Origin of the sequence: Parvibaculum sp. (assembly GCF_019635935.1) — a bacterium.
In the GTDB taxonomy this organism is placed as follows: Bacteria; Pseudomonadota; Alphaproteobacteria; order Parvibaculales; family Parvibaculaceae; genus Parvibaculum.
The window spans coordinates 503,888-954,988 of sequence record NZ_JAHBYN010000001.1 but is presented as its reverse complement, the minus strand read 5'-3'; the positions used below and the strand labels follow the sequence as shown (position 1 = coordinate 954,988).

The following is a 451,101-nucleotide window of genomic DNA, read 5'->3' as shown; positions in this document are numbered from 1 at the left end:
ATCTCAATATCAACTTTGAGATGGGATTCACGCGGTCACCAATCAGTGACGGGGAGACCTTGGACGAAATCCAGATCGCGGAGGCTGAGAAGGACTGGGCGCGCCTGCGTCAAGTCGCCGAAGATTTGTGCTACTCGCAAATGATTCCGGTGTTCGTCAGTCAATCGGTAAGGCTGCTGCAGCGCTTTTTCCCCAATGATCTGGTCGCCTATGCCGGTACGGTATCGCAGGTGGCGATGGCTATGGAGATTGTCACCGTTCTCCCCATCGAAGCAGCATTGGACATCGCCACTCGTAGCAAATCTGACGTTTTGGAATTTGCGTCCGTGTGTCGGCTTTTCAATCAGTATACCCGCGTCACCGTACTCACATCCGCGGAGGAGGACGCACTAGTCACCCTTCTGATCCAGGCTGCGGCGGATGCGCCGCGCTGGACTCGGTGGATGAAGGCTTTCGTGGCGCACCCTTACCGCGCCAGTCAGATGCAAGCAGCATTGGGCCGCTGCTTAGCGTCAGGCGATCCGACCGCGATGACCGACTATTTGGACGCCTTGGTGCTGCAAGCCAACTTTCTCGGCCGAGAAGAGGTGGGAGCATGCCTCCTAGCATTTGCCCAAAACACCCCTCTCGCGAGACGGCAGGAGGTTTGGAGGCAAGCTTTCGAACGCTGGTCGAACTGGAATTACGGGGAGGGTCAGAAAAATACGATCCACAACGAAATCTCGCTCTCAAATTTGGATTTCGCCATCGTTGCCTACTCCATGGAATGCCAGACGGAGGAAGAGCGCAACGCTTTTATCGCCGATTGCTTGGACAAGGTGGGTCGCGCTGAACACACTTGGTATTCATCACAGGGGGTATTTCAGGAATACCTCTATCGGACTTTGTCGAGAATTCAGCCCTTCGCGCACGCCCAGAGTTCAACGTCTGATCCCAACACATGGCTTTGGAACAAGAATGGCGGGTGCTTCTGCCACCTTCTGAACGAGCCATTTTGGCGGCTTCGATTTCATCTCCGAAAGTACGATGACTATGCCGCACGCAATTCTTGACGATAAAATTATCGGCGGCATATTTAGGAAATGACAGACACTTCCGCCGCTCCCGATCTCAAATCCTCAATCGACCACTGGCTCGTGCTCTTCGACGATACGTTTGCCGAAATCGAACTGCCTTTGCCGAAGCGTCCTTTCGAGACGGTGATGCTGCTGATTGAAAGTGGTGCATTCGAGTTACGGGTAAGCAACGCGACCGTCGATCTGTCGAATCCGTGGGACCATGTGGCGGCGCCCTGGTTTCGCATTCTCTATGCGGCTGCAAAGGAATGGTATGTCGACCGCTACGGCGCGAAGGCGATGGAATCTGGCGGAAATCCACCCATCTGCGGCGTGACCTTGATCCGAGGGGCACCATTCGTGCTGCAAGTCCCTATGCACAGGACTCAAATCGTGGAGGAAGGTCGTCTGGCTTGGATGTATTTCGAAGCGGGTATCGGAGAGGGAGAGAATCCGGTTCTCTGGGTTGTGGCACCGCCCAACTTCGAGCTCATGGAGGCGGCACAGCGACATACGGATATCGCCAACCTTACACTGGTGAGCGAGCGCTTGCGGAAGATCAACTTTCAGCTTCTCGGGGCGGGACAGGATGACGTCTCCGCCGGCTTCCGCTTCGCCATCCGCAATTATCTCGAAACAGCGGCGCAGCGTATGGCTTGTGGAACAGCGAATCTGGGGCCGGCTTGGTTCGATCTTCAGATGGCGATCGAAACGGCGCTTAAGCTGGCGCTTCATACCGTGCGCAACGACTATCCTCGCATCCACAACATCGTTGACCTCTTCACGAGACTGTCTGGAGACGGGGTGAGTTTTGACCTTAGCAAGTTCGACACATGGCCGGAGTTTTCCGAGATGAGCGGCCTGCGCTATGCGCAAGGTTATTCTGGTAGTTTGGCCGACGTCTTTAAGGCCTATCTTCTCGCCCTGGACGCCGTGATTGCGGCGTTGTCGGTTCTGCTTCCCGTGCTCGGTTCAGGGGCGGGTTTTCTGTTAAAGCCGGCGCCTTGGTTAGTCGAAAAGGATGCTTAAGCGGCGCACTTATCACCATTTCTCACAATGCAACTTAGCGAGGCAACGTATGTCCGCTGCTGGCGCATAAGCGCCAGAAGCCGCCACGCGTCGTTAGATTCTGTGGGCGCTTACGGTTTTACAAAATCAACATAGAAGTTCGAATCTCACATGCCGCGCATTCCGTAATGTCCCAAAGCCGCTGCCGCCGACACCAGGCAGGCGATTAGCTATCGAACGCACTTCTATAGCTTATAGCTCCCCGAGCTGACGGCATCCCGCGCCAGCCGGGGCGGCCTCATGGCTGGCAGACGACAGCGCCGCTCGCACCGACTTCCGCGCAGGCCGAGAAGAAGGATTGCAGCAGCCAGTAGAGTTGGACGAAGGACGGCGCTGGCCTTTGGCCGCATTGAATCGCGGCAAATGCGTCCGCGACCGCCTGCCGACTGAGCGACGAGGTAACAATGACAGCGCGCCGGCGCGCATCGGGCGCCATTCTTGCGCGACGCAGCGCGACCGCGAGATCAGCAGCGTCCGAGCGTATCGTCCGTTGAATCTGGGTTTCCTGATCGGGCGCGTTGTAGGTCGAGCCCCACAATCCTAGCTTCGCTGCGAGCCGTTCTTCAGGAAACATCATGTTGCCGAGGTTCTTGATCGCCTGGCTGACCGAAACATGGAAGGGGCTGGCACCAAGAGACGGCGCGCCGTGCTTTGCATGGTAGAACGAGATTTGCGTGAGCCCTGCTTCGTCGGAGACGCCGATGAAATCAGCCCATTCGTTGCCGAGATCGTCGCACAGCAGAATCGGATCGGCAGCGGCAATGTGATCAACAATCGCCCCGAAACTCGAAGTGCCATCGAACGCGGTCTGTGCTGCGGTGAATGCCCCTTTCTCGCTTGTGACGGCCGCCAGTGGAGCGCTGGCGGTGAAGTAGCGCAGAAATGACTCACCCCCATCCAGAAGGGTCTCGTCCCGGAATACCTGGCCATCGATGTAAGCCAATCGCACATCGTCGAACAGAACGATGAGCGCATTAATATCGTCGAGATACGCGCGCAGCGTCTGGCGGTCGCCGTCTTCACCAAGCGCCTCGCTGGCTCTTTCCACGTAGACATCAGATACCGGAGGTAAGGACAGGGACCGGAGAGCGATGCGGTTCTTGTTCAGACTGATTGATGCCACCTGATCGCCGGTTGCGGGGTCGCGTGCCATTCTGATGCGATCATCCCCTTCGATGTTCAGAGGGCGATCAAGGTTTTCCATCACGATCGTCAGTTCGCCCGCAGAGAGTTCGACCGGAGCATCGCCGTCCAGGCGGATGAGCCTGATGCCGGCCTCATCACTGCCCACGGCGTCGGACAGCTTGTTCGTATCAATCGCCATGGCCATGGGCGCTGACGCTGCCAGGGCTTCGGTTAATGACACCGGTCGGGCAAAGGACCTGATGAACGGCGAGACGTCCGCATTATCCACACGGAGCGCATCGATAGCACTCTTGGCAAAGGTCACGACGCCAGGAAGATCGGCGCGGGCCGAGCGAATGCCAATGCGTCCGGTGCTCGGCGTTGCGGTGCTCTGCGTGCCGTTCGCAACGACGCTGTAGGTGCGGGGCGCATATCGCCTGCTTCCTGCCGGTCCAACGACATTGGCAAGATCAGGCGCTTCGATGGTCTTGGCGCGCATTGCGTAAGGCGAGATGGACATGTTGCGCATCGTCATGCGCTGGAAGATCGCATCCGCTTTGGCGATCGCGCCTTCGACACGCGTCGTCGCAACCGTCGAGAGATGCGCCGTCTTGAAGGAGGATGGAAGGCTCAATCGGGACGAGAGGACCGCTGCATATCCCTGATACTCGATCAGCAGCAGAAATCCGCAAAGGCTCTCACGGATCGCAGTCGTGTCCTCAAGAAACGAGGGCGGGCTCTCATATCTGAAGCACACCGCAGACCAGCGAACGCCGTCGAGCTGCTCGCGCGTGTGTTTGAACTCGTTATGCGCTGCCACGCCGTGACTGGCGCGCAGTGTTACAAACAAATCATCGATGGCCTTGTCTGACAGTTTCTTTCGTATTGAATAGAAATTGGCAGAGGTTGCGACGGAAAGGTCATCTATCATTTCAAATCCCCACCCACAGCATGCATAGTGTGCAGCCGTCCCCGTAGAGTCGAGTCCTTAAAGGGGTCGTAAACCGTCGTCGAATTCCACCTGCGCTCCAAGACGGCTTACCGCCTAGCCCTTCTTCAAAGCGGACCGTCTGGAGACGGCCCCTAAGCGGACGTTCATCGCCATCTGCATCCCTTGGGACAACGGACGCCTGACGGTGCGCAGGCCGTAGCAAAAACCTAGCTGTAGCGAACTGTGCGGCCTGACCCTTAAGCGAAGCTGTCCCAGTAGCCGCCGAGCGCATTGAAGAACGTGCTGAAGTATTTTGGGTCCCAGCTGGTCGCCTCATCCTTGCGGATCAGCCAAGCATTTTGATTGGCGCACACGAGCTGTGTTTTGTCAGCGTAGTGCAGGTAGGAGTAGCACTGCAGGAAAGTGCGCTCGTAGGAGTGCCCAAACAAATGGCTCGGCACGTTCCAGAGTAGCCCCTCGATGTAGTACGACGGAGCGATCCCGCTCTGGATGATATCCTGCTCCCGCATACGGTTGCGTATGTTCTTCCAGATACGAACCATTGCCTTGAAGTACCTGTCCGTCTCCTGGTGCTTCATCACGCAGTTGTCGTGGTGCTGCTTCGGGAAATTAGCGATCAGCCTGCCGTTCGGCAGCTTGAAGCAGACGCCCTCGATCCAGCTACTATCTTCGTATCCATTGAACCGAAGGTAGCGGCGGTATTGACAGCAGGCCAGCACGTCAACCGGTCGACGGTTGCCGTTTCCTTTGATCTTCAGCGCTTTCGTGCCGGGATCGAAGTCCTTCCCGTAGTTGTCCCGGAGCCAGCTACCGACGTCAGTACGAAACTGCTCGACCGAGTATGACGCGCCGGTCCGGACACGATCGTAGTGGGCCTTCTGATCAGGTGGCAGCTTGTGCAGGTCGGGGTAGTACACACCCTTGCTGCGCAGCACGATGTCGACATCGCCTTCGACACCGATGATGTTAGTGTCGTTGCCGTACGAGCCTTGCAGGTACGATGTGATGTCCCGGTTCGCGTAGGGCGATTCGCGGCTTTCAATGACCGCTTTGACGGTCTGATAGGTGCTTGCCGACTGGACCAACGACCCAATATGCGACCATGTTTCGAGCTGGCTTTCGGGGACGCTCACAGATCATTCCTCCACGAGGTAGGCTTTGAGTTGCGCCTCACGCGTGGAGAAAGACTCCCGCCCGCGCTGAAACAGAATGTCGAGCTTCCGCATGTCGTGTTCGAACAGGTCGGTAGCCATCTCGGGGGTCGTGAAGCCGTCGTTGATCCGGACCGTCTCGATGTTCTTGAAGAGGATGGCGCGTAGTTGATCCATCGACTGCGTGTTGATCTCCATCGTCTTCTGAAGGAGTTGCACGCTAAGCAGTTTCTTATGCCACCACGCCTTCTGCAGCATGTTCTTCTGCGGCTCCGGATAGTTGCCCACGCCCACACTCACAACGCGCATCTTCTCGTGGGGAATGCCCATCGGCCCGGCGGCGTCAGCAATCGCATAGAGTGTGGGGTTGTTGGCGCAGTACCCGCCATCAATCAGCTCGATGTCCTCCCCCGCTGCGGTCTTGACGACTTTCCGCTCGAAGAACGGGAAGGCCGAGCATGACGCCTGGACCGCATCGCCGATCGGCACACCGAAGCCAGGCACCCACGTTCCCTGTCGGCCATGCGCCTGCGCGATGTTGCCCTTAAAGATCATAGGCTTCTCGATGACCCACTTCGTGGTGACGATGCCGATGTTTGTCTTCACCTGGTCGAACTTGGAATCACCGAACACCTCTTTGGCCAGCTTCGCAAGCGCCCTGGACTTATCCGGCGCCTCTCTCTGCGCGACGACGGACACCAGGTGCTTTTTGTAGAGCTCGTGGATATCGGAGACGCTGTAGCCCAAGGCCAGCAGCGCAGCGATGATTGACCCGGTGCTTGTGCCGAAGATCAAGTCAAACCGCTCGTGCAGTCGGCACCCAATCATGCCCTCGATCTCATGGAGCACCCCGAGCGAGTAGAAGCCTTTGGCTCCCCCGCCATCGAGACTCAAGACGCGAAAATGGTCGGCCGGCACGGTGACGCCCTCCTGCCTCGTTCTAGATCGACCTGTCTGATTCAGAGCCCTCAGAGTCGAGAAGACCTCGACTTGTCCCCACCCAGCACAGTTACTGGAGTGTAAATATTGCGTGCGTGAAAGTATCTTTAAAAGGGGAGCCGAATAGCCAGCAACCACATCGACTACGCTTATCGAGGCGGCCACCTTGGGGCCGGAGGATCGCCCGTTCATCGGGTCCGCTTCTGGCGCATTGCGGACTTTCCGCTTGTGCGGCCGACGACGCATTTCCCCCCGGTGCGGAGCGACATCAAACCTTCTCCGCGCTTTCTTGTCATGCACCAACGGGCCGGGCGTTTCGAAAGGGGGTGGTGGATGCGGGGGCGGTTCATGTCATCGCGGCGTATCCGGTCGTTGTTGGACGTACGAGGTGAACCCCGTCAGGACATCCGCAGCTTGATCTTGTAAGGAGATTGGACACATCAGGGAATGCCGCCCGTGCCCGGCCAGTAGTGGCTGTCGGGAGTGGGGCGCCGGCCAAAGATCGCCTGGCCCACGCGCACGACGTTGGCGCCCTCTGCGATCGCGGTCTCGAAGTCGGCGGACATGCCCATCGACAATGCGGTCAGCGCCGCGTTGCGCTTGACGGCCGCGTCCCGGAGGCGGCGCAGAAGCGCGAAGCAGGGCCGAACCTTCGCCGCGTCCGGACTGAACAGGGCGAGCGTCATCAGGCCGCGCGGCCTCAGCCGGGGGAACCGGTCGAGCGCATCGACGAAGGACAGGAGCGCATCTGGGTGGAGACCGAACTTGCTCGCCTCGCCGGAGGTGTTGACCTGCAGATAGACATCGAGAAAGCGATCCTCGCGCGCGAGCCGCGCGTCGAGCGCCGCGGCGAGCCGCAGGCTGTCGAGCGCATGGAATTCGCGGGCGAAGCGGGCCAGGTATTTGGCCTTGTTGCGCTGCAGATGGCCGACGATGATCCAGTCGATGGCGAGATCGCTCAGTGCCTCTCGCTTCAGTATCGCCTCCTGAATCTTGTTTTCGCCGAAGGACCGCAGGCCGGCCTCGAAGGCGAGCCGCAGCATATGCGCTGGCACCGTCTTGGTGATGGGCAGCATCCGCACGGAGGCGCGGTCCCGGCCGGCGCGCGCGCAGGCCTCGGCGATCCGCGCCTCGACCGATCCGAGATTGCGGCGGAAGGTGGCGAGCGGATCGGGGCCGAAGCGTTCGGCATCCGCGTGCGCCACCCGGCTTCGGTCCGTGTCCGGACATTGCGGGGTTTGATCTGCGGTCTCGCTCATGGCGCGGCCATCCCGGGTTCGTCAGGCGCGGGTCGGGGCGGCGCAGCCCGTTTGGTCGCAGCCCGTGGCGGTTGCATTGTCTGGTTCCCCAGCCGTCGGCGCCGCCAGAAGCGTGCCGATGATGCCACCGAGGCTGAGATCGTCGATATGACCGAAATGCTGAAAGTGGCGCAGGCCGTTGCGGTCGATGACGACCAGAGTCGGGGTTCCCTGCATGTCATAGGCCGTCATCGAGGCGGGCAGGCGGCCATCCTGCCGGTCGATGCCGATCGGGAAGTCCAGACGATATTCATGCGCGAATGCGGCCAGCGCTTCGCGCGTGCCCTGCACATCGTGATGTTCGAACACGGTATGGAGACCGATAACGGCAACCCGGTCGCTCGGAAAAGCCCGGGCGATGCGCTGCGCTTGCGGCAGGCCATGCGAAACGCAACCCGGGCACAGCATCTGGAAGGCTTCGATGATCAGGACTCGGCCCCGGAAATCGGGAATGTCGAGCGGGCCGGCGCTGTTGAGCCAGCCGCTGGTCAGCAGTGGCGGTGCGGGGTGTGGGGTCATGGCGGGCGTCTCTCCGGATCGGAAGCCGGGGCCGGGCCGTCCCGCGGGAAAGCCCGGCCGCCGTCGGTTCAGGCCACGCGCTTCAGCGGGACGGCCGGGAAATCGACCGGAACGTCGAGCGCGACATTGATGTAGTTGGTGAAGAGATTGAGCGCGGCATGCGCGATGATCTCGACCACGCCCTCGTCGTCGAAGCCGGCCGCCTTGAGGGCGGCGACATCGGCATCGCTGACCGCCGCCCGGTCGCGGACGAGCTTCAGCGCGAAGGTTAGCGCCGCCTGACTGCGCGGATCGGCGGAGGTGCCGGCCTGGGCCGCCGCGATTTCGTCGGCCGAAGCGCCGGCCTTGCGGCCCAGCGCCGTATGCGCGGCCAGGCAGTATTCGCAGCGATTGGCGTTTGCGATCGCCACGGCGATCTCCTCGCCCAGCCGCGCGCCGAGCTTGCCGCCGGAAAGGGCGCCGAACGCGCCCCACATGCTGTTGAGTGCGGCCGGCGAGTTGGCGACCGCCCTGAACATGTTCGGGACGACGCCGAAGGCGCCGTTGATCCGCTCGAGCGTCGGCTTGATCGCGTCGGAAGACGAGGCTGGATCGATGAGTTTGACGTGTGCCATAGTGATGTTTCCTTCTCTGATGCTTGGAGGGGGAATCTTCGGAGCGGTCCGGCGATGGCAGTCGCCGGGCCGCTTTCGTGTTCCGGCGTCAATTGCCGGGAACCACCTTGCCCGGCAGTGACAGGTCGCCGGATGCAACCTTGAAGACGTCGGCGACGCACAGAAGCGGCGCATGGAGATTGGCGTCGACCCGGAGGCCGGCGGTCACGCCGTCGAACGAGGCGCTGGCGATCGCGCCGATCGCCTCGAGCGGAATGTGGACCTCGACGATATCGGCGGCCAGCTCGGTCTTGTATTCGGGGCTGTCGATCAGGATCGGCGCGCCGGGCCAGGTTTCCGGGAGCCGGGGCGTCGTGCCCGCGGGAATGTCCCGCACCTTGAGGCCGCCGCCGCAGGCCGCATCCTCGGCGAGAACGACCCAGTGCGGATGCCAGCGGTCGCGGTTCTTGCCGCCATAGGCCGCGTCGTCGAAATCGGGATGGAAGGTGACGGCAAGGGCGACGATGCCCTGGTCCCGCTCGAAACCGACGTCCCATGAATTGAGCGTGGTCGGCCAGACATAGGCATAGACCTCCGAACCGGCGAACGCCCCGGTCGCCTGCGGCGTCGCCTTTCCGGCGTCGGCGCGGACGCGCGTGCGAAAGATCGCATGGCCGTGATCGGTGACGATGCGCGTTTCGACGATGTCGAACGGGGCCATGACCGCCGGGTCGCTCGGTGCCGCGATCTCGTGCGCGGCGGCACCCGCCGTCGCGCAGACCAGCGCCGCCGTCGCGAGGCCAGGGCCCCGCATCTTCCTGATTCTCATGATGCTGTTCTCCTTCTCAGCTTTCCGGTTGGGCTTGGAGGGGCGGCGATCCTTTGGTGAAGCGCGTCCAGGTGGCAGCCTGAACGGCGGGATCGGCCGCTTGATGTTCGCCGCAATCGAGCCGGAGATCCCGGCCGCCGATGGCGGCGTCCACGAAGGCGCAGTGATGGGTTTTTGCGGCCCGCGGATGGGCGTGCGGGCGGAAATGACGGCAGGAGACGCACATGCGCTGAAGCGGGATCGCGCCGGCGGTCTGCAACTGCCGGATCAGCGCGATCTGGGTCAGCAGCAGCTCCTCCTGGGCGGCGGACGGCAGCGCCTCCAGCGCCTCCGCGACCTGCGAGGCGGCCCGGGCGATCTCCGCGCCGGCTTCGAGTCCGTCGGGCGTCGCGCGCATGATCGCGGCCCGCGCGTCGCCGGGATCGGCGTCGCGCTGTACGAGACCCTTGCGGACGAGCGCGCCCAGCGTGTCGGCCATGCTCGCCGCGGAGACGGCGAGATGCGCGGCGATTTCCGTGGGCCTCAATCCGGCCGGCCGGCCGGCCAGCAGGCTGAGAACCTGCGCCTGGGCGGGGTTCAGTCCGGCCTCGCCGGCGGCTGTCCAGAGGTCGGCGCGCAGCACGAAGGCGATGCGGTCGAAACCGTCGCGCAGGCGGGCGAGGAGCGTGTCGGAGGTGTGGGCGTGATCCATGTGCCAAATATTTAGGAGTCCTAATAAGAAGTCAAGCGCCCTGCTGGCGGAGCGGCCGGGATCGCGTCGCTCGTCGCGTTACGCGATGCCGCGCGCGTCGCTCCGAGATCGAATCCGGCCAAGAGATCACCTAGCCGCGCCGACGCCAATCCGCTCGGTGTCGAATGAAAGGTAAAACCAGTTCGATCCGCAGGATGCGAAGAACACTTCTGACACAAAACGTGCCTTGAGAAGTGATGTAGTTCAACGATACACCTTTCCGTCACAGTTAGATTTATTGCGAAACGAGCCTCCAGCCTCTCAGACTGTACCGTGGCGGATGTCGGCGTACGGTCCTCCAAAAGCTTCGCCTTGACCTGTCCGTTCGGAGATTTTCTTCGTAGTTGCAGGCCCGTTTCGCGATAGAGCTGACAGACATGCTTTGCATACCCATGCAACCTGTCCCGCTGAAGGAGAACATGGATACGGCGACAGTCATATCGCACCCGCGTCTCCGCAATCATCCTGATCCGCTGCTTGAGAGTCGTCGGGTCGTCCCCTCTCGACCGGCAGTGATAGGTCGACCGGTCAACGTGTATCCCTCGGCACGCACGGCTTATGCTGACCTGTCAGACCGGTCGAACATGGTCGACCAGCCGCCGCTTCCGGGCAGGCCTCAGATTTTTCGGCGGATGACATCGTGCAGTATCTCCTTGTCCAGAGAGACGTCCACCACCAGCTTCTTTAGCCGCTGGGTCTCCTCTTCAAGCTGCTTCAGGCGCTTCATCTCAGACGGCATCAGGCCGCCATACTTCTTGCGTCAGTTGTAATAGGCCGCTTCGGAAATCTTCGTCTTCCGGCAGACATCCCCGGCCGTCGTCCTCTCCTCAGCCTGGCGCAAAATGAATGCCATCTGCTGCTCGCTGAGCTTCGTCTTCTTCATGGAGAATCCTCCGCCTCGCCAACGACGCCAGATTGGAATTTTCCAGTTTCAAACGGTCTGGCGTCCGACAGGAGCATGTCAAGCAGATCGAATGTCGAGAGTTGCTGTCGTGCGATTCTCGATTTCCGAAGGCTGAGGCAAAGCACGGAACGCATTTAATTCCAGCGTTGCCAATCAGGAATACGCAACCTAAGACCATCAAGAGTCTCTGACATGGCAAGTTGGCAACAAAGTCTGCTTTCGGATCTAGCATTGGGTGCAAAATCGAGAATGTCTTCTTCCATGCCGGACGCCATACCTACGCACTTCAGCCATTCTGGCTCAACGTAAACGTGACATGTGGAACAAGCGCAATTGCCGCGACAATTTGCGGATATGCCATCTATTTCGTTGGACACAGCCACGTCCATAATGTTTTCACCTGAATGTACGCTCAGCAACTTCTCGGTACCGTCAGGAAATATGAAGATTAATTGAAGCATATTCTGGTTCCGTGTATTGGACAAAACAGATACATGGAATCTGGTGTCCAAACGCTCCGCACACCAAACTACTTATCGCGAGCAGCACGCTCGGCCAGCGGAACGAATTTGCACCTCGTATCTATGCAAGAGCCTTGCAAGTCGATGGAAGTTCCAGCGTCCTGAACGACCAACACCAGATGAGTGCGTCGAGGACCGTCCAACGGAGTTCATCGTCCACGCTGTTGGGCGGGGACGAAGTAAGGCAGACTGCGAGAAGAAGAGTGCCATTACTCCCTGGAGAAGATTCAACCGCATTGCACGCTCCTATTGTTTCGCAGTGGCTCCAGAATGTCTGAGGTTGCCCGGGTCCGAGGCTGCGAGGTGTTGATTCGACTGAAAACCGTATTCATTGTCGCTGTGAGTCTGGCTTAATCGTCCATGAAGCGCTTCTTGATTGCGGTCACGCCGATTCCAGAAGAAAACTCGACAACATCATCATCTTTGGCAACGGCAAGCTCGATGAGCAATTTCTGCGTCGTAGCCAGGCCCCCACGACGAAGCAGGCGCGTTCCCCAATGCGCCAAGAGCCAGTGGCTCGGCATCTTCGATACGTCAAGGTTGTGGTCGGGAAGGGCGGATTTGTCATGAGCAGGGAAGTGCACTCCATGTCCTACGTTAAAAGATATATTGTAAATATATGTTATTGGTATTATAAAAGCAAAGAGATATGTTGGTCACAACGAGTTTCGACATGCGCAACAACGCCGCAGCTGATTCCGAAAGGGACATTCAGAGCAAACGAACGTCGGACGAGAGCCCGACCCAAGTCGGCCACGCCGAAACGACACGCCCCGCGGTGACTGACGTCAGTTCGAACGGCGAACGATACATGTCAGCGAACGGAGTTCTTCAGAGGATAGGACCAGCCAATCCGGACGAATGGGAGGCCATCGAGGGGAGGATTCAGAATGACTATGAGAGGTGTCATCCGGGCGACTCCTTGAGAGACCTCAGGCGTCGCGCGCGCTTCTCCAAGGAAGACAAAGGTCGTCTGCGCGATTGGATGAAAATCGGCGCGACCAGGCAAGCCGGCAACTCCAAGTAGAAAGGACAAACTCATGTCATCTGGTATTCTGTACACAGCGGTCGCAACTGCGAAGGGCGTGCGTGAAGAACACGTACGAAGTAGCGATGGCGTTCTGGATTTAGCGCTTACCATGCCGACCGAACTTGGTGGAGAAGGGGGAGCAAAAACCAATCCTGAGCAGCTGTTCGCGGCTGGGTATGCAGCATGTTTTGAAGGCGCGACAAGGCTTGCGGCCAGAGAGCAAGGGCTCTCATTGGGGCCCGATACTCAGGTAACAGCAAGAGTTGGGATCGGGCCTCGAACGCAAGGTGGGTTCTCGATTGCCGTGGAGCTTGAGGTCCGGCTTGATGGGCTCGAAGTCGATCAAAAGTCCGAGATTGTCGAAGTAGCTCACCAGAAGATCTGCCCCTATTCCCATGCGACAAGAGGAAACGTGAATGTTGACATTCGCATCGTCTGAATGCGGCGCAGAGACAAGCGACATCCCGGATTGCCGTGATTCGCGCGATATCCGGATCCGCTTGTACCCATCAACAGTCGCGACAACATTGGCAACGAAGCACAAATGACTTCAATCGATGAAAAGATCGAACCTATCTTCGCGGAAGTGCTGCGCAGAAACGCTGGTGAAGTGGAGTTTCATCAAGCCGTAGTGGAAGTGCTTAGCAGCATAGGCCGCGTTGTCGCAAAGCGCCCCCAGTACGCAAATAGTGCGCTTATTGAACGAATTTGTGAGCCTGAGCGGCAAATCATATTTCGCGTTCCTTGGATGGATGACCAGGGACGGCACCACATCGCCCGTGGATTTCGAGTGCAATTCAATTCAGCGTTGGGCCCGCATAAGGGGGGTATACGTTTTCACCCTTCAGTTAATCTCGGCATCATCAAATTTCTGGGTTTCGAACAGACATTTAAAAATGCGCTTACAGGGCTGCCGATCGGTGGTGGAAAGGGCGGCTCCGACTTTAATCCTCGCGACCGTTCGGATGGTGAGGTCATGCGCTTCTGTCAGTCGTTTATGACAGAACTACAGAGACATGTAGGGGAGTACACAGATGTACCTGCAGGCGATATTGGTGTCGGCGCTCGCGAGATCGGCTTTATGTTCGGCCAGTATAAGCGCATCACCAATCGCTATGAAGCTGGAGTTCTCACGGGGAAGGGGTTGATTTACGGAGGATCCAAGGCACGCAAGGAGGCTACAGGATACGGCGCGGCGACCTTTGTTCAATGCATGCTCCGTACAAGAAAGACAGATTTCTGCGGGAAGCGGGTTGTCGTCTCCGGCTCCGGTAACGTAGCAATCTACACAATGGAAAAAGTTCTCAGTCTCGGCGGGAAAATTGTTGCATGCTCCGATTCCAATGGGTTTATCGTCGATGACGACGGTATCGATCTCGATTTGGTCAAAGAGATAAAGGAGCAACGCCGCGAGCGTATTTCCGAATATGCGAGGGTCCGGAAGGGAGCATCTCGCTATGTCAGAGAGGGGAGCGTCTGGGACGTTCCTTGCGACGTTGCAATGCCTTCAGCTACCCAGAATGAGCTGACTGGAAAAGATGCGAGAAACCTGATCCGCAATGGCGTCGTAGCTGTCGGTGAAGGTGCGAATATGCCGTGTACACCTGACGCCATCTCGGCATTCAGGGAAGCCGGCATCTTGTTTGGTCCCGCAAAAGCCGCAAATGCAGGAGGGGTTGCCACCTCTGCGCTCGAGATGCAGCAAAACGCGTCCCGGGATAGCTGGACATTTGAACAGACCGAGAAACGCTTGAGCGAGATCATGATCGGTATTCACGATCTCTGTGCGGAGACGGCGGAAGAATACGGTTCGCCGGGAGATTATGTCCTCGGGGCGAACATTGCCGGCTTTGTGCGCGTTGCTGAGGCGATGGAGGCGCTGGGCGTCATCTGAAGGACCAGGTTCGACACCGCGTCCAAGTGAGAAGAAGCTCAGCGCCGTAAGAACAAGAGCATCGGGCTGTAAATGACCAGGAATCCGGAAAATGCCGCGATCCATGAAGATGCGGACAGAGCATAGAGTGTTAGCGATGCGTCGGGGAAGACGAGCTCTGCCAGCCGGAAGATGACTGCCATGACAGCACACAGATATACAAGCTGAGTTGTAAGGGGGGCCGTTAGTGGGTTTCCCGAATGGCCCCGAGTTGCGCGCGTCATAACTGCCAGTGTCATTATGCCCATCGCACCGGTCGTCCACGTATGAAGAGCAACTAAGGGAGAAATGGTGTCCGGCCATATCAGAGACAGCCCGACCAGCATGAACCCTAGAGGTACGAATGCATAGCCTACGTGGAGAACGAATACGAGAGGTTCATGCAACGTGCGCCATCCCGACCAACGCCCCAGACGCACCATATGAAGAATGCCGGAGACCAGCATGAGGAGGCAAGTGAGTATCGCTTCCGGAAAGAATGTCCACAGCGCGAGCGCAATGACACCGATGGCAAGCGCGACTTGATCAAATCCATTCATTTGTGCGGGGAGGTGGCGACTTTCTCTTCCTATAAGCCAGTTTCTCGTAAAGTTTGGAATGATACGCCCGCCGATCAACATGATCAGCAGAATGATGAGAGAGATGGAACCCCGTGTGGCAATCACGGCTTGCCCGTAGACGCTCATTTCCATGTGGAAAAGGATGTTGGCCAGAGCCAACACGAAAATGACAATGGCCAACCGCACATTGCTCTTGTTTTCGGCAGTCCGAACCTCGCGCAGTATCAGCAGGGCAAGGGCTGGAAGGAAAAGACTATCGATAAATGCCGCCACCCGGTAGTCGACCAGTCCCGTCAGGAGGAAGGCTGATCTTCCCGCAATCCAGAGAACAAAAATGGCAAGTAGTGAAGGGCCCTGCAAGGGAGGGCGTCCGGTCCAGTTGGGAACAGCGGTGAGCAGGAACCCCGCTATGATCGCACCGACATATCCAAACAGGAACTCATGAGCATGCCAGGAGACCAGCGGGAGTCCTAGAGGGGGATTGATCTGCCCGGTAATCATCCCGATCCAGAGCGCCATCGCTAGGACCGCCCATATCGAGCCTCCTAAGAAGAAGGGCCGGAAGCCGTACGTGAGGAAGAGCAATCCCCCTGTCCGTGTTGCTTCTGGCTTCATCTGAACCTCTACGCCCCAGCCTGAGTGGAAATAGCAAGATTGCGGTCGCGGTAATTAGATATATGTTAAATGTATCATATTGTTTTTTGAAGGGAAGTTATGATGCCGTTCGTCGCAGGGGGGGTGACTCAAGGAGCTCTGCCGCGGCTCAGGGGCGTTGGATTATCTTTGAGGCGAATGAAATGGGTGACTTATGCGTTTGACCACACTTTCGGACTACGCCCTGCGCGTTCTCATGTATGCCGCTGCCGAGAACGACCGACTGATTACAATTGATGAGACAGCGAAGGTCTACGACATCTCGAAAGCGCATCTGATGAAGGTGGTCAATATTCTGACTAGGGCGGGCTATCTGAAGAGTGTGCGCGGTAGGTCGGGCGGATTCATGCTTGCTATGCCGCCCGAGAATATCAGTCTCGGTGCGGTGATGCGGGCAACGGAACCTGATTTTGCTTTGGTAGAGTGTTTTTCTACCGGCAATCAATGTGTGTTGACCAGGAAGTGCGAGCTGGCGAGCGTTCTGAATGAAGCGCTAGTCTCGTTTGTTGCTACCTTGGACGGTTATACGCTCGCCGACATCGCCCTTAAGAAAAGAGATTTTCGCCGGCCGCCGCCGGCCGGCGACGAAACCCGCGGTCCTGACTTTAGAAACATCGGCACGAAGGGTGAAAAGACCCGCGGGCGTGTTCGAAGGACAGGCTGACGCAGCAGAAATTCCCAGAGTTTTTAACGTTCAAAAAGATATATTTGTAATATATCTGAATAACAGGGACGTTCGCGATGACGTATGTGGTTTCGGACAACTGCATCAAATGTAAGTTCACTGATTGCGTGGAGGTTTGTCCGGTTGACTGCTTTTACGAAGGCGAAAACATGCTTGTCATTCACCCCGACGAGTGCATCGACTGCGGTGTTTGTGTCCCCGAGTGTCCGGCGGATGCCATATTTCCTGATACGGACGCTGAAGCCACGCCGCAATGGCTGGAGCTCAATGCAGTGTTTGCAGAAAAATGGCCGAACATCACACGGAAGAAACCGCCTATGCCTGAAGCAGACGCGTTGAATGGCGTTCCCGGCAAGTTGTCCGATTTTAGCCCGAACGCAGGTGAAGGAGATTGAGCGGAGAAAGTCTCGCGCTCGCTTCGCTGCGGCCGTAGGCTGGGGTGCAACGACATTCGAAGAGGCCGCGTAATAGGCTCCTCATCGTCGCGAGGTGTTTCCGGAATCTGTGAACACCCATCCACGAGCTTTTCCTAACGATGCTTCGTACTGTTTTTCGGCGAAATGCCAGTTGGCGAGATGATCCCACCACGTCAATAACCAGTCAGCGCGGTTATGGCGATAGTCAATGTAATAGGCGTGCTCCCAAACATCGCACGTCAACAGAGGGGTCAGGCCATCTTCGGTAATCGGGTTCCCGGCATCATGTGTAGCCGCCACTGAAAGATCGCCGTTCCGGGACACGAGCCATACCCAGCCGGAGCCGAAATGCCCGGTTCCTCCTGCGATAAATTGTTGTTTCAACGCCTCAATACTTCCGAAGTTCCGGGAGATCGCATCCCTCAACTTCCCATCCGGCTTTGTCGGCTGAGGGCTCATGCTCTCCCAGAAGAACGCGTGGTTCCATGCTTGCGCTGCATTATTGAACAGAGGGATGTCGGATTGGTATGAGGAACGAATGAGTGTTTCGAGGGTTGAAGGAGGGTTTTTGAGGTTTTCGACAAGACGATTCAGAGTTTCGACATAGCGGGTGTGATGTCTGCTGTAGTGGGTATCAATAGCTTCAGACGACAAATAGGGAGACAACGCATTGAGCTCATAGGGAAGATGGGGAAGAGAGAATATTTCGTGTGTTTCATCTCTATCTGTCATCAACAAAGCTCCTGATAGTTGGCCGGTGGGATGAGTGGCATGAAGACAAGCCGCATGGCGGCGGTAGATATCTATATCGTGCCCCGTTGCCGCCCTGGAGATACCGGAGTGCAGACTCTTTTCAGGAGTCCGTCTGCGATTTCGTATACCCATCCATGTAAGGTCAGATCCGCGTCTCGGGCCCAGGCGGCACCTACAATTGGGTTGAGTACGAGTGCTTCAACCTGGGCGAGAACATTGAGATCGCAAAGCGCGTTCGGGTGCGGGGCTTCGCCTGAAGGGGAGTTATGCAGGAGACGTTTGCGTAGTTCACGCACTGGAATGAGCCAGCGGCCAATTTCGCAATCTGTTTGGTCACTTGTCGCGGCAGCAATACCGCCACAACCGTAGTGTCCGACCACGATGATATGACGAACTTGAAGTACGTCGACGGCGAACTCTAGCGCCGCAGAGAAATTTGGATCGGAAACATTGGCCAAATTTGCGACGTTGCGGTGGACGAACATCTCGCCAGGATCAAGGTCGACAATTTCCGTCGCGGGAACGCGGCTGTCTGAACATCCGATCCAGAAGTAGTGTGGATTTTGTTGGCTAACGAGACGCTTGAAGAAGCCCGGATCAGACCTTGTCTTGCGTTCTGCCCAAGCTCTGTTTCGCTTGAACAGGTTTGAGATGTCGGCGCTATCCTTCCCGACAGCGGCGAACTTCACCTCTTGCTCCCCCATCAACTCAGACGGTTGACGCATGGCTATTTGAGTGGTTGCAGATCGACCATACGCAGATAAGGCTTCAGTGTTTTGTAGCCCTGCGGAAATTGTCTCGAGGCTTCTTCGTCGGACAACTTTGGAGAAATGACTACTGATTGCCCGGGCTTCCAGTTAACCGGCGTGGCTATGCTCCGTGAGTCTGTCAACTGAAGACTGTCGATGGCGCGCAAGATCTCCGCGAAGTTTCGGCCGGTGCTGGGCGGATAGGTAAGTATCAATCGGACCTTTCGCGATGGATCGATTACGAAGACGGAGCGAACAGTCACCGTAGGGTCGCTCTCAGGATGGATCATGTCGTAGAGCTTCGACACGCGCCCGTCCGGATCGGCAATCATCGGAAAATCGAGCGCGTGGCCCTGCGTTTCCGCAATGTCTTCTTCCCATTTGTGATGCGCCTCGACTGGATCCACCGACAGCCCGATCGGCTTCACATCGCGCTTGTCCCACTCGGGGCGCAGCCGTGCAACTTCGCCAAGCTCCGTGGTGCAGACGGGCGTGAAATTCTTCGGATGGCTGAACAGCACGGCCCAGCTCGAACCGATCCAATCGTGAAAACGGATCTGGCCGTGCGTGCTGTCCTGTTCGAAATCCGGGGCGATCTGTCCGAGCTGGATGGTCATGGGGAGCTCCTTGTGTGCGAGACACGGAAAATGACGCATCCTTAAAGCGCAAACAAACGAATGTTATTGTAGTTTGTAATCATCATTGTTCATGAGTGAGGATCGACGCTTCGAGGGCTGAACAGCACCAGCACTAGGAACGCGACAGGTAATGCGATCAGGGTGGCGAGGTTGGCGTCCGAGGACCGTATCGCGCCGATTGCGACGCACAGACGTACGAGCGCGCTAACGGAAATGGGCGTGACAGCGAAAGCCGCGATCCAGTATGCAATCAAGCGCCACGGAAGTGGCGGTCTATCGGAGAGGTCTGGATCGTGACGGGTCATCGTGTACGGCAATCGCCTTGCAGTGGTGCCGCTCAAATATCCGCTTGCGAACCAAGAGCAAGCAAATGAATATAATTGTCTATTGAAATGAAAGTTGTTGCCGAATGGATATCGACGTCGCGCGGACATTCCTGGAAGTTGTGAAGACCGGCAGCTTTGTCGGCGCTGCGGCCAATCTGAATCTGACGCAGACGGCTGTGAGCGCCCGCATACGCGTTCTGGAGGACCGGCTCGACCGTCCGGTTTTCGTGCGCAACAAGGCGGGGGCGAGATTGACCCCCGCCGGCGAACAGTTCCTGCGTTTCGCCACCACCCTCGTTCAGGTGTGGGACCGCGCGCGCCACGCAGTCGCTCTGCCGCCGGGCCGGGATACGGTGGTCACTATCGGAGCTGAACTCAGCTTGTGGAGCCCTTTGCTCCGTCACTGGCTGTTGTGGATGCGCAGGGAATGTCCGGAGATTGCCGTTAGTACACAGATCGATACGTCCGAGCGCCTGATGGAGCAGGTTCAGGACGGCTCGCTCGATGTTGCGGTGATCTATGCCGCGCAAAGCAGGCCGGGTGTGATCGCGGAGCTTCTGTTTGAGGAGAAGCTCGTTTTCGTGCGAACCACACCGGCCAACAAACCACTCGCGCCGGAGGACCATGTCCGGATCGATTGGGGAGGGGAATTTGCCGCGAGCTATCAGGCTGCCTTTCCCGATCAACCGAACCCCGTGGTCTCGATCAGCTACGGACCATTGGCGCTTGAGTATATTCTGGCCACGGGTGGAAGCGGCTATTTCCGCAAGGGGTTTATCCGTCCCTATCTGGAGGAGGGCCGCCTCGCGCTCGTGCCGGACAGTCCAGAATTCTCGTATTCGGCCTATGTCGTGCATTCGACCAAGGCCGATCCGGGCGTGATGGCGCGCATTCGCAGCGGCCTGCGCGCGGCGGCGGAGATCGCGGTATGACGGATGAACCTTCCTCCCCGGCCTGTTATACGGCCGAGGCCGACGACGCCTATATGGGCTTTGCGCCGCGCGAGGAAATACTCCTAGTCCTGAATGAATTGCTGGAGGCGGAGCGTGCGGGTGCGCGTGTTGCGCTTGCGAGCGCGAGGGAGCTGACGAACGAAGACGAAATTGCGTTGCTGCGGGCCGTTCGCGACGACGAGGTCCGGTGGTGCGCTATGCTTTTTCGGTACATACGCAAGGCTGATGGTTTGCCGTCGCTGAAATGCGGCGCGTTTTTCGCGAAGGCCATGGCGATTGGCGATCTTCACGAGCGGCTGCATTTTCTGAATCGCGGGCAGTCCTGGGTGGCGCGGAAGCTGCGGGAGCTGATGCCCCGGGTTCGGAGCGACGAGCTGTACGGGGATTTGAAAAACATGCTCGAGAGCCATGAATCCAATATTGACCTGACGGATAGTTTCCTGAAGAACAGGCCAACCCCCGGTGGCGATACGCATTCGAACGGCTGAGTCCGGACCCGTTCTCGGGTCGGCGCTCCGTTGATATTCAAAAATTTGCTTAGAAACAAAAACAATATGCGTTTGTCTTGTGAAAGCAAACGACGCACATCTGCGCCTAGCGAAACGCGCTTCACGAAAACAGCTCCGGATCTGCCTGAGTGAGCGGGCAACGGCGCGGGGGAGGGGGAGCCAACTGCTGAGGTAGATGCAACGTGACCCGATCCGAGTTCCCGGGAAAGATGCTGACCCCTGAACAATCCCGCCTAGTTCAGGAACTGCTCCAGACAATCGGGCCGAAAGAAGCTCGTTGGCTCAGCGGATATTTCGCCGGAGTTGAGGTGGGTCTTTCTTCGTCGAAGCAATTCGTCGCGCCGGCACCGGCGGCTGCATCGGCGCGCAAGCTTTCTATCCTCTATGGAACGGAAACCAGCAATGCCGCCGAAGTCGCGAAGGGCCTTTCCGCAGCCCTGCAGACGAAAGGTATCGCAAACACACTGGCCGACATGGCAGAGTATAAGGTCCGGCAACTAGGTCAGGAAGAAGATCTCCTGATTGTTGTCAGCACATACGGGGAAGGAGACCCGCCGCAACCTGCCGTGGGCTTTTTCGAGTTTGTGGAAAGCCGCAAGGCGCCGAAACTCGATGGCACCCGCTTTGCGGTGCTCGCGCTCGGTGACTCCACCTACGAATTCTACTGCCAGGCAGGAAAGCGGCTCGATGCCCGCTTCGAGGAACTCGGCGCGACGAGGCTCGAGCCCCGGGTCGATTGCGATGTCGACTATGAGGAGGCTGCCGCCAACTGGACGGACAAGATTGTCGAGTTGCTGGCGGCTGAAGCGAGCACGGTTTCCGTTTCCACCGCGCGACTGGAAACGCCCGCCGCGTCTTCCGCTTCGAGCTACAACAAGAAGAATCCGTTTCCGGCGAGGGTGCTTGAAAACATTGTCATCGTCGGTCGGGGATCGACGAAGGAAACGCGGCATATCGAATTTTCTCTCGAAGGGTCGGGGCTCACCTACGAGCCGGGGGATGCGCTTGGCATTGCCGCCTCGAACGATCCCGCCGTCGTCGAAACGCTGCTTCAGGCTTTGTCACTGGCCCCGGATGAAGCGGTCGATTTCAAGGGAGCGCACACGACCCTCGGCGAGGCGCTGACGCATCGTTTCGAGATAACGGCCGCGACGCCCAGATTTCTCGACTATTGGGCCATGTTGAGCGACTCGGCCGAATTGAAATCGCTTCAGAGCGAGGATTGCGCCGGAGAACGTTCCGTCTTTCTCCACAACCATCATATTGTCGACATCGTGCGCCGGTTCCCGGTCTCCGATGTCATGTCGCAAGGGCTCTTGAGCGCATTGCGCCCGCTCCAGCCTCGTCTCTATTCGCTGGCGTCGAGCCTCGCGGCCGCACCGGACGAGGCTCATCTGACGGTCGCTCCCGTTCGCTACGAATTGCATGGAGAGCCGCGGGGAGGGGTCGCCTCCAGCCTGCTTGCAGATCGTGTCGCAGCCGATGATCTGTTGCCCGTCTATATCCAGAGCAATGCACATTTCCGGCTGCCGGCCGACGAAGTTCCCGCGATCATGATCGGCGCGGGCACAGGCGTAGCGCCATATCGTGCCTTTCTCCAGGAACGCGAAGCGCGCGGCGTCACGGGCCAGAGCTGGCTGTTCTTCGGCGAGCGAAACTTCCGCACGGATTTCCTGTACCAGACCGAATGGCAGAGCTGGCTGAAGGACGGTACGCTCACGCGCATGGACGTCGCCTTTTCGCGCGATCGCAGCGAAAAAACCTATGTTCAGCACCGACTCAAGGAACAGTCCCGCGAGGTGTTCGCATGGCTCGAGGAGGGAGCTCATGTCTATGTATGCGGCGACGCGGCCAATCTTGCGCCCGACGTGCATCAAACATTGATCGATATCGTCGCGTCCGAAGGACATAGCAGCCGCGATGCCGCCGAAGACTACGTCCGCTCCCTGCAATCGGATCACCGCTACCAGCGCGATGTCTATTGAGGCAACACAATGACCACGAGTACCGCCGACCGCAGCCGCGACCTCTCTCAATCCTACGACCGATTGAGCGCCGACGAGCGGATGAAGGCCGCGAGCGACTATCTGCGAGGTACGATTGCCGACGGGCTCCTGGACAGGATAACGGGGGCCGTTCCATCACCGGACGACGTGAAGCTGATGAAGTTTCACGGAATCTACCAGCAGGACGACCGCGACCTGAGAGACGAACGGCGCCGGCAGAAACTCGAACCCGCCTATCAGTTCATGATCCGCGTCCGGCTTCCGGGAGGCGTCTGCACCCCTGCGCAATGGTTGAAACTGGATGAACTTGCGCGTGCTCATGGCGGCGAGACATTGAGGCTGACGACGCGGCAGACCTTTCAGTTTCATTGGGTTCTGAAAGACAGTCTGCGCCCGATCATTCGCGGCCTGCACGAGACGCTGCTGGACACGGTTGCCGCTTGCGGTGACGACAGTCGCGGCGTGATGTGCACCGTCGATCCCCAAAGCTCGCGCTTTCATGCCGAAGTGGCGACGATGGCGAAGCGCGTAAGCGACCACGTCATCCCGAAGACGCGCGCCTATCATGAAATCTGGTACGGAGATGAACGTGTCGCTTCGTCCGAGCCGGAAGAACCCTTCTATGGCCGGACCTATATGCCGCGAAAGTTCAAGATCGGCTTTGCGCTTCCGCCGTCCAACGACATCGATGTCTATGCTCAGGATCTCGGATTCATTGCCATTGGTGGTCCCGAAGGCCTCGAAGGCTTCAACGTGGTCATCGGTGGCGGCATGGGGCGGACCGATCAAGCACCGCGCACCTACCCGCGTCTTGCAAGTCTGATCGGCTTTGTGCCGGTCGACCGTGTTGTCGCCTGCGCGGATGCTGTGATGGCGGTTCAACGCGACTATGGCGACAGGAAGGATCGCCTGCACGCTCGCTTCAAATATACGATCGACGACAAGGGACTCGACTGGATCAAGGCCGAGATCGAAAAGAACATGGGCGCCACTTTCGACGAAGCGCGCCCATTTGAGTTCGGGACCAACGGAGACAGCTTCGGCTGGAACACGACACCCGACGGATGCCATCACCGGACGGTTTTCGTGCAGGGCGGTCGCCTGACCCTCCGTCTGCTCGACGCCATGCGGGATATAGCGCGTGCCCACAAGGGCACCTTCCGCCTGACCCCGAACCAGAACCTCGTTATCGCGGGAGTGGAGGAGGGCGAGAAGGATGCTATTGAATCGCTTCTCGATGCGCATGACCTGTCGGAAGAGGGCATTTCGACGCTCCGCAAGAATGCTATCGCCTGCGTTGCCTTTCCGACCTGCGGCCTTGCAATGGCGGAAAGCGAACGCTATCTGCCCGACCTTTTGACGAAGATCGAGAAGATCGTCGAGCGACACGGCCTGGGCGATGAGGCCATAACGGTCAGGACGAGCGGCTGCCCGAATGGCTGCTCGCGGCCTTACATCGCCGAGATTGCTCTGACGGGACGCGCGCCGGGGAAATACAATCTCTATCTCGGTGGAGGCTTTCACGGCCAGCGCCTGAACCGGATGATCAGGGAGAATGTCGCCGAGCCCGCCATTCTGGAAGTGCTGGACGATGCCATCGGCCGGTATGCGCGCGAACGCGAGCCGGGCGAACGCTTCGGCGATTTCTGTATCCGCGCCGGAATCGTTCGCGAAGTAACCGAAGGGCGGTTCTTCAATGACTGACGGAGCTGCCGACGGTCCCAAACCGGAAACGATCGCGTCGTCCTATGGCGTTGCGAGCGATCCTTCCTACGCCGCCGTGGTGCCGCCGCTCTATCTTTCCAGCACTTACGCCTTCGCGGGATATGAGCAGCAGGGCCCCTATGATTACGGGCGCGCCGGGAATCCCACCCGCGACATGCTCGCGGAGGCCCTGGCCGCTCTTGAAGGCGGTGCCGGCGCCGTCATCACTTCGAGCGGGATGGCTGCGATCGATCTTCTGATCGGCCGTCTCCGCCCGGACGACCTGGTTCTGGCGCCTCACGATTGCTATGGCGGGACCATGCGCCTTTTGAAGGCCCGCGCCGGGCTCGGTCAGCTTCGGGCATGCTTCGTCGATCAGGGCGATATGCGCGAAGTCGGGCGCGCACTGGAGGGCCGTCCGGCTCTGATGATCGTGGAAACGCCAAGCAACCCGATGATGCGGGTCGTTGACATTGCCGCGCTCGCGGCGCTTGCGCACGAGGCGGGGGCGAAGGTTGCCGTCGACAACACCTTCCTGTCACCCGCCTGCCAGCGTCCGCTGGAACTCGGTGCGGATTTTGCCATTCATTCGACCACAAAATATCTGAATGGCCATTCCGACATTGTTGGTGGCGCCGTGATTGCCGCCGATCCCGGGCAGGCCGAAGAATTGGCATACTGGTCGAGTGTCGTCGGAAGCTGTGGCGCGCCTTTCGATGCGTGGCTGACGCTGCGGGGCCTGAGAACACTCTATCCGCGGATGCGTCAGCAGCAGGCGAGCGCCATGTCCATTGCGCGCTATCTGGCGGATCATCCCGCCGTTTCGAAAGTCTATTACCCCGGCCTTGAGAGCCACGACACGCACGACATCGCGCTTCGCCAGCAAAAGGGGTATGGCGCGATGCTGAGCTTCGAGCTTGAAGGCGGCGTGGAGGGGGTCCGGCGGTTCATCGAAGCGGTTAAACTCTTCACGCTCGCGGAATCGCTCGGCGGTGTCGAAAGCCTCGTCTCGCACCCCGCGACAATGACGCATGCCGATATGGGTGAGGAAGCCCGGGGCAGGGCAGGCATAAAGGAAACGCTCTTGAGGTTGTCGGTCGGCCTGGAAGCAGAGAGCGACCTCATTGCGGGATTGCAATGCGGTCTCGCTGCCTGCTGATCTACAAGGAAACATTGTTCTCCCGGAGGAGAGTTTTCCTCCGGGCGACAGGGCGCTTGTCACGCCGTGACCACAAGCGTCATGACCATGCCGGGATGGTAGCGGCAATAGACTTCCACCGTACCCGGCGTCTTGACGATCATGCTGTCCTGCGACTTGCGTGGAAGATCGATGTCGAACGATCCGTCGCGCGCCGTCGCGGTATGCTTCACGAGATCGATGTTCTTCCAGACAATCGTGTCACCGACATGAATCTCGGCCGGCGCGGCGCCGAACTTCATCTTGTCGATCTCGATCACATGAAGCTGTGCGTCGGTACGCGCGGCGACAGCGGGAGCAAAAGACGCTCCCGCCAATATCGCCAGCATCGTTCGACGGGAAATGAGGCGCACGGTTACTTCATCTCGTGAAGAAGGTGTTCCGCATGGCTCTGATGCTCCTGAAACAGGGCAAGTCCCGTCTCGAGAAGCGATTTCAGCTCGCTGTTTTGCGCATTGGGAATGAGAACGCCTTTGAGCGCCTCGTTCACGGCCTGGTGGTAGGCGACTTCGTTTTCGACATAGGCCCTGTCGAATTCACCGCCCGACAGCGAACGGAGGCGCTGTTCTGCTTCAAGGGCCTGATTGGCGAGCGAAGAGCTGACCGCATTCTCCTCCGGCGTGACGTTCAGGCGGCTCACAAGCGCGAGCGCTTCCTCGTTGACGGCACTGTGATCGTTCTCCATCAGCTCGGCGAAGGAACGCACTTTCGGGTCTTCGCTTTTTTCGAGCGCGAGTTTCGCGGCGGACACATCGATTTGTCCAGCGGTATAGGCGATATGCGCAATCTGCGCGTCATTCAGATGCGGCGCTTCCTGCGCCAGGGATATCGTGCTCACGAGTGAAAAGATAAAGGCAATTGCCGTATGTTTAAGCATGGTTCGTCTCCCGATGAATATTGCCCGGTTGCGGGCATATTCATTTGATGGGGCATTGCGGAAAAGGTTCCCGTATCGGGTGCTGTCAAACACCCAGGGCTTTCAGCACCTCGCGGCGGGCGAGTTCATTCTTGTAGGCGCCCTTGAACGACCTGGTGACGAGAGAACCATCATGTTTTCGAACACCGCGAGAGGTCATGCATGCGTGATCGGCTTCGATGACCACCGCCACGCCGCGAGGTTTGAGCACCTTGTCTATCGTGCCCGCAATTTCGGCCGTCAGACGCTCCTGTATCTGAAGTCGGCGCGCATAGGCATCGACAAGGCGTGCGAGTTTCGAGATGCCGACAACGCGGTCTCTCGGCAGATAGGCGACATGGGCAACGCCGCGGATGGGTGCCATGTGATGTTCGCAGGTGGATTCGAAAGGGATGTCCCGCAACACGATCATTTCGTCGTAGCCGCCTACCTCGCCGAAAGTGCGCTGGAGAATGGCGTCCGGCATCTGTGTGTATCCGGAAAACCATTCCTCGTAGGCGCGCACGACGCGTGCTGGCGTGTCCGCAAGGCCTTCGCGGGACGGATCGTCTCCAGCCCAGTTGATTAGTGTACGTACGGCGGTTTCGGCTTCTTCACGGCTGACGCGGTCGTGCTGCGCTAAGCATTTGCGCTTGCCGGCAAAGGTTTTGAGGGCAGGGGTATTGTCCGTCGACGGGAGAGGGCGCAAGGGCATGTCTTTTCTCGCTATTGAGAATGGGAATGCCCATTTGACGGAGAAGAGCCGGCAAGGTTCCCGAAATCCCTTTCCGGCCGGAAGGCAAAAAAAGGATGGATGCCGGGAACCCGTGTGGTCCTTTTTCATCTAATCTCTATTTGGGAGGATCACGTCATGCCGATTGCCCGGCCGATTGCTCGAACGGAAGCCGCGCCTGTTTATGCCGATATGGAGGAGCCTGAACTGGTCGCCCATGCATGCCGGGGCGAAAGCGACGCATTTGGCGTAATCATGCAACGATGCAATCAGCCCTTGTTCCGGGTCGCCCGGGCAATAGTGTCGGACGATTCAGAGGCCGAAGATGTCGTGCAGGAGAGCTATTTCAAGGCGTTTAAGGCCCTCGCAACTTTCCGCGGCGACTCGAGCCTCTCGACCTGGCTGACGAGAATCACGATCAACGAAGCTCGAGGGCGTTTGAGAAGCCGGAAAAAGACGGTGAATCTCGCGGAGGTAGAAGTTGCACAGAAGGAAGGTTCGCTGGTCATTCCGTTTCGGGGAGCGTATGTGATGGAAAATCCCGAAGCCGAGGTTGCCCGTAGCCAGATACGGACCCTCATAGAGAACGCCGTCGACGAGTTACCCGAACCGTTTCGCCTCGTTTTTGTTCTTCGGGATATACAAGACTACTCCGTAGACGAGACCGCTGCGTCCCTGGGAATCAAGCCTGAGACAGTAAAAACGCGTCTTCACCGGGCCCGCCGTCAGCTGCGGGTTCAGCTGAACGAGGTTTTTAGCTCCACCATGCAGGACGCGTTTCCCTTCCTCGGAGAACGCTGCGAGAGGATCAATCAGAGGGTTCTCACAATGCTCTCGGAGAGGCGCATCTGTCCGGAAAGTGATTTTCGGTCCTGATGTTGTTTGGTTTGGCCGCAGGCGGTGGGTGTTCTGTTGTCCATGATTTCGGTACGTGACCGGAGTGAAAGCAAAAAACTCCCAATCAACCCAGAATCACGCAAGCGACAGAGAAGAGAGTAATCATGAGCACGATCAGACTGGGGATGATAACAGCAGCCCCGAACAAACATGCTACCGCGGCAACCGGGTCGACTTTCAGCTTTGTGATGTCTGGCATGGGAGCATTCTCAATCTGACGGCAATCTCGGCGATACATGTGTCTATATGTTCAGATCATTTCTCGTACCCGCTGCGTATCGTCGAGGTCGCGTTCTTTTCCCGTGGGTGTGTGCGTGACCTTGTCCAGGAGTGGGTAGTCCTCCTGCTGATGGAGAAGAACACGTTCCGCCGCTCCATCCAGATCATCATATTGATCGCTTCCTATCGACCACAGAAATGCGCAAAGTGCCACGAACCCCATTGCCAGCGCTATTGGAACGAGCCACACTAAAACAATCATTGTACAGGGTCCTGTTGTCGAGATGTTGCGATCACCCAGAGGGATCGGCTCTTTGACTCAGGCGGAGCTCGGATCCAGTCCTCTATATATCGCCTTATTCCTCCGTTCGGGCGACAGCAAGATATGCGTGCCACGTCGCATGTCCCAACAGTGGAAAGACTACAATCAGCCCGATCAACCCTGTCAGCACGCATGCCGTGAAGAACGCAGCGACGATTATTCCCCATACCACCATTGGAATGAAATTGTTCCAGACGAGTGCCATACTCATCCCCATGGCTGTCATGGCATCGGTCGATTTATCGAGCAGCATGGGAATTGAAAAGACACTGATTGCGAAGGCAAATGACGCAAAGAGTCCACCGACGATCGTTCCGACGAAGAGCATTGCCCACCCGACTGGTTGTGTAAGGAGCAATTCCGCAATGTGATCTAGTCCCGGAAAGGGCCTCACGCCGAAGAAAAGGGCATAAATTAGAACGGCGGCCCGCATCCATAAAAGCATAAGTAGGCAGAACATTACGCCGACAAAATAAACCTGAGCGCCGGCACGGGGCTTGACCAGGATCATATGACTGAGCGTTACGTTCTTCCCGTCCCCCAGCGTCCTGCTTTTTTCATAGAGCCCAATGGCGAGAACGGGAGCTACGATCATGAATCCAGCAAGGGCGGGGAAAAGAATGTAATCCAGTCCGAAATAGATCAGCAACCAGACAAGGGTCAGGGAAATGAGAAATATCCCAAAGCCATAAGCAAGACTTAGACTCGGTCGGGTAGTCAGATCCCGCCAGCCCGCGCGCAACCATTGCAGGCTGATCCAGACCGGCAAGTGTCTCTGTAGCCGCTCGTTTCTCGTTTCGGCGATGCTGGAGGTTTGGCTCAACAAGCCATAGGAACTGTCGGCTTCGTTCATCAGTTGAATCTCCTCAGCAGGCAGATTTAGCAGCTCTGAACTTCCCTTCGTGACCGACCTCTTTGAGGTGCGGAACACAGTCTGGCCGAGACTCATACGCGACGTACACGAGATGGGCATTGGCGGCGACAAATAGCACCAGCGCAGCCGGTATGATTATCCAGACGAACAATATCTTGCTAAGACGGTTTCTCTCGAGATCCGTTGTCATTAGTCGTCCGTTCCCAGAGAGTGAACGTAGAGGGCGAGGATATTAATGCTCGCGGTGCTCAGCCGCTCATCCCATGCCGGCATATGTCCCTGTCTGCCTCCATGAACGGAATTCACGATCGTCTGTAAATCGCCGCCATACACCCAATATGGATCTGTCAGATTTGGTGCGCCGAGGTCACGGTTCCCACGCGCGTCCTCGCCGTGACAGGCCGCACAACTGGCGATGAAGACTTCCTTCCCGGCTTCGATTTTTCCGATATTTTCGCGCGTTGAATAATCTGCATGCCTGAGCGAGTAGACATAAGCAGCCACACTCCGCACCTCTTCGCGGTCAAGAATTCCATCGGCCCCAAATGACGGCATTTGAGCAAAACGGCTTTCGGGATGTGCGCTGTTGATCCCGACACGTATCGTCTCGGCGATGGTCTCGATATCTCCACCCCAAAGCCAGCCGTCATCTGTCAGGTCGGGATAATTGGCGCCGCCCTTTCCATCAACACCGTGACAGGCTGCACAGTTGTCTCCAAACAATTGATGGCCACTGCTTGCAACGATCGACATGAGTTCCGGGTCAGCCTGAATCTGCACGAAACTCAAGCTTTCCATCCTGTCCATCCAAAAAGAACGCTGAGCGGCTGATCTGGTCAGTTGTTCTTCAACCGTCTTGCGTTGATCGACGTCCAGAAGCCCTCTTGTGTAGGTCGTGCCAAGAGGCCAGGTCGGCATCAGGAACCACCAGAGCACCGCAAAAATATGTGTGACGATCAGGAAAATTAGCACGCCTTTGGGCACCGGCGTATCCAGCTCCTTGATGCCGTTCCATTCGTGCCCGGTCGTTTTTCGCCCGCTGATCGGATCGCGCTCTTCTACTGCCATGGCTTGTCTTCCGGATCGAGAATGCTTTTCTTGGCGTTGTTGAAACGCTTCCTGTTGGAGGGCCAGAACGTGTAGACGAGAACGCAGATTGCGAACGCCCACAGGTAGAACAACCCCCAGCTCTTCGAAAAGAAAACCAGAGTATCGTGATCGATTCCCATCACGCGTTCTCCTTCATTCGATTGGTTCGGGTGGTTTCTGGGGGGCGACTGTGTGCTCATGCGCCGCGTCTGTCAGCCGGCCGAGAATCTGAAGATAGGCGATCAAAGCATCCATTTCCGTTAGGCGCGTGGCGACGCCATCGAAGGTACGAATATGGGTTTCCTCGCCATAGCGCTCCGCAACACCTGACGCGGCATCGCTTTCAGGGGTAGCCTGACCATATGCATCTTCCGTGGCATTCTCTATCATGGCATCAGTGTACGGCACACCGACCGCGCGCTGCGCCGCGAGGTGTAGCGGAAGATCGTCGATCTTCAGTGAATTCCGAGCCAGCCAGCGATAGGCTGGCATATTCGACTCCGGAACAACATCGCGAGGATTGGTCAGGTGGTCGACATGCCAGAGATCCGAGTATTTGCCGCCGACCCTGGCAAGATCCGGGCCTGTTCTTTTGGAACCCCATAACATCGGATGATCGTAGCGCGACTCCACAGCGAGTGAGTAAGGGCCATAACGCTCGACCTCGTCACGCAATGTTCGGATCATCTGGCTGTGACACGCATAGCAACCTTCGCGGATATAAATATTGCGGCCCGCCAGCTCTAACGGCGTGTAGAGTCGCATGTCGGGGGCTTCCTCGACCGTCTCGTCGATGGTGAAGAGCGGGGCGATCTCCACGATACCGCCGACACTTGCCACGGCAATGATGGCGAGCACGAAACCGATCGTGGAACGTTCGAGTTTGCGGTGGAAGAGTTCGGGCATCGTTTCATTCCCCCGCCGCCGCAACGGCGTTTGAGTCGGGAACGTCCGAGCCGCGGTCAGCGGCCAAGGGCACTGCGCGAACCGTCATCCAGATATTGTAGGAGGCGATGATAGCGCCGAGAAGGAAGAGAAGGCCACCGAAAGCCCGCGCGATGTAGTAGGGGTACATCGCGGTCAGCGAGTCGACGAAGGAATAGGCGAGCGTACCGTCTTCCGTGTACGTCCGCCACATCAGACCCTGAATGATCCCGGAGTTCCACATCGCTAAGATGTAAACGAGGGTTCCGGCCAGAGCGAGCCAGAAGTGGACTTCGACTAGCGTGGGTGAATACATGCGCTCGCGCTTCCACAGTCCGGGCACTAGCGTATAGAAAGAACCGAACGTGATTAGCGCGACCCATCCGAGGGCCCCGGCGTGAACGTGGCCGACAGTCCAGTCCGTATAATGCGAGAGAGAATTGACCGGCCGGATCGCCATGAATGACCCCTCGAAGGTAGCCAGTCCGTAGAACACGGCAGCCACCATCATGAAGCGAAGTGTTGCGTCGTCACGCACTCGGTGCCAGGCACCGTTGAGGGTGAGTAATGCGTTACCGGCCGATGCCCATGACGGAACCAGCAGCATCACCGAGAAAGTCATTCCCAGCGTCTGCACCCAATGCGGCAAGGCGGTGTAGTGGAGATGGTGTGAGCCGGCCCACATGTAGAAAAACGTGATACCCCAGAAGCTGAGGATTGAAAGTCTGTAGGAAAAGATCGGTCGTTGCGCTCTGACGGGGAGGTAGTAATAGAGCATGCCAAGAAAGCCAGCCGTCAGGAAGAATGCGACTGCGTTGTGCCCATACCACCACTGCACCATAGCATCCTGTACGCCGGACCAGACGGTGTAGCTCTTGGCGTGTCCAAGAGAAACTGGAACGGCGATGTTGTTCACTATGTGCAGGATCGCGACAACGAGAATGAACGCCAGGAAATACCAGTTGGCGACATAGATATGCGGTTCTTTTCGTCGGGCGATGGTGCGGATGTAGAGGATGAAATAGACCACCCAGACGATGACGAGCCATATATCTGCGTACCATTCCGCTTCAGCATACTCCTTCGACTGTGTGATCCCCATGAGGTATCCAGTCACAGAAAGGAGACAGAAGAGGTTGAAACCGACGAGGACAAACCAAGCAGAGAGTTGGTCAGGCATACGTGCACGCGATGTGCGTTGCATCACGTGGAAAGAAGTTGCAATCAGCGCATTGCCGCCAAATCCGAAGATGATACCTGTGGTGTGGACTGGGCGTAGACGTCCGAAGCTGGCCCATGCTTGATCAAGTGTGAGCTCGGGCCAGGCGAGTAACGACGCTACCCAGACACCAACAAACATGGCAAACACCGCCCATGCCATCGCCACCGCGATCCCTGCTTTGATGGGCGCGTCGTAGTAGTCCGACAGTCTTTCTGGAGTTGGCTCAGGCTCGTAATAGCCATGAATGACAGTAAATGTGCATAGAATCCCCGAAACCAGAATTAGGTAGCCATGAATTTCCAGTAGATCGTGTCGGCCAGCGGCCGCAAGTGCGAGGCCGCATATGGCCACGAGAACGGAGATGCCGATTGCGGCCTGTCGTTCATTGTTTGTCAGCGTTGCAATCATGGGACAGCGAATTCTTGTAGTTGCTTAAGCCGATTGGAAAGAGAGTTGACGCACATACGATGATACTGACAGTTCAATAAGAGGTATATGCAATATATCTTTTATCGCGAACGGCCAATGAGCTTGTTTGTCGCAGCGAACAAGACCGAGAACCCAGCCTGACATAGGCTATGCGAATGGGTTTTGCGGCGCCGTCCGAACACATCATTTCATTGGCTGCTTCCGACTCTTCGGCAGTGTTAGGGGTGGCACCTAGAAGCCGCCAAACATGTCGATATCTGGTCGTGCCAGCGCAAGGGTCCGCTCTTGGCGGATTGTGTTGATTTAATCGACGGTTGAACGGGCTTCTGGAGCGTGATTCCATCGTGCTGTGCTGATCGGAGGGCAGAACGATGATGGGAACACAGGTGGCGCCGGCGCAGCTGTTTTACGATTTCTGTCTCGACGATCATGTTCCTGACGATCACCTGTTGCGACGTATCGACCGGTTCCTCGATCTCGAGACGGTTCGCACGGAGCTGAAGCCCTTCTACAGCGGCATCGGGCGGCCCTCGATCGATCCGGAGCTGATGATGCGGATGCTGATCGTGGGCTACAGCCTCGGCATTCGGTCCGAACGGCACCTGTGCGAGGAGGTCCATCTCAACCTGGCCTATCGGTGGTTTTGCCGTCTGGGGCTCGACGGCAAGGTGCCCGACCATTCGACCTTCTCGCGCAATCGACACGGCCGCTTCCGGCAGAGCGATATCCTGCGGCATCTGTTCGAGACGGTGGTGGAACGCTGCCTGCGCGAGGGGCTGGTCGGTGGCGAAGGCTTTGCGGTCGATGCGAGCCTGATCGCGGCGGATGCCAACAAGCAGCGCTCTGTTCCCGGTGACGAGTGGCACCCCGATGAACTTGGCCCGGATGCAGGACAGGCTGTCCGTGCGTATCTGGCCACACTGGACGATGCGGCCTTCGGCGCCGCCAGCGCGGTGAAGCCGAAGTTCGTCTCGCCCTCGGATCCGGCCGCTCAGTGGACCGGTGCTCACAAGGGGCATGCCTTCTTCGCCTATGCCACCAACTATCTGATCGATACCGAGAATGCGATCATCCTCGACGTCGAGGCCAGCCGCGCCATCCGGCAGGCCGAGGTGGGCGCGTCGAGAACGATGATCGACAGGACTGACAAGCGCTTCGGCCTCAAGCCTCGGCATCTGGCGGCCGACAGCGCCTATGGATCGGCGGCGAACCTCGCCTGGCTGGTCAAGGAGCGGCAGATCGAGCCGCATATCCCCGTCTTCGACAAATCGAACCGGACCGACGGCACCTTCTCGCGCTCCGACTTCGTCTTCGATGCTGAGCGGGATCACTACACCTGCCCGGGCGGCAAGCTGCTGGTGCAGTTCAGGCGAACCTACAAGACGCCGCGTTCGGGCATCACCAAGGACGGAACGCGGCTATACCGGTCGAGCAAGTCCGATTGCCAGAACTGCGCCTTCAAGATGAAGTGCTGTCCGAACACGCCACAGCGCAAGGTGCCGCGGGACATCGACGAAGACGCGCGCGATGTGGCTCGGGCTCTGGCGAACACGCCGGCCTATGAGCGTTCGCGGCATCGGCGCAAGAAGGTCGAGATGCTCTTCGCCCACCTCAAGCGCATCCTCAGGCTCGGCCGCCTGCGCCTGCGTGGACCGAAGGGTGCCAGGGATGAGTTCCTCCTCGCCGCCACCGCACAAAACCTGAGGAAGCTGGCGAAGCTTCGAGCAATGCCGAGCCACGGCCACGCGGCGGCATGAAACAGCGTCTACCGGGTAACGGCCCGCCGTCATAAAGGCTATCGGGCATCAGGCCGCCCCGGACAACGGGCCCGAAATCATCGGCCCACGGACAAGCTGTCGATCACGCAACGACTAAATCAACAATATCGGCGCAAAGCGGACGACGGGTCTCTGCCTTCTCAGGAATGCTTTTTTGAACAGCCACAGGCGGGGCAGGGCGGCGGGCCAAAGCTGGTAATCTGATCATTGACGCACCAGTTGCGACGGGCCGTCCGTCCCTTGCCAGCTTGCAAGGCCGGTCGTGCAGGCTGCCGCTGAGGCGACGAAGCCGGCGGCAGCGCCATCTGGTTTCTCATAAATGCCGGCAGGCGCTCATGACCTGTTCCCTTGCCGCTCAGCGTCTACGGCTTGCTTGGTTCGGTTGGAGTGCGCACCAGCGCGTATAGATTTTCAGCCTTGACTCGGGATATCGCCCATGTTTTTGTTCTTGTTATGTTCTAGCCTTGCGCTTAGTCTGCCTCCCATCAACAAGGAGGTCGGACATGGTCATTTATGTTGGAAGAGATGGCGTCCTGCAGACGGCGCGTCTGAGTGAACAACTGGAAAGCATGAAGAGCCTGTGTGCCGATCTCGAATGGTTGAGGGCGGGCGTTGTCAGGCCCTCACTCGAGGAACTCGAGAGCGCGCCTCTCATTGATGACTATGCCTTCGTTCAACGTGGTGTGACGGCGCTTCAGGGTAAGGTCACGAACCACCCCCTTATTGGAACAACCACGGCCATAACGTCGGATCTTTATGTGTTTGCCCCCGATCTTGGTTGGGCCCGCACTTTCTCCCGCTACTACAGGCTCGGCTCGCCGTCGTCGGCAATGGCGAAATGGCTTTTCTGAGGGTCATCCGAACGGAGGTGTGGGCTAAGTACGCTGCGGCATCGTTTCGGCGCGGCTATCCATTTCCGCCGGCCCTGATTTGCTCTGCATCGGTTTTATCGAGCCCAAATGTGCCATGGCATAGCTGTAGACGGATCGCCGCACAGCTCTTCGCCCGGGGCCGCCGTTCTCCGAGTCGATTTTCTGCGCTCTGGTCAATTGGACGATCGCATCAGGCGATGTTCGCAACAGGGCTGCGGCATCGTTATAGGTCATGAGGAGAGGAGCTTCCCGGAACTCGGGAAGTACGATTTTTCCGCCGACTTCAGCCTCGAACTGATCTGGCCTCACGAGCAAGGCATCGACATAGGCCGAAGACGGAGCCTCACGCCGCCAGACATTCAACTTCCCTTTCAGTATGGCAATGATGGCCGTTGTCCAGGGCGAAACCGGAGAACGCGAACGCTCCACCGCCTCGCTCAGAGGTACAAGGTTTTCGTTGTCGCTGGGCATCGGCGCGCAACGATCAAGCAGCGCATTGCCAAGGTCTTTTACGGAGCTTGCTTCAATGAAGCCTTTCCGCGGCGTCAGGATTCTGATTTCGGTGGTCAGGAACTTCAGGTGTCCGAATTCGAGTAACTCCCAGAGTGCATGCTCCGGAATTCCGATGCGCTGCATGGCAGTCGGTACATCGAGCGCTTCTTTCAGTTTATCAACCCACTGGAGCAGATCCGCCTCATGCAGAAGGGTCGGTGATCTTTCTCCCCGCTCGTGAGAAATTCTCCGGACTTCCGGGGAGCGAAGTGCCTGATCAATCGTCCAGTCCGTAAGTTTGTACTTCTTTTTTGCCTCGCTTGAGGGCAACCAGCCGGGCCGGTGCCACTCCGCGCTACCCCCGATAGGGCGTAGAGCGATCACCCCTTTACGCAAGTAGCTGTCGTCAACCATTTTCCGGAGCGTCTTCGCCAGGTCGGCGTTCACCGGCATGAGATGCGCAGCGACAGGACCAAGTTCCTCGATCATGCCATAGCCTGCGTCCTCCTTTGGAGTCTCAAGCTGTTTCCAGACGAGCTCACAAGCGGATTCAGGCCAGTTTCGGATGCGCTCAAAACCCACGCGCCACATCTCAAGGGATGGAGCGCTCGCTCTGTTGATGTCGTAAAGCGCATTGTGAAGTATCTTTGGCGACCATTCGAAGCCGGAGGCGAGCATGAGGGTAAGGCAAAGCAGGTCGGCGTCTACAAGTTGACGCAGATCTTCATGTAGCGACGCTCGTATGTTTGCGGTCTCGTCCCGGTTCAGCACGAGATCCGAAAGAAGGTGGGCGGTGGCCTTGTCGCGCTCGGCGACATATTCGGCTTCCTGCTCACGGACATCCGCGCCGCAATGCTCGCAGATATGGATACCCGCCAATTTTTCCCAACCGAAGCTTTTGCCGCATGACGGGCAATGGCTAAGAAGATACTGAAGTGACTCCGGACACCAATGGAGGAAGCGCAGCTCCCATGCCGCTCGATGATGCGCCGATACGCGGAGACTCGCCGGAGACAGGCGCCTTATCTTCGACTCCCGACATCTCAATGCGAGGTGAGTGCCGAAGAAGTTGACTTCAGCGCCCAATCCCGCAACTTGCCTGTCCGTCCGTTTATAGAAGAGCGGCCGAAGCTCCTCCGCCATGGTGCCAATGAGATATGCCAAGTCATTGCAATACGCAGCATGTCGCGTCGCAACGCTCCCGAGACGGGCTGTCGGCATGCCCAGATGGGAAAAGACATGGGCCGGGCTCGTGATCAGATTTTCACAGGCAGCCCGGGCGACAAGACCCGCGAGACTCTCTCCTTTCAGCGGAGAGACCGGCACGACGAACTTTGGCAAGCTCATGCCGTCAACCTCTGCGCTTGCGTCCTGAACGGGTTTTGCGTAGCGAAGCCCGTCGACACCGCCCAGTCGTCCGTAGCCCTCACGAAATCGCATCTTTCGAGTGACGTACCACCCCGTGAAAAGCAGCAGATAAGCGCGTGATAGACAAGGTGTGAGGCTATTCCGATAACGCCGCCAGAGACCTCATACAGACACGCAGGCACATCTCCTTCAAGGAGGCCGTTTTCCGCATCGGTGACCTTCTCCTTCAACATCAGGTCGTCCAGTCGTCCGATGAAGCCCAGGAACATCTCCCTTTCGGAGTTGTTCTGCATATCGAGTGGCCCCAGCGGGACAGGACTGATGCACCTCCTTGCGAGCTGGCCACCCTTCTCAAAAAGTACGGCCGCCTTCTCGATACCGCTCAGAGCGAGACAGCAAGTCTTGTCGTTGAGTATGTTTTTGAAGAGCTCGGCAACGTCCCACCGAACCTTGTTGGTCTCGGCACTGATCAGGTGATGCACCTCATCGATAATCAACAGCTCTACGCCGCATTTTCGAATAAACGTCTGGGTCCGCTTCTCGAGTAGCTGCTGTGTGCCTTTGGCGAAGTTTGGATCGCCAAATCCCTTCAGGACGTCGGCGTAGAAGCCCTTGACGGTGACATTCGTAGAGAGGTTCACGACCACAACAGGTGAAATTCCCGGTGGATGTTGCTCCTTCTGAATTTTCTTCTGGTAAGCGTTGATGATGCGAGTCTTTCCGCTCCCCGTTGGCGCAATGAGCGGCAAAGCGGACAGGCTGGTGATATCGAGTGCATCAGAAGGTCCAAGGTTGCGCACCGCCTGCGCCTCGGCGCGCAGAAAATCGAACCTCTTGAAGACTTCATTCATTCTTGGATATCGAATGGTGATCGCCTTGAAGCGCATCAATCGAGCATGTTGGTGGTTGTCAATCACGTTCGTCCCATCCCTCGGCCGTGCCGATGTGTGCCATGAAAGAAGAAGGATCCTTGAGCCTGAGACCCGTTTCCGAAACTGTTGTGGACTGCTTTTTCGAGCGCGAGGCAGCTGATTTTTGACGCTTGTTCGCGTTCACTTTGCGCGCGGCTCTGCCGCGCAGAAATCCAGCCGGCGATTCTCCACCGTCCGCACGGTTCTCCATGCCCGGCGTGATGCTCACCACCGGCGCATTGCCGTCGTGCCGGGGAGGTGCGTGCTGGACTTCCAACGAGGACGAAGATTCGATCTGCGTCATAAAGCGAGCGCGCCTGAGCTTGTCGGTCGCTCCGGCATTCTCCACGGAACGCGTCAGCCTTACTCGCGCCTTTACCCGGTCGCTTTCGGAGACGAACTCTTCCTCTTCCTGCCTGGCCCGTTTCTTCAGAAACCTGTGGAACCAGAGAGATACACCTTTGCTGTAGTGTTGCTGTACATTGGGTAGTTCCTGGTAGCTCCGCGTATGTGAATTCCACACCCGGATACTCGAGATGTCCGCAGGGTCGAGCTTGATTTTGACCGGAACGCTGTTGGACGATTTGCGTCGCTTCCCCCGGGGAGCCGACGGCAACAGATCGGCGAGAAGTTCGGTGACGGTATTTCTGTCGTGAAATCTCAGCCCCTCAACCTTCACGCCGTCTCTTGTCAGATTCGCGTTTCTGACATAGCCACAAGCGTCGTCGATGCGCGTCAGATCATCGAGGACATCGATACCATGCTCCTTCGTCAGCCTCTCCCAACGCTTTATCGGTATGTCATCAATACCGCGGTGGTGCCGGTACTGATAGACTTCAAGAACGAACTGTAGAACAAGCTCCTCCAGATGATTGATTGTCATGCATGCCTGCTTGCGGGGATCTATGTCCTGTTCACGCAGCTCTTTCGGCGGTGCGGGAACTCCCCCGGGCAATTTGTGCAGCAGGCCTGTATTGAGAGTGCCAAAGAAACGCTCGATGTACACCTTGAACTCCGGTGTCTTCACGGGCGCCCATTCGACATCAATGCCGAAGTCGCGCAGGTTGTCCTGCGTCGAAGAGCTGACATTCTCCAACGCATTATCCAGAATTACACAACGCATACATCCAAACGCTACGAACGGCTTGCGAATGTCAGGAAACTCCCGCGCAATGATATCTTGTTTCGGCGTCAAGGCATCTTTGATGCAGTTCATGACGGCATAGATGCTGGGCGGTTCGAAAGTGATGAATATCGCGAGGATCATCCTCGTGCATACATCGATGGCGGCCACCAGTGTCGGGCGCCCAAGAACATTTCGGCGGTCATTGTCCACGATGGTGAAGGCGTCGAGGGTCGTCGCGTCGATCATGACGACATCGAGCGGCCGCTTCGCCTCTCGGGCGCCACTGGATCCTTGATACCGACGGCGCGCCGCCTTGTCCCCATACTTCTTCTTGTGGAGGTCGTAGTTCTCGCACCGTCTGATCCAGTGGCGGACGGTTTCGTGACTTGGACATTTCAGTCCGGAATACCGGCCATATCTTCTGGCGCGCAAATTGAGGATGTCTACGACGCTCTTCAATCGATCATAGGCCTCGGCAACTGTCCTCTCTCGCTTCTCGTAGAACCAGTAAACGCTTTTGAGAAGCAGCGTCACTACATCCTCCGCCATTCGGAGAGACGCAGATCGGCTTGATTTGTAACCCATAATGGAGATCGGCCGATGGCCGTTTTCGATTCTGTTCCTTATGTCTCTTCTCAATGTTCCTGCGCTTGGCCGGCAATTTGCCTCGTTAAGATCCTTCGGCAGGTCAAAGTTCCGGATGAATGCTTTAAGCGATTTGTCGGACAGAGCGACCGGCGATTTGTCATACGCGACCAGCAGCAGCTGACGGATCCTGGCCTGCGGGCCGGGATCGATATTGGGATCTCTGGCTGTGGTCTTGCCGAATGTTTCTACCCTCGTTCGCCGACGGTCTTCCCGTTTCACAATTCTGAGGCGGCGGTCGGCGTACCGCTTGAGGAGCTCGCTTTGCGACATAAACAAGCTGTCCTGCCCGAACTGCTTCTGCAGCACGAGGCTTCCATCGAGCATAATGTTCTTGATCTCGTAGTCACCCTCGACCGCCAAGACAATGTCGCCAACGTCCAGTCTCAGAAACATCGGTATCGCTCCCTATGTGCTCAGTCGGTCGAAACAGGAAAGACAGGCGAGGCGCCGGTCAGGTTTGCATCGAGGTCGACGCCGAAATGCCTGCGGACAATCATGGCGCAGAGCTTCTTTTTGCCGACGACGCCTCCACCCAGAAGCTCGATGGCTTTGGCAAAGGGTATGGTTCCACTCGGATCTCGGTGGATATGCTCAGTCAGCCAGAAGACTTCGTGCTGGAAGTAGCGCGTACGCGAGTGGCGCTGGATTTCTTCGGCGTTCGAGTGGCGCGGCTCCGTTCGCAAGTCGGAGAAGTCGAGGATGCGGAGCTTCACATTGGCAGATAGATAGATGCGCTCCGCCCGTTCAAGTTTGGCTGCGAGATCACCGGATACTTCCCTTGCCTTGTCCCGTTTGACCTCGATGACCTCCTCCCGATCGTCGGCATAGAGCACCGAGAAGTCGGGGAAATAGATCAGCTTCTTTCCTTCAATGAACATTTCCAGGCGATGAGGCTGAGCAAGCCAAGCGGCCACTTCGTGGTCCGCTTCGCACTGCTGCATGAAGAGAAGCTCGGCTTGGGATTCGTAGGGTTGAGCGTGACCGGTCTTGACACTGTGATAGATGCCAGTCGGGCGGCACTTGGTACCCGTGATGATCGTGCGAAGGGGGCCGCCCGTCGTGCTGAAAACGATCCGCGCCACCCTGCTAATACTTTTGATGTCAGCCTTGACCTTCGAGAGGTCGGTAAAGCATTGAAAATCTCCAAGATGCTTGTTCAAGCGCTATCTCCTGATGAATCGGACGTGCAAAGCCTGTCGCAGCCGGAACACGGTCTGCGTGACGATGATTTGTCGGTTGTTGTTGTGATTGGGGCGCCGGCTGGTATCGGGGCGATCCGCAAACGGGCAGAAGGCCGAAAGGCTGTTCTGCTTGGCGCGACGCAATCGGAAATTAGATGAAAGGCACTGTCATTAGTCTGCTTCTCCTGGTTTCCTGGTTGAAGGCGGCCAGACGGCTGGTGGTGCCACCTCTCAGCCACGTTGAAGGCAGACCCGTATATGTTCTTATTTATTTCGGAGTCACATTCCGTCCCGCCAAATTCATCTAAAATTTAGGATGATTAAAAGTAACTGTCTAGTCACTTTTTGTCTGGTGGCGGGAGCGTACAGCGCTTGACCTGATTGTGTTGAACAGCAAACCTAATCTTGGCACTCAAATGCCGAAGGTGGGAGCTGTCCACACTATCACGTCACACCGCTTGGCGTGATTCAGATGCGGCATTTTTCAAGTTCGTCTAACTCAAAAAGGGTATGTGATTGATTTCATCCCCCTTTCAGAAAAACACCGGCACTCGAACACGGCACCCTCCCACGGGCGCTGGCGGCTGTGGACCGTCAGGACGTTTCGGCGCGCAGCATCGCTTCGACGATCGGCTTTGCCCAGTCCGGCGTCGTCTTGAGAGCCGCGAGATCATCCTGCACAGGATAAAGCGCGCGCCCATCCTCCATCTCCAGGACCAGGAGAGGCTTCGGAATCGTCTTGCCGGGCGCCGCATCGAGACTATTGTCAAAAACCTGCAGCGCCTTGAGATGCGGTAACAGGAATATCAGGTTCCGCCGCGCGGTCATCCACCGTTCCCGGATCCTCTGTTCAGGGATGTCGTGCCCGCCATGCCTCACCCTGAGGGCAACGCGCGCGATATGGCGCTCCACCGTATCGAGGCCACAGAAGATCATGACGATGTCATGCGTGGCCGCGGCCTTGGCCAGCAGCGCCGTGATCGTGTTGCCGCCAAGGGTGGTCTCGAAGGCAAAATCGGTGCCTCCGGCAATCGCCCCTTCGAGCCGGGACTTGCCATAGGCCCAGGCTTCGGCGTCCGCCTTATCCTTGTCGATGCCTTGCGCCACCCGCTCTCGCGAGAAGGTATCGGGATTGAACCACTCCAGGCCATATTCCTTGAGGAGCGCGCCGCCCACCGAGCTTTTGCCGGCACCATTGACGCCGGCCAGCACGAAAATGACGGGACGAGCCAGCTTTGCGGGCATCAGTAAGTGGCGCCAGCTTTCGCAGGACGTTTGATGCGGCCGCGCGCGGACATCACGTTCTCGACCCGATCGCGGATCCCATCGGTATTGAACGACGCGAGGCGCCGATCGAAGTCATCTGAAAGTGTGGCAAGCCCCGCTTCGCCACGGGCACGGGCTTCCTCGGCATGGGCGGAGATCTTTTGGTAGCTCTCAGCGCTCATCACCACCATTTCAACCTGGTTGTGCTGCGTGATAGCGACGCTGCCGAGCTTGCGCACCTCGCGCACCACGTCCGCCCATCTGTTCTTCACCTGCGTTGCGCTCCGCTGCGGCAGTGTTTTCAGACTGGGGATGATATCGGCGGGCATCTTCCACTCCATTGAGATCGACGCGAAAATTCTAACCAAAATAGCCAGATTTGTCAATTATTGCCATTATGGCTTCTTTTGCCATATAGGAAACGACTTGGCGCTGTTCCAGACTCATCATTGGAGTGGCGCCGAGGTCGACTACGTGAAGTGGCTGGACGGCGCCGCCGGCGAAGTCTGGCGGTCGGTATCCTGATCGAGCGGACCAATTCAGGATGCTGTCCACACCCTGTTGAGCACCTGTGCCGCAAGCGCGGCTTTGTCCTGCGGCAGGAATCGGCCGTAGTGCTTTGCGACCATGTCGGGCGTGAACGCTATTTGACGCCGATATTTTTGGGGTGTCTGTGCTCTGCCGAAAGGGAGGCGAAATCAGCTGCTTAGCTGTATCGAGTCAAACGAACTTGAAAACCACCTCATCTGAGTCACGTTAAGCCGGTGAAACGAGTCACGGGCTCCCGAAAAAGTTCAATAAAATCAATGTTTGACTGAATCACTTTCAACCGGTGCGCATAGTATCGCCGCAACTTCAAAGTGATTCAAATCCAAGCTGAAATGACTCAACTTCAGAGCGGGTCAAAGCTGCCGCCTGGCGCTGAGCATCAGAGCCTTCCTGGGCAGCAGCACCGTCGGGCACTTCTGCGTCCATGGAATCGTGAGGCAAGGGAAGAACGTCTGAGGAGCGCGGTCTTTGCTGCCATGACGGAGAGCCGTGCCAATCCTGTCGGCCCTTCCGACATTGCAAGGCATGCGCAGGTATCGAAAGCTCTCATTTACAAGCACTTCGGGTCAGGGGGCTGCGACGCATCGGCCTTCACCTGCTATGCTGCCGGCGTTGGGACGGGGGCGGCATCGGCATGGCACAGGACGCCAGCGAAGACTATCTGCGCTATCAGGGCAACGCGCTGATATTGCGGCTTGGACGCTATGTCTGGCCGATGCACGTCTTGTCTGCCGCGCTGCTCTCCTATTCGCTCCGGATTCACTTTCCGGCGCCGCTGATCGCGGCCTGGGCTGCGTGGATGGTTCTGTTTGCGCTGTGGCAGGGGGTGATCTGTTTTCGTGGTTCGGCGCTCGCCGCCGCCGGCGCGCCACTCGGCCACCTGCCGCTCGCCTTCGACGTATCGGCCGTTCTCCTCGCCCTGAGCTGGGGCTTCCTCGGCCTTGTTTTCTTTCCGGCCGGCGACACGGACCTGCAGGTGTTCATCGGCTTCATCATCGGCGGTGCCGTGTTGACAGGCGTCGGTACGCACAACATGCATTTTCCGATGCTTGCCGCCACGCTTTCGATCATCGTGCCGGCCCAGGTAATACGGCTGCTGATCGAACACCCGGATGCCAAAGGCGTAATTCCGGGCGCAATGCTTCTCGTCTTCATGGTCCTGATGCTGGCGCTCGGCTGGGCGTTGCGCTCCTTCACGCGTCGTGGATTCCTGCTGCAATGGGAAAAAATGGAACTGGCGCGTCAGCTTGAGGCGCAGGCGGAAATTCTGAAATCCGCGCGCGCGGAAGCCGATGCCGCCAACGAAGCCAAGTCGTTGTTCTTCGCCCAGGCCAGCCACGATCTGCGCCAGCCGGTACATTCGATGGGTCTCTTCCTGGCGGCGCTGTCGAAAGACGCGCTGCCGGCGCGCACGCGCGAAATTCTGACGCGTATCGAGCAATCGGTCGACGCCCTGTCCAAGCTTTTCAATTCGCTTCTCGATGTCACACTGCTCGACACCGGCCAGACCCGGCCCGAAATCTCGCGCTTCGCCGCCTCGGAACCGGTCGAGGGCATATGCGAAGAGTTCGCGCTGGCTGCGCGTGTCGCCGGCGTCCGGCTGTCGTACAAATCGAGCGGCGCGATTATCCGCAGCGATCCGTTGATTGTCCGGCGGATCCTCCAAAACCTGGTCTCCAACGCGATCAAGCACGCGCAAGGAACGGATGTCCGTGTCCATGTGCGCGAGGAAGCGGCCGGGATTTTCTTCGACGTCAGCGACACCGGGCGCGGCATTGCGCCGTCGGAGCAGGCGCGCATTTTCGAGGAGTTCGAGCGCAGCGGGGCCGCCGCCGAAGCGGTCGACGGCTTCGGCCTCGGTCTGGCGATCGTACGGCGCTTGTCCGAGGTCCTGCAGATCGGTGTTTCGCTGCGCTCGCGGCCGGGCAGCGGCACGACCTTCTCGGTCGGTCCCTTCGAGAAGGCGGCATTTGTCGACGATGCGAAGCCTGTCGAGGAAATCGAGCCCGCCGCCGCATCGCCCGGACGCGCGCTGGTGATCGACGACGACCGCGCCGTCTGCGAGGCGGTTGCGGCCCTCCTTGCGAGATGGGGCTGGGAAGTCGAAACATGCGCCGATGTTCCGGCCGCGAAAATTTACGAGATCGAACCACCCGATCTGATCGTTTCGGATCACGACCTCGGCACCGGCCGTACCGGCCTCGACATTATTTCCACTCTTCGTGCCGCGCACGGCCCCGTTCCGGCACTCATCATATCGGGAAGTTCGACACCTGAAATGCGCGAGCGCGTCTTGCGCGAAAATCTTGTGTTGCTTCACAAGCCGGTGCGGCCGGCCCAGCTTCGTTCAGCCATCCTCAGCGTGCTCGGTTGACGCAAGCACACCCTGCGCGACGCCGTAGCTTGCGGCGGAGGCGCGATTGGCGACATTCAGCCGGTGCAGCAACGCTGAAACGTGATGGCGAACGGTCGAGATCGAAAGGTCGAGTTCCGCCGCGATTTCCTTGTTGGATAGCCCGAGGCAAATGAACCGCAATATCTGAAGCTGCCGGCGGGGCAGGGCGGCGACTGGATTATCGCCAGATGTGGCCCGCCGCCCGCGGCCCGGCGCCGGCATATAGACGGGCCGATCGCCCGCCATGACCTCCTTCAGTCCGCGCGCGAGACTGTCCGGCGGCGCCGACTTCCCGATGAAACCGTTGGCGCCCGCCCGTAACAGCCGCTCGACGGCGCTGCGCTCGGTCAGCATCGAAACCATCAGAATGGCCATCGGCGGATAGGCGCGGCGCAAACCCTTGACGTCGGCCTCGGGCTCGAGACCGGGAAAAAACACATCGAGTAACAAAAGGTCCGCCGCCGCGTCGTCGAGCCGCGCCCGCAACGCCGCCATGTCGCCGGCCTCGCGTATTGTCGCCTCGCCCAGCGCATCGGTCAGTGTCGTTCTGATGCCCGCCCGGAAGATCGGATGATCGTCGGCGATGATGACGTTGAGCATGGTTCCCCCGAGGCCTCGTTTCAGTTCGTTGCCGGCGATGCACGAAATTCGGCAATGACGGCCTGATAGTGCTCCGCCGAAACGGGCTCGATGTCGACGATACGCGTCACGAAGAGGCGCTTGTCGTATTGTCCGAGATGACCGAAGCCGCCGCCCGCCGTCAGCCGGCCTTCGACAATCATGCGCAAGGTCGCGGCGCTTCCGCGCCCCGAAGCGGGCACGATATGCGCCATGAATTTCTCCCACTCAGGCTCGCCGGCATCGACCCACCACGGGCCCTGGCCGTCATGCGTGTAGAAGTCGCTCTGCTCGAAGCCTTGCCGGTAATAGCCGGAATAGCTGCCGGCAGTACCCTCGTCCGTACACCCCGTAGTTGCCAGTATCGAGACGACACCCGCCGCGCACAGCACCTTCTTCAACAAGGCTCGCATTGAAATGTCTGTCCCCTGAAGATGGCGTCCGGCGCTCCGTCTCCGACACTTTACCAAGAATAGCCGCTTCTTGTGCGGGCAATTAACTAGGCCATGTGACCGGGTTGAGAGACTTGTTCCGCAGGGTCACTCTTCGGGACCAACGCAGGGGGAAGTACGCATGAAAATCAGGCTTATCGCAGCGCTCGTCTTGATGGGCGGCGGCTTGGCATTGGCCGGCTGCGGCGACAGTGGCGGCGCGCAAATGGAGACGTTTGCCGGCGAAATGAACCGCATTGCCGAGGCCGTCGAACAGGTGAACAACGAAGAGGACGCGCGCGGCGTCGCGCATCTGATTGCCGATGCGCAGCGAAAGATGGAAGAGGCGAGCAAGGCGCTGGAGGGCATGAGCGAAGCGCAAAGAGGGATAGCCGCTGCCGCGCATGCCAAGGAAATGCAGCAGGCGCAGATGCGTCTGGCGACGGCGATGAGCAGCCTCGCCATGCGCGACCAGGCGGCCCTCAGAATCATCAGCGACGAAATGTCGAAAATGCCGCGTATCCAGTAGCCCGTATCGGAGACCGGCATGTTTCATTCGATTCGATTTCTGGCGCTCTTGGCCTTCGGGTTGCCGGTTCTCCTGCAAGCCGCCCCCCCGGCCCTCGCACAGAGCGGCGACCCGGAGGCCTTGATCCGCCAGATGATGGAACAGGCCGGCGCGGGTGGAGCGATGCCGCCGATGGCCGGCATGGGAGGTTTGCAGGTTCAGAAGGGCACCTGGGTCTATCCGGTGCGTGCCTCGACGCTTCAACTCGGCGCCATCGAAGACCACAGCTTCGGTACATCGAAAGGCGTTGATACGGATTTCATGGCGCGCGCGTCGGTGTTTCTGACCAGGGTGGTTCCCGGCGCCGATCTGTGCAATCCGAACGAGCCCGGCATGTCGGATTTCCGTCAGGTCGCGATGCAGGTCTGGACGGGCAACGGCCCGTTCATGGCAGGCGAACAACTGAGCCGATTGGTCGTCAATCAGGAAACCGAGCAAGCCGCGCTTTATCTGCACGGCGATGTGCGCGAATGGGCGCCCGGCGAAACCTTCTGCACCGATGGCGGCATGGCCGAGATCAGCAGCGGCAAGGGCATGCTGCGGATGGAATACGCCACGGCGGGCCACATCGCGCCGCTCCACTTCACCGCCTATCCGCGCGCCTCGGACATCGACCCGTCGGACTTCGAGAATGCCTGCGCTCAATTCGAGAATGCCGCCGGCGAGATGTACCGCGAAATGAACCGAAGCTGGGGAATGATCGCGCATGGCGACAACAACCCCGTCGACTGGAGCGCATTCGGTCCCCCGCCCGTGCCTGAGGGCTTCAACAATGGCAGCGAGGCAAGTTTCGGCGACGGCACGTTCAACATGCGTCAGGCGGTCGACGCCGTCGGCAACATGAATTCCGGGACCGGCCTCATCAATGCGGTTCTCACCCCGATCTTCCAGCATGCACCGCGAATTGCCGCCGGTGTCGGCGGCGTCGTCTCCTGGGCCGTGGTCGAGGCGGTCAATCGCGCGGCCGGTCAGAGTTTCGACAGCTCCATAGCCACGATGATCGAAATGGTGAAATTCGCCGGGCAGGCGTTTCACGGTGGCGATCCGCAGACGCGCAAGGTCGCCGAGCACGCGCAACAGCGCGTGTCCGATGGCTCAAACACCTTCGAGGGACTGAATGTCGACTACATGATTTCCGTCGTCCTCGACGCCTGCGCCAACATTGAGGAAGTCGAAATTCCTTCGGGCTATGCCGCCGGATACATGAGCTGGCCGGGCGGGTCGGTCAACCTGATCGGGCGCGGGTCCGTGCCCCAGGCGCCGGCCGCGCATGCCAACGCGCCCGTCAACTCGATGCCCATAGCCGACGCACTTGCGATGGCGCGCGCCATGTCGGGCGGCAAGGACGTGCCAGACGCCGAACAATTGCAGGCAATGATGCCGGAGGGAATTTCGCTCGACGCACTTCCGATTTCAATGACCGGGCAGGCCAGCGCCGGAGATATCGTCGCGCGCGGACTGAGGGAATGGTCGCTCAACTACAATGTCGAACTGGTCGACGAGGGCGAGAAGATCGCCGTGCTCTGGTTCGATCCACGCCGCTGACAGAACGATTTGCCACACACCGCATATTTGGGAAACCCGGAGAGAAACCGATGAAAAAATTTGTCATATCGACCGCCGCCATCGTCTTGTGCCTCGCCGGCTTGAGCGGGCCGGCAGCCGCGATCGACTTCACCGACAGCCTGCTCGGCACGGCGCAACGCGCGGTCGAAAGCGAGCTGCAGCGCAAGGTCGATCAGGAGTCGCGCCGTGCGGTCCGCTGCGCGATGGGCGACACGGCTTGCGTCAGGACGGCGGAGGCGCGCGGCGATACGGTCGAACTGGTCGAAAGTCCGGGCCGCCCGGCCGCCGGCGGGTCGCAGCCCGGCGATGTCCCCGGCGCACAGGATCACCCGGCGGTGTCGCGCTATCCGGGCTCACTCATCAAGTGGCACGACACGCAAGCCTTCAATCCCTACGCGATCGCCACGGGCCCGGTTACCGGCTACCGGCAAATCGACGAATGGACCGAAGCCGAAGGCCGGCTGACGCGCGTCTATTATGAGTTGGAAGGCGACAAGACCCACACCGAAGTCTACGCCAACTACAAGAGAGCGCTGGAAGAAGAAGGTTTCGAGTTCATCGCGCAAGGCCTCTTTCCGCAATCGAACCGCACGCCGGCGATCGGCAGCCGGACCTGGCTTGAGGTTCAGTACCGGCGCAACGAAATACCGCCGGTCGGTCTCCGCCTGCTCGCCGGTTCATCGACAAGCGGCGGCTCGGGCTTCCTTGCCGCCCGCAAGGCGCGCGCGGCGGGCACGATCTATGTCGCCATCGGCATCGCGCAACATGCGCAGGACATCGTCGCAACGCTGGTCGATGTCATCGAGGTCGACGAGGTCAAGACCGGCCTCGTCACGGTGAACGCCGAGGCGATGGGAAACGAGATCGATGAATATGGACGCGTGACGCTGGACGGCCTCTTCTTCGATCACGACAAGGCGACGCTGACGTCGGCCTCGAAGCCGGCTCTCGACGAGATTGCCAAATTCCTGAAATCCCGCGGCTCGATGAACTTCTATGTCGTGGGGCATACGGACGCGACCGGCGCCTTCGCCTACAACAAGTCGCTCTCCGAGCGCCGCGCGGCGGCCGTGGCAAAGGAACTGGTCGACCGCTACGGCATAAAGGCTTCGCGCCTCGAAGCACATGGCATCGGTCCGCTGGTGCCCGTGTTCTCGAATTCGTCCGACGGCGGGCGAACGAAGAACCGTCGCGTCGAACTGGTCGAGCGGCCGTGAAGGGGATCGGTATGCATGTCCTGCTGACGGCCGTGATCGTCGTCTGCGCGGCGGCGCTCGGCCTTGCCGCCGGAACGTCGCTGGCGTCGACCTTTCTGGTGCCGGCCGGTTCCGGCCTTGCCGGTCCGGTTGAGGCGCTGGGCTACGGGCTCCTGGTGGCGGGCGTTGCCGCCATCGCCGCGGGCGTATTGGTCTGGCGTCTCGACACGCGGGCGTTGATGCGGGTTTTTCTCGTCGCCGTCCTTGTCACCGGTGCGATCGCCGGTGTTCTGTATCTTCGCTACCAGCAGCTCAGCGCGGCGCGCGTTGCGCAGGAAGAAACGGAGACAAGGTCAACAACGGTGACGAAGACGTTGGCCCCTGTTGTCGCTCCGGTGGAATGACAAGGCGGCAAGCCGCGCCGCGCGTCGCGGCGCTGGTGGTTCTTCTTGCTGCCACCGCCCTTGGCGCGGGCAGGGCGCAGGCGCTTTCCTGTGAATCGAACGACCGGCAGGACGCGCAACGCTTCGGCGGCGAAGTCGCGGGCGCGCATTACTTCGGATTCGAAACGGCCCAGGGCTGGAACTTCATGCTGGAGCCGCGGCCGCATGGCTGGCAACTGCGCCTGCTCGACGCCGGCGGCCGCGACTTGTCCGCGGCAACACCGCCACTGCGCGGCGAAACGAATCCACGGGACCTCTACGGCTGGCACTTCAGGAGCCTCGACAACAGCGGCCCCAATCTCGGCGATGTCAACGCGCCGCAACGCGAAAGAAATTTCGTCATCGCCCGAAGCGGCGATACCGATGAAGGATACGGGTGGCTGAAGATTCTCGACTACGGCCTTGCCGATCTGGAACCCCGCGCCCGCGCCCGCATGGTCTATATGCGTTTCGACGTCTGTCTCGTCGTTCCGAAGTCGCAAGCCGAGATCGATGCGGCGGCATCGGCCATAGATCCGAACTTCGTGCCGGAAGAAGAAGAGCGGATGCGCGCCTGCGGTCTGCCGCCGGCCTATCGGCTTGAGGCCTGGCTGCTTCCGCGCTGGCTCGAAGGCGACTTCGACGGCGACGACGCGATCGACTTCATGGCACCGGTTTCCGATGTTGGCGGCGAAGCGCGCGCGCTGGCGATCTGCCGGGCTGGTACATGGTTGTCAATTCTCGACGAGTACCGTGCAGCCGACACATTGGGCATGCCGGCTTCCTATCTCCGGCAGGTCGAGGGGTGGCGGATTGAGCCATTTTCTCGCATCCCGCTATATGTCGACGAGGAAATGCGGCCGGAAGCCGACGGCGATGTCCTGGTCCTCGAGCGGTTCGAAAAATCGGCCTATGCGGTCTTCTGGCAGAACGGCATACTCAAGGCGCATCGCCTCTACCCTTGAGATATGAGGCACGCGCGCCCGCATGCGGGCGAAGGCGTGTCCCCCGAAGCCTTGGCGAAGGGGGACGGCCCGGCGAACCATATCGTCTCAATTCCCTTTTTCAAAACTCAGGTCTTGACCTGACTATCTTGTGTCTCCATACTTAGGCATATGGCTAACCAACAACTTCAGCTCGACCGCGTTTTCCATGCCCTCGGCGACCCCACACGCCGCGCGGTGGTGCGGCGTCTGGGGCAGGGGCCGGCCTCTGTCGGCGAACTGGCGCGCCCGCACAAGATGGCGTTGCCGTCCTTCATGCAGCATCTGGCGGCGCTCGAGAAATGCGGTCTTGTCCGCTCGCGCAAGGTGGGCCGTGTGCGCACCTACCGGCTCCAGCCGAAGCCGTTGAAGGCGGCCGAAAAATGGATGGTCGAACAGCGCGCGCTCTGGGAGGCGCGGCTCGACCGGTTCGACGACTACCTGTTGCAGATGAAGGAGAGCGAGACATGAGTATCCCGGTCATCGATCCGAAAACCGACCTCGTGCTGGAGCGCGTGGTGGATGTCAGCCCGGCGCTTGTCTGGCGCGCCTGGACGGAGCCCGAACATCTGATGAAGTGGTTCTGCCCGCGGCCTTGGCAGACGGTCGAATGCCGGATCGATCTCCGTCCCGGCGGCGAGTTCTACACGCAGATGCGCTCGCCCGAAGGCGAGAACATGGAGGGCGGCTCGGGCTGCTATCTCGAAGTCGAGAAGGAGCGCCGGCTCGTCTGGACCTCGGCGCTCGGGCCCGGATACCGCCCGGCCGTGGCGCGGGTTCACGATCTCTTCTTCACCGCCTTCATCCTGATGGAGCCGCAGGGGCAGGGGACGAAATACACGGCCATTGCGGTGCATCCGGACGAGGAAAGCGCGAAGCGCCACGCCGAAATGGGCTTCCAGGACGGCTGGGGCACGGCGCTCGACCAGCTCGTCGAATACATGAAAACCGTCTAGGCCGATTGCCCGCCGGGGAGCGATCCGCTAGAAGGGGCGCCGATTTCCCTTTCCCCGCGAAGGACGAAGCCCCTCATGGCCGCCTACCAGTATGTCTATGTGATGGACCGCCTGTCCAAGACCTATCCGGGCGGCAAGCAGGTTCTGAAGGACATCCGGTTGTCCTTCCTGCCGGGCGTCAAGATCGGCGTGGTCGGCCTCAACGGCGCCGGCAAGTCGACGCTCTTGCGCATCATGGCGGGCGTCGACAAGGACCACACGGGCGAGGCCTGGGCGGCGGCGGGCGCCAAGGTCGGCTATCTGCAGCAGGAGCCCGAGCTCGACCCGGCGCTCAATGTGTTCGGCAATGTGATGGAGGGCGCGGCCTCGAAAAAGGCGCTGCTCGACCGCTACAACGAACTCGCCATGAACTACTCGGACGAGACGGCCGAGGAAATGGCGAAACTCCAGGACATCATCGACGCGCAGAACCTCTGGGATCTCGACAGCCAGGTCGAGATGGCGATGGATGCACTGCGCTGCCCGGACCCGGAAGCCGACGTCAACAATCTTTCCGGCGGCGAGAAGCGCCGCGTCGCGCTGTGCCGCCTGCTGCTCGCCTCGCCCGACCTCTTGCTGCTCGACGAACCGACCAACCATCTCGATGCGGAATCGATCGCCTGGCTGCAGAACTACCTCAAGGAATACACAGGCACCGTCGTCATGGTCACCCATGACCGTTATTTCCTCGACAATGTGACGGGCTGGATTCTCGAACTCGATCGCGGTTCGGGCATCCCTTACGAGGGCAATTATTCCTCCTGGCTCGAACAGAAGGAAAAGCGGCTCGAACAGGAAGGCCGTCAGGAAGAAGCCAAGCAGCGTACGCTGGCGCGCGAGCTCGAATGGATCCGGCAGAGCCCCAAGGCGCGTCAGGCGAAGTCGAAGGCGCGCGTTTCGGCCTATGACGAATTGCTGGCCGAGGCCGGCAAGCAGCAGGAGGGCCGCGCCCAGATCGTCATTCCGGCGGGCCCGCGCCTCGGCGGCAATGTCTACGAGGCCGAGCATATTTCCAAGGGCTTCGGCGACAAGCTGCTGATCGACGATCTCTCCTTCAAGCTGCCGCCCGGCGGCATTGTCGGCGTCATCGGCCCCAACGGCGCCGGCAAGACGACGCTCTTCCGCATGCTGACGGGTCAGGAAAAGCCGGATTCGGGCACGCTGAAGATCGGCGACACGGTCGTCATGGGCTATGTCGACCAGAGCCGCGACTCGCTCGACGCCAACAAGAATGTCTGGGAGGAAATTTCCGGCGGCACCGACATTATCGAACTCGGCAAGATCACCATGCCGAGCCGCGCCTATGTCGGCTCCTTCAACTTCAAGGGTTCGGACCAGCAGAAGAAAGTCGGTCTCCTGTCGGGCGGCGAGCGCAACCGCGTTCACCTCGCCAAGATGCTGAAATCGGGCGCGAACCTTCTCCTCCTCGACGAACCGACCAACGATCTCGACGTCGAAACCTTGCGCGCGCTCGAAGACGCGCTGGTCGCCTTCGCCGGCTGCGCCGTGGTCATCTCCCATGACCGCTGGTTCCTCGACCGCATCGCCACCCACATGCTCGCCTTCGAAGGCGACAGCCATGTCGAATGGTTCGAGGGCAACTACCAGGACTACGAGGAAGACAAGAAGCGCCGCCTGGGCCCTGCCGCCGAAATCCCGACCCGCATCAAGTACAAGCGCTTCAGCCGCTAGCCGCGCCGCCGCCCAAAAACCCGGATTTCAGCGAAATCGCCCGGAAACCCTTGTGCCGCAAGGCTTCTCCGGCGTGGCGGATTCACGGCCTCTTAAGCCCGAAACCCTAGGATTACCCGAGGGATTGGGGACAGGAGCCATGCTTCGCGGCGTTCGGCGGCGCGGCGCATGGGCGCGACGATGGGCAAAAAGAAAAAAATCAACCAGCACGAAATGGCCGCGATCGTGCGGGAGGCGGTGGACCGTCTGCCGGGCGGCTTCGTTATTTTCGGCCCGGATCACGAAATCCTGTTGTCGAACGCGCAGAACGAGCGCGACTTCCCTTTCACCAATCAGGCGCTGCGCGAGGGCAAGTCTTATCTCGAGGCAACATATGTCGCGGTCAAGGAGGTCGTGCCCGACTTGCCGGACGACCAGGCGCGCGCGGTGGCGCAGGGCATCAACGAGACGCTGATGCGCGGCGAGCCGGTCGAGCTGCGGACCCATCTCGGCACGGTGATGCAGGTTGTAGAGATTCCGCTTTCCTTCGGCGGCTGGGTCGCGGTCGGGGCCGATGTGACGGCGCTCAGGGAGCGTGAGCGCGAACTCAAGAAAGCGCGCAAGCAGGCCGAGGCCGCCAATGAAGCGAAGTCGGCCTTCCTCGCCAATATCAGCCACGAAATCCGCACGCCCTTGAACGGCATTCTCGGCATGGCGCAGCACATGGCGGCCGGCGACCTTACGGCCGAACAGAAAGACCAGATCGACACGATCCTCGACAGCGGCAAGACGCTGATGGCGATCCTCAACGACGTGCTCGACCTCTCCAAGATCGAGGCCGGCAAGTTCGACATCTCGCCCATCGACAACGATCTCGGCCATCTGCTGCACCGCGTCGAAAAGCTCTTCGCGCCGCGCGCCGCCGAAAAGGGCATCGGCCTCACGCTGTCGATCAATCCGGACATGGTGTCCTTCCTTCGCTTCGATCCGGTGCGTGTGCGCCAATGCGTGTCGAACCTGATTTCGAACGCGATCAAGTTCACCGAAAAGGGCACGGTGACGATCTCGGCCGCGACCGTTCCGGCCGGCGACGATGGGTTCGAGGTGCGAATCTCGATTGCCGATACCGGCATGGGCATGAGCGCCCAAACGCTCGACAAGCTTTTTGCGCCTTTCACCCAGGCCGAAACCTCCACCGCGCGCCGCTTCGGCGGCACCGGCCTCGGCCTTTCGATCAGCCGCAAGCTGGCGCGGCTGATGGACGGCGATGTCACGGCGACAAGCGAGGAAGGCAAGGGTTCGACCTTCACCTTCACCTTCCGTGCGCATATCGGACGCCGCGTCAGCGAGGCGCCGGAAAATGCCGATGTCGATCAGACCGGCGGCGCGCGCTGGGCCGACGGCATGTCGGTGCTCCTCGTCGACGACCACGCGCTCAACCGCAAGGTCGCGCGCCTCTTCCTCGAACCGCTCGGCATTGCGATCACGGAAGTCGAAAACGGCGCCGACGCGATCCGCGAATTGCAGACGCGGGTTTTCGATCTCGTGCTGCTCGACATGCATATGCCGGTGATGAACGGCGAGGAAACGCTGCGCCACATCCGCAGCCACGATGCGGCGTTCCGCGACGTGCCGGTGATTGCGCTCACCGCGGATTCGCTCGGTCGCGACAATACGCGCTACGACAAAATGGGCGCCGACGGCTATGTCGGCAAACCCATCGACCACCGCGAACTGATCGTCGAGATCGGCCGCGTGCTGGAAAAGAAGTTCGGCCGCGCCCCGACGCCGAAAAACGCCTTCCCCGAAATGCGCCGCGCCTGACGGCGTCGGCGGGTACCCCGCTTCCTCACGCCGGCTCGAAAAACAGCTCGCTGTCGCGATCCTCGAAGCGGAAATGGCCTTCGCCGTGCAGTTCGGCGCCGAAGCCCTCGATCAGCCCCACCACCAGCCTTGTGCCGGTCGCGGCCTCGAGCATCGGCAGTTGTGTCATCTCGATCATCTCGCGAAAGCCGTCGCGGTGGATGATGTCCTTGCGGATCCAGCGGCCGAGCGGCGGGTCGGCGAACATGAGCGGCATCGTTGCGCCGGCCAGCGCGTGGCGTTCCGGCGGCACGAAGTCGGCATAGTTCATGCCCTTCACATCGACGCCGAGGTGATCGCGGATATTGTTGCCAGCGAGCCGGATCGGCAGGCGGTTCTGCGGATCGTCGCTGAGTTCGACCAGATAGATGTCGGGCAGAAAACGCGCAAAGCGTTCGGGCCGGAAATCGGCCTTGTCGGGAATGCGCGCGCCGTGTCTCGGGATTGCCGACCACGCCGCCTCGAACGCATGGCTCAACGCCGAACGCGGCGGCTTCGTTGCCGCCGCCGTGCCGCCCGAAGAAGTATCCGTGCCCAAAACCCACCTCACGCAACAAACGGGTGCCCGAACTCACCTGTTCATCCTGAAGGCCGAAGTTTTAAGAAGTCTGAAACGGAAGGGCGCGGGCGCGGATTGCGGCCGCGCCGCTCCCCAATTTAACCCGCATACCGCATTATCTCACAGAATATCGGCGACGGCCCGCCGCCGGATCGTCAGCCAGAGCAATGCCAGCGCCGCCGCGCCGAGCCAGGGGAGCAGCAGCATGTTCATCGTCTGCCAGCCCAGCATTTGATGCAGCGCCCCGGCGCTCAGCGAGGCGAGGAGGCTGCCGCCGAACACCGTCATGTCGTTCATGGCCTGGGCGCGGCCCTTTTCGGCGTCGCTGTAGGTTTCGGTCAGAAGCGTCGTGCCGCCGATATAGAGAAAATTCCAGCCGACGCCGAGCAGCACCAGCGCCGAGGCGAAGGAAACGAAATCGGTTCCCGACAGGCTCATCGTCACATGACCCGCCAGCAGCGCGACGCCCGCCAGCATGATGCGCAACACGCCGAAGCGCGCGATCAGCGAGCCGGTGAAGAAGGAGGGCAGGAACATGCCGAGCACGTGAAGCTGGATCACCAGCGCGGTGTCGGAGAGATGATGATGGTGATGGGTCATCGCCAGCGGCGTCGCCGTCATCGCGAGGATCATCACGCCGCCGCCGGTCGCGGCGCCGAACAGCGCCACCGCATAGGCCGGTTGCCGGACAATGGCGCCGAGCGGGCGGCCGCCATCCGCACCTTCGGCGCGCGGCGCCGGGCGCGGCACGTTGAGGCCGAGCAGAAGAACGGAGGCGACGATCGACACCAGCGCCAGCAGCAGGAACGAGCCCGTATAGACCGGCACCAGCATGGGCCCGCCCCATTGCGCCAGCGCCGGCCCGAGGATCGCCGCCGCGACGCCGCCCGCCAGCACCAGCGATATGGCGCGCGGCCGGAAATCCGCGTCGGCGACTTCCGACGCCGCGAAGCGGTAAAACTGCGCGAAGCCCTGATAGACGCCGACCAGAAAAGTCCCGCCTGCGAGCAGCGGCAGCGAGCCTGTCCACATGCCGGCCGCCGCCGCGAACCCGCCTGCGGTGCCTGCCAGCGCGCCGAGAATGAAGCCCGGCCGCCGTCCCACCCGCGCCATCAGCATCGAGGCCGGCACGGTCGCCAGCGTCGTGCCGAGCAGCATGGCGGCAATCGGCGCGGTCGCAAGCTCCGGCCGCGGCGCCACCGTCGCGCCCGCCAGCGCGCCGATCGTCATGACAAGGACGGCCGTCGTCTGGAACAGCGCCTGCGCGGTCGCCAGCAGCAGCACCTGCCGGTGCATGGGCTTGCCGAATGTCATGGGATGATCGCCCCCGGAAGAGATTCGCAATCCTTCCGGTTGCGTCCGCCGAATGTGGGGAGGTTCGGGAAAAGAGGCAAGGGGAGGGCATCGGCCCCCGTGTCCCCGCGGCCACTCAAGGGTGTGGCCGTTCTGCTGCCCGTGCCTTTCGCGTCACTGTGACATGTGGCTGTGGCGGATGGGCCGCAGGGGGATAGGACGGGGATAAGTCGCCCGCGCGGCGTTCGTGACAGTTTTTTGACAGATCGATGACAGAAGGGGTTTTTCGGGCGTCAAAACGGGCTGCGGCGCTGCCCATTCGGGAAGCGCCGCGGCGATTTCGTCCGTCTACGGTATTTTTCCAGCCGCTCTCTAGCCGCCCTGGGCGATGCCCGAGAGGTCGCCCTTTTCGGCCTTGCCGATCTGGGCGCGGAGGTGTTCGAGGAGCGCGTCGAACCGGCCGCCATTGTTGCGGATCACGGTCGTGAAGGTCGAGCGCTGCTCCTGGGCCAGCCAGATGCCGACGACATTGACGTCGAAAATCTTGTAGGCGCCGTCCTTCTCGATCAGCCACCAATCGACGGTCACGGGCTCGCGGCCGCTGGTGAAGCGGATCTCGCTTTTGACGATCGCCTGATTTTCGCCGCGCTTCTGCGCGCCGGTTATTTCGAGCTTCTCGTCGTTGTAGTCGGAGAGGCGCGTCACATAGACCTTGACGATGAAGGTCTCGACCAGTTCGCGATATTCGGCGCGCTGCGCGTCGTCGGGCGTGCGCAGATATTGACCGAGCGCGAAGGCGGCGACGCGGTCGAGGTCGGCGTTTTCGCGCAGCAGGTCGCGGAAGGCTTCCTCGCGCTGCTTCGTGCTTGCCGCGTCGTCGCTGATGATCGCGATGGCCTGTTCGGCGACGCCGTCGACAAAGGCTTTCGGGTCGCCGGCGGCTTGCGCAGTGGCGGGGCCCTGAAAAAGCGCCAGCGTTGCGCAGAGCGCGATGGATGCGAGGGCGGTCTTCATCGAAGCATGGGGCGACATGCGCGATCTCCTGCTCGTTGGCCGGACGGCGGGCGCGTGTGTCCCGCGCCTCCGGCTAGCGTTACATGCCGGCAGTGTCCGGTTCGTTTGTGTCGAAAGTGAGATAATCGATGTCCGGCAGCGCATCGTAATCGGTTTCGCCATTGGAAATCTCGTTTGCCCGGCTCTGCCGGTAGAGATTGCGCACCGTCGCGTAATAGTCGACGGAGGTGCGTTCGATCTGGTCGAGCGTCGTCAGGCTGCGGGCGCGCTGGTCGACGCCGTTCACCACGAAGCGTGTGACGGGCACCGTCTTCGGGCGATCCCAATAGATATAAGTCAGCGGGTCGAAGGCCTGGTCGACGACGAAGCCGGTCAGGTCGCGGGGCGGGGCGGGGCCGAGAACCGGCAGGAAGAGGTAGGGGCCTTCGCCCGTTCCCCAGACCGCAAGCGTCTGGCCGAAATCCTCGCTGTGCTGCTTCATCCCCCAGCGCGAGGCCGGGTCGAAAAGGCCGAGCACGCCGACCGTCGTGTTGATGCCGAAGCGGCTCGCGGTCGTGCCGGCGCGGTCCCATTCGCCTTGCAACAGGTCGTTGGCGAGGATCACCGGGCTTCTCAGATTGTCGAGGAAATTGCGGATGCCGTCGCGGCCCGGTCGCGGCACGACGCCGTCATACCAGGTGGCGACCGGCTTCAGCAGGATCGTGTCGAAGAAGATGTTGAGTTCGAAGAAGTAGCGGTTCATCGGCTCGAGCGGGTCGTTCTCGCCGTCCGCGTCGGCCGCCAGCGCCGGTGCGCCGCCGAGCATCGCGAATGCGATGACCGCGCCCATCAGCCGCTGCCGTCTTGTCGCACGAAGTCTGTTGTCCGCCATCCCGTCCGTCCTCAATCCGATGCCCGGCCAGGCACATTGCAGCAACCGGCCGCTGTCGCGCGCGCGTCATCCCGTCCGACTGTACGCAAGCCCCCCACAGCATTCAGCGGATCGCTTAATTCCGCATGAACGGCGCAGAATTCCTGACATTTATGTCTCGATTCGTGCGCTGCAACAGTTTCTAGGTACCACAGGGCATATGCGTTAACCAGCTATCGAGGGTCCGGAAACCGGTCAATTCGGCCGGGCTGTTGCGGAAATGTAGCAGCCGGATAAAGGTCTTTTGAAAGACATAAGGATATGTTTATATGCTTCGCGATCGATGACGGATGGATGATGCATGGAACAGCTTCTGGCAGGTTTGAGGGCGGCCGGTGAGCCGACGCGGTTGCGTCTGCTGGCGCTGCTGGCCCGTGGCGAACTGACGGTCACCGAGCTGACGCAGATTTTGCGGCAGAGCCAGCCGCGCGTCAGCCGTCATCTCAAGCTGTTGTGCGAGGCCGGACTTCTCGAACGGTTTCGGGAGGGGAGCTGGGTTTTCTACCGTCTGGCCAGCGGCGGCGCGGTGGCGGCTCTTGCCGAGGTGTTGACGGGATTGATTCCGCAGGAAGACATCGTGATCGCACGCGATTGCGAACGTCTGGAAGCGGTGCGGACGGCGCGCGCGGAAAAGGCTGCCGCATATTTTCGCGCCAATGCCGATGAGTGGAACCGGATTCGTTCGCTTTATGTGCCGGAAGACAAGGTCGAGCAGGCGATGGTGGATCTCGGCGCCGCCGGCGAGATGGAGGCGGTCGCGGATCTCGGCACGGGCACCGGACGGATGCTCGAACTTTTCGGACCGAAGGCCAGAAGCGGCATCGGTATCGATCTCAGCCCGGAAATGCTTGCGCTTGCCCGCGCGCAGCTTGCACGACCCGAGCTCGCACATTGCTCGGTGCGCCAGGGCGACCTCTACGACCTGCCGATGCAGGACGCGACGGTCGATCTCGTGACGCTGCACATGGTGCTGCACTATCTGGACGATCCGGCGGCCTCGATCGCCGAGGCGGCGCGGGTTCTGAAACCGGGCGGCCGTTTGCTGATCGCCGATTTTGCGCCGCACGAACTCGATTTTTTGCGCGAGAGCCATGCGCACCGGCGATTGGGATTTGGCGAGGACGAAGTGACGGCATGGCTTTCGGAGGCCGGCCTCGATGTCGGCGAGACAAGACATCTGCCGCCGACAGGTGGCGAAGACGCAAAACTGACGGTCTCGATCTGGGTTGCCGACAAACCGGGGAAGCGGGCGCGACAGACCGAACGCCATATCGAATATGAAGGAGCGACGCGATGAGCGGTGATGCAACCAGGGAAAAGCGGGAACGGACACGCGTTTCGTTCGAATTTTTTCCGCCCAAGACGCCGGAGATGGAGCAGACGCTGTGGCGTTCGATCCGGCGTCTCGAGCCGCTGCAGCCGGAATTCGTTTCCGTGACCTATGGCGCCGGCGGTTCGACGCGCGAACGCACGCATGCAACGGTGAAGCGCATTCTCGACGAGACGACGCTCGAACCCGTCGCACATCTCACCTGCGTCGGCGCGACGCGCGCGGAGGTGAACGATGTCATTCGCGCCTATTGGGACGCGGGTATTCGGCATATCGTGGCGCTGCGCGGCGACATGCCCGAGCTCGGCGCACCCTATCGGCCGCATCCGGAAGGCTATCAGTCGACACCGGAACTCATTGCCGCGATCCGCAAGATCGGCGATTTCGATGTCATCGTCTCGGCCTATCCGGAAAAGCATCCGGAATCCGTTTCGCTCGATGCCGACATCGAGTTGCTGAAAAAGAAGGTCGATGCCGGTGCGACACGGGCCATCACGCAGTTCGTGTTCGACACGGAGAAGCATGTCCGTTTTCTGGAGAAAACACAGAAGGCCGGAATTTCGGTGCCGATCGTTCCGGGCATCATGCCGACGACCAATTTCAAGGGCACGAAGCGGATGGCGGAGCGCTGCGGCGCCAGCATTCCACAATGGCTGGAAGATTATTACATCGGACTCGACGATGAGCTCGAGACCCGCAAGCTGATCGCCGCCTATGTCGCGGCCGAACAGGTGAACCGGTTGCGCGCCTACGGCTTCGACCGGTTCCATTTCTATACGCTCAACCAGGCGGATCTCACCTTCGCGATCTGCCATGTGCTGGGCTTGCGTCCGCAGGCGGCATTGACGCCGGCGGAACCCGCGTGAAGGAGAGCGCCATGACCAGAGACGAACGGATTGAAAAGCTGAAGGCGCTCGCAAAGGAGCGCATTCTGGTGCTCGACGGGGCGATGGGCACGATGATTCAGGGCTACAGGCTCACCGAGGCGGATTTTCGCGGCGAGCGGCTGAAGGACCATGCTCATGACGTGAAGGGCGACAACGAGCTGATCTCGCTGTCGCAACCCGACATTCTGCGTGAAATCCATCTGAAATATTATCGCGCCGGCGCCGATTTTGCCGAGACCAACACGTTCAGCGCCACGCGCATCGCGCAGGCCGACTATCATCTCGAGCATCTTGCCTATGAGATGAATGTCGAAAGTGCCCGCATCGCGCGCGAGGCGGCGGATATCGCGGAGAGCGAAACGCCCGGACGTGTCTGCTTCGTCGCCGGTGTGCTCGGGCCGACCAACCGGACGGCTTCGATTTCGCCCAAGGTCAACGATCCGGGCTTTCGGAATGTCGATTTCGACGAGCTTGTGACGGCATACAAGGAAGCGACCAAGGGCCTCATCGAGGGTGGCGCGGACACCATTCTGGTCGAGACGATTTTCGACACGCTGAACGCCAAGGCGGCGCTCTTTGCGGTCGAAGAGGTTTTCGAGGAACTGGGCTTCGAGCTGCCGGTGATGATCTCGGGCACGATCACCGACATGTCCGGACGCCTGTTGTCCGGCCAGACGCCGGAAGCCTTCTGGAACTCGGTGCGGCATGTGAAGCCCTTTTCGATCGGGCTCAATTGCGCGCTGGGCGCCAAGGAGATGCGGCCCCATATCGCGACGCTGTCGCGCATCGCGGATGCCAATGTCAGCGCGCATCCGAATGCGGGCCTGCCGAACGAAATGGGCGAGTACGATCAGGACGCCGCGCAAATGTCGGCGCTTGTCGGCGAGTTCGCAGCGTCGGGCCTTGTGAACATCGTCGGTGGCTGTTGCGGCACGACACCGGAGCATATTCATGCGATCGCCGAGGCGGTGAAGGGCGTGAAGCCTCGAACGGCGCCGGAGATCGAACCGCGCCTGCGCCTTTCCGGTCTCGAAGCCTTCACGGCGGCCTGATTTTCGGGCCGCCGTCACTTTCCTTCAAAAAAGTTAGATACAGAATCTCATGACTCAATCGACCGCGAACTTCATCAACATTGGCGAACGCACCAATGTGACGGGCTCCGCCAAATTCAAAAAACTGATCGTCGAGGATCGCTTCGACGAAGCGCTCGATGTCGCGCGTCAGCAGGTGGAGAACGGCGCCCAGATCATCGACATCAATATGGATGAAGGGATGCTCGATTCGAAGGCGGCGATGGTCCGGTTTCTCAATCTCATCGCCTCCGAGCCCGACATTTCGCGCGTGCCGATCATGATCGACTCATCGAAATGGGAGGTGATCGAGGCCGGCCTCAAATGCGTGCAGGGCAAGGCGGTGGTGAATTCCATCAGTCTCAAGGAAGGCGAGGAAGCCTTTCTCGAACATGCCCGCAAGGTGAAGCGCTACGGTGCGGCGGCCGTCGTCATGGCGTTCGACGAGGAAGGCCAGGCCGATACCGCCAACCGCAAATTCGAGATTTGCGAGCGCGCCTACAAGCTGCTGACGGAAGTGGTCGGGTTTCCGCCGGAAGACATTATTTTCGATCCCAACATCTTCGCGGTCGCCACCGGCATCGAGGAACACAACAACTACGCCGTCGAATTCATCGACGCGACGAAGCGCATCCGCCAGCAATTGCCTTACGCACATGTGTCGGGCGGTGTGTCCAACGTGTCGTTCTCGTTCCGCGGCAACGAGCCGGTGCGCGAGGCGATGCATTCGGTGTTCCTCTACCACGCCATCAAGGCGGGCATGGATATGGGCATCGTCAATGCCGGTCAGCTCGCGATCTATGACGAGATCGAGCCGGGCCTGCGCGAGAAGGTGGAGGATGTGATCCTCAACCGGCGGCCGGATGCGACCGAGCGTCTGCTGGAGGCAGCCGAGCAGTACAAGGGCGGGGCCGGCAAGAAGCGCGAGGAAGATCTCTCCTGGCGCGAAAAGCCCGTTAATGAACGGCTTGCCCATTCGCTGGTCAAGGGCATCAACGCCTATGTCGAGGAAGATGTGGAAGAGGCGCGGCAACAGGCCGAGCGCCCGCTGCATGTCATCGAAGGGCCGCTGATGGACGGCATGAACATCGTCGGCGATCTTTTCGGCGCCGGAAAAATGTTCCTGCCGCAGGTGGTGAAGAGCGCCCGCGTGATGAAGCAGGCCGTCGCCTATCTGATGCCTTTCATGGAAAAGGAAAAAGAGCTCACGGGCGCGACGCAGAAGGAAGCGGCGGCGACCATTCTGATGGCGACCGTGAAGGGCGATGTGCACGACATCGGCAAGAACATCGTCGGCGTCGTGCTCCAGTGCAACAATTACGAGGTGATCGATCTCGGCGTCATGGTGCCGGCCGACAAGATCTTGCAGGTCGCGCGGGAGAAGAAAGTCGACATCATCGGCCTTTCGGGTCTCATCACGCCGAGCCTCGACGAGATGTGTCATGTCGCGGCCGAAATGGAGCGCGAGGGCTTCGACATTCCGCTGCTGATCGGCGGCGCGACGACGAGCCGCATCCACACCGCCGTCAAGATCAACCCGAACTACAAGCGCGGGCAGGCGATCTATGTGACGGATGCGAGCCGCGCCGTGGGCGTTGCGTCGAACCTCATTTCGGAAACGGCGCGCGGAAAGTTCATTGCCGACATTCGCGACGAATACGCGAAGATGGCAACGGCGCATGCCGGCGCGCGCGACAAGAAGGACCGGCAGACACTGGCCGCCGCGCGCGACAACCGGCTCAAGATCGAATGGGAGGGCTACAAGCCGACGCGGCCGAGCTTTCTCGGCACGAAAGTCTTCGAGGATTATCCGCTCGACAAGCTCGTGCCCTATATCGACTGGACGCCGTTCTTCCAGACCTGGGAGCTGGCGGGGCAATATCCGCAGATCCTGAAGGACGACAAGGTGGGCGAGGCGGCGCGCGGGCTGTTCGACGATGCGCAGGCCATGCTGAAGCAGATGGTGGAAGAGAAATGGCTCAAGGCTTCCGCCGTCATCGGTTTCTGGCCCGCCAATCAGGTTGCGGACGACGACATTGAGCTCTTCGAGGACGACACGCGCAAGCAGACGCTTGCCATGCTGCATTCATTGCGCCAGCAGATGAAGCGCAGTTCCGATCGCGCCAACATGTCGCTGGCGGATTTCGTTGCGCCGAAGGAAACCGGCATCGAGGATTATGTCGGCGGCTTTGCGGTCACGGCCGGCTTCGGCGAGGACGAGGTCGCAAAGCGCTTCGAGGAAGCGAATGACGACTACAAGGCGATCCTGTCGAAGGCGCTGGCGGACCGGCTGGCGGAAGCCTTTGCCGAACACATGCACGAGCGCGTGCGCCGCGAGTTCTGGGGCTACGCAGCGAAGGAAAGGCTCAGCAACGCAGAGCTGATCGCGGAGAAGTATCAGGGCATTCGTCCGGCGCCGGGCTATCCGGCGCAACCGGACCACACCGAGAAGCGCACGCTCTTCAAGCTGCTCGACGTCGAGGCGAAAATCGGCATGAAGCTGACCGAAAGCTGCGCCATGTGGCCGGGGGCGGCGGTGAGCGGGCTCTATTTCAGCCACCCGCAGTCGGAGTATTTCGGGGTCGGCAAGATCGGCCGCGATCAGGTGGTGGATTATGCGGCGCGCAAGGGCATGGAGCTTGCCGAATGCGAGCGCTGGCTGGCGCCGATCCTCAACTACACGCCGGGCGCGGAACCGGAAGAGGAAGCTGCCTGAGTTTCAGCCGAGCGATTTGGCCCATTTTTCGGACCAGGCCGTCAGGGGCGCGAGTTGCGTGAGCAGTTCGCGCCCTTGCCGTGTCAGCGCATAGCCCTCGTCGGGACGCTGTTCGACGATCAGGTTGTCGCGCAGTTCGGCGAGGCGGGCGTTCAGGACACTCGGCGAAAGACCGCCGCAGGCCGCCTGCAAGGCGCGGAAGGTCAGCGGTTCGCCGCGTAGTTCCCAAAGGATGCGCAAGACCCAGCGCCGCCCCAGAAGGTCGAGCAGGACCATGACCGGGCGGCCGGTCGCCGAGCCGCGGACGCGGTGGCCGGGACGGGGGGCGGTTTTCGGCGGTTTCGTCATGCCGTCAGATTAGCCCTTGCGCTACGAAAAGAGAAGCGCCATGTTGATGCTACTGAAATCGTAGCAAAATGGAGATGGCGCCATGACAGCCCGGATCGAACCTGCCGCAAGGCCCTACGACGACGACATGGAGAAGACGCTGGAAAGGCTGATGCCGCCCGGCGTCGAGCCGCTGGTGCTTTTCCGCACGCTGGCCCGCAATCCGCGGGTCTTCCGGCGCTTTATGGCGGGCGGGCTCCTCGACAAGGGGACGCTCTCGCTGCGCGAGCGCGAAATCGTCATCGATCGCGCCTGCGCGCGGTGTGGCGGCGAATATGAATGGGGCGTGCATATCGCTTTTTTCGGCGCGCGCGCGGGTTTCGGACCGGCGGAAATCGCCGCCACGGTAGCGCCGGGCGCGGATGCCGAATGCTGGAATGCGAACGAAAAACTCATCGTCCGGCTGGTCGACCGGTTGCACGACACGAGCACGGTCGACGACGCGCTGTGGACGGCGCTCAAGGCCGCGTTCAGCGACGAGCAATTGCTCGAGATGATCGTTCTTGCCGGGCTCTACCACATGGTCTCGTTCGTGGTGAACGCGACGCGGCTGCCGCTCGAGGATTACGCCGCGCGTTTTCCGCGAACCGCTGCCTGACATCCAAAATGAAGAGGGCGCGTCTTGCGGACGCGCCCTCGGAGCTCTTTTGGGGGGTTATCTTCCGGGCCGGTCTCGTCAGATCAGGCCCATTGTCACGGCACCGACGAACAGAAACGCCATACCAGTAGCCAGATACCCGACTTTCATCGTCAGCATTTCAGCCTCCACTCAATCGTCGTGGGTGGAGGGGGACTCTCGGGCAAAAACATGACCTTTCGCAAGCGGTTTCGTGGCTGCGCCGCAACATGAAATCGAGGCGTATGAACTTCGGTCGCCAACGCCTTGAAACCGGCCACGGAATCCGTTTTGGATAAAAATCCGGTTTTTTATCGCCGACTCATTAATTGCGGCCATTGGATGTTGCCCGTGCGGCGCCGGTGCATCGCGGCGATCGGGCGCCGGCGAATTTCAGCCTTTGCCGAAGCCGCCGCCGCCCGGCGTCCTGACGATCACCGCATCGCCGGCGTCGAGTTCGGCTTGCGCCGAACCGTCGAGCCGTTCCATCGCGCCGCTGGCGCGGCGGATATAATTCTCGCCCGTCGCCGCGTCCTCGCCGCCCATCAATCCGAAAGGCGCAACGACGCGGCGCGTCGAAAGGATCGACAGGCTCATCTTTTCGCGGAAGCGGATGACGCGCACCGCGCCGTCGCCACCTTTGTGTTTGCCGTTGCCGCCCGAGCCGCGGCGGATGGAAAACTCTTCGAGCAGCACCGGGAAGCGCCATTCGAGAACTTCCGGGTCGGTCAGCCGCGAATTCGTCATATGCGTCTGCACGGCGTCGGCGCCGTTGAAATCGGGGCCGGCGCCCGCGCCGCCGGCAATCGTCTCGTAATACTGGTGGCGGTCGTTGCCGAAGGTCAAATTGTTCATCGTGCCCTGCGCCGAGGCCATCGCGCCGAAAGCGGCAAAGAGCGCGTCCGTCACCGCCTGGCTCGTCTCGACATTGCCGCCGACGACGGCGGCGGGATAGCGGGGCGCGAGCATCGAGCCTTCGGGAATGACGATCTCGATGGGCTTCAGGCAACCTTCGTTGAGCGGAATGTCGTCATCCACCATGCAGCGGAAAACATAGAGCACAGCGGCGCGGGCGACGGCGGACGGCGCGTTGAGATTGGTGGCGCGTTCGGCGCTTGTGCCGGTGAAGTCGATCCGCGCGGTGCGGGCCTCGCGGTCGACGCTGACGGCCACGCGAATGACCGAGCCGTCGTCCATCTTCTGTTCGAAGCTTGCTTCCTTCAGCCGGCCGATCACGCGGCGCACATTTTCCTCGGCATTGTCCTGCACATGGGTCATGTAGGCCTCGACGACATCGAGCCCGAATTCGGCGACCATGCGGCGCAATTCCCGCGCGCCTTTTTCGCAAGCCGCGATCTGGGCGCGGAGATCGGCGATGTTCTGTTCGGGATTGCGCGCCGGATATTTGCCGCCTGTCAGCAGGCGGCGCAGCTCTTCTTCACGCAGGCGCCCGCGCTCGACAATGCGGAAATTGTCGATCAGCACGCCTTCTTCCTCGACATTGCGCGAATGCGCGGGCATCGAGCCCGGCGTAATGCCGCCGATATCGGCATGGTGGCCGCGCGCCGCGACATAGAAGAGCCGGGTCTCATTCGCCGCGTCGTAAACCGGCGCAACGACCGTCACGTCCGGCAGATGCGTGCCGCCATTGTAAGGCGCATTCAGCACGAAGACGTCGCCGGAGCCCATATCGGGGTTCTGTTCGATCACGGCGCGCACGCTGGCGCCCATCGAGCCCAGATGCACCGGCATATGCGGCGCGTTCGACACGAGGCCGCCCGCGCGGTCGAAAACCGCGCAGGAAAAATCCAGCCGCTCCTTGATGTTGACCGACGAGGCCGTGTTCTGCAGCGCCGCGCCCATCTGTTCGGCAATCGACATGAAGCGGTTGTTGAAAATCTCGAGCATCACCGGATCGGCGCCGGTGCCGATGGCCGTGCGTACGGGCAGGGGCTCGACCCGGCGCATCACGATGTGATCCTTCGCCGTCACCTCGGCGCGCCAGCCGGGCTCGATGACGATTGTCTGGTTCGGCTCGACGATAATCGCGGGCCCGTTCATTTCATGGCCGGCCGTCAGCGCCGACCGCATATAGATGTTTGCCGCGCGCCATTCGCCGCCGGTATGGATGCGCCGCCTGTCATGCGGTTCGGGCGCGCCGCTTGCCCGCGCCGGATTCTCGTTCTCGCGGTGCGGGCGGCTCGCGTCTTCGGCGGATACTTCAACCGCTTCCAACATGACGGTCCGGCCCTCGAAACTGAAACCGAATTGCGCGCGATGCGCCGCCTCGAAATGTTCGATGGCGGCCTGCCGGTCGCGATCCGTGAAGTCGGACGGCAGCGTCGTGTCGCTGCCGTCATAGCGCAGATGCAGGATCGTCCGCATGTTCGCGCGTGCCGTATCGACGCCCTGCGCCGCGAGTTCCGCCAGCACGTCCCCGGTCAGTTCGGCAATCGTCCCGTCGAGTTCCGCCGCCAATTCTTCGTCGAAGGGCTGAATCACGGCGCGCGCCTGCGTGGCGGCAATGCGCGCCAGACCGATGCCATAGGCCGACAGCAGGCCCGAGAAAGGATGAATATGTATGGTCTTCATGCCCAGCGCACCCGCAACGAGGCAGGCATGCTGGCCGCCGGCGCCGCCGAAACAGGAAAGCGTATAGGCCGTCACGTCATGGCCGCGTTCCACCGAAATTTTCTTGATGGCGTTGGCCATGTTTTCGACGGCGACGCGCAGAAAACCTTCGGCCACTTCTTCCGGCGTTCGTCCGCCGATGCGTGCGGCAAGCTCGGCAAAGCGTTTGCGCACCGCATCGGCGTCCAGCGGCTCGTTTTGCGCTGGGCCGAAGATCGGCGGGAAGAGATCGGGTTGCAGTTTCCCCAGCATCACATTGGCGTCGGTGACGGCCAGCGGCCCACCGCGCCGGTAGCAGGCGGGGCCGGGGTTGGCGCTCGCCGAGTCCGGACCCACTTGAAAGCGTCCGTCTTCATAATGGAGGATCGAGCCGCCGCCGGCCGCCACCGTGTGAATGCGCATCATCGGCACGCGCATGCGTACGCCCGCAACCTCGGTCTCGAAGCTCCGTTCGTATTCGCCGCCGAAATGCGACACGTCGGTCGAGGTGCCGCCCATGTCGAAGCCGATGACGCGGGTAAACCCCGCTTCCGCCGCCGTCGCCGCCGCGCCGACCACGCCACCCGCAGGGCCGGACAGGATTGCGTCCTTGCCCTCGAACAATGCCGCGTCGGTCAACGCGCCCGACGACTGCATGAAGAAAAGCCGCGTTTCCTTGTCGTCGGCGCCGATCTCGCGCGCCACGCCATCGACATAGTGGCGCAGCAAGGGCGAGAGATAGGCGTCGACGACCGTCGTGTCGCCGCGCGCGACGAATTTGATCAGCGGGCTCGCCTTGTGGCCCACCGAAACCTGCGTGAAGCCGGTTTCGCGCGCGATGGCGGCGGCCTCGTTTTCATGCGCCGGGTAGCGGTAGCCATGCATGAAGCAGATTGCGACGGCGCGAATGCCCGCCTTAAATGCCGCTTGCAATTCGGCGCGTGTCCCGTCGCGGTCCAGCGGCGCCAGCACCTCGCCTTCGGCGGTGACGCGCTCTCCGACCTCCGCGACGCGCGCGTAGAGAAGTTCGGGCTTTTCGATCTTCAGCCGGAAGAGATGCGGCCGGGCCTGATAGCCGATGGCGAGTGCATCGGCAAAGCCGCGCGTGGTCAGGAAGAGCGTGCGCTCGCCCTTGCGTTCGAGCAGCGCATTGGTCGCGACCGTCGTTCCCATCTTGACCGCGCCGATGCGGCCGGCCGGCAAGGCTGCGCCCGCCGCCACGCCCAGCAGGTCGCGAATGCCCTGCAGCGCCGCATCCTCGTAGTGCTCCGGGTTCTCGGAGAGCAGCTTCCTTGCCGTCAGGCGGCCGTCCGGCGCGCGGCCAAGGATGTCGGTGAAGGTGCCGCCCCGGTCGATCCAGAAATCCCATCGGTTGTCGGGCATGTCGATGTCCGTCATGCGGTGCAACCTGCCACAGGCCCCGGCCGGGCGGAAACGGAAAGGCAAGGAGCTGTTTTCGGGGCTTACCCCGCAATTTCCGCAAGGTGTCCCTCGCATTTCGCAGATGCGAAGGCCTGCGAAACATCCTAAGCTGGCGCCCATGTCGATTTGGGGAAAAATCGCGGGCGCCGGCGTCGGATTGGCCGTCGGTGGGCCTCTTGGCGCGCTTCTGGGCGCGGTCGCCGGACATATCGTCATCGACCGCGCACTCCAGGACGGCGAAGTCGTGTTCACGATCGCCCTCATCGCGCTCTCGGCCAAGATGGCCAAGGCCGATGGCGAGGTCAGCGACGCGGAAGTGCGCGCTTTCGAGGAAATTTTTCATGTGCCGCCCGGCGAGGCGCGCAATGTCGAGCGCGTCTACCGCATCGCCCAGCAGGATGTCGCCGGTTTCGAGGCCTATGCGGCGCAGGTGGCGCGCATCTATGCGAACAAGCCCGCTGTGCTGGAAGACGTACTCGATGCGCTCTTTCACATCGCCAAGGCGGACGGCTATGTCCATCCGCAGGAGCTCGAATATCTGCGCACGGTCGCCGATATTTTCGGCTTTTCGGAAATCGAGTTCGCGCGCATCCGCGCCAGCCATCTCGGCCACGAGAAGGGCGATCCCTATCTGGTGCTCGGCATCACGCCCGACATTTCGAACGATGACCTCAAAAAGGCCTATCGGCGTCTGGTCCGGGAGAATCACCCCGACATGCTGATCGCGCGCGGCGTGCCGAAGGAGCTTGTCACCATCGCCAACGAGAAGCTCTCGGCGATCAATGTCGCCTATGACCGGATCGTGAAGGCGCGGGGCATCGCCGTTTGAGCCGCAAGTATAGTTGAAGTAAAGGGCCGCCGCCGGAATCCGGGCGGGACCGCCTGCAAAGCGGGGATATCTTTTTTTCGGGAAAATTGTCCCGGGAAAACGGGTCGGGAAAACGCACCAAAAATTTGCCGCTGTGCTGCATGTGACAGTTTTTTGACAGTTCAGTGACAGATCGATGACAGTCGGGGCCGAATCGGCCCTATGCGCGGCCTTGCGCCTGCGCTAACAACGCCCGCAGGGCGCCGGCCTGACGGCGCTCCGAAGGCATGGATTTGCGATGACACCCCTCCATCTGGGCTTCATGGTCCTCATCAACTTCATCTGGGGCTTCGCGCTGATCGCGGCCAAGGTGTCGCTCGACCATTTCCCGCCGCTGCTTTTCGCGGCGCTGCGCTTCACGCTGATCGTGATGGTGCTGTTTCCGTTCCTGAAAATCCATCGTGGACGGATGAAGGAAGTCATCATCATCGCGCTATGCGCGGGCCCGGTCGGCTTCGGTCTGTTCTTTGTCGGTCTGTCCTTGTCCACTGCTTCCGTCGTTGCCGTCACCAGCCAGCTCGGCGTGCCGTTCGCCACCATCATGTCGATCGTCTTTCTGAAGGAGCAGGTGCATTGGCGGCGCTGGCTCGGCATCATCCTTTCGTTCTCCGGCGTCATGGTAATCAGTTTCGATCCGGCGGTCTTCACCTATATCGACGGGCTGCTGTTCGTCGTCGCCTCGGCGTTGGTCGGTTCCATCGGCACGATCTATCAGCGCCAGATCCGGAATGTCGGCGTCTTCGAAATGCAGGCATGGGTGGCGCTGGCGGCCGCGCCGCTGATGATCGCCGCGTCGCTCGCGGTCGAGCAGGGGCAGATCGCGGCGTTACTCGATGCGAATCTGATGGAGTGGGCCGGCGTCTTCTATGTCGCCTTTGCCTCCAGCCTGGTCGGTCACGCAGGCATCTACTACCTGTTGCAACGTTATGAGGTGACGCAAACCGCGCCGCTGACGCTGCTGGCGCCGATCTTTACGGTATTTTTCGCCGTCACCCTGCTTGGCGAAGTCCTGACGGAGCGTATGCTTGTCGGCGCGCTCATCGCCTTGACCGGCGTTCTGATCGTGTCGATACGCCAGAAGCGGATTGTGGATACCGGCCCCTGATGACATTTTCCTGCGACGAACGATCCTCGCCGAATTTCAACGCGCGTCCGGACGGATGCGCGGTCGATATTCTGCTGCTGCACTACACGGGCATGGCGAGCGCCGAAGCCGCGCTCGACCGGCTATGCGACGCGGACGCGAAAGTGTCGGCGCATTATTTCGTCGACGAAGGCGGGCGCGTCACGCGCATGGTGCCCGAAGATTTGCGCGCCTGGCATGCGGGTGTCGGCCGGTGGGCGGGCGAGAGCGACATCAACGGCCGTTCCATTGGCATCGAGATCGCAAATGGCGGGCATGATTTTGGATCGCCGCCCTATCCGGATGTGCAGATGGCGGCGGTCGAAGCGCTTTGTCTCGACATTCTTTCGCGCCATCCGATCCCGCCGGCGCGCGTGCTCGGCCATTCGGACATTGCGCCGGGGCGCAAGGCCGATCCCGGCGAATGGTTCGACTGGGCGCGTCTGGCGCGCGCCGGTATCGGGCTCTGGGTCGCGCCGGAGCCGATCGTCGAGGGGCCGTCGCTGGCGCCCGGCGATCGCGGCGACACGGTGGCCGAGTTTCAATTCATGCTTGCCAGTTATGGCTACGGGCTCGAAGTGCTCGGCCATTACGATGCGGCGACGCAAGATGTCGTCACCGCCTTCCAGCGGCATTTCCGGCCCGCGAAGGTCGACGGGGTGGCGGATCTTTCGACCGTCGCCACCCTTCGCCGTCTCGTCGAGGCCGCGAAGGCCGCCGCTTAGGGGATCAACGTCACGCGACCGAAGGCCTTGCGGCTCTCGATATATTCGTGTGCCGCCGCCGCGTCCTTCAGCGCGAAGGATTTGTCGAGCACGACTTTCAGCTCGCCCTTCGCGATGTCGCCGATCAGTTTCTGGATGTTGTCGTGGACGCGGTCGGTGAAGATTTCGGCGCCGAGGAAGACGCCCGACAGCGACTGGTTGCCACCCATCATCGTCGTTACATCGACGCGCATGTCTTCGCGGCCGGCGCGGCCGACCATCGAAATGCGGCCGCGATAGCCGAGCGACAGGATCGATTTCTGCAGCGTCGAGCCGCCGACCGGATCGACGACGAGATCGACGCCCTTGTTGTCGGTGAGCCGCTTCGCTTCGGCGACGAGATCCTGCGTGCGGTAGTTGATGCCGTGGTCCATGCCGTATTGCTTCAGGCCTTCGAGCCTGTCGTCGCTCGACGCCGTTGCGATGACCGTGGCGCCGGCTTTTTTCGCAAGCTGGATCGCGGCGAGGCCGACGGCGCCGGCACCTGCCTGCACGAGCACCGTTTCGCCGGCCTTCAAGCGGCCGAACTCGAACAGGCAATCATGCGCGGTGCCGAAGGGAACGGGAATGGCGGACGCCACCTTGATATCCATGTTGTCGGGGATCGCCCATGCCGTGCGCGCGAACACCGAACGAAGTTCGGCATGCGAGCCGTGCATGTTGACCGTCGTCACGCGCTGGCCGGGTTTGAGATGCGTGACCTCTGCGCCGACCTCGATGATCGTTCCAGCCGCCTGATAGCCGACGATATGCGGCACACTCGCCAGTTCGCCGCCGGCGCGGTTCAGCGTGTCGCCGCCTTCGATGCTGACCGCCTCGACCTTGATGACGATGCCTTGCGGCAGGCATTGCGGATCGGGCACGTCCTCGTATTTCAATACCGAGGGCGGACCGTTTTCGTAATAGACAGCGGCCTTCATCGCGTTCTCCCATGTGTGGATTGTCGTTAGGGGCAATGTCGGTATCGCGCGGGCAATCCGCAAGCGTCTTGACGCGGACGATTTTCAGGCTCATCTCATTCAAGTCAGATGGCCGGATGGCCGCTGCATGAAAATGCAGAGGAAAGTCCGGGCTCCACGGAGACACGGTGCCGGCTAACGGCCGGCGGGGGCGACCCCAGGGAAAGTGCCACAGAAAGCAAACCGCCCGGACCTTCGGGGACGGGTAAGGGTGAAAGGGTGCGGTAAGAGCGCACCGCGCGGCCGGTAACGGGCGCGGCACGGCAAACCCCACCGGGAGCAAGACCAAATAGGGGCGGCATTTCAGGCGTTTAGCCTGGAAAACCCGTTTCCGGGCCGCCGCCCGGGTTGGTTGCTAGAGGCGTCCGGCAACGGACGTCCCAGATGAATGGTCATCGCCCGCAAGGGTACAGAACCCGGCTTACAGGCCATCTGACACTCTCTTCCAAAAATCTATCTTCCAATTGTCGCAACCCCCCGCCGCCACGGCTGCCGGATGCCGACTTGCGGCCAATACATATGTTCTTCCTATGTTCTCAAGTTATCGACAGTTTTAACGGTCCGTTAAGACAGTTCAGACGGGTCAAAATGGGGCGGAAAACCGCGAAAATACTAGGCTTTCCCGTTGACGACCATGAAATCCCATGGTATCCCATGATGTCCCGTATAAGGCCAGAGCGCGCCCGTAAAGCGCCTGCCGGTCCCACGGGCACAAGTCCCCTCAGGCAGGAGGGGGCGGCCCGAGAGAGGGGAGAGGTCGGCCGATGGAGTCGTTCCGGGGGCGTTTCACGAACAAGATCGATGCGAAGGGTCGCGTGTCCGTGCCCGCGAAGTTTCGCGCCGTGACGGTTGCGCAGGGCTTCAACGGGATCATCTGTTTTCCGCCGCTGAGCGAGGGTCGCTTCATCGAAGGCTGCGGGCCAGCCTTTGCCGCGACGATCGACCAGATGCTGGCGCGGCTCGACCCGTTTTCGACCGAGCGCGACATGCTGGCTTCCGTGCTGCACGGCGAGAGCGCCGAGCTGATGTTCGACGCCGACGGGCGCGTCATTCTGCCGGAGAGCCTGCGCGAGTTCGCCGGCATCACCGACGAGGCGGTGTTTGTGGGCGCGGGCGAGCGGTTTCAGATCTGGGAACCGAAGGCCCATGCGGCTTTCACCGTCGAGGCGCGCAAGCAGGTGCCGAACTTCCGCGCCATGCTGAAGGCGCCGCCGCCTGTCGATGGAGGCGGCCGATGAGCGACAGCGGCCGGAGCAGCGCCCCTCATATCCCGGTGATGCTCGCCGATGTCCTCGATGTCCTCCGGCCGCGCGATGGCGGGATTTATGTCGACGGAACTTTCGGCGCGGGCGGTTATACGCGGGCGATCCTCGGGTCGGCCGATTGCGCGGTGCTGGCGATCGACCGCGACCCGAGCGCGATCCTGCGCGGCCGCGAACTCGCGACCGAATTCGTCGGACGGCTGACGCTGATCGAAGGTTGCTTCGGCGACATGGTGCGGCTCGTCCGGGCGCTCGGCCATGCAACGGTCGACGGGGTGGTGCTCGATCTCGGCGTATCGTCGATGCAGCTCGACCAGGCCGAACGCGGTTTCTCGTTCCAGCAGGACGGACCGCTCGACATGCGGATGGGCGGCGAGGGGCCGTCGGCCGCGGATGTGGTCAATACTTTCGAAGAGGGCGATCTCGCCCGCATCATCGCCGTCTATGGCGAGGAAAAGCGTGCGCGGGCGGTGGCCAAGGCGATCGTCGCGGCGCGCGCGCAGGCCGAATTCAAGCGGACACTCGAGCTCGCCGAAACGGTGGCGCGCGTCATCGGCCGCCGGCCGCAGGACCGTATCCACCCGGCGACGCGGACTTTCCAGGCGCTCAGGATTTTCGTCAATGACGAGCTTGGTGAGCTGGCGCGCGGCCTTTCCGGCGCCGAAGAACTGCTGCATGAGGGCGGACGCCTCGCGGCCGTCACCTTCCATTCGCTCGAGGATCGCGCCGTCAAACGCTTCCTGACCGCGCGGACGGGCCGGGGCGGGCGCGCCAATCGCCACATGCCGGAGCGCGACGAGGCGGCCCCGTCGTTCCTCGAAATCGAGCACAAGGCCCGCAAGGCCGCCGACGCCGAAATCGACGCAAATCCCCGCGCGCGCTCCGCGAAGCTGCGCGCGGCCGAACGGACGGCGGCGCCCGTGCTGCCGCTCGACACCGCGGCGCTCGGCCTGCGCGTCGTGCCCGCGCTCGACCGGCTGTCGCCGACGGGAGGTGCGGCATGATCCGCTTCATCAACCTGCTGCTGGTCGCCGCCGTGATCGGTTTGTCGGTCGGGCTCTACGACATCAAGTATCGCGCCGAGGGCGCCGACCGGCAGGCAAGCCGGCTTGCCGCGCAGATTGCCGCCGAGCAGGAAGCCATTCGCGTGTTGCGCGCCGAATGGAGCTATCTCAACCAACCCGAACGGTTGCAGGAACTGGCGGCGCGCTACACGGCGCTGAAGCCGCTGACCGCCCGGCAAATCGGCGAATTCGAGGATGTGCCGATGCCGCATATGGCGGACGACTATTATGTGCCGTCGGGCCGGCAGCCGCTTGGCGGCTATGCCGAAGCGGCGCCCGAAAGCGGGAGGTCGATCCAATGATCGGACGCCGCACATCGCCGCAAGCACCGGCGCGCTTTCTGCTGCCGGGCTACGACGCCATCGCCAGGTCGCGCCGGGCCGCGGGCGAGGGGCAGACCCGCACGCCGTCGGAGCGCCGCATCGCGCTCGCCATTGCGGTTTTCGCCGCCTGTTTCGCGCTGATCGGCGCCCGGCTCGTCGGGCTCGCCATTGTTGGCGGCGACGGCGGCGCGCGCATTGCCGCGGTCGACAACCGCGCCCCGATCCAGCGGCCCGACATTGTGGACCGCAACGGCGAGGTGATGGCGACCGATATCGGCACGGCCTCGCTTTATGCCGATGCGCGCAGCGTCATCGATCCGGCCGAGACGGCGCGCCAGCTGGCGACGGTGCTGCCGGAACTCAATGTTGCCGACATGACGACGAAGCTCGCGTCGGGCCGGGCCTTCATGTGGGTCAAGCGCGATCTCGCGCCGCGTCAGCAATATGCGGTGCATTATCTCGGTTTGCCGGGGCTCGACTTCCGCAACGAGCGCAAGCGCGTCTATCCGAACGGCAAGACCGGCGCCAGCGTGCTCGGCATGGTCGATGTCGACAATAACGGTATCGCCGGTATCGAGCGCTATATGGACCGCGTGGTGGCGCGTCCGGACGCGAACGGAACGCCGCGCTTCGACCGCAACCGGACCGTGATGTTGTCGATCGATCTGAAGGCGCAGCATGCGTTGAGCGACGAGCTCGAAAAGGCGATGGCCGAATTCAAGGCGCTGGCGGCCGTCGGCATCATCATGGACGTGCATACGGGCGAGGTCGTCGCGATGACGTCGCTGCCCGACTTCAACCCCAACGATCCGATGGCGTCGGCCGAGAACGCACGCTTCAACCGCGCGACGCTCGGCGTCTACGAGATGGGTTCGGTCTTCAAGGCGTTGACGCTTGCCGCCGCTCTCGACAGCGGCAGGGTCAAGCTCGACGGGCGCTTCGACGCGACGCAGCCGATGCAGGTGGCGCGCTTCAAGATTCACGATTTCCACGCACAGAACCGCTGGCTCTCCGTGCCGGAGGTCTTTGTGCATTCCTCCAATATCGGTACGGCGAAGATCGCGTTGCAACTGGGCGGCGACGAACATCGCGAATATCTGCGCCGCTTCGGCATGTTGACGCGGCCGCAGATCGAACTGCCGGAAGCGGGATCGCCGCTGATGCCGCCACGCTGGACCGAATTGTCGACGATCACGACGTCATACGGTCACGGCATTGCCGTGACGCCGCTGCAGGTCGTCAGCGCGGTTGCGACCGTCGTCAATGGCGGCTTCAAGGTCGAGCCGACCTTCCTGCGCCGCAACGAAGCACAGCTTGGCGCGCGCGTGATCTCGCCCGAGGTCAGCCGGACGATGCGCGGGCTGTTGCGGATGGTCGTTGCCGAAGGCACGGGCCGCAAGGCCGATGTGCCGGGTTATCCGGTGATGGGCAAGACGGGGACGGCCGAGAAGGCCGAGAACGGCCGCTATGCGCGCAACAAGCTCATCACATCGTTCATCAGCGCCTTTCCGGCCAACGACCCTCGTTACGCCATGATCGTGATGTTCGATGAACCGAAGCCGACCAAGGATACCTACGGCTATGCGACGGCGGGCTGGAACGCGGCGCCGGTGACGGCGCGCGTGGTGGCGCGCGTGGCGCCGCTGCTCGGGCTTCGCCCGGCCACCAAGCCGCAGGAAGCGGACATGTTGAGGGAAGCGAGCCTCGTGTCGTTCGGCGCGGGCGGACAGTGAAGGCGTTTCGTTGAGTAGACGGCAAACGGGAATGTTGGGCGATATGCAGCTTGCGGCGTTGATGGGGTCGGACCTCCCGGCGCTCCCGATGGGGGGGGCCACGGAGATACGCGGCCTGACGGCGGACAGCCGCGCGGTGAAGCCCGGCTTCCTGTTCGCGGCGCTACCCGGCACCAAGGTCGATGGCAGCCGCTTCATCCCGCAGGCGCTGGCGCAGGGCGCGGCGGCGCTGCTGGTACCGCAGGGCGCCGGGGTCGAGGTGGGCGTGCCGGTGATCGCGGTGCGCAATCCGCGCCGGCGCCTGGCGCTGATGGCGGCGCGGTTTTTCGGCAAGCAGCCCGGCATCGTCGCGGCGGTGACCGGCACCAACGGCAAGACATCGGTTGCGACTTTCGTGCGCCAGATCTGGGCGGCACTCGGCATCGAGGCGGCGAGCCTCGGGACGCTCGGCATCGAAAGCGCCGGGGGCGCGCGCGAGCTCGGCTTCACGACGCCCGATCCCGTCGCGCTGCAGGCGGAACTCGCGGCGTTGGCCGACGAAGGCGTGACGCATCTGGCGATGGAAGCGTCGAGCCACGGGCTCGCGCAATACCGGCTCGATGGCGTGAAGCTCGCCGCAGCCGGCTTCACCAATATCACGCGCGACCATATGGACTATCACACCAGCTTCGACGACTACCTCTATGCGAAGCTGCGGCTCTTCGGCGAGGTGATGGGGCCGGGCGGCGTCGCCGTCATCAATGCCGACAGCGCGCAGGCCGCCGAATTCGAGGCGCTGTGCTGGGCGCGCGGACACCGGATCATTTCGGTCGGGCGCAAGGGGCGCGGCATTTGCCTCATCGCGGCGCGGCCGACGGCGCGCGGTCAGGCGCTGGAACTGGTGCATGGCGGCGCGAATTACGAAGTGCAGTTGCCGCTGGTTGGCGCGTTCCAGGCATCGAACGCGCTTGTGGCGGCGGGTCTCGTCATCGGCTGCGGCGGGGCGGCTTCGCGCGTGTTCGAGGCGCTGGAAAATCTCAAAGGCGCGCGCGGGCGCATGGAAGAGGCGGCGCATCTGCCGAACGGCGCCTCCGTCTATATCGATTATGCGCATACGCCGGATGCGCTTGAGAACATGCTCGAAGCGATGCGTCCGCATGCGACGGGCAAGCTTGCCGTCGTGTTCGGCTGCGGTGGCGACCGCGATGCCGGCAAGCGGTCGCAGATGGGCGAGATCGCGGCGCGGCTCGCCGACACGGTCTATGTCACCGACGACAACCCGCGCAGCGAAGCCGCGGCCGCCATTCGCGCCGCGATCCTGAAGGCATGTCCCGGCGCGACCGAGATTGGCGACCGCGCCGCCGCCGTCGAAACGGCGATGCGGGCGCTTCAATCGGGCGATGTGCTGGTCGTCGCGGGCAAGGGGCATGAGACCGGACAGACCGTCGGCGACAAGGTCATCCCGTTTTCGGATCACGACGCCGTCGCGGCGGCCGCGAAAAAGATCGGAGGGGGCGCATGAGCACACCTCTCTGGACACAGGAAGATGCGATCGCCGCGACCGGCGGCAAGGCCGAGGGCGCGCGCTGGACGGCGAGCGGCGTGTCGATCGACAGCCGGACATTGCAGGCGGGCGATCTCTTTGTTGCGATCGCGGGCGAAAATTCCGACGGACACGCCTTTGTCGAAGGCGCGTTCGCCAAGGGCGCGGCGGCGGCCATCGTGTCGGCGCCGACGGACAAGATGCGTGCGGCGGGGCCGCTGGTCGTTGTCGGCGATACGCTCGAAGCGCTCAACGCGCTTGGCCGGGCGGCGCGGGCGCGGGCGCAGGCGCGCATCGTTGCGGTGACCGGCAGCGTCGGCAAGACCGGCACCAAGGAGGCGCTGCGCTTCGTGCTTTCCGAGCAGGGGGCAACCCATGCGTCGGCTGCTTCCTATAACAATCTCTGGGGCGTGCCGCTGTCGCTGGCGCGGATGCCGGCCGACACGCAGTTCGGCATTTTCGAAGTCGGCATGAACCATCCCGGCGAAATCACGCCGCTGTCGAAACTGGTCGAGCCGTTTGTGGCGCTCATCACCACGGTCGAGGCCGTGCACATGGCGTTTTTCAATTCGGTCGAAGAAATCGCCGACGCCAAGGCGGAGATTTTCGACGGGCTGCAGGAGGGCGGCGTCGCGATCCTCAACCGCGACAACCCGCATTATGCGCGGCTCAGGGCGCGGGCCGAGGCGCGCGGCGCGGCGCGGATCATTTCGTTCGGCGAAAACCCGCAAGCCGATGCGCGGCTCGACAAGCTGGCGCTGAAGGAAGACTGCTCCTGCGTGTCGGCGACGATCTGCGGCCAGAAAGTGACCTACAAGCTCGCGGTGCCGGGACGGCATATCGCGATGAACAGCCTCGCGGTTCTTGCCTGCGTCAAGGCGCTCGACGCCGACCTCGCGCTGGCGGCGCTGGCGATGGCGCAGCTCAAGGCGCCGAAGGGGCGCGGCGAGCGGCATGTCGTGGCCGCGCCGCTCGGCGACTTCACGGTGATCGACGAAAGCTACAATGCCAATCCGGCGTCGATGCGCGCGGCGCTGGCCGCGCTGGCGCAGGCGAAGCCGGCAGGCGGCGGGCGGCGCATCGCCGTGATGGGCGACATGCTGGAGATCGGCGAGACGTCGATTGCGATGCATCGCGAACTCGCGGCGGATGTTGAGGCGGCGGGGATCGATCTCGTTTTCGCCTGCGGACCGCATATGCGCGAGATGTTCAAGGTGCTGCCGGCGGCGGCGCAGGGCGGCTATGCCGAAAACTCGGAGGCGCTGGCGCCAGGCTTGCGCGATGCGATCCGCGCCGGCGACGTCGCGATGGTCAAGGGTTCGCTCGGGTCGCGGATGGGGCCGCTGGTCGAGATGCTGCTGGGGATGGGCGACGACGACGGCGCCAGCCTCCGGCGCAACAGGGGGATATAGGGGATGCTGTACGATCTTCTCGGCGGCATGGGCGTCGAATATCCAGCGCTCAACGTGTTTCGCTACATCACATTCCGCACCGGCGGCGCGACGTTGACGGCGCTCCTGATCAGCTTCATGTTCGGGCCGCGCATCATCGCAATGCTGAAATCGCGGCAGCGGCGCGGCCAGCCGATCCGCGAGGACGGGCCGCAGACGCATATCGTGCAAAAGCAGGGCACGCCGACGATGGGCGGGTTTCTCATTCTCGTCGGCCTCGTGCCGGCGGTGCTGCTGTGGGCCGACCTTTCCAACAAATATGTGTGGATCGTGCTGCTGGTGACGCTCGGCTTCGGTGCGGTGGGCTTTGCCGACGACTATCTCAAGGTGTCGAAGATTTCGCCGAAGGGCGTGCCGGGCCGTGTGAAGTTGTTCTTCGAATTCGTCATCGCGATCGCGGCGATGTGGGCGCTGGTGCTGGTGGCCAACGAGCCGTTGCAGACGGCGTTGACCGTGCCGTTCTTCAAGGGCGTGCTTCTGCAGCTCGGCGGCTTCTTCTTCCTGTTCGGAGCGCTTGTCATCGTCGGATCGTCGAATGCGGTCAACCTGACCGACGGGCTCGACGGGCTGGCCATCGTGCCGGTGATGATCGCGGCGGCGGCGTTCGGCCTCATCGTCTATCTGGTCGGCAACGCGGTCTTCGCCGATTACCTGCAGGTACATTTCGTGCCGGGCACAGGCGAGCTTGCGATTGTTTGCGGGGCGCTGATCGGGGCGGGGCTCGGCTTCCTCTGGTACAACGCGCCGCCGGCGATGGTGTTCATGGGCGACACCGGATCGCTGGCCCTCGGCGCGGCTCTCGGCACGATCGCGGTGGCGGCCAAGCACGAACTGGTGCTTGCCATCATCGGCGGATTGTTCGTGCTCGAAGCGGTGTCGGTGATCGTGCAGGTCATTTCGTTCAAGACGACCGGCAAGCGCGTCTTTCGCATGGCGCCGCTGCATCATCATTTCGAACAGAAGGGCTGGGCGGAACCGACCATCGTCGTGCGCTTCTGGATCATCTCGGTCGTGCTCGCCATGGCCGGTCTCGCAACTTTGAAGTTGAGGTGAGGGGATGATCGCGGCGACCGGTTTCGCAAAGCGCAAGGTGGCGGTGTTCGGGCTCGGTACGTCGGGCCTTGCAACCGTGCGCGCGCTCGAGGCGGGTGCGGCGACTGTGATGTCCTGGGACGACAGCGAGACGAAGCGGGCCGAAGCGGCGGCCGGCGGCTTCAATGTCACGGACATAAAGGACTGGCCGTGGCGGGAGCTTGCGGCGCTGGTGCTGAGCCCCGGCGTGCCGCTGACGCATCCCGAGCCGCATCCGGTCGTGTCGATGGCGCAGGCCGCGGGCGTCGAGATCATCGGCGACATCGAGCTTTTTCAGCGCGCCGTGACGGCAAGCGGCACCGGCGCCAAGATCGTCGCTATCACCGGCACCAATGGCAAGTCGACGACGACGGCGCTGATCGGTCACATGATCCGGCGCTGCGGCGGTCATGCGCAGGTCGGCGGAAACATCGGCAAGGCGGTGCTCGAACTCGAGGCGCCGGCGGCGGCGACCGTCTATGCAATCGAAGTGTCGTCCTACCAGATCGATCTGGCGCCGAGCCTTGCACCCGACATCGCGATCCTGCTCAACATCACGCCGGATCATATCGACCGGCACGGCACGCTTGAACATTACGCGGCCGTCAAGGCGCGGCTGTTCGCGCGACAGGGCGAGGGCGGCACGGCGATTATCGGCATCGACGATGCGCTGTCGAAGGACATCTGCACCGGCATCGGCGCGCGGCGCATGGCGAAGGTCGTGCCGATCTCGGTCGGCAAGACGTTGGGGCGCGGCGTTTATGCAATCGACGGCATCCTCTACGACAATGCAGGGTCGCAAGCCGTGAAGGCCGGCGATCTGCGCGAGATGCGGACGCTGGCGGGCGCGCATAACTGGCAGAACGCGGCGGCGGCCTATGCGGCGGGGCGTGCGCTTGGCTATACGCGCGAAAAGATTTTTGCCGCTTTCGAGAGCTTCCCCGGTCTCGCCCACCGCATGGAGATCGTCGCGGAGCGCGACGGTGTGCGCTTCGTCAATGACAGCAAGGCGACCAATGCGGATGCCGCATCGAAGGCGCTGGGCGCCTATCGCAACGTCTACTGGATTGCCGGCGGCAAGGCGAAGGAGGGCGGCATCGAAAGCCTCGAAGCGCTCTTCCCGCATATTTCGCGCGCCTACCTGATCGGTGATGCGGCGGCGGATTTCGCCCGCACGCTCGAGGGCAAAGTCGACTACCGGCAATGCGGAACACTGCCGAAGGCCGTCGAGGCGGCGACGAAGGATGCGGCGACGGGCGAGGCCGAGACGCGGATCGTGTTGCTGTCGCCGGCCTGTGCCTCGTTCGACCAGTTCCGGAATTTCGAGGAACGCGGCGACATGTTCCGCCGCGAAGTGCAGCGCGTGCTCGCCGAAACGGGAGGGGCCGCCGCATGATCCGTCTCGCGCGCACCAACCGCAGCCTTGCCGCCGAATGGTGGTGGACCGTCGACAAGTGGACGTTGCTCTGCCTCGTCTGCCTGATGGTGCTCGGCACGGTGCTGGCGCTCGCCGCAAGCCCGGCGGTCGCCATGCGTATCGACCTGCCGCCCTTCCACTTCGTCTACCGGCAGATGGCGTTTTTCCTGCCGGCGCTCGCGGTAATGATCGGCGTATCGCTGCTCAATGTGCGGCAGGTGCGGCGTCTGGCGGCGTTTGTTTTCGCCACGGCGCTGATGCTGATGGTGCTGGCGCTGCTGGCCGGTCCGGAAATCAAGGGCGCGCATCGCTGGCTCTATCTGGGGCCCATCGGCATCCAGCCGTCGGAGTTCATCAAGCCGGCTTTCGTTGTGCTCGTCGCCTGGCTCTTCGCCGAAGCGCAGCGCAGCCCCGGCATTCCCGGCACCGGCATCGCGCTGGCGCTTTATGCCACGGTCGTGGCGGTGCTGGCGCTGCAACCGGATTTCGGCCAGCTGATGCTGGTGACGATGGTTTTCGGCGCAATGTTTTTCATGGCCGGGCTCTCCTGGGGCTGGATCGGTTCGCTCGGTGCGCTGGCAACGGCCGGCGTCGTTTGCGCCTATACGCTGATGCCGCATGTCGCAAGCCGCGTCGACCGCTTCCTCAATCCGGAATCGGGCGACACCTACCAGATCGATCGTGCGCTGGACGCCTTCTACGCAGCCGGATTTTTCGGACGCGGGCCGGGCGAGGGCGTGGTGAAGCGCATCCTGCCGGACGCTCATACCGATTTCATCTTCGCGGTGGCGGCCGAGGAATTCGGCGTCGTGGTCGGGCTGATGATTATCGGCCTCTTCGCATTCATCGTCGTGCGGCCGCTGAAGCGTGCGGCGGAAGAGCGCGATCTCTTCGTGCAGTTCGCGACTTGCGGGCTCGTCGCGTTGTTCGGATTGCAGGCGCTCATCAACATGGCGGTCAATGTCAACCTCGTTCCGGCCAAAGGCATGACGCTGCCGTTCATTTCCTATGGCGGCTCGTCGCTGCTGGCGCTGGCGCTGGCGATGGGCATGCTGCTGGCGCTGACGCGGCGCCGGGCAGGCAGCAATGTCGAACCGCCCAGCGGACGGAGGGCGCACGCATGAGGCGCTATCCGCAAGGTCCGATCGTGATTGCAGCCGGCGGTACGGGCGGTCATTTGTTCCCCGGCCAGGCGCTGGCGCAGGAATTGCGCCGCCGCGGCCGCCGCATCGCGCTCATCACCGACGAGCGCGTGCAGCGTTTCGACCGGCTCTTTCCCGATGCCGACATCTATCCCGTTCCGGCCGCGACACCTTCAGGCAAAGGTGCGGCCGGTCTTGTGAGGGCGGCGCCCGCCATACTCGCGGGCGTCGCTCGTTCCTTCGGCATTCTCGGCCGGATCAAGCCCGCCGCGCTGATCGGCTTTGGCGGCTATCCGACCTTGCCGCCGGTTGCCGCGGCGCTCCTTCGCGGCGTCCCGGTGTGCGTGCATGAACAAAACGCGGTGCTTGGCCGCGTCAACCGGCTGGTCGCGCCTTATGTCGCCGCCATCGCCTCGACTTTCGATGCGCCGAAATTCCTGCGCGCCAAGGACGCCGGAAAGCTCGTGCTGACCGGCAATCCGGTGCGCGACGCGGTGATCGCGGTTGCCGGCCGCGCCTACGAAGCGCCTGCCGGCGAGGGCCCGATCCACTTGCTGGTGTTCGGCGGCAGTCAGGGCGCGCGCGTGATGAGCGATGTCGTGCCGGGCGCGCTGGCGCGGCTTCCCGACGCCTTGCGCCGCCGCCTCGCGGTCGTGCAGCAGGCGCGGCCGGAAGACATGGACCGTGCCGCCGCGATTTACGAAGCCGCCGGCATCGACGCCGAACTCAGCCCCTTCTTCGACGACATGCCGCAGCGCATCGCGACCGCGCATCTGGTGATCGGGCGTTCGGGCGCCTCGACGATCAGCGAGCTTGCCGTTGTCGGCCGGCCGTCAATTCTCGTGCCGCTGCCGCATTCGCTCGACAACGACCAGAAGGCCAATGCCGAGAAGCTCGCAAGCGCGGGCGCGGCCTGGGCCATCGAGCAGAGGAATTTCACCGAAGAGGCGCTCGCGAACATGCTGACATCGTTGCTGGCCGACCCGGCGCAACTGACCGCCGCCGCGCGCGCCGCCAGGGCGCAAGGCCAGCCCGATGCCGTGCGCGCGCTTGCCGATCTCGTCGAGCGGCTCGGCCGCGGCGAGTTGCAGGCGCTCGCCGCGCCGGAACGCAAGACCGGCGACGCCGGCGGCACCGGCGCCCTCGAATTCGCGATCGGAGGTGCATGATGCGGCCCGCGCCTCTCGACATCGGCAACATTCATTTCGTCGGCATCGGCGGCATCGGCATGAGCGGCATTGCCGAAGTCATGCACAATCTCGGCTACACGGTGCAGGGCAGCGACCTTTCCGAGAGCGCCAATGTCAAGCGGCTCGCCGGGCTCGGCATCAAGGTCTTCATCGGCCAGAAGGCCGAGAACCTTGCGGACGCGCAGGTCGTCGTCGTGTCGTCGGCGATCAAATCCGACAATCCGGAACTGATGGAAGCGCGGGCGCGCTTCCTGCCGGTGGTGCGGCGCGCGGAGATGCTGGCCGAGCTGATGCGGTTGCGCTCCTGCGTCTCGGTCGCCGGTACGCATGGCAAGACGACGACGACTTCGCTGGTGGCGGCGATCCTCGATGGCGCGGGTCTCGACCCGACCGTCATCAACGGCGGCATCATCAATGCCTACGGCACCAATGCGCGGCTCGGCGACGGCGAATGGATGGTCGTCGAGGCCGACGAATCCGACGGCACCTTCGTCAAGCTGCCCTCGACCATCGCCATCGTCACCAATATCGACCCCGAGCATCTCGATTATTACGGCACGTTCGATGCGGCGAAGGACGCCTTCCTTGCCTTTGTCGAGAACGTGCCGTTCTATGGCTGCGCCGTCATGTGCGTCGATCATCCGGAGGTGCAGGCGCTGATCGGCCGCGTGCGCGACCGGCGCATCGTCACCTACGGCACAAATCCGCAGGCCGATATCCGCGCCACCAACCAGCGTGTCGAAAACGGCTTCAACACGTTCGACGTCACGATCACGGATCGCAAGACCGGCAAGACGCGCGAGCTTTCAGGCGTGCATCTCGCCATGCACGGCACGCACAACATGCTGAACAGCCTCGCGGCCATCGGCGTCGCGCTGCAAATGGGCATTGCCGACGAGCGCATCCGCGCGGCGCTTGAAAGTTTTGGCGGCGTCAAGCGGCGCTTCACCTATGTCGGCAACTGGAACGGCGTCAGCATCTACGACGACTACGGGCACCACCCGGTCGAAATCGCGGCGGTGCTGCAGGCGGCGCGTTCGGCGACGCAAGGGCGCACCATCGCGGTGGTTCAGCCGCATCGCTACACGCGGCTTCACAGCCTGTTCGATGAATTCTGCGCCTGCTTCAACGATGCCGACGCCGTCATTGTCGCCGATGTCTACGAGGCCGGCGAGAAGCCCATCGAGGGCGCCAATCGCGATGCGCTGGTGGAGGGTCTGCGCGCGCGCGGCCACCGCAATGTGACGGCGCTCGAAAGCCCGGAAGCGTTGCCGGCGCTGATCGCCGGTATCGCGAAGCCGGGCGATCTCGTCGTTTGCCTCGGCGCAGGCAGCATCACCACTTGGGCGAATGCCCTGCCGGAGGCGCTGGCGGCGCTTGCCGGCGACAAGGCGGGGAGGCGCAAATGATGTCTGTGCGCGCTTCCCTTCCGCATCTCATCGACCGGCTGCCTGCGGTGCGCGGCGAGCTTCTCGCCGATGCGCCGCTCGCGCAATTGACATGGTTCCGTGTCGGCGGGTCGGCGGAAGTCATGTTCCGTCCGGCCGATGCCGACGATCTTGCCGCGTTCCTTGCGGGTTGCCCGGCCGATGTGCCGGTGACGGTGATCGGCGTCGGCTCCAACCTGCTGGTGCGCGATGGCGGCGTGCCCGGCGTCGTCATCCGTCTCGGGCGGGCGTTCATGGAAATCTCGATCGAAGGCAATCGTGTCCGCGCGGGCACGGCGGCGCTCGATGTGGCGGTGGCGCGCGCCGCGCAGGAGGCCGGGCTTGCGGGGCTCGAATTCTATCGCGGCATTCCGGGCTCGATCGGCGGCGCGCTGCGCATGAATGGCGGCGCCTACGGGCGCGAGACGAAGGACGTGCTGGTGGAAGCCGTCGCCATCGACCGCGCGGGCAAGCGGCATGTACTCACGAATGCCGACATGAAATACAGCTACCGCCATTGCGGCGCGGCGGACGATCTGATTTTCGTCGAAGCGGTTTTCCAGGGCGCGCCCGGCGACAAGGCGGCGATCCAGGCGCGGATGGACGAGATCACGGCGTCGCGCGAGGCGACGCAGCCGATCCGCACGCGCACCGGCGGTTCGACCTTCAAGAATCCCGATGGCCACAAGTCGTGGCAGTTGATCGACGCCGCCGGCTGCCGCGGTTTGAAGCGCGGCGGCGCGCAGGTGTCGGAACTGCATTGCAATTTCCTGATCAATACTGGCGATGCCAGCGCCGCCGATCTCGAAGACCTCGGCGAAGAAGTGCGCGCGCGCGTCAAGGCGCAGAGCGGGGTCACGCTCGAATGGGAAATCCGGCGCATCGGCACACGCAACGACGGAGGCGGGGCATGAGCGCGAACAAGCATGTCGCCGTTCTGAAGGGCGGTTGGAGCGCCGAGCGCGAAGTCAGCCTCGTCACCGGCAAGGGCTGCGCCGATGCGCTGCGGAGCCATGGTTATCATGTGACCGAGATCGATGCCGGGCGCGACCTTGCCGATCAGATTCTCAAAGTGAAGCCCGACGTCGTCTTCAACGCGCTGCATGGCCGCTGGGGCGAGGACGGCTGCGTGCAGGGGCTGCTTGAAATCCTGCGCGTGCCCTACACGCATTCGGGTGTGCTGGCCTCGGCGCTTGCCATGCACAAGGAGCGCGGCAAGGCCGTGTTCCGCGCGGCGGGGCTGCCGGTCGCCGAAAGCATCGTCGTGCCGCGCGCGCAGGCCGCGCTCGGCCATGTGATGGACCCGCCTTACGTCATCAAGCCGGTCAGCGAAGGCTCGTCGGTCGGTGTGTTCATCATCCGGGCGGGCGACAACCGGCCGCCGGCGGAACTGACCTCGCCGGACTGGAATCTCGGCGACGAGGTGATGGTCGAGCGCTACATTGCGGGTCGCGAGCTTACCTGCGCCGTGATGGGCGAGGAGATTTTCGGGGTCACCGAAATCATCGCCAACACAGCCTTCTACGATTACGAGGCGAAATACGCGACCGGCGGCTCGCGGCATGTCATTCCGGCGCCGGTGGAACCGGAAGTCTATGCCGAAGTGCAGCGGGTGACGCTGGCCGCGCACAAGGCGCTTGGTTGCCGGGGCGTTTCCCGCGCCGATTTCCGCTTCGACGATACGCGGCCCGGCAAGGGCGAACTCGTTTTGCTCGAAGTCAACACGCAGCCCGGCATGACGCCGACATCGCTGGTGCCGGAGCTCGCCAATCTCGCGGGCTATTCCTACGCCGAGCTGGTGAGCTGGATGGTGGAGGACGCGTCATGCGATCGATGAAGAAAGCATCGCGCACCGGCGTTCGCGCCGCGCCGCGCCGCACCGCCAAGAGCAAGATCGCGCCGGGCAAGCGCCGCAACGCCGCGCAGACGCGCGTGTTCGGCCGCCGTTCGCAGCGTCCGCCGGGGCCTGTCGGGCGCTGGCTGGCCGAGATCGGCGCCGGCGAATTTCCGATGCGGCCCTTCACGGCCGGCGCGGGCGCGCTCTTTGCGGGTGTGCTGCTTTACGGGCTTTTCGTCGGCGGGCATGTGGCGGACGGCGCCAACGGCGTTGCCGAGCGGGCGAACCGGCTGCTGGCGATGTCGGGCTTCAGCATTCAGGACGTCACCGTGACGGGCCGCGTGCGGACCGACAAGGAAGCGCTGCTCGCCGCCGCCGGGATGGAGCGCGGCGATCCGATTTTCGGCTTCGACACCGAGGCCGCGCGGCAGCGCGTCGAGCGGCTGGGTTGGGTCGAGAGCGCAACCGTGACGCGGCTGTTGCCGGACACGATCCGCATCGATGTCACCGAGCGCCGGCCTTTCGCGCTCTGGCAGCGCGGCGGCATGTTGTCGGTCATCGACGCCGAGGGCCGGCCGATCACCGACGAGGGCGTGCAGGAATTCGCGCATCTGCCTTTCATTGTCGGTTTCGGCGCGCCGCGCGAGGCGCCGGCGCTGCTGAAACTGATGCAGGCCGAGCAGCCGCAATTGTTGCAGCGCGTACGGGCCTTTGTGCGCGTCAGCGGGCGGCGCTGGAACCTCCGGCTTGAAAATGGCGTCGACGTCAAACTGCCGGAAAGCGGCGTCGCGAAGGCGCTGGCCGATCTCGTCGCACATGACGCACGCCATCGCATCCTGTCGCGCGACATCGTGGCAGTGGATCTCAGACTTCCCGACCGCGTGTCGGTCGAACTGGCGGCGGATGCCGGTTCGGCGCAGGGCGTCGCGGCCGGCGCTAAAAGCAAGAACGGCATTGTCCGGCCAGGGGCGGCCGGCGTTGGGGGCAATACATGAATATGGTCAGTCTCGGCTCGCGGAGTTTTCAGGGCCGGCCCGTCGCGGCGGGGCGTTCGGGCACGATTGCGGCGCTCGATGTGGGGTCGAGCAAGATTTCCTGCTTCATCGCACGGATCGAAGCCGGGCGGATCGCCAACGGTCATGCGCCGGTGCGCGTCATCGGCATCGGACATCAGGTGTCGCGCGGCATTCGTGCCGGCACCGTGGTCGACATGGATGCGGCGGAAGAAGCGATCCGGGTCGCGGTCGATGCGGCGGAACGGATGGCGGGCGTCACGATCCGCGATGTGGTCGTCGGCATGTCCGGCGCCGAGCCGAAGAGCCAGACGGTCGGCGTCAAGGCCGCGGTCGCGGGCGGCGAAATCTCCGACAGCGATCTCGGCCGGCTGATCGGCCATGCGCAGAACAATTTCCAGCCCGAGGGCCGCGACGTCCTGCACGCCATTCCGGCCAATTACAGCGTCGACGATGCGCGCGGCGTGCGCGATCCGCGCGGTATGTTCGGCGAGAGGCTCGGCGTCGAGGTGCATATGGTGAGCGGGTTGCGCGGGCCGTTGCGCAATCTCGAACTCTGCATCGAGCGCTGTCACCTGACCGTCGCCGGCCTCGCCGTGTCGCCCTATGCGAGTGGGCTTGCCTGTCTCGTCGAGGACGAGATGGACCTCGGCGTCGCCGTCATCGACATGGGCGGCGGCACGACCTCGCTCGGCATCTTCTTCGAAGGTGCGATGGTCTATTGCGATGCCGTGTCGATCGGCGGGAATCACATTACAAACGATATCGCGCGCGGGCTTTCGACACCGCTCGCTCACGCAGAGCGGATGAAGACGCTTTACGGCAGTGCGCTGGCGAGCCCGTCGGACGAGAGGGAGATGATCGACGTGCCGCAGGTCGGCGAGAGCGATGCCGATGCGGCGAATCACATTCCCCGTTCGATGCTGACCGGCATCATTCAGCCGCGCCTCGAAGAAACATTCGAGCTGGTGCGCGACCGGATGGAGGCGAGCGGCTATGGGCGGCTCGCCGGGCGCCGCGTCGTGTTGACGGGCGGCGCGAGCCAGCTCAACGGCGCGCGCGAGCTTGCGGCGCGGATGCTCGACAAGCAGGTGCGCGTCGGCCAGCCGATCCGGCTGACGGGACTTGCCGAGGCGACCGGCGGTCCGGCGTTCTCGACCTGCGCGGGGCTGCTGACCTACTCGCAGATTTCGCCGCTCGAAGCGGCGGGCGCGGAGGACGAGGCGGACAACGGAGCGCCCGGCGGGCAGCTCCGGCGCTTCGGCCGCTGGCTGAAGGAGAATTTCTGATGAAGCGCAGTGCTTTCATCGACGTGCGACGACGAAGCGGGCAACCGCAGCGAGCACCCTGCCGGCGGCGGCAGGGACGGCTCGCAGGCCCGCCGGGAAGACGGGTCATCGAACCGCCGCCAGACACAAGCGCGGCAACACCGACCCGGATTTTCACTACTGCTCCCAGGAGGCTGACATGAGCATCAAACTTTCGGTTCCCAAGGAAAAGGAACTCAAGCCCCGTATCACCGTTTTCGGCGTCGGCGGCGCCGGCGGCAATGCGGTCAACAACATGATCGAGGCCGGCCTCGAGGGCGTCGACTTCGTTGTCGCCAACACCGACGCGCAGGCGCTGTCGCTGTCGTCGGCCGAACGGCGCATCCAGCTCGGCGCGTCGATCACCGAGGGTCTGGGCGCCGGTTCGCGTCCGGAAGTCGGTTGCGCGGCGGCGGAAGAGGCGCTGCACGAGATCGTCGAGCACCTGCAGGGCGCTCACATGGTCTTCATCACCGCCGGCATGGGTGGCGGCACGGGCACGGGCGCCGGTCCGGTCATCGCACGGGCGGCGCGCGAGCACGGCATTCTCACCGTCGGCGTTGTCACCAAGCCCTTCCAGTTCGAGGGCTCGCGGCGGATGCGGCTCGCGGAGGAAGGCATTCGCGATCTGCAACAATATGTCGACACGCTCATCATCATCCCGAACCAGAACCTGTTCCGGGTGGCGAACGAGAACACGACCTTCGCGGACGCCTTCGGCATGGCCGACCAGGTGCTGCATTCGGGCGTGGCTGGCATCACCGACCTGATGATGAAGCCCGGCCTCATCAATCTCGACTTCGCGGATGTGCGCACCGTGATGAACGAGATGGGCAAGGCGATGATGGGCACCGGCGAGGCGTCCGGCGAGAACCGGGCGATCGAAGCCGCCGAGGCCGCGATCTCCAACCCGCTGCTCGACGAAGTGTCGATGAAGGGCGCAAAGGGCGTACTCATCAACATCACCGGCGGCATGGACCTGACGCTGTACGAAGTCGACGAAGCGGCCAACCGTATCCGCTCGGAAGTCGATCCCGACGCCAACATCATTGTCGGCTCGACCTTCGACACCTCGCTCGACGGGCGCATGCGCGTCTCGGTGGTTGCGACGGGGATCGAGGCTGAGGAGGCCACGATGACCCGGCCGGAGCAGCAGACGCCGCAGATCCGAGTCGTGTCGCAGACCCGTCCGGCGGCGCCTGCCGCCCAGCCTTCGGCATTGGCGGCGCGGATGGCCAATCCGGTCCAGACGCAGGTCGAACAGATCGAGGAGCGGATGGCGCCCGCCGTTCAGGCCGATCTCGGCATCGAACCGGCGGCGGCTCCGGCCGGGGACTACGATCCCTCCGACTATGAAGCCGAAGTCATCATCCACAAGCCCGAACCCCGGCAGCAGCCGGCGGCGCGGGCCGAAATGGACGCGCCGGTTGTTCCGGCCGCGGCGGTGCGCGCCGAGCCCCAGGGACGCCCGTTCATCCCGGGCGATCTCGACCGGGCGCAGACGGGCCGGAGCGACCTGCCGGCCTTCCTTGGGCAGAAGCCGGCTCCCGTGCAGCAGTCCCGTGCCCCGAAAAAGGGTCCGGGCTTCTTCGAACGCCTGACGGGCGCGCGCCGCAAGCCGGAGGCGCCCGAGGCGCCGGTGCAGCAGCGCCGCGAGCCGGCGCTTGCCCAGCGCAAGCCGGAACCGCGCCCGGCGCCGGTCGAGAATGCACGGCCGCAGGAGAGCCTGTCGCCGGCCACCGAGAGCCGTCTCGTGCAGCCTTCCTATGAGGAGGAACAGCTCGAGATTCCGACCTTCCTGCGCCGTCAGGCCAACTGACAAGGGCCGTCCCGGCCTGCCGGGACGCGCCTTGGATGGTAAACCCGCCCGTTTCGGCCTTTGTGCCGGCGGGCGGGCTTTTCTTTTGCGGTCAATCGGTTAACGCGTTCCGGCCCGCGTAACATTCGGTAAAAATCTGTTATTTGAGGCGAATTTGGCGCGCTGCTAGAACCGTCTCGAAGTCAGCCGGATGGGGCGGCCAGGCTTCGGGGGAAAAGGACTTCACAATTGTTTCAAGTGCGTAAATCCGAATTCGAGACAATCATGCTGGAAACCGTACGGCGCCAGCGCCGTGCGGCTGCCTTGGCGTATCCGCAAATGACGCTGGCGGTGCCGGTCGTCATCGAGGGCGCGGGCCTTCACAGCGGCAAGACCATTCGCATGACGCTGCGTCCGGCGGATGCCGATCACGGCGTCGTTTTCCGCCGCATCGATCTCGAAGGCGGCCGCGACGCGTCCGACATCCGGGCGCGTCACGACAACGTCATCGACACCACGATGTCGACCGTCATCGGCAATGCGGCCGGTGCGCGGGTCGGCACGATCGAACATCTGATGGCGGCGCTTTCTGGTCTGCGCATCGACAACGCGCTGATCGAGATCGATGGCGCGGAAGTGCCGGTTCTCGACGGCAGTGCCGAGGTTTTCATCGAGCGGATCGAAGCCGCCGGGCTGATGGCGCTCGATGCGCCGCGCCGCGCCATTCGCATCCTGAAGCCGGTGGTTGTCGAGGACGGTGCAAAGCGCGCTGCGCTTCTGCCGGGCGACGGTTTCCGCCTCGCCTTCGAAATCGATTTCGACAATCCGGTGATCGGCCGTCAGGCGATCGAGGCGGATTTGTACGATCCCTGCTTTGCCGACGACATCCTGCATGCCCGCACCTTCGGCTTCCTGAAGGATCAGGAGGCGCTCAAGGCCGTCGGGCTCGGGCAGGGCGCCTCGCTCGACAACGCCATCGTCATCGACGGCGAAAACATCCTCAATGAAGAGGGTCTGCGCTACGAGGACGAGTTCGTGCGCCACAAGGTGCTGGACGCCGTGGGCGACCTTTCCCTGTCGGGCCTGCCGCTGCTCGGCCGCTACGAAGGCGCGCGTTCGGGGCATGCGATGAACAATCGCGTGTTGCGGGCGCTGATGGCCGACGAAACCGCGTGGGAAGTGACCGATTTCGTCGAGACTTCGGCCTCGATGTATGCGGCGGAACGCGGTCTTTCGGCCCTTACCGCCGATTGAGCGCCGGCCTTTCCGGACACACCTCGACAGACAAGCCTGAAGGGGCCCGGATTCGGGCCCTTTCGCGCGCCGCGGCTTGCCGGATCGGGCGCCTGCCCGCTATGGTCACTCAACGCTTCTTGAGATAGAAACAGGCAGGGATTTTTCCCCGCACCGGTCGAATCGCGCCTTGCGGCGCAGCCTTCCGGAATGCCGAACGAAATGGACGTTGCCCGCATGATTTCTGCCCGCCCGCTTGCCTCCCGCCGCGCACTTGCCGTTGCCGCCGCGTTCGCCATCGCCGTACTTGGCGGCTGCGCCAGCGACGAGGTTCCCTATGAAGAACGCGCGGTCGAGCAGATCTACAACAAGGCGATGGACCTGATGGCGGATGGCCGGTATCACCCGGCGGCCAAGGAGTTCGACGAAGTCGAGCGCCAGCACCCCTATTCGGAATGGGCGCGCCGCTCGATGCTGATGAGCGCCTATGCCAACTACCAGGTCAACCAGTACGACGAGGCCATCCTCAACGCGCAGCGCTTCATCGCGCTGCATCCCGGAAACCGGGACGTTCCCTACGCCTACTACCTGATCGGCCTCAGCTACTACGAACAGATTTCCGACGTCGGCCGCGACCAGAAGATGACCGAGAATGCGGTGGCGGCTTTCACCGAACTGCTGCGCCGCTTTCCGGCCAGCGAATATGCGCGCGATGCGCGGCTGAAAGTCGAACTGGCGCAAGACCATCTGGCCGGCAAGGAAATGGAGATCGGGCGCTACTATCTCAAGCGGCACGACTACATCGCGGCGATCAATCGTTTCCGCGTCGTCGTCGAGAAGTATCAGACGACGACCCATACGCCGGAGGCGCTGGAGCGCCTGACCGAAGCCTATCTGGCGCTCGGGATCCAGACCGAAGCACAGACGGCGGCGGCGATCCTCGGTTACAACTATCCCGGCAGCGACTGGTACGAGGACAGCTATGCGCTGCTCGCTGGCTACGGCCTCGAGCCGGTCGAGAACACGGACTCCTGGATCAGCAGGGCGTGGCAGTCGGTCACATCGGTCTTCTAATTCAGCCATAAGGCGCGTTTGATGCTCGCCGCCCTGTCGATCCGCGACATCGTTCTCATCGATAGACTGGAACTGGCGCTCGACCGGGGCCTGTGCACGCTGACGGGCGAAACCGGCGCCGGCAAATCCATCCTTCTCGATGCGCTGGGGCTTGCGATCGGCGCGCGCGCCGACAGCGGCCTTGTGGGGCAGGGGGTCGAGCAGGGCAGCGTCACCGCCGTTTTCGACCTGCCCGCATCCCATCCCGCCCGCGCCATTCTCCGCGACAACGGGCTCGATGCAGACGGCGATCTCATTTTGCGCCGCGTACAGACGCGCGACGGGCGTTCGCGCGCTTTCGTCAACGACCAGCCGGTCAGCATCGCGATGCTGCGCCAGCTTGGCGACGAACTGGTCGAGATACATGGACAGCATGACGAACGCGGGTTGCTCGATGCGTCCGGCCATCGCGCGATCCTCGACGCGTTCGGCGGTCTCGAAGGCAAGGTGGCCGACGCGCGCCGGCTCCATGCCGCCGCCGCCGAAGCGCGCGCCGCGCTCGCCGAACACGAAGCGCTGCTGGCGCGGGCGAAGGCCGAACAGGATTACCTGACGCATGTCGTCGGCGAGCTCGACGAGTTGCAGCCCCAGCCCGGCGAGGAAACGGCGCTTGCCGAAGAACGCACACTGATGATGCATGCCGAAAAGATCGCCGCCGACCTGATCGAGGCCGACGAAGCGTTGAGCGGCGATGGCGGGCTCGACGCGCGGCTCAATGTGGCGCTCCGGCGGCTGGCGCGCGTCGCCGAGCAGGCGGGCGGGCGGCTCGACGCGTCGATCGCGGCGCTGGAGCGGACGCTCAACGAAGCGGCGGAAGCGCGCGAGCGGATTGCGGATGCGATGCGGGCAATGGAGTTCGATCCGGCGCGGCTCGAAAAGGCCGAGACGCGGCTCTTCGCGCTCCGGGCGGCCGGGCGCAAACACAATGTCGCCGTCGACGACCTGGCGGCGCTTGCCGACAAGCTGCGCGGCCAGCTTGCCGAGATCGAAGGCGGCGAGGCGAAGCTCGCGGCGCTGGCGAAAGCCGCCGATGCAGCCGGCGCCGCCTATGCCGCGCATGCGCGGGCGCTGTCGGCCGAGCGGCAAAAGGCGGCGGCGAAGCTCGACAAGGAAGTGGCGAAGGAACTGAGGCCCTTGAAGCTCGACAAGGCGCAGTTCAAGACGCAGGTCGATGTGCTGCCGGAAGCGCAGGGCGGGCCGGAAGGCATCGACCGCGTGTCGTTCCTCGTTTCGACCAATCCGGGCGCGCCTTTCGGGCCGCTCATCAAGATCGCCTCGGGCGGCGAGCTTTCGCGTTTCGTGCTGGCGTTGAAAGTGGCGCTTGCCTCGCGCGGCAGCGCGCCGACGCTGATTTTCGACGAGGTGGATGCGGGCGTCGGCGGCGCGGTTGCCGAAGCCGTCGGTGTGCGTCTCGCCGAGCTCGCGGGCGCCGTGCAGGTAATCGTCGTCACCCATTCGCCGCAGGTGGCGGCGCGGGCTGAGCATCATTTCCGCATTTCCAAGGGCGCGACCAACGGTTCGGGCGGCGGTGCAAAATCCGGGCGGCTGGCGACGCGCATCGAAACCCTCGATGCGGGCGAGCGCCGCGAGGAAATCGCGCGCATGCTGGCGGGCGCCACCGTCACCGACGAGGCGCGCGCCGCCGCCGACCGTCTGATCGGGAGCCGACCGTGACACGCGGCGCGAAAAAGGAGCGGGCCGGCGAGGAGAACACAGGCGCCGCATTGAAGCCCGCCGCGCAGCTCACCATGGAAGAGGCGGCGGAAGAGCTTGAACGTCTCGCCGGCGAGATTGCCGAGCATGATGCGCTTTATCACGGCAAGGATGCGCCGCGGATTTCCGACGCGGCTTATGACGAGTTGCGCAAGCGCAACGATGCAATCGAACAGCGTTACCCCGAACTTGTGCGCGAAGACAGTCCCTCGCACCGCGTCGGTGCGGCGCCCGCCGAAGGCTTCGGCAAGGTCGTCCACAAGGTGCCGATGCTTTCGCTGTCGAACGCCTTCGACGATGCCGATGTACGCGATTTCTGCGCGCGTGTGCGGCGTTTTCTCAACCTCAAGGAAGACGAGACGCTTGCCGTTACGGCCGAACCGAAAATCGACGGGCTGTCGGCGGCGTTGCGTTACGAACAGGGAAAGTTCGTGCTCGGGGCGACGCGCGGCGATGGCCGCGAGGGCGAGAATGTCACCGAGAACCTCAAAACCATCGTCGATGTGCCGAAGACGCTGAAGGGGAAAAACATTCCCGATATCGTCGAGATACGCGGCGAAGTCTATATGAGCCATGAAGATTTCGCCGCGCTCAACGAGCGGCAGAAAGCGGCGGGCAAGCCCGTCTTCGCCAATCCGCGCAATGCGGCGGCGGGGTCGTTGCGCCAGCTCGACGCGAAAATCACGGCGAGCCGGCCCTTGCGTTTCTTTGCCTATACATGGGGCGAGATGTCGGCGCTGCCGGCGGACACGCAGGCGGGCGTCATCGACGCCTTCGCCAAATGGGGATTTGCGGTCAATCCGCTTTTCCGGCGCTGCGCGAGCGTCGACGAATTGATCGCTTTCTATCACGAGGTCGAAGAGGGCCGCGCGGGCCTCGGCTACGACATCGACGGCGTCGTCTACAAGGTCGACCGTCTCGACTGGCAGAACCGGCTCGGCTTTGTGTCGCGCAGCCCGCGCTGGGCGATTGCCCACAAGTTCCCGGCCGAGCAGGCGATGACGGTGCTGGAGAAAATCGAAATCCAGGTCGGCCGCACCGGCAAGCTGACGCCGGTGGCGCGGCTGACGCCGGTGACGGTCGGCGGCGTCGTCGTGTCGAATGCGACGCTGCACAATCAGGACGAGATCGAACGCCTCGGCGTGCGTCCCGGCGACACCGTGGTCGTTCAGCGCGCGGGCGACGTCATTCCGCAGATCGTGCGCGTGGTCGAGGACAAGCCCCGCGGCAAGAAGAAATTTGTCTTTCCCGAAACCTGTCCCGAATGCGGCAGCCATGCGGTGCGCGAGGTCAATCCGAAGACCGGCAAGATGGATGTCGACCGGCGCTGCACCGGCGGCCTCGTCTGCCCGGCGCAGGCGGTGGAGCGGCTCCGGCATTTCGTGTCGCGCAATGCCTTCGACATCGAGGGGCTGGGCGAAAAGCAGATATCGGCCTTTTACGCCGACGGGCTGATCGCGCGTCCCGACGATATTTTCACGCTTGAGGCGCGCGACAAGAAAAGCCTCAAGAAACTGAAGGACCGCGAAGGCTGGGGCGAGACGTCGGCGCGCAACCTCTTTGCGGCCGTCGACGCGCGGCGGGAGGTCGATCTCGACCGCTTCATCTTCGCGCTCGGCATCCGCCATGTCGGTGAAACCAACGCCCGGCTGCTGGCGCGCAGTTATGGCACGCTCGACAATTTCGAGGCGCAGATGCGCGCCGCCGCCGACCGGGAGGGCGAGGCCTGGAGCGAACTCATGTCGATCGACGGGGTGGGCGAAGTGCTTGCCGAGGCGCTCACCGATTTCTTCGACGAGCCGCATAACCGCGAGGTTCTGGCAGGGTTGCGCAAGGCCGGCGTCGAGGCCGTGCCGCTGCCGGCGCAGGAGACGGGCTCCCCCATCGCCGGCAAGACCGTGGTCTTCACCGGCTCGCTTGAGCGGATGACCCGCTCGGAGGCAAAGGCGCGGGCCGAGCAGATGGGGGCGAAGGTCGCGGGCTCCGTCTCGGCCAAAACCGACCTCGTGGTCCACGGGCCGGGGGCGGGTTCCAAGCTCGCGAAAGCGCAGGAACTCGGGATCGAGACGATCACCGAGGACGAATGGATGGAAATGGCGGGCGCCTGAGCCTTTTTCGGCCGCGCCGGTCAACCGTTCTTAACCAAATCCGGGCGAAAATCCGCTGTTTGCCGTTCCCGGCGCCAATGCCGGGGTCCGGCCGCGCGCGTTTGGGGATTTCATGGAAGCCTTGTTGATCCTGCAGGAGGGATTGCTACTCGACCAGCTGCTCTATGCCGCGGGCCTGATCGGCACCGCGACGGCGGATGAGCGCGTCGAGGCGCCGTCGCCGGACATTGCCGTGACGACGCTGAGGCGCCCCGAGGCCGTCGAGGCGCTGGCGCCGGAATGGCGGGCGCTCGAGGCGCGCGCCGCGGCCAGCGCGACGGCCTTTCAGGCTTGCGACCTCCACCTCGTCTGGGCGCGGCATTTCTGCGACGCGGATACGGGCCTGCGCGTCGTCACGCTGCGCAAGAACGGGCGGCTGGTGCTGGTCTGGCCGCTGGCGGTGTCGCGGCGGGCCTTCGGCTGCGTCGCCACATGGGCCGGCGATCCGATCGGACAATATGGCGATGTCGTCGTCGAAGCGGGGCCGGAGCGCGACCGCTGGATCGAAATGGCCTTCCGCGAAATCGGCGCCTGGGGCGACGCATCCTTTCTGCATCTCTGCGGCGTGCGCGCCGACAGCGCGGTTGCGCGCTGGGCGGGCAGTCGCGGCCGCAAGATCGGGCCGACGCAGGAAGCGCCGGCGCTCGATCATTCGACGTTTGAAAATGCCGAGGTTTTCGCGAAAGCGGGCTGGCCGCAGGCGAAGCGCAACGCCAAGCGCATCCGCAAGTTCGAAAGCATGGGCGGCATGGACTTCGAAATGGTCGAACCGGGCGAACAAGCTCAGGCGCTGGTCGCCGCCGCCTTCGGCTTCAAGCGCGCCTGGCTCGACCGGCAGGGCCATTTCGGCCGCGCCTTCATCGACGCGCGGCTCGAAGCCTGCCTGACGGAACTGGCGGGCGATGCGCGCTTGCGCTCCGGCCTCGTCGTCTCGCATCTCGCGGTCGGCGGGGAGACGGCCGCCATCGAAGTCGGCTTCCGGCATGGCGGCGTCCATTACGCTTTCATGGGCGCTTTCTCGCCGGACTTCGCCAAACACAGCCCCGGCTTCGTCGTCACCGAACTGACGATCCGCTCTTGCGTCGAGGCGGCGGATGTCGGCGAATACGATCCGTTGCCGCCCGCCGACGACTACAAGCTCGCCTGGTCGAACCGCCGCGTCAAAGTGCGCGACTATGGGCTGGTGCTGGATTGGCCGGGCTACGCGTCGTGGTTCTACGCCGCGCATCTGCGCCCCGCACTCAAGACGCTTTACGCGCGCCTGCCGCTGAAGCTGAGGCAGGGCTTGCGCGCCGGTCGCGGCTGAGCGTTTAAATCGCCCGCGTCGCCTCTTCGAGCCAGGCTTTCGTTTCCGCGTCGAGCCCGTCCGCCAGCGCGCCGCGCACGCGGGCGTGATAGGCGTTGAGCCATTCGACTTCTTCGCCGGTCAGCAGGCTCTTTTCCACCAGCGCGAGGTCGATGGGCGCCAGCGTCAGCGTTTCGAAGCCCATCATCATGCGCTCGCCGCCGTCGATAGGCGCGGGCGGCGTCACCACGCAGAGATTTTCGATGCGGATGCCGTAGCCGCCGGGCTTGTAGTAGCCGGGCTCGTTCGAAACGATCATGCCGGGCTTCAGCGGCTGATGTCCCATTTTCGATATGCGTTGCGGCCCTTCGTGTACGGACAGATAGGAGCCGACGCCGTGGCCGGTGCCGTGATCGTAGTCGAGGCCGGACTTCCACAAGGCCATGCGCGCGAAGGCGTCGAGCTGCGCGCCGGACGTGCCTTCGGGGAAGCGGGCGGTCGCGATGCCGATATGGCCTTTCAGCACGCGGGTGAAGCGGTTGCGCTGCTCGGCGTCCGGGGTGCCGATTGCCACCGTGCGCGTCACGTCGGTGGTGCCGTCCATATATTGCGCGCCGGAGTCCACCAGAAAGAGTTCGCCGGGCTTCAAGGGCATGTTGGTGCCCTCGGTCACACGATAATGAACGATGGCGCCATTGGCGCCGGCGCCCGAAATCGTGTCGAAGCTCAGATCCTTCAATTCGCCGGTTGCCGAGCGGAAACCTTCGAGCCGTTGCGCGGCCTCGATCTCGTCGACCTTGCCCTTCGGTGCCTCGCGCGCCAGCCAGGCGAGGAATTTCGTCAGCGCCCGCCCGTCGCGCAGATGCGCGGCGCGGGTGCCGGCCACTTCCGCCTCGTTCTTGCAGGCCTTCGGCAATTCGCAAGGGTCGGTACCGCGCTTCACTTCGGCGCCGGCTGAGCGCAGCCGGTCGTCGATCCATGAGGCGCAGGTCGCGGGATCGACCAGCACGGTCTTTTTCTTGCGGCCGAGTTCGTCCAGCGCCGGCCCCAGGTCGTCGCGTGGCCTGACCGTCACGATATTGCCGAGATGCGCGCGTGCCGTGTCGTCGAGCTTCCGCTCGTCGATGAAGAGTTCGGCGTGGCCGTCTTCATGCAGCAGCGCGAAGGAGAGCGGCAGCGGCGTGTGCGGCACGTCGGCGCCCCGGATGTTGAAAAGCCAGGCAATCGAATCCGGCATGGTCAGCATCGCGGCGTCGGCATCCGTGCTCATCAGGTCGGATGCCAGCCGCTTGATCTTGTCGGATGCCGCTTCGCCCGCATAGTCGAGCGGATGCGGCGCGACCTTCGCCGTCGGCGCGTCGGGCTGGTCGGTCCAGATCGTGTCGAGCGGATTGCTGTCCACCGGCACCAGCAAGCCGCCGGCCTTCTCCGCGGCCTTTCCGAGCCGGGCCACCGCGTCGATCGTGTGCAGCCACGGGTCGTAGGCGAGCCTGGCGCCTTTCGGGAGGTTTTCCTCGATCCATCGCGACGGCGGCTCCTCGATCAGGTGCTGCGGCTCAAACGTGTCGATGTCGACCTGCGCCCGCACCTGCAGCGTGTAGCGCCCGTCGATAAAGATCGCCGCCTTGTCCATCAGCACGATGGCAAGCCCCGCCGAACCGTTGAAACCGGTCAGCCAGCGCAGCCGTTCGGCATGGGCCGGCACATATTCGCCCTGATGCTCGTCGGCGCGGGGAATGAGAAATCCGTCGAGCCCGCGCCGCTTCAGCTCGGCGCGCAGCCGCGCGGCGCGTTCGATGCCGAGGGAGGGGTTCGCCGTGTCGTCGAAGGTCTGGAACATGGAATGAATGTAAGTTGCGCCGGGGGGCGGGGCAATGGGGGGTCACCCCCGCATCCGCAACGTCACCCAATCGCCCTTCGGCTTGCGCGAGACGAGCCGCAGGCCCTGCATGGTCATGGCGCTCGTCACCATGTTTTCCTGCGTCCCGAGCAGGCCCGACAGGATCAGCGTGCCGCCCGCCGCCAGATGCCGGCCGAAAGCCGGCGCGAGGCGCACCAGCGGCCGGGCGAGGATATTGGCGACGATCAGGTCGTAGGGCGCGCGGGCGGCCAGCGCCGGATGGTCGAAGCCCGCCGCCGTCACCGCCGTCACCCATGGGCCGACGCCGTTTGCCTGCGCATTGGCTCGCGCCACTTCGACCGCGACCGGGTCGATGTCGGAGGCCAGCACCGCGCGGCGGGTCGCCTTTGCGAGGGCGATGGCGAGCAGCCCGGTGCCGGTGCCGATGTCGAGCGCGTGGACAGGCGGGCGTTCGTCGATGAGTTCGGAAATATATTCAAGGCAGCCCGCCGTCGTCGCGTGGTGGCCGGTGCCGAAGGCCTGATTGGCCTCGACCTCGATGGGGATGCATGCCGCCGGCACCTTGTCGGCGTCGTGGCGGCCGAAGACGAAAAAGCGTCCGGCGCGCACCGGTGCCAGCCCCTCCAGCGATTTCGCCACCCAGTCGGCGTCGGGCAGCGGCTCGATGCGCAGGTTGTCGGCCTTGGCGCCGGTCGCGCCTTCAGGTGCGGCCAGCAGCACGCGCAGCGCAGCCTCGTCGGGCCTTTCGTCGTAAAGCGCCTCGACGCGCCAGCGCCCATGCGCCTCGACCTCGTTCCAGTCCGACGCGGTTTTGACCAGCGGCGACGAACCGGGCTCCGCCTCCAGCGTCGAAATCGAAAGCGCCTCCGGCCAGATCGCGGCTTCCAGCGCGTCGGAGAAGGCGTCGGCCGCCTCGTAGGGCACGATGAAAGAGAATTTCCAGAGCGGGGTGGTCATGGTGCGTTTGCCGCCGCTACTGCAGCAACTTCAGTGTCACCCCGGCGAAAGCCGGGGTCCATGAGCGGTTCGATAACCCGTGTTGTGCCGCGAGGCACATGGATCCCGGCTTTCGCCGGGATGACAATTGTGTATCCGGCAGATGTCGTTGCGAACGCAGTCACGCCCTCACACCCGCTCCAGGAAACTGTCGATCACCTTCTTGCGGCCCGCCTTGTCGAAATCGACCGTCAGCTTGTTGCCGTCGATCGAGATCACTTCGCCATAGCCGAATTTCTGATGAAAGACGCGCTCGCCGGTGTTGTAGCTGGCGGCCGCCGGGTCGCTGGTCGCCACCAGATCGGCATGGGTCTCATAGGCGGGCGGGCGGACGCGCGACGCCGCCTCGGCGTTTTCCTTCGCGCGGCGCCAGCCGGGGCTTGTGTAGTTGCTGTCGCGGGCGAAATCCTGCGCGAAGCGGCTCTGGCCGTAATTCTGGTAGCTCGCGCCCGCCATCGCGCTTTCGGTCACTTCGACATGATGCTTCGGCAGTTCGTCGATGAAGCGCGAGGGCAGGGACGACTGCCACAGCGCATGGATGCGGCGGTTGGCGGCAAAGGAAATATAGGCGCGATGCTTTGCGCGCGTGATGCCGACATAGGCCAGCCGACGTTCCTCCTCGAGCCCCGCCAGCCCGTTCTCGTCCAGCGCGCGCTGATGCGGGAACAATCCCTCTTCCCAGCCGGGCAGGAACACCGTGTCGAATTCGAGGCCCTTGGCGCTGTGCAGCGTCATCAGGTTGATCTTGTCGGCGGTGTCGTTCTGCTCGATTTCCATCACCAGCGAAATATGTTCGAGATAGCCCGCCAGCGTTTCGTGATGCTCCATCGAGCGGATCAGTTCCTTCAGGTTTTCGAGCTTGCCCGGCGCATCCGCCGATTTGTCGTTCTGCCACATCTCGGTATAGCCGGATTCATCGAGCACGATTTCGGCAAGCTCGGTATGCGGCATGCCGGGCACCAGCGCCCGCCAGCGTTCGACCATTTCGACGAAGCCGGCCAGCGCGCGCCGCGCGGCGGGCTTCAGCTCTTCGGACGTCACCAGCATTTTCGCGGCGCGCAACAGCGAAATGCCTTCGGCGCGGGCGAGGCGGTGGATTGTCTGTAGCGCGACGTCGCCAAGGCCGCGCCGCGGCTTGTTGACGATGCGCTCGAAGGCGAGGTCGTCGTCGCCCTGCGCGATCAGGCGCAGATAGGCGTTGGCGTCGCGGATTTCGGCGCGCTCGTAGAAGCGCGGGCCGCCGACCACGCGATAGGGAATACCGAGATTGATGAAGCGGTCTTCGAATTCGCGCATCTGGAAGGAGGCGCGCACCAGGATCGCCATTTCGCGCAACAGGTGCCCCCCGCGCTGCAACTGCTCGGCTTCCTCGGCCACGGCGCGGGCTTCCTCCTCGCCGTCCCAATAGGAGGCGACCTTGATCTTCTCGCCCTCATTGTCGTTGGCTTCGGTCCACAGCGTCTTGCCGAGGCGTTGCTCGTTGGCGGCGATCAGCCCCGAGGCCGCGCCGAGGATATTCGCGGTCGAGCGGTAGTTGCGTTCGAGGCGGATCACCTTCGCGCCCGGAAAATCCTTTTCGAAGCGCAGGATGTTGTCCACCTCCGCGCCGCGCCAGCCATAGATCGACTGGTCGTCGTCGCCGACGCAACAAATATTCTTGTGCTTCTGCGCCAGCAGCCTGAGCCACAGATATTGCGCGACATTGGTGTCCTGATATTCGTCGACCAGCATGTACTTGAAGCGCTCCTGCCATTCGGCCAGCACTTCCGGGTGTTCCTGGAAGATGCGCAGCACTTCGAGCAGCAGGTCGCCGAAATCGGCCGCGTTCAGCACCTTCAGCCGCGCCTGATAGGCCGCGTAAAGTTCGCCGCCCTTGCCGTTGGCGAAAGCATGGGCCTCGCCGGCCGGCACCTTGTCGGGCGTCAGCCCGCGGTTCTTCCAGCCATCGATATAGGCCGCCAGTTGCCGCGCCGGCCAGCGCTTCTCGTCGATATTTTCCGCGACGATGATCTGTTTCATCAGGCGGACCTGATCGTCGGCATCGAGAATCGTGAAGTCGGAGCGCAGGCCCGCGAGCTCCGCGTGGCGCCGCAGCATCTTCGCGCCCAGCGCGTGAAACGTGCCGAGCCATTGCATGCCTTCCACCGCGCCGCCGATGAGCATGCCGATGCGGTGCTGCATTTCGCGCGCCGCCTTGTTGGTGAAGGTGACGGCGAGGATCTGGCTCGGCCAGGCCTTGCGGGTCGCCAGCAGATGCGCCAGCCGCGTCGTCAGCACGCGCGTCTTGCCGGTGCCCGCGCCCGCCAGCACCAGCACCGGGCCCTCCAGCGCCTCCACGGCCTCGCGCTGCTCGGCGTTCAGCCCTTCGAGATAGGGCGGGCGCATGGCCGCCATCGCCGCCGCGCTGGTCGCCATATTGGCTGAAGAACGGGCAGTCGTTTCTTCGGGGATCGCCCCGAGGTCGAAGGGATCGTCGGCTGGGGTCATGATTCCGGCATTGTAGCAGTTGTTGGCCGGCGATGCCCTACTTCCGCTTGATGCCGATGACCCGCCCTGCCTGTTCCGGGCGCGGCATGCCCTGATGCGCCTTCATCATTTCGGCGATCAGGGCCTGCTGTTCGGGCGGGAAGGGAGAGGCGCGGCGGGACTTCATGTCGACATGGATGCACATCTGTTCCGAGGTCGCGGCCAGATAGCCCTTTTCGGCGTGATACATATGGCCGAAGACATGGATGCGTTTCGCGTCGGCGTCGAGCATCTGATAGGTGACGCGCAAGGGGTCGCCTTCCTTCACCTCGTCCAGATAGCAGACATGCACTTCCGCCGTGAAGCAGGAACCCTCGCCCTTCTGCGTGTAGTCCCAGCCGATACCGAGCGCGGAGAAGGCGACGTCGAGCGACTCGTCGAACACCAGATGGTAATAAGCCATGTTCATATGGCCATTGAGATCGACCCATTGCTTCTCGACCTTGCGGATCGGGCATTCCATCGGCTGTCCGGTCATTGGCGTTCCTGTTTCCCGTCGTTTGTCGTTCTTTTTCAATCGTCATGGCCCGCCTGAAGCGGGCGATGACGAATTGGTGGTATGCTAGACTGACCCTCGCGAAGATCAAGGACAGCGCCATGAGCAAAGCGGCGAAAGACGCGGACGGAAGGGCGGCGGCGCTCGGCGAACTTGCCGCGCTTTTCGGCGCGCGCCTGACGACTGCGGCGGCGGTGCGCGAGGCGCATGGTCGCGACGAGAGCTGGCATCCCGTCGCCGCGCCGGACGCCGTTGCCTTCGCGCAAACGACCGATGAAGTTGCGGCGATCGTCCGCATCTGCGCCGCGCACGGGCTCCCCATCATCCCCTTCGGCGCCGGCACCTCGCTCGAAGGTCATGTCTCGGCGGTGCATGGCGGGTTATCGCTCGATCTCACACAGATGAACCGCATCGTCGAAGTCAACGCGGAAGATCTCGATGTCCGCGTCGAGGCGGGTGTCACGCGCAAAGCCCTCAACGAATATCTCCGCGACACCGGGCTCTTCTTTCCCATCGATCCCGGCGCCGACGCCACCATCGGCGGCATGGTGGCGACTCGGGCGTCCGGCACCAATGCGGTGCGCTACGGCACGATGCGCGACAACGTGCTCGGCCTCACCGCCGTCATGGCCGACGGCTCGGTGGTGCGTACCGGCGGGCGGGCGCGCAAATCCTCGGCCGGCTACGACCTGACGCGGCTGCTGGTCGGCTCGGAAGGCACGCTCGGCATCGTCACCGAGGTGACGCTGCGCCTCTACGGTATCCCGGAAGCGATCCGTTTCGGCGTCGTCCCCTTCGCCACGCTCGAAGGCGCGGTCGATGCCGTCATCGAAACCATCCAGTCGGGACTTCCCATTGCGCGCATCGAAATTCTCGATCCGCTGTCGATCCGCGCCTGCAACGCCTATTCGAAACTTTCGCTCGCCGAAGTGCCGACGCTCTTTGTCGAGTTTCACGGCACCGAGGCCTCCGTCGCCGAGCAGGCCGAACGCTTTGCGGCCATTGCCGGCGAACATGGCGGCGGCGCTTCGGCCTGGGCAGCGAAAGCCGAAGACCGGACGAAGCTCTGGGAAGCGCGGCACAATGCCTATTACGCGGCGCTCGCCTTTCAACCCGGCAAGAAGGGCATGGTGACCGATGTCTGTGTGCCGATCTCGCGTCTCGCTGAAGCGATTTCGGGCACGCTTGCCGATCTCGAAACCTCGTTCCTGCAAGCGCCGATTGTCGGCCATGTCGGCGACGGCAATTTCCACATGCTGCTGCTGATGGACCCCGAAGACCCGCGCGATCTTGCCGAAGCGACACGTATTCACGATCTCATGGTCGCCCGCGCGCTTTCGCTCGGCGGCACCTCGACCGGCGAACACGGCATCGGCGAAGGCAAGATCAAGTTCCTCGAAGCGGAGCATGGGGGAGCCGTCGCCGTCATGCGCGCCATCAAACAGGCGCTCGACCCGCGGAACATCCTCAATCCGGGGAAGATATTCTCCGTATAAGGAATATATTTCGCCGAAATGTGACGAAATTGCCTTATTCCGGCCCTGCTCACGGCATGTTTCTTCTGTCTGGTGACACTCGCGAATTGCGGAGCGGCGTTCAGCCGTCCCGTGCCATTCCTCTCACCACGGAGAAACGACATGGACAAGGACCGCATCAAAGGTACCGCAAAACAAGCCAAGGGCGCCGTCAAGGAAACGGTCGGCAAGATGACCGGCGATGAAAAGCTCGAAGCCGAAGGCAAGGTCGACAAGGCCGAAGGCAAGATTCAGGGCGCCTATGGCGACGCAAAGGACAAGGCGCGCGATGCTGTGAACGACGCCACGGACAAGGTGCGCGACACTGTCGGCGGCAACTGACTTTCGATTGCCGCGCGAGCGTGGGGCCGTCTCTTCCGGGAGGCGGCCCCGCTCCGTTTCGGCGATGGGTCAAAAACCGGGGATTACTTTTTCACGACAGCAAAACGCAGCGTGAAAGTTGCGGGATAAACCCGGGGATAAGTCGCCGCGCACGACGTTCGTGACAGATTTTTGACAGATCGATGACAGCGGCCGCGATTCCACGCTCGATCGAGGGTCGATCCGCCTCACATTTCGTTGCCGTCCGGCGCGAGGCTCACCGTCACCGGCTGTCCGGGGCGCAGCGCTTCGGGCGTCGCGTTCGGCGTTGCCTCAACCATGTAGGCGCGTTTTTCATTCGGGTGGTCGCCGATCTCCGTCGAGACGAAGCGGATCGTGCCGTCGAGTGCGGCGGGGCAGCCGCTGCAGGAAAGTGCCACCCGGTTTCCGATGCGTATGCGGCCGAGATCCGCTTCAGGTAAAAAGAAACGTACCCTGATGTTTTCCGGCGGCAGCAGCATGACGACAGGCTGGCTCGCGGCGGCGAACTCGCCTTCGCGGAGAAGGATGTCTTGCACGAAGGCTGCTGTCGGTGCATGGCCTTCGCGTCGCGCGAGGCGCCATTTCGCCTGATCGTGTGCGGCGGCGGCGGTCAGCATTTGCGCTCCGGCGCGGTCGCGGCGCGCGCGCGAGGTCTCGAGTGCCGTCTGATTCACGCTGCCCCCGGCGTACAGGTCTTCCATGCGTTTCAATTCGCGCTGGGCGTCGTCGAGCGCCGTTTTCGTTTCGGCGAGCTGCGCGGCGGCCTGTTCGGCAGCGTCTGTTTCGGCCGCCATGTCGAGACGAAAGAGCAGGGCGCCTTTTTCGACGCGGTCGCCGCGCGCAACGGCGATCTCCTCGACCGTGCCGCCGTCGATCGGGCCGACGCGCACATATTCGCCTTCGGCATAGCCTTGCCAGACGCCGTCTTCGGCGGCGTCGCATCCGGCGAGAAGGAGCGCGGCCAGGCCCGCAAACAGGAGGGCGCGGCGGCGCGCCAGCGTGTTCATACCGATTGGGAGGGCGATGCTCTGCGCGGCGGGCGTCACGCGAGAACTCTCATGCGCGTGACTTTAACAACGGACTGAAATGCCACTATCTATTATCCTGTATGCCATCGCGCGCCGCGCGGGACGCCTGGGTCAAACTGTTGAGACTATTATGATTTTCGGACCAGCGCCGCCCGGCGGTACTCAGCCGGATTTGTCCGGTTTGTCAGGGTGCGTTTCCCGGCGCGTACCGTCGAGCCGCCGCTCTGTGCGATCCCGTTCGAGCTTGTCACGCTTCTTCTCGGCGCCCGTCCGGCCGAAGCGGACGCGATTGGCCGCAGCCTGTGCCGCCTTCTCCGATTTGGCCGTATCCCGGGCCTTTTTCCGGAAGGTGGAGATTTTGACTATATTTCCGTCGTCCGAATCCATAGTTTGCCCGCAATACGACCGCATCTGGCGGTCTGGCCGCCGCTCATCCCGTGAGTTTAGGCCAAAGGCGGTCGGCATCAAACCGGCGGGGGCAATACAGCGTTTACGCGCCGGGTGCGGCTGGAGACAGTCTTGAATTCGATCCTGACCTATATCGCGGGGATCATCGTCGCGCTTCTGTTTGCCGCGCTGGTCGGACCGAACCTGATCGACTGGAACAAGTTCCGCGGGGATATCGAAGCGCAGGCTTCGTATGCGCTGGGCGCACCGGTTCGCATCGACGGCGACATTCGCCTTCGCATCCTGCCGGCACCTCACATGACGCTCGGCAAGGTCAAGATCGTCAACACGCACAGCGCGGCGCAGTCGGCGCATCTCGCGACCTTCGAGGAAATCGACGCCGAGGTGGCGCTGACGCCACTCATAACCGGCGATATCAGCGTCACCAGTGTCCGTATCGTTCGTCCGCAGATCAATCTCGAAGTGTTTCCGGACGGCACGACCAACTGGACGGCTTTCGAACTTCCCGATGCGACGGTCGAAGATGGCATGTTTTCGCTCGCCTCGATCAGCCTCGAAGCGGCGCAATTCGAGAATGGCGAAATTTCATACGCAAACCGCGAAAACGGGCGGCGCTGGCAGGCCGAACAGGTAGGCGGCGAGGTGATTGCGACATCGCTGGTCGGTCCGCTGCGCGCCGAGATCGAAGCGATCGTGGATGGCGTGCCGCTGGCGCTGCGGCTCGGCCTCGGTGAGTTTGCCGGCGGCAAGGCCTTTCAGGTCACGACGGACATTCAGCTTCGGGACCGGCCCGCGCGGTTCCTGTTTTCCGGCGTCGCGACGGAATTTTCAGCCGCAGCGCGTCTCGACGGCAATGGCCGTCTGGAGATCGGCGGCGACGAGGCGCCGATCCGCATCGATAGCGGGCTCGTTGCCACGGCGCAATCGGCGACGTTCCGCAATCTCGTGCTGTCCGCCGGCGGCACGACGCTGAACGGCGGCGCGCAGGCGCGCTGGGCGGATCGCCCGGTCTTCTCGCTCGAACTCACATCCGAGAATTTCACCGCCGCGCCGCTGCTTGAGCGGCTATTGCCGGCCGGGGGTGCCGGCGGCATGCCGCATTCGTCATTGTTGGCGCTGCCGCTTCCCGGCTGGATCGATGGCGGGGTGCATGTTTCGGTCGCGGCGCTGGCGCTTCCGGGTGCAATCGTCCGCAATGCGGAGTTGACGCTGGCATTGGCGAACGGCGTTCTCGATGTCGAGACGGCGCGCGGCGAGCTTGGCGGGCAGACCGAAATCTCGCTGACGGGACGATTGACCCGCCGCGACGACAAACCGGATTTCGATGGGCGGATCGACGCGCGCAGCGGCAATCTCGCGGCGTTGGCGCATTGGCTCGCCGCCGACAATGGCGAGATCAATGCCCGCCCCGTGCCGCGCGGCGGGCCTTTCTCGGTGCGGGCGCGCTTGCGGGCGACGCCCGATGCGCTCGAGTTTACGGCGCTGACCGCCGATCATGCGCGCGATCTTGCGACACCATCGCTTCGCGGCAGCGTCGGCTACCGGCTCGCCGGCAACCGGCCGCTCATCGATGCGGATTTGCGGGTGACGCGCTTCGACGCGGATCCGTTGCGTGCGCTGCTGGCCGGCAATGACGATCCGCTGAGGTTTCTGGCATCGAACGACATGGCGCTGCGGATGCGCGCCGAAAGCCTCGGCATCTGGAGCGAGGATATTCGCGGCCTGGTCGTCGACGCGGCGCTGACGGGTGGCGCGCTCGATGTGCGGCGGCTCGAGGCCGACGACATCGCCGGTGCCCGGCTGTCGTTTTCAGGACAGTTGAGCGGCGTCACGACGGGACGGCGCGACGACGTGAAGGGAAACTTCACCGGCCATATCGAGGGCGAGCGCTTCGGCGGGCTGCTGGCGCTCGGCAATTTTTCCGTGCCGGATGCCAGCGGGCCGGTGTCGATCGAAGTGACGGGCGCCTCGGGCGAGGCCGCAGACAGTGATTTGCGCGTCGACACGCTGACAATGAAGGGGACCGTGCGCGGCAGCCGTGTCGATGCCGTGCTGAAACGGCGTCATGGGAAAAGTGGCCTTGAAAGCCTCGACATCGTCGCCAATGCGGCCAATGACGAGGGGCGCGTTCTTCTCGAACAGCTTGGGCTCGAACCGCGCGACAGCTTGACGGCCCCGGGCTCGGTCTCGCTGCAGCTCGAAGGCGCCGGCGACAAACCTTACCGGGTCAATTTCCGCGCCAATATCGGCAGCATGACGCTGACGGCCAATGGCCGCGCCACCGATCCGTTCGAGGCGCTGCGTTTCGAGGGCCGGGCCGACATCGCGGCGCCCGGCATTCTCTCCGTGTTTGCGGCTTTCGGTTCACCGGAGCCGCTGACGCGCTGGATCGGCAAGCAGGCATCCGGTCCCGGCTTCGTGTTTTCCTCGGCGGTGACCTGGGACAAGCAAAGTCTCTCCCTTTCCGGCATGGAGAGCGTTGCCGGTAACTTCCGGTTGTCGGGCAATGCTCTGTGGCGCGCCGGCGAGGGGGACAAGCTGCCCTCGCTCACCGGGGCGCTGGAGGGCAATGCGCTCGATCTCACCTCGCTTGTCGGCTCGGAGGATGAGGCCTGGCCCGCTGCGGCGCTCGACTGGTCGATGCTCGGCGCACTCGATGGCGAGATCGATCTCAAGGCGGGCACGGTGCGGCTCGGCAGGCTGGCGGCCGGCGATGTGACGACGCGGCTGTCGCTGTCGCATGGCGTGCTTTCGGCGTCGCCTTTCATCGGCCAGCTTGGCGGCGGGCGGGTGTCGCTCGGCGCCCGGATCGAAGGCGGCAAGGGTGCGCCCGGTATCGGATTGACGGCGCTGATCGAGGATGCGGGCGTCGCCGAAATTTTTCGCGACGCGTTCGGCGCCGTGCCCGGCAAGGGTCGCGCCGAAATCGCCATGCAACTTCAGGCGCAGGGGCGAAGCTGGCTGGCGCTGGTATCCTCGGTGGCGGGCACGGGCGCGATCAAGGCCGTCGGCCTTGCCTTCGCGCCGCTCGATGTCGCGGCTTTCGGCGCGGCGCTCGAAACGCTGCAGGACATCGACGATTTTCCTTCGCTTGTCAGCGATACGCTACAGACCGGCGAGACGGCGGCGCGCGGGCTCGAAGGCGAATTTACGATCGAGGACGGTGTGTTGCGTCTTGCCGACGATGAGCTGGCGCTCGCCGGAGGCACGGCAAAGCTTCTCGCGTTTTATGACCTGCCGCGTCTTGCCGCCGACGCGGAACTGACGATTGTTCCGGAGAAGCCCGACGGCGCGCCGGCGTTCTCGATTGTTGCAACGGGGCGCGGCGGCAAAATCGACGTAAAGAAGCAAATGCTCGATCTGCAGGCGTTCGTTGCCGAGCGGCTGCTGGCGGAGAGTCTGAAGGAAGCGGGCGGCACCACGCGCGAACTACGCGAACTGATGGGCCTGCCGGCGGAAACGCGGGCCGCGCCACCGCCACCGCCACCGCCACGGCGTCCGGCATTCACACAATAGATCAGGTGTTGCAGCTTCCGTCGCTTCGCTTGCGCATGCCGTCAAGCACATAAAGGCGGACGGCGGCCGAGAGCGTGCCCTTGCCGCCGCGGCTCGCGTCGATGCGGCGCACGAGATCGTTGACCGACGTCTTTTCCGAGCAGGCGAGTTCCTTCAGCGCGTCCCAGAAGGGCCGTTCCAGCGAGATGCTGGTGCGATGGCCGGCAATGGTGACGGAGCGCTTGATCTCGTCGGTCATTTTCCGTCGCAGCGTTACTCCGGCGCGATCATCTTTTCGGGCCGGACGATGGCGTCGAATTCGGCTTCGGTCACGTAGCCGCCGCCGACCGCCTCCTCGCGCAAGGTCGTTCCGTTCTTGTGCGCGGTCTTGGCGATCTTCGCGGCGTTGTCGTAGCCGATTTTCGGGGCGAGCGCGGTGACCAGCATCAGCGAGCGTTCGAGCGCCGCCTTGATGTTGTCCTCGCGCGGCTCAATGCCGACGACGCAATTGTCGGTGAAACTCACCGCCGCGTCCGCCATCAGTCGCACCGATTGCAGGAAATTATAGGCCATCACCGGGTTGTAGACGTTCAGTTCGAAATGGCCCTGGCTGCCCGCGAATGTCAGCGCGGCATGGTTGCCGAATATCTGCACGCAGACCTGCGTCAGCGCCTCGCACTGGGTCGGGTTGACCTTGCCCGGCATGATCGAGGAGCCGGGTTCGTTTTCGGGCAGCGCCAGTTCGCCGAGGCCGGAGCGGGGGCCGGAGCCGAGCAGGCGAATGTCATTGGCGATCTTGAAGAGCGAGGCGGCAACGGTGTTGATCGCGCCGTGGCTGAAGACCATCGCGTCATGGGCGGCCAGCGCCTCGAACTTGTTGGGCGCGGTCTTGAACGGCAGATGCGTGATGGCGGCGATCCTGTCGGCAACCTTCTCGGCAAAGCCGACAGGCGCGTTGAGGCCGGTGCCGACGGCCGTGCCGCCCTGCGCCAGCTCCATCAGCTTCGGCAGCGTCTGTTCGATGCGGGCGATGCCGTTTTCGACCTGCGCGGTGTAGCCGGAAAATTCCTGGCCGAGCGTCAGCGGCGTCGCGTCCTGCGTGTGGGTGCGGCCGATCTTGACGATATGGTTCCAGGCTTGCGCCTTGTCGTTGAGCGCGTTGCGCAGCTTCTGCAGCGCGGGCAGCAGGCGGTGGTGAATTTCCTCCGCGCAGGCGACATGCATGGCCGTCGGGTAGGTGTCGTTCGACGACTGGCTCATATTGACGTGGTCGTTCGGATGTACGGGCTTCTTGGAGCCCATTTCGCCGCCCATGATTTCGATGGCGCGGTTCGAAATCACCTCGTTGGCGTTCATGTTGGACTGGGTGCCGGAGCCGGTCTGCCAGACGACGAGGGGGAAATGGTCGTCGAGCTTGCCCTCGATCACTTCCTGTGCGGCCTGCACAACGGCCTTGCCGATGGCGGGGTCGAGGCGGCCGAGTTCCATGTTGGCTTCGGCGGCCGCGCGCTTGACGATGCCCAGCGCGCGGACGACGGGTAGCGGCTGCTTTTCCCAACCGATTTTGAAATTGCCGAGACTGCGCTGCGCCTGTGCGCCCCAATAACGGTCGGCGGCGACATCGATCGGTCCGAAGGTGTCGGTTTCGGTGCGGGTTTTGGGCTTGTCGGCCATCGGGTGCGCTCCAGCAGGCAGGAATTCGATGGGCGCCGGTTTAGCATGGCGGGCAGGGTGCGCCAAGGCGGGCGCGATGTCCTAAAGTTTTACGCCGAAGAACGAGGCAATCCAGATTGCGGCCAGATAGAGCGCGATGGTCATGGCGCAGGCGATGCCGAGCGCCGTCCAGAACTCCATGCCGCCGCGGAGCATCAGCGGCAGGGCCAGAAACATCGGCAGGGTTGGCAAGACATACCAGAAGGTGGCTTCGGCATGCGCGGCGATGCGTTCGGCGTCGCCCGTGTCGTTCCAGAGCCAGATGATCGCGAGAAGAGAGATCAGCGGCAGCGACGCGATCAGCGCGCCCAGCGCCGCGTAGCGCCGGGCAATTTCCGAAACGAGCATGATGATGATGCCGGAGAGCGCCGCCTTGACGATCGGGTAGAGCAGGCCGCTCATTTCTTTCGGAAAGCGTCGAGGCTGACGACTTCGCCGTCGCCTTCGGGCTTGGGCGCCGGTTCGGCGGGCGCGGAGGCTTCGGCGGCGGCCGGCTTTGCCGCGCCGTCGACCTGGAACTGCAGTCCGAACTGGACGCTCGGATCGAAGAAGCCCTGCACCGCCGAAAAAGGAACGACCAGCTTTTCGGGAATCTTGTTGAAGGTGAGGTCGACCGAGAAACGTTCCTCGCTGACTTCGAGATTCCAGAACTGGTGCTGGAGGACGATCGTCATTTCCTCGGGGTATTGCGCCTTGAGCTTCGGCGAAATCTCGACACCGGGCGCGCCTGTGCGGAATGAGATGTAGAAGTGATGCTCGCCCGGCAGGCCCTGGTCGCGGGCGATGCGGAGCGCGCGGCGCACGACGCCTTTCAGCGCTTCCTGCGCCAGCATGTCGTATCGCATCAGGTCTTCGGCCAAAATCAGCTCCCGGTGGCGAGTGAGTCGCACTTTTTATGCAGGACGATTCAAACAGCGATTGGCGGCGAAATCCAGACGAAGCGGCGTTTCGCACCGCGCGGCGCTACAAGATTCCGTGAGTGTGGCCCGCATGACACCGCTCTTAAGGCGGGTCATTCAACCGGGCAGGGCTTGTGCGGATAAAAGTGGGGGTTTCTGTTGCCAGGTACCCCCGAACCCCGCCCTGACCGGCTAAAGCCAGGGACTTGATTTGAAGCTATCGCACTGCATTAAGCAGCGAGACGCGCCTCAGCATAGTTGTCGTTGGCAACTATAAAACGGCCCGATGACGGCGGAACCATGCCGGGCAAAAAAACTGTCTTTACACCCTCGTCGATCCTGTTTCGCCCCCAAGGTCCCTGCCGCGACAGGGAGAATTTGGTGGAGGCGCCGGGTACTGCCCCCGGGTCCGAATGGCTTATTCCACAGTCCGTTTATCGCCATAGCCGAGCGGGAAATCCCACCGGCCCCTCTAATATAGGCGTGAAATTCCTTATTTGAACCTCAATTCCGGCGAAATCGGCGGCGATCCTTCCGGCGGGCAGGATTTGAGAGGAAAACGCATGATTTCGCGCCGTTCCGTGGTTTTGGGGCTGGCCGCGTTGCCGCCGGTGCTGGCGCTGCCGGCGCGGCTTGCGGCGGAGCCTGTGGAGGCGGCTGCGAAGCTTGTCGAGGCGGCGCGGGCGCAGATCGGGGTGACGCTCTTTTATGACGGCGCCTATCGCCGACTTGCCTATCCGGGCGGCGATGTCGAGCCCGAGCGCGGCGTCTGCACGGATGTCGTCGTGCGCGCCTATCGCGCGGCGCTGGGCGCCGACCTGCAACGCCTCGTGCATGAGGACATGGCGGCCAATTTCAGCGCCTATCCGGCCAATTGGGGCCTCACGCGGCCCGACCGCAATATCGACCACCGGCGGGTGCCGAACCTCGCGGCCTATTTCCGGCGGCAGGGCGCGGCGCTGGCGGACGGCGAACCACTCATGTCCGGCGATCTGGTGACGCAGACGATCGGCGGGCGCCTGCCGCATATTTCGGTGGTGTCGGACAGTCGAGTGCGCGGCGCCGGACGCCACTATGTCATCCACAATATCGGCGGCGGCGCGGAATATGCCGATATTCTGACGCGCTTTCCCGTCAACGGGCGGTTCCGCTACCTGCCGGTGTGATGCCTATTCAGCGGGCAGCAATTCGCGGAAGAGGCGAAGCGCGTTGCCGCCCATCACCTTTTCGATTTCCTCTTCGGTGAAATCCGCATCGCGCATGGCGCCGGTCAGCAACGCCAGTTCGGACGTGTCGAAGGCGACCGGCACGGCGCCGTCGTAATCCGAGCCGAGCGCGACGTGATCGACACCGAGCTCGTCGATCGCGTAGCGGATCGCGCGGACGACGCCTTCGGGCGCCGGGTCGCAAATCGCGCTTTTCCAGTAGCCCATGCCGATGAGGCCGCCGGCTTCCGCGACGCGCTTCATCAGCGCATCGTCGATGTTGCGCGGGCTGTTGCAGGCGCCCTTGATGCCGGTATGGGAGATGACGAGGGGCCGCGTCGCGATGTCGAGCACATCCTCAACGACCGCATGCGAGGAATGGGCGACATCGACGATGATGCCGAGGCGTTCCATTTCACGCACGGCTTCCTTGCCGAATTCGGTGAGGCCGCCGGATGAAAGTCCATGCAACGAGCCGCCGAGCTCGTTGTCGAAGAAGTGTTGAAGGCCCATCATCCGGTAGCCGGCGTTGTAGAGCGCCTCTATGTTTTCGAGCTTGCCTTCCAGCGGGTGCGAGCCTTCGGTGGCGAGCAAGCCGCCGACCGGGCGGCTGCCGTCGCGCGCGGCCAGCAACGCGTCGATGTCGGCGACGGTGCGAATGATGCGTAATTCCTCCGGCGCAGCGGCCTCGGCGCGGTGCAGCTTCTCGGCCTGGTAGAGTGCGCGCTCGAAGAGACTGTCCCAGGTGCGCGCCGGCCAGCGCTGCGCCATCGCCAGCAGCGTGATGACGTCGGAGTTTGCATCTGTGCCGGTGTGGCGTTGGCTGCGTGGCACTTTCGTCACCACCGAGAAGACCTGCAGCGTCACGTTGCCGTCGACAAGGCGGGGCAAATCGACATGGCCGCGGTTGGCGCGCTCCAGCGGGTCTCTCGCCCAAAGCAGCGTGTCGGCATGGAGATCGACGACGTTCAGCCGCGCGTGATGGCGGGCGGCCTCCTCGCTCGCTTCGAGGGGGCCGACATCGACCATGCGGTTGATCTGACCCTCGACGAAGCCGGGCAGGGCGGCGAGCGCGGCGATGACGGCCACGACGAGTACCGCGCCGAGACCGAGCAGGATGCGTTTCATGGAATCTCCCTTGCCCCCTGGTGTTTTGCGGCCATTCTGGCGCGGGACGGGCGTCGCGGCCAGATTTTCCACAGATAATCACAGGCTTGTGACGGGATTTGCCGCGCGGTGGCGGGGGCGGCGAGCTTCGGGCTAGAATGGCGGGCCGAATCTCAGGACCAGCGATGAAACAGTATCTCGACCTCATGCGCCTTGCGCGCGACACGGGCGTGACCAAGACCGACCGCACCGGCACGGGCACGCGCAGCATATTCGGCCATCAGATGCGTTTCGATCTCGCCGACGGATTTCCGCTGGTGACGACGAAGAAGCTGCATCTGAAATCGATCGTGCATGAGTTGCTCTGGTTTCTCGCCGGCGACACCAACATCGCTTACCTCAAAGCCAATGGCGTCAGCATCTGGGACGATTGGGCGGACGCGAAGGGCGATCTCGGCCCCGTCTACGGACATCAGTGGCGCTCCTGGCCGGCGCCGGACGGCACAAGGATCGACCAGATCAAGAATCTGCTGGAACAGATTCGCAGCAACCCGGATTCGCGGCGGCTGATCGTTTCGGCGTGGAATGTCGCCGATGTCGATCACATGGCGCTGCCGCCCTGCCATTGCCTGTTCCAGTTCTATGTCGCGGACGGCAAGCTCTCCTGCCAGCTCTACCAGCGTTCGGCCGATATTTTCCTCGGCGTGGGCTTCTTTTCTGGCATAGCGCCCGAAATAAATGAAATAATGTGATGTATTTCATATAGTTATATATTGATATAGCTATTGTCGATGAATGAAAGACATGCTGCGTTCGATTTATGTTCCCCATCAGGGCTATGGTGTCCCATATTTGAGCCCTTTTTTACGCTCAGGTCGGAGAAGTGCGAATGCGGCACCCAGAATATCAGTATCTCGATCTTCTCGAGCATGTGCTTGAACGGGGAGACGAGCGCATCGACCGTACGGGCGTTGGTACGCGCTCGATCTTCGGTGCCATGGTCCGCTTTAACCTAGCGGACGGGACCGCTCCAATCCTTACGACCAAGCGGGTCTACTGGAAGACCGCCGTAAAGGAGATGCTCTGGTTCCTCACCGGTGGTACCAACATTCAGCCGCTGATCCGCGAGAACGTCCGTATCTGGACCGACTGGCCGCTTGCCGCTTATCGACGCGAGACGGGCGAGAACGTCTCCCAAGATGAGTTCGAGCGGCGAATCCTCGATGACGATGCTTTTGCCGCCCGCTGGGGTGAGCTCGGACCCGTGTACGGGAGGCAGTGGCGGCGGTGGTTGGGCGCTGATGGTCGCGAATACGACCAGATCGCGGATCTCATTCGGACGGTTCGTGAGAACCCCGCGAGTCGCCGCATGCTTTTCCATGGCTGGAACGTCGCCGATCTCGGCGCGATGGCGCTGCCACCGTGCCACATGGTTTACCAGTACCATGTGACGTCCGACGGGCGGCTCAATTGCCTATTGTTTCAGAGATCGGTCGATCTTCTGCTTGGGGCTGCATTCAATTACGTCGGGGCTGCCGCTCTCCAACTTATGCTCGCTCAGCAGGCCAACCTGCGCCCCGGGGAGTTGATTTGGGTTGGCGGCGACATCCACCTGTACCTCAACCATCTTGATCAGGCGCGCGAGCAACTCGCACGCGAGCCGCGCCCATTCCCTCGGATGAGGCTCACCCGTCACGCGGCGAGCATCGACGACTATCGGATTGAGGATTTCGAGGTGGAGGGCTACTCGCCTCACTCCGCGATCAAGGCCGACGTCGCGATCTAGGATTGGATATGGCGACTAGGACCAAATCCCCTGCAGCCGTCGGCAGCGTGCGCGGCAAGTTGAGCGAGGGGCGGCTACGCGCGTTGATCGACCGTGATCGCGCCACCAATGCCATTGTCACCTCTCGCCGAAACAAGATCAGCCGCACCCATTATGCAAAGCTGCTCGACTGCACCCAGAGCGCGCTGACCCGGTTTGGCCCCGTATTTGCTGAATATGAGCGCGAACTTGGCATTGCGACCGGGCCCCTGCGCCACCTCTCAGCGATGCGCGAGTGGCTCACCGCTGCCTATGACGCCCGCGAACTCGGGATTCGCAATGGCAAACTGGATCGTACCGTCTTTCAGACATACTTCGGGCTGCGCGGCGGCACTTTCATGGTGCGTCACGCTGCCATTCGCGCCCTGTTCGATGAGTTCGACGCCCGCGTGGAGCACGAAGGCTATCTGCCGCTCGTGAAACAGGAGGAACTCGATCGTATCCGGGCGGCCTTGGCCGGCCGGCCGACGCTCAACAAGGACCGGATGACCCTCAATCTGAGTGAGCTTGCGAAGGTGACCCAAGTCCCGAATATCAGGTTCCGAGACAAGCCATTCGCCGATGCTATTGCCGCGCGCCAAGCAGAGATCATGGCCGAAGTCGAGGCGAGCAAAATCGATCCGTTCTTACACGGACGCGTTTTTCATTTCAGTGACCTGGCGCCGATCTGGCCCACACGCTTCCTCGAACGCGTCGGCATCCGTTTCAAGCAGGTCGCGGTCGGATGGGCGGAAGCGAAAGGCCCCTACCTGCAGCTCTTCAAAGCGCTCAAGTGGATAGGTTTGAGCTCGAACCCGCACTGTCGCGCTGTCGTCGCCGAAGCGACCGGGCGCGGTCGGGTGCTGACGGCTGGCGAGTGGGAGGACGCGCTTTTTGCCTACCGCGAACACCTGGTCACGGGCATCGCGGCCGGTGGCACCGCAGACAGGGCGATCGACAGTGCGATCGCTCAGCTCCGCACAATGCTCGACGGCCTTTCCTCCGGACGTGTGGTGCCAGCCACGTCGACGCCGCTACCCGGCGTCAAATACGGCCGGTATCGCAACAAACACCGGCCGAGCGTCGCCGAAGCGGGACCTGTCGATCGAAACAGGGCCGAGGCCGACTACGTAGCTTTCGCCCGGGATCGTTACTTGGAAGTGTGCAGGGGCTCGGGCACCGACCTCGGCATGGAGGAATCGGACCAGTTCATCAACGGGCTCGCCATCGAGATCGGCGCTTCGCGAGATTTACCCGCCGATCCCGTCGCAGCAATCCGCCTCGTCCTGGAGCGACGTCTAAATGTTCTCCGCACATGCGCGACAGCCATCGTCGACGCGGCCGTCGAAGTGCATCAGCGCGGGCGCGAGCTCCTCTCCCTTGCTCAGATCGACGGAGCCAGATTCGAGGCCGATTACATCGGAGGCGCCCTCACCAATTACGAACGGTACCAGCTTGTCCGCAGCTTTTTCCCGAACCCCACGGAAGCGGCCGATGGTCAGGTGCAGCAAGGTATCGCCAATCTGCTGAGTCTCATCATCCAGCGACATCGCGGAATTCCGCCGCGCGGCGGCGCGAATGTCGGTGCCTATGGGCAGTTTTTTTCCAAGCGTTACCTTGAGTATGGCGGCGTGCAGACCATAGTGCCAATGCTACACCCCGATCCGGAGACGGTCGGCGCTATCCTCACCTTGTACCTCATCGAGAGCGGAGCGAATGTGAGTGTCGGTCGCACGCTTGACCGCGAGTGCATCGAGTCCAGCGACCTAAAGGGGTATCGTCGTATCACCGGGTATAAGGCACGGGCGCAAGGCAAGCCGATCATAGTCGACCTGCCGGACACCTCGCCTGCCGTCCGCGCCATTGAGTGGTTATTGTCGGCTGGCGGACGGCTGCAAGCGTGCGCGGCCTCTGACGACACCGACAGATTGTTCCTCATGCGGATTGGCAAGCGTGTGCAGTTGATGACTTCGCACTGGTACACATACTGGTTCAAAAGTTTCGTTGCATCCACGCCGGGCTTGGAAGCTATCAGCCTCGTCCCCAGCATGATCCGGCCGAGCGTACTCCTGCATGCCGCACTCGGAGACGACGGACGGCTCGCCGCTGGTATGGCCATAGGCCAGCATGGTCTCGTTGTGTCACAAGGTTATCAGCAGAAGTGGCCGACCAGGCTCCTGTACGACGAGAACATCCGACGCTTCCAGGAAGCCTTCGAGACGCTCGTCATGTCCGGCATCGAGGATGCAGCGTCAAAGCTCGGCATCACCGTTGAGCAGTTCGAGGCGCGGTTGGGCCATCTGCGCGCAACGGGGCTCGGCACCTTCTGTATGGATCAGCGCGGCCGTCCAGGAGAGCATGGTGAGACGTGCTCGACGCTCGATTGCTGGAACGATTGCCCGAACCTGCTCATCGTGGCCGAGATCGAGGCCATCGCCACCCTGCAGCTCTGGCAAAGATCGCTGCGAGCCTTTCAGCCCGAATGGGAACGCGACCGTCCCGAACGGTGGGACGAAATTTGGCTTCCGTGGCTTTGCCTCACCGACGTCGTCGAGGAGAAAATGGTGCGCGGACCCATGATCAGAATATGGAAGAATGCGCAACGACGGGCTGACGAGATATCCGCGCTGCCCGGCTACGTAGCGCCCCGGCCTTGGTGATCCGCATGATTCGTCAGCCTTCCATCACGTTTCAGGGCGCCCCGCCGGCTTCCTCCGGTATTGATGAGCAACGTCGCGCGCCTTGGCTGCATAACGCCTACTCCGAATCGGTGTGGAGGGTCTCTGATACCCGCGATCTCAAGAGGACGGCGACGATCGATTTCCGCTTCAGGTTGGCCGACGGTCGACTCTTGGTGGATGCAGACCGGCTCTGCGCGACGATCAAGGAATATGCTTGGTGGCTGCGCGACCCCCGGTTCAGTCGCATCGACGACGCATACACCCACGCGTCTATGGTGAGGAATCTGATGAACCTCGCCCATGCGCTCACCATCCGCAACATTTGGTCATTTGCGCACCTCCAGCCATATGATGTTGAGCAATTGATCGAGGAATGCCGCTACGGTGCCGATGCGGTCCTCCGTGCCTCGGAACGACTCGAAGTGTATTTACGTGAGCTTTCGGAGGCGAACGCCGCTAATTCCACGCCTTTCGGCGGGCTTCCACGGTATGTCATCTCTTCATCAGGAGCGAGGACGACAAACATTCATTCGAGTCTGGTCTTGGCCGCATGCAACCTGCCCTCCAACGCCAAAGTGCTGCCGCGCGTTGCTATACTTATCGCCCGGGCGGCCAAAGCCAACGGGTTGAAGACGCGCAGTCATGCAAACAATCTCAAGCCGCTGCCAAACGTGTCAGTCCAATCGATGCAGCGGTGGCTGGACCCACTCGAGCAGCTTCACGCCATGCGACGCCGCATCGCGGCGGAGGCGATCTCGTTCAAGCCCTTTCCGCGTGGCGCGGCGCGAGTCGCGGTCGTGAAGGGCGTAGGAGTCGCGCGCACACCGATCCCGCCACCGATGCTCGCGCTCCACCTCCTTGAGCATTCCGCCCGCTGGATCTTCGATCGCGGTCAGATGCTGAGGATCTGCTCAGGAGATCGATCTGACGTTTTTCACATGACGGCCGCCTGCTGGATCGTTATCGCCGCATTCACCGCGCGTCGCGACGAGGAGATCGACGACTTGCGGGACGGTTGCCTTCGTGGCGATGAACAATCCGGCTGGTGGCTGAACGTCTATATCGAGAAGACATTACAGAGGAAGGAGTGGATTCCGGTACCGAGTCTGGTGGCACGGGCAGTCGAGGTCATGATGGCCATCAGTACGGCGGCGCGGAGTGAGACTGGTACCGACCATTTGTTCCAGTGGCTGCGCCCTGATGGTGAAACGATGCGCCTCGATGTTGGCCGGTACCTGGACGAATTTGCTGCGGCCGTGAAGGTCCCGCTCCATCGTCCGCGCGGCGGCCCGGCAGTAGCATGGCACTGGCATCCCCACCAGTTTCGGCGCTTCTTCGCCGTCCTGTACTTCTATCGCTTCGAGGGGGCAACGATCGAGGCGTTGTCGCACCACCTTCGGCACTTCAGTTTGGAGATGACGAAGCGCTACGTAACTCAGGATCCCGAAGTCGCCGCGCTTTGGACCGACGTCGAATGGGACTACACGGGCCACGTCGCTCGGTCCATTGCCGCTGGAGAACGGTCGGTGTCTGGCGCGGCGGGCGAGCGCCTGAAGAAGACCGCTCAGCGTCTCGTCGACATGTTTCGGAGGAAACTCCAGATTGCCTCCCCCGAACGTGTCGGTGCCAGCCTCGCGCTCATTATGCAGCGGCAGGGTCTGGTTCTGACGCCGAAACCTTGGGTCACATGCTCCTGCCCCAGAACGCGCGATGCGGCTACTTCGGCGGCATGCCGTCGACAGTGGCCGGACGCGGATGCGGTCGGACCCGATTTCGCGCGTGCCGGTCCCTCGGTCTGCTCGATCTGCCCGCATGCCGTGACGGAAGGCGCACGCCAGCCCTTCGTCAACGCCGAGGTGCTCCACCTTGAGGCCGCATCCGCGTCCAAGCCGCGCGCTGGCACTCTGTTCGGTGCACTCGAAGAAGCGCGAATGGTCGAGCTGCGGCAAGTGCGGGACGCTAGATACGATAACGCAAGCCCGATCCAGAGGGCAGCGCACGATGAGGAGGAAAAGGGATGACCGGCCCACATTCCACGGTCACCGACCTCGTCGCCGAAGCCGGGTTGAAACGCCAAACCGTGGAACAGCGGATTGAACGAAGACTCGAGGTCCTGCGCGAATGGCTGCGCGAGGGTATACCTGCCGGCAAGGTTATTCCAAAGAGCTTGAAGGCCGCGCGTGTGTGGGATGATGTCGAACTTGGCATCCTGCCCATCGTCTCGCCCAACGAGTTCACGACGACTCATACTCTGCATGGCAGCCTGGTGCGCGACGTCGCCGGTCTCCTTACCGCCCTGAAGAACCGGTTCGGGAAATCCAAGGGACAGTCGACGTTGGTCCCGGTCGCGACAACGACGAAGTTCGATCGCAAGGCCTTTGACAGACAGCTTGAGGCGGCAGTGTCGCAGTGGCATTCCGAACGCGATCAGCGGCTACATGAGAAGAAGCGCGCCGATGCCGCAGAGATACGAAGCATCATGTTGCTTGAGGAGAATAAGCAGAAGGATGAGCTCATTGCGGATCTCCGTCGCCAGCTTGCGACGCACAAGGGGTTGAAGGTGGTGGAATGAGGTTCGCCGACATTGAGAACATATGGACGGTGGATCTATCGACACTGTCCAACCCCGATCGCGGCCGCGTGTACTTCGAACGCGCCAAGCAGGTCGTTGCCGAGGCGCTCGCCAATCCGGTGGAGCGAGAGCGGGCGGTGGACGGCAAGCGGTTTCGACGCAACTACCTTGTTGAGAAGATCGGCTCCCAACCCGCCGTTACCACTCAAAATCCGAAGATCAAGCTACTTCTTGCCGACACGGATCGCATGCTTAGCCAGGACGTGAACCAGGCGGCCGTAGCCAGTCCGCCGAGATGAGTGACCTTCCGCGTCCTAATAGAAGCGCCTCGATGCCGTGTTGTCGTGCAGGCCGCCGCGAAATGCTCGTTTACGAGGAGAGTGAGCATGGCTGAACCGGATCCTTCACTCGGTCTCATCGTCCGCACCAACGCGAGCTGCAAGATCAAGGGGCAGTCCTGGGCCGATGTTCCGACGCTGGTCTGGCCCGATGGCATCGACGAGGCCGCCTCCGACTGGTTCCGTACCGTTGTGGTCGACTACGGCGTGGCCGCCAGCAGCGCGCGGGAGTATGCCAAGGTCATTCGACCGTTTCTACGCTTCTGCCGGCAGCGCGGCAGGACCTGGCAGTCGGTGGACGACGAATTCCTGATAGCATGGCGCGAGCACCTGCGCCGCGCCCAGAGGGTCTCCATCGGCCGCGTGAACATGTCACTGAAGACGATCTTCGCCTTCTACCGCTGGGCCGAGGAGAACAGGCGGATCCGGTTCCAGGTTGGCATCTACGCCGAGGACGAACTCCCCGCTCAGATGGCGCATGTCGTGTTTCCAATCAGCGCCAAGCGCGGCTATACCAAAGGACGGCTCGGTCGCGTCTACGGTAGTTGGACGACACCGCTGACGCTCAGCGAGCCGAGCCAGAGTGCTCATGTCCGCCATACGCCGACGGAAGAGGAAATCCGCGACCTGCACGAGGTCGCGGTCGAGCGCCTGCACGGTGAGCGGGACTCACTAATGTTCTCGTGGGCCGAGGAGGCGGGGCCACGTCGCGCAGAGTTCATGCGCGTGGGCAAGTCGCACATGCCCACAAGCGACCAGCTTGCCGACTTGATTGAGCGGGACGAACCTTGGACCGTCGTGGTCGAGCGCAAAGGTGGCAGGTCGAAGCCTCTACACGTCCCACCAGACCTACTCATCCGCACGCTCGACTATATACAGTTCGGACGCCGTGACATCGTTTCGCATTGCCTCAAGACCTTCGTAGGCTATCGCGAGCCAGACGAGATATTCCTGTCCAGTACCACTGGAATGCCCCTGCATCTCGACAGTGTGACCTCGATTGGTCGCCAAACGTTCAGGAAGGCGGGAGTTGCGCGCGCCAGCATCCATCGCCTCCGCGCCCGGTACGCGGTACGCACCATTGAGACGTTGGTAGACGCAATCTTCGACGACGGAATGGTCGGTTCGGAGTCGAGTTGGATCGAGACAATTCTCGTCAAGGCGGCCGAGATGATGGGCCATTCGAGTTCAACGTCGCTTCGGCCCTATCTGACCTACGTGCTCAATCGTCGCATTCGCATTTCCGACGCAGCCAAGGCGGAAAAATTGGCGACCCGACTGCGCCAACTTGAGCTGCATGAGAACACGCTCGTGCGACGTCTCGAACATCACAAAGTTCTACAAAAAGCTGCGCGCCATCTAAAGGCAGGTCGGACGGCTGAAGCATCAGCAATCCTAAGAGAAATAGCCGATCAACTGTATTGACGCTGCGGGACGGCTTTTTGCGGGAGCCCTACTGGATGAAACTCGGAGCTCAGATCAGCGTCTCAATAGTGCAGAAATTAACTGGACGACAAAAGGTAGGACTAAAGTCCGTGGTTTAATCAGTCTCTCCTTGTGAAGTTCGGGTTATGCATGCCCGGTCACTGGTTGCCAGAAATCTCAGAAAACTTAGAGTCCGTCGTGGGCTTTCCCAGGAGGCATTGGCGGTAGACGCACAAGTTGATCGGACTTATGTCAGTCGAGTCGAGCGTGGTTTGGAGAATCCGACCGTCGCGGTATTGGAAAGATTGGCTATCGCTCTGGATATTGAGATTGTTCGGTTTTTTGAAAAACCGAAAGCAGGAGAGCGCGAACCGGAGACGCTCAAGGGCGGCAGAAAGCGGCGTTAGCTTCTACCGCCCGTGCGGTAAATGTTGATATCAGCTTGACCTGCTCCCCGGAAACTGGACCGTTTGAAGCTGGAAAATTCTAATTTACCGTTCCTGGCCGAGCGGAGGATTTTCCATGAAGAAGACGAAGTTCAGCGAGCAGCAGATAGCGTTCGTTTTGCGCCAGGTAGAGGAAGGGACGACGGTCGGGGAGGTCTGCCGGAAGGCGGGGATTTCCGAAGCGACCTATTACAACTGGCGCAAGAAGTATGGCGGTCTGATGCCATCGGAGATGAAGCGCCTGAAGCAGCTTGAGGAGGAGAACCAGCGGCTGAAGAAGCTGGTGGCTGACCTCTCTCTGGACAAGGAGATGCTGCAGGACGTCATCCGCCGAAAAATCTGAGGCCTGCCCGGAAGCGGCGGCTGGTCGACCATGTTCGATCGGTCTGGCAGGTCAGCATACGCCGCGCATGCCAGGCGGTGCCCGTTGACCGGTCGACCTATCACTACCGGTCGAAGCGTGACGACCCGACGGCACTCAAGCAGCGGATCAGGGAGATCGCGGAGACGCGGGTGCGGTATGGTTATCGCCGCATCCATGTTCTCCTTCAGCGGGAAGGATGGCAGGTCAATGCAAAGCGTGTCTGCCGGCTCTATCGCGAGATGGGCCTGCAATTGCGGAACAAGTCTCCCAAGAGACGGGTCAAGGCGAAGCTGCGGGAGGGGCGCTCTCCGGCACAAGAGCCCAACCAGGTCTGGGCAATGGACTTCGTCCACGACCAGCTCTTTGACGGGAAGAAGATCCGTGTGCTCACGGTCGTCGATACCTTCACGCGGTTCTCGCCGGCGATCGATGTGCGCTTTAGCTACAAGGGGGCAGATGTGGTCGACACGCTTGAGCGTGCGGCACGACAAGCGGGTTACCCGAAGACGATCCGCCTCGACAATGGCCCGGAGTTCATCTCTCGCGAGCTCGATCTGTGGGCCTTCATGCGGGGCGTCACGCTCGACTTCTCACGGCCAGGCAAACCGACGGACAATGCCTTCATCGAAAGCCTCAATGGCAAGTTCCGGGCGGAGTGCCTGAACGCCAACTGGTTCCTGAGCCTCGACGAAGCGCGATCAAAATGCGAGGCTTGGCGTAGAGACTACAACGAGGTCCGACCGCACAGTGCGATCGGAAACGAAGTGCCGATCAGGCTTCATCTTCCGGCCGGCAACCCCGGCCAGCCTGCCGTCAGATGAAGCCGGAATTTACCAGCCCGGCCGGTCCAAGGTTGGGGGCAAGTTCAATGATCAACAGACTCTACTTCCGACTGGATGAAACTTGGGGCTCAGGTCAAGTATCGGACGATGTATCGGCAGGTGAGGTGGACATGAGTCTTGCCTCCCGCCGCCCCGCCCAACCCGACTTCGGCCCTACGCCGAGGCCCTATTATACGGCCTTAACTGAAGAGGCACTCTTAGCCCAAACCCTCGGGCCGGAATGAGCGAAACGCTCAACATCCCGGAACTCGCCTTTGAGACTCTCGATGGTCGATTACGGAATCTTGCCATCACTGCGCTTCATCCATAGGATCACCGCATGACGCGCCGCCAATCCCCGCTGAAATCTGTCTTGACGGTGCTGTGCATCGTCTTGATGGCCACTTTTTCAGCGGCGTCCACCGTGCAGGCCTTGCACGAACTGGAGCATCAGTGGGACGCGGCGGACGAACACGATCATCATCCGGTCAATCAGCTTGATGCCGCCTTCGACGGGAGCATCGACAAGGCGTCTCTGGATGGCACGGCAGGCCCCGAACATCATCATCACGGGGACGGGCAACCGAATTTGCCCCTCTGGGCCAGCGCCGGCATATGCATTGACCGGAACAAGGACAGGCTGGCCGTTGCGCCGGATCAGGCCCGTTCCGGTATGCCTGTCCACGGCCCCGAACGTCCTCCCAAACAACTCTCAGCCAGCGTTTGATCGCCCGCATCTCCGGATGCGGACCAATTTACGCCTGCCTGTGAGATCATATCATGCCGCTCATCCGCGATGCGCGCCGTCTGGCGCTCTACCGGCTTGCGTTGTCGTTCGGTATCGCCTTTCTCGCCCTGTTCCCGGCGACCGACGTCAACGCACAGCCTCAAACGCTGACCTTGTCCGATGTTCTCGCACGGACGATCGACTTCGACCCGACGGCGAGAGCCGGTGCCGCACGTATTCGGGCTGCCGAGGCCCATCTCGACCAGGCCGGCACGCGGCCCAATCCGGTTCTCGGTGTCGAAATGGAGGATTTCGGCGGATCGGGCAATTATTCGCGTTTCGATGAGACGTCGACCACGCTTTATTACGAGGAGCTGTGGGAGCGTGGCGGCAAAAGAAAGGCCCGAACGGATATCGCCGGGGCGGAACTGGCGCAGGCGGAAAGGCGAAGGATCGCCAGTCTTCTCGATCTGGCCGCCGAAGTGCAGTCTGCCTGGGTCGAAGCCCTTGCAGCGCAGGCAGCGGCGGCGCTTGCGGACGACCGTCTCGTGGCGGTCAAGCAGCTGGAAGGCGAGTTTCGGCGCCGCGCCGAGCGGGCGCTCGATCCGCAGTTCGTGCATGAGCGCGTCCTTGCAACGCTCTCTCAGGCGCAGATCGACAGCGAGCAGGCAGCCCGGAGTGCGCGGGCGGCCCGCGCGACGCTCGCCTCCTATTGGGGCGGGGACGGGGATTTCCGGCTGGACGAGACCGGGTTCACCCGGCTCACGGCGCGCGAGCCGCGCGACGATGATTCCGCGGATCTCGCGCTCCTGACGGCGGCGCGTGAGACGGCGGCCGCGCGTGTCCGCTTTGAGAGGGCCAACAGCGTCCAGGATGTTTCGTTGCGCGCGGGACTTCGTCACTTCTCGGCCGATGACGATGTTGCGGTGGTTTTCGGGGTTTCGATCCCTCTCGGTGTTTACGACACCAATCGGGGCAATATCGAGCGGGCCCAGGCCGAACAGCTGGCGGCGGAGATCGATATTGCCGCGGCGCGGAACAGGCGGCAGCGCGAGATCGATCGCCTGACCGCCGCGCGATCCGCCGGTGCCGATGAAATCGGCCGGCTCGATGCCGAGGTTCTTCCCCGGCTCGAACGGGCGGCGGCGCTGGTCCGCGAAGGGTTCAACCGGGGCGGCACCGCCTTCACGCTGCTTGAGGTAACGGAAGCCCAACGCGCCCTGACCGATGCCCGTTCCCGCCGGATCGAACTGCTCCGCCGTTTTCATCTCGACGGCGCGCGCCTCGATCGCCTGAGCGACAGCCATGTTTCCCTCCTTTCCAATACAGAGCACAAGCAATGACTCATGCCCTTGTCGGCCGCCTGCTGGCGGCGTTCGCAACACTCGTGCTGATTGCGGGCTGCGACGATTCTCCTTCTTCCGGCCATGGCCATGGCCACGAAATCTCGGCGGATCAGGAGTATGAACGTGGTCCCCATCGCGGCCGGATGCTCCGCGACGATGATTTCGCGCTGGAAATCACCATCTTCGAGGATGGCGCCGATCCGGAGTTCCGTGTCTATGCCTACCGGGCGGACAAGCCCATCGCCCCGGCCGATGTCGATCTCGGGATCGAACTGCACCGCCTCGGCGGGCGGGTCGATCGCTTCGAATTCGCGCCGCAGGAAGACTATTTGCGCGGCGACGGCGTCGTCGTCGAGCCGCATTCCTTCGATGTGCGCGTCCGTGCGGTCGAAGACGGCCGCGAATACGAATGGTCCTACGATTCCTATGAGGGACGGACGATCATTTCGGCGGAAGCCGCAAGCGCCGGCGGAATCGAAACCGAAATCGCCGGCCCCGCAACCGTTAGCCATCTCGTCGATCTTGCGGGACGGATCGAAATCGTACCGGAAGGCCGGAGCGAGATTCGCGCTCAATATCCCGGCCGCATCCTGGAAATGCGGGCCGAACTGGGGCAGGCCGTGCGCGCGGGACAGGTTCTTGCCCGCATCGAGGCCAGTCACAGTCTTCGGGCCTATGCGGTCCTTGCACCGATGAACGGCGTGGTCGTCGCGAAAACCGCCAATACCGGCGACCTGGCGGGCGACCGTCCGATGCTTGTCGTCGCCGATCCGACACGGCTGCATGCCGAGCTTCTTGTCTATCCCCGCGATGCCGAAAGGATCCGGGTTGGTCAGACCGCCGACATTCGCGGTCTCTCGAACGAGGCCCGGACGACGGGCCAGGTCGAAGTCGTGCTGCCCGCCGCCGACGGCAACAGCCAGGCACTTGTTGCTCATGTCGCTCTGCCGCCGTCGGCCGCAGCGCATTTCCGTCCCGGCATGAGCGTGGAAGGCGCCGTCGCGGTGGCGTCGGAGGACGTGCCGCTTGCCGTCCGCACCCGCGCACTGCAGCGCTTCCGCGACTTCACCGTCGTCTATGCGAGGGTCGGCGACACCTATGAGGTGCGCATGCTTGAACTCGGGCGGCGCACGCCCGAATGGACCGAGGTTCTGGGCGGGCTTGAATCCGGCACGGAATATGTGACCGACGGCGCATTCCTGATCCGCGCCGATATCGAGAAGTCGGGAGCCAGCCATGACCATTGATGTACACACCGGTCCCGAAGCGCCGCGCGCGCCACTTCTCGAACGCATCATCGCCGGCTCCATACGCTTTCGCTGGGGGGTGCTGGCGCTTGTTCTGCTTTCCGCGGCCATCGGCGTGTGGAGCTTCCAGCGTCTGCCGATCGACGCCACGCCCGACATCACCAACGTCCAGGTCCAGATCAATACCGAGGCGCCGGGCTTCACGCCGCTCGAAGCGGAGCAGCGCATCACCTTTCCGGTCGAAACGGCCATCGCGGGCCTGCCCGGCCTGCACTACACGCGCTCGATTTCCCGCTACGGACTGAGTCAGGTCACGGCCGTCTTCGCCGACGGCACCGACATCTATTTCGCCCGCCAGCTGGTCAACGAACGGCTGCAGGGCGCGCGCAGCCAGCTGCCGGAAGGCATCAGCCCGGAAATGGGCCCCATCGCGACGGGTCTCGGCGAGATCTTCATGTACACGCTGGAGGCAGACCCCGACGCGCGCAAACCGGACGGCACCGCCTACACGCCCGAAGACTTGAGGACGTTGCAGGACTGGGTCATCCGTCCGCAGCTCCGGAACACGCCGGGCGTCACCGAGGTCAACAGCATCGGCGGTTTCGTGCGCCAGTATCATGTGACGCCCCATCCGGACCGGCTGTCGGCCTATGGCCTGACGATGAACGAGGTCGTCGCCGCGCTCGAGGCCAACAACGCCAATGTCGGCGCCGGCTATGTGGAACGCTACGGCGAACAATATCTGATCCGCATTCCCGGACAGGCATCGGCGATCGGGGATCTGCAGCAGATCGTCGTCGCCCATCGCGCCGGTGTGCCGATCCGCATCGCCGATATTGCCGGCGTCGATACGGGCGAGGAATTGCGCACGGGGGCGGCAACCGAGAACGGCCGCGAGGTGGTTCTCGGGACGGTCTTCATGCTGGCGGGCGAGAACAGCCGCGTCGTGGCCCGTGCCGCGGCCGCGCGGCTTGCCGAGGCGGCGAAGGCCCTGCCGCCCGGGGTCGCGGCCGTCGCGGTCTATGACCGCACCGACCTCGTCGAACGCACGATCCGGACGGTGGAAAAGAACCTTCTGGAGGGTGCGCTGCTCGTCATCGTGGTGCTCTTCCTGCTGCTCGGCAATATCCGCGCGGCCCTGATCACGGCCGCCGTCATTCCCTTCTCGATGCTGCTGACGGTCACCGGCATGGTCCAGTCGAAGGTCTCCGGCAATCTGATGAGCCTCGGCGCGCTCGATTTCGGGCTGATTGTCGACGGCGCGGTCATCATCGTCGAGAACTGCCTGCGCCGGCTGGGCGAGGCGCAGCGCCGCCTGGGGCGGCTGCTCGACCGCGACGAGCGGTTTGCGCTGACGGCATCCGCCGCCAGCGAGGTCATCCGGCCCTCGCTGTTCGGCGTGACGATCATCACCCTTGTCTATGTCCCGATCTTCGCGCTTACCGGCGTCGAGGGAAAGATGTTCCATCCGATGGCGATCACCGTCGTCATGGCGTTGACGGCCGCGCTGCTGTTGTCGCTGACTTTCGTCCCGGCGGCCGTTGCCATGTTCGTCACCGGAAAGGTCGAGGAAAAGGACAGCCGGTTGATGGGCTGGGCGCGGTGGCTCTATGCCCCGGTCCTCGATGCGGCCCTGAAATTCCGTCTCTCGATGATCGCCGGCGCGGTCGTCCTGGTGGTCCTGTCGGCACTGGCGGCGAGCCGGATGGGCTCGGAGTTCATCCCCAATCTCGACGAAGGCGATATCGCGCTCCATGCCCTGCGCATTCCGGGAACGAGCCTCAGCCAGGCGATCGCGATGCAGCAGGCGCTCGAGGCGCAACTTGCGCCCTTTCCGGAAGTCGAACGGATCGTGACCAAGATCGGCACCGCCGAAGTGGCGACCGATCCGATGCCGCCCTCGGTCGCCGACACCTTCATCATGCTGAAGGATCGCAGCGAATGGCCGGACCCGCGAAAGCCGCGCGCGCAGCTCGTGGCGGAAATGCAGGCAGCCGCCGAAGCCGTTCCGGGCAACAATTACGAATTCACCCAGCCGATCCAGATGCGCTTCAACGAGCTTCTGTCCGGTGTCCGGGCGGATGTCGCGGTCAAGATATTCGGCGACGATCTCGATGAATTGTTGCGTCTGGGCGAGGCGGTCGAGGGCGTGGTGAGCGGCATCCCCGGTGCCGCCGATATCGGCATCGAGCAGATCACCGGCTTGCCGGTGCTGCAGATCACGCCCGACCGCGCGGCGCTGGCGCGCTACGGTCTCAATGTCGGCGATGTCCAGGACGTCGTGTCGATATCGCTCGGCGGCCGGACGGCCGGACAGATATTCGATGGCGACAGGCGGTTCGACATCGTCGTGCGCCTGCCCGAGGACCTGCGGCGCGATGTCGACCGGATCGGACGCTTGCGCGTGCCGCTGCCGCTGTCGGGGCAGGGCCCGCGCGAATTCGTGCCGCTCGAAAACCTGGCGGCCATCGAGATCGTGATCGGTCCCAACCAGATCAGCCGCGAGGACGGCAAGCGAAGGGTCGTCGTCACCGCCAATGTCCGCGGCCGCGATCTTGGTTCCTTCGTGAGCGAGTTGCGCGACCGCATGGAGGTGGAATTCGAGATCCCGTCCGGCTACTGGGTCAGCTATGGCGGCACATTCGAACAGCTGATATCGGCGGCGCAGCGCCTGCAGCTGGTCGTGCCGGCCGCCTTGCTGCTGATTCTGGGCTTGCTCTATGCCCTGTTCCGGTCATGGCGCGACGTCGCGATCGTCTTTTCCGGCGTGCCGCTGGCGCTGACCGGCGGCGTCGCGGCCTTGCTGTTGCGCGGCCTGCCGCTCTCGATCTCGGCCGGCGTCGGCTTCATCGCCCTGTCGGGCGTTGCGGTCCTCAACGGCCTGGTGATGCTGAGCTTCATCCGTCAGCTTCGCGCCGACGGCATCGGTCTCGACGCCGCGATCCGCGACGGCGCGCTGACACGCTTGCGGCCGGTGCTGATGACGGCGCTTGTCGCCAGCCTCGGCTTTGTGCCGATGGCCTTCAATGTCGGCGCCGGCGCTGAGGTCCAGCGGCCGCTCGCAACCGTCGTCATCGGGGGCATCTTGTCCTCGACGATACTGACATTGCTGGTGCTGCCCGCGCTCTACCGGCTTGTGCATGGGAAGGAGGCGCGAGGGGCTGGTGGGAATTGAGTGTAAGGCCTGTTTCGGGAATGGTCCCTAGGCGGTGCACTTCAGTTCGGAATAGCCCCCGCGCGCCCGAAGCGGGCCTCGCCTTCGCCGCTGTCACGATGACCGGCGTGGCGTTGACGTTTTGCGCTATCGCGTGCGGTGTATCTTTGCGCGGCAGGGCATGAATAAACGTGCTACCACTCAGCCTGTACAGTTCGAGCGCGTGACGCGAGAGCTCGAAGACTGTGTCGGCGGAATGCTCCTCCTAATCGTGCCTTTCAAGCTCCAGTGAGCTTGCTCTGTTGAGACGAAGCCACGGGGAACCCCGCGGCCGAGGTGTCTCTCACAAGGCCGTGGCGGCAGATTCCCCTGTTGCCGGAAGACGCGCAGAAGGACCGACGTCTTCGAGAAATTCGTGCGTCTGATCGTTCCGGCCAAGTATCCAGGTGCTCGATGTGAAGCTTGAAGTTGATGACCGTTTATGGCGCTAACGCTACATTATCGCTGCCGGACCCTCGATTTCAGCTTCTGATATGAAGCAGGCCGCAAGATCAGGTCGAGCGCACTAACCTATGAAGGATTTGAGCGAGTCGCCTTTTGTTTCAAAGACTTGGAATGTGTTGTGTGCTCGCCCGTGCAGTAACAGACGTGATCTTGGGTAGTAGGACCTGTCTCTTGTCCGTGACGCTGCGGCAAACCGCCCTTGTGCGATTTTCTGCTTGACCTTCCCATGGTGGAAGGTCGCATTGTAAAGCCATGAAACGGGTCCGGGCACACATATCGGCTTTGTACGTCCTGAGCGTGGTGTTCATCGCGCTGGGCCATTGCTGGCCTGCGCCCTCCGCCAACGCCGCGTCGGCAACTGCGGTGTCCGCCTCTCACAGCCACCATGAAGCTGTCGCATATAAAGCTCACGGGCAGCCGGATGGTGTGTCCGCCGAAGGTTGCCTTGACGACGAAACCGCCTGCGCCATCGCGATGTCGTCTCCGGCGATGCTGCCCGCCTTGGTCTCGCTGCCGGATCCGATATCGCAGAGCGTCGTCTGGCCGACGCAGGTGACGCTGGTTTTCGCGATGCCCGCCGGTGCCTTCACGTCCCGTGGGCCGCCGGAACGACGAACGCATTCCCTTCACAGCTATGCCGAAGTCTTCGTCCGCACCGGGCGCCTGCTGATCTAGAGCCGCCATTCTCTGGAATGGGACGCCCCTGCGTCCTTTTTGCCATTGAATGGAGTGCTTCACGATGTTTCCGAAAATTTTTTCCGGCCCTGCGCCTCTCATGCGTGGATGGACAAGCGCCATCCTCGGCGCCGCGCTGCTCTGGGTGCTGCCCAGCGCCGCGCCGGCCCTCGCCGGTGAATATCACCTGACCGTCGACACGGTACGGCTCGAGGTCGGCGGCCGGACGGTCGAGAAAATGGTGATCAATGGCGGCGTTCCGGGGCCGACTCTGCGGCTTGAAGAGGGTGAGGACGCGACGATCACCGTCGTCAACAAGACCGACGAAACGACATCGGTGCATTGGCACGGGCTGCTGCTCCCCGGCATCATGGACGGTGCACCCGGTTTTAACGGCTTCATGGGCATTCCGCCGGGCGGATCCTACACCTACACCTTCCCGATCCGCCAAAGCGGCACCTACTGGTATCACAGCCATTCCGGCACCCAGGATCAGACGGTGCTCGGCGCGATTGTCATCGAGCCGGCAAAGCCATCGCCCTTCAGCGCGGATCGCGATTACGTCGTTCTGCTGGGCGACATCACGCCCGAGAATTCCGACGCGGTGCTGCGCAATCTCAAGGCCGATCCCGGCTACTACAATTACAACAAGCGCACGCTGCTCGATTTCTTCCGCGACGCGCGTGACGCAGGCCTCGGCGCCACCATGAAGGATCGCCTCGAATGGGGCGCCATGCGCATGGACCCGACCGATCTGGCCGATGTCACCGGCTATTCCTTCCTGGTCAACGGCAGCACGCCGGCGGAGAACGAGACCTTTCTCTTCCGCAAAGGCGAACGCATTCGCCTGCGCCTGATCAACGGCTCGGCGATGACGCTCTTCGACGTGCGGATTCCGGGCTTGAAAATGACCGTCGTCGCGGCGGACGGCAATGATGTGAACCCGGTGCCGGTCGACGAACTCAGGATCGGTGTTGCCGAGCGTTACGATGTCATTGTCGAGCCGAAGGAAGACATGCCCTACACGCTGTTCGCGGAGTCAATCGACCGCGCGGGTTACGCGCGCGCGACGCTCGCGACATCGGAAGGCGAGGCGGGACCGATCCCTGAGCGGCGCCCCCGCGCGCTGCTCGGCATGGCCGATATGGGGCTCGCGCATGCCGGTCACGACATGGGGGCGATGGATGATCCCGGCGCCGTCGACCACAGCACGATGGACCATAGCACCATGGATCACAGCGGAATGGGGCACGCTGGCGCGGAAGCGGACGCGTCGGAAACCCGCCTGGTCGGGTGGGCCTCGGGTTTCCCGCCGGACGCAAGGGTGCTGGCCTACAGCGACCTGCGCGCGCTTCGCCCCAACGTCGACAACAGCGAGCCGACCCGCACCATCGAAATGCGCCTCACCGGCAACATGGAACGTTATGTCTGGACGCTCGACGATGCGCGCTTCGTCGAGGCCCGGCCGATCCGGGTGCGCTATGGCGAGCGCGTTCGTCTCACCTTCGTCAACGAGACGATGATGGCGCATCCGATGCACCTGCACGGCATGTTCTTCGAGCTCGAAACCGGCAGCAAGGATCGTCGGCCGCTGAAGGATACCGTCATCGTGCCGCCGGGGCAGTCCGTGTCCGTCGTCCTGACCGCGCGCGAGGTCGGCGGCTGGCCGCTTCATTGCCACCTGCTCTATCATATGGCGTCGGGCATGATGACGACATTTATCGTCGAGCCGCCGGAGACGGCCGAAAGCGCGATTACGCCGGATGGTGCGGTCGTGCCGATCGGTGTCACGAAAAACGGTGCGGCGCATGGGTCGCATGCCGGTCATGGAGGCATGTGATGAAAAACGTCCTTGCGCTCGCTCTCATCCTCGCTGTCGGAATCGCCTCGGCGTCATACGCACAGGAACCTGCGCCGGACGATCATGGACCCGATCTCTTCAACATGATCAAGGTGGAAGTGGACTACGCCGACAGGCGTGGCGGTCTGTGGAACTGGAACCTCGATGGCTGGGTCGGTGGTGATGTCGAGCGCCTCTGGATAAGGTCGGAGGGCGAGATTGCCGACGGCGACTTCCATGAGGCGGAAGCCCAGCTCTTCTATGGCCGGAATGTCCATCCTTTCTGGGACCTGCTGGTCGGCGTCCGGCAGGATTTCGAACCCCGCGGTGAAACCTATCTCGCTGCGGGTATCGTGGGGCTCGCTCCTTATTTCTTTGAAACGGAAGTGACCGCTTTTCTTTCGACGAAAGGCGATTTTTCGGCGCGCTTCGAACAGAGCTTCGATCTCCCGATCACGCAGAAGCTGATCGCCGAACCGCATGTCGAGCTGAATCTCTTCGCACAGGATGTCCCCGAACGCGGGGTCGGCGCCGGCTTCAGCAGCATCGAGGCGGGTCTTCAGCTTCGCTACGAAGTCACTCGGAAGTTCGCACCCTACGTCGATCTCGTTTGGGAGCGCGATCTTGGAAAAACGGCATCGATCACCCGTTCTGCCGGTGGCGATGTCGAGGACACGACCCTGCGCATCGGTGTGAGGGCCTGGTTTTGACGGCACACCCCCGCAGTGAAAAAGGTCGGCATGGCGGAACATCATTCAAACCTCAAGGAGATGTAACAATGAAACACACAATCCGGAATTCGGTTCTGATGGCGGCGCTCGTCGGTCTGTTGACTGGCCCGGTGGTCGCTTCGGAGAAAGGTCACGACCACGGATCCATGCCGGGGATGGGGCATGACATGAAGGGGATGATGGGCGAGATGGACCGGCAGATGGCCGACACTTCGGCCTTCGGCCACAAGGGCGAGCCCGCGCAAGTCACAAGAACCGTCGAGATTGAATCCGCCGATATCAGGTTCGACACAGCCGAGCTAAACTTCAATGTCGGCGAGACGGTGCGGTTCGTGATCGTCAACAATGGCGAACAGCCGCATGAGTTCACGATCGGCGACGCGGCCTATCAGGAAACGGCGCGCAAGATGATGAGGCACATGGCCGAGATGGGAATGGATCCTGTCTCGCCGGAGCATGCGGCGATGCACGCCTCGGCCGGCAACACCGTCACGCTCGATGTCGGCGAGACAAAGGAGATTGTCTGGACTTTCACAGAGGCGGGAGCCTTCGAGTTTTCCTGCAACCTGATTGGCCACTCCGAAGTTGGCATGAAGGGCCGGATTATCGTGAGCTGACGCCGGCGGCTGCTAAGGGAGAGGGCGGTGCGTTGATCTGAATCAGCGCCCCCATTTCGATCCCGTGCAAGTTTGAGGCAAGGCCAGAGATTCCAGAATCAAGAAGCCCACGCGGGGCCGGCACCATATCGATCGATGGGGTCGAGACATAGGAGAGTGGTTATGAACGAGACAAAGCGTATCGCGATTGTTCCGCTGGGGATGACCCTCGGGACGTTCTTCGTCGTTACCTACATTTTCTGCGTGCTTTTCGGTCTTCTGGTGTCGGATCCCGGCATGCACCGGCTCCTGTCCGACCTGATGCCCGGCTTCACATGGATCACATGGCCGAGCTTCTTCATCGGCCTTGTTTGGTCCTTCGTCTTCGGCTGGTACATCGCGATCGTCTTTACGCCGATCTACAACTTCTTCGCCTCGGTTGGCCCAAAATCGGGGGGCGCCTGATAATGCCGAAGGAAAGCCGCCTGGTATCTGCTTCTCCGCGCATTGAGGAAAAGCCGGGACGAAAGCTTAAACACCTGCTCTGGTTTTGTCCGGTTGTCGGGCTTCTGGCTGGAGCGGCTATTCTCTGGCTTTACGGATTCACGCTTTGGGCAGCGATCGCCTTCATTTTTCTCGCCGCGTGTCCTCTCATCATCGTATGGGTACTGATGATCGAACGGTCGCAACGCCATGCACCTGGGGGAAGACCATGAAAAGTAGCGTTGCGGCAGGACGCCGCGAGACCTCGACGGAACGAACGTCCCGCCTCGTCGTCCCCGGCATGGGCAGCGATCACTGCGCCGGCCTCGTCTCTACGTCGCTGATGCGGCTCGACGGCGTCGCGGATGTAGGCACCAACATCGCCAATCATCGCGTGACGGTCCGCTTCGACCCGGCGCGAACCGACCCGGCAAGCCTGCGCGCCGCCGTCGAACGTGCCGGCTACGAGGTTGCGGCGCTTGACGAGACGAAACCCGCCTCGGCGGCCGAAGAAGGCGATGTCGAGGAGCGCTATCTGGCGGCGGCCCGCAAGCGGCTTTGGATCGCCGCCGTCCCGACATCGGTGACCATGCTGATCATGGTCCCGCACATGTTCTGGCAACCGATCCCGTTCTATCTGGCGATCGTGGCTGTTCTGGCCTTTCCCGTAGTGTTCCTCTATGGCGGCTTCGCGACCCACCGCTCGGCCTGGCTCTCGCTGACCAACCGCACCGCCAACATGGATGTGCTGATTTCGATGGGCAGCCTGCCGCCCTATCTGATCGGCCTTGTCGGCTTCTTCTATCCGATGACCTCCTTCATCGAGATGGCCGCCACCATCATGACCTTCCACATGCTGGGCCGCTATCTGGAGACGCGCGCCAAGGGCCGCGCCAGCCAGGCGATCAAGCGGCTGATCACCATGGGCGCGAAGACCGCCGCGGTGCTGCGCGACGGCGCCGAGGTGGAAGTGCCGATCGCCGAACTCGTCAAGGGCGACATCATGGTCGTGCGGCCGGGCGCCAAGGTCCCGACCGACGGCGAGATCGTCGAAGGCGCAAGCCATCTCGACGAGTCGATCGCGACGGGCGAATCCGTGCCGGTCGAGAAGGGGCCGGGCGACCCTGTCATCGGCGCCACCATCAACAAGGAAGGCATGCTGAAGATCCGCGCCACGAAAATCGGCGCGGAGACCTTCCTGTCGCAGGTCATCCGTCTGGTCGAAGAGGCGCAGGGCTCGAAAGTGCCGATCCAGGAGTTCGCCGACCGGCTGACGGCGCGCTTCGTCCCGGCGGTCATCCTGATCAGCCTCGGCAGCCTCGCGATGTGGCTTTTCTTCAGCGAGAGCCTGCGGCCGATCCTCTTCTGGGGTGCTGCCTTCCTGCCCTGGGTCAATCCCGAATTGTCGCCGCTGATGGTCGGCATTCTCTCCGCCGTCGCGGTCCTCGTCATCGCCTGTCCCTGTGCGCTTGGCCTCGCGACACCGACCGCGATCATGGTGGGCTCGGGCCTCGGCGCCGAGCGCGGCGTGCTGATCCGTTCCGGCGAGGCGATCCAGACCCTGAAGGACATCAGGGCGGTTGTGCTCGACAAGACCGGCACCATCACCCGCGGCCAGCCCGCGCTGACCGATGTCGTGGCGGCCGACGGTTTCGTTGAAGATGAGGTGCTTTCCGCCGCGGCCTCTGTGGAGGCGGGCTCCGAACATCCGCTGGGTCAGGCCATGGTTACCGGTGCGCGGGGCCGGGGCATCGATGTTCCGAAGGTCGAGGGCTTCACGGCGCATGTCGCACGCGGCGTCGAGGGCCGCGTTGGCGCCAGGCATGTGCGCGTCGGCAATCGCCGCTATCTCGGCGAGGCCGGCATCGACATTGCGGCGCTGGAAAAGCCGCTGGCAGAGCTCGAAACTACCGGCAAGAGCGCCGTACTGGTGGCGATCGGCGATCGAGCGGCCGGAATCGTCGCGGTGGCCGACACCGTCAAGGAGGACTCGGCCGCCGCCATTGCCGTCCTGCTGAAGATGGGAATCCATGTGGTGATGATCACCGGCGACAATGAGCGCACCGCGCGTCACGTCGCCCGCCAGGTTGGCATCGAAGAGGTGATGGCCGCCGTCCTTCCCGAGGGCAAGGTCGACGCCATTCGAGCGCTTCAGGAAAAATATGGTGACAAGGTCGCGATGGTTGGTGACGGCATCAACGACGCGCCCGCGCTGAAACAGGCCAATGTCGGCATCGCCATAGGCGCCGGCGCCGATGTCGCCATCGAGGCCGCCGACGTCACGCTGGTGAGCGGCGAGTTGACCAAGGTCGTCGAGGCGATCCGCCTCTCGAAAGCGACCTTCCGCAAGATCGTCGAGAACCTCTTCTGGGCCTGGTTCTACAACGTCGCGGCGATCCCGATTGCAGCTCTTGGCCTGCTGCATCCGATGATCGGCGTCGTCGCCATGACGGTCAGTTCGCTCTCCGTCATTGGCAATTCGCTGTTGCTGAAGCGCGCGAAGCTCGGCGTGGACAAATGATCGCGCCGCATGAAAAGGAGCTCGCCTCATGACCATCCGACGCGATGACAGGAATGTCTTCTGGCGCTCACCCGCGGGGCTAACGCTCGGTGTTTTCCTCGTGGTCGCGGCGCTCTTTCTGGTGCTTGAACACGGCGCGCATCTTCTGGGCGCATGGCCGCTCCTGTTCCTGCTCCTCTGCGGCGGGATGCATTTCTTCATGCATCGCGGTCACGGCTCCCATGGCTCCCACGGCGACCATGGCCGCCGCGACAATGACGGAGGACGGGACGATGAACGGTGACGTGCCGGCCTATGGCCTCTGGTTTCTGGCCGCCGTCAATGCGGCGGTCTTCATCCTCTTCGCCCTCAGTTTTTTCAAACCGAAAACACCGCGCGACTGGCGCTCGCTGGGCGCATTCTCCGCCTTCATCGTGGCGCTGTTTGCGGAAATGTACGGCTTCCCGCTGACGCTCTATCTGCTGGCAGGCTGGGCCGGCAATCAATTCCCCGCGCTGGATCCGCTTTCTCACGATGCGGGACATCTGTGGCCGGCGCTTTTCGGCTGGTCCATGAACCCGCATTGGAGCCCGTTCCATCTCTTGAGTTTCGTGCTGATCGGCGGCGGCTTCGTGCTGATCGCGGCCGCTTGGCGCCGGCTTCACGAGGCACAAGGCGAAGGAAAGCTCGCGGTGGCGGGGCCTTATGCCCGCCTGCGCCATCCGCAATATGCCGGCTTCGCCCTCATCATGATCGGCTTTTTTCTGCAATGGCCGACCCTGGTCACCGGCCTGATGCTACCGGTCCTGCTCGTCATGTACTGGCGTCTTGCGAAGCGCGAGGAACGCGAAATGGAAGCCGAGTTCGGCGAGAGCTACCGCCGCTACGCCGCGCGCGTGCCGGCCTTCATCCCCCGCCTCTCCGGTCTGTCCGGCGAGGGCGCGTCATGAGCCGCGCCGCGCCGGACGCCCGGCAACACCAAACGAGGAGCTCGAGAGCCATGAGGAGACCTGCCATGAGAACATATTCGTTGCGCGCGGCCGCGTTCGCCGCGCTGCTGGTTATGGGTGCGGCGTCCGTCGCCGCCCAGACCGCCGATCCCGAAGAGCATGACGCCCATCATCCGGCCGAAGCCCCAGCCGCCACGTCCGAGGCGGGAACGCCCGGCGGTATGGAGGGAATGCAGGGCATGTCCGGAATGAGTGGCATGATGACGCCCGAGATGATGAAGATGATGCAGGGCATGATGGGCGGGCCCAAAGGCGAGGGCGGCATGAACATGGAAAGCGCCATGATGATGTGCCCCTCGATGCAGATGATGATGGGCATGCGCGCCGGCGCCGACATGCAGGGCATGATGGGCGGTCCGGGTCTCCTCTACGGCATGCCGCATGGCGCGACGGAAGAGATGACACAGGAAAGCGTCCGCGCCTTTCTCGAAAAGCGGCTCGAATGGCACGCCAATCCGCGCCTGAAGATCGGCAAGATCGCGAAAGCGGCAGATGGCGGCATCACCGCCGAAATCGTCACCGTCGACGGTTCGCTGGTCCAGAAGCTCGCCTTCAACCGCCATCCGGGTCTGGTGCGGCAGATCGAATAATTCCGGGCGCCGAACCGGCGCATCGGGGCTGGAGAAAAAATGACCGCACGCAACGATCGCATCGCCGGCGGCCTTGTTCTGGTGCTTGGCATCCTGATTGTAGGAACGGGCATCTATTTCATGTTTCTCCGGCCACCGCTGCTGCCGGAGGATATACGTCACACCGGCATTGACCTTGCGCTCCTTCCACCGGCATTCGCCGAATGGCTGGGCATTGTTTTCGCAACCTGGGGCGGTTTTACGGCGGGCTTCGGCATTGTCCTTTCCGGCATCGGCATTTATCTGGCCGGCGGCGCGAGGGGTTGGCTTCTCGCCGGCACGGCGCTTGGTCTGTTATTGGCAACCGGCCGCTTCGCGATCAGCAACATCGTCATCGGCTCGGATTTTCTCTGGTTTGTCGTGCCGCTCTTTCTGTTGGCGGTGGTTGCCGCAACGGCGCTCCTGTGGCGGTGGTGGAAAGGGCAATCCGGCATGGATCGCTGGACGGGAGGGAAAGAGCCGTGACGCCGCAGAAACTTTTCGCCGCCGAGGGGCTGACCAAAACCTACGTGCAGGGCGAGGTGGAGGTTCACGCGCTGCGCGGTGTCGATCTCGACATCTGGACCGGCGAGGTGGTGGTGCTGCTGGGCCCGTCGGGAAGCGGCAAGTCGACCTTGCTGAACATCGCCGGCGGCCTCGATCACGCGACAAGCGGCCGTTTGCTGTTCAAGGACACCGACATCACCGCGCTCGACGACCGCGGCCTCACCGCCTATCGCCGGCGGCATATCGGCTTCGTCTTCCAGTTCTACAATCTGATCCCGAGCCTGACGGCGCGCGAGAATGTCGCGCTGGTGACGGAAATCACCGACGACCCGATGTCGCCGGAAGACGCGCTGGCGCTGGTCGGGCTCGAGCAGCGCATGGATCATTTCCCGGCGCAGCTTTCCGGCGGCGAGCAGCAGCGCGTCGCCGTGGCGCGTGCAATCGCGAAGCGGCCGGAGGTGCTGCTCTGCGACGAGCCGACCGGTGCGCTGGATTCCGTGACCGGCATGCGGGTCATCGAAGCGCTGCTCGGCGTCAACGAGCAACTGGGAACCACCACCCTCATCATCACCCACAATGCGGCCATTCAGAAGCTCGCCCATCGGGTGATCTCCTTTGCCGATGGCCGGGTCTCGGGAACCGTCGCGAACGAACGGCGGCAGTCGGCCGGCGAGATCACCTGGTGAGCCATGCGCATTCTCGACATCAAGCTGTTTCGTGACCTGATCCGCCTCCGGGCGCAGGTGCTGGCGATTGCGCTGGTCGTCGCCGGCGGCGTTGCCACGATCATCCTTGCCGTCGGCTCCTATCGCTCGCTCGACGAAACGCGGCTTGCCTATTACGAGCGCTATCGCTTTGCCGATGTCTTCGCCACGGTCCGCCGCGCGCCGGAGACGCTCGCCGCGCGCATCGCGGAAATCCCGGGCGTCGTCGCGGTCGAGACGCGGATCGCCAGTCTCGCCCTGCTCGACATCGCGGGCGTGCGCGAACCGGCCACCGGCCAGTTCATCTCCCTGCCCGAAAGCGGCGAGCCGGTCCTCAACCGCCTTTATCTGCGTCTCGGCCGGATGCCGGACCCGGCCCGGGCCGACGAAGTCGTGGTCAACGAGTCCTTCGCCAAGGCCCATGCCTTCACGCCGGGCGCGCGCTTCTCGGCGATCCTGAACGGCCGCAAGCGCGAGGTGACCGTGGTCGGCATCGCGCTCTCGCCGGAATTCGTCTACGCGATCGGGCCGGGTGACCGCATGCCCGACGACCGCCGTTTCGGCATTGTCTGGATGTCGAAAAAGGCGCTTGCCGGCATCTACGATCTCGAAGGCGCCTTTTCCGCCGTCAGCCTCAAGCTCTCGCGCGACGCCTCCGAACGCGAGGTCATCCAGCAGCTCGATGCCTTGCTCGACCGCTATGGCGGCGCGGCGTCCTATGGCCGCAAGAACCAGACCTCGCACGCCTTTCTCGATCACTCGCTCGACATGCTCGGCAATATGAGCCGCACGCTGCCGCCGATCTTCCTGCTCCTCACCGCCTTCCTGGTCAATCTCACGCTCGGCCGGCTGGTCGCGCTCGAACGCGAGCAGATCGGCCTCCTGAAAGCGGTCGGCTATGGAAACGCGGCCGTCGCCATACATTATCTGAAGCTGGTTCTTGCCATCGCCGTGACGGGCATCGCCATCGGCAGCGTCGCCGGCACCTGGCTCGGCGGCCACATCACGAGCCTCCTTGCCGAATATTACCGCTTCCCCTTTCTGGTCTTCATCAAGAGCCCGGACATCTACGTGGCGGGCGCGGCGCTGAGCATCGCCGCCGCGACCATCGGCGCCGCCCGTTCGCTCCGCGACATTGTCGGGCTGGCGCCCGCCGTCGCGATGCAGCCGCCATCGCCGCCGGGCTTCCGGCGCCTGCTGCCGCAAGGTGTTCCCTTTCGCGGTGTCCTTTCGCAACCTTCCGTGATGATGCTGCGCAACGTGACCCAGCATCCGGTGCGCGCCGCGCTGACGGTGCTCGGCATGGCCTTCAGCACCGGCATCCTCATCGTCTCGCTCTTCATCAACGACGCCATGGATGAACTGGTCGAAGTCACCTATTTCATGGCCGACCGGCAGGACGCAACGGTCAGCTTCGTCGAGAAGCGGCCCCGCAACGCCGTCCTCCAGATGGCGCGCCTGCCGGGCGTCCTCGACGCCGAGCCCTATCGCGGCGTCCCCGTGCGCATCCGCAACGGCAGCATCGAGCGCCGCGTGATGATCGGCGGCCGCACGCGCAGCGCCGATCTGAGCCGCATCATCGACGTCGATCTGCGCCCCGTCGTCCTGCCCGAAACGGGGCTGGCGATTTCGGACTGGCTGGCCTCCGTCCTCGGTGTCGGTGTCGGCGATTTTGTCGAGATCGACATTCTGGAAGGGCAGCGCCGAACCGTCTCGCTGCCGGTCGCGGCGCGGGTCGAGGATTATTTCGGCATCAGCGGCATGATGGACGCCGATGCGCTGTCGCGTCTGATGCGCGAGGCGCCGACGGTGAACGGCGTCCATCTGAGCCTCGACGCAACCATGCTCGGCGCGCTCTACGACGCGCTGAAGGTCATGCCGGTCGTCAGCGGCGTCGCCCTGCAGCGCGTTTCGCTGGCGAATTTCCGCGAGGCCATGGTCACGATCGTGACGACCATGGCGGCGATCTACACCGGGCTTGCGGCCGTCATCGCCTTCGGCGTGGTCTACAACAGCGCCCGGATATCGCTTTCGGAGCGAGCCCGCGAACTGGCCAGTCTTCGTGTCCTGGGCTTTTCACGCGCCGAGGCCTTGCGTTTTCTGCTGCTTGAACTGGCGCTGATCGTTCTCATCGCCCAGCCGCCCGGATGGGCGATCGGCTACGGCCTCGCCCGGCTCCTCAATGCCAACATGGCCGGCGAGTTGATGCGCACGCCGCTGAACATCGAAAATGCGACTTATGTTTTTGCCAGTCTGGTCGTGCTCGCCGCGGCCACGCTCTCGGCGCTGGTCATGCGCCGCCGGATCGACAGGCTGGATCTTGTGGCCGTACTCAAAACGCGGGATTGAATCATGCAGACGATTGGGCTGAAGAGAATAATGGCGGGCCTTGCGGTCGCGGTGGCCGCCGCATTCCTCGTCTGGTTCGCCTGGCCGCAACCGGTCGCGGTCGACATGGCGGAAATTGTCCGGGGTCCCATGGAGGTCACGGTCGAGGACACCGGCCGCACCCGCGTGCGCCACGTCTACACCGTTTCGGCGCCGATCGCCGGCAAGGTCTTGCGGACGCCGCGCTATGTCGGAGATGAAGTCACGGCCGACGAAACAATCGTGGTGGCGATGCAGCCCATGGCGCCGGCATTCCTCGATGCCCGCACGCGCGAGGAACTTCAGGCCGCGCTTGTCGCCGCCGAAGCGGGCATCGAACTCGCCGAACACGAAATCCACCGCATCGAAGCCGCGCATGATTTCGCTCAGAACGAGCTTCGCCGCGCCGAGGAACTGGCGCGCAGGGGCGTGATCTCGGCCAAGACTCTGGACAAGGCCCGCTTCGATGCCGAGACCGGCAGTGCCGCGCTCTCCAGCGCAAAGGCGCAACTCGATGTGAGACGCAGCGAGCGGACAAGCGTCATGGTGCGCTTGGGCGACCCGTTGGCGGTCGCGGCGTCGGATGACTCCGATTGGCGCATCGAATTGCGCGCGCCGGTTAGTGGCCGCGTCCTGCGGATCGTTCAGGAAAGCGAGTCGGTCGTTCAGGCCGGGGCACCGTTGATCGAGATCGGCGACCCGGCCGATCTTGAAGTGGTGGCGGACCTTCTCTCCACCGATGCCGTGCAGATCGAACCGGGCGCCGCGGTGCGCATCGACGGTTGGGGCGGCGCGCCGGTTCGGGGCAGGGTGGCGCGCATCGACCCCGCGGGCTTCACCAAGATTTCGACGCTGGGCATCGAGGAACAGCGGGTCCGCACGGTCATCGATTTTGTCGATCCGCCGGAAACCTGGTCGCGGCTCGGGCACGATTTCCACGTCGTCGTTCACGTGACGGCATGGAGCGCCGAGGAGGCGGTTGCCGTTCCGGTCGCGGCGCTCTTTCGCAAGGGCGACAACTGGGCCGTTTACGCGGTCCGCGACGGCCGCGCGCAGGCGACGCCCGTCGAAATCGGCCGGCGGAACAATCGCGTCGCCGAGGTGCGCAGCGGCCTCGAAGCCGGCGACCGGGTTGTGCTGCATCCGAGCGACCGGGTGGAAGAGGGCACGGCGGTTGCCGAGCGCGTCGTCCGTTGAACGCGGTGTGTAGGGAACACGAGAATGCCGGCGCAAGCCGGACGGGGAAACGCGGCCGGCATTCGGGCCTGCCGCTAACAACAGAAAGCATCACATGTTCACTCTGACTTCGCTGGGCGGCGCGGGCACCGTCACCGGCTCCAAACATCTGCTGACGCTGGACGGCCACCGCATCCTCGTCGATTGCGGCCTGTTCCAGGGGCTGAAGAACCTGCGCGAACTCAACTGGGCGCCGTTTCCGGTCGATCCCCGCTCGATCGACGCCATCGTGCTCACCCACGCCCATCTCGATCATTCGGGCTATCTGCCGAAGATCGTCCGCGAGGGCTTTCGCGGCCGCATCTTTGCGACCGACGCGACGCGCGAAGTGGCGGCCCTCATTCTGAAGGACAGCGGTCATATTCAGGAGAAGGACGCCGAATACGCCAACCGCAAGGCCTATTCGAAGCACAAGCCGGCCCTGCCGCTCTATGGCATCCGCGACGCCGAGCGCGCAATCGAGGCCTTCACTGCCGTTCCATATCACAAGCCCGTTTCGCTGCCCGGCGGCGCCACGCTGACCTTCCGCCATGCCGGCCACATTCTCGGCGCCGCCACGGCCGAGATCGGCTGGGGCGGCAAGAAGATCCTCTTCTCCGGCGATCTCGGCCGTTATGACGACCCGGTGATGGTCGATCCCGAGCCGGTGCCAGAGGCCGATTATGTCGTCGTTGAATCGACCTATGGAAATCGCGCGCATGGCGGGGTCGATCCCATCGAGCAGCTCGGCGCCGTGATCGAGAACACGGTGGCGCGCGGCGGCACGGTGGTGATCCCGGCCTTTGCGGTCGGCCGCGCCCAGTCGCTTCTCTATTACATCTGGGCGCTGAAACAGGCCGGGCGCCTCCGCGACGTGCCGGTCTATCTCGACAGCCCGATGGCGATCAATGCGAGCGAGCTTCTTTGCGCCCATCTCGACGATCACCGCCTCTCGCCGCCTCTGTGCAAGGAGGTTTGCAACATCGCGACCTATGTGCGCGAGGTCGACGACTCGAAAGAGGTCACCGCCAACGCCTACCCGAAGATCGTCATTTCGGCGAGCGGCATGGCGACCGGCGGCCGCGTCCTGCATCACATGAAATCCTTCGCGACGGACCGCAAGCACACGATCCTCTTTTCCGGCTTTCAGGCCGCCGGCACGCGCGGCCGCGCCATGCTGCAGGGCGCGCGCGAAACGAAGATCCATGGGCAGTGGGTGCCGGTGCGCGCCGAGATCGCCGATCTGCCGATGCTCTCGGCCCATGCCGATGGCGACGAGATCATGCGCTGGCTCTCCGCCCTCCGCCGCCCGCCGCAGCAGACCTTCGTCGTTCATGGCGAACCCGATGCCTCAGAAGCCCTGCGCGTCCGCATCGACCGCGAGCTCGGCTGGAACGTCGCCGTTCCGCGCCAGGACCAGGTCTTCACGCTGTGAGACGGATGCCGATGTTGAACAACGGCCGAAACGACTGGCTCCCTTTCCTGCGGCGCTACATCGCCCTGATGGCGCTCGGCAATCTTGCCTGGGAATTCGCGCATATGCCGCTCTACACGCTCTGGGAAACCGGCACACCGCGCGAAATCGTCTTCGCCGCGCTCCATTGCACCGGCGGCGACATCCTGATCGCGCTTGCAGCCCTCATGGCGGCGCTCCTCCTTTTCGGCAACGGCTTCTGGCCGGCGCAAACTTACGGCCGCGTCGCCGCCGCCACCATCGCGATCGGCCTCGTCTACACGCTCTTCAGCGAATGGCTCAACATCGTCATCCGCGCCTCATGGGCCTATCGCGACCTGATGCCGGTCATCCCCGTCCTCGACGCCGGCCTCTCCCCGGTCGCGCAGTGGATCGTCCTGCCCGGCCTGGCCTTCTGGTGGCTAGGGCATACGATGAAGAAACGCTGATGTTTCTTCGTCGATGTAGTCGACTTGTTTTCTTCCGGCACACCAGTTGCTTCGAAAATGCCATCAAGCTGAGCGGCAATGAGATCGTAGGTTGGCTATATTCGATGTCTTGGAATCTACTTTCGAACCAAAAGTAGACTTTGAATCGTCGGCTTCGATACGCAAATATGGTGGAACGCCCCCCTCCCAACCCCCGTCGTCCGACGGAGATTGGGAGGGGGTGTTTTCAGTGACTTTTTTGTGTAGCCCTCCGTAAAGATGTCTGTGTTAGCCTGTTTTCATGAAGAGGACGTCCATCAGCTGCCGAAGCATAAAGCGCCGCCACCACTGGCTTGCGGCGGCGCTGGTGGTTGCGTTTCTTCTGACAACGGTGGCGGCGCCGGCGACCGATCTCGATATGATGGCCTCGGCTTACGCGATGGCCGATGAGGGCGCCACGACGCATATGGCGCATGGCGTGGGCGATATGGCGGGGCCCTGCTGCGACGATTGCGACCACGCTGACACGAAATCCTGCGACAGCTCGGCGCTCTGCATGACAGCCTGCGGCAAGCTGCCACTTCAACTCGCCGCGGTGTTCGGATTTGCCCTGGCCGAACGCGCCATCGAAGCGGTTCGCGCGCCGGACATTGGCCGGGCCGACCTTTCTCCCTCTCCCTTGCGACGGCCTCCCAGAGCGGTGTGACGCAACGGCGCGCGGCATTCCCGTTGCGCGTCAACTGTCACACCAGTTTCAGGAGAGTCCTATGGTTCGCTTGCCCAGAGCGTCCGCGATTGCCGTGCTTGTCGCCGTCGTGGCGATGGCCGGCATATGGAGCATCGCCGGCGCCCAATCTCAGACCTACAAGTTCGAGGCCGTTTCGGAGGAAATACCGGTCGGCGCGCGCGTTCGGATCGAGGTCCGGCTGCTTGACCCGAGCGGCACGCCTGTGCCGGCCGGAAACATAAACATCGTCTCGACGCGGCTCGATATGGGGCCCGACGGCATGGCGATGATGGACACACCGCTGACGCCGGTTGCGGCCGACGCGCCGGATGTCGTCGCTTTCGAAACGAAAATCGTGATGGCCGGTCGATGGGCGCTCACGATCGAAGCGGAAATCGACGGTGTGGCGGAGCCCGTCAAGGGCATCGTCATCTACACGGCCGTCGAAAGAAGGGCCGATGCAACCCCTGCCGCGCCAGCGGCAGGGGAGCGCAAGATACGCTACTACCGCCACCCGATGGGCCTGCCCGACATATCGCCGGTGCCGAAAAAGGATTCGATGGGGATGGACTACATACCCGTCTATGAGGACGAGTTGGCAGGCCCCGGGGGGACCGTCCGTATCAGCCCGGAAAAGACGCAGCTTGCCGGCGTCAGGACGGTGGCGGTCGAACGCCGTGACCTCGTCCGCATGATCCGCGGCGCTGGCATCGTTACAGTGGACGAAGCCCGCGTCGCGCTGGTGACGGCGCGCTTCGACGGATTTGTCGAACGTCTCGATGTCCGCACCACCGGCGGCACGGTGGCGGCCGGCGCGCCGCTGATGACGGCCTGGATCGAAAGCGACATGCTGTTGCGCAAACAGGCCGACTATCTCTCGGCGCTCGCGCGCGGCGGCCGCGATGTCGAGCGCGCCGCGCAGAACCTCCGCCTCTTCGGCATTTCGAGCGCCACCATTGCCGAAATGGCGCGCACGCGCGCGCCGGCGCGGGTGGTGACCTTCGAGGCGCCGCTCGGCGGCACCGTCATCGAAAAACCCTCGCTCGACGGCATGCGCTTTGCGGCCGGCGACACGCTCTTCAAGATCGCCGATCTCTCGGCGCTCTGGGTGATGGCCGAAATCGCCGAACAGGATCTCGCGCTCGTCAGGTCCGGCCAGCGCGCGCAATTGTCGATGCCGGCCATGCCCGGCGAAACGCGCGAAGCGATTGTCGATTTCGTCTATCCCGATCTCGACAGGACGACCCGCTCGGGCCGGGTCCGGCTCATCGTGCCGAACGCCGACGGGCGCCTCAAGCTCGGCCATTTCGTGCGCGTCGATATCGGCGCACCGGTCGGCGATAAACCGGCGCTCGCGGTGCCGGCCGCCTCGGTCATCGACGACGGCGCGCGCCAGATCGTCTTCGTCGCGCGCGGCGACGGGCTTTTCGAACCGCGCAACGTTCGCCTCGGCGCCCACGCCGGCGCCGATGTCGAGATCATGGAGGGTCTGGCCGCCGGCGAGGAGATCGTCACCTCCGGCATCTTCCTGATCGACGCCGAGAGCAATCTCCAGACCGCGCTTTCGGCCTTCACCGCCGAGCCGGTGGCGCCATGATCGCGGGCATTATCGGCTGGTCGGCGCGCAACAGCGTTCTGGTGCTGATCGGCACGCTCTTTGCGATCGTCGCCGGTGTCTATTCGATCGCGCGCATTCCGCTCGATGCGATACCGGACCTGTCGGACACGCAGGTCATTATCGTGACCGACTATCCTGGCCAGGCGCCGCAGGTCGTCGAGGACCAGGTGACCTTTCCGCTCGCGACAGCGATGCTCAACGTGCCGCGCTCCCGCGTCGTGCGCGGCTTTTCCTTCTTCGGCGTTTCCTTCGTCTATGTCGTCTTCGAGGACGGCACCGATCTCTACTGGGCGCGAAGCCGTGTCCTCGAATATCTGAGCGCGGGCGCCGACCGCCTGCCCGAGGGTGTGACGCCCTCGCTCGGGCCGGACGCGACCGGCGTCGGCTGGGTCTATCAATATGCGCTGAAATCCTCGGAGCTGAACCTTGCCGAACTGCGCTCGCTGCAGGACTGGCGGGTCCGCTTCGCCGTCTCGCGCGCCGAGGGCGTTGCCGAGGTCGCAACGGTCGGGGGCTTCGTCCGGCAATATGCGATCATCGTCGACCCGCTGCTGCTGAAAAGCACAGGCCTGACGCTGGCCGACATCGCCGGCGCGGTGCGCGCCAGCAACATGGATGTCGGCGGCCGTACCATCGAGCTTGCCGAAACCGAGTTCATGATCCGCGGCCGCGGCTATCTCGCCGGCATCGAGGATATCGAGAAGATCGTGCTCCGCGCCGAGGGCGGCACGCCGCTACTGCTGCGCGACGTGGCGCGCATCGAACTCGCGCCGGACGAGCGGCGCGGCGTCGCCGAACTGGGCGGCGAGGGCGAGGCGGTTTCCGGCATCGCCGTGCAGCGCCATGGCGCCAATGCGCTCGACGTCATCGAAAACGTCAAACGCGAGCTTGCGGCCGTTGCGCCGAGCCTGCCCGGCAACACCGAAATCGTCGAGGTCTATGACCGCTCGGCGCTGATCGGCCGCGCCATCGACACGCTTGTGCGCACGCTTGTCGAGGAAAGCATCGTCGTGGCGCTGGTCTGTTTCCTCTTTCTCTGGCATGCGCGCAGCGCGCTTGTCGCCATCGTCACGCTGCCGGTCGGCATTCTGATGGCGCTGGCCGCGACCCATGTGCTCGGCATCCCCTCCAACATCATGAGCCTTGGCGGCATTGCGATCGCGATCGGCGCCATGGTCGATGCGGCGATCGTGATGATCGAAAACGCCCACAAGCGGCTCGAACATGCGCCGCCCGGCGCCTCGCGCAGCGCCGTCGTCATCGAAGCCGCGCAGGAGGTGGGCCCGGCGCTCTTTTTCAGCCTGCTGATCATCACCGTCTCCTTCCTGCCGATCTTCACGCTCGAAGCGCAGGAAGGCCGCCTCTTCAAGCCGCTTGCCGCCACCAAGACCTTCGCGATGGCGGCCGCCGCCCTTCTTTCGATCACGCTGGTGCCGGTGTTGATGACGATCTTTATTCGCGGCCGGATCGTGCCGGAGGCCAAAAACCCGCTCAACAAGGCGCTGATCTGGCTCTACCGGCCCGTAATCGGGCTGGTGCTGCGTGCCCGTGGCGTCACCATCCTCGCCGCTGTCCTCGTGCTCGCCGTCACGGTGGTGCCCCTCAGCCGCATCGGCTCGGAATTCATGCCGAACCTCAACGAGGGCACGCTCTTCTACATGCCGACGACGCTGCCGGGCCTTTCGGTGACGAAGGCGGCCGAACTGCTGCAGACGCAGAACCGGATCATTGCCACCTTTCCCGAGGTCGCCTCGGTCTGGGGCAAGGCGGGCCGCGCCGACACCGCGACCGACCCCGCGCCGCTTGAAATGTTCGAGACCATCATCAACCTCAAGCCTGAAAGCGAGTGGCGGCGGGGCATGAACCTCGACAAGCTGATTGCCGAAATGGACGCCGCGCTGCAGTTTCCGGGCGTCTCCAACGCCTGGACCATGCCCATCAAGGCCCGCATCGACATGCTCTCGACCGGCATCCGCACGCCGGTCGGCGTCAAGATCTTCGGGCCCGATCTGGTCGAGCTCGAACGGATCGCCCGCGAGATCGAAACCACCCTGCGCGCCGTTCCCGGCACCTCGTCGGCCTATGCCGAGCGGGTCAATGGCGGTTACTTCCTCGACATCAAGCCCGATCGCGACCGCATCGCCCGGCACGGCCTCTCGATGGAGACGGTGCAGGAGACGATTGCGATGGCGCTGGGCGCGAAAGCCCTCACCACCACGGTCGAGGGGCGCGAGCGCTACGACGTGGTGATGCGCTATCCGCAGGCCTCCCGCGCCGACCCTGAGGCAATCGCGCGCGAGGTTTTCGTCACGACGCCGGCGGGTGCTGCCGTTCCGCTCGGCGAGATCGCCGACATCGCGCGGGCGCGCGGCCCCACCATGATACGCACCGAGAGCGGCCAGCCGGTCGTCTATGTCTTTGTCGACATCCGCGACCGCGATCTCGGCGGCTATGTCGGCGAGGCGCGGCGCGTGGTCGCCGGCGAAGTCGCGCTGCCGGCCGGCTACACGGTCGCCTGGAGCGGCCAGTTCGAATATCTGGCCCGCGCGCAGCAGCGCCTTTCCGTCGTCATCCCGGTGACGCTGCTGGTGATATTCCTGCTCCTCTATCTCAACTTCAAAGGCCTCACTGAAACCTTCATCGTGATGCTGTCGCTGCCCTTCGCGCTGGTCGGCGGGCTCTGGCTGATGGCGGCGCTCGATTTCAACATGAGCGTCGCGGCCGCCGTCGGCTTCATCGCGCTGGCGGGCGTCGCGGCCGAAACCGGCGTCGTGATGCTGCTCTATCTCGACCACGCGCTTCGCGACGCGAAGGCGCTGGCCGCAGCCGAGGGCCGCGCCTTCACCCGCGCCGACCTCAATGGCGCCATCATGGAGGGCGCCGTCGGGCGCGTGCGGCCGAAAATGATGACCGTCATCACCATCATCGCGGGTCTCCTGCCGATCCTCTGGGCCACCGGCACCGGCGCCGAGGTGATGCAGCGCATCGCCGTGCCGATGATCGGCGGCATGGTGTCCTCCACCATCCTCACCCTCGTCGTGATCCCGGCGATCTACGCGATCGTCCATGGCATGAGATTGTCAATGTCCGGATCGCAAATGAGTGCCCAAGCGATCATGTAAGAGCCTGCTACGGCTGGCTTACGCTTTTCATATAATCCAAAACACAAGCTTGTGAGGAACAGCGTACTGTCAGCCGTCTAATTTGAACGACGGCAGAAAAAAGAGCCGCGGGCACTTGGAAAGTTTGGCGCCGTTCGATATTGGCGAGTTGCAAACTGTAGCGGCGCGACGAGTATGGCGTGGGTCTATTGGCGAAACGGTTGGATCAGCTGGCGCAGATACGTGCGCGGATAGTCTGGCATATCGCCAATGCCGAGATCGGCGGAAGTGAACCTTTTATCCGGGTCAAACGCGGCCGTTCCAAGTAACCGATCCCAGAGCGTTGTGAAAAGACCGAAATTCACGTCGCCCTCTTCGGCTGACTTCAGATGATGAAAGCGGTGCACGGGCGCAAGAGCCAGGACATAGCGCAGGGGCCCAATCCGCATATCGGCGTTCGAATGTTGAAGGAGCAGCTGCACTGCCACCGCGAAAGCGAGCAGAAGGGCCACCTCCAGCGGCATACCCGCGAGGACAAGTGGGGCGGTCCCGGCCGTGAGTTCGACCGCCTGATGGAGCGGATGTTTCATCAAACCGTTGAACCCGTACATCCGACGGACGCTGTGGTGGACGGCGTGAAAGCGCCAGAGGATATTGTTCCGGTGGCTCGCCCAATGGGCAAGCGTGATGCCGGCATCGGCCACAAGGATGGCTAGGATGAGTTGCGCCCAGAGCGGCAAGGCATCGGGCCATAGCCGGGGAAATGGCATCAAGACAGCAGCAACCGGTATCAGCATTACGGATCCGGCGATGGACGCTTCATTGACCAGGAAGTGCATGAGGTCTCTAGACCTGTCACCCTGCGGACGGTTCCAGTCTTTTTGATATGGAATGAAACCTTCAATCAGAAACGAAACGCCGATCGCTGCGGCCAACAACCAACCGAGCGTCCACTTCGGGGCATCCGATATGATGATCATCATCGCGGCGGCGTTGAAGCCCACCAGGATCAGAGGTGCGTAGGTCCAGCGAGTAATCCATTTAAGCGCGTTCATCGGTCCTCCAATCATCCGGCGCGTGAGGGCAGACAGCCTCGCGAATGGATCGGTAACCCCGCGCATCGACGCCGTCTTGAACGATTCAGCAGCCGAATGCAGATGAAGAGACCCGGATATCGAGGCCTGACAAGCCAGCGCCCGGAGCAACGCCGAACCAGCGGCGCATACGGCGGGTGAAATGCGCCTGGTCGGAAAATCCACCGGCGTCTGCAGCATCAGCCAGACTTGCCGATTCTGATAGTGCGCGGGCTGCGCACTGCAATTGACGCCATTGCAATACGTGTGAGATCGGAACCCCAAAGGTAGAGTGTGATATTTGACGCAGGCGGCTTGAAGACACGCCGAGGGACTGTGCTACCCACCGTGGCGTGACCGCGGGTGCGGCAGACTCTAGTAGTTCCACTAGAGCGTGGCCCGGCAAATTCCGTCGACGATCAGGTATGGATTGGCTGAGAATTTCGCCGGGAAAGACACCGGTGTCATCATACACGTCTAGCGCGGCCGATAGGTGCGGATCAGCAATTTCAAAGCTTCGTGTGCTTACCTTTGTTGCAACTTCAAATCTTGCCAGGTCGAAATAGAAACTGCGGATACGTGTTCCGGAGGGGCCGATCGAGTGCGCGAGGCCGGAAGGGATGATGGCATACAGGCCGGACGGAACCAGGTGTACCTTGCCAGCGCATTCGACTTCGAGGGAACAGTCGATTGCCGCCGTCATCTGATGCGCGAGGTGTGCATGCAGCGCATTTCCGCCGGTGACGCCCTCAAGGCTTGCCCATCCGTCCCCAATGGTAAGTGATCCCGACCAGCGTTCTGTCCGCGTCAACATGTATCTCCCGCTGCCGTCTTGGTCGACGACCAATTTATGAGGACTGTTTTCGAGACGCCATCGGATTCTTTAAGAGGCATTGTTTTCATGAGCCGGTGTTGATGGGCATGTTCGGAAGGTGCCTTCGGAAACCGCTTCAGTGAAGACAGTCACCAAGCCTTCGTTAAAGATACGGCGATCGAGAATGGCTGTCTCCTATGCGCCGATATTGTTGATTTAGTCGTTGCGTGATCGACAGCTTGTCCGTGGGCCGATGATTTCGGGCCCGTTGTCCGGGGCGGCCTGATGCCCGATAGCCTTTATGACGGCGGGCCGTTACCCGGTAGACGCTGTTTCATGCCGCCGCGTGGCCGTGGCTCGGCATTGCTCGAAGCTTCGCCAGCTTCCTCAGGTTTTGTGCGGTGGCGGCGAGGAGGAACTCATCCCTGGCACCCTTCGGTCCACGCAGGCGCAGGCGGCCGAGCCTGAGGATGCGCTTGAGGTGGGCGAAGAGCATCTCGACCTTCTTGCGCCGATGCCGCGAACGCTCATAGGCCGGCGTGTTCGCCAGAGCCCGAGCCACATCGCGCGCGTCTTCGTCGATGTCCCGCGGCACCTTGCGCTGTGGCGTGTTCGGACAGCACTTCATCTTGAAGGCGCAGTTCTGGCAATCGGACTTGCTCGACCGGTATAGCCGCGTTCCGTCCTTGGTGATGCCCGAACGCGGCGTCTTGTAGGTTCGCCTGAACTGCACCAGCAGCTTGCCGCCCGGGCAGGTGTAGTGATCCCGCTCAGCATCGAAGACGAAGTCGGAGCGCGAGAAGGTGCCGTCGGTCCGGTTCGATTTGTCGAAGACGGGGATATGCGGCTCGATCTGCCGCTCCTTGACCAGCCAGGCGAGGTTCGCCGCCGATCCATAGGCGCTGTCGGCCGCCAGATGCCGAGGCTTGAGGCCGAAGCGCTTGTCAGTCCTGTCGATCATCGTTCTCGACGCGCCCACCTCGGCCTGCCGGATGGCGCGGCTGGCCTCGACGTCGAGGATGATCGCATTCTCGGTATCGATCAGATAGTTGGTGGCATAGGCGAAGAAGGCATGCCCCTTGTGAGCACCGGTCCACTGAGCGGCCGGATCCGAGGGCGAGACGAACTTCGGCTTCACCGCGCTGGCGGCGCCGAAGGCCGCATCGTCCAGTGTGGCCAGATACGCACGGACAGCCTGTCCTGCATCCGGGCCAAGTTCATCGGGGTGCCACTCGTCACCGGGAACAGAGCGCTGCTTGTTGGCATCCGCCGCGATCAGGCTCGCATCGACCGCAAAGCCTTCGCCACCGACCAGCCCCTCGCGCAGGCAGCGTTCCACCACCGTCTCGAACAGATGCCGCAGGATATCGCTCTGCCGGAAGCGGCCGTGTCGATTGCGCGAGAAGGTCGAATGGTCGGGCACCTTGCCGTCGAGCCCCAGACGGCAAAACCACCGATAGGCCAGGTTGAGATGGACCTCCTCGCACAGGTGCCGTTCGGACCGAATGCCGAGGCTGTAGCCCACGATCAGCATCCGCATCATCAGCTCCGGATCGATCGAGGGCCGCCCGATGCCGCTGTAGAAGGGCTTCAGCTCCGTGCGAACCGTCTCGAGATCGAGGAACCGGTCGATACGTCGCAACAGGTGATCGTCAGGAACATGATCGTCGAGACAGAAATCGTAAAACAGCTGCGCCGGCGCCACCTGTGTTCCCATCATCGTTCTGCCCTCCGATCAGCACAGCACGATGGAATCACGCTCCAGAAGCCCGTTCAACCGTCGATTAAATCAACACAATCCGCCAGAAGCGGTCATTGAATGTCGCCTTGAAGAAGCTGACGGCAGCGCCCTTCTTGACGAAGTATCGGACAGCGATCTCGACTGGGTGACCAATCATCAAGCGGTTGCTGCGGTCGAAGCTTCGGTTTCTGGAAATGCGAACTGTGCTTCGCATTTTTCCGCAGCGCAGAGCGGCTTCGACACCTGAATCGGACGCTGAAATCGTGTCCCCCCGCACTTCGGGCAGACAAAATAAGACCGAAACTGCCCGAGCTCGGCCCAACGCGCCTTCTCATCGCCGATTGAGCTGTACGCCCCCGGGTCGTCCGAGAAATGACTGCCGAAGTTTTCTACCGCGCCCTTCTGCAGCGAGTTGAGAAACCGGTTGTTGACGCCGGGAACCAGCGGCGGTGTGAGGTCCCTTGATTTCAGAAAGGCTGCGATGGAAGAAGCTAATTCGCTGCGGTCGTAGTTGTACGGCCGCTCCAGCGGCCGTATGCGAACATTGACGCCGAAGTCACGCGCCAGCGTTAGCAGGAATTCTTCTTCCGATTGCCGCATTTCGTTAGCCGCGGAATCGCCGTTGGCCCATCGCGCCTCAATCATCTCGTCCGTCACCTTATGATCGGAGAAACGCGGCCCGAACGATGGGTCAAGCCCTGTGATCCTCCGGTACTTCCAATCCTTGTCGACCAGTATGTCCTTCAAGTAGTGAAAGAAGCGCTCGTCATGAGTTGTGATTACGACCTGATGCTTGGCGAATTTCTGGGCGAGCATTTGCACAATCGACCGGCGGTGATCCACGTCATAAGACGTGACGATATCGTCCAGGATGACGATTGGCGCCCTCGAGTTGAATGCCAGGATCGCGGCTAACCTCAGCGCCAGCGCGACGGAATGAATTTGGCTGTCGCTGAAATAGCCACTCGGCTGCACGCCGAGCCGGTTCTTGGCAAAATCTACAAGCAGCGCCAACCGATGCTGATTTGTTTCGTCCTCTTTCGGCAGTTCTAATCGCACGGGTGGGGCGTCGCCACCCTGGATCAGGGCAAAAATCTCGTTCATCGGCTTTTGCAGAAGGTCGAGAAGGGCTTGCACCTTCGCCCGGATCGCCGCTGAGACCTGGGCCGCCTGTGCCGTCAGGTCCGCGGAGAGCGTGCCCAGCTCGTCGGTGACACGGGCGGCCTGGCGAAACTCCGCGGCAAGCTCAATCAACGCGTCAACTTTTGCCTTGGCCTTTGCGAAGGTATGGTCGCCTTGTCGTGCCTCGATTTCGTCGATTGTTGTTTTCAGCTCAACCTGCATCTCCAATAATTGCGCTCGTGCAGGGGCCGAATCTGGCGTCGCGCCCTCCGTCCAAATATTGACCGCTCCCCGATAATCCTTAAGCGTCTGCATGGTTATCGGGTGCGTTTCCGCACACAGTTCGATTAGCATCTCTAGCGACGCCTCCATGCGATCTTTGATTTTCCCGAGAGCGCTTTTTGCCTTTTCCAAGGCACTGTTCGCGCTCGCATAGGCGGTGAGGTCCGCGAGATGGGCGCTGATATGCTGTTGGATGATCGACGGGCTTCCAGCCGCGCTCTTTGCAATGGGCGTTTCGCAGATTGGACAGGTTTCAGGTGGCTTGTCGCTTTCGAATAGCGGTTTGGCGGCCTCCCAGGCGGACTTGAAGATCACATCTTTGGCGATGCCACGCTCTTCCTGTTCCCTTATTCCGGCCTCGGCCGCTTTCGTCGTGGCGGTTTCAAAGTCCGGTATCAGCCCCGTCAGCGCCGCACCCGCAGCTTCATCGTCCGCCTGGTACAGCTTTTCCGCCGCGCTCTTGATCTGCTTGAGCGCGGACAAACCAAGCTGCTTTTCCTCAGCGGCGACTCTCTCGACCAAAGCATTGTAGCCTGCATCGTCTGCAACAATGGCTTCCATGGTCAGCGTTTTATCCAGCGGTGCGAGCTGCATGGTGTTGATGTAAACAACGACCGCCGCTTCATTCCATGCCGACACGGCGCTGTCGGTTGCCTTCTTCAACGCCGCGTTCAACCGCTCGACCGACTTCGTGTCTTCGGCTTCCGATTTCACCGTGGTGCGAAGCGCTCGCAGATTCTTCTGGACTTCCACCAAGGGGCTGAGTTTTAGCCACGCCGCCACCGACGTGTAGCGGTCCTCCGGTGTCTGTTGTTCCACGAAGAAGCGCAGGTTATAGCCCCGGATGATCGGGTCGACCACCAACGCTGTCTTCAAGGCGGTGATCTCGGCCGGGCGGGGCCGCTTGCTTCCGGAGGCCGCGCGTGCGGCCTTAGTGGTCTTTCCGACCTGAAGCAGTTCGATCAACACCTCCGGCTTCACTTTGGCCGCCTCGGCGCCGTTGTGCGCTAGGGCTATCGGCCCAGCCTTGGTCTGAGCGGTACGGCTTCCCAAGCGTTCCAAGGTGCCGTCGTCCGAAAACAAGAATTCCAGCCCGTCAATCATGCTGGTTTTGCCGTGCCGGTTCGGCCCCAAGATGGCGAGGCACTTCTTCTCGCCAAAGTCGAACTGAGCGGGGGCAAGATACGCTCGGAAGGCTCGTAGTTCCAGGCGGCGAATGGAGAACGTTGCCTCAGCCATCGACGGACTCCGGCGGTGCCGCCCGTTTCGTTGCCAGCGCGACTATGGCGGCTTTCGCACGACTAACGGCGTCAGCTGGCGCCTTGGCGATCAGTATCTCGGTCGACAAAATCTTTGCTAGGTCTAGATCGATGCCCTCGTCGGCCTGTAATGCCGCTGCCACTCCTTTCAAAAAGGCGTCTGGAGTCTGGGGCTGTTCATCCGTGTCGGCCATATTGCATCCTACCGTCGCGACGCTGTCGCAGAAATACTCAGTTCCGAAATCGAACAAAAAAGGTTGCCTAGCTCAACCTGTTGGCTGGGCTGGGTTGGACTGTTCGAGATGGATTGGGGTATCCCAATCAATGATGTAAGGCTGGCCATGGTCGACATCGACCTCTACGGAGGTTTCGCTCCACTCTTGGGGCGGCGCGAATGCGATGATGACCTGCGATTGGAAGTCGCGGCATTTCCCCCGTGGCGCTACCTCATCGGATTCTGGCAGATACTTAGTATGTTCGCACACATAGGCCAGAACATCATTGCCCTTGAGCTGGACCAGCAGCCACCGCATCCGTTGCCGAACCTCAGCTGTTCGTGGGTCTTCCTGCTCCATGAAGCAGGGGTGGGTCTCACGGCTCACTTCGCGCGACAACGCGATCAATTCGTCCGCATGTCCCGTCAGTTCAGCGTCCAGTTCAATATGAACTTCGACCTTGACCACTTCCGCGCGGCGTGCGGACTCGAAAAGAGCATCTGCTGAGCCAACCAACGTCGCACTGTCTTTGTCGAAGCGAGGGTACAGCTGCTTACCGCACAGTCGGCTGATGGTTGGCGCCGTCAGTGGGATCAGAGGCGGCGTGGGGATCAGTTTGGGACCGACAGCGGAGAACACGATGTCATCTAGGGTGCGGCCCAAGGTGATGGCGATGCGTATTGCCAAGTCCTTGTCCCAGAGGTTATTTCCTTTCTCAATTTTTCGCAGCGTCCGCTCCGAGATCGCCACCTCATGCGCCAAAATCTTCTGGCGGGAAAACCGGCTGTGCTTCTTCCGAAGCAGGGCAACCGCGGTTCCTCGAATGCGAATCTGCTCTTTCATTAGGATTCGTCCTTTCAGGTGTAATTCTACCACGAAGTACCCGTTCGTTAAGGCGGTCTAGCCGTGGAAGAAGCGGCAAAAGCGGCAATTAGGCTAGGAATGGGTTAGGCCTCTTGGAATAGTCCGGGTACCGGGGAAACCTGCGTGCACGTCCACGCCATCATGCCCCGAAGGGCCGAGTCTTGTGTCTACCGGGCCACGATTTCTCAGTAAGAAACCCGGGGTCGGCGCATGCGCGCCAACCTCTTGAAAAGTGAGCGAGGTCGCCCCGGGATTGGGTTGCAGACCTTCTGGTTCATTGGTCGACAGTTATCGACCAGTAGATGTATGGCATACTATGGCACGGTCATTTGGAGGCCGATTGCAATGGTGACGCCGGAAGCAACCCATGAGCGACGACGAAGAAAGAAAATTCTTTGAGCTCCGCAAGGAAGGCAAGACCTACCTCAGCAAAGTGTTTACTCATGGAGCTATCAATCCGCAGCGTCGGCGTCTCGCCCACACCGTATTCGAAGGCACTGAGCGGGCGGTTCTAGGCGAAGTCGAGGGAGCACTTTGCTTGCGGCTTTCTGGCGACCAGCGCAAGACGCAGGTCACGGCGCTTATCAGCCAAGACGACGCAGCGATCAAGCGGGTGACGCTGCAAACATTCAAGTCTCGCGCCGGCGATTGGTACCAAGGATATGAAAAAGACGCCTTCACTTTTCGACCTGACGAGTTTGAGAAACTCCTCGAATTTCTTAATCGAATAAAGTTTATCGACCTCTCGAACGAAGACCGGTTTCAAGTGGAAGACATTTCCGTTGCAGCCGGGCCTAAGATCATCACTGACGCCGCGGATAGGGCCCTAATCAACAGGATCAAGAAACTTGACGGCGCCGAGCGCGAGCATCTTTTCCGCTCGCTCCACGCAGACCTAACTCCAAAAGAGATTAACCTGCTCTTGGGCCGCAGGCAGGCACTAGAGGAGTTCGAAGCCCAGATCGGAAAAGGCGAATGGGCCGAAGCGGCTTGGCAAGATTTTTTCGAGATGCAGAGCTGGGTCTTCGGTTACGGGCTTGATTATCGAGTAATGCGGCTCTTCAATCGGGAGATGGTCGTTGGTGCAGCCGGTACGGACAACCGCAACAAGCCGATTGTGGATTACCTAATGACCTTTACCGATTACACGGTGCTTGTCGAAATCAAGCGACCGGACACACCCATATTCCAATCTCGGAGGCCTGGTCGCGCCGGTACGTGGCGATTCAGTTCAGACTTCGTGGATGCGGTCTCACAGGTTCTTGAACAAAAGGCGGAGTGGTTGAGCACAGCCCAGTCTGGTGACCACTTCGACAAGTCGGGCACGCGCCGCTTGGAGGCCAGAACGCGCGACACCAAAACGATCCTTGTGATTGGAAATCGGGCGGAGTTTGACCAGCCGGATAATTTACGTGATGCAACAGTCAAGCGCGATACTTTCGAGCTTTTTCGACGCGACACCCGAGCCTTGGAAATCCTGACTTTTGACGAATTGTTGGATCGTGCGAGGTTCATTACTAAGGATTAAGTGATTTGTCGCGGTGCGGCGCAGCGAAGGGCCGTTTTGGGTCAGAAGCGGCTGTACAAATGACGAACCCGGACAAATGGTCTCTTCTGACTAAAGCGAGCATACAAATTTAGCATTATGCCTTTTCGCCAGAAATCTTCCTCCAAATACTTTCTATCTCGAAGAGTGTCACAGGCCCAACACGCCCATTGGGCATGATGACCGTGTAACGCTGCGGTCCTTTTTGCCTGCCACGCTTCACAATTGCGCCCTTGGACCTCATGAGCGCCACCAGCCGCGCCTCATTCTCCAGCGTGTCGGATGCTTGGATATCCGACTGTCGTTTCTGTATTGCGTTGGCCATACCTTCGATCTCGTCGCGATCCATGCTCAATTCCTCCGCCGTGCCTTCTTTTCCAAGTATAGTGCAGTGAATTGTAATGGTCTCGCCGCAAAATTGGGCGATTGCCCCGTCTTATCTGGACCGCCCCGCAGATTGCCGGTTCGAATGGTGTCATTGACTAGAGAGTGTCGAGGTCGGCTGAAGCCTGCTCATGGCGCACGGTCGGACTGCGGGCTCGTTCGGCGATCAAACTACGCCTTTCACTGACGGGTTCGGTCCGATGGATGGACGGCTGTCAATTCATATATGGCGAACCTTCGATTATTCCGGCAGTGTTGTGCGGGGCCTCACTCTGCAGCGACTGGGCGTTGTGGGGAGGAGCGGTGGGCGACATGATTCTCACTGACAACGAAACAAAGGTCGATCTTCTCAACAATGAGGCGATCGCCAAGACCATCATCGAGCTGTTGCGCGAAAAGCCCGAACGTGCCGTGACGATCGGGGTTCATGGTGACTGGGGTGCGGGAAAATCTAGCATCTTGGAAATGATCGAGAGCGGTCTCAGTTCTGATGAGGATGTGCTCTGCATCAAATTCAACGGGTGGCGTTTTCAAGGATTTGAAGACGCCAAGATCGCGTTGATCGAAGGCATCGTCACCGGGCTTGTCGGAAAGCGTCCGATGCTCACCCAAGCTGGCATGGCCGTGAAGGACATCTTCCGGCGGATCGACTGGCTCAAGATCGCGCGGCACGGGGGCGGTCTCGCTTTTACCGCGTTCACCGGCATCCCCACAGCCGATCAGGTTGGCGCGGTGGTCGGCACCTTGAAGGGTATCTACGCTGATCCCTCGAAACTCGCCACGAAGGAGAATTACGACAAGGCCATCGACGGTGTGCAGGGACTGTTGAGGCCCGGGGAGTCGAAAAATGTGCCGGAAGAAATCGAGGCGTTCCGGAAGGCTTTTGACGATCTGCTCGAGCAAGCGGGCGTAAAACAACTGATCGTCCTCATCGACGATCTCGATCGCTGCCTGCCGGACACGGCGATTGAGACGCTTGAAGCCGTCCGCCTATTCGTGTTCACCGCGCGGACCGCTTTCATCGTCGCCGCCGACGAGGCAATGATCGAATATTCGGTGCGCAAGCATTTTCCGGAACTGCCGGACACGACCGGCCCCCGCGACTATGCGCGCAACTATCTCGAAAAGCTGATTCAGATTCCGTTCCGCATCCCGGCTTTGGGCGAGACAGAAACCCGCATCTACGTCACCCTGTTGCTTGTCGGCGCCGAGCTGGGCGAGGACGATCCCGCTTACTCGGCGCTTATTACTGTAGCTCGTGAGTTACTCAAACGCCCTTGGCAAACGGTCGGACTCGATGCGCAGACGGTCAAGACCGCCTTGGGCGACAAAGCCGGTCAGGTCCAGAACGCGCTCACCTTGAGCGATCAGATCGGTCCGATCCTGGCCAGCGGGACTCAGGGCAATCCGCGACAGATCAAGCGCTTCCTGAACACCCTGCTGCTGCGCCACCAGACTGCGCTTGCTCGCGGTTTCGGAGATGAGGTCAAGCTACCCGTCCTGGCCAAGCTCATGCTGGCCGAACGCTTCCTCTCCAGATTGTTCGACCAGATCGCCAGCGCGGCCGCCCGCAATCCAGACGGTCGCTGCGAAGATCTGGCAGCTCTTGAAGCGGTCGCTTCGGAAGAGAAGCCGACCCCAAAAACGAGACGGACCGGACCGAAGATCAGGTCCACCGACGATGCGAAGGCTACCGCTGTGCCGGACTCCAAGGACAGCGCCATCCTGACTGAATGGAAGGCGGCCGACGCGATACGGGCATGGGCGCGGCTGTCGCCGGCTCTGGCCAATGTCGATCTGCGCCCATATCTGTTCGTTACCAAGGATCGGAAGGATTATTTTGGTGCGGCGTCGGTCCTGGGGCGTCTCGCCGCTGTGGTAGACAAATTGCTCGGGCCGAAACTCCTCGTTCAGGCTTTCGATGGCGAACTCAGGCAACTCGTTCCAGCTGAGGCCGCCCAGGTTTTCGAGGAACTGAGAGGACGCGTCATGGGTGGAGACGCCTTCGACACCGCGCCCCCTGGAATGGACGGGCTGGCAGTGCTGGTTCGCGCGCATCCGACACTGCAAGCTAATCTCCTGGATTTGCTTGAGGCCTTGCCAGCCGATCGGTGTGGGCCATGGCCGGCGTCCGGTTGGGAGGGCGTTATCAAGGATTCCGACGCCATGGCTCGATTCGATAAGCTGCTCCAAGGATGGTCCACATCCGGGTCTTCCGTCTTGAAGACGACGGCTGGCGTTGCGCGTCGTACGCGGAAGGGAGCACGCTAATGGGCACGTCGAGCGCATATGGCGGTGCGGGCGGCGGCACACCGCTCATTCCAAGCTGGTTGCAAGGGGACGGCGATGGTGGTGCCGACAACGGCGCGGGTGATGGTGACGGGGCACAACCTTCATTACCCGACGGATCGCCTTCAGCACCCCCTCCCGCACCGGCACCCCGGCCAACCGTGCCTGCAGGCGCGTCGGATCGGTTCACATCGGCCCGAACTAATTTCACGCGCTTCGTAAGCTCGGGCGGTAGCGATCGCAGAAGCCTCGGCCGCGCTGTCTCGCAATATGTGTCCAAATCGGCAGGCGGCTCGCGCCAAGCCGCACAGCGCATGGGCTCTTCGCGGGGAGCGGGCGCCGGGCTCGTCCGATTCCTCAACGACGCGAGCGCCAATGGCGTTCGCGAAGCGCTGCGAACGCTCAACCTCGAAAGCCTCGCGGGGCGACCGATCGAGGAAGTGTTCGCGGGGCTCGCCGACTACATCTGCCCCGAAGGCGGGTCAATCGACGAGGGGATCGCCCGAGACGCCTTTGTCGAGACAATCGCCGACCTCGCCGACGCCGGTATTACCGACATCGACGCGCTGACACCGGGCCAGATCCAGACCGTCTTCGAACTATATGCGACACACGCGATCGAGGCTCGCATCTGCAACGACATCGGTACCAAGGTCGTGATCTTACCCGCCGATCCGCGCACGGCCGAGAGGGTTCAGGCACAACTCCGTGACTTCATCCAGCGCGGTGTTAGTGATGCTATCAACGCTGCGGGTGTCAATATCCAGTCGTTGACTCCTGACGCAGTGATGGGCTTCGTGACTGGCGTCTATCAGTCCGCCTTCGAGGTATTGGAGACGATGGGTGATAAAGAGGCAGCGAAATGAGACGCCATGTTATCATTGGCCGTTTCGGCCCGGATGATAAGACTCGTGTGCCCAAAGCGCGCGACGAGATCGCATCGACCTTGCAATTGGTAGCGAACAACCGTCTCGATCACGGGATCGGCCGCGCCTTGGCCGATCTCAAGGCGTTACATCTGACCCCGAGCGAGATAGGCGCGGACTTTCTCGTCGTCGCTGCTCACGTTCATGCTGCAGACACCCGCCTCTCCCGCTCGACTGAATCGCAGGATGCCTGGACGCGCGAGCTTCGCTTGGTCGTCCCCGTGAGCGATCCGGCGCGATGGACGGCCGCCGCGCCCATCTTGGTCCGCGCTTTGAACTTCCTGACCGGCGACAGATGGGATGTCGGATTCCGCAAACGGGCCAAGGGCTATGCGAAGCTGATTCCTTCTGCTGCGCCCGACCTTATTCCCGCCCCGTTCGATGGCGTGAGCCTGTTCTCCGGTGGCTTGGACAGTCTGATCGGCGCGATTGACAGCTTGAGCGCCGGCGAGACACCGCTCCTGGTCAGCCACGCGGGCGAAGGACTGGTGAGCAAGTCGCAGGAGCGGTGCTTCGAAGGTTTGAAAGCCGCTTACAAGACGTCCGCTTTCGATCGGCTAAGGGTATGGATGACTTTCGATACCGGACTGGTCGAGGGTGTCGGATCGGAGGACACTACGCGAGGCCGATCATTCTTGTTCTTCTCGCTCGGTATCGCCGCCGGTACCGCGCTAGGTCGCGATTTCGTGCTGAAAGTGCCCGAGAACGGTCTGATCGCGCTCAACGTACCGCTTGATCGACTCCGGCTCGGCGCACTCAGTACCCGGACGACGCATCCTTTCTACATGGCCCGGTGGAACGATTTGCTCCGTGCGCTCGGTGTCGGAGGGGAGGTTGAGAATCCCTATTGGGACAAGACCAAGGGGGAGATGGTCGCCCAATGCGCCAATCCTGCGCTGTTGAAGCAGCTTGCCCCGCTGTCGCTATCATGTTCGTCACCAACGAAGGGGCGCTGGACGAAGAAGCCGCAGGGACACTGCGGTTATTGCTTGCCCTGTCTCATTCGTCGCGCCTCGTTACAAGGGCAGGATTCGACAGTTTATAGCGTGCCCGACCTCAAGGCTGCGACATTGGACACTAGGCAGGCCGAAGGTCAGCAAGTTAGATCCTTCCAGATCGCCATTGCACGCTTGTCGAAACGCCCCGAACTCGCCAAGGCTCTCATCCACAAGCCAGGGCCGCTCTACGATGATCCCTCTCGGCACGATGCCCTAGCCGATGTCTACCGGCGCGGGTTGGAGGAGGTGGGAGGCTTGCTGACCGGCGTTCGCGCCGCACCGTCATAAGAGGCCCCATGCGATCGGGTCTCGTCGATTTTCATTGCCACCTCGATCTCTACCCCGACCACGCAGCCGCGGTGGAGCGTTGCGAGCGCGATGGCGTGTTCACCCTCGCCGTAACCACCACGCCCAAGGCTTGGCCGCGGAACCACGAACTGGCGTCTGCCACCCGCCATGTTCGGGCGGCTCTTGGCCTGCATCCTCAACTGGTTGCAGAACGCGCTCATGAGATCGGGCTATGGGAGGAATTGCTGCCGCGAACCCGCTATGTGGGCGAGGTCGGGCTGGACGCCGGTCCGCGGTTCTACAGGTCGCTCGATACGCAAAAGGAGATTTTCGCTCGCGTGCTGACACTCTGCGCCGCAGCGGGGAACAAGATCGTCACGACGCATAGCGTCCGAGCGACCAAGGCCGTGCTCGATATGATCGAGCAATACATGCCGCCTACACGCGGTCGCGTGGTACTTCACTGGTTCACCGGCACCGCAGCAGAAGCCAAGAGAGCGGTCGATCTTGGCTGCCATTTTTCAGTGAACGCGGAGATGCTCATCAACGAGAAGCGCGCCGCGATTACCAAGACACTACCGTTGGACCGCGTTTTGACGGAAACAGACGGTCCATTTACACAGACCGGTGCCCGGCCCACCAGACCGAGTGATGTCTGGATCGCGGTGGAAGCCCTCGCGCGTCTACACGCAATGCCGCCAGCAGATATGTCCGTCGCTATCATGCGAAATCTGAAAAGCTTGTTAGAGCAAGCGTAGACACATTCCCTCGGACTGCTGGCCTATCTCCGCTGCACATCCGCACACGACTGTCACGATCAGAGAGGATGGAGTTTGGTACGCGGGGTGATGTCCGCTTCTGGCGCGAAGCGGTCTATTCGTCTCGGCCCGTCCGTTTGAAGATGAATTTTTACTCGTGGTGGAGCGTCGGGGAAATCATACTCGTTTCGCAACCGGAGATTGGGTGCGAACGACCCACGGAGCTACGAGCGGTTGCTGGCAGAGATATCCGTACGCTGGCATTGGGGGCAACATGATTTGGACGATTGTCTAGAGCAGCATAGCGATGCTCTGCCACAGCATTCCGATGAGCATCAGCGTTGCGCCGGCAATGGTGACAATCCGCCCCAGAAGGTCCACGCGCTGCATCAACAGACAGCCCGCTGTCAGGACCGCAAAACCTGCCCCTGTCGTCACCAACGCCATCAATTCATCCGCAGGCATTCCCGGTCGTCAATTGCGACTACCCGCTCGCCGCTAATTACCGCGGATACAGCGGAGCAGAGAGCGGAGTGTCTTGTAGGGTAGTAGTCAAAGAATCTGAAATATAGCGTAGGACAAGGAGCATAGGTTCTCGCTTCTATCAAGGATAGACGTGGACCGATGTAGCCATGCTTGCCCGGCTGGCACCCGTGACCACTGTATCTGGTGCGTTCGTCATTGTGTAATCGCCGCAATGGCCCGCAGTGTTTCGGCAACATCGTTGGCACAATAATCGCCGTACTCGCTCTTGCGACAGCCAGAAGCATTGGTATTGATTCCGTTCCAACCTCTTTCGCAATTGCGGCCGCAATCAATTTCGTTCGCGGCAGCTAAAAGCGCGGCGGGATTGGCGAGTAGGTCGCGGGTGTTAAGTGCGCTACGCAGCCTCTCTAGTTCACGTTCCGCTTTTTCCGCCTCAAGAAAGTAGGTGGCGGCCACGCGCATCAGTTCGGCAACCTTGTCTTCCTGCAACCGGACAGTGGCGTGGGCTTCCACAATCTTGCTCTTTAATTCTTTAGGCATGCTCAGCCCCAGATTTGGTATGTGGCGACGAAAAAAGGATAGGCACGATTGAACTGCAAACCATTTCGATCTCATGGGCTTCCGGGACACTACGTGTGTTCATGTTGCTTCACTGCAAAGTGCAAACGCTCAACATGCATCATGCTGAGTGAGTCTCAGAAACATCCTCACGTTGGCCAAGCGGAAGCGAAGGGGATAGCGTGAAATTGCGCCACTATTTCCGCAACGCGGATGATGTCTGCCGTGTCCCTCTTGTTGTCCAATCGGTCAACGTCGAATGTTAAACCTGTTAGACGGTCTCCGGAACCGGAGGTGAGGGCCACCGAGTGCGTAGATGGCGAGTTTTTGCCAAGTAATTGATATCAAACGATTTGTCCCGCAAATCCCGGATTTTGACCGTTTGTGGGACAAATTCAATAATATCAAAGACTTAGGCCTTCCAAAGGAAGGTGTGTGCTTTCGGCATCGGTCGTTCAGATAACTCGCGGCAGTGCCATCATTGCCGGATCTTCAGTGCCTGAATCACCCACCCAAGCTTTACAATCTGGCTGATTCAACATCCTGGTTGGATGGAGCAACAAGATGAGCCTCTAACGACGATATTGCGTTGCTCTGCTTAGTCGGAGTTGTTCGCGCTATCCATGTCTTTCAAAAGATGGGAAATGAGGCCGCCTATGTCATTTGCTTTCTTGTATTGTGCGAGCATGGGTTTTGACCTCTCGACAAGCTGGCTGATCAATTGAGAAGTTGACCAGCGAAGGTCGGAGGCAATGCCGTCAAGTAAGCTGGCAGTTTCGTATTCAAGTCTGACTGTCACAGGCCGAAGCGCTTCTCGATCATGCTTGTCTGTGATCGTGCTGTGTCTCTCACCCATCTGTTGTGCCCTCGCAATTCTTCTAACCGCACATGTCTGTAAGTTGTAGTAAATTTTAGGAGTTTGTACCGTGGGAGTATAGACCTATGAAATTAATCAGCACGATTCACATAAACATGCGCTTGGCGATGGGATCACCACCGGTGTGTCGCCAGATAGATTTCGCGCGATAGAGGTCATACGTTCTTCGATTTGGTCGCTGAAGGCTTATCCCGTTGTCCCAACCACCCACAATAGGTAGAGGGACTCGGCCGGGCTTTTTGGGGTCATCTGGCGGCTCCGACGGAGCCGCTTCGATGCGCAAGCCGCGTTCACTTATAGCCTTCCAGAAGCATTTCCGGATGAAGCGGCATGTGCCGGATTCTTCGCCAAGCGACGCTGGTCTAATCGGTTCGTTTGCGCCGGGGGTAGACATCGGTCATGGCAGCGCACCGCGACGAGCACAGGCAAAGCACCCGGTGCGGTGGGCCAGTCCAGACAAAGGAGCGTGACACTTCGGTCTTCACCGATCTTTTGATCTCGGACCAATCCGATTTCTTGATCTCACTGAAGGCGCTCGCGCCCCGTATGTCGATTCCCGGCATGGTATCGAGGCGGTAGTTTTTTGACTGAGGCGTGCGACTTATGTAAACGACAGGATTCGTGCTCGACAAATGTCGAGTACGCTCGCGACTATCTTTCGCATATCGTCGGTGAGTCGGATGGCCGCCGGCAAGCTGAGATCGTCGACGGCACCGAGCATCCGCTGCAACACATCGTCCATTGCAGCATCGGCATCCCTCGCCCGCAGCCCAGCGGTCGTTGCAAGTGCGCGGAAATCGGCACGACGTAGATTATCGTCCTTGCCGTTGAGCTTGAGCGCCATGCGATCATGCTTGAGATTAGGAAAGACTCGCGTCGTCACCGCGTCGTACAGCGGCGCCATCCGCACACTCCGAAACTGCTTCTCTCCAGACTCGGCGATTTTGAGCAACGCCATGTTCTTGAGGTGCATGTCGCCATCGGCGATCAGCCACGCGAACAGCGCGCGCTTAACGATAATGAGAAGGTCATTGTCAGGCGCCGTCGATAATGGGCGAACCGCACGCGCGACCCGTTCCATGGAGCTGCTGTACTTGGCTACGGTAGGCAGTTCGAGAACGGAACAGAGGTCCTCGAGAGCCAGTATCCTTGTGTCCTCCGGCCTCTCGCGAATGTCGAAGCGTTCCACTATCAAGGCCGGGGGCATGCCATCCGGCATTTCGACGAGCGCTGTAGCGTAAGTTTCGAATCCTGCGGCCCGGCCAAGCGCCATGGCGGTCCATTCGACAAGCGGCAGGGCATCGTAACCGCTGGTCCCCGCTGGCTTCAGGATATGTGTAAAAGGCTTGCCCATACTTGGCGTAAGGACACCTTCGGGATCGAGATACATCGGCGCCTTTATCTGAACGCCAGAAAGGCGCGGTGTATCGGCGCGCTGATAAATCAGCGCGAGGTTAGCCTCGAAGTTCGCCTCGATTTCGCTGCGGCCCGGTCCGGCATAGCCGCCGGTGAACGCGCCGTTGCTGGAATGTTGATCAAGGCGGGTTAGCAGAACGTCCAGCGGCAACGCTGCCAGTTCGGCTTCGCGTTCAACGATTGTGATATTCGACATGTAGCGCTTGCCCGACCGCAGCAGCGTGCGCTCGTCCTTGTCCTTGAGGACATTTTCGAGCCAGCCCTCCGGGAGCAGGGAGACAATAAAAGGCGGCAGCTTGCCGGGCGTGGTCTGCCGGATGAGCGGAGGACCCTCTCCGCCAGACGGCTGCCAGCGCCATTCGAAACCGTCATGGAGTAAATGACCTATTGATACACCATGCCAGGCGACAATGAGGTCGAGTGCCGCCTCATTCTTTGTCGGCGTCGCGCTTGGCTTATGCCGGAGATAGCGCTCGGCTGCCTCACCCTCACGATACCATCCGCTCTCACGGGCAAGCGTCCAAAGCGCGTCCGTCGCCGCCTGCGGACTGCCGTATTCCTCGATCAGGCGGGCGGCGATCGTCGCCCGCATCTCTTCGTCGATCGACGCAGCGTGTTCACTGCGCAGGCGGAAGGCTTCAAGGAAGCGCTGACGGATCGACGAGACACGGACATGGAATTCGCCCATGCCATCATCGACGACGGCGTCACCGACGGACGGTTGTTTGGGCGCTTCGTTCTGGATGATCTCCAGCGCGCGGATGCGCGTGCGTTGCTTGCGCCGCGCGCTCAGAAATAGCCGCCCATCGCGGGTCGGCCCGAGCAAGGCGGCGCTGGCACCGGACAGGTAGGCTTGAGGGTAAAGATATTTAGCGATGCGGACGGCGTGCCTGAGCACGACGGCATCGATATCGTCGCCAGCGTCGACGTAGATACCCCGCATAAGCTGGACGAGTTTACCCGTCTCGGCCATGTAGTGGCTGCGGGTTTTGTCCAGAGTTTCGCCGACGAGGTGGAGTGCCATGCTAACTTTTCCGTACTTAAAGTACGAGAAAGTTAGTATTTATGACACCTTCGGTCAAGATGAATTATAACCCTCTCGTACTTTAAGTACGGGAAAGTTAGACAAGATGCGGTCCAACGAGACGTAGCAGAGCTATTGTCCGCCATACTTGCTTAGAAGCGTTCCCGCCCACGCATGTCTCTGCGGCGCAAGACGGCGATGGGGATGCGTTCGGATAGCGCATCGAGCGCCTTCGCATGGACACGGGAACCACTGAACCGATCTGCTCCAGCCGTCTCGACCGGTTGATTCAACATCTTGATTAGATGGGACAACGGGATAAGCCTTGGTCGCTGGGTAGCCAAATCGAAGAACGAAAATGGGGAACGGCAACTTAATTCCCAATTTGACGTCTAGATTTGAGGAAATCACAATCTTTTGTTGGGAAATGTACTCGATTCAGCTTTCCGTTGCTCTTCTGTTTTTGCTTTGACGGACTGAGCTTTTAAAATGGTTCGAGTAAAACTTGTCCACAAGGATATCGACTGAGACGCTGCGTCAGCCTGTGGGGGCACTCCGCGTCTCAGTCGATATCCTTGTGGACAAGTTCACTGGCATGCGAATCTTATATTAGCGCATGCTAGAAACAGTAACGGGAGCCATCACATTGGGCGTTACCACCATAGCGAAATATCCTATTTTGGGGGTGACCGGAAAACCCTTCAACATCGCGTCCTATGCGCTGCTGACGATGATGGTGGCGCAGGTGACGGGCCTCAAGCCCGGCGAATTCATTCACACATTCGGCGACGCACATCTTTATCTCAATCATCTGGAGCAGGCCGACAAGCAGCTCCTCCGCGATCCGAAGCCCCTGCCGCTCATGCACATCAATCCGGATGTGAAGAGCCTTTTCGATTTCACCTATGACGATTTTAGGCTCGAAGGCTACGAGGCGCATCCGCATATCGCCGCGCCTGTTGCCGTCTGATGCGGACGCGGCAGCGAATGCTGCTCTTCGGCGTGACGCTCATCGTGCTGCTGCTCGCCGCCTTTGCGATGTTCGCCATTCTCGTCAGTCTCCGCCCGCTCGATCCGGAGGCGATGCGCGCGCCGGATTTCACGGCGCTATCTGAAAGCCGGGTGGTGTGATGGATGTTCATGTCAGCTTTGTCGTCGCCATCGCCGACAACGGCATCATCGGCCGCGACAACGGCCTGCCGTGGCGGCTTTCGGGCGACATGGCCCATTTCAAGCGCCTGACGATGGGCAAGCCCGTCATCATGGGCCGCAAGACATGGGAATCGCTGCCGAAGAAACCGCTGCCCGGACGCACGAACATTGTCGTCACGCGCGACGCGGCTTACGTGGCGGAGGGCGCGGAGCTTGCGACGTCGGCATCGGCTGCGCTGGCGCTGGGCCGGGCGCTGGCGGCGCAGGCCGGGGCCGACGAAATCATGGTGATCGGCGGCGCGCAGCTTTACGCCGAAACATTCGACCGTGCCGACCGCCTCTACATCACCGAGGTTCACGCCGCGCCCGAGGGCGATGTCCGCTTTCCGGCCTTCGACCGGCGGCAATGGCGCGAGGTCTCGCGCGAGCACCACAAGGCCGGCGAGAAGGACAGCGCGGATTATTCCATCGTCGTCCTCGAACGGGCGGGCTGAAAGCGCATTTTGACCATCGGTCAGTCGGCCGCTCGCGCAATTGAGTTGCGCCTTTCCCGGTCCCATACTCCGCGCAACGATTGCAGCCGGGGGGCGTTGCGTGAAGAAACTTGCCGCACTTCTTCTTTCGCTGGCGCTTGCCGGTTGTTGGGAGCGCGCGCCAGAAGGGGAAAGTTCAGCCATGGACGATGCCAGAACGGAGATCGCCGATCTCGTCAACAACTGGGCCCTCTTCCGCGATCAGGAGAAGTGGGACGCGCTTTCCGGCACCTTCCATGAGGGGGGCACGATTTCGCTGAGCTGGTTCGATGGGCCGCATGAAGGTTTCATCGCGGCGTCGCGCCAGCTTGCCGCGCGCGGCGGCGCGCTGCTCAAGCATCATATCGGCGTGCCGCGCATCCGCATCAGCGGCGACAGGGCGCTGAGCGAGGTCAACGTGACCATCATGGTGCGCGCGAAAACGCCGGCCGGCGAAGTCGACACGACATCCTATGCGCGCTTCATCGACCGGATCGAAAAGCGGGACGGCACATGGCGCATCGTGAAGCGCGTTGCCGTCTATGAAAAGGATCGCGCCGATCCGGTGGACCGTGCGTCGCTGCCGGACGGCTTCTTCGACGGGCTGGAGAAATTTCCGGCGGAGTTGAAATTTCTTGCCGCCAGTCTCGACAAGGCCGGTATTCCACTTTCGCCCGCGACTGTGCTCGACAAGAGTCCGGAACTCGCCGCGCTTCACGCCGAGGGCGATGCCTGGCTCGCCGGGAATTGACGTTTCCGTGTTTTGAAAGCCGCCGCGATTGAGTTTCCAGTGCGGGAGCCTCACAATGCGCGTCTCTCATTGCGATTTTTCAGCGGGGACGACATATGGACGTGCGTGCGGCGGTGGCATTCGAGGCGGGACGCCCTCTCGAAATCGAAACGGTGCAACTCGACGGGCCAAAGGCCGGCGAGGTGCTGGTCGAGATCAAGGCCACCGGCATCTGCCACACCGATGCGTTCACGCTGACGGGCGAAGACCCGGAAGGCGCCTTCCCGGCGATCCTCGGCCATGAGGGTGCGGGCGTCGTCGTCGAGGTCGGTCCCGGCGTCAAGTCGCTCGCAGTCGGCGACCATGTGATCCCGCTCTACACGCCCGAATGCCGCGAATGCAAGAGCTGCACGAGCCACAAGACCAATCTCTGCACCTCCATTCGTGCGACGCAGGGCAAGGGCGTGATGCCGGACGGCACCAGCCGCTTTTCCTGGAAGGGCAAACCGGTGCTGCACTATATGGGCTGCTCGACTTTCGCCAACTACACGGTACTGCCCGAAATCGCACTCGCCAAAGTTCGCAAGGACGCGCCTTTCGACAAGATCTGCTATATCGGCTGCGGCGTGACAACCGGCATCGGCGCCGTCCTCTTCACCGCAAAGGTGGAGGCGGGCGCGAATGTGGTGGTGTTCGGGCTCGGCGGCATCGGCCTCAACGTCATTCAGGGCGCGCGCATGGTCGGCGCCAACATGATCGTCGGCGTCGACATCAATCCGGCGCGCGAGAGCCTCGCCCGCCAGTTCGGTATGACGCATTTCGTCAATCCGAAAGAGATCAAGGGCGACATTGTCGGCCATCTCGTCGAGCTCACCGGCGGCGGCGCCGATTACAGCTTCGAATGCATCGGCAACGTCAACACAATGCGGCAGGCGCTCGAATGCTGCCATCGCGGCTGGGGCGAGAGCGTAATCATCGGCGTCGCCGGCGCCGGTCAGGAAATCTCGACACGACCGTTCCAGCTCGTCACGGGCCGCGTCTGGAAGGGCACGGCCTTCGGCGGCGCGCGCGGACGCACCGACGTGCCGCGCATCGTCGACTGGTACATGGACGGCAAGATCGACATCGACAATCTGATCACCCACACGATGCCGCTCGAAGACATCAACAAGGGTTTCGACCTGATGCATGGGGGCAAGTCGATCCGCTCCGTCGTGGTCTACTGATTGCCCGCCATTGCGGAACCCGCCGTGCATTGACAGAATGCGCCCCACAGCAATTCCGCAACAGACGGAACATCAGGGAGGACAAATATGACCGCGATGAAACTCATCGCCGACGGGCTCAAATTTCCCGAAGGCCCGATTGCGATGCCGGACGGCAGCATCGTGCTGGTCGAGATCGCACGCGGCACGCTGACGCGGGTGACGGCGGCGGGCAAGGTCGAGGTCATCGCCGATCTCGGCGGCGGGCCGAACGGCGCCGCCATCGGACCGGACGGCGCCTGCTATGTCTGCAACGATGGCGGCTTCGAATTTCACGAGGTCAACGGGGCGCTGGTGCCGGGAGACGCGCCGGCGAACTATTCGGGCGGCCGCATCGAGCGCGTCGACCTCAAGACTGGCGCGTTCAAGGTTCTCTACAGCGAATGCAACGGCATTCCGCTGAACGGACCCAACGACATCGTTTTCGATCGCCACGGCGGCTTCTGGTTCACCGACCTCGGCAAGGGGCGCGGCCGCACGCAGGACCGTGGCGGGCTCTACTACGCGAAAATCGACGGTTCGATGATCAAGGAGGTGGTTTTTCCGATCACCTCGCCGAACGGCGTCGGTCTGTCGCCCGATGAGAAGACGGTCTATGTCGCCGACACGATCCCCGGCCGGCTCTGGGCGTTCGACATTGTTGCGCCGGGCGAGGTCGCGCCGCAGCCTGGGCCGTTGCCGGGCCGCTTCGTGGCGTCCGGTCCGCAGCTTTGCTTCTTCGACAGCCTGGCGGTCGATGCGCAGGGAAATATCTGCGTGGCGACAATCTTCAACGCGGGCATCACGACCATTTCACCCGACGGTTCGAAGGTTACGCATACGCCGACCGACGATTTCATCACCACCAATATCTGCTTCGGCGGCAAGGATCTGAAGACGGCCTATATCACGCTGTCGTCGAGCGGGAGGCTCGTGGCGACGGAGTGGCCGGTGGCGGGGCTGCCGCTCAACTTCCTCAACAAGTAAGAGAATGACGGAAAGATATGTTCCGGTACCGGAATGCATCTTTCCGCATGCCAAGGGCCGTGCAAACATGCGCCGCCTTTGGGGTACACGGCGATCGAATTGATTTCAGGGAGGACAAGATGCGCCTATTTGTAAGTGTACTCGTTGCGTTGTTTGCGTTCACCGGAGCGGCCCTTGCCGATCCGTTCGCCAATTTCTACGGCAACACCGTCAAGGTGGTCGGCCCGGCTGGCGAGCGTTCGGTCTTTATCGACGAGGGCGGCGCCTATTCGCAGAAGCTGCCGGACGGCAGCACGGCGGAGGGCACTTACGAGATCGACGGCGACACCGCCTGCTTCCTCGGCGGCGAGGAGCCCTATTGCGTGCCGACGGCGGCGCGCGAGGTCGGCGAGAGCTGGGAGCTGACGGCGCCCGACGGCTCGACCGAAACCGCGACGCTGGTTGCGGGCCGCTAAGGCTTCAATCGTCGTATCGGAATGGCCGGTCCCTTGCGGGGCCGGCCTTTTTCGTTTCAGTCCTCGACCGTGATCGCCGGCGCCTTGCGGCCCGCAAGCGCCCGGTCGATATGCGCGGCGACGCGGGCGGCGATGTCGATGTAGGGCTTTGCTTCCGGACTGTCCGGCGCGGTCGCCACCACCGGCTCGCCCTTGTCGGAGGTTTCGCGGATCGTCATGTGCAGCGGCACCTCGCCGAGGAAGTCGCAGCCGAGCTTTTCGGCCATGCGCCGCGCGCCGCCTTCGCCGAAGATGTATGATTTCTCGCCCGAGCCGGGGCTGATGAAATAGGCCATGTTCTCGACGATGCCGAAGACCGGCACATGGGTCTTCTCGAACATCGCATAGCCCTTGCGCGCGTCGATCAGCGCGATTTCCTGCGGCGTCGAGACAATGACGGCGCCGGTCAGCGGCACGCGCTGCGCCATCGTCAGTTGCGCATCGCCGGTGCCGGGCGGCATGTCGACGATCAGCACGTCGAGTTCGCCCCATTCGACATCCATCATCATCTGTGTCAGCGCCGACTGCACCATCGGCCCGCGCCAGATCATCGGCGTGTCCTCGGCGACGAGGAAGCCGATCGACATGGTTTTCAGGCCGTGGTTTTCCATCGGCAGCAGCTTCTTGCCGTCGCGCGTCTCGGGCTTGCCCTTGATGCCCATCATGCGCGGGATGGAGGGGCCGTAGATGTCGGCGTCGAGCAGGCCGACGCGTCGCCCGAGCCTTGCCAGCGCCAGCGCGAGATTGACCGCGACCGTCGATTTGCCGACGCCGCCCTTGCCGCTTGCAACGGCAACGATTGCCTTGACGCCGGGAATTTGCAGCGGGCCCTGCTGCGCGCGCGGCTGTTGCGGTGCCGCGCCACGCGTGTGACGGTGCGGCGCCGCCGTGCCGCCGCTATGCGCCGTCAACACCGCCGTCACGCTCAAGACGCCGGGCAGGCGCTTCACAGCCGCCTCGCAGGCCTGGCGCAGGGGTTCTTTCGCCGGGCCCATCGCGGGATCGACCTCGAGCGAAAAGCCGACATGCCCCTCGCGCACGACCAGTCCTTGCAGGATACCGGCAGCGATGACGTCCTTGCCGGTTTCGTCGTCCACGACGCCGGAAAGTGCGGCAGCTACATCGTCTCGGCTTACGCTCATGGCTCGATCACCTGTCCGTGAATGATTCCACGGCACTTTCGGGCGCAGTTTCGTCCGGTTCGCGTTGCGTGGGCATGTTGTCTGTCATATAACCCCCGGTACCAACGTTTCCAACCGATCTCTCATTTCGCAATCGAAGGAATATCGATGCCCTGGAGCAATCAGAACGGCGGCGGCGGCTGGCAGGGCGGCGGAGGCGGTGGCGGCGGCAATCGCGGTCCGTGGGGGCAGGGGCCTTCCGGCGGCGGCAATCAGCCGCCCGATCTCGATGAATTGATCCGGCGCGCGCAAGAGAAATTCCGGCAGATGTTTCCGGGTGGCGGCGGTGGCGGCGGTGCAACCGGCACGGGCGCAGGCGGCGGCTCAGGGCCGTTCATCCTGATCGGTCTCGTGATCCTCGGGCTCATCGCCTACAGCTCGTTCTACCGGGTCAATGTCAACGAACAGGGCATCGTGCTGCGTTTCGGCAAGCTCGTCCGCACGGTCGAGCCCGGCCTTCACATGAAATTTCCGTTCCCGATCGAAACGGTCTACACGCCGGCGGTCACCAACATCACGACCGTCGATATCGGTATTCGCCTGGCCGGCAACACGCCGATCGCCGTGCCGGAAGAAAGCCTGATGCTGACCGGCGACGAAAATATCGTCGATATCGGCTTTTCGGTGCAGTGGCGCATCAACAGCGCGCATTCATATCTGTTCAATGTCGAGGATCCCGACCGTGCGGTGAAGGCGGTTGCCGAGAGCATGATGCGCGAAGCGGTGGGCCAGTCGCAGATCGAAGTGCTGCAGACGGTCGGCCGCAGCGAAGTGCAGAACCAGGTGCGCGCCGGCTTGCAGACAACGCTCGACAGCTATGGCGCCGGCATCGAAATCACCGAGGTCCGGCTGCAGAAGGTCGATCCGCCGGGACAGGTGCTGGACGCGTTCCGCGACGTGCAGGCGGCGCGTGCCGACCAGGAGCGGTTGCGCAACCAGGCCGAGACCTACGCCAACACCGTCATTCCGCGGGCACGCGGCGACGCGGCGCAGATCACGCAGGCCGCCGAAGCCTACCGCGAACAGATCGTCGCCGAAGCGCAGGGCGAGGCCGGCCGTTTCGTCTCGATCTACGAGGAATACCGGAAGGCGACCGACGTGACGCGGCGGCGCATCTATCTCGAAACCATGCAGGAAGTTCTCGGCGGTATGAACAAGGTGCTGATGGACGGCGCGCAGGGCGGGCAGAACGTGTTGCCCTATCTGCCGCTCAATGAGCTGAAGCCGAGAGGGCCGGCCTCCGGCACGACGTCGTCGGGCTCGAACGCCGCTACGGGAGGTGGCCGATGAACAGGTCCATAGCCATAGGCGCCGGCGTCACCGCGGTCGTCGTTGCCTTCGTTCTCTACCTCTCCGCCTTCACGGTCGGCATGACGCAGCAGGCCATCGTGCTGCAGTTCGGCGACCCGCGACAGGTCATCACCGAGCCCGGCCTGCACTGGAAGCTGCCGGTCATCCAGAATGTTGTCTATATCGACAAGCGCATTCTCAATCTCGATTCGCCGGCCGAGGAAATCATCGCCAAGGACCGCAAGCGTCTGGTGGTCGACGCTTTCGCGCGCTACCGCATCGTCGATTCGCTGCGCTTCTACCAGTCGGTCGGCGACCCGCGTAACGCCGCGCAGCGGCTTCAGCCCAACTTCGTGTCGTCGCTGAGAAACGTGCTCGGCGATCACACGCTGGAAGAACTGGTGCGCGACAATCGCGCCGGGTTGATGCGGAACATCCAGACGGCGTTCAACGCGGCTGCGTTGCAGTTCGGTATCGAAGTGGTCGATGTGCGTATTCGCCGCGCCGATCTGCCGGAGCAGAACAGTCAGGCGATCTATCAGCGTATGCAGACCGAGCGCGAACGCGAAGCGGCCGAAATCCGTGCGCAAGGTAACGAGGAAGCGCAGCGCATTCGTGCGCGTGCCGACCGCGAGGCGACCGTCATCATCGCCGAGGCGGAACGCGACGGACAGCTCGCGCGAGGCGAGGGCGATGCGACGCGCAACAACATCTATGCGGAAGCGTATTCGCGCGATACCGAGTTCTTCGCCTTCTATCGCTCGATGCAGGCTTATCGCGAAGGCCTGAAGGGCGACAACACGACGATGATCGTGACACCCGAGGGCGAGTTCTTCCGCTACTTCGGCGCGGAGGCCGGTCGCGTCCGGCGTTGATCGGTGGCGTGGGTCGATCTTCTCACCGCGTTCGGGCTTGCCATTGCGCTTGAAGGGCTTGCCTATGCCGCCTTTCCCGGCCCGATGCGCCGGGCCATGGCCGCCGTTTCCTTGCAGCCCGAACAGGCGTTGAGGCTTGCCGGTGTGGTGGCGCTTGCCGCCGGGGTTTTCATCGTCTGGCTGGTTCGTGGCTGAGCGCGCCTCAATTCGTCCATAATCCGGCTCACAATGAAGCCAGAGCCGCACCCCGAAGGCGCGGCGGACCGGCCGAGGGGAGTGGCGTTTCGATGATATTGACGGGTTTCCGGCGGGCACGGCGCGCCGCTTTGGGCGGCGCGGTGGCGGCGTTTCTGGCTTTCGCCCCGTCCGCGCAGGCGCAAAACGCACCCGACAGTTTCGCCGACCTTGCCGAGCGCCTTTCGCCGGCCGTCGTCAACATCTCGACATCTCAGGTTCTCGATCCCGGCCGCCGGCCCATTCCCGGCGTGCCGGAGGATTCGCCGCTTCACGATTTCTTCCGCGATTTCATGGAACAGCAGGGCCAGCAGCCGCAGCGCGTGCAGTCGCTCGGCTCTGGTTTCTTCATCGACCCGAGCGGCATCGTCGTCACCAACAATCATGTGATCGACGGCGCCGACAAGATCGAGATCGTGATGACCGACGGCACGACGTTGCCGGCGACACTCATGGGACGCGATCCGAAAACCGACATCGCCGTGCTCAAGGTCGAGAGCCGGACGCCGCTGCCTTTCGTCGAACTCGGCGACAGCTCGAAGGCGCGCGTCGGCGACTGGGTGATCGCGATCGGCAATCCCTTCGGTCTTGGCGGCACGGTGACGGCCGGCATCATCTCCGCGCTCAACCGCGACATTCACGCCGGCAATTACGACGATTTCATCCAGACGGACGCCTCGATCAACCGGGGCAATTCCGGCGGGCCGCTTTTCGACATGGAAGGCCGCGTGGTCGGCGTCAATTCGGCGATCATCTCGCCATCGGGCGCGTCGGTCGGTATCGGCTTTGCCATTCCCGCCTCAACGGTTCGCTCCATCGTCGACCAGATTATCGAGCATGGCGAAACGCGGCGCGGCTGGATTGGCGTGCGCATCCAGACGGTGACGCCGGAAATCGCCGATAGCCTCGGTCTTTCCCCGGCGCGCGGTGCGCTGGTCGCCGGTGTCAACGAAGGCGGACCGGCGGCGGATGCGGGCGTCGAGGCCGGCGACATCGTGCTCAGTTTCGACGGGCGCAACATCGCATCCATGCGCGATCTGCCGCGCATCGTTGCCGAAACGGAAGTCGGCAAGACGGTCGATGTCGAAATTTTCCGCGGCGGCCGGACCATCGGCATCAAGGTTGCGGTGGCGCGGCTCGACGAATCCGAAGAGCAGGTCGAGGCGAAATCGCCGGCCGAGACGCCCGTGCCGGCGCAGACCGTCGTGCTTGGCCTCAGCCTCGCCGAACTCACCGCCGAAACGCGCCGGCGCTTCAACGTCGATGCGGCGACCAATGGCGTTCTGGTGACGGATGTCGATCCGTTGAGCGCGGCGGCCGAAAAGGGCGTCCGTCCCGGCGATGTCATTGTGCAGATCGCGCAGCGCGATGTGGCGCGCCCGGCCGATGTCGAGCGCATCGTCGGTTCGGAGGAAAAAGCAGGGCGCAACACCGTGCTGCTCCGGCTTTCAAGCGGCGGCGATATCCGCTTCGTCGCGCTCAGGCTTGGCGGCGAGTAGGGCGCTTCAGTCCTGCCGGATTTCGTCCTGCCGGTATCCCTGCAAATAAAGCAGCGCCGTCAGGTCGCCGTGATCGATGCGCGCATCCGCCGCTTCCGCCACGACCGGCTTGGCGTGGAAGGCGACGCCGAGCCCCGCTTCGCCGATCATGCCGAGATCATTGGCGCCGTCGCCGACCGCCATTGTTTCGTGGTTCGCGAGTTTCAATTCGGCGCGCAGGCGCGTCAGCGCATCGATCTTGGCCTGGCGGCCGAGGATCGGTTCCTGCACCGCACCGGTCAGCTTTTCGTTTTCGAACAGCAGCTCATTCGCCTGATTGACGTCGAAGCCGACGGCGGCGGCGACGCGTGAGGTGAAAAAGCTGAAACCGCCCGAGACAAGCGCGCAGGCCGCGCCATGGGCGCGCATGGTGGCGGTGAGTGTGCGTCCGCCCGGCGTTTCGGTGATGCGGGCGCGATAGACTTTTTCGAGCGCCGCGATGTCGAGGCCCTTTAGCAGCGCCACGCGCTCCCTGAGCGCCGGTTCGAATTCGATTTCGCCCTTCATGGCGCGTTCGGTGATGGCGGCGATCTGCGGCTTCAAGCCCAGTTCGTCGGCGAGTTCGTCGATGCACTCCTGGCCGATAATGGTCGAATCCATGTCGGCGACGAGGAGCTTCTTGCGGCGGTCTTCGGCGGGCAGCACGGCAAGGTCGATCCTTGCGCCTTTCAGCGCCGCGCGCGCCGCCACTTCGACCGTTTTTGCGTTCGGCGTTTCGAAGGCGATGTCGCAGGCGATGCCGTCGGCGAGCCAGTGCGGCGCGGTCGGCGCCAGCAGCAGCGCGCGCGCCGCGTCCACATGCGCGCTTGCCAGCGGCGTCTCTTTGTTGCCTATCAGCGTCAGGACGTATTTCATCGCCGGAACCGGAAGGAGCCTTTTCGTGAGTGTCGACGTCGGCAGAGCCGTCCTTATTGCAGGGCCGACCGCGAGCGGCAAGTCCGCGCTGGCGCTGGCGCTTGCCGGGCGGCTGGGCGGCGAAATCGTCAATGCCGATTCGATGCAGCTCTACCGCGAGATGCGGGTGCTGACCGCGCGGCCCTCCGCCGTCGAGGAGGCGCTCTTTCCCCATCATCTCTACGGCGTTCAGGCCGCCGACGCGCCGCTTTCGGCCGGGCGCTGGGCGGTGCGGGCGGCGCAGGTCATGGGCGAGATTGCCGGGCGCGACCATGTTCCCATCGTTGTCGGCGGGACCGGGCTCTATTTCCGGGCGCTTGTCGAAGGCCTTGCGCCGATCCCGGCGATCCCGGCGGAGCTTCGCCGCGCGGTGCGGGAAGAGGTCGCCGCGGCGGGCGAGGGCGCCCATGCGCTGCTGGCGGCGGCCGATCCGGCGCTTGCCGCCACCATCCGCCCGTCCGACCGCCAGCGCATCGCGCGCGGCATCGAGGTGGCGCGGGCGACAGGCCGGCCTTTGAGCGAATGGCAGCAGGTGCCGCCGGTGCCGCTCGTCGCCGGGCGTTTCGCCAAAATCGTGCTGATGCCCGACCGCGAGGTTCTGCGGGCCCGCGCCGATGCCCGCTTCGAGCGCATGGTCGCGGAGGGGGCACTGGCGGAGGCGGCGGCCATGGCGGCGCTCGATCTCGACCCAGCGCTGCCCGCCATGAAGGCGCTGGGGCTTCGGCCACTGATGGCGCATCTCGCCGGTGCCCTCCTCATCGAGGAGGCCATCGCCGCCGGACAGGCCGAAACACGGGCCTATGCGAAGCGGCAGGAAACCTGGATGCGGACTCAGATGATTGCGTGGAAGCCATTCCACACGCAATTTTCGGAAAGTGTTAATGCAGAAATCTTTTCATTTATTGACGATTTGGGGTTGACCCGGTCCTGAAGCGCGGTTAGGTTGCCCGCGCTTTCGGCGGCGATGCGCTTGAAAACGCCCGGATTCCGGGCATTGCGCGAGCCGCTTTGTTGTTTCTGGCCCCTTTTCGGGGCCTCGCAAGGACCGGACCGATGGCTCAGGAACTGACAGGCGCGGAAATCGTCATCAAGGCGCTGGTCGATCAGGGCGTGGACACGATTTTCGGCTATCCCGGCGGCGCCGTGCTGCCGATCTACGACGCGCTGTTCCAGCAGAACAAGATCCGCCACATCCTGGTCCGCCACGAGCAGGGCGCGGTTCATGCGGCGGAAGGCTATGCGCGCTCCACGGGCAAGCCCGGCGTCGTGCTCGTCACCTCCGGTCCCGGCGCCACCAATGCCGTCACCGGGCTCACCGACGCCTTGATGGATTCGATCCCGATCGTCTGCCTCACGGGGCAGGTCGCCACGCATCTCATCGGCTCCGACGCCTTCCAGGAATGCGACACGGTCGGTATCACGCGCCACTGCACCAAGCACAATTGGCTGGTGAAGTCGCCGCAGGAGCTGACGCGCGTCATGCACGAGGCGTTCTATGTCGCGACGCATGGCCGTCCGGGCCCCGTCGTCATCGACATTCCGAAGGACGTTCAGTTCCAGAAGGGCGAATATGCCGGCCCGCAAAACGTCGTTCACCGCACCTACCGGCCGAAGGTCAAGGGCGATATCGAAGCGATCAAGAAAGCGGTCGACCTGATCGCCAATGCGAAGAAGCCGGTCTTCTATACCGGCGGCGGCATCATCAATTCAGGCACGGTCGCCAGCCAGTTGCTGCGCGAATTCGTGCGCCTGACCGGCTATCCGATCACCTCGACCCTGATGGGGCTCGGCGCCTATCCGGCGTCCGACAGGCAATGGCTCGGCATGCTCGGCATGCACGGGACGTTCGAGGCCAACAACGCGATGCACGATTGCGACGTGCTGATCAATATCGGCGCGCGCTTCGACGACCGCGTCACGGGGCGTCTCGACGCCTTCGCGCCCCATTCGAAGAAGATCCATGTCGATATCGACGCCTCGTCGATCAACAAGAACGTCCATGTCGATATCGGCATCATCGGCGATTGCGCCCATGTGCTCGAAGACATGCTGCGCATCTGGAAGTCGAAGGCGCGCCGTCCCGACAAGGACGCGCTTGCAAGCTGGTGGAAGCAGATCGAGACATGGCGCGCGCGAAAGTCGCTGTCGTTCAAGACCAATGACGATGTCATCAAGCCGCAACAGGCGATCCAGCGGCTTTACGAATTGTCGAAGCACCGCGAGACCTACATCACCACCGAAGTCGGCCAGCATCAGATGTGGGCGGCGCAGCACTTCCCGTTCGAGCAGCCGAACCGCTGGATGACGTCGGGCGGCCTCGGCACGATGGGCTACGGGTTTCCGGCCGCAATCGGCGTCCAGATCGCGCATCCGCAGGCGCTGGTCATCGACATCGCCGGCGAAGCCTCGATCCAGATGTGCATTCAGGAGCTCTCGACCGCGGTGCAGTTCATGCTGCCGGTCAAGATTTTCATTATCAACAACGAATATATGGGCATGGTCCGGCAGTGGCAGGAGCTGCTGCATGAGGGCCGCTATTCGCATTCCTATTCGGATTCGCTGCCCGATTTCGTCAAGCTGGCGGAAGCCTATGGCGCGACCGGCATCCGCGCCTCGAAGCCGTCCGAGCTCGACGGCGCGATCAAGCAGATGATCGAGGTCCCCGGCCCCGTCATCCTCGATTGCGTGGTCGACAAGTTCGAGAACTGCTACCCGATGATCCCCTCGGGCGCGGCGCATAACGAGATGATCCTCGGCGACGATCCGGAAGCGGCCAGCGTCTCCGAAGAGGGCAAAATGCTGGTTTGACGGGGAAAACGCCAGAATAAGCTTCCCCCCGGGCCCCGTTCCCACTACAGAGACGCGCATGAAGAAGGACGACACCATCGAACGGCACACCATCGCCGTCCTCGTGGACAACGAGGCGGGGGTGCTGGCGCGCGTCATCGGGCTGTTTTCGGGCCGGGGCTACAATATCGAAAGCCTGACGGTGGCCGAGGTCGACCAGGCCGAGCACACCTCGCGCATCACCATCGTCACCGCCGGCACGCCGATGGTGATCGAGCAGATCAAGGCGCAGCTCGACCGGCTGGTGCCGGTTCACCGCGTCATGGACCTGACGGTGGAAGCGAATTCGGTCGAGCGCGAAATGGCGCTGGTCAAGGTGGCGGGCACCGGCGAACGCCGCGTCGAGGCGCTCAGGCTGGCGGATGCCTTCCGCGCCCGCGTTATCGACACGACCCACACCTCTTTCATTTTCGAGGTGACGGGCGCGCCGTCGAAGATCGACGCCTTTATCGGGCTGATGCGCCCGCTCGGACTGGTTGACGTGTCGCGGACCGGCGTGGTGGCGATCGCCCGCGGTCCCGAAGCGATGTGATTTAACGAAACGAAGAGACGAACGAAGGAATAAAGCCATGCGCGTTTATTACGACCGCGACGCGGACGTCAATCTGATCAAGGGCAAGAAAGTCGCCATCATCGGCTATGGCAGCCAGGGCCATGCCCATGCGCTGAACCTGCGCGACTCGGGCGTCAAGGACGTCGCCGTGGCGCTGCGCGCCGGTTCGGCCACCGCCAAGAAGGCGGAAGGCGAGGGCCTCAAGGTCATGACGGTCGCCGACGCCGCGAAGTGGGCCGATGTGCTGATGATGCTGACGCCGGACGAGCTTCAGGCCGACATCTATTATGCCGACCTGCACGACAACATGAAGCCCGGCTCGGCGCTCCTCTTCGCGCATGGCCTCAACATCCATTTCAATCTGATCGAGCCGCGCAAGGACATCGACGTGCTGATGGTCGCGCCGAAGGGCCCCGGCCACACGGTGCGTTCGGAATACAAGCGCGGCGGCGGCGTGCCCTCGCTGATCGCCGTCCACCAGGACGCGACCGGCAACGCACATGATGTCGGCCTCTCCTACGCCTCGGCCAATGGCGGCGGCCGCGCCGGCATCATCGAAACGACCTTCCGCGAGGAATGCGAGACCGATCTTTTCGGCGAGCAGGTCGTGCTGTGCGGTGGTCTCGTCGAGCTCATCCGCGCCGGTTTCGAAACCCTGACCGAAGCCGGCTACGCGCCGGAGATGGCCTATTTCGAATGCCTGCACGAAGTGAAGCTGATCGTCGACCTGATCTATGAAGGCGGCATCGCCAACATGAACTACTCGATCTCGAACACGGCCGAGTATGGCGAATATGTCACCGGCCCGCGCATCATCACGGCCGAGACGAAAGCGGAAATGAAGCGCGTCCTCAACGACATTCAGTCGGGCAAGTTCACGCGCGACTGGATGCTGGAGAACAAGGTCAACCAGACGAGCTTCAAGGCGACGCGCGCCGCCGCCGCCGCTCACCCCATCGAGGAGGTGGGCGCCCGTCTGCGCGAGATGATGCCGTGGATTTCGGCGAACAAACTCGTAGACAAGGCCAAGAACTGACGCGATCTCGCAATCAGCCCGACGAAACATGGGGCCCTCCGCGAAGATCGCGGGGGGCCTTTTTCTTTGAGGAGAGGCCCATGCCTCCATCATTACGACATCACGGCGCCGCCATCGCTTTCCTGCACACGGCCGCTGTCCATATCGACACCTTCGATGCGCTGGCGCGCGAGATCGCGCCCGGCCTGACGACGACGCATGCGGTGCGCGAGGATCTGCTCGCCGCGACCGAGAAAGCGGGCGGGCTCACCGCCGCCGTTTCCTTGCGCACGCAGGAAGCGCTGCTGGCGCTCGCCGAGGGCGGGGCGCGCGTTGTCGTCTGCACCTGTTCGACGCTGGGGCCCGCCGCCGAAGCCGCCGCGCAGGAAGCCGAAATCCCGGTCATGCGCATCGACCGGCCGATGGCCGATGCCGCGGTGCGCGCCGGTCGCGTCATCGGCGTCTGCGCGGCGCTGGCGCCGACGCTTCAGCCCACACGCGCGCTGGTCGAAAATTCGGCGGCGCGGGCCGGGCGCGAGGTCCGGGTGCGCGAGTTCCTGTTCGACGATGTCTGGTCGGCCTTCCGCGAGGGCCGTCTCGACGATTATTACGGCGGCATTGCCGGCCGCCTCGCCGCTGCGGCGCGCGATGTCGATGTGCTGGTGCTGGCGCAAGCCTCGATGGCGCCCGCCGCCGAACTTTGCGGCGCGCTGTCGGCGCCGCTGCTCTCAAGCCCGCGCATCGGCTTTGCCGAAGCGGCGCGGATCGCGGGGGTACGCGCCTAAACCACTTCCATGCCGTATTTCTTCGCCTGCGCGGCCACCACCGCGTCGAGTTCGCCGAGCAGCGTTGCCCATGCGGCATCCGTTTCCGCCGTCCATTCCGCGCCCAGCAATTCGCGGAAGGTTTCCATCGTCACGTTGAAGAAGGTCGCGAAGACGCGCGGCGGAACGCCGAAGCCCTGATGGTTGGTCAACTCGCTCTGGATCAGCACCGGCGCATAGGCGCGCGGCCCGAGAAAATCGAAAATGCAGTCGAGCGCTTCCGACAGCATGTGCCCGCGCGCATTGCCGTCGGTGTCGAGCACGAAAAGCGCTTCCATCTCCGGCGATTGCGCAAAAAGCCGCGCATAAACATGCGGGCTCGGATCGCCCGCGACTTCCGCCACGCGTTCGATGGAGTGTTCGATCAGTTGTTTTTGTTGTTCGTTCAGGCTCATGGTGGCCTCCCTTTGGGGAAGACTACACCACCGATGCCCTCACCCGTAAACCACCCCGTGCCAGCCCGTGCGGTCGAAGGGCGCCCACTTGCCTTCCGCTTGCGCCAGCCGGTCGGCGATCGCCCAGAGGACCATCGGGTTGACGCCCATGCCCATATGGGTTGCCGTCACCTCGATATTCTCCGTCTGCGGACCATCGAGCTCGCGGCAATCTTCCCACGAGACGACGCCGTCGCTTTTCGAATAGATGGCGGTGCAGGGCACCGGCGGGGCGATGCGGCGGCGCGCGGCGCGTTCGGCGCTGTGGCCGTTCATGTCGCCGTCGGGATCGTGGCCGCCGCCGAAGGGACTCCCCAGCGTCACGACCTGGCGCACGAGGTGCGGATATTCCCGCGCCAGTTCGCGCGCATAAATGCCGCCGAGGCTCCAGCCGACAAGGCTGATGCGGCGGCCGTAGCGCGCCGCCAGTTCCTGCAGCCGGCCGCGCATCGCGTCGTGCAGGGCGCGGCTCGGACCCCAGTTGTGGCCTTGCTTCCAGGGATGCGTCGTGTGGCCGAGCTGGTCGAGATAGCGGCGGATCACGAACGTCGCCTCGTCGCCGGTCAGCATGCCCGGCAGCACCAGCACACCGTGGCCGTCGCCGCGCGGTGCGTTGAGCAGGGCCGGCAGGGCGGGGGCCAGCGCGCCCATCTCGGCGAACACCCTGATCTCGCCCGCCCATGAAAGCAGCGTCCGCGCGCTATCGGCCGAAAACGGCATGAAAGGCCCCCTGTTTGCGTGTCGCCGGCATTATACTGCACTGCAACATGAATTGCGCGGGTTATTTCAGCGCCCGTGCGCCGCATCGTCCGGACAATCGGCCGCCTCGATCTGCACCGTCGCGTGACCGATGCCGAACTTGGCCGCCAGCCGCGCCTTGATCGCGGCCAGCGCCGCGCCGGCGTCGGTGCCGGGGGCGAGGCGGGCATGCAGCGTCGCCACCTTGCGTTCGGGGCTCAGCGACCAGGCATGGACATGATGCACGTCGGCAAGCCCCGGCACCTCGGCCGTCAGGTCGGCGGCGATGTCGGCGCCATGTGCGTCTTCCGGCGCGCCTTCCATCAGGATATGCGCCGACTCGCGGATGATCGACGCGGCGCTTCTGAGGATCAGCAGCGCCACCAGCACCGAGAGGATCGGGTCGATCGCCGTGAAGCCGGTCGTCAGGATGACGATGGCGGCGGCGATGGCGGCGACCGATCCAAGCAGGTCGCCCATCACATGCAGCGCCGCGCCGCGCATGTTGAGGTTGCCGTCGCCGCCATGCAGCAGTTTCAGCGCCACGATGTTGACGGCGAGCCCGGCCAGGGCGACGGCGAGCATCGGCCCGGCCAGAATGTCGCGCGGCTCCAGGATGCGCGTCGCCGCCTCGAAGAGGATCCAGGCGACAAGGCCCAGCATCACGATGCCGTTGGTGAAGGCCGCCAGCGTTTCGGCGCGTCCATAGCCATAAGAGCGCGCGATGTCGGCCGGCTTGCGCGCCAGCCGCGTTGCGAGCCAAGCCAGCATCAGCGCGCCGGTGTCGGTCAGCATGTGTCCGGCATCGGCGATCAGCGCCAGCGAACCCGACAGGATGCCGCCGGCGAATTCGACGATCATGAAAGTGCCGGTCAGCCACATGGCGAAGAACACCCGGCGCTCATTGGCGTGGCTGTGGTCGTGGCCGTGTGCGTGGTGATGATGCGCGGTCATTCCGCCTCCTCGTTCACATGGGCGATCATGTCGTGAATGACATGCGCCACATGCTGGTCATGCACCCGGTAGAAAATCTGCTTGCCGCGCCGCTCGGGGCTGACGAGCCGCGTCGCGCGCAACAGGCGCAGGTGGTGGCTGACCAGCGAGACCGAGAGGCCGAGCATGGCGGCGATCTCGCCGACCGCGCGCGGGCCTTCGAGCGTCGCCGTCACGATGCGCAGGCGGCTCGGGTCGCCCAGCATCTTGAACATGTCGGCAAGCTCCGCCGTCTTGTCGTCGTCGAGCAGGGGCGGCGCGGTTTTGGCGGTTTTCGGGGCGGCCATGACGAACCATACAGTTGAACATCTGTTCAACTGTTATCATCAGATTGCGGGCTGCACAAGCCACGCCGATCCGTGCTAGACCCGCGCCCCTGAACGGTTCAAGGAGGCCCCATGCGCATCGGTACGCCGCTTTCCCCGTCGGCCACGCGGGTCATGCTGCTGGGCTCGGGCGAGCTCGGCAAGGAAGTCGCCATCGAGTTGCAGCGCTATGGCGTCGAGGTGATCGCGGTCGACCGCTATGCCGACGCGCCGGCGCAACAGGTGGCGCATCGCGCCCATGTGATCGCGATGACCGATGCAAAAGCCTTGCGCGCGCTGGTCGAGAAAGAGCGCCCGCATATCATCGTTCCCGAGATCGAGGCGATTGCAACGGCGGAACTGGCGAAGATCGAGGCGGATGGTCTGGCCGAGGTGATCCCGACGGCGCGCGCCGCGCAACTCACCATGAACCGCGAGGGCATCCGCCGTCTTGCCGCCGAGGATCTTGGCCTGCCGGTGTCGGCCTATGCCTTCGCGTCGAGTGCCGCCGAATTGAAAGCGGCGATCGACGGCGGCATCGGCTTTCCCTGTTTCGTCAAGCCGGTCATGTCGTCGTCGGGCAAGGGCCAGAGCTTTCTGGAGGCGCCGGGCGGCGTGCAGAAGGCCTGGGACCATGCGATGTCGGGCGGCCGGGTCGAGGCGCCGCGCGTCATTGTCGAGGGCATGGTGGATTTCGACTACGAGATCACGCTGCTGACCGTGCGGGCGAAACGCGCCGGCGGCGTCGGCATCGAGACGCAGTTCTGCACGCCGGTTGGGCACCGCCAGGTCAAGGGCGACTATGTGGAGAGCTGGCAACCGCAGCCGATGAGCGAAAAGGCGCTTGCCGCCGCGCAGGACATCGCCCGCAAGGTGACCGAAGCGCTTGGGGGCCGGGGGATTTTCGGCGTCGAGCTGTTCGTCAAGGGCGACAAGGTCTGGTTTTCGGAAGTCAGCCCGCGTCCGCACGACACCGGCCTCGTGACGCTCGTCACGCAATATCAAAGCGAGTTCGCGCTGCATGCGCGCGCCGTGCTCGGCCTGCCGGTGTCGGTCGACATGATTTCGCCGGGCGCCAGCGCGGTTATCTATGGCGGGCGCGACGAAAAGAGTATTGCCTATGAGGGGCTCGACCAGGCGCTGGCGCTCGACGGCACCGAGGTTCGGCTGTTCGGCAAGCCCGAGGCCTTTACGAAGCGGCGCATGGGCGTCGCGCTGGCGCGGGCGGCGGATGCCGACGAGGCGCGGGCAAGGGCAAAACAGGCGGCCGGTCTGGTGAAGCCCGTTTCGGGCTGAGGAGTTCGCGATTGACGCTGCTGTATCTGGTTCTCGGTCTGGCTCTGCTTCTCGGCGGCGCGGAGTTTCTGGTCAAGGGTGCGGCGGGGCTGGCGACGCGGCTTGGCGTTTCCCCCTTCCTGATCGGTTTGACGCTGGTCGGTTTCGGCACCTCGTCGCCGGAACTGGTCGCCAGCCTTGAAGGCGCCTTTCGCGGCTATCCCGGCATCGCGGTCGGTAATGTCGTCGGCTCCAACATCGCCAATATCCTGCTGATTATCGGCGTTGCCGGACTTGTCTGGCCGATGACGGTGGAGCGCGGAACGCTGAAGCGCGACGGCTCGATGATGCTGGCGGCCTCCGCGGCGATGGTCGCCGTCTGCGTCTACGGTTTCCTGTCGCGTGGCGTCGGCATCGTCTTCCTGCTGCTGCTCGCCGCCTATCTCGTCTACACCTATCGCGCCGACCGCAAGTGCCAGGACGGCACCGCCGACCTTCATGCCGCCGAGGCGGCCTTCCTGCAGGCGGGCCCGCGTTTCGGTTTGCTTGTCGAACTCGTGATGGCGCTGGGCGGCCTCGTCGCACTGGTCGCCGGCGCCTCGCTGCTGGTCGACAGCGCGGTCACGCTCGCCGACCGGTTCGGCATCTCCGACTCGGTCATCGGTCTCACCGTCGTCGCCGTCGGCACCTCGCTTCCGGAGCTCGCCACCTCAGTCCTTGCCGCCTTCCGCCGCAAATCCGAGATCGCCATCGGCAATGTGGTGGGCAGCAACATCTTCAACGTGCTCGGCATCGCCGGCACGGTCGCCGTCGTCAGGCCGATCACCGTGCCGGCCGACATCGCCGCCTTCGACATCTGGGTGATGGGGGCGGCGACGCTCGTCTTCCTCTTCTTCGCCTTCACGGGCGCGCGGCTCGGACGCATCGAGTCGCTGCTGCTGCTCATCGGTTATGCCGCCTATGTGGGCTTCCTGCTGGCGTGACATGACAGATCAGTGACAGTTTTTTGACAGTTCGATGACAGTCGGCTGGCATATACGCAAATCGACCTTTGCTTTTTCGCGTTTCCTTGGGAATGCAACGCCCCTATGCTGTTCGCGCAAACCCGGTTTCGGTGCGGTCGGCGGGGCTTAAGTCCATGAATTGGGACGATTTACGGTTCTTTCTGGCGGTCGCCGGCGCGGGCAGTCTGTCCGGCGCCGGGCAGCAGCTCGGCGTCAACACAACCACCGTGCTGCGCCGCGTCGCCTCGCTCGAAGACGACCTCGGCGCGCGCCTCTTCGAACGCGAGCGAACCGGCTATCGCCTTACAACTGCTGGAGAAAAGCTCGTTGAGGCGCTGGAGCCGGTCGACCGCCGGCTGTCGGCCTTGCCGCGCGATTTCGCGGCTGCCGGCGGTGGCGCCGAGGGCATCGTCCGGCTGGCGGCCAGCGATGTCGTCGCGGCTTCCCTGCTGGCGCCGGAGCTTCCCTCGTTCCGCCGCGATCATCCGGGTCTCGAGCTCGAAATCGTTACCGATCCGCGTCTGGCAGCGGCTGGCGCCGCGCCACGCATCGGCAATCCGCTGAAGGATGTCGATGTCGCGCTGCGGCTGGCGCGTCCGACGCAGGGCGACATGTTGATGCGCAAGGTCGGCGAGATGGCCTACGGGCTCTACGCGGTACCGGCCTATCTCGAAGAGCGCGGCCGGCCGCGCCAGATGGCGGACATCGCCGGCCACGACCTGATCGGCTTCCCGCGCACCGAAACGCCTCTCGGGCCGGTGTGGTGGTTCTCGCGCGCCGAAAAGTCGGCGCAGGTGGCGCTGCGTTCGTCCAGCGTGACGGCGCGCGCGGAAGCGGCGCGGCGCGGACTTGGACTTGCCGCTCTGCCTTGCATCCTCGCCGATGCCGATGAGGGCCTTGAACGCGTTTTCGGTCCCGACATGCTCGGCGCGCTCGAGATGTGGCTTCTCGCCCGCAACGACCTCGCGCAGCTTGCCCATGTTCGCGCCGTAATGGAGTTCGTCGTGGAGGCAGTCAAACGCCATCGCGGGGCGCTTGAAGGGCGCGCGCAGGAGGTCATGGAGCTGCCGCCCCAGTCACGTCCAAACCATTGAAAACCCGCGAAAATTCCGTCTTGGCCATTGCCTTTCCGCGTGGTTCTGGCGTAAAAATTCTGAGCAGATGCGGGACGGGTTAGCCTTAACGCGCTCTTAGTTTTCCGGCCGCTACGGTTGGCGTGGCGTCGGTCGTGAGGTTTGTTGCGTGTATCGAGGCGCCCGGGGGGCCAGATGCCGTCTCGCCACAGTTTCGACTCACGACATTCGTAGGCTGAGCGTCGGCGAAGGACTTCTTCCGAATCGGCTTCGAAGCGGATCATCGGCGCCCGGTGCGCGGCGGTTGTTTCGGGCAGCGCATTAACCAAAACTCCACCATAAGTGGTGAAACTCCGAAGTTCGTGGCCGCGATGTCTCAGGTGTCCGGCAGCACTCTCTCAAGGGAATGAAAACAACATGCTTTCCGGTCTGCTCGGCATGTTCTCGGCCGATATGGCAATCGATCTCGGCACGGCGAATACACTGGTCTACGTCAAGGGCCGCGGGATCGTTCTGAACGAGCCGTCGGTCGTCGCGATCATTGAAAAAGGCGGGAAGAAGCAAGTTCTCGCTGTCGGCGAGGAAGCCAAGATGATGCTGGGCCGTACGCCCGGCAACATCCAGGCGATCCGGCCGATGCGCGATGGCGTGATCGCCGACTTCGAAATCGCCGAAGAGATGATCAAGCATTTCATTCGCAAGGTTCACAACCGGCGCTCGTTCGCCAATCCGCAGATCATCGTTTGCGTGCCGTCCGGATCGACGGCGGTCGAACGCCGCGCCATTCAGGAATCGGCGCTGTCGGCCGGTGCGCGCCGGGTCTATCTGATCGAGGAACCGATGGCCGCCGCGATCGGCGCCGGACTGCCAGTGACGGAACCCACAGGCTCGATGGTCGTCGATATCGGCGGCGGGACGACGGAAGTTGCCGTGCTGTCGCTCGGCGGCATTGTGTATGCGCGCTCGGTGCGTGTCGGCGGCGACAAGATGGACGAGGCAATCATCGCCTATATCCGCCGTCATCACAATCTGCTGGTGGGCGAGGCGAGTGCCGAGCGCATCAAGAAGGAAGTGGGTTCGGCTGCCATTCCGCCGGACGGCGACGGCATGACCATCGAGATCAAAGGCCGCGACCTGATGAACGGCGTGCCGAAGGAAATCGCGATCGGCCAGCGCCAGATCGCCGAAAGCCTGGCCGAACCCGTGGGCGCCATCGTCGAGGCGGTGAAGGTCGCGCTCGAAGCGACGCCGCCCGAACTCGCGGCCGACATCGTCGACAAGGGCATCGTGCTGACGGGCGGCGGGGCGCTGCTCGCCAATCTCGATCAGGTGCTGCGCGACGAAACGGGGCTGCCGGTCAGCATTGCCGACGACGCGCTTTCCTGCGTCGCGCTCGGCACCGGCAAGGCGCTCGAACATATTCGGACGATGAAGCACGTTCTGTCGTCGGTCTACTAGGACGCAAGACTGTTCCCTTGAGGAACGCGGAAGGCGGGAACAGGGTGGGCCGGCCGGCAGCGAGAGAGCAGTAAGTTGTAATGGATTCGAACCGGACAGCGCTGCCGTTCCGCGAGTTTTCCCACAGAATCTCGCTTGTCTTCATGTTGACGCTCGCGGCCGCGCTGCTTCTGCTCGGGCGTGCAGAAACCTATGTCTTCGATCAGGCGCGGCAGGTTGTCACCGACCTGGCCGCACCGCTGCTCGAAATCGCGTCGCGTCCGGTGGCCGCCGCACGGCGCATCATCGAACGCACCGACGAATATGCCTATGTGTTCGACGAGAACGAACGGTTGCGGGCCGAAAATGCGCGCCTGCTTGCCTGGAAGGAAATGGCGCTCAACCTCGAAGCGCGTGTCGCGCGCTATGAAGCGCTGCTCAACGTTCAGCTCGATCCCTCGATCAATTATGTCAGCGGGCGCGCCGTCTCGGATGCGGGCGGTCCCTTTGTCGATACGGTGCTTGTGAATGTCGGGCGCGAGCAGGGGGCGAAAAGCGGCCTTGCGGTCGTCGACACAGACGGCCTTGTCGGGCGCATTGTGTCGACCGGCCCGAAAGCCAGCCGCGTGCTGCTGCTGACCGACCTTAACAGCCGCATTCCGGTGGTGATCGAGCCCGCGCACTTCAAGGCCGTGCTGGCGGGCGACAATACCGAATGGCCGAAACTCGAATATCTGACGAATGTCAGCGCCGTCTCGCCCGGCGACCGTGTCGTGACGTCCGGCGACGGGGGATTGATCCCGTCCGGCTTGCCGGTCGGTCTCGTCATTCAAACGAATGACGGCAATTTGCGCGTTCAGACATTCTCAGATCGGGGACGGCTCGATTTCGTGCGCGTCCTGCAATACGAGTTTCCCTGGCAGGTCGAACGGCAGGATCCGCCCGATGTGCTGAAAGGCCCGCCGGCTTCGTCCAGCGGCAGCGCGGCGACCGGCTCGGCCGCCGTGGCGCCTGGCGGGGCGGAGTAGCGTCATGGTCCGTCTCGATCCCTATTCGCCGACACCTGCCTCCCGCGCCGGACGCATTTTCACGATCGTCGCCCCGTTCGTGATGGGGCTGGTTTGCGTTCTGCTTTCCTTCGTGCCGTTCGGACGCATCGTCGGCTCGTCGCTGACGCCGGCCTTCGTGCTGATGGCGATTTATTACTGGGCCATCGTGCGGCCCGAGATGTTTCCGCCGATTGCAGTCTTCACGGTCGGGCTTGTTTTCGATCTCTTGTCCGGCGGCATTATCGGGCTCTGGGCCTTTGTTTATGTCGTTACTTATGCTGTGGTAATTTCGCAGCGCATGCTGGTGGTCAATGCACCGTTCACGGTTTTCTGGTTCGGCTTTCTGGTCGTTGCCGCATTCACGGGCCTGCTCGCCTGGGCCGTGGTTTCGGTTTTTCACGGAACACTCGTACCGCCGGCCACACTGGTGCGGCACATGGTTTTGACAGTGGCGGTCTTCCCGATCTTCGTTATGATTTTCGGGCGGATACAGACGCGCGTCCTGCCGGGAAGCTGAGGCAGGCGATGGAGCGTGGCACATGCAGATAAGCGGACGCGACAACACACGCTATCAAGCGTTCACGCGGCGCGCGGCGTTGCTTGGCGCCATACAGGGCGCTGCGTTCGTGGTGCTGGCCGGCCGCATGTATTATCTGCAGGTCCTGAAATCCGATCAGTACACTATGCTTGCGGAAGAAAACCGCGTCAGCATGCGGCTTCTTGCACCGCTCCGCGGCAATGTCGTCGACCGCTATGGGCGGATCCTCGCCTCCAATCGCCAGAATTTCCGTGCCATGATGATCTCCGAGCAAACGGCGGACATCGAAGCGACGCTCGACCGTCTGTCGCGGATCATCGAAATCAGCGACTTCGCCCGGCGGCGCATCCTGCGCGACGTTCAACGCTCGCCACGCTTCATGCCCGTGACGGTCGCCGAAGGGCTGACATGGGATCAGTTCGCCAAGGTCAACATCAACGAACCCGATCTCGCGGGCATCGTTCCGGATGTCGGCGAGACGCGCGACTATCCGTACGGGGAAGAGCTTGCGCATATCATGGGCTATGTCGCCGCCGTGTCGGAAAAGGACATGGCCGAAGCCGAGACCGACCGTCAGCTCATGCGCCTGCCGGGCTTTCGCATCGGCAAGGAAGGTATCGAGAAAACCTACGACAAGGAGCTGCGCGGTACGGCGGGCTCGAGCCATGTCGAAGTCAATGCCTATGGCCGCGTGATCCGCGAGCTTGCCAAGGATCCCGGCAAGCCGGGCCAGGAAGTCGTGCTGACGCTCGACATGGATATTCAACGTTTTGCCTGGGACCGGCTGAAAGGCGAATCTGCGGGCGCCGTCGTGATGGATATTCACTCGGGCGACGTTCTTGCATTCGTTTCGGCGCCGGCCTACGACCCGAACCAGTTCAACATGGGGCTCAGCAACGAGCAGTGGCGGGCGCTTGTCGACAACGAATACAAGCCGCTGGTCAACAAGGCGCTGGCCGGCATGTATCCACCAGGATCGACGTTCAAGATGGTGGTGGCGGCGGCGGCGATCGAGGCCGGCATCAATCCCGCGCAGCGCGTCGTTTGCCCCGGACATTACTCGCTCGGCAGCCACGACTTCCATTGCTGGAAAAAGGGCGGCCACGGCGCGATGAATATGCACCAGGCCATCAAATATTCCTGCGACGTCTTCTTCTACGACGTGGCACGCCGCATCGGCATCAATGCGATTGCCGAGATGGCGCGAAAATTCGGGCTCGGCGAAACCTATGGCTTCGAAGTGCCCGGCGAGAAGGCGGGCCTTGTGCCGACGCCCGACTGGAAGCGGGCGACGCGGGGCGAGCCGTGGCATCAGGGCGAAACGGTGATCGCCGGCATTGGACAGGGCTACCTGCTGACGACGCCCTTGCAACTGGCGGTGATGACGGCGCGGCTCGCCAATGGCGGTTATGCCGTGAAACCGCGATTGACCCGCGCCATTGGCGGGCAATTGCTGCCGACGCCGCGCCCGGCATCGCTAGGCCTCGGCGAGGCGGCCTTGAAGGTTGCCTGTGACGGCATGAACGCCGTTTCCAATGAGCCCGGCGGCACCGCGTTCCGCTCGCGCATTCCCGAGCCCGGAATGGAACTGGCCGGCAAGACGGGCACGGCGCAGGTGCGGCGAATCAGCCGCGCGGAACGATTGACCGGCGTTCTGAAGAACGAGCAGCTTCCGTGGCGGCAACGCGACCATGCGCTTTTCGTTTGTTACGCGCCCGTCCATGCACCGCGCTATGCGCTGTCGGTGATTGTCGAGCATGGCGGCTCCGGTTCCGCCGCCGCCGCGCCTGTTGCGCGCGACATCATGCGCGAAGTGCTGAGCCGCAATGTGGACCGGCCGCAAGCCGTTGTGCCGCCGCGCGGCAGCACCGGGGCGAGGGAAGGCTGATGCTCGATCTCAGACGTTTCACCGGCCGCGAACTTCGCCTCACCGACAAGCTTGTCGAGTTCAACTGGGGCTTTCTGCTGCTGCTCGTGCTGATCGCGTCGATCGGCTTCGCGATGCTTTATTCGGTCGCCGAAGGCAGTTTTTCGCCCTGGGCCTACCGGCAGGCACTGCGCTTCGCCGCCGGCGTCTGCATTCTGCTGATCGCCGCGATGATCGATCTGCGGCTCTGGATGCGGCTCGCCTATCCGCTCTACGGTGTGGCGCTGGCCATGCTCGTTGCCGTGGAAGTGGTCGGGATGACGGGTATGGGCGCGCAACGCTGGCTCAATCTCGGTTTTGTCCAGATCCAGCCGTCCGAGATCATGAAGGTAACGCTGCTGATGGCGCTGGCGCGCTATTTCCACGGATTGACGCTCGATGAGGTGTCGCGGCTGCGCAATCTCGTCATTCCGGTGGCGCTGATCGCCGCACCCGTCGGTCTCGTTGTCCTGCAGCCCGATCTCGGAACCGCCATCCTGCTGATCGCGTCCGGTGCGATCCTGCTCTTCGCCGCCGGGCTTCGCTGGCGCTATTTCATCCTTTCCGGCGCCCTCGTGCTTGCAGCCGTGCCCGTCGTCTGGGGCCGGCTTCACGACTACCAGAAGAACCGCGTCTTCACGTTCCTCGACCCGGAGCGCGACCCGCTCGGCACCGGCTATCACATTCTGCAATCCAAGATCGCCCTCGGCGCCGGCGGTGTCTTCGGCAAGGGTTTCATGGAAGGCACGCAGAGCCAGCTCAATTTCCTCCCCGAAAAGCACACCGACTTCATTTTCACGATGCTGGGCGAGGAGCTCGGCCTCGCGGGCGGGCTGGTGCTTCTGGCGCTCTATTTCATCGTGCTGATGTTCTCGCTCAATGTGGCCATGCAATGCCGCAACCAGTTCGGGCGGCTGCTGGCGATCGGCGTGTCGATGACGTTCTTCCTCTATGTCTTCATCAACACGGCGATGGTCATGGGGCTGCTGCCGGTGGTCGGCGTGCCGCTGCCGCTGGTCTCCTATGGCGGCACGGCGATGCTGTCGCTGATGTTCGCTTTCGGCCTGCTGATGAGCGTCCATATTCACCGGAACGTCGAAATTTCACGCGGCCCCAGCGCCTTCTGGTAGTCCCGTGCGATTCGCGGGCCGCCGCTTTTCAGGCGGGGGCGGCCGCTGCTGGACAGGCCCCGGTTCCTTTGCTATAGGCACCGCTCCCCCACAGACAAGGTGGCCGGGATGGTGGTTTCCACCGATTGCCCCGGGTCCATGTCCGGCGGCTCGGCGGGCGCATAGCTCAGTTGGTAGAGCAGCTGACTCTTAATCAGCGGGTCCCAGGTTCGAGTCCTGGTGCGCCCACCAAAAATACCAACAAAATCAAATGTTTATGTGGATGTCGGCGAGGTCATTTGGACTTCGTCCGTGGTGTTCGTTTGGACTTTTTGGCGCCAAGCCTCGCGTTTTGTGATGGCGTTTCTAGCCTTTTGGACGGTCGCGCGAGAATAGATTCTGACCATCTCGCGGGTCAGATGCCCCGACATGCTTATGAGCTCATCCTCAGTCGCGCCGGCATCGCCCAGCTCTGTGAGGCTCGTGCGCCGCATGTCTGATATTCGCAAATTTTCAGGGAGACCGGAAGTCCGCATGATGTCACGGAAAGTGTGTGTGAGAAACGAAGCACCCCACGCCCGGCCGGTTGCTTCACACACAGCAATCGGCGTGCCGTTCTTGCGCTCCAGATCCTCGAGCGCAAGGACAAGCTCATCACTCGCTGGCACACGCAAAAATGTATTCGTTTTCGTCTGACGAATGCTGAAAACACCGTCTTTATAAATATCCCAGGTAAACAGTCGAACATCGACCACACGCTGTGCCAATTCATATGCCATCAGCATTACGAGCGCGAGTGAGGGATATCCTTCCTTGCGAGCAGCATCCATGAACTCATGCATCTGCGCTACGGTCCACACTACATCGCGAGATTCAGTCGACTTAAGTCCAGGTTTTGAGAATGGATTTTGTTTTGTGAGTTTCCATCGGATGCCGAGGCCGAAGACACGCCGCGCAACGCGCATCATCGCATTTGCGTATGAAAGACCGTGTCTCTCGCGAAGAAGCTTATAAAGCGCATCGGCGTGTCTGTATTCCAGCTTTGCGGCTGGCATGTCTCCGAAGCGGACGCCGTTTTTTAAGACGGTATTCTCTAGCGTCCGTAGGCATTTTTTGTAGTCAACCTGCGTCTTTTTAGAGGTGTCATTAAATGAATCGCTCTTCTGATATTCGTCGAAAAGATGCGCGATGCTGCCGGGTTCTTTTCTGTCAACCTTGAGCTCCTCGCCGCGACGAACCGCGGCGCGATACTCATCGACGATGGCGTTGAGCCGCTCCGCTTTTGCAATCGCCTCAGCAAGATCCTCGCCAAGAGGCTGTCTGTCGACGATGCCGGCGGCGCGTAGGTCCGCCTTCGGATTATAGTAATAGCCCGTCCGACCGCCGGCGATTTTTCGAGACTCGAGATATCGAACGCGAATCGACCGCATCAAAAAGCCTCGTCGAACGGATTCTCAGGTTCTTTTGCATGAGACAGAAAGCCCTGGCCGTCAACCCAACGCTGAACGAGTGCCAAATCGTATCGGCCGATGATTGGGTGAGGGCTAGGAAAACCCAATTTTTCGAGGCTCTTTTTACGCGCGTAAAACCAAGCGCGCGATCGTCCTAAAATTTTTGCGACACTTCGCGTGTCAATATATCTCGATTCCGGGGCCATGATCATCTCGTCGCTGAGTGCGCACCCGTGGGTCCGCTCCATATGTCAACCGTAGATAAGCACCACCCGCTTGATTGCGAGCGATGCTTATACATAGGATTAATTTTCCGTTGCCGGCTTTGGATAGACGGCTTTTTTTGCAGCGCAGGCTCGATTGAAAAATTCATCGACGTCGATCCGCAAGTGCGAAACGATATCGCATATGAGAAGGGCTTGGTCTTCGCTTTCGAGGAGAGTGAGCAGATCGAGAAATCTCAGGTATGCGCCGTGCTCACTTTCGTCGAAATCCCGACTGAAGCGGATCTCTTCCTGCTCTGCTCGTTCCAGATCGAAAAGGTGAACCACAGACTGGTCCTTGGCAGCAAAGAGCTGCACGAGGATTGGTCCTGAGTCATCGTCGCTTATCATAGTGATCTCCTGGCTGGGTTGGTGACCCAGTTGAAGATTGACCCTGACCCGAGAACGCGAAATTCCTCTTTCGAATATGCTTAAGATCGGGTTACCGCGTGCCGCGCGTTCCTCCTTCCAGCAGAATCCTCCCATGATGCGACCCCGCTGTTTCATGCAAAGGAAATGGTCCCGGTTTCCCGGGACCATCCGATTCAGAACGGAATCTCGTCTTCCATTTCGAAGTTCCCGGGCGCTTCGTCATGGGCCGGCGCTCCGTTCTGCTGCTCAACCGCGTTGCCGGCGCCCTTGCTGTCGAGCATCGTCAGGACCGAGTTGAAGCCCTGAAGCACGACTTCGGTCGAGTAGCGTTCCTGGCCCGACTGGTCGGTCCATTTGCGGGTCTGCAGCGAGCCTTCGAGATAGACCTTCCAGCCCTTCTTGACGTACTGCTCGATGACCTTGCACAGGCCTTCGTTGAAGACGACGACGCGGTGCCACTCGGTCTTTTCGCGGCGTTCGCCGCTGTTCTTGTCGCGCCAGCTTTCCGAAGTCGCAATGCGCAGATTGGCGATCGGACGACCGTCCTGCGTGCGGCGGATTTCCGGGTCCGCGCCCAGATTGCCGACGAGAATCACTTTGTTCACACTTCCAGACATTTCTGTCTCCCTCTTTAGTCCGCCGCGACGGACTGGTTAAATGGATCTTCGAGGTTAGCGTTGCTGACGCTCTCGTCCTCAGGCTGAGCGTCCGCCTCGCGCGCCTTCGCTTTAAAGCCCTCCATAGAAGGCTTCAGCTTTAGCTGCTGCTTTTTCGTCAACGTGCCCCAGAATTCTTGGAGCGCCTCGGTGCCGGATTCGGCTTCGTCGCCGGCAGTGCGGTGGAGCAGCTCAAGCTCCGGATCGCGCGCGATTTTCCCGAGCCAGGCGGCAATTTCTCGGCCAGTGTTTTCGTTGATGGGAGCATTGCTGGGGAATGCCGACACAAGCGCGCCGGGGCACTTCGTCATCGAAGGGAAGCCTTGCCGTCCGGCCTCGTTTGAGAGCATCGCGGATACTGTCATTTCGTAAATGAACGAAGATTCCGCGATCTCTTTGTAGCCGACCATGACGATCTCGTCGCGTCCGTCCGCGCCTTTGCGCTGTTCAAAAACAGGCTTTGCGCGCAAGCAGACGATGACATGCATCCGTGTCCTGAGTAGTTCCGACACGAACTTTTTGTGCCGCGATTTCGGCTCTTTCCACTTCAAGAGGCCTTGGAGCGGCTTCCCCTTACTCGACTTTTGCGAGTCCGCGAAATCGAGAACACCGCCGATGCCTTCCCATTCGTGACTTGCGCTGTCGATGATGACGACGTCGTAGCCGGCATCCTCGAATTTTCGAAGAGCTTCGATATAGCGGTCCGGAGTGAACGGGCTTTCAAGCTCGAGAACATCGAAATTGTGTTCATCAGCGTACAGGCCGGAGCGGCCGGACTCTGTATCGATAAACCCGATCTTCTCGCCCAGTCCCTCAGCGAGTCGCAGCGCCGATTTCGTCTTGCCGGATCCGCTCGGACCGGTCAGAGAGATGATGAGGTGCGTGCTCTCGCGAGTCGCTTTCTTGATCTGCATTTCGAGCTCCCTTTAGTATGCCGCCGTAGCGGCTTCGTGTTTCCTCTGCGCCCGGCTTGCTTCTGCCTCGAGCGCATAGCCGCCCCACTGCTCTGCCATTGCCGCCGCGATTCCGGGGAATGTCCGGGAGCGCTCTTTCCAGCGATCCGGTCCGGGTGCCGCCCTGTGGATATGGGACCAAGCGCGGTGCTCCGCCGTGCCGGGCGCCGGCGGCGTCAGTTTTCTGGTTGGCTTGAGCTTCGGCAGACCGCGGAGATAGAGTCCTGTGGCTTTGAAAGCGGGATCGCCGAAATGCCAGGGCTGGACTGTCTGTGCCGCCGGCACGAAATTTTCGATCCTCTCTTTCGCATACCGATGCATGACTGGATTCTCGACGGCCACGCGCTCGATGGGTGCGTTCCAGCACGCCGAAAACAGCGCCGCGCCTTCGGCAAGCTCGTCCCACATTTCCTCAACAGTTCGCCCCGGCGGCGGAACGGAAAGCCAGCGCACGCCCGAGTTACAGAGACGGGTACAGGGCGGGTGAAGGACGGCCAAAAGGTCCCAGCCGTCGTCGAGATAGTGGCGGACATCGCCGACGATGTGACGATTGCTCATGTCTTCGCTGGGGAGGAGGTCGACAGACCAGACATCATGTCCGAGCGCGGCGAAGGCGTGGCGGACCCGACCGCTTGTCTCGCAGCCGATCAGAACCTTCATGTGTCTCTCCCTGCGCTGGAATCCGCTTGTAGACACGCTCCCATCTCGCGGTCGGACCGAGGATCCGGCTATATGTCTCCGCGACGCGGTCGGGTGCGTGAGTCAAAAGACACTCACGCACCTCGCCCGCGATCCCCCTTTTCCTCATGGCCAGCGTCAGGCCGGTCTCGCGATCCGTGAGGAAGAAGACCCCGGCCTCAAACTCGCCAAGCCATGTGGGGGTGTTGATGAGGACCGTCATCGTCAATCGGCCGCCTGAAGCGTGCTGTCGACGTCGCGCTGTGCCCAAGTCGGAAGTGCCAAGATGAAAGCCGTGTCCCGGTCAGGCGTGGCGTCCTGGCGATAGCCGTGCCAGTCGTCGCGCTCGACACAGTCAGCGAATTGCCGCACCGCCTGTCGATTGAGGGCGCGACCGGCGGCGATGGCGTCTTCGTCGAACGCGACGACGCTGCAGAGAAACGGTGCGCTCTTGTCCTGAACAACAAACCAGAAGTGTTTCGGCCGCGTGCCGGTCACGGCTTCGCAAGCATCGAGATACCATGCCGCTTGCATGTGATAGCCGAGCCCGTAGGCCTTGCGGGAGAAGTCGGCCGGATTGGCTGTCGTGCTCGTCTTCAAGTCAGCGATGAACGAGAAGCTCGCCGGCGTCCAGTCGGGACGGGCCTTTAGCCAAACTCCGGTTTCCTTGTCACGCCAAACGAGCGAGAGCTCGCTGTGACCCTCTCCCGCAAACGCCTTCCCGGCGATCGGGTGTGCCAGAATCGCCGCGCGCATCATGCGAATTTCCGCCGCGGTTTTGGCCAGCAGCGGAATTTTCCCGGCGGCGCGCGCTTCGTCACGCTGTTGCTGAGCCTCTTTTTTCCGCCAGTCCGTCGCGTCAACAATCGCGATGGACTCGGAGAATTTATCGGACTCGAGATACAGTAAATGGACGGCTTGGCCGACGTCAAAATGGGCTTTTTCTTCGCGCTCATGATCGGGATTCAAATACGAACCGTGCCACAGCATCGCAGGGCATTCGTTGATCAGTGTCCGGGCCATTGAGCTCGACAGGCTCGGTGTCGGCGTGAGCTGAGAATGATAATCCGCAGCATCTAGGCCGGCATAGACGCCGGGCTCCGACACGGTTTTCATTTTCGACGCATCAATGATGGTCTGCATTTCTGAACTCCCATTTCGATTCCGCTCGGGACTTGGGTCCGCTCGAACGCGCTCGCTCACCAGCGCGCGTTCGTAGCGGATCGTCGCACCCGAACTCATGTTTTCTTCGGAGGCGTGTTTCCCGAAGCTGACGGCTCCTGCCGGAACCGGGCGATATCCGGCAGCACCGCCCCCTGCGGCCGCGCAGCGTCACTTCAAATCCGGGGAGGTCAGGATGTCGGCTATCGCGCTCTGCGATTATCGGGAACGCGATGCTGGGCGTTTTCCCCCGTCGCCCCGGCGCGCCCTGACGAATTGTCTGCGCTTGCCAAAGACGGGAGCACACTTCGCAGCTGGCACCGCGAGCTGAACGCGGGCGCTGTGGCCCGGAAGACCTGGAAGCCGCTTCGGGCTCGGGTCGCGCTCAGTGACGTAGTCGGAAATACGTCAGACAGTAGTGCAGCGCTGCATAGGGCGCAGTAGGGCGCAGCAGGGCGGGCTGCATCGGCCTGCCGCGTTGTTCGATAAGGGCGGTCAACTCCCGGGGCTACACGAATGCCTGAGATCGGGATGTCGGGGGTCGCGGCCAGCATCCCTGGTCTCACCGCTCAGGATCGGCCCGGCGGACATCGTGACGGCGGCGGCTCTGAGGACTCCCATCAGCCGATCCGACGACGAGACCGCAGCAGCAGTGGTTCGAATTCCAAGCGTCAGCCTGATGCTTCCTCACCACCCAATCGATAATCTACATCAGCTTCAGCTGTGCCAAGAGGTGGACAGCCGCTTCATGGGCGTCAGCCCGAATAAATATATGATCCACTTTATGCACGCTTTGTGAGGCGGTAGCTTCCGAAATGTCTAAGAGCGCGCGCGAACCAGACGGCCACCCGCCAGAGACAATGTAGTGGCCAAGTATAAACTTTGGCTACTTCGCTCTCGTCTTGGAATCGAAATAGCATATTTTCCTGCTTCGTCATTACCCGCCAACCTGTCCAACGGATGGGGAGTAGCTCACTCGTCACCGCGCGCCCGCTGGCGTTACAGCAGAGCTTGAACTAACATCGAACTTGGACCACTCAGGGGGGGCGGTCAGCCCTTGATTGCCGTTGTTAAGGCGTCGGCGACGAGCCGGGTCATAATCGTCGAACTCATGGACCAACCCGACGCCCGGCGCGACGGCTTCCGGAAACAATTGCGTCAAGCCACCTTACGGTTGCTGCTTTTTCTCAGGGTCGGTATGACGTGTCTGGCGAACGAACGCATGCTTTCGGCTGCCTCCTCGTAGCTCATGCCGCCGAAAAGGAAGCAGGGATTGATGTCGAATTCGCCTAGAAGCGATTTGCGATATTCGAACTTCTCGACGATTTCCCGGGGCGTCCCCCAGGCCGTGACATCAAGATAGGTTTTGGCCATTCCCTCCTTGCCGAGCGCGCGAATGGCGCCGACGGCCTGAGCGTAGGATTCGTAGCCCTTGGCGTCTTTAAAATGCTCGCCGGCCAGTTCATAGTGATCGAGTACCGAAAGCAGATAATTGGTTACATATTTCTGTCCCAGCTCCCTGGCGCGAGCCGGATCGGTGTCGCAATAGGTGAAGTCGCATATCATGATCGGCGGTGCGTCGTTGCCGTGCTGCGTCTTGTACGCGGCCTTGTATTCCTTGACGGCCTCGGCCTGAGCCTCCCATGGCTTTTGAGCGAAGATCACCATCCGCGCGCCCGCCTTCGCACATTGAAGAACGGATTCCGGCGACATGGCGACCTGATAGATGCGCCCCTTGAAGGAACCGCGCGGACTGGGACGGATTTCGATCCGCTTCTGCGGATAGAAGGGGCCGCTCCCTTCGATGAAACCTGTCTCGAGAGCGTCGATGATCATCGGGCTTGCTTCATCGAAGCGTTGGCGCGCTTCGTCCATGTTCACGCCCATGCCGGCATATTCCTTGCGCGCCAGGCCGCGCCCCATCCCGAAGAGTGTTCGGCCTTGGCAAAGGTGATCCAGCAGGACAACCTTTTCTGCGATCCGGACGGGCACATTCCAGGGAAGGATGACGGCGCCGGTGCCCAGCTTGATACGTTTGGTGCGCGCCGCCATGTAGCTCAGAAACTGGGTGTTGTCGGGACAAAACGAATAGTCCTCGAAATGATGCTCGACGGGCCACAATGCGTCGAAGCCGAGTTTTTCCGCCAAAATCCCGAGACGGATTTCCTCGTCATATATCTGGCCGTCGGTTACGCCGGAGTTGGCTCTGTCGAAATTCTGAAAAACCATCTGAATGCCGAACTGCATCGGAACGTCTCCCTGTTGTAGCGATTTCGGTTTCTTGTTTCAGCGGCCTATATAGTTAGGCTTGCGCTTCTCCATGAACGCCTTGGGTCCCTCGCGCGCATCCTCGGTCTTGAACACGGGCGCTGCAAAACGCGACTCCATACCCATCGCCTCGTTCTCAGGACGTCCCAGGCATTCGCGGGCGGATTTACGAATCGCCTGAACGGCGATTGGCCCATTCGCGGCGATCTTCTCCGCGAGTTCGAATGCCGCGTCGAGCACCTGCTTCTGGGGAACGACGCGATTCAGGAATCCCAGATCGTAGGCTTCCTGTGCGCTGATCAGATCGCCGGTGAGCAACAGTTCCATCGCCCTTGCATAAGGTATCTGGCGCGGAAGGCGCACCGTTGAGCCGCCGCCCGGAAAAATCGCCCATTTGACTTCCTGCACACCGAGCTTTGCGGTATCCGCGGCGATACGCATGTCAGTTCCTTGCGCCAGCTCCATTCCGCCCGCGACGGCAAAGCCGTTGATCGCGGCGATGACCGGCTTGGTCACATCGAATGTGCGCAACAAGCCCTTGGCCAGGATATTCGGGTCATCCAGAATTTTCCGGTCCCATTCGTTTTGCGGTTTGCGTGCGCCATTTATGAGCGGGATGAGCTGACCGAGATCCGCGCCCGAGCAAAACGCCTTGTCTCCGGCGCCGGTGACGATAGCGACGCGGATATTCACATCGTCGCGCACCTCTTCCCAATGACCGGCAAGCCTGACCAGCATTTCCGGACTGAACGAATTGTGCGCTTCCGGGCGGCTGAGAGTGATCAAGGCGATATGCCCCCTTTTTTCGAGCAGGGCCGGTTCCGTCGTCATGTTCGCGTCTCCTCCAGATAATACATATGTGTTGATTGTCGCACGGATGTAAATTTATCTGGACTCGGGCTGCGCGGCCAGCGAAGATTCATGATCAGGGATTGCCTAATTAGAAGTCGCGGCCTCGAAGCCAGATGCGACATGGGGAGAGCCAATGATCAAGGAGAGCCAATGATCAAGGAGAGCCAATGATCAAGGAGAGCCAATGATCAAGAAGCCCATATCCGCGGACTCGCACATCACCGAACCTCCGCATTGCTATGTTGACTACATTGATCCCAAATTCCGCGATCGCGCGCCGCGCATCAAGCGGATCGACAAGGTCGGCGACGCTTTCATCGTCGATGGCATGGGGTCTCCGGTTCCAATGGGGCTGGTGGCCGCCGCCGGCAAGGATCCGGCGGAGATCACGACAGAGGGCGTCGCTTTCGAAGATCTATGGAAGAGCGGCTGGAACGCCAAGTTCCGCGTCGCGGACCAGGAGAAGGACGGCGTTGCGGCCGAATTCATCTATCCAACGGTCGGAATGGTGATCTGCAACCATCCCGACTTCGACTACAAGAAAGCCTGCTTCGACGCTTATAATCGTTGGCTGCAGGAATACTGCGCGGAGGCGCCTGACCGTCTTTACGGTCTTGCGCAGGTTTCCATGCGATCGCCGGAAGATGGCGTTGCGGAGATCAGGCATGCGAAGGAGATGGGCTTCAAGGGCGTGATGATGCCCGGAAACCCCGCCGTCGAGGACTATGATTCGGCTGTATACGACAAGGTCTGGGCGACCGCTGTCGAGTGCGACATGCCGCTCTCGTTCCACATCCTGACCGGCAAATCGGACAGTCTTTCGGGTCAGGTCCGGGGACCGCGTATCAACGGCTTCCTGTCGATCATTCGCGGCTGCCAGGACGTGATGGGTACCTTCATATTCGGCGGCGTCTTCGATCGCTTCCCCAACCTCAAGCTTGTCTGCGTCGAGGCCGATGCGGGCTGGGTTCCGCACTACATGTATCGCATGGACCATGCCTACAAGCGTCATCGCTACTGGATGAAGGCGCCGCCGCTCAAGCGCATGCCGAGCGAATATTTCAGCGACAACATCTATGTGACGTTCCAGGACGACTGGGTTGCCTTCAGAATGAAGGATATGTGCAACGTTCGCCGCCTGATGTGGGCAAACGACTTCCCGCATTCGGATTCGACCTGGCCCTGGTCGCAAGCGATGCTCGAAGAGCACACGAAGGATCTGAGTGTGCAGGAACGCAACTGGATATGCCACGACAACGTCGCGGAACTCTACAAGCTTGCCGTTTGACGCTCCGTATACGGACGTGCTGGCTTGATGATTTGCGATTCATAGAAAGAGCGTTTTCATGGACTACGACCTGAAGATCGTGGGCGGATTCATCGTGGACGGCACCGGCTCTCCGGGTTATGCCGGAGACGTCGGTATTATCGACGGCAAAATTGTGGCTATGGGACACGCCCCCGCCGGCGCGAGGACGACTATCGATGCCCGGGGGCAGGTGGTTGCTCCCGGCATCGTCGACATCCATACGCATTACGATGCGCAACTTCTTTGGGACAGGAAGCTGTCGATCTCGCCGTGGCACGGTGTGACGACGGTCGTGGTGGGCAATTGCGGCTTCGGCATCGCACCGACGCGCAAGGAGCACCGCAGCCTTATTCTGCGGACGCTCGAGAATGTCGAGGGCATGAGCGTCAAGGCGCTTGAGGCCGGTCTCGGCGACGATTGGGGGTTCGAGACGTTTCCCGAATATCTCGATGTCGTGGAAAAGAAGGGTACGTTGATCAACGTGGCCGTTCTTCTGGGGCATACGCCGCTGCGCCTTTATGCCCTCGGACCTGAATCCACCGAACGGGCGGCGCGGCCGGACGAGGTCAGGCGCATGAAGGGCATCATGCGTGAAGGACTGGAGGCAGGCGCGCTCGGCTATGCGACTTCGAAATCGCCGACGCATGTAGGCTATGAGGGGCGGCCGGTTCCAAGCCGGCTGGCGGAGTTCAGCGAGATACGGGAGATCGCGTCGGCGCTGGGGGAGGCGGGCGAAGGCGTGATACAGGCCACCGTCGGCAAGGAGTTGTCGTTCGACGAATTCGCGGAATTGAACCGCGTTTCCGGCCGCCATGTCAGTTGGACGGCGTTGCTGGGCGGTGGCGGTGTGCTGAATGTCGGCTCGGCAGCGGAGCAGTTGGCACGCTCAAACGAACTTCAATCGGCTGGCTACGCAGTATTTCCGCAGGTCACCTGCAGGCCGCTCAATTTTGAATTTCGATTCGAACAGCCGTTTCTGTTCCAGAGCATGCCGGTCTTCGCGCCGGTGAACAAAGCCGACCGCGCGGAAAAACTGAGGCTTTACGCCGACAACTCTTTCCGGTCGGGATTCCGGGACGCGATGCGTGGCCCGATGCTCAATGCATGGGACAAAGCGGTCATCGCTCATTGTCCGGATCGGCCGGAGTTCGGGGAACGGCTGGTGAGCGACGTAGCCGCAGAACTAGGATGCAACTCGATCGATCTTGCGCTTGATCTTTCGATTCAAAGCGATCTGCAAGCGCGGTTCCGTCTGCCTGTCGCGAACGCGGACGAAGATGAGGTGGCAACGTTGCTGCGCGATTCCTGCACGGTGCTTGGCCTCTCGGACGCGGGCGCGCATGCGAGCCAACTCTGCGATGCGTGTTTTTCCACCCATCTTCTCGGGAGATGGGTCCGTGAAAAGAACGTCTTGACGCTGGAGGAGGCGGTGCGGATGCTGACATCGCGGCCCGCCGAGGTGTTCGGCATCAAGGATCGCGGTCGCCTTGCTGTGGGAATGCCCGCCGATGTCCTGATCTTCGACGCCGAAACGGTTGGCGCAAGTTCCCTTCGCAGAGTCTACGACCTGCCTGCTGGCGAAGACCGGCTGATTTCCGATGCTTCGGGCATTTCGGCCGTCGTCGTCAACGGGACATTGGTCCGGCGCAATGGCGTCGACGTGTTGGGCGCCGAAGGTCGTTTGCCAGGCCGCCTGTTGCGACATGGCGCGGCGGCCTGAGGAGGGCGTGCAAAAATGAGTCTTGAGGAACTTGCTGTCGTTCGTCAGCTGCTTACGGGCCTTGTGACCGAGGAGGCTCGTTCTCTTGAGGATTTTCGTACCTCGTATGACGAGGCCGGAAAAGCATTCGGTCTTCCCGAAGGCGTGACAGTCACGCCGGTTTCCGCCGGCGGGGTTCCCGGCGAATGGCTGGCGCCGGCTGCCGGCGCCGGCAAGCGAGTTTTGCTCTATCTGCATGGAGGAGGCTATGCGCTTGGTTCTCTCGACTCGCATCGCCATCTTGCGGCGCATATAGCTCTTGCCCTGAATGGCCGGGTTCTGCTGATCGACTACAGACGGTCGCCAGAGCATCCATTTCCGGCTGCGGTCGACGATGCACTTGCTTCTTATCGCTGGTTAATCGAGACGGGTGTCGATCCGGCGAAGCTCGCCGTGGCGGGAGATTCGGCTGGCGGCGGTCTGACGGTCGCCACGCTTCTTGCGGCGCGCGATGCCGGTTTCAGACTTCCGGCCGCAGCCGTTTGTATTTCGCCTTGGGCCAATCTTGAAAACAAAGGCGCATCTTACGGCGCGAAGGCGAATGTGGACCCGATGGTGCGCCATGCCGATCTTGAGCTATGGACGGCGGCCTATCTGGGTACTTCAACCCCGCGCAGGATGCCTCTAGCATCGCCAGTATACGCCGATCTCAAGGGATTGCCGCCATTCCTGATTCAGGTCGGCAGTTCGGAGGTTTTGCTTTCGGATAGCCATTTACTGGCCGATAGATTGAAAGAAGCCGGCGTATCCGCCGATCTCCATGTCTGGCCGAACATGATTCATGTCTGGCACTGGTTTGCGCCGGTCTTGAGCGAAGGCCGGGCGGCGATCGACGAGATGGCCGGCTTCCTGAATACAAAGCTCGGATGACTACGGCGCTATATCATCGTCGCCTTCGAGCTGGTCCACGTCGCCGAGGGTCTCCTTAGGGCTTTGACCGTTTTGTGAAATGTGCTCGGCGATGGCGTTTTTCAATAACTCTGTGAATGTTTGTTTGCGACTGCGAAAATACTCTTTGGGAGCGGCTATTCCGATGGCGACCGGACGTCCGGACGGACCCGTCGGAATGGGCATCGCCAGCATGGTGGCCCCCGGAGTCACGAGATCGCTGTAAAGCGCGAAGCCGCGTTTTCTGATTCTTTGCAGTTCATCTTCGATCTCCTGCGTCGATGCCCGCCGCTCCGGCATGGCGGCAAGGGCGTCCTGAATCAAACGTCTCGCTTCGAGCAAGGGAAGTTCGCTGAGCAGAACGCGGCCAATCGTCGAAAAAGCGAGCATTCGCCTGGTGCTTGGCTTGACATGAAAGCGGATGGGCGACGTGCCTTGAATCACCTTTATATATTGAGCATGGTCTCCCAGACGCGCAGCAAGGATGATCGTGCACTTCGTATCGGCCGAAAGCCGTCTCATAAGGCGCTGAACATTCCGGATCGGTAACGCCTCGGCCTCCACCCAGTTTCCCAGCAGAGATATCCGGATGCTCGGAAAAAAAGTCCTGCCCCGGTCGTCGTGCTCCAGATAACCGAGGCTGACAAGGCTCTTCAGAAGAGCTGCGGTGCTGGAATGAGGATAGCTCAGCGCCTGCGCCACGTCTTGAATCGTCACCGGGCGTCTGACTTCGTCGAAATACTCGAAAATCTCCAGAACGCGGGTCGCGGATTTTACCGTTGCCGCCGAGGGTAGTTCGGATTTGAGGATGTTAGTGTTCATGCGACAACTCTGATTTCATATGGTCTCTTGCCGCGCCCTCGTTTTTTCATTTGTTTCCTCAAAGAGAGAGCGCGAGGCGCGTGCCGTCCTCGATCGCCCTGACCGCATCAAGTTGCTGCGGCTTGTCGACGCCGCCGATTGCATGAACGGGTTTGCCCAGGGACCGTGCGAACGACAACGCGTCGTCCGCCGATTCCTGCCCGGCACAGACGACAATCGTGTCGACTTTCAACGTCTGCGGTTTGCCGCCTGCTTCGATGTGGAGCCCGGCGTCGTCGATTTTCAGATAGGTTACATCGCCGGTCATCGTAACGCCGCGGAACATCACCTCCAGGAAGTTTGCCCATCCCCGCGTCTTGCTCAGGCCAGCGCCGAAACTGTCGCGCGCCTTGCGTTGGAGAAGATGAACCTTGCGGACGGACGGCCATTGATGATTGGCGGCCAGCAATGCGCCCGGTTGCGTATAACTCAAATCAATTCCCCACTCGGAGGAAAATCTCTCGATGTCGGGCTGTGACGGATCGTGCGCGCCATGCGGGTGCGAGAGGAGCGCCGCCACGTCGAAGCCGATGCCGCCGGCACCGATAATGGCAACCTCGGCGCCGACGTGTGCGGGGTTCGTGATTGCCTCGATGTAGGTCAGGACCGACGGGTGATCCGCACCCGGAATGTCGAGACGGCGTGGGCGAACGCCGGTTGCGACGACGATTTCGTCAAATCCTCCGCTCTCCAGATCGGCGAGCGAAGCCGGCCGGCCGCAACGAACCTTGATACCCAGTTCGTCGAGCCGGTTCCTGAAATAACGGATGGTCTCGGCATAGTCCTCCTTGCCGGGAATCCGTCGTGCCAGATTGAACTGACCGCCGATTTCGATGTCGGCTTCGAATAGCGCCACCTTGTGGCCGCGTTCGGCCGACGTCACCGCGCAGGCAAGGCCCGCCGGGCCGGCGCCAAGGACCGCGATATGCTTTCCTCTCGCTGCTGGCGCGATCTTGAATTCAACTTCCCGGCATGCCGCAGGATTGACCATGCAGGTTGTCAGCCGTCCGGTGAAGGCATTGTCGAGGCAGGCCTGATTGCAGCCGATGCAAGTATTGATGTTCGACGATGCGCCTGATGCCGTTTTCGCGACAAAATCGGGATCGGCCAATAGCGGACGCGCGAGCGAAACCATGTCGGCCTGTCCGTCCGCAATCAGTTGCTCCGCCTGCTCCGGCGTATTGATCCGGTTGGAAGCGACCACAGGTATCGCGACTTCCGCCTTGAGCCGCTTGATCGCCCAAGTGAAAGCTCCGCGTGGCACCATATGAGCGATCGTCGGCACACGCGATTCATGCCAGCCTATGCCGGTGTTGAGGATGTTCGCTCCGGCCCCCTCGACATTTTTTGCAAGGGCGGCGACGTCCGGCCAGGAATTTCCCCCCTCGACGAGATCGAGGACGGATATCCGGTAGACGACAATGAAGTCCAGGCCGCAATGCTTGCGGACATGCCTCACGACCTCAACCGGCAAGCGTCGCCGGTTCTCAGCCGAACCGCCCCAGTCGTCTGTGCGCTGATTTGTACGCGCCGCAGTGAACTGATTGAGAAAATAGCCCTCCGAACCCATGATTTCAACGCCGTCGTATCCGGCTTCGCGGGCGAGCGCCGCGGCGGTGCCGAAATCCTCGATAGTCTGAAGGATTTCCTCATCGCTCAGGGCGCGGGGCACAAGCGGGTTGATGCGGGATCTGACTGCGGAGGGCGCCACCAGTTCCGTGTGCCGGCCGTAGCGGCCAGCATGCAGGAGCTGGAGAACGATCTTCCCGCCTTCGTCGTGGACGGCGCGCGTAATCACACGATGACCTTCAACAAGGTCTTCAGTCATGACCGACGCGCGCTCCGCGAGCCTTCCCGCCCTGTTCGGCGAAATGCCGCCGGTGACAAGAATTCCGACACCGCCCTTCGCGCGTGTTGCGAAGAACCTGGCCTGCCGCTCGAAGCCGTCCGGCATCTCTTCGAGGCCGGTGTGCATCGATCCCATCAACACGCGATTTCTGAGTGTCGTAAACCCCAGATCGAGCGGCTCAAGCAGATGAGCAAAGTGGTTTGAGATTTTTCTCACTTTGACCAATTCCGTCCGTCAGGACTTGTATGTCGCCCTTGCCTGAGACAGGACGACGTTTCCGTTTTGGGTTTCGGCCTGCACGATAGCGATGCCGTCGCCCGCTTTCCACATTTTCGTTATTATGGTGTCGCCGAAATGGACCTGAGCGGCAAAGCGCCCGCTGAGAGATTTGAAGCGGGCGGGGTCGTTGCCGCAAAGCTCGCTCAGGACCGCGCGGCCGACGAAGCCATATGTGCAAAGCCCGTGAACAAAGGGCTTTTCAAAGCCGCCCAACTTGGCGAAATCCGGATCGATGTGGATCGGATTGCGGTCACCCGAGAGGCGGTAGATTGCCCCTTGCTCGGGGCGCGTCACGTCCTCGACGACGGCGTCAGGCGTCCGGGCCGGCGGTGCCGAGTCGACACCTGACGGCCCGCGCTCTCCGCCGAATCCGCCGGCACCGCGCACAAATAGCGTCGCATGAGTTTTGAAGAGGGGTCCTTTCTCGTCGGAACCCGTGCTCTCAACCCCGATGACGGCCGCCTTGCCTTTGTCCCAAACCTCGGAAACACGTCCCGTTATCTTGATCTTGGCCGATGAGGGCAAGGGACGCAGCAACTCGACGGATTGCTCGCCATGCAGCAGCATTTCCAACTTCATCTCGACGCCGCTCATCAGCCCGGCGAGCCCTCGCCCGCCGGGGATGACGGCGTAAGTCGGCAAAACTTTCGGTCCCCGGCCTTCGTAAATGAAATCAAGCCCGTCGGCGGGACGAGCGCCGACGCCAAGTGCATAGAGTATCGTGTCCTTGTCAGACCACTCCACGTCGACGGCCGGAAACGTCATGCCGACCAGATCCTTTGAAATCGCTTTTTTTCCGCTCATTGTCCCGATCCTGCTCTTGAATTGTTATTTCTCCTCCGCTCAAGGCTTCTTGCCATCCGGCGGCCAGGCGACGACGCCATCCTCAAGCGGGATTTTCAGGCTCTTGAGCAGTTGCGAGAAAAGCGTCCAGTTGCCGATGGCGACAACCAGTTCGATACGCTCTTCGGCCGTTTTCAGGTGCGCCGCACATGCGGCCCAGGTGGCGTCCGAAATCATGCCGCCGTCGAGCGTCTCGTCGGTCGCGGCGAGAATGGCGCGGTCGGCGTCGGACAGGCAGGAGGCATTTTTCCAGTCACGCGTCGCGACCAGATCCGCTTCCGGAATGTCCAGCATACGGGCGACCCGCCAATGCTGCGTCCATTCATAGAGCGATTTCGTTTTCCAGCCGATGCGCATGATGATGAGTTCCCGCAGTCTCGCATCGAGCTTGTTGCCCTGGAAAAGCAGGGTGGTCAGCGTCGAAGCAAGCTCGCGCGCTACATCGGGATGTCGGAGCAAAACCCGGAAGACGCTGAGTGGCGCCATTTGTTCGGATATGCCGGCTTTCGCTGCCGCGGCTGCCGCATCCGCCACAGACAGCAGGGGAACCCTGGGTATTTCGTCAGCCATTATTTTTAATCCTCCCAAATTTGGCGAAGCCGGAAGTTTAGGTCTTCGCATCTTGCTTTTGAACCTGTATAACACATACAAGCGTTAAAAAATATATATGTGTTATCGACGCATTGTCGGTGCCGACACGAAACGGGGAGTTGAAAATGTTGCCGAAAAAATCGATGGCGATGGTGCAGACGGCTCCGCGCAAACTCGAAGCCCGCGATTTGCCCATCCCCCAGATCGCCGACGACAGCGCTATCCTCCGTATCGAAGCTTGCGGCATTTGCGGCAGCGATTACGAACAATACGAAGGGGCCTTGCGGACTCCGATGCCGGTGATTCCGGGGCATGAACCTCTCGGAATCATCGAGGCGATCGGCGACAAGGCTGCCAGGCGTTGGGGTGTCGATGTCGGCGACCGGGTCGCCATCGAGACGATGCTGTCATGCCATTGCTGCGACACCTGTGTCGGCGGACATTATCACCTCTGCGACCGCCGCCAGATCTACTCGTATATTCCGCTTACGGAGGCGCCGGGTCTCTGGGGCGCCTATTCGCAATATATGTATCTCGCGCCCAACACGATCCTTCACAAGATGGACAAGAACCTTCCGGCGGAGCTGGCGGTCATGTTCAATCCGCTGGGCGCAGGCTTTCGCTGGGCGGTGGAGATTCCGCAGACGCAGGTTGGCGATACCGTTTTGATTTTTGGGCCCGGACAGCGCGGGCTCGCGAGCGTCGTTGCCGCGCGTGAAGCCGGCGCGGGAAAGATCATAGTCACAGGACTTGCGGCCGATTCAAACAAGCTCCAGATGGCGCTCGCTCTTGGCGCCGATCACATCATCGATGTGCAGAACGAAAATGTTGTCGATCGCGTGCGGGCGCTGACAAACGGAAAGGGCGCGGACGTCATCGTTGAAGTCACGTCCTACGCGACTCAGCCGGTTCGTGATGCGCTGGATTGTGTGCGTATGGGCGGAACGGTCGTCCTTGCCGGCGTCAAGGGATTTAAGCCTGTCTCCGACTTCGTGTCCGACCTTATCGTCATGAAGGAAATCACCATCAAAGGCGCAATCGGCGTTACGTCGTCGGGATACAAGAAGGCGATCGAGATGATCGAGCGCCGCAAATATCCTCTTGAACTCATGCATACTCATAATTTCGAGCTTGAGGAAGCTGAACTGGCGATCAAGATGCTGGCGCGCCAGATCGAGGGACAGGAATCCGTCCATTCATGTCTCATTCCGGTGACCTGATCAGTCCACAGGATATTTTTCAAATGGAAGGCCGGCGGCCGCTCATCGAAAAAGCCGCGTGCGGGGAACAAGGACGATGAGGGCAGATTCGTGAAGAATTTCAGTGACAAGGCCGCGATCGTCGGGATTGGCGAGACCGGTTATGTAAAGGGATCGGACCAGACGGCCGTGGCCATGATGCTCGATGCCGCCAGGCGGGCCATCGCGGATGCGGGGCTGAAGCCTAGGGACATTGACGGCATGGTTCCGCCGCCCGTCTATACAACGTCGGAGGAATTGGCCGCCAACCTCGGCGTCGATGTGCTGCGATATGCCTCGACGGTCAACATGGGAGGCGCGAGCCCGACCACGGCGTTGCAGAATGCCGCCATGGCCGTGGCCTCCGGCGTCTGCGACAACGTGCTGGTCACACTCGGCTGGAATGGTTACTCGGCGCTGCGTCCCAAGGCGGGGATGCCGCCAAGCCGGCCGATGAATATGAACACGCTGACTTCGACCATCCGGGGTTACTATCTTCCCTATGGCGTTCTGTTGCCGGTGCAGATGTATGCCTGGCTCGCGACGCGGCACTCGAAACTTTACAACGTCAGCCCCGAGGCGACGGGTTGGATCGCGATGGCATGCCGCAAGCATGCCCAGCTCAACGACCGCGCCCTGACCTGCGGCCAACCGATGACGATGGATGACTACATGCGGTCGCGCATGGTGTCCTCCCCGTTCCGTTTATTCGATTGCTGTCTCGAAACGGATGGGGCCTGCGCCGTCGTGGTGACGAGCGCCGAGCGGGCGAAGGACTTGCCTCACAGGCCAGTCTATATCTCCGGCGCGGCCGAGGGCCATCCTTATCCTGCCGACGATATTCCGTCGCGGCCGGACCCCTTCAAGATCGGTTTGAGCTATGCCGCGCCGCGCGCTTTCGCCATGGCCGGTGTGACGCCGAAGGACATGGACTTTCTGCAGGTCTATGACTGCTTCACCTATGTCGTGCTACTGCAACTCGAAGCCCTGGGCTATTTCGAGCCGGGCGGCGCACTCGATTTCGTCAAGGATGGACAGATCGAACTCGGCGGCAATTTTCCGCTCAATACGCATGGCGGTCTTTTGAGCGAGGCGCATGTGTGGGGCCTCAATCATGTACTTGAGGCGACACGCCAATTGCGCGGAGATGCGGGCAAGCGGCAAATTCCGGATGCTGAAATCGGACTCGTGACCGGATGGGGTGATCTGGGCGATGGCAGCCTCGCGATTTTGAGGAGGTAAGAATGGAAATTCAGCAACCGAAATATCCTCAGCCCGCGACTGTCGATCCGGTCGACGCGGAATTCTGGAAGCTTTGCCAGGACGGCGTCCTGCGTTTTCAACAATGCAGCTATTGCGATACATGGCGGTTCCTGCCGCGTTACATGTGCGCAAAATGTAGCTCGCCGAATTACGAGTGGAAGCCGAGCGGCGGGCGCGGCCGCATTTTTTCCTGGACGGTGACCTACCAGCCCTTTCATCCGGCTTTCGCCCGCGACGTTCCCTATATAGCTGCGGTCGTGGAATTGGACGAAGGCGTCCGCATGGCGACGCGCTTGCTTGACTGCGACCCGGAGGCGGTGAAACTCGACATGCCTGTGACCCTTGTCTTCAAGGACATCGGCGACGGATTCAAGCTTCCGTGTTTCAAGCCTGCCTGAAATAAAAGTAGAGCCAATCGCCATCGACGCATCGGAGATCTGGAATGGATCTGGCATACGGCCCCAAATACGAGGCTTTCCGGGAAGAAGTCAGGGCGTTCCTGACAAAACACAAGGATCAGGCGCCGAGGGGCCTTGGCGCCGCCGGGCGCCCGTCTCCCGAAGCCTGTTCCTGGCAGCAACTGTTGATCCAGCACGGCTATGCGGCGCGGACGATTCCGAAAGACTATGGCGGCTATGGCGCAAAGCCGGACATTCTGGAATCGCGTATCATCGCGGAGGAATTTTCCAGCGCTCGTGTACCTTCTGCGTTGCAGAACCAGGGTATCTCCATGCTGGTGCCGACGCTTCTGGAACTTGGCACCGAGGAGCAAAAGAAAAAATGGGTGAAGCCGACGCTTCGCGGCGAGGTGGTCTGGTGCCAGGGATATTCCGAGCCGGGTTCAGGTTCGGACCTCGCCAGCCTTCAGACCAAGGCGACTGAAGATGGCGACGATTTCGTCATCAACGGCCAGAAGATATGGACCAGCACCGCGCACGAGGCGGACATGATTTTCTGTCTGGTGCGCACGGAGCCCGATAAACCCAAGCATGAAGGCATTTCTTATCTGATCTTCTCGATGAAGACGCCGGGCATCGAAGTCCGTCCGCTCACTACCATGACGGGCCACGCCGAATTCAATGAAGTCTTCTTCACGGATGTGCGCGTACCGAAGACGCAGATCGTCGGCCAGCGCGGGCAGGGATGGCTCGTCGCCAACGCAACGCTGAAATACGAGCGCGGAATGCTGGGCGATCCGGCCGCCATGGAAACAAGGTTCCAGGCCCTTGTCGATCTGATGCGCGAGGAGACCGTCGACGGGCAGCGGGCCATCGACAATCCGATTTTCCGGGACCGCCTGATAAGGCTTCAGGCGGAACTTGCCGCCATGAAGTTCAATGGGCTCCGGCTGCTGACCAGCGCGAGCAGGGGTGAGGACCCCGGCTTGGCGCGTCTGATCGTGAAGCTTCAATCCTGCGAACTTACCCATCAAATATCGGCGCTCGCGATCGACGTCATGGGAGAGTTTGGCGTTCTTTACGACGACAGCCCCTATCTGCGCAGTCACGGCTCGTGGCAGTGGGGGTACATGTTTCAGCTTGGGCTCATCATCGGCGGCGGCACGGCGCAGATTCAGAAAAACATTATTTCGGAACGTGGGCTCGGTATGCCGCGCGAACCGAAGCTGGCAAAATAGGAATTCATCCGATGGAATTTGCATTGTCGGAAGAGCAGCGTCTGTTGCAGGACAGCGTCCGCCGTTTTCTCGAACAGAATGCGCCGCTCGACAAGGTGCGCCTTGCCGCCGGAAACACGCATACCGTTCAGCGGTCCCTGTGGGCGGGCGCCAGCGAGCTGGGCATCCCCGGAATGCTGATCCCGGAAGATTTTGGCGGCATGGGTCTGGGGTTTCTCGATGCGGCGATCGTTTACGAGATGATCGGACGGCATGTGGCGCCTCTGCCCTTTCTCGGGACCACCGTCATGGCGCCGCTCGCGCTGATGCTCGCCGGCAGCGAGGCTCAACAGGAAAAGTGGCTTCCGAAGATCGCTGCGGGTGAGATTGTCGCAGGCGTGGCCATCACGGAAAAAATCGGCATCCGCGAAGATGCGGGCGTGAAAGCCCTGAATGGAAAGCTCACGGGCAAGTCCCTCTTCGTGATCGACTGGGCTGAGGCCGATTTCTACATCGTGGCCGACAGCGACCATGGACTCCATCTCGTTCTGCCCGATGCGAAGGGGTTGTCGCGGCGGGCGCTCAACACCATCGACAAGACCCGATCGGTTGGCGAGCTTGTCTTCGATCGGGTTGCGGCTGAGCCCTTGCCACGATCCAGCGCCGACGCGGTAGCGCGGATGATAGATGCCGGCAGGGTCATGTTTGCAGCCGACACTCTCGGCGCGGGTCAGATGATGCTCGAAAAGGCGGTGGCTTATGCGGGAGAGCGCAAGCAGTTCGGCCGTGTGATCGGGTCGTTTCAGGCCGTGAAGCACCTCTGCGCCGAGATGGCGGCCGCTCTCGAACCATCGCGTTCGCTGGTGTGGTATGCGGCCCATGCGCTGGATGAAGTGCCCGGCGACGCGCGCCTCATGGCATGTCATGCCAAGAGCCACCTGTCGGAAGTGGGCCGCTTCGTCGCGCGCACCGCAACGGAGGTTCATGGCGGCATGGGCTTCACCGATTTGCTGGGCCTGCATTACTGGTTCAAGCGGATTGGGCTCGACCGGCAGTTGCTGGGCGGGCCGGAGTTGGTTCGTCTTGAAGCCGCGCGCTTGCAGGGCTGGGCTGCCTAGATCGCGACCTGGATATTGGGAAGCATAGATCCAGCTGTCGATGCGTGTTGCCGCGACACACAGCGGCGCGGGAATATTTCCACCGGCCCGGCAATAAGAAGATACGCATGAATATCGACTTCACACCGGAGGATGAGGCATTTCGCGACGAGGCTCGCGGGTTTATCGCGGCGAATCTTCCGCCGGAATGCGCGGATTCGCCGGCCCTGGGTGTGATGACCGACAAAAGCGTGGTCAAGCTCTGGCACAAGACGCTTTACGAAAAAGGCTGGGCCGCGCCCGCTTGGCCCGAGGCGTATGGCGGCACGGGATGGAACGCGACGCAGCGGTTTATATTCAACGAGGAAATCGCCAGAGCCAATGCACCGCGTTTGATGCCTTTCGGGCTGACCATGGTTGGCCCGGTGATCTACACCTTCGGCAACGCCGAACAGAAGAGCCGCCACTTGCAGGGCATACTTTCGGGCGACGTCTGGTGGTGCCAGGGCTATTCCGAACCGGGCGCCGGTTCCGATCTCGCTTCGCTTAAAACGATGGCGGTGCGCGACGGCGATCATTACGTCGTCAACGGCCAGAAAATATGGACGTCCTATGCGCATGAGGCTGACTGGATTTTCTGCCTGGTACGCACCGAACAGAGCGCCAAGCGGCAGGAAGGGATTTCCTTCCTGCTCATCGACATGAGGACACCCGGTATCGAAGTGCGTCCGATCATCTCGATCGCCGGTCTGCACCATCTCAACGAAGTGTTTTTTACCGACGTCAAGGTGCCGGTGCAAAATCTCATAGGCGAGGAAAACAAGGGTTGGACCTACGCCAAGTACCTGCTTGTCCAAGAGAGAACGAGTATCGGCGGCGTCCCCGAGTCCAGGAAGAAGGCTGCGCATATCAAGGCGATAGCACGAGCGGAGCGGAACGGAACGCGGATGGGGGGGCGTTGATGGACGATCCCGCGTTCCAGCGCAAACTCGCGGAGATAGAAGTCAAGCTCACCAGTCTCGAATACATGAATCTGCGGATTCTCGCCGATGCGGCGGCGGGAAAGGCGGTTGGACCGCAATCGTCCCTGCTGAAGATCGTCGGAAGCGAGGTTCAGCAGGCTTTGGGCGAACTCGCTGTCGAAGCCGCCGGCTATTATATCGAACCGTTCGGGCAAGGAGCCCTGCCTGGCGGCGTCAACGCACGGGATATAGGCCCCGCCCATACGCGGAACGTGTGGGCGGATTACGGCTATGGCCGCGCCGCGAGCATCTATGGTGGATCGAATGAGATTCAACACGACGTCATCGCCAAGGCGATTCTGAATCTTTGAAAGCGGCGGACAATTCGGTTTTTTGCCCGCTCGGATAAATTCATTATAATGAAAAATGCAAATACCCAGATCGTTGCCGCGAAAGGTCAGTAGATGGATATAGAGCTTACGAAAGAGGACGAAGCCTTCCGCGCGGAAGTCCGTCGGTTCATTTCGGAAAAACTGCCCAGGGAACTCGCGGAGAGAGACACAGTGGGCGCGGCTGGTGAGCGCAGCTCGCTCAGGCGCTGGCAGAAAGATCTCCACGAGAAAGGCTGGGTAGCGGTCAATTGGCCCAGGCAGTATGGCGGCACTGGATGGACGCCGATGCAGAAGCATATTTTCAACGAGGAGATGGCCGCCGCTAACGCACCGCGACTTTCTCCATTCGGTCTGTCCATGGTGGGACCGGTGATCTACACCTTCGGCAACGAAGCACAGAAAAAGCAGCATCTGGCGGGCATTCTTACCGGCGATGTCTGGTGGTGCCAGGGTTATTCGGAACCGGGGGCCGGATCGGATCTCGCCTCGCTGAAAACCAGGGCCGTGCGTCAGGGCGACCATTACATCGTCAACGGCCAGAAAATCTGGACGTCCTATGCCCATGAAGCCGATTGGATATTCTGTCTCGTGCGAACGGATGAGACCGCCAAACAGCAGGAAGGCATCTCGTTCCTTCTGATCGACATGAAGACGCCCGGCATCGAGGTGAAACCGATCATTTCCATCGACGGCCTGCATCACTTGAACGAAGTTTTTTTCACTGATGTCAAGGTGCCGGTGACGAACCGCATCGGCGATGAAAACAAGGGCTGGACCTACGCCAAGTTCTTGCTCGTCAACGAGCGCACCGGTATTGCAGGCGTTCCCGAGTCCAAGCGCAAGATCGCGCACCTCAGAAAGATTGCGAGACAGGAAAGGCTTGGCGATGGCGCGGCGCTGGCGGACGAACCGGCATTCATGACGAGGCTCTCCGAAATCGAGGTGAAGCTCACGGGTCTCGAATATACCAATCTGAGGATCGTTGCGGAGGAAGTGGCGGGCCGTCCCGCTGGTCCCTCTTCCTCAACCTTGAAGATTGTAGGAACCGAAGTTCAGCAGGCGTTGTCGGAGCTTGCCGTCGAAGCCGCCGCCTTCTACGCCATGCCATTCCAGAGGGAACATTTGACTGGAATTGCCAATGAAGCGCCCGTCGGACCCGCCTATGCGGTGAGCGTGACAAGCGCCTATAATTTCGGTCGCGCCGCTTCGATTTATGGCGGTTCGAACGAAATCCAGCGCAATGTCATCGCAAAGGCCGTTCTGGGACTTTGACGGACCATCCGGACATGCGAAGGGCCGCACATCCGGGATGCGGCCCTTTTTTATGTCAGTCCACCCAATCCTTCGGGCTCAGGCGGCCTGCGAGTAGCGCCTGAGCTGGTGGTCGACATTGCCGAACTGGGTGTCGATCATCGTCAGGCGCTTGAAGTAGTGGCCGACATTGAGTTCGTCGGTCATGCCCATGCCGCCATGAAGCTGCACGGCCTGCTGGCCGACGAAGCGGCCGTCCTGACGCCGCCCGCGTTTTCAATCCTCACCGTCCCCAATCCGTTTCTCCCTCGCTCGCTCGACCTGTTCTTCCGATCGGCCGTAGCCGCCGCTTCCGCCTTTCGTGGACGGGCTGGACGTTTCCCCCATGAATGCGCTAAGCAATAAGGAAATCATGATAAGGGAATAGGGATGGGTATCAACGGAAAATCCTACATAGTCGGCATCTACGAGCATCCGTGCCGCGCGGCGCTGGACAAGACGCTGCCGCAACTTCACGCCGAGATCGCGAAGGGCGCGCTGGCGGACGCAGGTCTTTCAAAGGACGACGTTGACGCATATTTCTGCGCTGGCGACGCGCCCGGGTTGGGCCCGATCAACATGATCGAATATATGGGTCTCAATAATGTGCGTCATATGGACAGCACGGAGACCGGCGGGTCTTCCTACATCGTCCATGTCAATCACGCCGCGCAGGCCATCGCCGCGGGGCATTGCAATGTGGCGCTGATCACGCTGGCCGGCCGGCCGGTTGCCGATGCGAAAGAAGGCAAGCCCGTCCGTTACTACAACCAGCAAGCGCCGGACTTTCCGTTCGAAATGCCTTATGGCCCCAACGTCACAAATATGTACGCCATGTGTGCAATGCGGCATATGTACGAATACGGCACCACCAGCGAGCAGCTCGCATGGATCAAGGTCGCCGCATCCCACCACGCCCAGCACAATGAACAAGCCAGGCTCCGCGACGTTGTGACCGTGGAGGATGTTGTCAATTCACCGATGATTGCCGATCCGTTGCACAGGCTCGACTGTTGCGTCATCACCGACGGTGGCGGCGGCATTGTGATGGTGAGCCCGGAAGTGGCGAAGTCGCTGAAGCGCACCCGCGTCAAGGTTCTCGGCGCCGGCGAGGCGCCCAAGCATCTCGCGGCGGGCCAGGTCGATCTGACCTATTCCGGCGCGTGTTGGAGCGGGCCCAAAGCTTTCGCTGAAGCCGGCGTCACGCCCACCGACATTAAATACGCCTCAATCTACGATTCCTTCACCATTACAGTGCTGGAAACGCTCGAAGATCTGGGTTTTTGCAAAAAAGGTGAGGGCGGGAAGTTCGTCTCGGACGGCAACTTGATTTCCGGCGTCGGCAAGTTGCCCTTCAACACGGATGGCGGGGGATTGTGCAACAATCACCCCGGCAATCGCGGCGGCATGACCAAGGTTCTTGAAGCAGTCCGCCAGGTTCGCGGTGAGGCTCATCCGAAGGTTCAGGTGCGCAATTGCGATATTGCACTGGCGCATGGAACCGGCGGGCTTCTGGGATCGCGTATGGGCAGCGCAACCGTCATTCTCGGGAGTGAAGACGCATGAGCGCCGACCAGAAAAGCAAGATCAACCTTGTCGTCAATTCCGAGGGCAAGCCTTACTGGGAAGGCGCCGCCAAGGGGCAACTCCTGATCCGGACCTGCAACGCCTGCGGCAAGGCGCACCACTATCCGCGGACTATTTGTCCGCATTGCTTCTCGGAAGACACGGCGTTTGTGGAGGCTTCGGGCAATGGCGCGATCTACAGCTATTCGGTCACGCGGCAAGCCAAGCCGCCTTATGTCATCGCCTATGTTACGCTCGACGAAGGGGTCACGATGCTCACGAATATCGTCGACTGCGAAATCGACAGGATTCGGATCGGACAGAAAGTCAGGGTCAAATTCTCCGAGGCCGGTGACGGATATGCGCTGCCGGTGTTCACGTCCGCATGATGCGGCGTTTTTGTTGACCGTCATTCCGGCGGGCTTGATCCCTCGCCGGAACGTTCGGCAACGGGCCGGCTGAGACAAGGATGGCGAAGAACGGAACGGCTCAATCGCAAGAAGGCCGACCCGCGAGGAGTGGATTTTTCAGGGAGGATTATATGACGTGGAATTTCGGTGATATTCTTGACAGTATCTCGCCGGTTTTGCCGCCGGATGCGCCCGCCCTTATTCATGGCGATCGGGTGATTACATGGGGAGAAACGACTCGGAGATCCAACAATCTCGGGCGCGCGCTGATCGCGCGCGGTGCCAGGCCCGGCGACAAGGTCGCGTTCTACATGCGAAACCGGCCCGAATATGTCGAGACCATGGCGGCCTGCTTCAAGAGCCGTCTTGTCCATGTCAACATCAACTACCGCTACAAGGCGGACGAAGTTTTTTACATCTTCAATGACTCCGACGCGCAAACGGTCGTGTACGGTTCCGAGTTCCGGGACATCATCGTCGAACTGAAGGACCGGCTGACGAAAGTCGCCACTTTCATCGAGGTGAACGAAGACGGATCCGCTGCCCCCTTCGCGGAAAATTACGAAAAGGTCGTCACCGGCGGAGATGGCGCGCCGCTTGACATCGAGCGTTCGCCGGACGATCTGCTGTTCATCTATACGGGCGGCACGACGGGCATGCCCAAAGGCGTGATGTGGCGTCACGACGACATGCGGGAGGCTCAGCTCACCACGCTTCGCGCATTGGGTCCGATCCCGGAGACGCTCCCCGAACTGGTCGAATTTATCAAGACTTCCGGTCCTGGCCCCAAGTCGATGCCGGCCTGCCCGCTGATGCACGGCACCGGCTTCATTACGGCTATCGGTAATATGATGAGCGGCGGCTGCATCGTCACGCTGGAGAGCCCCACTCTCGACGCGCATGAACTCTGGTCCGCGGTTTCGCGCCGTGGCGTCAATTCTCTGGCGATCGTCGGTGACGCTTTCGCCCGGCCGATGCTGGCGGCGCTCGACGAGGCGCCCGGCAAATACAACCTGGCCAGCGTCGTCGCGATCGTTTCTTCCGGCGTTATGTGGAGCACGGAAGTGAAGCGCGGTCTGCTCAGACATTTGCCGAATGTCATTCTGATGGATTCCTTCGGCGCCTCGGAGGGGCTCGGTTTCGGCAGTTCGATCATGACCAGCGCGGGCGAGGTCAAGACCGCCAAGTTCCAGATCGGCGGCCGGTGCCGCGTGTTCGATGAAAACGATCAGCCGGTCGAACCCGGCAGCGGCAAGCCGGGCATCATCGCCATGGGGGGCCCGATTCCCGTTGGCTATTACAAGGATCCGGAAAAGACCGCCAAGACCTTCAAGACCATCGCCGGGGCCCGCTATTCCATTCCCGGCGATTGGTGTGTTGTGGAAAAGGACGGGAGCCTGACATTGCTGGGACGCGGCAGCGTCTGCATCAACACGGCGGGCGAGAAGGTCTACCCGGAGGAGATCGAGGAAGTTCTGAAGACGCATCCCGCCGTCGAGGATGCGCTTGTCGTCGGCGTGCCCGATCAGAAATGGGGTCAGGCCGTCACAGGCATCGTTATGCTGGCGAAGGGCGCGAAGTTTGACGAAGAGGACTTGCGCAAGCACGTCCGCTCGCACCTCGCCGGCTACAAAACGCCCAAGCGCATTCTGGTGGGCGTCGCACCTCTTCGCGCGCCGAACGGCAAGGCCGACTACAAGGGCGTTACCGATTTCGCGAAACGCGAGCTTGGGGTTGCCTAGACGACGATTTGAGTGACGGCGCCGGAGACGGCGCGCGGCATCCGCAACGGGAGGACTACATGGGACGGGTAGACGGGAAAATCGCCTTTGTGACGGGCGGCGCCAATGGCATGGGGCGTTCCCACGCCTTGCTGCTTGCGCGCGAAGGCGCAACGCTGATCGTGACCGACATGGACGAGAAGGGCGGCAACGCCGTGGTCGAGGAGATCAACGATCACGGTGGGCAGGCACGATTCTTCAGGCACGATGTGTCGAGCGTGTCGGATTGGGAGCGGATTTCACAGCAGGCTATGTCCACTTTCGGACGCGTCGACATCCTCGTGAACAATGCCGGCATCCTCGTTTTTTCTGCTGTGCAGGATACCTCGAATGAAGACTTCGCACGTGTTCTCGACGTCAATGTTAAAAGCGTATTCTATGGCACAAAATACATATTGCCCGCGATGAAGGCGGCCGGTGGCGGCTCGATCGTCAATATTTCCTCGATCTACGGACTGATCGGTGCGCCCGCCACGGCGGCGTATCAGGCATCGAAGGGCGCCGTCCGCTTGCTGACGAAATCGACGGCCGTGGATTATGCGCCTTTCAAGATTCGCGTGAATTCCGTGCACCCAGGAATCATTCGCACGAATATGACAAAGGATCTTCTCGGCGATGCGGATGTCGCCAAACAGGTCCTGAGCGCCACGCTTATTGGTCGTCCCGCCGAACCCGTCGAGGTTTCCTATGCGGTCCTGTTTTTGGCATCCGACGAGTCGTCCTACATGACCGGCTCCGAGGTTGTCGTCGACGGCGGCTACACGACCATGTGATGCATAGCGAAGCGATGGAGACTGAATTCACTGAAGGTCGAGGGGGGCGTCGCTGAAACGGGGAGGGGATTTCCCGAAGAACGCTGACGGGCCGGACGCCGGATTTTATGTTCGGGAGGCGTCGGACCGGCCAGCCATCATTCGCAAGGGCGTATATTCGATCACCGTTTCGTTCCGTTGGGTCACGATCCGGTTGCGGGTGCGCACCAGACCGCGCCCCTTGGATGTCGCCCGCGCTTGAAGCACTTCGCATTCTACATGAATTGTGTCGCCGACAAAGGTAGGTCCCTTGACGTTGAATTCCATGTGCAGAAAGGCGAGGCCCGTCTCCTGCATCATCGACTGGACGAGTAAACCTTCGGCCATGCAATAGACCAGCGCGCCGGGCACCACGCGACCGTTCATGGGGCCGTGGGCCTTGAGATATTCGACATCGGTGAAGAGCACTTCCACCATGCCCGTCGTGTTGATGAAATTGACCAGGTCGGTTTCGGTGATCGTCCGGCCGATGGTGCGGAATTCCTCGCCGACCGTGAGGTCGTTCCAGCACATGCCGAGGCCTATCTTTCGCATGCCCTCTCCTTGCAGGTAGCGGCGGCGACACGGTCCCACCCGCGAAATCCCGTGACCGATGCCGGAAAATGCGTTCCGATGTTTTGCTTCAGCCTGGAATTCTGACCGGCATGCTCGAGTAGCCATTGATCAGATTTGAAAAAACCCTCTCGGGTTCGCCGATCACTTCGATCGGCTTGTCGGGCCAGCGTTTCAGGATTTCTTCCCAGACGACGCGGAGTTGCATTTCTGCCAGCCGGTTACCGACGCAGCGATGGATACCGAAGCCGAAGGACAGGTGCTGGCGGGGACGCTTGCGGTCGATGATGAAACTGTTGGCGTTTTCGATTGCCTCTTCGTCCCGGTTGCCAGAGACGTACCACATGACGACCTTGTCGCCCTTCTTGATCTGCTTGCCGCCAAGCTCTGTATCCTGAAGCGCGGTACGACGCATATGTGACAAGGGTGTCTGCCAACGGATGATTTCGGGAACCATGGATTCGACGAGCGCCGGGTTGTCCCGCAGCTTCTTGTATTGATCCGGGTTCCGGTTCAGTGCCAGCAAGCCGCCGGTGATCGAGTTGCGGGTCGTATCGTTGCCGCCGACGATCAGGAGAAGAATATTCCCCAGATACTCCATCGGTCCCATGTTTTTCGTCGCTTCGCCCTGGGCCAGCATGGTGATGAGATCGTTGCCTGGCTCGGTCGCGTTGACGCGCTGATTCCACAACTCGGTGAAGTAGGCGGCGCAATCGCGCAATTCATTCCTGCGGGCCCTCTCGGCCTCCTCGTCACCGAAGGCTGTGCCGGCGGTGGCTACATCCGACCAGCGGGTGAGTTTCGAGCGCTCTTCCCAAGGGAAATCGAAAAGAGTAGCGAGCATCTGCGTCGTCAGCTCGATCGACACGCGGTCCACCCAGTTAAACGTTTCATTGATCGGCAGCGAATCGAGAATCGTGCCGGCGCGCTCGCGGATCGTGCTTTCAAGTTTCGCCAGATTGCCGGGTGCGACAATGGGGCTTACGACCTTGCGCTGCGCGTCGTGTTTCGGCGGGTCCATCATGATGAACATGGGCAGGAAAAACCCTTCTTCCTGGTCTCGCAAGGCAACACCGCCCAATGTTGCTTCGGATGAATAGATGCCGTGGTTGGTGTCGACATGCATGATGTCTTTGTATTTCGTGACTGACCAGAACGAGCCGTATTCGCTCGTCTTGCAGTAATGGACCGGATCCTCGCGGCGCAGCCGCTCAAAATACGGCCAGATCGTATTCGTTCTGAACAGTTCCGGATTGCTGACGTCGATCTCATCAAGCGGGATGGCATAGGCATCCGCGATCGATCCGTCTCTGGCAGCGACTAAGGATTCAGTCATGATGGTGTTTCCATTGCGTTTCCAGAAGCCCGCGAAGGCGTGCACGGAGAGTTGGGTGGCCGCCCCTCAAAATTCATTATAATTATATTCGCGAGGCTTTACAATTTGCCTTTTAGGGTGGCGATGCAGGGGCCGGCAGGTACTTTCCGAACAGTCCGTCACCCGCCTGTTGTCGGCCTTCCGCCATCGGCTGCCTGTGGAATGTCAGGCCGGCAGGGCGACGGCGATCTCGCGCAGTTTGAACTTCTGGACCTTGCCGCTCGGCACCATGGCGTTCGCCGACGTTTCCGCCCGTTTCGGCAGATTTCCACGGTGAGCTCTGCGAGGCCGATGGCGACGCGATCAAGGGTCTTTCCGAGGTCGCGATAGTTGAGGCGGGATTCCTTGGCTGTCGTTGAATTAAATTCGGCGACCGCTGTCTTGTCCGGCACTTCAGCGATACAGATAATCGGCGAGTTTGGCTGGCCAGAATCCGCCGATATTCATCGCCTTCACCTGCTCCTTGGGCAGAATTGGATTGAACATCGCCGTCTGTCCCCCTTGGGCAAGCCCGTTAGGAATCTTTAAGTGCTTTTCGGCCGGAAATAATCTGGCCGCCCGGGAGGCCACGGATCGCCCCAAAGCTGTTCGCCGCCATCGACTGTAAGTACCTCGCCGGTGATGAATTTACCGCTGGGCGCTGCGAGGTAAGCGACCGCCTCTGCGATATCATGAGCGTCCCCAACGCGCAGCATGGGGTTCGATTCCGGATATGTCTTCAGGCCTTCGGGAGGATATTGTTTGAAGCCGCTCGTCTCACAGACGCCCGGCGCGACGCAGTTGACACGGATGCGATGTGGCGCCCATTCGACCGCAACAGATTTGGAGAGATAGATAACGCCAGCGCGCGCTGCGCAGGTGTGTGCGATGCCGGGCATTCCGCGCCATATGTCGGCGACGATATTCACGATCGAGCCGGGGCTCTCTCTTGTAACCCAATGCCGCGCGGCGCTTTGCATCATGTACCAGGAGCCGTTGAGGTTCGTGTCGATGACGGCATTCCAGCCCTTGACCTTGAAGTCGAGGGCCATTTGCGGAAACTGGCCGCCGGCATTGTTTACGAGAACGTCAAGCGCGCCGAACTTGTTCCAGACATCGTCGATGAAATGGTTGACCTGATCAGGATCCCGTATGGTCAGCGAGGCGCTGAAAACGCGAGCACCCATTCTTTCCAGAAGCGCAACCGTCGCGGCAAGCCTTTCTTCGTTGCGTCCGCATATAGCGACGTTCGCGCCCAGCCGTGCAAAGAGGCAGGCTATGGCCTTGCCGAAGCCGCTTCCGCCACCGGAAACCACTACCGTTTTTCCGGAGAAGAGATCTGCGCGATAGACTGTAGGCAGAGCCTTCAGTTCATCATCGGAAAAACCGAAATGGGTGTTTTGGGCTTCCATGTGCGTCGTCCCTCGAAAACTTCCGTCACGCAACAGTTTCGTCTTCACTGCTTCGTGCCGTTTCGTCTATTCCGATTCCGCTGAACAGCATTAGACACATATGGTCTGCCATCGTCTGTATGGACGTCCTGCCCGGCTGGTACCATTCAACCGACCAGTTGAGCGCACCCATGAGCAGCATGCGCACGAGACCAAGGTCGATGTCGCTGCGCAGCGCTCTCGACTTCTGAGCTTTGGCAAGTATGCGCCGCCAGAGTTCGGCGTAGGCGTTACGCAGTTTGATGTGGCGTCGCCGCACGTCTTCGGGGATCTGTCCGAAGATGCGAATATTCGCGGATGTATAGTCGTCGAGTTTCAGCAGCGTGGTGAGATGCGCTTCGACGGCAGCACGAATTCGGTCGCGGTGCGATGAGCCTGGAGGTAGGTGTTCTTGGCTTTCCTCGACAGCTTCGTGAACCCGCCTCATGCCAATGTCCAGAACTTCTTCGAGGAGCTCGTCCTTCGAACCGAAATGGTAATAGAGGCTTCCCGCCTGCATATCGGCGGCTCTGGCGATTTCGATCAAGGTCGTCGCCGCATAGCCTTTTTGACGAAACGTCTTTGCGGCGGCGTCCAGTATTCTCGCGCGGCTTATGTCGGATTTACTCTGCTCGGTCGTCACGAATGCTCCATCAAGGCTTGCTTGGTGGTAATGGTCTAAAATCTAACATGCGTTCGAAACATATTGCACCCCATTTAAAATCGAACTAGTGTTAGAAAAAATGCGCTGCCGTTGCCATGACATAATAAATTTATGTCTGAAGCGTCGCAGTGACGGAGGAGGGAAACATGCGAGGACTCGATCTGAAACCGGTCATCGTCACCGGCGGCGCGAGCGGTATCGGAAAAGCAATTGCACTCAGGCTTGGCGAGGAGGGTGCCAAAGTTGCCATCTTCGACATGAACGGGAAGGGCGCCGAGGCCACCGCTGAAGCAATTCGTAAAAGGGGCGGCGCAGCCTGGGCTTATAAGGTCGATATCATCGACTATGCGACCGTGGCGCGGGCAGTCGACGCGTTTGAAGAAGCTGCTGGTCCGGTTTATGGGCTGGTGAACAATGCCGGATGGGACGAGGCAAGACCCTTTATCCAGACAGAGCCCGATTTCTGGAAAAAAGTGATCGACATCAATCTGTACGGGCCGCTTAACCTCACTCATGTCGTTACACGCAAGCTTGCTGAGCAAGGTGCCGGCCGGATCGTCAGCATCTCATCGGATGCGGGCCGTGTTGGCTCGTCTGGCGAGGCGGTTTATTCCGCGGCCAAGGGCGGCGTCATCGCCTTCATGAAGACGATGGCGCGAGAATTCGCCAAGAAGGGTATCACGTTCAACACGATATGTCCGGGTCCGACGGACACGCCGCTGCTCGCATCCGTGGACGCATCGGGCGGCGGACGTCTGACCGAGGCGCTCACCAAGGCGATCCCGATGCGCCGGTTGGCGCAGCCGGACGATTATCCGGGCATGGTCGCGTTTTTTCTGAGCGACGATGCGAGTTTCATCACTGGCCAGACGATCAGCGTCTCGGGCGGCCTCTCCATGCACGGCTAACGGGGATTTCCATGGACTACGAAGACATTCTTTACGAAGAAAAAAATGGCGTCGCGACCATTACGATCAATCGTCCGAAGGTCTATAACGCGTTCCGCCCCCGCACCTGCGTTGAACTGATCGATGCTTTCCTGAAAGCGGGCTGGAACGAAGAAATCGGCGCGATTGTATTGACCGGGGCGGGCAACAAGGCGTTTTGCACCGGCGGCGATCAATCGGATCACGATGGCGCCTATGGCGACGGCGAGACGCGCGGAACCATCGGCATGCCGGTCGAGGAACTGCACACGGTCATACGCGACGTGCCGAAACCAGTGATCGCCAAGGTGCGCGGTTATGCCATCGGTGGCGGCAATGTTCTGGCGACATTGTGCGACATGACGATTGCGGGCGAGAGCGCAGTCTTCGGACAGGTGGGCCCCAAGATGGGCTCCGTCGATCCGGGCTTTGGTACCGCCTATCTCGCCCGCGTGGTCGGGGAGAAGAAGGCGCGCGAAATCTGGTACATGTGCCGGCGTTACCCGGCGCGCGAGGCGCTGGCGATGGGTCTCGTCAATGCGGTCGTTCCCGACGACAAGCTGGATGAGGAAGTGGACGCCTGGTGCGCCGAGCTTGTGGAGCGCAGCCCGACGGCGATTGCGATCGCCAAGAAATCGTTCAACGCCGACAGCGACAATATTCGCGGCATTGGCGGTCTCGGCATGCAGGCGCTCCGCCTCTACTACAACTCGGCGGAGTCGAAAGAGGGCGTCAAGGCGCTTAATGAAAAGCGCAAGCCGGAATTCCGCAAGCATATGAAATAGGTGGCATCTTGGACTTTGCATTCACGTCCGACCAGGAAGCCATTCGCGACACCGCGGCACGATTTGCGCGTGAGCGGCTTGCGCCCGGCTACAGGGCGCGCGAGATCGACGGAAAGATCGACCGTGCGCTCATCCGGGAGATGGGCGAACTGGGTCTGATCGGCGCCGACCTGCCCGAAGAGCTTGGTGCGCCCGGTCTCGATAGCGTCACGACCGGCATTATTATCGAGGAAATATCGCGCGGCGACATTAGCGTCGGTTATGTCCAGCTCCTTGGCTCGCTTATGGGATCGATCGTCGCAGCGCATGCAAGACCTGAAGTCGCCGATGAAATCGTTCCGCGGATTTGCTCGGGCGAGGCGATCGTCGCGCTCGGTCTGACGGAGCCGCGAGGCGGCTCCGACGCGGCGCATCTGCAGACGAAGGCGCGCGCCGACGGTGACGGCTACGTCCTGTCGGGGGAAAAAACCTCGATCTCGATGGCCGAGCAGGCCGATCAGCGCACGGATGAAAACAATCCCGGCGCCGGCGGCGTGTCGGCCTTTCTCGCGCCGCTCGACGCGCCCGGCATCACGTGTTCGAGTTTCGACGATGTGGGTTCGAAGGCTGTTGGCCGCGGCTCGGTATTCTTCGATAATGTGAAGGTGCCAGCGCGTCATATGGTCGGCACGAAGGGGGAGGGCCTCCGGCAGGTGATGCAGGGATTCGACTATTCCCGTGCGCTGATCGGCCTGCAATGTCTGGCTCCCGCCTTCGCGTCGCTGGAGGAGACCTGGAAATATGTGACCGAGCGCGTAGCCTTCGGCAATCCGCTGGCTAAATATCAGGGTGTCACGGAACCGTTGGCCGAAGCTCAGACGTTGCTCGAGGCGGCGCGTCTGCTTTGCTACAAGACGCTCTGGCTTCGCGACAATGATTTGCCGCACACCGCCGAAGCCGCGATGTGCAAATGGTGGGCGCCCAAGACGGCTTTCCAGGTCATCCACCGTTGCCTGCTCACGCACGGACATGGCGGTTACAGCACTGATCTGCCCCATCAGCAGAGATTACGCGATGTGATGGGGCTGCAGATCGGCGACGGTACCGAGCAAATCCAGAAGATGATCATTTCGCGCGAGAAAGTCGGTCGAGTGGCCGTGCCTTATGCGTGAGGAAGGCTACATGACCAGCGCCACGGAAGCCCCGGTTCAGACCGAGATACAAGACGGCATCGGAATCGTGGCGCTCAACAGGCCCGACAGGTTCAATTGCCTCTCATCGGCCGTCATGGCCGGCCTCGACGAGGCTCTCGCAAGGTTCGAGGGCGACAGGAAGGTTCGTGCCGTTCTGTTGCTCGCGCGTGGAAAGCATTTCTGCACCGGCGCCGATCTCGACGAGGTGCTCGACGCCCGCAAGGAGCGGGGTCGGCTGAGCGCGTTTATCACGAGCGGTCATCTCCTCCTGCGCCGATTTGAAGTCTCGCCTCTGCCGATTGTTGCCGCGGTGAACGGTTTGTGTCTTGCGGGCGGGCTTGAATTGATGATGGCATGTGACGTGGTTTTTGCTGGTCAGTCAGCGCAGGTGGGATGCCAGCATGCTCGTTACGGTCTCGTACCGGGTTGGGGTGGCACGCAGCGTCTCGCGCGCATCGTCGGTTCGCGGCGTGCCCTTGACCTGATGTTCAGCGGCCGATGGCTCAAGGCGGATGAGGCGCTGGCTTGGGGGCTTGTGAACAATGTCGTTGACGACGGCGCGCTTGTCGGAGAGGCGGAAGCCTATTGCGCCGATCTCGTCAAAAAGAATCCGGAAGGCCTTGCCGCCATGAAGCAGCTTTGCAGGAACGGGCTCGATGGATCACTCCAGGAAGGTCTGGATATGGAACGGAGCGTGGTCGTAGACGCGCTGATGAGCGAAAATGTTTCGGAAGGTCTGGCGGCGTTCCGGGAGCGCCGGGAACCATTATTCCGCTGACGGATAATCAAGTGGACATCGTCGGGAGACGCGCGATCGTGAAACACGAAACCCAGGTCGAACAGCTGCGGAAGATTTTCGGCTATCTCGACGCGGGTGAGACCGCGATGGGCGATGCCGTGTATCATCATCATGTCAGCGACTACACCAGTCCGGACCAGGCTGACCGAGAACGGAAGGTGCTGTTCCGGGATGAGCCGCTTCTGATCGGGTTGAGCTGCGAATTGCCCAATCCCGGCGACTATGTAACCGATGATTTTTCAGGCGTGCCGATCCTGGCGGTGCGGGATGAAGCGGGGCAGGTCAATGCTTTCATCAATGTCTGCCGCCACCGCGGCGCGCGCGTCGCGTCGGGCTGCGGCAGCGGCAAGGCCGTGTTCAGGTGTCCCTATCATGCATGGACCTACGACCGGAGCGGCAGGCTGAGGTCGATACCGTTCGAGCGGGGCTTCGAGAGCGTCGACAAAACGAGCAACGGCTTGAGGTCTCTGCCGGTGGTGGAGAAATACGGCATGATCTGGGTCATGCCGACGCCCGGCGGGTCGATCGACATCGACAGCCACCTAGCGGGCATGGCGGACGATCTCGCCGCGTTTGGTCTTGTGTGCTACAGCCACTACGAGACGCGCGTTCTCCGGGCCCGCCTTAACTGGAAGCTCGTGATCGACACGTTTCTCGAAACCTACCATCTGAGTACGCTGCACAAAAACACGATCGCGCCGATCCTGCACTCGAACCTCGGCACGTTCGACGGCATGGCGCGAAATCTGCGCATGATTGGCGCCCGCAAGACGATCGATGCGTTGCGCCAGAGACCGGAAAGCGAGTGGGATCTGATTCGCCACTCCGCCCTCGTATACGTGCTCTTTCCGAATACGGTCTTCATCATGCAGGGCGATCATCTGGAGACGTGGCGGGTTTATCCGGGCGACAGCGTGGATGAATCGAAAATGCACGTCTCTCTCTATACGCCCGAACCCGCCGTCACCGACAAGGCCAGAAAGTACTGGACCAAAAACATGGACTTGCTGATGGCGACGGTGCAGCAGGAGGATTTTCCGCTGGCGGAAAATATCCAGCGCGATTTTCACTCGGGCGCACAAGATTTTGTGACTTTCGGTGCCAACGAGCCGGCTCTCGCGCATTTCCACAAATCGGTCAAGAGAACGCTTGGTATTGACGCCGTGTGAAGCCGGCAATCAGATCAAGAAGGGCGACAGGGTTATCATGTGGTACGTCTCTGGCAATCGGGACGAGGAGACGATCGACGAGCCGAACCGCTTCATCATCGATCGTCTAAGGCCGCGTCAACATCTCTCCTTCGGCTTCGGCATCCATCGCTGCGTCGGCAACCGGCTGGCGGAAATGCAACTCCGCATCGTCTGGGAAGAAATCCTGAAGCGCTGGCCCGACAGGCCGATCGAAGTGGTTGGCGAACCAAAGCGGGTCTTTTCCAACTTCATCAAGGGCTATGAGGCCTTGCCGGTAAGAATCCCGGGCTGAACCCAGACGGGTGGAAAACCTCCACCCGTCGACAAGGTCGCTGGCGGCGCGGCGAGTGGCCCACCGTCATTTTTTTCCGAATGAGGCCACCCGTTCGCGTGCGTCGAAACAGGCGCCGGGGCTGCGCGCGAGTTCGTAGGCCAGCCCTGCCTGGCCGGTCATGCCGTCGGTCGCGCCCAGCAGGCCTTTGTTGACCTGATTGCTGTAGGTCGAATTGGCGGCGATACGCTGAGCAAGGTCGTTTGTCGCCTGTTCCAGTTCGGCATCGTCGACACAAATGTCGACCAGTCCCATGCGCTCCGCCGTCTCCGCCGCGAAAATATCGGAGGTAAACATCATCTGCTTAGCCTTCGACAGCCCGACGCGACGCGGCAGTCTTTGCGTCATGCCCCAGAGCGGGCTCAGCCCCCACTTGCTATGCGTGTCGCCGAACTTGGCGGAGCGCGCGGCGATGATGATGTCGGCCGCGAGCGCAAGTTCGAGTCCGCCGGTGTAGCAATGTCCGCGGACGCAGGCGACGACCGGTTGCGGCAGTTCGGCCAGCGCCTGAATGGTCTTCGCCTGGAAATGCGGCTCCGGCGGGCGCTCGCCTTTCTGGATGTCCTTCAGATCGTGGCCGGCTGAAAAAGCCTTGCCCGCGCCCGTGATGATGACGCATGCCACCTCGTGAACCTGTCCGCGAAGCGTATCGACATGCCCGCGCAATTCTTCGAACAGAGGGACATTGAGTGCGTTCAAGGTTTCCGGACGGTTGAGTGTCAGCGTGCAAATGCGCCCGCTGTCCTTGCGAAGAACCAGATTCGACATAGGCTTTCTCCCTTCCTCTTCTCGATCTTTTTTATGGCGTCTTCATCTGTCGAAGACGCACACGCGTGAATGAGTCCGCCTGGGTTGGCTACGATGCGCTCGCGGCGGGTGCCATTCGCGTCAGAAAATCCAGAACGGCGCTTGTAAATATGTCGTTCTTGTCGCCCGCGACCATATGGCCCGCATTTGCGACATCGACAAACTCGGAATGAGGAACAATTTCGGCGAATTGCCGCGCCGCTTCGACCGTCACCAGATCGCTGTCGCGGCCCCGGACGAGGAGCGTCGGTATTTTCAGGGAACGCGCCGCTATTTCGAGGCGTTCGGGTTCTCGGCTGCCTTGCGGCTTTTGCGTGCCGGTGATGAAACGCGGGTCCCAATGCCAGTAGTAGCGGCCGTTTTCCCTGCGGCGAAGGTTCTTCGCCAGTCCGCTCAGGTCTTTGGGGCGAGTTCGGCCGGGCATGTAGCGCGAGATCGTATCGGCTGCTTCCTCAAGCGAGGCGAAGCCTTCTTCCAGATTCTCCGACATGAATCCGATAATTTTTTGAACCCCCTCGATGTTCATCTGAGGGGTGATGTCGACGAGGATCAGCGCCGCAAACCCGCGCCGCCCGGCTTTCGCATATTCTCCCTGCGCGATCATGCCCGCGATGCCGCCGAGAGACGCGCCGACCAGGATGGGAGGCACACGGAAACTGTCCGCGATGTCGAGGATATCTTCCGCGAAACGCTCCATTCTGTAGTCTCCATCCGGAGACCAGTCGCTTTCGCCGTGTCCGCGCAAATCGACGGCGAGGGCGTAATAACCGTTTTCTCCCAATGTTTTGCCGCAGGCTTGCCATGCATGGCGTGTCTGCCCGCCGCCATGGGCGAGCAGAACCGGACGCCCCTGGTCGGGACCGAATGCCTCCGCCGCGATTTTGAGATTCTGAACAAGGGTGAACAAGGTCCGTTTTGCGGACGTCATATGCTTTATTCCAATGGTTTCGTATGTGTACTAAGGGTCGAAATCCATTATGATGAATCGATGGCGTGTTGCAAACACGGACGATGGTGTTGTAGGCGGGTTCTCCCAGCCGGTCCTCGATCGGAGGCGATTGTCCTTGAAAATGAAGATTGTGGGTATCTGAAATGAAAGCGACCTTGCCCGTTTCACGAACCAGCCGGTTTCCGAAAGGGTCCGGCAAGCGTGCCCTCGCAGTTGCGCGGCGGATCGTCGAAGACATCGAGCAGCAAGGCGCTGAGATCGGAGATCGCTTGCTGCCCGAACAGGAGATGCTCGTGCGCTATGGAGTGGCCCGCGCGACCTTGCGGGAGGCGCTCAGGTTTCTCGAATTGCAGGGAATCATTTTCCTGCGGCCCGGTCCCGGCGGCGGGCCGATCGTTCAGGAGCCGCGGCCGAAAGATTTTGCCAGCACGATGGCGTTGCTGCTCCAGTTTCTCGGCACCACGTTCCGTTCACTGATTGAAGTGAGGCAGGCGGTGGGCCCGACCATGGCGTCGCTTGCGGCAGAGCGTGCGTCCGATGAGGATATCGACAAGCTGAATACGTCATTGGCCACATTGAAGACGTTGTCTGTTTCTTGTGACTCCTATGTGGAGGAGAATAGGCGTTTTCACGACCTGCTTGCCTGGGCGTCCGGCAACCCCTTGATCGGATTCTTGATCGGTTCGCTTCACAACATCACGAATGCGTCGGAAGTCGGCATAACTTATACGGAGGGTGAGCGCGACTATCAGATCAAGGCGTACGGGCGGCTTCTCAAGGCGATTGAAGATCGCAATCCAGACCTCGCTTTCACCGAAATGTCCCGATTCATAAGCCGATCCGACAAGTATCTGGAGGCTCGTCATCCCGACATCATGTCCAAAATCGTGCGTTGGCAGGATGCTGACGACCTGAGTATGCCGCGGGTTCCCCGACGGAAATGCTAGGCGAGTGTTCGCGATGCCAACGTTGTTTTTGGCGACACTTGCGCCGCTCCCCGGACATCGATAATTTATGATCATAAATAACGCGGCCAATGAAGCCGCCGGATGGGAGGATAGCTGTGACCCTGCATAGCCGAGTATGCGATATTCTGAACATCAAATACCCGATCTTGCTGGCCGGTATGGGCGGCGCGAGCGTTCCACGGCTTGCGGCGGCGGTATCGAATGCGGGTGGTCTTGGTGTGCTCGGCGCGGCTGCTTGCTCTCCCGATCAACTGCGTGAATGGATTCGGGAAACGCGGTCGCTTACGGACAAGCCGTTTGGTGTGGACACCCTGCTGCCAGCCTCCGTGCGCAGGGAAGCCTATAAGGGCAAGGCTGGTCCGTCTCCGATGGATTTGCTGCCCGAGTACCAGAAATTCGCGCAAGATTTCTTGCAGAAGGAAAACATACCGCCGCTGAAATCCAGGGTGCGGGCATCCGAGGAAGCTCACCGTTCGTCCAAATCGAACGCGCCGCTGTTTTCGAAAGAATTCTTCGAAGCGCAAATGGAAGTTGTGGTTGAGGAGCGGGTTCCTGTCTATGCGGCGGGTCTAGGCAATCCGGGGCCTTGGCTTGATCGGCTCCACGCCAACGGCACCAAGGTGATGGCGGTCGTCGGCGCGGTGAAGCATGCCCTGCAGGTGGTCAATTCCGGCATCGATCTGATCGTCGCGCAGGGCCATGACGGGGGCGGGCACAATTCACCCATCGGAACGATGGCGCTCATCCCGCAGGTTGTCGATGCGATTGCGGGTCGCATTCCCGTACTCGGCGCGGGCGGCATTTCCGACGGCCGCGGCATCGCGGCGGCCATGATGCTCGGCGCCGAAGGCGCCTGGATCGGTACGGCGTTTCTCGCGACCGATGAGGCCGGCATAGAGGATTTCCAGAAAGACGCGATTGTCGAGTCGGGTGACGGCGATACGCTTGTTTCCCGGACCGTCACCGGAAAGCCGGCCCGCATCATTCGCAACAAATGGTCCGAGGCTTTTGCCGAGGCAGGTCTGGAGCCGCTGCCCATGCCCTTCCAGCCCATGGTTGCGATGCCGGTGCTGGCGGCGGCGGCGGCGGTAAAGCGGAAAGATATCGCTCCCGGTTTCGCGGGGCAGGGCATGGGCCTCATTCACAAGGTGAGGCCGGCTGCGGAAGTCATGGCCGATCTCGTGAAAAGCGCCGAAAGCTCGCTGAGCAGGGCAAATATCTATCTTTAAGACTCGGCTGCGCGCGCCTTGGGTACCATTGAAGGATTCGGAGAAAACGAGATGACAATTGTTGCAAAGCTGCCGGAGTTCAACGAGGAAATCGCACGGGGTTTCATAAACGCCAGCAATTCAATGAAAGGGTTGCCTGAGTTTCTGGGGGTTCGCATCACACATGTCGAGCCGGGCAAGCTCACCGCCGAGATGGAAGTCTCGGATCGGCTGTTGACGCCGATCGGAAACATGCATGGCGGGGTGCTGGCTGCGATGTGCGACCATGTTCTCGGCTGCGTTTGCTATCCGCATATGCGGAAAGGACAATGGGCGGCGACGACGGAATTCAAGCTCAATCTGCTGGCGCCGGTATCCTCGGGCAAGGTGATAGCGGTGGCCGAGTTGATCGCGATGACAAAATCGACTGCAGTGGTTCGCATCGATGTGACGAACGAGGGCCGCGCCTGTTGTGCGGCGCAGGGGACTGTTCTCATTCGCGATCCAAGGCCCGCATAGGCAACGCAGTTCTGGTCCCGGCGCTGTGGGGAAGATTGCTCGGCGACTGAACGATGGTTTCGACAAGGTGAATTCTGGAGCGCCCCTCGCCTCATCGCGGTGGTGGGAATGTAGTCAAGGCGGCTGCGGTGGATATGAAGGGAAGCGGTCTCGATGAGTTGGGTGCAATCCGGCCAGACGCAAGAAAGTGACGACGCTGAAGTATTGGATGCACTCATTGTTGGAGCGGGATTCAACGGCATCTATCAGCTTCACCGCTTACGCCAGGAAGGCTTCAAGGTTCGCCTGTTCGAGGCCGGTGCCGATCTGGGCGGCATCTGGTATTGGAACTGTTATCCCGGCGCGCGGGTCGATTCTCATGTGCCGATCTATGAATTTTCGATCGAGGAGTTGTGGCGCGACTGGAGTTGGACCGAGAGATTTCCTGCTTGGGATGAACTGCGCCGCTACTTCCAATACGTCGATAAAAAGCTCGAACTCAGCCGCGACATAGTATTCGGGACGCGAGTCAGCGCGGCAGAATTCGACGAAGCGCACGATCAATGGGTCATCCGTACGGCCGATGGCGTCGTCGTGCGCGCCCGGTTTTTCGTTCTCTGCACGGGCTTTGCATCGAAACCCTATATTCCGAACTACAAGGGTCTTGAAAGCTTCGCAGGAGAATCGTGGCACACGGGATTGTGGCCCCAGGAGGGGGCCAGCTTCGCGGGCAAGCGGGTTGGTGTCGTGGGAACCGGAGCGAGCGGCGTTCAGGTGGTGCAGGAAGCCAGCAAGGACGCGGCGCATCTGACGGTGTTCCAGCGCACACCGATCCTCGCTTTGCCGATGCAGCAGCGCAAGCTCGACGTCGAGACACAGCAGCGGATGAAGTCCGATTACCCGGAGATATTCCGCATGCGGCGCGAAACGTTTGGCGGATTCGACATTCTCAGGGACGAAAGGTCTGCACTGGAAGTGCCGCCAGAAGAGCGCCGCGCGCTTTATGAAAAGCTCTGGCAAAAAGGCGGCTTCCACTATTGGATCGGCGGATTTGCCGACATCCTGACGAATGAGGAAGCAAACCGTACCATGTACGATTTCTGGCGCGACAAGACCCGCGCCCGGATCAAGGATACGGCATTAGCCGACAAACTCGCGCCGATGGAGCCGCCGCATCCCTTCGGCGTCAAGCGCCCCTCGCTGGAGCAGTGGTATTACGAAGTGTTCAATCAGGAGAATGTCAGCCTGATCGATGTGCGCGAGACGCCGATCGAGGAAGTGGTTCCCGAAGGCGTGCGCACGAAGGGTGGCTTGGTTGAACTCGACATGCTCGTCCTGGCGACGGGGTTCGACGCCGTGACCGGCGGGTTGACCCAGATCGATATACGCGGGACGGGCGGCGTGACACTCAAGGAAAAATGGACCGAAGGCGCGCATACTTATCTCGGTTTCGCGACGTCCGGATTCCCGAACATGCTTTTTCTTTACGGTCCGCAGAGTCCCTCCGGATTCTGCAACGGCCCGACATGTGCCGAAGTGCAGGGCGAATGGGTCGTCGACTGCTTTAGGTATATGCGTGAAAAGGGCAGGAGACGGATCGAGGCGACTGCTCAGGCGGAGGAGAGATGGACACAGCTCCTGAATTCCATAGCCGACATGACGCTCTTTCCCCGCGCCGATTCCTGGTACATGGGCGCCAACATTCCGGGAAAGCCGCGGCAGCTTTTGAATTTCCCCGGCGTGCCCATTTATATGGACCAGTGCAATACCGCCGCGGCCAGGGGGTATGAGGGATTCGTCCTGGACTAACGGAACCGCGGTGGCGACCAAGAGCGTTTGACACCGAATTGTCCATTATCTATTATAATGAATTCGTATGAAGGCATTGCATGCGCCATGATGGGTGGATGCCGCACAGGCGCCAACCGGGAGGACAGGGAGATGACGACTGACACATTGGTGCGCGATCCGGTTTCGAGGATCCCGCTGTCTCAGATGGACGTCAGCGATCCGAAGCTCTTTCAAAACGACACGATCGGGAGCTACTTCGCGCGGCTGCGGCGGGAGGACCCTGTCCACTATTGCCCCGAGAGCGCCTATGGCCCCTACTGGTCGATAACAAAATTCAACGACATCATGCAGGTCGAGGTGAACCACCAGACGTTCTCCTCCGAAGCCAAGATAGGCGGCATCGCCATCCAGGACATGCAAACAGGTGAGAGCGCACTTGAACTCGAAATGTTCATTGCGATGGATCCACCCAAGCACGATGCGCAGCGCAAGGCGGTGAGCCCGGCGGTCGCGCCGTCCAATCTTGTTCTGCTGGAGCCCATTATCCGCGAGCGCGCGGGGCTTATTCTCGACTCGCTTCCCATCGGCGAAGAGATCGATTGGGTCGACACGGTGTCCGTCGAGCTGACGACGATGACGCTGGCGACGTTGTTCGACTTTCCCTGGGAGGAACGGCGCAGGCTCACCCGCTGGTCGGACGTGGCAACGGCCACGCCCGAAACAGGCGTGGTTTCGTCTTTTGAACAGCGCCGCGAGGAACTTCTCGAATGCGCGTACTATTTCAAGGATCTGTGGGACAAACGCATCAACGAGCCGCCAAAGTCCGATCTGATCTCGATGATGGCGCATTCGCCGGCGACGCGAGACATGCCGTTCCTGGAGTTTCTCGGGAACTTGATGCTCCTGATCGTCGGCGGCAACGACACCACGCGCAATTCGATTAGCGGCGGGGTGCTCGCACTCAATCAAAACCCGGCGGAATATCGCAAGCTCATGGCCGATCCGGGCCTCATCCCGAAAATGATCCCCGAGATCATCCGCTGGCAGACGCCGCTGACCCATATGCGTCGGACGGCGCTCATGGACGCCGAAATCGGCGGCAAGAAGGTCAGAAAGGGCGACAAGGTCGTCATGTGGTACATATCGGGAAACCGGGACGAAGAGGTGATCGACCGTCCTGACGAGTTTATCATCGACCGCCAGAATTCCCGTCACCATCTTTCCTTCGGTTTCGGCGTGCATCGCTGCATGGGGAACCGCGTGGCGGAACTGCAACTGCGGATCGTCTGGGAAGAAATCCTGAAGCGCTTCAGCAAGGTGGAAGTCGTCGGCGCGCCCGAGAGGACGCTGTCCAACTTCATTCACGGGTTCACCCGTTTGCCGGTGAAGCTGTACGCGCATTAGACCGGGCCCGGTCTCGCGCGTTATTTCGCGATGAAACGGCGCCTACGTTTCGTCACGGAAAGGATCCACCCGCTGTTTCATCCAGCATGATCGACAAGAGCAAAAAATGCCCACAGTCATTTTCATCGAGCCGGACGGCACCGAATTTCCCATCGCGGTCAAGAGCGGCACGACCGCGAGGGATGCGGCGGTCAACAACGGTGTGCCGGGCATCGATGGCGATTGCGGGGGCGAGTGCGCCTGCGCGACCTGCCATGTGCATGTCGATGCCGCGTGGATCGACCGGACCGGCATGGCCGAGCCCGGCGGTATGGAAGACAACCTGTTGCAGTTTGCCGAAGGTTCGACGGAAAACAGCCGCCTTGCCTGTCAGATTGCTATGACCGACGATCTCGACGGTCTCACGTTGAGAATACCTGACGGTCAGCATTAGTCGCAGTCGGCGCGCGGGTTTCGAGGTTTCTCCTCCGATCCTCCCCTTGAAAGACGGGCGTCGACTGCACCTTGGGTCGAGAAAGGTCCTCCGAACCAAACCTCGTCTTCGCGCTGATCCCGAAAGTCGGCAGAATTGGAACGCTGAATCCGCCAAATTCATTCGCCTTCGGCGGTGCTGGTTTTCTTGGGTTAACGGCGTCGGTACGACGAGCCTGTTCTCATCTTTTCCCGGTCCGCGCCGCTTGTTTATTTCACGAGGGTTCCAGGCCCTAGACTCATAAGCGCGCAGCCAGATGCGGATTGAAGCGAGCTTGATCATGGCCATGAAGGTCGATCCGAGCTTGTCGAAGCGTGTGGCGATGCGGCGGAAGAACTTCAGCTTGTTGAAGAACCGTTCGACGAGATTGCGGTCCTTGTAGAGCACGGCGCTGAAGCAGGCCTTCCACTTGCGGTTTGCTTTGCTGGGGATATTCGGCGTCGCCCCCTGATCCTCGATCTGTTGCCTGATCCAGTCGGCGTCATAGGCTTTGTCGGCGAGGATCAACTGCCCGTTTTGCAGGCCGGACAGCAGCTCTTTTGCCGGAACCGTATCGTGCGTTTCGCCGGAAGTGATGGCGAGGCGGATGGGAAGCCCGTTGGCGTCGGTGACCGCATGGATCTTGGTTGGCAGTCCGCCTCGGCTTCGGCCCATATATCGATCCGGGTGGCTTTTTTTAAAGTGGCGGCAGAGTGATGAACGCGCACGCTTGTGCCGTCGATCATCTGGACGTCGCCATCGTGAGCGTCGGTCACCGCATCCATGATCCGGTCCCAGATGCCGGCCTTCGTCCAGCGGCGGAAGCGATTGTAGCAAGTGGTGTAAGGTCCATAGCGTTCCGGCAGATCGGCCCAGGGAGCCCCGCTTCGCAAGACCCAGAAGATGCCGTTCAGCACTCGCATGTCGTCTACCCGGCGAACCCCGCGTGACTTGCGCGGCAGCACCGCAGCGATGACAGACCACTCGAAATCGCTCATATCGTAACGCGCCATGACAAACTCCCTTCAAGAAGTTTGAATCACAGCCCTGCTGATTTGGGAATCCCGTTTATGAGTTTACGGCCTAATTTGCGTATGATGCCTACGGACATTCCGTCGATCACGAACTTCAGAAGTACACGTATGTTTTGCTTGAAGGCGCTGTGGCTGTGACCGGCCCCTTTGAGTGGTCCAAGTCTGATGTTAGTTCAAGCTCTGCTGTCCTGATCCTCGTACGCGGCAGTCCGTTCCCGCGATGGCAAGCACGGCAGGCAAATGAAGCGCCCAGGTTCCCCTTCAGATTCGATCGCTATACGGGCTGATGCGATTTACCGGCGAGGTGCGCGCCGTTCAAATCAGCATTTCGGTGTATTCAGGACAAACGCACCGCCGATAACTTGCCCGATATCGGCCGCGCCGGTGCTCAATGGCAGTACGATTCCATGAAGCTCAAGAGCAGCGCGGTCCGTGCCGGCCCGCCGAAGCTTGAAAAAGACCGGGCGGGTTAGTGCGAATGCCGTGCGAACGATATTCATCCAGCGCTCCCGCGTTTCCTCAGTGCTCAGGGGCGAACCGGGCGCCTTTTCGAGTTACGAAAACCGCTCCCCCGTTCGGTCGACACCTGTATATTCCGCGAGCACGGTTCCAAACAGCCGAAAGCGAAAATCGCTTCCCCCGTCTATCGTCTCGACAATCGCGAGTGACGGCAGAAGCCCGACGAGACCTTCCGGCCGAATGTCGGACCTGTATGGGCCGCCCGCGACGCAGGTCGTTCCAGTAGTCAAGCAGCGCCAGCACATCAGGGTGAACTGGCGCTTCCATAAATTCAATCGGAGCTTCACCGCTGATCGCATGACCAGGTGGCAGCGTGGGCGCAAAAGACGACATGAGATTTCGCTCTTCCCAGAGGGCACTTCCATTTTATTTCAGGGCATAATGCTTGATGGGCGTTAACAAAGCGCTCGGGACCCATCGCCAGACGCGCGGTTTCTACTCGCCGTATACGGATTGTTATTCTTTTCGGCACGAACCAACTGAAGCAGCTCGCCGAAGCACCGTCGCTCGCCAATGATCAGGAAAAGCAACAGGGCGCCTCGCCATCACGCTGACGCGACGCCCTGTCACCTTCGTCGACCCCGCTCGTGCGGGGGAACAACCTCGATCTCCCGCAGGAAGCCGAGTTTCGTACGATCCCCGCTTGTGCGGGGGAACGATAGCAATCCCTCATGGGGCCATTAAATCTACCGTCTCATCAACCGCCTATCCGGCGGATAATACCGTCTGGTGTCGATCTCATTCCTCACGGGAATTCGAGACTCTTCTCTTGGCCGCCGGGCCGGCGGAAAACGACTGCCACTTGGCGTCGATAGCAATCCCTCAAAGGGGTCGTAAGCCGGGCCGCTTCCTGACCGCCTGTCTGGCGATGAGTGCTGGCTTCTTTTTTTTATATGGGCCCGACGTTCAAAAAAGCAAACCGGATGGACGCCCAGTTTAAGTCGCTCTTAAGAAGCCCCCGGTCGATGTCGGATGTCGCCATACAGAGACGTGTCCTGTCTGCGGATCGGCACCTCGCCGTCGCCGTGAGAAGCACAGGAACGCTGGACCGCTTCTGCGTCATTCTCCAGACACGACAACTTTCCCTCGATCAGGTTCCTTGCGGCCGCCCGTCGGATCGCCGCGACGTTCTCCTGTCCGTAGGCGAGCAGGATTGACGGCGATGCCGGACTGCCGGACTTTTGTCCCTTGATGTCGACAAACGGAATCCGGCCCTTCAGGAAAAACACTGCATCGGCGGTATCCAGGGCGCGGTGCATCCACCGCGTATCAGTTCTGGCGAAATACAATGCAATCGCATTCCTGTGTTGAACAAGCTTCTCCACCCAAGGGTCCGGATTCGAGTATGGCGGATTCAGAAAGACACGCCCAAACCACGGAAGGAACAGTCCGTTGTCCTTCTTGGTATAGCAGCGGTCTGCCGTCCAGTGATGGCGTCTCGGTGCTGCTGGATCGAGGTCGAACTTGCCAAGCGCCTTGACAAGCCATTCGGGAGTGTACCACTCGTCGCCACGAGAGTTGCTCATGATCGCTATCCTCTGTCGCCAGAGAACTCACGACCGACAATCCACCGCGACTGGTCCCTGGTCGCAGGTATAGGGTGTCGACTGACGGAATCTGGTAGAAAAAAGGAAAAAATATTTTCGTCCTTTTCCCTGTTTTCGCGTTGGCGCTGCAGACAGAGAGACGCATATCCAACGGTTGGTCGTTTGCTCGCTTGTCCGGCTATTACTGACACTCAATGAGCTCGATTGCGGCGCACGATCATCTCGACGCGAAGCCGCCTTCCCCGTCGCTTGGCTTTTGCGGTCGTAAAGGAAAGGCGTTCTTCCATCTGAGCCGGAGCGTCTGTTGCGTCGCAGGTCAATGCCACACGCACCTGCGCCTGACGCCACGGTCGCGGGGCGTCGATCCGGCGGTGGCAGGCACTAGGCCATTCACCTCCTGTTAACGTTGAACGGTCAAGCATCGGACTTCGTTTTGTCCCCCGCAATCTGGAGCAGCGATCTCGCTTCATTCGCTGTGCGGATGACGGAGATGCGTCGAATAAGATCGCGCGGCTTGCATATCCTCCCGTTCGCCTCGATCTCCCGTTTGACCTCTTCAACGCGCCTGACGACCCGCTCAAGCTCGCCCAGGCCGTAATCGTCGAGCAACTGGCGGGTGTCCTCCAGATGGAGGGCGATCATCCGCATGGCCCACCCCATGTCGCGTGCCGTGATTTCGTTTCCGTGGTCGCCCGACAGAATGTGAAAAACAGCTGCGTAGCGAACGGCCGAGAACATCGTGCGACGAAAGAACGACATCGGCACCGCGTCGTCAGCCGGCATCATCTCCTTGAACGCGGCTTTGAAGACCGAGACTGCCCCTTCGCCAACCGGATAAATGGGATGAAGAGGCACGCTTTCAACGCCATGCCACGCCTCGCGCATGGCGCTGTCATGCCTGCGCAAGTCATAGAGCGGGAAGTCGGAAGCTCGACGGCTTGGATCGGTCGCCGCGATGATAAAATTGAATCTTTGTGCGAAACCATCCACCAGGCTTTCGGCGTTCACGCAGGCCTTGAAAGTCTCCAGAACGGTGGCGCCGAGAATGGTCAGCGCTGGATCCTCGATTGAAACCGGGTCGCTCTTGGTCCTGCGCGAGATCGGCTGCCCATCATAAAGCCGCAGCAGATAGTCGCGAAGCTCGGCGAGATGGCTTTGTTGGTCGAGCGAACGCAGAAACTGGCCGAACTCATCGCGAATCCAGATCCCGTTGTTGTGTTCTGCGAGATCGTGCACGAATTTCGCGGCCGATGCTGGCTCGGGGAACAGGTCTCGTTGATTGGCGATCTCCAGAATGCGCGGTTGCGTAGGTTTTTCCGGCGCCGCTCGGCGCAAGCGCGACGGTCCATAGCGTCGGCTTTACTTTCTGGCCGTGGAGATCGATCCGGCAGCCCGCTTGCAGCAACCGACCCGATATCAGGGTCATGACGGCTGCCAGGGGCAGCTCAAGCGGAATATCCGTCGAGGGCCGGAACGCGTCTGTCACGACATCGGCAAACGAACCCGGTGGGATCACCTTCTGCCCGCGCCACGCGGTCCCTGGCGCCTTGCGGATCTGCAACATGGCGCGCAACGTGTTGCGCACCTCCGGGCTCCGGCCGGCGGCATCGAGAAGCTGCTGAAGTCCCGGGATGGGGAGATAGTGTCGTTTCGGCGAACGCAATCTGCGGGGCATGGTCGTCTCTCGTCATTGTGCTTTTCCCAGATCTGGTCCCCAGCTGACGACAAGCAAGCGCGCGCCTTGCGATACCCCCTCGTTGACAATGACAAATATCAAAATGTGTTGTTACGACAGGTGGTTAGCTTCTTTAGGCAGCGTTGACAGCCCGGTGACAAAAGACGATTCGGCGTTCATCGCGACGCGCCCTGGCGTTTTCTGCGACTTCATTGACGGGGCGTCGGTCATGCGCTCGATCGCACGAACTGTCTTCTCGACATCCGCCGCGCGTATGTGCGCGTGCGCGCGGTCGAAATGGATTTGTCGCCCGGAGAATAGCCGAACATTTTTTGTCGCCGCGCTTGCTTTTTGCGGCGGCGTGCTGATGTCAAAGCTTGGCGGACGAAAACAGGGAGCAAGCATCATGAAGACGCTGAGAGGTGACACCTACGCAGTCAGAAAAGAAATCAGGAACCGCTTTTCTGCGACGTGGAACAGAGAGGCGCGCGCTTGGGAAGTCGCGGATGATGTGTATGTCGAAGCGCAGCGGTTCGTCGACGAACGCGAGCGGTCTGTCACAGCAAGGCTCAGCAGCGAAGAAGAACACAAGCTCCATGCGGCCGAGCAATTCGCAGGCGATGTCACTGCGATCGGTATCTTCGTCTTGTCGGCCGGGGAGCTTGATCGCGGTGTCGTTCACCGGCACAGGCGTTCCGTCAAGGCGGGATCCGCTCAGTTGACCTGGCGCCGCATTCCCGGCGGTTACAGCGTTGGGCTCGCCAGCGGTCGGCTGGCGTATTTCTACAGGCCGTCCGATCCGCTGGCGCGGGCCGCAATTGAGGCGCTCAGTGAATGTGAGCTTGCTGATTTTGCTCGCGCCGGCTTCGTTGATCTGTCGATCGAACTGGAAAAGCGGCTCGAGGCGCAGCTGCGCACTGATCTGGAGGCGGAGTTGGAGAAGTTCGACTTCGCCGCTCTTTCAGCGAGTGATATGCATGATGACTTCTTCTATGAGAGCTGTCGTCGTCGGATCAGCATTGATGAGTATGTCGATGGCTGGACAGAGGAGAAGCTGTTCGAATATGCGCTCCACAGTCTGCGAGAGCTGTGGGGTAAGCAGCGCTTCAAGACGATGCGGAGGTTTATCTCCGCTGAGCGACGCGCGCAAATTGTTGGTGAAGTGCGTCAAGGTCTTGAAGAGTTGCGCGGCTTCCTCCTCAAGACGGCGGCCGAGGCTGAGGGGTCGGAAGCGGATCGCCGAGGTGGTTTGAGCAGACGGGGCCCCGGGTCGGAACCTGGCAGCCCTGAAGGCGCCCGGCGACGATCCGGCAAACGCCAATGAAAAGTGCGGTGGCGGGCAAACCGGCCATGACGGGAAGCCAGTTTGCAAGGATCGAGCTCTGGACGGCCGGCGGCACGCGGCGTGGCGACAAATATCGCTGGAGCGCGCGTGAGGTCCTGTCGGAGATGGCGCGCGCTCCCGGCGCCTATGGCCATGTCGAGCGTCCTGAACCGCCCTTGCGGCTCCTCGGCGTGCCTCCCATGGAGGTGGCCGATGAGCTCGATCAGATTGCGGCTGGACTGAAGGACAGGCGGGGGCGGCGTGTCTCGCGTAAAGCACGCGTGCTTTGCGCAGCGGTCTTCAGCTATCCGGTGCCGCGAGCGCAGGCCGATCCACAGGCCGAGCGGGACTGGGCGGCGGATACCCTTCGGTTCTCGCTGAAATTCTTCGGCGAGAGAAACGTCAGGAGCGCCGTGGCGCATACCGATGAAGCGCACTATCACCTCCATATCGCTGTCGTGCCGCCGGTGCGGGATGGCCGTATGTGCTGGGAAGAAGTTCACCCGGGGCTTGCGGCGGAGCATGGCGTCCGGGCTGTCGGTGGCGCCAAGCGCGAAGGGCAGAAGCAGTTTTTCAACGCGATGAGATCGTTCCAGGATAGGTATTTCCAGGATGTTGCGGTGCGCCATGGCCAGTCCCGAACCGGTCCGCGCCGCCGGCGGCTGACGAGGGAGGAATGGCATGCGGAGCGTCGTGTGTCGCAGCTCATACAGAAGGCCGCGGGCCGTCCCATGTCCGACCTCCTCGCAGCGGCGCACTGGCAAGAGCGATACGAACTGGCGGAAAAAGAAAAGGCCGCAGCGCTCGCTCGAGCTGCTGCGGCCGAAAAGCAAGTTGAGAAACTCCGGAATCAGGCGATGCGCCTCTTGGCCTGGTTGCGCGTCTACATAAAGAAACGCGTCCGAATTCTGCGCGGAGTCGAGCCGGCATTGACGCCGCAGCGGGAGAGAGCACGCGAGCGACACCGCGTCATACAGCGCGCCGACCGACGCATTGTTTAAGCGCGTCGGGTGCCTTGCGGACTTCGCGTACAAAGCGCGCGGCCGCACCGATTGTGATCGGCTCAAAAATCGTGATGTCGCCATCAAAATATACGACGACAACACGATCCAATGCATCGGTCCAAAGAAAAAAATCAGCGTCGAATCGGCTTTTCTGGACGCACATTGTCCCGCCGGGGCAGCAAGATTTTATAACGCCAATGCTGAATCCTGGACCAACACATCCTGAGTTTACGATGCGCCATGACTCGCCCGCCGGGCTCGCGGAGTGCTCGAAAGACAGGCCGAATGGAATGGCCCGCGCGAGTTCGTATATGTCGAAACCTGCGGCGCTGCGCGGGGGCTTCATGCGCGTATCGCGCCGGCGCAGCGTGCCTCTTCGTAGTACTCGCGAATCGTTTTTTCTGCTGTGAAATAGAGGTCACGCTCGATACCGAGTCCAACCTTGTCGCGAAATTCGATGAGCTCCGGCAGATATATATCTCCGTTCTCGGGACAGCCGAGGCCAAGGTCCGCAAGACCCCAGACGATATTGTCGTCTTCTGGTAGTAGATAGGCCAAAAGCCAAGTCGCAGCGCCGGTTGGGTAGAATAATTTCACGGCCGGCCGGAGCTCCATAGCGTCAAAACCGAAGTCGACTTTGCGCGCGTTTTCGATGAGAACTGCGCGCTGAGTTTCAGTTATCAGTTTCATTTTCGACTTCCCTGATAATAGCGTCGGCCAGCCGTTCGTCGCCGAGCTTCGCGACAAGCGCGGCTCGATCCGGATTCTGTTTGTAGGAAAGCCGCAGGAGCTTTCGATAGCGGGTCATCAGCTCGTCCTGGGCTGTTGCCGCGATAGCGCCGAACATGGGCTTTGCGAGCGGCAAGAGCTCGCCAGCTTTCGTCGCGCTGGCGATGATGAGAACTAGATCGTCGGGCTCAAAGTGCCCGGCCCGGTCATAGATGTCGTAGAGAGCGTCGTGAATTTCTTTAGTGAAGTCGCCGCGATGCTGCGACGCGTCAAGCGCGCGAATGAGCGAGCGGATAATCTCGGAACGCGTTTTCAATTTACATCTCCCTGTCTGACGTCGTCGCCCTGAAGCGGCGGCTGACGGGGAGATGGTCCGTTTCAGTCTTGAGATATTGAGACGGTCTTAAACGTTAATCTCGCGGCGATCAAAAAGAAGTGCCGATCAGGATTCATCTTCCGGCCGGCAACCCCGGTCAGCCTGCCGTCCGATGAAGCCGGAATTTAGCGGCTCACCAGGCCCAAGGCTGGGCACAAGTTCAGAAGCCGCAGTAATTCTCAAGCGAGTCTTGTCGTTCTATCGTTCTCGCTGCGTCTTCTCGGCAACGCGACATCGCGTCCCGGATGGCATCAAGGATGGTTGCCTTGCACGAAATCCTTTTCCCTCGTCGGGGGGCGTTTGTACTGCTGCGACAGCCAGAGGTTCCAAAGCGCAAACCACTGCGGGTCGGGCACGATTATGCGAATGAAAGCTGCTGCGCGTCTGGTGCCAGAACCAAAAATGCAGAAGAGTGGCTTCCGGCCCGGGAAGCCGTCCTGTGTTTGGACTTCGCATTTTACGGCCGCGGAAACGCTGCGGCAATCCGAGGCGGAAAAGTCCAAATAGGCGTTGATTCTATTTATACTTCTGCTGACTCTTAATCAGCGGGTCCCAGGTTCGAGTCCTGGTGCGCCCACCAAATTTTCCCTCTTTCTCCAGTGCAGCACGGTCAATTCGCCGCAACAGGGAGACGTCCGGTGTTTTTTCTCTAGAATAGCGGCGTCTCCCGGCCGGATCGACGGGCCGGGGAGCGATTTCAGACGGTGAACAGAGGGCGTGGTTGAAACCGATTTCCTATCTCGCTGCGCCCTTGTGGGTTGTGCAACTGGCGAGCGGCGCGAAGTCCTTCAGGGCCAATCCGCTCATCGGCAGTGTGCGGCTTAACCGGCGTGGCCTGCATGCGGCGCGTGTGCGGCTGGCGCGGGCGATGGCGGAAAGACGTCGGCAGCGGCTGGCGGCCTCTGTCGGTCCCGCGGAGATTGCCGACTACACGCGCGATGGATATGTCGTGTGCCGCAATTTCCTGCCGCCCGAACTGTTCGCGGAAATCAGGCGGGACCTCAACGCAAATCCCTTGCCCTCGTGGGAGCGTCGCGAGGGGGCGACCGTCACGCGGCGTGCCAGTCTCGACCGGCCCGACATCGCGGGCCGTCCGGCGCTTGCCGCCTTTATCGACGACAACCGCCTTTTCGACCTGATGCGCTTTGTGGCGGGTTGCGGCGGCGAGCCGCTGGTGCATGTGCAGACGGTGATTGCCGAGCCGGACCCATCGCGTCCCGACCCGCAAAACACGCTCCACATGGATACGTTCCATTCGACGGCGAAGGCGTGGCTCTATCTTCAGGATGTCGGACCGGAAGACGGGCCGCTGCTCTATGTGCCCGGCTCCCACCGGATGACGCCGGAACGCTTTGCCTGGGAACGGGATCTCAGTCTGCGTGCCGCGCAACACGCCGATCCGGAGATTGCCGCCGGGTCGTTCCGGATCGACCGCGAGACGGCCCTCCAGCTCGGCTACCGGGAGCCCGTCGCAATGACGGTGCCGGCCAACACGCTGGTCGTCGCCGACACGCATGGCTTCCATGCGCGCTGTGCCAGCGCGCGGCCTACGCATCGTTCCGAACTCTACGCGACGCTGCGCCGCAATCCCTTTCTGCCGTTCACGGGCCTGCACCTTCATGCAATGCCCGGCCTTCGCGGCAGGCTGAGCACGCGGCAAGCACAGCTGGACGGTCTGCTGAGGCGGTTCGGCATCGGCGGACCGTGGAAGAGCGTCGCTCCCACATGTCTCGCCGATCCGCCGTCGATCTGACGCGTTAGCGGCAGGCCGGCGTTTCGGCGCTGAACATAGGCCAGTTCTTTTCCCAGCCTTCGTGGTGACCGGCGCCGGCGACGACATGCAAGACCGCGCAGCGGCGGGAGGGCAGGCGCGCCATGTAGGATTGGGCGATCGACGGCGGCACGACCTTGTCGTCCGCGCCTGCATAGTGGTGCTGTGGCACGCCGCCAAGCGCCGCCCCCATGTCGGCCGGGTTCAGCGAGCTGATGAGCGGCGTCACGCCGTGATGGCCGGTGAAGGCCGACGTGTCGAGCGGCGCCGCGATCGTTTTCAGCCATGCCACGTCGTCGCGTCGCGCTGCGACGAGCGCTGCGATGGCGCCGCCGCCCGAAAAGCCGACAAGCCCGAGGCGTTGCGCGCCAGCGCGCTGCTTCAGCATGTCGAGCGCCTCTTCCGTCGCCGCGACGACGTCCTCGCCATAGCGGTGGCTCGTCCATAATGCGGTCCGGCAATTGCGCCGGTGCGCCTCATCCGTGAACTGGCAGGGGCGGGCGAGATAAGCAACCGCCGGCGTGCCGTCCGCGAGCGCAAGCCGGAGCGCCGTCGGGGTGACGGGCGTCGGGTCCGGCGATGCTTCGTCGATGCGCAGCCATGCAAGTCCGTCGCCCTCGATATAGACAACAAGCAGGTCCTGCGGTCCGTTTGCGCGGCTGAGGCTGTAGAGGTCAAATTGGTGCGTTTGCAGAAAGACCGGCGTCATGGTTCCGGTCGCCAGCGCCTCCACATTCGCCTTGCGCTCGGCGGGGGCGGGCGTGCCGCAAGCGGCAAGGACCGGCAATATCGCGAGGAGCAGAAGCAGGCGGCATTTCGACATGAGCGCGGGCACCGGACATGAAAACACCGCTTCAGAGTGACCCGAAGCGGTGCTTTGCGGTAGCGAAGATTTGTCCGCCTTCGCGGCTTTCGCCGTTACTGCGCGGCCGACTGGCGGCGGCTCTGCTTCTGGCCGCCTTGCGGACGGCCGCGGCCGGCGCCGGGTTTGCCGAAGCGGCGCGGCTTGCCGGGCTGGTGGCGCGGACCGCGCGGACCATTGCGGGCCGGGCGCGCATCGGCGGGCTCGCCCGCCGGCACGGCGACCTGGTCGCCCAGCCATTCCGTGGTCGCGACCACCGTGATCGGACGCTTGGTCAGCTTTTCGATGCTTCTCAGATGCGAACGCTCGGAGGCATCGCAGAAGGAGATCGCGATGCCGCTCTTGCCGGCGCGCGCGGTGCGGCCGATACGGTGCACATAGCTTTCCGGCTCGTTCGGCAATTCATAGTTGACGACATGCGTGATGCCGGTGACGTCGATGCCGCGGGCTGCGATGTCGGTCGCAACCAGGACGCGCGCCTTGCCGGTGCGGAACTGGTCGAGCGCGCGCTGGCGAGCGCCTTGCGACTTGTTGCCGTGGATCGCCTCGGCGGCGATGCCCGTTTTTTCGAGCTGCTCGCTGACGCGGTTGGCGCAATGTTTGGTGCGCGTGAAGACGATGACGCGGCTCATCTCGCTGTCGTCCAGCAGTTTCGTCAGCAGTTCGCGCTTGCGCTTGCCGTCGACATGCAGCACGCGCTGGTCGATCTTGTCGACCGTGATGACTTCGGGCCGCACTTCGACGCGGACCGGATCGTTGAGGATTTCGGCCGCGAGATGTTCGATGTTCGAGGGCATCGTGGCCGAGAAGAGCAGCGACTGGCGCGTCTTGGGCAGTGCCGCGACGATCTTCTTGACGTCGTGGATGAAACCCATGTCGAGCATGCGGTCGGCTTCGTCGAGCACCAGAACCGAGGCCTGGCGGAGATCGGCGTGACGCTGGTTCATCAGGTCGAGCAGGCGGCCGGGCGTTGCGACGAGAATGTCGACGCCGCCGGCGAGCGCCTTGACCTGGCGGAACTGGTTGACGCCGCCGAAGATGACGGTGTGACGGAGTTTCAGGTTGCGGCCATAGGTTTCGATGCTCTGGCCGATCTGGATCGCCAGCTCGCGCGTCGGCGCGAGAATGACGACACGGGCGCCCTTGTGCGGGCGCTTGGCCTGCGGATCGAGACGCTGGAGGATCGGCAGCACGAAAGCAGCCGTCTTGCCGGTGCCCGTCTGGGCGAGACCGAGCAGGTCGCGGCCTTCGAGAAGCGCCGGGATGGACTGAGCCTGAATGGGGGTGGGGGTGGTGTAGTTCTGCGCCGCAAGCGCGCGGCAGAGCGGCTCGGCAACGCCGAGATCCGCGAAGGTCTTCGTGGTCATAAGTTACAATCTCACAAGTCAAACGTCGTGCGCCGGCCACTATGGCCGTCGCTTCACGCGGGGTCTTGCCGCGTTCCAACGCGCTTGGAATCGAGGAAAGGGTCTGCTGCTTCGGGGTTAGGCGATGCCGGGACGGCAGCGCAGAGCGCGCACACGAAGGCAGATAGGCGCTAGATGGGCCTTTTGGCCGCGCAAGTCAAGAACGAAAGGGTTCGCAAAACCTTAACGGGGCTCGGAGAGGCGGATTGTCGCAGGCGCCATGAGTGGGCATGATCGTACGGGATTCGAAAATGCCGATGCGGACATACAGATGATTACAGCCTATGTGCCGGCCAATGGTGCGCTGACGCCGGTTGCCATTGCCGTCGGAGAGGCAATTCCCGCCGACGCGGTTTGGCTCGATCTTCTTCAGCCGACGGATGAAGAGCTGACCTTTGTCGACGTAAAGCTCAGCCTTGACGTGCCGACCGAGGAAGACATGCAGGAGATCGAGGTGTCGAGCCGCCTCTATCTGGAGGACGACACGGTCTACATGACGGCGGCGATGGTCACGCAGGCCGACACGCCGACGCCGCAGGTTGTGCCCGTCACTTTCGTGCTTGCCGGCCACCGGCTGCTGACGCTGCGCTATGCCGAGCCGACGCCATTTCGCCACTATGCGTCCGAGGCGCGGCGTCACAGCGTGCCTTGCGCCAGCGGCGAGGAGGTTCTGGCGGGGTTGCTCGATGCCATCGTCGATCGTGTTGCCGACATTCTGGAGCGCGTGCAATCGGACATCGACGTGCTGTCGGGCGAGATATTTCCGCATGACGGCGGCAAGAAGAAACGCAACTACGATGAAATCCTGCGCCGCATCGGCCGCAGCCATGCCTTGACCTCGCAAGTGCGCGAAAGTCTTGTCAGCTTCGGCCGGCTGGTCAGCTTCATTGCGCGGCCGGCGACCGAAAAGCGGCCGAAATCGACCGAGAGGGCATTCAAGACGATTTCGCGCGACCTGACGGCGCTCAGCGACCATGCGAGTTTCATTGCCAACAATACGAGCTTCATTCTCAATGCGACACTCGGCCTGATCAGCAACGAGCAGAGCGGCATCATCAAGATTTTCTCGGTGGCCGCCGTCGTCTTCCTGCCGCCGACGCTGATCGCCAGCATCTACGGCATGAATTTCGAAATCATGCCCGAGCTCGCCTGGCCCTGGGGCTACCCATTGGCGCTGGTCATGATGGTCTGTTCGGCGGTCGGCCCCTATCTCTTCTTCAAGCAGCGCGGCTGGCTCTAGATGGCGGGTGCGCGGACCGAATGGATATGGATCGTTCACGCGCCGGTTCAGGGGCGCGAGAGCCGCTACTATGGGCATCTCGATGTTGCGGCAGAGCCGGTCGATCCAGCGCTGGCGTCGGCCATTGCGCGGCGGTTGCCGTCCGTCGCCGTCTGGTTGTCGTCGCCGCTGCTGCGCACCCGAGTCACGGCGCTGGCGCTGAAATCCGGCGTCGATCCGGTGGCGGTCGGCGATTTCACCGACCAGCATTACGGGCGCTGGCAGGGCATGAGCTACAACGATGTCTTCGCCGCCAACCGGACGCTCGACTGGTCGCATCCGGCGGACATCCGGCCGCCCGAGGGCGAGAGCTTTGCCGAAATGGCGGTGCGCGTCGCGGCGGGCATTGACAGGCTGAGTGCGCATTATGCGGGACACACGCTCGTTTCGGTCGCCCATGCCGGGGCGGTACGGGCGGCGATTGCCCATGCGCTCGGGATCGACCTTGCAACCGCGTTGCGCATCGAGGTCGCGCCGCTGTCGATCACGCGGCTCAGCCACCGCGATGTCGGCGGTGCGGCGCAATGGAGCGTCGGCTGCATCAATCTCGATCTTTCGGCGTGACGATGCGTCTGCCCGACGCTGACGATGTACGTGCCGCGGCGGCGCGGATCGCCGGCGTTGCCGTCCGGACGCCGCTCCTCGAATGCGCGGCGCTCGATGCGCGCAGCGGCGGCCGGGTCTTCGTCAAGCCGGAAGTTCTTCAACGCACGGGTTCTTTCAAGTTTCGTGGCGCCTGGAATCGCTTGTCGCAGCTTTCGGCGGATGAGCGGCGCGGGGGCGTTGTCGCCTGGTCGTCCGGCAATCATGCACAGGGCGTCGCTGCGGCGGCGCGGATGCTTGGCGTTCCGGCGCTCATCGTCATGCCGTCGGATGCGCCACGGCTCAAGATCGAACGCACACGCGGATTCGGCGCGGCAATCGTGCTCTACGACCGGATGACGGAGGTGCGCGAAGAAATCGGCGCGCGCATCGCGGCGGAGCGCGGCGCGGTTGTCGTGCGGCCCTATGACGATCCGGGGATCATTGCCGGGCAGGGCACAGTGGGGCTCGAAATCGCCGCGGATGCGGCGCGGCTCGGCGTTGCGCTCGATGCGGTGCTGGTGCCGGCCGGCGGCGGGGGGCTCGCGGCCGGGACGGCGCTGGCGCTCGGCGTCGCCATGCCCGATGCAAAAGTCTGGTGCGTCGAGCCGCAAGGCTTCGACGATCACGCGCGCTCGCTTGCCGCCGGACAACGGCTCGGCAACGAAGCGGGTGGCCAGTCCTTTTGCGACGCGTTGCTGGCGCCGATGCCGGGCGAGCTCACCTTCGCGATCAACGCTGGGCGTCTTGCCGGCGGCCTGGCGGTCAGCGATGCCGAAGTTGCGGCGGCGATGCGCTTTGCCTTCGAGGAATTGAAGCTGGTGGTCGAGCCCGGCGGCGCGGTGGCACTGGCGGCGCTGCTGGCCGGGCGGTACGACGCAAAGGGGAAGTCAGTTGCGCTCGTTCTCAGCGGCGGCAATGCCGACCCGGCGGCGTTTGCGCGCGTGCTTGCCGGCTAGCGGACTTCGTTTTCCCATCGTTCGATCAGACGCGAGATGCGTTCCTCGATTCGGTCGAGTGCCGCGGCGACGGCGGCGATGCGCTTGCCGGTCAATTCCTCATAGGCCGCGGCCATGAAAATGCCGCCGGCATGGGTCTCGATCTCGTCGCAGAGGTCGGCGTCGGCGCCTTTGCCGCGCAATGCCTCGGCGATTTCCTGCAGCCTTTCGGCAGCGCTCGCAATGTCGGTGGCGGCGCGGGCCGCAGTATCGGCGATGGCCGCAGGATCGGCGGCTGTTTCGTCCGGTCCGACTTCGGCGAAGCCCGCTTGCGCTTCGGCCAGTGCGCGGGCCAGTTCCTGTGCCTCGTGATAGACGAAGCCGAGCCGGAGCCCCGCGTCTGTTTCCCGTGCCAGTTTCTCGATCGCGGCAACGACCTCGGCGGCGCCGGAAGCGTGGCGGTGGGCGAATTCCTCCAGGAACCAGCGGCCGCGCGGCGTTTCGCGCACCGCCTGCTCGATGGCGTCGTAATCGTCCGGTTCCGGGGCAAAGGCGGGCTGGCTCATGGATAGGGCTCCGGGTGAGGCTGGCCCGGCCATTATCGGCGGCATTGCTTAACCGTTTGCTTCGTGCCCTCGCGAGAGGCTAGAGAAGGCGGAGCCGGGAGTTCCGGCGGGGCGAAAGGACCGGATTTTGGCGCGCAAGCTTCCCATCGACATCGAGGCGGTGAAAGGTTTCATGGACGCGGAAGAGGGCTGGGCGCTGCATGAGGCAGCGCTGGAAGCCTCGAAGCGCGGCCCGGTGCTCGAGATCGGCTCCTATTGTGGCAAGTCGACGGTCTATATCGGCACCGCCTGTCAGGCCAACAACGCGGTGCTCTACGCGCTCGACCATCATTACGGCTCGGAGGAAAACCAGCAGGGCTGGGAGCATCACGACGCCGAACTCCAGGACGCCGAGACCGGCCGTCTCAACACCTTTCCGCTGTTCCGCCGGACGATGCGCCTGGCGAAGCTCGAAGACACGGTGGTGCCGCTGGTCGCGCCATCGGAAGTTGCCTCGAAAGGCTGGGCGACGCCGCTCGCGATGGTGTTCATCGATGGCGGACACGGGATGGAACCGGCGCTGACCGATTATCGCCTCTGGGCGCCGCGCGTAATGCCGGGCGGTATCCTCGCCATTCACGACGTCTTCCCCGACCCGAAGGATGGCGGCCGCCCGCCCTACGAAATCTACAAGATGGCGCTGGCGTCGAAACTGTTTACGGAGGAGAAGGCTGTGAAGAGCCTCAGGCTACTCCGCCGCCTCGGCTAGCGTGCGCTCGGCGAAGAGGCGGGCGGCGGGCGTCATGCCGGTCACGGCGTCGGTCGCGAGAATAACGGCTGCGGCCGTCCATGCCGGTTTCTCGGCTGGCCAGGCGACATCGTCCTCGAACTGATAGCCCATCCAGTAGGCGCCGCAATCGGCGCGCCACTGGTGCTGCCATGAGAGCATGGCCTCGGCTTCCTTGCGCCGTCCGGCGACCAGCAGCGCCATGGTCAGCTCGGCGCTTTCGGCGACCGTCACCCAGGGCTGGTCGAGCACGCAACGGCAGCCCTTGCCGTCGGCGACGAAGATGTCCCATTTCCAGTCGAGGCGTTTCCGCGCCGCTTCGCCGGTGACGACGCCAGCGAGGACCGGGTAGTACCAGTCCATCGAATAGCGGTCCTTGGGCTCCCAGGTGCGGTCGAAACGATGCGGCTTGTCGCGAAGCGCCTCGCCAAGCCGCTGCCGCGCGGTCAGCCAGTCGCGCGACGGTTCGCCGAGCTCGCGCGCGATGTGGGCGGCGCATTCGAGGCTCTTGTAGATCGAGGAGCAGCCGGTGATCAGCGCGTCGTCTTCCGGCGTATGCGGATCGGCGGCCGACCAGCGGATGTCGCCATGCGGGCTCTGATGCGCCAGCACGAAGGAAATCGCCGCCTTCACATGCGGCCAGATGCCGGCCAGCCAATTGCGGTCGCGCGTGACGAGATAGTGATGCCAGGCGCCGGTCGCGATATAGGCGGCGAAATTGGTGTCGCGGATGTGGTGGCCCGCTTCGTGTTCCTCGCCGGTGAAGCGTTGCTCGTCGTCGTCGAAGGGAACGGCGGAACCGAGCTGTCCCCACCACGATCCGTCCTTCAACTGCGTTTCGGCGAGATAGCGGAAGGCGCGGCGCGCATGCTCGATTTCGCCGAGCACGGTCAGGCCCATCGCCGCTTCGGTGTGGTTCCACGGGTCGATGACGCCGCCGTCGTACCAGGGGATCGCGCCGCTGTCGCGCTGCAATTCCATGATGCGCGCGCGCGAGCCGGCAAAGAATTCCGGCGGCACCGTATCGCCCCAGGTCAGATGCACCATCAGGCCGTTCCCTTGGTGAAATAGAGAACGACGCTCTTGCCCATCAGCGGTCCCGCGAGCTTTTCGAGTGTCCGTGTCAGCCGCGGGCCCTCAAGGATGTCCCATTCGAGAAAACGCTTGTAGAGGTTGACCAGTTTCACGTCTTCGCGCTTTACGCCGACGGCGCATTTCAGCCACCAATAGGGTGAATGCAGGCCATGGGCGAAATGGCGGTGAAAGAAGGAGAGGCCGCGGCTTTCGACGGCGCCTTTCAGTTCGCTCTCCTGGAAGATGCGCACATGGCCGCCGGGCTCGTTGTGATAGTCGTCGGACAGCTTCCAGCAGACCCATTCGGGGAAGAAACGCGGCACGCTGACGGCCAGTGTGCCGCCCGGCTTCAGGATGCGTTCGATCTCCGCAACGGCCTGCTTGTAGTCCGGAATGTGCTCCAGCACTTCCGAGCAGACGATCTTGTCGAAGCTTGCATCGGGAAAGGGCAGCGACAATGCGTTGCCGACCGACAGCGAAAAGCTGCGCCGCGTCTGCGGGTCCATGTCGGGGCAGGTGCCGAAGCCTTCGCGCGTCCGCTTCACGTCCTCGAAACCGAGATCGATCCCGACCACGTGGCATTCGGCGTGGTAGTACATGGCGTGGACGTGCCGGCCCGCCCCGCAACCGAGGTCGAGCGCGCGCTGGCCGTCCTTAAGCCCGAGCACGTTCAAGTCGATTGTCTGCATCTGCGATTGTCTGCCTGTAAATCTCGACGCATTCGCGCGCCGCGCGTTCCCATTTGAAATTGGCGAGGATGCGCTCGCGCCCCGCCTCGCCATAGCGCGCCCGCATGTCCGGATCGTCGAGCATGGCCGCAATGGCGCGCGCCAGCGCCGGCGGATTGGAATGCGGCACAACGATGCCGGCGTCGCCGACGACCTCCGGCAGCGAGCCGCCATTGGTGGCGATCACGGGCGTCCCGCAGGACATTGCCTCGCCGCAGGGGAAGCCGAAGCCCTCATAGACCGAGGGCGAGACCGCGATCGTCGCCTCGTTGTAGATCTGCGTGATGTCGTCGTCCCTGACGCCGCCGATAAACTCCACCTTGTCCATGATGCCGAGCGTGCGCAGCTCGTGCGAGGTGTTGCCTTCGCGCAGCCGGCCGATGACCTTGAGCTTCAGGTTCGGCCGCGTCTGCAGCAGTTCGGCATAGGCGCGGATCAGGTAGATCAGTCCCTTCAGCGGCACGTCGGCGCTGGCGCAAGCGACGATGAGGTCGTCGCGACGTTTCACCTCGGGCATCGGGCGGAACTGGATGTGGTCGATGCCGTGCAGTACCAGCCGCGTTTTTGAAATATCGACGCCGAATTCGCGCGCCACGTCGCGGCGCGTGCTTTCGGAGACGACGATCAGCGGATCAAGCTGGCGTGCGACCTTGATCTGCATGTTGAGGAAGGAATACCAGCGGCGCTTCAGCAGCTTCAGTTGCAGCGTGCGCGCGTGTTCGATGTCGATGCGCCGATCCATCGTGATCGGGTGGTGGATCGTGCCGACGATGGGCAGGCCCATGTCGCGAAGTTTCAGCAGACCCCAGCCCAGCGTCTGATTGTCGTGGCAGACGTCGTAGTCCTGCACGGTGCCGCGCACATAGCGCGCCATGCGTTCGCAAAAAGTGTAGGGCTCGGAGAAACCGCCGGTCGCGTGGCTCCACCATTCGAACAGGTCGATGGGATAGGCGAACATCCAGGGGCGTAGCGAACGGATCGGATGCGGGTTGGCATAGAGATCGAGCGAGGGCAGCTTGATGAGCTTCACGCGCGGATCGATCTCGGGATAGGGCGGGCCGGAAATCACATCCACCTGATGCCCGAGGTCCGCCAGCGCCTTGGCGATGTGGCGCATATAGACGCCCTGGCCACCCGTTGTCGGGTTCGAGCGGTAGCTCGGCAGCAGGATGCGCAGCGGCCGGTCGCCGGATATGGCGGCAAGCTTCGGCGTTTCGGCGGTGGATTTTTTCGCAGGCCCGGCCAGCGCGTCATCCGTCTCATTGCGCTCCAGCGCCTGCGACATACAGATTTCCTCGGTCTCGAATTGATGCGCGCCGGAAGCGGCGTCCGGGTGGGCCGGTGGGGTTATACCCATATTGCGCCGCATTAAAGCGCGGCGGATCATAACGGCATAGGGCCAAGGCAACAACCCGCTAACAAGAATGTAAGCGAGGAGCTTTCCGGGCCTTGATTCAGGCTTCAGTTCAGGCGTCCCCGGGGCGTTGCAGTCTCTTCGCCGGGGTCCGGCGCCGCGCCCGACTGGTGATGGACGAGCAGCCATCCATCGCCGCTACGGACGAAAATGTTGGTCGCCAGCAGATAGTCCGGGCCGATGCGTTCGTAGCAAATGACGATGCCGGTGTCGCCGTGAAGATTGGCGCGCGCGTGCAGGCATTCGATGTTGGGGCTTGCAGGGCCGGTCAGGATCGCATGCCAGCTTTGCAGCACCGCATCGCGCCCCTCGACGGGCGGCCAGCCCGGATGCAGGCAGGTCACCTGTTCGGCATCGGCCCAGAGCGCGCCCATCAGCGTCACGTCGCGTCCGGCAAAGGCGCGATAAAAGGTCTCGTTGGCGAAAAGCAGGGCGGCGCGGTCGCGTTCGGTTGACATGCATTTGCCGGAGCTTGGGGGCCGGAGCCCAGTCTAGCAGGCTTTCAGAGCCCGGCGAGCATCGCGACACCGTTTCCGTGGCCGGCCAGAAGCACGGCATAGGCTGCGGTCAGCCCGACAAGGTTCGAAGCAAAGACCGCGACCAGCCACAGGCCGAGCGGCGAGGCCAGCCGGAACTGCGGGTTGCGCCAGACGAGCCAGGCGAGAAGCGGCGTCCAGCACAGCGCAAGGCTGAGCGCCACCATGCCGCTGCCGAGCGCCGCGGCGACCAGCGCCAGATTGGCCAGCCAGACCGCCAGCACGGCGCGGGCCGCGAAATGGCGGAAGAAAAAGAACACCGCTAGCGAATTGACGAGGATCAGCCAGCCGAGAAAGGCGGGTGGCAGGGCGGGGTCGGCAATGAGGCGCCCCATCCACTTCATGCCGACGCTCCCCCGGGACCGGACTGACCAAATGATATAATTCGGTCATTCTGGTCATTTTTGGGGCAGGCGGCAAGTCACATCGCCGCGAGCGCGCTCAGCCGAAGCGGCGCTTCAGCCAGTCGGCCATCAGCGCGTTCAGCTCGGTGGGCTTTTCGGACTGGGTCCAGTGGCCGCAATCGGCAATGACGTGCTTTTCGAGGTCGGGGATGTGGTTTTCCATGCCGGCCGTCATTTCGGGCCGGAGCACGATGTCGTCGGCGGCCGAAATCATCAGGCAGGGGACGTCGATCTTTTCGGTCTGGCCCTCGGTCAGTTGCCAGTTGCGCGTGAAGTTGCGGTACCAGTTGATGCCGCCCTCAAAGCCCGATTTCTCGAAGGCCCTGGTGTAGTAGTCGAGTTCCTCGGCGTTCAGCAGTTGCGTGCCGAGCCAGGTGCTTTCGTCGGCATCGAAGCTCTTCAGGAAGGAGAAGTTCTTCTGGTCTGCCGGAAGGGCATCGAAATCGGCGAGCTTCATCGCGCTCTTGCGGTACCAGAAGCGCATCGAGCGCGCGACATCGGCATCGAAGATCTTTTCCGCGACGCCGAATTTCTGGAAATAGACGATGTACATGTCCTCGCCGAAGACCATGCGCATGCCGGCAATTGGGTCGACGGGACCGCGCGGAATGAAGGGCGTGTTGACGCCGATGACGCCGGCGACGCGCGCGGGATGACGCAGCGCCATCTGCCAGGTCACCATGCCGCCCCAGTCATGTCCGGCAAAGACCGCCTTGTCGATGTCGAGCGCGTCGAGCATCCCCGCCAGATCGTCCGTCAGATGGGCGATGTCGTAGAGCGGCACCGCATCCTCTCCCTTCGGGCCGCCGGTGTTGCCATAGCCGCGCTGGTCCGGCGCGATGGCGCGGAAACCGGCGTCGGCAATCGCCGGAATCTGGTGGCGCCACGAATAGCCGAGTTCCGGAAAGCCGTGGCACATCACGACCGCCACGCCGTCCTTCGGTCCCTGTTCGTAGACGGCCATCCTGATGCCGTTGGTGTCGACGTAATGCGGCTCAGGAAATTTCATGGCCGTGCCCTCCCGGTTTTGCGGATTGTCGGTTTGATTTTTATGCGGCTTTCAGGCGCTCGACATCGGCGGTCGGCGAGAGACCCAGCACCTTCATCATCTCGTCGCGGTCCGGCCCGAGCTTCGGCGGATAGTAGTCGGCATTGCGCCTTTTGCCGCGCGCCCAGGTGGCGAGGATCTTCGTGATGTTGCGCGGATCGCGCAGCCACAGGTTCGGACGATCGACCATGTGGAAGGCGCGCATGAAGTTACGCAGCAGTTCGATGTCGCCGCGTATCGCCGGTATAATCGCGTCTTCGGCGAAACTCTTGATGACGCGCGCCTTCACGCCCGGCTTGTAGTCGGGGTCGATGGCATTGCGCGCCCGTCTTGTGGCCGCAAGGTCCTGCTTCACCATATCATCATAGTACTGACGAAGATCGAGTGCGAGGCGCTTGTGATAATAGGCGGCGCGGGCGGCGGGGTCCTTGCGGTCCAGCGCATCGCGCAGCGCCTCGGCGGCGATGGCCGCGAAGGAACAGCCGCGCCCATAGAGCGGATTGGTGCGGATGACGCTGTCGCCGATCGGGAAGAAGCCGAGCACGCGCGGCTGCCCGTTTTCTGTCATGTGGCGCCAGCGGCTCACCAGTTCGCCCATGCCGAAAACGCGGCTGACGGGCTTGGATGTTTCCGCCGACGTCCAGCGCGCGATGCCCGGCAATTGCGCGCAGATGGCGTCGAAGATCTCGGGACGCACGACGGCCTTGCGCATCTCGATTTCGATTTCCGGCACCGCCAGCGTGATCGAGAAGCAGCCATTGTCGGCCGGGAAGACGCCGTATTTGATGAAGCCGAGATCGCCGGCGCCCGGCACCTTGCCGCGCTCGGGTTCGGCGGTGCCGTCGTGCAGCCGGTAGTGGCGGGTGAAATAGAGGATGCCGGCGCGCTCGTTTTCTTCCGAGATGCCGGCGCCGGCTTCGTTGAGCCATTCGATCATCTGGCTGTTCTTGCCGGCGGCATCGATGACGATATCGGCCGGCCAGTCGCGCCGTTCGCCGTTCTGCTCCACCGTGACGCCGGTGACGCGCAGCTTGCCGCCTGCACGATCTGTCAGGATGCCGCGCACCAGCGCGCCGGTCTCGAAATGGATGCCGGGCTGGCGGGCCGCGTAGCGGCGCATCACCAGTTCCAGCGTCGTGCGGCGGCTGGTCAGGATCGTCATGTCCTCGTCGCCGGGTGCAGGCACATAGCGCGCGCGCATCGCCGGCGAGAGATTGTCGGCGAAGTTGATCTCGCGGCAGCCGGCGGCGAGCAGGTCTTTCATCAGCTCGGGATAGTTGTCGCGGATCAGCATGTGCAGCCGCGCCAGAAAGGCATGGCTGTGGCGCAGATGGCCGACGCCCTTGCGCTCCCAGCGTTCGAAGGCCTCGTCGGCCGTGCTGTCGGGCGGGGGCGGATCGCGCTCCAGCACGGTCACGTCCTTGCCCGCGCGGGCCAGCGCCAGCACGGTCGACAGACCGGCAATACCGCCGCCAACCACCAGAATTCGTTCGCCCATACGCTCGCCTCCGCCTCGACTCTTGGCCCCGGGCAGAAAATAGACCGCAGTCTACTTTATTACAAGGGGCGGCGGCTCAGCTTCCGTTTTTCATGGTCCAGGCCGAGAGCGCAAGTGCCAGCCAACCGGCCAGAAAGGCGATGCCGCCAATGGGCGTCACCAGCACCAGCGCGCGGCTGCCGGTGAGGCCGAGATAATAAAGCGAGCCGGAAAAAAGGATCGTGCCGAGAAGAAAGGCCCAGCCTGCGGCTTGCGCAAAGTTGCCGCCGCCTTGCGATGCCGCCCAAGCGACCGCGAGCAGCGCCAGCGCGTGATACATCTGGTAGCGCGCGCCGGTTTCGAAAGCGGCGATTTCCGCCGGACCGACACGCGCCTGCAGTCCATGCGCCGCGAAGGCGCCAAGCGCCACCGAGACGAGACCGCTCAGCGCGCCGATGGTCAGCCAGAGCCGCATGTGAATTTCCTCCGCCAGTATGCCTGCCGCCGGAGCATCGGCGAAAGCGGCGCGGGACGCAATGCGGTTCAGCGTCCGGCCTGCATCAGCGCCGCGATGCCGGCATCGCGCGTGATGACCGGCTCATACCCGAGGTCGCGCCGCGCCTTGTCGATTTTCAGTGTGCAGTTGCGCGACAGCAGCGCCGCGGTGTGCGGGTCGATCGGCGGCGGCGTCCGGCGCAGCGTCAGGCGCCAGATGAAATCGAGAAGTCCCGCCGCGCCGCGCGCGAGCCAGCCCGGCATGTTCTTGTCGGGCAGTTGAAGGCCGATAGTCGCGGCCATCTTCGTCATCATGTCGCGGAACGAAATCGGATCGCCGCCATCGGTGATGAAATAGGCCTCGCCGCCCTTGCCTTGTGTCAGTGCGAGCTTGATCGCATGCACCACATTGTCGACATGCACCGTATCGGTGAGCGCGCGGCCCTTGTCGATCCAGGTGAAGCGGCCGGCCTTGACCATGGCCTTCAGCGCCGGCAGCAAGGTCTGGTCGCCCGGTCCCCAGATGAAGCGCGGGCGCAGCACGATGGTTGTGAAATCATCCGCATTCGCCGCCCGCACCGCGCGTTCGGCCAGCGCCTTGCTGCGCGGATAGGGGAGCGGCGAAGAGAAGGCCATCGGCGCGGTCTCGTCGAGATCGTTCATCGCCTGGCCGTAAAAGAGCGCCGCCTCGGTGCCGATATGGACGTAGCGTTTGACGCCCGCCTTCTTCGCCGCCGTCAGCAGGCGTTCGGTGCCCTTGACGTTGATCTCGATGAATTCCTTCATCGGGCCCCAGGTTTCGACCTTGGCCGCGCAATGCACCACCGCATCGACACCGCGCAGCATCGCCGCGTCGATGCTTTTCAGGTCGCCGCGCACCGGCGTCGCGCCGAGCGCCTTGATGGTTGCGTCGGATTTTTCCGAGCGCGACAGCGCCAGCACTTCATTGTCGCGCGCAAGCGTCCGCGCCGCAGCGCCGCCGACAAAGCCCGACGCGCCGGTGATGAAAATTTTCATGATTGCCCCTTTGTGTGGTGTTTCCTCACGCGGACGCCACGCAACAATTTCGGGTCATATGGTGAATTGAAGATCGAGAACAAGGCCGATGGATGCAAGTCACGCGGTCGTGAACTATGCTCGTCGCGATATTCCACATGATCGGGAGGCTGAACATGTCCGAGCCCTACCGGAAATGGGTCTGCGCGACCTGCGGTTTCATCTACGACGAAGCCGAGGGCTGGCCCGACGACGGGATCGCCCCCGGCACGCGCTGGAAGGATGTCCCCGAAGACTGGGTCTGTCCCGATTGCGGCACGCCGAAAGCCGATTTCGACATGGAAGAAATCTGAGCGGCGGCGCTTCCGCTGCGTCACGGCGCATGGGGTGGCGTTGACCCTTGCCGTGCGCGCCGTCATTCTGGCCGGAAAGCAATCAAGAACAAATCCGGCCGTCGAAGCCGGAGCGCAGGGAGGCCAGCAACATGCTCACCAAGGCGGACGATTTTCCGATCCACCAGACACCGGAGCCGATTGCGTTTTCGGGCACCGACCGCAATTTCTACGACCGCTATTTCTTCAACGGCTACACGCGCGAGGGCGAGGTGTTTTTCGCCGCCGCGCTCGGCGTCTATCCGCATCTCAACATCATGGACGCGTCGTTCTGCGTCATCGTCGACGGCGTACAGCGCAACATCCATGCTTCGCGCTTCCTCAACATGGAACGCATGGACACGCATGTCGGGCCGATCTCCATCGAGGTCGTCGAGCCGCTGCAATGCCTGCGGGTGCGCGTCGCCGACAATGAATATGGCATCACGGCGGATCTGACGTTTCACGGCCGCGCGCCGGCGCTGAAGGAACCGCGCTTCACGCGCCGCAACGGACCGCGTCTGATGATGGATGTGACGCGGATGACGCAGAACGGCGACTGGGAAGGCTGGATCGAGGTCAAGGACACGCGCATCGAAGTCACCCGCGACGCCTTTGTCGGCACACGCGACCGTTCATGGGGCGTGCGCCCCGTCGGCGCGCAGGACGCGCAGCCGATGGTGCCGCCGATGCCGTTCCAGTTCTATTGGCTCTGGGCGCCGCTGAATTTCGAGGACCGCATCACGCTGTTCCACGTCAATGACGACGCGCATGGCGAGCCGTGGAACATTTCCGGCGTCATGTGTCCGCTGGGCCGCGACGCGAAGCCGGAGGAAATGGACCGGGTGCGGTCGGAAGTGCAGTTCGTTTCCGGCTCGCGGCATGCGAAATCGGCCTCGATCTTTTTCGAGAACCACAAGGGCGACAAGACCCGTATCGACCTTACGGCGAAGTGGAATTTCTACATGATGGGTCTCGGCTATGCGCACCCGGAATGGAGCCACGGTGCGCACAAAGGCGACAATGCGCTCGGTTACGAGGAATTCAGACTTGCCGATATCAAGGACTACGCGCCGCCGCATCTGCACATCCAGGCCTTCGTCAAGGCCGAGATGACGTTGCCCGATGGCACGACCCGCGAGGGCGCCGGCATTCTCGAGCAGCTCATTGTCGGTCCGCATGCGCCGTCGGGATTCAAAGACATTCTCGATCCGGCGAAATGACGATGGACGATCTCGCACCCCGCATCGCCGCCTATCTCGCGCACAAGATGCCGCAGGCCTCGAAAATCGAGGTCAGCGGCGTTTCGCGCATTCATGGCGGCGCCAGCCGCGAGACCTTCCGGCTCAGCGCCAGTTGGAGCGAAGGCGGCAAAAGCAAAACGCGCCCGCTCATTCTGCGCCGCGATCCTGTGGCGAGCCTGATCGAGACCGAGCGCGACATCGAATACAATGCCTATCGCGCCTTTCATCCGACCGGACTGCCGGTGCCGGAGCCGCTTTATCTCGAAACCGATCTCAAATGGCTCGACCGTCCATTTTTCATCATGGAGCAGATCGAGGGCTGTTCGGCGGCGTCGCCCTTCAACGCCGAGCCCTACGGTCCGCTTGCCGAAACGCTGGGGCGTCAGTTCTGGACGCATCTCGGGCGAATCGCCGCGGCCGATCCGAAAGCGATCGGCTTCGACGCCAATATGGGCGACATCGCGCCCGCCGATTGCTGGAAGCGCGAACTCGACAAGTGGGAAAAGGTGATCGACGAGGACGAGCTTGCGCCGCAGCCGGTGGCGCGCGCCGCCATCCGCTGGCTTCGCCGCAATCCGCCGCCGCCACCGCCGAAAATCTCCGTCGTGCATGGAGACTACCGCACCGGCAATTTCCTGTTCAATCCGGAAGGTCATATCCGCGCCATCCTCGATTGGGAGATGTGCCATCTCGGCGATCCGCTCGAAGATGTCGCCTGGGCGGCCGATCCGCTCTGGGCGTTTCAGCGGCCGGACAGGCCCGGCGGCATGATCGGCCGCGCGGAAGCGTTTGCGATCTGGGAGAAGGAAAGCGGCCTCAAGGTCGATGCCGAACGCCTGCGCTGGTGGGAGGTCTTCAATTCGCTGAAGGGGCTCGCGATCTGGATTTCGGCCGGCAAGGAATACCAGACCGGCGCCAACCGCGATCCGGTGCTGGCTTTTTCGAGCTGGTACTGCACCGATGTTCACAACCGCGTGCTGGCCAGACGCCTCGCGGAACTGTCGCGGGAGGCACGCCAATGAAACCCGATGTCGATCAGGTGATGCAGGGCTTCTTCGGCACGCTGCTGATGGATGTCGCGCCGCATCTCAATGCCGAATACTCGATGGGCAATGTCGGCATCATGGGCATGATGATGTTCATGACGGCGGAAGAGCACGACCGCGCGGCCGAAATCCGCGTCGCCGAAAATACCGAAATGCGGGCGCTGTTCGGCGAGGCCGCGCGCGTCGTCGACGACGCCGGCCTGAAGGCGCGGCTCGGCGAAGCGGCGGGTTCGCGCGACGCCTCGTTGCGCATCAAGGCGCTCGACCAGGCCAATGCGGCGCTCGGCGGACTTCTGGTCGACCTGCAAACACATGTCGAGGCGTCGAAGGCGCCTTGGGCCGGGCCGCTCGAGGCCCGCATCTGGGACTATCTCGTGGCCGCCACCGAGCGGCGGAAGCTGCCCTTCCCGTCATTGGGGTAGGGCGGCAGCGCGCCCTGCGCGAATCCCGCTTCCCGCCGCCCGGTCCGGCGCGCTATGAGTGTGCGGTCCCACCGGAACCCCGCGCATCATGTCGCTCTCCGTCCGCCTGTCGATTTTCTACGGCTCGCTCTGCTTCTTCGGCGGCATCAACATGCCGTTCTTTCCGGTCTGGCTGAAATCGAAAGGGCTCGGACCTGAAGACATCGCGCTGGTGCTCGCCGCCACGATGTTTCTGCGCATCGTGTCGGGACCGGTCTTCGCCTTCGTCGCCGACCGTTGGGAAAACCGGCGCGGCGTTGCGATCGCGCTTTCCTGGGCTTCGCTCGCTACCGTCTCGCTCTTTTTGCTGACCGACAGCTTCTGGCCGATCTTCATCGTCGCGGCGCTGCTGATGTCGCTCTGGCCGTCGGTGACGCCGCTGCTTGAATCGATTGCGATGCGCGCGACGCAGGAGCAGGGCGTCGATTACGGCCGTGTGCGGCTCTGGTGTTCGATCACCTTCATCATCGCGGCGACGGGCGGCGGCTGGCTGCTCGAATGGAACCCGCCCTCGATCGTCATTCTCTGCATGATCGGTTCGATCGCCATCGGCCTTGCCGGCGCGCATCTGCTGGTCAAGGAACGTCCGAAGAAGCAGCGCAAGCGGCGTCCTGGCGGGCAGCTTCAGGCGTCGCTCGCCATCGCGCGGCACCCGATCTTTTTTGTCGGCCTTCTGGCGGCGAGCCTCGTGCAATCGACCCATGCCGTTTACTACGCTTTCGGCACGCTCAACTGGCTGCGCCTCGGCTATGGCGAAAACCTGATCGGCATTCTCTGGGCGGTCGGCATCGTCGCCGAAATCATCCTTTTCGCCTTCTCGGCGCGGGTGCTGAAACGCTTCAGCGCCGCCTCGTTGCTCGCCATCGCCGCGGGCGCCGCGATCCTGCGCTGGACCTTCACCGCCTTCGACCCGCCGCTTTGGGCATTATTCGGGCTGCAAATTCTTCATGCGCTGACCTTTTGCGCGGCGCATCTCGGGGCCATGTATTTCGTGGCCGCCGCCGCGCCGAAGTCGCTGGCGGCGACCGCCCAGGGCCTTTACGGCGCGCTGTCTTCTGGCGTTATCATGGGGGTGATGACGCTGATTGCCGGTCCGGTCTATCAGGCCTATGGACCCCATGCCTATCTGCTGTCGGCAGCGGCCGGCGTGCTGGGGCTTGCGGGCGCGCTCTATGTTGCGGCACGCTGGAACGGCGGCGCGCTGGTCGAGGAAACCGAGGACGACGAGGAAGATGACAATCGAGATTACCCCAAACCGGTCCGCCCTGGGTGCTGAGGTTCGCGGCGTCGATCTGTCGAAGTCGCTGACGGCCGATGAGTTCACGGCGATCCAGCAGGCCTGGTACGACCATATTGTGCTGCTGTTTCGCGGGCAGAAGCTTTCCGACGACGACCTGATCCGCTTCTCGCGGCATTTCGGCGAACTCGACATCGCGCCCGCCAGCGCCACCGACATGGCTGGCGCGCAGGAAAAGTCGCGGCCGGAAATCTGGATCATCTCCAACGTCGTCGAGAACGGCAAACCCATCGGTGCGCTCGGCGACAAGGAAGCCGAGTGGCACACCGACATGTCCTATGTCGCGGCGCCGCCGATGGCGAGCGTTCTCTATTCGCTGGAAATTCCGAAGACCGGCGGCGACACGAGTTTCGCCAATATGTACAAGGCGCTCGAAGCGCTGCCGGACGATCTGCGCGCTGCCATCGAGGGCCGCACCTGCAATCACGATGCGAGCACCACCAGCGTCGGCGAGTTGCGCGCCGGCGCCGATGCGGTCGTGGATGTGCGCACCGCGCCCGGCGCGAAACACCCCGCCATCCGCACACATCCCGCGACCGGCGGCAAGGCGCTTTATCTCGGCCGCCGTCTCAACGGCTATCTTGAGGGATACACGGTCGAGGAAAGCGAGAAGCTGCTCGACCTCTTGTGGACGCATTGTGCGAAACCGGAATTTTCATGGACGCATCGATGGGCAGTCGGCGACATGCTGATCTGGGACAATCGCTGCGCCATTCACCGCCGCGACGGTTTCGACGGGCGCGAGCGCCGCGTCATGCACCGCACGCAGATCAAGGGCGACGCGCCGCGCTGACATCGGCCAGCGCGACCTTGCGTCAAATTTCCTCCGATTGACTTTGCGCGCGGATGCGCCAGTTTCTGCTGCAAAAGCATTGTCTGTTGGAGGAAATCTCATGCGCGCGCTGGTGCTCGAAAACGGTTTCGGGATCGAAAATCTGAACCTAAAGGAGCGCGACGTTCCGAAGGCGGGGCCGGGACAGGTCGTGCTGAAGATGAAGGCCGGCTCGCTCAACTATCGCGATCTCGCCACCGTCACCTTCGGCGGCAATCCGAAGCTGCTGCCGCTGGTGCCGTTGTCGGACGGTTGCGGCGAGGTGATCGAGGTGGGCGAGGGTGTCACGCGCCTGAAAAAAGGCGACCGCGTCGCGCCGAGCTTTTTCCAGGGCTGGATTTCCGGCGGGCCCGTCGCCGAGCTTCTCGGCGCCACGGCGCTTGGCAGCCCGATCGACGGTTGCGCGCAGGAATATATGGTGCTTTCCGCCGAGGGTATGTCGAAGGCGCCATCGAACCTGTCGGATGCCGAAGTTGCCTGTCTCCCTTGTGCGGCGCTGACCGCCTGGCGGGCGCTTGTGGTCGAGGGCAACATCAAGGCCGGCGACACGGTGCTGGTGCAGGGGACCGGCGGCGTTTCGATTTTCGCGCTGCAATTCGCCAAGACGATGGGCGCGCGCGTCATTGTGACGTCCTCGTCGGACGAGAAGATCGAACGGGCGAAGAAGCTCGGCGCCGACGACGCGATCAACTACAAGGCAACGCCGAACTGGGAAATGGAAGCGCGCAAGCTCACCGGCGGGCGTGGCGTCGATCACGTGGTCGAGGTCGGCGGCGCCGACACTTTCCCGCGCTCGATCACGGCGGCCCGCGTCGGCGGGCATATCGCCGTCATCGGCATTCTCACCGGCCTTACCAAGGATGTGAATGTCGCGGCGATCTTCGCGCAGAACCTCAAGATCAGCGGCATCACGGTCGGCAGCCGCACGCAGTTCGAGGAAATGTCGCGCGCCATCGAGCAGAACGACATCCACCCGGTCATCGACAAAAGCTTCCCGCTGGCGCAAGCGCAAGAGGCGTTCCGGCTGATGCAGGGCGCCTCGCATTTCGGCAAGATCGTGTTGAACATCTGAGGGCGTTCAGCCCCAGAGTTCCCGTTCCGCCGGATGAACGGTGCTGCCTTCGTAGCGCAGGCCCGGCGCGCGGTCTTTTGCCAGCAACAGCGGCCCGTCGAGATCGACATAATCTGCCTGTTGCGCGATCAGCATGGCCGGCGCCATGGCGAGCGATGTCGCCACCATGCAGCCCACCATCACCCGCAATTCGCGCCGCTTCGCGCAGCGCACCACCGACAGCGCCTCTGTCAGCCCGCCGGTCTTGTCGAGTTTGACGTTGATGAAATCGTAGAGGCCGGCGAGCCGTTTGATGCCTTCAAGCCCGTGCGCGCTTTCGTCGGCGCAGAGCGGCACGGGCGAGCCGAGCCCGCGCAACGCCTCATCTTCCTTTGCCGGCAGCGGCTGTTCGATCAGCGCGACGCCGAGCCGCGCCAGTTCGCGCGCCATCGGCAGCACGTCGTCCGCCTGCCAGCCTTCATTGGCATCGACGATCAGCGTTGCGCTCGGCGCGCCGTCGCGCACCGCCTCGACGCGGGCGATGTCGTCCGGCCCGCCGCCGAGTTTCAGTTTCAGCAGCGGACGGTTCGCGTTTTCGCGCGCCGCCTCGCGCATGGCGTCAGGCGCGGCGAGGCTCAGCGTATAGGCGGTGGTCACAGGTCCCGGTTCGGCGAGGCCTGCGAGCTTCCAGACCGGACACTGCGCCTGCCGGGCCTCAAGGTCCCACATTGCGCAGTCGATGGCGTTGCGCGCCGCGCCGCGCGGCATCGCGCGTTGCAGTTCCTCGCGCGTCAGCCCGTCGGAAATCCGGGGTTGTAGCGCGCGGATCGCGGCCAGCGTGTCCTTTTCACTTTCGCCGTATCGCGCATAAGGCACACATTCGCCGCGCCCGGTCACGCCGTTTTCGCGCAGCTTCACGACGATGACGCGGGCTTCGGTCTTCGAGCCGCGCGAAATCGTGAAGGCGCCGGCGATCGGCCAGGATTCGATGTCGGCGTCGATTTCGCGCATGGAAAGGGGTGGCCTCGTTGCCCGCTGGAATCGGAGCGCGATCATGGCGCGCGGGCGCGCCGCCGCCAAGCCCCGTATTGGGACGGGCCAGGGCGCTTCTCGGAAAAGTGGAATCCGGTTTTCCGAAAAGAAGCGCGACCAAACAACAACTTGGATTCTTTCGGTGTTTCTACGAAACACCGAATGGCTCTAGACGCGGCCGGCGAAGAAGGCGCCGTTCCAGTGCGGTCCGGGCGGATCGGCCTCATAGGCGGCAATGCGCGCTTCATAGAAGTCGTAAAGCGTCGGGATTGCGCCGTTGAGCTTGCGGCATTCGGCGATGGCGGCGCGCGCTTCCGCCCAGCGCTGGCTGCGATAGGCCGAGAAGATCAGCGCATGGGCTTCCTGCAGCGCGCGGAATTTCGGGTTGGCGCGCATGATCGGGTCGCCGAGCAGCGCATAGACGCGGCGGCCTTCCGGGTGGCGCGGCGTCGATACGAGGTCGATTTCGAGCAGCGCATAGCGCGCGCCGACGGCCTTTTGCGCGCCTTCGCCGACGATGATCGCGGGACCGTAGTGGCGGGCGTTGCGCTGCAGATAGGCGGCAAAGCTCACCGGCTCGCCCAGCACGCCATAGTCGAAGCGTTGCACGGCGCCCATATTGCCGGTGATCGCGGTGCCGGTGTCGATGCCGATGGAGAGGCTCAGCGGCACATGGCTCAGATGCTGGCGGCGCGCGTCTTCCTCGAGGAATTCGTTGAGCGCTTCAAGGTTTTCGACCATGCGCAACGCCGCGTCGCAGCCCTTCGAGGCGTGGTCGGCGACGTCCAGCGGCGCGTTCCACACCGCATAAAGCGTGTCGCCGACGCCGCGATCCACCATGCCGTTGCGGTCCTGCACGATCTTGGTCATCGGCGAGAAGAAGCGGTTCAGAATGTCGGCATAGGCCGTCGGGTCTTCGAGGTAGCGATCGGCGATGATGTTGAAGCCGCGCAGGCCCGCGACCACCGAGGTTACGTCGCGCAAGGCACCCTCGGCGCGGATCAGGCGCGGATTGGATTTCATCTTCGCAAGGCCCGAGGCCGAGAGCCGGCGACCGAACTGCGTTTCGACGAAGCGGATCTCGTCTTCGGTGTGCAGCCGGGTCATCAGCGCGCCCATCAGGCATGCGAGCAGCAGCGTCGTGCCGCCCAGCGCCGGGTCGATCAGCCAGCGATGGTTCTCGAACGCCCACCACGAGCCATAGGCGCCGCTGGCGATCAGCAGCAGCGTCAGTATGAAGCCCCAGCGAAAGCGGAAGCGACGCACAACCAGAATGACGAGGATGCCGCCGAGGAAAATGAAGAGCTGTTCGGCGCTCGCCGCCCAGCCCGGACGAACAAGGAAATGACCGGCCGCGATCTGGTCGATGGCGCTTGCGGCGATGGCGCCGGTGGCGAGTTTGCCCGCAGGCGTGTCGAACAGGCGTTCGACGCCGTTGGCCGAAACGCCGATCACGGCGACGCGGCCTTCAAGCGGCGGCACATCCGACGCGCGCCCCAGAACTTTCCAGGCGGACACCGCGCTTCGCGTCTCGTCGCGTCCGAAATAAAGCCGCAGCTTGCCGTCCCGTGTCGTCTGCGCGACGAGCGGCGTGCCGCCGATCTCGACGCGCTCGATGCCGGGCTCCATCTCGAACGAAAAGCCGGTGTCGGGCGCCGCGACGATGGCGCGGTAGCCGGTGCCGCCGCGCACGACGCGCAGCGTTTCGAGCACGTTCGAGGGATAGAGTTTTCCACTCAGGTTGACGAGCAGCGGCAGCTCGCGCACGCGCGCGCCCGGCGCGCCGTCCGGCATGCTCGCGCCGACGCCGCGCGCCGCCGCCTCGAAGGGGGCGAGTGTCGGCCGCCAGGTCTGGTAGTCGCGCATGTAGTGCCGCGGATCGCCACCCTGCGGCGCGACCGCTGCGGGCAGGGCCGGCGCATGTTGTCCGTCGAAGGCGGTTTTGCCGGGCACAAAGGAAACGATCGAGGGTGTCTCGCGCAGCAGTTCGGCGAGTTCCCGGTCGTGGTCGGGCAGGCTTTGCAACGCGCCGATAAAGCCGCTTTCGGCCGGAAGTGGCGTCCAGAGCCGCATCAACTCGCGGACCGCGGTCGGATCGGGTTCGGAGAGCGCCGCGTCGATCAGGACGGCCGAGGCGCCGGCTTCGCGCATCCGGTCGACCAGCTCGGCGACGCGCTTGCGCGGCCAGGGCCAGGCGCCATAGCGCTTCGCGGTCTCGGCGTCGATGTCGACATAGACGGCGCGCGGTCCGGCGGGCGCGGCCTCGCGCGGCAGGATTTGCTGATAGATGTCGAAGACCTGGTTCTGCAGGAAACTTCCGGCGCCGCGCGGATCGTAAATCGCAACGGCGAGCCCCAGCACCAGCACAAGGCCGGGCAGGATCGCGGATAGTCTGCGGAATGCAGGCGTCGGATTCATGTCTCACTGCGACCGCCCCGGGCAACAATGCCGGAACGGGTGCCCCATATTGAAACTTTCGACCCCGCCTTTGTCTTGTTAAGGGACAAAGACGGATGCCGCCACTGCTTTTGCTGCAGCTTTCGTTCCAGCGCCGGGCCGGCGCGGGTCGGGCCGTATTATGGCGATATGTAGAGTTTATTCGGCGCCGGTCTCGCGCTTCAGAAAAGCGATCAGGCTGGCGCGCTCCTCGGGCTTCCTCAGGCCGGGGAAGGCCATGCTGGTCCCCGGCACCACCGCCGACGGCTTTTCGAGATAGGCCGACATGGTTTCGTCGTCCCACACCAGGCCTTCTTCGCCCTTGGCTTTCATGGCCCTGGAATAGGTGACGCCTTCGCGCGTTCCGGCCGTCATACCGAATATGCCGTAGAGGTTCGGACCGATGACGTTTTTGCCGCCTTCGTCGAGCGTGTGGCAGGCCTTGCAGCGGGCAAACAGCTTTTCGCCCAGCGCCAGATCGGGTTCGTCGGCGCTCGCGGCGCCCGAAACCGAAAAAGTCAGCGCCAGAACCGCCAAACCCGCATAGAGACCGCGCATCGCAACATCCTCCAGAAGACCGGAAACCCGAACCTTGTCCCGGCGTGCGGCCGGGCCGGAGCGCAGGCTAAACGAATTTACCGGGAAGGGAAGGTCGGGCGGGGGGCCGGGACGGCTTGCCGCAGGCCGGGGCGGCGGGCAAAGTGGCCCCTTCGGCAGGTTGAGGCGAGGGGCGGGGACGATTTGGCCGGAATGCGCAATTCAGCGGGACGGGAGGCCGGCGCCGCGCCGCGCGCCTCCTGCGAGACCGGCGTCGACGGCCAGACCCTGCACATCGTTGCGGCGGGCGACTGGTCGATCGTTCATCTCGATCCGGTCGACCGGCAATTGCGCGCGCTGCTGGCCGCGCCGCCATCCGCGCGACGCGCCGAAATCGACTTTGCGGCGATCGACCGTTTCGACACGGCGGGCGCTTGCGTGCTGGCGCGCACGGCGGCGCTGCTCCGCGACAGGGGCCTGACCGTCGATCTCAAGAACATGAGCGAGGCCCAGCGCATCCTGATCGAAAAGATCGACGCGGGCGGAATGCCGGAGCCCGTCCGCCATCTTTCCGAGCCGCTCTATATCCAGGTGACGGCCCGGGTCGGCGAGGCGGTGCGCGCCATCGGCGAGGAAGCGATGGGTATGCTCGGCTTCGTCGGCGCCGTCGTCGACACCATCGGCCGCACCATTGTCCATCCGCGCCGTCTTCGCGTCGTCCCCTTCATGCATCACATGGAGAAGGCCGGCTTCGACGCGCTGCCGCTCGTCTGTCTGCTGACCTTCCTGATCGGTGCCGTCGTCGCCCAGCAGGGCGCGGTGCAGCTTCGCCAGTTCGGCGCCGAGGTCTTCACGGTCAATCTCATCGCCATCATCTTTCTGCGCGAGGTCGGCTTGCTCTTGACCGCGATCATCGTCGCGGGCCGCTCGGGCAGCGCCTTCACGGCCGAGATCGGCTCGATGAAGATGCGCGAGGAGATCGACGCGATGCGCACGCTCGGCCTCGACCCGATGGACATGCTGGTCGTGCCGCGCGTGCTGGCGTTGATCGTGGCGCTGCCGCTTCTCACCTTCGTCGCCAACATCATGGGGCTTATCGGCGGCGGTGTCGTCGTGCAGCTCATGCTCGACATGTCGCCGGGCGTTTATATGCAGCGGGTTCAGGAGGCGGTCGGCTTCTGGACCTTCGGCGTCGGCATCGTCAAGGCGCCCTTCATGGCCGCCACCATCGCGCTGGTCGGGTGCCGCGCCGGCATGTCGGTCACCGGCAGTGCCGAATCCGTCGGCGCGCAGACGACGCGCTCGGTGGTGCGGTCGATCTTTCTGGTCATCGTTCTCGACGCGCTGTTCGCGATGTTCTTCACGGCGGTGGACATATGACGATGCGCAAGGGCGAACCGATCATCGAAGTCGAAGGCCTCGTCACGCGGTTCGGCGACCATGTCGTTCACGAAAATCTCGACCTCACGGTGAAGCGCGGCGAGGTGATCGGCATTGTCGGCGGTTCGGGCACTGGCAAGTCGGTGTTGCTGCGCACGATCCTCGGCCTCAAGAAGCCCGACGCCGGGCGCATCCGCGTCTTCGGTCTCGATCTTGCCGAAATGCCGGAGCAGGAGCGCCGCGTCCATGAACGGCGCTGGGGCGTGCTCTTCCAGGACGGCGCGCTGTTTTCATCGCTCACCGTCGCGCAGAACATCCAGGTGCCGTATCGCGAGCATCTTCAGCTTTCGCAAGCGCTGATGGACGAACTTGCGGCGGTCAAGATTGCGATGGTGGGGCTGAAGCCGGAAGCGGCGGGGCTTTATCCCTCCGAATTGTCGGGCGGCATGCGCAAGCGCGCCGGGCTTGCCCGCGCGCTGGCGCTCGACCCGGAAATCCTCTTTCTCGACGAGCCGACCGCCGGTCTCGACCCCATCGGGGCGGCGGCTTTCGACGAATTGATCGAGGATCTCAAGGAGACGTTGGGGCTCACCGTTTTCATGGTCACCCACGATCTCGATACGCTTTATGCGACCTGCGACCGGATAGCGGTTCTGGCCGAGAAGCGTGTTATCCTCATCGGCACGATCGACGATATGCTGCTGAGCCGGCACGCCTGGGTCCACGAATATTTTCACGGGCCGCGCGCACGCGCCGCCTTTGCGGGCAAGTGAGAGCCATGGAAATCAAATCCAACAACGTGCTGATCGGCGCCTTCACGCTGCTGACGGTGGCCGGCATCTTCCTGTTCATCCTCTGGCTCAACGGCGTGCAGCTCAATCGTCAGTTCGCCTATTACAAGATCATCTTCGACGGTTCGGTGTCCGGTCTGTCGGTCTCGGGTCCGGTGCAATATAACGGCCTGCCCGTCGGCAAGGTGATCGACCTGCGGCTGATGGAGCGCAATCCCAACAAGGTCATCGCCATCGTCGAACTCGATGCACGCACGCCGATCAAGGAAGACTCGGTCGCGCAACTCGAATTGTCCGGTCTCACCGGCGTTGCCTTCATCCAGATCACCGGCGGCAGCGAGGGCTCGGCGGCCCTCGAAGCGCGGCCCGGTCAGGACTATCCGATCATCCGTGCGGCACCATCGACGCTGCAGGACTTGTTGAAGAGCGGCCCCGAAACGCTGCAAAGCGCCAACCAGTTGATCCGCGATCTCAACACGGTCGTCACCGCCAACCAGCAGTCGATCGCCGAAGCGCTCGACAATCTGAACACGCTGTCGGCGGCTCTGGCCGGCAGTTCGGGCGACATGAGCCGGGCGATCAAACAGCTATCCGAAGCCTCGGTGCATCTCAACAGCATGAGCCGCAATGCCGATGCGTTGCTGAAAGACGATGTGCGTCTTTTCCTCACCGACGCGCGCGAGGCGGCGCGCTCCTATCGTCTGGTGGCGGAAGAGCTTGAGGCGATCCTGAAGCAGGGCGGGCCGGGCATCGGCGCCGGCATGGCGCAATTGCCGCAGCTCGTCGCCGAGACGCGGGCGCTTGTTACATCGCTCGAACGTGTCGCCTCGCGCGCGCAGGACGATCCGGCGCGCTTTCTGATCGGCAACAACGTGCCCGAGGTTCGGGCCGAATGAGGGAGTGGGGGATGGGTTTGCGAAAGTTGCTGCGCGCCGGAGCGCTTCTGCTCGCGGCCGCCCCGCTCGGCGCCTGCGCGCTTGTGAATGTCGCCGGCGAACCGGCGCCCAACCTCTATGTGCTGACGGCGCCCTCGCCGCAAGCGCCCGACGGAGCGGCGAGCGCCACCGCGCAGGTCGTCGTCGAGACGTTCGCGGCGCCCGCCGCCGTCGACACGGCGCGCATCGTCTTCCAGCCGTCGCCCAACGAGATCAAATATTATGCGGGCGCGCGCTGGAGCGACCGGGCGCCGCGCATGATCGCCGCGCTCGCGGTCGAGACGCTGCACAATACCGGCCGCTTTCCGGCCGCCATCGGTTCGGGCAGCGGCGCGCGCATGGACCTCGCGCTCACCGGCGACATCAGGCAGTTCGCCGCGACGCGGCCGGCGCGCGAAGGGCTCGGTCAGGCGGCAACGGAAGCGCGGGTGGTGTTTTTTGCGCGGCTCTTGCGTGCGTCGGATCGTTCCATCGTCGCGGCGCGCGAATTCAGCGCCGCGGTGCCGGCGCAAAGCGGCAAGATGGCCGACATCGTTTCGGCCTACGACGCCGCGCTCGGGCAGGTGCTGTCCGAAATGGCGCTCTGGACGCTGGAGGAAGGCGCGAAGGCTTTTCCGAAACGCGCCGGGAGCTAGCCGAGCTTCCCCGTCGCCTGGCCGAGCATCAGATAGACCTTGCCGGTGTCCGACGTCAGGTAGGTCTGCACCAGAATGTTGTCGCGGTCGCGCGCGGCGGCGGCACCGAGAAGATTCTCGAAGGTCGAGATGAAACGGTCGACATGGGTGCGGAACTCGGCATCCTTCTTGTATTTCGAGGCGATGCGGTCGTAGAGGTCGCGGCCCGCCATGTTGTAGAGGCGGCGCGTGAAGACGTTGCGCTCGCCCGCCTGATAGCGCTGCCACAATTCGGCCGGCGGGCTTTGTTCGAGCGCCGCGTCGAGATCGACGGCGAGCGCCTGCAATGTTTCGATCACATGCAGCGAGGCACGCTGGAAGTCGCGGTCGCCGCCGCCTGTCGTGTCGGCGTCATGCGCGGCCGGCCGGCGCTCGGCGGCGGCCAGCAATTCCGACATGCTCGAGCGGCGCTGGTTCTCGGCGCTGTCGCGCGGCGCTTCGGCGACGATGCGTTGCGGCATCGGCTGGCCGGCATCGCCGCGCATGGGCGCCGAGCGGTCGAGCGTGCGCGCATGGCGGACGACGATTTCGGCGATGGTCGCCAGCGCCGACACCTGCTCCTGCAACACATCCTTCAGCGCCTGCGCGCTGTCGGCCGCCTCGCCCGGCAATTCGTCGATGCGGCTCGCCAGTTCGTCGGTCGCTTCGTGCAGGGCGCGGCCGGCCTCGCGCGCCGTGCCGCCGAGGCGGATCATCGCGGCATTGAAGCGTTCGGCCGCGTTGTCGCTTTCGGATGCCGTCGCCTCGATCAGCCCTCGGATTTCGCCGGTGCGTCCGGCAAGCTCGCTCGTCAGCGCCGCCGTCACGCGCGTCACTTCCTCGCTCATCGAGACGGTCGCGGCCTTCACCTTGTCGGTGGTCTTTTCGATGGCCGCCGTCGCGGCGCGCGCGACATCGGTCGAGAGCGCGCCGGTCGCGGCTTTCAATTCGTCGACGGTGGCGCCGATGGCGCGCGTGGCCGCGCCCGCCGAACGGCTGACGGCGGTCGAGGCGCCTTCGGCCTCGTCGGCGGCGGCGCGAATTTCGCCGGCGATGGTTTCGCGCAAGGTGGCGGCGCGCGCCGCGGCATTTTCGAAGGTCAGTTCGATGCCGGCGCCGAGGCCTTCCACCGCGCGGCCGATTTCCTCGGTGTGGCGGGCAAGCGCCGCGTCGGCTTCGCGCATGGTCTGGCGATGATTGTCGAAAAGGGTCGCCATCCGCGCCTGTTCGCTTTCCAGCCGGTCGGCGGCGTCGGCGATGATCGCGCGCTGTTGCTCGTAGCGTTTGCCGAGGTCGTCGGCCTTTGCCAGTGCATCCGTCGCCACCACTTCGAGGCGCGAGGATTGCCGGTCGAGCATCGTTGCGGTCTGGTCGGCGCCGGCGCGGGCCGCCTCGCTGACGCGGCCCAGCGTTTCGGCCTGCTCGGCCACGGCGTCGCCCGCCGCCTTGAGGTCGCTTTCGGCCTTTCCGGTCAGCCCGCGCACGGCGTCCACCTGTTCGCGGATGGCGCGCGAAATCACGTCGCTCTCGCTGCCGAGCGTCCGGGCGATTTCTTCAAGGCTCTCGCGGTGGCGGCCGAGAAGTTCCTCCATCGTCCGTGTGCGGAATTCGGCGCGGCCGGAGCCCCGGTCGATCTCCTCGACCTCGCGCGTCACCAGCTCCTTCAGCTCGGTCGCCTGTTTCAGCGCCGCGTCGAGCCCGTGGCGCATTTCGCCAAGTTCCCGCCGGACCGCGCCCGAAATCGTCGCGATCTGGCCGGTGGCGAAATCCTCCGGGTCCGACAGGCGGATCGCGGTGCGCGCCAGCGCGTCGGCCATCAGCCGCATTTCCTGGCCGCGCCATACCACGAAGGCCAGCATCCAGATCAGCGTCAGCGGCGCGAGCGCCGCGGCCGCGATCAGCCCGGTCTCGAGCTGCGTCAGCGCCTGCAGACCGTCGATCCCGTATTGCCCCCAGAGGAAGGCGGCTTCGGCGCCGAGAACGGCGAGGCTCGCGACAAGCGCGGTGCCGAGAATGCGCGGGGAGGGGCGGCGCTGGATCAGCTTCATCAGCGCCCCGCCGGTCGGGCTGTCCTCGTTGGCGGCGCGCACCGGCGGCTCGGCCGTGTCGGGGCTCGCATTGCCGCTTTCGGCCGCCCCGGACGGGGACGGCAAATCTTTGTTTTTCATAAGGTTTCCGGCCTCCCCCGGCCACAATCCGGGCATGCCCGCCGCCACATTGTTCCAGCCTGTCCGAAGGCCCCCGCGCCGTCAACCATAAGCGCCGCCAGAGAAAAACCCCTCCTTGAAAAAGAAAACCCCTTGGCACGGGGGGCATGCCGAGGGGCAAATAGGGGGCTTACCGGCGCGGGCCTGCGGCTCTTGGGGACCGCCATGCGCACCGACAGGACATCTTAGGCCTTTGTTAACCATAATTGCAATGGCGATTGCGTCCATAACGGCCCATAGCGGCTTTCGTGTAGGCCGCTGCGCCCGGCGCTTAACGATTCCGCAGCGCCTGCGCCCCTAGACTTCCCGGCAACGGCAAACCGGGATGGAGCGGGTGCGATGAAACCCCAGGCGACAGCAGCGACGGCGGTTCGAGGTGCGGGCATGGGCTTTCATGCCGGTGAGACGCCGCGTCCGGATGCGCGCCGGCCGCTCGACCTCGTGCATCTCTCCAAATACACGCTCGGCAACCGCGCCCTCGAGATCGAACTTCTCGGTCTTTTCCGCGCCCAGGCCGGCATCTATATCGAGCGCATCGAAAGCGCCGTCACCGCCATCGACTGGAAGAACGCGACGCACAGCCTCAAAGGTTCGGCCAAGGGCCTCGGCGCCTGGCCGCTCGCCGCGCTTGCCGAGGAAGCCGAGTGGATGGCCGTCGACGGCGAAGGCCGCGACGACATCCTCGCCCGCCTCCGCGACGCCGTCGCCGCCGTCAACAGCTTCATCGACAGCGTCGTCGACGCGTAAGCGCGAATTTCTCTCCGCCGCCGCCTCATCCACAGGTGTCACCCCGGCGAAAGCCGGGGTCCATGTGACTCTCCTGTTTGCTGCGACCGCTCATGGATCCCGGCTTTCGCCGGGATGACAAGGGGAGGGTTGGACACGTTTCAAAAACGCTCCGTCCACGGGTCTACTCCCCCAGCATCTCCACAACCTCATCGGCAATCGCCAGCGCGGCCGTCAGGCCCGGGCTTTCGATGCCGAAGAGGTTGACGAGGCCCGGCACGCGATGTGCCTCCGGCCCCGCGATTGAAAAGTCGCTGTCGCCGCGCGCGAGCTTCGGCCGCACGCCGGCATAGGCGGGCGCCAGCGCGCCGTCCGCCAGCGCCGGCCAGTAGCGCCTGATCGCCGCATAGAACGCCTCGCCGCGCGCAGCGTCGACGCGGTAGTCTTGCGTCTCGCTCTCCGCGATCCATTCGACATCCGGCCCGAAGCGCGCTTGCCCGCCCATGTCGAGCGTCAGATGCACGCCGAGCCCGCCCGCAACCGGCACCGGATAGATCAGCCGCGAAAAAGGCGCGCGCGCCGCGCATGAAAAATAATTGCCGCGCGCGAAATGCAATTCGGGTACATGGCCCGCATCGAGCCCCTCGATCGCGCGCGCGACACGCGCCGCGCGCAGGCCCGCCGCATTGACCAGCAGCCGCGTCGTCAGCCGCGTCCCGCCCGCATCAACCGCAAAACCATCCGCCCCGCGTTCCGCCCGCACGAATTCGGTGTTGAAGGCGATCGCGCCGCCCGCATCCTCCATCTCGCCGCGCAGGGCGAGCATCAATGCGGCAGCATCGACAATGCCGGTCGAGGGCGAGAGCAGCGCCGCCTCCGCGCGGAGCGCCGGTTCCAGCGCGCGCGCCTCCGTGCCGGTCAGCGCCCGCAAATCGTTCACGCCGTTTGCATGCGCGCGGCCCGCGATCCCTTCGAGTGCCTGCGCCTCGCCCGCATCGCCCGCGACGATCAGCTTGGCCGTCCGCTTGTGCGGCAGCTTCCGCGTCTCGAGAAAATCGTAAAGCGCCGCGCGGCCCGCAACGCAAAGCCGCGCCTTCAGGCTTCCTTGCGGATAATAGATGCCGGCATGGATCACCTCGCTGTTGCGCGACGAGGTTTCGGTGCCGATCGCGCCCGCCCGCTCCAGCACCACAACCTCGCGGCCCTTGAGCGCCAGCGCCCGCGCGCAGGCGAGCCCGACAACGCCCGCGCCGATTACGACGGCTTCGATTTCATGGGCTGAGGTCAAGGGTTGAATCGCTCTTGTCCCTCTCCCCATCGGGGAGAGGGAAGGGGCCCACCGAAGGTGGGACGGGTGAGGGGGCCTTTCGGCGCGAATGTTCCCACGGCCGTGCGCGTGCCTCGAACGACTACGAATTCGTCTCTTTCGACCACGCTCAATTCAGCCCTCTACTTGTCGCCTTGAATCGCACCGAACCGGACACCGAAATGTGCCCACCCGATCGCACCGGAAAACACCCCTAACCGGTCTCTTTCAAACGCGCTGTCCCGGTCTCCGCGCCCGTCTCTCAATTCGTCTCCGATTTCGTCTCTCCTGATCGCTCACCACCGGGGATAAGTGCGACTTGTCCCCGGGGATAACTTGCCTCGAAATCTGTTTGTGACAGATTTTTGACAGTTCGATGACAGTCGGGCGGTTTATCCCCGCTTTTTGCCTTTCAAAAAACTTATCCCCGGCCTTCGCGGCGCCCTTAAAATCCGTCCACGGATCAATAGCGCGCCGCCTTGCGCTCCACGGGTCCGTCGTCGGTCAACGCGATATGGGTCAGCGTCTGTTCGTCGTGGTTCATCCGCCAGGAAAGCAGTTTTTGCGCATGTTCGAGCACCAGAGGAAGATATTCGGGCTTTGCCGCCAGATTTTCGAATTCATGCGGGTCTTTTTCGAGGTCGAAAAAGAGCGGCGGCAGATGCGTGAAGTGGACGTATTTGTAGCGATCCCCGCGCAGAATGTTCATCGTGCATTGATGCAGCGTCAGGCCGAGGCGCTTCTCGGCGCTGTCGTCGGCCGGATCGCGGAAATCATATTCCCAATGGGCTTCGCGCCGCCAGTTCGCGGGCGCTTTTCCATCGCGCAAGAACGGCATCAGCGATTTACCGTCGCATTGCACCGGCGTTTCGGCGCCGATGAAATCGAGCATGGTCGGCATGATGTCGACATTCTCCGTGAACCGATCGACCACCGTTCCGCGCGTGCCGTCGGCCGCCGGCTTCGGGTCGCGGACGATCAGCGGAATGTGATAGGACGCATCGAACCAGCCGCATTTTCCAAGCAGCCAGCGGTCGCCCATCTGTTCGCCGTGATCGGAGGTGAAGACGATCAGCGTGTTGTCCCAGCGGCCGGTCTCCTTCAGGAAGGCGAAAACGCGGCCGAGCGCGGCGTCGACTTCCGACATCAGCCCGTAATAGACGGCCTTCAGCCTGCGGAGTTTTTTCTCGTCGGCCGGCGCGCGGAAAAGCTTGCGGCCGAGCTGGTGTTCGAGCCAGGGATGCTGCGCCGCTTCTTCTTCCACCGTCGCGCGCCGTGCGAAGCCCGGCACATTTTCGGGATCGTACATCGCGTTGTAAGGTTCCGGCGCGACGAAGGGCGGGTGCGGGCGCAAGAGCGAAAGATGCGCCACGAAAGGCTTCGTCGCGTCGCCGATATATTCCATCAGGCGGTTGGTCAGGAACGCCGTGTCGTCGACCTCGTTCGGATAGACGAGCGGGCGGGGCACAGCGGCGCCGTCCTCGTATTCCGGGCCCGGCGCGCGGTGGCCATAGGCATAGCGAATGTCGGCCGGCACCTCGTAGCCGCGCTTCTTCAGATCGTCCGTCCACGGCGTCGGCCAGGTACCCATCATGCAGATCGGGCGGATGCCGGGCAGCGGGCCCTCGTAAGTCAGCAGCCACGGGCTTTCGGGATCTTCGGCGCGCGGGTCCTGGCTCGTATCGGTGTAACCGAAGAGCACCGGGTCGTAGCCGATGCGCGCGGCCTCCTTCGCCCAGTTGGTGTGGCGCGCGTCGAGCGGCGTTCCGTTGGTCGCCGAGCGATGGTTCTGCAGATACATGCCGGTGTGCAGCGAGGCGCGCGAGGGGCCGCAGGGCGCGGTGTTGGCGAAGTGGTTGCGGAAAAGAACGCCGTCCTTCGCCAGCGCGTCGAGGTTGGGCGTCCGGACCGTCGGGTGGCCGCGGGCCGAAAGGCACTCGCCGCGCCACTGGTCGGCGGTGATGAAAAGGACGTTCATGGGCGCCTGCTTGGGCTCTGGCATTTCCGTTGCGCTCCTGCCGGTTTTTCGTCGTTGCCCCAGACTATGCGCCGCCCGCGACAGGCCGACAACAGGGGGTGCGGCGTCTTGTCGGCGGCTTATGCGGGGGTTAACCGGATTGAGGGGTTGAAAAGCCGAAGCCGCTGCGGCATCTATGTGCCGGCCCTCTCGCGGGGTCCCCAGGGAGCCTTCCAACACCGGCAAGAAAATCAAGATGGCGAAGATCACCTTTATCGAACACAACGGCACGGAACACGCGATCGATGTCGAGAACGGCATGACCGTGATGGAAGGCGCCATCAAGAATTCGGTGCCCGGCATCGATGCCGATTGCGGCGGCGCCTGCGCCTGCGCGACCTGCCATGTCTATGTGGCCGATGCGTGGAAAGAGAAAGTCGGACCGGCGGAGAGCATGGAAGAAGACATGCTCGATTTCGCTTTCGACGTGCGCGAGAATTCGCGTCTGTCGTGCCAGATCAAGGTGACGGACGAGCTCGACGGGCTTGTGGTCAACCTGCCCGAAAAGCAGTTCTGAGACGTCTTTTCCTTTCGACGCTTACATCAGCACAGCGATTGCACACTCTGCCGCGCCAGGGCGTGCAGCGCTTCTTTCGTTTCGCCGGCGCGCGCCCTGACCGCGAGGCTGTGCAGAACGGACGCCGCAATGCGCGCCAGCGCGGCGGTGTCGGCATCGGGCGGCAGGCGTCCTTCGGCCTTTGCCTTCGCAAACGGGATTTCGAGCCCTTTGTCGATTTCGGCCAGCGCCGCTTTCAGCGCCGCGTGAATGTCGGCATCCATCGCGGCCTCCGCCGGTGCGGTGCAGATGATGAAGCAGCCGCGCGGACCGTCCGGACCCGACATATAAATCTCGATCGCGTTTCGAAAGAAGTCCTGCAACGTCGCGTCGAGCGGCGCCTTGCTATGTGCCGCGTTGTCGAGCGCCGCGTGCAATTGTCCGGCAAAGCATTCGAAGGATTTCAGGTAGAGCGATTTCTTGTCGCCGAACGCCGCATAAAGGCTCGGCCGGTTCATGCCGGTCGCCTCGGCCAGCGCATCGAGCGACGTGCGGCTGAAACCGTTCGCCCAGAATGTTTCCAGCGCCTGCCATAGCGCAACGTCGGGATCATAGGCGCGCGGTCGTCCACGGGGCTTTTTCAACATTTTGTACCAATTCGCAAAAAATCATTGACGATGGAGCCGGATTCAATATTATTCGGATCGGTACAAAAAATCAACCCGCGGGGATAATCATGGATCTCTATTTCGCGCCAATGGCTTGCTCGATCGCAACACGCATCGCCCTCTACGAGTCGGGGCAGGGTGAGGCCGCTTCATTTCATCCGGTCGCGCTCGCGACCAAGCAGTTGGCGGACGGCTCCGACTTCTATGCGATCAATCCGAAGGGGCAGGTGCCGACGCTGCGGCTCGATGACGGGCAACTGCTCACCGAAGGTCCGGCCGTTCTGCAATATGTCGCCGACCGCAATCCGGATTCCGGTCTGGCGCCGGCCTTCGGAACGATGGAACGTTACCGCTTGCAGGAATGCCTCAACTTCATCGCAACCGAACTGCACAAGCAGGTGCTCGCCGCGATCTTCAATCCTGCGTCGCCGCCCGAGGCGAAGGCGTTCGCACGCGATGAAGTCGCGCCCGTCAAATTCGGCGCGCTGGCGGGAATGCTGACGGGACGGCGTTATCTCATCGGCGAGCGCTTCACCGTTGCCGATGCCTATGCGTTTTTCGTGCTGACGCTGTGCGGCTTTGCCGGCATCGATCGCAGCCGTTGGCCGGTGCTTGAAACCTACTACGCCGATCTTGCGCAGCGCCCGAGCGTTGCGCGCGCCTTGTCGGAGGAAATGGCGCTGACCAAAAAGGGCTGACCCTTCAGTGCCGGCGGCTGTCAGTCGCCGGTGCCGGTAGCGCGCGGCTTTGCATCGAAAATTTCGTATTCGTGTTCAATCGATTTTTCGATCAGGAGCCGCCACAGCGGATCGGCGATGGCGCGCGACAGTCCTTCGCGGTCGGCTTCGGCCAGTACTTTTTGTACGACCTCCTCGATCCGCGCCTCGTCGCGCACCTTCGTCCGCTCGCCCTTGATCGCACCGGCCTGTTCGATATAGGTCTGCCGCTCGGCCAGCAGCTTCACCAGCGCACGGTCGATCCGGTCGATCTCGCGGCGGACATCCGCCATCGTGTTGCACTTGACCATTCTCGTCTCCGCGTCCAGGGGCTGCGTCCCCGATAAAATAAGGTGGCCCGGCCGAATGTCACGGGTTTGGCCCGCCGCAAATCGACGCGGAACGCCGCCATTTTGCAATTTGTGCTTGGCGGCAAGGCCCCGCGCCCCTATATAAGCGGCGCAGCTTGTGAAATATATTAAATCACATAGTTTGCAAGTTATTTTGGTCCCGATGGCGGGACAAAAACAGACGGATGCCGGCTATGACGCAAGAAGCGATTTCGACGGACGTGGTCATCATCGGAGCGGGGCCTTGCGGTCTGTTCGCGGTGTTCGAGCTGGGCTTGCTCGATATGAAATGCCATCTGATCGATATTCTCGACCGGTCGGGCGGGCAATGCGCCGAGCTCTATCCCGAAAAGCCGATCTACGACATTCCGGGGCTTCCCGTCGTCAGCGGCCAGGAGCTGACCGATCGTCTGATGGAGCAGGCGGCGCCGTTCAAGCCGGAATTTCATTACAACGAAATGGTCGAGGAACTCGAAAAGCTGCCCGACGGGCGCTGGCGGGTGAAGACCGATGGCGGTCTCGTGTTCGAGGCGAAGGTCGTCGTGATCGCGGCGGGCGGCGGCAGTTTCCAGCCGAAGAAGCCGCCGATCCCCGGCATCGAGGCCTATGAAGGCAAATCGGTCTTCTATGCTGTCAAGCGCATGGAAACTTTCCGCGGCAAGAACATCCTGATTTCCGGCGGCGGCGACAGCGCGCTCGACTGGACGATCAACCTGCAGCCGGTCGCGGCCTCCATGCAGCTCATCCATCGCCGCGACGGCTTCCGCGCCGCGCCCGACAGCGTGAAGAAGATGCATGCGCTGGTGGACGAAAAGAAGATGCAATTCCATCTCGGTCAGATCACGGCGCTGCATGGCGACAACGGCCAACTTGAAGGCGTCACCGTGAAGGGCAATGACGGCAACGATTTCCAGGTCGAGTGCGACACGCTGCTGCCGTTCTTCGGCCTCACCATGAAGCTCGGGCCGATCGCCAATTGGGGTCTCAACCTCCACGAGAACCTGATCCCCGTCGATACCGAGAAGTTCCAGACCAATGTCGAAGGCATTTTCGCCATCGGCGATATCAACACCTATCCGGGCAAGCTGAAGCTCATTCTCTCGGGCTTCCACGAGGCGGCGCTTATGGCGCAGGCGGCTTTCCGTCATGCCAATCCGGACGCCAAGCTGACCTTCCAGTACACGACCTCGTCGACCAGCCTGCAAAAGAAGCTAGGCGTTGCCTGAACCATCGAACGGCCGGAGCAAGAAATGCGTATCGTTCTTGTGGACCAGAAAGGCATCGAGCACGCGCTCGAAGCCGCCGAAGGCTGGCGGGTGATGGAAATCATCCGCGATTACGGCTTTCCGATCGTCGCCGAATGCGGCGGCGCCTGCGCTTGCGGCACCTGCCAGGTGGAAGTCGATCCCGAATGGACGGCAAAGCTTCATCCGCCGCGTGAGGACGAGGTCGACATGCTCGACCAGAACTATGGCGGCGACTGGTCGCGGCTGTCCTGCCAGCTCATCATGTCGGCCGAACTCGACGGGTTGCGTCTGCGGATTGCCGATGTCGCATTGCGCGAGGCGGCCTGAGGGCTGGCGAACGGACGCCGCAAGGTCCAGAGTAGGGACCATGAGCCGCCGATTCATTTGCACCATTCTTGTCGTTCTGTTCGTCGCCGTTGCGGTGCCGCGTGAAGCGTTTGCCGATCCGCCGGTTGGTGCCGTGCAGTCGACACTTTACTTCGGGCTCGCGCTTTCCGGTGGCGGTACGGTCAGCGAGCGTGACTGGACGAGGTTTCTGGCCGAGGTCGTGACGCCGCGTTTTCCCGACGGATTGACGGTTGCCGACGCCTACGGCCAGTGGCGGGATCCGGCGCTTGCCGATGCGCCGATCGTTCGGGAGGCGACCAAGATCGTCATTGTCGTTCACGGCGAGACGCCGGAAGCCGCGGCGGCGCTTGCGGACATCAAGACCGAATATATGGACCGCTTCGGCCAGAAATCGGTTTTCCATACCGATGCGCCGGTTCGTATCGTCGAATGACCATCTGCTTGTCGAGTTTCCGTCATGCTGGCTACAGCGCCTTTCGTTGAAAAAGAATTCGAAATCTGGCCCGGCCTGCTTCGCATGGAGGCGGGCGGCGACGGTGCGCGCGAGGCACTCGATGCCGGCATGGACGCGGCGCGCGAGGTTTCGCAGACGCTGATTGCCGATGCGGAACTTCTTGCCGGCGGATCTGCCGATGTGTTGCCGCGCGGGAAAGCGGGCCGGCTGGCGATGGATGCACACCAGACCGTGCGCGACGCATTGCCCGCGGACAGTTTGCCGCCGGTGCTCGCAGCGCTTCCGGGGGCGATTTGCGACGTGGTTGTTGCCGCGATGCGCGAGCGGTGCGGCGGCGCATCTTTGTTCGTATCGCTCGACGGCGTCATTGCCGTTCATCGGGAAGCGGGATCGGCGGTTCCGCCGCGCGCCGGCCTTCTGCCGGTGCTGCGCGAGTTTTCCGCTGCTCTCGGCGCCGAATTGCAGGGCGGCGTTGGGCTTGGCGGCACTCATTCGCCGGCGCCGACATCGGGCCTTATCGATCTCGTGTCTGTGCAGGCGCGTGGCGCGGCGCTGGCGGGCCTCGTCGCATCGGTTCTCGCCGATGCGGGCGATGTGGCGGGTGCGGGGCGCGAACCGGCGCGTCTGCGCGACCGGCTTTTCGATATGGGCTGGAAGGGACGGCGGGTGACTGGTGGGACGGGGCTCATCGAACCCGAGGCGGTCTGGCAGGCGCTTTCGGCGGGTGTCCGGCGGGCCAGCGCCTTGCGCGAAAAGCGGCTGCTGCGTGCGGCAGCACTGGGGCTCAAGGGGCGCGGACGAACCGTTGGGCCGGTCGATGGCGACCGGCTGCTGCGTTTCGGCGTTTCGGAGTGGCGCTAGCGAATAGGCGGCGTCATACTCCGCGCTGTTCGACGCAAGGGGACATTGCCATGGGCTTTTATGAAAACCGGATCGTGCCGCATATCATCAACTGCGCCTGCGGGACGAAGCCTATCCGCTATCAGCGCAAGAAGGTGGTGCCGATGGCCGAGGGAACGGTGCTCGAAATCGGCATCGGCACGGGCCTCAACCTGCCTTATTACGATCCCGCGAAAGTGACGAAGGTCATCGGGCTCGATCCTTCCGAGGCGTCGTGGAAACTTGCCGGCGAACGGGCGAAGGATCTTTCCTTTCCGGTCGAATTCATCGGCTTGCCGGGCGAGCAGATACCGCTCGACGACGCAAGCATCGACACGGTGCTCTGCACCTTCAGTCTTTGCACCATTCCCGATCCGGTGAAGGCGCTCGAGGGCATGAAGCGCGTGCTGAAGCCGGGCGGCAAGCTCGTTTTCTGCGAGCATGGCGCGGCGCCGGACGAGGGCGTGGCGAAGTGGCAGGACCGCATCAATCCGGTGTGGAAGGTGCTGTTCGGCGGTTGCAACCTCAACCGCAAGATGCCGGCCCTGATCGAGAAGGGCGGTTTCCGCATCGCCGACCTGCAGACGATGTATCTGCCGTCGACGCCGCGTGTTGCGGGCTTCAATTACTGGGGCGTGGCGCAGGCCTGACCGGGTTTTCGATAAGTTTCCAGTGTCGCGTTCGGTTGCTGGCGCTCTTGACCTGGCTGCGGCGAATGTTTAGAACAAAACAAGAACAACGGGTTTGCCATGCCGCCGCTTTCACAACAGGATGCCAGAGCCGCGCTTGTCGCCGATCTCAGGACCCGTATTGCGGGGCCTTCCGCCGAATTTGCGGAGGCGGGCGGGCGTTTCGTATCGCTGGGCGTCGAAGTGATCGACGCAGCGCTGCCGGGCGGCGGTCTGAAAGCCGGAGCCTTGCATGAGGTGGGTGCCGAGGATTACCGCGACATGGGCGCGACGACGGGTTTCCTGGCGGCGCTTGCCGCATGCTTTGCCGAAAACGGGTCCGGTCCCGTGCTCTGGTGCCAATCGGCGCAACCGCCCTTCGACATCGGCGCGCTTTACGGGCCGGGGCTTGCCGCGTTCGGGCTCGATCCGACGCGGCTTGTGCTTGCGCTGCCGGGTAGCGCTACCGATTGCCTGTGGGCGATGGAGGAGGCGTTGCGGTCCGGCGTCTTTGCCGCCGTTATCGGCGAGGTGGACGGGCGCGCCGCCGCGCTCGATCTGACGGCGACGCGGCGGTTGCAACTGGCGGCGGAAGAAAAGGGAACGCCGGTACTTCTGTTTACGGGGCATGGCGGCGGCGCGGCCAGTGCGGCCGTCACACGCTGGCGCATCGCAGCTCTTCCCGGCCGCATTGTTCCCGGTACGGAGAAATTTGGCGGATTGACCGGCGCATCCTGCTGGCGCGCGGCGCTGGCGCGGGTTCGCGGCGGGGCGCCGGGCGCATGGAACGTGGCGTGGCATGGGGGCGACAAAGGTTTCGTGCTCGCCGACGCGATTGTGCCCGCGTTCAAAGAAACGCCGCCCGTGCCGGCGGAGGCGCGCGTGGTGGCGTTCAGGCAAAGCGCCTGAGTTACCAGCGCCTGTAAGGATAAGGGTGAGGATAGTAGCCCGGCCAGGGGCCCCAGAAGGGCGGCGGCGTCTGCGCGCGCCGCAGGGCTTGCGTGTTTTGCTCCTGGGCGCGAATTTCCTTCAGCTTCAACTGACAATTGGCGAAGGCTTCGGTGCCGGGCGTGAAGCCGAGCCGTTCGCATTCCGCGCCGTCGGCCTGCGTCTGGGCGGCGGCGCGCGCCGCCTGTTCCTGCGGGTTCGCACAGGCGGCGAGCGCCAGAAATGCCGTGAAAGCCAGAGCCGTTTTCGCGATCTTCATGCGAAACTCCTCTCTCCGTGCATCAGAAACCCTTGCTGACGCCGATGCCGACGCCAAACCCGATATTGGGCGAACGGCTGCCTTCTTCCTTCGCGCGGATTTCCCTCATCTTCAGCCGGCAATTGCCATAGGCCTCGGTGCCGGGCTCGAAGCCGAGATCGGTGCAATTCTTGTGGTCGAGCGCATCGAGACGCGCCTGCTCGGCTTGCGGGTCGGCGCAGGCGGCCAGCGCCAGCGGTATGGCCAGTGCGAGAATGAAGAGCGGATGCTTCGTCATGGGCGAATGCCTTTCGGGTGTGGCAAGGCTCATCCTACGTCCTTTTCAGGCAAAAACAGGGCAGCGCGAGATTCGACTCGCCTTTGGGACCGGGCGGGGCCAAAGTACATGTTCTCTATTTGTTCCTTTAACGGGCCTTGCCGGCTATGCGGATGGACGAAAAAAGGCGGGTTGCCGCGGTTTGGCTGCCGCACTGGCCGGTGGAGCGGCTTTACCGGGCGGATCGCCGGACACGCGGCAAGGTTCAGGCACCCAAGGCACCGCTGGCGCTGGCCGCGCCGGGGCAGGGCGGCGTCCGCGTGACCGCGTGCAACAGGACGGCGGCGGCGGCCGGCGTTGCGCCGGGGCAGCTCGTGCCCGACGCGATGACGCTTTGCCCGGGGCTCGAATTGCGGGCCGCCGATTTTGCGGCCGACCGGGCGGCGCTGAAGCGGCTTGCGCTCTGGTGCGGGCGCTACACGCCGTGGACGGCGGTTGATCCTGCAGGGATCGGCGAAGAGCCCGACGGGCTCATGCTCGACATCAGCGGTTGCGATCATCTGTTCGGCGGCGAGGCGGCGCTCGTTGCCGATTTGCAGAAGCGGCTTCATGGCTTCGGATTGACGGTGCGGGTGGCCGTCGCCTCGACACCGGGCGCGGCCTGGGCGCTGGCGCGCTATGGCACGGCGCCGGCTTTCATCCTGCTGCCGGGGGACGAGGCGGCGGCGCTCGAAAAATTGCCGGTGGCGGCGCTGCGCCTCGACGATGCGACAGTCGACGGACTGATGCGGCTCGGCCTCAAACGCGCCGGCGATCTCTATGGCAAACCGCGCGCGCCCATTACCGCGCGGTTCGGGCGGCATGTGGCGCAGCGTCTCGACGAAGCGCTCGGTTTTGCGCGCGAGCCGATTTCGCCGCTGCGTCCGCCCGCGCCTTTCCGTGCGCGCGGGATATTTGCCGAGGGGTTGACGCGAACCGAAGACATCGAAGAGGCGGTGCGGCTTCTCGCCGGCGAACTCTGCCGGTTGCTCGCGCATGAACGGCGCGGGGCGCGGCGGCTCGAACTGACGCTGTTTCGTGCCGATGGCGAGGTGACGCGACTTTTCGCCGGTACGGCCGCTCCCTCGCATGATGCCCTGCATCTGGCGCGGCTTTTTCGTGAAAAACTTGCGCAGGCCGGCGACGATTTCGACGCGGGTTTCGGTATCGAAGCGGCAATGCTGGCGGCGCTTGCGACAGATACGCTGGCGCCGGCGCAGGACCGTTTCGATGCAGAGGGCGCTGATGCGGAAGCCCTGGCGCAGATCATCGACCGGCTCGGCGCCCGGCTCGGCCATGAACGCATCGTTCGGCTCGAACCGCGCGCCAGCCATATTCCCGAACGGGCTGTCGTTTCCGTGTCTGCGGTGCGTGGCGCGACACCGGCAATGCGCGGCTGGCGGGCGCAAGTCGAAGAACAGATGGCGGCGGCGCTGGCGGGAAGTCTTGCCCGGCCGATCAGGCTGTTGGCGCGGCCGGAGCCTGTGGAAGCGGTTGCCGAAGTGCCGGAAGGGCCGCCGCGCATTTTCCGCTGGCGGCGCGTCACGCATCGGGTGACGCGGGCCGAGGGGCCGGAGCGGATCGCGCCCGAATGGTGGCGACGGGGCGAAAGGCGCACGCGCGATTACTACCGCGTGGAGGATGCCGAGGGGCGGCGCTTCTGGCTTTACCGCGACGGGCTTTACCTGCGCGATACGGAAGGGCCGCGCTGGTATCTGCACGGGGTGTTCGAATGAGCACGTCATATGCCGAGCTTGCGATTGCGAGCAATTTCAGTTTCCTGCGCGGAGCATCGCATGCCGATGAGCTGGTGCTGGCGGCGAAGGCGCAGAGGCTTGCGGCGATCGGCATCGCCGACCGCAATACGCTGGCAGGCGTCGTGCGCGCGCATGCAGCGGCGAAGGAAGCGGACTTGCGGCTGCTTGTCGGCGCGCGTCTGGCGACAATGGACGGGTTCGAGGTTATCGCCTATCCGCAAGATCGGGCGGCCTATGCGCGGCTGACGCGACTGCTGACGCTCGGCAACCGGCGCGCGGCCAAGGGGCAATGCCATCTGACGCTTGGCGATGTGCTGGCGCATGGTGAGGGGCAATGTTTCATCGCCATGCCGCCGCCGGTGCCGGGCAAGGATTTCGCTGCCTCGCTCGCGCAACTCGCGCAAGCCTATCCGGGTTCGGTCTGGCTCGGTCTCGCGCCGCTCTACCGCGCCGACGACAAACGCCGTTTCGTTCTGCTCGACCGCATGGCGCGAGAGGCGGACGTTCCGCTCGTCGCCACAAACGATGTGCTTTATCACACGCCGGACCGCAAACCGCTGGCCGATGTCGTGACCTGCGTCCGCGCGCATTGCACGCTGGCGGAGGCGGGGTTCCGGCTCGCGGCCAATGCCGAGCGGCATGTCAAAAGCGGGGCGGAGATGGCGCGGCTTCTCGATCATGCGCCGCAGGCGCTGGCCTCGACGGGCGACATCGTTGCGCGCTGCGCATTTTCGCTCGACGAACTTCGTTACGAATACCCGGCCGACAATTTTTCCGCGCATGAGACACCGCAGCAACTTCTCGAGCGGCTGACATGGGAGGGGGCCGCAAGGCGGTTTCCCGGCGGTATCGCCCCCAAGCTCAAAGCAACCATAGCGCATGAGCTGGCGTTGATCGGCGAGATGAAATACGCGCCTTATTTTCTGACCGTGCACGATATCGTGCGCTATGCGCGAGAGCAAAACATACTCTGTCAAGGGCGGGGCTCGGCGGCCAATTCCTCGGTCTGTTTCTGTCTCGGCATTACGTCGGTCAACCCGACCGAGATCGATCTTCTGTTCGAGCGGTTCGTCTCGAAGGATCGCAACGAGCCGCCCGATATCGATGTCGATTTCGAGCATGAGCGGCGCGAGGAGGTGATCCAGTATATCTACGAAAAATACGGGCGGCATCGCGCGGGTATTGCCGCGACGGTCATTTCCTATCGTTCGCGCAGCGCCATTCGCGATGTCGGCAAGGTTTTCGGGCTGTCGGAGGATGTCGTCAACGCGCTCTCGCGCTCGACATGGGGCTGGTCGAACAGCGGCATCTCGGAAAAGGATGCGCGCGAGGCCGGGCTCGATCCCGGCGACAGGACCTTGCAGCAGGCGTTGGTGCTGGCGCGGGAACTGATCGGCTTTCCGCGCCATCTTTCGCAGCATGTGGGCGGTTTCGTCATTACCAAAGGGCCGCTCGAAGACGTCGTGCCGATCCAGAACGCGGCGATGGATGACCGTACCTTTGTCGAATGGGACAAGGACGATCTCGACACGCTGGGCATCCTCAAGATCGACGTGCTGGCGCTCGGTATGTTGAGCTGCATCCGGCGCGCCTTCGATCTGCTCGACAAGCATTACGGCATTCGTATGGGACTTGCCGATGTGCCGCAGGACGACAAGGGCGTTTACGACATGCTGTGCGAGGCGGATGCCATCGGCGTCTTCCAGGTGGAAAGCCGGGCGCAGATGTCGATGTTGCCGCGGCTGCGCCCGCGCTGCTTTTACGATCTCGTGGTCGAGGTGGCGATCGTCCGGCCGGGTCCCATTCAGGGCGACATGGTTCATCCTTATTTGCGACGGCGCAGCGGAGCGGAGAAAGTCACCTATCCCTCCAAGGTTCTCGAAGACGTGTTGTGCAAGACCTTTGGCGTGCCGCTGTTCCAGGAGCAGGCGATGAAAATCGCGATTGTCGCGGCGGGCTTCACGCCGGGCGAGTCCGACCAGTTGCGGCGCGCCATGGCGACGTTCCGCAAGTCCGGCACGATCGGCATGTATCGCGACAAGTTCATCGCGGGCATGCTCGCCAACGGATACGAAGCCGATTTCGCCGAACGCTGCTTCAAGCAGATCGAGGGCTTTGCCGATTACGGCTTTCCCGAAAGCCATGCCGCGAGCTTCGCGCTGCTGGCCTATGTTTCCGCCTGGCTCAAACATCATTATCCGGATGTGTTCTGCGCGGCGATCCTCAATGCGCAGCCGATGGGTTTTTATGCCGCCGCCCAGCTTGTGCGCGATGCGCGGAAGCATGGTGTCGAAATATGCGAGGTCGACGTCAATCACAGCGACTGGGACTGTACGCTTGAAAAGCGACCCGGGGACAAGTGTGCCGTCAGGCTCGGTTTCCGGCAGGTGAAAGGGTTTCAGGAAGCATCGGGCCGGATCGTCGAGGAAAGGCGCGGCGGCGGTTTCGATTCCGTGCGTCACTTCTGGTTGAGGACGGGTCTCGGTCCGCGCGTCATCGAACGGCTGGCGGACGCGGATACCTTCCGCTCGCTGGGGTTCGACCGGCGGGCGGCGCTCTGGGCGGTGCGTGGGCTTGGCGGTCATGGCGGCGGGAGCACCGGCAGGCAGCCGGCCGCACTACCGCTGTTTGCGGCGCTGGAGGAGGGCGGGTTCCAGCGCGAGGAAGAAATGGCGCTGCCGGCCATGCCGCTTGGCGAGCATGTGGTGCTCGATTACGCGACGCTCCGGCTGTCGCTGAAGGCGCATCCGGTTTCCTTCCTGCGGTCGCGCTTTGCGGCGCGGGGTGCAATGCCGCATGCCGGGCTCAAGGTGACAGAAGCAGGCCGTCGCGTGACGCTGGCCGGGCTGGTGCTGGTGCGGCAGCGGCCGGGCACGGCGAGCGGCGTTATTTTCGCGACGCTCGAAGACGAAACGGGCATTGCCAACATCATCATCTGGCCGAAGCTCTTCGAGGCGCGGCGGCGCGTCGTCATTTCCTCGCGGCTTCTGCTGGTGCGTGGACGGGTGCAGAAAGAGGGAATTGTCATTCATGTCGTGGCCGAGGAACTTGAAGACCTGACGCATGAACTGGCGCTCGTGTCCGACATCGGCGATATCGGCGAGGCGGCGCTGTCGCCGGTCGACGAGGTAAAGCGCGTGTCGCGCGACCCGCGCGAAGCGGCGACCGCCCGGCACGAAGAACGGCGGCTGCGCGCCGCGCGCTTCGTGCCGAAAAGCCGCGATTTTCACTGAGCCGATTTTCGCCGCAGGACCGCGAACTGCGCCGCGCTGCCCGCGACCTCGCTTATCACGAAGAGCCACAACACCGGCGTTGCACCCAGCGCAATCGCATAAAGGATCAGCGCCGTCACGGCGAGGCGGGCGCGCGCATCCATCCGCGCGAGGTCGGCTTCTGGACGACGCAGCCGCGCCAGCGCCCAGACGACGCCGAGCACACCCATGATATGAACGAACATCAGACCGAAGGGACCGGCCTCGAACATGATCGACGGCGTGTCGAAGCCGAGCCATCTGTCGAGGAACCAGAGCAGCGAGATCACCGCCTCGGCGATGAAGGGCAGGGCGAAAGGCAATGTGATCGCAAGATCGGCCCATGCAAATCCCCGGATTACCTTCGTCTGTGTCTCGTTTCCGTTCATCCGTCGTTCCCCCGATTTCCGATGCGGCATTGCGTCCGTTCAGGCTTTGCGCATTCCGCCGTCGATTCTGCTATATAAGTTGTCATCTGTGAACAGCCCGAAGAGCGGCGGAGGCACTTTGCGACAGCGCATGATCTGGGGTGGCGGCGTCGCGCTCGTCATCCTTCTATTGCTTGCGGTCTATTTCCTGTTCCTGCGCGCGCCGGCCGTTCAGGTCGCGGCGCCGACACGCGGCATGGCGGTCGAGGCTGTCTATGCCACGGGCACTGTCGAGCCGATTTCCTATGCGCGGGTCGGTACCAAGATCTCCGGCCGGCTGACGGAAGTGGTGGCGCGAGAGGGCGCGACCGTGGAGGCCGGGAATGTCCTTGCGGTGATCGATGCACGCGAGGAAATTTCCCGGGTGCAGGAACTCCGCGCAAGGTTGCAACTCGCGGCTTCCGAACTTGAGCGCACCCGCACGCTTCGCCGCTCCGGGCATGTCAGTGCCGCCGTTCTCGACCAGATGGAAACGGCGCATGCCGCAGCCATTGCAGCGCTGCAGGGCGCGCAGGCGCGGCTCGACGAACATTTCCTCACCGCACCCATCGCCGGCACCGTTCTACGTTCCGAGAACCAGCTCAAGATCGGCGATATGGCGCAGCCGGGACAGGTGCTCTTCCTGGTCGGCGACGCCGCGGCGCTGCAGATCGACGCGGAGGTCGACGAAGAAGACATCCTCAAGGTCGAAATGGGTCAGGCTGCGTTGATCCGGGCCGATGCCTTTGCCGGGCAGGTGCTTGAGGGAACGGTCAGCGGCATCACACCCCATGGCGATCCGGTGGCGCGGACCTACCGCGTCTATATTGCGCTGCCGGACGACACCCCGCTTGTCTCCGGCATGACGACCGAAATCAACATCGTCGTGCGTCGCGAGGAAAATGCATTGCTCGTGCCGCTGACGGCTATTGTGGGTGGCGCCGTCTGGGTTGTCGAAGGCGGGCGCGTACAACTCCGTCCGGTGACGCTTGGCGCTGTCGGCAATGCGGAGGCCGAAATTCTGTCCGGCCTCTCGGACGACGACACCATCGTCGTCAATCCATCGGCCGGGATCGCCGAGGGCGGGCGTGTCCGTCCGAACGCCGACCGGGAGTAGGCAATGCTCTGGCGTGTCAGCATGGGCATAGCGGCGGCGCAACTTCGATACCGGCGCCGCCAAACGCTCGTGTCGACGCTGGGTGTGGCGCTTGGCGTCGGATTTTTCGTCGCGACTTCGGCGCTGATGTCGGGTTCCGAGCAGGATATGGTCAAGCGTCTGCTCGACAATGCGCCGCATATCACCATCAAGGATGAATTTCGCGAGGCGGCGCCGCAGCCCGTCTTCATTGCCTTTCCGCAAGGTGCTGTGACGCTGACCAACACCAAACCGCGCGAATATCTGCGCGGCATCAAGAATCACGGCGCAATGGTCGAAGAGCTTTCGCGGCAACCCGGCGTCGTCGCCGAAGCCGCGCTGATGGGGCAGGCGATCATCCGCTATGCCTCGAAGGATGCGAGCGCCGGTATCGCCGGGGTCGATCCCGAGAAGGAGCGTTTTCTCACCACCATCGAATCCGACATGCTGGAAGGCAGCCTGATGCGCCTCAAGACGGCGTCGCAAGGCATTGTGATCGGGCAGGGCATGTCGACACGCCTCGGCCTCGGCATGGACGATCTCGCGACCGTCGTTTCGCCGGCCGGGCTTGTGCGCCGGATGAAGGTGGTCGGCATTTTCCGCACCGGCAACCTGCTGCTCGACGAAGGGCAGGCCTATATGCTGATCAAGGATGCGCAGGTGTTGCTCGACAAGCCGTTCATTGCCAATCGCATCCGCATCAAGATCGCCGACCCCGATGTGGCCGAGGAATACGCGTCGCAGCTCGAAAGCCGCTGGGGCTACCGCACCGAATCCTGGCAGGAGGTCAACCGGGATTTTCTCGGCCTCTTCATCGTGCGCAACATCATCACTTATTCGATCGTCGGGGCGATCATGGCGGTCGCCGCATTCGGCATCTTCAACATCATCTCGACGGTAGTGATGGAAAAGCGGCGCGACATCGCGATCCTGATGTCGATGGGTTTTCGCGCCGGCGATATCGAGCGGATATTTCTGGTGCAGGGCGCCTTTGTCGGCCTGATCGGAATGTTTCTCGGCTGGGGCCTGGGACTCATTTTGTTACAGATGCTGGGGACCGTTGAAATAACGGTGCCGGGCCTGATGGATACGCAGAAGCTGCCGCTCGAAAAGGGCCCGTTCCAGTTCGGCGTCGGCGGTGCCTTTGCGCTGGTGTCCGCGGTTGTGGCGGCGTGGTTCCCGGCGCGCAAGGCGGCGGCGGTGCGGCCCGTCGATATCATCCGGGGGGCGACATGAGCGCGGGTGGCGAGGCGCCGGTTATCGAGCTCAAGGGCGTGACACGCATCCTTCAGGAGGCGGTGCCTGTGACGCTGGTGCGCGACATCGATCTCATCATCCGGCGCGGCGAATTCGTCAGCGTTACCGGGCCATCCGGTTCGGGAAAATCGTCGCTGCTCTATCTGCTCGGACTTCTCGATCTGCCGACCAAGGGCCGCGTGTTGATCGACGGAATCGACACGTCCGGCTATTCGTCCGACCGGCTGGCGGATGTGCGGCTCGCCAAGCTCGGCTTCGTTTTCCAGTTTCACTTCCTGCTGCCCGAATTCACGGTGCTGCACAATGTGACGCTGCCGATGCAAAGACTTGGACGGCTCGATGACGACGAGATTCACGCGCGCGGCATGTCGCTGCTGAAGGATTTCGAGATCGACGACCAGGCGACCAAGCGGCCGGACCAGCTATCGGGCGGGCAGCGCCAGCGCGTCGCCGTCGCGCGAGCGCTCGCGAACGATCCGGCGGTGATCCTTGCCGACGAGCCGACCGGCAATCTCGACATGCGCAACAGCGAGATCGTGCAGGGCATTTTCGCCGATCTCGCCGCGAAGCAGGGCCGGACGGTCATTGCCGTTACGCATGACAAGGACTTCGCCGATTCCGCGCCACGCAATGTGCATCTGGTCGATGGGCGGATCGACAGCGATGTAAAGCGCTAGAGTTGTTTTGTCGCGTTTCCGGACGGTGAACCGGCTTCCACTTCACCTGGAAACGCTCTAGCGGCTGAGCTCGCGCATCGCGTGGTCGAGGCCTTCCAGCGTCAGCGGGAACATGCGTTCGCCCATGATCTGCTTGATGATCTGCAGCGAGGGCGTGTATTCCCAGTGGCGCTCGGGGATCGGATTGATCCAGATGGCGCTTTCATAGATCTGGTTGACGCGCTCGAGCCAGATGCCACCGGGCTCCTCGTTCCAGTGTTCCACCGAACCGCCGGCATAGGTGATTTCGTAAGGCGACATGGTGGCGTCGCCGACGAAGATCACCTTGTAGTCGGACGGATATTTGTGGAGCACGTCCCAGGTCGACATTTTTTCGGCGTGGCGGCGGCGGTTGTCCTTCCAGACGCCTTCATAGAGGCAGTTGTGGAAGTAGAAATATTCGAGGTTCTTGAACTCGGTGCGCGCGGCCGAGAACAGTTCCTCGCAGAGCTTGATGTGGCTGTCCATCGAGCCGCCGATGTCGAAAAAGATCAGCACGTTGATCTTGTTGCGGCGCTCGGGACGCATGATCAGGTCGAGATAGCCCTGATGCGCGGTTGCCTTGATGGTGCCATCGAGATCGAGTTCGGTCGGCGCGCCTTCGCGGGCGAAGCGGCGCAGGCGCCGCAGCGCCACCTTGATGTTGCGGGTGCCGAGCTCGACCTGGTCGTCGAGGTTCTTGTATTCGCGCTTGTCCCAGACCTTGACGGCTTTGCCGTGACGGCCTTCCTTCTGGCCGATGCGCACGCCTTCGGGGTTGTAGCCATTGGCGCCGAAGGGCGAGGTGCCGCCGGTGCCGATCCACTTGTTGCCGCCCTCGTGGCGCTTCTTCTGTTCCTCGAGGCGCTTTTGCAGTTCTTCCATGATTTTTTCCCAACCGCCCAGCGCCTCGATCTGCGCTTTTTCTTCGTCGGTCAGGAATTTTTCGGTCAGCGCCTTCAGCCATTCTTCCGGGATGTTGGCGATCTCGCCGTCGCCGACCAGCTCCAAGCCTTTGAAAACATGACCGAAAACGACGTCGAACTTGTCGAGGTTGCGTTCGTCCTTCACCAGCGCCGAGCGCGAGAGGTAGTAGAAATCCTCGACGCGGCGCTCGATGACATCGGCATCCATCGCCTCGAGCAGGGTCAGGTATTCGCGCAAGCTGACGGGTACGTTGGCTTTTTTGAGTTCATGGAAGAAGTGGACGAACATGGGTATTCCCGAAAGGATTGAATGGCGTTTGAGCGCAGTCTAGGGCTTATGGGCCCCGGAATGAAGGGGCGGGAGTGTTCATTTATGGACCGGGTGTTGCCAGTAATTTTCCTTCTTTTGCTTGGGGTTAGCGCGACGGCTGCCGTGGAAAACCCGTGGCTGGCCGAGGGCGAGGCCAAGGCGCGGATCGAGGCCTGCCTCGTTGCCGCGTCGGGTGAGGAAGAGGGGGGCGATGCGCCGAAGCAGTGCAGCGACGCTTACTTCACGGGTTGCGCGGAGGTCGGCGACTGGACGACCCATGCGATGAACCAGTGCCAGGGGGCGGCGCTCGGCTATTGGGAGGGCGTCGCAAAAGCGCGGGAACACGCCGTTTTTGCCATCGACGACCAGCGGCTGACCGATTACGTGGAAGTCAGCGGCATCGCCTGGGAACGCTACCGCGAGGCGCGCTGCCAGCGTTTCCTGCTGCCGATGGGGACGATGTATCTGCAAATGTACGCGGCCTGTCTGACGGAAACGGCGATGGAGCGGGCAGCGGATCTGGCGGATTTTCTCGGCGATGAGCCGCTGATCGTGCCGGAGCCCGAATAGGCGCGCGGAAACGGCCCCGCGGGCGACACGCGGGTCTGGAGATAAATAGAGGGGCGCGGAGTGACTTCGACCGCGACTCTGTTTGTTTTTTGAGCGCCCGAAGACACTCCGCGCACGACGTTTTTGCCCCGATGCCCTCTTCCACCCAACAGCTTCGGGTTCGTCCGAAGAGGAACCGTCTTGCCGAGCGGGTCATAGTGCCCGCGCCCTTCATGCATCGGGAGCCCCGGGGCGCCGGGGTGCGTTACCTCCCCGGCGGCGCAGGCGCCGCCCAAACCTTCATGCAACGGACGCCCCGGAGCATCCCTCTTGAAGGCGGTACATATAAGATGGGGGCTCATAACAGGGTGGGGATAAGTTTTTTCGGGGCGGGACGCTATTCGTTCCTCAGCGCCTGCAGAAAAAGCCACTCGGTCGGCTTGCCGTCATAGCCGCTGCCGCCGGTTTCCCCGATCTCCACATCGGACCATTGCCCGCTCGCCGCGACCCAGGCGGCGAGTTCATCTCTCGACGGATAATTGTAGTAGCGGTCGAGCGTGTCGCGCCCTTCGGCGCCGCCCGACTTGAAGCTCGCAAAGAGGCGGCCGCCCGGTTTCAGCGCCCGGTGGACGCGGGCGAGGATGTCGACGATCGAGTCGCGCGGGACATGGAGAAGCGAGGCGTGCGCCCAGACGGCGTCGAAAGCCTCGACGTCCTCGATTTCGTCGAAGCGCGCGACGCGGACGGGTTTGCCGAGGCGGCGGCTTGCGATGGCGGCGAGACCGGCGGAGCCGTCAAGCGCCGTCACTTCGAATCCCGCTTCCATTATTGCCGCCGCGTGACGTCCGTCGCCGGAGCCGAGGTCGAGGACATGGGCGCCGGGCGCGAGGCGGGCGAGGAAGGCGCCAAGCGATCCGCTGACATTGCTTCTGTCGCCGCGCGCGGCATAGGCCTCCGCTTCCGCGTCGTAGAAGGAGAGGGTCTTCGGGTCGTGCGTTTTTTCGCTCATGGGTGCACTTCCGTCGGTTCATATCGAAAAGCCCGCGCGGGTGAGGCGCGGGCTTTGATTGTCGAAGTCGTGGATGGCGCGCCTCCTTGTTTCAGAGGAGGGCCGGGCCATGACGAACAAGGTGGTCAGTTCCGTTCCCGTCTCGCCAGGAAGGCGAGGCGTTCGAAGAGGTGGACGTCCTGCTCGTTTTTCAGGAGTGCGCCGTGGAGGGGCGGGATCAGCTTGGTCGGGTCTTTCTCGCGCAGCGTTTCGGGCGAGATGTCTTCCGAGAGCAGAAGCTTCAGCCAGTCGAGCAGTTCGGACGTCGAGGGCTTCTTCTTCAGGCCCGGGACTTCGCGGATCTCGTAGAAGATGTTGAGCGCTTCTTGAACGAGCTTGCCCTTGAGGCCGGGGAAGTGGACGTCGATGATCGCCTTCATCGTGTCTTCTTCCGGGAACTTGATGTAGTGGAAGAAGCAGCGGCGCAGGAAGGCGTCCGGCAGCTCTTTCTCGTTGTTCGAGGTGATGATGACGATGGGGCGGATTTCGGCCTTGATGGTTTCGTTCGTCTCGTAGACGTAGAATTCCATCCGGTCGAGTTCCTGCAGCAGGTCGTTCGGAAACTCGATGTCGGCCTTGTCGATTTCGTCGATCAGCAGCACCGGGCGCTTCTTGCGTTCGAAGGCTTCCCAGAGCTTGCCCTTGGAAATGTAATTGCGGATGTCCTTGACGCGCTCGTCGCCGAGCTGGCTGTCGCGCAGGCGCGAGACGGCGTCATATTCATAAAGACCCTGATGGGCCTTGGTGGTGGACTTGATGTGCCAGGTGATGAGTTCGGCGTCGATCGCCCTAGCCACTTCCTCGGCCAGCACCGTCTTGCCGGTGCCGGGCTCGCCCTTGACCAGCAGCGGACGCTGCAGCGTGATTGCCGCGTTGACCGCCACACGCAGGTCGTCGGTGGCGACGTAATCCTTCGTTCCCTCAAATTTCATCGAAATGGCTTTCCCCTGGGACGCGGCAACGAACGCTTGAGCCAAGCGCAGGCCGCTGGATACCGAATTGCTGAACGGCTGAGAAACTAATGTGTGACCTTGACCGGTTCAAGGAAAAGGCCTGTGCGCCGGCGGCAGTCGCGCCATTCGATTTCGAGCGGCTAGGCGCTGCGGCGGCCGCTGACCTTGCGGCAATTTCTGCCGGGCGGGGGGCAGGGGCTGCTGCGCGCCGGAATGGTTAACAAATCGTAACTCATTGATTTAATTATATAAAATCTATGGCCCGCTCCTTGCTCATTTGCTGGCAGCACGCGTTCCGCGGGAGCCCCCGCCGGAACCCACCGCATGGAGATGAGCCCATGAGTTTCTTTGGATCGATGACCACCGCCCTTTCCGGCATTCGCGCTCAATCGAGCGCGCTCGGTCACATCTCGGACAATATCGCCAATTCGCAGACGATCGGCTTCAAGCGCACCGATACGAGCTTTTCGGACATCGTGACCGCTTCGACCAGCCGCAACCACCTGCCGGGTGCGGTTCTGGCGGCGCCTTCCTTCACCAATTCGGTGCAGGGCTCGATCGACGCCTCGGAAGTGCCGACGCATATGGCGATCAACGGCGAGGGCTTCTTCATCGTCTCGTCGACGATCGCGACGCTCGACAACCGGCCGGTCTTCGACAACGTCAACTACTACACGCGGCGCGGCGACTTCGCGATGGACAAGCACGGCTATCTCGTGAACGGCGCGGGCTATGCGCTGCAGGGACTGGCCATCGATCCCGTGACCGGCAACCCGGTCGGCGACACGCCGGGCCGCATCCAGATCGACCGCGACTTCCTGGCGGCGCGCACGACATCCTCGATCAGCTACACGGCGAACCTGCCGGCCTGGCCGCAGACGGTGAACGCCGATGCGGGCGTTGCCGACAGCGAGTTGCTGACGGTCGGCCGCTTCACGCCGCCGCTCGCCGACCTCGACGCGATCCCGGCCAGCGGCGAGGACATTTTCCTCGACAACTCGCTTTCGGGCGGCGCGATCACCGGCTATGACGCGCTTGGCGCGCCGGTCAACATCCAGCTGCGCTGGGCCAAGGTCGACAATGGCGCCGGCGGCGGCGACGAGTGGAACCTGTTCTACAAGACCGACGACGCGGCAGCGGGCGCCCAGGACAAGTGGCTGAATATCAGCCAGTCCTATGCTTTCAATGCGCAGGGCCGCCTCGACCCGGCGGTCGACTCGACGACCATTACCGCGCTCACCGTCAACGGCATCAATCTCGGCGATGTGACGGTCAATCACGGCGCGTCGAACATCACGCAGTTCCAGAGCAATGGCGGCACCGTGGCGGTCAACACGATCGACCAGAACGGCTATCCGTCGGGCGAGCTTGTCAGCATTGCCGTGTCGGAGAACGGGCGCATCGTCGGCACCTATTCCAACGGCAAGGCGGTCGACCTCGCCGAAGTATCGCTGGCCAAGTTCAATGCGCCGGACAAGCTGAAGAAGCTCGACGGCACCGCCTTCGCGGCGACGCAGGAATCGGGCGAGGCCATTCTCGGCGCCGGCGGCGACATCATCGCCTCGGCGCGCGAAGCCTCGAATGTCGACATCGCGGACGAGTTTTCGAAGCTGATCGTGACGCAGCAGGCCTATACGGCCGGTACGCGCATCGTGACGACGGCCGACGAACTGATCCGCGAAACGCTGAACATGAAGCGCTAACAGAAGCGGGCGGCGGGCGTTTCCTTCACAGGGTATGCCCGGCGCTAAAGTTCCGTTCTCTCGTTTTCAGGTTGCCAGATGAGCCTTTCCACCGCACTCGGCGCCGCATTGAGCGGATTGAACGTTGCCCAGTCGGGCATCGACGTCACCGCGCGCAACATCGCCAATGTCGGCACGCCGGGCTATACGCGCAAGGTGCCGTCCCAGGTCAACGCGCTGGCGGGCGGCGAGGGCATCGGTGTGCGGCGCGAAGCGGCGCAGCGGCAGATCGACGAATTCCTGCAACAGCAGCTGCGCGTGGCGTCGGCCGGTGCGGCGAGCCTCAATGTCAAGTCGTCGATGCTGGGCCGCGTGGACGCGCTGTTCGGCGCCCCGAATTCCAATGCTTCCATCGCCGGTTCGATCAGCGCGCTGGCAACGGCGCTGCAGGAGCTGGCCGGCAATCCGGAACAGCCGGCCGCGCGGCAGGCGCTGCTCAACCAGGCCGGCAACTTCGCGGCGCAGCTCAACACGATGTCGCGGACCGTGCAGGATTTGCGGCTCGAGGCCGAGCGCAACATCGCCCATGCGGTCGAGGCTGCCAATGCGCTGCTGAAGACGATTTCCGAGGTCAACAACCAGATTTCGCAGCGTCAGGCGTCGAACCAATCGGTCGGCGACCTGCAAGACAAGCGCGACATGGCCATCGACGAATTGTCGCGGCTGATGGACGTGAAGGTGACGAACCGCGACGACGGCACGGTGACGATTTTTACCTCGGGCGGGCAGTTGCTGCTCGACCGGACGCCGGTCACGCTGAGCTTCAACGAACAGACGCAATTGGATGCGACGTCGTCGCTGGCCAATGGCGGCGTCGGCACAATTACGCTGAATGCGGGTACGACTTCCGTCGACCTGCTGGCGGCGGGCGCCATCCGCTCCGGCGCGATTGCCGGCTATGTCGAGATGCGCGACACGGTGCTGACGCAGGCGCAGGCGCAGCTCGACGAACTGGCGGCGCAGCTTGCGCTGGCGCTGTCGGAAGAGACGGTGCCGGGCACAGCGGCCGTGGACGGCGCGGCCGAAGGCTTCGAGATCGATACGGCGGCGCTGCTGCCGGGCAATTCGATGACGCTGAGCTATACGGTCAACGGCGTGCCGAGCACCGTGACGATCATCCGCGTCGAGGATCCGGCGACGCTGCCGCTGACCAATGCGGCGACCGCCAACCCGAACGACACGGTTGTCGGCATCAATTTCAACCAGCCGATGGCCGACATCGTGGCGGCGCTGCAGGCGGCGCTGCCGCCGGAAGTCGTGGTGTCGAACCCCGGCGGCGAGACGATCCGCTTTCTCGACGACGGCGCCGGCGCGACCAGCGACATCAACGGGCTGTCGGCGCTTGTGACCCCGGCGAGCCTCGCCGACGGCAGCACCGGCATGGCGCTTTTCGTCGATGGGCCTTCGGGCAAGATCTTCTCCAACAGCCTCGACAATCCGCCGCAGAAGACCGGCTTTGCGAGCCGCATCCAGGTCAACCCGGCGGTCATTGCCGACGACACGCTGCTCGTTGCCTACGATACGAACGTGCCGCTGGGCGACGCGACGCGGGCGCACGACCTCATCGACCGGCTGACCGGGCAGAGCCGCTATTTCTCGCCGCAGTCGGGCATCGGCGGCACGGCCTCGCCCTTCAACGGCACCATCGACAGCTTTGCGCGGCGCCTCGTTTCGTTCCAGTCGTCGCAGGCCGCCAATGCGCAGCGCGACGCGGAAGCGCAGCAGATCGTGGCGTCGTCGTTGCAGGATCGCTTCGACGCGCAGACCGGCGTCAATATCGACGACGAGATGTCGAACCTTCTGCTGCTGCAGAACGCCTATTCGGCGAATGCGCGCGTTATCACCACCGTCAAGCAACTCTTCGACGTGCTTATGAGCATCGGCAGGTAAAACCCATGCAGGTTTCAACGCTCTCCCAATCGATGGCGCTGCGCAGTTCGATCAATGCGATGCGGGCGCAGTTCGACGATCTTCAGCGCCAGCTCGCGACCGGGCTGAAGGCCGACAGCTATGCCAAGCTCGGCACCGACCGCAACATGGTGCTGTCGCTGTCGCATCAGTTGAGCCAGCTCCAGACCTATACCCGCACGATCTCGCAGGCGCAGATGCGCATCGAGGTTTCGTCGGACGCGCTGACGCGCGTTGCCGATATCGCCAGCTCGATGAAGACGACGAGCCTGACCACCGGCTTCGAGCTGGTGAACGGCAAGCAGACCAGCGCCCAGGTGACGGCGGCGATGCAATTCGACGAAATCATCAACCTGCTCAATCTCAATATCGAGGACCGCTATCTCTTTGGCGGGCGCGATACGCAGACGCAGCCCGTGGCGGTTCCCGACGCGATGATGAACGGCGTGGACGACAAGGCCGGCCTCAAGCAGTTCATCGACGAGCGGGCGCAGGCCGATCTCGGCGTCGACGGCCGCGGACGGCTCGAACTCGACCTGACCGGCAATGCGGTGACGCTGTCGGAAGACGCGGCACCCAGCGTCTTCGGCTTCAAGCTTGCCGATGCCGCATCGACGCTTTCGAACGCCACCGTTACCGGCCCGGCGGGCCTGCCTGCCGAAATCGAGGTCGATTTCACCGGCGTTCCGCAGGCCGGCGAGAAGCTGACGCTCGATCTTGCGCTGCCGGACGGCACGACGACGCGTGTGACGCTGACGGCGACGGAGGCCAATCCGCCGGCGGCCGGCCAGTTCACGATCGGCGCCGATGCGACGGCGACGGCGACCAATTTCCAGGCGGCGCTCGACGCGGCGATCCAGAGCGAAGCCCGCACCACGCTGACCGCGGCCTCGGCCGTGGAGGCCGCCAATAATTTCTTCGACTATGCCAATGGCGGGGCACCGCAGCGCGTCGACGGACCGCCATTCGGCACCGCGACCGCGCTTCGCGACGCGACAGACGCCGACACGGTGTTCTGGTATCGCGGCGACCAGACCGGCGTTGCCGGCAACAACATGATCGCCAAGATCGACGACGGGCGGCAGGTGGCCTATGGCGCGCGCGCCGACCAGGAGGCGATCCGCGATACGCTGAAGGCGGCGGCGCTGCTGACGGCGGTCGAATATGCCGATGACGGGCAAGAGGCGAACGCTTCCTACAAGGCGCTGACCAAGCGCGTCGGGACGACGCTCAATTTCGAGGGCAAGCCGTCGGTCGAGAGCATCGTGACCGGGCTCGGCCTGACGGCGGCGACGCTCGCCAATACGCAGGACCGGCACGACAACATGATGTCGGTCGCGAACGGCATCCTGGGCGACATCCAGAACGCCGATGCTTACGAAGTGGGCGTCAAGCTGACGACACTGCAGACGCAGCTCGAGGCGAGCTATCAGGTGACGGCGATGCTGTCGCGGATGTCGCTGGTCAATTATCTGTAGAAGAATTCAGACGACGAAAAAGGCCCGGAGAAATCCGGGCCTTTTTTCGTTGGCGTGTTGCCGGATGGCGGCTCAGCCCTTCTGGTAGAGGCCGGCGGCGATTTCGCGGTTGATCATGATCAGCGTGTCGAGGAGCTGCGGCTCGGGCTCGCGGTTGGCCTCGATCTCGGCGGTGCGCTTGAAGATGAAGACGGCGAGATTGGCGATGTTCTGCTTGATCTCGCGGGGCAGCGGGTGCTCGAGTTCGGCGGCCGAGGCGGCGAAGACGGTCCAGATGCGGCGGTTGTAGAGGAGGGCGTCGCGAAGCGTGGCGTTGGACTCGGCGGTCCAGTTGTCGCGGATGCGCTGAAGCTGGCCGGCGGCGCGGGTGAGGATCGACGCTTCGAACTCGCGCGGATCCGAAATCGCTATCCGCGACGCGTTGGCATAGGCCTCATGCGGTCTTGACATTCTCCAGCAGCCCCCGTTCGTACTCGATCAGCTTTCGAGCTTCCTTGAGAGCTTTATACATTTCGCCGGTTAAGATTTTACTGTTGATGGCGTCCAGATGGGGACGCGTGGACGGCGCCGCTTCGGCCACATCCTTAACGATCTGGAAATACATATCGTGGTGCGGGCGCGGATCGGGCGAGAGATACATCATCTGGACGAGCAGGTAGACGCGCTTGCAGGGCGTGTCGGCGTCGGCGGCGCGCAGGATGTCCTTCTCGCGCAGGATCGGCGCGTCGCCCTCGATGAAGAGGCGCGTGCGCTGGTCGTCGTTGGTGATGACGCTGTCGCCGAGGATGAAGCGTTCGCCGGGCTTGAGTTCGACTTTGAGGGCCATGCCGTTCCGTTCCGAGGGGCTTTGCGTTGAATCGGCCGCAGTCTAGCGCGAATCGGCGGGGGTTGGCAGGGCCGGCGGGCGATTTCAAAGAGAAACGGCGGGGACCGGGGCCCCCGCCGCTCGTTTTCGTGTCCGGGTGTCGCCCGAAGGCGGTCCCGATTAGCGCAGCAGCGAGAGGACGCTCTGCTCCGACTGGTTGGCCAGCGACAGCGAGGTCGAGGCCAGCGACTGGCGGGTCTGCAGGGCGAGCAGGTTCGCCGCTTCGACGTTGGTGTCGGCCAGGGTCAGGTTGCCCGCACCGGCTTCCAGAACGTCGATCATGTTCTTGGTGAAGTCCTGGCGGTTCTGCACGACCGAGAGGTTGGCACCGAAGGTCGAGGACTGCTTGCGCAGCGTCGCCGTGGCGGTGTTCAGCTTGGTGACTTCGGCATTGATGTCCGTGAAGTCCGTCGACGTCAGGGCGAGGCCTGCCGAGTTGAACGTCACGCCGACGATATCGAGCTTGGAGGTGCTCGACTCGTTGAACATCACCGACAGGCTGTTGCCAGCGAGCAGGTTGATGCCGTTGAAGCTCGTGTCGAGCGACATCTGGTCGATCTGGGCGAGCAGGTTGTTGTAGTCGGTCGCGAAGGCCCCACGGGCTTCCGCAAGCGTCTCGCCGCTCGTGGTGGCGCCGGCGAGGCCGAAGCCGGCCGCACCGGTGGCCGCCGCGGTGCCGGCGATCGTCAGGTCTTCACCCGACGCGACCGTGAAGGTCAGGTCGCCGCCGCTGCGCGAAACCGTCATGCCGGCAAGCGTGCCGCTCGCCGAGACGAAACCGGCAAGGGCCGTCTCGATCGCCGCCGCCGAAGAAGCGGCCGACGCGTAGGACGCCGTGTCGAACACGACGTTGACCGCCGTGGCCGTGCCGATCTGGAAGGACATCGTACGGGCACCGGCCGTGCCGGCGATCGCCGCGGCTTCGACCGTGCTGGTGACGGTCGTTTCCGTCGCCTTGGACTGCAGGGCCTGGTTGGCAACCGATTTGGCCTGGTCGACCAGCTTCTGGATCGACTTGATACCTTCGTCGGCGGCACGCAGCGTCTGCACGCCGAGGCTCATCGAGTCGAGCAGGGCGCTCATGTCCGTCGCGCGGCTCGAGAGGCCGGCAGCGGTGAAGAAAGACTGCGGATTGTCGAGAGCGCTCGAAACCTTCAAGCCGGTTGCGAGGCGGTTCTGCGTCTGCGCCATCAGCTGAGCGGTGTTCTGCAGCGTGAGCAGGTTCGTCCGCACGGCGCTCGAAATGGTGATATCACCCATAGTTCAGTTCCTTTCCTAGGACCTAGTACTCACGGCTCTTTCTGAGCCATGGCGCGATCATGCAGCGGCGTCCGTTAAGGGGCGGTAAAACGGATCGTTTTTTTTCTAATCATTTCGAAAAATTTTCGGATCGTTCCAAAATGGAAAAAGGCGGGTCCGAAGACCCGCCTTTGAAGTCGTATGTCGCCTGTATGGGCTGGACTTAGCCGAAGAGGCGCAGGACGCCCTGTTCGGCCTGGTTGGCCAGCGAGAGCGCCGTGGTGCCCAACTGCTGGCGCGTCTGGAGGGCCAGCATCTTGGCGCCTTCTTCATTGGTGTCGGCGACGACGAGGCTCGAGGCGCCGGATTCCAGCGTGTTGATCAGTGACTTGGTGAAGTCCTGGCGGATCTGGACGACACCGAGATTGGCGCCGAAGGTCGAAGCCTGCTGGCGCAGCACATTGGTGGCGGCGTTCAGGTTTTCGACAAAGGCCTTGATGGCCGCGTCGAGGGCAAAACCGTGATCGCCCGACGTATTGCCGACTTCGGCAATGTTCAGTGCGCCGTCCGGCGTCAGCGAAACGCCCTGGATGTCGAGCTGGCTCGTCTGTTCGGTGTTGAAGAAGACGCTGAGCAGGTCGTTGCCCTTCAGCAGGTTGACGCCCTTGTAGCTCGCGTCGCCGGCCAACTGGTCGATCTGCTCGCGCAGATTGTTGAAGTCGCGTTCGTATTTGTCGCGGTTGACGCCATCGGTCGCCGTGGTGCGGCTGCCGACCAGTGCATCGAGGCTGATCGGCGTACCGCTGTTGTTGCCGGAAATCGTCACGTCGCGGCCGTTCGCGGCAGTGAACTGCAGCTGGCCGTCGGCGGTGAGCGTGGCGGCAAGCGGCTCGGCGCCGGTGAAGGTCGCGTCGACCCATGTCATCAGGTTGGCGATGGTCGCAACCTGGCCGGACGCGGCGCCGACGTTCACGCTGTGCGTGACTTCGCCAACGGTGACGACGATCTGGTTGCCCGTTCCGATGCCCGCAAGCGAGGCAAGCGTGACGCCGCCGGTGAGGGGCGTGTCCGCATTGCCGGTCAGGACGGTTGCCTTGACCTTCGTTTCGAGCGCCTGGTTGGCAACCGACTTCATGCTGTCGACCAGCTTGAGAATCGATTTGATGCCCTGATCCGCCGCTTCCAGCGTCTGCACAGCCTGGCCCATCGAGTCGAGCAGGTTGTTCAGATCGGATGCGCGGTTGTTGAGGCCCTGCGCCGTGAAGAACGCCGTGGGGCTGTCGACCGCGCTGCGGACCTTCAGACCCGTTGCGAGGCGGAGCTGCGATTCATCGAGCATCCGCGCTGTGTTCTGCATGCTGAGCAGATTCGACCGGATCGCACCGGAAAGGACCACATCAGCCATTGTCTCTACCCTCCAGGGTTTGGCTCGGCCGTCTCATGGCGGCACGGGCACTACACTCGGCATTAATCATTAATTCGACGTAAACAGTCCGAACTGCATTTCGATTTGACTGACGATCTGCCGATTGAAGTTCGTCCGTCGCTTCGCCGTCGAACCGGGGGCTTGAGGCAATCTCTATGGCCGTTCCGCACCCGCGATTTCATCTGTCCCCTTCTTCGCAAAGGCTGGGCCAGTTTTAAATTCCAATGAAATCAACAGGTTAGGATGAGGGCGGCAAAGGCGGCGAAGGCAGGAACTGCCGCGGAGGGGCAAGATTTGCCGATTTGCCGGTGCCGTCAGGCCCGCAGCAGGGCGGCGACATCGCCGGCAATGCGATCCAGGTACCCGGTACCGGTCGCGGTGTCCTCGATCAGATAGCAGCGCATTTCCGGAAACCACGGCGAACGGTCGGTGCCGAGCATCGTCCAGTTGCGGCGGATATAGTGAAAGGCTGGCCGGTTGAGCGCACACGCCATCATCATCGGGAAGCTCGACGGTGCGACGACCGCGTCCATGCAGGCGGTGAGGGCGGCGACGCCTTCGAGATCGTTGAAGAGGTCGAGACCGGGCATGTGGTGCAGCGTCAGGCCGTGGTCGCGACGCAGCGCTTCGGCCTCTTCGGAAACATCGGTGTATTGCAGGTTGACGACCGCCGCGCCGTCGATGGCGAAGAGGTCTTTCCAGTCGGCGAGCTTCGTGTAGCTCATCGCACGCACGTCATTGATCTTGTGCGACGTCCAGGAGATGCCGATATTCGGTCCGCTTCCGAGTGAATCGAGCCAGGCGCGGCATTCGGCAACGCGGGCCGGATCAGGGGCGAGGCCGGGGAGCCGCGCCGGGAAATCCGAAAGCTTGCGGCGCAATTGTGCGGCGATGAGGCCTGCCGGGGCGGTGTAGTCGAAATCGACCTTGCCGTAGTTTTCAAGTCCGGTCGACGTCCATGTTTCGGCGCGGACCGTGGCTTGCGGCCATGTTCTTTTATAGAGGGACACCAGGCGCTGTTCGGTTTCGATGATGACATGGCCGGCGCGCGCGATCAGATCGGTATAGCAGGTCGAGAAGAGTAGATCGTCGCCGAGACCCTGCTCGCGCCAGACCATGATGGTCTTGTCCGTCAGATCCTGACCTTCCCAGATCAAGCCCGGAAAGGGGCGGTAGGGCTGGCGTTCGCGACAGGCAAAGCCGAAGCCGTACATATCCCAGCCCGCCTCGATTTCGCCGACCGTCAGCAGGGCGCGTGCGAGGTTCCAGCGGGCGGCGTCGCATTCGGGGTTGAGCGACAGCGATTTCTGCAGCGCCGCCAGCGCGTCGCGATGACGGCCCATGGTTTCATAGAGTGCGGCGAGGTTGGTGTAGGTCTGGGAAATGTTCGGGTTGAGTTCGATCGACCGCCGGTAGCAGGCGAGAGCCTCCTCGGTGAGCCGCGTGCCCGTCAGCAGCTTGCCCAGATTGCCATAGGCCTGTGCGGATGTCGGGTGCACCTCGATGGCGTGAGACAGCATGTCGATCGCCTTCTGGGTCTCGCCTTGCTCGGCGACGACATTGGCGAGATTGATCAGCGACGACGACATGTCGGGCGCGATTTCGAGCGCGCGCTCATAGAGCGTCCTGGCCAGCTGAAGGTATTTTACCGTTGCGCAGATGCCTGCAAGTTCGAAGATCCAGGCCTCGTCGCCTTCGGGCGCGTCGGCCGCGGCGCGGTCGAGCGTGGAGATCGCTTCCTGCTGTTTCTTTTGGGCGATCTGGCATTGGGTGAGGCCGGTCAGGGCGCCCAGATGCCGCGGATCTTGCGCCAGGACCTTGCGGTAGCGCTGCTCGGCTTCGGCGAAGCGCTCGCGGGCCTGCAGCCGCTGGCCTTGTGCGAATTTCTTTTCGATTTCGCCGTCGCCTGCCGCGATGCGTTGTTTTTTCAATGCAGACATGCCGGATGTCGCCCCTGTATCCCGCCCGTTCGATGCCGAGTGCCTATCTGCAGGCAGACATGGTTACCGCCGGGTTAACGGCGGTCGCAACGAGGTTCAGATTCGGGCGTCGAGCGTGAGCGAGGCGGGCGCGGCCGGGTTTCCGGCGCGGCGGGCGGCCGGGGCGGCATCGCGGCCATAGCCCAGTGTCGGCGCGGCGCGTTCGTTCATCGCGTTGGCGACCATGCGGATCAGGCCTTCGGAGACCGAGCGGGCGGCGTTCAGCGCCTCGCCGTTCTCGGCCAACGCACGATCGAGCTCGATCATCGCCGATTTCAGCTTTGAGACGCGCTCGGCCGGCGCTCGGTCGATCAGATCCTTGCGGCGGCGGATCGCTTCGGCGTCCATTGCGTAGTCGTTGGCGATGCGCACTTTTTCGGGTTGCAGCGCTGCGACCTCGGACCGGGCGCGGTCGCGCAGAAAGCCCGTCTCGCGCCGCACGATGTCGGTCAGGCCGGCCGTCAGTTCGAGCATGCGTTCGACCAGATCGGCGGGCGTCAGCGTTTCGGCGGCGATGCGGCGGGCGGTTGCTGTCATTTGGGTTGTTCCTGCATTTTCAGCATCTCGCGATAGACGACGTCGGCAAGGCCGATGCCGCCGCTTTTGACCATCTCGCGGCCATATTGTTCGACGAGCAGCGAGCGGAACATGTTTTCGCCGGGTCCGCCGCCAAAGGCGTCGTCCTGGCCGGTTCCTTCGAACATCGGCTGCAGCAGCACCGAAACGAATTGGGCTTCGAAGTCGCGCGCGGTTTCCCAGGCGCGTGTGTCGCGCGGTTCGGCGGCCGGCTTCGGCGCCGGTGCGTGCGCAAAAGGTTGGGGCGGGACGGGGAGGGCCGCGACGTTCATCACATCACCTCGATGTCGGCCTGCAAGGCACCGGCGGACTTGATCGCCTGCAGAATGGTGATCATGTCGCGCGGGCTGACGCCGAGCGCGTTGAGCCCGTCGACCAGTTCCTTCAGGCTGATGCTGCCGTCGATAATGCCGAGCTGCTTGCCTTTTTCCTCGTCGACCGTGACGTTCGTTCGCGGCACGACCACCGTGTCGCCCTGCGTCGAGAAGGGCGACGGCTGGCTGACCTGCGGGGTTTCGTTGACCGAGATGGTGAGGTTGCCCTGCGCGATCGCGACCTGGCTGACGCGGACATTCTGCCCCATGACGATGACGCCGGATGCTTCGTCGATGACGACACGGGCGGCGAGATCGGGCTGGACGCGCAATTGTTCGATATCGGTGAGAAGGGCCACCACGCCACCGCGATAGCCGGCGGGCATGTGGAGCTGGACGGTGGTCGGATTGTCGGCGGTTGCCGTGCTGGTGCCGAGATAGGTGTTGATGGCGGCGGCAACGCGCTGTGCCGTCGTCAGGTCCGGATTGCGCAGCGAAAGGCGCAGCGAGCGCAGTTCGGACAACTGGAATTCGAGTTCGCGCTCGACAATGGCGCCGTTGGCGATGCGGCCATTGGTCGGCACGCCGCGTACGACCGAAGAGGCTTCGCCCTTGGCCGAGAAACCGCCGGTTGCAACCGATCCTTGCGCGACGGCATAGACCTGGCCGTCGGCGCCCATCAGCGGTGTCACCAGCAGGACGCCGCCCTGCAGGTTGGTCGCGTCGCCGAGCGCCGAGACCGTCACGTCGATGCGGGTGCCCTGGGCGGCGAAGGCCGGCAGATCGGCCGAAACCATGACGGCGGCGACGTTGGCTGTTTTCAGCGTGGTGCCGCGCGTGTTGACGCCGAGGCGCTCCAGCATGCCGATCAGGCTCTGCTGGGTGAAGGGGGCGTTGCGGAGCGTGTCGCCGGTGCCGTTGAGGCCGACCACGAGGCCGTAGCCGACCAGCATGTTGTCGCGGATGCCTTCGACATCGACGATGTCCTTGATGCGCGAGCTGGCTTGCGTTTCGACCGGCATGGTGGCGGTCAGAAGCGAAGCGGCGAGCACGAGCGTCAGGAAGGAGCGGAGACGAAGGGCAATAAGCCGGGACATGGACCAACCGATCAATCGCTTGCGATACGGCGTTTCTCTAGCGAAAGACATGCCATCCGGCGGCCTGACCTAATCATTTGATTTATATGAGGTTTCTCATTTTCCGGCGGCCGGAAACCGGGCTTTGGCGGGCCCCGCGCAGGCATCTCCTGCCGCGCGGCGGCAAATCCTGCCGCTGGCGGGCGGCGGCACGGGTTAAGATTAACGCCGCTTTAAGACCTCCGGTCCATTTTGGAGGGAATGAAACCGGACCGGCAACTGACGGATCGCGGTGGGGCAACGAAATGAAGATCGGCAATACCAGAGCGACATCCCAGAGCGGCGCGGCTCGCGGCGCTTCGGTTCGCAGCGCCGGCAGCGGCTTTGCACCCGCAGGCGCCGGCGCCACGCGGGGGGCGGCCGGGCTTTCTGGACCGGCGTCGCTGGGGGCTGTCGATGCGTTGCTGGCCCTTCAGGAAACCGGCGGCGCCGACGACGCGCTCCACGCGCCGCGCCGCAAGGCCGTCGCCCGGGCCGAGGAAATGCTCGATATTCTCGATGACATCAAGCTGGCGCTGCTGATGGGCCAGGTGCCGAAATCGAAGCTTTCCCGCCTTCTTTCGGTGGTCGAACGGCAGCTTGGCGGCATTGCCGATCCGGGCCTGCGCGACCTGCTCGACCAGATCGAACTCAGGGCGCGGGTCGAGCTGGCCAAGTTCGGAACCTATACCAAAGGCTAGGTTTTCGAGGCGTTTTCCGGGCGCCGCGTATCCTCCGGATTTCACAGATATTTCACCGGTTTGGCGGGTCCATCGCTGTTGAGAATCGTGGGACCGGTCGCTATAGTCCGGCCCGTTTCCGCAAGGGACGCGTGCTGGAGAGATCGCTGCGAATGGCCGTACGTTTACCCAAAGGCTACATACCGTCCGACGACGAGCCGTTTATGAACAAACGGCAGAAGGAATATTTTCGCCGCAAGCTCGAGAAGTGGAAAGAAGACATCCTCATCGAGAACCGCGAAACGCTGCAGCACCTGCAAGACGACAGCGCGCAGCATCCCGATCTCGCCGACCGCGCTTCATCCGAGACCGAACGCTCCCTCGAACTGCGTACGCGCGACCGGCAGCGCAAGCTGGTGGCCAAGATCGATGCGGCGCTCCGGCGGATCAGCGAAGGCACTTATGGCTATTGCGAGGAAACCGGCGAGCCGATCAGCCTGAAGCGGCTCGACGCGCGGCCAATCGCGACGCTTTCGATCGAGGCGCAGGAGCGGCACGAACGCCGCGAGAAGGTCTATCGCGACGATTGAGACGCCGGCGATACCAAGATGCGAAAACGCGGCCCGAAAACGGGGCCGCGTTTTGCTTTTCAGGGACAGCGATCAGAACGGCATCAGGATGTCGAAGAGCTGCTGGCCGTAGCGCGCCTGCTGCACGTCGGAGATGTGGCCCTGGCCGCCATAGGCGATGCGGGCTTCCGCGATCTGGGTGTGCTGGATCGTGTTGATGTTCGAAATGTCCTCGGGCCGGACGATGCCGGCAACGTCGAGTTCGCGCACTTCGAAATTGACGCGGACCTGCTGGCGGCCGGAAATGACCAGGTTGCCGTTGGGCAGGACCTGGGTGACGACGGCGGCGACGGTCAGTTCGATCTTTTCGCGACGGTCGACCGAGCCCGCACCGGTGCTGGAGCTGTTGGAGCCGAGATTGGCAAGATTGGTGTTGTCGACCGCGTTCGGCAGGACCTTGCCGAGATAGCTCTCGTAGCCAAGCAGATTGTCGACGGAAGCATTCTCGGCATTGGCGCGGCTGCGCTTGGTCGTGTTGTCGACCTTGGCATTGTCGGAAATGTTGATCAGCACCGTCAGGATGTCGCCGACACGGGCGGCGCGCTGGTCGCGGAAGAAGGCGCGCGAGCCGGAGCGCCAGAGCGAATTCGGCTGATAGACGATTTCCTCGGGCGCCGGCATTGGCATCGAAACGCGCGGCTCGATCGTGCCGACGGGCGCCATGTCGGGCGCCTTGCCGATGTTGGCAATGCGATCGGCGCTGTTGCAGCCGGCCAGCGTCGCGGCGACGAGGACGGCAGCGATGAGGCGGTAAGCGGAACTGACAAACATCTTTTGAACCTTTTCGGTCGGAACTTTTCGTATCGCGATCAGGAATTGCCGCCGGCGGCGTTGAGTGCGGCCGCCGAGCGGGCGGCACCCGGCGCATCGATGCGGACCATGTTGGGACCTTCGACGATGCCCTGCACGGTGCGGTTGGAGCGGCTGTTGAGCACATTTACGATGTCGCCGATGGCGCCGCTGTCGAGAGCGCGGCCGCGCGCGGTCAGGGTCAACGCGCCGGAAACGAAGGTCATGTCGACCTGCGCGCCCTTTTCGACGACGAGCGGCGGGCGCATGTCGGAGAGGCGGAGCGGCTCTCCGGCGCGGGCCGGGTTGCGCGGCGACATGCCGACAAGCTGCGGCAGCGACGTGACGATGTTCTGGCTGACGCGCGTGGCGGGCAGGCGGATCCAGTCGATATCGGTGCGACGCACGACGTCGCCCGGCATGATGTCGCGCGTCAGAACCGGCACATCGATGACCGGATAGGCGCGACCGGCAATGCGGCGCAGCGGGCTCATCATGTCGTTTGCGGGCGCGCGAACGACCGCGGTGAACGCGCCGTTGCGCGGATTGAACGAAAGCTGCTCGACGCGGACGCTGCGTTCGGCGTCTTCGGCGACCTGGATGCCGGCGGCGCCGTTGGCGAAATCGACCTGCAGGATCGCGGCGGAGGGGAGCGAGGAGGACTGTGCCTCGATGGCGCCCGCGATGGCCGACGCGACTTCCTCTTCGGGCACGTTTGCGCCGCTGCGGCCGACGACGATATGCGTCAGGCCTGCATTGTTGCGCCATTCGATGCCGTTGCGGCGCGCGGCGAGCGAGATGCGGGAGACCGAAATCTCGCCCGTGAGGCCGGGCGCGGGTGCGTTTGCGACGACGACATGAGCGGCAGCGCCCGCATCGTCGAAGATGTCGCCGAGCGTAACCGTTTCGCCGGCGACGGTGACCGTGGGGCGCAGTTCGGCGGATGCGGCAGCGCCTGCGAAGAGCGCGGCGGCGGCTATTGTTCCGATCGTGAGAGCGATACGCGCATACATTTCAATCACCGTTTATTTGACATTCGCGGCAACGGACATCATCTCGTCGGAGGTGGTGATGACCTTGGAATTCATTTCGTAGGCGCGCTGCGCGGTGATGAGCGACGTGATTTCGCTCACCGCGTTGACGTTCGAGGTTTCGAGGAAGCCCTGAAGAACGCCGCCGAAGCCTGCATTGTTGGGTGTGCCGATGAGCGGCGCGCCGCTGGCGGCCGTCTCGAGGAAAAGATTGTCGCCCTGCGGATCGAGGCCGGCTTCGTTGGCGAAGTTCGCCAGTTCGATCTGGCCGACGACCTGCGAGGCCGTCTGACCCGGGATCATCACCTGCACCTGACCATCGCGGCTGATCGTGAGGTCGGTCGCTTCGGCGGGGATCGAGATGCCGGGCGCCAGCGTGTAGCCGTCGGCGGTCACGAGCTGGCCGTCGGCGCTGATCTGGAAGGAACCGGCGCGGGTGTAGGCGTCCTCGCCGCTCGGCAGTTCGACGCGGAAATATCCGCGGCCCTGAATGGCGACGTCGAGCTTGTTCTCGGTGTTGTCCATGTTGCCTTGCGTCATCACCCGGTAGACGGAGCTCGTCTTGACGCCGAGACCGACCTGTACGCCGGCGGGCACGATGGTGCCGGCGTCCGACGAATTGGTGCCGACGCGGCGCAGGTTCTGGTAGAGCAGGTCCTGAAACTCCGCGCGCTGACGCTTGAAGCCGGTTGTGCTCATGTTGGCGATGTTGTTGGAGATCACCTCGACATTGAGCTGCTGGGCCATCATGCCGGTGGCGGCGATGCTGAGCGACTGCATGGGACTTGTTCCTTACCCTTGTGTCATATCGAAAGCGGCCTCAGGCCGGGCTTCCGAGTTCCTGTATCGCCTTGCGGCGCATCTGGTCGGATTGGTCGATAAGTTTCTGTGCGCTCGCATAGGAACGCGATACCTCGATCATGTTCGTCATCTCGACGATCGGCTGCACGTTCGAACCTTCGAGCGCGCCCTGCACCAGGCGCGGCGCCTCGACGGGCTGCTCGTCCTGCAAGGTGCCGAGCAGCGTTCCGCCGGCGTTCTGCATGGCCTGGGGGTTTTCGAAGGTTACGACCGAAAGCTTGCCACGAAGGCCGAGGCTCGATGAGACCGTACCGTCGCGCGCGATCGTGATGTCGGTTTCGTCCTGGGCAAAGAGGATCGGCGCGTCGGCGTCGGACAGCACGGGGTCGCCGTTCGCCGTCACAAGCTGGCCCGCTTCGTCGAGACGAAAGTGACCGTTGCGGGTGTACATGACATTGTTCTCTGTCTGCACCCTGAAGAAGCCGTCGCCGCTGATCGCCACGTCGAAGGGATTGCCGGTTGTCTGCAGCGTGCCGTCTTGCAGGTTGCGATGCTGGCCGAAATCCTGAACGAAGGTGATCTTCGCCGCCTTGCTGCCCTCTGTGGCGTCCTTCATCACGTACTGGTCGAACAGCATCGCCTCCGACTTGAAGCCGGCCGTGTTCATGTTCGCGAGGTTGTTCGCGATGGTCGCCATTTCGCGCGTCATCGCCATCTGGCGCGATAGGGCTATGAGAAGGGCGTTTTCCATGGCGGCGTCGGTCGTCCGGTTCAAATTGCAGGCGCTGGTACTGGCGGCCCGCCGAGGGATGTGCAGGGCCTGTGCCAGATAAAAATATCAATAAAATCAATTAGATAACCTCCATCTCCTGCACCGGGCGGCCGTTTGGCGGCAGGGAATACCGGGCAGTTTCTGCCGGTTCGGCGGCGGGCCGGCGGTTTCCGCTTGAGACGGCCCGTGAAAGCGGCGGACACAACGCTTCATTAACCAAAGTGCGAGAGCATCGCCCTTGTGTCGCGAAGAAGCCGCGATGCGACGAACACAGGGCAAAGGACAGCGCGGGCGAAGGCGCCGCGACGTCCGCGAGGTGGGACATTTCAAGATGGCTGCAGTCGACGCCGAAGTCGCCGAAGAAGAAGACGAGGACGTTTCCGAAGCGCCGGCACGACGCCGGATCGCCGGCAAGGTGCTCGTTCTCTATGTCGCGTTGCCGGTGCTGGTTCTGATCGGCGCCGGCGCCGGTCTCTACATGTCGGGCATTTTCGGTGGATCCGGCGAAGAAAAGCCCGTCGAGGAAGTGGTCGCGGATCCGGTGTTCTACGATCTGCCGGATTTTCTGGTGAACCTCAGCGGCCCGCCGCCCGCGCACTACCTCAAGATGCGCGTGTCTTTGCAGGTTGTGGATGCCGAAGCCGTCAAGCGTCTCGAACTCGAGATGCCGCGCGTGCTCGACGGCTTCCAGACGTTCCTGCGCGATCTCCGGCCGGAAGACCTCGAAGGCTCGCAAGGGATGCTCAGCCTGAAGGAAGAGCTGATGCGCCGCCTGACGCTTGCGACCCAGAAACCGCTCGTCACGGACATTCTGTTCCGGGAAATCATCGTTCAGTAAAGGGTTCGGGGACCGTTTTATGGCCACCACAGACGTCAAGGACAAAGACTCGGACGTGCTCGCCAATGCTGCGCAAGCGGCGGCGAAAGCGCCGGAGCGCGTGCTCAACCAGGACGAAATCGACAGTCTGCTCGGCTTTGAGGTCGAGGAAGGGCAAACGCAGGACCGGCACGGCATCGATGCCATCGTCAATTCGGCGCTTGTGTCCTACGAGCGGTTGCCGATGCTCGAGATCGTGTTCGACCGGCTCGTCCGTTTGATGACCGTGTCGCTCCGAAATTTCACCTCCGACAACGTCGAAGTGTCGCTCGACAACGTCTCGTCGATCCGTTTCGGCGATTACCTCAATTCGATTCCGTTGCCTGCCATTCTTGCTGTTTTCCGCGCGAAGCAGTGGGACAATTACGGCATGTTCACGGTCGACTCGAACCTCATCTACTCGATCGTCGACGTTTTGCTGGGCGGACGGCGCGGCACGGCGGCGATGCGCATCGAAGGCCGGCCCTATACCACCATCGAACTGAATCTCGTGCAGCGCATGATCGAAGTCGTGCTGCAGGATGTGCAGGCGGCATTCGAGCCCTTGTCGCCGGTGACGCTCGAACTCGACCGCATGGAAACCAATCCGCGTTTCGCGGCGATTGCGCGTCCGGCGAATGCGGCCATTCTCGTCAAGCTGCGCGTCGACATGGAAGATCGCGGCGGGCGCATCGAACTGATGTTGCCCTATGCGACGCTGGAACCGATCCGCGAATTGCTGTTGCAGATGTTCATGGGCGAGAAATTCGGCCGCGACACCATCTGGGAAGGGCATCTCGCGACAGAGCTCTGGTCGACGCGGGTTCCGGTCGAAGCCGTGCTCGACCAGCAGCAGCTCACGCTGCGCGACGTCATGGATTTCCAGGTCGGCCAGACGCTGATGTTCAACAACACGCCCGATGGCGTGATCGATATGCGCTGCGGCGGGGTGCATGTGGCGACCGGCCGAATGGGGCGCGTCGGCAATCATGTCGCGGTGCGTATCGAACAGGCAATCCGCAAGCACAGACGGGCGGCGCTTGTGGAACCGGAAAAAAAGGCCGTTGAATCCAGAATTTCGGGGGCGTTCAAATGACCGTTCTTCAGGCCGTACCGTTCGGCGTTCTCCTTGAGGGCATCGTCTGTCTCTTTCTGATCGCGACCATCGCCTATTGCGCGATGCTGGATCGCCGCCTGCGGGCGATGCGGTCGGGTCAGGACGGTTTGCGCGACCTCATCAATGATCTCAACACCGCGACGGCGCAAGCCGCAGCGGCCATCAACAATCTGAAAGCGGCGAGCGCCGCCACCGGCGAAGATCTCGGCGAGCGCGTCCGGCGAGCCCGGGGGCTTGCGGACGAACTGGCATTGATGCTCGAGGCGGGCGATCGCATTGCGGACCGGCTCGAACGGAACGACAAACCACCGCTGGTGCGGCCCGCCGCGGGCCCGCGCCAGACGCCGGCGAGCGTTTCCCGCGACACCAGCAATCCGTCCCGTGCAACGCATCCGCTGCTCGATGCGCTGAAGCGGGCACGTTGAGGCAACCGAAATCATGATGGACCGTCTTCGACTGCTGCCGATCGTCATACTCTGCGCCTCGATGCTGCTGGGTCTGAAGCTGGCCGACCTGGCAACAGGCGGCGCCGGCACGCAATCCTTTGCGGGTATTGCGGTCGCGCGGGCGGAGGGGGCCAAGACCGAGGCGGTTGCGGCCGAAACGGCGGCGCCGGACGAAGGCGGGCAAACGGCTGCGGCCGATGAAGTGTTGCGGCCGGAGGATTTCGCGGCGCAGGGCGACCCGCGGCTCAGCAAGGCGGAAATGTCGGTGCTCGAAAGCCTCGCGGCGCGGCGTGCGGAGCTCAACAAGCGGGCCGAAACACTCGATATGCGCGAGCAGGTTCTGGCGGCGGCCGAAAAGCGCGTCGAGGACCGGATCGCCGAACTCAGAGAGATCGACCGGAAGATCAACAGCCGGATCGCCGAGATCGACGCGGCCCAGGAGGCACAAATGGCCTCGCTGGTCGCGATGTATGAGGGCATGAAGCCCAAGGACGCTGCCCGGATTTTCGAACGCCTCGACATGGGCGTGCTGCTCGATGTCGTCAAGCGGATGCAGCCACGCAAGATGTCGGCCGTGCTGGCTGCGATGGACCCGGTGGTGGCCCAGGACCTGACCGTCGAACTGGCGACCGGCGAGCGCCTGGTCGACATGCCGGTGCCGGAAGCGGCCTTGCCGGTGGACAAAAACGCCAGCTAATCCGCGAAAAAACGCCGTTCTTTAAGCACCGTTTAACCGACCGGCCCGTAGACTGCACCGATGCGCGGCAGAAAGCCGCGTGATTTTGGCAGAAGCTGCAGGGGCGTGCGCCGGGTGTGAGCGAAATCCATCGACATATGACGGGCGGCACAAGACATCGCAACCTTGCGGGTGCGATGGCGTTTGCACTTCTCCTGCTGTTGGCGCCGGCCGGCGCCTGGGCGCAAGCCGCGCTCGACCGTCTCGACCTCAGCGAGAATGACGGCTATGGCCGCATGATTTTCTCGTTTCAGGGGGCGGTGCCAAAACACCGGATCGAAATCAATGCCGGCGTGATGGTTCTCGCCTTCGACCGGGCCGTTTCGGTCAATCTCGACGAATTCGCGCGCCAGATGCCGCGCTTCATCGCAACGGTTCGCCAGGACGACGACGGCAAGACGCTGCGCTTCGCACTCAAGGCCGATTTCTGGAGCGATGCGAAGCAGGCCGAGATGTCGCTTTACGTCGATCTGATGCCGTCGCAATGGACCCATGCGGCGCCGCCGCTTCCGGCCGAGGTTGTGGCGCGCATCGCCGCCGCCGCCGCGGAGAAAAGGGCCGCAGAGGAAGCCAAGGCCGTCGCCGCGGCGCAAGGCATCGTCGAACCGGATGTGCCCTTGCCCGGCCTCGATGTGCGCGTCGCGCGCCATGAAGGGATTTCGCGTCTCGTCTTCGACTGGAACCAGCCCGTGCTTTATTCGCTGGTGCAGCGGCAGGGGCTCGCGACCATCACCTTCGACCGGACGGCAACCGTCGATCTGTCATCCTTGCGCGTCGATCCGCCGCCTTTTCTCAGCCACGCGACCGCCATCGAACATGAGGGACGGCTTGCGGTGATCTTGACGCTGAAGCCGGGCGTCGTCATCACGGATTTCCGCGAAGATATGGCGGTCGTGCTCGACCTCAAGCCGGGAAATACGCGGGACAACGCCGAGGTGCCCGTTGCCGCCGGTCCGACCGACATTCGTCCGCAAGCCGCCCGGCCCGAAGCGAAGGAAGAACCGGCGGAAGAAGAAGTTGCGGCCTCCGGCGAGGTTGGAACCGATGCGGTTGAAGCCAAGGCCGAGGACGCGTCTGCGGCCGATGCGGCGCCGGCAGCTGCGGCCGGACCGATGCCTGCCAGCGTGAGGCCGGTCGGCGAGGCGGTTGCGAGCATTCGGGATGGTCGCGGCGGCACCGATATTGTCGTTTCATGGCCGGAACCGGTCGGTGCCGCGGTGTTCGAACGCGCGGACCGTTTGTGGATGGTCTTCGATGAGGCCTTGCCGATCGACACGGCCGGTCTGGTCTTTGCGGCAGAGGCCGGATCTCCGGCGCCGTTCGGCGAGCCGGAAGTCGTTCGTTTCGACGGTGGCGTGGCGCTCGTTCTGCCGCTGCATGAGCGTGTGCTTGTCAGCGTCGTCGAGGAGGGTGCCGACTGGCGCATCTCCGCCGGCGAAACGCTTCAGACGACCGGGCGGCCGATTGCGATTTCGCGCAACTGGCGGGAGGACGGGCGCGGCAGCGTGACGTTCGATCTCAAGGCGACGCGCAAGGTCTTCAAGTTCGAAGACCGGCGGGTCGGCGACATGCTGATCGTCGCGACAGCGCGGGGCCCATCGCAGGCCGTTCAGACGCCGCACAGTTTTGTGGAATTTCAGGTGCTCCAGACGTCGCAAGGTATTGCGATCGTGCCGATCGCCGACGATCTCATCGTCGCCGCGGCGCCCGACAATGTTGTGGTGTCGCGACAGGACGGGCTGATGCTTTCGGGCGATGCCGGCAACGCCGTTTCCGGCGGCATTCTGGCCAGCGCTACCGCGCTTCCGGCGGTGATGGAGTTTGACGCCTGGCGGGTTGCGCCGGGGAGAAACTTCATCGAGCGGCGTCAATTTCATCTGGATCGCCTGGCTGCGGCTGTGACGCAGGAGATCGGTGCGGCGCGCTTCGACTATGCGAAATTTCTCCTCGGCTACGGACTTGCGCAGGAAGCGCTGGCGGCGCTCAACGCGGCGGCAATCGAAGACGCCGCGCTGATCAAGGATCCGGCCTTTCGCGGGGTCAAGGGCGTCGCGGAGGCGATGAGCGGACGCTATGTCGACGCGATCCGAAGCCTCAGCGGCAACGGGCTCGACAACATTCCGCATGCTGCGGTCTGGCGCGGCCTCGCACGGGCGCAACTCGGCCACTGGGATGCGGCGCGCGCCCAGTTTGCGCTGGCGGGCGCCGTCATGGATTCATTCGACGACGGTTGGCGGACCATTTTCCGGGCGCGCGCGGCCGAAGCCGCGTTGGCGGCCAACGACGTCGATGGTGCAAGACATCATGCGGCGGCATTCCCCGAAGAACCGGAAGGCCGCCGGGCGCAGGCCGAAATCATGCTTGTCGATGCAATGATCGCCGACCGGCTCGGCCGCACCGACGAGGCGCTTGTCCGCTACGACCGGGCCATCGAGAACGGATATCCGCCGATTGCGGCGCGGGCGCGCTTCGGCAAGGCGGTTCTGCTCAACAAGACCGGGGAGATCGACAACGATGCGCTGGCAGAAGAGCTCGAAAGCCTGCGCTACGCCTGGCGCGGCGACGCGCTGGAGCTCGAGGTGCTCAGCAAACTGGCTTCGCTTCATCTCGAGTCGGGTGGCATCGTCGATGCGCTGAAGATCATGCGCATTGCGACCGCGAACTATCCCGACAGCGATCACGCGCACCGGATGAACATGCAGATGTCCGACCTGTTCGCCGATTTCTTCCTCGGCGAGGACGCGAGCCGCATGACGCCGTTGCAGGCGCTGGCCTTTTTCGAGAGCTTCAAGGATCTGACGCCCATCGGCCAGCGCGGCGACGAGATGATCCGTCATCTCGCTGAGCGTCTTGTGGAGGCGGACCTGCTGCTTCAGGCGGCACAGCTTCTCGACTACCAGGTCGCCAACCGGCTGCATGGCGGCGTTGCCAAGGCGCAGGTCGCGGCGCGGCTTGCGGCCATTCTGCTGCTCGACGAAAAACCGGAAAATGCGCTGGCGGCATTGCGCGCCACAAAACAGAATTTGCTGCCCGAAGCGCTGGCGGAGCGTCGGCTGCTGATCGAGGCGCGGGCGCTTGCCGAGCTGAAACAATATGACTACGCGCTCGATCTGCTCGAAGAGCGAAACGACGCGCTGTCCAGGACATTGCGGGCCGATGTGCTTTGGCAGGCGGGCCGTTGGGAAGAAGCGGGCGATGCTTTCGAGGCCATGCTCGGCGATAGCTGGAAGGCCGAGGCTGCGCTTTCGGACGACACGCGCCTGCAGGTGATGCGGGCGGCTGTGGCCTATTCGCTGGCCGGCGACGAGGGCGGGCTTTCGCGCCTGCGGACCAAGTTCGGCGAGGCCATGAGCCGCAGCGCGGATGCCGGCGCCTTTGCCGTGGTTTCCGATCCGATCGTCGAGCAGGGTGTTGCGTTCCGCGAACTGGCCAGCCGCATCGCCTCCATCGACACGATGGAGCGGTTCGTGACCTCGCTGAAGGACAACGCGTCGTCGGCGATCAACTAGGGCAGGGGCGCCGTCAGGTGCCGAAGCTCTGGACCAGACTTCCCGCGATCAGCGACCAGCCGTCGACCAGCACGAAGAAGATCAGCTTGAACGGCAACGAGATGATGATCGGCGGCAGCATCATCATGCCCATCGACATCAGCACCGACGCGACCACCATGTCAATGATGATGAAGGGCAGGAAGACCAGAAAGCCGATCTCGAAGGCGCGGCGCAACTCGCTGATCATGAAGGCGGGGACCAGCACCTGAAGACCGATGTCGGTTGCCTGTTCGGGCTCTTCGATGTCCGACAGGTCGACGAAGAGTTTCAGGTCCTGTTTGCGCACCTGCGAAAGCATGAAGGTCTTGAACGGCTCGCTCGACTTCTCGAAAGCCTCGCCCATCTCCATTTCCTGGTTCATCAAGGGCAGGATGCCGGCGTCATAGGCTTTGGTGAAGGTTGGCGTCATCACGAAGGCCGTCAGGAAGAGCGCGAGGCTGACCAGAACCGCGTTCGGCGGCGATTGCTGCATGCCCATGGCGGTCCGGAGCAGCGACAGCACCACGATGATGCGCACGAAGGACGTGACCATGATCAGGATTGAGGGTGCAAGGCTCAGGATCGTCACCAGCGCGACGATCTGCACGACATGGTCGGTAAGGCCGAGGCCGTCGGAGAGATCGACGCGGATCTGGTTGGCGAAAGCCGGGTCGGCAAGGCCGAACGACAGAAGCGCGGCAACGAGGCCGGTCAGCAGGCGCTTGCTGCGCGCCGACATAACGGGAAGACGGGTCACGCGCGGCGCTCCTTGATGAAATCGACGATACGCTGGAACTGCAGAACGGGCGCCGGCTGGGCCGCCGCACCGGAAGCCGTGTCGGCCAGCGCCATGGGCGCCGGCGCATCGATGCCGGTCTCGATCAGCAGGGACTGATCGCCGCCGAGAAGGATCAAATGTTCCTTGCCGTCGCGGCGGATCAGCAACAGGCGGTGTTTCGCATCGACAGGTTTTACCTCGACGATGGCGAGACGCTTCTGGCTGCCCGGCGTCACGATGCCGCCGGCCGCAAAGCCCATGCGGCGCGCAACGAAGGCGCACAGGCCGATCAGGCCGATGATGAAGACCAATGCGGCGACGAACCGCAAAATTTCGGAGACTTCCATTGCCCGTAAACCCCACCTGAGGGCGGCCGCCCGGCCGGCCCTGTCATGGGAAGAATTTGCCGCCTCAGGCTTAATACCGGGTTAAGGGCGAGGGATTGCAAGGCGTCCGCTGGTTAGCCGTTTGTGAACGCACCGGGACAATTTTGCCGCGTTAGCACGATCTTAACTCTCGGAGGCAAAACTCGGGTTTGCCGCCAAGGAATGCGTGGCTTCGGACCCGGTCCCGATTGCGCCCAGAACAAGGGTGTTCGACTGACCGGCTGATGGGCACGCGGGCTATGACAATCGGCAGTCTTCCGATCATCGAGATGATGAAGCAGCGCATGCAGTGGCTGACGCAGCGTCAGCAGGTGCTCGCGCAAAACGTCGCCAATGCGGACACGCCCGGTTATACCGCGCGCGATCTCAAACAGCTCGATTTCGGCGCGATGGTGAAGCGGAGCGGGCCTGTGCTCGCGCCCGTCGCGACGCAGGCTTTGCATATCGGCAGCCCGGCCACGGGCTCGGGCGCCGGCTTCCGGCCGGGACAGGCGACGGGCGGGCAGATCGTCAAGCGGCCCGACTTCGAGACGACGCCCGGCGGCAACTCGGTCGTGCTCGAGGAGCAGATGATCAAGGTCGCCGAGACGCAGATGGATTATCAGGCGGTGACCGGGCTCTATTCCAAGAGCCTCGGTCTGATCAGGATTGCGCTTGGACGCCCCTGAGCGTTCGGGCCTGAAGGGAAAAGATCGACATGAGCGCCATGGACCTTATCAAGTCGATGATGGTTGCGGCTTCGGGGCTGAAAGCCCAGAGCGGGCGCATGCGCATCATCGCCGAGAACATCGCCAACACGGATTCGGCGTCACGCATACCCGGCGGCGACCCGTATCAGCGGCGGATACCGACCTTCCAGCAAAATCTCGACCGCGAAATCGGCACGCATGTCGTGTCGCTCGGCCGGCCGGTGCTGGACAAGACCGAATTCAAGCTCAAATACATGCCCGGCCATCCCGGCGCCGACGAGAACGGCTACGTCAAGATGCCGAACGTCAACGGCATGGTCGAGGCGATGGACATGCGCGAGGCACAGCGCAGCTACGAGGCCAATCTCAATCTCATCCAGGCATCGCGCCGCATGATCTCGCAGACGATCGAAATTCTGCGCAAGTAAGGGGAGCTAGCGAGACATGAGCATTCCGGCATCATTCGCGCTCGACGCCTATGCCCGCGCCGCCGGCATCGGCGCCGGTGCGCCGGCGGGGCAGGCGGGCGGCGTCAAGGACGGCGCCGGCGGTTTCGGCGACATCCTGAAGCAGGCGCTCGACGAGGCGGTGGAAACCGCAAAGGCTGGCGAACAGAAGATTGCAGCGACGACAAGCGGCCGCGAGGGCAACATCGTCGATGTTGTGACGGCGGTCGCGGAGGCCGAAGCCACGTTGCAGACGGTCGTGACCGTGCGCGACAAGGTGATCACGGCCTATCAGGAAATCATGCGTATGCCGATCTGACGATCGGCGGTTGGGGCGGCGAGGGGCGTAACCACAAAATGAGCGGACCGGAAATTCTCGATCTGGCGCGGCAGGCGATCTATGTGCTGCTGACGCTGGCGGCGCCGATGATGATCATCGCGCTCGCCGTCGGTCTGGCGATTGCGCTTCTGCAGGCGTTGACGCAGGTACAGGAAATGACGCTGGTCTTCGTACCGAAGATTCTCGCCATTTTCGTGACGCTGCTCGTCGCGCTGCCGTTCATGGGTTCGTCGCTTGGCGGTTTCATGAATCTGATCGCGCAAAAGATCGTGTCCGGTTGATCGTGCCGGGAACGCCATCATGATCACCGTCGATTTCCTGCCGCAAACCGCCTTCATTTTCCTGCTCGTGTTTTCGCGCATCGCGGCGATGCTGATGCTGATGCCGGCGCTCGGCGAAGCGAGCATTCCGGCGCAGGCGCGGCTCATCATGGCGCTGCTGCTGTCGCTTATCATGATGCCGCTTGTCGCCGGCAACTACGGCACACTGCCGGAAACGGTCCCGGCGCTTGTCTTCATGGTGGTTCACGAAATCGTCGTCGGTCTCTTCATCGGCAGCGCGGCGCGGCTCATTATGAGCGCGCTTCACGTCGCCGGTAACATCATCGCGCTGCAGATGAGCCTTGCATTCGCCCAGAACGTCGATCCCACGCAGGGCATGCAGGGCGTGATGATCGCCAACTTCCTGTCGCTGCTTGCGGTGACGCTGATCTTCGCGACCGGTCTCGATCATTTGCTGATCGTGGCGATGCGCGACAGCTACGAAATTTTCCGTCCCGGCGCGGCGCTGCCGGTCGGCGATTTCACGCAGATGGTCGTCAAGATCGTGTCCGGCGCATTCCGGCTCGGATTGCAGCTTGCGGCGCCGTTTCTGGTGTTCGGACTGATCTTCTATCTCGGCATCGGCATCCTTTCGCGCCTGATGCCACAGATACAGATTTTCTTTATCGCGATGCCCGCCAATATCGGGCTCGGTCTCATTCTGCTGATGCTGCTGCTCGGCGCCATGATGACATGGTTCCTGCAGAGCTTTGAGCAGACGATCTCCATGTTTGTCGGCTAGGCGAGGGGCACGCCCATGTCGGAACATGACGATTCGGAAAAAACAGAAGAACCAACACACCGAAAACTGGAAGAAGCCCAGAAGAAGGGCGATGTCGTCAAGAGCCAGGAAGTCAGCACCTGGTTCGTGATGCTGGGCGCCGCGATCGCGATTGCGCTGATGGGAACGTCGACGGTGAGTTCGCTGTCGGGCACGTTCAAGATATTCCTCGCGCAGCCGGAAGCCATTCCGATGGACCCGGATCACCTGCGCAAGATCTGGCTCGACATCGGCGGCGCCGCGTTCGGCGCGTTGCTGCCGCCATTGGCGATCCTCATCCTGGCGGCGCTGCTCGGAAACGTCATCCAGCACGCGCCGGTGTTCACGGCCGACAGGATGAAACCGAAGCTCTCGAAGATTTCGCCCAAGGAAGGGCTGAAGCGCCTTTTCGGCGCGAAAAGCCTGATGAACCTTGCCAAGGGCATCGTCAAGCTCTCGGTTGTCGGCGTCGTTGCAACGTTGATCATCTGGCCCGAGCGCGACCGGCTGGCCTTGATGATGACATGGGAGATCGCCCAGCTTCTGCCGCTGGTGCGCGAGCTGGCGTTGAAGATGTTTGCCGGCGTGATTGCGGTGATGACGGTCGTTGCGGCGCTCGATTATCTCTTCGAGCGGCTGCAATGGATGAAGAAGCAGCGCATGACCGTGCAGGAGGTCAAGGACGAATACAAACAGATGGAAGGCGATCCGACGGTCAAGGCGAAGCTGCGCCAGATCCGCGTCGAGCGCGGGCGCAAGCGCATGATGGCCGCCGTGCCGACCTCGACCGTCATCATCACCAACCCGACCCACTATGCCGTGGCGCTCAAATATGAACAGGGCATGGGCGCGCCGGTCTGCGTCGCCAAGGGCGTCGATGCGGTCGCCTTCCGCATCCGTGAAATGGGTATCGAGCACGATGTGCCGATTGTCGAAAATCCGCCGCTCGCCCGCGCGCTGCATGCGACTGTCGAGATCGACCAGGAAATCAACCCGGAACACTACAAGGCCGTCGCCGAGGTGATTGGCTATGTGATGCGGCTTAAGGCTAAGATGACCGGCGGACGCGGCCGGAAGTGATTCGGGCCGGTTGTCGGCTGTGCGCCGTGTGTTTCGACGGCAAACAGGCGGACGACAAACCCGTTGACGGCAAACCAGACCGGGAGTTGGGAATGGCCGAGACGCCGGCCGATTATGCCGACACGATCGACGGTGCAGCCGCCGATCGGCAGGCGGCGGACGGCAGTGCCGGCCGGGTGTTACCGGCGCGGCGCTGGATCGTCCTTGGCGGCGTCGCGATCGGTGTCGTCACGACATTGCTCGATACAGCCGGCGTTCACGCCTTCGGTGTGCCGGGCGCGTTGACCGTGTCCGGTCTGGTCGCGATTGCGGGTGCCGTTCTCTACAGCTTTTCCGGCAGCAATGCCGATGCGTTGAGCCGGTCGCCGCTGGCTGCCGGCGAGGCGCTGAACGCGCTGCCCGATCCCTGCTATGCCACCGACCGGCGCGGTTCGATCCTGTTTGCCAATGAGGCCTACCGGATGCTGGCGGGCGGCTTCGATCTCGACCGGCCGGCGCCGCTGGAGCGGCTTCTGGCGGGGCGGGGCGACATGGCCGAAGTGGCCTTCCGGCTGGCACAGGCCGCGCGCACCGGCTTTGCCGCGGAAGAAGATGTCCGTTTCGAGACGCCGGGCGGCGTCGAGCGTCTTTACAAAGTGGTGGTGCGGCCGCTCAGCGGTGCCGATGGCGGCGCCGTCTGGCTGTTTCGCGACCTGACGGTGGAGCGCGACCGCGCCGAACTCGCCGAGCGCACGCACAAGCGGTCCATTTCCTATATCGAGAACGCCCCTGTCGGTTTCTTCGCCGCCGATGCCGAACGCGGCGCCATCGTCTATCTCAATCCGACGCTTGGCCGCTGGCTCGATGTCGAACCGGCGCATGTCACCGGGCGCGGCCTGACGCTTTCCGATCTGGCGCTTGGCGAAGCGCCGGCGCTGACCGACGGGGAAGGCGGTCCGGACGGCGAAATGGCGCCGCTCGATCTCGATCTGAAGGGACCGGAGGGCCGCGCCGTGCCGGTCCGCATCATTCGCAGCAGGCTTGAGGGCGTGCGCGGCCGGCCGGGGCATATCTTTGCGCTGGTGCTCAACCGGACGACCGGCGACAAGGCCGAGGTGACGGCCCGCGACGCCGAGATGCGGTTTGCGCGCTTCTTCAACAATGCGCCGATCGGCATTGCGACGGTCGATCAGGACGGCCGGATCGACAATGCCAACAGCGCCTTTGTCGGCTATGTCGGCGAGAGCGTCGAACGGGGCATGCGGCTCGCCGATCTCGTGGCCGAGGACGACCGGCCGGCCGTCGACGAATTGCTGGGTCGCGCGCGAACGGGGCAGTTGTCGGGCGCCGCGGTCGATATTCACCTGCAGCGCAACGCCGAGCGGGTCGGCCAGCTCTATGCCGCACGCGTCGATGCGGGCGAGGGCGCGGCGCTGGTCGTTTATCTGGTCGATGCGACCGAACAGAAATCGCTCGAGATGCAATTCGCGCAGTCGCAAAAGATGCAGGCCGTCGGCCAGCTCGCGGGCGGCGTCGCGCACGACTTCAACAATCTGCTGACGGCGATCATCGGCTTTTGCGATCTGCTGCTGGCGCGCCACCAGGCGGGCGATCCATCTTTTGCCGACGTCGTGCAGATCAAGCAGAACGCCAACCGCGCCGCCAACCTGACGCGCCAGTTGCTGGCCTTCTCGCGGCGGCAGACGCTGCGCCCCAAGGTGTTGTCCCTGACGGATGCGCTGGCCGAACTGCAGAACCTGCTGGCGCGGCTGCTCACCGAAAAGGTCGAACTGAAGATCGTGCATGGCCGCGATCTCGGCCTCGTCAAGGTCGACCAGAACCAGCTTGAGCAGGTCGTCATCAATCTCGCCGTCAACGCGCGAGACGCGATGCCGGACGAGGGCGGGCGTCTGACGATCCGCACCGCCAATGTGTCGGAGGCCGACAGCCGGGCGCTCGATCACGCGCTGATGCCGCATGGCGAATATGTGCTGATCGAGGTTGCCGATACCGGCCACGGCATTCCGAAGGAAAATCTCGGCAAGATTTTCGAGCCGTTCTACACGACCAAGGATCCCTCCAAGGGCACAGGGCTCGGCCTCTCGACGGTCTATGGCATCGTCAAGCAGACGGGCGGCTTCATCTTCCCCTATTCGACGGTCGGCAAAGGCACGACCTTCCGCATCTATCTGCCGCGCTATGTCGAAACGGCGGCCGACCGGAAGCAGGAGGAAATCTCGCTGGCCGCCGCGCCGCCGGAGCCTTCCGATCTCACCGGCAAGGGGACGATCCTGCTGGTCGAGGACGAGGACGCCGTGCGCACTTTTGCGGCGCGGGCGCTGGCGACGCGCGGCTATGAGGTGCTGCAGGCCGAGAGCGGCGAGGCGGCGCTTGCGGTGGTCGATGCCCATGAGGGCCGTATCGATCTCGTGGTGTCCGACGTCGTGATGCCCAACATGGATGGGCCGACCATGGCCAAGGAGCTGAAGCACAAGCTGCCGGACACGCCGATCATCTTCGTGTCCGGCTATGCGGAGGATGCCTTCGCCAAAAGCCTCGATCCCGAACAGGAATTCCACTTCCTGCCCAAGCCCTTTTCGCTGAAGCAGCTTGCGGCGGCCGTCAAGGAAGTGATGAACGCGAAATGACGGAACTTCCAGCGAACACGTTCTAGATAATATAACAAGATCAACAACTTAAAAATTCCATTGCTACTGAGAACAAAACCGGTACATTAACCGCATTGCGCGACTCGGCGGGCAATGGAATAAGGGGAAACCGGTCATGTCAAAGAATGTTGTGAGCCTCGTGAAAGACGATTCAGACAAGAAGAAGGCGCTGGACGCCGCTCTCAGCCAGATCGAGCGGTCGTTCGGCAAGGGCTCCATCATGCGGCTCGGCAAGAACGAGCAGATCGTGGAGATCGAGGCGATCTCGACCGGATCGCTCGGCCTCGACATTGCGCTGGGGATCGGCGGCTTGCCGCGCGGCCGCGTCATCGAAATCTACGGGCCGGAATCGTCCGGCAAGACCACGCTGGCGTTGCAAACCATTGCCGAAGCCCAGAAAAAGGGCGGCGTCTGCGCCTTTGTCGATGCCGAACACGCGCTCGACCCGATCTATGCCCGCAAGCTCGGCGTGCAGCTCGACGAATTGCTGATTTCCCAGCCCGATACCGGCGAGCAGGCGCTCGAAATCGCCGACACGCTTGTGCGCTCCAGCGCCGTCGATGTGCTGGTGATCGACTCGGTCGCGGCGCTGACACCCAAGGCCGAACTCGAAGGCGAGATGGGCGACAGTCTGCCCGGCCTCCAGGCGCGGCTGATGAGCCAGGCGCTCCGGAAGCTCACCGCCTCGATTTCCAAGTCGAACACGATGGTCATTTTCATCAACCAGATCCGCATGAAGATCGGCGTGATGTTCGGCAGCCCCGAAACGACCACCGGCGGCAATGCCCTGAAATTCTATGCCTCCGTCCGGCTCGACATCCGCCGCATCGGCGCGATCAAGGAGCGCGACGAGGTGGTCGGCAACCAGACCCGCGTCAAGGTCGTCAAGAACAAGGTCGCACCGCCCTTCAAGCAGGTCGAATTCGACATCATGTATGGCGAGGGCATTTCGAAGACCGGCGAGCTTGTCGATCTCGGCGTCAAGGCCGGTATCGTCGAGAAGTCCGGTTCCTGGTTCTCCTACAACAGCCAGCGCATCGGTCAGGGCCGCGAGAACGCCAAGCAGTTCCTCAAGGACAATCCCGACATGGCCGCCGAAATCGAGGCGGCGGTCCGCCAGAATGCCGGTCTGATCGCCGAGCAGATCATGCAGGCGGAACCCTCCAGCGAGGATGACGACGGCGATCTGGAGGCCAGCGCCTGAACCCCGTGTTTCTCGTTTCCTGATGAGAGCCGAAGCGGCGCCGGGTACCCTCCGGCGCCGTTTTCATTTGTGCCGTTTGGCGGGCCATTCTGGACAGTCGGCGGGGCGGCAGGTAAAAGCTCGGGGCGCTGGATTTTTCCGGATAATCGGGGAATAAACGGGCGAATGGCGGGCTTTTCGGTCGCGCTGTTCGCGGATATTCCCGAAGCCCGATTGCGAGACCAACGAAACCATGGCCGGCCTCAACGAGATCAGAGCGAAGTTCCTGGAGTTCTTCCGGACCGAGGGCCACGAGGTTGTCGCCTCGGGGCCGCTTGTGCCGAACAACGATCCGACGCTGCTCTTCACCAATGCCGGCATGGTGCCGTTCAAGAACGTCTTCACCGGCCAGGAAAAGCGCCCCTATGTTCGCGCCGCATCGTCGCAGAAATGCGTGCGCGCCGGCGGCAAGCATAACGATCTCGACAATGTCGGCTACACGGCGCGGCATCACACCTTCTTCGAGATGCTCGGCAATTTCTCCTTCGGCGACTACTTCAAAGCCGAGGCGATCGAATTTGCCTGGCGGCTGGTCACGGCCGAATTCGGGCTGCCGAAAGAGCGCCTGATCGCGACCGTCTATGCCGAAGACGACGAGGCGTTCGGCCTGTGGCGGAAGATTGCCGGCCTGCCGGAGAGCCGCATCATCCGCATTCCGACATCCGACAATTTCTGGTCGATGGGCGATACGGGCCCGTGCGGACCCTGCTCGGAAATCTTTTTCGATCACGGCGACAAGATTCCCGGCGGCCCGCCCGGCAGCCCGGATCAGGACGGCGACCGGTTCATCGAAATCTGGAACCTGGTGTTCATGCAATATGAACAGCAGGCCGACGGATCGCGCCTCGACCTGCCCAAGCCCTCGATCGACACCGGCATGGGGCTCGAGCGCATGGCGGCGGTGCTGCAGGGCACGCATGACAATTACGCGACCGATCTGATGCGCGCGCTGATCGTCGCCTCGGCGGAGGCATCGAAGAGCGATCCCGATGGCCCGCATACGGTGAGCCACCGCGTTATCGCCGATCATCTGCGCTCGTCGTCCTTCCTGCTGGCCGACGGCGTGATGCCGTCCAATGAAGGCCGCGGCTATGTGCTTCGCCGCATCATGCGCCGCGCCATGCGCCATGCGCAGCTTGTCGGCGTCGCCGAGCCCCTGATGTGGCGGCTGGTGCCGGCGCTCGTCCGGCAGATGGGCGATGCCTATCCCGAGTTGCGCCGCGCCGAACCGCTGATCACCGAAACGCTGAAGCTCGAGGAAACGCGCTTCCGCGAAACGCTGACGCGCGGGTTGAAGCTGCTCGACGAGGAAATCGAGAAGCAGCAGGGCAAGGGCGTGCTCCCCGGCGACGTCGCCTTCAAGCTCTACGACACCTACGGCTTTCCACTCGATCTGACGCAGGATGCGCTGCGCTCGCGCGGCATGAGCGTCGACCAGACGGGGTTCGACGCGGCGATGGCGAAGCAGCGCCAGGATGCGCGCGCCGCATGGTCGGGTTCCGGCGAGAAGGCAACCGAGGCCGTCTGGTTCGAGCTTCGCGAGAAGCACGGCGCGACGGAGTTTCTCGGTTACGAAACCGAGAATGCCGAGGGCAAGATCGTTGCGATCGTTGTCGACGGAAAGCCGGTCGATGAAATCGCGGCCGGCACGGAAGCCGCGATCATCGCCAACCAGACGCCGTTCTATGGCGAGTCCGGCGGGCAGGTCGGCGACAGCGGTGTGTTGTTCACGTCCGGCGGCGCGGAGTTTCCGGTTTCGGACACGATGAAAAAGCTCGGCGACCTGCATGTGCATATCGGCAAGCTCGCGCGCGGCAATCTCAAACTCGGCGACATTGTCGAGATGCAGGTCGACAGCGCCCTGCGCACGGCGACGCGCGCCAATCACTCGGCAACGCATCTTGTGCATGAGGCGCTGCGGCGTGTGCTGGGGGCCCATGTCACGCAGAAGGGCTCGATGGTCGGGCCGGAGCGCCTGCGCTTCGACTTCAGCCATCCGAAGCCGATGACGGCGGCGGAAATCGCCGAGGTCGAAACCATCGTCAATCGCATCGTCCGTCAGAATGTCGAGGTCTCGACGCGGCTGATGACGCCCGAACAGGCGATCGAGGCCGGTGCGCTGGCGCTGTTCGGCGAGAAATATGGCGACGAGGTTCGCGTGCTGGCAATGGGGCACGACGAGAACAACGACAATGGCGTCTATTCGGTCGAGCTTTGCGGCGGCACGCATGTGCGCCGCGTCGGCGACATCGCGATCTTCAAGATCGTCAGCGAGAGCGCGGTCGCGTCGGGCATCCGCCGCATCGAGGCGCTGACGGGCGAGGGCGCGCGGGCCTATCTCGTCGAACAGGACCGGACGCTCAGGGAAGCCGCCGGCGCGCTGAAAATTTCACCGGAGGATTTGCCGGCGCGCGTCGTCTCGCTGATGGAAGAACGCAAGCGGCTCGAACGCGAACTGACCGAGGCGAAAAAGAAGCTTGCCATGGGCGGCGGCTCGGGCGGCGGCGCGGTGGAAACGCCGGTGCAGGAGTTTGGCGGCGTCAAGCTCGTCGCGCGCAAGCTCGACGGCGTCAATCCGAAGGATTTGCGCGGGCTTGTGGATGACGCCAAGAAGCAGGTCGGGTCCGGCGTCGTCGCGTTCGTTGCCGTCAGCGAAGATGGCAAGGGCGCGATTGCGGTTGGCGTGACGGCGGACCTGACGGCGAAGTTCAACGCCGTCGATCTGGTGAAGGCCGGTTCGGCCGCGATGGGCGGCGCCGGCGGCGGCGGGCGGCCCGACATGGCGCAGGCCGGCGGTCCCGATGGCGCGAAGGCCGATGCCGCGCTCGACGCGGTGCGTGCGGCCGTCGGCGAGCTCGCGGGCGCGGCTTAGGCGAGGCCCTGTTTCGCCAGCGCCTTGTCGAGGTTCTCGGCCACCTTGTCGAGGAAGCCTTCCGTCGACAGCCATGATTGTTCCGAGCCGACCAGCAGCGCCAGGTCCTTCGTCATGTAGCCGCTCTCGACCGTCGAGACGCAGACTTTTTCGAGCGTCGCTGCAAACTTCGCCAGCGCATCGTTGCCGTCGAGCTTGGCGCGATGCGAAAGGCCGCGCGTCCAGGCGAAGATCGAGGCGATGGAGTTGGTCGAGGTCTCTTCGCCACGCTGATGGGCGCGGTAGTGGCGCGTCACGGTGCCGTGTGCGGCTTCGGCTTCCATGATCTTGCCGTCCGGCGTCAGCAGCACCGAAGTCATCAGGCCGAGCGAGCCGAAGCCCTGCGCGACTGAGTCCGACTGCACGTCGCCATCGTAGTTCTTGCAGGCCCACACATAACCGCCGGACCATTTCATCGACGAGGCCACCATGTCGTCGATCAGCCGGTGCTCGTAGGTGATCTTCGCGGCGTCGAAGTCGGCCTTGAATTCCTTCTCGTAGATCTCCTGGAAGAGATTCTTGAAGCGGCCGTCATAGGTTTTCAGGATCGTGTTCTTGGTCGAGAGATAGACCGGATATTTGCGATCAAGGCCGAATTTCATGCAGGCGCGGGCGAAATCCCGAATGCTGTCGTCGAGATTGTACATGCCCATCGCGACGCCGCCGGACGGGAAATCGAAAATCTCCTCCTCGATCGTGTCCTTGCCGTCTGCCGACACCCACTTCATCGTCAGCTTGCCCTTGCCGGGGATCAGCATGTCGGTGGCGCGGTACTGGTCGCCGAAGGCATGACGGCCGATGACGATGGGCTCGGTCCAGCCGGGCACGAGACGCGGGATGTTGCGGCAGATGATGGGCTCGCGGAACACCGTGCCGCCGAGAATGTTGCGGATCGTCCCGTTGGGCGATTTCCACATCTTCTTCAGCTTGAATTCCTCGACGCGCGCCTCATCGGGCGTGATGGTCGCGCATTTGACGCCGACACCGTGCTTCTTGATTGCTTCGGCGCTTTCGACCGTCACCTTGTCGTCGGTGGCGTCGCGATGCTCCATGCCGAGGTCGTAATAGTCGATATCGAGGTCGAGATAGGGGAAGATCAGCTTGTCCTTGATCATCTGCCAGATGATCCGGGTCATCTCATCGCCATCGAGATCGACCACGGGGTTTGCGACTTTGATCTTCGGCATGGGGGGTCCTTCAAGACGTGTAACGGGCGGGGTGGGCAGGCGCGAAGCGGGCGCAAAACGAGCCTCTTCCCTATAACATTGCGGGCCGATTGATTAAAGGCGGGCAATCGCTTATTGACGCACGCCCACTTCCGTAACGGAAACTTTCAACCCCATGGCCGGAACCGACCAGACCAGGAGAGGCGAAACCCCGTATGAGGCGGGACCGGCGGTGATTCTGGTCGCACCGCAGCTTGGCGAGAATATCGGCACGGCGGCGCGCGCCATGCTCAATTTCGGGCTGACCGACCTCCGGCTGGTGCGGCCGCGCGACGGCTGGCCCAACGAGCGCGCCCGCGCGGCGGCGTCGGGCGCCGACATCGTGGTCGACGGCGCGCGGGTGTTCGACACGACGGCGGCGGCCGTCGCCGATCTCGATTATGTCATCGCGACGACAGCGCGTGCGCGCGACATGGTGAAGCCGATTTTGACGCCCGAAGCGGCGGCGGCGGGCCTGCGCGATGCCGTCCGAAAGGGTGGGCAGGCGGGCCTTCTTTTCGGGCCGGAGCGCACCGGGCTTGAGAACGACGATCTGGCACTTGCCGACGCACTGATGATGGTGCCGGTCAATCCGGCCTTCGCCTCGCTCAACCTCGCCCAATGCGTGCTGTTGATGTCCTATGAATGGCACAAGGCAGGCGATGCGACCGAGGCGGCGCGGATCGACTATCAGCAGACGCGGCCGGCCAACAAGAACGAGCTTCTCGGCTTCTTCGAGCATCTCGAAACCGAGCTCGACCGGTTCGGCTTCCTGAAGCCGCCGGAGAAGAAGCCCTCGATGATCCGCAACCTGCGCAACATGTTCCAGCGGGCGGCGCTCACCGAGCAGGAAGTGCGCACGCTCCGGGGCGTCGTCGCCGCGCTCACAAGGCGGGTGCCGAAAGGCGAGGGGCCGGAGGGCGCGTAGAACAAGGCCTGGATCTGCCCGTTTCCCGGCCGGCCTTGCGCGGTTTGACAGGGCTTGGCCCCCGCGCTAAAACCCGCCTCGAAACGGGCTCCCGGCATTTCGGGGGCCCGGTTTCATTCGAATACGCACCCGCGGGGACGGCGACGCTTGTAGCCAGCCCCTGTCGGCCCGAAAAGGGCAAAGGAGGGCGCGTTTCCTTAATTTCCGAACCAAGGAAACCGCGATGACAAAGCGCCAGGAGTCCAAGTACAAGATCGACCGCCGGATGGGCGAAAACATCTGGGGTCGTCCGAAGAGCCCGGTCAACCGCCGCGAGTACGGCCCCGGCCAGCACGGCCAGCGCCGCAAGGGCAAGCTCTCGGACTACGGCGTGCAGCTGCGCGCCAAGCAGAAGCTGAAGGGCTTCTACGGCAACATTTCCGAAAAACAGTTCCGCGGCATCTACAAGGACGCCGACCGTCTGCGGGGCGACACCGGCGAGCTTCTGATCGGCCTCCTGGAGCGCCGTCTCGACGCCGTCGTCTACCGCGCCAAGTTCGTTCCCACCGTGTTCGCCGCGCGCCAGTTCGTTTCGCACGGCCATGTGATGGTCAACGGCAAGCGCGTCAACGTGCCGAGCTACCGGGTGCGTGAGGGCGATGTGGTTTCGGTCCGCGAGAAGTCGCGGCAGCTTGGGCTGGTGCTCGAAGCCGCGCAGTCGGCCGAGCGCGACACGCCGGACTATCTCGAAGTCGATCACGACAAGATGACCGCGAAATTCGTGCGCATCCCGGCCTTCGCCGATGTGCCCTATGCCGCGCACATGGAACCGAACCTTGTCGTCGAATTCTACTCGCGCAGCTAGTTCTCGCGCGCAAGACCAACGAAAAGGCCGCTCTTTCGAGCGGCCTTTTTTGTTGCCCGGAGAAGAACTCTTACGCGGCTTGCGTTTCGACGCCCTTGGCGGCGAGGTATTCGCGCAGCTCGCCCTGTTCGAACATTTCGCGGACGATGTCGCAGCCGCCGACGAATTCGCCCTTCACATATAATTGCGGAATGGTCGGCCAGTCGGAGAATTCCTTGATGCCCTGGCGGATCTCGTCGTCGGCCAGCACGTCGATGCCCTTGAAGGGGACGCCGAGATAGGTCAGCACCTGCACGACGGCGTTGGAGAAGCCGCATTGCGGGAAGACGGGCGTGCCCTTCATGAAGAGCACCACGTCCTCGCTTGCCACTTCGGTTTTGATGCGGTCGAAAACCGGATTGTCGCTCATCTCGTTCGTCCTTTCGCGGCGCGTCCTGCCGGCGTTTGTTTCAGTCCTGCGGCGCGCTGGTTTGCAGCGCCAATGCGTGAAGCTCGTTGCCCATGCCGCCTTTCAGCGCGCTGTAGACCATCTGGTGCTGCTGCACGCGGGTCTTGCCCCGGAAGGCCGCCGAGATGACATTCGCCGCGTAGTGGTCGCCGTCGCCGGCGAGATCGCGAATGTCGACGATCGCGTCGGGAAGCGCCTCCTTGATCAGGCGTTCGATATCCGAGGCGGTCATGGCCATGTCAGCGCGTCTCCCGGTTCGTGGCGGCGGTCACAGCTCGGCGCCTTTGGCCATATAGGCAGGCAACCAGCCCTCGTGTGCGACGCCAAGTTCCACCAATGATATGGGAGTGGCGCCCGCCAGTGTCAATTCGCTGCCGCCGGTGGTGCCGATGCGCAGCGCCGGAACGCCGGCCTTTGCGGCGCGGGCGATGAAGCTTTCGGCGCCGTTTGCGGGCATCGTCACCAGATAGCGGGCCTGATCCTCGCCGAAAGCCCAGGCATGGAGCGGCAGTCCAGCCTCCGGGGTAATCGAGGCGCCGATGCCGCTTGCGATCGCCATTTCGGCCAGCGCCACCAATACGCCACCGTCGGAAACATCGTGAACGGCGCTCAGGCTTCCGGCGCGGATTTCGGTGCGGATGAAATCGCCGTTGCGGCGCTCCACCGCAAGGTCGACCGGCGGCGGCGCACTGCGGTCGTCCTTCCGTCCGGCGATGTCGCGCAGATAGATGCTCTGGCCGAGATGGCCCTTCGTCTTGCCAACCAGCACCACGGCCTCGCCCTCGGCCTTGAAGGGAATGGTCGCGCGCTGCGCCACGTCGGGCAGCAGGCCGACGCCGCCGATCGCGGGTGTCGGCAGGATGCCCTTGCCGTTGGTTTCGTTGTAGAGCGAGACGTTGCCGGAGACGACCGGGAAGTCGAGGGCGCGGCAGGCTTCGCCGATGCCCTGAATGCAGCCGACGAACTGGCCCATGATGTCGGGCTTTTCGGGATTGCCGAAGTTGAGATTGTCGGTAATGGCGAGTGGCTCGGCGCCGACGGCGGTGAGGTTGCGCCAGCATTCGGCGACCGCCTGCTTGCCGCCTTCCGCCGGATCGGCGGCGCAATAGCGCGGCGTCACGTCGAGCGTGAAGGCGAGGCCCTTCTTCTGGCGTTCGACGCGGATCACCGCGGCGTCGCCGCCGGGGCCGACCGCCGTGTTGCCTTGAATGAGGTGGTCGTATTGTTCCCAGACCCAGCGGCGCGAACACATGTCGGGCAGGGCGATCATGCGCACCAGCGCTTCGCCGACATCGTTGGGCGCGGCGACATCGCGCGGCGCCAGCAATTCTGGTTTCGCGCCCTTGACCCATGGCCGGTCGTATTCGGGCGCCTGGTCGCCCAGTTCCTTGATCGGCAGGTCGGCCATCACCTCGCCGTGGCGGCTAACGCGGAAGCGCAGATCGTCGGTCGTCTTGCCGATGATCGCGAAATCGAGGCCCCATTTGACGAAGACCGCTTCGGCGTCCTTCTCGCGCGCCGGGTCGAGCACCATCAGCATGCGCTCCTGGCTCTCCGACAGCATCATCTCATAGGCGCTCATGCCTTCCTCGCGGCAGGGCACCTTGTCGAGATCCAGTTCTACACCGAGGCCGCCCTTGGCGCCCATTTCGACGGCCGAGCAGGTGAGGCCGGCCGCGCCCATGTCCTGAATGGCGATGACGGCGCCGGTTGCCATTAGTTCGAGGCAGGCTTCAAGCAGCAGCTTTTCGGAAAAGGGATCGCCGATCTGGACGGTCGGGCGTTTTTCTTCCGTGTCCTCGTCGAATTCGGCCGAGGCCATGGTCGCGCCGTGAATGCCGTCGCGTCCGGTCTTCGAGCCGAGATAAACGATCGGCAGGCCGACGCCTTTCGCTTCCGAATAGAAAATCTTGTCGGTGTCGGCGAGGCCGGCCGCAAAGGCATTGACGAGGCAGTTGCCGTTGTAGCTCGGATCGAAATTCACCTCGCCGCCGATGGTCGGCACGCCGAAGGAATTGCCGTAGCCGCCGATGCCGGCGACGACGCCCGAAACGATGTGGCGCGTGCGCGGATGGTCGGGCGCGCCGAAGCGCAACGCGTTCAGCGCCGCCACGGGCCGCGCGCCCATCGTGAAGACGTCGCGCAGAATGCCGCCCACGCCCGTCGCCGCACCTTCATGCGGTTCGATGTAGGAGGGATGATTGTGGCTTTCCATCTTGAAGATGATCGCCTGTCCGTCGCCGATGTCGACGACGCCGGCATTTTCGCCCGGACCGCAGATGACGCGCGGACCGGTCGTCGGCAGGGTGCGCAACCATTTCTTCGACGACTTGTAGGAGCAGTGTTCGTTCCACATCGCCGAGAAGATGCCGAGTTCGGTCAGCGTCGGCTCGCGGCCGATCAGGTCGAGAATGCGCTGGTATTCGTCCGGCTTCAGGCCATGTTCGGCGATCAGCTCGGGCGTAATGGGAACGGTATTCGGAATCACGCCACGGCCTCCAGCACGCTTTCGAAAAGCGCGCGCCCGTCGGTCGCGCCGTTCAGCGGTTCGATCATGTTTTCGGGATGCGGCATCAGGCCGAACACGTTGCCGCGTTCGTTGAGGATGCCGGCGATGTCGTTGAGCGAACCGTTGGGGTTGGTGCCGGCGGCGTAGCGCAAGCCGACGCGGCCTTCGCCTTCGAGGCGTGCCAGCGTTTCGTCGTCGGTGAAATAATTGCCGTCGCCATGCGCGACCGGACAGTTCCACACCTGACCGCGTTCGTATTTGCGGGTGAAGTCGGTGTCGGCATTGGCGACTTCGAGCTTCACATGCCGGCAGACGAATTTGAGACCGGCATTGCGCATCAGCACGCCGGGCAGAAGCCCCGCCTCGCAGAGGATCTGGAAGCCGTTGCAGACGCCGAGCACGCGCACGCCCTTGTCCGCGGCTTTCGCGATGGCGGGCATGATGTTGCCGCGCGCTGCAATCGCGCCTGTTCGCAGATAGTCGCCATAGGAAAAGCCGCCCGGCAGCACGACGAGGTCGACGTCGGGCAGTTCGCGTTCGGTGTGCCAGACGGCATGCGGCTTGACGCCGGTGATCAGTTCGAGCGCATAGAGCATATCGCGCTCGCGGTTCGATCCGGGGAAGACAACGACGGCGGACTTCATGCTCACTTCTCGTCGAGCTCCACCGCGTAGTTCTCGATCACGGTGTTGGCCAGCAGCTTCTTGCACATCTCGTCGATGGCGGCGGCGGCTTTCGCGCGGTCTTTCTCGGCCAGTTCGACCTCGATATATTTTCCCTGACGCACGCTTTCGACGCCCGAGAAACCCAACGCGCCGAGCGCCCCTTCGATGGCTTTTCCCTGCGGGTCGAGAACGCCGTTCTTCAGCGTGACTTTGATACGGGCCTTCATGCGTCGTCGTTCCTTACTTCACCAGCTTCGGGCCACTGCGCTTCGGCTCGTTCTCGAAGAGAATGCCGAGGCGGCGCGCCACTTCCTGATAGGCTTCGATCAGGCCGCCCATGTCGCGGCGAAACCGGTCCTTGTCGAGCTTGTCGTTGGAACGGATGTCCCAGAGCCGGCATGAATCCGGGCTGATCTCGTCGGCCAGCACCACGCGCACCATGTCGCCCTCATAGAGCCGACCGAACTCGACCTTGAAGTCGACGAGGCGGATGCCGATGCCGAGAAAAAGCCCGGTCATGAAGTCGTTGATGCGCAGCGCCAGCGCCATCATGTCGTCGATTTCCTGCGGCGTCGCCCAGCCGAAGGCGGTGATGTGTTCTTCCGACACCATCGGATCGCCGAGATCGTCGCTCTTGTAATAGAACTCGATGATCGAGCGCGGCAGGGCCGTGCCTTCCTCGATGCCGAGCCGCTTCGACAGCGAGCCGGCGGCAACATTGCGCACCACGACCTCGCAAGGGATGATCTCGACCTCGCGGATCAACTGCTCGCGCATGTTGATCGAGCGGATGAAATGCGTCGGCACGCCGATGTCGTTCAGCCGCGTGAAAATGAATTCCGAAATCCGGTTGTTGAGGACGCCCTTGCCCTCGATGATCGCGCGCTTCTGGTTGTTGAAGGCGGTGGCGTCGTCCTTGAAATGCTGGACGAGCGTGCCGGGCTCGGGGCCTTCATACAGCACCTTGGCCTTGCCTTCATAAACGCGTCTGCGCCGGCTCATGTCGTGATTCCAATCGGTTTGCCCGGAAGCTCAAGCGGAGGGAGCGCGGAGGGCGGCTTGCGGAATCGGCCCTTCGGCGTGCGCAAGTTAACTCAAGGGCGGGGGCGATACAATGCGCGTATGGCGCCGTTTCGCCGCACTGCACATCGCCATGAAATGCCCGAAAAATCAGCATCTTAGCTATTTCGTCGCAGCGCCCCTCCGGGTCTGCGATCGCGGTTGATTTGGCGGGGCCGGGCGGCTATGCCTAGGGCCAGTTTTTGTGCCGCTGCGGCGCCCGCGCCGCCGGTACCCGACCCTTGAACGGAGTGACCCGGTCCCATGTCCACCTTCGACAAGCGCCAAGACGGTTTCGAGAAGAAGTTCGCTCACGACGAGGAATTGCGCTTCAAGGCCAATGCGCGCCGCAACAAGCTGCTCGGGTTGTGGGCGGCCGGGCTGCTGGGCAAGTCGGGCGCGGATGCGGAAGCCTATGCGCAGGATGTGGTCACCTCGGACCTCAAGGAAGCGGGCGACCAGGACGTGTTCGACAAGGTGCGCGCCGATTTCGACGCGGCCGGCGTCGAGCAGTCCGACCACCAGCTTCGCCGCACGATGGACGAGCTGATGGAAGAGGCGATCCGCCAGCTTCAGAGCTGACGCGCCACTTCATCCGTTTTCGGGAAAGATCGAAATGCTGCCAAGCAGCAGCATGTCCTGCGGCGTCGTGCCTTCCATCGGCAGATGCAGGATCTCGAGCTTCAGGAAATCGCGGTTGATGCCGCAAAGCCGCCCTTGCGTCGCATGGACGACGCGGTCCCGCGTCACTTCCCGATAGACTTCGGCGTTGTCGGCCACGCATTCGGGCCGATAGATCTCCGAGATCGCCTTGCCGGTCGGATCGAAGCCCAGCCAGCCTGTCAGTTGCGTGCCAATCAACCGCAGCCGCCAGTCGGCGCCTTCGGGGTCCAGCGGTTCCAGCACGAAAATGTTCGGCAGCAGCGCGCTCATCTCGCGGCAGGGAAGGTCGGCCCGGCGCAACAGGCGGTCGCCTTGCCGGTGACGGCTCCAGAAATCGAGCAAGGCCAGCGACAGCGGATGCTCCGGCGCCGGGATCTGCACCACATCCGTTTCGATCTGGACATCGTCGGCCGGCGAGGGCCGCGCGTCCTTGGGTTTCTGGAGGCTGGCAAACATTGCTGGGAGCGCCTGTTCTAACGGCAGTTCAAGCAATGTCGCCCGTAAAGCAATAAAAAGCCCTTAAAACGCTGCGATTTGTCTCCAGAATGGAGCTAATCACGCCCCCGTTGCGGCCAGCAAAACAGCGGCAAAGCTTTCGGTGGCCGTTTTCCGGGCCCCGGCCTCGTCGAGCCCGTCGATCAGGTTGGCGGTCGTCTCTTTCGTCCGGTGCATCGCCGCCCAGGCGATGATCTCGATTGCGAGGCGCGCCGCCAGGCGCAGTGCTGTATCAGGCGCGCCGGTCCGGCCGGCGGCTTTCAGCGCCACGGTGGCGATGTCGTCGCGGTAGTGGCTGCGCATGCCGGTCGAGAGCAGGGCGTCGAATTCCGGGACTTCGCGCGCGCAGTGATCGAGCAGCCAGATGGCGCGTCGCGCCTCGTGCAACATGTCGTAGAGCTCGCCGCCGATCGCGGCCAGCGTTGCGCGGTCGGGCTTTGCGCCGGGTGCCAGCGCCGCGCGAAGCGCCGGCCATTCGGCGACTTCCGCCACCCGCGCCGCATAAATGGACACCGTTTCCCCGATTCCGGGGTCGGCCAGCGGCAGGGCAAGCTTGTCGAGCGGACGGCCGCAGACCCTCAGGATGGCGAGGTGAAACAGCGCCTCCTTGCTCGTGACGTAGAGATAGAGCGTCCCGGCCGAAACGCCTGCCGTCCGCGCCACATCGGCCATCTGGGTGCGCTTGATGCCCATGTCGGTGAAGCAGGTCACCGCGGCCTCGGCGATCTCTTCCAGTCGATTCTCGGCCTTGCGTCTCATTTATTTCCCTTTGTGCCGCGGCTCCAAAAGGCCGGGCGGGGCCGATTTCGTCAAGTCGCTTGCTTCCAGCATGAAAAAATATTATATGAATGAACCATTCATTTAACAAGGGGTCTCCGATGTTCCTGCGGCACTCTGTCTTTGTCTTTGGCGCTCTGATCTCCATTTGCCTGGCCGTCCCGGCAGTGGCGGCAGGCTGGAGCCATTATGGTGGCGACGCCGGCGGCCAGCGCCACTCGGCGGCGGCGCAGATCACGCCCGCCAATGTCGGTACGCTGAAACCCGTCTGGACCTACCGGACCGGCGACATGAAGACCCGTGCCGACGACATGAAGTATTCCGCTTTCGAGGGGACGCCGATCCTCGTCGCCGGATCGCTGATCTTCTGTTCACCCTTCAATGAAGTCATCGCGCTCGATCCCGGCACGGGCGCCGAGAAGTGGCGCTACGATCCCGAGGTCAAAGGCGGCTACCGGCCGGCCAATCAGTTCGTTTGCCGCGGCGTCACGCAATGGACGGATGCCGAGGCAGCGCCCGGCGATCTCTGCGCGTCGCGGCTCTTCATGGGCACGGTCGACTCGCGCCTCATCGCGCTCGACGCGCCGACGGGTCAGCCTTGTCTCGGTTTCGGTGCGGAAGGGCAGGTGCAAGTCGATCCGGGTATGGAACTCGTCGGACCCGGTGAATTCCACATCACCTCGCCGCCCGCCGTCGCGCGCGGTGTCGTCATCATCGGCTCGGCGATCAGCGACAATCGGCGTGCCGATGCGCCGAGCGGCACGGTGCGCGCCTATGATGCGCGCACCGGCGCTGCACTCTGGGACTTCAACCCCGTCGCGCGCGGCGCGGAAGATTTCCCCGACGACTGGCAGTACGGCTCGGCCGAACGCACCGGCCATGCCAATGTCTGGGCGCCGATGTCGGCCGACGAAGCACGCGGCCTTTTTTTCCTGCCGACGTCGTCGCCCTCGCCGGACTTCTTCGGCGGCGAGCGGATTGGCGACAACCGCTATGCAAATTCCGTCGTTGCGCTCGAAGCCGAGACCGGCAACGTCCGCTGGCATTTCCAGACCGTGCATCACGACGTCTGGGACTATGATTTGCCGGCGCAGCCGAGCCTCGTGACCTTGCAGCGCGACGGCAAGCCACTCGACGCAGTCGTGCAGGTGACGAAACAGGGTTTCGTCTTCGTCTTCGACCGCGATACCGGCGAACCGGTGTTCGAGATCGAGGAACGGCAGGTGCCGCAGGGTGGTGTGCTCGGCGAGGTGTTGTCACCGACGCAGCCTTTCCCGATCGCGCCGCCGCCGCTGGTGCCGCAACATCTGACGCCCGACGATGCCTGGGGTCTTACTTTCTGGGACCGCAAGGCCTGTCGCGAAGAGATCGCCGGTGCGCGCTCCGAAGGTCTCTATACGCCTCCGTCGGAACAGGGAACGATCCTATTCCCCTTCACCGGCGGCGGCGCCAACTGGGGCGGCATGGCTTTCGACCCGGCGAGCCAGATCATGTATGTCAACACCAGCCGCGCCGCCCACATCGTCACGCTGATCCCGCGCGCGGATTTCGCTGCGGCCAAGGCTGCGGAGCCGAAGAAGGAAATCTCGCCGCAGGAAGGAACGGCATGGGGTATGAAGCGCGACCTGCTTCTCTCGCCGCTGGATCTGCCTTGCAATCCGCCACCTTGGGGCATGCTGCATGCGATCGACCTCAATGACGGCACGATCGTATGGGAAAGTGTGCTCGGCACGGTGCGCGACCTCGCGCCTTTCCCGCTGCCGTGGAAACTCGGCACGCCCAATTTCGGCGGACCTGTCGTGACGGCCGGCGGCGTTGTCTTCATCGGCGCGGCGATGGACGATTATCTGCGCGCTTTCGATGCCGCGACGGGCGCCGAACTCTGGAAAGGCCGGCTGCCGGCTGGCGGTCAGGCGACGCCCATGACCTATGAGTGGGAAGGCCGCCAATATGTCGTCATTGCGGCGGGTGGTCACGCCCGCGCCACGACGAAGCTCGGCGACTATGTGATGGCCTTCGCGTTGCCGGAATAGTCTCGCATTCCGCTTGTCATCGTCCCGCGCCTCCCCGCACAATTGCTTCAGAAAAGCAAAACAGGGGAGGCACGGGCCATGACCGCCTACAACAACGTCACCATCGAGAAAAAGGGCACGGTCGCGCTGGTGCGCTTCGACCGCAAGGGCGCGCGCAACGCCTTCAACCAGCAGACGATCCTCGAACTCACCGATGTCGCGCGCCGTTTCCAGGACGATCTCGAAACGCAAGCGGTGGTGCTGACCGGCACGCGCGAGGCGTTTTCGGGCGGTATCGACCTCAAGGAACGCGCAACCCGTGCGGTGACGGCCGGCACCGATCTCGAACTGCGCCAGACCTATTATCGCGGCGTCCGGCTTTGCCAGGCCTGGGAGGACATGCCGCAGATCACGGTCGCGGCCATCGAGGGCATGGCGGTCGGCGCCGGTGTCGCGCTGCCGCTGGCGCTCGACTGGCGCGTGATGGGGAAGGGCGCGTTTCTCTATGTGCCGGAAGTCAAGATCGGCATCAATCTGCAATGGGGTGCGCTGCCGCGCCTGATCACGCTGGTGGGGCCCGCGCGCGCCAAGCGCATCTGCATTCTCTGCGAGCGCATGGGCGCGGAACACGCACTCGACTGGGGTCTCGTCGACGAGATCGCCGAGGACGGCCATGTGGTCGAAAAGGCGATGGAACTGGCATCCGCCGCCGCGTCGATGCCGGCGCCGGCCGTGCGCATGGTCAAGGAGGCGGTCAACGCGACCGCCAACGCGCTCCACAAGGTCAGCGCCTATGCCGACGCCGACCAGAGCCAGCTCTCGACCAATTTCCGCACGGCGCAGGAGGAAAGCGACAAGTTCGTGAAGGGCAAGAAGTAACGCTCAGGCGTCCGCCTTCAGGCGCAGCCGCGCGGCGATCTGTTCCAGCGATTGCAGGTGGTTGCCTTCCTTCACCACGTCATAGACGGCAATGTTCAGGGCGCGCACCGACTTGCGCACAATCTGCCTCGTTTCCGGGTGCTCGTCGAAATCGATCACGTTGAGGCAACAGGTGTTCTGGTCGATGGCGGCGAAGGTTTGCAGGCCGGTGCCGAAGGCCCAGCCGATGACGAGGCGGTTGATGCCGCCATGCGCGACCAGCGCCAGCGTTTCCCATTCGGGTTCGGCGACGAGCGCCTCGAGCGCCGCCGTCACGCGCGCATTCACGTCCTCGAAGCTGTCGCCGCCATTGTAGCGCGCGCCGGGCACATGCGCGTTGCGGAAGGAATAGGCGATTTCGTTGAGGTCCGTGATGGCATTGCGGAATGTGGGGTCGCCGCGCAGTTCGACGAAATGATCGTGCGGTTCGATGTCGAGGCCGCGCCCTTCGAGGATCAGACGCGCCGTCTCCATGGAGCGGGGGAAGCTCGAACTGACGGCCCGGTCGAAGGGGATGCCGGCCAGTGCCTTGCCGGTCAGCGCCGCCTGTTCGCGGCCCCAATCGGTCAGCGGCACGGCGGCGGCATCCGCCACGCGGTTGCCCTTGTCGTCGACATAGGAAACGTCGCCGTGGCGAAACAGATAGATGCGGCGGCGGCGCGCGCCGTCGAAAGCGGTACGAAGCATGGAAGCCCCCGGAAACGGAATGTCGATGCCCGCAGTATAGGCCCGATTGTGACGGCGGGGTGAAGCCTTACTCCGCCGCCTTGCCCTTTTTGGCGGCCGCCACCACTTCCTTGCCGAAGACGCGGGCGAAGATCGTGTCGACCTGGCGCGTGTGGTAGCCGAGGTCGAACAGTGCTTCGAGTTCGGTGTCCGAAAGCTTCGCCGACACGTCCTTGTCGGCCTTCAGCAGCGTCAGGAAGTTGCCTTCGCCGCGCCACACCGGCATGGCGTTGCGCTGCACGAGGCGGTAGGCGTCCTCGCGGCTCGCACCCTTCTGCGTCAGCGCCAGCAGCACGCGCTGCGAATGCACGAGGCCGCCAAGCTGGTCGAGGTTCTTCTGCATCTGCGCCGGGTAGACCAGCAGCTTGTCGATGACGCCGGTGAGGCGGTTGAGCGCGAAGTCGAGCGTCACGGTGGCGTCGGGGCCGATCATGCGTTCGACGGAGGAATGCGAGATGTCGCGCTCATGCCAGAGCGCGACGTTTTCCATCGCCGGAATGCTCATGCCGCGCACAAGGCGCGCCAGCCCCGTCAGGTTTTCGGTCAGCACCGGGTTCCGCTTGTGCGGCATCGCCGAGGAACCCTTCTGGCCTTCGGAGAAAAACTCCTCGGCTTCCAGAACTTCCGTGCGCTGCAGGTGGCGGATTTCGGTCGCCAGCCGCTCGATCGAGGAAGCGACGACGCCGAGCGTCGCGAAATACATCGCGTGGCGGTCGCGCGGGATCACCTGCGTCGACACGGGCTCCGGCTCAAGGCCGAGCGCCTTCGCGACATGTTCCTCGACGCGCGGGTCGATATTGGCGAAAGTGCCGACCGCGCCTGAAATCGCACAGGTCGCCACTTCCTTGCGCGCCGCGACCAGCCGCGCGCGGCAGCGTTCGAATTCGGCATAAGCCTGCGCCATTTTCAGCCCGAAGGTCACCGGCTCGGCATGGATGCCGTGGCTGCGGCCGATGCACACCGTGTCCTTGTGCTCGAAGGCGCGGCGCTTCAAGGCGGCCAGCAGAGCGTCCATGTCGGCCAGCAGAATGTCGGTCGCGCGCACAAGCTGCACGTTGAAGCAGGTGTCGAGCACGTCGGACGAGGTCATGCCCTGATGGACGAAGCGCGAATCCTCGCCGATGAATTCGGCCAGATGCGTCAGGAAGGCGATGACGTCGTGCTTCACCTCGCGCTCGATCGCGTCGATTTTCGCGACGTCGAACACCGCCTTGTCGCCGCGTGCGCGGATGTTTTTTGCCGCTTCCTTCGGGATCACGCCCAGCTCCGCCAGCGCCGTGCAGGCATGCGCCTCGATCTCGAACCAGATGCGGAACTTCGTGTCGGGTTCCCAGATGGCGACCATTTCGGGCCGCGAATAGCGGGGGATCATCGGCGCCTCTCGGGCTTGGAAAAACCGGTCTTGCAGGAATGCGCAGGGTGTAGCACCTGGACACGCGACGCTCAATAGCGGGCCGGGACAGGCCGGAAAGTGCCCGAATCTCTTTCATTTCCCCCGATCGCCGGGCTACCCTCCCTCTCAAGCCGCGACAGGCGGCAACCAATTAATAAGGGGAGGATTTGGGCATGGGCAGGCAGCTTTCGCGGCGGCATTTTCTGAAATCGACGGCGGCGACGGCCGCGGTTGCGGGCGCCTACGGGGCCGGCTTCCGCCCGGCGCTTGCCGCGCCCGATCTCGCGCGGCTCGACGCGCTGGCCCAGGCCGATCTCGTGGCGAAGGGCGAGGTAAGCGCGCTCGAACTGGTCGATGCCGCGATTGCCCGCATCGAAAAAGTCAACGGCCAAGTCAACGCGGTCGTCACCGAACTGTTCGACCGCGCGCGGGAGGCGGCCAAGGGCCCGCTGCCCAAGGGCCCTTTCACCGGCGTTCCCAATCTCGTCAAGGATCTCAACGGTCTCGCCGGCACGCGCCTCAGCAATGGCTCGCGCATGTTCGCCGAAAATGTCTCGCCGGCGACGGAGCCGATCATCGCCGCCAACGAAGCGGCCGGCTTCGTTATGGTCGGCAAATCCAACACGCCGGAGTTCGGCCTGCTCGGCACCACCGAGTCGCTGTTTCTCGAACCTTGCCACAATCCGTGGAACCTCGAACATTCCTCCGGCGGTTCGTCGGGTGGCGCTGCGGCGGCGGTTGCGTCGGGCATGGTGCCGCTGGCGCATGCGACCGATGGCGGCGGCTCGATCCGCATTCCGGCGTCGTGCTGCGGCGTCTTCGGGCTGAAGCCGAGCCGCGGTCGCATCTTCCTCGGCGGCGACACGCTGCCGGGCGACATCGGCGTCCAGCATTGCGTCAGCCGCTCGGTGCGCGACAGCGCGACGCTTTTTGCCGCCACCGAGATGACCGGCGCGGACGCCGTGCTTGCGCCAACGGGCCGCGTCACGGCGCCGGGAACGAAACGGCTGAAGATCGCCTTCGACACGATGAGCTATTACGGCACCGAGCCCGATGCCGACGTCAAGGCGGCGCTTGAAGATGTGGCGAAGCTCTGCGCCGATCTCGGCCATGAAATCATTCCGGCCCGCAATCCGGTCGAGGGCGAGCCCTTCATCGACGCATTCCTGACCGTCTGGGCGTCCGGTCCCTCGCGCCTTGTCGCGCTGGCGAAGGAAAACGGCCTCGACCCGGAAGAAGTGCTCGAACCCTGGACCAACGGTCTTGCCGCCCATTTCAACGCCAAGCCCGCCGACGCGATGGAAAAGGCGCTGGCGGCGTTCGCGGCGGCGACGGCAAAGGTCAACGCCTTCATGGCCGATTACGACGTCTGGCTGACGCCGATGCTGGCGTCGGCGCCGCCGAAGCTCGGGCAGCAGGACCCGCGCGTCCACTTCGACACGCTCTACGAACGCACCATCCGCTACGTGGCCTACACGCCGCTGCACAATGTGGCCGGGACGCCCGCCATGTCGGTGCCGCTGTCGTGGAACGAGGCGGGTCTCCCCATCGGCTCGCAATTCGCCGCGTCCTTGGGTGGTGAAAAGGTCTTGTTCGAACTCGCCTTCGAACTCGAACAGGCCCGTCCGTGGGCGGACAAATACGCGCCGGTGTTCGCGGGGTAGGGCGCAGTCTCCTTCCTTCTCACCCTCCCACAGAGGGAGGGTGAGAGACCCATTCCGGCGATTTTCAATTTTAAGTGGGGAAATCTCGAAACACGAAAATCGATCTTCGGACCGCGCGTTGCATAAGCTCTTTTCGCAGACTTATCCCCGGTCCGAGTGAAATGTGCTGAACCACGACGCGCCCTCGTAAATGCCGGTCAAAAATGGTTCGTGACAGATTTTTGACAGTTCGATGACACAACGGGCGTTTTCCGCCCTTTTCGTCCGTAGTCAGATCAATCCCAGTGTCCGGAAACTCGCATGCCGGCCCTTGCCGACGACGAGGTGATCGTGCACCTCGATGCCGAGCGGTTTGGCGGTTTCGATGATCTGCCTGGTCATCTTGATATCGGCCGTCGAGGGTGTCGGGTCGCCGGAAGGGTGATTGTGGACGAGGATCAGCGCCGAGGCGTTCAGTTCGAGCGCGCGCTTGACGACTTCGCGCGGATAGACGGGCGTGTGGTCGACCGTACCCTTCTGCTGCACTTCATCCGCGATCAGATGGTTCTTGCGGTCGAGAAACAGGATGCGGAACTGTTCGGTCGGGTTGTGCGCCATCGATGCGGCGCAATATTCGAGCAGCGCGGTCCACGAGCCGATCACGTTCTTCTTCATCACCTTCGATTGCGAGAGGCGAAGTCCCGCTTCGCGCGCGAGGCGCAGCTCGGTGACGGCGCGATCCTTGACGCCTTTCACTTCGCGCAGCCGCGCTTCCTCGGCGTTCAGCACTTCGGACAGTCCGCCGAATTTTTCGATCAGCTCTTTCGCAAGCGGCTTGGTGTCGCGCTGGGGGATGGCATTGAAGAGCAGCATCTCCAGCACTTCGTAGTCGGCAAGGCTTTCGGGCGCTTTCAGGAAGCGGGCGCGCAGGCGTTCGCGGTGCCCGGCATAATGGGGCTTCGCGTCGGCGCCGGCCCCCATGCGCGCGCGTCCGCTCAGGCGTAGGGCGGGCAGTCGAGGCCCGCCGGCGATTTGGTGAAAATCTCGACGCCGGTTTCGGTGACGCCGATCGAATGTTCGAACTGCGCCGAGAGCGAACGGTCGCGCGTTACGGCGGTCCAGCCGTCGGCGAGAATTTTGACGCCCGGCTTTCCGGCGTTGATCATCGGTTCGACGGTGAAGAACATGCCGGGGCGCAGCACCGCGCCTTGTCCGCGTTTGCCGTAATGCAGCACGTTCGGCATGTCGTGGAAAACGCGGCCGAGGCCGTGGCCGCAGAATTCGCGCACCACCGAGCAGCGCTGGCCTTCGGCGAATTCCTGAATCGCGGCGCCGATGTCGCCGAGCGTCGCACCCGGTTTCACGGCGGCGATGCCGCGCATCATCGCTTCGTAGGTGACGTCGGAGAGGCGCTGCGCCTTGCGCGGCGCTTCGCCCGCGAAATACATGCGGTTGGTGTCGCCGTGCCAGCCGTCGACGATCAGCGTCACGTCGATGTTGACCGCGTCGCCGTCGCGCAATGCGCGGTCGCCGGGAATGCCGTGACAGACGACATGGTTGATCGAGGTGCAGCAGGAATGCCTGTAACCGCGGTAGTTCAGCGTCGCCGGCAGCGCGCCGTGATCCATCGCGAAGTCGAAGACCAGCTTGTCGAGAGCCAGCGTCGTGACGCCGGGTTTCACTTCCTTCGTCAGCATGTCGAGACATTCGGCGGCGAGGCGGCCGGCGGCGCGCATGCCCTCGAAATCTTCGGGGCTATGCAGCTTGATGCGGCCGCTATTGGTCGCGGGGCTCTCGGTGGCGTCCTGGTAGGTCATTTCGTCTCGCGGCGATATTGCTTTGTTTGCAAGCCTAACATAGTCGGTCGGGCCATCCGATCCTAGTCCCGGCGCCGATTTGTCTCCGGGGCGGGCGGGGCGCTATCCTGCGTTTCCGCGACCTTGAGGAACCGTCCATGCCGAAAACCGTAACCGCCTGCGTGCTGCTGATCGGCGACGAGATCCTGTCGGGGCGGACGCGCGATTCCAATCTCGCCTATATCGCCAACCATCTGAACAAGATCGGGATTCAGGTGCGCGAGGCGCGGGTTATCCCCGATGTTGAGGAAACGATCGTCGCGGTCATCAACGAGGTCCGGGCGCGCTACGACTATGTTTTCACGACCGGCGGCATCGGCCCGACGCATGACGACATCACGGCGGACGCGGTGGCCAAGGCCTTCGGTGTACCGATCGGCCATCACCCGGAAGCGGTGAAGATACTGGGCGACCACTACAAGGCCACGGGCGGCGAGTTTACGGCCGCTCGCATGCGAATGGCGCGGCTTCCCGAAGGCGCGACGATGATCGAAAACCCGTTGAGCAAGGCGCCGGGCTTCCAGATCGGCAATGTGTTCGTGATGGCCGGCGTGCCGATGGTGATGCAGGTGATGCTGGACAGCCTGACCGGGCGCCTCGAAGGTGGCGCCACCATGCAGAGCCGCACCGTGACCGGGCAGATCGGCGAGGGGACGATTGCCGAAAAACTGGGAGAATTGCAGGCAAAACACCCCGATGTCGGCATCGGCAGCTATCCCTATTACCGGGGCCGGACCTTCGGCACCAGCATCGTGATGCGGGCTACCGATTCGACCGAGCTTGAACGCGTGGCGGCGGAAGTCGCGGCGCTGATGCGCGAATTCGGCGTCGAGCCGCAGACCGGCGAGCCGGCCTGAAACGCCCGAAAGCCCCGGAATGACAGGGTTTTTGTCGTTTCTTGGCAACAGGACCGCAACATTACGAAAGTTTCAGCATTCCTGCCGGTTTCGGCGCGATACAATCGACAGCGAACCGGCTAGAATTGTTCCCATGAAGGGTCTGCCGGGCTCGTCCGCGGGGCGAAGAACGGCGGAACGGGGGAAACGGGCCGAACGTCTAAATCAAGGCCCGGCAACGAGTTTTTAGGGTCAGGTTACCCGGAGGGAGAGACGAAATGAAGAAGACCATCGGATTTGTGGGCCTGGTTGCTGGTGCGGCGTTCATGCTGGCCGGCGCGGCTTCGGCGCTGGACTCCAGCTTCGGCGCGCAGTCGAAGGCCGGTACGCACCAGTTCTACGTGTGGTGCACGGGCGGCGCGGACAGCGTTCAGTCCGCCGACGGCTCCAATGCCAAGGAAGCCCAGGCCGCGCTCGCCGGAAGCGTCGGCGGCAACTGCTGGCCGGTCTGGCAGGGCCTCGCCGGCTAAGCCTTTACCGGCAAACCGGAATTTCGAAGCGGCGGTCCCTTGCGGGCCGCCGTTTTCTTTTGCGCGTTTTCGTTTTGCGTGAGCGGGCGCGAGAGGGCATAGCTAGTGTCGCAAGGCCCCTTGGCGAAACTGGTATACGCAGCAGACTTAAAATCTGCTTCTCGTAAGGGAGTGCGGGTTCGAGTCCCGCAGGGGCCACCAGCCTTTAAAATCTCAACAGCGATAATAACTTAGGCGGTCCAGACCAGCCAGGCGGCGACGGCGGCCAGCGTCAGCGCGGCGGCGATGTTGAGGGCGCGGGCGGTCTGCGGACCGGCGATGCCGCCCGCCCTTGCGGCCGCGAAGGCCCAGGCGAGCTTGACGCCGCCGACCGCGACAATGGCGATGACGACGATGGCCGCGGCGTCGGCTGCGGTCATCGCCGCGAGGTCGAGAAAGGCCGGGAAGAAGCCGAGATAGAAGAAAATTGCCTTTTGATCCCCGAGGGTTAGCAGGAAGCCCGCCATGAAGCTCGAGCGCCGCGACGGGGCGGCGGGCGCGGCGGCGGCGCGCGCGCGGGCGGCACGGAAGAGGCCGAATCCGAGCCAGAGGAGCCAGAGCGCGGCGGCGTATTTGACCCATTGGAAGGCGTCGCCCAGTGCTTCCGCCGCCAGCGCCAGACCGAAAAGTGCGAGCAAAATGAAGAGGATATCGGCCGCGACGATGCCGGCGGCGGCGAGCGCGCCATGCGCGAAGCCGGCCGATGCGGCGCGCGCCGAAACGATCAGTACGCTGACGGACGGGACGGCGGCCAGCAGCGCCATGGCGCCGAACAGCGCCGCCATGCTTTCGAGGCCGAGGCTCACGGCTCAGGCCCGCCGTCGCACAAGTGCTTTCAAACGCTCGACTTTTCGCGAATGAGCGCCTCGGCCGGGCGGCTCTCATGGGCGCCAAGGGCCGCGTCGTAGCGGTAGAGCGTCGAGCAATAGGGGCAGACGATCTCCGAGTCCGCGCCCATGTCGAGCCAGATATGCGGATGGTCGAAGGGCGGGTTGGCGCCGATGCAGGTGAACTCCTTGACGCCAATGGCAATTTCGCGCGCACCGGCCTCGTTGGAAAATTTCGGTACCGCTGCGCCGGCCATCGCCCCTGCTCCATTTTTCGAGGAATCCCGCGCCGAAACTAGAGGGGATGCGCGGCGGCGGCAAGCGGCGCAACAGCGGCGGGCCGCCGCCCGGCTGTCATCGAACTGTCACAAATGGCGGGATGGGGACTAACGGCTTGTGGCGCCTCGCTTTTCGGCGTTTTGACGGATTGTGACAGCGGGCGCGGGGGCGCGCTGTCACCGAACTGTCATGAAACTGTCACGAAGCATGTTCCCCGTGGCGCTTGTATGGATCGGCGCGATGGCCGGGCGGGGGTTGTGGATGGTGCGGGTGGAGGGCGCGGCCGACTGTTTCATCCGTAGACGGAGCGATTTTTCGCGGGCGCGGAAGCGGCGTCCGGACGATTTTTCGGGCGAATGAGATTTCCCCACTTGAAATCGAAAATCGCCGGGACGGGATTCCGGATTCGGGTCTGCCAAACATTGGGGCAAGGCTGCAGGTTGGACACGCGAAGACGCGAAGACGCGAAGGCACGCCGCACCGATCACTTTTTATTGCCGCGCGTTGCGGGGCGGGGACAAGTGGCGGTTTTGCGGGATAAGTCGCGACTGTCACGGGACTGTCATGAATGAAGGAGATGTGCACGCCCACGGGTATCGCCTCCGGCGATCCCGAGGACAGGCTCCGGCGCAGAGACGCAGAGAAGATTTTTTGCGCTTTCGGCCGTGCCACACCCATGCGTGTCACCCCGGCGAAAGCCGGGGTCCACCCTGCCTAGGCCGAAGCGAAGCTCCGGCTTCGCGCAGGCAGGTCGCAGCGCCTCTTGCCGCAGGCGACGACGGTTCGTCCCGGCGCAAACGCCGCACACAATTGCACTTGCTGAGGGAACCAATGGACCCCGGCTTTCGCCGGGGTGACATTTTTATTTTGGGTTGGGGGCCCCGTGCGACGGAATGGGCGGGGTGGGGCGTTGAAGCGGCCGGGGCGGCGAGGAAGCGGTTTTGTGAAGTGAGACGCCGCCGGAGGCGGCTTCTGGATTGCCGGGTCAAGCCCGGCAAAGACGAACAGGGGAAGGGGCGGCGGGCGGCGCTAACGTGAATGTGAGCCCACTCGTCGTTCTTTTGCCCGAAAGGGTCTTGGTTCGGGCGCGGCATCGGCGATAATGCGGGTGGCGGACAGGCGGGCGAAAAGACCCGGGCGCCGCGACGAGGCAACGGGAGGAGCCCCCATCATGACGACTGCGACCCAGCAGGGCCGCCAGCCGCTATCGCGCTGGACACTTTTTGCGTTTGCGCTGCCGGCGGCGCCGATTTCGGCGATGGGGCTGCCGCTCGCGGTTCACCTGCCGCCTTTCTATGCGGGGTCGCTGGGGCTGGGGCTGACCGTCGTCGGCACGATTTTCATGTTCGCGCGCTTCTGGGACGTGTTCACCGATCCGGTGCTCGGCATCGTGTCGGACAAATACGAGACGCGCTTCGGGCGGCGGCGGCACTGGATCGTCATTTCGGTGCCGATCATGCTGGTGTCGGTCTACATGATCTTCATGCCGCCTGTCGCCGTGACCGGGTTCTATCTCGTCGCCTGGCTGTTCGTGCTTTATGTCGGCTGGACGCTGCTGACGATTTCGCACATGTCGTGGGGCGCGGAGCTGACGCCCGATTATCACGAGCGATCGCGCGTGCAAGGGGCGCGCGAAATCGCGCTGATCCTCGGCATGGTGTTCGTGCTGACGCTGCCGATCCTGATCGAGATGACGGGGCCCGAGGACGTCGCCGCGGCGCGCGTCGCCTCAATGGGCTGGTTCGTCATCATCCTGCTGCCGATCGCCGTCTTCCTCGCGGTGCGTTTCGTGCCGGAGCGCAAGACGCCGCCGCCGAGCCATGTGCCGATGAAGGAGGCGGTGGCCGCGCTGGTGCAGAGCAAACCGCTGCAGAACGTGCTGGCGGCCGATCTGATTTCGGGGATTTCGGGCGGGCTTGTCGCCTCGATGTTCCTGTTTCTGGCGGAAGACGCGCTGCAGCTCGGCAAATATTCGAGCCTGATGCTGCTCGGCTATTTCATTTCGGGCGTGTCGTTCATTCCGGTGATGCTGTGGATCAGCCGCAAGCTCGGCAAGCATCGCACGGCGGCCTATTCGGCGCTTTTCAACGCCGCCTCGGTGCCGCTGATCCTGCTGGTGCCGGTGGGCAACGCGCCGGCGGCGCTGGCGGTGTGGATCCTGTGCGGCGTCAATATGGCGGCGGGGCCGTTCCTGTTCCGCTCGATCATGGCCGATGTCGCCGATCACGATACGGTGCGCACCGGCCAGCAGCGGACGGGGCTTTTCTATTCGATGCTGACCATGACCAACAAGATCGGCGTCGCGGTGGCGATTTTCGGCGGCTATACGATGCTCGACATGATCGGCTTCACGCCGCGCGGCGAGAACACGCCGGAAGTGCTGAACGCGCTCCGGGCGGTTTATGTGTGGCCGGCCTGCGCCATCAGCATCGCGGTCGCCGGCATTCTCTGGTTCTATCCGATCGACGAGAAGAAGCAGCGCGAGAACCGCGAGGTGCTCGAAAAGCGCGGGATCGAAGCGGCGGCCACCGCCATCGCGGCGCGGACGGGGCATCCCTCCGACGCGCAATCCTCCGGCGTGCCGGCGGATTGAGCGGATGCCGGAATTTTCGTCGGGGGGCGTTTCCATCGCCTATGAGGTTGCGGGCGAAGGCAAGCCGATGCTGCTGGTGCATGGCTTTGCCGCGACGGCCGACGACAACTGGATCCGCACGGGCTGGGTGCAGGCGCTGACGCGGGCAAGACGGCAGGCCGTGACATTCGACCTGCGCGGGCACGGGAAGAGCGGCAAGCTCTACGATCCGGCCGACTACACCACCGAAAAAATGGCGGGCGATGCGCTGGCGCTGATGGATCATCTGGGCATCGAACGGGCCAGCCTGATGGGCTATTCGATGGGGGCGGGGATCGCCATGCATCTCGCCGCGCATCACGGCGACCGCTTCGGCATTGTCATTCTGGGCGGGGTGGGGGCGAAGATGCTGGAGCCGGGATCGGCCGTCGGCGGCGTCGCCGATGCGCTGGAGGCGGCGAGTGCGGACGGCATCAGCGACCCGCTGGCGCGCGGCTTCCGGCTTTATGCCGAGGGGCTCGGGCAAGACCTGAAGGCGCTGGCGGCCTGCGCGCGGGCGCCGCGCGCGGAAGATCGCGGGGCGTCGCTGGCGCTCATCCGCAACGAGGTGATGGTGATTGCCGGCGCGCGCGACGACCTTGCCGGCGATCCGGGGCCGCTCGCGGCGCGGATGGCCGATGCGCGGGCGGAGATTATTCCGGGTACGGATCATATGTTCGCGCTCGCCAACCCGATGTTCAAGGGCGCGGTGATGGATTTTCTGGCCGGGATCAGTTGAGCGCGTTCGTTTCGAGAGGCACACCCCCCATGAACGGTCATCGTCTGTCGCCCTGGCGTCTTGCGGCCTTTTCGGGCCCCGCCATTCCCATCGGTGCGCTCGGGCTGCCGATCGGCGTCTATCTGCCGCATTTCTATGCCGGGCCGATGGGGCTCGGGCTGGCCGCCGTCGGCACGATATTCATGCTGGCGCGCTTCTGGGACGTGTTCACCGATCCGGCGATGGGGGTTCTCTCCGACAAGTTCCCGTCGCGCTGGGGACGGCGGCGGCACTGGCTGGTGCTGTCGGTGCCGATCCTGATGCTGTCGGCCTATATGGTGTTTTCGCCGACGGCGCCGGTGGGGCCGGTCTATCTGCTCGCCTGGATGTTCTTTCTCTATATCGGCTGGACGCTGCTGACGCTGTCGCATATGGCCTGGGCGGCGGAACTTTCCGACGACTATAACGAGCGCTCGCGCATTCAAGGTTATCGCGAGGCGTTCCAGTTGCTCGGCGTGCCGCTGGTGCTGCTGCTGCCGGCGGCGATCGAATGGATGGCGCCGGAGAATGTCGATGCGGCGCGCGTCGCGGCGATGGGGTGGTTCATCATCATCGTGCTGCCGGTCGCCATCGCGCTCAATCTGTGGCTGGTGCCGGAGCGCAAGGCGAAGCCGCAGGCCCATGCGAGTTTCCTTGCGCAGGTGTTGCCGCTCTTTCGCAACGTGCCGCTCCGGCGGCTGCTGGCGGCCGACTTTCTTTCGGGCTTTGCCGGCGCGGCGCTGGCGTCGATGTATATTTACGAGGCGACGCTGGTGTGGGGCGTCGGAAGCTGGGCGAGCCTGTTGCTGCTGCTTTATTTCTTCGGCGGCATCGCCTTCATTCCGGTGATCCTGCGGATCAGCTACCGGATCGGCAAGCACCGGACCGTGGTGCTGGCGGCCCTGTTCAACGTGTTCTTTGCGCCGGTGATCTTCCTCATTCCGCACGGCAATGTCTGGGCGGCGGCGGCGGTGCTGGTGTTTCTCGGCGTCAATGTCGGCACGACAACGACGCTTTACCGCTCGATGATGGCGGATGTCGCCGATATCGACGAACTCGATACCGGGCAAAAGCGCACCGGGCTTTTCTATGCGCTGCTGACGCTGACGCAGAAGATGGGCGGGGCGGTGGCGGTGGGCGTCGTCTTCTGGACGCTGGCGCTGATCGGCTTCAATCCGCAAGGGGAGAACGCGCCCGGCGCCGTCTTCGGGCTCTCCATTGTGTTCGTCGCCGCGCCCGTTCTCTGCAATGCGCTGGTTGCGGCGATCGTCTGGTTCTATCCGATCGGGCTCAAGGAACAGTCGGAACTGCGCCGGCGTCTCGACGAACGCTTCACCGAGGAAGTCGAGCAGACGGAACGGCCGCCGAATATGCCGTGAGGCGTCACATGCAGCCGCAGCCGCCGATGTTGGTGGCGCCGGCGGGGTCGTAGGCGGCGGCGACGGAGCGGGCGGAGCTGTCGGCCGTTGCGGCGAAATCGGATTTCGCCTGTTCGCGCATCGCGGCATCGGTCATGAAGTCGATGGCGGTCATGGCGAGCGCCTTGGCGCCGTCGAGGCAGGCCTTGTCGCCGAGATCGGAGGCCGCCCATTTGGCGAATTCCGGATTGTGGATCACGACATGGGGCGGCGCGCAGGCGATCATCGGATGGATCGACGGCACGCGGTGGCTGATGTTGCCCATGTCGGTGCTGCCGGACGAACCCGCCGGCATTTTCGACAGCGGGAAGAAGTCGCGGCCGAGCGAACGGGCATTCGCTTCATAGGCATCGGCAATCGGCATGCTGGTTTTCAAATCGAGGTAATCGGCCTTCGCCCATTTGATCTCCGCCGTGCAGCCGGAGGCGAGCGCGCCGGCCTCGAAACAGGCCTGGACGCGGGCCTTTAGCGGCGCGAGGTCTTCAGCAGAGGCGGCGCGGACATAAAAGACGCCGGCGGTTTCGTCGGGCACGATGTTGGGCGCCATGCCGCCCTTCTTGATGATGCCGTGGATGCGTTCGGTCGGCTTGATGTGCTGGCGCAGTTGCGCGATCGCCTGATAGGCGGTGATGAGAGCGTCGAGCGCGTTCAACCCCATATGCGGCATGGCGGATGCATGCGCCGAGCGGCCGCGATAAGTGACGGCGACCTCGGAAACGCAGATGCAGGGCATGGTGACGAGATCGACGCCGGCGGGGTGAACCATCATGGCGGCATCGACGCCGTCGAAAGCACCGTCCTGCGCCATCAGCTCCTTGCCGCCGCCTTGCTCTTCGGCCGGCGTGCCGAGATAGCGGACGCGGCCGGGGAGGCGGCCGTTCAGTTTCGCCAGCGCCAGCGCCGCGCCGAGGCCGGTGGTGGCGATGATGTTGTGGCCGCAGGCATGGCCGATGCCGGGGAGCGCGTCGTATTCCGACAGGATCGCGACTTCGGGGCCTTTGTCGCCGAAGCTTGAGGCATAGGCCGTGGGGAGGCCGAAGGCGCCGCGCGTGACGGGGAGGTCGGCGCGGTCGAGGGCGGCGGTCAGGATGCGCGCCGCCTCGTGCTCGTGGAAGGCAAGTTCGGGCTTTGAATGGATTTCGTGGCTGACGGCGAGGAGTTCGGCCGACATCGCGTCGATGGCGGCGCAGGTCTCGCGTTTCAGGGCGGCGGCGTCGGTCATTTTTCTCTCCCCATTTGGGGATGAGCCTAGACCGCTTTGAAAGGGTTTTCCACCGGGGCGACTCCTGCGGCTAGACTTGCGCCGTTGTGGCGAAGAGGTGCGAGAGTGGACTATTTCGAATCCGACGGGTTGAAACTCGCCTTTCGCGTCGAAGGCGAGGGCGATCCGATCGTGCTGGCGCATGGCTTTGCCTCGACGCATCGGGCGAACTGGATCGAGACCGGCTGGAGCCGCGCGCTGATGGATGCGGGGTTTCGCGTCATCATGCCGGACATGCGCGGGCATGGGACGAGCGAGGCGTCTTATGACAGGGACGACTACACGCTGTCGGCGATGGCGGGCGATCTCGTTGCGCTGCTCGATCATCTGGGCGAGGCGGGGGCCGACCTGATGGGCTATTCGATGGGGGCGATGGCGGCGCTCGTTGCGGCGATGGAACATGGCGGGCGGTTCGACCGGGTGATCGCGGCGGGCGTCGGGGCGCGGCTGCTCGATGCGGACCGCGATCCGGGGCCGGTGGTGGCGGCGCTGCTGGCCGACGATCCGTCGGGCATTGCCGACAAGGGCGCGCTCGGCTTCCGGTTGTTTGCCGACCGCAACGGGCAGGACCGCCGCGCGCTCGCGACCTGTTTCGAGGCGGTGCGGGCGCCTTTCCCGGTGGCGGGGCTCGGCGATATTTCGCGGCCGGTGCTGGTGGTGACCGGCGAGGAAGACGAACAGGCGCGCGCGCCGGGACCGCTTGCGGCGCTGATACCGGGCGCGCGCGCCGTCACGGTGCCGAAGCGCGACCACATGAAGACGGTGGGGGACCGCGCTTATAAAGAGGCGGTGCTGAAGTTTCTGGCGGGGTGAAGGGCTCCTACCGCGCGCTCAGCGGCGCAAATCCCAGATGCAGGCCGGCGTCGGTGATGAGGGTTTCGCCGGTGATGTGATCGGAGCCTTCGCCGCAGAAGAAGACGACGGCGGCGGCGATGTCTTCGGGCGTTCCGGCGCGGCGGAGCGGCGTCGTTTCCTCCTGCTGGCGCTTGATGCCTTCGAAAGTTTGCGTGCCGAAGCGATCGGAGAACCAGCGGGTGCCGATGAAGCCGGGGCAGACCGCGTTGACGCGGATGACCGGCGCCAGCGAACGGGCGAGCGACAGCGTCATGGTGTTCAGTGCGCCTTTCGACGCCGCATAGGCGACCGATGAGCCGATGCCGGTGACGCCGGCGATCGAGGAGATGTTGACGACCGAACCCTTGCCGGCCTTTTTCATGTGCGGTTCGCAGGCGCGGATCATCTGATAGGCGCCGACGACATTGACCTTGTAGATCCAGAGGAAGTCCTCGGCGTTCAATTCATCGAGCTTTGCGTGATCGGCGAATTTGGTGCCGCCGGCGTTGTTGACCAGCACATCGACGCGGCCCCATTTCTTCACCGTCTCGTCGACGATGCGGCGGCAATCGGCGTCCTCGCCGACATCGCCCTGGCCGAGGATCGCCTCGACGCCTTTCGCCTGACAGGCGGCCAGCGTTTCCTTCGCTTCCGTCTCGCTCTTTGTGTAGTTGATGACGACGTTGCAACCCTGATCCGCGAGGCGCAGCGCGACGGCGGCGCCGAGGCCCGTGGCCGAGCCGGTGACGATGGCGACCTTGTTCTTGAGCGGCATTTTTTATCTCCCCGGTTTCAAGTTGCGGCGGAGTTTAGCGGCGGGAAGCGCCGTACCCAACCGGAGATCGCGCGAAATGACGGAATCCGACTATCGGTCAGGCTCGCCGGTGCGGGGCGGCGCGCGAAAGGCGGCGAGGATCAGGCGGTCGGCGATGCGGGGGCGGCGCGCCTCGGGGACGTCGAGCTCGATGCCGACAAGGCCCGCATCCGGGTAGCGCCGCGCATGGCCGCGGGCAAAGCCGACGCCCGGCACCTCGAGCGCCAGTTCCGCCCCGAGAGCCGGGAGCGGCGAAACCTCGACGACCGCGCCGGTGGCCGACATGTCGTGGACCAGACATTCGGCATCGACGCCGGCAAAGACCAGACGGCCTTCGAGGCGCGCGCCGATGCGCCGGAAAAGGCGGCGTTCGGCACCCTCGACGGGCGGATTTTCGGCGGGTTCGCTCATGGGCCTGAGGCTAGCGGGCCAAGATTGCCAAATCATTGTCACTGCCGGGACCGCTGCTAGACTTGTGATCTCACCGGCAGGGAGGGCGGCATGCGGCGAATTCAGGCGGTTCTTGCGGTGCTGACGGGCCTGTTCCTGGCGGCGCCGGCGGGCGCGGCGACGTCGCAATATTCCAGCATCGATATCGACGACTGCACGATGATGGTCGAAGACGAAATCACCAATGCGGCGTGGTTTGTCTGCCCGTCATTTGGCGACCACACCGTGACGGTGGTGGAAGGCGATTTGCGCTACTACCTCGAGATCGACGATCAGGACCGCGAGAAGTTTCTATCCGGGCAGACGCTCGGGCCGTTCAACCGGCTCGGCAAGACGCTCGAATGGCGGCTCGGCAGGGACGGCAAGGCGTTTGCCACCATCGTGCGCTATCACACCCAACCGGACAGCGGCGACGGCACTTTCTATGACGGGCAGGTGCTGGTGGTGTCGAAGATCGGCGCCGAGGCCTGTCACGTCGCCTATGTCGATGCGCGCGCGAACGCCGACGCCAACGCGCTGGCGCGCGCGGCGGCGGACGAACATGCGGCCACGTTCAACTGCGCGACCGACACGGTGCTGCGCGTCGGCAAGCCGGGCCGGAGCCTCGGCGAGTAGTCAGGCCGGCTTCTTCGCGTCTTCCGGCAGTTCGGCGAGGAAGTCGCCGATGACTTTCTCAAAGTCGATGCGTTTGCCGAGCGTCGCCATCGGGCCGGCGGTGAGGCCGCCATCGACGGCGATGGTCTGGCCGGTGACGAAGGTGGATTCGTCGCTGGCGAGAAAGAGCGCGGCATTGGCGATGTCTTCCGGCAGGCCGGAGCGCGGCGTCGGCTGGATTTTCGCCAGATGCGTTTTCATCACTTCGGCGAACTGATCGGCGACCTGGGTGCCGAGACCGAGGCCCGAACCGAAGATCGAGGTGGCGATGCCGCCGGGACAAATCGCATTCGAGCGGACGAAATGCGGCGCAAGCTGCAGCGCGGCGCAACGCGAGAAGTGATGCACGGCGGCCTTGCAGGCCGAGTAGACGAGGGGGCCGTAACCCGCCTGCAGGCCGGCGACCGAGGCGGTCGAGATGATCGAGCCGGATTGCTGCGCCGTCATGTGGGGCACGGCATATTTGTAACCGAGCACGACGCCTTTCAGCAGCACGCCGACGGTTTCGTCGAAGCCCTGCATGTCGATCTCGTGCAGTTCGCCGCCGACGCCGCCATAGCCGGCATTGTTGAAGAGGACGTCGAGGCGGCCGAATTTCTTGACCGTGTGGGCGACGAGATTTTTCATCTCGTCTTCATGGGCGACATTGGCGCGGCAATAGGAGAAGTTCGCGCCCAGTTCGCGCTCCATCGCCTCGCCCTTGTGGTCCTGCAGGTCGGCGGCGACGACTTTCGCGCCTTCCTTCAGAAAAAGATCGACCGTGCCGCGGCCGATGCCGCTGGTGCCGCCGGTGATGATGGCGACCTTGCCGTCGAGACGTCCCATTTTCGTTGCTCCCTGTCGTGTTGTTGTTTTTATTTGCCGATGAATTTCGGTTTTCTTTTTTCCATGAAGGCGGCGCGGCCTTCCTTGTAGTCGTCGCTGGCGAAACAGCGGGCGATCAGCGCGTCGCATTTCGCGGCGTTGAAATTGCCGGGCGCTTTGGTGAATTCGTCGACGACCTGCTTGGCGGTGGCGACCGTCAGCGGGGCGTTTTCGGCGATGGTGGCGCATGTGTCGCGGGTGAAGGCTTCGAGTTCGCCGGGCGCGGTGACGCGGTTGACGAGGCCCATGGCGAGTGCCTCGTCGCTGGTGAAGCGGCGGGCGGTGAAAAAGATTTCCTTGGCGAAGGCCGGGCCGACGACATGGACCAGGCGGCCGGTGCCGGATGCGGCATAGGCGAGGCCGAGTTTCGCGGCCGGGATGCCGAAGGTGGAGTGTTCGGCGGCGAAGCGCAGATCGCAGGAAAGCGCGATGCCGAGGCCGCCGCCGATGCAATAGCCGTCGATCATCGCGATGGTGGGCTTTTGCGCCTCGGCGATGGCGTCGAAGGCGCGCGTCGTCGCGTTTTCATAGGCCTCGATGCCCTCGGCGGAGGAACGGCTTTCGCCGAATTGCGAGATGTCGGCGCCGGCGACGAAGGCCTTGTCGCCCGCGCCCTTCAGCACGATGACGCGGATGTCGGGATCGGCGTCGAAAGCGGCGACGATTTCCGGCACGGCCTGCCACATGTCGAGGCTGACGGCGTTGAGGCGTTCGGGATTGTTGAAGATCATCCAGCCGATGGCGCCGGCTTTCTCGGCGATCATGCGCGGAGTGGGGGAGGAAAAGGACAAAGGCTTATCCCGGATCGGTTGTTTCGCTGCCGTCTGGGATACAGGCGGGGCGGCAGGCTTGCAACCTGCCAAAGAGAAAGGGCCGTCCCGGGTTTTATTCCCGGGATCTATTAGCGGTTGCGGCAAGAGGAACTGCGCGTGGGCCCCGGCTTTCGCCGGGGTGGCACTTGTTTTTGAGTTGATGCCTGTGCCTTACACCGGTGCGACGCATTCGAGTTGGGGGGTGCGGACGGGGGGCAGGCTGTCTTTCAGGTCGGCCAGCAGGTCGGATTTCAGTTTGGCGTAAGCCGGGTCGTTCCAGAGGTTGCGGAACTGCCGCGGATCGTTGGCGTGGTCGTAGAGCTCGCCTTCCGTGCCGTCATGGATCGTGCCGGGGAGGCAGGCGGTGATGGTGTAGCCGTCGCGGTAGATGGTGCGCAGGCCGACGGTGGTGCCGTCGACATGTTTGCAATCCCATTCGGTGAAGACGCGCTCGCGGCCTTGGGCTTCGCCTTCGGCATCGGTTTTAGGCATCGGCTTGCCCTGCATCCATTCGGGCACGGGCAGGCCGGCGATTTCGCAGAAGGTCGGCGCGAGATCGACCTGGCCGACGGGCTTGCCGACGGCGGCGGGCGCGACCTTCGCCGATTTCGCCGGGCGCCAGATCATCGGCAGGCGCATCAGCGCATCGACGTGATAGGGGCCCTTGAAGAGCAGGCCGAACTCGCCCTGGAATTCGCCGTGGTCGGTGGTGAAGACGACATCGACATCGTCGCCCCAGCCACGGCTTTCGACATGCGCCATGACTTTCGCGACCGCTTCGTCGATCAGCTCGTTCTCGACATGGGTGAAGGCGTTGATTTCGCGCACCTGATCGGCGGTCATGTCGCAGGCGCGGAACTCGGGCGGGGCTTCGAAATTCGTCACGCGCGCGCCGGTGTAGTAGTCCATCCAGTGACGCGGCTTGTCCTTCAGCACCGCCTCGATCTTTTCCTTCGCGCCCGGATAGAAATCCGGCAGCGGCGTTTCGCGCCAGGGATGGCGGTGAAGCTCGGATTGCGGCGGATCCCAGGGGTGGTGCGGATCGGGGAAGCTCATCCAGCAGAACCAGTCGTCATCCGCGCCGACCGACGACAGCCAGCCGATGGTGCGGTCGGCCACCCAGTCGGTGTGGTAATGCGCGCGGGAGACCTTGTTGAAATGCACCTGACAGGCGCCGGTGTCGCCGCCGCCGGCGGCGTTGACCTGAAACTTCTCGTTGAGGTTCTGGTAGAAATGGTTGAGCGCTTCCGGGTCGTTCTTCTTCATCCATTCGTTGTAGTGGAGGATCAGCGGCGAGTGCGTCGCGAGCTCCATGTGGTCGAAGCCGCGATGCGGGCCGTTCTCGCCAAGCCGCGCCATCTGGCTTTCGTAGAATTGCTGGTGGAGATCGAGGAAGGGCTCGAAATGCGCCTTGCCGATCAGCGCCGTCTTGTAGCCGCCTTTTTCGTTGAGATATTGCGCGACGGAGGGCGCGTCGACGGGGAGCGGGACGCCGTTCATCCAGACGCCATGCGTCGAGACATATTGTCCGGTGATCATGGTGGAGCGCGCCGGCATGCAGACGACGTTCTGGTTATGCGCGCGGGTGTAGTTGATGCCGGCCGTTGCCAGCGCGTCGATGGCCGGGGTGCGCGCGACCTTCTGGCCGTTGGCACCGATGGCGTCGAAGCGCATCTGGTCGGTGGTGATGAAAAGGATTTTCCGGCCCATGACGCTGCGCTCCCCGCCCTAATGTCTTTCATTAACTTTTAGGTCAGGCGGTGGCCGGAGGCAAGTCCTCGCCCTTCAGGAACGAAATCATTTCCGGCAGCGCCGCGCGGTCCTGCAGCATGAAGAGGTGGCCGCCTTCGTAGAAGCGGAGTTCGGCGCCCTTGATGCGGGACGCCATGTTGCGCTGGGTTTCGGGCAGCGCGATGCCGTCATATTTGCCGGCGCAGATGAGGGTGGGGCAGCGGATGTCGCCGAGGCGGTCCCAGGTGTCGTGCGCCGCGCGGGCCTCGAGCTGGCGGCGTTGACCCATCGCATGGCCCGGTTCGTCCGTATAGGGATCGTTTGCGACGAAGGCGACCATCTGTTCGTAGGTTTTTTCGTTGGCGGCTGCCCAGGCGGCGTCGTGGCGCGTGTCGGATATGCCGATCATGTGGCGGGCGCGGGCTTCGCGGTCCAGGTGTTGCAACGTGTGGAGCGGGTATGAGGCGCCGCCCGCGCCGCCGGGCGAGGTGCAGGCCAGCACGAGGCCTTCCACCACATGCGGATGATTGATCGCCAGTTCCTGCGCCACCATGCCGCCGAAGGAAACGCCGACGACCAGCGCCGAGCCCCAGCCGATGGCGGCCATCAGGCCGACGGCATCTTCGGCATATTGGCTCATGCTGTAGGGGCGGTCGGGCTTGCCGCTTTGCCCGAGGCCGCGCTGGTCATAGGCCAGCATGTCGAAATGCTTCGGGAAGGGGCCGTCGAGCACATTGGGACGAATGCGCAGGTCGCCGCCGGTGCCCGAAATGAACAGCAGGCGCGGGCCGGCGCCGAGGCGCTCGTAGTAGATCTCGATGTCGCCGACGGTGGCGAAAGGCATGGGCGGGCTCCCCGAAACGGCATTTCGGAAAAGCTTAACATGGCGGTCCGGAAAAGCGGGTTCCCCTATTGAACTCGCTCCGGTGCCGCCCATGTGTTAGGCTTGCGGAAACCGCCGGCATGCTTCGGTAGGCCGGTATTTCGCCATGTGAGGGCCTGTCCCGTGGAAGGACATGCGGTCCCCGCATCCAACTGGCGAGGAGTGGGCCGATGTCGAAGTCCGTCGAGAGGAACCAGCCGCTGGCCGTATGCGACCCCGTGTGGGAGCGCGTGCGCGGCGAGGCCGAGGAGATGACCGCCGGCGAACCCATTCTCGCCAGCTTCCTCTATTCGACCATTCTCAATCATCGCGAATTCAACGACGCGGTCGCCTATCACCTGGCGCAGAAGCTCGGCAATGCGGAAGTGCATCCGATGCAGCTTCGCGAGTTGTTCGACGAAGCGTTGCGCGCGGCGCCGGAAATCGGCGAGGCCTACCGCGCCGATATCGTGGCCTATTACGAGCGCGATCCCGCCTGCCACTCCTACATTCAGCCGCTGCTCTATTTCAAAGGCTTCCATTCGCTGCAGGCCTACCGCGTGGCGCATTGGCTGTGGGGGCAGGGCCGCAAGGCGATGGCGCTTTATATCCAGAACCGCATTTCCGATCTTTTCTCCGTCGACATTCATCCGGCGGCGCGGATCGGACGCGGCGTCTTCATCGACCACGCGACCGGCATCGTCATCGGCGAGACGGCGGTGGTGGAAGACGATGTGTCGATGCTGCATGGCGTGACGCTGGGCGGCACCGGCAAGGAGCAGGGCGACCGTCATCCGAAGGTCCGGCGCGGGGTGCTGATCTCGGTCGGCTCCAAGGTGCTCGGCAATATCGAGATCGGCGAATACAGCCGCATCGGCGCGGGCAGCGTGGTGCTGCACAATGTGCCGGCGCATTGCACGGCTGTCGGCGTGCCGGCCAAGATCGTCGGCTGCGCGGGCTGCGACAAGCCCGCCCATGCCATGGATCAGATGATCAAGGAAGAGGGCGAGGGCATCTAGGCGTCTCGGTCTCTCACGGAAGCCTGTCCTTCATCGCATAAAAGAGCATGCCGGCGACGAGCCCCGGATAGCGCAACCATGTGCCGCCGGGGAAATCCGGCGTCTTGATGTTGGCGATCCAGTCGAAACGTTCGGCCTGACCTGCAACCGCCTCGGCGAGCAGTTTGCCGCCCAACGTCGCGATGTTGATGCCTTGACCGGAATAGCCATGCGCGTAGAGGATGTTCGGCGCGAGGCGGCCGAAATGCGGGATGCGTTTCATCGTGATCGCCAGCGTGCCGCCCCAGGCATAGTCGATGCGCACATCCTCAAGTTGCGGGAAGACGCGCAGCATCGGCTTCCTGACAAAGCCCGCAATGTCTTTCGGCAGGTTCGGCGAATAGCTTTCGCCGCCGCCGAAAAGCAGTCGCCCGTCGGGCGACAGCCGGTAGTAATCGATGACGAATTTGGTGTCCTGCACGCAGACATCGTCGCGGATGAGTTCGCGGGCGCGGGCGCCGAGCGGTTCGGTCGCAACGATGAAATTGTTGATCGGCATGATGGCGCCGGCAATGCGCGGCTCAAGGCGGCCGAGATGGGCGTTGCAGGCCAGCACGATATGAGATGCGGTCACGGCGCCTTGTGCCGTCCTGACGCCGCTGCGCGAAATGTCGAGGGCGCGCGTGCCTTCGTAAATCCGCACACCTTTGGCGCGGGCCGCTGTGGCAAGGCCGAGCGCATAGTTCAACGGGTGCAGATGCGCGCCGCCTGCGTCGAGCACGCCGCCCCAATAGCGATCGCTCGCCACCATCTCGCGCATTTCGTCGCGCGGGACATAGCGTGATTTGTCGTAGCCGTAATTCGTTGCGAGATATTCGACGTCGTCCTTCAGCCACGCCGCGTCGCTGCGCTTCCATGCGGCATGGAGGAGGCCGGGCTTCAGGTCGCAGGCGATGCCGTGGCGGGCGATCAGATCCTTGACCAGCGCGTTGCTTTCCAGCCCGAGCTCCCAGAGGCGGCGTGCCCATTCCGCGCCCAGCATTTTCTCGAAGGAGCGCTGATCCTTGCGTTGGCCGGTGCCGAGCTGGCCGCCATTGCGGCCAGACGCGCCCCAGCCGATGCGTTCGGCTTCCAGCACGATGACGGAATAGCCGCGCTCGGCGAGGTGCAGCGCCGCGGAAAGGCCGGTGTAGCCGGCGCCGACGATGCAGACGTCGGCCGTCTCGTTGCCGGCAAGCGGCGGCAGCGGCGGCAGCGCCGCAGCGGTCGCGGCATACCAGGAGGGCGGATAACCGGATTGCGTCATGCGGTGCGGCCGATTTCCATTTTCTTGTCGTCGCGGCCGTCGGCATAGATATCGCAAAGATCGAGGCAGGCCTCGAAAGGGGCGCTGTCGCGCGTGTATTCGAGCGCGTCGTCGTCTTCCCATTCGCTGCGGAAGACAACCGTTCCGCTTTCGGGACGGTCCTCGATTGTGGCGCCGAGGAAGCCGCGTGGCGGGTTGCGGTCAAACTCGCGCTCCTTGTAGGCGCGGAGCTGGGTCAGGATGTGGTCGGCTTGCGTGGTCTCGAAGGTGATCTCAAGGGCGACGGGCATTTTTCTTCTCGGGTTCTGACTGAATTTACGGGACCGGTTCCTTGTGTCGTTCTATAGCACAGAGATGCGGCGCTTTCCCCTCTTGCGTCGTGCGGGGGGCACGGCAGAATGGCCCGCAAAGCCGGGCAAATCGACACCGGCGCAGAAACAGGGATCAAGCGAATGGGACGAGTGGACGGCAAGGTCGCGATCGTGACCGGCGCGGCGAAGGGCATCGGCGCGATCAGCGCCAAATTGCTGGCGAAAGAGGGTGCGAAAGTCCTCTGCACCGATCTCGACGAGGATGCGGGGCAGGCGGTCGCCGACGAAATCACGCGGGCGGGCGGCGAAGCGCTGTTTGCGCGGCACGACGTGGTGGATGAGGCGCAATGGGAGCGCGTGGTGGCGCTGGCGGAAGAAAAGTTCGGCGGCCTGCACATCCTCGTCAACAATGCCGGCATCGCGCCGGAGCCGAGCATGATCGAGGACAAGCCGCTCGAACATTGGCGGCATACCATCGCCGTCGATCTCGACAGCGTGTTTCTCGGCTGCAAGCACGGTATTCGCTCGATCAAGAAGTCGACGGCGAAGGGCGGGCCCGACGGTTCGATCATCAATGTGTCGTCGATCCTCGGCCTAGTCGGCCAGCCCGGCGCGTCGGACTACAACGCGGCGAAGGGCGGGGTGCGGCTGCTCACCAAGTCGGCGGCGCTTGAATGTGCGCAGGCCGGCTATCGCATTCGCGTCAATTCGGTGCATCCGGGCTATATCCGCACGCCGATGGTGCAGTCGGTGATCGACAAGGGCGAGATCGGCGGTATGCAGATGGGCGCCAACGAGGTGGTCGAGATGCTGACCATGCTGCATCCGATCGGCCGTCTGGGTGCGCCGGAGGACATCGGCAACGGCATCGTATTCCTCGCCTCCGACGAATCGGCCTTCATGACCGGCGCCGAACTCGTCATCGATGGCGGCTACACGACGCGCTGACGGCGCCGCACCGGGCCCTAGCGGGAGGGCGCGACCACGAAGGCGTGGGCAGCGCCTTCCGGCGCGGCGTCGCGCGCCGGGCCGAGAAGCGCCAGCAGCGCCGCCAGCGTCAGCATAACGGTAAAGGCCGCCAGCCATTTACGTGTGCGTCCCGACATGGTTCCGTTCCGGTGCAGAACTCTCGATGGGAAACCGTGTCACAGGGCCGGGCGAGGGCCAATCGGACGAAGCGCCGCAGCGGCAAGCGGGCGCAGGGCCGGTTCTCGGGAGGCCGGTTTGCGCATGCGGGGGCAAATGGTTAAAACGACCGCACGCGCCTCACGCCGAGGTAATCCAGCAACGCCAGCGACCGGCCGACGACGGGAGAGCTTCTTGGACAAGACCGAAATCAAGCGTATCGAGAGCTATCTGCGCGACAAGTTCAAGCTGCCGTCGATCACGGTGCGGGCGCGGCCGCAGAAGGACGATTCGGCGGAGGTGAATATCGGCGACGAATTCATCGGCGTCATCTTCAAGGACGAGGAAGAGGGCGAGGTGTCCTACGCCTTCAACATGGCGATCCTCGACATCGACCTGCCGGACTGACGGTCAGTCGAAAATCGGCCCCTGCAATTCGTCGACCTGCTCGCGGGATTCGAACTCGCCGACGAGCTTCGTTACCGCGCGATCGATTTCGCGCCAGTCGGACAGGTGACTGCGCTTGAAGCGATAGGTCAGGTCGAGGCGCGGCCCGAGCAGCAGCGAGCGTGTGCAATTCGGGCTGTCGACCAGCGGGCCTCTCCGGTCGCAAAGCAGCAGTACCATGCGATCTTCGTCGTCGGTGGCGACCAGCAGATCCTGATTGGCATAGCCGCTGTCGTTGCGGAAGGTGAAACGCTGCAGTCCGGCGCGGTCCTGTTCCGGTTCGGGAGCGGCCAGATATTTCGAATAGATTTCCTTGAGGCGGCGCGATGCGGTGAGCGGGGTTTGTGTTTCGGCGAGCGCGAAATAGACCACGTCCGAGTCCGCGGAATTGTCGATGAAACGCTCCTGCAAGCCGGTCTCATAGGGCGTCATGTCCGGCAGCAGGGCGTGCATATCGATGTTGGTCAGCCGGCCGCCGCCGCGCTGGGTCGGATAGCGCGTGTAGTTTTCGGGGATCAGGAAGCGCCGGTCGGCGACGATCGTTTCGATCTTGCGGTCCGCGGCGCTGGCGCGCGGATCGAGCCCGAGGATCTCGCTCGGGGTCGGTCCGAAATAGTAATAGAGGAAGGCGCCGGAAAACGTCAGCACGCCGATCAGGACCAGGCCCGGAATGATCCATGCCGGGCGTTCGCGGACATACTCGTCGTCCGATTGACTGCCGCGCGCCAAATCCACCTCCCGCTGCCGCGCGCGAACCGGGGGCTCCGAAACTGTGCCGGGCTGGCACAATGTCGGCGCAATCCGGCACGGAAAGCGGCCAATCCAAGTTGCGGCAGCCCGCTGACAGGGCTGCCTATATTTTTATAACCCACTGAAATTAAAAGATCATTTCAAATATTTGGCGGTGCCTCCCGCGCTGGTATGGCGCTTGCGGACGGGGAGGCATGATCCAGTTCGCATTCAAATCGCTGATCGTTGCCGGGGCGTTCCTGTTTTTCGGGGGCTATCTGCCCCTGCCGAACGACGACCGGGCCCTCGCGATGCCGCGGCTTGTCTGCGCGGCCGATCTCGGCACCTGCTGGCTCGGCGGCGCCGAAATCGAAATCGCCACGCGCTCGCCGCTGCTGACCGACATCGCGCTCAAGGCGCGCGGCAATCCGGCGGCCGATCTGAAAGCGGCGCTCGCCGATCCGCGCGTTGTGAGCTTGCTCGACGCGCCGGCAATTCCGGACACCGTCGTGGCCTATGCGCAGATGCGCCTCGCGGCCGCGGCATCTCATTTCATCGACGACTTCGATCAGGGCCGCGCGGCGCGCGGCCCCGTCGAACGATAACGGGGGCTTGGCGGGGCATATGTCGGCATTCGGGGCATTTTTCTTTGCGATCGCGACGGGTTTTATCGCGGCCGGTCTGACCGGCAGTTTCTATCGGCTGGTCACCAACAAACCGCCGAGTTTCCAGCTCATGTCGGAGCCGATGTACTTGCAGGTGATCGGCATTCTGACGCTGGTATTCGCCGGACCCACCGTGATCCTGCGCAATGCGCTCAGGGCGCAGGTGTTCGAGAACCGCCCGCCGGTGTGGATGCTGCTTTCAAGCTGCATCGCCGTGATGTGGAGCTTTCTCTCCGGCGTCTTCCTGCTCGGCGTAATGCTGTCGGCCGGTTAGGTCGGCTCCCGGCGGGGCCGCACGGCGCGGCGGCCGAACGACCCGAGCAGCAGCGCGCCGAGACCGGCGACAATCGCCCACACCCATTGCAATGCAATCAGGATCAGATTCCATGCCGTCTTGAAGGCGCGCAGGCTGGTCTTGCCCGTCAGTTCCACGACGCCGCGCGTTTTTGTGCCGAGCTTTTCGCCCATGCGGCCGATGCGGGCGAGATCGCCGGTGCTGTCGACATGACGCATCAGCCGCACCGCTTCCGCCGGACCGACGGCGCGTTCGAGCGCGGCCATGTCGGTCATGATCGGCGTTACGCGCGCCAACGACACGCCGTCCGCATAGTCGAGGATCGCGCGCCGTGTCGCCGCCGTGTCGGCGAGGTCGGTGGTGCGCAAGAGGCCGCGCAGCTTTTCGAAATTGACCGCTTCCTGGAGTACGTTCGACACGTCGCGGGCGAAACGCGCCGTGATGGTGCCGGCCTTTTCGGCGACTTTCAGCAATGAGACGCCAACCTTGACCGGCAATCCGCCGCCGCCCGTCGCCACCGTCGCGGTCGTGGCGGCGAGGCCGACGACCGACAGGCCGAGGATCAGGCGCGAATAATCCTCGCCGCGTGCGAGCTTCGAGCCTTCCGTGCCGATGTCGCGCACATCGCCGACCACTGTGAGATCGGAGGCGATGGCGCCCATGAAGCCCGCCGTGTCGCTGCCGTGGCCGGTGACGAAGCCCTCGAGAAAGCTGCCGGCGCCGCGCGCGGCGCGGCGGGCGGGGGCGTCCTCGTCGGCAAGGCGGGCGCGCGTCGATGCGTCGAGTTCGACCTGCATGTAGTCGGCGATCTCGGCATACATGACAGCGTCGTCGTAGAGCTTTTCGTCAACCGCCTTGTCGATGCGGCGACTGAGATCCGGCCCGTCGGTGACGTCGGCGAGTTCGGCCTGGATGAAGGGCTCTGGGTCGATGGCGTCTTCCGGCACGTAGTCGTCGAGGTAGCCGTGCTGATAGGCCAGCATGAAAAGTACCGGCAAGAGGAGCAGGAAGAGCGCCAGATTGAACAGGAATCTCATGCCGTTACGCCCTCAACTGCCATCGCCGTTCGCGTGCCCGCGCGACCGCCGACAATGCCGCGAGCCAAGCTTGGGGCATCGGGGCCGCAGACGCAACCCGGCGAGGGTCCGTTTCAGCCGCCGACGGGGCTGCCTTTCCCGGCGGTGATGACCAGAAGCGACGGCCGCACCGGCATGTTGGCGTCGAAATCGGGCCAGCGCGTGGCCGGATCGGCATAGGTCGAGCGGCGATTGAAGCCCGCGAAGTTCACCGTGCCGTCGGCGGCCGGATGCTGAACGGCAAGAAAGAGGGCCGAGGCATCGGGCGTGAATATGGGACCGCAGACCTCGGCGCCAATCGGTGCACGGAACAACTGGCGGGCGACGCCGCGCTTGTCGCCGCCGGTCGCCAGTGCATAAAGGCCGTCCGCGGTGCCCGACGCCGCGTGCCAGCCCGAGCCCTGATCGGTTGCGACCCAGAGCCGGCCCTTGGCATCGATGGCGACATTGTCGGGACAGGCGAACCAGCCGTCGGCCGATGTTTCCTCGTTCCACGCCGCGCCGATTGCGGGGTCGGAGGGATCGCCGCATTTGACCAGCAGCGTCCATGTGAAATTTTCCGATGCGTGGTCGCCGCCGCCGGGCGTCATCTCGACAATCTGGCCCCAGAGATTGCCGGCGCGCGGGTTGACGGCATCGACCTTGTCGGCGGTGCGTTCCTTTGCGTTGGTCAGTGCGGCATAGACCTTGCCGGTGACGGGATGCGGTTCGACATCTTCCGGGCGGTCGAGCGGTGTGGCGCCGAGAATGTCCCCGGCGCGACGCGCTTCGATCAGAACATCGGCCTGGTCCGCGAATCCGTTCGTTTCGTCGAGGCCGTTTTGTCCGTGGATCAGGGGCAGCCAGCTTCCGCTGCCGTCTGCGTCGAAGCGGGCGACATAGAGCACGCCCTCATCGAGCAGCGCCGCGTTGGCGGTGCGGTCTTTTGTATTCACCTTGTCGCGGCTGACGAACTTGTACATGTATTCGAATTGCTGATCGTCGCCGGAATAGATCGCAAGGCGGCCGTCCTTCGTCAGTGCGTTCTCGCAGCCCTCATGTTTGAAGCGGCCGAGCGCCGTGCGCTTTACCGGCGTCGATGCCGGATCGAGCGGATCGACCTCGACGATCCAGCCGTAGCGGTTGGGTTCGCGCGGTTCGGCGGCGACGTCGAAACGCTTGTGCCAGCGGCCCCAGGGATAGGAGAAGGGGGCGGGAATGCCGATGCGCGCGTGGTTCGTCGCCTCGATTTCGTCGTTCGGTGTGCCCATGAAATAGAAGTTGATGTTTTCTTCCGACATCAGCCAAGTGCCCCAGGGTGTGATGCCGCCGGCGCAATTGTTGAGCGTGCCCATGACCGTGCGGCCTTCGGGGTCCTCGGAGGTTTGCAGGCGCGGATGGCCGGCTGCCGGACCGGAAATCCGCATCGGGGTTGCAAGCGGCGTGATGCGGCGGTTGTAGGCGCTGTCGCGCACGACGTTCCACTTGCGGTCCTTGCCGCGTGCGACCTCGACGATGCTGCCGCCATGCGCGGCCATCGAGATTTCGGCGATCTCGCGGGTGAAAAGCTCAAGCGGGTTCTGTCCCGGCGCCGGAACGAGGCCCGGATGCATCAGATCGTCATTGGTGTATTCGTGATGAATACAAAGCAGGCCGCGGTCGCTCGACCGCGAGCCATATGGCAGCGGGACGAAACCGACATAGTCGTTGTTATATCCGAACTGCTGCAATTGGCGTTCGGCGCTCTGGTTCAGCGGGTCGAATTCCGGTGCGCCCGGCAAAACCGGGTCGCCCCAGCGGATCAGGATGTCGGCGCTGTGACCGGCCCCCACGTGATGGGTTTCGTCGACGCCATGCGGCACTTCCGCGAAGCCGAAAATATCGTCGGGCGCAAAGCCGGACGTGTCGCCGCAGGCGGCCAGCGGCAGGGCGCTTGCGGACGCAAGCAGCGCTGCCTTGCCGATGCCTTTCAGCACGTCGCGGCGGGCGAGGCGGCGGCTCCAGAGTTCGCCGAGCGTCGGCGCCATGGCGCGGGCCACGGGCCTGTCGTCGGCCGCTTCCATCGCCTCGCCGATGCTGCCGGTCTCCGATGTTTTCCGTCGCGTCATGCCGTTCTCTCCTCCCGGTTGCCGAGCGGACGTTAGGCGCCGCCCTTGACGCGCGAATGACACCCTATTTTCCGGGCACTCCGCAAGCCTCGTCTCCGTCTTCGAGGCATGGCATAGTCCGCGTCGCGAGAAATACAGAGAAACGGGGAGACGTGTTCATGGCCATTTACGCCATCGGCGATGCGAAGCCGATCCTGCCGCCGGAGGGCGAATACTGGATTGCGCCAAATGCGCAGGTGATGGGCAATGTGAAGCTGGAGAAGAACGCCAGCGTCTGGTTCGGCGCGGTGTTGCGCGGCGACAACGAGCTCATCACCATCGGCGAGAACTCCAACGTGCAGGACGGTTCGGTGCTGCACACCGATCCCGGTTCGCCGCTGACCATCGAGCGCGACGTCACCATCGGCCATATGGTGATGCTGCATGGTTGCACCATCGGTGCGGGCAGCCTCGTCGGCATCGGCAGCATCATCCTCAACAATACGCGCATCGGGAAAGGTTGCCTCATCGGGGCCAATACGCTGATCGCGGAAGGCAAGGACATTCCCGACTATTCGATGGTGCTCGGCGCGCCGGGCAAGATCATCCGCACGCTCGACAAGGAAACGGCCGAGGCATTGCGGCTGTCCTCCGACCACTATGTCCAGAACTGGAAGCGGTATGCTTCGGGCATGAAGCGTCTCGACTGATGCGTGCCGCGTCGCTTGCCGCCGTTCTGATTGCGGGGCTCGCCCTTTGGGCCTGTGCGCCGCTGGCCGGCGCGGAGACGACGCTCAATGTCGAGACGGCGGCAGGCACGACGCATCGTTTCACCGTCGAGCTGGCGCGGAGCGACGAGGAAATCCGGCGGGGGTTGATGTTCCGCGAGAGCCTCGACGAGGACGCGGGCATGCTCTTTTTCTATTCCCAATGCCGGATCGCCCATTTCTGGATGAAGAACACGCTTATTCCGCTCGACATGATCTTCATCGAGGCCGACGGGCGGATCGCTTCCATCGCGGCGATGACCGAGCCGCTGTCGCTCGACATTCATGCCTCCGGCGTGCCGGTCAACGGGGTGCTGGAAATCGGCGGCGGGGTTGCGGCGGCGCGTGGCATAGCGCCCGGCGACTATGTCCGCCACCCGTGGTTCGGCGAGGGCGGGGCGGCTGTTTGCGGCTGAGCTTTTAGGCTAGTCTCGGCGGCAACGTCATCCGGACAGGGAGAAACAAATGAGCCAGGCCAAACAGGCGCCCGAAGCCGCGCCGCAGGAAGTCCTCTACGAGGTCTCCGACCATATCGCGACCATCACGCTCAATGCGCCGGAGCGCATGAACACGATTTCGGGCGTCATGCTGAACCAGTTGACCGAAAGGCTGCTGGAGGCGGACCGCGATCCGGAGGTGCGCTGCGTGATCCTGACCGGCGCCGGTCGCGCCTTCTGCGCGGGCCTCGACCTGCGCCCGCAGGCGAGCGGCAATCTTTCGATCGGCCAGAGCGGCGGCGTCACCTCGACGACGCTCGATCTCAATCATACGCCGCCGACTGTGCTGCATGCGATGGAGACGCCCACCGTCTGCGCCGTCAATGGCGGTGCGGCGGGCTATGGCATGGACACGGCGCTCGGCTGCGACATAAGGCTGATGGCGAAGTCGGCGAAGTTCGCCGCCGCATTCTGCAAGCGCGGGTTGCTGCCTGAATCGGGTGGCACATGGATCCTGCCGCGTCTTCTCGGCTGGTCGAAGGCGGCGGAACTGATTTTCACCGGGCGCACATTGTCGGCCGAAGAGAGCGTCGCGTGGGGGCTTGCATCCGAAGTCGTTGCCGATGCCGATCTGATGCCGCGCGCCCGTGCGCTTGCCGCCGAGATTGCCGGCAACGCGCCGCTCGCCGTGCGTGCCGCCAAGCGGATGATGCGCATGGGGCTCAACGAGCCGTTCCCGGAACATGTGCATCATGTCTATCTGCAATTGCTGCCGCTGATGCGGACCGAAGACCTGAAGGAAGGGATGACGGCCTACATCGAAAAGCGCGAACCGAAATTCAAGGGACGCTAGACGAGGCCGCGCCCGAAAGGCGCAAGGGGGCAAGGATGCGGAGGCTTGCCGCCCGGCGTGCGGCATTGGCGGCGAAACTGGCGGCGGCGGTCGTGCTGTTCGGACTGCTGACGATGGTGCGCGCGCCGGCGGCGGAGTTCACTGGCGGCTATGACGGCATCGGCGATGCGGCGGGCATGGAACTGACGCTGCAACAGGTCGGAACCCGCGTCGTCGGCCGGCTGACGACGCCGGGCGGCAGTGTCTATGCGATCAACGGCGAGCGTGCGGGCGGCGATACGGGCGAGGCGCAGGGCGCACTGCGCCTTTCCGGCGGCACAAGCGATGCGGCGTTTTTTCATATCGAGGAACGGCCGCTCGGATTGCAGTTTCTTTTCATTCCATCGAGCGGCGGCCAGCCCGACATGGCGTCGTCGCGCGAGTTTTCTTTTCTGAAGCGCGGCGTTCGGCCCGCCGTTCCCGCAAAACCGGAAAGCCGCTTTCTGCCCGCGCCGCCACCCGGCGCCCGCGCCGACATCACGGTGTTCATCGATCAGTTTCGCCGCTGGGACCCGCGCGATACGGCGCGGCTTTACGCGTCGCTCGACGATCGCAGCCGGGGGCTGATTCTGCTCTACGATCACGCGACGGCGGAGCTGATGTGGCGCATTTGCGAGGCGGCGCCATCCGAAGGCTCGCGCGAGGCGGTGCGGCTCGCCGAAATGCTCGAACGCCAGCAGACAGATTGCGCGACATATCTGCCGCTGGTCGAGGCGGCGCGGGAGAGCGGCGTTTTTCCGGAGTTCCTGCGCCGGGCGCAGTTTCAGTTCGAGATCGTGCGCGCCACGGCGCTATGCGACCGCGGGGAGACGCCGACGGCGAAATGCGCCGATGTCAGCGCGCTCGGAGCACCGCTGATCCTGCGCTGGCGCCGTGCCGTTTCGATCATGGCGGACATGGCGCGGACCGCCGCCGCGCATCCTCGGGACGAACCGGCACAAATAGCGACCGAAGGAACGGAGACGGCGGCGCCGGAACCGGTTCCGGTGCGGCGCGTGCCGCTTCCCGCGCCGCGTGCGCAATCCGATGACGCGAGCGTCCTGGATTTCGAGCCCGACATTTCGACGCGCACATCGCCGGCGCAGCACCCCATGCGGTTGCCGCTGCCCCGGCCGGGTGGCTAGGTGTTGCCGTTCAGGCGACCTCGACGAGCTGGATCTCGAAGGTGAGGTCCTGCCCGGCCAGCGGATGATTGGCGTCGAGCCGCACCATCTCGCTCGTGACGTCCGTAACGACCAGCGCGATTTCGCGGCCATCGCCACCGCTTGCCTTGAGCTGCATGCCGGGTTCGGGCTCCAGTCCCTGTGGAAGCTCGGAGCGCGGCACGTCCTGCACGAGGCGCGGATCGTGTTCGCCATAGGCTTCCGTCGCCGGAATTGTCAGCTTCTTGCTGTCGCCGGGCTCCATGCCGACCACGGCCTCCTCGAAGCCGGCGATGACCATGCGCTTGCCGACCGCAAACTCGATCGGGTCGCCGCCGCGGCTCGTGTCGAACACGGTTCCGTCATCCAGCGTGCCGGTGTAGTGCACGCGCACCGTGTTGCCGTTTGCTGCTGCCATTGTTCTGCCTTTGCGTTTCGATGAGGGGAGGGGCGAAAACAAAAGGGCTCTCAGGTGAATGACCTGAGAGCCCCAACGGCGAAAATACTAGCACCCGACATCGCATTTGGCCACCTTGCGGCGGCATTTTTGCGAATGCAGCGGAGAACGTCAGTAAGTGCGGCGCCAGACGCGGCGAATTTTTGCGTCGACTTCCGGCCCCATCGAACTCCATGCAGTGCGATCACGCGTCGTATCGACGATGAACATCGAATCCGTCTTGCCGATATGCACGCTCAGATCGTTGAGCAGGCCGGGCGCGGTCGCGTCGGTGTTGACGCACCACACATTGGCCGCGAGTTTGTAGGCGGGCCCGAGCGACATGATCGCCTGTTCCAGCGGGCCGGCAAAGCGCGCCTTGATGTCGAGCACGATCAGGAAGTTCGCCGTCTCCGGTTGCTTGCGCCGATCGACCTGGCCTTTGCCGGGGCCATAGGGCTGGCGGCGCTGTTCGCCTGACTGTGCGGAGGCTGCCGCAGGCTGCGCTTCGATAGCGGGCTGTGCGACGGGTTCGGACGGCGTTTCGGCATGCGCGACGGTTTCTTCGTCAGCGGGGGCATTGATCTCCGCCGCGACAGTAGGATCCGGTTGCGCAGCCGTTTCTGTTTCGACGTCCGCCTCGACCTCGACTTCGGCTGCAGGCTCGCCTCCGAAAAGGACGGCGAATTGCGGCAGGTCGCCGGCGGCGCGCCATGTGCTGGCGCCTGCGGGCGTGCCTTCCGGCGCAACGAGGCTGTGCGGCGCGACGCGGCCCTCGGCGGCATAGGCCGCCATCGCGTCGAAGCTGTAGGGACCATAGACGCGATCGCCATATTTCAGCACCCAGCGCATCGCCGTGGTGCCGGGGTGGTCCGCCGGATTTGTTGCGCGCATTTCGTTCGGTTGGGCCATTTTCTCGTTTCGCACAGGTTCGTGGCGCGTTCGGCGCCGGTTCCAAGGTTTATTTTTAGGGCGGTTTGGTTACCGTTGCGTCAACGCGGCGCCGCTTGCCGCACCGGTTTGGACCGGGCAAAGTCGCGGCAGACTGCGAAAAATGCACACGAACATTACCGGGGAACGTCCATGACCGAATTTTGTACGGCTGAGCGCGATGGCCACCTGCTCGTCGTCACCATAAACCGCCCGGAGCGCATGAACGCGCTTCACCCGCCGGCCAATTTCGAGCTGGAAGGTATCTTTAACGATTTCGCCGCCGACCCCGATCTCTGGGTCGCCATCATCACGGGTGCGGGGGATCGCGCTTTCAGCGCCGGCAACGATCTACGGTGGCAGGCCGAGGGCAACAAGCTGGAAGTGCCGGCAACGGGCTTTGCGGGCCTCACCGCGCGCTTCGATCTCACCAAGCCGGTCATCGCGGCCGTCAACGGCGTCGCCATGGGCGGCGGTTTCGAAATCGCGCTGGCCTGCGATCTCATTATTGCCTCCGACAATGCGAAGTTCGCCCTGCCGGAGCCGAAGGTCGGCCTTGCGGCGCTGGCGGGCGGGCTGCACCGGCTGCCGCGCCAGATCGGCGCGAAGCGGGCGATGGGGATGATCCTGACCGGACGCCAGGTTCCGGCGGCGGAAGGCATGGAACTCGGTTTCGTCAACGAAGTCGTGCCGGCGGCTGAACTGATGGCGTCGGCCAAACGGTGGGCCGGGCTCATCATGGAATGCTCGCCGATGTCGATCCGCGCCTCGAAGGAGGCGGTCTACAAGGGTCTCGACATTGCCAATCTCAACGAGGCGGTGACGGGCAAATATCCGGCGGTCAATGCGCTCTTCAAGAGCGAGGACCTGATCGAGGGGCCACGCGCCTTTGCCGAAAAGCGCAAGCCGAACTGGAAAGGGAAGTAGGTCCCCAAAAAAGAACCGGCCCTGCCGCGGGGGGAGCGGCAGAGCCGGCCTCGACAGGACCGGACCCCAATCGGGGGGCGGAGGGGGCCGGTCGGCAGGTCAGTTGAAAGCGAGCGCTGCGGTCGGTTCCTCCTTCAAGGCTTCGCGGCTCGCTGTCTGGCCTTCGGCGATGCCCGGCCGCAAGTCGGCGGGCAAGTTCCTTTCAAGCGCGGCAAGGAATGACGCGGGTTCCCCGAGCGGCGGGAAATCGTTTTGCGCGATCTCGCGGAAGGTCTTCCGGTCGAGATTGACCCAGATGAAGGGCCGTTCGCGCGATTGCCGCTTGATCCACTGATAGGGCGTGTCGTTCCAGAGAGCGATGTCCCAGGTCTTGTTGTCGAGCACGAATTCGCCGCGGTCGGTCCTGACCAGCAATACGGCATGACCGTCGCCATTCCATTCGCGCACAACCGCCATCAGGAGCTGGTCCGGCGACCATCCGCGTTCGATCAGCATCTTGCGCTTCAGAAGCGCCAGGTCCTCGCAGTCGCCGCCGCGCTCGTCGGCAATGGCCCACCACTCGGCGCGCTGAAAGAGCGTCATGTCGTCGACCTGCGGGATCGCGCGGTTGACCCAGTCGTTGACTTCGGCGAGTTCGGCCCAGCGCGCCGGCGTCAGCACCATATCTGCCGGCTCGTCGGTGCCGCCGGCGCATTCGTCCGGATTGCGGATGCAGAAGCCGATATAGCCGTAAGGGGGCGGAGACTGCTGGCCGACCGGCATTGCCGCGGCGACGCGATAATCGCGGATGCCGCCGTCCTGTGTGAAGCCGATGCTGCCGACGCGATCCGGCGCCTGACAGCCAGCAACCGCCAGCAAGAGACCTGTCGTCAGAAGAGCAAGTTTACGCAACCACATTGTCGCCACCCCGATATCTCACAAGCCCGGTCTTGTGGGCCTATGAGCGCAGAATGGCAGCGAGGGATTTTCACCGGTTTAAACGTGTGAATCACATTCGAACTAAATACGGTGCTAATTCGACGGGCATTTTCCTAAAAGTCGAAACGATTCAATTTGAATAAAATTGAACGTATTGGCCGTTACAAAAAGTCGTTGTGCCGCAACGCTTTTTCGAAATTCGGTGTGAGGTATCGTTCAAAATGGCCGAACCTCGTTGCCGCCGATTCCGCTTTCGGGACACCACGAAATTTTCGGAAAAAAATGTCGCAGGGCCGGTTCAGCGGGTCTGCGCGCCGTCGAATGTGCCGGAATCGGCCGCCAGTGTGGCGCGGATATGGGCGATCGTTGCCGCGCGCTCCTTGCGCTTGGTGTTGGCGAAGGCGGGTTGTGCAAGCGCTGCCAGCGCAGTCGCTCGGGCCGTCGCCGTTTCGATCAGGGCGGCGGGCGGCACGGCCTCGTCGAGATATCCGACCGTGGCCGCCTCGGCGGGATTGTAGATACGGGCCTGCGTCACCGCCTCGGTGAAGCGGTTGCGGGCCAGCCGGTCGCGGGCGAGCTCGATGCCGAAGACGGGCATGGTCATGCCGATGGCGACTTCAGGCAGGCCGATGCGGAATTCGCCCTCGGCGCCGATGCGCACATCGCCGGCCAGCAGCAAAAGGCCGCCGGCGGCCAGCGCATGGCCGGTACAGGCGATGACGACGGGCAGGGGATGCTCGTAGATCCGCAGCAGCAATTCGGCGCCCGCACCCACCAGCTTGCGGACGTTTTCCGGGCCGGATGCCATCACTTCAAGGTCGAAGCCGGCGCAGAAGCGCTTCTCGCGGCCCGAAATCAGCACCGCCTTGGCCTCGTTTTGGGCGCGGTCGAGCGCCTCCGACAGCGCGGCGATCATTGCATGGCCGAGCGCATTGGCCTTGCCGTCGTCCATGGCGAGCATGGCGACATCGTTTTTTACCGAGTAATTGAGTATCTGCGCGGTCACAGGACGTCCCCTTTTGTTTTCCGGGGGCAGTCTAGCGCGATTGCGGCGGGAAAGCCGAGCGGCGGATCAGCCGAACGGCCGGGAGAGCGCGGAGGCGCGTTCGGGGATGTTGGTGAACTGGATGCCGACGCCTTCCTCGGTGTGACGAACGACGCGGCCCGACATGCGGCCGATCGAGACTTCGGTGCCGATGGGCGGGCGGTCATCGACCGCCACCTGGGCACCGCCCAGCGACATGTCGATGATGCGGCAGGGCATGGAGCCGCCGCCATCGATGGTCAGCACGGAGCTTTCTTCCAGTCCCGCTTCGCCGGGCGCGTAGCGCGCGAAAGAGCGACGCGCCGAGACTTCGATCTTTTCGCCGCGGGCCAGCGCCTCCAGGCGCTGAGCGAGGCGTTCGCGGCGTGGGCCGCTGATCGCGGTTTCGATGGCGAAACCGCCCTCGTAGACGCGGACGATCTTGCCTTCGAAGCGGCCGAACTCGTCGAGATAGACAATGACGTTCTCGCCCATTTCGATCGCGACATCCGTCGACAGTGCAATACCGCCCAGCGACATGTCGCGGATCGAGCATTCATGCTCCGAGCCATCGGGCGCAAGAAAGCGGCCCTTCGCCTCGAAAGCGACACGGGGGTGTTTGCGGCGTTCTTTCTGTTCGATCTCGTCGGATTGCATCTGTTCAGTCCGGATTGTCCCAGAATCGGCGACGTACACGCGGCACCGGCCTTTCCGGGTAAAGAATAGCCCCGACACGGTTAATGAAATTTTACTCAGACAGCTTCCCGAAACGATTATTTTTCCCCGGTGCCGCAAGGGCTTGTCGGCCGCCATGAAAATTGACGCTTGCGTCAGCTTCGGCGATTCCCGACAATCGCCGTCAAATTCCGATCAATCAGGGAATCGGGCCAGGCGCGGCCGAAGCCAGACATGGCGGGACCTTCGCGGTTTCACGCGGCGGCGCGTATGGAAAACAAGTCAAAGGCTGGGAAGTATCTCCATGAGCGATTTCGACTTCATCATCATCGGCGCCGGCAGCGCGGGCTGCGTTCTGGCAAACAGGCTGTCTGAAAATCCGGCCAACAAGGTGTTGTTGCTGGAGGCGGGGTCGAAAGACAAGAATTTCATGATCCACATGCCGGCCGGCGTCGGCAAGCTGATCGGCACCGACATGGCCAATTGGTACTACTACACCGAAGGCCAGCCCTTCCTGAACAATCGCAAGCTCTTCTGGCCCCGCGGCAAGGTGCTCGGCGGCTCCTCGTCCATCAACGGCATGATCTATATTCGCGGCCATGCGCGCGACTACGACATGTGGCGTCAGCTCGGTCTCGAAGGCTGGGGCTTTTCGGACGTGCTGCCCTATTTTCGCCGCGCCGAGGGCAACGAGAACGGCAACAGCGCCTTTCATGGCGGCGACGGCCCGCTGGGCGTCACCAATCCGCGCAAGACCAACGTTCTGTTCGAGGCCTTTGTCGAGGCGGGCAAGCAGGCCGGTCATCCCTATACGGACGACTTCAACGGTCCGCAGCAGGAAGGCGTCGGCCCCTATCAACTCACCATCAAGAACGGCCAGCGCTGCAGCGCCGCCAAGGGCTATCTGACGCCGGTTCTCGACCGCCCGAACCTGACCGTCGAGGTCGAGGCTTTGACCTCGCGCATTCTCTTCGACGGGAAGAAGGCGGTTGGCGTCGAGTACACGCAGAAGGGCGAGAAGAAAGTTGCGCGGGCTGCGAAGGAGATCGTGCTGTCGGGCGGTGCCGTCAACTCGCCGCAGGTGCTGCTCTTGTCCGGTATCGGCAAGGGCGAATATCTGCGCAAATTCGGCATCGACGTCGTTGCCGACCTGCCGGGCGTCGGCCAGAACCTGCAGGACCATCTCGACAGCGTCGTGCTGAACGAATGCACGCAGCCGATCACGTTGCACAGCCAGGTCAGCAATCCGCTGAAGCAGATCATGACCGGCATGCAATACACTTTCTTCAAGTCGGGCCTTGCGACGTCGAACGGCCTTGAGAGCGGTGCTTTCCTGAAAACGCGGCCGGAACTGGAAATTCCCGACATCCAGCTACACTTTGTCGCCGCGATGATGCGCGATCATGCGCGTGTCAAATCCGACCGGCACGGCTTCACGGTTCACATCTGTCAGCTTCGTCCGGAAAGCAAAGGCTATGTGGCGCTGAAGTCGCTTGATCCGGCCGATCACGCGCTGATCCAGCCGAACTATCTGGCGGCCGAATACGACCGCAAGGTGATGCGCGATGGCGTCAAGATGGTGCGTAACATTATCGCTCAGCGCGCGATGGATCCCTATCGCGGTCCCGAATTCTGGCCCGGTGCTGGCGTGCAGACCGATGCCGAGATCGACGCCTGGATTCGTGAGACCGCCGAGACGATCTATCACCCGGTCGGCACCGCCAAGATGGGCACCGATCCGATGGCGGTGGTCGATGCCAAGTGCCGCGTCCACGGGCTGCAAAACCTGCGCGTGGTCGATGCCTCGGTGATGCCGACGCTGGTTGGCGGCAACACCAATGCGCCGACCATCATGATCGCCGAGAAAATCTCCGACGACATGCTCGGCAAGGCGCCGCTGCCGGCCGAGAACGTCACGATTGCCGAGGATCGCGTCGGCCACGCCGCCTGATTTTTTGCCGACGGCCAAGAAGAAAGCCGGTGTCGCGAGACACCGGCTTTTTGCGACCGCCAGGCCGGTCATACATTGGTGCATGGACGTCAAACGTCTTTGTTGCTTTCGGCGCGGCGTCGGCGCGCGGAGAATGGCGCTTCTTTTCCCTCAGGAGAAATGCCGATGACGCCCGCCCGCGACCGCATTGCGAAGATATTGATGATCCTGCTCGGCCTTTCAGCCGCCGGCGCTTTTGCAGGCGCCGCTGCGACGATCGGCGAGTTTGCGCCGGATCGCGTCGGCGTCGAGATATGGCGGATGCTCGGCTATCTCGTTTTCGCCGGGCTGTTCGTTCTGCTCGGGATTTTTCCACGCCGGTTGCCGGGCCTGTGGGAACTTGTCTTCTTCCACAAAGCCGGAAAGGTCGTGTTGCTTGTGTTCGTATTCGAGGCTTCCGATCCCGAGCTCACTATCGTCGTCGACAGCATTCTCTCGGCGGTGACGCTTTTCTGCTATTGGCTAACGCAGGGCTGGCGGGCGTGGTTGCCGGAACGCTGAAACTTCAGCCATGTTCCTCGGTGTTGCTCAGCATGCCTTTCACAAGCCGCAGATAGGAGCGCTCGCTGCGGAGCGGCGCGCCTTGCGACATGCGCTTGCCGAGGCTGGCGACTGTGACCGGCGGTTTTTCGGCGGCGAGACGGCGGGCGGCGACCTGTGCGGCCGGTGCGCGCTTGGGCATATGTTCGGGGTCGAGGCGGCGCAGCCGGTCGATCCATTGGCGCGCCAGCAGCCGGTCGCCGACCCAGGGCGCCCGGTCGATGGGAACGGCGGCGCCAAGCACACGCGACAGCGAGCCGTCCTCGTGCAGCAGCGGCAGCAGCACCATCTCGAAAGTGGCTTCGCGGCCATCGGTCGTCGCGGCGGTATATTCGACGACGGCGACGCCGGCGTTGCGGATCACGTCGTCGAGCGCTTCCTTCAGGTTTTCGGCGCAGTCGTCGCCCCACATCGAAATCATGTTGTGGCCGCGGAACTCCATGCCGTAAACGCTGCAAAGGCCGGTGCCGGCAAGGCGGAAGCGATAGGTGTCGCGGTCCTTGCGCTCGAGAATGAAGACATAGGGGAGGATGGCGCGCATCTCGCCGGGTTCGATCTCGCTGCGTCGCGGCGCCGGGCGTCCGGCGCGGATCGCGTTCCAGTAGTCGAACAGCGCTTGTGTCGTCTTGTGCTTCATCGCCCTCATCCCTCGCCTCGGGCCGCGTATCCGCCCGGCGAGGGGTGCCCCTCTTGCCAGAACGGATGTTAGCCCATTCAAAACGGATCGTCCCGTTTCGGGTCTCACCGTCTCCGTCCTGTCCCCGCGTGGCGCTCCGTACCGATCCGGTACGCGACGGCGCCCCGATCCGGGCGGACAGGCATCAGGGAGCAGAAACTGTGCCAGATGTTAATGGCCGCGTGACGACAGCGGTGGCGGCGGCCCTGTTCTCCGAAATATCGTTTATAAAACAATGGGTTGAGAGGTCCAAGGCGCTGCCGCCCCTGCGATGAAAAGTTAACGCGGCGTCCGGTTTTGTGCCGATAGCGACGGGCCGGATTGTTGCATTAACGGTTTGGAAGCCATGTTTGCGCGGTTGGCACTCCGGCATGGCTTCTGCATCCGCTTCCCTGAGTTCCCGTTAAGACGCAGGCCAACGAGCCCCCCCGAGGGCCGGGAGTGTCAGGATGAAGCAGATGATGAAGTTTACCTTTTCCAGCCGTGGACTGGCCCTGAGCGGTGCGGCGCTGGCCGCCGCTCTCCTTCTCGCATCGATGGGTGCGGGGCCGGCCAATGCCGGCAGCAGCTGTGGCGGTTGCGGCGGCGGTGGCGGCGGCAAGCCGTCCAAGCCGAGCCACGACGTGACCTACAACAAGAACTACAATTCCAATTACAACAAGAACTACAACTCGAACTACAACAAGAATTACAACCAGAACACCAATACCAACACGAACACGAACACCAATACGAACACCAACAACGTCAACGTTCAGGTCAATGTCAACGCCTCCGCGCAAGCGACGGCGACCGCGACGGCAATCGCAAACGCCAATGCGGCGGCCGACAGCGCCTCGCAGGCGATGGATCGCGGCAGCGCGGTCGCGGTCGGCAATGGCAGCGGTGGCGGCTTCGGCGGCGGTGGCGGTGGCGGCTTCTTCGCGGCGGCGGCTCCCGTCACGCCGATGGGTTCGCTCAATGTGATCGTACGTGAAAAATATGTCGCGAAGCCGGTCAAGGGCATCTGCGTCAGCGCCAAGGGTCTCGAGGAAGCGGCACGGTTGAGCTCGCCCGTCAGCGAAGCGACGCCCGGCCAGGATGTCGAGCTCTTCCATTGCGTCGCCGGCGACATGTTGGTGACGACGATCGGCCGCCTCGCGGGCGCCGACGGCAAGACGCCCGACTATGTCGGCGGCTATGTCATCGAGTGCCGTCCGGGCGAAGCGCTTCATCACGGCTCCAACGGCATGCTCGCCTGTGTGCCGCAACGTGCGCCGTCGATGACGCGCATCCCGCAGCAGACGCGCAAGGCCTATGCCGAAGTGCTGATCCGCAAGAGCGAGCGCCACGAGCAGGTTTCGTCCAACGATGGCGGCGGCGGTTTCTTCACCGGCGGCGTCGGCTACTGAGACAACGGGCGGGGCGGCGGGACGCGGACGGCTTCATCCCGCGTCCCGCATATTTCCGGGCAAACGGGGAGGGCGAAGGCCCTCCCCGTTTTTGTCTGTACTCACCGTTTTACCTGCGACACTTACGCATCGTGCTGCGACGCCGGCGCATATTGACGGTTTGAGGGCGCAGCTATCACATCAAGACAGACAGGCAATTTTACACGGGTGCATCGGCGATGCGGATAGGGCTTGGCGCGGTTCTTCTGGTCCTGACGGCGGGGCTCACGGGCAGCGCATTGGCGCAGCATCACGGGCCGACGCCGACCCCGCCGGTCCCGAAGCAACCGACAGCGCCGGTTCAGCAGCAATTGCAGCAGAAGCAAATCGAGCGGAACCTGCCGGACGGGTTTGCGCGTCCGACGCCGCCGACGCCGGAAGTAATGCAGGAACGGATCAGCAGGGGTATGCCGCCGCTCTGGCCGACGGGCTATCACGAGCGAGGCACGGCGGTGCAGGCACTCAATGAGTTGATGAAGCAGCAGAGCGGCGACACCAAGCCGACCTATTTGTCAGTGACCGCGACCAATGGGGCATTTCTCGTTACGAAGAAATACACGGCTCCGGCCGGCGACCGATGGGAGATCACTTTTTGGGTTTCCGCGGGCGAACTCGGGATCGACTATCCGCAGAATGCGGAGGGATGGTCAGCCGAGTGGGACAATTCCAGCGGCAAGCTTGGTTGGCCCTATGACGATGCCGGTCGCGGCGTGGGAACGCTCGACCTGACGGTGGATCAGCCGCGGTCCGAGCCGGCACGGGAGCCGGTGCGTCCGCAGGAAGATTTTTCGCACATTCCGGTCGATGAAATTCCGCACGATCTGCGCGAGGGGCTCGGCCTCAACCTGCCGGCGCATGACCAGGCAGCGATCGACTATTCGAAGGGTCTCGCGATGCGCGACGAGGAGCGGGCGGCGCAGACGCGCGAGCTTGCACATCAGATTGCGAATATCGGACTTGAGGCCGGCATCTTCGTCACCTCGACGGCGCTCCCGGTGGCGGGCGCGATCATCGGCGGCGGGCGTGGCTTCGCCAATGCCTATCTGGCGGCGCTCGAAGGCGGCGCCTCGGAATCGGAGGCGTTGATGCGTGGCCTCGGCGCGGCCGGCGTCAATGTCGCGATCAACCTGACCGGCGGCAAGCTTGCCGAAGCGTTGAAGAGCAATCCCCTGCTGGCGCAATCGATCGGACAGTTGACCGAACGCGCGCGGGCGCTGGTGGCGCTGAATATCGATGCGGCGTCGAACCTGATCGGCAATTTTGCCGAAAGCGGACTTTACGCGTTGGGCGAGATCGCAGGCGAACCGCGTCCCGATGCTTGGCGGTACGAACAGCCGTTCCCGCCCGGCCAACAATATCAGCTCGAACAGTGAGACCGGGGATGGCCATGAACAATTCCATTTCCTTGCTCTTCGGTTCGCTGCTGAGTGCCTGTGTGGCGCTGGCCGGCGGCGCCTTGGCGCAGCCCGCGAACCCACCTGCCAGCAATTACGATCGCGTTCAGTCCGGCGCCGCGCTCGACGAAGCGTCGCTGCCGGAAGACGTTCGCGTCGCAATCCGTACGGCGTCCCTGCTCGCCAGGGGCGTGCGCGATGAGCGTTCCTTGCGACCGGTCACGTTCGAGCGTGGCGTCATGGCCTCGCTGGCGAAGCCGACGACAACCTTGCCGGACTTCGTCGCCGATCGTTTCGGCCTGTCGGCCATTCTGGAACCGGCTGGCGGCAAGCAGGGACGCAAACTTGTCGGTACATTGCGCTTCGTCGAGGAGGCGGGGCGCGCGGCGCTTGAAGGATTTACGATCGACTATGGATTCACCGCCGATGCGATGACGGTGCGCCGCGTGTCGCTCTACACGGTCATGCCGGAAAACCCGCGATGGATGCTCTATCTCGTGCCGAAATCGCGCGCTTCGATGGCGGACTGGCAGAAGCTCCAGACCTGGGGCGAGGCGATGGATGCGATGCGCGCACTGGCGGCGGCGCCGGAGCAGGCCCGAAAAGAAGACTGCTGGGTCGTGCTCTTCGCGCTCGATCGTCTGCCGCCGGGCGGGCAGTCGCAGGCAACGCTTGACGGACGCGCCATGACATTCGTGTCGAAGGATTTTGCAGGCTGGCCGGTGCTTTTCGGCGAGGCCGGGCCGCGTGCGGCCGGGCCGTCCGTCCTCAGGATTCGCTACGGGCCGCGGCCGCCGGCCCCGGGGGCAAGTGCCGAGCGGGAGTTTCGTTTTTAGGATTGCGGGCCGCGTCAGCTACTACACCGGGAACATGATGCCTTATGTCGGCCTGATCCATGCGCACGATGTGGAGCGCGAACGCATCATCGCGGCGCCGCTGCCGTCGGACGGTCGCGATGAATTCATGCCAATGTCAGCTTCAAATTCTGATTGGCGGTAAACAAAATCGAAGCGGGGAGGGCGAAGGCTCTCCCCGTTTTGGTTTGAGATTGTGACGGCGGTTAGTCCCGCAGCGCCTTGTAGAAGACCGTCGTCGGGCAAGGTGCGCCGTCGGGCATCAGCGCGTAGTTCGGGCTCTCGCCGACGCGTTGCCAGCCGCCGCGCGCATAGAGGCGTTCGGCATCGCTTCCCGTCACCGTGTCGAGCACCAGCAGGGTTTTCCCGGCCTTGCGGGCCTCTGCCTCGGCCGCCGCTAGAAGTGCGTCGCCAAGCCCCTGCCGCCGCGCGCGGCGGTGGACCAGCATCTTTGCGACATCGGCGCGATGCGGCTGGTTTTCGGGGGCCGCCCAGATCACCTGCACCGTACCGACGATGCCTTCCGAATCCTCGGCGATGAGCACGGCGCGCTCGCCGCGCGCCACGCTTTCGCCCACGCCGCGCCAGAAGGTGTCCGCCTTGTCGCGCGTCATTGGCCACATGAAGCTCACCGAGGCACCGCCCTCGACGCAGTCGATCAGCACGTCGCCGAGGCCGGCGATTTCGGGCGGATCCAGTTTGTCGAGGCGCCTGATGCGAATCTTGTCGGTCACGACTGTCCCTCCGGCGTTCATCGATACGCGGCGGCGAACATGTTATGTCGCGACGGAGGAAAAGCGAACGGGGAGGGGGGGGACCCTCCCCGTTGCCGATCGCGGGTTCTTCGGCGGGTCACGCCTCGCCTGCGAGGGGAATGGCAAGGCGGAGTGGAGGAGGCGCCGCGCCCGCTTGACGTTATTCGACGCGTTCCCAGGTCTGTGTGCGGCTGGCGATGCCGCGCGAGCCTTTGACGTCGAGCTTCTGACCGCCGTCTGCGAGTTTGACGCTGGCGTTGGCGGTGCCGCCGGTTGCCGGCCTCAGGATTGTGCCGCCGCCCCAGCCGCCGCGTTCCGGCGTCAGGTCCCAGAGAATGACCATGCCGACAAGCGGCTGATCCTTTCGTTCGCCTTCGCATTTCGCGCAATTCGTTTCCGTGGCGCCGGCCAGCAGCTCAACGATCGTTCCCTCGAGTTTGCCGCCAGCTTGCGTGATCTCGACGATCGTGTTGGGCGCGCCGGAGTCGGGATGAAAGGTGCGCCACTTGCCGACGGGCGACGATGTGTCGGCCGCCGCGGCGCTTGCGAAGGATAGGGCAAGACATGCCGTCGCCACGAATTTTGCGAAACTGTACAACGTCATCATCGTCCTCCCGAATATATTGGCATTAGACGTGTCAATATATTCGGATTTGAAGCGAATGCAACCGCTTTTGCAGCAGCGTGTTTGAAATTTCGAAGACGGGCGGAATTCGGCCAAAAAAAGGGGGAGGGCCAAGCCCTCCCCAAGTGGTCTTCCGAATTGCGAAACGGAAACTCGCTGCTTCGCTTCCGGTTTGGCGGACAAGCTCCGCGCGGGCTCTCAGTGTCCGGCCGGAGGCCGACCAGGCGCAGACAGACTGAGGGGTTGGGCCGATGATGCTTCGCGGAATTCTCGGTCGACATCATCGGCGATCTGGTTGGCTGACTTAGTTGAGGCCGCCGCGAAGGCCGCCGCGTTCGAAGACGGGTTCGCTGTAGTAGGCGTAGGGATCGTTGCCGTCCGCTTCGGCGCGAGCCGGGCGCGCTGCAGGCGCTTCGGCGACGCGCTGGCGGTTTGCGGCCGGCTGCACGGCGTCCGGGTTGGCCTGGCGATAGTCGATCTTGCCCAGCGGATCCTTGTTGCCGGGGAAGCGGGCACAGTCGCTCGGGTTGACACCATAGAGCGGCACGAGCAGCTTCAGCACGGCCCGTTCGATGACGGAGCGGACCGCGAGCTGGATCGGTTCCTGGCCGCCGGTGCCCGCACCGATCGAGAACAGGTTGCCGCCGAAGAAGTCGAACACACCGGCGCGGATTTCGCGGCCGACGATCTGCTTCTGGTAGGAGACATAATCGACGACTTCGAGCGTGCGGCTGTTCACCAGACGCAGGTCGAGACCGATGTTCATCACATAGACCGAGTAGGAGGCATTCGCCGCCGCGCCCATGTCGCCGCCTTCGGCGAAGCCGGCATTGAGACCGCCCGACTGGATGTTGAAATTCAATTCGGTGATGCCGCCGACGAGATAGTAGTCGGAGCCGCGGATTTCGCCCGCGTAGATCTTGCGATAGTCGCCTTCCGCCGCATCGCCGATCAGCTTGTTGTTGGTGTATTTCAGCTCGAGTTCGGTGATCGCCGTGTCGTAGCGTTCGACCAGCGGCACGCCGGCCTTGCCCAGCGCCGACATCGCCATCAGCGAGGCGCCCTGCGTGATCTTCATGCCGGTGCCGTCGGCTTCCTGCTTGCCGGTGTAGTCGCGGATGTTGCCGACCGCAATGCGCGTCGCCGCCGTGCTGCCGGGCACATGGCCGGCGAGGCAACGCAGCGCGTTGGAATAGGGCGTTTCGTTGGTGATGACGGGCGCGTTGCCGATCGGCGTCGCATAGCGGCCGTCCGATCCGGCGTTTGCGCTGACGCAGCCGGTGAGGGCGAATGCCATGGCGAGAGCACCCAGCGTCCGCTTGGGCAATCCCTTGTTCGTCGCGATCGACAGAGCCTGAGTAAACACGTTGGCCTCCTGGTGGTCATCGGTCGTCCGGTTGGCGCTGGCGATCATTGTTTTTTGATTCTGCCGGCGCGCCGCCGACCGTTCGGTTGCCAAGGGGATTGCAACCGCTGTGCCAGCCGTTACGTTTTGTTAAGAGGCGCGGAAATGCTGAGGTTCTTTGGTTAACGCCGGTGGGCGGGCGGTCTGGATAGACGCGGCCGATCCCGCCGGAAGACGTAAACGGGACGTTAAGACTGTCCGGGTTTGAAACATTGCCGTGGGCCGGAATGCCGGTTGCGGCTCTCCGTCATGCGCGCGACACTCCCGCGCGCAATCGGGTAACCATATTTTCGAGGAGCCGACGCCGTGGCGACGCTTGAGTTCTTTTTCGACTGTTCGAGCCCCTGGACCTATCTGGCCTTCAGCCGCATCGAGGCCCTGGCCGGGCGGGCGGGGGTCGATATCGACTGGCGGCCGATCCTGGTCGGCGGCGTCTTCAACGCGGTTAACGAAAGCGTCTACGAAGCGCGGGCGAACCCGCATCCCGTCAAGGGCCGCTATTACGTCAAGGATCTGCAGGACTGGGCGCGCTATTGCGGCATCGAGATCGGGCGGCCGCCGGTTTTTCCGGTGCGCTCTGTCGATGCGATGCGCGCCGCCATAGTCGCACAGGACGAGGGCAAGCTGCCGGAATTCGCCTGGGCGACCTTTCGCAGCTATTGGGGCGCGCTCAAGGACATCAGCCAGCCGGATGTGCTGGCGGAAGTTTGCGCCGCGTCCGGCCTCAACTGGGATGCCGTCAGCCGGCGGATCAAGGATGACGACGTCAAGGGCCGCTTGCGCGCCAACACCGAGGAGTTGATCGCGCGCGGCGGCTTCGGCTCGCCGACAATGTTCGTCAACAAGACGGACATGTATTTCGGCAATGACCGGTTGCCGCTCGTCGAGGCGGCACTTGCCAATGGCTGATCCGTGGCAGAGGGAGGCGCCGCCCTATAAAGAGCCGCCGGCTTTCAACATCCCCGGAGCGGTGCTGGCTTTGCTTGCCGCCATTGTCGGGCTGCACCTGCTGATCGAATGGCTGCCGCTCGCCGCGCAGCGCGAGGTGCTTTTCCGTTTTGCGCTGTTTCCCTTGCGCTACTCCGGTGTGAACGGTGTCGTCGAAGGATTGCCGGGTGGGTTTGCCGCCGCAATCTGGACGCCGATCACCTACACCTTCCTGCATGGCGGGTGGACGCATCTGATCGTCAATTCGGTGTGGCTGCTCGCCTTCGGTTCGCCGCTGGCGCGGCGCTTCGGCGCGTTGCGCTTTTTCGTTTTCTATTTTGTTTGCGGCGCGGCCGGCGCGTTCCTCCATGTGGCGATCTATCCGGCATCGCCCGTGCCGGTGGTCGGCGCGTCGGCGGCGATTTCGGGGCTGATGGGCGGCGCGGCGCGTTTCGTGTTCCTCGGCGACGGGCCGCTCGGTGCGCTTGGCGGCAACAGGCTCGACGGCGCGCCGCAGCGCAGCGCCGGTATTTTCGCCTCGTTGGCCGACCGGCGGACGCTGATATTCGTCGGCGTGTGGATCGGTCTCAACTTTCTGTTCGGCGCGACCGCGCTTTCCGGTGCGCTCGGCGTGACCGCGCAGGTCGCATGGGAGGCGCATCTCGGCGGATTTCTGGCGGGGCTGCTGCTTTTCGGTCTTTTCGATCCGATCCGCTATTCGCCATCGGGCGGGCCGGGCAATGTCGGCTACGGCGAATGGCTCGGCAAGGATCGCGAGAAATAGCGCCGGGCGTTGACTTTCGTGCCGGCATAACCACATCACAATAACGGCCTTTGGCGGACCGGGACTTTCAGGAGGAGACGATCCATGAGCGATACATCTGCCCATTCGGACCCCCAGCCTGGCGCATCGCAAGCCGATGGCGCGGCGGCGGCGCCGGAACGCCGCGATCTCTGGATACGGCTGCTTTACATGGTCGTGTTCTGGTTTCTCGGCAATGTCGCCTTTTCGGTGGCGATCTTTCTTGGCGCGATCCAGTTCGTCGTCATTCTGGTCACCGGCGACAAGAACGAGGAGTTGCGCAGCTTCAGCCGCAACCTCGTGCAATATGTCTGGGAGTGCCTCGCCTTCGTGATCTTCGCACGCGAGGACAAGCCGTTTCCGCTCGGCAAGTTTCCGTCGGTCAGCGGGAACGAGTGAAGCTCTCGTATTTCTTGAGGCCCTTCGGCGTCAGCAGGCCGCGCATGACGGCGCCCGCCGCGACGCCGAAGCGTTTCTCCGCGTCTTCGGCGCTGATGTGAAAGCCCGCCAGCTCAAGACTGCATAGTCCGTGCACCGTTGCCCAAAGGGCATCGGCGATGATCGCCGGGCCGGCATCTGCCGGCATGCTGCCCTCGGCGATGCAGGCTTCGATCGCATCGAGCAGGTTCTGATAGGAGGGATGCCGCGCGATGCTGCGCGCCGCCGGTTCGCCCGCCGCCGGTTCGTCGTGGCGCAATGACGCGGGCACCGGCAATGTGGCGCTGATCATCAACGCATAATAGGACGGGTTCTTCAGCGCGAAGTCGCGATAGGCGCGCGAGAGGCTGGCGAGCCAGAGGATCGGCTCGGGATTGCGCGGCACCGCGTTCTGCGCCGCCGCAAGCCGGTCGAAGGCTTCCTCGAACAGTGCGGTGATCAGACCTTCCTTGCCGCCGAATGCCGTGTAGACGGCCATTGTGGAGGTGCCGACCTTCGTTGCCAGTTTGCGCAGCGAGATCGCGTCCGGCCCGCCATGCATCAGCATTTCGCTAGCTGCGTCGAGCAATGCTTCGCGTTGCGCGTTGCGGCGGTCTTCGGCGGCGGTTGTTTTTTCGTCTGTACTCATCGGTTTCTCTATCGAACAGGCTTGACCTTCTGTCCAGCGCTAACTATAACATGTTCATAACAGTGTTATAGAATTGGTTTTTGCCGCCATTCCGGGAGGAGCGCGCCATGTCCAAGCCCTATCCGAACAATCCTTTCCTGCAGCACAATTTCGCGCCGGTAGCGGCCGAATGCGATGCGCCCGACCTCGTGGTCTATGGCGAATTGCCGGCAGCGCTGGCGGGCACGCTTTATCGGAACGGTCCGAACCCGATGTTTCCGCCGCTCGGTCACCAGCATCACTGGTTTCTCGGCGAAGGCATGATCCATGCGATCCATGTCGAGGGCGGCAAGGCGAGCTATCGCAACCGCTGGGTGAGGACCGAACAATACGAAGCGCAGCGCAAGGCCGGCGAGCGGCGGATTTCGATGGCGTTCGGCGAAGCGCCGCTGCCGGGCGCCGAAAACATCAAGCGCAATGTCGCCAACACAAATGTCGTGTGGCATGCGGGCAAGCTGATGGCGCTGGACGAGGGAAGTTCGCCGGTGGCGATGGATGGCGACACGCTGGAGACGACGGGCTCGTGGAACTTCGAGGGCAAGTATAACGGCCCGATGACGGCGCATCCGAAATTCGATCCGAAGACCGGCGAAATGATTTTCTTCGGCTACATGGCGGCGGGGCCGGGGACGCCGGACATTTCGTACCAGGTCGTCGACCGCGACGGCAAGCTGACGCGCAGCGAAACCTTCAAGGCGCCTTACGCCAGCATGGTGCATGACTTCATCGTTACCGACGAGCATGTGATCTTCCCGATCTTTCCGGCGACGATCGATGTCGAGCGCATCATGAAAGGCGGGCCGGTGATTGCGTGGGATCCCGATGCCGGCACGCATATCGGCATCATGGCGCGCAATGCCTCGACCGATACGATCCGCTGGTTCAAGGGCGATCCCTGCTATGTCTATCACCCGATGAACGCCTATACGACGCATGATGGCGGACGTACGCGCATCGTTGCCGACATGATGAAATACAGCCGCGTGCCGCTTTTCCCGAGCGCCGACGGCAAGAAGGCGCCGACCGATCTTCTCGACGAGCAGGGACAGCTTGTGCGCTGGACGTTCGACCTCGACGGAAATTCCGACAGCTACACCGAAGAAGCACTGACCGATCTCGGCGGCGAGTTTCCGCGTCTCGACGAACGTTTCGCCGGGCATGGCTATCGCCACGGCTATTACGCGGCGACAAAGGCACCGAAGGTGCCGGGCGCGTCCTTCGACACGCTGGTGCATATCGATCTTGCGAGCGGCAAGCGGCGCGAATGGGAAGCGGGTGCGGGATGCTATGTGCATGAGCCGGTTTTCGTGCCGCGCAAGGAAGGCGCGGCGGAGGGCGACGGCTTTGTGGTGTCGCTGGTTTACGACACGGCGCGCAATATCAGCGACTTCATCGTTCTCGATACGGACGATATTTCCAAGGGGCCGCTGGCGCGTGTCGAGCTGCCGGCGCGGGTGCCGTTCGGCTTTCACGGCAACTGGCGGGACGCCGGCTGAGGCACTTATCCCCGGTTTTGGCAGCGTCTGTCACCGTTTTGTCAAAAACTGTCACGTTACTGTTGCGAGCGAATTTCCGGGATCGGGAGCGACGCCAACCGATCCCGGAATCGACTCGAACGCGGTCCGAATTTCCGACTCAAATTTCCAAAATCGAATTTTCGAGAAAACTTATCCCCGCCTCAGAAGACCGGCTCTTCGTAGACCGGTTCGCCATTGAGGCGCAGGCCCTTGATGGCGGGGGTGCCGCTGCGGCCGAGCGCAACATCGACGGTGAGGATGCCGGCGTTGCGTTCGTCCTCAAGTTCCTGGCCGTCGCCTTCGGGGATGAAATAGCTTTCGATGCCGTAGACGATGGTGACCGTCTTGCAGCCGGGGCAGGGCGCTTCGGGCGCCGTCATTTCCGTGTCGTCGACCGGGGCGCGGGTGACCATCCGGTTCTCAAGGACGTAAGTGATACGTCCACGGATGATCTTGTTGCCGTCCGCCGGCTCCGGGCGGTCGCGCCATGCGGCGACGGCTTTCCATGTGTCGCCGTCCGGCGCAAGCTCGACATGAATGGTATCGCCTTCGGTGAATTCGTCGTCGCCCGAAAGTTTGTCGAGCGGCAGTTGCGAAATCTCGTAGCTCAGAATGACGTAGTAACCGCGGAAAATGTCGCGCGGGTCGATGGGCGCGGTCTTCAAGGTGACGACGTCGGGCGAGCGCAGCAGCGTCACCCGGTCCCAGATCATGGCGCCGAGAAACAGCGTTTGCCCGAGCGCCAGCACGATCAGCGCCATGCCGAAACGGGGGTTCATGCCGCACCCCCTTCGGTGGCGGTGCCGCGGACGATGCGGCGGCGCATACGCTCGAAGACGATGCTGCCGACGATCAGCAAGACACCGCCGAGTGCGAAGAAGATCGCGGTGTCGAGAAGCGTGCCGAGCGTCGCGAAGTAGAGCCAGAGGACTTCGGCCGCGAAGACGACGAAGCCGAAATTGACGGCAAACCGGCTGCCGCTCGCCGAACCCCATGAAACCAGCCATGCGGCAAGCACCAGAATGGCGGCGGCATAGATCCACGGGATCAAGGCGGCGTTCTCCGAGGCGGAGAGAAGCGGATAGGCGATGGCGAGGGCGGCCAGCGCGGCGACGCCGGCCACATGGCGCGACGGCAAGCGACCGCGCATGACGGCAAGGGCGGCGAGCGCGGCGGCGAGCATGGCGGTGGCCGCGATCAAGGTCGGACCGGCGGCGCCCTCGGCGGCGCGGTCATATTCGCCGGGGTCGACCTGAAAGAAGCCGACCAGCGCGAAGGCGACGACGATGCCATAGGCCTCGGCGACGCTGCCCAGACGGGCGCCGTCACGTGCGAAGGCGAGCGCCGCCATCCACAGCGCCAGCGCTTCGAGGGCGACGAAGACCGCGAATTGCGAGGGCGAGAGGCCGGTGAGGCCCATGATCGCCTCGACGTTGATGGCCTGCCACAGGAAACCGGCGATCAGGACCAGGTGAAGGGCAGGTGTCCAGGAGAGGCGCAGCGCCAGCGCGGCGGCGGCCGCCCATGCGAACCAGAAGGCCCAGTGCGGCACCGCGTCGTTCATGTCGATTGCAAACCATGTCCAGACGACAGCCAGCAGGATGCCGAGCGCCAGTGCGGCACGCGACGAGAGCAGCCATGCGGTGGCGAGCGCCGCGACGCACCATGCAAGCACGCCGCCCGGATCGTCGGTGACGATGTGGTAGATCTGCGCGATCAGCATGATGCCGGCGCCGAAGAGGCCGAGGCCGATCAGGACAGCGGCCTGTGCGAAATTCGCATGGCCGCGCTTTTCGAGGACGATGGCCGCGCCATAGGCCGTCCACATCGCCGCGAAGATCAGGACAATCTTGGTGAGTTTCGAGATTTCCTGCCAGTTGGCGGCAACGAAGCTCATCACCGCAAAGCCGATCAGCACCGCGCCGAGAATTGCGAGGATGGCCGGCATGCGGCGCGTGGACGCGCCGGGCTCGGCGGCGGAGGCGAGGATCGCGTCGGCATTGGCCGCGGTCACCCAGCCGCGCTCGATCCAGAGATCGAGGTCGCGCTTCAGACGGTTCAGATAGGCGCGTTGCCACATGAGGCGGGAGCCGGATTGTTGCTGCGGGACGCGGGGGCGGGACTCGGTAAACGGTGAGGCAGTATCCGGGCGGGCGGGCCTGGAAGTCAAAGGGCCCATCTTTACGTCGCGGAATCCGTGGGTTTTTGTTGTTGTCCTTGCTCGCTGCGGCGGAATGTCGCATCATTTCGGTTCGGGCGATTGCCCGTGGTCGCGGCTTGTCCGCCGGGACCCGACCGGGAGGAGATGCCATGAACGTTGCGGCGATTTTGAAGGCGAAGGGCCCGGAGGTGGTGACGGTCGATCCGAACGCCACGCTGGGTCAGGTAGCGACGACGCTGAGCGAACGGCGGATCGGCGCCATTGTCGTGATGCAGGACCGCAAGGTGCTCGGCATCGTCTCGGAGCGCGATGTCATCAAGGCGATCGCGCGGGTCGGCGCGGCGGCGCTGACAACGCCGGTGCGCGAGGCCATGACGTCGCGCATCATCACATGCGGCCTCAACGACTCGATCGACGAATTGATGGATTCGATGACGGCGGGGCGGTTCCGCCATCTGCCGGTGATCGAGGATGGCGAGCTTGTCGGGATCGTTTCGATCGGCGACGTGGTGAAGCACCGGATCGCCGAGACGGTGATGGAGACCGAAGCGCTGAAGCTCTATATCGCCACCGGCTGACGGCTAACTCATCAATTCAATCGTCTCGTGGATGTGCGGGATCGCGTCTTCGGCTGCTTCTTCGCCGAGACGGATCAGTTCGTCCGCGTGGTCGAAGTCGAGCAGGCTCAGATGTCCGACTTTCGGCGCGATCATCACGTCGGGCGGGTCGCCGGCCATGCGCATGCGGCCAAGGCGATCCTGAACGATGTTGAGCGAGGCCAGCATGACGCTGGCGATGCCGGGGCCGCGCTTGCGGCCACCGATGACGCGGCGCATCAATTCCTGTTCGGGCGTCTTCTTCCAGCGCAGGGTTTTCAGCTTTTCGCGGATGCGGGCGGCGACGGGCGTGGCTTCGCCCTGCGTCAGCGAGGCATCTTCCTCCGCCGACGTTTCCTCCTCGATGCGCTCCTGCAATTCGCGGAAGAGTTCGTCTTCCGGCAAGGCCGGCGGCGCGCCGCCGACATAGCCGGGGAAACGCGCGGACCGGGTCTGGCGGTGAATCGAGGGGTCGAAGGGATCGTTGTTGAGATTGACCGCAATGACGACGCGGGCGCCCAGCGCGCGGGCGACCGAAACCGGCACGGGGTTGACCAGCGCGCCGTCGATCAGCCAGCGGCCGTCGACCGCGACCGGCGCGAAGACGCCGGGCAGCGCATAGGAGGCGCGGATCGCCTGGGTGAGATCGCCCTTGTGCAGCCAGAGTTCGTGGCCGGTGGTCAGTTCGGTGGCGACGCCGACAAAGGTGCGCTCGAGGTCTTCAATGCGCAGATCGGAAAGCTGTTCGCGCATCAGTTCGGCGAGTTTCGTGTCGCCGATCAGGCCCGAGGAACGGAAGCGCAGATCGAGCAGGCTCAACATGCGCCGCCGCGTCAGCGAGCGGGCGAAATCTTCCAGCGGGTCCAGCCGGTTTGCCACGAGGCAGCCGCCGACAAGCGCGCCGATCGATGTGCCGGCCACGATGTCGGCTTCGATGCCGGCGCGGGACAAGGCGCGCAGCACGCCGATATGCGTCCATCCGCGCGCGACGCCGGCGCCAAGGGCGATGCCGATTTTCGGGCCGATTTTCGGTTTGGGCATGCGAAACGACTTCATGGTGAAACCCGACGCTTGTCAGACAATGCAACAGCGCCGCCTCGCGGGGAAGGCGACGCCGGCTGTATGGGCGGTAAATGTGACCGAATTTCAACGCCGCTCAGCGTTGCGGCAATTTTTCGGCGCCGGTGCGTTCGAGCGTGGCGGGGAGCTTGCCGAGCGGCACGCGGCGATAGAAACAGGCCTTGTAGCCGACATGGCAGCAGCCGCCGTCGCCGCCGACTTCGACTTTCAGCCAGACCGTGTCCTGATCGCAATCGGTGCGGAGTTCCTTCACCGTCTGAATCTGTCCGCTGGTGTCGCCCTTGTGCCAGAGTTCGTTGCGGCTGCGGCTCCAGTACCAGGCCTCGCCGGTTTCGATGGTGCGGGCCAGCGCCTCGGCGTTCATCCAGGCGACCATCAGCAGTTCGCCCGTATTCGCATCCGTCGTGACGGCGGTGATGAGGCCGTCCTTGTCGAATTTCGGCGCGAAGGCCGCGCCTTCCTCAATTTCCTGCGCGGTGCCGCGCGGTGCGAAGGGGGATGTGCCTGTCATGTCCTGTTCCTGAATTGAAAAGGCCCCGCCATTCAGATGAAGGCGGGGCCTCTTGTCAAAACCTGCGTCTTGACTGGCTCAGTATCCGCGGATCATCTGCATGAAACGGGCTTCCATCCGCGGATCGTCGCGGAAGACGCCGGTGAACTGCGTGGTGATGGTGGCGACATCCGGCTTCTTGATGCCGCGCGTCGTCATGCATTGATGCTTCGCCTCGATCAGAATGGCGACGCCCTGCGGCTGCAGCGCGGCGTTGATCGTGTCGGCGATCTGCGCCGTCATGGTTTCCTGCGTCTGCAGGCGGCGGGCGAAGATCTCGATGACGCGGGCGAGCTTGGAAATGCCGACAACCTTCTTGGTCGGCACATAGGCGATATGTGCGCGGCCGAGAATGGCGACCATGTGGTGCTCGCAATGCGACTCGATGTTGATGTCGCGCAGCATCACCATGTCGTTGTAACCCTCGACTTCCTCGAAGGTGCGGCTCAATTCCTTGTAGGGGTCTTCGTTGTAGCCCTCGAAGAACTCCTCGTAGGCGCGCACGACGCGGCCGGGCGTGTCGATCAGGCCCTCGCGGTCGGGGTTGTCGCCGGCCCATGCGATGAGGGTGCGGACGGCGGCTTCGGCCTCTTCGCGGCTCGGCTTTTCGACGGGAGACAGGCGGTCGTCCTCCGTCCGGGCCCGGAGCCCATCAACTACAGCATTCATGTCCATTCGACCAATCTCGTTAGGGGTTTCCCGGCAGCCTTTCCTCTACGCCGAGGAGCGGCACCCGGTTCAAGTCACGGGCCGAATTCCTCATCGAAATTTCGAGGAAAGCCGCCCGTTTTGCCCATCAAGCACGGGGTCTTATGCCATGCTGAAGTTGATGTGACATCGTCTCAACCATGCATATAGCCTTGCAGAAACGGCCTATCAAGACCCGGGGGACAGCGAGGCGGCGCAAAATGCGGCGGGCGGCGGGGCCGGTTGGTTAATTCTTAAAGGCTTGCCGGGCAGGATGGGCTCGCTTAAGAAAGGCCGAGCTGCCGCCCTGCGCGGCGCGTGATTCGCGGATTCCGGAGCCTCAAAGGCCATGATGCGTCTGACGACATGTTGTCGAACTTCGCCGACTACGGGTGGCACGACCACCCGTTGCGCGGCCGGCTGTCCGGCCGCCTGAGGCCCGTCGTCGCACGGGCCGCACCCCGCGAAGCCCCGACGACATAAAGGCCTGCACGATGAACGCCCAACCCAACCGACACAAGCTCGTCCTCTACAACACGCTGACGCGCAAGAAGGAAGTCTTCGAGCCCGCGGACCCCAACCGCGTGACGATGTATGTGTGCGGGCCGACGGTCTACAACCACGCCCATATCGGCAATGCGCGGCCGGCGGTCGTGTTCGACGTGCTGGCGCGGCTGCTCAGGCGGCTTTACCCGCATGTCGTCTATGCGCGCAACATCACCGATATCGAGGACAAGATCATCGCCGCCGCAAAAGAACAGGGCGTCGAGATTTCGGTCGTGACCGAGAAATACGCGCAGATCTATCGCGACGACATGGGTGTGCTCGGCGTGTTGCGGCCCGACCTCGAGCCGAAGGCGACGGAGAGCGTCGCTGAAATGATTTCGATGATGGAGCGCCTCATCGCCAGCGGCAACGCCTATGCGGCGGAGCGGCATGTGCTCTTTCATGTGCCGAGCTTTGCCGGATACGGGAAGCTGTCGGGGCGGGACCGCGACGACATGATCGCGGGCGCGCGGGTGGAAGTGGCGCCCTACAAGAAAGACCCGGCGGATTTCGTGCTGTGGAAGCCGAGTACGCCCGACCAGCCCGGCTGGGACAGCCCCTGGGGACGCGGGCGGCCCGGCTGGCATATCGAATGCTCGGCGATGATCGAGAAGCATCTCGGGACGACCATCGACATTCATGGCGGCGGCATCGACCTGCAGTTCCCGCATCACGAGAACGAGCTGGCGCAATCGACATGCACGCATGGTGTGCCGCTGGCGCGGTTCTGGCTGCATAACGGCTTCGTCAACATGGGGGCCGAGAAGATGTCGAAGTCGCTCGGCAATGTGCTGCTGGTGCACGATCTGATCGGCCAGGCGCCCGGTGAGGCGATCCGGCTGGCGCTTTTGAACGCGCATTACCGGCAGCCGCTCGACTGGACGGAAGAGGGGCTGGCGCAGGCCAAGCGCATGCTCGACCGGCTTTACGGCGCGCTCAAGGGGCTGGCCGACGTCAAATCCGAGCCGACCAACGACGCGGCGCCGGACGAGTTCATGGCGGCGCTGACCGACGACCTCAACACGCCGAAAGCGCTGGCGGTGCTGTTCGATCTCGCAAAGCAGGCCAACACGGCGACCGATCCCGGCACGCGCACACAGCTCAAGGCGGCGCTGATCGGCGCGGGGCGGCTGATCGGCTTGCTCGAAATGACGCCCGAGGCCTGGTTTGCAGGGGCGGGGGCGGCTTCCCATATCGATGGGGATGAGGTCGAGCGGCTGATCGCGGCGCGCAATGCGGCGCGCAAGGCCAAGGATTTCGCCGAGGCCGACCGCATCCGCGGCGCGCTTGCCGATATGGGCGTAGCCATCGAAGATGGACCGCAAGGCACAAGCTGGAGAGTGGCGGGCTAGATGCTCAACGAGATCTACAACAAGCGCATTCTCGAACTCGCTTCGGATATTCCGTTCAGCGAGCGCTTGTCCGCGCCCGACGCCTCGGCGACGGCGGTGTCGAAGCTTTGCGGCTCGAAGGTGACGGTCGATGTCCGGCTCGAAGGCGACAAGGTCGCGGCTTACGGCGCGGATGTGAAAGCCTGTGCGCTGGGGCAGGCGTCGTCGTCGATCATGGCGCGGCATGTGATCGGCGCCAGCGCCGCCGAGCTGCACGAAGTCGGCGCCGCGATGCGGGCGATGCTGAAAGAGGGCGCCGCGCCACCGCGCGAGATATTCGGCGGCAAGTGGAAAGACCTCGAAGTGCTGGAGCCGGTGCGCGACTACAAGGCGCGCCATGCCTCGACGCTGCTGGTGTTCGATGCGGTGGAAGAGGCGGTGGAGACCGCGCTTGCTGCGAAGCAGGGGGCCGCCAAACGGGGGAGTGGGACTGCCGCGCAGACCGGCACCGCCACTAGAACCGGCCCGGCCGCCTGAGCGCCGGGCCCGGCCGCTCCCGCGTTTCCGCCCGGGCGGCTTTTTTCCAGACGAATCAATCGGATCGCAGACGTGGCGGTTTCCGCCTCGGTTGTGCGCCCTCCGATTAAAAGCTAACAAGTGCGTGTCATAACGACGTGGTTTCCCATGCGGCGCGACCTCCTTTCGCTCCCGATGCGCGGCCTGATCCGGTTCTATCAGTGGTTCATTTCGCCGCTGCTGGGCCCCTCCTGCCGCCATCTGCCGACCTGCTCGGACTACACCCTGCAGGCGATGGAGCGGCATGGCGCGTGGCGCGGTTTCTGGATGGGGCTTGCGCGCATCGCGCGGTGCCACCCCTGGGGCAGCCACGGGTTCGACCCGGTGCCGGAGCGGCTGGAGAGCCAGCCCTTCTGGGCGCCGTGGCGATACGGGCGCTGGCGGATGCCGCCGGCGCCGTCGGAATGCACGCACGGAACGCATTGAGAGAAAGACAATGATCAAGCTGAAACTTCCCGACGGTTCCGTTCGTGAACATGAAAAACCGCTGGACGGGCTCGCCTTTGCCGAAAGCATTGCGAAGTCGCTGGCCAAGAAGGCGATCGCCGTCAAGCTCGACGGCAAGATGATGGACCTTGCGACGGTGATCGACCGCGACGCGGCAATCGAAGTCGTGACGCGCGAGACGGCGGACGGCGTCGACCTGCTGCGCCACGACGCGGCGCATGTGATGGCCGAGGCCGTGCAGGAGCTTTTTCCGGGCACGCAGGTGACGATCGGGCCGGTGATCGAGAACGGTTTCTATTACGACTTCGCGCGCGCCGAGCCCTTCAAGGCCGAAGACCTCGAAAAGATCGAGGCGCGGATGCGCGAGATCGTCGACCGCGACGAGAAGATCACGCGCGAAGTGTGGAAGCGCGACGACGCGGTGGCGCATTTCAAGAAGATCGGCGAGCACTACAAGGCCGAAATCATCGAGAGCATTCCGGCGGGCGAGGATGTGTCGATCTACCGGCAGGGCAACTGGCTCGATCTCTGCCGGGGGCCGCATTTGCCTTCGACGGGCAAGCTCGGCAAGGCGTTCAAGCTGACGAAGCTTGCCGGCGCCTATTGGCGCGGCAACAGCCGCAACGAAATGCTCCAGCGCATTTACGGGACGTGCTGGGCCAACGACAACGACCTCAAGGCGTATCTCACGATGGTGGAAGAGGCCGAGCGCCGCGACCACCGCAAGATCGGCCGCGAGATGGAGCTCTTTCATCTGCAGGAAGAAGCGCAAGGCTCGGTGTTCTGGCACGCCAAGGGCTATCGCATCTGGCAGGCGCTGGAACAATATATCCGCCGCCGCATCGACGCCGCCGGCTATCTGGAGGTCAAGACGCCGCAGCTTCTCGACTCGAAGTTCTGGGAGCAGTCGGGCCACTGGTCGAAATTCCGCGAGAACATGTTCGTGGTGCCGGACGAAATTCCGTCCACGGACGAAGAAGCGCCGGTGCTGAGCGGAAAGGCCAAGCTGATGGCGATCAAGCCGATGAACTGCCCGGCGCATGTGCAGATTTTCAAGCAGGGCGTCAAATCCTATCGCGACCTGCCGCTCAGGATGGCGGAATTCGGCTGCTGCCACCGCAACGAGCCGCATGGGGCGTTGCACGGGCTGATGCGCGTGCGGCAGATGACGCAGGACGATGCACATATCTTCTGCCGCGAGGACCAGATCACGGCGGAGAGCGTGGCGTTTTGCGAATTGCTGCTCAGCGTCTATCGCGACCTCGGCTTTGACCAGGTGAAAGTGCGGCTGGCGACGCGGCCGGATGTGCGCGCCGGCGAGGATGCGGTGTGGGACCGGGCCGAGAAGGGACTGGCCGATGCGGTGGAGGCGGCCGGGCTCGAATACACGGTGGCGCCGGGCGAGGGCGCGTTTTATGGACCGAAGCTCGAGTTCCACCTGAAGGATGCGATCGGGCGGACATGGCAATGCGGCACGATCCAGCTCGACTTCGTGCTGCCGGAACGGCTCGACGCTTCCTATATCGGCGAGGACAGCGCGCGGCACCGTCCGGTGATGCTGCACCGGGCGATCCTCGGTTCGATGGAGCGTTTCATCGGCATCCTGATCGAGAACTACGAGGGCCGTTTCCCGCTCTGGCTGGCGCCGGTGCAGGCAGTGGTGACGACGATCACGTCGGACGCCGATCCCTATGCGGAAGAAATGCTGCAGGCGATGCGGGCGGCGGGACTGCGCGTCGAGATCGATCTTCGCAACGAGAAGATCAACTACAAGGTGCGCGAACATTCGGTCGCCAAGGTGCCGGCGATTTTCGTTGCCGGACGCCGTGAGGCCGAAGAACGCACGGTGTCGATCCGGCGTCTCGGTTCGCAGCAGCAGGAAACGCTGCCGCTCGAAGCGGCGATCAAGGCGCTTGTCGAGGAGGCGACGCCGCCGGACCTGCGGTGAGGTTTCGATTCGGCATCGGGCAGGGGGCCGTCTGACCGGCGGCTCCCTGCGATTCGTTCTGCGCCCGCCATCCGATTGTGACTGACAGGCCACGGCGGCTTATGGTTAAATCGCGGTGCGGGGTGCTGATTTGGATGCCGGTGGAGCCTCCAGAATGAATTTTCGGAAATGGATGCCGGGCGCGCTGGTTGCGGCCGGGCTGGCCTTCGGCGCCGGCGGGGCGGGTGCGGAGATTCATGCGTCGGTCGACACGGCGACGATGGCGCCGGTTGCCAGCGGCGGCGAGCATGTCGATCCGTCGCTGACGCGAACGCCGGAGGGATTTCGCTGGCGCATCACACGGCTTCAATGGACCGAACGCGACGAGCGCGCCTTCGGCGAGTTCGTGGCGGCGATCGGCAACAGCAATTGCCGCACCTATGACGAATGCCTGAAGGGCCCGTGGAACATCTACCGGGCGAGCGACCCGAAGGGCATGTACTTCTATGCCGATTGCGCCGACCTGCCTTATGCGCTGCGCGCCTATTTTGCGTGGAAGAACGGGTTGCCGTTTTCCTATGTCAGCGGCGTCGCGCCGGTCGGGCAATCGCGCGATCTCCGTTATTCGCGCTATGGCAATTACGCGGTGCGGCGCACCGACGTCGTGCCGCGCGCCGAGGGCGCGTTTCCGAATGCGCGCACGGTGCTCAACACCGTCAACAACATCGTCTCGAGCGCGATGTTCCGCTTCGCGCCGGAGCCCGCGCGGGGAGAGCTTTTCGACTTCTATCCGGTGAAACTGCAGAAGGACAGCGTCCGGCCGGGCACCGTGATCTACGATCCGAACGGTCACGTTGCCGTCGTCTACAGCGTCGATGACGAGGGGCGCATCCGCTTCATCGACACGCATCCCGACAATTCGCTGACGCGCGGCAGCTATGGCAAGCGCTTCGTACGCGCGTCACCGCCGATGGGGGCGGGCTTCAAGAACTGGCGGCCGATGAAGCTTGCCGGCGCGCAACAGGGCGCCGACGGCACGTGGTATGGCGGGCGCGTCGTGCTGGCCGGCGACGACGCGCTTGATGACTGGTCGGACGAACAATTCTACGGCACCGAAAACCCGCGGCCGAAGAGCTGGTCGGCGGCGGCTTTCGTCTATCAGGGTGAGCGGCTCGACTATTACGACTATGTGCGGCAGGCCGTTGCCGGGCGCGACGTGACCTACGATCCCATCGTCGAAACGCGGGCGATGGTGCGCGAGCTCTGCGACGATCTCTACTACCGCGCGATCTCGGTCGATATCGCGGTCAAGGCCGGGCTTCACCAGCGGCCGCAGCCGCCGCGCCTGCCCGACAATATCTATGGCACGCATGGCGACTGGGAAACCTATTCGACGCCGTCGCGCGATGCACGGCTGAAAGCCTCCTTCGCCGAATTGCGCGATCAGGTGGTGCGTTTTGTCGCGATGGCGGAAGCCGGCGACGAAAAGCTCGACTATGCGGGCGCGGACCTTGCCGGCGATCTGAAGCAGGCTTACCGGGAAGAAGCAGATGCCTGTAAAGTGTCCTATGTCGCAAGCGATGGTTCGGAGCGGGTGTTGAGTTTCGACGAGGCGCGGGCGCGCGTTTTCGATTTTTCGTTCGATCCGCATCATTGCCCCGAGTTGCGCTGGGGCGCGCGCTCGGAGGCCGAACTTGCGACCTGTCCCGACGGAGAGACAAAACTTTCCTGGTATGACGCGCAGCAGCGGCTCAGAAACCAGACCGACCGCACCTACGATGCGCGCATGGGATTTTCGCTCGCCGATCTCAGGGCCCGTGCGCCGGGCAGCGGACAGGACGCACCGCCCGACACCGACGCGATGGCGGCACTCAGGGCTTTGGCGGCGCGAGAGGAGAGCGTTGCGGCGGCCGATGCAACGGCGTTTCCGCGCAACGACCTAGAAGCGGCGCCAGACGGCGAAGCGGAGCGTGCGCTCGGCGATGGCGTCGCGGCCGAAGACTGAATGTTCCATGCCGGCTTCGATTGCCAAGCCGGGCGCCACGTCGTGGACCAGCGACAGCGCAAGCTTGCCCGACTGGTAGGAGTCTCCCGCGGCAGTGGAAGATAGTGCGGCGGTGTTGAGGCTCTTTGCCAGGAGCATGATGCCGGGCCAGGGCTTTGCGCCGAAGGTGATGTCGGCGCGGACTTCGTCGGGCCGTCCGCTATCGCGGTAGCGCCAGGCAATCTCCTGCACCGAGAAAGCGTCGATGCCGAACAGCTTTTCATTGCGCGCGACGACAAGCACCATTTCGGCATCGATGTCGCCTTTGGCCGTTGCGGCGGGATCGTTTGCGGCGCCTGCAAGATGCAGCGTTGCCAGCGGCTGTACCGAGAAGTGCGTGCCGGCCCATGTGCCGAGCGCATAGCGCGCGCCGGCCTTGATGCGCGTCATTCCGTTTTCGCGGAAGTTCATGCCGAAGAAATCGGTCTTGTCGGCCGCCCAGGCGGCTTCGCCGGTCAGCGTCAGGCGCGAGGTCAATCCGTATTCGGCATAGGGCGCGACTTCGATTTTCGTGTAGCGCGGCTTCCACTGCTTTTTGCCGCTGCCGTCATATCGTTCGCCGGCCCTCATGTGAGTCACGGGCACGATCAACTCGCCGGTGCCGGGCGCAAGCGGCCAGCCGCCGCCTTGCGCATTTCCCGCGGCAAGCGAGAAAGCGACGACGAGCGCCATAACGGTCAGGTTTCGATGTTCTGGCGGTTGCCCCGGCCGCAATTTTCCTCCCCACCCCGGAACGATGGTGGCCGATGGCCTTGCCCCTGTAAAGCGATGGACCTAAGTAGGAGGCGGGCGCTGCCGTTTCAGACGCCCGTTCATGCAAAGGATGCCGCCTTGGCCCGCTCGCCCGAAACCATCGAATTGCTGCTGACGCGCCGCTCGACCAAGGCGCTGACCATGGTCGAGCCGGGGCCCGACGCGACGGAGCTGCAAACGATCCTGCGCATCGGCGCGCGGGTGCCCGATCACGGCAAGCTCGCGCCGTGGCGGTTTGTCGTTTTCCAAGGCGAGGCGCGGCGTGCCTTCGGCGCGATCCTGAGCGAGGTTTACGCGCGGGTGCAGCCGAATGCGGGGGACGACCAGATCGAGTTCGAGGCGGGCCGCTTCCTGCGCGCGCCGACCGTTGTGGCGGTGATCTCGCGGGTGACGCCGGGGATCAAGATACCCGAATGGGAGCAATTGCTGTCGGCGGGCGCCGTCTGCCAGAACATGCTGGTCGCGGCAACGGCGCTTGGATATGGCGCGCAGTGGCTGACCGAATGGTATGCGTTCGATCCCGAAATCGGGCAGGCGCTCGGGCTGAAGGACAATGAGCGCGTCGCCGGCTTCATCTATCTCGGCAGCGAGAGCGTGGCGAAGGACGAGCGTCCGCGCCCGGTGCTGTCGGAAATCGTCTCGGTGTGGCCGGGGAAAGCGGAATGAGCGCGGCGGATGGCTTGCGCGGCGTGCTTTTCGACAAGGACGGGACGCTTTTCGAATATCACGGCACATGGGCGCCGATCCTCGTGGAGGCCGCGGAGGCGGCCGCGCGCGGGCAGCGCGACCTTGTGCCCGAATTGCTCGAAGCGATCGGCTACGACACGTCGTGCCACAGGATCAGGCCCGGCAGCATCGCCGGCGGCGGCGACACGTTCGGTCTTGCCGACGCATGGCTGGCGATAGCAGGCGGGTGGGAGCGGGCGGCGCTGATCGCGGAGATGGATGACTTGTTTACGCGGCTGGCGCCGGAGCGTTCACTGCCGGTGACCGACCTGCCGGCATTCTTCGGTGGATTGCGCGGACGCGGGCTGACGCTCGGCATTGCGACCAACGACGTCGAAGCATCGGCGCGCGCGACGCTTGAACGGTTCGGCATCGGAACGCTGGTCGATTTTTCGGCCGGTTATGACAGCGGACATGGACAAAAGCCGGGGCCTGGCATGGCGCTTGCCTTTTGCGCCGCGACGGGGCTCGCGCCGCATCAGATCGCTGTCGTCGGCGACAACAGGCACGACCTCGAGATGGGGCGCAGCGCCGGGGCCGGGCTCAATATCGGTGTGCTGACCGGCACCAGCGCGCATGACGATCTGGCGCCCTTCGCCGATCATGTGATCGAGAGCATCGTTGCGCTGCCGGCACTTCTCGACGGCCTCAAGCGTTAGGCATCCCAGATCGACTTGAAATCGCGATGCTCACCAAGCAGGCGCTGCGCCGGCGTCTTCTTGTCGATGTGGCCGATCAGGTTTTGATAGGTGCCGAAACCGCAAAGGTCGCGCAGGCGCGGTTCGAAGGATTTCACGAGGTCGAGCGGAATGCCAAGCTGCTGGTTCTCCTGCTGGCGGATGTAACCGGCGCAGTAATTCATCGCGATGCCGACGCGGCGCGCGTCCGACTTGTTGGCGCCGCCGCCATGCCAGAGGCTGCCATGCCAGATCAGCACCGAGCCTTTCGGCATTTCGGCCGGGATGCTGTCATAGTGCTGGCCGTAGGTGGGCGAGCGGTCCCATTTATGCGTATCGGGAATGATCCGCGTCGCGCCGTTTTCCTCGGTGAAGTCGGTCAGCGCCCACATCGAATTGCAGACGAAAGGCGCGTGCGGTTTTGCCACCGGCATCACCTGGTCGTCGGCATGGATCGGCTGGCCGGTTTCGCCGGGGTCGATGGAGATGGAGGAGAGCGAGGAGACGAGGCAGCCCTCGTCGAGCACGCCTTCGATGACGGGCAGGACGTTTGCGTGGACCGGAATGCGCTGGAAGACGGGCGCGAGCGCCAGCAAATTGTAGATGCGGACGGTCTTGTGGCCCTCGAAGGTGTTTTTCGCCGGCACGACGTTCATGTCGCGTTCGAGGCGCAGCAATGTCTCGTTCAACTCGTCGATCAGGGCGGGCTCGATCGCGTTTTCGACGATCGTGTAGCCGTGGGCCTCGACCGCCGCGACATGGCGGGTCTTTTCATCTTCGGTCATGCGTCTCTCCCGGCGTCTTCCTGCTTGCCGGGCATGATACGCGCCCGGCGGGCGCCGTCCATACCGCGCCTTTGCCGGGGGGTCAGTCGCGCCAGCTTGTCGGCTTGACGTCGAAGGCGAGGCTGATGCGCTGCACATCGCCCGAGAAGGGCAGGGTGCGGTGGAAGAGATAGGACGGGAAGAAGAGGGCGTCGCCTTCGCGCGGCTCATAGGCGATGGTCTGCGGTTCGAATTTCGCGTCGAATTCCGGCGGCGGGTGGCCGAATTCGATCCAGCCGTCATGCGCCTCGCCCTTGCCCATCGCCGGGGGCAGCGCGACGTAGTAGACGCCGCTCATCCAGCCGCCGACATGGATGTGCGAATGCTGGTGGCCGCCTTCCGAAAGCAGCGTGCCCCAGAGGTCGAGCTGGTAGGTCCGCGGCACCTGGCGGCGATAGGGGTGGCCGGGCTCGCGCCTGATCGAGTCGAAATGCGCGTCGATGGCGCGCCGCAAGGTTTTCTCGAAGGCGATGAAGGGTTCACGCGGGTTGTCGAGAAGCAGTCCGGTCTGCCCGCCCTTGCGCGTCGCCTTGCCCTGCGGTTCCCACACAACCGTCGGGTCTTCGCGCAGCGCCGCCGCCAGCGCCGCGTTGAGCGCCTTGATGCCGTCGAAGCCTTCCGGCGGCGTGAGCGCCACGCGCGAAACAAGATTGCCGATCTCGGCGCGGTAGCCGGCCGGCATTTCGCCGAACTCCTGCGCGCGGGCGAAGGGCAGCCATGCGGCGGCGCGGCGCTCCGGCCCCATCCGCGCCAGTGTGCGCTCGAAAATTTCGGTGGCCTGCCGCGCCTGGCCGAGCCGCAGTTGCGCGAGGCCGAGGCTGACATAGGACATGCTGTCCTGCGGATTGAGCGCGACGGCTTTTTCATAAGCCGCGGCGGCCGCTTCGATGTTGCCGCGCTTCTGTTCGGCATTGCCGAGATTGCCCCAGGCGGCCGAAAGGTTCGGGTTGCCGGCAATCGCGGTCTGGAATGCCTCGACCGCTTCCTCGACGCGCTCCTGCCGGAGCAGCACCATGCCGAGCGATACGTGGTGGATGGGCCTCGGATCGGCTTCGAGCGTGCGGCGGTATTGCGCTTCCGCCTCGGCGAAGCGGTTGGCCCGTTGCAGGAGCTGACCATAGGTTGCGGCGATGGCGGGATGGTCGGGAAAGACCCGCACGGCCGCTTCATAATGCGTGAGCGCATCGCCCCAGCGCCGCCGCTGCTGGAAGAGCCGGCCAAGATTGAGCCAGGGCGTCGGCTCCATCGGCGTGATCTGCAGCGCGCGTTTCAGGAGCCGCTCGGCCTCGTCGAATTCGCCCCGCTCGACGACGATGGAGGCAAGCAGCGCCATCGTGTCGCCGTCTTCGGGCGTTTCGGCCAGCATGGTGCGGGCCTGCTTTTCGGCGATCCCGCGCTTGCCCTGCTTTATCAGATCGAGGACTTGCCGGTAGCGTTCGGGAATTTCGGGCGCGGCTGGTTGTTCGTCGGCCAATTTTCTTTCCGGTTCCTGCTGGTCGCGTTCAAGGACGGGCTCAACCTGCACAGACGGGCCGCGCCCGTCAATGATGTCGGCCGGGGAAGTCGGTCGGGCTGTATCCCGGCCGCCAAGGTGGCATAGTCGGGCAGCCCGGCCCACCCGCTCATCACAGGCACGATTAACGATATGGCCAACCTGCCCGCCGTCACCTTCGCGGAAGCCTTTCGTGTCTGGACAAGGATCGGCTTTTTGAGCTTTGGCGGCCCGGCGGGTCAGATCGCCCTGATGCACCGCATTCTGGTCGAAGAGAAGAAGTGGCTTTCCGAGCCGCAATTCCTGCATGCGCTCAATTTCTGCATGTTGCTGCCGGGGCCGGAGGCGCAGCAGCTCGCGACCTATGCCGGTTGGCTGCTGCATGGCATCCGGGGCGGGCTCGCCGCCGGGCTGATGTTCATTCTGCCCGGTGTCGCGGTGATGCTGGGCTTGAGCATTCTCTATGCGGCCTATGCCGATCTCGGGCTTGTGGAGGCGTTGTTCTTCGGCATCAAGGCGGCCGTCTTTGCCGTCGTCATCGAGGCGCTGATCCGGATATCGAAACGGATGCTGAAATCCACCGCGCTTTACGCGCTGGCGGGCGCGGCCTTCGCGGCGATCTTCTTTTTCGACGTGCCGTTTCCGCTGGTCGTCGGCGCGGCGGCGGCTTTCGGGCTCGTTGCGGCGCGGGCGGCGCCGGGCGTGTTCGGTGCGCTGCTGGCGGCGAAGGCGGACGGCGAGGCGGAAGCCGAAGCGCCGGCGCATACGCGCACAACGGCCGGACGCACCATTGCCGTTGCGCTGGTCGGCGGGTTTGTGTGGCTCGGTCCTGTCGCCGCCTTGTTGCTGGCGCTCGGGCCCGGCCATGTGTTCGCGCAGGAAGCCGTTTTCTTCAGCAAGATGGCGGTCGTCACTTTCGGCGGGGCCTATGCGGTGCTTGCCTATGTGGCGCAGGAGGCGGTGCAGTTTTATGGGTGGCTTGCGCCGGGCGAAATGCTGGACGGGCTCGGGTTGGCCGAGACGACGCCCGGGCCGCTCATTCTGGTGCTGCAGTTTGTCGGCTATCTCGCCGCCTATCGCGAGGCGGGTGGGCTCGATCCGGTGACGGCAGGCATCATCGGCGCGCTCATCACGGTCTGGGTGACGTTCGCGCCGTGCTTCCTGTGGATTTTTCTCGGCGCGCCTTACATCGAGCGGCTGCGCAAGGTCGCGTTGCTCAACGCCGCTTTCGCCGCGATCACCGCGGCGGTCGTCGGCGTCATTCTCAACCTCGCACTCTGGTTCGGCCTCCATGTGCTGTTCGGCACGGTGGAGGAGGTGCGCGTGTCGGTGCTGCGGCTCTGGGTGCCGGAGATTGCGACGCTCGACCCGTGGGCGCTGCTTTTGAGCGCAGGCGCGCTCGTCGCCATGCTGCGCTTTCACATCGGCATGCTGCCGGTGCTCGGCGTCTCCGCTGCGCTCGGGCTTGCGATCAAGCTCGTTTGACGTTCACGCCGCCGTGACCGGGTTTGGCAGCGGCCGGCCGTCGAAAAAGGCGTCGATATTCGCAATCACCGCATCGCCCATCGCCTTCAGCGCTTCCGATGTGCCGCCGCCGATGTGAGGCGTCATCACGATGTTGGGGAGTGCCGCAAGGTCGGGGCGGATTTGCGGTTCGTCTTCGAAGACGTCGAGCCCGGCGCCGGCGATGGTGCCGTCTTTCAGGGCGGCGATCAGCGCGTCTTCGTCGATGGCCGAGCCGCGCGAGATGTTGACGATGTGGCCGGTGGGTCCCAGCGCCTTCATCACATCCGCATTGACGATGTGGCGGTTCGTTTCGTCGGCGCGGTGGGCGACCATCAGAACATCGGCCCATTCGGCGAGCGCAGCCAGCGTTTCGAAATAGCGCCACGGCGCGTCCGGCTTTTTCGATCGGTTGAAGTAGCCAACTTCCGTTTCGAAGGCGGCACAGCGTTCGGCGATCTTGCGGCCGATGGCGCCGAGGCCGAGCACGCCGACCTTGCGGCCGGTGAGGCCGCGCGCGAAGAGGAGCGGCGCCGGGTTCTTGCCGCGCCATTCGCCGGCGCGCGTCAGCCTGTCGCCGGTGACGACATGGCGGATCGAGGCGAGCAGCAGGGCGAGCGCCATGTCGGCAACGGTCGAGGCATTTGCGCCGACGGTGTTGGTGACGGCGATGCCGCGCGCCGACGCGGCGGCGACGTCGATGCCTTCATAGCCCGAGCCGAGGCAGCAGATGATGCCGAGCTCCGGCATCGTGTCCATATAGGCGCCGTCCGCACCATGCGTCCCGACGGTGATGATCGCCTTCGCATTTTTGCTGAGAGCAGGGTCGGTAATCACCTCGTAGCGCTCGGCAAGTTTTTGCTGAAAGGCCTTGCCGAGTGGCAGGGCGAGGAACACGGGCGGCTTCATGGGGACTCCGGAAATTCAGTTCGCCTTGGCGGCGCGGGAAAGCAGCGCCTTTGCCTGTTTCAGGTGCGGGATGTCGAGCATCACGCCGTCCAGCGCGACGACGCCGACATCGCCCGCCTTCTCGAAGGCTTCGATGACGGCGCGGGCATGGGCGAGGTCGGCCTCGCCCGGTGTGAAGACCGCGTTGATGATCGCGACTTGCGCCGGATGGATCGCCATCTTGCCGGTGAAGCCGTCGCGGATGGCGGCGCGGGCTTCGGCTTCAAGCCCGGCCTCGTCGCGAAAATCCTTGTAGATGCCGTCAATGGGCGCGACGCCCGCGGCAACGGCGCCGAGCAGCGTCAGCGTGCGGGCAAGGCGATAGGGGCCGGTGTAGTTGCCCTGTTCGTCCTTGTTGTCGCGCGCGCCGAGCGCAGCGGCGAGGTCTTCGGCGCCCCAGGTCAGGAAGGCGAGGCGGGGGTGCGATCCGGCATAGGTGCCGAGCGTGAAAAGAGAGGCGGCCGTTTCGGTGGCGACGCAGCCGATGCCGATGTCGCCGCCGCCGAGACGGTCGATCCGGTCTCCGACCTTTTTCACGCAGGCGCCGGAGATGGTTTTCGGAACGACGATCATGTCCGGCTTTGCAGGAACCACGGCTTCGAGGTCCGCTTCCCAGAAGGGCGTGTCGAGCGCGTTGATGCGAAGGACGAGTTTCGGGCCCGTGCGGTCGGCGGTTTTCAGATAGGCGACGGCGGATTTGCGCGCGGCCTCCTTGTTGGACAAGGCGACCGAGTCTTCGAGATCGACGATCAGCGCGTCGGCGCCCGCGCCCGCGCCCTTGGCAAGCTTCTTTTCGCTGTCGGCGGGAACGAAGAGGAAGGAACGCATCTGTCAGACCTCTTCCGTGCCATGCGCGTGCATATAGGCCTGCCGCGTGCAGGAGGCGACTTCCTCGTCGCGCTGGTTGTAGGCCTTGTGCAGGAAGGTGACGATACCGGCGGTGGGGCGCGATTTCGAGCGGCGCTTCGACATTACCGTGGTCTCGATACGCAGCGTGTCGCCCTGAAAGACGGGCTTCGGGAAGACCACATCGGTCATGCCGAGATTGGCAATGGTGGTGCCATGCGTCGTGTCGTGGACCGAAATGCCGATCATCAGGCCCAATGTGAACAGGCTGTTGACCAGCGGCTTGCCGAATTCGGTTTCGGTCGCGGCATAGTGGTGGTCGAGATGCAGCGCGGCCGGGTTCATGGTCATGGTCGAAAAGAGCACGTTGTCGGTCTCGGTGACCGTGCGCCGGATGGCGTGCTTGAAGACCTGGCCTTCCTTGAATTCCTCGAAATATAGTCCCGGCATGTCCGTTCCTGCGGTTGTTGTGCGGGCTGTCTCGCTCCCCGTCCTTCGGCTAGGTTATAGCGCCGTCGATCCAAAAAACGAAAAGCGCATAAGGGTAGGGCATGGATTTCAGGTTCAGCGAGGAGCAGCAGGCGATCCGCGATGCGGTGGGGCGTGTCTGTGCGCGCTACGACGATGCCTATTGGTTGAAGAGGGACAGGGAGGGCGGCTTCCCGGACGATTTCGTGCGCGATATCGCGGCGGGCGGCTGGCTCGGGATCGCGATGCCGGAGGCTTATGGCGGCTCGGGGCTCGGCGTCACCGAAGCGGCCATCGTCGCGCAGGCAATCGCCGAATCGGGCGCTTGCCTCTCCGGCGCTTCGGCCGTTCACATCAATCTCTTCGGGCCGATGCCGGTGGTGGTGTTCGGCACCGACGCGCAGAAGCAGAAGAACCTGCCGCCGCTGATCCGGGGTGAGGATCGCTGTTGCTTCGGCGTGACGGAGCCCGATGCCGGGCTCAACACGACGGCGATCTCGACCAAAGCGGAATGGGACGGCAAGGCCTATGTGGTGCATGGGCGCAAGATGTGGACCTCGACCGCGCAGACGGCCAACAAGATCCTGCTGCTGGCGCGCACAACGCCGAAGGAGAAGTGTAAAAAGGCGACCGAGGGGCTGTCGCTTTTCTATACCGATCTCGACCGGGGCGGCGCGACGGAGGTGCGCGAGATCGAGAAGATGGGCCGGAAGGCCGTCGACTCCAACGCGGTGTTCTTCGACGGGCTTCGCGTGCCGAAGGAAGATCTGATCGGCGAGGAGGGCAAGGGGTTTCACTATCTGCTGCACGGGCTCAATCCCGAACGGGTGCTGATCGGCGCGGAGGCCGTCGGTGTCGGACGCATCGCGCTGAAGAAGGCGACGGATTATGCGCGGGAGCGCGAGGTGTTCGGACGGCCGATCGGACAGAACCAGGCGATCCAGCATCCGCTGGCGCGGGTCTGGGCAGAGCTCGAGGCGGCGAACCTGATGGTCTTCAAGGCGGCGGCGCTTTACGACGCGGGCGAGAATTGCGGCGCGGAGGCCAATGCGGGCAAGTATCTGGCGGCGGAGGCCGGTTTCCGCGCTTGCGAGACCGCGGTGATGACGCATGGCGGCATGGGCTATGCCAAGGAGTTCCATGTCGAGCGCTATATGCGCGAAATCATGATCGCGCGCATCGCGCCTGTGAGCCGCGAGTTGATCCTGAGTTTCATCGCCGAGCGGGTGCTCGATCTGCCGAAGTCTTATTGAGGCTACAGATGTCCTTCGAACTTCACGAGCGGCTGGCGGCCGATACATTCCGGGTCGCGGATTTGACGCTTTGCCGGGTGCTGCTGATGAACGACCGTCGGTTTCCCTGGCTGATCCTGGTGCCGCGGCGCGAGGGATTGCGGGATTTCGACGATGTGGCGGCGGCCGAGAAGGCGCATTTCCATTCGGAGATCGACCTTGCCTCGGCGGTGCTGCGGGCGGCGACGGGGGCCGAAAAGATGAATGTGGCGGCGCTCGGCAATATGGTGCCGCAGCTCCATGTGCATGTGATCGCCCGATTTGCCGCCGATGCCGCCTGGCCGGCGCCGGTGTGGGGCGTCGGGACCGCCGAGCCCTATGCGGCGGCCGAGGCGGCGGCGCTGGTGGAGAAGCTGGCGCAGGCGCTTCACGGTTAACGATTGGTTTAAGACTCGGGCCCTAGTCTTGCCGGCAAATGTGAGCGATTCACAGCGGAGCCGGGAATTGACCACCGCCCTTGTTGCCGATCCATCGGAAGCCGCGCGGCAGACCGCCGCCAGAATGCTTGAAAGCCTCGGTTTTCGGGTCGCGACGGCTTGCAATGCGGCCGAAGCGCTGGCGTTGGTCCGGGAGCTTGCACCCGGTCTGGTGCTGGCCGATGCGCGGCTCGAAACGGCCGATGGTGGGCTCGCAATTGCCGCGATCCGCAAAATCTCGGGGGTCTGCCTTTTCCATGTCAGCGCCGATGGTGGGGCCGCCGGCGTGCGCGGGGCGATGGAGGCCGGGGCAGACGATTATCTGGTGAAGCCCTATGACGCGGCATTGCTGGGCTTCAAGCTGGCGCAGGCGCGGACGCGGGGGCGGCTGAAGCCGGTGCCGCGGCTGGTGCAGGACAATGCGGCGCCGGAAGGGCCCGGCTGGCGGCTTCAGTCGTTTGGCAAGGCTGTTTGAGGCAAATCCTGTGGATTGCCCCACAAACCATTGATCCCGCTACATATTGTGTTATTGGCCAGATATGGTGCGGGGCGGCCGAAGTCATCCCACATATTGATGTTTCACGTTGAACAATTAACCTAATCTATTGATTTTGTTAATTATTTCTCGTTCTCGGCGCTCCAGCGATTCAGGTAGTCGAGGCTGCCGATATAGGGGCGCAGACCCAGCAATCCGGCCGTGATGGCGAGCGTCAGTACGACGGCCGGAACGACCGCCAGCGAGTAGCGCAGCATCATTTCATCGCCATAGACATAGTCGGTCACGAGCGCGATCGAGGTGGGCCCCAGGCCAAGGCCGATGATGGTGACGACGAAAATCAGTACGGCGGAAGCGAAGCCGCGCATCTGGTTGGGCATCAGCTCCTGAAGGGCCGAGGGGCCGGCGCCGGTGGTGAAAGTGGCGAAGAAGGTCGACGGGCAGAGCAGCAGCAGGGCGATCCAGGGATCGTCGAGCAGCGGATAGGCGACGGTGAAGGGGAAGGCGGCGAGGCCGGTGAAGGCGCAGACCATCATGCGGCCGTTGCGGATGCCCTTGCCGGTCAGGAAATCGCCCATCCAGCCGCCGGCAATGACGCCGGAGGTGCCGAAAATCACGATGATGATGCCGTACCAGAAGCCGGCTTCCGGATAGGACCAGCCATGGGTGCGGACGAACAGGGTCGGGATCCATGCCGCGACGCCATAGGCCATCATCGCCGACAGCGCGTAGCAGAGGTTGAGCGGCACCATGGTGCGCCAGTTTTTGCCCATGTAGCCAAAGACTTCGGCGACCGGCACCTCGACACGGCGGCTGACGCCATCTGTGCCGACTTCCTGACGGATGTGGCCGCGCCGTTCGGGCTCGCGCAGGGTCCAGACCCAGAGGGCGACCAGAATGCCCGGCAGGCCGACAACGAGGAAGGTGATCTGCCAGGCGTAGATTTCACCGATCAGCGGCAGGGTGGCGCTGCCGCCTTCGGAGACCAGCGCAATGACGGCGGCGCCGATGATGAGGGCGAGGCCGGCGCCGATATAGACGCCCATGCCATAGACACCGAGGGCGAAACCCAAGCGTTTCGGCGGAAAATAGTCGGCGATGATCGAATAGGCGGCCGGCGAGAGCGCGGCCTCGCCGACGCCGACGCCGGCGCGGAAGACGAACAGCATCAGGAACGAGCGCGCCGTGCCGCAGAGCGCCGTCATGATGCTCCAGACGAAAACGCCGAGCGCGATGATGTTGAAGCGGTGGTAGCGGTCGACAAGTCGGCCGATGGGGAGGCCAGCCACGCAATAAAAGGCTGCAAAAGCAAAGCCTTGCAGCAGGCTCATCTGGGTGTCGGAGATGCCGAGGTCGCGTTTGATCGGGCCGACCAGCAGGCTCAGGATCTGGCGGTCGATGAAGGAAAAGGTGTAGGCGAGGACCAGGACGGCGACGACATACCAGGCGTAAATGGCGTTGGGATAAGGCTTTTCGACGACATCCTTTTTCGGATGGTGAATTCCCTCCTCGACTTCCGCCGCGACGTCGACCTCGCTCATTCGGCCGTTCCTCCCCCTGAAGCATCCCGTCGCGCGCTTCAAGCGCGCTTTTGATCAAGCTTAACGCGGATGCGGAGAAACGCTCCTTAAAAAAATGCCGGAAACCTGCCGAAAGCGCGTGGCACGGGGCTTGCGACCTCATTCGCGAGACGAAAGGGAAATGGCCCGATGAGCCTTGTCGAAATCATTGGCGGACCGCAGACGATCCATGCCGCGCTTGTGCAAGCGAGCGAGCGGACGGGCGCCGATTTCGACTATCTGCTGAAGACCGCGATGCGCGAGTCGAGCCTCGATACCCAAGCAAAATCAAGTACTTCGTCGGCCTCCGGCCTGTTCCAGTTCACCGAACAGAGCTGGCTCGGCACGCTGAAAAAATATGGCGCGGAGCTCGGGCTCGGACGCTATGCGGAAGCGATCTGTTGCAACGCCAATGGCCGCTATGTGGTGGAAAATGCTGCCGAAAGGCAGGAAATTCTTGCCCTGCGGTTCGATGCGGCGACTTCGGCGCTGATGGCGGGCGCCTATACGCAGGAAAGCGCGGATCTGCTTGGAAACCGGCTGGGGCGGGCGACAAGCGAGGGTGAACTTTACATCGCGCATTTCCTTGGCGCGGGCGGCGCGGCGAAGCTGATCTCGGCTGCCGAGGACACGCCAAATGCCCGTGCGGACACGCTTTTCCCGGCGGCGGCGGCGGCCAACAAGTCGATCTTCTATGACCGTTCGGGGCGGGCGCGCAGCGCCGCCGAGGTCTATGCGAACCTGATCGGCAAACACGAGAATACCGACGCGACGCGGCTCGCACAGACAGCCGAAAACCGGCCACTGTCATCGAACAGTCAAAAAACTGTCACAAACCGCGCCGAGGGACATTTCGAGGCGCCGGCGGGACACGCGCGGACGGGCTATGCGACGCGCGGCGCGAGCCTGCCGAGCCCGAGTTATCCCGCAAATGCGGGGACAAGTGGAACGCAGCGCTACGGTGCGACGCTGCACCTGACGCCGGCGGTGGTCGAGATCCTCGCGTCGCTCGATCCGATCCCGCAGGGCCGCGACAGTTTGCGGACGAGCGACCGCAGCGATGAGCGGCGCGACGAGGTGCGTGCCGAGGAACGGCGCGAGCGGGCGCGGCTGTTGCCGCGATCGGGCTTCTCTTACGGCTGACCGTCAGGCGGTGAGCGCCAGCAGGCGGCGGAGCGGCTTCGGCTTCTCGACGAGATCGGCGAGCGTCGCATCGCCCAGCACATCCATGTAAGCCTGAAGCGCCTCGCGCAGCAGACGCCTTAGCCGGCAGGACGGGCTGATGCGGCAACGATCCGTCTGCGGATCGAAACATTCGACCAGACTGAAATCCTCCTCCATCGCGCGCACGACCTTGCCGATGCCGATGTCTTCGGCGGGGCGGGCGAGGCTCAGGCCGCCGCCGCGACCGCGCAGCGTTTCGACGAAGCCGGCGCGGCCAAGCTCATGGGCGACCTTGACCAGATGATTGCGCGAGATGCCGTAGGTCTCCGCCACTTCGCGGATGGTGGCGCGCCCGTCCGGCTTGACGGCGAGATACATCAACAGGCGCAGCGCGTAGTCGGTGTGGAGGGTGAGGCGCATGGCGGTTTCCCGTGCGTTGCCGACGATATGCCGCAGGCGGCGGCGCCGGCGAAGTATTGCCTTCGGGGCCGAACCTGTCCAGATTTAATATATATCTGAAATACATGTTATGGAGGCGGCGATGACGGACAGCCAGGGCGTGTGGTGCAAGGACGATGACCGGCCGGTGACCGACGAGGCCGAGATCGAGCGGCTGGTGCGCGCCTTCTATACGCGCATCCGGGCAGACGCCGTGCTCGGGCCGATTTTCGACGGCGTGATCGGCGACAACTGGGAGCCGCATCTCCTGAAGATGATCGATTTCTGGTCGAGCGTGATGCTGACGACCGGGCGCTACAAAGGTCAGCCGATGCGGGCGCATCTGAAGCTGAAGCAGGTGACGCCGAAACATTTCGACCGCTGGCTGATGCTGTTCCGCGAGACGGCCGAGGAAGTCTGTGCGCCGGAGGCGGCCGAACGCTTCATCGAAAAGGCGGGGCGGATTGCCGAGAGCCTGCAACTCGGCATGTTCTTCAAGCCGGTGCTGCACGATCCGGCGCGGAAGGGGCCAAGGTTGGTGGGGTGAGAAGGAGGACGGCGCTTCGCGCCTGCCCCCGCCCCAAACGGCTGAAGGCCGTTTGACCCTCCCCTTGGGGAGGGTGGGCTATTTTATCAGTATGCAAATTATTGTTCCGGGAACTATTGCATCGCGCTCTACTGTGCGGCGCGTTGGGGTTCGCCGGGGAGGGCGGCTATTGCCTTGTCGAGTTCGCGGCCGAGGGCCGGGGCGAGGGTGTGGGCGTAGGTTTGCGTGAAGTGGTGATAGTCGCGCCAGACGGTGACGTTGCCGACGACCATCGGGCATGTGCCGTCGGCGCAGAAGGCGTGCGTCATGTCGATCACCGGCACGGCGGGATCGCGGCCGAAGGCAGACGGCATCGGGTCGGGAAGCGGAAACGCATCGGCCTCGCGGGCGGCGCAGCCGGGATCTGCGGACAGGCAGGTGGGCGGATCGAAAGCGAAGCGCGGCGTGTCGCGCATGACCGCAACGGAAGCGCCTTCGGCGCGCAGGGCCTCGACGGTGCGGCGCATGGCGGCGACCAGCAGCGGGAAGCGTTCCTCGCGCGTGCCGCCGCCCACGATCATGTTGTCGGCCGACATCGCCAGCACGACAAGATCGGGTTTCTCGCGCGCGACTTCACGCAGCATGTTTTCGCCCCAGACGAAGCATGACGGATCCTTGGCGAGCCTGCCGAGGACCATCGGGCAGGCGGATTTGGTGTGCGCCGTCATCCGCCAGCCGCGCGCACCGGCCAGCTTGTCGAAGGCCGGAAGCCAGCTTGCGGCATGGGAGTCGCCGATCAGCATGATGTGAAAGCCGCCGTCAGGCGCGCCGTAGCCGCAGACGCGCGGTTCGGTCTCGCCGATGTCGAGATGGCAACCGTTCGAATAGGCGGCGGCGATGTCCTCGAGCACTTGCGACAGCGGCGGCGCGGGCGCGATGCCGGCCGGCACCGGCGCGGCGTCGGTGAGAGCGGCGGCGCCGGGATAGTTCCGCGCCGTCAGTTCGCCGGGGCGCTGGCTTTCGATCACGGCGAAGACGACGGCCGCCGATGCGAGGCAGAGCAGGATCGTCGCAAACCCGCCCGCGAGACTGCGGGCGATGGCGGGCGTCGCGCCGCGTTCGCGAAAACGATCCTCGACGTAATGTTTCGACAGTGCGGCGAGGAAGACCGAAACGGCGATCAGCATGAAGCCGTCCCAAAGGCCGGGCACGTTGCCGGTCCATGCGCGATAGAAAACAATCGCCGGCCAGTGCCAGAGATAAATCGAATAGGCAAGGTCGCCGATCCACATGGCGGCGCGGTTTTCGAGCAGGCGGTGCGGGGCGAAGCGCGCCGCCGCGCTGCCGCTCATCAGCACCAGTGCCGTGCCGAGCGTCGGCAGCAGCGCGGCGTAGCCCGGAAAGGCGGTGGCGCCGGAATAAAGCATCGCCGAAGCCGCGATGGCGGCGAGGCCGACAAGCGCCGCCACGATTTTTGCTGCTTCGCCCGGTATCGTCGCGCGCGCGCCGGCGACCGCAAGCAGGCCGCCCAGCGCCAGTTCCCAGAAGCGCGTGTGCGAAACGAAATAGGCGGCTTGCGGCGCGTGGATGGTTTCGTGGACCGATAGAGCCAGAGAAATGACGAAGACCGTGCCGAGTGCCGCGCCGAGCACCGGCCGCAACGGCCAGTTGCGGCGCGTGCAGAGCGCGCCGCCCGCGATCATCAGCAGCGGCCAGACGAAATAGAATTGTTCCTCGATGGAGAGCGACCAGAAATGCTGGAGCGGTCCCGGCGCGTTGTCGGCGGCCAGATAGTCGACCGATTGCGCGGCAAGCCACCAGTTTTCGAAATAGAGCGCGCTGGCGACGACTTCCCATGCGACGCCGCGCCATTGCGGCGGCGGCAGGGTGAAGGTCAGCAGTGCGACGGCAACCAGCACCAGCGTCGAGGCAGGAAGCAGGCGGCGGATGCGGCGCGCATAGAAGCGCGCGATGCCGATGGTGCGGTCGCGCTCAAGCTCGCGCAGCAAGAGGCCGGTGATCAGGTAGCCCGAGATGACGAAGAAGACATCGACGCCGACATAGCCGCCGGGCATGGCGGCCGGCCAGACGTGAAAGATCAACACCGTCAGCACGGCGACGGCGCGCAAGCCCTGAATGCCCGGACGGAAGGCCGTTGAACTCATTTTGGGGTTTTATCCGCCTTCCGCGCCGTCACGTCATGTCATGCAATTGCTGCCCGGCCTATGTGCCGGTTTTCCCGGCCTTGTCGAAATCCGATGCGTCGTGACGCTCCGGGAGCTGGCTTGCCGGGTCGCCCCAGGCGCGGTTGACCATGCGGCCGCGTTTGACCGCCGGGCGCTCGGCGATTTGATCGGTCCAGCGGTTGACGTGTTTGTATTCATGGACGCTGAGGAATTCGCCCGCCTCATAGAGCAGGCCCTTGGCGAGTGCGCCGTACCAGGGCCAGATCGCCATGTCGGCGACGGTGTAGTCGGGGCCGGCGATGTATTCGCTTTGCGCAAGCTGACGGTCGAGCACGTCGAGCTGGCGCTTCACTTCCATTGCGAAGCGGTTGATCGCGTATTCGCTCTTGAAGGGCGCATAGGCATAGAAGTGGCCGAAGCCGCCGCCGAGATAGGGCGCGGAGCCCATCTGCCACATCAGCCATGACCAGACTTCGGCGCGCTTCACGAGATCCTTCGGCATGAAGGCGCCGCCGAATTTCTCCGAGAGGTAAAGCAACATCGCGCCGCTTTCGAAAATGCGGGTCGGCGGGTTGGTGGAACGGTCCATCAGCGCCGGGATTTTCGAATTCGGATTGACGGCGACGAAGCCCGAGCCGAACTGGTGGCCTTCCGAAATGTTGATCAGCCAGGCGTCGTATTCGGCGCCCTTGTGACCGGCTTCCAGCAGCTCTTCGAGCATCACCGTGACCTTGACGCCGTTCGGCGTCGCCAGCGAATAGAGCTGGAACGGGTGCTTGCCTACGGGAAGTTCCTTGTCATGCGTCGGACCGGCGATCGGACGATTGATGTTGGAGAAGCGGTTGGCGTTCTTGTCGGTTTCCCAGACCCAGACTTTCGGCGGCGTGTAATCGGTGTCGCTCATCAAGCGTTTCCTTTTTCCAATCCGGCTATGCGATGGCGCCGGCCTTGCGGAGATTTTCGATTTCGGCGTCGGCGAAGCCGGCCGCCTTCAATGTTTCGACGGTGTGTTCGCCGAGTATCGGCGCGGCGGCGCGCGGGCCTTCGGGTTCGGCGCCGGGGAAGCGGATCGGCGAGGCGGGGGCGATGTAGGTGCCGTTGCCGCCTTCCTCCATCACCTCGACATAGGCGCCGGCGGCATGGGCCTGCGGATCGGCATAGACATCGGCGGGGCGCATCAGCGGGGCCCAGATCATGTCTTCGGCGTCGAGCTTCGCGCGCCAGTATTCGGTGTCGTGTTCGGCGAAGGCGGCGTCGAGAATGTGGACCAGTTCGGCGGCGTTGGCGCGGCGCGTCTTCGGGCTGTCGAAGCGCGGGTCCTTTTCGAGCCCCGGCTTGCCGATGACGCGGCAGACGGCGGTCCAGTCGACGGTGCCCTGGCGGGGCACGATGACGATCCATCCGTCCTTCGTGTGGAAGAAGTTGTTCAAGGGGGCGATGGTTTCGAGGCGGGGCTTGGTGGAGCCGAGCTTGCCGTAGCGAAGCTGGACGGCGGTGTCGGAGCCCGCCGCATAGACGCCGACGCGCAGCAGCGAGGCTTCGACGAGGCGGCCCTTGCCGGATTTCTCGCGTTCGAAAAGGGCGGCGAGAATGCCGCCGACGGTCGCCATGCTGGTGGTGTGGTCGCCGATGCCGGTCCTGAGCGTCGTCGGTTCCTGACCCTTGACCGTCTGCAGCCAGCCGACGCCGGAGCGGGCATAGAAGGCGGCGATGTCGAAGCCGGGCTTGTCGCGGTCCGGGCCTTCGAGGCCGTAGCCGGTGACGCTGGCATAGACGAGGCGCGGGTTCACTTCGGCGAGCGCCTTGTAGTCGAGACCGGCGCGTTCGAGGCCGCCGGGGCGGACATTGGTGATGAAGACGTCGGCGTCTTTCACCAGCCGCTTCACGGCCTCGACGCCTTCCGGCGTCGCGGTGTTGATGGCGAGGCCCTTCTTGCCGCGATTGTCGAGATCGAAGATCGGCGAACCCTTCAGGTGGTCGGCGCCCATGTTGGCCATGGTGTAGCGCATGGGGCAGCCGGACAGCGGCTCGATCTTGATTACGTCCGCGCCCCAATCGGCCAGAATGCCGCCGGCGCCGGGCGCGGCGATATAGGTGGCCATTTCCACGACCTTGAGGCCCTCAAGCATGATGTCCGATCCCCGTTTGGCTGAATTTCTTGTTGGGGCGGATCATCCATGAAACGGCGGGGGAGTCAAAAAGTCGCCGGTATGCGCCCGATTCCCGTTGTCCACAGCCATTAACGTAAACCGTTCATTAAGCGGTTCGGACTAGGCTTGGTTATGGAATTGCGCCGTCCCGTTTTCCGGGGCGCGCCGACCGTCAAGGTGGGGCCGGGGGGCCAGATGAGCGACAAGAAGCTGACGATCGCCGATGTGGAACGGCTGCTGTCCGACCCGTCGGAAGACGCGCGGGCCGAAGTTGCCGCCAAGGTCGCGACACAGTTCAAGGAGATCGAGCTGGCGCCGCGCGAGCGCGAGCTGGCGCACGAAATTCTCGGCTATCTGGTGCATGACGTCGCCGTCAATGTGCGCGAGGCGCTGTCGCGCTGCCTCAACGACGTGCCGGACGCGCCGCGCAACATCGTGCTGCAGCTTGCGCGCGATATCGACGCGGTTGCCATTCCCGTTCTCGAACGCTCGCCGGTGCTGACCGACGAAGACCTGGCGGGCCTCGTCTATTACGGCAGCCCCGCCAAGCAATGCGCGATTGCCGGGCGGCCGCAGGTGGCCGCACCCGTTTCCGAAGCGCTGGCGCTGAAAGGCGACCGCTCGGCCGTGCTCCGGCTGATCGCCAATGCGGGCGCGATCATCAACGAGGAAGCGGCGACGATGCTGGTCGAGCGCTATGCGGACGATGCCGATGTGGCGGCGCCGCTGGTGCAGCGCAACGAATTGCCGGCGATGCTTGTCGAACGGCTGATCGCAATGGTTTCCGAGCAGATGCGCGAATATCTGATCGAGCATCACGAAATGGACGGCCGCACCGCCGCGACGCTGGAAGAACAGGCGCGCGAACGCACGACCACCGAAGCGATCACGCGCATGAACGACGACGACATGCGCGCGCTGGTGACGCAACTGATCGAGAACAAGCGCCTGTCGGCGACGCTGATCCTGCGCGCGGCCGGCACCGGCAACATGAACTTCGTCGAGGCGGCCTTCGCCGAACTGACCAGCGTTCCGCAGGATCGCATCTGGCGGCTCATTCACGATGTCGGCGCGCTCGGTTTCCGCGCCGTCTATGCGCGGGCGGGCATGCCCGAGGCGCTTTATCCGGCGTTCCGCACCGTGCTCGACACGTTCCATGCGGTGCGCAGCAGCGACGGGTCGCTGGACCTGCCGCTTTTCCGGTTCCATGTGCTGGAGGGCCTCAAGGAGGCGTTCGAGCAGGTCGAGGCCGACGATCTCGATACGATGATCGACAAGCTGGGGCGGCTGGCTGCGCCGGCGCCGGCGGTCCGGAACCAGAACGTCGCCTGAGGGCGCAGCGTTTTCCTTCCCGACAAAATGATCTAGGTTGCGGCCTTCGACTTCAACGGAGGCCGGGCGATGAGCCATCAGATCAAGGACGCTTTCATTTGCGACGCCGTCAGGACGCCGATCGGGCGTTATGGCGGGGCGCTGGCCGGTATGCGCGCCGACGACCTCGGCGCGGTGCCGCTGATGGCGCTGATTGAGCGTAATCCGGGCGTCAACTGGGAGCGGGTCGACGATGTGATTTTCGGCTGCGCCAACCAGGCGGGCGAGGACAACCGCAATGTGGCGCGGATGTCGTCGCTGCTGGCGGGTTTGCCCGAAACGGTGTCGGGCACAACGATCAACCGGCTGTGCGGCTCGGGCATGGATGCGGTCGGCACCGCGGCGCGGGCGATCAAGTCCGGCGAGACGGCGCTCGCCGTTGCCGGCGGCGTCGAGAGCATGTCGCGCGCGCCCTTCGTGATGGGGAAGGCGACGGCGGCCTATGCGCGCGATGCGCAGATTTACGACACGACGATCGGCTGGCGTTTCGTCAACCCGCTGATGAAGCGGCAATACGGCGTCGACTCGATGCCGGAGACGGCCGAGAACGTCGCCGAGGATTTCCAGATTTCACGCGCCGACCAGGATGCGTTTGCGTGGCGGAGCCAGCAAAAGGCCGGCAAGGCGATGGAAGCGGGGCGCTTTGCCGCGGAAATCGTGCCGGTGACGATTGCGGGGCGGAAGGGCGAGACGGTTGTCAGCGCGGACGAACATCCGCGCCCCGAAACGACGCTCGAAGCATTGGCGAAATTGCCGGCGCCGTTTCGCGAGGGTGGCAGCGTGACGGCGGGGAATGCGTCGGGCGTCAACGACGGCGCCTGTGCGCTGATCCTTGCCTCGGCGGAAGCGGCGGAGACGCATGGTCTGACGCCACGCGCGCGGATTGTCGCGATGGCGACGGCGGGCGTGCCGCCGCGCATCATGGGCATCGGGCCTGCACCGGCGAGCCGCAAGGTGCTGGAAAAGGCCGGGCTCAATATTGGCGATATCGATGTGATCGAACTCAATGAGGCGTTTGCGTCGCAAGGTCTTGCGGTGATGCGCGACCTCGGATTGCCGGACGATGCCGAACACGTCAACCCGAATGGCGGCGCGATTGCGCTCGGCCATCCACTCGGCATGAGCGGGGCGCGGCTTGTGACGACGGCGATGTACGAGCTCGAAAAGCGCGGCGGGCGCTATGCGCTGTGCACGATGTGCATTGGCGTCGGGCAGGGCATCGCCATGGTGATCGAGCGGGTCTAGAAACCGAGCGCGAGCTGGACGAGGCTCGGGCGGGTGACGAGCGCCGACGGCGCGCGCGGGCGGCGGATGTTGCGCGGACGCGGTGCGGGCTTTGCCTGCCGTTCGGCCCGGATCGGCGGCGACTTCTTCGCGGGTTCCGGTTTGCGCATGTGGGCGAGGCGGCGGGGCTTGCGGATCAGCGCCACCAGCCAGCGGTCGGGCGAAAGACAGACGCGGTCGAGACGCCAGGCAACGCCGCGCACTTCCTCGCCGGGCACGTGAAAGTCGACTTCCTCCCATGAGAGACAGAGGACGGGTTCTTCGAGCGGCGCTGCTTGCAGCGCGGGCGTTTCGCCGGGTTCATCGTCTTCGACCGGATCGGTGAGGAGAAGCACGTCGTTTTCCGTGTCGTCCGCATGTTCGATCGCTGTTTCCAGCGTCTCGCCGATTTCGACATCAACATTGCGCGGCGGCGCGGTCCAGCCGGTGAGGTCGGCCGGCGCGAGCGGCCGGCAGATATGCGCGCCCTGCGCGGCGGTGAAGCCGAGCGCGGGGAGAGCCGCGAGCGTCGTTGCGTCCTCGACGCCGACGGCGGTTGCCTCAAGGCCGCGCGCGGCGGCGAGCGCGACGCGGCGGCCGACAAAGCCGAGGCCGGCATGACGCAGGCGGCTCGCGAACTGGATGATCGCCGCGCCGCCGATTTTCACTTCATCGAAGCAGTCGCGACTCAAGAGCTCGTCGGGGACGATGACGGCGCCGCCGCCGTCGAGCGCGGTGCGGAAGCCGAGGCGGCGCAGCTCGCCGATTATTTGGGCGGCGGCCTCGCCGTGGCGAACGAAGGCGCCTTCGGGCACTTCGAGGATCAGGCGCGCGGGGTCGAGGCCGCGTTCGCCGAGAATGCCGTCGAGATCGCCGGGGAGGCGTTTGTCGGCAAGGTCGGCGGCGCCGAGATTGATCGACAGCGGCCATGCGGATTTTTCGGCGCCGGCTGCTGCCGTCCATTCGGCCAGCACATCGGCCGCGGCTGACGCAACGTAACGCGTCAACTCGCCGCTGCGTTCGCGGCGTTCGAAGAAGGAGAGGAAGAGGCCCGGCGGCAGCAGACCGTAGTCCGGATGGTTCCAGCGGATATAGGCTTCGGCGCCCAGACCTTCGCCGGTGGCGAGCGCAATTTTCGGCTGGCAGACCAGAAACAGGTGGCGGGCCTCGAAGGCGAGGTCGATGTCGCGGTTGGTCAGGCGAAAGGAACTGCTGTACATCTTGATCCCGGACGACACGCATTCTGCGATGGGTCCAGACTGGCGGGGGCGGGTTTACGAGCGCTTAACCGGCCGGCAGAAGCGGCGGACAACGTCGCCAAACGATAAAAACAATGCTTCGAATTGGAGCGAACGGGAGAGCGAGAATGACCAAACCGGCGACAGATGCGCTGATTCCGGCGGCGACGATCCTGCTTGTGCGCGACGGCGCGGAGGGCATCGAGGTGTTCATGGTGGTGCGCCATCACCAGATCGATTTCGCTTCCGGCGCGCTGGTTTTTCCGGGCGGCAAGGTGGATGCGCTGGACCGTGCGGAAGGCGTGCGCGGGCGTGTCGACGGCGCGGAGGGTCTCGACGACTGGGAATTTTCGATGCGGGTGGCGGCAATCCGCGAGGCTTTCGAGGAATCGGCGGTGCTGCTGGCGCGCGAGGAACGCACGGGGCG

Annotated in this window: 433 protein-coding genes, 2 tRNA genes, 2 other RNA genes and 6 pseudogenes (2 of these 443 only partly in view); 251 read left to right on the top strand and 192 right to left on the bottom strand. The window is 63.0% G+C overall.

The window, feature by feature from the left end:
- A protein-coding gene (locus KF719_RS04845; protein WP_293507528.1) for a hypothetical protein crosses the window boundary here: on the top strand, window positions 1-1,052 show its 3' portion. The gene continues 430 nt to the left of window position 1, outside the view; 1,052 of the gene's 1,482 nt are visible here — the last part of the coding sequence; its start codon lies off the left edge, out of view; the stop codon is at window positions 1,050-1,052.
- Window positions 1,053-1,082: 30 nt separating this feature from the next.
- Window positions 1,083-2,084, top strand: coding sequence for a hypothetical protein (locus KF719_RS04840; RefSeq protein WP_293507526.1), 1,002 nt, complete (start codon window positions 1,083-1,085; stop codon window positions 2,082-2,084).
- Window positions 2,085-2,361: 277 nt separating this feature from the next.
- On the opposite strand, the gene KF719_RS04835 is transcribed toward KF719_RS04840, so the two are convergent.
- From KF719_RS04835 to KF719_RS04780, 12 genes are all read right to left on the bottom strand, one after another.
- The gene (locus KF719_RS04835; protein ID WP_293507524.1) at window positions 2,362-4,179 is read right to left on the bottom strand and encodes a hypothetical protein; all 1,818 of its coding nucleotides are present in this window, start codon (window positions 4,177-4,179) and stop codon (window positions 2,362-2,364) included.
- A gap of 257 nt (window positions 4,180-4,436) precedes the next feature.
- Window positions 4,437-5,333: a nucleotidyltransferase gene (locus KF719_RS04830; protein ID WP_293507523.1), complete on the bottom strand. Its 897-nt coding sequence runs from the start codon at window positions 5,331-5,333 to the stop codon at window positions 4,437-4,439.
- A 3-nt stretch (window positions 5,334-5,336) separates the two neighbouring features.
- The gene (locus KF719_RS04825) at window positions 5,337-6,269 is read right to left on the bottom strand and encodes a patatin-like phospholipase family protein (RefSeq protein ID WP_293507521.1); all 933 of its coding nucleotides are present in this window, start codon (window positions 6,267-6,269) and stop codon (window positions 5,337-5,339) included.
- A 461-nt stretch (window positions 6,270-6,730) separates the two neighbouring features.
- Entirely contained in the window at window positions 6,731-7,549 is an 819-nt protein-coding gene (locus tag KF719_RS04820) for a YggS family pyridoxal phosphate-dependent enzyme (RefSeq protein WP_293507519.1), read from the bottom strand.
- A gap of 21 nt (window positions 7,550-7,570) precedes the next feature.
- The gene (locus KF719_RS04815; protein WP_293507517.1) at window positions 7,571-8,107 is read right to left on the bottom strand and encodes a redoxin domain-containing protein; all 537 of its coding nucleotides are present in this window, start codon (window positions 8,105-8,107) and stop codon (window positions 7,571-7,573) included.
- 68 nt (window positions 8,108-8,175) lie between these two features.
- Complete coding sequence (locus KF719_RS04810) at window positions 8,176-8,721, bottom strand: peroxidase-related enzyme (RefSeq protein WP_293507515.1); 546 nt, start codon at window positions 8,719-8,721, stop codon at window positions 8,176-8,178.
- 88 nt (window positions 8,722-8,809) lie between these two features.
- Window positions 8,810-9,529, bottom strand: a complete 720-nt coding sequence (locus KF719_RS04805; RefSeq protein WP_293507513.1) for a hypothetical protein — start codon at window positions 9,527-9,529, stop codon at window positions 8,810-8,812.
- A 16-nt stretch (window positions 9,530-9,545) separates the two neighbouring features.
- Entirely contained in the window at window positions 9,546-10,220 is a 675-nt protein-coding gene (locus tag KF719_RS04800) for a MarR family winged helix-turn-helix transcriptional regulator (RefSeq protein WP_293507511.1), read from the bottom strand.
- A gap of 655 nt (window positions 10,221-10,875) precedes the next feature.
- Window positions 10,876-10,998, bottom strand: a complete 123-nt coding sequence (locus KF719_RS04795) for a hypothetical protein (RefSeq protein ID WP_293507509.1) — start codon at window positions 10,996-10,998, stop codon at window positions 10,876-10,878.
- A 21-nt stretch (window positions 10,999-11,019) separates the two neighbouring features.
- On the bottom strand, window positions 11,020-11,142 hold the full coding sequence (locus KF719_RS04790) for a transposase (protein ID WP_293507508.1): 123 nt from the start codon (window positions 11,140-11,142) through the stop codon (window positions 11,020-11,022).
- Between the two features lie 155 nt (window positions 11,143-11,297).
- The gene (locus KF719_RS04785) at window positions 11,298-11,624 is read right to left on the bottom strand and encodes a 2Fe-2S iron-sulfur cluster-binding protein (protein ID WP_293507507.1); all 327 of its coding nucleotides are present in this window, start codon (window positions 11,622-11,624) and stop codon (window positions 11,298-11,300) included.
- A gap of 410 nt (window positions 11,625-12,034) precedes the next feature.
- Window positions 12,035-12,268 (bottom strand): hypothetical protein, encoded by a 234-nt coding sequence (locus KF719_RS04780; RefSeq protein WP_293507505.1) that lies wholly within the window; start codon window positions 12,266-12,268, stop codon window positions 12,035-12,037.
- An 89-nt stretch (window positions 12,269-12,357) separates the two neighbouring features.
- Between KF719_RS04780 and KF719_RS04775 the strand changes: the two genes are divergently transcribed.
- The 3 genes from KF719_RS04775 (at window position 12,358) to gdhA (ending at window position 14,608) form a co-directional block, all read left to right on the top strand.
- Window positions 12,358-12,711: a hypothetical protein gene (locus KF719_RS04775; protein WP_293507504.1), complete on the top strand. Its 354-nt coding sequence runs from the start codon at window positions 12,358-12,360 to the stop codon at window positions 12,709-12,711.
- 13 nt (window positions 12,712-12,724) lie between these two features.
- A complete protein-coding gene (locus KF719_RS04770) occupies window positions 12,725-13,153 on the top strand; it encodes an organic hydroperoxide resistance protein (RefSeq protein WP_293507503.1) in 429 nt (142 codons plus the stop codon).
- A gap of 105 nt (window positions 13,154-13,258) precedes the next feature.
- Window positions 13,259-14,608, top strand: coding sequence for an NADP-specific glutamate dehydrogenase (gdhA, locus tag KF719_RS04765; protein WP_293507502.1), 1,350 nt, complete (start codon window positions 13,259-13,261; stop codon window positions 14,606-14,608).
- A gap of 38 nt (window positions 14,609-14,646) precedes the next feature.
- Here the strand turns inward: gdhA and KF719_RS04760 are convergent, their stop codons facing one another.
- Entirely contained in the window at window positions 14,647-15,822 is a 1,176-nt protein-coding gene (locus KF719_RS04760) for an NnrS family protein (protein WP_293507501.1), read from the bottom strand.
- A 193-nt stretch (window positions 15,823-16,015) separates the two neighbouring features.
- Between KF719_RS04760 and KF719_RS04755 the strand changes: the two genes are divergently transcribed.
- Complete coding sequence (locus KF719_RS04755; protein WP_293507500.1) at window positions 16,016-16,525, top strand: Rrf2 family transcriptional regulator; 510 nt, start codon at window positions 16,016-16,018, stop codon at window positions 16,523-16,525.
- Window positions 16,526-16,602: 77 nt separating this feature from the next.
- Window positions 16,603-16,941, top strand: coding sequence for a ferredoxin FdxA (gene fdxA, locus KF719_RS04750; protein ID WP_293507499.1), 339 nt, complete (start codon window positions 16,603-16,605; stop codon window positions 16,939-16,941).
- 81 nt (window positions 16,942-17,022) lie between these two features.
- On the opposite strand, the gene KF719_RS04745 is transcribed toward fdxA, so the two are convergent.
- The 3 genes from KF719_RS04745 to KF719_RS04735 form a co-directional block, all read right to left on the bottom strand.
- Window positions 17,023-17,694: a superoxide dismutase gene (locus KF719_RS04745; protein WP_293507498.1), complete on the bottom strand. Its 672-nt coding sequence runs from the start codon at window positions 17,692-17,694 to the stop codon at window positions 17,023-17,025.
- A gap of 71 nt (window positions 17,695-17,765) precedes the next feature.
- A complete protein-coding gene (locus tag KF719_RS04740; RefSeq protein ID WP_293507497.1) occupies window positions 17,766-18,404 on the bottom strand; it encodes a carbonic anhydrase in 639 nt (212 codons plus the stop codon).
- 38 nt (window positions 18,405-18,442) lie between these two features.
- Entirely contained in the window at window positions 18,443-19,081 is a 639-nt protein-coding gene (locus tag KF719_RS04735) for a peroxiredoxin (protein ID WP_293507496.1), read from the bottom strand.
- A gap of 430 nt (window positions 19,082-19,511) precedes the next feature.
- On the opposite strand from KF719_RS04735, the gene KF719_RS04730 reads away from it, so the two are divergent.
- From KF719_RS04730 to metB, 5 genes are all read left to right on the top strand, one after another.
- A complete protein-coding gene (locus KF719_RS04730; protein WP_293507495.1) occupies window positions 19,512-20,360 on the top strand; it encodes a LysR family transcriptional regulator in 849 nt (282 codons plus the stop codon).
- The gene (locus KF719_RS04725; protein ID WP_293507494.1) at window positions 20,357-20,869 is read left to right on the top strand and encodes a DUF6306 domain-containing protein; all 513 of its coding nucleotides are present in this window, start codon (window positions 20,357-20,359) and stop codon (window positions 20,867-20,869) included. Before KF719_RS04730 ends, KF719_RS04725 begins: the two co-directional genes overlap by 4 nt.
- 230 nt (window positions 20,870-21,099) lie before the next feature.
- Window positions 21,100-22,875 carry an assimilatory sulfite reductase (NADPH) flavoprotein subunit gene (locus KF719_RS04720; protein ID WP_293507493.1) on the top strand — a complete coding sequence of 592 codons (1,776 nt, stop codon included), beginning with the start codon at window positions 21,100-21,102 and terminating at the stop codon, window positions 22,873-22,875.
- Between the two features lie 9 nt (window positions 22,876-22,884).
- Window positions 22,885-24,600 (top strand): NADPH-dependent assimilatory sulfite reductase hemoprotein subunit, encoded by a 1,716-nt coding sequence (locus KF719_RS04715; RefSeq protein ID WP_293507492.1) that lies wholly within the window; start codon window positions 22,885-22,887, stop codon window positions 24,598-24,600.
- Window positions 24,593-25,759, top strand: a complete 1,167-nt coding sequence (metB, locus tag KF719_RS04710; protein WP_293507491.1) for a cystathionine gamma-synthase — start codon at window positions 24,593-24,595, stop codon at window positions 25,757-25,759. Before KF719_RS04715 ends, metB begins: the two co-directional genes overlap by 8 nt.
- Before the next feature lie 59 nt (window positions 25,760-25,818).
- Here the strand turns inward: metB and KF719_RS04705 are convergent, their stop codons facing one another.
- The 3 genes from KF719_RS04705 to folE (KF719_RS04695) all read right to left on the bottom strand — a co-directional run bounded on the left by KF719_RS04705 (window position 25,819) and on the right by folE (KF719_RS04695) (window position 27,408).
- Window positions 25,819-26,151, bottom strand: a complete 333-nt coding sequence (locus KF719_RS04705; RefSeq protein WP_293507490.1) for an amicyanin — start codon at window positions 26,149-26,151, stop codon at window positions 25,819-25,821.
- 2 nt (window positions 26,152-26,153) lie between these two features.
- Complete coding sequence (locus KF719_RS04700; protein WP_293510582.1) at window positions 26,154-26,675, bottom strand: DUF4142 domain-containing protein; 522 nt, start codon at window positions 26,673-26,675, stop codon at window positions 26,154-26,156.
- An 85-nt stretch (window positions 26,676-26,760) separates the two neighbouring features.
- On the bottom strand, window positions 26,761-27,408 hold the full coding sequence (gene folE, locus KF719_RS04695; RefSeq protein WP_293510581.1) for a GTP cyclohydrolase I FolE: 648 nt from the start codon (window positions 27,406-27,408) through the stop codon (window positions 26,761-26,763).
- Window positions 27,409-27,564: 156 nt separating this feature from the next.
- On the opposite strand from folE (KF719_RS04695), the gene KF719_RS04690 reads away from it, so the two are divergent.
- Entirely contained in the window at window positions 27,565-28,302 is a 738-nt protein-coding gene (locus tag KF719_RS04690) for an RNA polymerase sigma factor (protein WP_293507489.1), read from the top strand.
- Window positions 28,303-28,573: 271 nt separating this feature from the next.
- Here KF719_RS04690 and ccoS read toward each other — a convergent pair whose 3' ends face one another.
- The 6 genes from ccoS to ccoN form a co-directional block, all read right to left on the bottom strand.
- Window positions 28,574-28,804 (bottom strand): cbb3-type cytochrome oxidase assembly protein CcoS, encoded by a 231-nt coding sequence (gene ccoS, locus KF719_RS04685; protein ID WP_293507488.1) that lies wholly within the window; start codon window positions 28,802-28,804, stop codon window positions 28,574-28,576.
- Window positions 28,805-28,898: 94 nt separating this feature from the next.
- Window positions 28,899-29,717 (bottom strand): DUF2189 domain-containing protein, encoded by an 819-nt coding sequence (locus KF719_RS04680; protein WP_293507487.1) that lies wholly within the window; start codon window positions 29,715-29,717, stop codon window positions 28,899-28,901.
- A gap of 210 nt (window positions 29,718-29,927) precedes the next feature.
- On the bottom strand, window positions 29,928-30,806 hold the full coding sequence (gene ccoP / locus KF719_RS04675; RefSeq protein WP_293507486.1) for a cytochrome-c oxidase, cbb3-type subunit III: 879 nt from the start codon (window positions 30,804-30,806) through the stop codon (window positions 29,928-29,930).
- Window positions 30,797-30,967 (bottom strand): cbb3-type cytochrome c oxidase subunit 3, encoded by a 171-nt coding sequence (locus tag KF719_RS04670; RefSeq protein WP_293507485.1) that lies wholly within the window; start codon window positions 30,965-30,967, stop codon window positions 30,797-30,799. The genes ccoP and KF719_RS04670 overlap by 10 nt, the downstream gene beginning before the upstream one ends.
- A 13-nt stretch (window positions 30,968-30,980) precedes the next feature.
- Window positions 30,981-31,733, bottom strand: coding sequence for a cytochrome-c oxidase, cbb3-type subunit II (gene ccoO, locus KF719_RS04665; protein WP_293507484.1), 753 nt, complete (start codon window positions 31,731-31,733; stop codon window positions 30,981-30,983).
- Window positions 31,734-31,737: 4 nt separating this feature from the next.
- A complete protein-coding gene (gene ccoN, locus KF719_RS04660) occupies window positions 31,738-33,381 on the bottom strand; it encodes a cytochrome-c oxidase, cbb3-type subunit I (RefSeq protein ID WP_293507482.1) in 1,644 nt (547 codons plus the stop codon).
- Between the two features lie 392 nt (window positions 33,382-33,773).
- On the opposite strand from ccoN, the gene KF719_RS04655 reads away from it, so the two are divergent.
- Together KF719_RS04655 and KF719_RS04650 are read left to right on the top strand one after the other, a co-directional pair.
- Window positions 33,774-35,159, top strand: a complete 1,386-nt coding sequence (locus tag KF719_RS04655; RefSeq protein ID WP_293507313.1) for an IS1182 family transposase — start codon at window positions 33,774-33,776, stop codon at window positions 35,157-35,159.
- A 524-nt stretch (window positions 35,160-35,683) separates the two neighbouring features.
- Complete coding sequence (locus KF719_RS04650; RefSeq protein WP_293507480.1) at window positions 35,684-36,031, top strand: DUF6634 family protein; 348 nt, start codon at window positions 35,684-35,686, stop codon at window positions 36,029-36,031.
- A gap of 24 nt (window positions 36,032-36,055) precedes the next feature.
- On the opposite strand, the gene KF719_RS04645 is transcribed toward KF719_RS04650, so the two are convergent.
- Genes KF719_RS04645 through KF719_RS04630 form a run of 4 tightly spaced genes read right to left on the bottom strand, consistent with a single transcriptional unit; the run spans window position 36,056 to window position 41,757 of the window.
- Window positions 36,056-37,891, bottom strand: coding sequence for a hypothetical protein (locus KF719_RS04645; RefSeq protein WP_293507478.1), 1,836 nt, complete (start codon window positions 37,889-37,891; stop codon window positions 36,056-36,058).
- Window positions 37,888-38,829 (bottom strand): TniB family NTP-binding protein, encoded by a 942-nt coding sequence (locus tag KF719_RS04640; protein WP_293507477.1) that lies wholly within the window; start codon window positions 38,827-38,829, stop codon window positions 37,888-37,890. Before KF719_RS04640 ends, KF719_RS04645 begins: the two co-directional genes overlap by 4 nt.
- Complete coding sequence (locus KF719_RS04635; protein WP_293507475.1) at window positions 38,822-40,990, bottom strand: hypothetical protein; 2,169 nt, start codon at window positions 40,988-40,990, stop codon at window positions 38,822-38,824. The genes KF719_RS04640 and KF719_RS04635 overlap by 8 nt, the downstream gene beginning before the upstream one ends.
- Before the next feature lie 20 nt (window positions 40,991-41,010).
- A complete protein-coding gene (locus KF719_RS04630) occupies window positions 41,011-41,757 on the bottom strand; it encodes a TnsA endonuclease N-terminal domain-containing protein (RefSeq protein ID WP_293507474.1) in 747 nt (248 codons plus the stop codon).
- Between KF719_RS04630 and KF719_RS04625 the strand changes: the two genes are divergently transcribed.
- Complete coding sequence (locus KF719_RS04625) at window positions 41,746-41,937, top strand: hypothetical protein (RefSeq protein ID WP_293507472.1); 192 nt, start codon at window positions 41,746-41,748, stop codon at window positions 41,935-41,937. The two genes, KF719_RS04630 and KF719_RS04625, sit on opposite strands and share 12 nt — an antisense overlap.
- A 435-nt stretch (window positions 41,938-42,372) precedes the next feature.
- Here the strand turns inward: KF719_RS04625 and KF719_RS04620 are convergent, their stop codons facing one another.
- Together KF719_RS04620 and KF719_RS04615 are read right to left on the bottom strand one after the other, a co-directional pair.
- Window positions 42,373-43,023, bottom strand: coding sequence for a hypothetical protein (locus tag KF719_RS04620; RefSeq protein ID WP_293507470.1), 651 nt, complete (start codon window positions 43,021-43,023; stop codon window positions 42,373-42,375).
- On the bottom strand, window positions 43,023-43,373 hold the full coding sequence (locus KF719_RS04615) for a type II toxin-antitoxin system prevent-host-death family antitoxin (protein WP_293507468.1): 351 nt from the start codon (window positions 43,371-43,373) through the stop codon (window positions 43,023-43,025). The genes KF719_RS04620 and KF719_RS04615 overlap by 1 nt, the downstream gene beginning before the upstream one ends.
- A gap of 552 nt (window positions 43,374-43,925) precedes the next feature.
- On the opposite strand from KF719_RS04615, the gene KF719_RS18125 reads away from it, so the two are divergent.
- Entirely contained in the window at window positions 43,926-44,279 is a 354-nt protein-coding gene (locus KF719_RS18125; protein ID WP_363318023.1) for a TetR/AcrR family transcriptional regulator, read from the top strand.
- Entirely contained in the window at window positions 44,228-45,967 is a 1,740-nt protein-coding gene (locus KF719_RS04610; protein WP_293507466.1) for a hybrid sensor histidine kinase/response regulator, read from the top strand. Before KF719_RS18125 ends, KF719_RS04610 begins: the two co-directional genes overlap by 52 nt.
- Here the strand turns inward: KF719_RS04610 and KF719_RS04605 are convergent.
- Window positions 45,941-46,588 carry a response regulator transcription factor gene (locus tag KF719_RS04605; RefSeq protein ID WP_293507448.1) on the bottom strand — a complete coding sequence of 216 codons (648 nt, stop codon included), beginning with the start codon at window positions 46,586-46,588 and terminating at the stop codon, window positions 45,941-45,943. The genes KF719_RS04610 and KF719_RS04605 overlap by 27 nt on opposite strands.
- Before the next feature lie 20 nt (window positions 46,589-46,608).
- Window positions 46,609-47,007: a hypothetical protein gene (locus KF719_RS04600; RefSeq protein WP_293507446.1), complete on the bottom strand. Its 399-nt coding sequence runs from the start codon at window positions 47,005-47,007 to the stop codon at window positions 46,609-46,611.
- 172 nt (window positions 47,008-47,179) lie between these two features.
- Here KF719_RS04600 and KF719_RS04595 point away from each other — a divergent pair, with 172 nt between their 5' ends.
- From KF719_RS04595 to KF719_RS04555, 9 genes are all read left to right on the top strand, one after another.
- Complete coding sequence (locus tag KF719_RS04595) at window positions 47,180-47,566, top strand: hypothetical protein (protein WP_293507445.1); 387 nt, start codon at window positions 47,180-47,182, stop codon at window positions 47,564-47,566.
- Between the two features lie 18 nt (window positions 47,567-47,584).
- Window positions 47,585-49,150: a hypothetical protein gene (locus KF719_RS04590; RefSeq protein WP_293507443.1), complete on the top strand. Its 1,566-nt coding sequence runs from the start codon at window positions 47,585-47,587 to the stop codon at window positions 49,148-49,150.
- 50 nt (window positions 49,151-49,200) lie between these two features.
- Window positions 49,201-50,388 (top strand): OmpA family protein, encoded by a 1,188-nt coding sequence (locus tag KF719_RS04585; RefSeq protein ID WP_293507442.1) that lies wholly within the window; start codon window positions 49,201-49,203, stop codon window positions 50,386-50,388.
- An 11-nt stretch (window positions 50,389-50,399) separates the two neighbouring features.
- Complete coding sequence (locus KF719_RS04580) at window positions 50,400-50,771, top strand: hypothetical protein (protein ID WP_293507440.1); 372 nt, start codon at window positions 50,400-50,402, stop codon at window positions 50,769-50,771.
- On the top strand, window positions 50,768-51,754 hold the full coding sequence (locus tag KF719_RS04575) for a hypothetical protein (protein WP_293507438.1): 987 nt from the start codon (window positions 50,768-50,770) through the stop codon (window positions 51,752-51,754). Before KF719_RS04580 ends, KF719_RS04575 begins: the two co-directional genes overlap by 4 nt.
- A gap of 150 nt (window positions 51,755-51,904) precedes the next feature.
- Window positions 51,905-52,243, top strand: a complete 339-nt coding sequence (locus KF719_RS04570; protein ID WP_293507436.1) for a metalloregulator ArsR/SmtB family transcription factor — start codon at window positions 51,905-51,907, stop codon at window positions 52,241-52,243.
- On the top strand, window positions 52,240-52,728 hold the full coding sequence (locus KF719_RS04565) for an SRPBCC family protein (RefSeq protein WP_293507435.1): 489 nt from the start codon (window positions 52,240-52,242) through the stop codon (window positions 52,726-52,728). The genes KF719_RS04570 and KF719_RS04565 overlap by 4 nt, the downstream gene beginning before the upstream one ends.
- Window positions 52,729-52,803: 75 nt before the next feature.
- The gene (gene ettA / locus KF719_RS04560) at window positions 52,804-54,459 is read left to right on the top strand and encodes an energy-dependent translational throttle protein EttA (RefSeq protein WP_293507434.1); all 1,656 of its coding nucleotides are present in this window, start codon (window positions 52,804-52,806) and stop codon (window positions 54,457-54,459) included.
- Between the two features lie 180 nt (window positions 54,460-54,639).
- Window positions 54,640-56,262 carry an ATP-binding protein gene (locus tag KF719_RS04555; protein WP_293507432.1) on the top strand — a complete coding sequence of 541 codons (1,623 nt, stop codon included), beginning with the start codon at window positions 54,640-54,642 and terminating at the stop codon, window positions 56,260-56,262.
- 25 nt (window positions 56,263-56,287) lie between these two features.
- Here KF719_RS04555 and KF719_RS04550 read toward each other — a convergent pair whose 3' ends face one another.
- The 4 genes from KF719_RS04550 to KF719_RS04535 all read right to left on the bottom strand — a co-directional run bounded on the left by KF719_RS04550 (window position 56,288) and on the right by KF719_RS04535 (window position 60,038).
- Window positions 56,288-56,839, bottom strand: a complete 552-nt coding sequence (locus KF719_RS04550) for a PAS domain-containing protein (protein ID WP_293507430.1) — start codon at window positions 56,837-56,839, stop codon at window positions 56,288-56,290.
- A 141-nt stretch (window positions 56,840-56,980) separates the two neighbouring features.
- Window positions 56,981-58,174: an MFS transporter gene (locus KF719_RS04545; protein ID WP_293507428.1), complete on the bottom strand. Its 1,194-nt coding sequence runs from the start codon at window positions 58,172-58,174 to the stop codon at window positions 56,981-56,983.
- 351 nt (window positions 58,175-58,525) lie between these two features.
- Complete coding sequence (locus KF719_RS04540) at window positions 58,526-59,185, bottom strand: ABC transporter substrate-binding protein (RefSeq protein WP_293507427.1); 660 nt, start codon at window positions 59,183-59,185, stop codon at window positions 58,526-58,528.
- A gap of 61 nt (window positions 59,186-59,246) precedes the next feature.
- Window positions 59,247-60,038: a VacJ family lipoprotein gene (locus KF719_RS04535; protein ID WP_293507426.1), complete on the bottom strand. Its 792-nt coding sequence runs from the start codon at window positions 60,036-60,038 to the stop codon at window positions 59,247-59,249.
- A gap of 340 nt (window positions 60,039-60,378) precedes the next feature.
- Between KF719_RS04535 and KF719_RS04530 the strand changes: the two genes are divergently transcribed.
- From KF719_RS04530 to metH, 3 genes and pseudogenes are all read left to right on the top strand, one after another.
- Complete coding sequence (locus KF719_RS04530) at window positions 60,379-61,374, top strand: metalloregulator ArsR/SmtB family transcription factor (protein WP_293507424.1); 996 nt, start codon at window positions 60,379-60,381, stop codon at window positions 61,372-61,374.
- Entirely contained in the window at window positions 61,371-62,273 is a 903-nt protein-coding gene (gene metF, locus KF719_RS04525; RefSeq protein WP_293507423.1) for a methylenetetrahydrofolate reductase [NAD(P)H], read from the top strand. The genes KF719_RS04530 and metF overlap by 4 nt, the downstream gene beginning before the upstream one ends.
- Window positions 62,274-62,284: 11 nt before the next feature.
- A pseudogene (gene metH / locus KF719_RS04520) lies at window positions 62,285-66,080 on the top strand (methionine synthase).
- A 3-nt stretch (window positions 66,081-66,083) separates the two neighbouring features.
- Here metH and KF719_RS04515 read toward each other — a convergent pair.
- Window positions 66,084-66,428, bottom strand: coding sequence for a helix-turn-helix domain-containing protein (locus tag KF719_RS04515; RefSeq protein WP_293507422.1), 345 nt, complete (start codon window positions 66,426-66,428; stop codon window positions 66,084-66,086).
- A gap of 82 nt (window positions 66,429-66,510) precedes the next feature.
- Here KF719_RS04515 and KF719_RS04510 point away from each other — a divergent pair, with 82 nt between their 5' ends.
- Window positions 66,511-67,065 (top strand): carboxymuconolactone decarboxylase family protein, encoded by a 555-nt coding sequence (locus KF719_RS04510; protein WP_293507421.1) that lies wholly within the window; start codon window positions 66,511-66,513, stop codon window positions 67,063-67,065.
- 411 nt (window positions 67,066-67,476) lie between these two features.
- Here KF719_RS04510 and KF719_RS04505 read toward each other — a convergent pair whose 3' ends face one another.
- Window positions 67,477-71,091 (bottom strand): hydantoinase B/oxoprolinase family protein, encoded by a 3,615-nt coding sequence (locus tag KF719_RS04505; RefSeq protein WP_293507420.1) that lies wholly within the window; start codon window positions 71,089-71,091, stop codon window positions 67,477-67,479.
- A gap of 142 nt (window positions 71,092-71,233) precedes the next feature.
- Between KF719_RS04505 and KF719_RS04500 the strand changes: the two genes are divergently transcribed.
- The 3 genes from KF719_RS04500 (at window position 71,234) to KF719_RS04490 (ending at window position 73,831) form a co-directional block, all read left to right on the top strand.
- The gene (locus tag KF719_RS04500) at window positions 71,234-71,944 is read left to right on the top strand and encodes a TerB family tellurite resistance protein (protein WP_293507418.1); all 711 of its coding nucleotides are present in this window, start codon (window positions 71,234-71,236) and stop codon (window positions 71,942-71,944) included.
- Between the two features lie 277 nt (window positions 71,945-72,221).
- Complete coding sequence (locus KF719_RS04495; RefSeq protein ID WP_293507416.1) at window positions 72,222-73,088, top strand: DMT family transporter; 867 nt, start codon at window positions 72,222-72,224, stop codon at window positions 73,086-73,088.
- Window positions 73,088-73,831, top strand: coding sequence for an N-acetylmuramoyl-L-alanine amidase (locus KF719_RS04490; protein ID WP_293507415.1), 744 nt, complete (start codon window positions 73,088-73,090; stop codon window positions 73,829-73,831). The genes KF719_RS04495 and KF719_RS04490 overlap by 1 nt, the downstream gene beginning before the upstream one ends.
- Here the strand turns inward: KF719_RS04490 and KF719_RS04485 are convergent.
- The gene (locus KF719_RS04485; protein WP_293507414.1) at window positions 73,828-74,790 is read right to left on the bottom strand and encodes a zinc-binding alcohol dehydrogenase family protein; all 963 of its coding nucleotides are present in this window, start codon (window positions 74,788-74,790) and stop codon (window positions 73,828-73,830) included. The genes KF719_RS04490 and KF719_RS04485 overlap by 4 nt on opposite strands.
- Window positions 74,791-74,894: 104 nt before the next feature.
- On the opposite strand from KF719_RS04485, the gene rnpB reads away from it, so the two are divergent.
- The 22 genes from rnpB to KF719_RS04375 all read left to right on the top strand — a co-directional run bounded on the left by rnpB (window position 74,895) and on the right by KF719_RS04375 (window position 101,898).
- Window positions 74,895-75,269: RNase P RNA component class A (gene rnpB, locus KF719_RS04480), an RNA gene on the top strand.
- 324 nt (window positions 75,270-75,593) lie between these two features.
- Complete coding sequence (locus tag KF719_RS04475) at window positions 75,594-76,067, top strand: division/cell wall cluster transcriptional repressor MraZ (protein ID WP_293507413.1); 474 nt, start codon at window positions 75,594-75,596, stop codon at window positions 76,065-76,067.
- Complete coding sequence (gene rsmH, locus KF719_RS04470) at window positions 76,064-77,095, top strand: 16S rRNA (cytosine(1402)-N(4))-methyltransferase RsmH (RefSeq protein WP_293507411.1); 1,032 nt, start codon at window positions 76,064-76,066, stop codon at window positions 77,093-77,095. Before KF719_RS04475 ends, rsmH begins: the two co-directional genes overlap by 4 nt.
- Complete coding sequence (locus KF719_RS04465) at window positions 77,092-77,457, top strand: hypothetical protein (protein WP_293507409.1); 366 nt, start codon at window positions 77,092-77,094, stop codon at window positions 77,455-77,457. Before rsmH ends, KF719_RS04465 begins: the two co-directional genes overlap by 4 nt.
- Window positions 77,454-79,211 carry a penicillin-binding protein 2 gene (locus tag KF719_RS04460; RefSeq protein WP_293507407.1) on the top strand — a complete coding sequence of 586 codons (1,758 nt, stop codon included), beginning with the start codon at window positions 77,454-77,456 and terminating at the stop codon, window positions 79,209-79,211. The genes KF719_RS04465 and KF719_RS04460 overlap by 4 nt, the downstream gene beginning before the upstream one ends.
- Before the next feature lie 43 nt (window positions 79,212-79,254).
- Entirely contained in the window at window positions 79,255-80,712 is a 1,458-nt protein-coding gene (locus KF719_RS04455) for a UDP-N-acetylmuramoyl-L-alanyl-D-glutamate--2,6-diaminopimelate ligase (protein ID WP_293510580.1), read from the top strand.
- Window positions 80,709-82,145, top strand: a complete 1,437-nt coding sequence (locus tag KF719_RS04450; protein WP_293507405.1) for a UDP-N-acetylmuramoylalanyl-D-glutamyl-2,6-diaminopimelate--D-alanyl-D-alanine ligase — start codon at window positions 80,709-80,711, stop codon at window positions 82,143-82,145. Before KF719_RS04455 ends, KF719_RS04450 begins: the two co-directional genes overlap by 4 nt.
- A gap of 3 nt (window positions 82,146-82,148) precedes the next feature.
- On the top strand, window positions 82,149-83,237 hold the full coding sequence (gene mraY, locus KF719_RS04445; protein WP_293507403.1) for a phospho-N-acetylmuramoyl-pentapeptide-transferase: 1,089 nt from the start codon (window positions 82,149-82,151) through the stop codon (window positions 83,235-83,237).
- A gap of 4 nt (window positions 83,238-83,241) precedes the next feature.
- Window positions 83,242-84,651 carry a UDP-N-acetylmuramoyl-L-alanine--D-glutamate ligase gene (murD, locus tag KF719_RS04440; protein ID WP_293507401.1) on the top strand — a complete coding sequence of 470 codons (1,410 nt, stop codon included), beginning with the start codon at window positions 83,242-83,244 and terminating at the stop codon, window positions 84,649-84,651.
- Complete coding sequence (gene ftsW, locus KF719_RS04435) at window positions 84,648-85,796, top strand: putative lipid II flippase FtsW (protein WP_293507400.1); 1,149 nt, start codon at window positions 84,648-84,650, stop codon at window positions 85,794-85,796. Before murD ends, ftsW begins: the two co-directional genes overlap by 4 nt.
- A complete protein-coding gene (gene murG / locus KF719_RS04430; protein WP_293507398.1) occupies window positions 85,793-86,983 on the top strand; it encodes an undecaprenyldiphospho-muramoylpentapeptide beta-N-acetylglucosaminyltransferase in 1,191 nt (396 codons plus the stop codon). The genes ftsW and murG overlap by 4 nt, the downstream gene beginning before the upstream one ends.
- Window positions 86,983-88,413: a UDP-N-acetylmuramate--L-alanine ligase gene (murC, locus tag KF719_RS04425; protein WP_293507396.1), complete on the top strand. Its 1,431-nt coding sequence runs from the start codon at window positions 86,983-86,985 to the stop codon at window positions 88,411-88,413. The genes murG and murC overlap by 1 nt, the downstream gene beginning before the upstream one ends.
- Window positions 88,410-89,345: a UDP-N-acetylmuramate dehydrogenase gene (gene murB / locus KF719_RS04420; protein WP_293507394.1), complete on the top strand. Its 936-nt coding sequence runs from the start codon at window positions 88,410-88,412 to the stop codon at window positions 89,343-89,345. Before murC ends, murB begins: the two co-directional genes overlap by 4 nt.
- Window positions 89,342-90,268: a D-alanine--D-alanine ligase gene (locus tag KF719_RS04415; protein WP_293507393.1), complete on the top strand. Its 927-nt coding sequence runs from the start codon at window positions 89,342-89,344 to the stop codon at window positions 90,266-90,268. Before murB ends, KF719_RS04415 begins: the two co-directional genes overlap by 4 nt.
- A complete protein-coding gene (locus KF719_RS04410) occupies window positions 90,256-91,263 on the top strand; it encodes a cell division protein FtsQ/DivIB (protein ID WP_293507391.1) in 1,008 nt (335 codons plus the stop codon). Before KF719_RS04415 ends, KF719_RS04410 begins: the two co-directional genes overlap by 13 nt.
- A complete protein-coding gene (gene ftsA / locus KF719_RS04405; protein WP_293507389.1) occupies window positions 91,260-92,570 on the top strand; it encodes a cell division protein FtsA in 1,311 nt (436 codons plus the stop codon). The genes KF719_RS04410 and ftsA overlap by 4 nt, the downstream gene beginning before the upstream one ends.
- Window positions 92,571-92,748: 178 nt before the next feature.
- On the top strand, window positions 92,749-94,407 hold the full coding sequence (gene ftsZ / locus KF719_RS04400; protein WP_293507387.1) for a cell division protein FtsZ: 1,659 nt from the start codon (window positions 92,749-92,751) through the stop codon (window positions 94,405-94,407).
- Between the two features lie 264 nt (window positions 94,408-94,671).
- A complete protein-coding gene (lpxC, locus tag KF719_RS04395) occupies window positions 94,672-95,640 on the top strand; it encodes a UDP-3-O-acyl-N-acetylglucosamine deacetylase (protein WP_293507385.1) in 969 nt (322 codons plus the stop codon).
- Between the two features lie 216 nt (window positions 95,641-95,856).
- Entirely contained in the window at window positions 95,857-96,693 is an 837-nt protein-coding gene (locus KF719_RS04390; RefSeq protein ID WP_293507384.1) for an outer membrane protein assembly factor BamD, read from the top strand.
- A gap of 21 nt (window positions 96,694-96,714) precedes the next feature.
- Window positions 96,715-98,406 carry a DNA repair protein RecN gene (recN, locus tag KF719_RS04385; RefSeq protein WP_293507382.1) on the top strand — a complete coding sequence of 564 codons (1,692 nt, stop codon included), beginning with the start codon at window positions 96,715-96,717 and terminating at the stop codon, window positions 98,404-98,406.
- Window positions 98,407-98,480: 74 nt separating this feature from the next.
- Window positions 98,481-100,553: an NAD-dependent DNA ligase LigA gene (gene ligA, locus KF719_RS04380; RefSeq protein WP_293510579.1), complete on the top strand. Its 2,073-nt coding sequence runs from the start codon at window positions 98,481-98,483 to the stop codon at window positions 100,551-100,553.
- Between the two features lie 112 nt (window positions 100,554-100,665).
- The gene (locus KF719_RS04375) at window positions 100,666-101,898 is read left to right on the top strand and encodes a GNAT family N-acetyltransferase (protein WP_293507380.1); all 1,233 of its coding nucleotides are present in this window, start codon (window positions 100,666-100,668) and stop codon (window positions 101,896-101,898) included.
- Between the two features lie 4 nt (window positions 101,899-101,902).
- On the opposite strand, the gene KF719_RS04370 is transcribed toward KF719_RS04375, so the two are convergent.
- The 4 genes from KF719_RS04370 to KF719_RS04355 all read right to left on the bottom strand — a co-directional run bounded on the left by KF719_RS04370 (window position 101,903) and on the right by KF719_RS04355 (window position 107,738).
- On the bottom strand, window positions 101,903-103,717 hold the full coding sequence (locus KF719_RS04370) for an aminopeptidase P family protein (RefSeq protein WP_293507378.1): 1,815 nt from the start codon (window positions 103,715-103,717) through the stop codon (window positions 101,903-101,905).
- Between the two features lie 42 nt (window positions 103,718-103,759).
- A complete protein-coding gene (locus tag KF719_RS04365) occupies window positions 103,760-104,695 on the bottom strand; it encodes a 50S ribosomal protein L11 methyltransferase (protein ID WP_293507377.1) in 936 nt (311 codons plus the stop codon).
- Window positions 104,696-104,863: 168 nt separating this feature from the next.
- Window positions 104,864-107,149 (bottom strand): UvrD-helicase domain-containing protein, encoded by a 2,286-nt coding sequence (locus KF719_RS04360; RefSeq protein WP_293510578.1) that lies wholly within the window; start codon window positions 107,147-107,149, stop codon window positions 104,864-104,866.
- A gap of 109 nt (window positions 107,150-107,258) precedes the next feature.
- Window positions 107,259-107,738 carry a thioesterase family protein gene (locus KF719_RS04355; protein WP_293507375.1) on the bottom strand — a complete coding sequence of 160 codons (480 nt, stop codon included), beginning with the start codon at window positions 107,736-107,738 and terminating at the stop codon, window positions 107,259-107,261.
- A gap of 119 nt (window positions 107,739-107,857) precedes the next feature.
- Here KF719_RS04355 and KF719_RS04350 point away from each other — a divergent pair, with 119 nt between their 5' ends.
- Together KF719_RS04350 and KF719_RS04345 are read left to right on the top strand one after the other, a co-directional pair.
- On the top strand, window positions 107,858-109,252 hold the full coding sequence (locus KF719_RS04350) for an FAD-linked oxidase C-terminal domain-containing protein (RefSeq protein WP_293510577.1): 1,395 nt from the start codon (window positions 107,858-107,860) through the stop codon (window positions 109,250-109,252).
- Between the two features lie 141 nt (window positions 109,253-109,393).
- Window positions 109,394-109,612 carry a CsbD family protein gene (locus tag KF719_RS04345; RefSeq protein ID WP_293507373.1) on the top strand — a complete coding sequence of 73 codons (219 nt, stop codon included), beginning with the start codon at window positions 109,394-109,396 and terminating at the stop codon, window positions 109,610-109,612.
- A 227-nt stretch (window positions 109,613-109,839) separates the two neighbouring features.
- Here KF719_RS04345 and KF719_RS04340 read toward each other — a convergent pair whose 3' ends face one another.
- Window positions 109,840-110,679 (bottom strand): efflux RND transporter periplasmic adaptor subunit, encoded by an 840-nt coding sequence (locus KF719_RS04340; RefSeq protein WP_293507372.1) that lies wholly within the window; start codon window positions 110,677-110,679, stop codon window positions 109,840-109,842.
- 144 nt (window positions 110,680-110,823) lie between these two features.
- A complete protein-coding gene (locus tag KF719_RS04335; RefSeq protein WP_293507370.1) occupies window positions 110,824-111,048 on the bottom strand; it encodes a DUF4169 family protein in 225 nt (74 codons plus the stop codon).
- Between the two features lie 132 nt (window positions 111,049-111,180).
- Here KF719_RS04335 and KF719_RS04330 point away from each other — a divergent pair, with 132 nt between their 5' ends.
- A complete protein-coding gene (locus tag KF719_RS04330) occupies window positions 111,181-114,585 on the top strand; it encodes an AsmA family protein (RefSeq protein ID WP_293507368.1) in 3,405 nt (1,134 codons plus the stop codon).
- Window position 114,586: 1 nt separating this feature from the next.
- On the opposite strand, the gene KF719_RS04325 is transcribed toward KF719_RS04330, so the two are convergent.
- The 5 genes from KF719_RS04325 to ssrA form a co-directional block, all read right to left on the bottom strand.
- Window positions 114,587-114,823, bottom strand: a complete 237-nt coding sequence (locus KF719_RS04325; protein ID WP_293507367.1) for a ribbon-helix-helix domain-containing protein — start codon at window positions 114,821-114,823, stop codon at window positions 114,587-114,589.
- Between the two features lie 14 nt (window positions 114,824-114,837).
- A complete protein-coding gene (fumC, locus tag KF719_RS04320) occupies window positions 114,838-116,238 on the bottom strand; it encodes a class II fumarate hydratase (RefSeq protein ID WP_293507366.1) in 1,401 nt (466 codons plus the stop codon).
- Between the two features lie 81 nt (window positions 116,239-116,319).
- Window positions 116,320-116,679 carry a DUF3147 family protein gene (locus KF719_RS04315; RefSeq protein ID WP_363318008.1) on the bottom strand — a complete coding sequence of 120 codons (360 nt, stop codon included), beginning with the start codon at window positions 116,677-116,679 and terminating at the stop codon, window positions 116,320-116,322.
- Window positions 116,676-117,137, bottom strand: a complete 462-nt coding sequence (locus tag KF719_RS04310; protein WP_293507365.1) for a ClpXP protease specificity-enhancing factor SspB — start codon at window positions 117,135-117,137, stop codon at window positions 116,676-116,678. Before KF719_RS04310 ends, KF719_RS04315 begins: the two co-directional genes overlap by 4 nt.
- Window positions 117,138-117,321: 184 nt before the next feature.
- Window positions 117,322-117,682: a transfer-messenger RNA gene (gene ssrA / locus KF719_RS04305) on the bottom strand.
- Window positions 117,683-117,739: 57 nt separating this feature from the next.
- Between ssrA and KF719_RS04300 the strand changes: the two genes are divergently transcribed.
- Complete coding sequence (locus tag KF719_RS04300; protein ID WP_293507364.1) at window positions 117,740-118,342, top strand: DUF1287 domain-containing protein; 603 nt, start codon at window positions 117,740-117,742, stop codon at window positions 118,340-118,342.
- Window positions 118,343-118,345: 3 nt separating this feature from the next.
- Here KF719_RS04300 and KF719_RS04295 read toward each other — a convergent pair whose 3' ends face one another.
- Window positions 118,346-119,509 (bottom strand): dipeptidase, encoded by a 1,164-nt coding sequence (locus KF719_RS04295; RefSeq protein WP_293507363.1) that lies wholly within the window; start codon window positions 119,507-119,509, stop codon window positions 118,346-118,348.
- A 164-nt stretch (window positions 119,510-119,673) separates the two neighbouring features.
- Here KF719_RS04295 and KF719_RS04290 point away from each other — a divergent pair.
- The 32 genes and pseudogenes from KF719_RS04290 to KF719_RS04135 all read left to right on the top strand — a co-directional run.
- Window positions 119,674-120,195 (top strand): annotated as a pseudogene (locus KF719_RS04290) (thymidylate synthase); the annotation flags it as partial.
- A 182-nt stretch (window positions 120,196-120,377) separates the two neighbouring features.
- The gene (locus KF719_RS04285) at window positions 120,378-121,274 is read left to right on the top strand and encodes a thymidylate synthase (RefSeq protein ID WP_293507362.1); all 897 of its coding nucleotides are present in this window, start codon (window positions 120,378-120,380) and stop codon (window positions 121,272-121,274) included.
- Window positions 121,275-121,282: 8 nt separating this feature from the next.
- On the top strand, window positions 121,283-123,952 hold the full coding sequence (locus KF719_RS04280) for a hypothetical protein (RefSeq protein ID WP_293507361.1): 2,670 nt from the start codon (window positions 121,283-121,285) through the stop codon (window positions 123,950-123,952).
- Window positions 123,953-123,957: 5 nt separating this feature from the next.
- Window positions 123,958-125,994, top strand: coding sequence for a hypothetical protein (locus KF719_RS04275; protein WP_293507360.1), 2,037 nt, complete (start codon window positions 123,958-123,960; stop codon window positions 125,992-125,994).
- Window positions 125,991-126,545: a hypothetical protein gene (locus KF719_RS04270; RefSeq protein WP_293507359.1), complete on the top strand. Its 555-nt coding sequence runs from the start codon at window positions 125,991-125,993 to the stop codon at window positions 126,543-126,545. Before KF719_RS04275 ends, KF719_RS04270 begins: the two co-directional genes overlap by 4 nt.
- The gene (locus KF719_RS04265; RefSeq protein ID WP_293507358.1) at window positions 126,542-126,844 is read left to right on the top strand and encodes a hypothetical protein; all 303 of its coding nucleotides are present in this window, start codon (window positions 126,542-126,544) and stop codon (window positions 126,842-126,844) included. Before KF719_RS04270 ends, KF719_RS04265 begins: the two co-directional genes overlap by 4 nt.
- An 87-nt stretch (window positions 126,845-126,931) precedes the next feature.
- Window positions 126,932-128,308 (top strand): site-specific integrase, encoded by a 1,377-nt coding sequence (locus KF719_RS04260; RefSeq protein WP_293507357.1) that lies wholly within the window; start codon window positions 126,932-126,934, stop codon window positions 128,306-128,308.
- A 146-nt stretch (window positions 128,309-128,454) separates the two neighbouring features.
- Entirely contained in the window at window positions 128,455-128,715 is a 261-nt protein-coding gene (locus KF719_RS04255; protein WP_293507356.1) for a helix-turn-helix transcriptional regulator, read from the top strand.
- Between the two features lie 115 nt (window positions 128,716-128,830).
- Window positions 128,831-129,939, top strand: a protein-coding gene (locus tag KF719_RS04250) for an IS3 family transposase (RefSeq protein WP_293507354.1) whose coding sequence is annotated in 2 segments (ribosomal slippage) — window positions 128,831-129,086 and window positions 129,086-129,939 — 1,110 coding nt in all. Because the reading frame shifts where the segments join, the coding sequence is not laid out codon by codon here.
- A gap of 340 nt (window positions 129,940-130,279) precedes the next feature.
- Window positions 130,280-130,666, top strand: coding sequence for a hypothetical protein (locus KF719_RS04245; protein ID WP_293507352.1), 387 nt, complete (start codon window positions 130,280-130,282; stop codon window positions 130,664-130,666).
- 53 nt (window positions 130,667-130,719) lie between these two features.
- Window positions 130,720-132,009: a TolC family protein gene (locus KF719_RS04240; RefSeq protein WP_293507350.1), complete on the top strand. Its 1,290-nt coding sequence runs from the start codon at window positions 130,720-130,722 to the stop codon at window positions 132,007-132,009.
- A complete protein-coding gene (locus tag KF719_RS04235) occupies window positions 132,006-133,259 on the top strand; it encodes an efflux RND transporter periplasmic adaptor subunit (protein WP_293507348.1) in 1,254 nt (417 codons plus the stop codon). Before KF719_RS04240 ends, KF719_RS04235 begins: the two co-directional genes overlap by 4 nt.
- The gene (locus KF719_RS04230) at window positions 133,249-136,434 is read left to right on the top strand and encodes a CusA/CzcA family heavy metal efflux RND transporter (RefSeq protein WP_293507347.1); all 3,186 of its coding nucleotides are present in this window, start codon (window positions 133,249-133,251) and stop codon (window positions 136,432-136,434) included. The genes KF719_RS04235 and KF719_RS04230 overlap by 11 nt, the downstream gene beginning before the upstream one ends.
- Before the next feature lie 909 nt (window positions 136,435-137,343).
- Entirely contained in the window at window positions 137,344-137,592 is a 249-nt protein-coding gene (locus tag KF719_RS04225) for a hypothetical protein (RefSeq protein ID WP_293507346.1), read from the top strand.
- Between the two features lie 100 nt (window positions 137,593-137,692).
- Window positions 137,693-139,432 carry a multicopper oxidase domain-containing protein gene (locus tag KF719_RS04220; RefSeq protein WP_293507345.1) on the top strand — a complete coding sequence of 580 codons (1,740 nt, stop codon included), beginning with the start codon at window positions 137,693-137,695 and terminating at the stop codon, window positions 139,430-139,432.
- Entirely contained in the window at window positions 139,432-140,142 is a 711-nt protein-coding gene (locus KF719_RS04215; RefSeq protein WP_293507344.1) for a copper resistance protein B, read from the top strand. Before KF719_RS04220 ends, KF719_RS04215 begins: the two co-directional genes overlap by 1 nt.
- Before the next feature lie 98 nt (window positions 140,143-140,240).
- The gene (locus KF719_RS04210) at window positions 140,241-140,780 is read left to right on the top strand and encodes a plastocyanin/azurin family copper-binding protein (protein ID WP_293507343.1); all 540 of its coding nucleotides are present in this window, start codon (window positions 140,241-140,243) and stop codon (window positions 140,778-140,780) included.
- Between the two features lie 162 nt (window positions 140,781-140,942).
- Window positions 140,943-141,224 (top strand): DUF5676 family membrane protein, encoded by a 282-nt coding sequence (locus tag KF719_RS04205; protein WP_293507342.1) that lies wholly within the window; start codon window positions 140,943-140,945, stop codon window positions 141,222-141,224.
- 2 nt (window positions 141,225-141,226) lie between these two features.
- On the top strand, window positions 141,227-141,475 hold the full coding sequence (locus KF719_RS04200) for a hypothetical protein (protein WP_293507340.1): 249 nt from the start codon (window positions 141,227-141,229) through the stop codon (window positions 141,473-141,475).
- The gene (locus KF719_RS04195) at window positions 141,472-143,763 is read left to right on the top strand and encodes a heavy metal translocating P-type ATPase (RefSeq protein WP_293507338.1); all 2,292 of its coding nucleotides are present in this window, start codon (window positions 141,472-141,474) and stop codon (window positions 143,761-143,763) included. Before KF719_RS04200 ends, KF719_RS04195 begins: the two co-directional genes overlap by 4 nt.
- A 28-nt stretch (window positions 143,764-143,791) precedes the next feature.
- Entirely contained in the window at window positions 143,792-144,046 is a 255-nt protein-coding gene (locus KF719_RS04190) for a DUF2933 domain-containing protein (protein ID WP_293507336.1), read from the top strand.
- Window positions 144,036-144,692 (top strand): isoprenylcysteine carboxylmethyltransferase family protein, encoded by a 657-nt coding sequence (locus KF719_RS04185; protein ID WP_293507334.1) that lies wholly within the window; start codon window positions 144,036-144,038, stop codon window positions 144,690-144,692. The genes KF719_RS04190 and KF719_RS04185 overlap by 11 nt, the downstream gene beginning before the upstream one ends.
- A 65-nt stretch (window positions 144,693-144,757) precedes the next feature.
- The gene (locus KF719_RS04180) at window positions 144,758-145,342 is read left to right on the top strand and encodes a hypothetical protein (RefSeq protein WP_293507332.1); all 585 of its coding nucleotides are present in this window, start codon (window positions 144,758-144,760) and stop codon (window positions 145,340-145,342) included.
- A gap of 39 nt (window positions 145,343-145,381) precedes the next feature.
- Window positions 145,382-145,846, top strand: a complete 465-nt coding sequence (locus KF719_RS04175; protein ID WP_293507331.1) for a hypothetical protein — start codon at window positions 145,382-145,384, stop codon at window positions 145,844-145,846.
- On the top strand, window positions 145,843-146,553 hold the full coding sequence (locus KF719_RS04170) for an ABC transporter ATP-binding protein (protein WP_293507329.1): 711 nt from the start codon (window positions 145,843-145,845) through the stop codon (window positions 146,551-146,553). The genes KF719_RS04175 and KF719_RS04170 overlap by 4 nt, the downstream gene beginning before the upstream one ends.
- A gap of 3 nt (window positions 146,554-146,556) precedes the next feature.
- On the top strand, window positions 146,557-148,920 hold the full coding sequence (locus KF719_RS04165) for an ABC transporter permease (protein WP_293507328.1): 2,364 nt from the start codon (window positions 146,557-146,559) through the stop codon (window positions 148,918-148,920).
- Between the two features lie 3 nt (window positions 148,921-148,923).
- A complete protein-coding gene (locus tag KF719_RS04160; protein WP_293507326.1) occupies window positions 148,924-150,135 on the top strand; it encodes an HlyD family efflux transporter periplasmic adaptor subunit in 1,212 nt (403 codons plus the stop codon).
- Window positions 150,136-150,229: 94 nt separating this feature from the next.
- Window positions 150,230-151,588, top strand: a complete 1,359-nt coding sequence (locus KF719_RS04155; RefSeq protein WP_293507325.1) for an MBL fold metallo-hydrolase — start codon at window positions 150,230-150,232, stop codon at window positions 151,586-151,588.
- Window positions 151,589-151,599: 11 nt separating this feature from the next.
- Window positions 151,600-152,055, top strand: a complete 456-nt coding sequence (locus KF719_RS04150; RefSeq protein WP_293507323.1) for a hypothetical protein — start codon at window positions 151,600-151,602, stop codon at window positions 152,053-152,055.
- A gap of 280 nt (window positions 152,056-152,335) precedes the next feature.
- Complete coding sequence (locus KF719_RS04145) at window positions 152,336-152,740, top strand: hypothetical protein (protein ID WP_293507321.1); 405 nt, start codon at window positions 152,336-152,338, stop codon at window positions 152,738-152,740.
- Window positions 152,741-152,801: 61 nt separating this feature from the next.
- The gene (locus tag KF719_RS04140) at window positions 152,802-154,358 is read left to right on the top strand and encodes an efflux RND transporter periplasmic adaptor subunit (RefSeq protein ID WP_293507319.1); all 1,557 of its coding nucleotides are present in this window, start codon (window positions 152,802-152,804) and stop codon (window positions 154,356-154,358) included.
- Window positions 154,355-157,501, top strand: coding sequence for a CusA/CzcA family heavy metal efflux RND transporter (locus KF719_RS04135; protein ID WP_293507318.1), 3,147 nt, complete (start codon window positions 154,355-154,357; stop codon window positions 157,499-157,501). Before KF719_RS04140 ends, KF719_RS04135 begins: the two co-directional genes overlap by 4 nt.
- 185 nt (window positions 157,502-157,686) lie before the next feature.
- Here KF719_RS04135 and KF719_RS04130 read toward each other — a convergent pair whose 3' ends face one another.
- The 6 genes from KF719_RS04130 to KF719_RS04105 form a co-directional block, all read right to left on the bottom strand.
- Window positions 157,687-158,535 (bottom strand): sterol desaturase family protein, encoded by an 849-nt coding sequence (locus KF719_RS04130; protein WP_293507316.1) that lies wholly within the window; start codon window positions 158,533-158,535, stop codon window positions 157,687-157,689.
- Between the two features lie 85 nt (window positions 158,536-158,620).
- Window positions 158,621-159,367 (bottom strand): AraC family transcriptional regulator, encoded by a 747-nt coding sequence (locus tag KF719_RS04125; protein ID WP_293507314.1) that lies wholly within the window; start codon window positions 159,365-159,367, stop codon window positions 158,621-158,623.
- Between the two features lie 334 nt (window positions 159,368-159,701).
- On the bottom strand, window positions 159,702-161,087 hold the full coding sequence (locus KF719_RS04120; RefSeq protein ID WP_293507313.1) for an IS1182 family transposase: 1,386 nt from the start codon (window positions 161,085-161,087) through the stop codon (window positions 159,702-159,704).
- 177 nt (window positions 161,088-161,264) lie between these two features.
- Window positions 161,265-163,751, bottom strand: a complete 2,487-nt coding sequence (locus KF719_RS04115) for an AAA family ATPase (RefSeq protein ID WP_293507311.1) — start codon at window positions 163,749-163,751, stop codon at window positions 161,265-161,267.
- The gene (locus KF719_RS04110) at window positions 163,744-163,965 is read right to left on the bottom strand and encodes a hypothetical protein (RefSeq protein ID WP_293507309.1); all 222 of its coding nucleotides are present in this window, start codon (window positions 163,963-163,965) and stop codon (window positions 163,744-163,746) included. Before KF719_RS04110 ends, KF719_RS04115 begins: the two co-directional genes overlap by 8 nt.
- A 72-nt stretch (window positions 163,966-164,037) precedes the next feature.
- The gene (locus tag KF719_RS04105) at window positions 164,038-164,829 is read right to left on the bottom strand and encodes a helix-turn-helix transcriptional regulator (protein ID WP_293507307.1); all 792 of its coding nucleotides are present in this window, start codon (window positions 164,827-164,829) and stop codon (window positions 164,038-164,040) included.
- Window positions 164,830-165,217: 388 nt separating this feature from the next.
- Between KF719_RS04105 and KF719_RS04100 the strand changes: the two genes are divergently transcribed.
- Window positions 165,218-166,378, top strand: coding sequence for a Shedu immune nuclease family protein (locus KF719_RS04100; protein ID WP_293507305.1), 1,161 nt, complete (start codon window positions 165,218-165,220; stop codon window positions 166,376-166,378).
- Between the two features lie 115 nt (window positions 166,379-166,493).
- Here KF719_RS04100 and KF719_RS04095 read toward each other — a convergent pair whose 3' ends face one another.
- Complete coding sequence (locus KF719_RS04095; RefSeq protein WP_293507303.1) at window positions 166,494-166,745, bottom strand: hypothetical protein; 252 nt, start codon at window positions 166,743-166,745, stop codon at window positions 166,494-166,496.
- A gap of 347 nt (window positions 166,746-167,092) precedes the next feature.
- Between KF719_RS04095 and qatA the strand changes: the two genes are divergently transcribed.
- From qatA to qatD, 4 genes are read left to right on the top strand one after another with little or no spacing between them, the layout of a single operon-like run.
- Window positions 167,093-169,051, top strand: a complete 1,959-nt coding sequence (gene qatA, locus KF719_RS04090; RefSeq protein ID WP_293510575.1) for a Qat anti-phage system ATPase QatA — start codon at window positions 167,093-167,095, stop codon at window positions 169,049-169,051.
- Window positions 169,051-169,935: a Qat anti-phage system associated protein QatB gene (qatB, locus tag KF719_RS04085; protein WP_293507301.1), complete on the top strand. Its 885-nt coding sequence runs from the start codon at window positions 169,051-169,053 to the stop codon at window positions 169,933-169,935. The genes qatA and qatB overlap by 1 nt, the downstream gene beginning before the upstream one ends.
- Window positions 169,932-171,281, top strand: coding sequence for a Qat anti-phage system QueC-like protein QatC (gene qatC, locus KF719_RS04080; protein ID WP_293507299.1), 1,350 nt, complete (start codon window positions 169,932-169,934; stop codon window positions 171,279-171,281). The genes qatB and qatC overlap by 4 nt, the downstream gene beginning before the upstream one ends.
- A gap of 8 nt (window positions 171,282-171,289) precedes the next feature.
- Window positions 171,290-172,039 (top strand): Qat anti-phage system TatD family nuclease QatD, encoded by a 750-nt coding sequence (gene qatD, locus KF719_RS04075; RefSeq protein WP_293507297.1) that lies wholly within the window; start codon window positions 171,290-171,292, stop codon window positions 172,037-172,039.
- Window positions 172,040-172,330: 291 nt separating this feature from the next.
- Here qatD and KF719_RS04070 read toward each other — a convergent pair whose 3' ends face one another.
- The 3 genes from KF719_RS04070 to KF719_RS04060 all read right to left on the bottom strand — a co-directional run bounded on the left by KF719_RS04070 (window position 172,331) and on the right by KF719_RS04060 (window position 176,400).
- Window positions 172,331-172,486, bottom strand: coding sequence for a hypothetical protein (locus tag KF719_RS04070; RefSeq protein WP_293507295.1), 156 nt, complete (start codon window positions 172,484-172,486; stop codon window positions 172,331-172,333).
- Between the two features lie 231 nt (window positions 172,487-172,717).
- Window positions 172,718-173,065 (bottom strand): hypothetical protein, encoded by a 348-nt coding sequence (locus KF719_RS04065; protein WP_293507294.1) that lies wholly within the window; start codon window positions 173,063-173,065, stop codon window positions 172,718-172,720.
- Between the two features lie 1,496 nt (window positions 173,066-174,561).
- On the bottom strand, window positions 174,562-176,400 hold the full coding sequence (locus tag KF719_RS04060) for a HipA domain-containing protein (RefSeq protein ID WP_293507292.1): 1,839 nt from the start codon (window positions 176,398-176,400) through the stop codon (window positions 174,562-174,564).
- 679 nt (window positions 176,401-177,079) lie between these two features.
- Between KF719_RS04060 and thyA the strand changes: the two are divergent.
- The 7 genes and pseudogenes from thyA to KF719_RS04025 form a co-directional block, all read left to right on the top strand.
- A pseudogene (gene thyA / locus KF719_RS04055) lies at window positions 177,080-177,370 on the top strand (thymidylate synthase); the annotation flags it as partial.
- A gap of 17 nt (window positions 177,371-177,387) precedes the next feature.
- Entirely contained in the window at window positions 177,388-177,531 is a 144-nt protein-coding gene (locus KF719_RS04050; RefSeq protein ID WP_293507290.1) for a hypothetical protein, read from the top strand.
- Window positions 177,531-178,046, top strand: coding sequence for a dihydrofolate reductase (locus tag KF719_RS04045; protein WP_293507288.1), 516 nt, complete (start codon window positions 177,531-177,533; stop codon window positions 178,044-178,046). The genes KF719_RS04050 and KF719_RS04045 overlap by 1 nt, the downstream gene beginning before the upstream one ends.
- Window positions 178,047-178,227: 181 nt before the next feature.
- Window positions 178,228-178,815 (top strand): nuclear transport factor 2 family protein, encoded by a 588-nt coding sequence (locus KF719_RS04040; protein WP_293507286.1) that lies wholly within the window; start codon window positions 178,228-178,230, stop codon window positions 178,813-178,815.
- 95 nt (window positions 178,816-178,910) lie between these two features.
- Complete coding sequence (locus tag KF719_RS04035) at window positions 178,911-180,020, top strand: S-(hydroxymethyl)glutathione dehydrogenase/class III alcohol dehydrogenase (RefSeq protein WP_293507284.1); 1,110 nt, start codon at window positions 178,911-178,913, stop codon at window positions 180,018-180,020.
- An 87-nt stretch (window positions 180,021-180,107) separates the two neighbouring features.
- A complete protein-coding gene (locus tag KF719_RS04030) occupies window positions 180,108-181,025 on the top strand; it encodes an SMP-30/gluconolactonase/LRE family protein (RefSeq protein WP_293507283.1) in 918 nt (305 codons plus the stop codon).
- A gap of 119 nt (window positions 181,026-181,144) precedes the next feature.
- Entirely contained in the window at window positions 181,145-181,480 is a 336-nt protein-coding gene (locus KF719_RS04025; RefSeq protein WP_293507281.1) for a hypothetical protein, read from the top strand.
- 56 nt (window positions 181,481-181,536) lie between these two features.
- Here the strand turns inward: KF719_RS04025 and apbC are convergent, their stop codons facing one another.
- Window positions 181,537-182,661 carry an iron-sulfur cluster carrier protein ApbC gene (apbC, locus tag KF719_RS04020; RefSeq protein WP_293507279.1) on the bottom strand — a complete coding sequence of 375 codons (1,125 nt, stop codon included), beginning with the start codon at window positions 182,659-182,661 and terminating at the stop codon, window positions 181,537-181,539.
- Window positions 182,662-182,808: 147 nt separating this feature from the next.
- On the opposite strand from apbC, the gene hflK reads away from it, so the two are divergent.
- The 4 genes from hflK to KF719_RS04000 all read left to right on the top strand — a co-directional run bounded on the left by hflK (window position 182,809) and on the right by KF719_RS04000 (window position 186,598).
- Window positions 182,809-183,990 (top strand): FtsH protease activity modulator HflK, encoded by a 1,182-nt coding sequence (hflK, locus tag KF719_RS04015; RefSeq protein WP_293507278.1) that lies wholly within the window; start codon window positions 182,809-182,811, stop codon window positions 183,988-183,990.
- Window positions 183,987-184,865 carry a protease modulator HflC gene (gene hflC / locus KF719_RS04010; RefSeq protein ID WP_293507277.1) on the top strand — a complete coding sequence of 293 codons (879 nt, stop codon included), beginning with the start codon at window positions 183,987-183,989 and terminating at the stop codon, window positions 184,863-184,865. The genes hflK and hflC overlap by 4 nt, the downstream gene beginning before the upstream one ends.
- A gap of 3 nt (window positions 184,866-184,868) precedes the next feature.
- A complete protein-coding gene (locus KF719_RS04005) occupies window positions 184,869-185,060 on the top strand; it encodes a DUF2065 domain-containing protein (protein ID WP_293507276.1) in 192 nt (63 codons plus the stop codon).
- A gap of 92 nt (window positions 185,061-185,152) precedes the next feature.
- Window positions 185,153-186,598 (top strand): DegQ family serine endoprotease, encoded by a 1,446-nt coding sequence (locus KF719_RS04000; protein ID WP_293507275.1) that lies wholly within the window; start codon window positions 185,153-185,155, stop codon window positions 186,596-186,598.
- 6 nt (window positions 186,599-186,604) lie between these two features.
- Here the strand turns inward: KF719_RS04000 and serB are convergent, their stop codons facing one another.
- Complete coding sequence (gene serB / locus KF719_RS03995) at window positions 186,605-187,492, bottom strand: phosphoserine phosphatase SerB (RefSeq protein ID WP_293507273.1); 888 nt, start codon at window positions 187,490-187,492, stop codon at window positions 186,605-186,607.
- Window positions 187,493-187,517: 25 nt separating this feature from the next.
- Here serB and miaA point away from each other — a divergent pair, with 25 nt between their 5' ends.
- From miaA to KF719_RS03970, 5 genes are all read left to right on the top strand, one after another.
- Window positions 187,518-188,462, top strand: coding sequence for a tRNA (adenosine(37)-N6)-dimethylallyltransferase MiaA (gene miaA / locus KF719_RS03990; protein ID WP_293507271.1), 945 nt, complete (start codon window positions 187,518-187,520; stop codon window positions 188,460-188,462).
- Between the two features lie 122 nt (window positions 188,463-188,584).
- On the top strand, window positions 188,585-190,339 hold the full coding sequence (locus KF719_RS03985) for an acetolactate synthase 3 large subunit (RefSeq protein WP_293507269.1): 1,755 nt from the start codon (window positions 188,585-188,587) through the stop codon (window positions 190,337-190,339).
- 58 nt (window positions 190,340-190,397) lie between these two features.
- Window positions 190,398-190,910 (top strand): acetolactate synthase small subunit, encoded by a 513-nt coding sequence (ilvN, locus tag KF719_RS03980; RefSeq protein WP_293507267.1) that lies wholly within the window; start codon window positions 190,398-190,400, stop codon window positions 190,908-190,910.
- 37 nt (window positions 190,911-190,947) lie between these two features.
- On the top strand, window positions 190,948-191,967 hold the full coding sequence (gene ilvC / locus KF719_RS03975) for a ketol-acid reductoisomerase (protein ID WP_293507266.1): 1,020 nt from the start codon (window positions 190,948-190,950) through the stop codon (window positions 191,965-191,967).
- 80 nt (window positions 191,968-192,047) lie between these two features.
- Entirely contained in the window at window positions 192,048-192,731 is a 684-nt protein-coding gene (locus KF719_RS03970) for an aspartate/glutamate racemase family protein (RefSeq protein WP_293507264.1), read from the top strand.
- On the opposite strand, the gene KF719_RS03965 is transcribed toward KF719_RS03970, so the two are convergent.
- The 4 genes from KF719_RS03965 to KF719_RS03950 form a co-directional block, all read right to left on the bottom strand.
- The gene (locus KF719_RS03965; RefSeq protein ID WP_293507263.1) at window positions 192,728-193,165 is read right to left on the bottom strand and encodes a globin; all 438 of its coding nucleotides are present in this window, start codon (window positions 193,163-193,165) and stop codon (window positions 192,728-192,730) included. The two genes, KF719_RS03970 and KF719_RS03965, sit on opposite strands and share 4 nt — an antisense overlap.
- A gap of 39 nt (window positions 193,166-193,204) precedes the next feature.
- Window positions 193,205-193,924 carry an alpha/beta hydrolase gene (locus KF719_RS03960; protein ID WP_293507262.1) on the bottom strand — a complete coding sequence of 240 codons (720 nt, stop codon included), beginning with the start codon at window positions 193,922-193,924 and terminating at the stop codon, window positions 193,205-193,207.
- Between the two features lie 66 nt (window positions 193,925-193,990).
- On the bottom strand, window positions 193,991-194,896 hold the full coding sequence (locus tag KF719_RS03955; RefSeq protein ID WP_293507261.1) for a cation diffusion facilitator family transporter: 906 nt from the start codon (window positions 194,894-194,896) through the stop codon (window positions 193,991-193,993).
- Window positions 194,893-195,222: a metalloregulator ArsR/SmtB family transcription factor gene (locus tag KF719_RS03950; protein WP_293507260.1), complete on the bottom strand. Its 330-nt coding sequence runs from the start codon at window positions 195,220-195,222 to the stop codon at window positions 194,893-194,895. The genes KF719_RS03955 and KF719_RS03950 overlap by 4 nt, the downstream gene beginning before the upstream one ends.
- Window positions 195,223-195,333: 111 nt before the next feature.
- Here KF719_RS03950 and purT point away from each other — a divergent pair, with 111 nt between their 5' ends.
- The 9 genes from purT (at window position 195,334) to KF719_RS03905 (ending at window position 204,883) form a co-directional block, all read left to right on the top strand.
- A complete protein-coding gene (purT, locus tag KF719_RS03945; RefSeq protein ID WP_293507258.1) occupies window positions 195,334-196,536 on the top strand; it encodes a formate-dependent phosphoribosylglycinamide formyltransferase in 1,203 nt (400 codons plus the stop codon).
- An 11-nt stretch (window positions 196,537-196,547) separates the two neighbouring features.
- Window positions 196,548-197,498, top strand: a complete 951-nt coding sequence (locus KF719_RS03940; RefSeq protein ID WP_293507257.1) for a calcium/sodium antiporter — start codon at window positions 196,548-196,550, stop codon at window positions 197,496-197,498.
- A gap of 155 nt (window positions 197,499-197,653) precedes the next feature.
- Window positions 197,654-198,613: a LysR family transcriptional regulator gene (locus tag KF719_RS03935; protein WP_293507256.1), complete on the top strand. Its 960-nt coding sequence runs from the start codon at window positions 197,654-197,656 to the stop codon at window positions 198,611-198,613.
- A 396-nt stretch (window positions 198,614-199,009) separates the two neighbouring features.
- Entirely contained in the window at window positions 199,010-200,050 is a 1,041-nt protein-coding gene (locus tag KF719_RS03930; protein ID WP_293507255.1) for a rod shape-determining protein, read from the top strand.
- Window positions 200,051-200,130: 80 nt separating this feature from the next.
- The gene (gene mreC, locus KF719_RS03925) at window positions 200,131-201,057 is read left to right on the top strand and encodes a rod shape-determining protein MreC (protein ID WP_293507253.1); all 927 of its coding nucleotides are present in this window, start codon (window positions 200,131-200,133) and stop codon (window positions 201,055-201,057) included.
- A gap of 4 nt (window positions 201,058-201,061) precedes the next feature.
- On the top strand, window positions 201,062-201,595 hold the full coding sequence (gene mreD / locus KF719_RS03920; protein ID WP_293507252.1) for a rod shape-determining protein MreD: 534 nt from the start codon (window positions 201,062-201,064) through the stop codon (window positions 201,593-201,595).
- Between the two features lie 22 nt (window positions 201,596-201,617).
- Window positions 201,618-203,504, top strand: a complete 1,887-nt coding sequence (mrdA, locus tag KF719_RS03915; protein ID WP_293507250.1) for a penicillin-binding protein 2 — start codon at window positions 201,618-201,620, stop codon at window positions 203,502-203,504.
- A complete protein-coding gene (gene rodA / locus KF719_RS03910; RefSeq protein ID WP_293507249.1) occupies window positions 203,504-204,652 on the top strand; it encodes a rod shape-determining protein RodA in 1,149 nt (382 codons plus the stop codon). The genes mrdA and rodA overlap by 1 nt, the downstream gene beginning before the upstream one ends.
- 155 nt (window positions 204,653-204,807) lie before the next feature.
- Window positions 204,808-204,883 (top strand) — tRNA-Lys (locus KF719_RS03905).
- Between the two features lie 23 nt (window positions 204,884-204,906).
- Here the strand turns inward: KF719_RS03905 and KF719_RS03900 are convergent.
- The 8 genes from KF719_RS03900 to KF719_RS03865 form a co-directional block, all read right to left on the bottom strand.
- Window positions 204,907-206,061 carry a tyrosine-type recombinase/integrase gene (locus tag KF719_RS03900; protein ID WP_293507247.1) on the bottom strand — a complete coding sequence of 385 codons (1,155 nt, stop codon included), beginning with the start codon at window positions 206,059-206,061 and terminating at the stop codon, window positions 204,907-204,909.
- Window positions 206,062-206,387: 326 nt separating this feature from the next.
- Window positions 206,388-206,696 (bottom strand): hypothetical protein, encoded by a 309-nt coding sequence (locus KF719_RS03895; protein ID WP_293507245.1) that lies wholly within the window; start codon window positions 206,694-206,696, stop codon window positions 206,388-206,390.
- A gap of 194 nt (window positions 206,697-206,890) precedes the next feature.
- Window positions 206,891-207,334, bottom strand: coding sequence for a single-stranded DNA-binding protein (locus KF719_RS03890; RefSeq protein WP_293507244.1), 444 nt, complete (start codon window positions 207,332-207,334; stop codon window positions 206,891-206,893).
- Between the two features lie 14 nt (window positions 207,335-207,348).
- Entirely contained in the window at window positions 207,349-208,287 is a 939-nt protein-coding gene (locus tag KF719_RS03885; protein ID WP_293507242.1) for an AAA family ATPase, read from the bottom strand.
- Window positions 208,288-208,299: 12 nt separating this feature from the next.
- Window positions 208,300-208,986, bottom strand: a complete 687-nt coding sequence (locus KF719_RS03880) for a hypothetical protein (RefSeq protein ID WP_293507240.1) — start codon at window positions 208,984-208,986, stop codon at window positions 208,300-208,302.
- Between the two features lie 243 nt (window positions 208,987-209,229).
- Window positions 209,230-210,147 carry a PD-(D/E)XK nuclease-like domain-containing protein gene (locus tag KF719_RS03875; RefSeq protein WP_293507239.1) on the bottom strand — a complete coding sequence of 306 codons (918 nt, stop codon included), beginning with the start codon at window positions 210,145-210,147 and terminating at the stop codon, window positions 209,230-209,232.
- A gap of 1,176 nt (window positions 210,148-211,323) precedes the next feature.
- A complete protein-coding gene (locus KF719_RS03870) occupies window positions 211,324-212,412 on the bottom strand; it encodes an LLM class flavin-dependent oxidoreductase (protein WP_293507237.1) in 1,089 nt (362 codons plus the stop codon).
- 39 nt (window positions 212,413-212,451) lie between these two features.
- Window positions 212,452-213,264 carry an enoyl-CoA hydratase-related protein gene (locus tag KF719_RS03865; RefSeq protein ID WP_293507235.1) on the bottom strand — a complete coding sequence of 271 codons (813 nt, stop codon included), beginning with the start codon at window positions 213,262-213,264 and terminating at the stop codon, window positions 212,452-212,454.
- Between the two features lie 205 nt (window positions 213,265-213,469).
- On the opposite strand from KF719_RS03865, the gene KF719_RS03860 reads away from it, so the two are divergent.
- Genes KF719_RS03860 through KF719_RS03850 form a run of 3 tightly spaced genes read left to right on the top strand, consistent with a single transcriptional unit; the run spans window position 213,470 to window position 217,223 of the window.
- The gene (locus KF719_RS03860; protein WP_293507233.1) at window positions 213,470-214,573 is read left to right on the top strand and encodes an amidohydrolase family protein; all 1,104 of its coding nucleotides are present in this window, start codon (window positions 213,470-213,472) and stop codon (window positions 214,571-214,573) included.
- Between the two features lie 58 nt (window positions 214,574-214,631).
- A complete protein-coding gene (locus tag KF719_RS03855) occupies window positions 214,632-216,314 on the top strand; it encodes an amidohydrolase family protein (RefSeq protein WP_293507232.1) in 1,683 nt (560 codons plus the stop codon).
- A gap of 15 nt (window positions 216,315-216,329) precedes the next feature.
- Window positions 216,330-217,223 carry an alpha/beta hydrolase gene (locus KF719_RS03850; protein ID WP_293507230.1) on the top strand — a complete coding sequence of 298 codons (894 nt, stop codon included), beginning with the start codon at window positions 216,330-216,332 and terminating at the stop codon, window positions 217,221-217,223.
- Here the strand turns inward: KF719_RS03850 and KF719_RS03845 are convergent, their stop codons facing one another.
- The 4 genes from KF719_RS03845 to KF719_RS03830 form a co-directional block, all read right to left on the bottom strand.
- Window positions 217,224-218,063, bottom strand: coding sequence for a helix-turn-helix domain-containing protein (locus tag KF719_RS03845; RefSeq protein ID WP_293507228.1), 840 nt, complete (start codon window positions 218,061-218,063; stop codon window positions 217,224-217,226).
- Window positions 218,064-218,121: 58 nt separating this feature from the next.
- Window positions 218,122-220,167, bottom strand: coding sequence for an NADPH-dependent 2,4-dienoyl-CoA reductase (locus KF719_RS03840; protein ID WP_363318007.1), 2,046 nt, complete (start codon window positions 220,165-220,167; stop codon window positions 218,122-218,124).
- Window positions 220,168-220,185: 18 nt separating this feature from the next.
- On the bottom strand, window positions 220,186-220,995 hold the full coding sequence (locus KF719_RS03835; RefSeq protein ID WP_293507226.1) for a MaoC/PaaZ C-terminal domain-containing protein: 810 nt from the start codon (window positions 220,993-220,995) through the stop codon (window positions 220,186-220,188).
- Window positions 220,996-221,073: 78 nt separating this feature from the next.
- Complete coding sequence (locus tag KF719_RS03830; RefSeq protein ID WP_293507225.1) at window positions 221,074-221,643, bottom strand: carboxymuconolactone decarboxylase family protein; 570 nt, start codon at window positions 221,641-221,643, stop codon at window positions 221,074-221,076.
- Window positions 221,644-221,789: 146 nt separating this feature from the next.
- Between KF719_RS03830 and KF719_RS03825 the strand changes: the two genes are divergently transcribed.
- The 8 genes from KF719_RS03825 to KF719_RS03795 all read left to right on the top strand — a co-directional run bounded on the left by KF719_RS03825 (window position 221,790) and on the right by KF719_RS03795 (window position 229,503).
- On the top strand, window positions 221,790-222,884 hold the full coding sequence (locus tag KF719_RS03825) for a zinc-binding dehydrogenase (protein ID WP_293507223.1): 1,095 nt from the start codon (window positions 221,790-221,792) through the stop codon (window positions 222,882-222,884).
- Window positions 222,885-222,974: 90 nt separating this feature from the next.
- Window positions 222,975-224,144, top strand: coding sequence for a transporter (locus KF719_RS03820; protein WP_293507222.1), 1,170 nt, complete (start codon window positions 222,975-222,977; stop codon window positions 224,142-224,144).
- Between the two features lie 2 nt (window positions 224,145-224,146).
- Window positions 224,147-224,563 (top strand): OB-fold domain-containing protein, encoded by a 417-nt coding sequence (locus KF719_RS03815; protein WP_293507221.1) that lies wholly within the window; start codon window positions 224,147-224,149, stop codon window positions 224,561-224,563.
- A gap of 44 nt (window positions 224,564-224,607) precedes the next feature.
- Window positions 224,608-225,801, top strand: coding sequence for an acyl-CoA dehydrogenase family protein (locus KF719_RS03810; protein WP_293507220.1), 1,194 nt, complete (start codon window positions 224,608-224,610; stop codon window positions 225,799-225,801).
- Between the two features lie 11 nt (window positions 225,802-225,812).
- On the top strand, window positions 225,813-226,898 hold the full coding sequence (locus KF719_RS03805) for an acyl-CoA dehydrogenase family protein (protein ID WP_293507219.1): 1,086 nt from the start codon (window positions 225,813-225,815) through the stop codon (window positions 226,896-226,898).
- 107 nt (window positions 226,899-227,005) lie between these two features.
- A complete protein-coding gene (locus KF719_RS03800; protein ID WP_363318006.1) occupies window positions 227,006-227,839 on the top strand; it encodes an acyl-CoA dehydrogenase family protein in 834 nt (277 codons plus the stop codon).
- Window positions 227,839-228,210, top strand: a complete 372-nt coding sequence (locus tag KF719_RS18120; RefSeq protein ID WP_363318005.1) for an acyl-CoA dehydrogenase family protein — start codon at window positions 227,839-227,841, stop codon at window positions 228,208-228,210. The genes KF719_RS03800 and KF719_RS18120 overlap by 1 nt, the downstream gene beginning before the upstream one ends.
- A 93-nt stretch (window positions 228,211-228,303) precedes the next feature.
- Entirely contained in the window at window positions 228,304-229,503 is a 1,200-nt protein-coding gene (locus KF719_RS03795; RefSeq protein WP_293507218.1) for an acyl-CoA dehydrogenase family protein, read from the top strand.
- A 78-nt stretch (window positions 229,504-229,581) separates the two neighbouring features.
- Here KF719_RS03795 and KF719_RS03790 read toward each other — a convergent pair.
- Window positions 229,582-229,737, bottom strand: a pseudogene (locus KF719_RS03790) (pimeloyl-CoA dehydrogenase small subunit); the annotation flags it as partial.
- A 174-nt stretch (window positions 229,738-229,911) separates the two neighbouring features.
- On the opposite strand from KF719_RS03790, the gene KF719_RS03785 reads away from it, so the two are divergent.
- From KF719_RS03785 to KF719_RS03770, 4 genes are all read left to right on the top strand, one after another.
- A complete protein-coding gene (locus KF719_RS03785; protein WP_293507217.1) occupies window positions 229,912-231,087 on the top strand; it encodes a thiolase domain-containing protein in 1,176 nt (391 codons plus the stop codon).
- Complete coding sequence (locus tag KF719_RS03780; RefSeq protein WP_293507216.1) at window positions 231,084-231,476, top strand: Zn-ribbon domain-containing OB-fold protein; 393 nt, start codon at window positions 231,084-231,086, stop codon at window positions 231,474-231,476. The genes KF719_RS03785 and KF719_RS03780 overlap by 4 nt, the downstream gene beginning before the upstream one ends.
- Before the next feature lie 152 nt (window positions 231,477-231,628).
- Window positions 231,629-233,239 (top strand): acyl-CoA synthetase, encoded by a 1,611-nt coding sequence (locus KF719_RS03775; protein ID WP_293507215.1) that lies wholly within the window; start codon window positions 231,629-231,631, stop codon window positions 233,237-233,239.
- 8 nt (window positions 233,240-233,247) lie between these two features.
- Window positions 233,248-234,051 carry a glucose 1-dehydrogenase gene (locus tag KF719_RS03770; protein WP_293507213.1) on the top strand — a complete coding sequence of 268 codons (804 nt, stop codon included), beginning with the start codon at window positions 233,248-233,250 and terminating at the stop codon, window positions 234,049-234,051.
- 105 nt (window positions 234,052-234,156) lie between these two features.
- On the opposite strand, the gene KF719_RS03765 is transcribed toward KF719_RS03770, so the two are convergent.
- From KF719_RS03765 to KF719_RS03750, 4 genes are all read right to left on the bottom strand, one after another.
- Window positions 234,157-234,624, bottom strand: coding sequence for a MaoC family dehydratase N-terminal domain-containing protein (locus KF719_RS03765; protein WP_293507211.1), 468 nt, complete (start codon window positions 234,622-234,624; stop codon window positions 234,157-234,159).
- Window positions 234,625-234,712: 88 nt separating this feature from the next.
- Window positions 234,713-235,978 (bottom strand): cytochrome P450, encoded by a 1,266-nt coding sequence (locus KF719_RS03760; protein ID WP_293507210.1) that lies wholly within the window; start codon window positions 235,976-235,978, stop codon window positions 234,713-234,715.
- 563 nt (window positions 235,979-236,541) lie between these two features.
- Entirely contained in the window at window positions 236,542-237,408 is an 867-nt protein-coding gene (locus tag KF719_RS03755; protein ID WP_293507209.1) for an SDR family oxidoreductase, read from the bottom strand.
- A gap of 25 nt (window positions 237,409-237,433) precedes the next feature.
- Window positions 237,434-238,069 (bottom strand): TetR/AcrR family transcriptional regulator, encoded by a 636-nt coding sequence (locus KF719_RS03750; protein WP_293507208.1) that lies wholly within the window; start codon window positions 238,067-238,069, stop codon window positions 237,434-237,436.
- 167 nt (window positions 238,070-238,236) lie between these two features.
- Between KF719_RS03750 and KF719_RS03745 the strand changes: the two genes are divergently transcribed.
- From KF719_RS03745 to KF719_RS03720, 6 genes and pseudogenes are all read left to right on the top strand, one after another.
- A complete protein-coding gene (locus KF719_RS03745) occupies window positions 238,237-238,998 on the top strand; it encodes an SDR family NAD(P)-dependent oxidoreductase (RefSeq protein ID WP_293507206.1) in 762 nt (253 codons plus the stop codon).
- 11 nt (window positions 238,999-239,009) lie between these two features.
- Window positions 239,010-239,801, top strand: a complete 792-nt coding sequence (locus tag KF719_RS03740; protein ID WP_293507204.1) for an enoyl-CoA hydratase-related protein — start codon at window positions 239,010-239,012, stop codon at window positions 239,799-239,801.
- A gap of 8 nt (window positions 239,802-239,809) precedes the next feature.
- Complete coding sequence (locus tag KF719_RS03735; protein ID WP_293507202.1) at window positions 239,810-240,952, top strand: acyl-CoA dehydrogenase family protein; 1,143 nt, start codon at window positions 239,810-239,812, stop codon at window positions 240,950-240,952.
- A gap of 10 nt (window positions 240,953-240,962) precedes the next feature.
- Window positions 240,963-241,751, top strand: coding sequence for an enoyl-CoA hydratase/isomerase family protein (locus KF719_RS03730; RefSeq protein ID WP_293507200.1), 789 nt, complete (start codon window positions 240,963-240,965; stop codon window positions 241,749-241,751).
- 38 nt (window positions 241,752-241,789) lie between these two features.
- The gene (locus tag KF719_RS03725; protein ID WP_293507198.1) at window positions 241,790-242,941 is read left to right on the top strand and encodes an SRPBCC family protein; all 1,152 of its coding nucleotides are present in this window, start codon (window positions 241,790-241,792) and stop codon (window positions 242,939-242,941) included.
- Window positions 242,942-242,954: 13 nt separating this feature from the next.
- Window positions 242,955-243,254, top strand: a pseudogene (locus KF719_RS03720) (cytochrome P450); the annotation flags it as partial.
- Window positions 243,255-243,320: 66 nt separating this feature from the next.
- On the opposite strand, the gene KF719_RS03715 reads toward KF719_RS03720, so the two are convergent.
- The gene (locus KF719_RS03715; protein ID WP_293507197.1) at window positions 243,321-244,061 is read right to left on the bottom strand and encodes an enoyl-CoA hydratase/isomerase family protein; all 741 of its coding nucleotides are present in this window, start codon (window positions 244,059-244,061) and stop codon (window positions 243,321-243,323) included.
- An 88-nt stretch (window positions 244,062-244,149) separates the two neighbouring features.
- The gene (locus KF719_RS03710; RefSeq protein WP_293507195.1) at window positions 244,150-245,028 is read right to left on the bottom strand and encodes an alpha/beta hydrolase; all 879 of its coding nucleotides are present in this window, start codon (window positions 245,026-245,028) and stop codon (window positions 244,150-244,152) included.
- Between the two features lie 164 nt (window positions 245,029-245,192).
- Between KF719_RS03710 and KF719_RS03705 the strand changes: the two genes are divergently transcribed.
- The 6 genes from KF719_RS03705 (at window position 245,193) to KF719_RS03680 (ending at window position 251,351) form a co-directional block, all read left to right on the top strand.
- The gene (locus KF719_RS03705; protein WP_293507193.1) at window positions 245,193-245,996 is read left to right on the top strand and encodes an FCD domain-containing protein; all 804 of its coding nucleotides are present in this window, start codon (window positions 245,193-245,195) and stop codon (window positions 245,994-245,996) included.
- Between the two features lie 89 nt (window positions 245,997-246,085).
- Window positions 246,086-247,246, top strand: coding sequence for a nitronate monooxygenase (locus KF719_RS03700; RefSeq protein ID WP_293507191.1), 1,161 nt, complete (start codon window positions 246,086-246,088; stop codon window positions 247,244-247,246).
- Window positions 247,247-247,297: 51 nt separating this feature from the next.
- Window positions 247,298-247,744: a PaaI family thioesterase gene (locus KF719_RS03695; protein ID WP_293507189.1), complete on the top strand. Its 447-nt coding sequence runs from the start codon at window positions 247,298-247,300 to the stop codon at window positions 247,742-247,744.
- A gap of 153 nt (window positions 247,745-247,897) precedes the next feature.
- Window positions 247,898-249,532, top strand: a complete 1,635-nt coding sequence (locus tag KF719_RS03690) for an NAD(P)/FAD-dependent oxidoreductase (protein ID WP_293507187.1) — start codon at window positions 247,898-247,900, stop codon at window positions 249,530-249,532.
- Window positions 249,533-249,664: 132 nt separating this feature from the next.
- The gene (locus KF719_RS03685) at window positions 249,665-250,918 is read left to right on the top strand and encodes a cytochrome P450 (RefSeq protein ID WP_293507185.1); all 1,254 of its coding nucleotides are present in this window, start codon (window positions 249,665-249,667) and stop codon (window positions 250,916-250,918) included.
- A 106-nt stretch (window positions 250,919-251,024) separates the two neighbouring features.
- The gene (locus KF719_RS03680; RefSeq protein WP_293510573.1) at window positions 251,025-251,351 is read left to right on the top strand and encodes a 2Fe-2S iron-sulfur cluster-binding protein; all 327 of its coding nucleotides are present in this window, start codon (window positions 251,025-251,027) and stop codon (window positions 251,349-251,351) included.
- Window positions 251,352-251,618: 267 nt separating this feature from the next.
- Here the strand turns inward: KF719_RS03680 and KF719_RS03675 are convergent.
- The 7 genes and pseudogenes from KF719_RS03675 to KF719_RS03650 form a co-directional block, all read right to left on the bottom strand.
- Window positions 251,619-252,382, bottom strand: a pseudogene (locus KF719_RS03675) (IS5 family transposase); the annotation flags it as partial.
- Window positions 252,383-252,723: 341 nt separating this feature from the next.
- The gene (locus KF719_RS03670; protein ID WP_293507183.1) at window positions 252,724-252,903 is read right to left on the bottom strand and encodes a hypothetical protein; all 180 of its coding nucleotides are present in this window, start codon (window positions 252,901-252,903) and stop codon (window positions 252,724-252,726) included.
- 54 nt (window positions 252,904-252,957) lie between these two features.
- A complete protein-coding gene (locus KF719_RS18115) occupies window positions 252,958-253,167 on the bottom strand; it encodes a PAS domain-containing protein (protein WP_363318022.1) in 210 nt (69 codons plus the stop codon).
- Between the two features lie 702 nt (window positions 253,168-253,869).
- Window positions 253,870-254,448 carry a DNA N-6-adenine-methyltransferase gene (locus KF719_RS03665; RefSeq protein ID WP_293507181.1) on the bottom strand — a complete coding sequence of 193 codons (579 nt, stop codon included), beginning with the start codon at window positions 254,446-254,448 and terminating at the stop codon, window positions 253,870-253,872.
- A 435-nt stretch (window positions 254,449-254,883) separates the two neighbouring features.
- On the bottom strand, window positions 254,884-255,738 hold the full coding sequence (locus KF719_RS03660; RefSeq protein ID WP_293510572.1) for a DUF3987 domain-containing protein: 855 nt from the start codon (window positions 255,736-255,738) through the stop codon (window positions 254,884-254,886).
- Window positions 255,659-256,144 (bottom strand): hypothetical protein, encoded by a 486-nt coding sequence (locus KF719_RS03655; protein ID WP_293510686.1) that lies wholly within the window; start codon window positions 256,142-256,144, stop codon window positions 255,659-255,661. Before KF719_RS03655 ends, KF719_RS03660 begins: the two co-directional genes overlap by 80 nt.
- A gap of 111 nt (window positions 256,145-256,255) precedes the next feature.
- Entirely contained in the window at window positions 256,256-256,552 is a 297-nt protein-coding gene (locus tag KF719_RS03650; RefSeq protein WP_293507179.1) for a hypothetical protein, read from the bottom strand.
- On the opposite strand from KF719_RS03650, the gene KF719_RS03645 reads away from it, so the two are divergent.
- Together KF719_RS03645 and KF719_RS03640 are read left to right on the top strand one after the other, a co-directional pair.
- On the top strand, window positions 256,551-257,468 hold the full coding sequence (locus tag KF719_RS03645; protein WP_293507177.1) for a hypothetical protein: 918 nt from the start codon (window positions 256,551-256,553) through the stop codon (window positions 257,466-257,468). The genes KF719_RS03650 and KF719_RS03645 overlap by 2 nt on opposite strands.
- Window positions 257,465-258,469, top strand: coding sequence for a plasmid recombination protein (locus KF719_RS03640; RefSeq protein ID WP_293507176.1), 1,005 nt, complete (start codon window positions 257,465-257,467; stop codon window positions 258,467-258,469). The genes KF719_RS03645 and KF719_RS03640 overlap by 4 nt, the downstream gene beginning before the upstream one ends.
- Here KF719_RS03640 and KF719_RS03635 read toward each other — a convergent pair.
- Genes KF719_RS03635 through KF719_RS03625 form a run of 3 tightly spaced genes read right to left on the bottom strand, consistent with a single transcriptional unit; the run spans window position 258,438 to window position 259,517 of the window.
- Window positions 258,438-258,818 (bottom strand): hypothetical protein, encoded by a 381-nt coding sequence (locus KF719_RS03635; protein ID WP_293507174.1) that lies wholly within the window; start codon window positions 258,816-258,818, stop codon window positions 258,438-258,440. The two genes, KF719_RS03640 and KF719_RS03635, sit on opposite strands and share 32 nt — an antisense overlap.
- Window positions 258,815-259,162, bottom strand: coding sequence for a DUF2958 domain-containing protein (locus KF719_RS03630; protein ID WP_293507172.1), 348 nt, complete (start codon window positions 259,160-259,162; stop codon window positions 258,815-258,817). Before KF719_RS03630 ends, KF719_RS03635 begins: the two co-directional genes overlap by 4 nt.
- Window positions 259,146-259,517: a hypothetical protein gene (locus KF719_RS03625; protein WP_293507170.1), complete on the bottom strand. Its 372-nt coding sequence runs from the start codon at window positions 259,515-259,517 to the stop codon at window positions 259,146-259,148. The genes KF719_RS03630 and KF719_RS03625 overlap by 17 nt, the downstream gene beginning before the upstream one ends.
- Before the next feature lie 781 nt (window positions 259,518-260,298).
- Here KF719_RS03625 and KF719_RS03620 point away from each other — a divergent pair.
- On the top strand, window positions 260,299-261,330 hold the full coding sequence (locus tag KF719_RS03620) for a phytanoyl-CoA dioxygenase family protein (protein WP_293507168.1): 1,032 nt from the start codon (window positions 260,299-260,301) through the stop codon (window positions 261,328-261,330).
- Window positions 261,331-261,334: 4 nt separating this feature from the next.
- Here KF719_RS03620 and KF719_RS03615 read toward each other — a convergent pair whose 3' ends face one another.
- On the bottom strand, window positions 261,335-262,171 hold the full coding sequence (locus KF719_RS03615; protein ID WP_293507166.1) for a hypothetical protein: 837 nt from the start codon (window positions 262,169-262,171) through the stop codon (window positions 261,335-261,337).
- Window positions 262,172-262,266: 95 nt separating this feature from the next.
- The gene (locus KF719_RS03610) at window positions 262,267-263,577 is read right to left on the bottom strand and encodes a DEAD/DEAH box helicase (RefSeq protein ID WP_293507165.1); all 1,311 of its coding nucleotides are present in this window, start codon (window positions 263,575-263,577) and stop codon (window positions 262,267-262,269) included.
- A gap of 310 nt (window positions 263,578-263,887) precedes the next feature.
- Here KF719_RS03610 and corA point away from each other — a divergent pair, with 310 nt between their 5' ends.
- The 3 genes from corA to KF719_RS03595 are packed head-to-tail and all read left to right on the top strand — an operon-like array spanning window position 263,888 to window position 266,436.
- Window positions 263,888-264,856, top strand: a complete 969-nt coding sequence (gene corA / locus KF719_RS03605; RefSeq protein WP_293507164.1) for a magnesium/cobalt transporter CorA — start codon at window positions 263,888-263,890, stop codon at window positions 264,854-264,856.
- Window positions 264,857-265,459: a histidine phosphatase family protein gene (locus KF719_RS03600; protein WP_293507162.1), complete on the top strand. Its 603-nt coding sequence runs from the start codon at window positions 264,857-264,859 to the stop codon at window positions 265,457-265,459.
- Between the two features lie 2 nt (window positions 265,460-265,461).
- Entirely contained in the window at window positions 265,462-266,436 is a 975-nt protein-coding gene (locus KF719_RS03595) for a threonine/serine dehydratase (RefSeq protein WP_293510571.1), read from the top strand.
- On the opposite strand, the gene KF719_RS03590 is transcribed toward KF719_RS03595, so the two are convergent.
- Entirely contained in the window at window positions 266,433-266,981 is a 549-nt protein-coding gene (locus tag KF719_RS03590) for a hypothetical protein (RefSeq protein ID WP_293507160.1), read from the bottom strand. The two genes, KF719_RS03595 and KF719_RS03590, sit on opposite strands and share 4 nt — an antisense overlap.
- 127 nt (window positions 266,982-267,108) lie before the next feature.
- Between KF719_RS03590 and KF719_RS03585 the strand changes: the two genes are divergently transcribed.
- Window positions 267,109-267,729, top strand: a complete 621-nt coding sequence (locus KF719_RS03585; protein ID WP_293507158.1) for a class I SAM-dependent methyltransferase — start codon at window positions 267,109-267,111, stop codon at window positions 267,727-267,729.
- On the opposite strand, the gene KF719_RS03580 is transcribed toward KF719_RS03585, so the two are convergent.
- From KF719_RS03580 to KF719_RS03540, 9 genes are all read right to left on the bottom strand, one after another.
- On the bottom strand, window positions 267,709-268,794 hold the full coding sequence (locus tag KF719_RS03580; RefSeq protein WP_293507157.1) for a prenyltransferase: 1,086 nt from the start codon (window positions 268,792-268,794) through the stop codon (window positions 267,709-267,711). The genes KF719_RS03585 and KF719_RS03580 overlap by 21 nt on opposite strands.
- Entirely contained in the window at window positions 268,794-269,510 is a 717-nt protein-coding gene (locus tag KF719_RS03575) for a class I SAM-dependent methyltransferase (RefSeq protein WP_293507155.1), read from the bottom strand. The genes KF719_RS03580 and KF719_RS03575 overlap by 1 nt, the downstream gene beginning before the upstream one ends.
- Window positions 269,476-270,834, bottom strand: a complete 1,359-nt coding sequence (locus KF719_RS03570; RefSeq protein WP_293507153.1) for a glycosyltransferase family 4 protein — start codon at window positions 270,832-270,834, stop codon at window positions 269,476-269,478. Before KF719_RS03570 ends, KF719_RS03575 begins: the two co-directional genes overlap by 35 nt.
- Before the next feature lie 176 nt (window positions 270,835-271,010).
- Window positions 271,011-271,421 carry a nuclear transport factor 2 family protein gene (locus KF719_RS03565; protein ID WP_293507151.1) on the bottom strand — a complete coding sequence of 137 codons (411 nt, stop codon included), beginning with the start codon at window positions 271,419-271,421 and terminating at the stop codon, window positions 271,011-271,013.
- 44 nt (window positions 271,422-271,465) lie between these two features.
- Entirely contained in the window at window positions 271,466-271,843 is a 378-nt protein-coding gene (locus tag KF719_RS03560) for a hypothetical protein (RefSeq protein WP_293507149.1), read from the bottom strand.
- 97 nt (window positions 271,844-271,940) lie between these two features.
- A complete protein-coding gene (locus KF719_RS03555; protein WP_293507147.1) occupies window positions 271,941-272,912 on the bottom strand; it encodes an alpha/beta hydrolase in 972 nt (323 codons plus the stop codon).
- A 40-nt stretch (window positions 272,913-272,952) separates the two neighbouring features.
- On the bottom strand, window positions 272,953-274,449 hold the full coding sequence (locus tag KF719_RS03550) for an FAD-dependent oxidoreductase (RefSeq protein ID WP_293507145.1): 1,497 nt from the start codon (window positions 274,447-274,449) through the stop codon (window positions 272,953-272,955).
- Between the two features lie 76 nt (window positions 274,450-274,525).
- Window positions 274,526-274,903, bottom strand: coding sequence for a DUF423 domain-containing protein (locus KF719_RS03545; protein WP_293507143.1), 378 nt, complete (start codon window positions 274,901-274,903; stop codon window positions 274,526-274,528).
- Between the two features lie 68 nt (window positions 274,904-274,971).
- A complete protein-coding gene (locus tag KF719_RS03540) occupies window positions 274,972-275,940 on the bottom strand; it encodes an NAD-dependent epimerase/dehydratase family protein (RefSeq protein WP_293507141.1) in 969 nt (322 codons plus the stop codon).
- Window positions 275,941-276,095: 155 nt separating this feature from the next.
- Between KF719_RS03540 and KF719_RS03535 the strand changes: the two genes are divergently transcribed.
- From KF719_RS03535 to KF719_RS03505, 7 genes are all read left to right on the top strand, one after another.
- Complete coding sequence (locus KF719_RS03535; protein ID WP_293507140.1) at window positions 276,096-276,272, top strand: rubredoxin; 177 nt, start codon at window positions 276,096-276,098, stop codon at window positions 276,270-276,272.
- A 131-nt stretch (window positions 276,273-276,403) separates the two neighbouring features.
- Complete coding sequence (locus KF719_RS03530; protein ID WP_293507139.1) at window positions 276,404-277,513, top strand: hypothetical protein; 1,110 nt, start codon at window positions 276,404-276,406, stop codon at window positions 277,511-277,513.
- Window positions 277,514-277,515: 2 nt separating this feature from the next.
- Window positions 277,516-278,556, top strand: coding sequence for a phosphotransferase family protein (locus KF719_RS03525; RefSeq protein WP_293507138.1), 1,041 nt, complete (start codon window positions 277,516-277,518; stop codon window positions 278,554-278,556).
- The gene (locus tag KF719_RS03520) at window positions 278,553-279,002 is read left to right on the top strand and encodes a hypothetical protein (protein WP_293507136.1); all 450 of its coding nucleotides are present in this window, start codon (window positions 278,553-278,555) and stop codon (window positions 279,000-279,002) included. The genes KF719_RS03525 and KF719_RS03520 overlap by 4 nt, the downstream gene beginning before the upstream one ends.
- Before the next feature lie 88 nt (window positions 279,003-279,090).
- Window positions 279,091-280,317 (top strand): MFS transporter, encoded by a 1,227-nt coding sequence (locus tag KF719_RS03515; protein WP_293507134.1) that lies wholly within the window; start codon window positions 279,091-279,093, stop codon window positions 280,315-280,317.
- Window positions 280,274-281,131 (top strand): TauD/TfdA family dioxygenase, encoded by an 858-nt coding sequence (locus KF719_RS03510; RefSeq protein ID WP_293507132.1) that lies wholly within the window; start codon window positions 280,274-280,276, stop codon window positions 281,129-281,131. The genes KF719_RS03515 and KF719_RS03510 overlap by 44 nt, the downstream gene beginning before the upstream one ends.
- A gap of 100 nt (window positions 281,132-281,231) precedes the next feature.
- On the top strand, window positions 281,232-282,242 hold the full coding sequence (locus tag KF719_RS03505; protein ID WP_293507130.1) for an NAD(P)-dependent alcohol dehydrogenase: 1,011 nt from the start codon (window positions 281,232-281,234) through the stop codon (window positions 282,240-282,242).
- A 6-nt stretch (window positions 282,243-282,248) separates the two neighbouring features.
- On the opposite strand, the gene dgcA is transcribed toward KF719_RS03505, so the two are convergent.
- The 3 genes from dgcA to KF719_RS03490 form a co-directional block, all read right to left on the bottom strand.
- On the bottom strand, window positions 282,249-283,232 hold the full coding sequence (dgcA, locus tag KF719_RS03500; RefSeq protein WP_293507129.1) for an N-acetyl-D-Glu racemase DgcA: 984 nt from the start codon (window positions 283,230-283,232) through the stop codon (window positions 282,249-282,251).
- Between the two features lie 189 nt (window positions 283,233-283,421).
- The gene (locus tag KF719_RS03495; RefSeq protein WP_293507127.1) at window positions 283,422-285,671 is read right to left on the bottom strand and encodes an adenylate/guanylate cyclase domain-containing protein; all 2,250 of its coding nucleotides are present in this window, start codon (window positions 285,669-285,671) and stop codon (window positions 283,422-283,424) included.
- A 177-nt stretch (window positions 285,672-285,848) separates the two neighbouring features.
- Complete coding sequence (locus KF719_RS03490) at window positions 285,849-286,247, bottom strand: cytochrome c family protein (protein WP_293507125.1); 399 nt, start codon at window positions 286,245-286,247, stop codon at window positions 285,849-285,851.
- Between the two features lie 192 nt (window positions 286,248-286,439).
- Here KF719_RS03490 and KF719_RS03485 point away from each other — a divergent pair, with 192 nt between their 5' ends.
- Genes KF719_RS03485 through KF719_RS03470 form a run of 4 tightly spaced genes read left to right on the top strand, consistent with a single transcriptional unit; the run spans window position 286,440 to window position 289,967 of the window.
- Window positions 286,440-287,606: an MlaE family lipid ABC transporter permease subunit gene (locus tag KF719_RS03485; protein WP_293507124.1), complete on the top strand. Its 1,167-nt coding sequence runs from the start codon at window positions 286,440-286,442 to the stop codon at window positions 287,604-287,606.
- Window positions 287,603-288,379: an ABC transporter ATP-binding protein gene (locus tag KF719_RS03480; RefSeq protein WP_293507122.1), complete on the top strand. Its 777-nt coding sequence runs from the start codon at window positions 287,603-287,605 to the stop codon at window positions 288,377-288,379. Before KF719_RS03485 ends, KF719_RS03480 begins: the two co-directional genes overlap by 4 nt.
- 5 nt (window positions 288,380-288,384) lie before the next feature.
- The gene (locus KF719_RS03475) at window positions 288,385-289,293 is read left to right on the top strand and encodes an MlaD family protein (RefSeq protein ID WP_293507120.1); all 909 of its coding nucleotides are present in this window, start codon (window positions 288,385-288,387) and stop codon (window positions 289,291-289,293) included.
- Between the two features lie 11 nt (window positions 289,294-289,304).
- Window positions 289,305-289,967, top strand: a complete 663-nt coding sequence (locus KF719_RS03470) for an ABC-type transport auxiliary lipoprotein family protein (protein ID WP_293507118.1) — start codon at window positions 289,305-289,307, stop codon at window positions 289,965-289,967.
- Here the strand turns inward: KF719_RS03470 and KF719_RS03465 are convergent.
- Window positions 289,964-292,153: a hypothetical protein gene (locus KF719_RS03465; protein WP_293507116.1), complete on the bottom strand. Its 2,190-nt coding sequence runs from the start codon at window positions 292,151-292,153 to the stop codon at window positions 289,964-289,966. The two genes, KF719_RS03470 and KF719_RS03465, sit on opposite strands and share 4 nt — an antisense overlap.
- A gap of 378 nt (window positions 292,154-292,531) precedes the next feature.
- On the opposite strand from KF719_RS03465, the gene KF719_RS03460 reads away from it, so the two are divergent.
- Entirely contained in the window at window positions 292,532-292,939 is a 408-nt protein-coding gene (locus tag KF719_RS03460) for an Hpt domain-containing protein (RefSeq protein WP_293507114.1), read from the top strand.
- A gap of 163 nt (window positions 292,940-293,102) precedes the next feature.
- Here KF719_RS03460 and KF719_RS03455 read toward each other — a convergent pair whose 3' ends face one another.
- Together KF719_RS03455 and KF719_RS03450 are read right to left on the bottom strand one after the other, a co-directional pair.
- Window positions 293,103-294,206, bottom strand: a complete 1,104-nt coding sequence (locus tag KF719_RS03455; RefSeq protein WP_293507112.1) for an NAD(P)/FAD-dependent oxidoreductase — start codon at window positions 294,204-294,206, stop codon at window positions 293,103-293,105.
- Between the two features lie 481 nt (window positions 294,207-294,687).
- Complete coding sequence (locus tag KF719_RS03450; RefSeq protein ID WP_293507110.1) at window positions 294,688-296,202, bottom strand: alkaline phosphatase family protein; 1,515 nt, start codon at window positions 296,200-296,202, stop codon at window positions 294,688-294,690.
- Between the two features lie 235 nt (window positions 296,203-296,437).
- Between KF719_RS03450 and KF719_RS03445 the strand changes: the two genes are divergently transcribed.
- Window positions 296,438-296,758 (top strand): 2Fe-2S iron-sulfur cluster-binding protein, encoded by a 321-nt coding sequence (locus KF719_RS03445; RefSeq protein ID WP_293507108.1) that lies wholly within the window; start codon window positions 296,438-296,440, stop codon window positions 296,756-296,758.
- A 26-nt stretch (window positions 296,759-296,784) separates the two neighbouring features.
- Here the strand turns inward: KF719_RS03445 and KF719_RS03440 are convergent, their stop codons facing one another.
- Complete coding sequence (locus tag KF719_RS03440; RefSeq protein ID WP_293507106.1) at window positions 296,785-297,384, bottom strand: TetR/AcrR family transcriptional regulator; 600 nt, start codon at window positions 297,382-297,384, stop codon at window positions 296,785-296,787.
- 89 nt (window positions 297,385-297,473) lie between these two features.
- On the opposite strand from KF719_RS03440, the gene KF719_RS03435 reads away from it, so the two are divergent.
- Window positions 297,474-298,103 (top strand): glutathione binding-like protein, encoded by a 630-nt coding sequence (locus KF719_RS03435; RefSeq protein WP_293507104.1) that lies wholly within the window; start codon window positions 297,474-297,476, stop codon window positions 298,101-298,103.
- Window positions 298,104-298,123: 20 nt separating this feature from the next.
- On the opposite strand, the gene KF719_RS03430 is transcribed toward KF719_RS03435, so the two are convergent.
- Window positions 298,124-298,432, bottom strand: coding sequence for a chorismate mutase (locus tag KF719_RS03430; protein ID WP_293507102.1), 309 nt, complete (start codon window positions 298,430-298,432; stop codon window positions 298,124-298,126).
- A 233-nt stretch (window positions 298,433-298,665) separates the two neighbouring features.
- Here KF719_RS03430 and KF719_RS03425 point away from each other — a divergent pair, with 233 nt between their 5' ends.
- The 6 genes from KF719_RS03425 to KF719_RS03400 all read left to right on the top strand — a co-directional run bounded on the left by KF719_RS03425 (window position 298,666) and on the right by KF719_RS03400 (window position 302,976).
- Window positions 298,666-299,697: an NAD(P)/FAD-dependent oxidoreductase gene (locus KF719_RS03425; protein WP_293507099.1), complete on the top strand. Its 1,032-nt coding sequence runs from the start codon at window positions 298,666-298,668 to the stop codon at window positions 299,695-299,697.
- A 24-nt stretch (window positions 299,698-299,721) separates the two neighbouring features.
- Entirely contained in the window at window positions 299,722-300,045 is a 324-nt protein-coding gene (locus KF719_RS03420) for a 2Fe-2S iron-sulfur cluster-binding protein (protein WP_293507097.1), read from the top strand.
- A 40-nt stretch (window positions 300,046-300,085) separates the two neighbouring features.
- Window positions 300,086-300,499, top strand: a complete 414-nt coding sequence (locus tag KF719_RS03415) for a DUF3574 domain-containing protein (RefSeq protein WP_293507096.1) — start codon at window positions 300,086-300,088, stop codon at window positions 300,497-300,499.
- Window positions 300,500-300,523: 24 nt separating this feature from the next.
- Window positions 300,524-301,381 carry a hypothetical protein gene (locus KF719_RS03410; protein WP_293507094.1) on the top strand — a complete coding sequence of 286 codons (858 nt, stop codon included), beginning with the start codon at window positions 300,524-300,526 and terminating at the stop codon, window positions 301,379-301,381.
- A 50-nt stretch (window positions 301,382-301,431) separates the two neighbouring features.
- Window positions 301,432-302,049 carry a class I SAM-dependent methyltransferase gene (locus KF719_RS03405; protein WP_293507093.1) on the top strand — a complete coding sequence of 206 codons (618 nt, stop codon included), beginning with the start codon at window positions 301,432-301,434 and terminating at the stop codon, window positions 302,047-302,049.
- Between the two features lie 99 nt (window positions 302,050-302,148).
- On the top strand, window positions 302,149-302,976 hold the full coding sequence (locus KF719_RS03400; protein ID WP_293507092.1) for a damage-inducible mutagenesis protein: 828 nt from the start codon (window positions 302,149-302,151) through the stop codon (window positions 302,974-302,976).
- A gap of 1 nt (window position 302,977) precedes the next feature.
- Here the strand turns inward: KF719_RS03400 and KF719_RS03395 are convergent, their stop codons facing one another.
- Window positions 302,978-303,274: a hypothetical protein gene (locus tag KF719_RS03395; protein WP_293507090.1), complete on the bottom strand. Its 297-nt coding sequence runs from the start codon at window positions 303,272-303,274 to the stop codon at window positions 302,978-302,980.
- A 22-nt stretch (window positions 303,275-303,296) separates the two neighbouring features.
- Window positions 303,297-303,551: a hypothetical protein gene (locus KF719_RS03390; RefSeq protein ID WP_293507088.1), complete on the bottom strand. Its 255-nt coding sequence runs from the start codon at window positions 303,549-303,551 to the stop codon at window positions 303,297-303,299.
- A 152-nt stretch (window positions 303,552-303,703) separates the two neighbouring features.
- Between KF719_RS03390 and KF719_RS03385 the strand changes: the two genes are divergently transcribed.
- Together KF719_RS03385 and KF719_RS03380 are read left to right on the top strand one after the other, a co-directional pair.
- The gene (locus tag KF719_RS03385; protein ID WP_293507086.1) at window positions 303,704-305,305 is read left to right on the top strand and encodes a DNA polymerase Y family protein; all 1,602 of its coding nucleotides are present in this window, start codon (window positions 303,704-303,706) and stop codon (window positions 305,303-305,305) included.
- Window positions 305,302-308,559, top strand: a complete 3,258-nt coding sequence (locus KF719_RS03380; RefSeq protein WP_293507085.1) for an error-prone DNA polymerase — start codon at window positions 305,302-305,304, stop codon at window positions 308,557-308,559. Before KF719_RS03385 ends, KF719_RS03380 begins: the two co-directional genes overlap by 4 nt.
- On the opposite strand, the gene KF719_RS03375 is transcribed toward KF719_RS03380, so the two are convergent.
- Window positions 308,553-308,966, bottom strand: a complete 414-nt coding sequence (locus tag KF719_RS03375; protein WP_293507083.1) for a hypothetical protein — start codon at window positions 308,964-308,966, stop codon at window positions 308,553-308,555. The two genes, KF719_RS03380 and KF719_RS03375, sit on opposite strands and share 7 nt — an antisense overlap.
- 118 nt (window positions 308,967-309,084) lie before the next feature.
- Here KF719_RS03375 and KF719_RS03370 point away from each other — a divergent pair, with 118 nt between their 5' ends.
- From KF719_RS03370 to KF719_RS03360, 3 genes are read left to right on the top strand one after another with little or no spacing between them, the layout of a single operon-like run.
- On the top strand, window positions 309,085-310,101 hold the full coding sequence (locus tag KF719_RS03370) for an efflux RND transporter periplasmic adaptor subunit (RefSeq protein WP_293507081.1): 1,017 nt from the start codon (window positions 309,085-309,087) through the stop codon (window positions 310,099-310,101).
- Between the two features lie 3 nt (window positions 310,102-310,104).
- Complete coding sequence (locus KF719_RS03365; RefSeq protein WP_293507079.1) at window positions 310,105-311,355, top strand: ABC transporter permease; 1,251 nt, start codon at window positions 310,105-310,107, stop codon at window positions 311,353-311,355.
- Complete coding sequence (locus KF719_RS03360) at window positions 311,352-312,053, top strand: ABC transporter ATP-binding protein (protein WP_293507077.1); 702 nt, start codon at window positions 311,352-311,354, stop codon at window positions 312,051-312,053. The genes KF719_RS03365 and KF719_RS03360 overlap by 4 nt, the downstream gene beginning before the upstream one ends.
- A 57-nt stretch (window positions 312,054-312,110) precedes the next feature.
- On the opposite strand, the gene KF719_RS03355 is transcribed toward KF719_RS03360, so the two are convergent.
- Complete coding sequence (locus tag KF719_RS03355; protein ID WP_293507076.1) at window positions 312,111-313,286, bottom strand: VWA domain-containing protein; 1,176 nt, start codon at window positions 313,284-313,286, stop codon at window positions 312,111-312,113.
- Window positions 313,287-313,430: 144 nt separating this feature from the next.
- Here KF719_RS03355 and KF719_RS03350 point away from each other — a divergent pair, with 144 nt between their 5' ends.
- Window positions 313,431-313,877 (top strand): lysozyme inhibitor LprI family protein, encoded by a 447-nt coding sequence (locus KF719_RS03350; protein ID WP_293507075.1) that lies wholly within the window; start codon window positions 313,431-313,433, stop codon window positions 313,875-313,877.
- 376 nt (window positions 313,878-314,253) lie between these two features.
- Here KF719_RS03350 and KF719_RS03345 read toward each other — a convergent pair whose 3' ends face one another.
- Window positions 314,254-314,865 (bottom strand): class I SAM-dependent methyltransferase, encoded by a 612-nt coding sequence (locus KF719_RS03345; RefSeq protein ID WP_293507074.1) that lies wholly within the window; start codon window positions 314,863-314,865, stop codon window positions 314,254-314,256.
- Between the two features lie 125 nt (window positions 314,866-314,990).
- Window positions 314,991-315,836 (bottom strand): MoxR family ATPase, encoded by an 846-nt coding sequence (locus KF719_RS03340; protein WP_293507073.1) that lies wholly within the window; start codon window positions 315,834-315,836, stop codon window positions 314,991-314,993.
- A gap of 359 nt (window positions 315,837-316,195) precedes the next feature.
- Between KF719_RS03340 and KF719_RS03335 the strand changes: the two genes are divergently transcribed.
- From KF719_RS03335 to KF719_RS03325, 3 genes are all read left to right on the top strand, one after another.
- On the top strand, window positions 316,196-317,560 hold the full coding sequence (locus KF719_RS03335; RefSeq protein ID WP_293507072.1) for a flagellar hook protein FlgE: 1,365 nt from the start codon (window positions 316,196-316,198) through the stop codon (window positions 317,558-317,560).
- A 78-nt stretch (window positions 317,561-317,638) separates the two neighbouring features.
- Window positions 317,639-319,489: a flagellar hook-associated protein FlgK gene (gene flgK, locus KF719_RS03330; protein ID WP_293507071.1), complete on the top strand. Its 1,851-nt coding sequence runs from the start codon at window positions 317,639-317,641 to the stop codon at window positions 319,487-319,489.
- A 5-nt stretch (window positions 319,490-319,494) separates the two neighbouring features.
- A complete protein-coding gene (locus tag KF719_RS03325; RefSeq protein WP_293507070.1) occupies window positions 319,495-320,985 on the top strand; it encodes a flagellin in 1,491 nt (496 codons plus the stop codon).
- A gap of 72 nt (window positions 320,986-321,057) precedes the next feature.
- Here KF719_RS03325 and flaF read toward each other — a convergent pair whose 3' ends face one another.
- From flaF to KF719_RS03285, 8 genes are all read right to left on the bottom strand, one after another.
- Window positions 321,058-321,435 (bottom strand): flagellar biosynthesis regulator FlaF, encoded by a 378-nt coding sequence (gene flaF / locus KF719_RS03320; RefSeq protein ID WP_293507069.1) that lies wholly within the window; start codon window positions 321,433-321,435, stop codon window positions 321,058-321,060.
- On the bottom strand, window positions 321,419-321,811 hold the full coding sequence (gene flbT, locus KF719_RS03315; RefSeq protein ID WP_293507067.1) for a flagellar biosynthesis repressor FlbT: 393 nt from the start codon (window positions 321,809-321,811) through the stop codon (window positions 321,419-321,421). Before flbT ends, flaF begins: the two co-directional genes overlap by 17 nt.
- 159 nt (window positions 321,812-321,970) lie before the next feature.
- Window positions 321,971-323,110 carry a flagellin gene (locus KF719_RS03310; protein ID WP_293507065.1) on the bottom strand — a complete coding sequence of 380 codons (1,140 nt, stop codon included), beginning with the start codon at window positions 323,108-323,110 and terminating at the stop codon, window positions 321,971-321,973.
- A gap of 202 nt (window positions 323,111-323,312) precedes the next feature.
- A complete protein-coding gene (locus tag KF719_RS03305; protein ID WP_293507063.1) occupies window positions 323,313-324,494 on the bottom strand; it encodes a flagellin in 1,182 nt (393 codons plus the stop codon).
- A gap of 335 nt (window positions 324,495-324,829) precedes the next feature.
- Window positions 324,830-326,455 carry a tetratricopeptide repeat protein gene (locus tag KF719_RS03300; RefSeq protein WP_293507061.1) on the bottom strand — a complete coding sequence of 542 codons (1,626 nt, stop codon included), beginning with the start codon at window positions 326,453-326,455 and terminating at the stop codon, window positions 324,830-324,832.
- 96 nt (window positions 326,456-326,551) lie between these two features.
- On the bottom strand, window positions 326,552-327,031 hold the full coding sequence (locus KF719_RS03295) for a hypothetical protein (protein WP_293507060.1): 480 nt from the start codon (window positions 327,029-327,031) through the stop codon (window positions 326,552-326,554).
- The gene (locus KF719_RS03290; RefSeq protein WP_293507059.1) at window positions 327,028-327,342 is read right to left on the bottom strand and encodes a rod-binding protein; all 315 of its coding nucleotides are present in this window, start codon (window positions 327,340-327,342) and stop codon (window positions 327,028-327,030) included. Before KF719_RS03290 ends, KF719_RS03295 begins: the two co-directional genes overlap by 4 nt.
- Complete coding sequence (locus tag KF719_RS03285) at window positions 327,342-328,481, bottom strand: flagellar basal body P-ring protein FlgI (RefSeq protein WP_293507057.1); 1,140 nt, start codon at window positions 328,479-328,481, stop codon at window positions 327,342-327,344. The genes KF719_RS03290 and KF719_RS03285 overlap by 1 nt, the downstream gene beginning before the upstream one ends.
- Window positions 328,482-328,765: 284 nt before the next feature.
- Here KF719_RS03285 and KF719_RS03280 point away from each other — a divergent pair, with 284 nt between their 5' ends.
- Together KF719_RS03280 and dksA are read left to right on the top strand one after the other, a co-directional pair.
- Window positions 328,766-329,200: a flagellar assembly protein FliX gene (locus tag KF719_RS03280; RefSeq protein ID WP_293507055.1), complete on the top strand. Its 435-nt coding sequence runs from the start codon at window positions 328,766-328,768 to the stop codon at window positions 329,198-329,200.
- A 152-nt stretch (window positions 329,201-329,352) separates the two neighbouring features.
- A complete protein-coding gene (gene dksA / locus KF719_RS03275; protein ID WP_293507054.1) occupies window positions 329,353-329,769 on the top strand; it encodes an RNA polymerase-binding protein DksA in 417 nt (138 codons plus the stop codon).
- A 72-nt stretch (window positions 329,770-329,841) separates the two neighbouring features.
- Here the strand turns inward: dksA and flgH are convergent, their stop codons facing one another.
- The 4 genes from flgH to flgF are packed head-to-tail and all read right to left on the bottom strand — an operon-like array spanning window position 329,842 to window position 333,180.
- Window positions 329,842-330,579 carry a flagellar basal body L-ring protein FlgH gene (flgH, locus tag KF719_RS03270; RefSeq protein WP_293507053.1) on the bottom strand — a complete coding sequence of 246 codons (738 nt, stop codon included), beginning with the start codon at window positions 330,577-330,579 and terminating at the stop codon, window positions 329,842-329,844.
- Window positions 330,580-330,617: 38 nt separating this feature from the next.
- A complete protein-coding gene (gene flgA / locus KF719_RS03265) occupies window positions 330,618-331,610 on the bottom strand; it encodes a flagellar basal body P-ring formation chaperone FlgA (protein WP_293507051.1) in 993 nt (330 codons plus the stop codon).
- Window positions 331,611-331,622: 12 nt separating this feature from the next.
- Complete coding sequence (gene flgG, locus KF719_RS03260; protein ID WP_293507049.1) at window positions 331,623-332,408, bottom strand: flagellar basal-body rod protein FlgG; 786 nt, start codon at window positions 332,406-332,408, stop codon at window positions 331,623-331,625.
- Window positions 332,409-332,448: 40 nt separating this feature from the next.
- Complete coding sequence (flgF, locus tag KF719_RS03255; protein WP_293507047.1) at window positions 332,449-333,180, bottom strand: flagellar basal-body rod protein FlgF; 732 nt, start codon at window positions 333,178-333,180, stop codon at window positions 332,449-332,451.
- A gap of 352 nt (window positions 333,181-333,532) precedes the next feature.
- Between flgF and KF719_RS03250 the strand changes: the two genes are divergently transcribed.
- The 5 genes from KF719_RS03250 to KF719_RS03230 all read left to right on the top strand — a co-directional run bounded on the left by KF719_RS03250 (window position 333,533) and on the right by KF719_RS03230 (window position 339,865).
- Window positions 333,533-334,039, top strand: coding sequence for a flagellar basal body-associated FliL family protein (locus tag KF719_RS03250; protein WP_293507045.1), 507 nt, complete (start codon window positions 333,533-333,535; stop codon window positions 334,037-334,039).
- A gap of 19 nt (window positions 334,040-334,058) precedes the next feature.
- Window positions 334,059-335,153: a flagellar motor switch protein FliM gene (gene fliM / locus KF719_RS03245; RefSeq protein WP_293507044.1), complete on the top strand. Its 1,095-nt coding sequence runs from the start codon at window positions 334,059-334,061 to the stop codon at window positions 335,151-335,153.
- Complete coding sequence (locus KF719_RS03240) at window positions 335,150-335,599, top strand: DUF6468 domain-containing protein (RefSeq protein ID WP_293507042.1); 450 nt, start codon at window positions 335,150-335,152, stop codon at window positions 335,597-335,599. The genes fliM and KF719_RS03240 overlap by 4 nt, the downstream gene beginning before the upstream one ends.
- 13 nt (window positions 335,600-335,612) lie before the next feature.
- Window positions 335,613-336,317, top strand: a complete 705-nt coding sequence (locus KF719_RS03235; RefSeq protein WP_293507040.1) for a FlaA — start codon at window positions 335,613-335,615, stop codon at window positions 336,315-336,317.
- 176 nt (window positions 336,318-336,493) lie between these two features.
- On the top strand, window positions 336,494-339,865 hold the full coding sequence (locus KF719_RS03230) for a hypothetical protein (RefSeq protein WP_293507038.1): 3,372 nt from the start codon (window positions 336,494-336,496) through the stop codon (window positions 339,863-339,865).
- Window positions 339,866-339,878: 13 nt separating this feature from the next.
- On the opposite strand, the gene fliP is transcribed toward KF719_RS03230, so the two are convergent.
- Both fliP and KF719_RS03220 read right to left on the bottom strand, forming a co-directional pair.
- Window positions 339,879-340,625 carry a flagellar type III secretion system pore protein FliP gene (gene fliP, locus KF719_RS03225; protein WP_293510570.1) on the bottom strand — a complete coding sequence of 249 codons (747 nt, stop codon included), beginning with the start codon at window positions 340,623-340,625 and terminating at the stop codon, window positions 339,879-339,881.
- 14 nt (window positions 340,626-340,639) lie between these two features.
- Window positions 340,640-341,011, bottom strand: a complete 372-nt coding sequence (locus KF719_RS03220) for a flagellar biosynthetic protein FliO (RefSeq protein ID WP_293507036.1) — start codon at window positions 341,009-341,011, stop codon at window positions 340,640-340,642.
- A gap of 278 nt (window positions 341,012-341,289) precedes the next feature.
- Here KF719_RS03220 and KF719_RS03215 point away from each other — a divergent pair, with 278 nt between their 5' ends.
- The 9 genes from KF719_RS03215 (at window position 341,290) to alaS (ending at window position 351,448) form a co-directional block, all read left to right on the top strand.
- Window positions 341,290-341,718, top strand: coding sequence for a flagellar basal body protein (locus KF719_RS03215; RefSeq protein WP_293507034.1), 429 nt, complete (start codon window positions 341,290-341,292; stop codon window positions 341,716-341,718).
- Window positions 341,719-341,756: 38 nt separating this feature from the next.
- Window positions 341,757-342,167 (top strand): flagellar basal body rod protein FlgC, encoded by a 411-nt coding sequence (gene flgC / locus KF719_RS03210; protein WP_293510568.1) that lies wholly within the window; start codon window positions 341,757-341,759, stop codon window positions 342,165-342,167.
- Between the two features lie 16 nt (window positions 342,168-342,183).
- On the top strand, window positions 342,184-342,504 hold the full coding sequence (fliE, locus tag KF719_RS03205) for a flagellar hook-basal body complex protein FliE (RefSeq protein WP_293507032.1): 321 nt from the start codon (window positions 342,184-342,186) through the stop codon (window positions 342,502-342,504).
- A 38-nt stretch (window positions 342,505-342,542) separates the two neighbouring features.
- Window positions 342,543-342,806: a flagellar biosynthesis protein FliQ gene (gene fliQ / locus KF719_RS03200; protein WP_293507030.1), complete on the top strand. Its 264-nt coding sequence runs from the start codon at window positions 342,543-342,545 to the stop codon at window positions 342,804-342,806.
- 19 nt (window positions 342,807-342,825) lie between these two features.
- Window positions 342,826-343,587: a flagellar biosynthetic protein FliR gene (gene fliR / locus KF719_RS03195; RefSeq protein WP_293507029.1), complete on the top strand. Its 762-nt coding sequence runs from the start codon at window positions 342,826-342,828 to the stop codon at window positions 343,585-343,587.
- Window positions 343,588-343,602: 15 nt separating this feature from the next.
- Window positions 343,603-344,685: a flagellar biosynthesis protein FlhB gene (gene flhB / locus KF719_RS03190; RefSeq protein WP_293507027.1), complete on the top strand. Its 1,083-nt coding sequence runs from the start codon at window positions 343,603-343,605 to the stop codon at window positions 344,683-344,685.
- Window positions 344,686-344,777: 92 nt separating this feature from the next.
- Window positions 344,778-347,312, top strand: coding sequence for an ATP-binding protein (locus KF719_RS03185; RefSeq protein ID WP_293507025.1), 2,535 nt, complete (start codon window positions 344,778-344,780; stop codon window positions 347,310-347,312).
- Between the two features lie 136 nt (window positions 347,313-347,448).
- Window positions 347,449-348,537 (top strand): recombinase RecA, encoded by a 1,089-nt coding sequence (recA, locus tag KF719_RS03180; protein ID WP_293507023.1) that lies wholly within the window; start codon window positions 347,449-347,451, stop codon window positions 348,535-348,537.
- A gap of 232 nt (window positions 348,538-348,769) precedes the next feature.
- Window positions 348,770-351,448, top strand: a complete 2,679-nt coding sequence (gene alaS, locus KF719_RS03175; RefSeq protein ID WP_293507021.1) for an alanine--tRNA ligase — start codon at window positions 348,770-348,772, stop codon at window positions 351,446-351,448.
- Here alaS and KF719_RS03170 read toward each other — a convergent pair.
- Window positions 351,445-352,674 (bottom strand): NADP-dependent isocitrate dehydrogenase, encoded by a 1,230-nt coding sequence (locus KF719_RS03170; RefSeq protein WP_293507020.1) that lies wholly within the window; start codon window positions 352,672-352,674, stop codon window positions 351,445-351,447. The genes alaS and KF719_RS03170 overlap by 4 nt on opposite strands.
- 154 nt (window positions 352,675-352,828) lie before the next feature.
- Here KF719_RS03170 and KF719_RS03165 point away from each other — a divergent pair, with 154 nt between their 5' ends.
- Window positions 352,829-353,620 carry an RNA methyltransferase gene (locus tag KF719_RS03165; protein ID WP_293507018.1) on the top strand — a complete coding sequence of 264 codons (792 nt, stop codon included), beginning with the start codon at window positions 352,829-352,831 and terminating at the stop codon, window positions 353,618-353,620.
- A 223-nt stretch (window positions 353,621-353,843) separates the two neighbouring features.
- A complete protein-coding gene (rpsD, locus tag KF719_RS03160; RefSeq protein ID WP_293507017.1) occupies window positions 353,844-354,464 on the top strand; it encodes a 30S ribosomal protein S4 in 621 nt (206 codons plus the stop codon).
- A 70-nt stretch (window positions 354,465-354,534) separates the two neighbouring features.
- On the opposite strand, the gene grxD is transcribed toward rpsD, so the two are convergent.
- Genes grxD through purC form a run of 6 tightly spaced genes read right to left on the bottom strand, consistent with a single transcriptional unit; the run spans window position 354,535 to window position 359,088 of the window.
- Window positions 354,535-354,873, bottom strand: coding sequence for a Grx4 family monothiol glutaredoxin (grxD, locus tag KF719_RS03155; protein ID WP_293507015.1), 339 nt, complete (start codon window positions 354,871-354,873; stop codon window positions 354,535-354,537).
- A 40-nt stretch (window positions 354,874-354,913) separates the two neighbouring features.
- A complete protein-coding gene (locus tag KF719_RS03150; protein ID WP_293507013.1) occupies window positions 354,914-355,150 on the bottom strand; it encodes a BolA family transcriptional regulator in 237 nt (78 codons plus the stop codon).
- 30 nt (window positions 355,151-355,180) lie between these two features.
- Complete coding sequence (gene purL, locus KF719_RS03145; protein WP_293507012.1) at window positions 355,181-357,400, bottom strand: phosphoribosylformylglycinamidine synthase subunit PurL; 2,220 nt, start codon at window positions 357,398-357,400, stop codon at window positions 355,181-355,183.
- Complete coding sequence (purQ, locus tag KF719_RS03140; protein ID WP_293507011.1) at window positions 357,397-358,065, bottom strand: phosphoribosylformylglycinamidine synthase subunit PurQ; 669 nt, start codon at window positions 358,063-358,065, stop codon at window positions 357,397-357,399. The genes purL and purQ overlap by 4 nt, the downstream gene beginning before the upstream one ends.
- 2 nt (window positions 358,066-358,067) lie before the next feature.
- Window positions 358,068-358,313 carry a phosphoribosylformylglycinamidine synthase subunit PurS gene (gene purS / locus KF719_RS03135; RefSeq protein ID WP_293507009.1) on the bottom strand — a complete coding sequence of 82 codons (246 nt, stop codon included), beginning with the start codon at window positions 358,311-358,313 and terminating at the stop codon, window positions 358,068-358,070.
- 13 nt (window positions 358,314-358,326) lie between these two features.
- Entirely contained in the window at window positions 358,327-359,088 is a 762-nt protein-coding gene (purC, locus tag KF719_RS03130; protein ID WP_293507008.1) for a phosphoribosylaminoimidazolesuccinocarboxamide synthase, read from the bottom strand.
- 321 nt (window positions 359,089-359,409) lie between these two features.
- Between purC and KF719_RS03125 the strand changes: the two genes are divergently transcribed.
- On the top strand, window positions 359,410-359,727 hold the full coding sequence (locus KF719_RS03125; protein WP_293507006.1) for a DUF1476 domain-containing protein: 318 nt from the start codon (window positions 359,410-359,412) through the stop codon (window positions 359,725-359,727).
- Between the two features lie 9 nt (window positions 359,728-359,736).
- Here KF719_RS03125 and KF719_RS03120 read toward each other — a convergent pair whose 3' ends face one another.
- Together KF719_RS03120 and KF719_RS03115 are read right to left on the bottom strand one after the other, a co-directional pair.
- Entirely contained in the window at window positions 359,737-360,264 is a 528-nt protein-coding gene (locus tag KF719_RS03120; protein ID WP_293507004.1) for a PAS domain-containing protein, read from the bottom strand.
- Between the two features lie 99 nt (window positions 360,265-360,363).
- Window positions 360,364-361,062 carry a TetR/AcrR family transcriptional regulator gene (locus tag KF719_RS03115; protein WP_293507002.1) on the bottom strand — a complete coding sequence of 233 codons (699 nt, stop codon included), beginning with the start codon at window positions 361,060-361,062 and terminating at the stop codon, window positions 360,364-360,366.
- 185 nt (window positions 361,063-361,247) lie between these two features.
- On the opposite strand from KF719_RS03115, the gene KF719_RS03110 reads away from it, so the two are divergent.
- Window positions 361,248-363,113 (top strand): pyrroloquinoline quinone-dependent dehydrogenase, encoded by a 1,866-nt coding sequence (locus KF719_RS03110; protein WP_293507001.1) that lies wholly within the window; start codon window positions 361,248-361,250, stop codon window positions 363,111-363,113.
- Window positions 363,114-363,191: 78 nt separating this feature from the next.
- A complete protein-coding gene (locus tag KF719_RS03105; RefSeq protein WP_293506999.1) occupies window positions 363,192-363,971 on the top strand; it encodes an enoyl-CoA hydratase/isomerase family protein in 780 nt (259 codons plus the stop codon).
- 3 nt (window positions 363,972-363,974) lie between these two features.
- Here the strand turns inward: KF719_RS03105 and KF719_RS03100 are convergent, their stop codons facing one another.
- On the bottom strand, window positions 363,975-364,697 hold the full coding sequence (locus KF719_RS03100; RefSeq protein WP_293506998.1) for a histidine phosphatase family protein: 723 nt from the start codon (window positions 364,695-364,697) through the stop codon (window positions 363,975-363,977).
- Window positions 364,698-364,764: 67 nt separating this feature from the next.
- On the bottom strand, window positions 364,765-366,108 hold the full coding sequence (gene purB / locus KF719_RS03095) for an adenylosuccinate lyase (RefSeq protein WP_293506997.1): 1,344 nt from the start codon (window positions 366,106-366,108) through the stop codon (window positions 364,765-364,767).
- Window positions 366,109-366,302: 194 nt separating this feature from the next.
- On the opposite strand from purB, the gene KF719_RS03090 reads away from it, so the two are divergent.
- Window positions 366,303-367,793, top strand: coding sequence for an amidase (locus KF719_RS03090; protein WP_293506996.1), 1,491 nt, complete (start codon window positions 366,303-366,305; stop codon window positions 367,791-367,793).
- 270 nt (window positions 367,794-368,063) lie between these two features.
- Here KF719_RS03090 and radC read toward each other — a convergent pair whose 3' ends face one another.
- Together radC and map are read right to left on the bottom strand one after the other, a co-directional pair.
- On the bottom strand, window positions 368,064-368,753 hold the full coding sequence (gene radC, locus KF719_RS03085) for a DNA repair protein RadC (RefSeq protein ID WP_293506995.1): 690 nt from the start codon (window positions 368,751-368,753) through the stop codon (window positions 368,064-368,066).
- A gap of 14 nt (window positions 368,754-368,767) precedes the next feature.
- Window positions 368,768-369,589 (bottom strand): type I methionyl aminopeptidase, encoded by an 822-nt coding sequence (gene map / locus KF719_RS03080; protein ID WP_293506993.1) that lies wholly within the window; start codon window positions 369,587-369,589, stop codon window positions 368,768-368,770.
- Between the two features lie 137 nt (window positions 369,590-369,726).
- Between map and KF719_RS03075 the strand changes: the two genes are divergently transcribed.
- The 3 genes from KF719_RS03075 to KF719_RS03065 all read left to right on the top strand — a co-directional run bounded on the left by KF719_RS03075 (window position 369,727) and on the right by KF719_RS03065 (window position 371,195).
- Entirely contained in the window at window positions 369,727-370,485 is a 759-nt protein-coding gene (locus tag KF719_RS03075; protein WP_293506991.1) for a competence/damage-inducible protein A, read from the top strand.
- A 257-nt stretch (window positions 370,486-370,742) separates the two neighbouring features.
- Window positions 370,743-370,994 carry a hypothetical protein gene (locus tag KF719_RS03070; RefSeq protein WP_293506989.1) on the top strand — a complete coding sequence of 84 codons (252 nt, stop codon included), beginning with the start codon at window positions 370,743-370,745 and terminating at the stop codon, window positions 370,992-370,994.
- 114 nt (window positions 370,995-371,108) lie between these two features.
- Window positions 371,109-371,195 (top strand) — tRNA-Leu (locus tag KF719_RS03065).
- 29 nt (window positions 371,196-371,224) lie between these two features.
- On the opposite strand, the gene KF719_RS03060 is transcribed toward KF719_RS03065, so the two are convergent.
- Together KF719_RS03060 and KF719_RS03055 are read right to left on the bottom strand one after the other, a co-directional pair.
- On the bottom strand, window positions 371,225-371,839 hold the full coding sequence (locus tag KF719_RS03060) for a LysE family transporter (RefSeq protein WP_293506987.1): 615 nt from the start codon (window positions 371,837-371,839) through the stop codon (window positions 371,225-371,227).
- 29 nt (window positions 371,840-371,868) lie between these two features.
- A complete protein-coding gene (locus tag KF719_RS03055; RefSeq protein ID WP_293506985.1) occupies window positions 371,869-372,117 on the bottom strand; it encodes a zinc-finger domain-containing protein in 249 nt (82 codons plus the stop codon).
- A gap of 1,193 nt (window positions 372,118-373,310) precedes the next feature.
- On the opposite strand from KF719_RS03055, the gene KF719_RS03050 reads away from it, so the two are divergent.
- Genes KF719_RS03050 through KF719_RS03040 form a run of 3 tightly spaced genes read left to right on the top strand, consistent with a single transcriptional unit; the run spans window position 373,311 to window position 376,886 of the window.
- Window positions 373,311-374,732 (top strand): MFS transporter, encoded by a 1,422-nt coding sequence (locus tag KF719_RS03050; RefSeq protein WP_293506984.1) that lies wholly within the window; start codon window positions 373,311-373,313, stop codon window positions 374,730-374,732.
- Window positions 374,733-374,736: 4 nt separating this feature from the next.
- Window positions 374,737-375,489, top strand: coding sequence for an alpha/beta fold hydrolase (locus KF719_RS03045; protein WP_293506982.1), 753 nt, complete (start codon window positions 374,737-374,739; stop codon window positions 375,487-375,489).
- Between the two features lie 29 nt (window positions 375,490-375,518).
- The gene (locus KF719_RS03040; RefSeq protein WP_293506981.1) at window positions 375,519-376,886 is read left to right on the top strand and encodes an MFS transporter; all 1,368 of its coding nucleotides are present in this window, start codon (window positions 375,519-375,521) and stop codon (window positions 376,884-376,886) included.
- A 4-nt stretch (window positions 376,887-376,890) separates the two neighbouring features.
- On the opposite strand, the gene KF719_RS03035 is transcribed toward KF719_RS03040, so the two are convergent.
- On the bottom strand, window positions 376,891-378,147 hold the full coding sequence (locus tag KF719_RS03035) for a M20 family metallopeptidase (protein ID WP_293506979.1): 1,257 nt from the start codon (window positions 378,145-378,147) through the stop codon (window positions 376,891-376,893).
- A gap of 105 nt (window positions 378,148-378,252) precedes the next feature.
- Between KF719_RS03035 and KF719_RS03030 the strand changes: the two genes are divergently transcribed.
- On the top strand, window positions 378,253-378,999 hold the full coding sequence (locus tag KF719_RS03030; protein WP_293506977.1) for an alpha/beta fold hydrolase: 747 nt from the start codon (window positions 378,253-378,255) through the stop codon (window positions 378,997-378,999).
- Between the two features lie 7 nt (window positions 379,000-379,006).
- Here the strand turns inward: KF719_RS03030 and KF719_RS03025 are convergent, their stop codons facing one another.
- Window positions 379,007-379,795: a glucose 1-dehydrogenase gene (locus tag KF719_RS03025; RefSeq protein ID WP_293506975.1), complete on the bottom strand. Its 789-nt coding sequence runs from the start codon at window positions 379,793-379,795 to the stop codon at window positions 379,007-379,009.
- Between the two features lie 90 nt (window positions 379,796-379,885).
- Window positions 379,886-380,245, bottom strand: a complete 360-nt coding sequence (locus tag KF719_RS03020; protein ID WP_293506974.1) for a PilZ domain-containing protein — start codon at window positions 380,243-380,245, stop codon at window positions 379,886-379,888.
- A gap of 90 nt (window positions 380,246-380,335) precedes the next feature.
- Here KF719_RS03020 and KF719_RS03015 point away from each other — a divergent pair, with 90 nt between their 5' ends.
- Window positions 380,336-380,899, top strand: coding sequence for a hypothetical protein (locus tag KF719_RS03015; protein WP_293506972.1), 564 nt, complete (start codon window positions 380,336-380,338; stop codon window positions 380,897-380,899).
- Here the strand turns inward: KF719_RS03015 and KF719_RS03010 are convergent, their stop codons facing one another.
- From KF719_RS03010 to KF719_RS02995, 4 genes are all read right to left on the bottom strand, one after another.
- A complete protein-coding gene (locus KF719_RS03010) occupies window positions 380,900-381,763 on the bottom strand; it encodes a glucose 1-dehydrogenase (RefSeq protein ID WP_293506970.1) in 864 nt (287 codons plus the stop codon). It lies immediately after the preceding gene.
- A 29-nt stretch (window positions 381,764-381,792) separates the two neighbouring features.
- A complete protein-coding gene (locus KF719_RS03005) occupies window positions 381,793-382,593 on the bottom strand; it encodes an enoyl-CoA hydratase (RefSeq protein WP_293506968.1) in 801 nt (266 codons plus the stop codon).
- Between the two features lie 192 nt (window positions 382,594-382,785).
- On the bottom strand, window positions 382,786-384,324 hold the full coding sequence (locus KF719_RS03000) for a sulfatase-like hydrolase/transferase (RefSeq protein ID WP_293506966.1): 1,539 nt from the start codon (window positions 384,322-384,324) through the stop codon (window positions 382,786-382,788).
- Window positions 384,325-384,367: 43 nt separating this feature from the next.
- Window positions 384,368-385,189 (bottom strand): alpha/beta hydrolase, encoded by an 822-nt coding sequence (locus tag KF719_RS02995; protein WP_293506964.1) that lies wholly within the window; start codon window positions 385,187-385,189, stop codon window positions 384,368-384,370.
- Between the two features lie 209 nt (window positions 385,190-385,398).
- Here KF719_RS02995 and cysE point away from each other — a divergent pair, with 209 nt between their 5' ends.
- The gene (gene cysE, locus KF719_RS02990) at window positions 385,399-386,226 is read left to right on the top strand and encodes a serine O-acetyltransferase (RefSeq protein ID WP_293506963.1); all 828 of its coding nucleotides are present in this window, start codon (window positions 385,399-385,401) and stop codon (window positions 386,224-386,226) included.
- A gap of 13 nt (window positions 386,227-386,239) precedes the next feature.
- Here the strand turns inward: cysE and KF719_RS02985 are convergent, their stop codons facing one another.
- A complete protein-coding gene (locus KF719_RS02985; protein WP_293506961.1) occupies window positions 386,240-387,511 on the bottom strand; it encodes an FAD-binding oxidoreductase in 1,272 nt (423 codons plus the stop codon).
- The gene (locus tag KF719_RS02980; RefSeq protein ID WP_293506959.1) at window positions 387,508-387,801 is read right to left on the bottom strand and encodes a hypothetical protein; all 294 of its coding nucleotides are present in this window, start codon (window positions 387,799-387,801) and stop codon (window positions 387,508-387,510) included. The genes KF719_RS02985 and KF719_RS02980 overlap by 4 nt, the downstream gene beginning before the upstream one ends.
- Before the next feature lie 162 nt (window positions 387,802-387,963).
- Here KF719_RS02980 and KF719_RS02975 point away from each other — a divergent pair, with 162 nt between their 5' ends.
- Entirely contained in the window at window positions 387,964-388,770 is an 807-nt protein-coding gene (locus tag KF719_RS02975) for a glucose 1-dehydrogenase (protein WP_293506957.1), read from the top strand.
- A 17-nt stretch (window positions 388,771-388,787) separates the two neighbouring features.
- Here the strand turns inward: KF719_RS02975 and KF719_RS02970 are convergent, their stop codons facing one another.
- On the bottom strand, window positions 388,788-388,928 hold the full coding sequence (locus KF719_RS02970) for a hypothetical protein (protein WP_293506956.1): 141 nt from the start codon (window positions 388,926-388,928) through the stop codon (window positions 388,788-388,790).
- 214 nt (window positions 388,929-389,142) lie between these two features.
- Here KF719_RS02970 and KF719_RS02965 point away from each other — a divergent pair, with 214 nt between their 5' ends.
- Window positions 389,143-389,355, top strand: coding sequence for a DUF3126 family protein (locus KF719_RS02965; RefSeq protein ID WP_293506954.1), 213 nt, complete (start codon window positions 389,143-389,145; stop codon window positions 389,353-389,355).
- Window positions 389,356-389,358: 3 nt separating this feature from the next.
- On the opposite strand, the gene KF719_RS02960 is transcribed toward KF719_RS02965, so the two are convergent.
- Window positions 389,359-390,123 carry a hypothetical protein gene (locus tag KF719_RS02960; protein ID WP_293506953.1) on the bottom strand — a complete coding sequence of 255 codons (765 nt, stop codon included), beginning with the start codon at window positions 390,121-390,123 and terminating at the stop codon, window positions 389,359-389,361.
- 215 nt (window positions 390,124-390,338) lie between these two features.
- On the opposite strand from KF719_RS02960, the gene KF719_RS02955 reads away from it, so the two are divergent.
- Together KF719_RS02955 and KF719_RS02950 are read left to right on the top strand one after the other, a co-directional pair.
- Window positions 390,339-390,728, top strand: a complete 390-nt coding sequence (locus tag KF719_RS02955; protein ID WP_293506951.1) for a hypothetical protein — start codon at window positions 390,339-390,341, stop codon at window positions 390,726-390,728.
- Window positions 390,729-390,747: 19 nt separating this feature from the next.
- Window positions 390,748-391,062, top strand: a complete 315-nt coding sequence (locus KF719_RS02950) for a hypothetical protein (protein WP_293506949.1) — start codon at window positions 390,748-390,750, stop codon at window positions 391,060-391,062.
- Here the strand turns inward: KF719_RS02950 and KF719_RS02945 are convergent.
- Both KF719_RS02945 and KF719_RS02940 read right to left on the bottom strand, forming a co-directional pair.
- On the bottom strand, window positions 391,059-392,120 hold the full coding sequence (locus tag KF719_RS02945) for a hypothetical protein (protein ID WP_293506948.1): 1,062 nt from the start codon (window positions 392,118-392,120) through the stop codon (window positions 391,059-391,061). The genes KF719_RS02950 and KF719_RS02945 overlap by 4 nt on opposite strands.
- Before the next feature lie 113 nt (window positions 392,121-392,233).
- Complete coding sequence (locus KF719_RS02940) at window positions 392,234-394,246, bottom strand: PhoX family phosphatase (RefSeq protein WP_293506946.1); 2,013 nt, start codon at window positions 394,244-394,246, stop codon at window positions 392,234-392,236.
- A gap of 158 nt (window positions 394,247-394,404) precedes the next feature.
- On the opposite strand from KF719_RS02940, the gene KF719_RS02935 reads away from it, so the two are divergent.
- From KF719_RS02935 to KF719_RS02920, 4 genes are read left to right on the top strand one after another with little or no spacing between them, the layout of a single operon-like run.
- Complete coding sequence (locus tag KF719_RS02935) at window positions 394,405-394,935, top strand: gamma carbonic anhydrase family protein (protein ID WP_293506944.1); 531 nt, start codon at window positions 394,405-394,407, stop codon at window positions 394,933-394,935.
- On the top strand, window positions 394,935-395,408 hold the full coding sequence (locus KF719_RS02930) for a DUF192 domain-containing protein (protein WP_293506941.1): 474 nt from the start codon (window positions 394,935-394,937) through the stop codon (window positions 395,406-395,408). The genes KF719_RS02935 and KF719_RS02930 overlap by 1 nt, the downstream gene beginning before the upstream one ends.
- A gap of 49 nt (window positions 395,409-395,457) precedes the next feature.
- Window positions 395,458-396,282, top strand: coding sequence for an enoyl-CoA hydratase/isomerase family protein (locus KF719_RS02925; RefSeq protein ID WP_293506939.1), 825 nt, complete (start codon window positions 395,458-395,460; stop codon window positions 396,280-396,282).
- Window positions 396,283-396,317: 35 nt separating this feature from the next.
- Complete coding sequence (locus tag KF719_RS02920; protein WP_293506937.1) at window positions 396,318-397,445, top strand: hypothetical protein; 1,128 nt, start codon at window positions 396,318-396,320, stop codon at window positions 397,443-397,445.
- A gap of 10 nt (window positions 397,446-397,455) precedes the next feature.
- Here KF719_RS02920 and KF719_RS02915 read toward each other — a convergent pair whose 3' ends face one another.
- Window positions 397,456-397,881: a peptidylprolyl isomerase gene (locus KF719_RS02915; protein ID WP_293506935.1), complete on the bottom strand. Its 426-nt coding sequence runs from the start codon at window positions 397,879-397,881 to the stop codon at window positions 397,456-397,458.
- 150 nt (window positions 397,882-398,031) lie between these two features.
- Window positions 398,032-398,811, bottom strand: coding sequence for a DUF4339 domain-containing protein (locus KF719_RS02910; RefSeq protein WP_293506933.1), 780 nt, complete (start codon window positions 398,809-398,811; stop codon window positions 398,032-398,034).
- Between the two features lie 171 nt (window positions 398,812-398,982).
- Here KF719_RS02910 and KF719_RS02905 point away from each other — a divergent pair, with 171 nt between their 5' ends.
- Window positions 398,983-399,756: an enoyl-CoA hydratase-related protein gene (locus KF719_RS02905; RefSeq protein ID WP_293506931.1), complete on the top strand. Its 774-nt coding sequence runs from the start codon at window positions 398,983-398,985 to the stop codon at window positions 399,754-399,756.
- A gap of 99 nt (window positions 399,757-399,855) precedes the next feature.
- Here the strand turns inward: KF719_RS02905 and KF719_RS02900 are convergent, their stop codons facing one another.
- From KF719_RS02900 to KF719_RS02890, 3 genes are all read right to left on the bottom strand, one after another.
- The gene (locus KF719_RS02900; RefSeq protein ID WP_293506929.1) at window positions 399,856-400,653 is read right to left on the bottom strand and encodes a transglutaminase-like cysteine peptidase; all 798 of its coding nucleotides are present in this window, start codon (window positions 400,651-400,653) and stop codon (window positions 399,856-399,858) included.
- A gap of 319 nt (window positions 400,654-400,972) precedes the next feature.
- Complete coding sequence (locus KF719_RS02895) at window positions 400,973-401,680, bottom strand: crotonase/enoyl-CoA hydratase family protein (protein ID WP_293506927.1); 708 nt, start codon at window positions 401,678-401,680, stop codon at window positions 400,973-400,975.
- Between the two features lie 66 nt (window positions 401,681-401,746).
- On the bottom strand, window positions 401,747-402,355 hold the full coding sequence (locus tag KF719_RS02890) for a PilZ domain-containing protein (RefSeq protein WP_293506925.1): 609 nt from the start codon (window positions 402,353-402,355) through the stop codon (window positions 401,747-401,749).
- A 322-nt stretch (window positions 402,356-402,677) separates the two neighbouring features.
- Here KF719_RS02890 and KF719_RS02885 point away from each other — a divergent pair, with 322 nt between their 5' ends.
- Together KF719_RS02885 and KF719_RS02880 are read left to right on the top strand one after the other, a co-directional pair.
- Entirely contained in the window at window positions 402,678-404,324 is a 1,647-nt protein-coding gene (locus KF719_RS02885; protein ID WP_293506923.1) for a choline dehydrogenase, read from the top strand.
- Window positions 404,325-404,489: 165 nt separating this feature from the next.
- The gene (locus KF719_RS02880; protein ID WP_293506922.1) at window positions 404,490-404,864 is read left to right on the top strand and encodes a hypothetical protein; all 375 of its coding nucleotides are present in this window, start codon (window positions 404,490-404,492) and stop codon (window positions 404,862-404,864) included.
- Window positions 404,865-404,868: 4 nt separating this feature from the next.
- Here KF719_RS02880 and KF719_RS02875 read toward each other — a convergent pair whose 3' ends face one another.
- Window positions 404,869-405,540, bottom strand: a complete 672-nt coding sequence (locus KF719_RS02875) for a PAS domain-containing protein (RefSeq protein ID WP_293506920.1) — start codon at window positions 405,538-405,540, stop codon at window positions 404,869-404,871.
- 488 nt (window positions 405,541-406,028) lie between these two features.
- On the opposite strand from KF719_RS02875, the gene KF719_RS02870 reads away from it, so the two are divergent.
- The 3 genes from KF719_RS02870 (at window position 406,029) to KF719_RS02860 (ending at window position 409,239) form a co-directional block, all read left to right on the top strand.
- Window positions 406,029-406,970: a hypothetical protein gene (locus KF719_RS02870; RefSeq protein WP_293506918.1), complete on the top strand. Its 942-nt coding sequence runs from the start codon at window positions 406,029-406,031 to the stop codon at window positions 406,968-406,970.
- Between the two features lie 218 nt (window positions 406,971-407,188).
- Window positions 407,189-408,382: a hypothetical protein gene (locus KF719_RS02865; RefSeq protein ID WP_293506916.1), complete on the top strand. Its 1,194-nt coding sequence runs from the start codon at window positions 407,189-407,191 to the stop codon at window positions 408,380-408,382.
- A 14-nt stretch (window positions 408,383-408,396) separates the two neighbouring features.
- Entirely contained in the window at window positions 408,397-409,239 is an 843-nt protein-coding gene (locus KF719_RS02860) for a hypothetical protein (protein WP_293506915.1), read from the top strand.
- Window positions 409,240-409,463: 224 nt separating this feature from the next.
- Here KF719_RS02860 and KF719_RS02855 read toward each other — a convergent pair whose 3' ends face one another.
- The 3 genes from KF719_RS02855 to hfaB all read right to left on the bottom strand — a co-directional run bounded on the left by KF719_RS02855 (window position 409,464) and on the right by hfaB (window position 412,051).
- Complete coding sequence (locus tag KF719_RS02855) at window positions 409,464-409,991, bottom strand: GNAT family N-acetyltransferase (protein ID WP_293506913.1); 528 nt, start codon at window positions 409,989-409,991, stop codon at window positions 409,464-409,466.
- A gap of 181 nt (window positions 409,992-410,172) precedes the next feature.
- On the bottom strand, window positions 410,173-410,616 hold the full coding sequence (locus tag KF719_RS02850) for a DUF2147 domain-containing protein (RefSeq protein WP_293506911.1): 444 nt from the start codon (window positions 410,614-410,616) through the stop codon (window positions 410,173-410,175).
- 325 nt (window positions 410,617-410,941) lie between these two features.
- Window positions 410,942-412,051: a holdfast anchoring protein HfaB gene (gene hfaB / locus KF719_RS02845; protein WP_293506909.1), complete on the bottom strand. Its 1,110-nt coding sequence runs from the start codon at window positions 412,049-412,051 to the stop codon at window positions 410,942-410,944.
- Between the two features lie 297 nt (window positions 412,052-412,348).
- Here hfaB and KF719_RS02840 point away from each other — a divergent pair, with 297 nt between their 5' ends.
- The 3 genes from KF719_RS02840 to KF719_RS02830 all read left to right on the top strand — a co-directional run bounded on the left by KF719_RS02840 (window position 412,349) and on the right by KF719_RS02830 (window position 414,170).
- Complete coding sequence (locus tag KF719_RS02840) at window positions 412,349-412,951, top strand: 2-hydroxychromene-2-carboxylate isomerase (RefSeq protein ID WP_293506907.1); 603 nt, start codon at window positions 412,349-412,351, stop codon at window positions 412,949-412,951.
- Window positions 412,944-413,753: a rhomboid family intramembrane serine protease gene (locus KF719_RS02835; protein WP_293506905.1), complete on the top strand. Its 810-nt coding sequence runs from the start codon at window positions 412,944-412,946 to the stop codon at window positions 413,751-413,753. The genes KF719_RS02840 and KF719_RS02835 overlap by 8 nt, the downstream gene beginning before the upstream one ends.
- A gap of 84 nt (window positions 413,754-413,837) precedes the next feature.
- Window positions 413,838-414,170 carry a DUF4389 domain-containing protein gene (locus KF719_RS02830; protein ID WP_293506903.1) on the top strand — a complete coding sequence of 111 codons (333 nt, stop codon included), beginning with the start codon at window positions 413,838-413,840 and terminating at the stop codon, window positions 414,168-414,170.
- Here KF719_RS02830 and KF719_RS02825 read toward each other — a convergent pair.
- Complete coding sequence (locus KF719_RS02825) at window positions 414,154-414,837, bottom strand: TetR/AcrR family transcriptional regulator (protein WP_293506901.1); 684 nt, start codon at window positions 414,835-414,837, stop codon at window positions 414,154-414,156. The genes KF719_RS02830 and KF719_RS02825 overlap by 17 nt on opposite strands.
- A 107-nt stretch (window positions 414,838-414,944) precedes the next feature.
- On the opposite strand from KF719_RS02825, the gene KF719_RS02820 reads away from it, so the two are divergent.
- Window positions 414,945-416,372, top strand: coding sequence for a carotenoid oxygenase family protein (locus KF719_RS02820; RefSeq protein ID WP_293506900.1), 1,428 nt, complete (start codon window positions 414,945-414,947; stop codon window positions 416,370-416,372).
- A 182-nt stretch (window positions 416,373-416,554) separates the two neighbouring features.
- Here the strand turns inward: KF719_RS02820 and KF719_RS02815 are convergent, their stop codons facing one another.
- Window positions 416,555-417,172 carry a GDYXXLXY domain-containing protein gene (locus tag KF719_RS02815; RefSeq protein ID WP_293506898.1) on the bottom strand — a complete coding sequence of 206 codons (618 nt, stop codon included), beginning with the start codon at window positions 417,170-417,172 and terminating at the stop codon, window positions 416,555-416,557.
- Window positions 417,169-418,473 carry a DUF2157 domain-containing protein gene (locus tag KF719_RS02810; RefSeq protein ID WP_293506897.1) on the bottom strand — a complete coding sequence of 435 codons (1,305 nt, stop codon included), beginning with the start codon at window positions 418,471-418,473 and terminating at the stop codon, window positions 417,169-417,171. The genes KF719_RS02815 and KF719_RS02810 overlap by 4 nt, the downstream gene beginning before the upstream one ends.
- Window positions 418,474-418,703: 230 nt before the next feature.
- On the opposite strand from KF719_RS02810, the gene KF719_RS02805 reads away from it, so the two are divergent.
- Window positions 418,704-419,132 (top strand): CBS domain-containing protein, encoded by a 429-nt coding sequence (locus KF719_RS02805; protein WP_293506895.1) that lies wholly within the window; start codon window positions 418,704-418,706, stop codon window positions 419,130-419,132.
- Between the two features lie 3 nt (window positions 419,133-419,135).
- On the opposite strand, the gene KF719_RS02800 is transcribed toward KF719_RS02805, so the two are convergent.
- The 3 genes from KF719_RS02800 to folE (KF719_RS02790) form a co-directional block, all read right to left on the bottom strand.
- Window positions 419,136-420,191: a patatin-like phospholipase family protein gene (locus KF719_RS02800; protein ID WP_293506893.1), complete on the bottom strand. Its 1,056-nt coding sequence runs from the start codon at window positions 420,189-420,191 to the stop codon at window positions 419,136-419,138.
- A 115-nt stretch (window positions 420,192-420,306) separates the two neighbouring features.
- Entirely contained in the window at window positions 420,307-420,741 is a 435-nt protein-coding gene (gene hisI / locus KF719_RS02795; RefSeq protein WP_293506891.1) for a phosphoribosyl-AMP cyclohydrolase, read from the bottom strand.
- 78 nt (window positions 420,742-420,819) lie between these two features.
- On the bottom strand, window positions 420,820-421,449 hold the full coding sequence (gene folE / locus KF719_RS02790) for a GTP cyclohydrolase I FolE (protein ID WP_293510566.1): 630 nt from the start codon (window positions 421,447-421,449) through the stop codon (window positions 420,820-420,822).
- Between the two features lie 512 nt (window positions 421,450-421,961).
- Between folE (KF719_RS02790) and cysS the strand changes: the two genes are divergently transcribed.
- The 5 genes from cysS to KF719_RS02765 all read left to right on the top strand — a co-directional run bounded on the left by cysS (window position 421,962) and on the right by KF719_RS02765 (window position 428,299).
- Complete coding sequence (gene cysS, locus KF719_RS02785) at window positions 421,962-423,365, top strand: cysteine--tRNA ligase (RefSeq protein WP_293506890.1); 1,404 nt, start codon at window positions 421,962-421,964, stop codon at window positions 423,363-423,365.
- Window positions 423,366-423,881 carry an iron-sulfur cluster assembly scaffold protein gene (locus tag KF719_RS02780; RefSeq protein ID WP_293506888.1) on the top strand — a complete coding sequence of 172 codons (516 nt, stop codon included), beginning with the start codon at window positions 423,366-423,368 and terminating at the stop codon, window positions 423,879-423,881.
- Window positions 423,882-424,028: 147 nt separating this feature from the next.
- Window positions 424,029-424,346, top strand: a complete 318-nt coding sequence (yidD, locus tag KF719_RS02775) for a membrane protein insertion efficiency factor YidD (RefSeq protein WP_293506886.1) — start codon at window positions 424,029-424,031, stop codon at window positions 424,344-424,346.
- 10 nt (window positions 424,347-424,356) lie between these two features.
- Entirely contained in the window at window positions 424,357-426,315 is a 1,959-nt protein-coding gene (gene thrS, locus KF719_RS02770; RefSeq protein WP_293506884.1) for a threonine--tRNA ligase, read from the top strand.
- A gap of 154 nt (window positions 426,316-426,469) precedes the next feature.
- A complete protein-coding gene (locus KF719_RS02765; protein WP_293506882.1) occupies window positions 426,470-428,299 on the top strand; it encodes a hypothetical protein in 1,830 nt (609 codons plus the stop codon).
- Here the strand turns inward: KF719_RS02765 and KF719_RS02760 are convergent.
- Window positions 428,234-429,010 carry a hypothetical protein gene (locus KF719_RS02760; protein WP_293506880.1) on the bottom strand — a complete coding sequence of 259 codons (777 nt, stop codon included), beginning with the start codon at window positions 429,008-429,010 and terminating at the stop codon, window positions 428,234-428,236. The genes KF719_RS02765 and KF719_RS02760 overlap by 66 nt on opposite strands.
- A 159-nt stretch (window positions 429,011-429,169) precedes the next feature.
- Between KF719_RS02760 and KF719_RS02755 the strand changes: the two genes are divergently transcribed.
- The gene (locus KF719_RS02755) at window positions 429,170-429,757 is read left to right on the top strand and encodes a nitroreductase (RefSeq protein ID WP_293506879.1); all 588 of its coding nucleotides are present in this window, start codon (window positions 429,170-429,172) and stop codon (window positions 429,755-429,757) included.
- Window positions 429,754-430,476 (top strand): HAD family hydrolase, encoded by a 723-nt coding sequence (locus KF719_RS02750; protein WP_293506877.1) that lies wholly within the window; start codon window positions 429,754-429,756, stop codon window positions 430,474-430,476. Before KF719_RS02755 ends, KF719_RS02750 begins: the two co-directional genes overlap by 4 nt.
- Here KF719_RS02750 and KF719_RS02745 read toward each other — a convergent pair.
- Both KF719_RS02745 and KF719_RS02740 read right to left on the bottom strand, forming a co-directional pair.
- Window positions 430,473-431,279, bottom strand: a complete 807-nt coding sequence (locus KF719_RS02745; protein WP_293506875.1) for a phytanoyl-CoA dioxygenase family protein — start codon at window positions 431,277-431,279, stop codon at window positions 430,473-430,475. The two genes, KF719_RS02750 and KF719_RS02745, sit on opposite strands and share 4 nt — an antisense overlap.
- An 82-nt stretch (window positions 431,280-431,361) precedes the next feature.
- Entirely contained in the window at window positions 431,362-432,792 is a 1,431-nt protein-coding gene (locus KF719_RS02740; RefSeq protein WP_293506874.1) for a tetratricopeptide repeat protein, read from the bottom strand.
- A 171-nt stretch (window positions 432,793-432,963) separates the two neighbouring features.
- Between KF719_RS02740 and chrA the strand changes: the two genes are divergently transcribed.
- A complete protein-coding gene (gene chrA, locus KF719_RS02735; protein WP_293506873.1) occupies window positions 432,964-434,295 on the top strand; it encodes a chromate efflux transporter in 1,332 nt (443 codons plus the stop codon).
- Between the two features lie 3 nt (window positions 434,296-434,298).
- On the opposite strand, the gene KF719_RS02730 is transcribed toward chrA, so the two are convergent.
- The 3 genes from KF719_RS02730 to KF719_RS02720 are packed head-to-tail and all read right to left on the bottom strand — an operon-like array spanning window position 434,299 to window position 436,557.
- Window positions 434,299-435,222, bottom strand: a complete 924-nt coding sequence (locus KF719_RS02730) for a 2-hydroxyacid dehydrogenase (protein ID WP_293506871.1) — start codon at window positions 435,220-435,222, stop codon at window positions 434,299-434,301.
- A gap of 15 nt (window positions 435,223-435,237) precedes the next feature.
- The gene (locus KF719_RS02725) at window positions 435,238-436,089 is read right to left on the bottom strand and encodes a CoA ester lyase (protein ID WP_293506869.1); all 852 of its coding nucleotides are present in this window, start codon (window positions 436,087-436,089) and stop codon (window positions 435,238-435,240) included.
- 3 nt (window positions 436,090-436,092) lie between these two features.
- Window positions 436,093-436,557, bottom strand: coding sequence for a MaoC family dehydratase (locus KF719_RS02720; RefSeq protein ID WP_293506867.1), 465 nt, complete (start codon window positions 436,555-436,557; stop codon window positions 436,093-436,095).
- A 101-nt stretch (window positions 436,558-436,658) separates the two neighbouring features.
- Between KF719_RS02720 and KF719_RS02715 the strand changes: the two genes are divergently transcribed.
- From KF719_RS02715 to KF719_RS02705, 3 genes are all read left to right on the top strand, one after another.
- Window positions 436,659-437,828: an acyl-CoA dehydrogenase family protein gene (locus tag KF719_RS02715; RefSeq protein WP_293506865.1), complete on the top strand. Its 1,170-nt coding sequence runs from the start codon at window positions 436,659-436,661 to the stop codon at window positions 437,826-437,828.
- A gap of 8 nt (window positions 437,829-437,836) precedes the next feature.
- Entirely contained in the window at window positions 437,837-438,244 is a 408-nt protein-coding gene (locus KF719_RS02710) for an HIT domain-containing protein (protein WP_293506863.1), read from the top strand.
- A 67-nt stretch (window positions 438,245-438,311) separates the two neighbouring features.
- Window positions 438,312-438,758, top strand: coding sequence for a response regulator (locus KF719_RS02705; RefSeq protein ID WP_293506862.1), 447 nt, complete (start codon window positions 438,312-438,314; stop codon window positions 438,756-438,758).
- Between the two features lie 143 nt (window positions 438,759-438,901).
- Here KF719_RS02705 and KF719_RS02700 read toward each other — a convergent pair whose 3' ends face one another.
- Window positions 438,902-440,320, bottom strand: coding sequence for an MFS transporter (locus tag KF719_RS02700; protein ID WP_293506860.1), 1,419 nt, complete (start codon window positions 440,318-440,320; stop codon window positions 438,902-438,904).
- Between the two features lie 168 nt (window positions 440,321-440,488).
- Here KF719_RS02700 and KF719_RS02695 point away from each other — a divergent pair, with 168 nt between their 5' ends.
- Window positions 440,489-441,481, top strand: a complete 993-nt coding sequence (locus tag KF719_RS02695) for a lytic transglycosylase domain-containing protein (protein WP_293506859.1) — start codon at window positions 440,489-440,491, stop codon at window positions 441,479-441,481.
- Between the two features lie 3 nt (window positions 441,482-441,484).
- Here the strand turns inward: KF719_RS02695 and KF719_RS02690 are convergent, their stop codons facing one another.
- On the bottom strand, window positions 441,485-441,922 hold the full coding sequence (locus KF719_RS02690; protein WP_293506857.1) for an Rrf2 family transcriptional regulator: 438 nt from the start codon (window positions 441,920-441,922) through the stop codon (window positions 441,485-441,487).
- Between the two features lie 121 nt (window positions 441,923-442,043).
- On the opposite strand from KF719_RS02690, the gene KF719_RS02685 reads away from it, so the two are divergent.
- Window positions 442,044-442,487, top strand: a complete 444-nt coding sequence (locus tag KF719_RS02685) for a group III truncated hemoglobin (RefSeq protein ID WP_293506855.1) — start codon at window positions 442,044-442,046, stop codon at window positions 442,485-442,487.
- Window positions 442,488-442,615: 128 nt separating this feature from the next.
- On the opposite strand, the gene KF719_RS02680 is transcribed toward KF719_RS02685, so the two are convergent.
- From KF719_RS02680 to KF719_RS02670, 3 genes are read right to left on the bottom strand one after another with little or no spacing between them, the layout of a single operon-like run.
- Window positions 442,616-444,631 (bottom strand): acyltransferase family protein, encoded by a 2,016-nt coding sequence (locus KF719_RS02680; RefSeq protein ID WP_293506853.1) that lies wholly within the window; start codon window positions 444,629-444,631, stop codon window positions 442,616-442,618.
- A gap of 58 nt (window positions 444,632-444,689) precedes the next feature.
- Window positions 444,690-445,556: a glutathione-dependent disulfide-bond oxidoreductase gene (gene yghU, locus KF719_RS02675; protein ID WP_293506851.1), complete on the bottom strand. Its 867-nt coding sequence runs from the start codon at window positions 445,554-445,556 to the stop codon at window positions 444,690-444,692.
- 25 nt (window positions 445,557-445,581) lie between these two features.
- Window positions 445,582-446,781: a CaiB/BaiF CoA-transferase family protein gene (locus tag KF719_RS02670; protein WP_293506850.1), complete on the bottom strand. Its 1,200-nt coding sequence runs from the start codon at window positions 446,779-446,781 to the stop codon at window positions 445,582-445,584.
- Window positions 446,782-446,997: 216 nt separating this feature from the next.
- On the opposite strand from KF719_RS02670, the gene KF719_RS02665 reads away from it, so the two are divergent.
- Together KF719_RS02665 and pcaF are read left to right on the top strand one after the other, a co-directional pair.
- On the top strand, window positions 446,998-448,134 hold the full coding sequence (locus tag KF719_RS02665; protein ID WP_293506849.1) for a DUF2336 domain-containing protein: 1,137 nt from the start codon (window positions 446,998-447,000) through the stop codon (window positions 448,132-448,134).
- A gap of 81 nt (window positions 448,135-448,215) precedes the next feature.
- Window positions 448,216-449,418, top strand: a complete 1,203-nt coding sequence (pcaF, locus tag KF719_RS02660; RefSeq protein ID WP_293510564.1) for a 3-oxoadipyl-CoA thiolase — start codon at window positions 448,216-448,218, stop codon at window positions 449,416-449,418.
- On the opposite strand, the gene KF719_RS02655 is transcribed toward pcaF, so the two are convergent.
- Window positions 449,415-450,656 (bottom strand): EAL domain-containing protein, encoded by a 1,242-nt coding sequence (locus KF719_RS02655; protein ID WP_293506848.1) that lies wholly within the window; start codon window positions 450,654-450,656, stop codon window positions 449,415-449,417. The genes pcaF and KF719_RS02655 overlap by 4 nt on opposite strands.
- Before the next feature lie 146 nt (window positions 450,657-450,802).
- Between KF719_RS02655 and KF719_RS02650 the strand changes: the two genes are divergently transcribed.
- Window positions 450,803-451,101 carry the beginning of an NUDIX hydrolase gene (locus tag KF719_RS02650; protein ID WP_293506846.1) on the top strand. 520 nt of this gene lie beyond the right edge of the window, so only the first 299 of its 819 coding nucleotides appear in the window; the start codon lies at window positions 450,803-450,805; the stop codon falls past the right edge of the window.

Coding starts and splice junctions, on each gene's coding strand:
- KF719_RS04840 (WP_293507526.1), top strand. CDS start 1,083: ATGACAGACACTTCCGCCGCTCCCGATCTCAAATCCTCAATCGACCAC.
- KF719_RS04835 (WP_293507524.1), bottom strand. CDS start 4,179: ATGATAGATGACCTTTCCGTCGCAACCTCTGCCAATTTCTATTCAATA.
- KF719_RS04820 (WP_293507519.1), bottom strand. CDS start 7,549: ATGAGCGAGACCGCAGATCAAACCCCGCAATGTCCGGACACGGACCGA.
- KF719_RS04815 (WP_293507517.1), bottom strand. CDS start 8,107: ATGACCCCACACCCCGCACCGCCACTGCTGACCAGCGGCTGGCTCAAC.
- KF719_RS04810 (WP_293507515.1), bottom strand. CDS start 8,721: ATGGCACACGTCAAACTCATCGATCCAGCCTCGTCTTCCGACGCGATC.
- KF719_RS04805 (WP_293507513.1), bottom strand. CDS start 9,529: ATGAGAATCAGGAAGATGCGGGGCCCTGGCCTCGCGACGGCGGCGCTG.
- KF719_RS04800 (WP_293507511.1), bottom strand. CDS start 10,220: ATGGATCACGCCCACACCTCCGACACGCTCCTCGCCCGCCTGCGCGAC.
- KF719_RS04795 (WP_293507509.1), bottom strand. CDS start 10,998: ATGCCGTCTGAGATGAAGCGCCTGAAGCAGCTTGAAGAGGAGACCCAG.
- KF719_RS04790 (WP_293507508.1), bottom strand. CDS start 11,142: ATGAAGAAGACGAAGCTCAGCGAGCAGCAGATGGCATTCATTTTGCGC.
- KF719_RS04785 (WP_293507507.1), bottom strand. CDS start 11,624: ATGCTTCAATTAATCTTCATATTTCCTGACGGTACCGAGAAGTTGCTG.
- KF719_RS04775 (WP_293507504.1), top strand. CDS start 12,358: ATGCGCAACAACGCCGCAGCTGATTCCGAAAGGGACATTCAGAGCAAA.
- KF719_RS04770 (WP_293507503.1), top strand. CDS start 12,725: ATGTCATCTGGTATTCTGTACACAGCGGTCGCAACTGCGAAGGGCGTG.
- gdhA (WP_293507502.1), top strand. CDS start 13,259: ATGACTTCAATCGATGAAAAGATCGAACCTATCTTCGCGGAAGTGCTG.
- KF719_RS04760 (WP_293507501.1), bottom strand. CDS start 15,822: ATGAAGCCAGAAGCAACACGGACAGGGGGATTGCTCTTCCTCACGTAC.
- KF719_RS04755 (WP_293507500.1), top strand. CDS start 16,016: ATGCGTTTGACCACACTTTCGGACTACGCCCTGCGCGTTCTCATGTAT.
- fdxA (WP_293507499.1), top strand. CDS start 16,603: ATGACGTATGTGGTTTCGGACAACTGCATCAAATGTAAGTTCACTGAT.
- KF719_RS04745 (WP_293507498.1), bottom strand. CDS start 17,694: ATGACAGATAGAGATGAAACACACGAAATATTCTCTCTTCCCCATCTT.
- KF719_RS04735 (WP_293507496.1), bottom strand. CDS start 19,081: ATGACCATCCAGCTCGGACAGATCGCCCCGGATTTCGAACAGGACAGC.
- KF719_RS04730 (WP_293507495.1), top strand. CDS start 19,512: ATGGATATCGACGTCGCGCGGACATTCCTGGAAGTTGTGAAGACCGGC.
- KF719_RS04725 (WP_293507494.1), top strand. CDS start 20,357: ATGACGGATGAACCTTCCTCCCCGGCCTGTTATACGGCCGAGGCCGAC.
- KF719_RS04720 (WP_293507493.1), top strand. CDS start 21,100: ATGCTGACCCCTGAACAATCCCGCCTAGTTCAGGAACTGCTCCAGACA.
- KF719_RS04715 (WP_293507492.1), top strand. CDS start 22,885: ATGACCACGAGTACCGCCGACCGCAGCCGCGACCTCTCTCAATCCTAC.
- metB (WP_293507491.1), top strand. CDS start 24,593: ATGACTGACGGAGCTGCCGACGGTCCCAAACCGGAAACGATCGCGTCG.
- KF719_RS04700 (WP_293510582.1), bottom strand. CDS start 26,675: ATGCTTAAACATACGGCAATTGCCTTTATCTTTTCACTCGTGAGCACG.
- folE (WP_293510581.1), bottom strand. CDS start 27,408: ATGCCCTTGCGCCCTCTCCCGTCGACGGACAATACCCCTGCCCTCAAA.
- KF719_RS04690 (WP_293507489.1), top strand. CDS start 27,565: ATGCCGATTGCCCGGCCGATTGCTCGAACGGAAGCCGCGCCTGTTTAT.
- ccoS (WP_293507488.1), bottom strand. CDS start 28,804: ATGATTGTTTTAGTGTGGCTCGTTCCAATAGCGCTGGCAATGGGGTTC.
- KF719_RS04680 (WP_293507487.1), bottom strand. CDS start 29,717: ATGAACGAAGCCGACAGTTCCTATGGCTTGTTGAGCCAAACCTCCAGC.
- ccoP (WP_293507486.1), bottom strand. CDS start 30,806: ATGGCAGTAGAAGAGCGCGATCCGATCAGCGGGCGAAAAACGACCGGG.
- KF719_RS04670 (WP_293507485.1), bottom strand. CDS start 30,967: ATGGGAATCGATCACGATACTCTGGTTTTCTTTTCGAAGAGCTGGGGG.
- ccoO (WP_293507484.1), bottom strand. CDS start 31,733: ATGCCCGAACTCTTCCACCGCAAACTCGAACGTTCCACGATCGGTTTC.
- ccoN (WP_293507482.1), bottom strand. CDS start 33,381: ATGATTGCAACGCTGACAAACAATGAACGACAGGCCGCAATCGGCATC.
- KF719_RS04655 (WP_293507313.1), top strand. CDS start 33,774: ATGATGGGAACACAGGTGGCGCCGGCGCAGCTGTTTTACGATTTCTGT.
- KF719_RS04650 (WP_293507480.1), top strand. CDS start 35,684: ATGGTCATTTATGTTGGAAGAGATGGCGTCCTGCAGACGGCGCGTCTG.
- KF719_RS04645 (WP_293507478.1), bottom strand. CDS start 37,891: ATGAGCTTGCCAAAGTTCGTCGTGCCGGTCTCTCCGCTGAAAGGAGAG.
- KF719_RS04635 (WP_293507475.1), bottom strand. CDS start 40,990: ATGTTTCTGAGACTGGACGTTGGCGACATTGTCTTGGCGGTCGAGGGT.
- KF719_RS04625 (WP_293507472.1), top strand. CDS start 41,746: ATGCTTGTTCAAGCGCTATCTCCTGATGAATCGGACGTGCAAAGCCTG.
- KF719_RS04620 (WP_293507470.1), bottom strand. CDS start 43,023: ATGCCCGCAAAGCTGGCTCGTCCCGTCATTTTCGTGCTGGCCGGCGTC.
- KF719_RS04615 (WP_293507468.1), bottom strand. CDS start 43,373: ATGCCCGCCGATATCATCCCCAGTCTGAAAACACTGCCGCAGCGGAGC.
- KF719_RS18125 (WP_363318023.1), top strand. CDS start 43,926: ATGACTCAACTTCAGAGCGGGTCAAAGCTGCCGCCTGGCGCTGAGCAT.
- KF719_RS04610 (WP_293507466.1), top strand. CDS start 44,228: ATGGCACAGGACGCCAGCGAAGACTATCTGCGCTATCAGGGCAACGCG.
- KF719_RS04605 (WP_293507448.1), bottom strand. CDS start 46,588: ATGCTCAACGTCATCATCGCCGACGATCATCCGATCTTCCGGGCGGGC.
- KF719_RS04595 (WP_293507445.1), top strand. CDS start 47,180: ATGAAAATCAGGCTTATCGCAGCGCTCGTCTTGATGGGCGGCGGCTTG.
- KF719_RS04590 (WP_293507443.1), top strand. CDS start 47,585: ATGTTTCATTCGATTCGATTTCTGGCGCTCTTGGCCTTCGGGTTGCCG.
- KF719_RS04585 (WP_293507442.1), top strand. CDS start 49,201: ATGAAAAAATTTGTCATATCGACCGCCGCCATCGTCTTGTGCCTCGCC.
- KF719_RS04580 (WP_293507440.1), top strand. CDS start 50,400: ATGCATGTCCTGCTGACGGCCGTGATCGTCGTCTGCGCGGCGGCGCTC.
- KF719_RS04575 (WP_293507438.1), top strand. CDS start 50,768: ATGACAAGGCGGCAAGCCGCGCCGCGCGTCGCGGCGCTGGTGGTTCTT.
- KF719_RS04570 (WP_293507436.1), top strand. CDS start 51,905: ATGGCTAACCAACAACTTCAGCTCGACCGCGTTTTCCATGCCCTCGGC.
- KF719_RS04565 (WP_293507435.1), top strand. CDS start 52,240: ATGAGTATCCCGGTCATCGATCCGAAAACCGACCTCGTGCTGGAGCGC.
- ettA (WP_293507434.1), top strand. CDS start 52,804: ATGGCCGCCTACCAGTATGTCTATGTGATGGACCGCCTGTCCAAGACC.
- KF719_RS04555 (WP_293507432.1), top strand. CDS start 54,640: ATGGGCAAAAAGAAAAAAATCAACCAGCACGAAATGGCCGCGATCGTG.
- KF719_RS04545 (WP_293507428.1), bottom strand. CDS start 58,174: ATGACATTCGGCAAGCCCATGCACCGGCAGGTGCTGCTGCTGGCGACC.
- KF719_RS04540 (WP_293507427.1), bottom strand. CDS start 59,185: ATGTCGCCCCATGCTTCGATGAAGACCGCCCTCGCATCCATCGCGCTC.
- KF719_RS04535 (WP_293507426.1), bottom strand. CDS start 60,038: ATGGCGGACAACAGACTTCGTGCGACAAGACGGCAGCGGCTGATGGGC.
- KF719_RS04530 (WP_293507424.1), top strand. CDS start 60,379: ATGGAACAGCTTCTGGCAGGTTTGAGGGCGGCCGGTGAGCCGACGCGG.
- metF (WP_293507423.1), top strand. CDS start 61,371: ATGAGCGGTGATGCAACCAGGGAAAAGCGGGAACGGACACGCGTTTCG.
- KF719_RS04515 (WP_293507422.1), bottom strand. CDS start 66,428: ATGACGAAACCGCCGAAAACCGCCCCCCGTCCCGGCCACCGCGTCCGC.
- KF719_RS04510 (WP_293507421.1), top strand. CDS start 66,511: ATGACAGCCCGGATCGAACCTGCCGCAAGGCCCTACGACGACGACATG.
- KF719_RS04505 (WP_293507420.1), bottom strand. CDS start 71,091: ATGACGGACATCGACATGCCCGACAACCGATGGGATTTCTGGATCGAC.
- KF719_RS04500 (WP_293507418.1), top strand. CDS start 71,234: ATGTCGATTTGGGGAAAAATCGCGGGCGCCGGCGTCGGATTGGCCGTC.
- KF719_RS04495 (WP_293507416.1), top strand. CDS start 72,222: ATGACACCCCTCCATCTGGGCTTCATGGTCCTCATCAACTTCATCTGG.
- KF719_RS04490 (WP_293507415.1), top strand. CDS start 73,088: ATGACATTTTCCTGCGACGAACGATCCTCGCCGAATTTCAACGCGCGT.
- KF719_RS04485 (WP_293507414.1), bottom strand. CDS start 74,790: ATGAAGGCCGCTGTCTATTACGAAAACGGTCCGCCCTCGGTATTGAAA.
- KF719_RS04475 (WP_293507413.1), top strand. CDS start 75,594: ATGGAGTCGTTCCGGGGGCGTTTCACGAACAAGATCGATGCGAAGGGT.
- rsmH (WP_293507411.1), top strand. CDS start 76,064: ATGAGCGACAGCGGCCGGAGCAGCGCCCCTCATATCCCGGTGATGCTC.
- KF719_RS04465 (WP_293507409.1), top strand. CDS start 77,092: ATGATCCGCTTCATCAACCTGCTGCTGGTCGCCGCCGTGATCGGTTTG.
- KF719_RS04460 (WP_293507407.1), top strand. CDS start 77,454: ATGATCGGACGCCGCACATCGCCGCAAGCACCGGCGCGCTTTCTGCTG.
- KF719_RS04455 (WP_293510580.1), top strand. CDS start 79,255: ATGCAGCTTGCGGCGTTGATGGGGTCGGACCTCCCGGCGCTCCCGATG.
- KF719_RS04450 (WP_293507405.1), top strand. CDS start 80,709: ATGAGCACACCTCTCTGGACACAGGAAGATGCGATCGCCGCGACCGGC.
- mraY (WP_293507403.1), top strand. CDS start 82,149: ATGCTGTACGATCTTCTCGGCGGCATGGGCGTCGAATATCCAGCGCTC.
- murD (WP_293507401.1), top strand. CDS start 83,242: ATGATCGCGGCGACCGGTTTCGCAAAGCGCAAGGTGGCGGTGTTCGGG.
- ftsW (WP_293507400.1), top strand. CDS start 84,648: ATGATCCGTCTCGCGCGCACCAACCGCAGCCTTGCCGCCGAATGGTGG.
- murG (WP_293507398.1), top strand. CDS start 85,793: ATGAGGCGCTATCCGCAAGGTCCGATCGTGATTGCAGCCGGCGGTACG.
- murC (WP_293507396.1), top strand. CDS start 86,983: ATGCGGCCCGCGCCTCTCGACATCGGCAACATTCATTTCGTCGGCATC.
- murB (WP_293507394.1), top strand. CDS start 88,410: ATGATGTCTGTGCGCGCTTCCCTTCCGCATCTCATCGACCGGCTGCCT.
- KF719_RS04415 (WP_293507393.1), top strand. CDS start 89,342: ATGAGCGCGAACAAGCATGTCGCCGTTCTGAAGGGCGGTTGGAGCGCC.
- KF719_RS04410 (WP_293507391.1), top strand. CDS start 90,256: ATGCGATCGATGAAGAAAGCATCGCGCACCGGCGTTCGCGCCGCGCCG.
- ftsA (WP_293507389.1), top strand. CDS start 91,260: ATGAATATGGTCAGTCTCGGCTCGCGGAGTTTTCAGGGCCGGCCCGTC.
- ftsZ (WP_293507387.1), top strand. CDS start 92,749: ATGAGCATCAAACTTTCGGTTCCCAAGGAAAAGGAACTCAAGCCCCGT.
- lpxC (WP_293507385.1), top strand. CDS start 94,672: ATGCTGGAAACCGTACGGCGCCAGCGCCGTGCGGCTGCCTTGGCGTAT.
- KF719_RS04390 (WP_293507384.1), top strand. CDS start 95,857: ATGATTTCTGCCCGCCCGCTTGCCTCCCGCCGCGCACTTGCCGTTGCC.
- recN (WP_293507382.1), top strand. CDS start 96,715: ATGCTCGCCGCCCTGTCGATCCGCGACATCGTTCTCATCGATAGACTG.
- ligA (WP_293510579.1), top strand. CDS start 98,481: ATGGAAGAGGCGGCGGAAGAGCTTGAACGTCTCGCCGGCGAGATTGCC.
- KF719_RS04375 (WP_293507380.1), top strand. CDS start 100,666: ATGGAAGCCTTGTTGATCCTGCAGGAGGGATTGCTACTCGACCAGCTG.
- KF719_RS04370 (WP_293507378.1), bottom strand. CDS start 103,717: ATGTTCCAGACCTTCGACGACACGGCGAACCCCTCCCTCGGCATCGAA.
- KF719_RS04365 (WP_293507377.1), bottom strand. CDS start 104,695: ATGACCACCCCGCTCTGGAAATTCTCTTTCATCGTGCCCTACGAGGCG.
- KF719_RS04360 (WP_293510578.1), bottom strand. CDS start 107,149: ATGGCGACCAGCGCGGCGGCGATGGCGGCCATGCGCCCGCCCTATCTC.
- KF719_RS04355 (WP_293507375.1), bottom strand. CDS start 107,738: ATGACCGGACAGCCGATGGAATGCCCGATCCGCAAGGTCGAGAAGCAA.
- KF719_RS04350 (WP_293510577.1), top strand. CDS start 107,858: ATGAGCAAAGCGGCGAAAGACGCGGACGGAAGGGCGGCGGCGCTCGGC.
- KF719_RS04345 (WP_293507373.1), top strand. CDS start 109,394: ATGGACAAGGACCGCATCAAAGGTACCGCAAAACAAGCCAAGGGCGCC.
- KF719_RS04335 (WP_293507370.1), bottom strand. CDS start 111,048: ATGGATTCGGACGACGGAAATATAGTCAAAATCTCCACCTTCCGGAAA.
- KF719_RS04325 (WP_293507367.1), bottom strand. CDS start 114,823: ATGACCGACGAGATCAAGCGCTCCGTCACCATTGCCGGCCATCGCACC.
- fumC (WP_293507366.1), bottom strand. CDS start 116,238: ATGGCCGACAAGCCCAAAACCCGCACCGAAACCGACACCTTCGGACCG.
- KF719_RS04315 (WP_363318008.1), bottom strand. CDS start 116,679: ATGAGCGGCCTGCTCTACCCGATCGTCAAGGCGGCGCTCTCCGGCATC.
- KF719_RS04300 (WP_293507364.1), top strand. CDS start 117,740: ATGATTTCGCGCCGTTCCGTGGTTTTGGGGCTGGCCGCGTTGCCGCCG.
- KF719_RS04295 (WP_293507363.1), bottom strand. CDS start 119,509: ATGAAACGCATCCTGCTCGGTCTCGGCGCGGTACTCGTCGTGGCCGTC.
- KF719_RS04285 (WP_293507362.1), top strand. CDS start 120,378: ATGCGGCACCCAGAATATCAGTATCTCGATCTTCTCGAGCATGTGCTT.
- KF719_RS04280 (WP_293507361.1), top strand. CDS start 121,283: ATGGCGACTAGGACCAAATCCCCTGCAGCCGTCGGCAGCGTGCGCGGC.
- KF719_RS04275 (WP_293507360.1), top strand. CDS start 123,958: ATGATTCGTCAGCCTTCCATCACGTTTCAGGGCGCCCCGCCGGCTTCC.
- KF719_RS04270 (WP_293507359.1), top strand. CDS start 125,991: ATGACCGGCCCACATTCCACGGTCACCGACCTCGTCGCCGAAGCCGGG.
- KF719_RS04265 (WP_293507358.1), top strand. CDS start 126,542: ATGAGGTTCGCCGACATTGAGAACATATGGACGGTGGATCTATCGACA.
- KF719_RS04260 (WP_293507357.1), top strand. CDS start 126,932: ATGGCTGAACCGGATCCTTCACTCGGTCTCATCGTCCGCACCAACGCG.
- KF719_RS04255 (WP_293507356.1), top strand. CDS start 128,455: ATGCATGCCCGGTCACTGGTTGCCAGAAATCTCAGAAAACTTAGAGTC.
- KF719_RS04245 (WP_293507352.1), top strand. CDS start 130,280: ATGACGCGCCGCCAATCCCCGCTGAAATCTGTCTTGACGGTGCTGTGC.
- KF719_RS04240 (WP_293507350.1), top strand. CDS start 130,720: ATGCCGCTCATCCGCGATGCGCGCCGTCTGGCGCTCTACCGGCTTGCG.
- KF719_RS04235 (WP_293507348.1), top strand. CDS start 132,006: ATGACTCATGCCCTTGTCGGCCGCCTGCTGGCGGCGTTCGCAACACTC.
- KF719_RS04230 (WP_293507347.1), top strand. CDS start 133,249: ATGACCATTGATGTACACACCGGTCCCGAAGCGCCGCGCGCGCCACTT.
- KF719_RS04220 (WP_293507345.1), top strand. CDS start 137,693: ATGCGTGGATGGACAAGCGCCATCCTCGGCGCCGCGCTGCTCTGGGTG.
- KF719_RS04215 (WP_293507344.1), top strand. CDS start 139,432: ATGAAAAACGTCCTTGCGCTCGCTCTCATCCTCGCTGTCGGAATCGCC.
- KF719_RS04210 (WP_293507343.1), top strand. CDS start 140,241: ATGGCGGCGCTCGTCGGTCTGTTGACTGGCCCGGTGGTCGCTTCGGAG.
- KF719_RS04205 (WP_293507342.1), top strand. CDS start 140,943: ATGAACGAGACAAAGCGTATCGCGATTGTTCCGCTGGGGATGACCCTC.
- KF719_RS04200 (WP_293507340.1), top strand. CDS start 141,227: ATGCCGAAGGAAAGCCGCCTGGTATCTGCTTCTCCGCGCATTGAGGAA.
- KF719_RS04195 (WP_293507338.1), top strand. CDS start 141,472: ATGAAAAGTAGCGTTGCGGCAGGACGCCGCGAGACCTCGACGGAACGA.
- KF719_RS04190 (WP_293507336.1), top strand. CDS start 143,792: ATGACCATCCGACGCGATGACAGGAATGTCTTCTGGCGCTCACCCGCG.
- KF719_RS04185 (WP_293507334.1), top strand. CDS start 144,036: ATGAACGGTGACGTGCCGGCCTATGGCCTCTGGTTTCTGGCCGCCGTC.
- KF719_RS04180 (WP_293507332.1), top strand. CDS start 144,758: ATGAGAACATATTCGTTGCGCGCGGCCGCGTTCGCCGCGCTGCTGGTT.
- KF719_RS04175 (WP_293507331.1), top strand. CDS start 145,382: ATGACCGCACGCAACGATCGCATCGCCGGCGGCCTTGTTCTGGTGCTT.
- KF719_RS04165 (WP_293507328.1), top strand. CDS start 146,557: ATGCGCATTCTCGACATCAAGCTGTTTCGTGACCTGATCCGCCTCCGG.
- KF719_RS04160 (WP_293507326.1), top strand. CDS start 148,924: ATGCAGACGATTGGGCTGAAGAGAATAATGGCGGGCCTTGCGGTCGCG.
- KF719_RS04155 (WP_293507325.1), top strand. CDS start 150,230: ATGTTCACTCTGACTTCGCTGGGCGGCGCGGGCACCGTCACCGGCTCC.
- KF719_RS04150 (WP_293507323.1), top strand. CDS start 151,600: ATGTTGAACAACGGCCGAAACGACTGGCTCCCTTTCCTGCGGCGCTAC.
- KF719_RS04145 (WP_293507321.1), top strand. CDS start 152,336: ATGAAGAGGACGTCCATCAGCTGCCGAAGCATAAAGCGCCGCCACCAC.
- KF719_RS04140 (WP_293507319.1), top strand. CDS start 152,802: ATGGTTCGCTTGCCCAGAGCGTCCGCGATTGCCGTGCTTGTCGCCGTC.
- KF719_RS04135 (WP_293507318.1), top strand. CDS start 154,355: ATGATCGCGGGCATTATCGGCTGGTCGGCGCGCAACAGCGTTCTGGTG.
- KF719_RS04130 (WP_293507316.1), bottom strand. CDS start 158,535: ATGAACGCGCTTAAATGGATTACTCGCTGGACCTACGCACCTCTGATC.
- KF719_RS04125 (WP_293507314.1), bottom strand. CDS start 159,367: ATGTTGACGCGGACAGAACGCTGGTCGGGATCACTTACCATTGGGGAC.
- KF719_RS04120 (WP_293507313.1), bottom strand. CDS start 161,087: ATGATGGGAACACAGGTGGCGCCGGCGCAGCTGTTTTACGATTTCTGT.
- KF719_RS04115 (WP_293507311.1), bottom strand. CDS start 163,751: ATGGCTGAGGCAACGTTCTCCATTCGCCGCCTGGAACTACGAGCCTTC.
- KF719_RS04110 (WP_293507309.1), bottom strand. CDS start 163,965: ATGGCCGACACGGATGAACAGCCCCAGACTCCAGACGCCTTTTTGAAA.
- KF719_RS04105 (WP_293507307.1), bottom strand. CDS start 164,829: ATGAAAGAGCAGATTCGCATTCGAGGAACCGCGGTTGCCCTGCTTCGG.
- KF719_RS04100 (WP_293507305.1), top strand. CDS start 165,218: ATGAGCGACGACGAAGAAAGAAAATTCTTTGAGCTCCGCAAGGAAGGC.
- KF719_RS04095 (WP_293507303.1), bottom strand. CDS start 166,745: ATGGATCGCGACGAGATCGAAGGTATGGCCAACGCAATACAGAAACGA.
- qatA (WP_293510575.1), top strand. CDS start 167,093: ATGATTCTCACTGACAACGAAACAAAGGTCGATCTTCTCAACAATGAG.
- qatB (WP_293507301.1), top strand. CDS start 169,051: ATGGGCACGTCGAGCGCATATGGCGGTGCGGGCGGCGGCACACCGCTC.
- qatC (WP_293507299.1), top strand. CDS start 169,932: ATGAGACGCCATGTTATCATTGGCCGTTTCGGCCCGGATGATAAGACT.
- qatD (WP_293507297.1), top strand. CDS start 171,290: ATGCGATCGGGTCTCGTCGATTTTCATTGCCACCTCGATCTCTACCCC.
- KF719_RS04070 (WP_293507295.1), bottom strand. CDS start 172,486: ATGGCGTTGGTGACGACAGGGGCAGGTTTTGCGGTCCTGACAGCGGGC.
- KF719_RS04065 (WP_293507294.1), bottom strand. CDS start 173,065: ATGCCTAAAGAATTAAAGAGCAAGATTGTGGAAGCCCACGCCACTGTC.
- KF719_RS04060 (WP_293507292.1), bottom strand. CDS start 176,400: ATGGCACTCCACCTCGTCGGCGAAACTCTGGACAAAACCCGCAGCCAC.
- KF719_RS04050 (WP_293507290.1), top strand. CDS start 177,388: ATGCTGCTCTTCGGCGTGACGCTCATCGTGCTGCTGCTCGCCGCCTTT.
- KF719_RS04045 (WP_293507288.1), top strand. CDS start 177,531: ATGGATGTTCATGTCAGCTTTGTCGTCGCCATCGCCGACAACGGCATC.
- KF719_RS04040 (WP_293507286.1), top strand. CDS start 178,228: ATGGACGATGCCAGAACGGAGATCGCCGATCTCGTCAACAACTGGGCC.
- KF719_RS04035 (WP_293507284.1), top strand. CDS start 178,911: ATGGACGTGCGTGCGGCGGTGGCATTCGAGGCGGGACGCCCTCTCGAA.
- KF719_RS04030 (WP_293507283.1), top strand. CDS start 180,108: ATGACCGCGATGAAACTCATCGCCGACGGGCTCAAATTTCCCGAAGGC.
- KF719_RS04025 (WP_293507281.1), top strand. CDS start 181,145: ATGCGCCTATTTGTAAGTGTACTCGTTGCGTTGTTTGCGTTCACCGGA.
- apbC (WP_293507279.1), bottom strand. CDS start 182,661: ATGAGCGTAAGCCGAGACGATGTAGCTGCCGCACTTTCCGGCGTCGTG.
- hflK (WP_293507278.1), top strand. CDS start 182,809: ATGCCCTGGAGCAATCAGAACGGCGGCGGCGGCTGGCAGGGCGGCGGA.
- hflC (WP_293507277.1), top strand. CDS start 183,987: ATGAACAGGTCCATAGCCATAGGCGCCGGCGTCACCGCGGTCGTCGTT.
- KF719_RS04000 (WP_293507275.1), top strand. CDS start 185,153: ATGATATTGACGGGTTTCCGGCGGGCACGGCGCGCCGCTTTGGGCGGC.
- serB (WP_293507273.1), bottom strand. CDS start 187,492: ATGAAATACGTCCTGACGCTGATAGGCAACAAAGAGACGCCGCTGGCA.
- KF719_RS03985 (WP_293507269.1), top strand. CDS start 188,585: ATGGCTCAGGAACTGACAGGCGCGGAAATCGTCATCAAGGCGCTGGTC.
- ilvN (WP_293507267.1), top strand. CDS start 190,398: ATGAAGAAGGACGACACCATCGAACGGCACACCATCGCCGTCCTCGTG.
- ilvC (WP_293507266.1), top strand. CDS start 190,948: ATGCGCGTTTATTACGACCGCGACGCGGACGTCAATCTGATCAAGGGC.
- KF719_RS03970 (WP_293507264.1), top strand. CDS start 192,048: ATGCCTCCATCATTACGACATCACGGCGCCGCCATCGCTTTCCTGCAC.
- KF719_RS03965 (WP_293507263.1), bottom strand. CDS start 193,165: ATGAGCCTGAACGAACAACAAAAACAACTGATCGAACACTCCATCGAA.
- KF719_RS03960 (WP_293507262.1), bottom strand. CDS start 193,924: ATGCCGTTTTCGGCCGATAGCGCGCGGACGCTGCTTTCATGGGCGGGC.
- KF719_RS03955 (WP_293507261.1), bottom strand. CDS start 194,896: ATGACCGCGCATCATCACCACGCACACGGCCACGACCACAGCCACGCC.
- KF719_RS03950 (WP_293507260.1), bottom strand. CDS start 195,222: ATGGCCGCCCCGAAAACCGCCAAAACCGCGCCGCCCCTGCTCGACGAC.
- purT (WP_293507258.1), top strand. CDS start 195,334: ATGCGCATCGGTACGCCGCTTTCCCCGTCGGCCACGCGGGTCATGCTG.
- KF719_RS03935 (WP_293507256.1), top strand. CDS start 197,654: ATGAATTGGGACGATTTACGGTTCTTTCTGGCGGTCGCCGGCGCGGGC.
- KF719_RS03930 (WP_293507255.1), top strand. CDS start 199,010: ATGCTTTCCGGTCTGCTCGGCATGTTCTCGGCCGATATGGCAATCGAT.
- mreC (WP_293507253.1), top strand. CDS start 200,131: ATGGATTCGAACCGGACAGCGCTGCCGTTCCGCGAGTTTTCCCACAGA.
- mreD (WP_293507252.1), top strand. CDS start 201,062: ATGGTCCGTCTCGATCCCTATTCGCCGACACCTGCCTCCCGCGCCGGA.
- mrdA (WP_293507250.1), top strand. CDS start 201,618: ATGCAGATAAGCGGACGCGACAACACACGCTATCAAGCGTTCACGCGG.
- rodA (WP_293507249.1), top strand. CDS start 203,504: ATGCTCGATCTCAGACGTTTCACCGGCCGCGAACTTCGCCTCACCGAC.
- KF719_RS03900 (WP_293507247.1), bottom strand. CDS start 206,061: ATGCGGTCGATTCGCGTTCGATATCTCGAGTCTCGAAAAATCGCCGGC.
- KF719_RS03895 (WP_293507245.1), bottom strand. CDS start 206,696: ATGATAAGCGACGATGACTCAGGACCAATCCTCGTGCAGCTCTTTGCT.
- KF719_RS03890 (WP_293507244.1), bottom strand. CDS start 207,334: ATGTCTGGAAGTGTGAACAAAGTGATTCTCGTCGGCAATCTGGGCGCG.
- KF719_RS03885 (WP_293507242.1), bottom strand. CDS start 208,287: ATGCAGATCAAGAAAGCGACTCGCGAGAGCACGCACCTCATCATCTCT.
- KF719_RS03880 (WP_293507240.1), bottom strand. CDS start 208,986: ATGAAGGTTCTGATCGGCTGCGAGACAAGCGGTCGGGTCCGCCACGCC.
- KF719_RS03875 (WP_293507239.1), bottom strand. CDS start 210,147: ATGCAGACCATCATTGATGCGTCGAAAATGAAAACCGTGTCGGAGCCC.
- KF719_RS03870 (WP_293507237.1), bottom strand. CDS start 212,412: ATGCAGTTCGGCATTCAGATGGTTTTTCAGAATTTCGACAGAGCCAAC.
- KF719_RS03865 (WP_293507235.1), bottom strand. CDS start 213,264: ATGACGACGGAACCGGCCCTGCTCGAAAAAAGGGGGCATATCGCCTTG.
- KF719_RS03860 (WP_293507233.1), top strand. CDS start 213,470: ATGATCAAGAAGCCCATATCCGCGGACTCGCACATCACCGAACCTCCG.
- KF719_RS03855 (WP_293507232.1), top strand. CDS start 214,632: ATGGACTACGACCTGAAGATCGTGGGCGGATTCATCGTGGACGGCACC.
- KF719_RS03850 (WP_293507230.1), top strand. CDS start 216,330: ATGAGTCTTGAGGAACTTGCTGTCGTTCGTCAGCTGCTTACGGGCCTT.
- KF719_RS03845 (WP_293507228.1), bottom strand. CDS start 218,063: ATGAACACTAACATCCTCAAATCCGAACTACCCTCGGCGGCAACGGTA.
- KF719_RS03835 (WP_293507226.1), bottom strand. CDS start 220,995: ATGACGTTTCCGGCCGTCGACGTGGAGTGGTCTGACAAGGACACGATA.
- KF719_RS03830 (WP_293507225.1), bottom strand. CDS start 221,643: ATGGCTGACGAAATACCCAGGGTTCCCCTGCTGTCTGTGGCGGATGCG.
- KF719_RS03825 (WP_293507223.1), top strand. CDS start 221,790: ATGTTGCCGAAAAAATCGATGGCGATGGTGCAGACGGCTCCGCGCAAA.
- KF719_RS03815 (WP_293507221.1), top strand. CDS start 224,147: ATGGAAATTCAGCAACCGAAATATCCTCAGCCCGCGACTGTCGATCCG.
- KF719_RS03810 (WP_293507220.1), top strand. CDS start 224,608: ATGGATCTGGCATACGGCCCCAAATACGAGGCTTTCCGGGAAGAAGTC.
- KF719_RS03805 (WP_293507219.1), top strand. CDS start 225,813: ATGGAATTTGCATTGTCGGAAGAGCAGCGTCTGTTGCAGGACAGCGTC.
- KF719_RS03800 (WP_363318006.1), top strand. CDS start 227,006: ATGAATATCGACTTCACACCGGAGGATGAGGCATTTCGCGACGAGGCT.
- KF719_RS18120 (WP_363318005.1), top strand. CDS start 227,839: ATGGACGATCCCGCGTTCCAGCGCAAACTCGCGGAGATAGAAGTCAAG.
- KF719_RS03795 (WP_293507218.1), top strand. CDS start 228,304: ATGGATATAGAGCTTACGAAAGAGGACGAAGCCTTCCGCGCGGAAGTC.
- KF719_RS03785 (WP_293507217.1), top strand. CDS start 229,912: ATGGGTATCAACGGAAAATCCTACATAGTCGGCATCTACGAGCATCCG.
- KF719_RS03780 (WP_293507216.1), top strand. CDS start 231,084: ATGAGCGCCGACCAGAAAAGCAAGATCAACCTTGTCGTCAATTCCGAG.
- KF719_RS03775 (WP_293507215.1), top strand. CDS start 231,629: ATGACGTGGAATTTCGGTGATATTCTTGACAGTATCTCGCCGGTTTTG.
- KF719_RS03765 (WP_293507211.1), bottom strand. CDS start 234,624: ATGCGAAAGATAGGCCTCGGCATGTGCTGGAACGACCTCACGGTCGGC.
- KF719_RS03760 (WP_293507210.1), bottom strand. CDS start 235,978: ATGACTGAATCCTTAGTCGCTGCCAGAGACGGATCGATCGCGGATGCC.
- KF719_RS03755 (WP_293507209.1), bottom strand. CDS start 237,408: ATGGAAGCCCAAAACACCCATTTCGGTTTTTCCGATGATGAACTGAAG.
- KF719_RS03745 (WP_293507206.1), top strand. CDS start 238,237: ATGCGAGGACTCGATCTGAAACCGGTCATCGTCACCGGCGGCGCGAGC.
- KF719_RS03740 (WP_293507204.1), top strand. CDS start 239,010: ATGGACTACGAAGACATTCTTTACGAAGAAAAAAATGGCGTCGCGACC.
- KF719_RS03730 (WP_293507200.1), top strand. CDS start 240,963: ATGACCAGCGCCACGGAAGCCCCGGTTCAGACCGAGATACAAGACGGC.
- KF719_RS03715 (WP_293507197.1), bottom strand. CDS start 244,061: ATGTCGAATCTGGTTCTTCGCAAGGACAGCGGGCGCATTTGCACGCTG.
- KF719_RS03710 (WP_293507195.1), bottom strand. CDS start 245,028: ATGACGTCCGCAAAACGGACCTTGTTCACCCTTGTTCAGAATCTCAAA.
- KF719_RS03705 (WP_293507193.1), top strand. CDS start 245,193: ATGAAAGCGACCTTGCCCGTTTCACGAACCAGCCGGTTTCCGAAAGGG.
- KF719_RS03700 (WP_293507191.1), top strand. CDS start 246,086: ATGAAGCCGCCGGATGGGAGGATAGCTGTGACCCTGCATAGCCGAGTA.
- KF719_RS03695 (WP_293507189.1), top strand. CDS start 247,298: ATGACAATTGTTGCAAAGCTGCCGGAGTTCAACGAGGAAATCGCACGG.
- KF719_RS03690 (WP_293507187.1), top strand. CDS start 247,898: ATGAGTTGGGTGCAATCCGGCCAGACGCAAGAAAGTGACGACGCTGAA.
- KF719_RS03685 (WP_293507185.1), top strand. CDS start 249,665: ATGACGACTGACACATTGGTGCGCGATCCGGTTTCGAGGATCCCGCTG.
- KF719_RS03680 (WP_293510573.1), top strand. CDS start 251,025: ATGCCCACAGTCATTTTCATCGAGCCGGACGGCACCGAATTTCCCATC.
- KF719_RS03670 (WP_293507183.1), bottom strand. CDS start 252,903: ATGAATATCGTTCGCACGGCATTCGCACTAACCCGCCCGGTCTTTTTC.
- KF719_RS18115 (WP_363318022.1), bottom strand. CDS start 253,167: ATGTGCTGGCGCTGCTTGACTACTGGAACGACCTGCGTCGCGGGCGGC.
- KF719_RS03665 (WP_293507181.1), bottom strand. CDS start 254,448: ATGAGCAACTCTCGTGGCGACGAGTGGTACACTCCCGAATGGCTTGTC.
- KF719_RS03655 (WP_293510686.1), bottom strand. CDS start 256,144: ATGCCCCGCAGATTGCGTTCGCCGAAACGACACTATCTCCCCATCCCG.
- KF719_RS03645 (WP_293507177.1), top strand. CDS start 256,551: ATGAAGACGCTGAGAGGTGACACCTACGCAGTCAGAAAAGAAATCAGG.
- KF719_RS03650 (WP_293507179.1), bottom strand. CDS start 256,552: ATGATGCTTGCTCCCTGTTTTCGTCCGCCAAGCTTTGACATCAGCACG.
- KF719_RS03640 (WP_293507176.1), top strand. CDS start 257,465: ATGAAAAGTGCGGTGGCGGGCAAACCGGCCATGACGGGAAGCCAGTTT.
- KF719_RS03635 (WP_293507174.1), bottom strand. CDS start 258,818: ATGAAGCCCCCGCGCAGCGCCGCAGGTTTCGACATATACGAACTCGCG.
- KF719_RS03630 (WP_293507172.1), bottom strand. CDS start 259,162: ATGAAACTGATAACTGAAACTCAGCGCGCAGTTCTCATCGAAAACGCG.
- KF719_RS03615 (WP_293507166.1), bottom strand. CDS start 262,171: ATGTCGAAATGCCGCCTGCTTCTGCTCCTCGCGATATTGCCGGTCCTT.
- KF719_RS03610 (WP_293507165.1), bottom strand. CDS start 263,577: ATGACCACGAAGACCTTCGCGGATCTCGGCGTTGCCGAGCCGCTCTGC.
- corA (WP_293507164.1), top strand. CDS start 263,888: ATGATTACAGCCTATGTGCCGGCCAATGGTGCGCTGACGCCGGTTGCC.
- KF719_RS03600 (WP_293507162.1), top strand. CDS start 264,857: ATGGCGGGTGCGCGGACCGAATGGATATGGATCGTTCACGCGCCGGTT.
- KF719_RS03595 (WP_293510571.1), top strand. CDS start 265,462: ATGCGTCTGCCCGACGCTGACGATGTACGTGCCGCGGCGGCGCGGATC.
- KF719_RS03590 (WP_293507160.1), bottom strand. CDS start 266,981: ATGAGCCAGCCCGCCTTTGCCCCGGAACCGGACGATTACGACGCCATC.
- KF719_RS03580 (WP_293507157.1), bottom strand. CDS start 268,794: ATGGTGCATCTGACCTGGGGCGATACGGTGCCGCCGGAATTCTTTGCC.
- KF719_RS03575 (WP_293507155.1), bottom strand. CDS start 269,510: ATGCAGACAATCGACTTGAACGTGCTCGGGCTTAAGGACGGCCAGCGC.
- KF719_RS03570 (WP_293507153.1), bottom strand. CDS start 270,834: ATGTCGCAGGCGCTGGAGCGCAATGAGACGGATGACGCGCTGGCCGGG.
- KF719_RS03565 (WP_293507151.1), bottom strand. CDS start 271,421: ATGTCAACCGAACGCGACCGCGCCGCCCTGCTTTTCGCCAACGAGACC.
- KF719_RS03560 (WP_293507149.1), bottom strand. CDS start 271,843: ATGAAGTGGATGGGGCGCCTCATTGCCGACCCCGCCCTGCCACCCGCC.
- KF719_RS03555 (WP_293507147.1), bottom strand. CDS start 272,912: ATGAAATTTCCTGAGCCGCATTACGTCGACACCAACGGCATCAGGATG.
- KF719_RS03550 (WP_293507145.1), bottom strand. CDS start 274,449: ATGGGCGAACGAATTCTGGTGGTTGGCGGCGGTATTGCCGGTCTGTCG.
- KF719_RS03545 (WP_293507143.1), bottom strand. CDS start 274,903: ATGCGGCTCTGGCTGACCATCGGCGCGCTGAGCGGTCTCGTCTCGGTG.
- KF719_RS03540 (WP_293507141.1), bottom strand. CDS start 275,940: ATGAAAATTTTCATCACCGGCGCGTCGGGCTTTGTCGGCGGCGCTGCG.
- KF719_RS03535 (WP_293507140.1), top strand. CDS start 276,096: ATGTCCGAGCCCTACCGGAAATGGGTCTGCGCGACCTGCGGTTTCATC.
- KF719_RS03530 (WP_293507139.1), top strand. CDS start 276,404: ATGCTCACCAAGGCGGACGATTTTCCGATCCACCAGACACCGGAGCCG.
- KF719_RS03525 (WP_293507138.1), top strand. CDS start 277,516: ATGGACGATCTCGCACCCCGCATCGCCGCCTATCTCGCGCACAAGATG.
- KF719_RS03520 (WP_293507136.1), top strand. CDS start 278,553: ATGAAACCCGATGTCGATCAGGTGATGCAGGGCTTCTTCGGCACGCTG.
- KF719_RS03515 (WP_293507134.1), top strand. CDS start 279,091: ATGTCGCTCTCCGTCCGCCTGTCGATTTTCTACGGCTCGCTCTGCTTC.
- KF719_RS03510 (WP_293507132.1), top strand. CDS start 280,274: ATGACAATCGAGATTACCCCAAACCGGTCCGCCCTGGGTGCTGAGGTT.
- KF719_RS03505 (WP_293507130.1), top strand. CDS start 281,232: ATGCGCGCGCTGGTGCTCGAAAACGGTTTCGGGATCGAAAATCTGAAC.
- dgcA (WP_293507129.1), bottom strand. CDS start 283,232: ATGCGCGAAATCGACGCCGACATCGAATCCTGGCCGATCGCCGGCGCC.
- KF719_RS03495 (WP_293507127.1), bottom strand. CDS start 285,671: ATGAATCCGACGCCTGCATTCCGCAGACTATCCGCGATCCTGCCCGGC.
- KF719_RS03490 (WP_293507125.1), bottom strand. CDS start 286,247: ATGCGCGGTCTCTATGCGGGTTTGGCGGTTCTGGCGCTGACTTTTTCG.
- KF719_RS03485 (WP_293507124.1), top strand. CDS start 286,440: ATGCGCAATTCAGCGGGACGGGAGGCCGGCGCCGCGCCGCGCGCCTCC.
- KF719_RS03480 (WP_293507122.1), top strand. CDS start 287,603: ATGACGATGCGCAAGGGCGAACCGATCATCGAAGTCGAAGGCCTCGTC.
- KF719_RS03475 (WP_293507120.1), top strand. CDS start 288,385: ATGGAAATCAAATCCAACAACGTGCTGATCGGCGCCTTCACGCTGCTG.
- KF719_RS03470 (WP_293507118.1), top strand. CDS start 289,305: ATGGGTTTGCGAAAGTTGCTGCGCGCCGGAGCGCTTCTGCTCGCGGCC.
- KF719_RS03465 (WP_293507116.1), bottom strand. CDS start 292,153: ATGAAAAACAAAGATTTGCCGTCCCCGTCCGGGGCGGCCGAAAGCGGC.
- KF719_RS03460 (WP_293507114.1), top strand. CDS start 292,532: ATGAAACCCCAGGCGACAGCAGCGACGGCGGTTCGAGGTGCGGGCATG.
- KF719_RS03450 (WP_293507110.1), bottom strand. CDS start 296,202: ATGAACGTCCTTTTCATCACCGCCGACCAGTGGCGCGGCGAGTGCCTT.
- KF719_RS03445 (WP_293507108.1), top strand. CDS start 296,438: ATGGCGAAGATCACCTTTATCGAACACAACGGCACGGAACACGCGATC.
- KF719_RS03440 (WP_293507106.1), bottom strand. CDS start 297,384: ATGTTGAAAAAGCCCCGTGGACGACCGCGCGCCTATGATCCCGACGTT.
- KF719_RS03435 (WP_293507104.1), top strand. CDS start 297,474: ATGGATCTCTATTTCGCGCCAATGGCTTGCTCGATCGCAACACGCATC.
- KF719_RS03430 (WP_293507102.1), bottom strand. CDS start 298,432: ATGGTCAAGTGCAACACGATGGCGGATGTCCGCCGCGAGATCGACCGG.
- KF719_RS03425 (WP_293507099.1), top strand. CDS start 298,666: ATGACGCAAGAAGCGATTTCGACGGACGTGGTCATCATCGGAGCGGGG.
- KF719_RS03420 (WP_293507097.1), top strand. CDS start 299,722: ATGCGTATCGTTCTTGTGGACCAGAAAGGCATCGAGCACGCGCTCGAA.
- KF719_RS03415 (WP_293507096.1), top strand. CDS start 300,086: ATGAGCCGCCGATTCATTTGCACCATTCTTGTCGTTCTGTTCGTCGCC.
- KF719_RS03410 (WP_293507094.1), top strand. CDS start 300,524: ATGCTGGCTACAGCGCCTTTCGTTGAAAAAGAATTCGAAATCTGGCCC.
- KF719_RS03405 (WP_293507093.1), top strand. CDS start 301,432: ATGGGCTTTTATGAAAACCGGATCGTGCCGCATATCATCAACTGCGCC.
- KF719_RS03400 (WP_293507092.1), top strand. CDS start 302,149: ATGCCGCCGCTTTCACAACAGGATGCCAGAGCCGCGCTTGTCGCCGAT.
- KF719_RS03395 (WP_293507090.1), bottom strand. CDS start 303,274: ATGAAGATCGCGAAAACGGCTCTGGCTTTCACGGCATTTCTGGCGCTC.
- KF719_RS03390 (WP_293507088.1), bottom strand. CDS start 303,551: ATGACGAAGCATCCGCTCTTCATTCTCGCACTGGCCATACCGCTGGCG.
- KF719_RS03385 (WP_293507086.1), top strand. CDS start 303,704: ATGGACGAAAAAAGGCGGGTTGCCGCGGTTTGGCTGCCGCACTGGCCG.
- KF719_RS03380 (WP_293507085.1), top strand. CDS start 305,302: ATGAGCACGTCATATGCCGAGCTTGCGATTGCGAGCAATTTCAGTTTC.
- KF719_RS03375 (WP_293507083.1), bottom strand. CDS start 308,966: ATGAACGGAAACGAGACACAGACGAAGGTAATCCGGGGATTTGCATGG.
- KF719_RS03365 (WP_293507079.1), top strand. CDS start 310,105: ATGCTCTGGCGTGTCAGCATGGGCATAGCGGCGGCGCAACTTCGATAC.
- KF719_RS03360 (WP_293507077.1), top strand. CDS start 311,352: ATGAGCGCGGGTGGCGAGGCGCCGGTTATCGAGCTCAAGGGCGTGACA.
- KF719_RS03355 (WP_293507076.1), bottom strand. CDS start 313,286: ATGTTCGTCCACTTCTTCCATGAACTCAAAAAAGCCAACGTACCCGTC.
- KF719_RS03345 (WP_293507074.1), bottom strand. CDS start 314,865: ATGAGCGAAAAAACGCACGACCCGAAGACCCTCTCCTTCTACGACGCG.
- KF719_RS03340 (WP_293507073.1), bottom strand. CDS start 315,836: ATGAAATTTGAGGGAACGAAGGATTACGTCGCCACCGACGACCTGCGT.
- KF719_RS03335 (WP_293507072.1), top strand. CDS start 316,196: ATGAGTTTCTTTGGATCGATGACCACCGCCCTTTCCGGCATTCGCGCT.
- flgK (WP_293507071.1), top strand. CDS start 317,639: ATGAGCCTTTCCACCGCACTCGGCGCCGCATTGAGCGGATTGAACGTT.
- KF719_RS03325 (WP_293507070.1), top strand. CDS start 319,495: ATGCAGGTTTCAACGCTCTCCCAATCGATGGCGCTGCGCAGTTCGATC.
- flaF (WP_293507069.1), bottom strand. CDS start 321,435: ATGTCAAGACCGCATGAGGCCTATGCCAACGCGTCGCGGATAGCGATT.
- flbT (WP_293507067.1), bottom strand. CDS start 321,811: ATGGCCCTCAAAGTCGAACTCAAGCCCGGCGAACGCTTCATCCTCGGC.
- KF719_RS03310 (WP_293507065.1), bottom strand. CDS start 323,110: ATGGGTGATATCACCATTTCGAGCGCCGTGCGGACGAACCTGCTCACG.
- KF719_RS03305 (WP_293507063.1), bottom strand. CDS start 324,494: ATGGCTGATGTGGTCCTTTCCGGTGCGATCCGGTCGAATCTGCTCAGC.
- KF719_RS03300 (WP_293507061.1), bottom strand. CDS start 326,455: ATGTCTGCATTGAAAAAACAACGCATCGCGGCAGGCGACGGCGAAATC.
- KF719_RS03295 (WP_293507060.1), bottom strand. CDS start 327,031: ATGACAGCAACCGCCCGCCGCATCGCCGCCGAAACGCTGACGCCCGCC.
- KF719_RS03290 (WP_293507059.1), bottom strand. CDS start 327,342: ATGAACGTCGCGGCCCTCCCCGTCCCGCCCCAACCTTTTGCGCACGCA.
- KF719_RS03285 (WP_293507057.1), bottom strand. CDS start 328,481: ATGTCCCGGCTTATTGCCCTTCGTCTCCGCTCCTTCCTGACGCTCGTG.
- KF719_RS03280 (WP_293507055.1), top strand. CDS start 328,766: ATGAAGATCGGCAATACCAGAGCGACATCCCAGAGCGGCGCGGCTCGC.
- dksA (WP_293507054.1), top strand. CDS start 329,353: ATGGCCGTACGTTTACCCAAAGGCTACATACCGTCCGACGACGAGCCG.
- flgH (WP_293507053.1), bottom strand. CDS start 330,579: ATGTTTGTCAGTTCCGCTTACCGCCTCATCGCTGCCGTCCTCGTCGCC.
- flgA (WP_293507051.1), bottom strand. CDS start 331,610: ATGTATGCGCGTATCGCTCTCACGATCGGAACAATAGCCGCCGCCGCG.
- flgG (WP_293507049.1), bottom strand. CDS start 332,408: ATGCAGTCGCTCAGCATCGCCGCCACCGGCATGATGGCCCAGCAGCTC.
- flgF (WP_293507047.1), bottom strand. CDS start 333,180: ATGGAAAACGCCCTTCTCATAGCCCTATCGCGCCAGATGGCGATGACG.
- KF719_RS03250 (WP_293507045.1), top strand. CDS start 333,533: ATGGCTGCAGTCGACGCCGAAGTCGCCGAAGAAGAAGACGAGGACGTT.
- fliM (WP_293507044.1), top strand. CDS start 334,059: ATGGCCACCACAGACGTCAAGGACAAAGACTCGGACGTGCTCGCCAAT.
- KF719_RS03240 (WP_293507042.1), top strand. CDS start 335,150: ATGACCGTTCTTCAGGCCGTACCGTTCGGCGTTCTCCTTGAGGGCATC.
- KF719_RS03235 (WP_293507040.1), top strand. CDS start 335,613: ATGATGGACCGTCTTCGACTGCTGCCGATCGTCATACTCTGCGCCTCG.
- KF719_RS03230 (WP_293507038.1), top strand. CDS start 336,494: ATGGCGTTTGCACTTCTCCTGCTGTTGGCGCCGGCCGGCGCCTGGGCG.
- fliP (WP_293510570.1), bottom strand. CDS start 340,625: ATGTCGGCGCGCAGCAAGCGCCTGCTGACCGGCCTCGTTGCCGCGCTT.
- KF719_RS03220 (WP_293507036.1), bottom strand. CDS start 341,011: ATGGAAGTCTCCGAAATTTTGCGGTTCGTCGCCGCATTGGTCTTCATC.
- KF719_RS03215 (WP_293507034.1), top strand. CDS start 341,290: ATGACAATCGGCAGTCTTCCGATCATCGAGATGATGAAGCAGCGCATG.
- flgC (WP_293510568.1), top strand. CDS start 341,757: ATGGACCTTATCAAGTCGATGATGGTTGCGGCTTCGGGGCTGAAAGCC.
- fliE (WP_293507032.1), top strand. CDS start 342,184: ATGAGCATTCCGGCATCATTCGCGCTCGACGCCTATGCCCGCGCCGCC.
- fliQ (WP_293507030.1), top strand. CDS start 342,543: ATGAGCGGACCGGAAATTCTCGATCTGGCGCGGCAGGCGATCTATGTG.
- fliR (WP_293507029.1), top strand. CDS start 342,826: ATGATCACCGTCGATTTCCTGCCGCAAACCGCCTTCATTTTCCTGCTC.
- flhB (WP_293507027.1), top strand. CDS start 343,603: ATGTCGGAACATGACGATTCGGAAAAAACAGAAGAACCAACACACCGA.
- KF719_RS03185 (WP_293507025.1), top strand. CDS start 344,778: ATGGCCGAGACGCCGGCCGATTATGCCGACACGATCGACGGTGCAGCC.
- recA (WP_293507023.1), top strand. CDS start 347,449: ATGTCAAAGAATGTTGTGAGCCTCGTGAAAGACGATTCAGACAAGAAG.
- alaS (WP_293507021.1), top strand. CDS start 348,770: ATGGCCGGCCTCAACGAGATCAGAGCGAAGTTCCTGGAGTTCTTCCGG.
- KF719_RS03170 (WP_293507020.1), bottom strand. CDS start 352,674: ATGCCGAAGATCAAAGTCGCAAACCCCGTGGTCGATCTCGATGGCGAT.
- KF719_RS03165 (WP_293507018.1), top strand. CDS start 352,829: ATGGCCGGAACCGACCAGACCAGGAGAGGCGAAACCCCGTATGAGGCG.
- rpsD (WP_293507017.1), top strand. CDS start 353,844: ATGACAAAGCGCCAGGAGTCCAAGTACAAGATCGACCGCCGGATGGGC.
- grxD (WP_293507015.1), bottom strand. CDS start 354,873: ATGAGCGACAATCCGGTTTTCGACCGCATCAAAACCGAAGTGGCAAGC.
- KF719_RS03150 (WP_293507013.1), bottom strand. CDS start 355,150: ATGGCCATGACCGCCTCGGATATCGAACGCCTGATCAAGGAGGCGCTT.
- purQ (WP_293507011.1), bottom strand. CDS start 358,065: ATGAAGTCCGCCGTCGTTGTCTTCCCCGGATCGAACCGCGAGCGCGAT.
- purS (WP_293507009.1), bottom strand. CDS start 358,313: ATGAAGGCCCGTATCAAAGTCACGCTGAAGAACGGCGTTCTCGACCCG.
- purC (WP_293507008.1), bottom strand. CDS start 359,088: ATGAGCCGGCGCAGACGCGTTTATGAAGGCAAGGCCAAGGTGCTGTAT.
- KF719_RS03125 (WP_293507006.1), top strand. CDS start 359,410: ATGTCCACCTTCGACAAGCGCCAAGACGGTTTCGAGAAGAAGTTCGCT.
- KF719_RS03120 (WP_293507004.1), bottom strand. CDS start 360,264: ATGTTTGCCAGCCTCCAGAAACCCAAGGACGCGCGGCCCTCGCCGGCC.
- KF719_RS03115 (WP_293507002.1), bottom strand. CDS start 361,062: ATGAGACGCAAGGCCGAGAATCGACTGGAAGAGATCGCCGAGGCCGCG.
- KF719_RS03105 (WP_293506999.1), top strand. CDS start 363,192: ATGACCGCCTACAACAACGTCACCATCGAGAAAAAGGGCACGGTCGCG.
- KF719_RS03100 (WP_293506998.1), bottom strand. CDS start 364,697: ATGCTTCGTACCGCTTTCGACGGCGCGCGCCGCCGCCGCATCTATCTG.
- purB (WP_293506997.1), bottom strand. CDS start 366,108: ATGATCCCCCGCTATTCGCGGCCCGAAATGGTCGCCATCTGGGAACCC.
- KF719_RS03090 (WP_293506996.1), top strand. CDS start 366,303: ATGGGCAGGCAGCTTTCGCGGCGGCATTTTCTGAAATCGACGGCGGCG.
- radC (WP_293506995.1), bottom strand. CDS start 368,753: ATGGGGGCCGGCGCCGACGCGAAGCCCCATTATGCCGGGCACCGCGAA.
- map (WP_293506993.1), bottom strand. CDS start 369,589: ATGACCTACCAGGACGCCACCGAGAGCCCCGCGACCAATAGCGGCCGC.
- KF719_RS03075 (WP_293506991.1), top strand. CDS start 369,727: ATGCCGAAAACCGTAACCGCCTGCGTGCTGCTGATCGGCGACGAGATC.
- KF719_RS03070 (WP_293506989.1), top strand. CDS start 370,743: ATGAAGAAGACCATCGGATTTGTGGGCCTGGTTGCTGGTGCGGCGTTC.
- KF719_RS03055 (WP_293506985.1), bottom strand. CDS start 372,117: ATGGCCGGCGCAGCGGTACCGAAATTTTCCAACGAGGCCGGTGCGCGC.
- KF719_RS03050 (WP_293506984.1), top strand. CDS start 373,311: ATGACGACTGCGACCCAGCAGGGCCGCCAGCCGCTATCGCGCTGGACA.
- KF719_RS03045 (WP_293506982.1), top strand. CDS start 374,737: ATGCCGGAATTTTCGTCGGGGGGCGTTTCCATCGCCTATGAGGTTGCG.
- KF719_RS03040 (WP_293506981.1), top strand. CDS start 375,519: ATGAACGGTCATCGTCTGTCGCCCTGGCGTCTTGCGGCCTTTTCGGGC.
- KF719_RS03035 (WP_293506979.1), bottom strand. CDS start 378,147: ATGACCGACGCCGCCGCCCTGAAACGCGAGACCTGCGCCGCCATCGAC.
- KF719_RS03025 (WP_293506975.1), bottom strand. CDS start 379,795: ATGCCGCTCAAGAACAAGGTCGCCATCGTCACCGGCTCGGCCACGGGC.
- KF719_RS03020 (WP_293506974.1), bottom strand. CDS start 380,245: ATGAGCGAACCCGCCGAAAATCCGCCCGTCGAGGGTGCCGAACGCCGC.
- KF719_RS03015 (WP_293506972.1), top strand. CDS start 380,336: ATGCGGCGAATTCAGGCGGTTCTTGCGGTGCTGACGGGCCTGTTCCTG.
- KF719_RS03010 (WP_293506970.1), bottom strand. CDS start 381,763: ATGGGACGTCTCGACGGCAAGGTCGCCATCATCACCGGCGGCACCAGC.
- KF719_RS03000 (WP_293506966.1), bottom strand. CDS start 384,324: ATGGGCCGGAAAATCCTTTTCATCACCACCGACCAGATGCGCTTCGAC.
- KF719_RS02995 (WP_293506964.1), bottom strand. CDS start 385,189: ATGCCTTTCGCCACCGTCGGCGACATCGAGATCTACTACGAGCGCCTC.
- cysE (WP_293506963.1), top strand. CDS start 385,399: ATGTCGAAGTCCGTCGAGAGGAACCAGCCGCTGGCCGTATGCGACCCC.
- KF719_RS02985 (WP_293506961.1), bottom strand. CDS start 387,511: ATGACGCAATCCGGTTATCCGCCCTCCTGGTATGCCGCGACCGCTGCG.
- KF719_RS02980 (WP_293506959.1), bottom strand. CDS start 387,801: ATGCCCGTCGCCCTTGAGATCACCTTCGAGACCACGCAAGCCGACCAC.
- KF719_RS02975 (WP_293506957.1), top strand. CDS start 387,964: ATGGGACGAGTGGACGGCAAGGTCGCGATCGTGACCGGCGCGGCGAAG.
- KF719_RS02970 (WP_293506956.1), bottom strand. CDS start 388,928: ATGTCGGGACGCACACGTAAATGGCTGGCGGCCTTTACCGTTATGCTG.
- KF719_RS02955 (WP_293506951.1), top strand. CDS start 390,339: ATGATCCAGTTCGCATTCAAATCGCTGATCGTTGCCGGGGCGTTCCTG.
- KF719_RS02950 (WP_293506949.1), top strand. CDS start 390,748: ATGTCGGCATTCGGGGCATTTTTCTTTGCGATCGCGACGGGTTTTATC.
- KF719_RS02945 (WP_293506948.1), bottom strand. CDS start 392,120: ATGAGATTCCTGTTCAATCTGGCGCTCTTCCTGCTCCTCTTGCCGGTA.
- KF719_RS02940 (WP_293506946.1), bottom strand. CDS start 394,246: ATGACGCGACGGAAAACATCGGAGACCGGCAGCATCGGCGAGGCGATG.
- KF719_RS02935 (WP_293506944.1), top strand. CDS start 394,405: ATGGCCATTTACGCCATCGGCGATGCGAAGCCGATCCTGCCGCCGGAG.
- KF719_RS02930 (WP_293506941.1), top strand. CDS start 394,935: ATGCGTGCCGCGTCGCTTGCCGCCGTTCTGATTGCGGGGCTCGCCCTT.
- KF719_RS02925 (WP_293506939.1), top strand. CDS start 395,458: ATGAGCCAGGCCAAACAGGCGCCCGAAGCCGCGCCGCAGGAAGTCCTC.
- KF719_RS02920 (WP_293506937.1), top strand. CDS start 396,318: ATGCGGAGGCTTGCCGCCCGGCGTGCGGCATTGGCGGCGAAACTGGCG.
- KF719_RS02915 (WP_293506935.1), bottom strand. CDS start 397,881: ATGGCAGCAGCAAACGGCAACACGGTGCGCGTGCACTACACCGGCACG.
- KF719_RS02910 (WP_293506933.1), bottom strand. CDS start 398,811: ATGGCCCAACCGAACGAAATGCGCGCAACAAATCCGGCGGACCACCCC.
- KF719_RS02905 (WP_293506931.1), top strand. CDS start 398,983: ATGACCGAATTTTGTACGGCTGAGCGCGATGGCCACCTGCTCGTCGTC.
- KF719_RS02900 (WP_293506929.1), bottom strand. CDS start 400,653: ATGTGGTTGCGTAAACTTGCTCTTCTGACGACAGGTCTCTTGCTGGCG.
- KF719_RS02890 (WP_293506925.1), bottom strand. CDS start 402,355: ATGCAATCCGACGAGATCGAACAGAAAGAACGCCGCAAACACCCCCGT.
- KF719_RS02885 (WP_293506923.1), top strand. CDS start 402,678: ATGAGCGATTTCGACTTCATCATCATCGGCGCCGGCAGCGCGGGCTGC.
- KF719_RS02880 (WP_293506922.1), top strand. CDS start 404,490: ATGACGCCCGCCCGCGACCGCATTGCGAAGATATTGATGATCCTGCTC.
- KF719_RS02875 (WP_293506920.1), bottom strand. CDS start 405,540: ATGAAGCACAAGACGACACAAGCGCTGTTCGACTACTGGAACGCGATC.
- KF719_RS02870 (WP_293506918.1), top strand. CDS start 406,029: ATGAAGCAGATGATGAAGTTTACCTTTTCCAGCCGTGGACTGGCCCTG.
- KF719_RS02865 (WP_293506916.1), top strand. CDS start 407,189: ATGCGGATAGGGCTTGGCGCGGTTCTTCTGGTCCTGACGGCGGGGCTC.
- KF719_RS02860 (WP_293506915.1), top strand. CDS start 408,397: ATGAACAATTCCATTTCCTTGCTCTTCGGTTCGCTGCTGAGTGCCTGT.
- KF719_RS02850 (WP_293506911.1), bottom strand. CDS start 410,616: ATGACGTTGTACAGTTTCGCAAAATTCGTGGCGACGGCATGTCTTGCC.
- hfaB (WP_293506909.1), bottom strand. CDS start 412,051: ATGATCGCCAGCGCCAACCGGACGACCGATGACCACCAGGAGGCCAAC.
- KF719_RS02835 (WP_293506905.1), top strand. CDS start 412,944: ATGGCTGATCCGTGGCAGAGGGAGGCGCCGCCCTATAAAGAGCCGCCG.
- KF719_RS02830 (WP_293506903.1), top strand. CDS start 413,838: ATGAGCGATACATCTGCCCATTCGGACCCCCAGCCTGGCGCATCGCAA.
- KF719_RS02825 (WP_293506901.1), bottom strand. CDS start 414,837: ATGAGTACAGACGAAAAAACAACCGCCGCCGAAGACCGCCGCAACGCG.
- KF719_RS02820 (WP_293506900.1), top strand. CDS start 414,945: ATGTCCAAGCCCTATCCGAACAATCCTTTCCTGCAGCACAATTTCGCG.
- KF719_RS02815 (WP_293506898.1), bottom strand. CDS start 417,172: ATGAACCCCCGTTTCGGCATGGCGCTGATCGTGCTGGCGCTCGGGCAA.
- KF719_RS02810 (WP_293506897.1), bottom strand. CDS start 418,473: ATGTGGCAACGCGCCTATCTGAACCGTCTGAAGCGCGACCTCGATCTC.
- KF719_RS02805 (WP_293506895.1), top strand. CDS start 418,704: ATGAACGTTGCGGCGATTTTGAAGGCGAAGGGCCCGGAGGTGGTGACG.
- KF719_RS02800 (WP_293506893.1), bottom strand. CDS start 420,191: ATGCCCAAACCGAAAATCGGCCCGAAAATCGGCATCGCCCTTGGCGCC.
- hisI (WP_293506891.1), bottom strand. CDS start 420,741: ATGACAGGCACATCCCCCTTCGCACCGCGCGGCACCGCGCAGGAAATT.
- folE (WP_293510566.1), bottom strand. CDS start 421,449: ATGAATGCTGTAGTTGATGGGCTCCGGGCCCGGACGGAGGACGACCGC.
- cysS (WP_293506890.1), top strand. CDS start 421,962: ATGAACGCCCAACCCAACCGACACAAGCTCGTCCTCTACAACACGCTG.
- KF719_RS02780 (WP_293506888.1), top strand. CDS start 423,366: ATGCTCAACGAGATCTACAACAAGCGCATTCTCGAACTCGCTTCGGAT.
- yidD (WP_293506886.1), top strand. CDS start 424,029: ATGCGGCGCGACCTCCTTTCGCTCCCGATGCGCGGCCTGATCCGGTTC.
- thrS (WP_293506884.1), top strand. CDS start 424,357: ATGATCAAGCTGAAACTTCCCGACGGTTCCGTTCGTGAACATGAAAAA.
- KF719_RS02765 (WP_293506882.1), top strand. CDS start 426,470: ATGAATTTTCGGAAATGGATGCCGGGCGCGCTGGTTGCGGCCGGGCTG.
- KF719_RS02760 (WP_293506880.1), bottom strand. CDS start 429,010: ATGGCGCTCGTCGTCGCTTTCTCGCTTGCCGCGGGAAATGCGCAAGGC.
- KF719_RS02750 (WP_293506877.1), top strand. CDS start 429,754: ATGAGCGCGGCGGATGGCTTGCGCGGCGTGCTTTTCGACAAGGACGGG.
- KF719_RS02745 (WP_293506875.1), bottom strand. CDS start 431,279: ATGACCGAAGATGAAAAGACCCGCCATGTCGCGGCGGTCGAGGCCCAC.
- chrA (WP_293506873.1), top strand. CDS start 432,964: ATGGCCAACCTGCCCGCCGTCACCTTCGCGGAAGCCTTTCGTGTCTGG.
- KF719_RS02730 (WP_293506871.1), bottom strand. CDS start 435,222: ATGAAGCCGCCCGTGTTCCTCGCCCTGCCACTCGGCAAGGCCTTTCAG.
- KF719_RS02725 (WP_293506869.1), bottom strand. CDS start 436,089: ATGCGTTCCTTCCTCTTCGTTCCCGCCGACAGCGAAAAGAAGCTTGCC.
- KF719_RS02720 (WP_293506867.1), bottom strand. CDS start 436,557: ATGCCGGGACTATATTTCGAGGAATTCAAGGAAGGCCAGGTCTTCAAG.
- KF719_RS02715 (WP_293506865.1), top strand. CDS start 436,659: ATGGATTTCAGGTTCAGCGAGGAGCAGCAGGCGATCCGCGATGCGGTG.
- KF719_RS02710 (WP_293506863.1), top strand. CDS start 437,837: ATGTCCTTCGAACTTCACGAGCGGCTGGCGGCCGATACATTCCGGGTC.
- KF719_RS02700 (WP_293506860.1), bottom strand. CDS start 440,320: ATGAGCGAGGTCGACGTCGCGGCGGAAGTCGAGGAGGGAATTCACCAT.
- KF719_RS02695 (WP_293506859.1), top strand. CDS start 440,489: ATGAGCCTTGTCGAAATCATTGGCGGACCGCAGACGATCCATGCCGCG.
- KF719_RS02690 (WP_293506857.1), bottom strand. CDS start 441,922: ATGCGCCTCACCCTCCACACCGACTACGCGCTGCGCCTGTTGATGTAT.
- KF719_RS02685 (WP_293506855.1), top strand. CDS start 442,044: ATGACGGACAGCCAGGGCGTGTGGTGCAAGGACGATGACCGGCCGGTG.
- KF719_RS02680 (WP_293506853.1), bottom strand. CDS start 444,631: ATGAGTTCAACGGCCTTCCGTCCGGGCATTCAGGGCTTGCGCGCCGTC.
- yghU (WP_293506851.1), bottom strand. CDS start 445,556: ATGAGCGACACCGATTACACGCCGCCGAAAGTCTGGGTCTGGGAAACC.
- KF719_RS02670 (WP_293506850.1), bottom strand. CDS start 446,781: ATGCTTGAGGGCCTCAAGGTCGTGGAAATGGCCACCTATATCGCCGCG.
- KF719_RS02665 (WP_293506849.1), top strand. CDS start 446,998: ATGAGCGACAAGAAGCTGACGATCGCCGATGTGGAACGGCTGCTGTCC.
- KF719_RS02655 (WP_293506848.1), bottom strand. CDS start 450,656: ATGTACAGCAGTTCCTTTCGCCTGACCAACCGCGACATCGACCTCGCC.